This is a genomic window from Nitrosospira lacus (genome assembly GCF_000355765.4).
GTDB classification, from domain to species: domain Bacteria; phylum Pseudomonadota; class Gammaproteobacteria; order Burkholderiales; family Nitrosomonadaceae; genus Nitrosospira; species Nitrosospira lacus.
On record NZ_CP021106.3, the window covers coordinates 1,325,754 to 1,787,126 of the forward strand.

General features: G+C 54.2%; 414 protein-coding genes, 8 tRNA genes, 2 pseudogenes and 2 riboswitches (2 of these 426 running past the window's edge). Of the genes and pseudogenes, 251 read left to right on the forward strand and 173 right to left on the reverse strand.

Going from position 1 to position 461,373, the window contains the following annotated elements; translation table 11 throughout:
- From glgC to mltB, 7 genes are all read left to right on the forward strand, one after another.
- On the forward strand, window positions 1–959 hold the 3' portion of the coding sequence (glgC, locus tag EBAPG3_RS05835) for a glucose-1-phosphate adenylyltransferase (RefSeq protein ID WP_004179025.1). The gene continues 319 nt to the left of window position 1, outside the view; only the last 959 of its 1,278 coding nucleotides appear in the window; the start codon falls outside the window, past its left edge; the stop codon is at window positions 957–959.
- Window positions 960–1,113: 154 nt separating this feature from the next.
- Entirely contained in the window at window positions 1,114–2,814 is a 1,701-nt protein-coding gene (locus tag EBAPG3_RS05840; protein WP_004179024.1) for a glycoside hydrolase family 57 protein, read from the forward strand.
- A 207-nt stretch (window positions 2,815–3,021) separates the two neighbouring features.
- On the forward strand, window positions 3,022–5,043 hold the full coding sequence (locus tag EBAPG3_RS05845; protein ID WP_004179021.1) for an alpha-amylase/4-alpha-glucanotransferase domain-containing protein: 2,022 nt from the start codon (window positions 3,022–3,024) through the stop codon (window positions 5,041–5,043).
- 201 nt (window positions 5,044–5,244) lie between these two features.
- Window positions 5,245–5,568: a ferredoxin FdxA gene (gene fdxA / locus EBAPG3_RS05850; RefSeq protein WP_040852684.1), complete on the forward strand. Its 324-nt coding sequence runs from the start codon at window positions 5,245–5,247 to the stop codon at window positions 5,566–5,568.
- Window positions 5,569–5,642: 74 nt separating this feature from the next.
- Window positions 5,643–8,351: a PD-(D/E)XK nuclease family protein gene (locus EBAPG3_RS05855; RefSeq protein WP_004179018.1), complete on the forward strand. Its 2,709-nt coding sequence runs from the start codon at window positions 5,643–5,645 to the stop codon at window positions 8,349–8,351.
- Entirely contained in the window at window positions 8,348–11,893 is a 3,546-nt protein-coding gene (locus EBAPG3_RS05860; protein WP_004179012.1) for a UvrD-helicase domain-containing protein, read from the forward strand. Before EBAPG3_RS05855 ends, EBAPG3_RS05860 begins: the two co-directional genes overlap by 4 nt.
- Before the next feature lie 157 nt (window positions 11,894–12,050).
- Entirely contained in the window at window positions 12,051–12,983 is a 933-nt protein-coding gene (gene mltB / locus EBAPG3_RS05865) for a lytic murein transglycosylase B (protein WP_227869276.1), read from the forward strand.
- Between the two features lie 119 nt (window positions 12,984–13,102).
- Here mltB and EBAPG3_RS05870 read toward each other — a convergent pair whose 3' ends face one another.
- From EBAPG3_RS05870 to EBAPG3_RS05880, 3 genes are all read right to left on the reverse strand, one after another.
- Complete coding sequence (locus tag EBAPG3_RS05870) at window positions 13,103–14,176, reverse strand: ABC transporter ATP-binding protein (protein WP_004179008.1); 1,074 nt, start codon at window positions 14,174–14,176, stop codon at window positions 13,103–13,105.
- 198 nt (window positions 14,177–14,374) lie between these two features.
- A complete protein-coding gene (locus EBAPG3_RS05875; protein ID WP_040852701.1) occupies window positions 14,375–15,943 on the reverse strand; it encodes an ABC transporter permease in 1,569 nt (522 codons plus the stop codon).
- 259 nt (window positions 15,944–16,202) lie between these two features.
- The gene (locus EBAPG3_RS05880) at window positions 16,203–17,216 is read right to left on the reverse strand and encodes a Fe(3+) ABC transporter substrate-binding protein (RefSeq protein ID WP_004179002.1); all 1,014 of its coding nucleotides are present in this window, start codon (window positions 17,214–17,216) and stop codon (window positions 16,203–16,205) included.
- Between the two features lie 97 nt (window positions 17,217–17,313).
- Here EBAPG3_RS05880 and EBAPG3_RS05885 point away from each other — a divergent pair, with 97 nt between their 5' ends.
- Together EBAPG3_RS05885 and EBAPG3_RS05890 are read left to right on the forward strand one after the other, a co-directional pair.
- The gene (locus EBAPG3_RS05885) at window positions 17,314–17,595 is read left to right on the forward strand and encodes a hypothetical protein (RefSeq protein ID WP_004179000.1); all 282 of its coding nucleotides are present in this window, start codon (window positions 17,314–17,316) and stop codon (window positions 17,593–17,595) included.
- Window positions 17,596–17,807: 212 nt separating this feature from the next.
- Window positions 17,808–18,128 (forward strand): heavy metal-binding domain-containing protein, encoded by a 321-nt coding sequence (locus EBAPG3_RS05890; RefSeq protein ID WP_004178998.1) that lies wholly within the window; start codon window positions 17,808–17,810, stop codon window positions 18,126–18,128.
- A gap of 54 nt (window positions 18,129–18,182) precedes the next feature.
- Here EBAPG3_RS05890 and EBAPG3_RS05895 read toward each other — a convergent pair whose 3' ends face one another.
- The gene (locus EBAPG3_RS05895; RefSeq protein ID WP_004178996.1) at window positions 18,183–18,875 is read right to left on the reverse strand and encodes an SDR family oxidoreductase; all 693 of its coding nucleotides are present in this window, start codon (window positions 18,873–18,875) and stop codon (window positions 18,183–18,185) included.
- A gap of 332 nt (window positions 18,876–19,207) precedes the next feature.
- On the opposite strand from EBAPG3_RS05895, the gene EBAPG3_RS05900 reads away from it, so the two are divergent.
- Complete coding sequence (locus EBAPG3_RS05900; protein ID WP_004178994.1) at window positions 19,208–20,023, forward strand: SDR family NAD(P)-dependent oxidoreductase; 816 nt, start codon at window positions 19,208–19,210, stop codon at window positions 20,021–20,023.
- Window positions 20,024–20,226: 203 nt separating this feature from the next.
- Here the strand turns inward: EBAPG3_RS05900 and EBAPG3_RS05905 are convergent, their stop codons facing one another.
- Window positions 20,227–21,288 carry an AI-2E family transporter gene (locus tag EBAPG3_RS05905; RefSeq protein WP_004178990.1) on the reverse strand — a complete coding sequence of 354 codons (1,062 nt, stop codon included), beginning with the start codon at window positions 21,286–21,288 and terminating at the stop codon, window positions 20,227–20,229.
- Between the two features lie 45 nt (window positions 21,289–21,333).
- Here EBAPG3_RS05905 and EBAPG3_RS15150 point away from each other — a divergent pair, with 45 nt between their 5' ends.
- Window positions 21,334–21,510: a hypothetical protein gene (locus tag EBAPG3_RS15150; RefSeq protein ID WP_004178985.1), complete on the forward strand. Its 177-nt coding sequence runs from the start codon at window positions 21,334–21,336 to the stop codon at window positions 21,508–21,510.
- Between the two features lie 996 nt (window positions 21,511–22,506).
- On the opposite strand, the gene EBAPG3_RS05910 is transcribed toward EBAPG3_RS15150, so the two are convergent.
- The 8 genes from EBAPG3_RS05910 to EBAPG3_RS05945 all read right to left on the reverse strand — a co-directional run bounded on the left by EBAPG3_RS05910 (window position 22,507) and on the right by EBAPG3_RS05945 (window position 32,813).
- Entirely contained in the window at window positions 22,507–22,917 is a 411-nt protein-coding gene (locus EBAPG3_RS05910; RefSeq protein ID WP_004178983.1) for a GlcG/HbpS family heme-binding protein, read from the reverse strand.
- A 113-nt stretch (window positions 22,918–23,030) separates the two neighbouring features.
- Complete coding sequence (locus tag EBAPG3_RS05915) at window positions 23,031–25,064, reverse strand: sodium-translocating pyrophosphatase (RefSeq protein WP_004178981.1); 2,034 nt, start codon at window positions 25,062–25,064, stop codon at window positions 23,031–23,033.
- Window positions 25,065–25,206: 142 nt separating this feature from the next.
- Window positions 25,207–26,466, reverse strand: a complete 1,260-nt coding sequence (locus EBAPG3_RS05920) for a 6-phosphofructokinase (protein WP_004178979.1) — start codon at window positions 26,464–26,466, stop codon at window positions 25,207–25,209.
- 195 nt (window positions 26,467–26,661) lie between these two features.
- Window positions 26,662–27,315 carry an adenylate kinase gene (gene adk, locus EBAPG3_RS05925; RefSeq protein WP_040852681.1) on the reverse strand — a complete coding sequence of 218 codons (654 nt, stop codon included), beginning with the start codon at window positions 27,313–27,315 and terminating at the stop codon, window positions 26,662–26,664.
- A gap of 227 nt (window positions 27,316–27,542) precedes the next feature.
- On the reverse strand, window positions 27,543–30,320 hold the full coding sequence (locus EBAPG3_RS05930; protein WP_004178976.1) for a valine--tRNA ligase: 2,778 nt from the start codon (window positions 30,318–30,320) through the stop codon (window positions 27,543–27,545).
- 154 nt (window positions 30,321–30,474) lie between these two features.
- Window positions 30,475–30,840 (reverse strand): hypothetical protein, encoded by a 366-nt coding sequence (locus tag EBAPG3_RS05935; RefSeq protein WP_004178974.1) that lies wholly within the window; start codon window positions 30,838–30,840, stop codon window positions 30,475–30,477.
- Between the two features lie 43 nt (window positions 30,841–30,883).
- On the reverse strand, window positions 30,884–31,306 hold the full coding sequence (locus EBAPG3_RS05940) for a DNA polymerase III subunit chi (RefSeq protein ID WP_004178972.1): 423 nt from the start codon (window positions 31,304–31,306) through the stop codon (window positions 30,884–30,886).
- 7 nt (window positions 31,307–31,313) lie between these two features.
- Window positions 31,314–32,813: a leucyl aminopeptidase gene (locus EBAPG3_RS05945; protein ID WP_004178970.1), complete on the reverse strand. Its 1,500-nt coding sequence runs from the start codon at window positions 32,811–32,813 to the stop codon at window positions 31,314–31,316.
- Between the two features lie 210 nt (window positions 32,814–33,023).
- On the opposite strand from EBAPG3_RS05945, the gene EBAPG3_RS05950 reads away from it, so the two are divergent.
- From EBAPG3_RS05950 to EBAPG3_RS05960, 3 genes are all read left to right on the forward strand, one after another.
- Window positions 33,024–33,527 carry a methylated-DNA--[protein]-cysteine S-methyltransferase gene (locus EBAPG3_RS05950; RefSeq protein ID WP_051049041.1) on the forward strand — a complete coding sequence of 168 codons (504 nt, stop codon included), beginning with the start codon at window positions 33,024–33,026 and terminating at the stop codon, window positions 33,525–33,527.
- Window positions 33,514–34,425: a site-specific tyrosine recombinase XerD gene (gene xerD / locus EBAPG3_RS05955; protein WP_004178966.1), complete on the forward strand. Its 912-nt coding sequence runs from the start codon at window positions 33,514–33,516 to the stop codon at window positions 34,423–34,425. The genes EBAPG3_RS05950 and xerD overlap by 14 nt, the downstream gene beginning before the upstream one ends.
- A gap of 153 nt (window positions 34,426–34,578) precedes the next feature.
- On the forward strand, window positions 34,579–35,247 hold the full coding sequence (locus tag EBAPG3_RS05960) for a YiaD family glycine zipper/OmpA-like lipoprotein (RefSeq protein ID WP_004178965.1): 669 nt from the start codon (window positions 34,579–34,581) through the stop codon (window positions 35,245–35,247).
- Between the two features lie 78 nt (window positions 35,248–35,325).
- Here EBAPG3_RS05960 and EBAPG3_RS05965 read toward each other — a convergent pair whose 3' ends face one another.
- Window positions 35,326–35,772, reverse strand: a complete 447-nt coding sequence (locus EBAPG3_RS05965; protein WP_004178964.1) for a YbaN family protein — start codon at window positions 35,770–35,772, stop codon at window positions 35,326–35,328.
- A gap of 339 nt (window positions 35,773–36,111) precedes the next feature.
- On the opposite strand from EBAPG3_RS05965, the gene EBAPG3_RS05970 reads away from it, so the two are divergent.
- From EBAPG3_RS05970 to EBAPG3_RS06225, 50 genes are all read left to right on the forward strand, one after another.
- The gene (locus tag EBAPG3_RS05970; RefSeq protein ID WP_004178962.1) at window positions 36,112–36,576 is read left to right on the forward strand and encodes an FKBP-type peptidyl-prolyl cis-trans isomerase; all 465 of its coding nucleotides are present in this window, start codon (window positions 36,112–36,114) and stop codon (window positions 36,574–36,576) included.
- Window positions 36,577–36,829: 253 nt separating this feature from the next.
- Window positions 36,830–36,914: transfer RNA gene (locus EBAPG3_RS05975), tRNA-Tyr, on the forward strand.
- Window positions 36,915–37,065: 151 nt separating this feature from the next.
- Window positions 37,066–37,139: transfer RNA gene (locus tag EBAPG3_RS05980), tRNA-Gly, on the forward strand.
- A 198-nt stretch (window positions 37,140–37,337) separates the two neighbouring features.
- Window positions 37,338–37,412 (forward strand) — tRNA-Thr (locus EBAPG3_RS05985).
- 52 nt (window positions 37,413–37,464) lie between these two features.
- Window positions 37,465–38,655 (forward strand): elongation factor Tu, encoded by a 1,191-nt coding sequence (tuf, locus tag EBAPG3_RS05990; protein ID WP_040853253.1) that lies wholly within the window; start codon window positions 37,465–37,467, stop codon window positions 38,653–38,655.
- 66 nt (window positions 38,656–38,721) lie between these two features.
- Window positions 38,722–38,797 (forward strand) — tRNA-Trp (locus EBAPG3_RS05995).
- A gap of 173 nt (window positions 38,798–38,970) precedes the next feature.
- Window positions 38,971–39,315 carry a preprotein translocase subunit SecE gene (secE, locus tag EBAPG3_RS06000; protein ID WP_004175982.1) on the forward strand — a complete coding sequence of 115 codons (345 nt, stop codon included), beginning with the start codon at window positions 38,971–38,973 and terminating at the stop codon, window positions 39,313–39,315.
- Entirely contained in the window at window positions 39,315–39,848 is a 534-nt protein-coding gene (gene nusG, locus EBAPG3_RS06005; RefSeq protein ID WP_004175981.1) for a transcription termination/antitermination protein NusG, read from the forward strand. Before secE ends, nusG begins: the two co-directional genes overlap by 1 nt.
- Window positions 39,849–39,955: 107 nt before the next feature.
- On the forward strand, window positions 39,956–40,387 hold the full coding sequence (gene rplK, locus EBAPG3_RS06010; protein WP_004175977.1) for a 50S ribosomal protein L11: 432 nt from the start codon (window positions 39,956–39,958) through the stop codon (window positions 40,385–40,387).
- Between the two features lies 1 nt (window position 40,388).
- The gene (gene rplA / locus EBAPG3_RS06015) at window positions 40,389–41,081 is read left to right on the forward strand and encodes a 50S ribosomal protein L1 (RefSeq protein ID WP_004175975.1); all 693 of its coding nucleotides are present in this window, start codon (window positions 40,389–40,391) and stop codon (window positions 41,079–41,081) included.
- Between the two features lie 387 nt (window positions 41,082–41,468).
- Complete coding sequence (gene rplJ / locus EBAPG3_RS06025) at window positions 41,469–42,011, forward strand: 50S ribosomal protein L10 (RefSeq protein WP_004175971.1); 543 nt, start codon at window positions 41,469–41,471, stop codon at window positions 42,009–42,011.
- Window positions 42,012–42,054: 43 nt separating this feature from the next.
- On the forward strand, window positions 42,055–42,435 hold the full coding sequence (gene rplL, locus EBAPG3_RS06030) for a 50S ribosomal protein L7/L12 (protein WP_004175966.1): 381 nt from the start codon (window positions 42,055–42,057) through the stop codon (window positions 42,433–42,435).
- Window positions 42,436–42,619: 184 nt separating this feature from the next.
- Window positions 42,620–46,693, forward strand: coding sequence for a DNA-directed RNA polymerase subunit beta (gene rpoB, locus EBAPG3_RS06035; RefSeq protein ID WP_004175964.1), 4,074 nt, complete (start codon window positions 42,620–42,622; stop codon window positions 46,691–46,693).
- Window positions 46,694–46,803: 110 nt separating this feature from the next.
- A complete protein-coding gene (gene rpoC, locus EBAPG3_RS06040) occupies window positions 46,804–51,033 on the forward strand; it encodes a DNA-directed RNA polymerase subunit beta' (protein WP_004175962.1) in 4,230 nt (1,409 codons plus the stop codon).
- Between the two features lie 236 nt (window positions 51,034–51,269).
- The gene (locus tag EBAPG3_RS06045) at window positions 51,270–52,682 is read left to right on the forward strand and encodes an aspartate aminotransferase family protein (RefSeq protein ID WP_004175958.1); all 1,413 of its coding nucleotides are present in this window, start codon (window positions 51,270–51,272) and stop codon (window positions 52,680–52,682) included.
- A gap of 377 nt (window positions 52,683–53,059) precedes the next feature.
- Window positions 53,060–53,437, forward strand: coding sequence for a 30S ribosomal protein S12 (gene rpsL, locus EBAPG3_RS06055; protein ID WP_040851667.1), 378 nt, complete (start codon window positions 53,060–53,062; stop codon window positions 53,435–53,437).
- A 59-nt stretch (window positions 53,438–53,496) separates the two neighbouring features.
- The gene (rpsG, locus tag EBAPG3_RS06060) at window positions 53,497–53,967 is read left to right on the forward strand and encodes a 30S ribosomal protein S7 (protein ID WP_004175950.1); all 471 of its coding nucleotides are present in this window, start codon (window positions 53,497–53,499) and stop codon (window positions 53,965–53,967) included.
- Window positions 53,968–54,114: 147 nt separating this feature from the next.
- Complete coding sequence (gene fusA / locus EBAPG3_RS06065; RefSeq protein ID WP_004175948.1) at window positions 54,115–56,205, forward strand: elongation factor G; 2,091 nt, start codon at window positions 54,115–54,117, stop codon at window positions 56,203–56,205.
- 24 nt (window positions 56,206–56,229) lie between these two features.
- Complete coding sequence (gene tuf, locus EBAPG3_RS06070) at window positions 56,230–57,420, forward strand: elongation factor Tu (protein WP_040853253.1); 1,191 nt, start codon at window positions 56,230–56,232, stop codon at window positions 57,418–57,420.
- A gap of 87 nt (window positions 57,421–57,507) precedes the next feature.
- The gene (rpsJ, locus tag EBAPG3_RS06075; protein WP_004180980.1) at window positions 57,508–57,816 is read left to right on the forward strand and encodes a 30S ribosomal protein S10; all 309 of its coding nucleotides are present in this window, start codon (window positions 57,508–57,510) and stop codon (window positions 57,814–57,816) included.
- Between the two features lie 114 nt (window positions 57,817–57,930).
- Entirely contained in the window at window positions 57,931–58,656 is a 726-nt protein-coding gene (rplC, locus tag EBAPG3_RS06080; protein ID WP_004180981.1) for a 50S ribosomal protein L3, read from the forward strand.
- Entirely contained in the window at window positions 58,656–59,279 is a 624-nt protein-coding gene (rplD, locus tag EBAPG3_RS06085) for a 50S ribosomal protein L4 (protein WP_004180983.1), read from the forward strand. The genes rplC and rplD overlap by 1 nt, the downstream gene beginning before the upstream one ends.
- Window positions 59,276–59,611 carry a 50S ribosomal protein L23 gene (gene rplW / locus EBAPG3_RS06090; RefSeq protein ID WP_004180984.1) on the forward strand — a complete coding sequence of 112 codons (336 nt, stop codon included), beginning with the start codon at window positions 59,276–59,278 and terminating at the stop codon, window positions 59,609–59,611. The genes rplD and rplW overlap by 4 nt, the downstream gene beginning before the upstream one ends.
- Window positions 59,611–60,444 carry a 50S ribosomal protein L2 gene (gene rplB / locus EBAPG3_RS06095; RefSeq protein WP_004180985.1) on the forward strand — a complete coding sequence of 278 codons (834 nt, stop codon included), beginning with the start codon at window positions 59,611–59,613 and terminating at the stop codon, window positions 60,442–60,444. Before rplW ends, rplB begins: the two co-directional genes overlap by 1 nt.
- Window positions 60,445–60,450: 6 nt before the next feature.
- Window positions 60,451–60,738 carry a 30S ribosomal protein S19 gene (gene rpsS / locus EBAPG3_RS06100; RefSeq protein ID WP_004180987.1) on the forward strand — a complete coding sequence of 96 codons (288 nt, stop codon included), beginning with the start codon at window positions 60,451–60,453 and terminating at the stop codon, window positions 60,736–60,738.
- A 9-nt stretch (window positions 60,739–60,747) separates the two neighbouring features.
- Window positions 60,748–61,095: a 50S ribosomal protein L22 gene (gene rplV / locus EBAPG3_RS06105; RefSeq protein WP_004180989.1), complete on the forward strand. Its 348-nt coding sequence runs from the start codon at window positions 60,748–60,750 to the stop codon at window positions 61,093–61,095.
- Between the two features lie 17 nt (window positions 61,096–61,112).
- Entirely contained in the window at window positions 61,113–62,009 is an 897-nt protein-coding gene (gene rpsC, locus EBAPG3_RS06110) for a 30S ribosomal protein S3 (RefSeq protein ID WP_004180991.1), read from the forward strand.
- Window positions 61,993–62,409 (forward strand): 50S ribosomal protein L16, encoded by a 417-nt coding sequence (rplP, locus tag EBAPG3_RS06115; RefSeq protein WP_004180992.1) that lies wholly within the window; start codon window positions 61,993–61,995, stop codon window positions 62,407–62,409. Before rpsC ends, rplP begins: the two co-directional genes overlap by 17 nt.
- Before the next feature lie 2 nt (window positions 62,410–62,411).
- Window positions 62,412–62,612 carry a 50S ribosomal protein L29 gene (gene rpmC, locus EBAPG3_RS06120; RefSeq protein ID WP_004180993.1) on the forward strand — a complete coding sequence of 67 codons (201 nt, stop codon included), beginning with the start codon at window positions 62,412–62,414 and terminating at the stop codon, window positions 62,610–62,612.
- Window positions 62,609–62,872 carry a 30S ribosomal protein S17 gene (gene rpsQ / locus EBAPG3_RS06125; protein WP_040853249.1) on the forward strand — a complete coding sequence of 88 codons (264 nt, stop codon included), beginning with the start codon at window positions 62,609–62,611 and terminating at the stop codon, window positions 62,870–62,872. The genes rpmC and rpsQ overlap by 4 nt, the downstream gene beginning before the upstream one ends.
- A gap of 203 nt (window positions 62,873–63,075) precedes the next feature.
- The gene (gene rplN / locus EBAPG3_RS06130) at window positions 63,076–63,444 is read left to right on the forward strand and encodes a 50S ribosomal protein L14 (protein WP_004180995.1); all 369 of its coding nucleotides are present in this window, start codon (window positions 63,076–63,078) and stop codon (window positions 63,442–63,444) included.
- A gap of 20 nt (window positions 63,445–63,464) precedes the next feature.
- Window positions 63,465–63,782, forward strand: coding sequence for a 50S ribosomal protein L24 (gene rplX, locus EBAPG3_RS06135; protein WP_004180996.1), 318 nt, complete (start codon window positions 63,465–63,467; stop codon window positions 63,780–63,782).
- A 17-nt stretch (window positions 63,783–63,799) separates the two neighbouring features.
- Entirely contained in the window at window positions 63,800–64,339 is a 540-nt protein-coding gene (rplE, locus tag EBAPG3_RS06140) for a 50S ribosomal protein L5 (RefSeq protein ID WP_004180997.1), read from the forward strand.
- A gap of 9 nt (window positions 64,340–64,348) precedes the next feature.
- Window positions 64,349–64,654: a 30S ribosomal protein S14 gene (rpsN, locus tag EBAPG3_RS06145; protein WP_004180998.1), complete on the forward strand. Its 306-nt coding sequence runs from the start codon at window positions 64,349–64,351 to the stop codon at window positions 64,652–64,654.
- A gap of 154 nt (window positions 64,655–64,808) precedes the next feature.
- A complete protein-coding gene (rpsH, locus tag EBAPG3_RS06150) occupies window positions 64,809–65,204 on the forward strand; it encodes a 30S ribosomal protein S8 (RefSeq protein WP_004180999.1) in 396 nt (131 codons plus the stop codon).
- Window positions 65,205–65,232: 28 nt separating this feature from the next.
- A complete protein-coding gene (rplF, locus tag EBAPG3_RS06155) occupies window positions 65,233–65,766 on the forward strand; it encodes a 50S ribosomal protein L6 (protein WP_040853252.1) in 534 nt (177 codons plus the stop codon).
- Between the two features lie 12 nt (window positions 65,767–65,778).
- Window positions 65,779–66,135, forward strand: coding sequence for a 50S ribosomal protein L18 (rplR, locus tag EBAPG3_RS06160; protein ID WP_004181001.1), 357 nt, complete (start codon window positions 65,779–65,781; stop codon window positions 66,133–66,135).
- 17 nt (window positions 66,136–66,152) lie between these two features.
- A complete protein-coding gene (gene rpsE / locus EBAPG3_RS06165; RefSeq protein WP_004181002.1) occupies window positions 66,153–66,695 on the forward strand; it encodes a 30S ribosomal protein S5 in 543 nt (180 codons plus the stop codon).
- A complete protein-coding gene (gene rpmD / locus EBAPG3_RS06170; protein WP_004181003.1) occupies window positions 66,692–66,883 on the forward strand; it encodes a 50S ribosomal protein L30 in 192 nt (63 codons plus the stop codon). Before rpsE ends, rpmD begins: the two co-directional genes overlap by 4 nt.
- Window positions 66,884–67,315: a 50S ribosomal protein L15 gene (rplO, locus tag EBAPG3_RS06175; RefSeq protein ID WP_004181004.1), complete on the forward strand. Its 432-nt coding sequence runs from the start codon at window positions 66,884–66,886 to the stop codon at window positions 67,313–67,315.
- 17 nt (window positions 67,316–67,332) lie between these two features.
- The gene (gene secY / locus EBAPG3_RS06180) at window positions 67,333–68,661 is read left to right on the forward strand and encodes a preprotein translocase subunit SecY (protein WP_004181005.1); all 1,329 of its coding nucleotides are present in this window, start codon (window positions 67,333–67,335) and stop codon (window positions 68,659–68,661) included.
- A 19-nt stretch (window positions 68,662–68,680) separates the two neighbouring features.
- Entirely contained in the window at window positions 68,681–68,899 is a 219-nt protein-coding gene (gene infA / locus EBAPG3_RS06185) for a translation initiation factor IF-1 (RefSeq protein WP_004181006.1), read from the forward strand.
- A 17-nt stretch (window positions 68,900–68,916) separates the two neighbouring features.
- Entirely contained in the window at window positions 68,917–69,030 is a 114-nt protein-coding gene (rpmJ, locus tag EBAPG3_RS06190; protein ID WP_074633734.1) for a 50S ribosomal protein L36, read from the forward strand.
- Between the two features lie 56 nt (window positions 69,031–69,086).
- Complete coding sequence (gene rpsM, locus EBAPG3_RS06195) at window positions 69,087–69,467, forward strand: 30S ribosomal protein S13 (protein ID WP_004181014.1); 381 nt, start codon at window positions 69,087–69,089, stop codon at window positions 69,465–69,467.
- 47 nt (window positions 69,468–69,514) lie between these two features.
- Complete coding sequence (gene rpsK / locus EBAPG3_RS06200) at window positions 69,515–69,904, forward strand: 30S ribosomal protein S11 (protein ID WP_004181016.1); 390 nt, start codon at window positions 69,515–69,517, stop codon at window positions 69,902–69,904.
- 10 nt (window positions 69,905–69,914) lie between these two features.
- Window positions 69,915–70,541 (forward strand): 30S ribosomal protein S4, encoded by a 627-nt coding sequence (rpsD, locus tag EBAPG3_RS06205; RefSeq protein WP_004181017.1) that lies wholly within the window; start codon window positions 69,915–69,917, stop codon window positions 70,539–70,541.
- Window positions 70,542–70,576: 35 nt separating this feature from the next.
- Window positions 70,577–71,581 carry a DNA-directed RNA polymerase subunit alpha gene (locus EBAPG3_RS06210; RefSeq protein WP_004181018.1) on the forward strand — a complete coding sequence of 335 codons (1,005 nt, stop codon included), beginning with the start codon at window positions 70,577–70,579 and terminating at the stop codon, window positions 71,579–71,581.
- Entirely contained in the window at window positions 71,568–71,966 is a 399-nt protein-coding gene (rplQ, locus tag EBAPG3_RS06215; RefSeq protein WP_004181019.1) for a 50S ribosomal protein L17, read from the forward strand. Before EBAPG3_RS06210 ends, rplQ begins: the two co-directional genes overlap by 14 nt.
- A gap of 197 nt (window positions 71,967–72,163) precedes the next feature.
- The gene (locus EBAPG3_RS06220; RefSeq protein ID WP_004181020.1) at window positions 72,164–72,478 is read left to right on the forward strand and encodes a hypothetical protein; all 315 of its coding nucleotides are present in this window, start codon (window positions 72,164–72,166) and stop codon (window positions 72,476–72,478) included.
- Window positions 72,479–72,527: 49 nt separating this feature from the next.
- A complete protein-coding gene (locus EBAPG3_RS06225; protein WP_004181021.1) occupies window positions 72,528–73,016 on the forward strand; it encodes a DUF2806 domain-containing protein in 489 nt (162 codons plus the stop codon).
- 65 nt (window positions 73,017–73,081) lie between these two features.
- Here the strand turns inward: EBAPG3_RS06225 and EBAPG3_RS06230 are convergent, their stop codons facing one another.
- A complete protein-coding gene (locus tag EBAPG3_RS06230) occupies window positions 73,082–74,239 on the reverse strand; it encodes an NAD(P)/FAD-dependent oxidoreductase (RefSeq protein ID WP_004181022.1) in 1,158 nt (385 codons plus the stop codon).
- 216 nt (window positions 74,240–74,455) lie between these two features.
- Window positions 74,456–75,343 (reverse strand): tRNA glutamyl-Q(34) synthetase GluQRS, encoded by an 888-nt coding sequence (gluQRS, locus tag EBAPG3_RS06235; protein ID WP_004181023.1) that lies wholly within the window; start codon window positions 75,341–75,343, stop codon window positions 74,456–74,458.
- 492 nt (window positions 75,344–75,835) lie between these two features.
- Between gluQRS and EBAPG3_RS06240 the strand changes: the two genes are divergently transcribed.
- The 3 genes from EBAPG3_RS06240 to EBAPG3_RS06250 all read left to right on the forward strand — a co-directional run bounded on the left by EBAPG3_RS06240 (window position 75,836) and on the right by EBAPG3_RS06250 (window position 78,962).
- Entirely contained in the window at window positions 75,836–76,648 is an 813-nt protein-coding gene (locus EBAPG3_RS06240; protein ID WP_085921897.1) for a methane monooxygenase/ammonia monooxygenase subunit C, read from the forward strand.
- A 242-nt stretch (window positions 76,649–76,890) separates the two neighbouring features.
- Window positions 76,891–77,715, forward strand: coding sequence for a methane monooxygenase/ammonia monooxygenase subunit A (locus EBAPG3_RS06245; RefSeq protein WP_004179617.1), 825 nt, complete (start codon window positions 76,891–76,893; stop codon window positions 77,713–77,715).
- The gene (locus EBAPG3_RS06250) at window positions 77,715–78,962 is read left to right on the forward strand and encodes a methane monooxygenase/ammonia monooxygenase subunit B (protein ID WP_004179619.1); all 1,248 of its coding nucleotides are present in this window, start codon (window positions 77,715–77,717) and stop codon (window positions 78,960–78,962) included. Before EBAPG3_RS06245 ends, EBAPG3_RS06250 begins: the two co-directional genes overlap by 1 nt.
- 233 nt (window positions 78,963–79,195) lie before the next feature.
- On the opposite strand, the gene pdxR is transcribed toward EBAPG3_RS06250, so the two are convergent.
- From pdxR to EBAPG3_RS06280, 6 genes are all read right to left on the reverse strand, one after another.
- Window positions 79,196–80,680, reverse strand: a complete 1,485-nt coding sequence (gene pdxR / locus EBAPG3_RS06255) for a MocR-like pyridoxine biosynthesis transcription factor PdxR (RefSeq protein ID WP_085921930.1) — start codon at window positions 80,678–80,680, stop codon at window positions 79,196–79,198.
- Window positions 80,681–80,847: 167 nt separating this feature from the next.
- Window positions 80,848–81,453 carry a NapC/NirT family cytochrome c gene (locus EBAPG3_RS06260; protein ID WP_085921931.1) on the reverse strand — a complete coding sequence of 202 codons (606 nt, stop codon included), beginning with the start codon at window positions 81,451–81,453 and terminating at the stop codon, window positions 80,848–80,850.
- Window positions 81,453–82,160, reverse strand: coding sequence for a cytochrome c-550 CycA (gene cycA, locus EBAPG3_RS06265; RefSeq protein WP_085921901.1), 708 nt, complete (start codon window positions 82,158–82,160; stop codon window positions 81,453–81,455). Before cycA ends, EBAPG3_RS06260 begins: the two co-directional genes overlap by 1 nt.
- Before the next feature lie 224 nt (window positions 82,161–82,384).
- Window positions 82,385–83,551 carry a hydroxylamine oxidation protein HaoB gene (gene haoB / locus EBAPG3_RS06270; protein ID WP_227869213.1) on the reverse strand — a complete coding sequence of 389 codons (1,167 nt, stop codon included), beginning with the start codon at window positions 83,549–83,551 and terminating at the stop codon, window positions 82,385–82,387.
- On the reverse strand, window positions 83,548–85,257 hold the full coding sequence (locus EBAPG3_RS06275) for a multiheme c-type cytochrome (protein WP_085921899.1): 1,710 nt from the start codon (window positions 85,255–85,257) through the stop codon (window positions 83,548–83,550). Before EBAPG3_RS06275 ends, haoB begins: the two co-directional genes overlap by 4 nt.
- A 283-nt stretch (window positions 85,258–85,540) precedes the next feature.
- The gene (locus tag EBAPG3_RS06280) at window positions 85,541–86,290 is read right to left on the reverse strand and encodes a Nif3-like dinuclear metal center hexameric protein (RefSeq protein ID WP_085921932.1); all 750 of its coding nucleotides are present in this window, start codon (window positions 86,288–86,290) and stop codon (window positions 85,541–85,543) included.
- Between the two features lie 57 nt (window positions 86,291–86,347).
- On the opposite strand from EBAPG3_RS06280, the gene EBAPG3_RS06285 reads away from it, so the two are divergent.
- Window positions 86,348–87,532 (forward strand): S1C family serine protease, encoded by a 1,185-nt coding sequence (locus EBAPG3_RS06285; RefSeq protein ID WP_085921933.1) that lies wholly within the window; start codon window positions 86,348–86,350, stop codon window positions 87,530–87,532.
- A gap of 97 nt (window positions 87,533–87,629) precedes the next feature.
- On the opposite strand, the gene tatC is transcribed toward EBAPG3_RS06285, so the two are convergent.
- The 24 genes from tatC to sdhC all read right to left on the reverse strand — a co-directional run bounded on the left by tatC (window position 87,630) and on the right by sdhC (window position 112,349).
- Window positions 87,630–88,406, reverse strand: a complete 777-nt coding sequence (gene tatC / locus EBAPG3_RS06290; protein WP_085921934.1) for a twin-arginine translocase subunit TatC — start codon at window positions 88,404–88,406, stop codon at window positions 87,630–87,632.
- Window positions 88,407–88,799: 393 nt separating this feature from the next.
- Window positions 88,800–89,231, reverse strand: a complete 432-nt coding sequence (gene tatB, locus EBAPG3_RS06295; RefSeq protein ID WP_085921935.1) for a Sec-independent protein translocase protein TatB — start codon at window positions 89,229–89,231, stop codon at window positions 88,800–88,802.
- Window positions 89,232–89,321: 90 nt separating this feature from the next.
- Window positions 89,322–89,549, reverse strand: coding sequence for a Sec-independent protein translocase subunit TatA (tatA, locus tag EBAPG3_RS06300; RefSeq protein ID WP_085921936.1), 228 nt, complete (start codon window positions 89,547–89,549; stop codon window positions 89,322–89,324).
- An 11-nt stretch (window positions 89,550–89,560) separates the two neighbouring features.
- Window positions 89,561–89,914 (reverse strand): histidine triad nucleotide-binding protein, encoded by a 354-nt coding sequence (locus tag EBAPG3_RS06305; RefSeq protein WP_085921937.1) that lies wholly within the window; start codon window positions 89,912–89,914, stop codon window positions 89,561–89,563.
- Window positions 89,915–89,916: 2 nt separating this feature from the next.
- The gene (locus EBAPG3_RS06310; RefSeq protein WP_085921938.1) at window positions 89,917–90,243 is read right to left on the reverse strand and encodes a phosphoribosyl-ATP diphosphatase; all 327 of its coding nucleotides are present in this window, start codon (window positions 90,241–90,243) and stop codon (window positions 89,917–89,919) included.
- Entirely contained in the window at window positions 90,240–90,629 is a 390-nt protein-coding gene (hisI, locus tag EBAPG3_RS06315) for a phosphoribosyl-AMP cyclohydrolase (RefSeq protein ID WP_085921939.1), read from the reverse strand. The genes EBAPG3_RS06310 and hisI overlap by 4 nt, the downstream gene beginning before the upstream one ends.
- Window positions 90,630–90,668: 39 nt before the next feature.
- Complete coding sequence (gene hisF, locus EBAPG3_RS06320; RefSeq protein ID WP_085921940.1) at window positions 90,669–91,442, reverse strand: imidazole glycerol phosphate synthase subunit HisF; 774 nt, start codon at window positions 91,440–91,442, stop codon at window positions 90,669–90,671.
- Between the two features lie 336 nt (window positions 91,443–91,778).
- On the reverse strand, window positions 91,779–92,549 hold the full coding sequence (hisA, locus tag EBAPG3_RS06325; RefSeq protein ID WP_085921941.1) for a 1-(5-phosphoribosyl)-5-[(5-phosphoribosylamino)methylideneamino]imidazole-4-carboxamide isomerase: 771 nt from the start codon (window positions 92,547–92,549) through the stop codon (window positions 91,779–91,781).
- A 53-nt stretch (window positions 92,550–92,602) separates the two neighbouring features.
- Window positions 92,603–93,268 (reverse strand): imidazole glycerol phosphate synthase subunit HisH, encoded by a 666-nt coding sequence (hisH, locus tag EBAPG3_RS06330; protein WP_085921942.1) that lies wholly within the window; start codon window positions 93,266–93,268, stop codon window positions 92,603–92,605.
- Window positions 93,269–93,306: 38 nt separating this feature from the next.
- Window positions 93,307–93,894 carry an imidazoleglycerol-phosphate dehydratase HisB gene (gene hisB, locus EBAPG3_RS06335; protein WP_085921943.1) on the reverse strand — a complete coding sequence of 196 codons (588 nt, stop codon included), beginning with the start codon at window positions 93,892–93,894 and terminating at the stop codon, window positions 93,307–93,309.
- An 8-nt stretch (window positions 93,895–93,902) separates the two neighbouring features.
- Window positions 93,903–94,994, reverse strand: coding sequence for a histidinol-phosphate transaminase (hisC, locus tag EBAPG3_RS06340; protein ID WP_085921944.1), 1,092 nt, complete (start codon window positions 94,992–94,994; stop codon window positions 93,903–93,905).
- A gap of 10 nt (window positions 94,995–95,004) precedes the next feature.
- Window positions 95,005–96,318, reverse strand: a complete 1,314-nt coding sequence (gene hisD, locus EBAPG3_RS06345) for a histidinol dehydrogenase (RefSeq protein WP_004177792.1) — start codon at window positions 96,316–96,318, stop codon at window positions 95,005–95,007.
- Window positions 96,319–96,331: 13 nt separating this feature from the next.
- On the reverse strand, window positions 96,332–96,994 hold the full coding sequence (gene hisG, locus EBAPG3_RS06350; RefSeq protein ID WP_004177793.1) for an ATP phosphoribosyltransferase: 663 nt from the start codon (window positions 96,992–96,994) through the stop codon (window positions 96,332–96,334).
- 334 nt (window positions 96,995–97,328) lie between these two features.
- Window positions 97,329–98,774: a dihydrolipoyl dehydrogenase gene (lpdA, locus tag EBAPG3_RS06355; RefSeq protein WP_004177794.1), complete on the reverse strand. Its 1,446-nt coding sequence runs from the start codon at window positions 98,772–98,774 to the stop codon at window positions 97,329–97,331.
- Window positions 98,775–98,848: 74 nt separating this feature from the next.
- Entirely contained in the window at window positions 98,849–100,066 is a 1,218-nt protein-coding gene (gene odhB, locus EBAPG3_RS06360; protein WP_004177795.1) for a 2-oxoglutarate dehydrogenase complex dihydrolipoyllysine-residue succinyltransferase, read from the reverse strand.
- Window positions 100,067–100,081: 15 nt separating this feature from the next.
- Complete coding sequence (locus EBAPG3_RS06365) at window positions 100,082–102,943, reverse strand: 2-oxoglutarate dehydrogenase E1 component (protein WP_004177796.1); 2,862 nt, start codon at window positions 102,941–102,943, stop codon at window positions 100,082–100,084.
- Window positions 102,944–102,985: 42 nt separating this feature from the next.
- A complete protein-coding gene (gene gltA, locus EBAPG3_RS06370) occupies window positions 102,986–104,287 on the reverse strand; it encodes a citrate synthase (RefSeq protein ID WP_004177797.1) in 1,302 nt (433 codons plus the stop codon).
- Window positions 104,288–104,322: 35 nt separating this feature from the next.
- Window positions 104,323–104,556 (reverse strand): FAD assembly factor SdhE, encoded by a 234-nt coding sequence (locus EBAPG3_RS06375; protein WP_004177798.1) that lies wholly within the window; start codon window positions 104,554–104,556, stop codon window positions 104,323–104,325.
- Between the two features lie 113 nt (window positions 104,557–104,669).
- Window positions 104,670–105,365 (reverse strand): succinate dehydrogenase iron-sulfur subunit, encoded by a 696-nt coding sequence (locus EBAPG3_RS06380; RefSeq protein ID WP_004177799.1) that lies wholly within the window; start codon window positions 105,363–105,365, stop codon window positions 104,670–104,672.
- A 322-nt stretch (window positions 105,366–105,687) separates the two neighbouring features.
- Window positions 105,688–108,189 carry a glycogen/starch/alpha-glucan phosphorylase gene (locus EBAPG3_RS06385; protein WP_004177800.1) on the reverse strand — a complete coding sequence of 834 codons (2,502 nt, stop codon included), beginning with the start codon at window positions 108,187–108,189 and terminating at the stop codon, window positions 105,688–105,690.
- 31 nt (window positions 108,190–108,220) lie between these two features.
- Window positions 108,221–109,726 (reverse strand): glucose-6-phosphate dehydrogenase, encoded by a 1,506-nt coding sequence (gene zwf, locus EBAPG3_RS06390; RefSeq protein ID WP_004177801.1) that lies wholly within the window; start codon window positions 109,724–109,726, stop codon window positions 108,221–108,223.
- A 99-nt stretch (window positions 109,727–109,825) separates the two neighbouring features.
- Window positions 109,826–111,589: a succinate dehydrogenase flavoprotein subunit gene (sdhA, locus tag EBAPG3_RS06395; RefSeq protein ID WP_004177802.1), complete on the reverse strand. Its 1,764-nt coding sequence runs from the start codon at window positions 111,587–111,589 to the stop codon at window positions 109,826–109,828.
- Window positions 111,580–111,942: a succinate dehydrogenase, hydrophobic membrane anchor protein gene (gene sdhD / locus EBAPG3_RS06400; protein ID WP_004177803.1), complete on the reverse strand. Its 363-nt coding sequence runs from the start codon at window positions 111,940–111,942 to the stop codon at window positions 111,580–111,582. Before sdhD ends, sdhA begins: the two co-directional genes overlap by 10 nt.
- Complete coding sequence (gene sdhC / locus EBAPG3_RS06405; protein WP_004177804.1) at window positions 111,936–112,349, reverse strand: succinate dehydrogenase, cytochrome b556 subunit; 414 nt, start codon at window positions 112,347–112,349, stop codon at window positions 111,936–111,938. Before sdhC ends, sdhD begins: the two co-directional genes overlap by 7 nt.
- 512 nt (window positions 112,350–112,861) lie before the next feature.
- Here sdhC and EBAPG3_RS06415 point away from each other — a divergent pair.
- The 6 genes from EBAPG3_RS06415 (at window position 112,862) to EBAPG3_RS15310 (ending at window position 116,943) form a co-directional block, all read left to right on the forward strand.
- Window positions 112,862–113,845 (forward strand): malate dehydrogenase, encoded by a 984-nt coding sequence (locus EBAPG3_RS06415; protein WP_004177811.1) that lies wholly within the window; start codon window positions 112,862–112,864, stop codon window positions 113,843–113,845.
- Window positions 113,846–113,878: 33 nt separating this feature from the next.
- Window positions 113,879–114,778 (forward strand): methylisocitrate lyase, encoded by a 900-nt coding sequence (gene prpB, locus EBAPG3_RS06420; protein WP_004177813.1) that lies wholly within the window; start codon window positions 113,879–113,881, stop codon window positions 114,776–114,778.
- Window positions 114,771–115,928, forward strand: coding sequence for a bifunctional 2-methylcitrate synthase/citrate synthase (gene prpC, locus EBAPG3_RS06425; protein ID WP_004177814.1), 1,158 nt, complete (start codon window positions 114,771–114,773; stop codon window positions 115,926–115,928). Before prpB ends, prpC begins: the two co-directional genes overlap by 8 nt.
- Before the next feature lie 210 nt (window positions 115,929–116,138).
- The gene (locus EBAPG3_RS06430) at window positions 116,139–116,312 is read left to right on the forward strand and encodes a type II toxin-antitoxin system RelE/ParE family toxin (protein WP_004177815.1); all 174 of its coding nucleotides are present in this window, start codon (window positions 116,139–116,141) and stop codon (window positions 116,310–116,312) included.
- Complete coding sequence (locus tag EBAPG3_RS15305) at window positions 116,312–116,725, forward strand: hypothetical protein (protein ID WP_051048998.1); 414 nt, start codon at window positions 116,312–116,314, stop codon at window positions 116,723–116,725. The genes EBAPG3_RS06430 and EBAPG3_RS15305 overlap by 1 nt, the downstream gene beginning before the upstream one ends.
- Entirely contained in the window at window positions 116,722–116,943 is a 222-nt protein-coding gene (locus tag EBAPG3_RS15310) for a tyrosine-type recombinase/integrase (RefSeq protein WP_051049000.1), read from the forward strand. Before EBAPG3_RS15305 ends, EBAPG3_RS15310 begins: the two co-directional genes overlap by 4 nt.
- A gap of 307 nt (window positions 116,944–117,250) precedes the next feature.
- Here the strand turns inward: EBAPG3_RS15310 and EBAPG3_RS15390 are convergent, their stop codons facing one another.
- The 3 genes from EBAPG3_RS15390 to EBAPG3_RS06445 form a co-directional block, all read right to left on the reverse strand.
- Window positions 117,251–117,547 (reverse strand): hypothetical protein, encoded by a 297-nt coding sequence (locus tag EBAPG3_RS15390; protein ID WP_004177823.1) that lies wholly within the window; start codon window positions 117,545–117,547, stop codon window positions 117,251–117,253.
- An 83-nt stretch (window positions 117,548–117,630) separates the two neighbouring features.
- Complete coding sequence (locus EBAPG3_RS15555) at window positions 117,631–117,756, reverse strand: hypothetical protein (protein ID WP_257789917.1); 126 nt, start codon at window positions 117,754–117,756, stop codon at window positions 117,631–117,633.
- A gap of 265 nt (window positions 117,757–118,021) precedes the next feature.
- Window positions 118,022–119,269, reverse strand: a complete 1,248-nt coding sequence (locus EBAPG3_RS06445; protein WP_227869277.1) for a DUF1259 domain-containing protein — start codon at window positions 119,267–119,269, stop codon at window positions 118,022–118,024.
- Between the two features lie 195 nt (window positions 119,270–119,464).
- Between EBAPG3_RS06445 and EBAPG3_RS06455 the strand changes: the two genes are divergently transcribed.
- The 18 genes and pseudogenes from EBAPG3_RS06455 (at window position 119,465) to EBAPG3_RS06540 (ending at window position 139,266) form a co-directional block, all read left to right on the forward strand.
- Window positions 119,465–120,631, forward strand: a complete 1,167-nt coding sequence (locus EBAPG3_RS06455) for an MFS transporter (RefSeq protein ID WP_227869278.1) — start codon at window positions 119,465–119,467, stop codon at window positions 120,629–120,631.
- A gap of 213 nt (window positions 120,632–120,844) precedes the next feature.
- On the forward strand, window positions 120,845–121,318 hold the full coding sequence (locus EBAPG3_RS06460; RefSeq protein WP_004177828.1) for a PepSY-like domain-containing protein: 474 nt from the start codon (window positions 120,845–120,847) through the stop codon (window positions 121,316–121,318).
- A 165-nt stretch (window positions 121,319–121,483) separates the two neighbouring features.
- Window positions 121,484–121,627, forward strand: a pseudogene (locus tag EBAPG3_RS06465) (transposase); the annotation flags it as partial.
- 561 nt (window positions 121,628–122,188) lie between these two features.
- A complete protein-coding gene (sbnA, locus tag EBAPG3_RS06470; RefSeq protein ID WP_051049003.1) occupies window positions 122,189–123,193 on the forward strand; it encodes a 2,3-diaminopropionate biosynthesis protein SbnA in 1,005 nt (334 codons plus the stop codon).
- Window positions 123,190–124,215, forward strand: coding sequence for a 2,3-diaminopropionate biosynthesis protein SbnB (gene sbnB, locus EBAPG3_RS06475; protein WP_004177831.1), 1,026 nt, complete (start codon window positions 123,190–123,192; stop codon window positions 124,213–124,215). The genes sbnA and sbnB overlap by 4 nt, the downstream gene beginning before the upstream one ends.
- 3 nt (window positions 124,216–124,218) lie before the next feature.
- Window positions 124,219–126,015 (forward strand): siderophore biosynthesis protein, encoded by a 1,797-nt coding sequence (locus tag EBAPG3_RS06480; protein ID WP_004177832.1) that lies wholly within the window; start codon window positions 124,219–124,221, stop codon window positions 126,013–126,015.
- The gene (locus EBAPG3_RS06485) at window positions 126,012–127,205 is read left to right on the forward strand and encodes an MFS transporter (RefSeq protein WP_335582686.1); all 1,194 of its coding nucleotides are present in this window, start codon (window positions 126,012–126,014) and stop codon (window positions 127,203–127,205) included. Before EBAPG3_RS06480 ends, EBAPG3_RS06485 begins: the two co-directional genes overlap by 4 nt.
- Before the next feature lie 5 nt (window positions 127,206–127,210).
- Window positions 127,211–128,941, forward strand: coding sequence for an IucA/IucC family protein (locus EBAPG3_RS06490; RefSeq protein ID WP_004177836.1), 1,731 nt, complete (start codon window positions 127,211–127,213; stop codon window positions 128,939–128,941).
- 4 nt (window positions 128,942–128,945) lie between these two features.
- The gene (locus EBAPG3_RS06495) at window positions 128,946–130,730 is read left to right on the forward strand and encodes an IucA/IucC family protein (protein ID WP_040852240.1); all 1,785 of its coding nucleotides are present in this window, start codon (window positions 128,946–128,948) and stop codon (window positions 130,728–130,730) included.
- Window positions 130,721–131,482, forward strand: a complete 762-nt coding sequence (locus EBAPG3_RS06500) for an HpcH/HpaI aldolase family protein (RefSeq protein ID WP_004177840.1) — start codon at window positions 130,721–130,723, stop codon at window positions 131,480–131,482. The genes EBAPG3_RS06495 and EBAPG3_RS06500 overlap by 10 nt, the downstream gene beginning before the upstream one ends.
- Entirely contained in the window at window positions 131,479–132,675 is a 1,197-nt protein-coding gene (locus tag EBAPG3_RS06505; RefSeq protein WP_085921945.1) for a type III PLP-dependent enzyme, read from the forward strand. Before EBAPG3_RS06500 ends, EBAPG3_RS06505 begins: the two co-directional genes overlap by 4 nt.
- An 11-nt stretch (window positions 132,676–132,686) precedes the next feature.
- On the forward strand, window positions 132,687–133,223 hold the full coding sequence (locus EBAPG3_RS06510) for a ParB N-terminal domain-containing protein (protein ID WP_051048958.1): 537 nt from the start codon (window positions 132,687–132,689) through the stop codon (window positions 133,221–133,223).
- Window positions 133,220–135,349, forward strand: coding sequence for a TonB-dependent siderophore receptor (locus tag EBAPG3_RS06515; protein ID WP_004176209.1), 2,130 nt, complete (start codon window positions 133,220–133,222; stop codon window positions 135,347–135,349). The genes EBAPG3_RS06510 and EBAPG3_RS06515 overlap by 4 nt, the downstream gene beginning before the upstream one ends.
- Before the next feature lie 535 nt (window positions 135,350–135,884).
- Entirely contained in the window at window positions 135,885–137,024 is a 1,140-nt protein-coding gene (locus EBAPG3_RS06520) for a PepSY-associated TM helix domain-containing protein (RefSeq protein ID WP_004176207.1), read from the forward strand.
- Window positions 137,025–137,403: 379 nt separating this feature from the next.
- Window positions 137,404–137,634 carry a DUF433 domain-containing protein gene (locus EBAPG3_RS06525; RefSeq protein WP_004176205.1) on the forward strand — a complete coding sequence of 77 codons (231 nt, stop codon included), beginning with the start codon at window positions 137,404–137,406 and terminating at the stop codon, window positions 137,632–137,634.
- The gene (locus tag EBAPG3_RS06530) at window positions 137,631–138,005 is read left to right on the forward strand and encodes a DUF5615 family PIN-like protein (protein ID WP_040851745.1); all 375 of its coding nucleotides are present in this window, start codon (window positions 137,631–137,633) and stop codon (window positions 138,003–138,005) included. Before EBAPG3_RS06525 ends, EBAPG3_RS06530 begins: the two co-directional genes overlap by 4 nt.
- A 6-nt stretch (window positions 138,006–138,011) precedes the next feature.
- Window positions 138,012–138,569: a recombinase family protein gene (locus tag EBAPG3_RS06535; protein WP_004176201.1), complete on the forward strand. Its 558-nt coding sequence runs from the start codon at window positions 138,012–138,014 to the stop codon at window positions 138,567–138,569.
- Window positions 138,570–138,846: 277 nt separating this feature from the next.
- On the forward strand, window positions 138,847–139,266 hold the full coding sequence (locus EBAPG3_RS06540) for a hypothetical protein (protein ID WP_004176199.1): 420 nt from the start codon (window positions 138,847–138,849) through the stop codon (window positions 139,264–139,266).
- A 361-nt stretch (window positions 139,267–139,627) separates the two neighbouring features.
- Here the strand turns inward: EBAPG3_RS06540 and EBAPG3_RS06545 are convergent, their stop codons facing one another.
- A complete protein-coding gene (locus tag EBAPG3_RS06545; RefSeq protein ID WP_085921946.1) occupies window positions 139,628–140,875 on the reverse strand; it encodes a Tn3 family transposase in 1,248 nt (415 codons plus the stop codon).
- A 634-nt stretch (window positions 140,876–141,509) separates the two neighbouring features.
- On the opposite strand from EBAPG3_RS06545, the gene EBAPG3_RS06550 reads away from it, so the two are divergent.
- The 6 genes from EBAPG3_RS06550 (at window position 141,510) to EBAPG3_RS15625 (ending at window position 146,943) form a co-directional block, all read left to right on the forward strand.
- Complete coding sequence (locus EBAPG3_RS06550) at window positions 141,510–142,499, forward strand: malate dehydrogenase (RefSeq protein ID WP_085921947.1); 990 nt, start codon at window positions 141,510–141,512, stop codon at window positions 142,497–142,499.
- 305 nt (window positions 142,500–142,804) lie between these two features.
- Window positions 142,805–143,923 carry a citrate/2-methylcitrate synthase gene (locus EBAPG3_RS06555; RefSeq protein ID WP_004175738.1) on the forward strand — a complete coding sequence of 373 codons (1,119 nt, stop codon included), beginning with the start codon at window positions 142,805–142,807 and terminating at the stop codon, window positions 143,921–143,923.
- Between the two features lie 6 nt (window positions 143,924–143,929).
- Window positions 143,930–144,565 (forward strand): adenylyltransferase/cytidyltransferase family protein, encoded by a 636-nt coding sequence (locus EBAPG3_RS06560; protein WP_161493775.1) that lies wholly within the window; start codon window positions 143,930–143,932, stop codon window positions 144,563–144,565.
- Complete coding sequence (locus tag EBAPG3_RS06565; RefSeq protein WP_040851569.1) at window positions 144,562–145,452, forward strand: hypothetical protein; 891 nt, start codon at window positions 144,562–144,564, stop codon at window positions 145,450–145,452. The genes EBAPG3_RS06560 and EBAPG3_RS06565 overlap by 4 nt, the downstream gene beginning before the upstream one ends.
- 531 nt (window positions 145,453–145,983) lie before the next feature.
- A complete protein-coding gene (locus EBAPG3_RS15395; RefSeq protein ID WP_227869295.1) occupies window positions 145,984–146,673 on the forward strand; it encodes a methyltransferase domain-containing protein in 690 nt (229 codons plus the stop codon).
- 63 nt (window positions 146,674–146,736) lie between these two features.
- Window positions 146,737–146,943: a hypothetical protein gene (locus EBAPG3_RS15625; protein WP_040851568.1), complete on the forward strand. Its 207-nt coding sequence runs from the start codon at window positions 146,737–146,739 to the stop codon at window positions 146,941–146,943.
- A gap of 2 nt (window positions 146,944–146,945) precedes the next feature.
- Here EBAPG3_RS15625 and EBAPG3_RS06580 read toward each other — a convergent pair.
- Window positions 146,946–147,170, reverse strand: a pseudogene (locus EBAPG3_RS06580) (Tn3 family transposase); the annotation flags it as partial.
- A gap of 366 nt (window positions 147,171–147,536) precedes the next feature.
- Here EBAPG3_RS06580 and EBAPG3_RS06585 point away from each other — a divergent pair.
- A complete protein-coding gene (locus EBAPG3_RS06585; protein WP_004175716.1) occupies window positions 147,537–148,988 on the forward strand; it encodes a bifunctional 2-methylcitrate dehydratase/aconitate hydratase in 1,452 nt (483 codons plus the stop codon).
- Between the two features lie 47 nt (window positions 148,989–149,035).
- Here EBAPG3_RS06585 and EBAPG3_RS06590 read toward each other — a convergent pair whose 3' ends face one another.
- On the reverse strand, window positions 149,036–150,442 hold the full coding sequence (locus EBAPG3_RS06590; protein WP_004175709.1) for a hypothetical protein: 1,407 nt from the start codon (window positions 150,440–150,442) through the stop codon (window positions 149,036–149,038).
- 12 nt (window positions 150,443–150,454) lie between these two features.
- Window positions 150,455–151,180, reverse strand: a complete 726-nt coding sequence (locus EBAPG3_RS06595; RefSeq protein ID WP_004175707.1) for an esterase/lipase family protein — start codon at window positions 151,178–151,180, stop codon at window positions 150,455–150,457.
- A 535-nt stretch (window positions 151,181–151,715) separates the two neighbouring features.
- On the opposite strand from EBAPG3_RS06595, the gene EBAPG3_RS06600 reads away from it, so the two are divergent.
- Together EBAPG3_RS06600 and EBAPG3_RS06605 are read left to right on the forward strand one after the other, a co-directional pair.
- Window positions 151,716–152,480: an SDR family oxidoreductase gene (locus EBAPG3_RS06600; RefSeq protein WP_004175703.1), complete on the forward strand. Its 765-nt coding sequence runs from the start codon at window positions 151,716–151,718 to the stop codon at window positions 152,478–152,480.
- A gap of 174 nt (window positions 152,481–152,654) precedes the next feature.
- Window positions 152,655–155,486 (forward strand): aconitate hydratase, encoded by a 2,832-nt coding sequence (locus EBAPG3_RS06605; protein ID WP_004175700.1) that lies wholly within the window; start codon window positions 152,655–152,657, stop codon window positions 155,484–155,486.
- A gap of 105 nt (window positions 155,487–155,591) precedes the next feature.
- On the opposite strand, the gene EBAPG3_RS06610 is transcribed toward EBAPG3_RS06605, so the two are convergent.
- From EBAPG3_RS06610 to EBAPG3_RS06650, 9 genes are all read right to left on the reverse strand, one after another.
- Window positions 155,592–156,368: a Crp/Fnr family transcriptional regulator gene (locus EBAPG3_RS06610; RefSeq protein WP_004175699.1), complete on the reverse strand. Its 777-nt coding sequence runs from the start codon at window positions 156,366–156,368 to the stop codon at window positions 155,592–155,594.
- 1,011 nt (window positions 156,369–157,379) lie between these two features.
- Window positions 157,380–158,210: a pantoate--beta-alanine ligase gene (gene panC / locus EBAPG3_RS06615; RefSeq protein ID WP_040851564.1), complete on the reverse strand. Its 831-nt coding sequence runs from the start codon at window positions 158,208–158,210 to the stop codon at window positions 157,380–157,382.
- 14 nt (window positions 158,211–158,224) lie between these two features.
- Window positions 158,225–159,016 (reverse strand): 3-methyl-2-oxobutanoate hydroxymethyltransferase, encoded by a 792-nt coding sequence (gene panB, locus EBAPG3_RS06620; protein ID WP_004175695.1) that lies wholly within the window; start codon window positions 159,014–159,016, stop codon window positions 158,225–158,227.
- A gap of 10 nt (window positions 159,017–159,026) precedes the next feature.
- Window positions 159,027–159,668 carry a deoxynucleoside kinase gene (locus tag EBAPG3_RS06625; RefSeq protein WP_004175694.1) on the reverse strand — a complete coding sequence of 214 codons (642 nt, stop codon included), beginning with the start codon at window positions 159,666–159,668 and terminating at the stop codon, window positions 159,027–159,029.
- Between the two features lie 5 nt (window positions 159,669–159,673).
- Window positions 159,674–160,174, reverse strand: coding sequence for a 2-amino-4-hydroxy-6-hydroxymethyldihydropteridine diphosphokinase (gene folK / locus EBAPG3_RS06630; RefSeq protein WP_004175693.1), 501 nt, complete (start codon window positions 160,172–160,174; stop codon window positions 159,674–159,676).
- Window positions 160,175–160,178: 4 nt separating this feature from the next.
- Window positions 160,179–161,579 carry a polynucleotide adenylyltransferase PcnB gene (gene pcnB / locus EBAPG3_RS06635; RefSeq protein ID WP_004175692.1) on the reverse strand — a complete coding sequence of 467 codons (1,401 nt, stop codon included), beginning with the start codon at window positions 161,577–161,579 and terminating at the stop codon, window positions 160,179–160,181.
- Between the two features lie 29 nt (window positions 161,580–161,608).
- A complete protein-coding gene (locus EBAPG3_RS06640; RefSeq protein ID WP_004175691.1) occupies window positions 161,609–162,394 on the reverse strand; it encodes an ABC transporter ATP-binding protein in 786 nt (261 codons plus the stop codon).
- Between the two features lie 196 nt (window positions 162,395–162,590).
- Window positions 162,591–164,699 carry an ATP-dependent DNA helicase RecG gene (gene recG / locus EBAPG3_RS06645; RefSeq protein WP_004175688.1) on the reverse strand — a complete coding sequence of 703 codons (2,109 nt, stop codon included), beginning with the start codon at window positions 164,697–164,699 and terminating at the stop codon, window positions 162,591–162,593.
- Window positions 164,696–165,085, reverse strand: a complete 390-nt coding sequence (locus EBAPG3_RS06650; protein ID WP_004175686.1) for a Rid family detoxifying hydrolase — start codon at window positions 165,083–165,085, stop codon at window positions 164,696–164,698. The genes recG and EBAPG3_RS06650 overlap by 4 nt, the downstream gene beginning before the upstream one ends.
- 343 nt (window positions 165,086–165,428) lie before the next feature.
- Here EBAPG3_RS06650 and murA point away from each other — a divergent pair, with 343 nt between their 5' ends.
- The gene (gene murA, locus EBAPG3_RS06655; RefSeq protein WP_004175684.1) at window positions 165,429–166,679 is read left to right on the forward strand and encodes a UDP-N-acetylglucosamine 1-carboxyvinyltransferase; all 1,251 of its coding nucleotides are present in this window, start codon (window positions 165,429–165,431) and stop codon (window positions 166,677–166,679) included.
- A 52-nt stretch (window positions 166,680–166,731) separates the two neighbouring features.
- On the opposite strand, the gene EBAPG3_RS06660 is transcribed toward murA, so the two are convergent.
- From EBAPG3_RS06660 to ettA, 3 genes are all read right to left on the reverse strand, one after another.
- Window positions 166,732–167,646 carry a formylglycine-generating enzyme family protein gene (locus tag EBAPG3_RS06660; RefSeq protein WP_227869279.1) on the reverse strand — a complete coding sequence of 305 codons (915 nt, stop codon included), beginning with the start codon at window positions 167,644–167,646 and terminating at the stop codon, window positions 166,732–166,734.
- A gap of 196 nt (window positions 167,647–167,842) precedes the next feature.
- Complete coding sequence (locus tag EBAPG3_RS06665; protein WP_040851562.1) at window positions 167,843–168,334, reverse strand: retropepsin-like aspartic protease family protein; 492 nt, start codon at window positions 168,332–168,334, stop codon at window positions 167,843–167,845.
- Window positions 168,335–168,429: 95 nt separating this feature from the next.
- The gene (gene ettA / locus EBAPG3_RS06670; protein ID WP_004175679.1) at window positions 168,430–170,094 is read right to left on the reverse strand and encodes an energy-dependent translational throttle protein EttA; all 1,665 of its coding nucleotides are present in this window, start codon (window positions 170,092–170,094) and stop codon (window positions 168,430–168,432) included.
- Between the two features lie 373 nt (window positions 170,095–170,467).
- Between ettA and EBAPG3_RS06675 the strand changes: the two genes are divergently transcribed.
- Window positions 170,468–170,803, forward strand: a complete 336-nt coding sequence (locus EBAPG3_RS06675) for an outer membrane protein assembly factor BamD (RefSeq protein WP_227869280.1) — start codon at window positions 170,468–170,470, stop codon at window positions 170,801–170,803.
- Between the two features lie 52 nt (window positions 170,804–170,855).
- Here the strand turns inward: EBAPG3_RS06675 and EBAPG3_RS06680 are convergent, their stop codons facing one another.
- Complete coding sequence (locus EBAPG3_RS06680) at window positions 170,856–172,028, reverse strand: papain-like cysteine protease family protein (protein ID WP_004175676.1); 1,173 nt, start codon at window positions 172,026–172,028, stop codon at window positions 170,856–170,858.
- Window positions 172,029–172,133: 105 nt separating this feature from the next.
- Window positions 172,134–172,856 carry a glutathione binding-like protein gene (locus EBAPG3_RS06685; RefSeq protein ID WP_004175675.1) on the reverse strand — a complete coding sequence of 241 codons (723 nt, stop codon included), beginning with the start codon at window positions 172,854–172,856 and terminating at the stop codon, window positions 172,134–172,136.
- A 242-nt stretch (window positions 172,857–173,098) separates the two neighbouring features.
- Between EBAPG3_RS06685 and djlA the strand changes: the two genes are divergently transcribed.
- Window positions 173,099–173,872: a co-chaperone DjlA gene (djlA, locus tag EBAPG3_RS06690; RefSeq protein WP_004175670.1), complete on the forward strand. Its 774-nt coding sequence runs from the start codon at window positions 173,099–173,101 to the stop codon at window positions 173,870–173,872.
- A 137-nt stretch (window positions 173,873–174,009) separates the two neighbouring features.
- On the opposite strand, the gene EBAPG3_RS06695 is transcribed toward djlA, so the two are convergent.
- Window positions 174,010–174,690 (reverse strand): O-methyltransferase, encoded by a 681-nt coding sequence (locus EBAPG3_RS06695; protein ID WP_040851560.1) that lies wholly within the window; start codon window positions 174,688–174,690, stop codon window positions 174,010–174,012.
- A gap of 418 nt (window positions 174,691–175,108) precedes the next feature.
- Here EBAPG3_RS06695 and rnk point away from each other — a divergent pair, with 418 nt between their 5' ends.
- Entirely contained in the window at window positions 175,109–175,522 is a 414-nt protein-coding gene (gene rnk, locus EBAPG3_RS06700) for a nucleoside diphosphate kinase regulator (protein WP_004175666.1), read from the forward strand.
- Window positions 175,523–175,706: 184 nt separating this feature from the next.
- Here rnk and EBAPG3_RS15405 read toward each other — a convergent pair whose 3' ends face one another.
- A complete protein-coding gene (locus EBAPG3_RS15405; RefSeq protein WP_227869281.1) occupies window positions 175,707–175,973 on the reverse strand; it encodes a hypothetical protein in 267 nt (88 codons plus the stop codon).
- On the opposite strand from EBAPG3_RS15405, the gene EBAPG3_RS06705 reads away from it, so the two are divergent.
- On the forward strand, window positions 175,963–177,372 hold the full coding sequence (locus tag EBAPG3_RS06705; RefSeq protein ID WP_227869282.1) for an alginate export family protein: 1,410 nt from the start codon (window positions 175,963–175,965) through the stop codon (window positions 177,370–177,372). The two genes, EBAPG3_RS15405 and EBAPG3_RS06705, sit on opposite strands and share 11 nt — an antisense overlap.
- Before the next feature lie 162 nt (window positions 177,373–177,534).
- On the opposite strand, the gene EBAPG3_RS06710 is transcribed toward EBAPG3_RS06705, so the two are convergent.
- Window positions 177,535–178,062, reverse strand: coding sequence for an adenine phosphoribosyltransferase (locus EBAPG3_RS06710; protein ID WP_004178945.1), 528 nt, complete (start codon window positions 178,060–178,062; stop codon window positions 177,535–177,537).
- Between the two features lie 167 nt (window positions 178,063–178,229).
- Between EBAPG3_RS06710 and EBAPG3_RS06720 the strand changes: the two genes are divergently transcribed.
- Window positions 178,230–178,321 (forward strand) — tRNA-Ser (locus tag EBAPG3_RS06720).
- Window positions 178,322–178,465: 144 nt separating this feature from the next.
- Here the strand turns inward: EBAPG3_RS06720 and EBAPG3_RS06725 are convergent.
- Entirely contained in the window at window positions 178,466–179,257 is a 792-nt protein-coding gene (locus EBAPG3_RS06725; RefSeq protein WP_004178944.1) for a dienelactone hydrolase family protein, read from the reverse strand.
- A 617-nt stretch (window positions 179,258–179,874) separates the two neighbouring features.
- Here EBAPG3_RS06725 and EBAPG3_RS06730 point away from each other — a divergent pair.
- From EBAPG3_RS06730 to EBAPG3_RS06765, 8 genes are all read left to right on the forward strand, one after another.
- Window positions 179,875–180,327 (forward strand): chemotaxis protein CheW, encoded by a 453-nt coding sequence (locus tag EBAPG3_RS06730; RefSeq protein WP_004178942.1) that lies wholly within the window; start codon window positions 179,875–179,877, stop codon window positions 180,325–180,327.
- Window positions 180,327–181,850, forward strand: coding sequence for a CheR family methyltransferase (locus EBAPG3_RS06735; protein WP_004178940.1), 1,524 nt, complete (start codon window positions 180,327–180,329; stop codon window positions 181,848–181,850). Before EBAPG3_RS06730 ends, EBAPG3_RS06735 begins: the two co-directional genes overlap by 1 nt.
- The gene (locus EBAPG3_RS06740) at window positions 181,847–182,473 is read left to right on the forward strand and encodes a chemotaxis protein CheW (protein WP_004178938.1); all 627 of its coding nucleotides are present in this window, start codon (window positions 181,847–181,849) and stop codon (window positions 182,471–182,473) included. The genes EBAPG3_RS06735 and EBAPG3_RS06740 overlap by 4 nt, the downstream gene beginning before the upstream one ends.
- A 119-nt stretch (window positions 182,474–182,592) precedes the next feature.
- Entirely contained in the window at window positions 182,593–184,056 is a 1,464-nt protein-coding gene (locus EBAPG3_RS06745; RefSeq protein WP_004178935.1) for a methyl-accepting chemotaxis protein, read from the forward strand.
- 20 nt (window positions 184,057–184,076) lie between these two features.
- Window positions 184,077–186,407: a hybrid sensor histidine kinase/response regulator gene (locus EBAPG3_RS06750; protein ID WP_004178934.1), complete on the forward strand. Its 2,331-nt coding sequence runs from the start codon at window positions 184,077–184,079 to the stop codon at window positions 186,405–186,407.
- Window positions 186,408–186,417: 10 nt separating this feature from the next.
- Window positions 186,418–187,500: a chemotaxis-specific protein-glutamate methyltransferase CheB gene (cheB, locus tag EBAPG3_RS06755; protein ID WP_004178932.1), complete on the forward strand. Its 1,083-nt coding sequence runs from the start codon at window positions 186,418–186,420 to the stop codon at window positions 187,498–187,500.
- Window positions 187,481–190,429, forward strand: coding sequence for an EAL domain-containing protein (locus tag EBAPG3_RS06760; protein WP_004178930.1), 2,949 nt, complete (start codon window positions 187,481–187,483; stop codon window positions 190,427–190,429). Before cheB ends, EBAPG3_RS06760 begins: the two co-directional genes overlap by 20 nt.
- Before the next feature lie 278 nt (window positions 190,430–190,707).
- Window positions 190,708–191,208 (forward strand): hypothetical protein, encoded by a 501-nt coding sequence (locus tag EBAPG3_RS06765; RefSeq protein WP_004178929.1) that lies wholly within the window; start codon window positions 190,708–190,710, stop codon window positions 191,206–191,208.
- A 19-nt stretch (window positions 191,209–191,227) separates the two neighbouring features.
- On the opposite strand, the gene EBAPG3_RS06770 is transcribed toward EBAPG3_RS06765, so the two are convergent.
- Window positions 191,228–192,499: an ADP-ribosylglycohydrolase family protein gene (locus EBAPG3_RS06770; protein WP_151898869.1), complete on the reverse strand. Its 1,272-nt coding sequence runs from the start codon at window positions 192,497–192,499 to the stop codon at window positions 191,228–191,230.
- A gap of 413 nt (window positions 192,500–192,912) precedes the next feature.
- Here EBAPG3_RS06770 and EBAPG3_RS06775 point away from each other — a divergent pair, with 413 nt between their 5' ends.
- Window positions 192,913–195,570 carry a cation-translocating P-type ATPase gene (locus EBAPG3_RS06775; protein ID WP_040852670.1) on the forward strand — a complete coding sequence of 886 codons (2,658 nt, stop codon included), beginning with the start codon at window positions 192,913–192,915 and terminating at the stop codon, window positions 195,568–195,570.
- A gap of 270 nt (window positions 195,571–195,840) precedes the next feature.
- Here the strand turns inward: EBAPG3_RS06775 and EBAPG3_RS06780 are convergent, their stop codons facing one another.
- From EBAPG3_RS06780 to EBAPG3_RS06805, 6 genes are all read right to left on the reverse strand, one after another.
- Window positions 195,841–197,184, reverse strand: coding sequence for a nicotinate phosphoribosyltransferase (locus EBAPG3_RS06780; RefSeq protein WP_004178921.1), 1,344 nt, complete (start codon window positions 197,182–197,184; stop codon window positions 195,841–195,843).
- On the reverse strand, window positions 197,181–197,780 hold the full coding sequence (locus EBAPG3_RS06785) for an isochorismatase family protein (RefSeq protein ID WP_004178919.1): 600 nt from the start codon (window positions 197,778–197,780) through the stop codon (window positions 197,181–197,183). The genes EBAPG3_RS06780 and EBAPG3_RS06785 overlap by 4 nt, the downstream gene beginning before the upstream one ends.
- 162 nt (window positions 197,781–197,942) lie before the next feature.
- Window positions 197,943–198,503 (reverse strand): ribosome hibernation-promoting factor, HPF/YfiA family, encoded by a 561-nt coding sequence (gene hpf / locus EBAPG3_RS06790; protein ID WP_004178917.1) that lies wholly within the window; start codon window positions 198,501–198,503, stop codon window positions 197,943–197,945.
- 103 nt (window positions 198,504–198,606) lie between these two features.
- Window positions 198,607–199,047: a universal stress protein gene (locus EBAPG3_RS06795; protein WP_004178915.1), complete on the reverse strand. Its 441-nt coding sequence runs from the start codon at window positions 199,045–199,047 to the stop codon at window positions 198,607–198,609.
- 16 nt (window positions 199,048–199,063) lie between these two features.
- Window positions 199,064–200,485: an RtcB family protein gene (locus EBAPG3_RS06800; RefSeq protein ID WP_004178913.1), complete on the reverse strand. Its 1,422-nt coding sequence runs from the start codon at window positions 200,483–200,485 to the stop codon at window positions 199,064–199,066.
- 1 nt (window position 200,486) lies between these two features.
- A complete protein-coding gene (locus EBAPG3_RS06805) occupies window positions 200,487–200,936 on the reverse strand; it encodes an archease (protein WP_004178911.1) in 450 nt (149 codons plus the stop codon).
- 195 nt (window positions 200,937–201,131) lie between these two features.
- Between EBAPG3_RS06805 and polX the strand changes: the two genes are divergently transcribed.
- From polX to EBAPG3_RS06830, 5 genes are all read left to right on the forward strand, one after another.
- Entirely contained in the window at window positions 201,132–202,856 is a 1,725-nt protein-coding gene (gene polX, locus EBAPG3_RS06810; protein ID WP_004178909.1) for a DNA polymerase/3'-5' exonuclease PolX, read from the forward strand.
- Window positions 202,857–202,999: 143 nt separating this feature from the next.
- A complete protein-coding gene (locus EBAPG3_RS06815) occupies window positions 203,000–203,638 on the forward strand; it encodes a phosphoribosyltransferase (protein ID WP_004178907.1) in 639 nt (212 codons plus the stop codon).
- Window positions 203,639–203,986: 348 nt separating this feature from the next.
- Entirely contained in the window at window positions 203,987–204,673 is a 687-nt protein-coding gene (locus EBAPG3_RS06820; protein WP_004178905.1) for an ABC transporter ATP-binding protein, read from the forward strand.
- On the forward strand, window positions 204,670–207,231 hold the full coding sequence (locus EBAPG3_RS06825; protein WP_040852660.1) for an FtsX-like permease family protein: 2,562 nt from the start codon (window positions 204,670–204,672) through the stop codon (window positions 207,229–207,231). The genes EBAPG3_RS06820 and EBAPG3_RS06825 overlap by 4 nt, the downstream gene beginning before the upstream one ends.
- Window positions 207,231–208,415 (forward strand): lipocalin-like domain-containing protein, encoded by a 1,185-nt coding sequence (locus EBAPG3_RS06830; protein WP_004178901.1) that lies wholly within the window; start codon window positions 207,231–207,233, stop codon window positions 208,413–208,415. The genes EBAPG3_RS06825 and EBAPG3_RS06830 overlap by 1 nt, the downstream gene beginning before the upstream one ends.
- Before the next feature lie 108 nt (window positions 208,416–208,523).
- Here EBAPG3_RS06830 and EBAPG3_RS06835 read toward each other — a convergent pair whose 3' ends face one another.
- The 3 genes from EBAPG3_RS06835 to EBAPG3_RS06845 form a co-directional block, all read right to left on the reverse strand.
- Window positions 208,524–208,961 carry a GFA family protein gene (locus EBAPG3_RS06835; RefSeq protein WP_004178899.1) on the reverse strand — a complete coding sequence of 146 codons (438 nt, stop codon included), beginning with the start codon at window positions 208,959–208,961 and terminating at the stop codon, window positions 208,524–208,526.
- A 255-nt stretch (window positions 208,962–209,216) separates the two neighbouring features.
- Complete coding sequence (locus EBAPG3_RS06840) at window positions 209,217–209,906, reverse strand: VIT1/CCC1 transporter family protein (protein WP_085921950.1); 690 nt, start codon at window positions 209,904–209,906, stop codon at window positions 209,217–209,219.
- 322 nt (window positions 209,907–210,228) lie between these two features.
- Entirely contained in the window at window positions 210,229–211,278 is a 1,050-nt protein-coding gene (locus EBAPG3_RS06845) for a bile acid:sodium symporter family protein (RefSeq protein WP_004176717.1), read from the reverse strand.
- Window positions 211,279–211,874: 596 nt separating this feature from the next.
- Between EBAPG3_RS06845 and EBAPG3_RS06850 the strand changes: the two genes are divergently transcribed.
- On the forward strand, window positions 211,875–213,155 hold the full coding sequence (locus EBAPG3_RS06850; RefSeq protein ID WP_227869283.1) for a cytochrome C: 1,281 nt from the start codon (window positions 211,875–211,877) through the stop codon (window positions 213,153–213,155).
- Between the two features lie 129 nt (window positions 213,156–213,284).
- Here the strand turns inward: EBAPG3_RS06850 and mgtA are convergent, their stop codons facing one another.
- Both mgtA and EBAPG3_RS06860 read right to left on the reverse strand, forming a co-directional pair.
- Window positions 213,285–215,858 (reverse strand): magnesium-translocating P-type ATPase, encoded by a 2,574-nt coding sequence (mgtA, locus tag EBAPG3_RS06855; RefSeq protein ID WP_004176713.1) that lies wholly within the window; start codon window positions 215,856–215,858, stop codon window positions 213,285–213,287.
- 15 nt (window positions 215,859–215,873) lie between these two features.
- Window positions 215,874–216,173 carry a c-type cytochrome gene (locus EBAPG3_RS06860; RefSeq protein ID WP_040851926.1) on the reverse strand — a complete coding sequence of 100 codons (300 nt, stop codon included), beginning with the start codon at window positions 216,171–216,173 and terminating at the stop codon, window positions 215,874–215,876.
- A 326-nt stretch (window positions 216,174–216,499) separates the two neighbouring features.
- A riboswitch (guanidine-I (ykkC/yxkD leader) is annotated at window positions 216,500–216,605 on the forward strand.
- 247 nt (window positions 216,606–216,852) lie between these two features.
- Here EBAPG3_RS06860 and EBAPG3_RS06865 point away from each other — a divergent pair.
- From EBAPG3_RS06865 to atzF, 5 genes are all read left to right on the forward strand, one after another.
- Window positions 216,853–218,337 carry an APC family permease gene (locus EBAPG3_RS06865; RefSeq protein ID WP_004176709.1) on the forward strand — a complete coding sequence of 495 codons (1,485 nt, stop codon included), beginning with the start codon at window positions 216,853–216,855 and terminating at the stop codon, window positions 218,335–218,337.
- Between the two features lie 66 nt (window positions 218,338–218,403).
- Window positions 218,404–219,135: an urea amidolyase associated protein UAAP1 gene (locus EBAPG3_RS06870; protein ID WP_040851922.1), complete on the forward strand. Its 732-nt coding sequence runs from the start codon at window positions 218,404–218,406 to the stop codon at window positions 219,133–219,135.
- On the forward strand, window positions 219,132–219,812 hold the full coding sequence (locus EBAPG3_RS06875) for an urea amidolyase associated protein UAAP2 (protein WP_004176705.1): 681 nt from the start codon (window positions 219,132–219,134) through the stop codon (window positions 219,810–219,812). Before EBAPG3_RS06870 ends, EBAPG3_RS06875 begins: the two co-directional genes overlap by 4 nt.
- A gap of 31 nt (window positions 219,813–219,843) precedes the next feature.
- Complete coding sequence (uca, locus tag EBAPG3_RS06880; protein ID WP_004176703.1) at window positions 219,844–223,464, forward strand: urea carboxylase; 3,621 nt, start codon at window positions 219,844–219,846, stop codon at window positions 223,462–223,464.
- A gap of 2 nt (window positions 223,465–223,466) precedes the next feature.
- On the forward strand, window positions 223,467–225,317 hold the full coding sequence (gene atzF / locus EBAPG3_RS06885; RefSeq protein WP_004176701.1) for an allophanate hydrolase: 1,851 nt from the start codon (window positions 223,467–223,469) through the stop codon (window positions 225,315–225,317).
- 119 nt (window positions 225,318–225,436) lie between these two features.
- On the opposite strand, the gene EBAPG3_RS06890 is transcribed toward atzF, so the two are convergent.
- The 3 genes from EBAPG3_RS06890 to gshA form a co-directional block, all read right to left on the reverse strand.
- Window positions 225,437–225,862 carry a hypothetical protein gene (locus EBAPG3_RS06890; protein ID WP_040851920.1) on the reverse strand — a complete coding sequence of 142 codons (426 nt, stop codon included), beginning with the start codon at window positions 225,860–225,862 and terminating at the stop codon, window positions 225,437–225,439.
- Window positions 225,863–226,116: 254 nt separating this feature from the next.
- Window positions 226,117–226,821, reverse strand: a complete 705-nt coding sequence (locus EBAPG3_RS06895; RefSeq protein WP_004176695.1) for a glutathione S-transferase family protein — start codon at window positions 226,819–226,821, stop codon at window positions 226,117–226,119.
- 261 nt (window positions 226,822–227,082) lie between these two features.
- Entirely contained in the window at window positions 227,083–228,726 is a 1,644-nt protein-coding gene (gene gshA, locus EBAPG3_RS06900; RefSeq protein WP_085921951.1) for a glutamate--cysteine ligase, read from the reverse strand.
- A gap of 216 nt (window positions 228,727–228,942) precedes the next feature.
- On the opposite strand from gshA, the gene EBAPG3_RS06905 reads away from it, so the two are divergent.
- Complete coding sequence (locus EBAPG3_RS06905) at window positions 228,943–229,326, forward strand: winged helix-turn-helix transcriptional regulator (protein WP_004178309.1); 384 nt, start codon at window positions 228,943–228,945, stop codon at window positions 229,324–229,326.
- A 188-nt stretch (window positions 229,327–229,514) separates the two neighbouring features.
- On the opposite strand, the gene EBAPG3_RS06910 is transcribed toward EBAPG3_RS06905, so the two are convergent.
- Together EBAPG3_RS06910 and metG are read right to left on the reverse strand one after the other, a co-directional pair.
- On the reverse strand, window positions 229,515–230,378 hold the full coding sequence (locus EBAPG3_RS06910; RefSeq protein ID WP_085921952.1) for a PA4780 family RIO1-like protein kinase: 864 nt from the start codon (window positions 230,376–230,378) through the stop codon (window positions 229,515–229,517).
- 158 nt (window positions 230,379–230,536) lie between these two features.
- Window positions 230,537–232,750 carry a methionine--tRNA ligase gene (gene metG / locus EBAPG3_RS06915; RefSeq protein ID WP_051048978.1) on the reverse strand — a complete coding sequence of 738 codons (2,214 nt, stop codon included), beginning with the start codon at window positions 232,748–232,750 and terminating at the stop codon, window positions 230,537–230,539.
- Between the two features lie 288 nt (window positions 232,751–233,038).
- Between metG and apbC the strand changes: the two genes are divergently transcribed.
- The 3 genes from apbC (at window position 233,039) to EBAPG3_RS06930 (ending at window position 236,369) form a co-directional block, all read left to right on the forward strand.
- Entirely contained in the window at window positions 233,039–234,127 is a 1,089-nt protein-coding gene (gene apbC / locus EBAPG3_RS06920; protein WP_004177019.1) for an iron-sulfur cluster carrier protein ApbC, read from the forward strand.
- Between the two features lie 118 nt (window positions 234,128–234,245).
- Entirely contained in the window at window positions 234,246–234,812 is a 567-nt protein-coding gene (gene dcd, locus EBAPG3_RS06925; RefSeq protein WP_040852002.1) for a dCTP deaminase, read from the forward strand.
- 381 nt (window positions 234,813–235,193) lie between these two features.
- The gene (locus EBAPG3_RS06930) at window positions 235,194–236,369 is read left to right on the forward strand and encodes a type III PLP-dependent enzyme (protein ID WP_004177014.1); all 1,176 of its coding nucleotides are present in this window, start codon (window positions 235,194–235,196) and stop codon (window positions 236,367–236,369) included.
- Between the two features lie 226 nt (window positions 236,370–236,595).
- Here the strand turns inward: EBAPG3_RS06930 and EBAPG3_RS06935 are convergent, their stop codons facing one another.
- Window positions 236,596–237,102 (reverse strand): dihydrofolate reductase, encoded by a 507-nt coding sequence (locus EBAPG3_RS06935; RefSeq protein ID WP_004177012.1) that lies wholly within the window; start codon window positions 237,100–237,102, stop codon window positions 236,596–236,598.
- Window positions 237,099–237,893, reverse strand: a complete 795-nt coding sequence (locus EBAPG3_RS06940) for a thymidylate synthase (RefSeq protein WP_004177010.1) — start codon at window positions 237,891–237,893, stop codon at window positions 237,099–237,101. Before EBAPG3_RS06940 ends, EBAPG3_RS06935 begins: the two co-directional genes overlap by 4 nt.
- A 107-nt stretch (window positions 237,894–238,000) precedes the next feature.
- Here EBAPG3_RS06940 and EBAPG3_RS06945 point away from each other — a divergent pair, with 107 nt between their 5' ends.
- Window positions 238,001–239,488, forward strand: a complete 1,488-nt coding sequence (locus EBAPG3_RS06945; RefSeq protein ID WP_085921953.1) for a M17 family metallopeptidase — start codon at window positions 238,001–238,003, stop codon at window positions 239,486–239,488.
- A 142-nt stretch (window positions 239,489–239,630) separates the two neighbouring features.
- Here the strand turns inward: EBAPG3_RS06945 and EBAPG3_RS06950 are convergent, their stop codons facing one another.
- Together EBAPG3_RS06950 and EBAPG3_RS06955 are read right to left on the reverse strand one after the other, a co-directional pair.
- Window positions 239,631–240,632, reverse strand: a complete 1,002-nt coding sequence (locus tag EBAPG3_RS06950) for a zinc-dependent alcohol dehydrogenase family protein (RefSeq protein WP_004180064.1) — start codon at window positions 240,630–240,632, stop codon at window positions 239,631–239,633.
- A complete protein-coding gene (locus EBAPG3_RS06955) occupies window positions 240,629–240,823 on the reverse strand; it encodes a hypothetical protein (protein ID WP_004180063.1) in 195 nt (64 codons plus the stop codon). Before EBAPG3_RS06955 ends, EBAPG3_RS06950 begins: the two co-directional genes overlap by 4 nt.
- Window positions 240,824–240,914: 91 nt before the next feature.
- On the opposite strand from EBAPG3_RS06955, the gene aroC reads away from it, so the two are divergent.
- A complete protein-coding gene (gene aroC, locus EBAPG3_RS06960) occupies window positions 240,915–242,096 on the forward strand; it encodes a chorismate synthase (protein WP_004180061.1) in 1,182 nt (393 codons plus the stop codon).
- Window positions 242,097–242,476: 380 nt separating this feature from the next.
- On the opposite strand, the gene EBAPG3_RS06965 is transcribed toward aroC, so the two are convergent.
- The 5 genes from EBAPG3_RS06965 to EBAPG3_RS06985 form a co-directional block, all read right to left on the reverse strand.
- On the reverse strand, window positions 242,477–245,395 hold the full coding sequence (locus EBAPG3_RS06965) for a bifunctional diguanylate cyclase/phosphodiesterase (RefSeq protein ID WP_004180059.1): 2,919 nt from the start codon (window positions 245,393–245,395) through the stop codon (window positions 242,477–242,479).
- A 13-nt stretch (window positions 245,396–245,408) separates the two neighbouring features.
- Window positions 245,409–246,695 carry a porin family protein gene (locus EBAPG3_RS06970; protein WP_004180057.1) on the reverse strand — a complete coding sequence of 429 codons (1,287 nt, stop codon included), beginning with the start codon at window positions 246,693–246,695 and terminating at the stop codon, window positions 245,409–245,411.
- Window positions 246,676–247,125: a substrate-binding domain-containing protein gene (locus EBAPG3_RS06975; protein ID WP_227869284.1), complete on the reverse strand. Its 450-nt coding sequence runs from the start codon at window positions 247,123–247,125 to the stop codon at window positions 246,676–246,678. The genes EBAPG3_RS06970 and EBAPG3_RS06975 overlap by 20 nt, the downstream gene beginning before the upstream one ends.
- Window positions 247,126–247,346: 221 nt before the next feature.
- Complete coding sequence (locus tag EBAPG3_RS06980; RefSeq protein WP_004180053.1) at window positions 247,347–248,141, reverse strand: PEP-CTERM/exosortase system-associated acyltransferase; 795 nt, start codon at window positions 248,139–248,141, stop codon at window positions 247,347–247,349.
- A gap of 627 nt (window positions 248,142–248,768) precedes the next feature.
- Window positions 248,769–248,855: transfer RNA gene (locus EBAPG3_RS06985), tRNA-Leu, on the reverse strand.
- 73 nt (window positions 248,856–248,928) lie between these two features.
- On the opposite strand from EBAPG3_RS06985, the gene rnr reads away from it, so the two are divergent.
- From rnr to dnaB, 7 genes are all read left to right on the forward strand, one after another.
- The gene (gene rnr, locus EBAPG3_RS06990; RefSeq protein ID WP_004180051.1) at window positions 248,929–251,115 is read left to right on the forward strand and encodes a ribonuclease R; all 2,187 of its coding nucleotides are present in this window, start codon (window positions 248,929–248,931) and stop codon (window positions 251,113–251,115) included.
- Window positions 251,116–251,163: 48 nt separating this feature from the next.
- On the forward strand, window positions 251,164–251,904 hold the full coding sequence (gene rlmB, locus EBAPG3_RS06995) for a 23S rRNA (guanosine(2251)-2'-O)-methyltransferase RlmB (RefSeq protein WP_004180049.1): 741 nt from the start codon (window positions 251,164–251,166) through the stop codon (window positions 251,902–251,904).
- A 361-nt stretch (window positions 251,905–252,265) separates the two neighbouring features.
- Window positions 252,266–252,643: a 30S ribosomal protein S6 gene (gene rpsF / locus EBAPG3_RS07000; protein WP_004180046.1), complete on the forward strand. Its 378-nt coding sequence runs from the start codon at window positions 252,266–252,268 to the stop codon at window positions 252,641–252,643.
- A gap of 17 nt (window positions 252,644–252,660) precedes the next feature.
- Entirely contained in the window at window positions 252,661–252,957 is a 297-nt protein-coding gene (priB, locus tag EBAPG3_RS07005; RefSeq protein ID WP_004180044.1) for a primosomal replication protein N, read from the forward strand.
- A 19-nt stretch (window positions 252,958–252,976) separates the two neighbouring features.
- Window positions 252,977–253,261 (forward strand): 30S ribosomal protein S18, encoded by a 285-nt coding sequence (rpsR, locus tag EBAPG3_RS07010; protein WP_004180039.1) that lies wholly within the window; start codon window positions 252,977–252,979, stop codon window positions 253,259–253,261.
- A gap of 11 nt (window positions 253,262–253,272) precedes the next feature.
- Window positions 253,273–253,728 (forward strand): 50S ribosomal protein L9, encoded by a 456-nt coding sequence (gene rplI / locus EBAPG3_RS07015; protein WP_004180038.1) that lies wholly within the window; start codon window positions 253,273–253,275, stop codon window positions 253,726–253,728.
- A 192-nt stretch (window positions 253,729–253,920) separates the two neighbouring features.
- On the forward strand, window positions 253,921–255,309 hold the full coding sequence (gene dnaB, locus EBAPG3_RS07020; protein ID WP_004180037.1) for a replicative DNA helicase: 1,389 nt from the start codon (window positions 253,921–253,923) through the stop codon (window positions 255,307–255,309).
- Window positions 255,310–255,418: 109 nt separating this feature from the next.
- Here the strand turns inward: dnaB and EBAPG3_RS07025 are convergent, their stop codons facing one another.
- The 3 genes from EBAPG3_RS07025 to queD form a co-directional block, all read right to left on the reverse strand.
- The gene (locus EBAPG3_RS07025; protein ID WP_004180036.1) at window positions 255,419–256,852 is read right to left on the reverse strand and encodes a PhoH family protein; all 1,434 of its coding nucleotides are present in this window, start codon (window positions 256,850–256,852) and stop codon (window positions 255,419–255,421) included.
- The gene (locus EBAPG3_RS07030) at window positions 256,849–257,319 is read right to left on the reverse strand and encodes a peroxiredoxin (RefSeq protein WP_004180035.1); all 471 of its coding nucleotides are present in this window, start codon (window positions 257,317–257,319) and stop codon (window positions 256,849–256,851) included. Before EBAPG3_RS07030 ends, EBAPG3_RS07025 begins: the two co-directional genes overlap by 4 nt.
- 177 nt (window positions 257,320–257,496) lie before the next feature.
- Window positions 257,497–257,961 (reverse strand): 6-carboxytetrahydropterin synthase QueD, encoded by a 465-nt coding sequence (gene queD / locus EBAPG3_RS07035; protein WP_004180034.1) that lies wholly within the window; start codon window positions 257,959–257,961, stop codon window positions 257,497–257,499.
- A gap of 16 nt (window positions 257,962–257,977) precedes the next feature.
- On the opposite strand from queD, the gene EBAPG3_RS07040 reads away from it, so the two are divergent.
- On the forward strand, window positions 257,978–258,838 hold the full coding sequence (locus EBAPG3_RS07040) for a radical SAM protein (protein WP_004180033.1): 861 nt from the start codon (window positions 257,978–257,980) through the stop codon (window positions 258,836–258,838).
- Between the two features lie 78 nt (window positions 258,839–258,916).
- On the opposite strand, the gene EBAPG3_RS07045 is transcribed toward EBAPG3_RS07040, so the two are convergent.
- Window positions 258,917–259,201, reverse strand: a complete 285-nt coding sequence (locus EBAPG3_RS07045) for a helix-turn-helix domain-containing protein (RefSeq protein ID WP_004180031.1) — start codon at window positions 259,199–259,201, stop codon at window positions 258,917–258,919.
- Window positions 259,202–259,494: 293 nt separating this feature from the next.
- Between EBAPG3_RS07045 and EBAPG3_RS07050 the strand changes: the two genes are divergently transcribed.
- The 3 genes from EBAPG3_RS07050 to EBAPG3_RS07060 all read left to right on the forward strand — a co-directional run bounded on the left by EBAPG3_RS07050 (window position 259,495) and on the right by EBAPG3_RS07060 (window position 262,022).
- Window positions 259,495–260,724 (forward strand): aspartate kinase, encoded by a 1,230-nt coding sequence (locus tag EBAPG3_RS07050; protein ID WP_004180027.1) that lies wholly within the window; start codon window positions 259,495–259,497, stop codon window positions 260,722–260,724.
- 83 nt (window positions 260,725–260,807) lie between these two features.
- A tRNA-Ser gene (locus EBAPG3_RS07055) sits at window positions 260,808–260,900 on the forward strand.
- Window positions 260,901–261,011: 111 nt separating this feature from the next.
- Window positions 261,012–262,022, forward strand: coding sequence for a zinc-dependent alcohol dehydrogenase family protein (locus EBAPG3_RS07060; protein ID WP_004180025.1), 1,011 nt, complete (start codon window positions 261,012–261,014; stop codon window positions 262,020–262,022).
- A gap of 58 nt (window positions 262,023–262,080) precedes the next feature.
- Here EBAPG3_RS07060 and EBAPG3_RS07065 read toward each other — a convergent pair whose 3' ends face one another.
- The gene (locus tag EBAPG3_RS07065; RefSeq protein ID WP_004180023.1) at window positions 262,081–262,437 is read right to left on the reverse strand and encodes a DsrE family protein; all 357 of its coding nucleotides are present in this window, start codon (window positions 262,435–262,437) and stop codon (window positions 262,081–262,083) included.
- A 376-nt stretch (window positions 262,438–262,813) separates the two neighbouring features.
- Between EBAPG3_RS07065 and EBAPG3_RS07075 the strand changes: the two genes are divergently transcribed.
- A tRNA-Arg gene (locus tag EBAPG3_RS07075) sits at window positions 262,814–262,890 on the forward strand.
- A gap of 74 nt (window positions 262,891–262,964) precedes the next feature.
- Here EBAPG3_RS07075 and EBAPG3_RS07080 read toward each other — a convergent pair.
- Window positions 262,965–263,201 (reverse strand): hypothetical protein, encoded by a 237-nt coding sequence (locus tag EBAPG3_RS07080; protein WP_040852985.1) that lies wholly within the window; start codon window positions 263,199–263,201, stop codon window positions 262,965–262,967.
- Window positions 263,202–263,283: 82 nt separating this feature from the next.
- Here EBAPG3_RS07080 and EBAPG3_RS14945 point away from each other — a divergent pair, with 82 nt between their 5' ends.
- A complete protein-coding gene (locus EBAPG3_RS14945) occupies window positions 263,284–263,439 on the forward strand; it encodes a hypothetical protein (protein WP_004180019.1) in 156 nt (51 codons plus the stop codon).
- Between the two features lie 382 nt (window positions 263,440–263,821).
- Entirely contained in the window at window positions 263,822–264,349 is a 528-nt protein-coding gene (locus EBAPG3_RS15595; RefSeq protein WP_085922081.1) for a PEP-CTERM sorting domain-containing protein, read from the forward strand.
- A 215-nt stretch (window positions 264,350–264,564) separates the two neighbouring features.
- Here the strand turns inward: EBAPG3_RS15595 and EBAPG3_RS07090 are convergent, their stop codons facing one another.
- Window positions 264,565–264,753, reverse strand: a complete 189-nt coding sequence (locus EBAPG3_RS07090) for a hypothetical protein (protein WP_004180017.1) — start codon at window positions 264,751–264,753, stop codon at window positions 264,565–264,567.
- Window positions 264,750–265,022 carry a hypothetical protein gene (locus tag EBAPG3_RS07095; protein ID WP_040852980.1) on the reverse strand — a complete coding sequence of 91 codons (273 nt, stop codon included), beginning with the start codon at window positions 265,020–265,022 and terminating at the stop codon, window positions 264,750–264,752. The genes EBAPG3_RS07090 and EBAPG3_RS07095 overlap by 4 nt, the downstream gene beginning before the upstream one ends.
- 223 nt (window positions 265,023–265,245) lie before the next feature.
- On the opposite strand from EBAPG3_RS07095, the gene EBAPG3_RS07100 reads away from it, so the two are divergent.
- The 6 genes from EBAPG3_RS07100 (at window position 265,246) to EBAPG3_RS07125 (ending at window position 270,403) form a co-directional block, all read left to right on the forward strand.
- Window positions 265,246–265,878 carry a hypothetical protein gene (locus tag EBAPG3_RS07100; RefSeq protein ID WP_040852979.1) on the forward strand — a complete coding sequence of 211 codons (633 nt, stop codon included), beginning with the start codon at window positions 265,246–265,248 and terminating at the stop codon, window positions 265,876–265,878.
- Window positions 265,879–266,351: 473 nt separating this feature from the next.
- Window positions 266,352–266,567 (forward strand): hypothetical protein, encoded by a 216-nt coding sequence (locus EBAPG3_RS07105; protein ID WP_004180010.1) that lies wholly within the window; start codon window positions 266,352–266,354, stop codon window positions 266,565–266,567.
- A gap of 465 nt (window positions 266,568–267,032) precedes the next feature.
- Window positions 267,033–267,230, forward strand: a complete 198-nt coding sequence (locus EBAPG3_RS07110) for a hypothetical protein (RefSeq protein WP_004180009.1) — start codon at window positions 267,033–267,035, stop codon at window positions 267,228–267,230.
- Window positions 267,231–267,429: 199 nt separating this feature from the next.
- A complete protein-coding gene (grrM, locus tag EBAPG3_RS07115) occupies window positions 267,430–268,617 on the forward strand; it encodes a cyclophane-forming radical SAM/SPASM peptide maturase GrrM/OscB (protein ID WP_004180007.1) in 1,188 nt (395 codons plus the stop codon).
- A 17-nt stretch (window positions 268,618–268,634) separates the two neighbouring features.
- Window positions 268,635–269,600 (forward strand): hypothetical protein, encoded by a 966-nt coding sequence (locus EBAPG3_RS07120; protein WP_161493776.1) that lies wholly within the window; start codon window positions 268,635–268,637, stop codon window positions 269,598–269,600.
- Window positions 269,597–270,403, forward strand: coding sequence for an SAM-dependent methyltransferase (locus tag EBAPG3_RS07125; RefSeq protein ID WP_004180005.1), 807 nt, complete (start codon window positions 269,597–269,599; stop codon window positions 270,401–270,403). The genes EBAPG3_RS07120 and EBAPG3_RS07125 overlap by 4 nt, the downstream gene beginning before the upstream one ends.
- A gap of 156 nt (window positions 270,404–270,559) precedes the next feature.
- Here EBAPG3_RS07125 and mnmC read toward each other — a convergent pair whose 3' ends face one another.
- Both mnmC and EBAPG3_RS07135 read right to left on the reverse strand, forming a co-directional pair.
- The gene (gene mnmC / locus EBAPG3_RS07130) at window positions 270,560–272,407 is read right to left on the reverse strand and encodes a bifunctional tRNA (5-methylaminomethyl-2-thiouridine)(34)-methyltransferase MnmC2/FAD-dependent 5-carboxymethylaminomethyl-2-thiouridine(34) oxidoreductase MnmC1 (protein ID WP_004180002.1); all 1,848 of its coding nucleotides are present in this window, start codon (window positions 272,405–272,407) and stop codon (window positions 270,560–270,562) included.
- 32 nt (window positions 272,408–272,439) lie between these two features.
- The gene (locus EBAPG3_RS07135) at window positions 272,440–273,183 is read right to left on the reverse strand and encodes a TerC family protein (protein WP_004179998.1); all 744 of its coding nucleotides are present in this window, start codon (window positions 273,181–273,183) and stop codon (window positions 272,440–272,442) included.
- A 252-nt stretch (window positions 273,184–273,435) separates the two neighbouring features.
- Between EBAPG3_RS07135 and EBAPG3_RS07140 the strand changes: the two genes are divergently transcribed.
- From EBAPG3_RS07140 to EBAPG3_RS07225, 18 genes are all read left to right on the forward strand, one after another.
- Entirely contained in the window at window positions 273,436–273,945 is a 510-nt protein-coding gene (locus EBAPG3_RS07140) for a PRC-barrel domain-containing protein (protein ID WP_004179994.1), read from the forward strand.
- A gap of 205 nt (window positions 273,946–274,150) precedes the next feature.
- Complete coding sequence (locus EBAPG3_RS07145) at window positions 274,151–275,293, forward strand: MFS transporter (RefSeq protein ID WP_004179992.1); 1,143 nt, start codon at window positions 274,151–274,153, stop codon at window positions 275,291–275,293.
- A gap of 71 nt (window positions 275,294–275,364) precedes the next feature.
- A complete protein-coding gene (gene leuC / locus EBAPG3_RS07150; protein ID WP_004179990.1) occupies window positions 275,365–276,774 on the forward strand; it encodes a 3-isopropylmalate dehydratase large subunit in 1,410 nt (469 codons plus the stop codon).
- Between the two features lie 81 nt (window positions 276,775–276,855).
- Window positions 276,856–276,963 (forward strand): entericidin A/B family lipoprotein, encoded by a 108-nt coding sequence (locus EBAPG3_RS07155; protein ID WP_418304118.1) that lies wholly within the window; start codon window positions 276,856–276,858, stop codon window positions 276,961–276,963.
- 3 nt (window positions 276,964–276,966) lie between these two features.
- On the forward strand, window positions 276,967–277,605 hold the full coding sequence (leuD, locus tag EBAPG3_RS07160; protein ID WP_004179986.1) for a 3-isopropylmalate dehydratase small subunit: 639 nt from the start codon (window positions 276,967–276,969) through the stop codon (window positions 277,603–277,605).
- 205 nt (window positions 277,606–277,810) lie between these two features.
- Window positions 277,811–278,872 carry a 3-isopropylmalate dehydrogenase gene (gene leuB / locus EBAPG3_RS07165; RefSeq protein ID WP_004179984.1) on the forward strand — a complete coding sequence of 354 codons (1,062 nt, stop codon included), beginning with the start codon at window positions 277,811–277,813 and terminating at the stop codon, window positions 278,870–278,872.
- Window positions 278,873–278,890: 18 nt separating this feature from the next.
- Window positions 278,891–280,003, forward strand: coding sequence for an aspartate-semialdehyde dehydrogenase (gene asd, locus EBAPG3_RS07170; RefSeq protein WP_040852977.1), 1,113 nt, complete (start codon window positions 278,891–278,893; stop codon window positions 280,001–280,003).
- Window positions 280,004–280,034: 31 nt separating this feature from the next.
- Window positions 280,035–280,934, forward strand: a complete 900-nt coding sequence (locus EBAPG3_RS07175; RefSeq protein WP_004179980.1) for a type IV pilus assembly protein FimV — start codon at window positions 280,035–280,037, stop codon at window positions 280,932–280,934.
- 143 nt (window positions 280,935–281,077) lie between these two features.
- Complete coding sequence (truA, locus tag EBAPG3_RS07180) at window positions 281,078–281,893, forward strand: tRNA pseudouridine(38-40) synthase TruA (protein WP_004179978.1); 816 nt, start codon at window positions 281,078–281,080, stop codon at window positions 281,891–281,893.
- Window positions 281,894–281,960: 67 nt separating this feature from the next.
- Window positions 281,961–282,587: a phosphoribosylanthranilate isomerase gene (locus EBAPG3_RS07185; protein ID WP_004179975.1), complete on the forward strand. Its 627-nt coding sequence runs from the start codon at window positions 281,961–281,963 to the stop codon at window positions 282,585–282,587.
- A complete protein-coding gene (gene trpB, locus EBAPG3_RS07190; protein ID WP_004179973.1) occupies window positions 282,574–283,770 on the forward strand; it encodes a tryptophan synthase subunit beta in 1,197 nt (398 codons plus the stop codon). Before EBAPG3_RS07185 ends, trpB begins: the two co-directional genes overlap by 14 nt.
- 16 nt (window positions 283,771–283,786) lie before the next feature.
- Window positions 283,787–284,608 carry a tryptophan synthase subunit alpha gene (gene trpA, locus EBAPG3_RS07195; RefSeq protein WP_004179971.1) on the forward strand — a complete coding sequence of 274 codons (822 nt, stop codon included), beginning with the start codon at window positions 283,787–283,789 and terminating at the stop codon, window positions 284,606–284,608.
- Window positions 284,605–285,474 (forward strand): acetyl-CoA carboxylase, carboxyltransferase subunit beta, encoded by an 870-nt coding sequence (accD, locus tag EBAPG3_RS07200; RefSeq protein WP_004179969.1) that lies wholly within the window; start codon window positions 284,605–284,607, stop codon window positions 285,472–285,474. Before trpA ends, accD begins: the two co-directional genes overlap by 4 nt.
- A 70-nt stretch (window positions 285,475–285,544) precedes the next feature.
- Complete coding sequence (gene folC, locus EBAPG3_RS07205; protein ID WP_040853008.1) at window positions 285,545–286,864, forward strand: bifunctional tetrahydrofolate synthase/dihydrofolate synthase; 1,320 nt, start codon at window positions 285,545–285,547, stop codon at window positions 286,862–286,864.
- 26 nt (window positions 286,865–286,890) lie between these two features.
- Window positions 286,891–287,505: an SPOR domain-containing protein gene (locus tag EBAPG3_RS07210; RefSeq protein ID WP_004179965.1), complete on the forward strand. Its 615-nt coding sequence runs from the start codon at window positions 286,891–286,893 to the stop codon at window positions 287,503–287,505.
- Window positions 287,506–287,575: 70 nt separating this feature from the next.
- A complete protein-coding gene (locus EBAPG3_RS07215) occupies window positions 287,576–288,085 on the forward strand; it encodes a CvpA family protein (RefSeq protein WP_004179964.1) in 510 nt (169 codons plus the stop codon).
- Window positions 288,086–288,191: 106 nt separating this feature from the next.
- Window positions 288,192–289,712: an amidophosphoribosyltransferase gene (purF, locus tag EBAPG3_RS07220; RefSeq protein WP_004179963.1), complete on the forward strand. Its 1,521-nt coding sequence runs from the start codon at window positions 288,192–288,194 to the stop codon at window positions 289,710–289,712.
- A gap of 236 nt (window positions 289,713–289,948) precedes the next feature.
- Window positions 289,949–291,130, forward strand: coding sequence for an O-succinylhomoserine sulfhydrylase (locus EBAPG3_RS07225; protein ID WP_004179960.1), 1,182 nt, complete (start codon window positions 289,949–289,951; stop codon window positions 291,128–291,130).
- 32 nt (window positions 291,131–291,162) lie between these two features.
- Here EBAPG3_RS07225 and gspF read toward each other — a convergent pair whose 3' ends face one another.
- From gspF to EBAPG3_RS07245, 4 genes are all read right to left on the reverse strand, one after another.
- Window positions 291,163–292,611, reverse strand: a complete 1,449-nt coding sequence (gene gspF / locus EBAPG3_RS07230; RefSeq protein WP_227869285.1) for a type II secretion system inner membrane protein GspF — start codon at window positions 292,609–292,611, stop codon at window positions 291,163–291,165.
- A gap of 69 nt (window positions 292,612–292,680) precedes the next feature.
- Window positions 292,681–294,153: a type II secretion system ATPase GspE gene (gene gspE, locus EBAPG3_RS07235; RefSeq protein WP_004179956.1), complete on the reverse strand. Its 1,473-nt coding sequence runs from the start codon at window positions 294,151–294,153 to the stop codon at window positions 292,681–292,683.
- 14 nt (window positions 294,154–294,167) lie between these two features.
- Complete coding sequence (gene gspD, locus EBAPG3_RS07240; RefSeq protein WP_227869286.1) at window positions 294,168–296,369, reverse strand: type II secretion system secretin GspD; 2,202 nt, start codon at window positions 296,367–296,369, stop codon at window positions 294,168–294,170.
- Between the two features lie 197 nt (window positions 296,370–296,566).
- A complete protein-coding gene (locus EBAPG3_RS07245; RefSeq protein ID WP_004179952.1) occupies window positions 296,567–297,082 on the reverse strand; it encodes a type II secretion system protein N in 516 nt (171 codons plus the stop codon).
- Between the two features lie 368 nt (window positions 297,083–297,450).
- Between EBAPG3_RS07245 and EBAPG3_RS07250 the strand changes: the two genes are divergently transcribed.
- Entirely contained in the window at window positions 297,451–297,630 is a 180-nt protein-coding gene (locus EBAPG3_RS07250; protein ID WP_151898872.1) for a hypothetical protein, read from the forward strand.
- A gap of 154 nt (window positions 297,631–297,784) precedes the next feature.
- Here the strand turns inward: EBAPG3_RS07250 and EBAPG3_RS07255 are convergent, their stop codons facing one another.
- A complete protein-coding gene (locus EBAPG3_RS07255) occupies window positions 297,785–299,623 on the reverse strand; it encodes a hypothetical protein (protein WP_004179949.1) in 1,839 nt (612 codons plus the stop codon).
- Between the two features lie 556 nt (window positions 299,624–300,179).
- On the opposite strand from EBAPG3_RS07255, the gene gspG reads away from it, so the two are divergent.
- From gspG to cls, 18 genes are all read left to right on the forward strand, one after another.
- Window positions 300,180–300,611, forward strand: coding sequence for a type II secretion system major pseudopilin GspG (gspG, locus tag EBAPG3_RS07260; RefSeq protein WP_051049086.1), 432 nt, complete (start codon window positions 300,180–300,182; stop codon window positions 300,609–300,611).
- Window positions 300,612–300,742: 131 nt separating this feature from the next.
- Window positions 300,743–301,264, forward strand: coding sequence for a GspH/FimT family pseudopilin (locus tag EBAPG3_RS07265; protein ID WP_004179942.1), 522 nt, complete (start codon window positions 300,743–300,745; stop codon window positions 301,262–301,264).
- Window positions 301,242–301,634: a type II secretion system minor pseudopilin GspI gene (gspI, locus tag EBAPG3_RS07270; protein WP_151898873.1), complete on the forward strand. Its 393-nt coding sequence runs from the start codon at window positions 301,242–301,244 to the stop codon at window positions 301,632–301,634. The genes EBAPG3_RS07265 and gspI overlap by 23 nt, the downstream gene beginning before the upstream one ends.
- Before the next feature lie 117 nt (window positions 301,635–301,751).
- Window positions 301,752–302,372: a type II secretion system minor pseudopilin GspJ gene (gene gspJ, locus EBAPG3_RS07275; protein ID WP_004179938.1), complete on the forward strand. Its 621-nt coding sequence runs from the start codon at window positions 301,752–301,754 to the stop codon at window positions 302,370–302,372.
- A gap of 4 nt (window positions 302,373–302,376) precedes the next feature.
- Window positions 302,377–303,291: a type II secretion system minor pseudopilin GspK gene (gspK, locus tag EBAPG3_RS07280; RefSeq protein ID WP_004179936.1), complete on the forward strand. Its 915-nt coding sequence runs from the start codon at window positions 302,377–302,379 to the stop codon at window positions 303,289–303,291.
- Window positions 303,288–304,550 (forward strand): type II secretion system protein GspL, encoded by a 1,263-nt coding sequence (gene gspL, locus EBAPG3_RS07285; protein WP_151898874.1) that lies wholly within the window; start codon window positions 303,288–303,290, stop codon window positions 304,548–304,550. Before gspK ends, gspL begins: the two co-directional genes overlap by 4 nt.
- Entirely contained in the window at window positions 304,547–305,038 is a 492-nt protein-coding gene (locus EBAPG3_RS07290) for a type II secretion system protein M (protein WP_040852974.1), read from the forward strand. The genes gspL and EBAPG3_RS07290 overlap by 4 nt, the downstream gene beginning before the upstream one ends.
- A 726-nt stretch (window positions 305,039–305,764) precedes the next feature.
- Window positions 305,765–307,648: a S8 family serine peptidase gene (locus EBAPG3_RS07300; RefSeq protein WP_004179928.1), complete on the forward strand. Its 1,884-nt coding sequence runs from the start codon at window positions 305,765–305,767 to the stop codon at window positions 307,646–307,648.
- 743 nt (window positions 307,649–308,391) lie between these two features.
- On the forward strand, window positions 308,392–309,051 hold the full coding sequence (locus tag EBAPG3_RS07305) for a PEP-CTERM sorting domain-containing protein (protein WP_004179926.1): 660 nt from the start codon (window positions 308,392–308,394) through the stop codon (window positions 309,049–309,051).
- Window positions 309,052–309,389: 338 nt separating this feature from the next.
- Window positions 309,390–309,476: riboswitch (cyclic di-GMP riboswitch) on the forward strand.
- Between the two features lie 144 nt (window positions 309,477–309,620).
- Window positions 309,621–311,492, forward strand: coding sequence for a S8 family serine peptidase (locus EBAPG3_RS07310; RefSeq protein ID WP_004179923.1), 1,872 nt, complete (start codon window positions 309,621–309,623; stop codon window positions 311,490–311,492).
- A 281-nt stretch (window positions 311,493–311,773) separates the two neighbouring features.
- The gene (locus tag EBAPG3_RS07315; RefSeq protein ID WP_004179919.1) at window positions 311,774–312,550 is read left to right on the forward strand and encodes a Kazal-type serine protease inhibitor family protein; all 777 of its coding nucleotides are present in this window, start codon (window positions 311,774–311,776) and stop codon (window positions 312,548–312,550) included.
- 287 nt (window positions 312,551–312,837) lie between these two features.
- Window positions 312,838–313,038, forward strand: coding sequence for a hypothetical protein (locus tag EBAPG3_RS14955; RefSeq protein WP_151898875.1), 201 nt, complete (start codon window positions 312,838–312,840; stop codon window positions 313,036–313,038).
- Between the two features lie 73 nt (window positions 313,039–313,111).
- On the forward strand, window positions 313,112–313,561 hold the full coding sequence (locus EBAPG3_RS07320; RefSeq protein ID WP_004179916.1) for an Hsp20/alpha crystallin family protein: 450 nt from the start codon (window positions 313,112–313,114) through the stop codon (window positions 313,559–313,561).
- Between the two features lie 214 nt (window positions 313,562–313,775).
- Entirely contained in the window at window positions 313,776–314,279 is a 504-nt protein-coding gene (locus EBAPG3_RS07325) for a BCAM0308 family protein (protein ID WP_004179915.1), read from the forward strand.
- 244 nt (window positions 314,280–314,523) lie between these two features.
- Window positions 314,524–314,973: a CBS domain-containing protein gene (locus tag EBAPG3_RS07330; RefSeq protein WP_004179914.1), complete on the forward strand. Its 450-nt coding sequence runs from the start codon at window positions 314,524–314,526 to the stop codon at window positions 314,971–314,973.
- A gap of 194 nt (window positions 314,974–315,167) precedes the next feature.
- Window positions 315,168–315,680, forward strand: coding sequence for an Hsp20/alpha crystallin family protein (locus EBAPG3_RS07335; RefSeq protein ID WP_004179913.1), 513 nt, complete (start codon window positions 315,168–315,170; stop codon window positions 315,678–315,680).
- Between the two features lie 138 nt (window positions 315,681–315,818).
- Window positions 315,819–316,292 carry a YbhB/YbcL family Raf kinase inhibitor-like protein gene (locus tag EBAPG3_RS07340; RefSeq protein WP_004179911.1) on the forward strand — a complete coding sequence of 158 codons (474 nt, stop codon included), beginning with the start codon at window positions 315,819–315,821 and terminating at the stop codon, window positions 316,290–316,292.
- A gap of 353 nt (window positions 316,293–316,645) precedes the next feature.
- The gene (cls, locus tag EBAPG3_RS07345; protein ID WP_004179908.1) at window positions 316,646–318,010 is read left to right on the forward strand and encodes a cardiolipin synthase; all 1,365 of its coding nucleotides are present in this window, start codon (window positions 316,646–316,648) and stop codon (window positions 318,008–318,010) included.
- A 13-nt stretch (window positions 318,011–318,023) separates the two neighbouring features.
- Here cls and EBAPG3_RS07350 read toward each other — a convergent pair whose 3' ends face one another.
- The 3 genes from EBAPG3_RS07350 to EBAPG3_RS07360 all read right to left on the reverse strand — a co-directional run bounded on the left by EBAPG3_RS07350 (window position 318,024) and on the right by EBAPG3_RS07360 (window position 323,349).
- Complete coding sequence (locus tag EBAPG3_RS07350) at window positions 318,024–319,046, reverse strand: class I fructose-bisphosphate aldolase (protein WP_004179907.1); 1,023 nt, start codon at window positions 319,044–319,046, stop codon at window positions 318,024–318,026.
- Window positions 319,047–319,150: 104 nt separating this feature from the next.
- Window positions 319,151–321,298, reverse strand: a complete 2,148-nt coding sequence (locus tag EBAPG3_RS07355) for a hypothetical protein (RefSeq protein ID WP_004179906.1) — start codon at window positions 321,296–321,298, stop codon at window positions 319,151–319,153.
- Window positions 321,299–321,411: 113 nt separating this feature from the next.
- Window positions 321,412–323,349 carry a bifunctional diguanylate cyclase/phosphodiesterase gene (locus EBAPG3_RS07360; RefSeq protein WP_004179905.1) on the reverse strand — a complete coding sequence of 646 codons (1,938 nt, stop codon included), beginning with the start codon at window positions 323,347–323,349 and terminating at the stop codon, window positions 321,412–321,414.
- Window positions 323,350–323,499: 150 nt separating this feature from the next.
- Between EBAPG3_RS07360 and EBAPG3_RS07365 the strand changes: the two genes are divergently transcribed.
- The 4 genes from EBAPG3_RS07365 to EBAPG3_RS07385 all read left to right on the forward strand — a co-directional run bounded on the left by EBAPG3_RS07365 (window position 323,500) and on the right by EBAPG3_RS07385 (window position 331,587).
- On the forward strand, window positions 323,500–324,423 hold the full coding sequence (locus tag EBAPG3_RS07365; RefSeq protein ID WP_004179904.1) for a histone deacetylase family protein: 924 nt from the start codon (window positions 323,500–323,502) through the stop codon (window positions 324,421–324,423).
- A gap of 162 nt (window positions 324,424–324,585) precedes the next feature.
- Entirely contained in the window at window positions 324,586–325,869 is a 1,284-nt protein-coding gene (locus tag EBAPG3_RS07370; protein ID WP_004179903.1) for an ABC transporter substrate-binding protein, read from the forward strand.
- Window positions 325,866–329,993, forward strand: coding sequence for a PAS domain S-box protein (locus EBAPG3_RS07375; protein ID WP_151898877.1), 4,128 nt, complete (start codon window positions 325,866–325,868; stop codon window positions 329,991–329,993). Before EBAPG3_RS07370 ends, EBAPG3_RS07375 begins: the two co-directional genes overlap by 4 nt.
- 364 nt (window positions 329,994–330,357) lie before the next feature.
- Window positions 330,358–331,587, forward strand: coding sequence for an EAL domain-containing response regulator (locus tag EBAPG3_RS07385; protein ID WP_040852968.1), 1,230 nt, complete (start codon window positions 330,358–330,360; stop codon window positions 331,585–331,587).
- Window positions 331,588–331,674: 87 nt separating this feature from the next.
- On the opposite strand, the gene EBAPG3_RS07390 is transcribed toward EBAPG3_RS07385, so the two are convergent.
- Window positions 331,675–332,043 (reverse strand): Mth938-like domain-containing protein, encoded by a 369-nt coding sequence (locus EBAPG3_RS07390; protein ID WP_004179890.1) that lies wholly within the window; start codon window positions 332,041–332,043, stop codon window positions 331,675–331,677.
- A gap of 226 nt (window positions 332,044–332,269) precedes the next feature.
- Here EBAPG3_RS07390 and EBAPG3_RS07395 point away from each other — a divergent pair, with 226 nt between their 5' ends.
- From EBAPG3_RS07395 to EBAPG3_RS15600, 4 genes are all read left to right on the forward strand, one after another.
- Entirely contained in the window at window positions 332,270–333,505 is a 1,236-nt protein-coding gene (locus EBAPG3_RS07395; RefSeq protein WP_004179887.1) for a pyridoxal phosphate-dependent aminotransferase, read from the forward strand.
- Window positions 333,506–333,835: 330 nt separating this feature from the next.
- Entirely contained in the window at window positions 333,836–335,152 is a 1,317-nt protein-coding gene (locus tag EBAPG3_RS07400) for a homoserine dehydrogenase (protein ID WP_004179885.1), read from the forward strand.
- Between the two features lie 82 nt (window positions 335,153–335,234).
- Window positions 335,235–336,656, forward strand: coding sequence for a threonine synthase (gene thrC, locus EBAPG3_RS07405; protein WP_004179883.1), 1,422 nt, complete (start codon window positions 335,235–335,237; stop codon window positions 336,654–336,656).
- Between the two features lie 252 nt (window positions 336,657–336,908).
- Window positions 336,909–337,154: a helix-turn-helix domain-containing transcriptional regulator gene (locus EBAPG3_RS15600; RefSeq protein WP_335582676.1), complete on the forward strand. Its 246-nt coding sequence runs from the start codon at window positions 336,909–336,911 to the stop codon at window positions 337,152–337,154.
- Between the two features lie 225 nt (window positions 337,155–337,379).
- Here EBAPG3_RS15600 and EBAPG3_RS07415 read toward each other — a convergent pair whose 3' ends face one another.
- Entirely contained in the window at window positions 337,380–337,769 is a 390-nt protein-coding gene (locus tag EBAPG3_RS07415; RefSeq protein WP_335582687.1) for a surface-adhesin E family protein, read from the reverse strand.
- Window positions 337,770–337,802: 33 nt separating this feature from the next.
- Between EBAPG3_RS07415 and EBAPG3_RS14960 the strand changes: the two genes are divergently transcribed.
- The gene (locus EBAPG3_RS14960) at window positions 337,803–338,042 is read left to right on the forward strand and encodes a hypothetical protein (RefSeq protein WP_004179881.1); all 240 of its coding nucleotides are present in this window, start codon (window positions 337,803–337,805) and stop codon (window positions 338,040–338,042) included.
- 250 nt (window positions 338,043–338,292) lie between these two features.
- On the opposite strand, the gene EBAPG3_RS07420 is transcribed toward EBAPG3_RS14960, so the two are convergent.
- From EBAPG3_RS07420 to nadC, 8 genes are all read right to left on the reverse strand, one after another.
- A complete protein-coding gene (locus EBAPG3_RS07420; RefSeq protein WP_004179879.1) occupies window positions 338,293–340,059 on the reverse strand; it encodes an efflux transporter outer membrane subunit in 1,767 nt (588 codons plus the stop codon).
- A complete protein-coding gene (locus EBAPG3_RS07425) occupies window positions 340,056–341,321 on the reverse strand; it encodes an efflux RND transporter periplasmic adaptor subunit (RefSeq protein WP_004179878.1) in 1,266 nt (421 codons plus the stop codon). The genes EBAPG3_RS07420 and EBAPG3_RS07425 overlap by 4 nt, the downstream gene beginning before the upstream one ends.
- A 1-nt stretch (window position 341,322) precedes the next feature.
- Complete coding sequence (locus EBAPG3_RS07430; protein ID WP_004179877.1) at window positions 341,323–344,583, reverse strand: efflux RND transporter permease subunit; 3,261 nt, start codon at window positions 344,581–344,583, stop codon at window positions 341,323–341,325.
- Between the two features lie 153 nt (window positions 344,584–344,736).
- Window positions 344,737–345,762, reverse strand: a complete 1,026-nt coding sequence (locus tag EBAPG3_RS07435) for a ComEC/Rec2 family competence protein (protein ID WP_004179876.1) — start codon at window positions 345,760–345,762, stop codon at window positions 344,737–344,739.
- 531 nt (window positions 345,763–346,293) lie between these two features.
- Entirely contained in the window at window positions 346,294–347,070 is a 777-nt protein-coding gene (locus EBAPG3_RS07440) for a gamma-glutamyl-gamma-aminobutyrate hydrolase family protein (protein WP_004179871.1), read from the reverse strand.
- A 19-nt stretch (window positions 347,071–347,089) separates the two neighbouring features.
- Window positions 347,090–348,205 carry a YbdK family carboxylate-amine ligase gene (locus tag EBAPG3_RS07445; protein ID WP_004179869.1) on the reverse strand — a complete coding sequence of 372 codons (1,116 nt, stop codon included), beginning with the start codon at window positions 348,203–348,205 and terminating at the stop codon, window positions 347,090–347,092.
- On the reverse strand, window positions 348,202–349,410 hold the full coding sequence (locus EBAPG3_RS07450; protein WP_004179867.1) for a cation:proton antiporter: 1,209 nt from the start codon (window positions 349,408–349,410) through the stop codon (window positions 348,202–348,204). Before EBAPG3_RS07450 ends, EBAPG3_RS07445 begins: the two co-directional genes overlap by 4 nt.
- 248 nt (window positions 349,411–349,658) lie before the next feature.
- Window positions 349,659–350,522 carry a carboxylating nicotinate-nucleotide diphosphorylase gene (gene nadC, locus EBAPG3_RS07455; protein ID WP_004179865.1) on the reverse strand — a complete coding sequence of 288 codons (864 nt, stop codon included), beginning with the start codon at window positions 350,520–350,522 and terminating at the stop codon, window positions 349,659–349,661.
- A 74-nt stretch (window positions 350,523–350,596) separates the two neighbouring features.
- Here nadC and EBAPG3_RS07460 point away from each other — a divergent pair, with 74 nt between their 5' ends.
- The 9 genes from EBAPG3_RS07460 to EBAPG3_RS07505 all read left to right on the forward strand — a co-directional run bounded on the left by EBAPG3_RS07460 (window position 350,597) and on the right by EBAPG3_RS07505 (window position 362,360).
- Complete coding sequence (locus EBAPG3_RS07460; protein ID WP_004179862.1) at window positions 350,597–352,078, forward strand: FMN-binding glutamate synthase family protein; 1,482 nt, start codon at window positions 350,597–350,599, stop codon at window positions 352,076–352,078.
- 271 nt (window positions 352,079–352,349) lie between these two features.
- On the forward strand, window positions 352,350–354,959 hold the full coding sequence (clpB, locus tag EBAPG3_RS07465; RefSeq protein WP_004179858.1) for an ATP-dependent chaperone ClpB: 2,610 nt from the start codon (window positions 352,350–352,352) through the stop codon (window positions 354,957–354,959).
- Between the two features lie 224 nt (window positions 354,960–355,183).
- A complete protein-coding gene (dapA, locus tag EBAPG3_RS07475) occupies window positions 355,184–356,077 on the forward strand; it encodes a 4-hydroxy-tetrahydrodipicolinate synthase (protein ID WP_004179842.1) in 894 nt (297 codons plus the stop codon).
- 100 nt (window positions 356,078–356,177) lie between these two features.
- Window positions 356,178–357,239, forward strand: coding sequence for an outer membrane protein assembly factor BamC (gene bamC, locus EBAPG3_RS07480; RefSeq protein WP_004179841.1), 1,062 nt, complete (start codon window positions 356,178–356,180; stop codon window positions 357,237–357,239).
- Window positions 357,240–357,332: 93 nt separating this feature from the next.
- Window positions 357,333–358,664: a hypothetical protein gene (locus EBAPG3_RS07485; RefSeq protein WP_085921958.1), complete on the forward strand. Its 1,332-nt coding sequence runs from the start codon at window positions 357,333–357,335 to the stop codon at window positions 358,662–358,664.
- A gap of 72 nt (window positions 358,665–358,736) precedes the next feature.
- A complete protein-coding gene (locus tag EBAPG3_RS07490; protein WP_004176732.1) occupies window positions 358,737–359,699 on the forward strand; it encodes a glycosyltransferase family 2 protein in 963 nt (320 codons plus the stop codon).
- A 317-nt stretch (window positions 359,700–360,016) separates the two neighbouring features.
- Entirely contained in the window at window positions 360,017–360,202 is a 186-nt protein-coding gene (locus EBAPG3_RS14970; protein ID WP_151898878.1) for a hypothetical protein, read from the forward strand.
- A gap of 82 nt (window positions 360,203–360,284) precedes the next feature.
- Window positions 360,285–361,211, forward strand: a complete 927-nt coding sequence (locus EBAPG3_RS07495; RefSeq protein ID WP_151898879.1) for a rhamnan synthesis F family protein — start codon at window positions 360,285–360,287, stop codon at window positions 361,209–361,211.
- 393 nt (window positions 361,212–361,604) lie between these two features.
- Entirely contained in the window at window positions 361,605–362,360 is a 756-nt protein-coding gene (locus tag EBAPG3_RS07505) for an FkbM family methyltransferase (protein WP_227869170.1), read from the forward strand.
- Between the two features lie 73 nt (window positions 362,361–362,433).
- On the opposite strand, the gene EBAPG3_RS07510 is transcribed toward EBAPG3_RS07505, so the two are convergent.
- Window positions 362,434–362,646, reverse strand: a complete 213-nt coding sequence (locus EBAPG3_RS07510) for a hypothetical protein (RefSeq protein ID WP_227869171.1) — start codon at window positions 362,644–362,646, stop codon at window positions 362,434–362,436.
- Between the two features lie 401 nt (window positions 362,647–363,047).
- On the opposite strand from EBAPG3_RS07510, the gene ku reads away from it, so the two are divergent.
- On the forward strand, window positions 363,048–363,968 hold the full coding sequence (gene ku, locus EBAPG3_RS07515; RefSeq protein WP_004176749.1) for a non-homologous end joining protein Ku: 921 nt from the start codon (window positions 363,048–363,050) through the stop codon (window positions 363,966–363,968).
- Complete coding sequence (gene ligD, locus EBAPG3_RS07520) at window positions 363,965–366,523, forward strand: DNA ligase D (protein ID WP_004176752.1); 2,559 nt, start codon at window positions 363,965–363,967, stop codon at window positions 366,521–366,523. Before ku ends, ligD begins: the two co-directional genes overlap by 4 nt.
- Before the next feature lie 67 nt (window positions 366,524–366,590).
- On the opposite strand, the gene smbP is transcribed toward ligD, so the two are convergent.
- From smbP to EBAPG3_RS07560, 7 genes are all read right to left on the reverse strand, one after another.
- Window positions 366,591–366,959 carry a small metal-binding protein SmbP gene (gene smbP / locus EBAPG3_RS07525; protein WP_161493778.1) on the reverse strand — a complete coding sequence of 123 codons (369 nt, stop codon included), beginning with the start codon at window positions 366,957–366,959 and terminating at the stop codon, window positions 366,591–366,593.
- A 189-nt stretch (window positions 366,960–367,148) separates the two neighbouring features.
- The gene (locus EBAPG3_RS07530; RefSeq protein ID WP_040851939.1) at window positions 367,149–368,183 is read right to left on the reverse strand and encodes a methyltransferase; all 1,035 of its coding nucleotides are present in this window, start codon (window positions 368,181–368,183) and stop codon (window positions 367,149–367,151) included.
- A gap of 92 nt (window positions 368,184–368,275) precedes the next feature.
- On the reverse strand, window positions 368,276–368,749 hold the full coding sequence (locus EBAPG3_RS07535) for a PAS domain-containing protein (protein ID WP_004176761.1): 474 nt from the start codon (window positions 368,747–368,749) through the stop codon (window positions 368,276–368,278).
- An 18-nt stretch (window positions 368,750–368,767) separates the two neighbouring features.
- Complete coding sequence (locus EBAPG3_RS07540; protein ID WP_004176764.1) at window positions 368,768–369,271, reverse strand: SRPBCC family protein; 504 nt, start codon at window positions 369,269–369,271, stop codon at window positions 368,768–368,770.
- Between the two features lie 543 nt (window positions 369,272–369,814).
- Window positions 369,815–370,003 (reverse strand): hypothetical protein, encoded by a 189-nt coding sequence (locus tag EBAPG3_RS07545; protein WP_004176766.1) that lies wholly within the window; start codon window positions 370,001–370,003, stop codon window positions 369,815–369,817.
- A 295-nt stretch (window positions 370,004–370,298) separates the two neighbouring features.
- Entirely contained in the window at window positions 370,299–372,260 is a 1,962-nt protein-coding gene (locus EBAPG3_RS07550) for an AsmA family protein (RefSeq protein WP_151898880.1), read from the reverse strand.
- Between the two features lie 507 nt (window positions 372,261–372,767).
- Window positions 372,768–373,493 (reverse strand): Crp/Fnr family transcriptional regulator, encoded by a 726-nt coding sequence (locus EBAPG3_RS07560; RefSeq protein WP_004176770.1) that lies wholly within the window; start codon window positions 373,491–373,493, stop codon window positions 372,768–372,770.
- A gap of 318 nt (window positions 373,494–373,811) precedes the next feature.
- Here EBAPG3_RS07560 and EBAPG3_RS15160 point away from each other — a divergent pair, with 318 nt between their 5' ends.
- The gene (locus EBAPG3_RS15160; RefSeq protein ID WP_040851944.1) at window positions 373,812–374,093 is read left to right on the forward strand and encodes a hypothetical protein; all 282 of its coding nucleotides are present in this window, start codon (window positions 373,812–373,814) and stop codon (window positions 374,091–374,093) included.
- 54 nt (window positions 374,094–374,147) lie between these two features.
- Window positions 374,148–382,826: a glycoside hydrolase family 94 protein gene (locus EBAPG3_RS07570; RefSeq protein WP_004176777.1), complete on the forward strand. Its 8,679-nt coding sequence runs from the start codon at window positions 374,148–374,150 to the stop codon at window positions 382,824–382,826.
- Between the two features lie 154 nt (window positions 382,827–382,980).
- On the opposite strand, the gene EBAPG3_RS07575 is transcribed toward EBAPG3_RS07570, so the two are convergent.
- On the reverse strand, window positions 382,981–383,559 hold the full coding sequence (locus tag EBAPG3_RS07575; protein WP_040851946.1) for a Crp/Fnr family transcriptional regulator: 579 nt from the start codon (window positions 383,557–383,559) through the stop codon (window positions 382,981–382,983).
- A gap of 261 nt (window positions 383,560–383,820) precedes the next feature.
- On the opposite strand from EBAPG3_RS07575, the gene EBAPG3_RS07580 reads away from it, so the two are divergent.
- From EBAPG3_RS07580 to EBAPG3_RS07590, 3 genes are all read left to right on the forward strand, one after another.
- Window positions 383,821–384,138: an ElaB/YgaM/YqjD family protein gene (locus EBAPG3_RS07580; protein ID WP_004176780.1), complete on the forward strand. Its 318-nt coding sequence runs from the start codon at window positions 383,821–383,823 to the stop codon at window positions 384,136–384,138.
- A gap of 63 nt (window positions 384,139–384,201) precedes the next feature.
- The gene (locus EBAPG3_RS07585; RefSeq protein ID WP_004176782.1) at window positions 384,202–385,260 is read left to right on the forward strand and encodes an SGNH/GDSL hydrolase family protein; all 1,059 of its coding nucleotides are present in this window, start codon (window positions 384,202–384,204) and stop codon (window positions 385,258–385,260) included.
- Between the two features lie 102 nt (window positions 385,261–385,362).
- Complete coding sequence (locus EBAPG3_RS07590; protein ID WP_004176783.1) at window positions 385,363–385,683, forward strand: DUF1840 domain-containing protein; 321 nt, start codon at window positions 385,363–385,365, stop codon at window positions 385,681–385,683.
- A gap of 195 nt (window positions 385,684–385,878) precedes the next feature.
- On the opposite strand, the gene EBAPG3_RS07595 is transcribed toward EBAPG3_RS07590, so the two are convergent.
- The 3 genes from EBAPG3_RS07595 to EBAPG3_RS07605 all read right to left on the reverse strand — a co-directional run bounded on the left by EBAPG3_RS07595 (window position 385,879) and on the right by EBAPG3_RS07605 (window position 390,922).
- On the reverse strand, window positions 385,879–387,153 hold the full coding sequence (locus EBAPG3_RS07595) for a sialidase family protein (RefSeq protein ID WP_151898881.1): 1,275 nt from the start codon (window positions 387,151–387,153) through the stop codon (window positions 385,879–385,881).
- A 392-nt stretch (window positions 387,154–387,545) separates the two neighbouring features.
- On the reverse strand, window positions 387,546–388,343 hold the full coding sequence (locus tag EBAPG3_RS07600; RefSeq protein ID WP_004176786.1) for a PEP-CTERM sorting domain-containing protein: 798 nt from the start codon (window positions 388,341–388,343) through the stop codon (window positions 387,546–387,548).
- A gap of 509 nt (window positions 388,344–388,852) precedes the next feature.
- The gene (locus tag EBAPG3_RS07605) at window positions 388,853–390,922 is read right to left on the reverse strand and encodes a hybrid sensor histidine kinase/response regulator (protein WP_004176792.1); all 2,070 of its coding nucleotides are present in this window, start codon (window positions 390,920–390,922) and stop codon (window positions 388,853–388,855) included.
- Window positions 390,923–391,227: 305 nt separating this feature from the next.
- Here EBAPG3_RS07605 and EBAPG3_RS07610 point away from each other — a divergent pair, with 305 nt between their 5' ends.
- The 5 genes from EBAPG3_RS07610 (at window position 391,228) to EBAPG3_RS14975 (ending at window position 394,353) form a co-directional block, all read left to right on the forward strand.
- Complete coding sequence (locus tag EBAPG3_RS07610; protein ID WP_040851949.1) at window positions 391,228–392,247, forward strand: sulfate ABC transporter substrate-binding protein; 1,020 nt, start codon at window positions 391,228–391,230, stop codon at window positions 392,245–392,247.
- Between the two features lie 480 nt (window positions 392,248–392,727).
- Window positions 392,728–393,315 carry a BON domain-containing protein gene (locus EBAPG3_RS07620; protein ID WP_040851967.1) on the forward strand — a complete coding sequence of 196 codons (588 nt, stop codon included), beginning with the start codon at window positions 392,728–392,730 and terminating at the stop codon, window positions 393,313–393,315.
- Between the two features lie 90 nt (window positions 393,316–393,405).
- Window positions 393,406–393,624, forward strand: a complete 219-nt coding sequence (locus EBAPG3_RS07625) for a CsbD family protein (protein WP_004176797.1) — start codon at window positions 393,406–393,408, stop codon at window positions 393,622–393,624.
- A 68-nt stretch (window positions 393,625–393,692) separates the two neighbouring features.
- The gene (locus EBAPG3_RS07630; RefSeq protein ID WP_004176798.1) at window positions 393,693–394,097 is read left to right on the forward strand and encodes a hypothetical protein; all 405 of its coding nucleotides are present in this window, start codon (window positions 393,693–393,695) and stop codon (window positions 394,095–394,097) included.
- 106 nt (window positions 394,098–394,203) lie between these two features.
- The gene (locus EBAPG3_RS14975) at window positions 394,204–394,353 is read left to right on the forward strand and encodes a lmo0937 family membrane protein (RefSeq protein ID WP_004176799.1); all 150 of its coding nucleotides are present in this window, start codon (window positions 394,204–394,206) and stop codon (window positions 394,351–394,353) included.
- Window positions 394,354–394,500: 147 nt separating this feature from the next.
- Here EBAPG3_RS14975 and EBAPG3_RS07635 read toward each other — a convergent pair whose 3' ends face one another.
- The 5 genes from EBAPG3_RS07635 to EBAPG3_RS07655 form a co-directional block, all read right to left on the reverse strand.
- Complete coding sequence (locus tag EBAPG3_RS07635) at window positions 394,501–395,133, reverse strand: SRPBCC family protein (RefSeq protein ID WP_004176806.1); 633 nt, start codon at window positions 395,131–395,133, stop codon at window positions 394,501–394,503.
- Between the two features lie 92 nt (window positions 395,134–395,225).
- Window positions 395,226–396,788 carry a glutamine-hydrolyzing GMP synthase gene (gene guaA, locus EBAPG3_RS07640; RefSeq protein ID WP_004176807.1) on the reverse strand — a complete coding sequence of 521 codons (1,563 nt, stop codon included), beginning with the start codon at window positions 396,786–396,788 and terminating at the stop codon, window positions 395,226–395,228.
- A gap of 177 nt (window positions 396,789–396,965) precedes the next feature.
- Entirely contained in the window at window positions 396,966–398,426 is a 1,461-nt protein-coding gene (gene guaB, locus EBAPG3_RS07645) for an IMP dehydrogenase (protein ID WP_004176808.1), read from the reverse strand.
- Window positions 398,427–398,614: 188 nt separating this feature from the next.
- The gene (locus EBAPG3_RS07650) at window positions 398,615–398,962 is read right to left on the reverse strand and encodes an RnfH family protein (RefSeq protein ID WP_004176809.1); all 348 of its coding nucleotides are present in this window, start codon (window positions 398,960–398,962) and stop codon (window positions 398,615–398,617) included.
- The gene (locus EBAPG3_RS07655) at window positions 398,949–399,386 is read right to left on the reverse strand and encodes a type II toxin-antitoxin system RatA family toxin (RefSeq protein WP_004176810.1); all 438 of its coding nucleotides are present in this window, start codon (window positions 399,384–399,386) and stop codon (window positions 398,949–398,951) included. The genes EBAPG3_RS07650 and EBAPG3_RS07655 overlap by 14 nt, the downstream gene beginning before the upstream one ends.
- Window positions 399,387–399,522: 136 nt before the next feature.
- On the opposite strand from EBAPG3_RS07655, the gene smpB reads away from it, so the two are divergent.
- The 3 genes from smpB (at window position 399,523) to EBAPG3_RS07670 (ending at window position 401,682) form a co-directional block, all read left to right on the forward strand.
- A complete protein-coding gene (gene smpB / locus EBAPG3_RS07660; protein ID WP_004176812.1) occupies window positions 399,523–399,966 on the forward strand; it encodes an SsrA-binding protein SmpB in 444 nt (147 codons plus the stop codon).
- A gap of 83 nt (window positions 399,967–400,049) precedes the next feature.
- Window positions 400,050–401,060 carry a COX15/CtaA family protein gene (locus tag EBAPG3_RS07665; protein ID WP_004176813.1) on the forward strand — a complete coding sequence of 337 codons (1,011 nt, stop codon included), beginning with the start codon at window positions 400,050–400,052 and terminating at the stop codon, window positions 401,058–401,060.
- A gap of 376 nt (window positions 401,061–401,436) precedes the next feature.
- Window positions 401,437–401,682, forward strand: coding sequence for a hypothetical protein (locus EBAPG3_RS07670; protein ID WP_004176815.1), 246 nt, complete (start codon window positions 401,437–401,439; stop codon window positions 401,680–401,682).
- A 380-nt stretch (window positions 401,683–402,062) separates the two neighbouring features.
- Here EBAPG3_RS07670 and ccmI read toward each other — a convergent pair whose 3' ends face one another.
- The 9 genes from ccmI to ccmA all read right to left on the reverse strand — a co-directional run bounded on the left by ccmI (window position 402,063) and on the right by ccmA (window position 409,346).
- Window positions 402,063–403,391: a c-type cytochrome biogenesis protein CcmI gene (gene ccmI, locus EBAPG3_RS07675; protein ID WP_004176818.1), complete on the reverse strand. Its 1,329-nt coding sequence runs from the start codon at window positions 403,389–403,391 to the stop codon at window positions 402,063–402,065.
- Window positions 403,388–403,858, reverse strand: a complete 471-nt coding sequence (locus tag EBAPG3_RS07680; RefSeq protein ID WP_004176820.1) for a cytochrome c-type biogenesis protein — start codon at window positions 403,856–403,858, stop codon at window positions 403,388–403,390. The genes ccmI and EBAPG3_RS07680 overlap by 4 nt, the downstream gene beginning before the upstream one ends.
- Before the next feature lie 77 nt (window positions 403,859–403,935).
- Window positions 403,936–404,460 carry a DsbE family thiol:disulfide interchange protein gene (locus EBAPG3_RS07685; protein ID WP_004176822.1) on the reverse strand — a complete coding sequence of 175 codons (525 nt, stop codon included), beginning with the start codon at window positions 404,458–404,460 and terminating at the stop codon, window positions 403,936–403,938.
- A complete protein-coding gene (locus tag EBAPG3_RS07690) occupies window positions 404,457–406,499 on the reverse strand; it encodes a heme lyase CcmF/NrfE family subunit (RefSeq protein WP_040851958.1) in 2,043 nt (680 codons plus the stop codon). Before EBAPG3_RS07690 ends, EBAPG3_RS07685 begins: the two co-directional genes overlap by 4 nt.
- Window positions 406,500–406,597: 98 nt before the next feature.
- A complete protein-coding gene (gene ccmE, locus EBAPG3_RS07695) occupies window positions 406,598–407,047 on the reverse strand; it encodes a cytochrome c maturation protein CcmE (protein WP_004176826.1) in 450 nt (149 codons plus the stop codon).
- Window positions 407,031–407,213, reverse strand: a complete 183-nt coding sequence (gene ccmD / locus EBAPG3_RS07700; RefSeq protein ID WP_004176833.1) for a heme exporter protein CcmD — start codon at window positions 407,211–407,213, stop codon at window positions 407,031–407,033. The genes ccmE and ccmD overlap by 17 nt, the downstream gene beginning before the upstream one ends.
- Window positions 407,214–407,224: 11 nt before the next feature.
- Window positions 407,225–407,965: a heme ABC transporter permease CcmC gene (gene ccmC, locus EBAPG3_RS07705; RefSeq protein WP_004176835.1), complete on the reverse strand. Its 741-nt coding sequence runs from the start codon at window positions 407,963–407,965 to the stop codon at window positions 407,225–407,227.
- A 105-nt stretch (window positions 407,966–408,070) separates the two neighbouring features.
- Complete coding sequence (ccmB, locus tag EBAPG3_RS07710; protein WP_004176836.1) at window positions 408,071–408,730, reverse strand: heme exporter protein CcmB; 660 nt, start codon at window positions 408,728–408,730, stop codon at window positions 408,071–408,073.
- A 1-nt stretch (window position 408,731) separates the two neighbouring features.
- Window positions 408,732–409,346, reverse strand: a complete 615-nt coding sequence (gene ccmA / locus EBAPG3_RS07715; protein WP_004176838.1) for a cytochrome c biogenesis heme-transporting ATPase CcmA — start codon at window positions 409,344–409,346, stop codon at window positions 408,732–408,734.
- A gap of 274 nt (window positions 409,347–409,620) precedes the next feature.
- Here ccmA and tadA point away from each other — a divergent pair, with 274 nt between their 5' ends.
- Entirely contained in the window at window positions 409,621–410,115 is a 495-nt protein-coding gene (gene tadA, locus EBAPG3_RS07720) for a tRNA adenosine(34) deaminase TadA (RefSeq protein WP_040851963.1), read from the forward strand.
- Window positions 410,115–410,594 carry a L,D-transpeptidase gene (locus EBAPG3_RS07725; protein ID WP_004176841.1) on the forward strand — a complete coding sequence of 160 codons (480 nt, stop codon included), beginning with the start codon at window positions 410,115–410,117 and terminating at the stop codon, window positions 410,592–410,594. Before tadA ends, EBAPG3_RS07725 begins: the two co-directional genes overlap by 1 nt.
- A gap of 258 nt (window positions 410,595–410,852) precedes the next feature.
- On the opposite strand, the gene EBAPG3_RS07730 is transcribed toward EBAPG3_RS07725, so the two are convergent.
- Complete coding sequence (locus EBAPG3_RS07730; protein ID WP_004176843.1) at window positions 410,853–411,020, reverse strand: type II toxin-antitoxin system RelE/ParE family toxin; 168 nt, start codon at window positions 411,018–411,020, stop codon at window positions 410,853–410,855.
- A gap of 264 nt (window positions 411,021–411,284) precedes the next feature.
- Between EBAPG3_RS07730 and EBAPG3_RS07735 the strand changes: the two genes are divergently transcribed.
- The 4 genes from EBAPG3_RS07735 to EBAPG3_RS07755 all read left to right on the forward strand — a co-directional run bounded on the left by EBAPG3_RS07735 (window position 411,285) and on the right by EBAPG3_RS07755 (window position 415,904).
- Complete coding sequence (locus EBAPG3_RS07735; RefSeq protein ID WP_004176846.1) at window positions 411,285–412,964, forward strand: CTP synthase; 1,680 nt, start codon at window positions 411,285–411,287, stop codon at window positions 412,962–412,964.
- Between the two features lie 301 nt (window positions 412,965–413,265).
- Window positions 413,266–414,549, forward strand: coding sequence for a phosphopyruvate hydratase (gene eno, locus EBAPG3_RS07740; RefSeq protein WP_004176850.1), 1,284 nt, complete (start codon window positions 413,266–413,268; stop codon window positions 414,547–414,549).
- A gap of 292 nt (window positions 414,550–414,841) precedes the next feature.
- A complete protein-coding gene (gene ftsB, locus EBAPG3_RS07750) occupies window positions 414,842–415,168 on the forward strand; it encodes a cell division protein FtsB (RefSeq protein ID WP_227869172.1) in 327 nt (108 codons plus the stop codon).
- Window positions 415,169–415,517: 349 nt separating this feature from the next.
- Entirely contained in the window at window positions 415,518–415,904 is a 387-nt protein-coding gene (locus EBAPG3_RS07755) for a LapA family protein (protein ID WP_085921960.1), read from the forward strand.
- Between the two features lie 107 nt (window positions 415,905–416,011).
- Here the strand turns inward: EBAPG3_RS07755 and EBAPG3_RS07760 are convergent, their stop codons facing one another.
- Window positions 416,012–416,563, reverse strand: coding sequence for a YaeQ family protein (locus tag EBAPG3_RS07760; RefSeq protein WP_085921961.1), 552 nt, complete (start codon window positions 416,561–416,563; stop codon window positions 416,012–416,014).
- A 326-nt stretch (window positions 416,564–416,889) separates the two neighbouring features.
- Here EBAPG3_RS07760 and nikR (EBAPG3_RS07765) point away from each other — a divergent pair, with 326 nt between their 5' ends.
- Window positions 416,890–417,351 (forward strand): nickel-responsive transcriptional regulator NikR, encoded by a 462-nt coding sequence (gene nikR, locus EBAPG3_RS07765; RefSeq protein WP_085921962.1) that lies wholly within the window; start codon window positions 416,890–416,892, stop codon window positions 417,349–417,351.
- 66 nt (window positions 417,352–417,417) lie between these two features.
- Here the strand turns inward: nikR (EBAPG3_RS07765) and EBAPG3_RS07770 are convergent, their stop codons facing one another.
- Both EBAPG3_RS07770 and EBAPG3_RS07775 read right to left on the reverse strand, forming a co-directional pair.
- On the reverse strand, window positions 417,418–418,053 hold the full coding sequence (locus tag EBAPG3_RS07770) for a response regulator (RefSeq protein ID WP_085921963.1): 636 nt from the start codon (window positions 418,051–418,053) through the stop codon (window positions 417,418–417,420).
- 331 nt (window positions 418,054–418,384) lie between these two features.
- Entirely contained in the window at window positions 418,385–420,358 is a 1,974-nt protein-coding gene (locus tag EBAPG3_RS07775; protein ID WP_085921964.1) for an ATP-binding protein, read from the reverse strand.
- Window positions 420,359–421,254: 896 nt separating this feature from the next.
- Here EBAPG3_RS07775 and EBAPG3_RS07780 point away from each other — a divergent pair.
- The 9 genes from EBAPG3_RS07780 to yut all read left to right on the forward strand — a co-directional run bounded on the left by EBAPG3_RS07780 (window position 421,255) and on the right by yut (window position 429,054).
- Window positions 421,255–422,472 (forward strand): hypothetical protein, encoded by a 1,218-nt coding sequence (locus EBAPG3_RS07780; protein WP_227869173.1) that lies wholly within the window; start codon window positions 421,255–421,257, stop codon window positions 422,470–422,472.
- 112 nt (window positions 422,473–422,584) lie between these two features.
- Entirely contained in the window at window positions 422,585–423,523 is a 939-nt protein-coding gene (locus EBAPG3_RS07785; protein ID WP_085921965.1) for an urease accessory protein UreD, read from the forward strand.
- A 117-nt stretch (window positions 423,524–423,640) separates the two neighbouring features.
- Window positions 423,641–423,943 (forward strand): urease subunit gamma, encoded by a 303-nt coding sequence (locus tag EBAPG3_RS07790; protein WP_085921966.1) that lies wholly within the window; start codon window positions 423,641–423,643, stop codon window positions 423,941–423,943.
- A 13-nt stretch (window positions 423,944–423,956) separates the two neighbouring features.
- Window positions 423,957–424,280 carry an urease subunit beta gene (locus EBAPG3_RS07795; RefSeq protein WP_085921967.1) on the forward strand — a complete coding sequence of 108 codons (324 nt, stop codon included), beginning with the start codon at window positions 423,957–423,959 and terminating at the stop codon, window positions 424,278–424,280.
- A 35-nt stretch (window positions 424,281–424,315) separates the two neighbouring features.
- Window positions 424,316–426,022 carry an urease subunit alpha gene (ureC, locus tag EBAPG3_RS07800; RefSeq protein WP_085921968.1) on the forward strand — a complete coding sequence of 569 codons (1,707 nt, stop codon included), beginning with the start codon at window positions 424,316–424,318 and terminating at the stop codon, window positions 426,020–426,022.
- Between the two features lie 5 nt (window positions 426,023–426,027).
- The gene (gene ureE, locus EBAPG3_RS07805; RefSeq protein ID WP_085921969.1) at window positions 426,028–426,585 is read left to right on the forward strand and encodes an urease accessory protein UreE; all 558 of its coding nucleotides are present in this window, start codon (window positions 426,028–426,030) and stop codon (window positions 426,583–426,585) included.
- Window positions 426,586–426,597: 12 nt separating this feature from the next.
- On the forward strand, window positions 426,598–427,275 hold the full coding sequence (locus tag EBAPG3_RS07810) for an urease accessory protein UreF (protein ID WP_085921970.1): 678 nt from the start codon (window positions 426,598–426,600) through the stop codon (window positions 427,273–427,275).
- 39 nt (window positions 427,276–427,314) lie between these two features.
- Window positions 427,315–427,968: an urease accessory protein UreG gene (ureG, locus tag EBAPG3_RS07815; protein WP_085921971.1), complete on the forward strand. Its 654-nt coding sequence runs from the start codon at window positions 427,315–427,317 to the stop codon at window positions 427,966–427,968.
- Between the two features lie 126 nt (window positions 427,969–428,094).
- On the forward strand, window positions 428,095–429,054 hold the full coding sequence (gene yut, locus EBAPG3_RS07820; RefSeq protein ID WP_085921972.1) for an urea transporter: 960 nt from the start codon (window positions 428,095–428,097) through the stop codon (window positions 429,052–429,054).
- Window positions 429,055–429,226: 172 nt separating this feature from the next.
- Here the strand turns inward: yut and EBAPG3_RS07825 are convergent, their stop codons facing one another.
- From EBAPG3_RS07825 to EBAPG3_RS07835, 3 genes are all read right to left on the reverse strand, one after another.
- Window positions 429,227–429,808: a carbonic anhydrase gene (locus EBAPG3_RS07825; protein ID WP_227869175.1), complete on the reverse strand. Its 582-nt coding sequence runs from the start codon at window positions 429,806–429,808 to the stop codon at window positions 429,227–429,229.
- Window positions 429,809–430,007: 199 nt separating this feature from the next.
- The gene (gene nikR, locus EBAPG3_RS07830) at window positions 430,008–430,469 is read right to left on the reverse strand and encodes a nickel-responsive transcriptional regulator NikR (RefSeq protein WP_085921974.1); all 462 of its coding nucleotides are present in this window, start codon (window positions 430,467–430,469) and stop codon (window positions 430,008–430,010) included.
- A gap of 140 nt (window positions 430,470–430,609) precedes the next feature.
- The gene (locus EBAPG3_RS07835; RefSeq protein WP_227869176.1) at window positions 430,610–432,631 is read right to left on the reverse strand and encodes a TonB-dependent receptor; all 2,022 of its coding nucleotides are present in this window, start codon (window positions 432,629–432,631) and stop codon (window positions 430,610–430,612) included.
- A gap of 495 nt (window positions 432,632–433,126) precedes the next feature.
- Here EBAPG3_RS07835 and EBAPG3_RS07840 point away from each other — a divergent pair, with 495 nt between their 5' ends.
- From EBAPG3_RS07840 to EBAPG3_RS07855, 4 genes are all read left to right on the forward strand, one after another.
- Window positions 433,127–434,098, forward strand: coding sequence for a metal ABC transporter substrate-binding protein (locus EBAPG3_RS07840; protein ID WP_085921975.1), 972 nt, complete (start codon window positions 433,127–433,129; stop codon window positions 434,096–434,098).
- The gene (locus EBAPG3_RS07845; protein WP_085921976.1) at window positions 434,095–434,883 is read left to right on the forward strand and encodes a metal ABC transporter ATP-binding protein; all 789 of its coding nucleotides are present in this window, start codon (window positions 434,095–434,097) and stop codon (window positions 434,881–434,883) included. The genes EBAPG3_RS07840 and EBAPG3_RS07845 overlap by 4 nt, the downstream gene beginning before the upstream one ends.
- A complete protein-coding gene (locus EBAPG3_RS07850) occupies window positions 434,884–435,822 on the forward strand; it encodes a metal ABC transporter permease (protein ID WP_085921977.1) in 939 nt (312 codons plus the stop codon). It abuts the gene before it with no gap.
- Between the two features lie 189 nt (window positions 435,823–436,011).
- Window positions 436,012–436,287 (forward strand): hypothetical protein, encoded by a 276-nt coding sequence (locus tag EBAPG3_RS07855; RefSeq protein WP_085921978.1) that lies wholly within the window; start codon window positions 436,012–436,014, stop codon window positions 436,285–436,287.
- A 69-nt stretch (window positions 436,288–436,356) separates the two neighbouring features.
- On the opposite strand, the gene EBAPG3_RS07860 is transcribed toward EBAPG3_RS07855, so the two are convergent.
- The 3 genes from EBAPG3_RS07860 to EBAPG3_RS07870 form a co-directional block, all read right to left on the reverse strand.
- The gene (locus tag EBAPG3_RS07860) at window positions 436,357–438,939 is read right to left on the reverse strand and encodes a putative bifunctional diguanylate cyclase/phosphodiesterase (RefSeq protein ID WP_085921979.1); all 2,583 of its coding nucleotides are present in this window, start codon (window positions 438,937–438,939) and stop codon (window positions 436,357–436,359) included.
- A 430-nt stretch (window positions 438,940–439,369) separates the two neighbouring features.
- Window positions 439,370–441,040 (reverse strand): alpha-glucosidase, encoded by a 1,671-nt coding sequence (locus EBAPG3_RS07865; RefSeq protein ID WP_161493779.1) that lies wholly within the window; start codon window positions 441,038–441,040, stop codon window positions 439,370–439,372.
- Window positions 441,041–441,226: 186 nt separating this feature from the next.
- On the reverse strand, window positions 441,227–441,751 hold the full coding sequence (locus EBAPG3_RS07870; RefSeq protein ID WP_085921981.1) for a DUF4142 domain-containing protein: 525 nt from the start codon (window positions 441,749–441,751) through the stop codon (window positions 441,227–441,229).
- 470 nt (window positions 441,752–442,221) lie between these two features.
- Here EBAPG3_RS07870 and EBAPG3_RS07875 point away from each other — a divergent pair, with 470 nt between their 5' ends.
- Window positions 442,222–442,938, forward strand: a complete 717-nt coding sequence (locus EBAPG3_RS07875; protein WP_085921982.1) for a hypothetical protein — start codon at window positions 442,222–442,224, stop codon at window positions 442,936–442,938.
- Window positions 442,939–443,019: 81 nt separating this feature from the next.
- Here EBAPG3_RS07875 and EBAPG3_RS07880 read toward each other — a convergent pair whose 3' ends face one another.
- Window positions 443,020–444,477, reverse strand: a complete 1,458-nt coding sequence (locus EBAPG3_RS07880; RefSeq protein WP_085921983.1) for an amino acid permease — start codon at window positions 444,475–444,477, stop codon at window positions 443,020–443,022.
- A gap of 39 nt (window positions 444,478–444,516) precedes the next feature.
- The gene (locus EBAPG3_RS07885) at window positions 444,517–445,173 is read right to left on the reverse strand and encodes a DNA-3-methyladenine glycosylase family protein (protein WP_085922085.1); all 657 of its coding nucleotides are present in this window, start codon (window positions 445,171–445,173) and stop codon (window positions 444,517–444,519) included.
- 899 nt (window positions 445,174–446,072) lie between these two features.
- Between EBAPG3_RS07885 and ahr the strand changes: the two genes are divergently transcribed.
- From ahr to EBAPG3_RS07910, 4 genes are all read left to right on the forward strand, one after another.
- Window positions 446,073–447,086: an NADPH-dependent aldehyde reductase Ahr gene (ahr, locus tag EBAPG3_RS07890; protein ID WP_227869177.1), complete on the forward strand. Its 1,014-nt coding sequence runs from the start codon at window positions 446,073–446,075 to the stop codon at window positions 447,084–447,086.
- Window positions 447,087–447,286: 200 nt separating this feature from the next.
- Window positions 447,287–447,496 carry a hypothetical protein gene (locus tag EBAPG3_RS07900; RefSeq protein WP_085921986.1) on the forward strand — a complete coding sequence of 70 codons (210 nt, stop codon included), beginning with the start codon at window positions 447,287–447,289 and terminating at the stop codon, window positions 447,494–447,496.
- Between the two features lie 139 nt (window positions 447,497–447,635).
- Window positions 447,636–448,295 carry a DNA oxidative demethylase AlkB gene (alkB, locus tag EBAPG3_RS07905; protein WP_085921987.1) on the forward strand — a complete coding sequence of 220 codons (660 nt, stop codon included), beginning with the start codon at window positions 447,636–447,638 and terminating at the stop codon, window positions 448,293–448,295.
- 296 nt (window positions 448,296–448,591) lie between these two features.
- Complete coding sequence (locus EBAPG3_RS07910; RefSeq protein ID WP_085921988.1) at window positions 448,592–449,275, forward strand: hypothetical protein; 684 nt, start codon at window positions 448,592–448,594, stop codon at window positions 449,273–449,275.
- Between the two features lie 28 nt (window positions 449,276–449,303).
- Here the strand turns inward: EBAPG3_RS07910 and EBAPG3_RS07915 are convergent, their stop codons facing one another.
- From EBAPG3_RS07915 to EBAPG3_RS07945, 7 genes are all read right to left on the reverse strand, one after another.
- On the reverse strand, window positions 449,304–449,498 hold the full coding sequence (locus EBAPG3_RS07915; protein WP_085921989.1) for a hypothetical protein: 195 nt from the start codon (window positions 449,496–449,498) through the stop codon (window positions 449,304–449,306).
- A gap of 163 nt (window positions 449,499–449,661) precedes the next feature.
- Window positions 449,662–450,642, reverse strand: coding sequence for a tyrosinase family protein (locus EBAPG3_RS07920; RefSeq protein WP_085921990.1), 981 nt, complete (start codon window positions 450,640–450,642; stop codon window positions 449,662–449,664).
- Between the two features lie 15 nt (window positions 450,643–450,657).
- A complete protein-coding gene (locus tag EBAPG3_RS07925; RefSeq protein ID WP_085921991.1) occupies window positions 450,658–451,116 on the reverse strand; it encodes a hypothetical protein in 459 nt (152 codons plus the stop codon).
- A 312-nt stretch (window positions 451,117–451,428) separates the two neighbouring features.
- Window positions 451,429–452,772 carry an undecaprenyl-phosphate glucose phosphotransferase gene (locus EBAPG3_RS07930; protein ID WP_418304119.1) on the reverse strand — a complete coding sequence of 448 codons (1,344 nt, stop codon included), beginning with the start codon at window positions 452,770–452,772 and terminating at the stop codon, window positions 451,429–451,431.
- 64 nt (window positions 452,773–452,836) lie between these two features.
- Window positions 452,837–453,616: an XrtB/PEP-CTERM-associated transcriptional regulator EpsA gene (gene epsA, locus EBAPG3_RS07935; RefSeq protein WP_040851500.1), complete on the reverse strand. Its 780-nt coding sequence runs from the start codon at window positions 453,614–453,616 to the stop codon at window positions 452,837–452,839.
- Between the two features lie 687 nt (window positions 453,617–454,303).
- Complete coding sequence (locus EBAPG3_RS07940) at window positions 454,304–456,196, reverse strand: pyruvate kinase (RefSeq protein WP_227869178.1); 1,893 nt, start codon at window positions 456,194–456,196, stop codon at window positions 454,304–454,306.
- Window positions 456,197–456,779: 583 nt separating this feature from the next.
- A complete protein-coding gene (locus tag EBAPG3_RS07945) occupies window positions 456,780–456,953 on the reverse strand; it encodes a helix-turn-helix domain-containing protein (RefSeq protein WP_004175473.1) in 174 nt (57 codons plus the stop codon).
- Between the two features lie 248 nt (window positions 456,954–457,201).
- Here EBAPG3_RS07945 and EBAPG3_RS07950 point away from each other — a divergent pair, with 248 nt between their 5' ends.
- Entirely contained in the window at window positions 457,202–458,092 is an 891-nt protein-coding gene (locus EBAPG3_RS07950; RefSeq protein WP_081607236.1) for a pirin family protein, read from the forward strand.
- Between the two features lie 346 nt (window positions 458,093–458,438).
- Complete coding sequence (locus EBAPG3_RS07960; protein ID WP_004175469.1) at window positions 458,439–459,137, forward strand: pirin family protein; 699 nt, start codon at window positions 458,439–458,441, stop codon at window positions 459,135–459,137.
- Between the two features lie 134 nt (window positions 459,138–459,271).
- Here EBAPG3_RS07960 and ygiD read toward each other — a convergent pair whose 3' ends face one another.
- The 3 genes from ygiD to EBAPG3_RS14980 form a co-directional block, all read right to left on the reverse strand.
- Window positions 459,272–460,075: a 4,5-DOPA-extradiol-dioxygenase gene (ygiD, locus tag EBAPG3_RS07965; RefSeq protein ID WP_227869179.1), complete on the reverse strand. Its 804-nt coding sequence runs from the start codon at window positions 460,073–460,075 to the stop codon at window positions 459,272–459,274.
- 355 nt (window positions 460,076–460,430) lie between these two features.
- Entirely contained in the window at window positions 460,431–460,619 is a 189-nt protein-coding gene (locus EBAPG3_RS07970) for a hypothetical protein (RefSeq protein WP_040851815.1), read from the reverse strand.
- The gene (locus EBAPG3_RS14980) at window positions 460,616–460,834 is read right to left on the reverse strand and encodes a hypothetical protein (protein ID WP_151898883.1); all 219 of its coding nucleotides are present in this window, start codon (window positions 460,832–460,834) and stop codon (window positions 460,616–460,618) included. The genes EBAPG3_RS07970 and EBAPG3_RS14980 overlap by 4 nt, the downstream gene beginning before the upstream one ends.
- Before the next feature lie 468 nt (window positions 460,835–461,302).
- On the opposite strand from EBAPG3_RS14980, the gene EBAPG3_RS07985 reads away from it, so the two are divergent.
- A protein-coding gene (locus EBAPG3_RS07985) for a GumC family protein (protein WP_151898884.1) crosses the window boundary here: on the forward strand, window positions 461,303–461,373 show its 5' end (the start). The gene runs 1,888 nt beyond the window's last position; the window shows 71 of its 1,959 coding nt (coding positions 1–71); its start codon is at window positions 461,303–461,305; its stop codon lies beyond the right edge, outside the window.

Sequence of the window (461,373 nt, forward strand, 5' to 3'; positions counted from 1 at the left end):
AAACCTGGTACCAGGGAACTGCCGACGCCGTGTACCAGAATATCGACATCCTCCGCCGTCACGACCCTCAATATGTGCTGATACTGGGTGGAGATCATGTTTACAAGATGGACTATAGCAAATTGCTGGCCGATCACGTAGAGAAGTCCGCGGACATGACAGTGGCTTGCATTGGCATTCCGGTGGCTGAGGCAGGCGCCTTTGGGGTCATGAGTGTCAACAACGATTGGCGGGTCACCAGTTTTGCGGAAAAGCCCGCGCACCCCACGCCCATTCCGGGGCAGCCTGGGCAGGTGCTTGCGAGTATGGGCATATACGTGTTCAATGCATCATTTCTTTTTGAGCAATTGATCCATGATCATGATGAACGGCGCTCGTCCCATGATTTTGGAAAAGATCTGATTCCGTACCTTGTGCCTCGTCATAAGGTATTCGCCCACCGTTTTTTTGACAGTTGCGTCAATATGGCATCCGGTGTGCCCTACTGGCGAGACGTGGGTACCATCGATGCTTACTGGGAGGCGAATCTCGACCTTACTCATGTGACACCGGATCTCAATCTGTATGATGAGGACTGGCCGATCTGGACCCATCAGGAACAACTGCCGCCCGCGAAGTTTGTATTTGATGACGATGATCGGAGAGGTCAGGCGCTCGACTCGATGGTTTCGGGCGGATGCATTATCAGTGGTTCGACAGTGCGCCGCTCGCTATTGTTTTCCAATGTTCAGGTACGCAGCTACAGCAGCATTGAGGATTCGGTAATTCTACCCAATGTGGATATCGGCCGCAATGTGAGCTTGAGGCGGGTAATAGTAGACAAGAATTGCATGATTCCACCTGGCTTGATGGCGGGATTTGATCCGGTGGAGGACCGTAAGCGGTTTCATGTCACCGAAAATGGCGTTACGCTGATTACCCCGGAAATGCTGAACCAGAAAATACATCATGTCCGTTAACCGGGGGACAATGCTCAATGAATCCCTAAATAAGTCCGGAGTTTGGCGGCAACACGCTTCACCCGGGACCTATGCAGGGATTCCTTAAAGAATCAGGAACCGAAATTATGAATAATTTAGGGCACGCAAGCTGTTTAATCAGGTCTATATCGAAATGCAACCAATAAATTTTGTCCTTCTGTGGCACATGCATCAGCCGGATTATCGCAATTACGAGACGGGTGAATTCATGCTGCCGTGGGTATATCTGCATGCCATCAAGGATTATACCGATATGGTATCTCATCTCGAGGCGCACTCTTCAATGAAGGCAGTGGTAAATTTTGTGCCGGTGCTGCTGGATCAACTGGAAGACTATGCCGCGCAGTTCGCCATGGGAGAGATACGGGACCCGCTGTTGCGTTTGCTGGCAACACCCGACCTGCAGCAAGTGTCCGCCAGTGATCGCCTGCGCGTGTTCGATAGCTGTTTTCGCAGCAATCATGTAACGATGATGCAGCCATACCCGGCATATAAGCGTCTGTATGATTTGCACGAAACGTTGCGGGGACACGGCGAAGCTGAACTGGCCTATCTTTCCGCCCAGTATCTGGCCGATCTGCTGGTATGGTATCACTTGGCGTGGACCGGCGAGAGCGTGCGCAGAACGAATGAGACTGTGGTGCGGTTGATGACGCAAGGCGGGGGTTTCAGCCATGCCGATCGGATGCAGTTGCTCGACCTTATCGGTGAGTTGATACGGGGATTGATTCCGCGCTACCGCAAGCTGGCCGAGTCAGGTCAGATCGAATTGTCCACCACGCCGCATTACCACCCGCTCGCTCCGCTGTTGATCGATTTCTCCTCCGCTCGCGATAGCATGCCCCATGAGAATTTGCCAGCAGAACCCGCTTACCCGGGAGGGAGGGGGCGCGTAGCGGTTCATGTGGCATCGGCCATCGAGAGTCATACGCGGCGCTTCGGCATACGCCCCAATGGCGTATGGCCTGCGGAAGGTGCCGTATCCGCGTCATTCCTGGAAATTCTGGCGGAACATGGTTGCCAATGGAGCGCCAGCGGTGAAGCTGTGCTGGCTAACAGTCTGCGCCATTCGTACCCCAACCAGCACCTGCCGGACCGAGGCCGTTATCTCTATCGTCCCTACCAGGTACAAGGTAAAGTCGATAGCGTTACCTGCTTCTTCCGCGATGAGAAACTCTCCGACATGATCGGCTTCGAGTATGCAAAATGGTTTGGACGCGATGCCGCCGAGCATTTGGTGCACTCCCTTGAAGATATCGGCCGTCATGCGCTGCCCGGGGAGGATCCGGTGGTGAGTGTGATTCTGGATGGCGAAAATGCGTGGGAATACTATCCTTACAATGGTTATTATTTTCTTAATGATCTGTATGACATTCTTGAGAACCACGCTTCGATTCACGTCACCACTTATCGTGACTATATCGCATCAATGAAACACGTTGATGCCGCCGTTCTGCCGGTATTGGCGGCGGGTAGCTGGGTATACGGAACATTTTCCACATGGATCGGGGACCGCGACAAGAATCATGCGTGGGATCTTCTGTGCGCCGCCAAGCATAGTTACGACCTGGTGATGCAAAGCGGGCGGTTGACCGGCGAAGAAATGCTCAAAGCCGAGCGGCAGCTGGCTTCCTGCGAAAGTTCAGACTGGTTCTGGTGGTTGGGTGACTATAATCCGCCTTACGTGGTATCGAGCTTCGACCAGTTATTCCGCGATAATCTGGCCAATCTTTACGGTCTGCTAAAATTGCCAACGCCGAAAACGGTACTCGAACCCATTAGCCATGGCGGTGGGGCCCCCGAGTCTGGCGGCACGATGCGGCGCGCTTCTTGAGATGGAGTCTCATAATTCCCCTGTTTCAAATACGGCAGTTTCCTGTCCGGGAATTCCAGAAGTGGAATTCCCGTCATATTTATTTGGTGAGAATGGACGTCCTGCATGGATATACGCATAAAGAATAGCGCCAAGCCGCCGTGACGTCACGCCCGCGAGCATCCGTACAAGTCCGTGGCGAAAAAACTCCCCTCCGAGGATAACTCGATGCCCCAACCAGTCTCCCTGCTTTTCGGTGTTCATGCTCACCAGCCTGTCGGCAATTTTCCAGAGGTACTCGCTGACGCACATCTGCGCTGTTATCAACCCTTCCTGCATGTACTTTATCGTTATCCGGATTTCCGTTTCGCGATGCACATTTCCGGCTGGCTATTGGATTATCTGATTGCCAATTATCCCGAGGACATGGCGTTGCTGCGGGAAATGGTGGCACGTGGACAGGTTGAGCTATTCGGCGCGGGCGATACCGAACCCGTATTGGCGGTGATTCCCAATCGCGATCGCATCGGACAGATCCAGACATTCTCGGATAAGCTGAAAACGAAACTGGGGCAGCGTCCCCAAGGGGCGTGGCTGACTGAACGCGTTTGGGAGGCGACGGTGGTTCCGGCACTGGCCGATTGCGGGATCCGTTATGTGATCGTGGATGATTATCATTTTCTCTGCGCAGGTAAAGCCGCAACGGAACTGGATGGTTATTTCACCACTGAAGAGGACGGACGTGAACTCGATCTCTTTCCTATCTCGGAAACATTGCGTTACAAGTTGCCGTTTTCTCCGGCCAACGAAGTCGTGGCCTATATCGAGTCACTCGCAAAAAACGGAATGACTGGTGGTGGAAATGCGGCGATTTATTTTGACGACATCGAAAAGTTCGGGATATGGCCGGAAACGCATCAGTGGGTATATGAGCAGGGGTGGCTCGATAAATTCGTTCAGGGCGTGTTGGCATCCTCCAGGATTCGTACTCAGCATTACCGCGACTACCATAGGGCGGGAAGAACCCGTGGCATCGTATATTTACCCACCACTTCATATATCGAAATGAATGAGTGGACATTGCCTGCCCAGCCAGCCAATATCTATGCCGATCTGGTGCATCAGGCCAAAATAGCAGGCTGGTATGATAGCCACAAGGCATTTTTGCGAGGAGGGATCTGGAAAAATTTCTTTTCCCGCTATCCTGAATCCAACTGGATGCATAAACGCATGCTCGGCCTTTCCGCGCGGCTGGCTGCGCTGCCGGAGGGGCAGAACACCGTCGTCATGAAGGACAAGCTCTACGAGTCCCAAGCCAATGATGCCTATTGGCATGGCTTGTTCGGGGGCTTGTATCTACCCCATCTGCGGCGTGCGGTATACAAAGCGATTGTGGAGCTGGAAGCGATGCTCGATACGTGTGTGCCGCGCCCCGCGCGTTTCGTGGAAGATACCGATCTTGACGGGAAGGAGGAAATATATTTACAGAACGGTGTAATCCAGGCAGTGCTGAAACTGGATGGCAGCGGCACCGCTTGCGAGCTTGATTCCTACGCATTAAAGCATAATTTTGGCGACACATTGCGGCGCCAGGCTGAACATTATCATCATAGAATTCATCGAAGCGGGCATGGCGCACGCGAACATAGCGGTGCGGGTATCGCGTCGGCGCATGACCGCATCAGTTTCAAGCATAAGATAGATGCTATTGACATGGAAGCCGATGAGCATGCCCGAGGGATGTTCATGGATCGTTTGAATGGCGCATTGGTGACCTATCGACATGAGCCATCCGCCGTCGATGGAGTATGTTTCCGCGCGGATGTATTTCCGTTGCACATTAAAAAAAGTTTTGGTCTTGCCAATAACCGGCTGCTCGTGTCATACCATTTTACGGGTGAAGTGGAGGGCGTGTTGAGTACCGAGATCAATCTTGCCATGCCAAGTTGCGACGGCTGGAGCGGTCGCTATATTCATCAGGGCCATATCCCCGGGGGATTCGGTCAACTGCTTGAATTGTCCGCCATGAGCAGCCTGACACTGGATGACGATGAGCTGGCCGGAAGTATCGTACTGAATGCCTCATCTCCCGCTGCATTACGCGCGCTGCCCCATTATTCGGTATCACAGTCGGAAGGCGGATTCGAGAAAATCATGCAGGCTGTGACACTGAAACTGGAGTGGCCGCTAAGCGTGGGGGAATTGATCGTTACTCTAGAGTTCAACACAAAAAAAGCATTGTGCCCATAAAGTTCCGGCGGTGGAATGGAACGTGCCTGGCACATGAGCTTGAAAGTGCGGCGCCGATGCTGCTCGATCAATCTCATCCCAGCGCTTAAGCCTTGGTAATGACGTGGCTATCCGTCGCAGAGCCGAATAACAGAGTCTGGCGGTGTCCATAAAATTTCTGGTAAAATTGCGGATTCTCAAAGAGCCAAGCAAGGACCCGTCATGACTTATGTGGTAACTGAAAGCTGTATCAAATGCAAATACACTGATTGCGTAGATGTGTGCCCGGTGGACTGCTTTCGCGAGGGGCCCAATTTTCTGGTGATTGATCCGGACGAGTGCATAGATTGCACACTATGCGTAGCGGAGTGTCCCGTCGAGGCGATTTTCGCCGAGGATGACGTGCCGACGGATCAACAGCATTTCATAGCACTTAACTCCGAATTATCAAAAGACTGGAAACCCATCATTGAGAAGAAAGATGCTCTGGCCGATGCCGATGATTGGGCAAAGGTAACGGGCAAGCTGGATAAGCTGGAACGCTGATCCGGCACGCGGTAGCCTGTCACCGCATGTTTTCCATCTCAAACTTTCCACAAGCACCTCTCAGCGACATTTTTATGGACCTCGCCGCCGGCTTGAATGCCGGCGTCACGGTAATCACGCCTAATCGGCGCCTTGCGATCGCGCTTAAACGCGAGTTCGACGGGGGACAGGCCGGCCGGGGAATTACGGCCTGGCACTCGGCGGATATCCTGCCGTTTTCTGCATTCGTTGAACGCCTTTACGAAGATGCGTTTTATTCCGGGCAATCCCCAGAATTACCCACGCTCCTTACCCCCGCTCAGGAACAGATTTTGTGGGAGGATGCCATTGCCCATTCAGATACCGGCGCGGCCTTGCTTGCCGTGGGGGCCACCGCACGGCTTGCGTGTGAAGCATGGCAGCTCACCCATGCATGGCATCTCGTTCCGCAACTCAGAAATCTCTCGCTCAATGAAGATTGCAAGGCGTTTCAGGATTGGTCCCGACGCTACGAGAAAACGACCCGTCGTGCACAGCAGATCGATCACGCGCGCCTTTGCGACCTGGTAGCCGACCTATGCGAAGACGCAGTGGTCAGCAAGCCGAAGTGCCTGGCTTGCTACGGTTTTGATATTGCCACGCCACAACAGGCGGCGCTACTGATAAAGCTCGAGAAGGCGGGTTGTGAGGTGATAAGGGTGAAGCCGCAGCCGCGCAGCGGCAATGCGCGTCGCGTGGTATGTGATGACAGAGATGACGAGATTCGTCGCGCAGCGGTATGGGCGCGGGCGTGCATCGAGGCCGATGCTACGGCACGCGTTGGTGTGGCCATTCCGGAATTTTCAAAGTATCGCAGTGCAATCACGCGTATATTCAGTTCCGTGATGGAACCGGATGTTCAGCAATCGCTGCCGGGCGCCGCCAAGCGCATACCGCCCTTTAACGTATCGCTTGGTCCGGCTCTGAGCACTTATCCACTTATAGACGCAGCTTTCCTGATACTCGAACTCGTTGGGCAGGAAATTGAGTTCGAGCGCGCAAGTCTCTTGCTTCGTTCGCCCTTTTTTGGCGGGGCTGAGGCTGAAATGGACAATCGCGCCCGACTCGATGTGCAGTTGCGCAAGCGCGCCGAGCCTATGATTACGCTCGAACGGCTACTTGTCCTGATTGAGCGTGACGACGGCGGAGCAAGCTGCCCGATTCTGGCGCGCAGGCTATCGGCTCTTGCCGAATTCCGCAAGGCAATGTTATCCAGTCCGTACACGCCCTCAGCATTGACGAGAGCAATTTCTGAGACCCTGCAAATTGCCGGGTTTCCTGGCGAGCGTACCCTGGATTCATCCGAGTATCAGGCACTGGAAAAATGGCATGAAGTTCTTGCCGCCTTTGCGACGCTCGGCTGTGTTGTGGCGCGCATGCGGTACAGCGAGGGGGTATCACGTCTCTACCGCATGACGGCGGAGATGCAGTTTCAACCCCGTACACCCGATGTTCCGATCCAGATACTGGGTGTGCTTGAGGCCGCAGGCATGGAATTCGACTACCTTTGGGTAATGGGGTTATCCGACGAGGTATGGCCATTGCAGCCAAGTCCAAATCCGTTTCTGCCGATTGAATTACAGCGAGCGGCGAAGTTGCCGCGGGGCTCGGCAGTCGCATCACTGGAACTCGCGCAGCGGCTTACTGATGCATGGCTGTCGAGCGCGGATGAGGTCATTCTCAGTCATCCGCGGCACGGCGATGTTCGCGATGCCCGCGAACTCGCGCCCAGTCCGCTGATCGCAAACATTGCTGCGTTCGAACTTGTATTGCCCATTTATGCAAGCCACCGTGATCTAATTTATAGTGCGGGCCGGCGTGAGTCCATCAATGACGACAAGGCACCGGCGCTTGACCAGGCGCTTACCGGAAACGGCGATGTCGCTGGTGGCACGGCGGTGATAAAAGATCATGCCGCCTGCCCATTTCGTTCGCTGGCAGTGCATCGGTTTGGTGCGGAAAACATGAGAATTCCTCACACCGGGCTTGATGCAATGGAGCGCGGTACCTTGGTGCACCATGTGCTCGCACAAGTATGGAATGAGCTCAAGACCAAAAGCGCACTGGATGCCATTAGTGACGACAATCTTGAATCGATGCTCATGCATGCTGCAGATGAAGCGATCGCACGTATCCATCGCGATCGTCCAACCACGCTTTCGGGGCGTTTCGCGGGGATCGAGCGCCGGCGCCTGGTGCGGCTGGGACGTGCGTGGCTTGATGAAGAGCGCGGGCGTGGTGATTATGTTGTCATAGCCATCGAAGATAAGCGCAGTATCGAGATCGGCGGACTCCGGTTGTCGATGCGCCTCGATCGCGTAGATGAATTCGGCGATGGACGTCGTATCATCATCGATTACAAGACTCGGGCGCCGGCCGTGAGTACCATGCTTGGCGATCGTCCAGAGGAGCCCCAGCTGCCATTGTATCTCGTCACCGCCGAACCGGATGCCGCTGCGATTGCATTCGCTCAGGTCAAGATGGGTGACACGCGATTCGCCGCCCTTGTACGCGACAGTGATTTGCTGCCTGGAGGGAAGGCGCTATCCGAATCGAGCCTGGGTAACCGATACGGCTCATGGGAGGAGCTGGTTATCGCCTGGCGCGCCGATCTTGTTCGTATCGCGGCCAGCTTCTCCAGCGGTGATGCCCAGGTTGGCCCCAGGAAATTTCCGCAGACGTGCCGCAACTGTGACTTGCGATCCTTCTGCCGTATCGATGAGCGGATGCGGCGCGTGTTTACCGGACAGGAAGACGAGGAGTGAGCGCTGCTTCGATTGTGCCCGATACCCCCGATTTTACCGAGCGCCACCGTGCGCTTCACCCCGAATGTTCTTTTATCGTTCAGGCACCTGCCGGATCAGGTAAGACCGGGCTTCTGATTCAGCGCTATCTCACGCTGCTTGCGTGCGCCGATGAGCCGGAAGAGATCGTAGCGATTACATTTACCCGGAAAGCCGCGGCGGAGATGCGCGAACGGGTTGTGGCGGCACTTGTGAAAAGCGGCAATGCACCTGGCTCTGCTCATACCCTTGAGACAGGGCACCAAAAACTAACAGGCGAGCTTGCGGATGCCGTCCTGGAGCGAGATGGGCTGGCTGGCTGGGACATCGTCAAAAATCCGTCGCGATTGCGCATTCAAACTCTCGATTCATTGTGCGCATCACTCACGCGCCAGATGCCGATTCTATCGAAATTTGGCGCGCAACCCGAAACGATCGAGGACGCATCTGATTTATATCTCGAAGCGGCGCGCGCAACCATTGATCTGGTGGAGGGTCACGATGCTGTAGCGCAGGATATCCAGCGTTTGCTGGAACACCTCGACAACGATGTAGCTCGCATGGAAGACCTGCTTGCCGAAATGCTGGCGCGGCGCGACCACTGGTTACGCCATATCCACGGCAGGGAGCGCGATGAGCTGGAAGCGGCGTTGAAAAATACACGACATGGGGCACTGAAGCACCTGTGCAACCTATGCGAACGCTATCCTGTCTCGATACAAAGCGAGCTGGCGAGGCTTGCCCACTATGCTGCCAGTCATTTAACCGCTGGCAGCGGGGGAGCACTCCCCGTGACGCCTGAGAGACTCGATACAAGCGGGGAATTGCCCGGCCATGAGGAGCAGGATGCTGACCGCTGGATAGCCATTACCGATCTGCTGCTCACAAAAGAAGGCGCCTGGCGCAAGCAGTATACGGTCCGGGAGGGTTTTCCCCCCGGCGTTACCAAGGCTGAAAAAGTCGTCGCAAAATCATGGAAAGACAGAGCGCTGGCGCTCACCGCGGCGCTGGCGGCCACCGACGGCGAGACACTGCACCATGCATTGCACGAGATTCGTTCCCTGCCTCCATCCGGTTACACCGAACAACAATGGGACGTACTCGGTTCGATCATGCGACTGCTGCCGCGCGCTGCCGGGCAGCTCAAGCTCGTATTTCAGTCACATAACAAGGTCGATTTCACGGAGGTCGCACAAGGGGCCCTGCGTGCACTTGGCGAACCCGAGATGCCTACAGATCTCGCGCTCGCGCTCGACTACCGTATTCGACATTTATTGATCGATGAGTTCCAGGATACATCGATCAGCCAGTATGAACTCATCACGAAACTCACCGCCGGCTGGGAAGCGGGAGATGGCCGCACTGTGCTGGCGGTCGGTGATCCGATGCAGTCCATCTATCGTTTCCGCGAAGCGGAGGTTGGATTATTCCTGCGCGCGCGCGCAGCGGGGATAGGCAACATCGTCCTGCATCCGGTTTCTCTTTCCAGCAATTTTCGATCGCAGCGTGGTATTGTGGACTGGGTTAACAAGACCTTCGAGCAGGTGATGCCGCGGCGGGAAAATATCACGCTTGGCGCGGTTTCCTATACGCCATCGGTTGCGACGCAGGGCTTGCTCGCTGGCGCGGCGGTCAGTGTGCATCCGTTTTTCAATAACGACCACGCTGCCGAGGCGGCGAAAGTGGTGGAAATTGTCATGCAGGTTCAGCGCGATGATCCGTCCGCCACCACGGCAATTCTGGCGCGCAACCGCAATCATCTTGATCAAATCGTGCCTCGGCTCAAGGAGGCCGGGAAAAGGTTTCGTGCAATCGAAATTGAAGGATTGGGCCACAGGCCGGTGGTGCAGGATTTGCTGGCGTTGACACGCGCGCTGGTGCACCCAGCGGATCGTGTGGCATGGCTTGCGTTGCTGCGCGCGCCATGGTGCGGTCTTACGCTGCGGGATATTCACACGCTCGTTTCGACACATTCAGCCGCTGTTTCCGGCGGCGCAGGCGATCCAGCCGGGGTTGAGGGAGCGGGAAGAAATAATCGAACAGTGTGGGAATTGCTCAATGATGGTGCGCGCATGACGGCCGTTTCCCGTGATGGCCGCGTCCGGCTACTGCGCGTGCGCGAGGTACTGAAGAATTGCATGGATAATCGCTGCCGTCAATCGCTCCGTGTAACCGTTGAGGCGGCATGGCTTGCGCTGGGAGGTCCCGGCTGCATTGACAACTCGACAGACCTTGAAGACGCCGCGATCTATCTTGATTATCTCGAAGCGCACGAGGAGGCTGGCAGCATTCCTGTGCTTGCGGCATTGGAAGAAGGACTCGCAAAACTCTACGCGTTACCTGACTTGGAAGCTGACGATAGGCTACAGGTGATGACCGTCCATAAGGCCAAGGGACTGGAGTTCGATTGCGTGATCGTGCCCGGCCTCGGACGCCCGTCACGTACCAGCGACAAGAAGTTGTTCCTGTGGATGGAACAGCCGCGTGCCGAACCGTCGACGGGAGAATCGAATGAAGGAAGCGATTTATTGCTTGCACCCATTCAGGAAACGGGTGCGGACGCTGATCGCATCTATTCCTGGCTGGAGAAACTCGATGACGAGAAAGAGCGCTTCGAGGACGAACGTCTGCTCTATGTTGCCGCAACACGCGCCAAGCAGCGGCTGCATCTGCTTGGCAGTACGGGTATTGTTTACGACGGCGATGGGGGCTTCGAACTGAAGCCCCCCGCCGAAAAAACATTGCTGAGAAAGATCTGGTCCGTGGTCAAGCCTGTTTATGCGGACGTCGCGGCGAGAAGGGTGGCTCCGGATATGCACTCGATCATGGATGCGAAAGAAGGTGAAAAAGAGGAAAAGTCCTCGATCGATCAATCCTTGCATCGCCTTGTCCCTGATTGGACATTGCCAACCGCGCCGCCGCCGGTGAGGTGGAACGCGCAGCCGCAGACGATGCCGGTGAGGAGTGATATCGAGTATTCATGGGCCGGTGAAACAGCTCGCCATATTGGAACCATCGTGCACCGCTGGCTATGGCGTATCGCGGAGGACGGCGTGGAAAATTGGAATATGGCGCGGATTCGGGTTTTGCGCGATACTTTCAAGCGCCAGCTGGTTGCGTGCGGCATGGATCGTAATGGCAGCGATACCGGGACAGCAACCGAACGCGTGATAATGGCACTTACCCAAACAGTGACCGATAAGCGCGGACAATGGTTGCTTGGACCGCAGCGGGATGTCCGCAACGAGTTACGCGTGACGGCGATTATGGAGGGCGAGTACAGGGATCTCGTTATCGATCGCACTTTTCGTGATGCCGAAGGCCGGCGCTGGGTCGTGGATTACAAGACCAGCAGCCATGAAGGTGCGGATATCGAAGAATTTCTTGATCGCGAGCAGGATCGCTACCGGTTTCAGCTTGATCGCTATGCCGCACTTATGTGTATGATTAACGGCGAGCCGGTGAAGCGAGGGCTGTATTTTCCCTTGTTAAAGGGATGGCGGGAATGGGGCGATGAAGAATAGTCCGGATTTAGGGTGATAGCGACGGAAGATCAATGAAGCCCGCCAAGTGGTCGATTGTCTGATCAATAAGCCATCATTTGGCGTTTTCGATAGGGTAACCATGCGGCTGCTGCTATATGCATTCGGGTTTCTTTCAATCGCTGGGAGTGCGCCAGCCATGGCAGAGCAGTTGCGTCCGGAGATCGAAATCTTTATCGGCGAGATGGTGGCGCGGCATGGATTCGAACAGGACGAACTTGAGAACATATTCGGAGGGGTACAGTTTCAGCCAGCCATCATCGATGCAATGTCCCGGCCGGCGACCTCCAGACCATGGCATGAGTTCCGCCCTATTTTTATCAATCCGCAGCGCATAGCGGGTGGCGTCGATTTCTGGAATAGTCACGTCGCGACGTTGGAGCGGGCGCGTAGAGAATCGGGTATTCCCGAGGAAATCATCACTGCGGTGATTGGTGTGGAAACCACCTATGGCGCTCGGATCGGTAAACACCGTGTGCTGGATGCATTAACGACGCTGGCTTTTGACTACCCGAGGCGTGCCGCATTCTTTCGGGGCGAATTGGAGCAGTATTTGCTACTGGGGCGCGAGCAGGGCGCCGACATCCTTAATATCAGGGGCTCTTATGCCGGGGCCATCGGTATTCCGCAATTCATGCCCAGCAGCTACCGGCGTTATGCGGTGGATTTCGATGGTGACGGCAAGGTCGATTTGGCAGGCAGCACGGCGGATGCAATAGGCAGTGTTGCGAATTATCTGAAGAGCTTTGGCTGGGAGACAGGGGGAACGGTGGTGGTTCCAGCTATGGTGAATGGAGAGAACTATCGCAGTATTTTATTCGCGGGAAGCAAGCCATTGCATACGGTGGAAGAAATACGAAAACTGGGCGTCATGACGCGGGCGGATATCCCTCATGATCATCCAGCCACTCTGCTTGAGATGGCGAATAACGGCGGGAACGAGTATTGGCTGGGTTTTAATAATTTTTTCGTTATCACGCGCTATAACCGCAGCGTGCATTACGCCATGGCCGTGTGGCAATTGGCGGAAGAGATTCGCGCGGCACGGAATTCCGGTTTGCAGCAAAAATGACTCACATGCTGATTTGATTCTTGGCGTTTCACCCTATTATCTGTACCCTTACGGCGCGGTATGATAAGGCTAATGGGAGCGAAGGATCGATACGTGCGGGCTGGACTTGTATTGCAGGATTACGGTACAGATTTGCTGAATGCAACCACATGATCCGTTTCCAGCCTGATGCCGATTTTCTCGCCTATGGCATGATTATGGTGGCTGGGCACCAGCGATAGTGCGGTGCCGCCGCCAGGCAGACGCAATGTGTATAAAATATCGGCGCCGCGGAAAGCCTTATGTATCACTGAGGCTTGGATAGGGCTGGTATCATCGTGCACGATGTCATCCGGACGTATCAGCACATCAACGGGATAGCCCTTGCCGCATGACTGGCAATCCGGTTTACATTCATGCTGGACTTGCCCTGTCAAAACCCCCAGCTCGATTTCCACGTGGAGCGGGTCAATCATCTTGCCGGAAAGGAACACACCCTGCCCGATAAAATTTGCGACGAAACGGTTGGCGGGCCTGTGATAGAGATTATAGGCCGTGTCCCATTGCTGGATTTCACCGCGATGCATGACGCCGATTTCGTCCGCAATGGCAAACGCCTCGTCCTGATCATGGGTCACTAACATAGCGGTGGCATTCTGGCTCTTGAGGATATCGCGTACTTCCAGGCTCAAACGCTCGCGCAGCGTGACGTCGAGATTGGAGAAGGGTTCATCCAGCAATAACAAATCAGGCCGCGGGGCCAGTGCGCGCGCCAACGCCACTCGTTGCTGCTGGCCGCCGGAAAGTTCATGGGGGTATTTGGCCGCCGCATCGGCGAGCCCCACGGTTTGCAGCAATTCGGCGACGCGCGAGTCGCGCCCGGTTTTCTGTACGCCGTGCAGACCGAAACCGATATTGGCAGCGACGGTCAGATGAGGAAACAGCGCATAGTCCTGAAATACCATACCGATGTGGCGCCGTTCCGGCGGCATGCAAAAATCGGCATTGCTTACTACCACACCATTGAGCAGGATTTCTCCAGCCGAGATGGGTTCAAATCCGGCAATGCAGCGTAACACGGTCGTTTTGCCGCATCCGCTCGGCCCCAGCAAGCAGCCGATTTGCCCTTTTCTCAGCGTGAGCGATAAATCGTTTACGACGACCTGCTTGCCGTAGGCATGCCGGATGTTCCTGAGCTCAAGCAGTGCGGTCATGGCAGTGGTATAGTTTTAACCGAGATAATCCATCAGGCAGCTTCCGCACCTACCCGAGTGCTGGCAATCAGTTTGCGGCTATTTCCGCTGCTTGCCGGGCGTCCATAGACCGGGCTATGGACGCCCACCTGGCAAAACTGTCTTGTAATCTGTCTCGCCATTATCTCGCGTACTAATGGATTATTCGGGTTTAAGGATTTATTTTTCTGTTTGCCGCACGAGCAATATTATCGGGAGCAGACCTGCCAGCACGAGCGCCACCGCAGGAAGCGCGGCCTGCTCCCATGCCCCTTCCGAAGTCATCTCGAAAATTCTCACCGCCAGCGTGTCCCATCCGAATGGCCGGGTCATCAAGGTAATGGGCATTTCTTTCATTACATCCACGAATACCAGCGTGGCGGCGGTAAATATTCCACCTTTCAATATCGGTAAATGTACCCGCCGCAGCATCGCCCATCCGTTGAGGCCAAGCCCCATCGCGGCTTCATCGATGCTACCGGTTATGCGTTGCATCGCGCTGTCTATCGGGCTATGACTTACCGCGAGAAAGCGCGTCATATAGGCAATCAGCATGGTCACGAGGGTGCCCTGGATCAGTAGCCCGGTTTCAATATTAAATAATTGCATGGCTAATTCGCTCAGCCAATTATCCAGCCAGGCGACTGGTATGAAAATTCCTACCGCCAGAACGGCGCCAGGCAGGGCGTAACCAATCGTGGCAATGCGCACCGCGGCGTGGGTAGCTGGATCAGGGTGGCGGCGTGCCGCGTATACCATGAGCAGCGCGACGGAACAGGTAAACAGGGCGGCGAGAGAGGACAGCAGCAATGAATGCCCGAGAAATTCCAGGTAACGCTGGTCGAAATCCTGAGCGAAAACGCTTGCCGCCCAAATGCTCAGTTGTGCAACCGGTAGCAGGAATGAAAAAAACAACGTGCCCGAGGCGAAAGCCGCAAGCAGCCACGCGCGCCAGCCGGAGAGCAGGATGCGACTCGCTCGTGCGCTTTGTCTGGTTTCCGCATAGCGCATACGCGAGCGGAACCGTTGTTCCAAGATTATCATTGCAAAAACGATCACAATCAGTAACGAGGCCAGCTGAGAGGCAGCCGTCAGGGAAAACATCCCGAACCAGGCTTTATAGATGGCGGTGGTGAAGGTATCGTAATTGAAGACCGCTACCGTACCAAAGTCCGCCAAGGTTTCCATCAAGGCCAGCATCGCGCCTCCCGCTATCCACGGCCGTGCCATGGGCAGCGCTACCTTGAGAAACCCTTGCGTGCGATTGAAGCCCAACGATTGGGCAGCCTCCAGTGAGCGCCTGCCCTGAGTGAGAAAGGCGTTGCGCGCCAGCAAATAGACATAGGGATAAAATGCAAGAACCATGACAGTAATGACACCCATCCTGCCGCGTACGTTTGGAAACCATGGGAGTTCCGATCCCAGCCAGGCACGTAGCCCGGTTTGTACCGGGCCGGTATAGTCGAACAGTCCCAGTGCGACGAATGCGGTGACATACGCAGGGATGGCGAGCGGCAGTAATAGCGCCCACGAAAAGAACTTTCGTCCCGGAAACTCGCACACTGCGGTAAACCAAGCCAGGCTGACTCCTAACAGCACGGTGCCAGATGCTACTCCCAGGACGAGCCAGAACGTATTGACCAGTAGACTGATCAGGGTCGTTTCAACCAGATGTTGCCAGATATCGCTGGCGGGCGCAAAGAACGATGAAATGACGGTGCCAACAGGAATCAGCACGAGCGCAGCCATCAGAAAAGGGATTATGCGCCAGCCTGATGAAGTGCGATAAGCGGAACTTAAAAATCCGGGAACCCCGGATCTCGTGGTAGAATTGTTTACCGTCGAGTTTAACGCGCCATCTTTCACCCTTTATCCTAAATCCGGCAGTTGTAACGAACTTGCCAAAAAGGTGAGGGTCAAGTGAGGCAAAGAGTCATTGCGGGTCATGGTGCCGGGCTGAGAAATGGGTGAAAAATGAGTGGTCAACCACCGGATCTGGGTTGAAGCCCTATCGATAACCGGATCGGTCCATCAGTTTCACCGCCTCCGCTTGCAATTCACCGGCCTTTGTCACGTTTACCGGATTCTGCTTGAAGCTGCCCCAGGCCGCTACAGCAGGGCCAGTTTTTACCCTGGGATTGGCCGGGTATTCCATATTTATATCGGCAAACAGGTTTTGTGCTTTTTCCGATGAGAGGAATTCAAGCAATTTGGTCGCGGCGGGTACGTTATGGGCATAACGGGTAACGCCCGCCCCCGAGATGTTCACATGAACCCCGCTGCCTGCCTGATTGGGCCAGAAAATCGCTAGTGGCAATGCGGGATCTTTTTCAATCAGGCGGCCATAATAATATGTGTTGGCCAGGGTAACATCGCATTTTCCGGCGGCGACGAATTCCATCGCCCGGGTGTCATCGGACAGGGGATCGGTAGCCAGGTTGGCGACCCAGCCTTTTACGATTTGTTCGGTCTGCGCCTCACCTAATTCGGCAATCATCATTGCCACCAGCGACTGGTTGTATACTTTCTTGGAAGTGCGCAGACACAGGCGCCCCTTCCACTTAGGTTCGGCCAGTGCTTCGTAGGTGGAAAGATCGGCAGGTTTAACTTTTTTCGTATTGTAAATGATGGTGCGGGCACGTACCGACAGGCCGAACCACTGTTTCTGGGGATCTCGCAGATAAGCGGGAATATTGGCCTCCAGCGTTCCTGACTCTATGGGCCTCAATAATCCTTCCCGCGCAGCCTCCCACAAGTTGCCTGCATCCGAGGTGATCAGCATGTCGGCAGGGGTATTTTTCCCTTCCGCCTTCAGGCGCGCGAGCAATGCGCCTTCTTTATCGGTGACGAATTTTACCTTGATTCCCGTTTCCTGGGTAAAAGCATCGAACATTGGCTTGATGAGTTGCTCAATCCGTGCCGAGTACACAACGACTTGCTCCGCGTGTGACACGCCGGCACCAAACAGCGTGACACCGCAAAACATTGCGGTAAGATAGCGATTGAAGCGGGATCTCGGCATTTTTTATTTACTCCAGATATAAGAAGCGGCGGGACGAGTCATAATCAGCGTATTATAAATGATAATAATTATCAGTGAAGCGTTGCATTAATATACCATGGATAAACCACAGCCAATCTCCTCTCATCACCGCCTGCAAGAGCTTCTTGCGATACCCGAGCGGCAACGTACGGAAGCCCAGTGGGATGAGATTAACGAACTTGAAATTACCCTGACTCCCGTCAATCGGGCTTTATCGCCAGAGCGAGGTAACCGGCGTACGGCCGTCGTGCCCTCCGATCCGCTCAAATCCCGCAACGACACGCAGAGTAAAAGACCGCTGAAGAAGCTTCGCAAGAGGCAGCCCAAGGGAGGCGGAGCGGGAGGGGGAGTGCCGTAGGAGGCGCGCGCTGTTCGGGTGCCGGCAAATTCCGTGTCGGCTGCGAGCATATTTTTCCCGCTGAAATACAGGCTAATGCGACCATCCATAAACCGTCCCTTATCAGGCTAATCCTGGTGTGTCCGAAGCCGCAAATGCCGCCGGTATTTGTTTAGAAACTCTGATAGTCTATTAATTGTCCTATTTCTTAAAAAATTCCAGGGGGAAAAAATATGCAACTCACAACGACTCCTAATATTGAAGGGAAGCGTGTTACCAGGTATTGCGGTGTGATAGCCGGCGAAGCAATCCTGGGCGCCAATCTGTTCAAGGATCTCTTCGCAGGAATCCGTGATCTGGTGGGCGGACGTTCCGCAACCTACGAGAAGGAACTGCAGCGCGCTCGCGAAATTGCACTTGAAGAGCTGCGTCAGCGTGCTCAGGATCTCGGCGCAAATGCGGTGATAGGCATCGATATCGATTACGAGATAATGGGTAAAGAAAACGGTATGCTGATGGTTTCCGCTAGCGGAACTGCGGTAATCGTCGAATAAGCTGGTTCAACCTGATGCGCGGACCCAGTGGTTTTTTGATAGGCTGGTTATGATCTACCAGGGAACCATCTGCCCATCATAAGCGATGAATCTTCCTGAATCGGCCAGGGTAAGGTTACGTATGACATTGCGCATGCCGGATACGCTTTTCGTTGCGGAGATCAATGCATTCGGACCACCCATATCGGTCTTTACCCATCCGGGATGCAGTACCACCGCGATGATGCCGGCTGGTTTCAGATCGATCGCCAAGCTTTTTATCACCATATTCACAGCCGCCTTGCTTGAGCGGTAGATATAACTGCCGCCACCGCTATTGTCCGCAATGCTCCCCATTTTACTGCTGATGGCTACTATGGTCTTTCGGCTGCCGCAGTCGATTTGTGGAGCAAATGCCTGGGCCATTTTTAGCGGTGCTATAGTATTAATGAGAAAGGCCCGTATCCATGCCTCCTGATCGATATTGTCATCTTTATGACAGGAGGTGTAGATGCCGGCATTATTAAGGAGCAGGTCGATAGATTCGTCAGTGAGGGATCGCGCCAATTTCTCTATCTGTGCATGATCCGCGACATCAAGCGCATGTACCGTGATCTGCCCCGGATATTCGGCCGCCAATGTATTGAGCGCGGCAGATTTTTGTGGGTGACGGGTGCAAGCAAGAACCCGCCAGCCATCTGCGGCATATTGCCTGGCAAATTCCAGCCCGATGCCGCGATTGGCGCCTGTAATCAACGTAGTGTCCATATTTCTCTCCTTATGCGCACACCCATGGTTCGATTTCGATCTGATCGAGGAATGTATGTTGCCTGATGCTGTAAAGAGTCGAATATCCCGGCATGCAAAGCGTTGGCCATGGGAAGTGCGCGTAACCGAATATTTGCTCCCATTATGTATAAAAGTTAACCTAATAACAATAATCCGGAATCCGGCGGTTGACCGCCCATTTGTCAGTCCCGCACGATGGTTGGCAGAGAATTTTTGTGCCACTTGATTTTTGCTTTTGGGTGAATTCGCCACAAGGCGATTTCATACTTTCCTTGTCCAATCAATGGATTAGTATAATAGGAGTTGAAAGCATGACTCAGCGAATTGCATTGGTTACCGGCGCGTCCAGCGGTATCGGTAGAGCTACGGCAGTGCTTCTTGCCGAAAACGGCTACTACGTGTTTGCGGCGGCGCGACGCATGCACAGGCTGGAACAGATACGTTCCGATCATATTGAACCCGTCGAGCTGGACGTTGCCAATGAAGACGCCATTCTCGGGATGGTAAACCACGTCATATTGACCAAGGGGCGGGTTGATGTGCTGGTAAATAATGCAGCTTATGGTCAGTTGGGAGCCGTCGAATGTGTTTCAATGGAAGCAGCCCATCGACAGTTCGAGGTGAATGTCTTTGGCTATGCGAGATTCATGCAAGCAGTTCTACCGCATATGCGGGCACAGAAGTCGGGGCGTATCATCAATATCACTTCGATTCTGGGCAAGATGTCAACGCCGGGTTTCGGTTGGTATGCGGCTTCCAAACATGCCGTGGAGGCATTGACCGACGCCGTGCGTGGTGAAGTGATGGAATTCGGAGTTGACGTAGTGCTTATTGCTCCGGGTTTGATCAAGACGGAATTTGTTCCCAAGCAACTGGAATTGCTTAATACTGTCACACATCCCCCTGCTTATCAGAAAATTATCACGGGTCTTCATCACCTTCTGGCCGGAGAACCCAACGCCCCGGGTCCGGCGGTTATTGCCCGGGCGGTGCTTGATGCGGTTACGAGCTCGAATCCCCCGGTGCGACATGCGCTACCGCTTGATTCCAAGATGGCCGTGGCGGCAAGATGGCTGTTGGGCGCTCGTTTCTTTGCCTGGGCAATCCGGCGGGAGATGAAATTCTAAAATGGTTATAAATCTGGCGTTGGACGGGCGGGGTGGGCGGTTTACGCGTGGCAGGGGGTTGCAAGCAAGGCGCCCTCGCACCCAAGAATCGTGCCATCCGTTCCCATAACGGGCGCACCAAGGAGGTAAAGACCGGTGGTGCAAGAAGATTCCCGGGTCATCCGCTAAATTGAAAAATGAGCCGTCCGTGGCCGGATTCCGGATCAATCTTTAGGAGGCGCTTCCCGGGTTGAGGAGAAGAGATCCCACCCGGAAATGAACAGCGCTGCAATTACCGGACCGATGACGAAACCGTTCAGGCCAAAGATAACCATGCCCCCGAGAGTAGAAATCAGGACCACGTAATCGGGTAATTGGGTATCCTTTCCGACGAGTATGGGCCGTAGAACATTGTCGACCATTCCAATCACCAGCACGCCAAAGGCGATGAGGGTTATGCCCTGCCAAAGGGCTCCGGTAAGTAGAAAGTATATCGCCACCGGACCCCAGATCAGTCCGGCGCCGACCGCAGGCAACAGGGATAAAAAGGCCATCACGAAACCCCATAGCAATGCTCCCTGTATGCCAAGAAATGAGAACATTACTCCACCCAACGTGCCTTGCAGCGCGGCCACGGCAATATTGCCTTTCACCGTCGCACGGACGACAGTGATGAACTTGCTGAATAGATGCCGCTTGTGTTCCGTGCTCAGCGGAATCGCTTGCTTGATTTTCGCGGAGAGGATGGCACCATCCCTCAGCAGGAAAAATAGGAGATACAGCATGATTCCGAAGCTGATGATGAATTCGAATGTATTCTGACCCATATTGAGCGCTTCGGTCGCAATAAGCTGGCTTCCCTGCAACGCGCCGTTCGACAGCATATCTTTTATCCCGGAAATATTTGAGAGTCCCACACTATCCAGAAACTTGACCATCCATGACGGCAATGCTCCCATGATTTGCTGAAAATATGCGCCGAAGTTCAGTTCTCCCGACTGGATGCGTTGATAGATGGCGAGTCCCTCCCGCAGTAGCGAAGCCGCAATCAACGTGAATGGGATAATTACCATGATCAGACAGAGCAACAGGGTCGTGAGCGCGGCAAGAGTCTGGCGCTGGTGCATGACGACCAGCAGCCGACGATAAAACGGGGTAAATATTATGGCAAGAACGGCTCCCCAGAATACCGCGCCGAAAAAGGGCAGTAATATCCATCCGAACGCCAGAGAAACGACGATCAATATGAGCAGGAAGGTTTTCTGCTGAAGCTCCGGGGAATTCATTTATCCTAAATCCTGTAGCGGAGTCACTCTGAGGGTGAAGGCCAAATGATACAAAAAGTCTTTGTTGATCATGGCATTAAACTTAAAGACAAACAACCAGCCGCCGGATTTGCTGCTCTGGTGGGGCTAAGGGCAAGCAATGCAGAAGTCATACCGATGGAAGCTGGTGTCCCATGGCGTGCCAAGCCCATCATTGCTTGTCCCGACTGGATTTTCGAATAAGTCCGGGATGACGGAACTCATGGTTCTTCCCGCTGGATCAGTAGATCCGGATCATGAAGGAAGGCGCATTCATCAGGTTTAGCGCCATCCTACCTTAACTCAGCCACAAACAGGACAGCGGGACGAAAAAAAACGAAAATTCGGCGCGCGCAGGCAGATTCCATGACAGGGTTCAGAGCTATCCAGGAAAAGGCCATGTTGGTCGCATGGCTCAACGAGTTCACATAAATTGCGGCGTTGCGCTATAGATCTTGGCCAAGGCGGCGGAGCCGGGTATCGGTATCGCAAGGAATGCAGCAGTCACCCCTTCCGTCGCATGAAGGGGCAGGCATATCCTGGCGGACGTTAATCCTTGCCTGCCATGACATAGCTCTTGCTGCTTGCCAAGGCACGGAGTCAGTCTGAACGTTCAATAAAATGTTGCCGAAAACGAGAATAGTTCCGTGTAAAAATTTTGGCATGCGAGTGCTTGTCCAAGTCCCCAAAGCGTATAGAGCCGCTACATAACGATGAACCATCTATTTAGAATTCCGAAGAGCGATATCAGGCCGAGAACCAGTACTATCAGGGTTACCAAGGTTTTATCCGTTTTCATCACCGTTTCTCCTTCTTAAATTGACACATTCAATGAGTACATTCAAGCGAGAAGCATAACCATAATATCAGTATGGTTAAGAGCGGTGCAAAATATTTACCTGATAGATATATTTTTTATTTCTGGTCCTCGCTGAGTTTGACGACGCTTACGAGAGGGGAAAGGTTGTATATCAATGGAAAGCTGGGGGCGATGCCAGTCTAATGCATGCGTATAAAGCGGCCGCAGAGTTCCGAATTTTTCACCATTGTTGATAGGGTAGCTCAATGAGCGCGTAGGGCGTTGTTGGAATGACGAATACTGGAGGTGGAGTTCTGGAGCGCTTTCCGGACTTCAATCCCGATTGAGGATATACAACATGACGAGGCCAGAGAACAGGAATCCCAGAACTTCCGGATATCTCAATTGGATTTCAATAATGCATCCAACCCCGCTTGTGCAATTTGTGCATCCTGATTCGATCGCACACCACTGACGCCGACGGCGCCAATGAATTGACTATTTACCATGATGGGTAAACCTCCTTCAATTGGCAGAGCTCCGGGTAAGCCGAGATAACGCATGCGTCCGTCAGCGACGTGTTCCTCCCACACCTTGGTGGGGCGGCGAAAGGCGATGGCGGCGCGGGCTTTCCGTATCGCCACTTCGATGCTGCCGAACTGGGTGTGGTCGAGACGCGAGAGATAAATAAGGTGTCCGCCGTCATCAACTATGGCAATTACAACCGGCCAGTCGTTGCGGCGAGCTTCTGCTTCCGCGACTGCGGCAATTTTTTTGGCGTCGTCGAAGGTGAGGGTAACTCTATTATCCATAAAGATGACTTGATAGCCGAGAAATAGGTTGGAATTACGGTGACTATTTGCCGTTGCAGCCAAAAACAAAGCACGCCGGAATTATCGGGCGTGCTTCGCGAAAGCAATACAGGTTATATCAATGGCACAATCAACAAGGCAACGATGTTCATGATCTTGATGAGCGGGTTGATCGCAGGACCGGCAGTGTCTTTGTAGGGGTCGCCGACGGTATCGCCGGTCACGGCAGCCTTGTGCGCTTCCGAGCCTTTGCCACCAAAGTGGCCATCTTCAATATATTTCTTTGCGTTATCCCAGGCTCCGCCACCCGCGGTCATGGAAATCGCCACGAAAATACCGGTGATGATGGCGCCAATCAGTACTCCGCCCAAGGCCACGGGGCCCAGCACGAGGCCAACAATCAAGGGTACCGCTACGGGCAGCAATGAGGGCACAATCATTTCCTTGATCGCCGCCTTGGTTACCATATCCACCGCTCTGGAATAGTCCGGTTTGGCAGTCCCCTCCATGATGCCGGGGATCTCCTTGAACTGGCGTCGCACTTCCACCACCACTGAACCGGCAGCGCGCCCCACCGCTTCCATCGCCATGGCCCCGAACAGGTAGGGAACCATGCCGCCGAGGAATAAGCCGATGATTACCATATGATCGGATAAATCGAAGCTTATAGAGCTGCCGCCTGCCGTGAGCGCGTGGGTGTAATCGGCAAACAGTACCAGCGCAGCCAGACCGGCGGAGCCGATGGCGTAACCTTTGGTTACCGCCTTGGTGGTGTTACCCACCGCGTCCAGCGGATCGGTAATATCGCGTACCTCTGATGGCAAACCAGCCATTTCCGCAATACCGCCGGCGTTGTCGGTGATTGGGCCATAAGCATCAAGCGCCACGATAATCCCCGCCATCGAGAGCATAGAAGTCGCGGCGATGGCGATGCCATATAACCCCCCCAGTTCGAAAGCGCACCAGATCGAAAGACAAACGACCAGTACCGGAGCAGCGGTAGACTTCATGGAGACGCCCAGGCCGGCAATGACATTGGTACCGTGGCCCGTGCTGGACGCTTCTGCGATATGCTGGACTGGGGCATATTCGGTGGAAGTGTAATATTCCGTAATCCACACCATGGCCGCAGTCAGCGCCAAGCCTACCAGCCCGGCAAGGTATAGGTTCATCGATGTAACCAGCTTGCCCTCAATCATTACACCATCACCCAGCATGATAGTAGTGATGGGATAATAGGACACTGCCGCCAGCCCACCGGCCACCGCCAAGCCACGGTAAAGCGCATTCATGATCTTTCCGCCTTCACGTGCTTTGACAAAGTAGCAGCCGATGATTGAGGCGATGATGGAAACTCCACCCAGTACCAGCGGGTAGAGCGCCGCATTCGGACCGGCGTCGGTGATGAGCAGGCCGCCCAGCAGCATGGTAGCGATAATCGTCACGGCGTAGGTTTCAAACAGATCGGCGGCCATGCCGGCGCAGTCGCCGACGTTGTCACCCACGTTGTCGGCAATAACCGCCGGGTTGCGTGGATCATCTTCCGGAATACCGGCTTCAACCTTTCCCACCAGGTCGGCGCCGACGTCGGCACCCTTGGTGAATATGCCGCCCCCAAGACGGGCAAAGATGGAAATCAGTGAGCTGCCGAAGGCAACGCCCACCAACGCATGAGTCGCTTCCGACTGGGTGGCGCCCATGCCGGTCAGAACGGCAAAATAACCCGCCACGCCTAACAGCCCCAGGCCCACTACCAGCATGCCGGTTATTGCGCCACCTTTGAAGGCTACATCCAGCGCGGCATTGAGGCCCTGTGTGGCGGCTTGTGCGGTACGTACATTGGCACGTACTGAGACGTTCATGCCGATATAGCCGGTCAACCCCGACAGAAATGCGCCGAGAGCGAAGCCGACGGCGGTCTGCCAGCCCAAGGCCATAAAAATGGCCACCAGCAGGATAACCCCGACTATGCCGATGGTGGTGTATTGGCGATTCAGGTACGCGGAAGCTCCTTGTTGAATTGCGGCGGCAATATCGCGCATGCGCTCATTGCCGGTGGGCAGACCTACAATCCATTTTATCGAAACCACTCCATATACAAGTGCCGCCATCGCACAACCGATTGCGATGATTAAACCATTAGCCATTAAAATCTCCAGTTAAAGTCAGATCAGCTGAAAACACATACGAAATCCGGATCCAGAATTCCGCATCAAGTGCTCATTCTTAAATAAAAATAGAGTGATAAATGCCGATTGATTACTTTTCTTTGGCTCTGCTGGAAAGCAATCAGATTGTAAAATCGCTCAACTTCTTTGCTACCGCCACATTTTTCAGGCGCACATAGTTAGGTAAGCCATCCTTGTAAGGCGGGTAGTCTTCTCCCTTGATGAGAGGCGCAAGATACTCCCGGCATTTATCAGTGATGCCAAAACCATCCTTGCTGATAAAATTCTTGGGCATCATTTTTTCCACATTGGCGACTTTGCTGAGTTGGGCCATGCCGACTTTCCATCGGTAGGGTTTGCTGGAGAGGCGCTCGATCGTGGGCATCACCGAGTTATGGCCTTTGATAGCGAATTCGACAGCCGCCTTGCCCATCGCGTAAGCCTGCTCCACATCAGTTTTCGACGCGATATGACGGGCGGCGCGTTGAAGGTAGTCCGCCACACCCCAATGATATTTGAGCCCCAGACCGTCCCTGACGATGTTTGCCACGACGGGTGCGACCCCGCCCAGTTGAGCGTGACCGAAAGCGTCGCGTACTCCCTGGTCGGAGAGAAACTTGCCGTCCTCGCCTTTCACACCTTCCGATACCACCACCGAGCAGTAGCCGAATTTCTTGACGAAATCATCGACCTTGGCGAGGAATTTCGATCTATCGAACGGAATTTCAGGAAACAGGATAACAATAGGAATCTCGCAATCCTTGCTGGATGCCAGGCCACCCGCCGCCGCGATCCACCCGGCATGACGCCCCATCACTTCCAGCACGAATACCTTGGTTGATGTTTTTGACATGCTGGCCACATCGAAACTCGCTTCGAGCGTGGATACGGCGATGTATTTTGCCACCGAGCCGAAGCCGGGGCAGCAGTCTGTGATGGGGAGATCGTTGTCCACCGTTTTCGGAACATGAATGGCCTGGATGGGATAGCCAAGCGTGTCGGCCAGCTGTGATACCTTGAGGCAGGTATCGGCGGAATCACCACCGCCGTTGTAAAAGAAATAGCCGATGTTATGTGCCTTGAATACTTCGATCAGGCGCTCATACTCGCGCCGATTCTGCTCCAGACTCTTTAATTTGTAACGGCAGGAGCCAAACGCGCCTGACGGAGTGTGACGCAGAGCCCTGATCGCCGCGATGGAGTCTTTGCCGGTATCGATCAGATCTTCGGTTAGCGCGCCAATAATGCCGTTACGACCCGCATAAATTTTACCTATCTTACCTTTCTGCTGGCGTGCGGTTTCGATGACGCCGGCGGCGGATGCGTTGATGACGGCGGTAACTCCACCTGATTGCGCATAAAAAGCGTTTTTTGCTGCCATGTTTCTCTCCTGATTATTTAAATCTCTTGCGGCTTACGTTACACGGCGGCGCACGCTTCTCCGTGGCGCTAAGGTCCGGCAGCGCCATAATACATTGGCAAAGCATGGAATCCTCTGCCGATGCAGCATTGCTCCGTTCGCGAATTTAAAAGGCGGACATCATGTATCCCGATCCGCCAGGAACCGTGACTAACGTTATTGCAGTGACGCGAAAATGGTGTCGCGGATACTTTCAACCGATCCGACCCCCGCTATTTTTATATACCTGGGGGCGCCAGTTCCACCGTTGGCTGACCATCTCGAATAGTATTCTACCAACGGTTTAGTCTGGCTGTGATAGATTTCGAGCCGCCTTCTCACGGTCTCTTCCTTGTCATCATCACGCTGTATCAGCAACTCACCCGTCACATCATCCTTGTTATCCGTTCTGGGTGGATTAAATATCACATGATAAATGCGACCCGAGGCCGGATGCATGCGGCGTCCCGACAAACGCCTGATGATCTCCTCGTCGGAGACGTCAATTTCAATTACGTAATTGATGGGTACGCCTGCGGCTTTCATTGAATCCGCCTGGGGGATGGTGCGAGGGAATCCGTCAAACAGAAACCCTTTCTTGCAATCCGGCTGTGCGATGCGCTCTTTAACCAGATTGATTATGATGTCGTCGGAGACCAGTCCGCCCGCATCCATGATTTTCTTGGCCATAGTGCCCAGCATGGTGCCTGCCTTGACCGCAGCACGCAACATATCGCCGGTCGAAATCTGCGGAATGCCGAAACGTTCCTTGATATAATTGGCCTGTGTGCCTTTTCCCGCGCCGGGGCCGCCTAATAGGATGATAATGATTGTTCCCCCTTTTCATATAAGGTTCTCCCTGATATTGCGGGGAGAATGAGAGGTGTCTGTTCATTGGTTTCGGTGATTATAGCGCAGCAAAGATGAAAATCTGAAGTTTTTACCATGATTTACCGCAATAGCAAGCGTGGGTTAAGGAGTCGAAAATGTCAGCGGCTGCCGGACCTTGAGCAAGCTGATCATATGTACCGCAGCACCGGACGATCAAGAGTAATGATTCAGTCCAATTTCCGCAGTTGCTCCCCGAGTTTCTCCAGTGTCGCGCTAAAATTAGCAAGCCGCTCTTTCTCCTGTTCCACCACCCTGGCCGGGGCGCGCTCGACGAAGCCGGCATTTGCAAGCTTGATTTGTGCCTTGGTGGTTTCACCTTCAATTCGCGTCATTTCCCTGGCCAGGCGTTCACGCTCAGCGGCTATATCCACCTCGATTCTCAGCATTAGCCTGAATTCTCCGACGATTGCCACGGGAGCCTCGGCCTGAGGCAGACCCTCCCGCATGATTTCCACACCCGAGAGCTTGGCCAGCGCCACCAGGTAAGGAGAAAAAGCAGTCAGCGTCTGGCCGTCTCCCGCAGCCAATAACGGGACTTTCAATGCCGGGGACAAATTCATCTCGCCGCGCAAAGTGCGGCAGGCATTGATCATCTCTTTGAGCGCCCGGATACGCGCGATGGCATCTTCGCTGAGGTGCGCCGGGTTGGCCTTGGGGTAGGGTTGCAACATGATGCTCACACCGTGTTTGCCGGCGAGCGGTGCGGCTTTCTGCCATAATTCCTCCGTAATGAATGGAATGATGGGATGGGCCAGGCGCAGCGTGGTTTCCAGTACTTGTGCCAGGGTGCGGCGGGTTGCGCGTTGTACAGCATCGGCCCCGCCGTTCAGCTGTACCTTGGCGAGTTCAAGATACCAATCACAATACTCATCCCAGACAAATTCGTAGATTTCACGTGCCGCAATATCAAAGCGGTAGTCATGAAAAGCCTGCTCCACCGCGCTTTCGGCTTGTTGCAAGCGGCTGATGATCCACCTGTCGGCGTCAGAGTATTCCAACGGCGGCCCATTGAGCAGGCCCGTGTCTTTACCCTCGCAATTCATCAATACGTAACGTGTGGCATTCCAAAGTTTATTACAAAAATTCCGGTAGCCTTCGCAGCGCTGCATATCGAATTTAATGTCGCGGCCATGGGAAGCGAGACTGGCAAAAGTAAAACGTAGCGCATCGGTGCCAAATGCCGGAATGCCGTCCGGGAAATGCTTGCGTGTGACTTTTTCGATCGATTCGGCCTGCCCGGGATTCATCAGTCCGGTAGTGCGCTTGGAGACCAGATCCGGCAATGCGATGCCGTCGATAAGATCCAGCGGGTCCAGTACATTGCCTTTGGACTTGCTCATCTTGTGGCCCTCGGCATCGCGGATGAGCCCGGTTACATAAACTTCCCTGAATGGCACCTTGCCGGTGAAATGCAGCGACATCATGACCATGCGCGCCACCCAGAAGAAGATGATGTCAAAACCGGTGATAAGCACTGAAGTCGGCAGGAATGTTCCGAGTTCCGGTGTTTTTTCAGGCCAGCCCAGTGTGGAAAAGGGCCATAGCGCGGACGAGAACCAGGTGTCGAGAACATCCTCGTCCTGTGTGAGCTTGCGTTCGCCAGCCTCACGTTGCGCTTCCTCCAGGCCGTGTGCGACAAAGATATTGCCATCCTCGTCATACCACGCGGGAATCCGGTGCCCCCACCACAATTGTCGTGAAATGCACCAGTCCTGAATATTTTCGAGCCACTGATTGTATACGTGGCTCCAATTTTCCGGCGTGAATTTTACCTCGCCGCTCGCTACCGCTTCCAGACCGCGTTTTGCCAGGCCTTCCATCGCCACATACCATTGATCGGTGAGCATTGGCTCAATGACCGTGTGGGTGCGGTCGCCACGCGGTACCATGAGTTTGTGTGATTTGGCCTCGACCAGAAGCCCTTGTTCCTTCAGAGCGGCGATAATATTCTTGCGCGCCTCGAAACGGTCCAGTCCCTGATACTCAGTGGGGGCAAGATCGTTGATTTTTCCATCCAGTGTGAAAATATTGAGCGGTATGAGTTTATGCCGCTGCCCTACCTGATAGTCATTGAAATCGTGTGCCGGGGTAATTTTTACGCAACCTGTACCGAATTCGGGGTCGACGTAGGCGTCCCCGATCACCGGGATGCTTCGTTCACATAGTGGCAAACGCACGTGGCGGCCGATCAGGTGCTGGTAGCGCGGATCATCCGGATGTACGGCGACCGCCATATCGCCCAGCATGGTTTCGGGGCGGGTAGTGGCGACAATCAATCCTTCCGCTCCTATCCCATCCAGACCCGGATCCGTATTCTCGAGCGGATAGAGAATATGCCAGAGAAATCCATCTTCTTCCGTCGATACGACCTCCAGGTCTGAAACGGCGGTTTGCAGCACCGGGTCCCAGTTTACCAGCCGCTTGCCACGATAGATCAGTCTCTCGCGATAGAGCCGCACGAAAACCTCGGTGACAGCACGGGATAGCACCGGGTCCATGGTGAAGCGCTCGCGCGACCAGTCGCAGGAAGTCCCCAGCCGCCGCATCTGGCGGGTAATGGTAGAACCGGATTCTTCTTTCCAGCGCCATACGCGCTTGAGAAATTCTTCGCGTCCCAAGTCGCGGCGGCTGATATTTTGCTGGTCCAGTTGACGTTCCACCACAATCTGGGTGGCAATACCGGCATGATCCGTTCCCGGCTGCCATAACGTATTGTCCCCGCACATGCGGTGATAACGCGTCAGCGCGTCCATCAGGGTATGCTGGAAAGCGTGCCCCATATGCAGGGTGCCGGTTACATTGGGCGGTGGCAACATGATGCAGTAGGCGGGGGCGGTTTCAGCGGGGGTGCCGACGGGCATAGGCTTGAAATAACCCGCGGACTCCCAGCTAGAATACCAGCGGCTTTCGATAGAGCGGGGTTCGAAGCTTTTTTCAAGTTCCATGGATATCAGACCGGCAAGGCTGAAAAATCAGCGATTATGGGAGATATAGACCCCGTGGACGCCGGTAGCGTGGCGGGTTTCCTGAAAGACGGCTGTCTATATCGAACTGAGAATTAATGGTTGTGGAAGATGGGGAAGTGGCGGCAAGAACTCATCAAAGACCAAATAAACGGCATTCCAATGCATGAACCAACGCGTTTCGCGCTCTGGCGTCCAGATCGGCTCCCGCGTCCTTGAGCGAGGAATCCAGAATTTGACCAAGCAGGGACGTGATATCGGACTGAGGCGATAACATTGCCGGGGGCAAAAATACCGTTTCTGTGAGCGTTGGTATGTTGTCGGCAGCCGTCAGTGAGTTTTTCTCTAATGTTCCGAAAGCCAGTCGCGGTGACGTCGCGTTTCCGTCCGCTTCATTCCGGGCTGAAGGCGGCCTGCCCTGATGCTTGCGCAGTAACGCATCAACCTTCTCCAGGATCTCATTGTAATCAGTTTCGGGTGAGATTTCGCTGCTATTTGTCATGAATGGTCTCGGGATTCACGAAGGCATGGGAATACAAGGCGGATCATGCCATTCCAAGTTTGTGATGGCGAATTTCATACCCCCGGTCTTTATAAAAACGGTAGCGTTTTCGCGCGGCCTGCGTATCTTCCGGCGTGGTTCCGGTGATTTCGATCAAGCGCTGGAAGCGGCTGAAGAAAGGCGGGTGCTCGATATCCAGATTGAGCAGCACGTCATCGTGCAGCAATTCGCCGTAGTGGTGGCCGAGTACGACCGGAGTTACCCCGGCCAGCTTGTCGCCAGTGCGACAGTGCGGAATAAAATCGGTCGGGGAAAAGGTCCACAACAGTTTATCGAGCCGCTCGACCATAGCCGCATCAGGGCTGTAAACCATCAGCTTGAGGCCTTGCCGCACCGCCTTGGCGATGAGACGGCAAGCGATCTGCAGTTTATCGCCCCCACCCGAATAAAAATCGATTTCGGTCATGGTGATGCTAGCGGCCTTTCTTTGCCGCCCGGCCGATTAAAAATTGGGTCAGCAGCGGCACGGGCCGGCCTGTCGCGCCTTTTTCCTTACCGGATTTCCACGCGGTCCCGGCAATGTCCAGATGAGCCCATCGATATTTCCTAGTGAAACGCGACAGGAAGCAGGCGGCGGTGATGGTTCCACCGGCACGCCCGCCTATATTGGCGATATCGGCGAAATTGCTTTTCAGTTGCTCCTGGTAATCGTCCCATAGCGGCAGGCGCCAGGCGGGATCCGCCGCCCGCCCGGAGGCGCGCAGCAATTCCTCCGCCAGTTTATCGTCATTGCTGAGCAGACCCGATGCCACATGTCCAAGTGCGATGACACAGGCACCCGTAAGGGTGGCGATATCTATTACCGTGTCGGGTTCATAGCGCTCGGCATAAGTGAGCGCATCACACAGGATCAGCCGTCCTTCGGCATCGGTGTTGAGGATCTCGATAGTTTGCCCGGACATGCTGGTCACGACATCGCCAGGTTTGGTGGCGTTGCCGCCCGGCATGTTCTCGGTTGTGGGAATAATGCCGATCACATTGAGCGGCAGCCGCATTTGCGCAATCGCGCTAATGGTGCCGAGCACGCTGGCCGCGCCGCACATGTCATATTTCATTTCATCCATTTCCGCTGCGGGTTTCAACGAAATGCCACCGGTATCAAACGTAATTCCTTTACCCACCAGCACGACAGGCTTTTCTTTCTTCGCCTGACCCCAGTATTCCAGCGCGATCAGCTTGGCAGGTTGACGGCTGCCGCGTGCCACGGCCAGCAACGATCCCATGCCGAGCTTTTCCATATCTTTCTGCTCCAGGACAGTAGCCTTGAGCTTATAAGTCCTGGCAATACTGACGGCTTGCTCTGCCAAATAGGTTGGAGTACAGAAATTGGGTGCCAGATTACCGAGATTCTTGGCCAGATTCATGCCGTCGGCGATGGCAAGTCCCTGCCGCAGGGACTCCTCGCTGACAGCAAGCTCCGCCCGACTGGTTGTACCCAGAGTGACTTTACGCAGGTGTGGCTTGGCTCCCTCGGTCTTGCTCTTGAGGCGATCGAAGCGATAAATGCTTTCCATTGCCACGATTACGGCCTGTGAAACCTTCCAGGCAGCGTCGCGTTCCTTAACCGGCACATCAGTCAAAAACAGAGTGGCATCGGTGGCGCCCGTTTCATGCAGCGCCTTGAAGGCGGCGAGCACTGCATCGCGGTATGCCTTGTCGTTGATCTCTTGTTCCTTGCCCAACCCCACCAGCAACACACGCTCGCACAGCGTGCCGGGCACATTGTGCAACACCAGCGTCGAACCCGCCTTGCCCTTCATGTCGCCGCTGCGTAATATGCTGCCGATATATCCTCCGGCGATCTTGTCCATGGCTTCCGCGGCCTCGGTCAATTTACCTGGCGCGAATACGCCGACGGCCACGCAAGCACCGCGCTGCTTTTCCGGATTTCCGTTTTTTATGCTAAATTTCACCACTGCTCCTTTAATTGTTCTTGCCGATAGTAGCCAATAATAGCGAATTATCGCCGGTCTGTTTGAATAAAGTCAAAATAGGCAGAATAATTGATTATCAATTATTCCCGTTTAATAATGCGGTCGCGGTGAAGTGGACAAGCATGGTTGATGGCCGGGACATAATAGTTTAGTGTATTGATAGGAAATTGGCGATAAAACAATGCTGTCATGAATAAACCGAAGACTGGTCTGAGGGTAAAATCGGTGGAGGATTATGAGGCAAAGCTTGCCACGCCATTTGCCGTCCTCGGTATTCGCATTGAGGAAGACTGGTTAACCGATATCGAATATCTGCCGCTAGATACGCCGCCGCTCATGCCGCAAACCTCTCTGGCCGAGGAAGTTTGCAATCAATTGCAGGCATATTTAGCGGATTCGGGTTTCGTATTTGACTTATCGCTGCACATTGGCGGTACCATTCATCAGCGCCGGGTATGGAGCGCCATTCAGGATATCCCCAGTGGTGCGACTCGCAGTTATGCCGATATCGCAACGCAACTGCACTCCGCCCCGCGTGCGGTGGGGCAGGCATGTGGCGCTAATCGACTTCCTATCGTTATCCCGTGTCATCGCGTTATTGCCAAAAGCGGCGGGCTGGGCGGCTTCATGAATGCAAGCGACGGCGTCCCGCTCGCTATCAAGCGCTGGCTATTGCAGCATGAGCGCGGCTGAGTTCAATGCAGGGTTAGTGGATGAGTTCTCTGATGCCTTGTGGCTGGAAGATGGGCTGTCACGCAATACGCTGGAGAGTTATCGCAGCGATCTGCGGCAATTTAGCGAATGGCTTGGAAAAAAAAGATGGAATGACCCCGCGCTGACAGCGGCAACCCATTCCGATCTGCTGGAGTTTCTTGCCTTCAAGGTTTCGGTCAGGGTCAAGGCGAGCACCACCAGCCGCGAGCTGTCGAGCTTGAAGCGGTTTTACCGTTTTCTGCTGCGTCAGGGTAGAATCCAGGCTGACCCCAGCCTCAATATTGACACGCCGAAACTCCCCCGCAGTCTGCCCGCAAGTCTGACCGAAGCAGACGTGGAAGCGCTGTTGAATGCGCCCGACGTGGAGCAATCATTGGGGTTGCGTGATCGCGCCATGCTTGAGGTGTTATACGCCAGCGGGCTGCGGGTATCCGAGCTGGTGAGTCTTGACGTTATGCAAATAAGCCTGAACATGGGTGTTGTACGCGTAATGGGCAAGGGTGGAAAGGAGCGACTGACACCTTTAGGCGAAGAAGCATTAGAATGGGTAATCCGCTACACCAGGGAAGCGCGGTCCGTATTACTGGGGGGGAAGGCCGCTAATACGCTGTTTGTCACGGCCCGGGGTTCCGCCATGACTCGCCAGGCTTTCTGGCACCTTATCAAGCGCCATGCGCGCGTCGCTGGTATCAACAACACCTTGTCTCCCCACACTTTACGCCATGCTTTCGCTACCCATCTACTCAATCACGGTGCTGATTTGCGTGTCGTGCAACTGCTGCTGGGCCACGCCGATATTTCTACCACGCAAATTTATACCCACGTGGCGCGCGAACGGCTGAAGCAGATCCACGCCCTGCATCACCCGCGAGGGTAACCGTGCGTGAGGGGCGCGTAGTAATCGACGTTCCTGGAAGCGGGCGCATCTTTTATTTCTTCTGCTAAAGTTAGTGTAGTAAATGCCGTAAACAAGTCCCTATCAACAGCAAATAGTCCCTACTAAGCAATTACTAACCAATAAGGAGATATCATGCGCAATCAGTTGTCAGTGATTTCCATGGCGGCAATTTTGACATTGAGTGGCTGTGCCAGTTCACCTGCAACACAGAGTACCACCACTCGGGATACCGCTATCGGCGCGGGTATCGGCGCAAGCGCGGGTGCGATCATTGGTGCTCTCGCAGGCGGCGGGAAAGGCGCGGCGATTGGTGCGGCTGCCGGCGCCGGCGCCGGCGCCATTGCGGGAAACGTCTGGTCGAGACGAATGGAGCAGCAAAAGCAGGAAATGGAACAGGCCACATCGGGAACGGGGGTGCAAGTCATCAAGACTGCGGATAACCGTCTGAAGCTGGATATTCCCAGCGATATTTCATTTGATACCGGACGTGCGGAGATCACCTCCAATTTCAGACCCGTATTGGATAGTTTTGCGACCAGCCTGGCTAAAAATCCGGACTCCCTGGTAACAGTTATCGGTCATACCGACAGTTCAGGCAGCGATGCGGTCAATAACCCGTTATCGTTCAACCGTGCGGCGAGCACACGCGATTACCTGATAAGCCGGGGTATTTCTTCAAACCGCATAAGTATCGAGGGCCGGGGTTCCCGCGAACCAGTGGTTGCCAACGATACGCCCGCAAACAGAGCAAAAAATCGTCGTGTTGAAATCTTTGTAGCCGAGCCACAGGCTGCGCAGTAAATGCCGAACGGGATCGAATCATGCGCCCCTTCCGGGAGAAGGCGGCCGCAGTCCCGGCAGGGTCATGTTATGTCTTGATCATGCTTGGACATCGGCATCTCTTACCGGAATGCGCCAGATAAACACCGAGAGGACTAGACCCAGCGCGCCCAGCATTGCCTGGTGCCACACAGAAGGCATCAACAGGATGGAGCTGCCAAATGAGAGCGCCAGCAACAAGTAGACCCAGCGCTTGACGGGGCGTCGAATACTGCGGTGCTCGATCCATTCCCTGATTATGGGTCCGGCGACGCGGTTGGCCAGTAGCTTGTCGTGAAAATGTTGTGAACTGCGGGCAAAACAGGCGGCTGCAAGCAGCAGAAAAGGAGTTGTGGGCAACACCGGCAGTACTATTCCTATTATGCCCAGTATTACCGCGGCACACCCCACTGTCAGATATAGCACGCGGACCAGGCGCGAATCATGGAGGCGAACCGGACTTGCTCTTTGCTCCTGCTGTATCTCCTCGTTCAAGCGCTGCTGCATGCGTGCGGTGTCTCCATCCGGTTATTGATGACAATCAGGGATTAGCGGACTCACTTTACCGACTCATTAATGGGGTCGCGGTGCAACTTGTCATACCGGGTATAATATTCGAGAGTCGCGAGGGCGGCGAACAGAAAAATATGGAAGCAAGCTATCCTTGATCTAAATCCGCTCCGTAAGGGATTTGCCAGGAAGCTGAAGATCAAGTTTCGGAAGTAATCTTTTGGGATCATGGTGTTGGATAACCAATGGGCAAATCAATCACCGGATGTAGGTTGATTCAAGAGGTTATTGTTTTGAGAGCGCTGTCGATGATTTTAATTCAATTTTGAGGAAGCCATGACTAAAGTAAACACCCTGATCAATGTGGGCATATTGATATTGAGCGTGATTTTTCTGCCCCAAGTTGCATTTTCCGAAACTCAAAAAGGAGCGACCAAGGTGACTGAACTCGTAAAAAAAGATATAAAAACAGGAGCCGGCGAAGAAGCGGTTATCGGCAAAATGGTCGAGGTCCATTATACTGGCTGGCTTTACGATGTGACGGCACCCGAGAACAAGGGTGCGAAATTCGACAGTTCCCGTGATCGCGGCACGCCTTTTTCATTTCTACTGGGCGCGGGGCGCGTAATAAAAGGCTGGGATCGCGGTGTTGCCGGGATGAAGGTGGGCGGGCAGCGCACGCTGATTATTCCTCCCGAGATGGCCTACGGAGCACGGGGAGCCGGGAACGTAATACCCCCGAACGCGGCGTTGATATTCGATGTGGAGCTACTGGGCTTGCGTCAGGGGTCCACGCATTGAACATCATCAGCCTATAATTGCCGGTATGGCCATGTTTATATTTCCTCATTCAAGATGCCCTGATTCCTCACAAGGATGTCATAATTCAGACACGGGCGGGAGTGAGAAGTTTTGGACAATTGCAAATTCAAGGCAGTCAACGGGGAAGTGCTTTCGATAGCCCATTTCGAATATTACGGCTTGGCGGGTGCAAAGCCCTGAAAATGCACGTTGACTTGTCAGTCTAAAACATTCACAATTGGGAGTTTCGTTTGGAGGGGTTCCCGAGCGGTCAAAGGGATCAGACTGTAAATCTGACGGCTCTGCCTTCGAAGGTTCGAATCCTTCCCCCTCCACCAAATCAGGAGGCCGGTATTTGGCGCGGCGTCAGCCTGACCGTCTTGGCACGCGCCTGATAAAGGCGACGGAGGATGAGGCCTGCCGGGGTGAAGATAGCTGACTGATACGGTAATTTGATTGGGCTGCTTCTATTCGAGTTGATTGCTAGTCGCGGGTGTAGCTCAATGGTAGAGCAGAAGCCTTCCAAGCTTACGACGAGGGTTCGATTCCCTTCACCCGCTCCAGATTCTCTGACGGTCTGCCGGACGTGAAGAATCGACGCGAATGAGTGGCTAGGCAAGAACGGATTTTTCAGGATTCTGAAGGACCAATAGTTGTAAGTCCATTTACCCGGAGAGGGCAGGCCGGTAGGATGAAACAAAAGTTGGAAGTTATTGGAAATTGTTGCTAGAGGCAGAAACATACAGGCAGAAACAGTGCTTGCCCATGTAGCTCAGTGGCAGAGCACTCCCTTGGTAAGGGAGAGGTCGCCAGTTCAATCCTGGCCATGGGCTCCATAGGTATTTAAATTTTAAAAATCTGGATAAAAAGCTTTAAAAAGGGCACAACATGGCAAAGAGCAAATTTGAGCGGACGAAACCGCACGTAAACGTAGGGACGATTGGCCACGTGGATCATGGCAAGACCACGCTGACGGCGGCGGTCACGATGGTGCTGGCGAAGAAATTTGGTGGTGAAGCGAAGAGTTATGCGCAGATTGACTCGGCGCCGGAAGAGAAGGCACGAGGCATTACCATCAATACCTCTCATGTTGAATACGAGACCAGCGCGCGCCATTACGCCCATGTTGACTGTCCTGGCCATGCTGACTACGTGAAGAACATGATTACGGGCGCGGCGCAGATGGACGGTGCCATACTGGTAGTATCGGCAGCCGACGGCCCGATGCCGCAAACGCGGGAGCACATTTTGCTGGCACGTCAGGTAGGGGTGCCGTACATCATCGTCTACATGAACAAAGCCGACATGGTGGACGACGCCGAGCTGCTGGAGCTGGTGGAAATGGAAGTACGCGAACTGCTATCCAAATACAATTTTCCTGGTGACGACACGCCGATCATCATTGGTTCTGCGCTGAAGGCGCTGGAAGGGGATCAGAGCGACATAGGCGAGCCCTCCATATTCAAGCTGGCGGATGCGCTGGACAGCTACATTCCGGAGCCGGTGCGCGCCATAGACGGGCCCTTTCTGATGCCGGTGGAAGACGTTTTTTCGATATCCGGACGTGGCACAGTCGTGACGGGGCGGGTTGAGCGCGGCATAGTCAAAGTTGGGGAAGAAATCGAGATTGTAGGCTTGAAGCCCACCCTGAAGACCGTCTGTACCGGCGTGGAGATGTTCAGGAAACTGCTGGACCAGGGGCAAGCGGGGGACAACGTTGGGGTACTGCTGCGCGGTACCAAGCGGGAAGAAGTCGAGCGCGGTCAAGTATTGGCCAAACCTGGCAGCATTACCCCGCATACCAAGTTTGCGGCAGAGATTTATGTACTGAGCAAAGAAGAAGGCGGGCGTCATACCCCGTTTTTCCAGGGATACCGCCCCCAGTTCTATTTCCGCACCACAGACGTGACCGGAGCGATAGAATTGCCGGCGGGCACGGAGATGGTGATGCCTGGGGACAACGTTTCGGTGACGGTGAACCTGATTGCGCCCATTGCCATGGAAGAAGGTCTGCGTTTTGCCATTCGCGAGGGCGGAAGAACCGTCGGCGCGGGCGTGGTGGCAAAGATTATCGAGTAGCGCCAGACGTTCTTGTGCTTAACATATGAGTTTCCTGATTTTTATCTTTGTTCCCGAAGGAAATATAGGCCAGTAGCTCAATTGGCAGAGCGTCGGTCTCCAAAACCGAAGGTTGGGGGTTCGATGCCCTCCTGGCCTGCCAAGACAAGGATGTCATTAATAAACCATCAGTCATCGTGTGTTTCGAAGGATACAAAATTCATAATGGCGCAAGCGGATTGAACCATGATGGTTCCGTGGGCCGAATTTGCAATTCGCATATTCGGCTCTGCGCGCTTCATTTACTGACGAGCATTAAAGGCAGAGTGGAATAGAGTGGATAAGATCAAGTTGGGATTGGCGCTTCTGCTGTTGATCGCGGGTATTGCCGGTTTTTATTACCTGCGGGATAGCGCCATGGTGATTCGCGTCATTGTCGTGCTGTCGGGTCTCGTTTTGGCGGCGGTGGCGGTCTGGTTTACCACTCTTGGCAAACAATTCTATGCGTTTGCCAGAGAGTCCTCGGAAGAAACCAAGAAAGTGGTGTGGCCGAGCCGTAAAGAAACGGTGCAAACCACGGGCATTGTGTTTGCCTTTGTTCTGGTGATGGCCATATTTCTATGGATGGTGGATGCGGGGTTGCTGCTCGCGGTGAAGTATCTCATGGGGCAGGAAGGGTGATGGATAAAAAATGGTTTGTGGTTCATGCCTATTCCGGATTTGAGAAGAGCGTGCAGCGCGCGCTGAAGGAGCGAATCAGTCGCGCCGGAATGCAGGACAAGTTTGGTCAAATACTGGTTCCGGTAGAAGAAGTGGTCGAGATGAAAGGGGGCCAGAAAAATCTCAGTGAACGAAAGTTCTTTCCCGGTTACGTGCTGGTCGAGATGGAAATGACTGACGAAACATGGCACCTGGTCAAAAATACCGCAAAGGTTACCGGCTTTATAGGGGGTTCGGCCATGAAGCCGACGCCCATCAGCGAGAAAGAAGTGGAGAATATCCTCCATCAGATTCAGGAGGGAGTGGAAAAGCCGAAGCCCAAGATTCTCTTCGAAGCGGGCGAGGCGGTAAGGGTCAAGGAAGGTCCATTCACGGATTTCCATGGCAATGTGGAAGATGTTAATTATGATAAAAGCAAGATCAGGGTATCGGTTTCCATTTTTGGCCGCCCTACCCCGGTGGAGCTGGATTTCAGTCAAGTCGAGAAAGCTTGAATATTCTAATTAGAAGCGAGCTCGTGTCAGTATCAGGTATCGCCTGTGTCGTTTATTAACTGGGGAGAGCGCGGCAGCGTTCGTTCGCACCCGAGAGGAGAATTATCGTGGCAAAAAAAATAATCGGCTACATCAAGCTTCAAGTGCCGGCGGGGAAGGCCAATCCTAGTCCGCCCATAGGTCCTGCGCTGGGTCAAAGGGGACTCAACATCATGGAGTTCTGCAAGGCGTTCAACGCCGCTACCCAGAAAATGGAAGTTGGCTTGCCGGTGCCGGTGGTAATTACCGCCTATGCCGACAAGAGCTTCACATTCACCATGAAGACCACACCCGCGACGGTGCTGATCAAAAAGGCGATTGGACTCAGCAAGGGTAGTCCCAAACCCCATACCGACAAAATAGGCAAATTGACGCGGCAGCAAGCGGAAGAGATTGCTCAGGTAAAAATGCCCGATTTGACCGCGGCCGACATGGATGCCGCGGTTCGTACCATCGCTGGCAGCGCTCGCAGTATGGGCGTGGACGTGGAGGGCATATAGCATGGCGCATATATCCAAACGCTTCAAGGCCATCATCGCCAAAACGGACCGCAGCAAGTCTTATCCGCTACCGGATGCGCTCAGAATCATCAAGGAAACGGCCACCGCAAAATTTGATGAATCGATTGATGTGGCGGTCAATCTTGGCATTGATGCAAAGAAATCCGATCAGTCAGTGCGTGGCTCGGTAGTGTTGCCCGCAGGGACCGGTAAAACTGTGCGTGTAGCGGTATTTGCCCAGGGAGACAAGGCTAAGGAGGCGCTCGCCGCGGGTGCCGACATTGTTGGGTTTGAAGACCTGGCGGAACAGATCAAAGCAGGCAATATCAATTTTGACGTGGCCATCGCCAGCCCCGATGCCATGCGTATCGTAGGGCAACTAGGCCAGATACTGGGCCCGCGTGGCTTGATGCCCAACCCCAAGGTGGGGACGGTGACACCGGATATCGTGGGTGCGGTAAAAAATGCCCGGGCAGGCCAGGTGCAATATCGTGCTGACAAAGCAGGGATTGTTCAATGCACCATAGGTCGTGCATCGTTTAGCGTGGATTCTTTGCAAGAGAACATGCTGGCGCTGGTGGACGCGCTCAACAAGTCCAAGCCGGCCACCTCCAAAGGTATTTATCTGAGAAAAATATCGGTTTCCAGCACGATGGGGATAGGGATCCGGGTGGATCAGACCAGTATGCGCTAGGTGTGAGAAGCATCCATATGAATTTGTAAGACTTTGGGCCGTCAGAGAGGGCTGTTTTCCCGACCTGACGGGTTGTCAAAGACCGCCGGGGTTAACTCAGTGAAGAGCGGACGGTGAAAAGTGGTAATGCTATTTACCGAGTCAGGCATCGCTTGAGAACTTAATCGCAAAACGGAATGGGAAAAGGCTGAAGGTGTTGATGGTTGCTCATCTTGAGCTTCCGGCCTGCTGCCATTTCGAGCACCCAGCGCAGATGGTGTACCCAAAAACAGGAATGATTTATCTCCTGATTTAAGGTCGCCGGTTCGCGATATTGAGGCAGGTTGCAAGTTTTTTCATGACTTGATACCAAACTCAACATTGCATATTAAAGATGGAGAATGTGCCTTGAGTCTAAATTTAGAAGAGAAAAAAGCGGTTGTCGCCGAAGTCAGCACTCAGGTAGCAAAAGCCCAGGCCATTATCATTGCGGAATACCGCGGGCTTGGAGTCGGGCATATGACCCAATTGCGTGCGAAGGCACGGCAATCGGGAATATATTTCCGGGTGCTCAAGAATTCGCTTGCGCGGCGTGCGGTTACGGATACCCCATTTACCGGACTTTCCGAATATATGGTGGGACCATTAGCCTATGGCATCGCAAGCGATCCGGTAGCGGCGGCAAAGGTATTGCACGAATTTTCCAAAGGTAATGACAAATTCGTGATCAAAGGTGGCGCCATGGCAAATCTCGTGATGTCCAGTAAAGAGATTGCCGATCTAGCCTCTCTTCCCAGCCGCGAAGCACTACTTTCGAAGCTGCTGGGCACGATGCAGGCCCCCGTTGCCAATTTTGTGCGGACCCTCAATGAGGTGCCGACCAGTTTTGTGCGCGGCCTTGCAGTCGTACGTGATCAGAAGCAGGCCGCCGAGCCGGTTTCAAGCCATTGAAACCGCAACACAACCAGAAGCTTAAATTTATCAGGAGAAAATCATGGCTATAGCCAAAGCAGAAATTTTAGAATCGATCGCGAATATGACTGTGCTGGAACTTTCCCAGTTAATCAAGGAAATGGAAGAGAAATTCGGTGTTTCCGCTGCCGCGGTAGCTGTCGCGTCGACTGCGCCTGCAGCAGGTGCCGCCGCTGCCGCCGTGGAAGAGCAAACGGAATTTTCCGTGATTCTGACCACAGTGGGTGAAAGCAAGGTCAATGTGATCAAGGTGGTGCGCGCGATTACCGGTTTGGGCTTGAAAGAAGCAAAAGATTTGGTCGACGGCGCACCGAAGGCGGTGAAGGAAGGTATTCCCAAAGCGGATGCTGAAGCCATTCAAAAACAACTTACCGAAGCCGGTGCGACCAGCGAGATTAAATAGAGTCATGCAGCAATGAAGCCAGCTGACGGCGTGTAAAATCGCCGTCAGGATCTGGCATTCTACTTTTGAATCTAGTGTTTGAATGTCTGTTTTTTTGTGTCGCAGAATGCTTAGCCCCATAGCTTAAAACAAATACTCTGCTCCCATTTTCTGTCCATCCGTCTTTTGACCTCCCGGAGATTCCATGAGCTATTCGTTTACCGAGAAAAAACGCATCCGTAAAAGTTTCGCCAAGCGCGCCAGCGTCTTGCCGATTCCGTTTCTTCTCGCTACTCAGATCGAATCGTATGCGGCTTTCCTGCAAGCCCAGGTTGAGCCTGATCAACGCGCCACGCAGGGATTGCAGGCGGCGTTTATCTCGATTTTTCCGATCGAGAGCCACTCCAGGAACGCCCGTCTTGATTTCGTCAATTATGTGCTGGGTACTCCTCCGTTCGATGTCAAGGAATGTCAGCAGCGTGGTCTTACGTATGCTTCTCCGTTGCGCGCCAAAGTGCGATTGACGATCATGGATAAGGAGGCTTCCAAGCCAACAGTAAGAGAAGTGAAGGAACAGGAAGTTTACATGGGCGAGATTCCGCTCATGACGGGCACGGGTTCGTTCGTTATTAATGGAACCGAGCGGGTCATTGTATCCCAATTGCATCGCTCCCCAGGGGTATTCTTCGAGCATGACCGGGGTAAAACGCACTCATCCGGCAAATTGCTTTTTTCCGCCCGCATTATTCCCTATCGCGGCTCCTGGCTCGATTTTGAATTCGATCCCAAGGATTATCTCTATTTTCGCGTTGACCGCCGCCGGAAAATGCCGATTACCGCATTGCTGAAGGCCATAGGCTATACACCGGAGCAAATTCTTGAGAGCTTCTTCTCCTTTGATGCTTTCCATCTGTCCAAGAAAGGCATTCTCTTTGAGCTGATACCGGAACGTTTGCGCGGCGACATTGCGCGCTTTGATATTGCCACCAAAAGCGGCAAAGTTATCGTTCAGAAAGACAAGCGTATAACCGTGAAACATGTGCGTGAAATGCAGCAGGCGGGCATTGACAGGCTTGCGGTGCCGGAAGATTTTCTGCTGGGCCGGGTACTGGGTCATAACGTCGTGGATAAGGAAACGGGTGAAGTCGTGGCGCTCTCGAACGACGAGATTACGGAGATTGTGCTTGCCAAACTGCGCGAAGCCAATATAGAAGAGATTCAAACCATCTATACCAACGATCTTGATCAAGGGGCATACATCTCTCAAACCATGAGAATAGATGAAACCGCTGACCAGATGGCCGCGCAAGTGGCCATCTACCGCATGATGCGCCCCGGCGAACCGCCGACCGAAGAAGCAGTCAAGGCGTTGTTCAACGGATTGTTCTATGCACCGGAACGTTATGATCTATCTGTAGTCGGACGGATGAAATTCAATCGCCGTGTGGGCAGGACTGAACTGGATGGGTCCACCACATTGTCGAATGACGATATCATCGCGGTCATCAAGATTCTGGTTGAATTGCGCAATGGCCGCGGTGAGATTGACGATATCGATCATCTCGGTAATCGTCGTGTCCGCTCAGTTGGCGAACTTGCGGAGAACCAGTTCCGTTCAGGACTGGTGCGGGTCGAACGAGCGGTGAAAGAACGTCTCAGTCAGGCTGAATCGGATAATCTGATGCCCCATGATTTGATTAACGCAAAACCGGTGTCGGCCGCGGTGCGCGAGTTCTTTGGTTCCAGTCAGTTGTCGCAGTTCATGGATCAGACCAATCCCCTTTCCGAGATTACCCACAAGCGCCGCGTTTCCGCGCTGGGACCGGGCGGGCTGACGCGCGAACGCGCAGGGTTTGAGGTGCGCGACGTGCACCCTACCCATTATGGTCGCGTGTGCCCGATTGAAACGCCGGAAGGTCCCAATATTGGTTTGATTAATTCACTGGCGCTTTACGCCCGCACCAATGAATATGGGTTCATGGAAACACCCTACCGCAAGGTGAAGAACGGAAGCGTTACCGATGAAATTGACTATCTGTCGGCGATTGAGGAAGGTCAGTATGTGATTGCGCAAGCGAATGCGGAGCTGGATCGCCGCGGTAAATTCACCAACGACATTGTTTCCTGCCGTCACAAGAATGAATTTACTTTGGCGACACCGGATCGTATCGAGTACATGGACGTGGCGCCTGCCCAGATCGTATCGGTAGCTGCTTCATTGATTCCATTTCTGGAGCATGATGATGCCAATCGTGCATTAATGGGATCCAACATGCAACGGCAGGCAGTACCCTGCCTGCGTGCGGAGAAATCTCTGGTTGGCACTGGCATCGAGCGTGTCGTGGCGGTGGATTCAGGAACCGCGGTGCAGGCAGTGCGCGGCGGCGTGGTGGATTACGTGGATGCGAGCCGTATTGTGGTGCGGGTGCATGATACCGAAACACGCGTCGGCGAAGTGGGCGTGGATATCTATAATCTGATTAAATACACCCGCTCCAATCAGAACACCAACATCAATCAGCGTCCACTGGTCAAAGTGGGTGACGTGATTGCACGAGGCGACGTCGTGGCTGACGGTGCTTCCACTGACAAGGGCGAGCTGGCATTGGGGCAAAATATGCTGGTTGCATTTATGCCCTGGAATGGCTACAACTTCGAGGATTCGATTCTCATTTCGGAACACGTCGTCGCCGAGGATCGCTTCACATCCATCCATATTGAGGAACTCTCGGTGGTAAGCCGGGACACCAAACTGGGGACGGAAGAAATCACCGGGGATATTTCCAACCTGTCGGAGGTGCAACTCGGACGCCTGGATGCCTCGGGCATTGTTCACATCGGTGCCGAAGTGGAGGCTGGCGATGTGCTGGTGGGCAAAGTCACCCCCAAGGGCGAGACACAATTGACGCCTGAAGAGAAACTGTTGCGCGCGATTTTTGGCGAGAAGGCTTCCGATGTAAAGGATACATCGCTGCGTGTGCCATCAGGTATCTCCGGGACGGTGATCGACGTGCAGGTATTCACCCGGGAAGGAATAGAACGCGATAAGCGTGCCCAGCAGATCATCGACGATGAGCTGAAACGCTACAAGAAGGATCTGGCTGACCAAATGCGGATCGTGGAAGGCGATGCATTCGAGCGTATTGAGCGCCTGCTCAAGGGCAAATCAGCAACCGGGGGACCAAAAAAACTCGTCAAGGGAGCGCAGATTACCAAGGAATATCTGGATAGCATCGATCCGCACCATTGGTTCGATATCCGGCTTGCCGACGAAGAAACAAGCTTGCAGCTGGAACAAATCGAGGAGGGCCTCGCGCAAAAACGCAAGGCATTTGACATTGCTTTTGAAGAAAAGAAAAAGAAACTTACCCAAGGCGATGAATTGCCGCCAGGCGTCCAGAAAATGGTCAAGGTGTACGTAGCAGTGAAACGGCGTTTGCAGCCTGGGGATAAGATGGCGGGACGCCATGGCAATAAAGGCGTGATTTCCAAGATCGTGCCAGTCGAGGATATGCCCTATATGGCAGATGGTACTCCGGTCGACGTGGTATTGAACCCTTTGGGGGTACCTTCGCGCATGAACGTGGGGCAGATTCTGGAAACCCATCTCGGGTGGGCGGCAAAAGGACTTGGCAGGAAAATCGGCGACATGCTCCAGGCGGACAGCAAGATTGCCGAGCTCCGCAAGCTGCTTGACCAGATTTACAACACAAGTGGCAAACAAGAGGATATTGCTTCGCTCACCGATGCGGAAATCATGGACCTTGCGGAAAATCTCAAGGACGGCGTGCCTTTCGCCACCCCCGTCTTCGACGGGGCTACCGAGCATGAAATCAAGGATATGCTCGAGCTTGCCGGTCTTCCACGATCCGGACAGGTGACATTGTACGATGGCCGAACGGGCGAGGCTTTCGACCGCCCCGTCACGGTGGGCTATATGCATGTGCTGAAGCTGCACCACCTGGTGGACGATAAAATGCATGCACGCTCTACTGGTCCCTACAGCCTGGTCACCCAGCAGCCGCTCGGTGGCAAGGCGCAATTCGGCGGACAGCGCTTTGGTGAAATGGAGGTATGGGCGTTGGAAGCCTATGGTGCTTCCTATACATTGCAGGAGATGCTGACGGTCAAGTCGGACGATGTGAACGGGCGTACCAAGGTGTACGAGAGCATTGTCAAAGGCGACCACAAGATTGATGCCGGTATGCCAGAATCATTCAATGTGCTGGTGAAGGAAATCCGGTCGCTGGCAATGGATATCGATCTGGATCGGCATTAGTAATTTATGGTAGCGGTTCGAATGGAGAAATAACTGTAAAATGTCCCCTTCGTTTCCGCGTCTCTCACCGGATGATTTTTGTATCGACCCCTGATCAACAGGAGTGACAAATGAAAGCACTGCTCGATTTATTCAAACAAGTTACTCAGAAAGAAGAGTTCGATTCGATCAAAATCGGCTTGGCTTCCCCCGAGAAAATACGTTCCTGGTCCTATGGTGAGGTGAAGAAACCGGAAACCATCAATTACCGTACATTCAAACCGGAACGGGACGGATTATTCTGCGCGAAAATATTTGGCCCGGTAAAGGATTACGAATGTCTATGCGGGAAATATAAGCGCCTTAAACATCGTGGCGTGATCTGCGAGAAATGCGGTGTCGAGGTTACGCTCTCAAAGGTGCGGCGTGAACGCATGGGGCATATCGAACTGGCCTCTCCGGTGGCGCATATCTGGTTTCTGAAATCGCTGCCGTCACGTCTCGGCATGGTGCTGGATATGACCTTGCGCGATATCGAGCGAGTGCTTTATTTTGAAGCGTACGTGGTGACCGATCCCGGCATGACGCCTCTGGCGCGATGTCAGTTGCTGACGGATGATGATTATCGTGCCAAGACGGAAGAGTACGGAGATGATTTTCGTGCCAGCATGGGTGCGGAAGGCATTCGCGATTTGCTCGGCAACCTCAATATCCATGTTGAAATCGATAATCTCCGGCGCGAGATGGGAGAAACCGGCTCCGAAACCAAGATGAAAAAAATCTCCAAGCGCTTGAAGGTATTGGAGGCGTTCAATAAATCCGGGATCAAGCCGGAGTGGATGGTTCTGGCTGTGCTGCCTGTATTGCCGCCCGAGTTACGTCCGCTGGTGCCGCTGGATGGTGGGCGTTTTGCTACTTCTGATCTGAATGATTTATATCGCCGCGTCATCAATCGTAACAATCGGCTTAAGCGCCTGCTCGAGTTGAAGGCGCCGGAAATCATTGTGCGCAATGAGAAGCGCATGTTGCAGGAAGCGGTGGACTCATTGCTGGATAACGGGCGTCGTGGCAAAGCCATGACGGGGGCCAACAAGCGGCCGTTGAAATCGCTTGCCGACATGATCAAGGGAAAAGGTGGACGTTTTCGCCAGAATCTGCTCGGCAAGAGGGTGGATTATTCCGGCCGGTCGGTCATCGTGGTGGGTCCGCAGCTTAAACTGCATCAGTGCGGCTTGCCAAAGAAAATGGCGTTGGAACTGTTCAAGCCTTTCATCTTCAACAAACTCGAGATAATGGGTATCGCCAGCACCATCAAGGCGGCCAAGCGTGAGGTTGAGAACGAAAGCCCTGTAGTATGGGACATCCTGGAGGATGTCATTCGCGAGCATCCAGTGATGCTAAATCGCGCTCCGACACTACATCGGCTGGGCATTCAGGCATTCGAGCCAGTGCTGATAGAAGGCAAGGCGATCCAATTGCATCCATTAGTATGCGCAGCGTTCAATGCCGACTTCGACGGTGACCAGATGGCCGTTCACGTGCCGTTGTCGCTGGAGGCGCAGATGGAATGCCGCACTCTCATGATGTCCACCAATAATATTTTGTCACCGGCGAATGGAGAACCCATTATCGTGCCGTCACAGGATATCGTGCTGGGTTTGTACTACACTACCCGGGAGAAAGTTAATGCCCGCGGCGAGGGGATGTCGTTTGCCAATATCAGCGAAGTATCCCGCGCTTACGAGAGCCGTGTCATTGAACTGAATGCCAGGATATTGGTACGGATCAAGGAATACGAGGTGGAAACCGACGGTGAGCGCCGTGAAAAAACCACACGTTATGAAACCACCGTGGGGCGCGCGCTGTTGTCCGAGATTCTTCCCGCCGGCCTGCCTTTTCCTCTTATCAACAAAGCACTCAAGAAAAAAGAGATCTCCAAGCTCATCAATGCCAGCTTCCGTCGCTGCGGACTGCGCGAGACAGTGATATTTGCTGACAAATTGATGTATTCCGGCTTTACCTACGCGACTCGTGCCGGCATCTCTATTTGCCTGGACGATATGCTGACACCGGTGCAAAAGAATGACATCATCAGCGCATCCGAGAAGGAGGTGCAGGAGATCGAGATGCAATACACTTCCGGTCTGGTGACTCAGGGCGAGCGCTACAACAAGGTCGTGGATATATGGGGTCGTGCCGGTGACCAGGTGGCCAAGGCCATGATGGATCAGCTCGGTGTCGAGCCGGTGCATGACTCACTAACCGGTGAAGTCAAAAAAGATAAAAAGGGCAAGCCGCTGACGCAGGAATCCTTCAATTCGATTTACATGATGGCCGACTCGGGTGCGCGCGGCTCAGCGGCTCAGATTCGTCAGCTGGCAGGTATGCGCGGATTAATGGCCAAGCCCGATGGATCAATTATCGAGACTCCCATTACAGCAAATTTCCGCGAGGGATTAAATGTTCTGCAGTACTTTATCTCCACGCATGGTGCACGCAAAGGCCTGGCCGATACTGCGCTGAAAACCGCCAACTCCGGGTATCTGACACGCCGTCTGGTGGACGTCACCCAGGATCTCGTAGTTACCCAGGATGATTGCAACACGAATAACGGCGTTGTCATGAAGGCGCTGGTGGAGGGTGGTGAAGTCATCGAAGCGCTGCGGGAGCGCATTCTGGGACGAGTCGTGGCTAGCGATGTCGTCAATCCGGAGCATCAGGCGGTGATTTACCCGGCAGGCGTACTGCTGGACGAGAAGGCGGTCGATACCATCGAGTCGCTGGGTATAGATGAAGTGAAGGTACGTACACCGCTTACCTGTGAAACCCGCTATGGTCTGTGTGCGAAATGCTATGGACGCGATCTTGGACGTGGTACGCCGGTCAACGTCGGCGAGGCTGTGGGCGTCATTGCGGCACAGTCAATCGGCGAGCCGGGCACCCAGCTGACCATGCGTACGTTCCACATAGGTGGCGCCGCCTCCAGAACCGCGGTTGCAAGCCAAGTGGAGAGCAAGTCCAACGGTATTGTGCGCTATTCACCCACCATGCGTTACGTTACCAACTCTCGCAATGAGTTGATTGCGATTTCCCGTAGCGGCGAAGTAGTGATATATGATGATAACGGCCGCGAACGTGAACGGCACAAAGCGCCCTATGGGGCAACACTGCTCATCCGTGACGGAGAAGTGGTCAAGGCGGGGCAAGTGTTGGCGGCATGGGACCCGCATACTCGCCCCATCATCACGGAATACGCCGGCAAGGTTCGCTTCGAAAACGTTGAAGAAGGCGTAACCGTGGCTAAGCAGATAGACGAAGTAACCGGTTTGTCCACACTGGTGGTGATCGATCCGAAGCGGCGCGGGGTTGCACAAACCAAGGGCTTGCGTCCCCTGGTGAAACTCCTCGATGAGGATAACAAGGAAGTGAGGCTTGCAGGCGGTACTTTATCTGTCAACATCACTTTTCAGGTGGGTTCAATTATTACGGTACGAGACGGGCAGCAAGTCAGTGTAGGCGAAGTGCTTGCCCGTATCCCGCAGGAAAGTTCCAAAACCCGTGACATTACGGGAGGTTTGCCCCGTGTGGCGGAATTGTTTGAAGCCCGTTCCCCCAAGGATGCCGGCGTGCTCGCGGAAGTTACCGGTATCGTGTCGTTTGGCAAAGATACCAAAGGCAAACAACGCCTTGTAATTACCGACCTCGATGGGGTTTCCCACGAGTACCTGATTCCCAAGGATAAACATGTTACGGCCCATGACGGCCAGGTGGTGAATAAGGGGGAGAGTATCGTTGACGGCCCCGCCGACCCCCATGATATTCTGCGCCTCCTGGGGGTGGAAGCGCTGGCACGCTATATTACCGACGAGGTTCAGGATGTGTATCGCCTGCAAGGTGTCAAGATCAATGATAAGCACATCGAGGTGATCGTGCGTCAGATGCTGCGTCGGGTGCAGATTGTTGATTCAGGTGACACGCGCTTTATTCCGGGTGAGCAGGTGGAACGGGCGGATCTGTTGGCGGAGAACGAAGAGGTGATAGCGGAAGACAAAAAACCGGCTATATATGAATTCATGCTGCTGGGTATCACCAAAGCATCGCTTTCCACTGATTCGTTTATCTCCGCCGCTTCCTTCCAGGAGACTACGCGTGTGCTGACCGAGGCGGCAATTATGGGCAAGAAGGATGATCTGCGCGGTCTCAAGGAAAACGTCATTGTCGGCCGGCTCATCCCCGCAGGTACCGGCTTGGCCTTTCACAATACCCGCAAGAAGCAAAGGCAGATGTTGAATGCCGGTGAAAGCCTTGGTTTTAGTGAAGAAGACACGGGGGAAAGGCGAAACAGCGGATATACTGTCTGAAATACCGGTCAGTATTGTACTAGTCGCTGCGATACAAAATGTGTTTTTATAATCGAAGCGAAGTGTTTCGCAAATTTGATGTTGCTCTATCTTGTTTCATAAACGCGCGGATGAATGTGTGGAAGTCCGATGCCATATTGGAGGATGAGTAATAATGTTGCGGCGGTTAAAAGATAATTCACAATCCATGAGCCGAATCTCAATAACTGCCGGAACAGGCATCGAGGGGCTGAATCATGCCGATTGATATCAACGCAATAGTCAACGAGACCCGGGGCAAGAACTTCGAGCTTTACGAAGAGCATGTGAATCCGGTGTTCGTCAAGGTATTACGTACACTCGGATTCAATCGCACATGGGTGCGCGGTGAAGGCGCCTACCTCTGGGACGAAGCGGGTACACGTTATCTGGATTTCCTGACCAATTGGGGTGTGTTCAATTTCGGCCGCCGTCATCCGGTCATTCGTGGCGCATTACAGCAAGTGCTGGACACCGATTTTCCCGGATGGGTCGGCTTCGATGCTCCGCCGCTCGCCGCCGCATTGGCTCGCGAACTCGTAAAACGCATGCCACCCGGTCTGGATACCGTTTATTTCAGTAACTCAGGGACCGAAGCCATCGAGGCGGCGATCAAGTTTGCGCGTGCATACACGGGACGGCCCAGCACAGCTCATCTTGCGAAGGCATTCCACGGCCTCACCATGGGGGCCTTGTCCCTGAACGGGGAGCCAAGTTTTCGCAGGGGTTTCGAACCGATGCTTCCCGGCAGCTCGGAAGTCAAGCTTGGCGACCTCGCCGGGCTCGAAGCGCGTCTTGCTCTGGGCGATGTCGCTGGCTTCGTGCTTGAGCCGATCCAGGGTAAAGGCGTCAATATTGCCAGTAGTGAATATCTTCTCGGCGCACAGGAATTATGCCGCAAATACGGCACGCTGATGATCTGCGACGAAATTCAATCAGGCATGGGCCGTAGCGGACGTTTTCTGGCCAGCCAGTGGGTTGAAGGTCTGCAACCCGATATCGTCTGTCTCTCGAAGGCACTTTCCGGTGGTTATATCCCGGTGGGGGCGACAATTACCCGGCGTGCGGTATACGATAGTGTCTACGATACCATGCACCGCGCTATCGTTCATGCTTCCACCTTCGGTATGGGTAACATGGCAATGGCTGCAGGACTGGCGTCGCTGGCCGTCCTGGATGACGAGAACCTTGCCGAGCGTGCCAACATGCTCGGCGATCGTTTTCGTCGCGGTATCGAGGCATTGGTGCCCCGCTTCGAGTTTCTGAAGGGAGTGCGTCAGCGTGGCCTGATGATCGCCATTGAGTTTGGGCCGCCAGAATCCATGTCGCTGAAGGCAGCCTGGACCATGGTTAACAAGATGGACGAAAATCTTTTTGCCCAGGCGATTGTTCTCCCGCTTCTGGACGACCATCATATTCTTACCCAGGTAGCAGGTCACGCCATGCCCATCATCAAAATACTGCCGCCCTTGAATATCAGCGAGAGCGACGTGGATTGGTTTCTGGAGGCGCTTGAGGACGTCCTGGTCAAGTTGCACAAATTTCCAGGGCCTGCATGGGAAGTGTTGAAGAAGCTGGGCAGCCATGCGCTCACCGCGAAGCGGCGCGAGGGTCGCGCCGCCGCCACTTGAGGTTTGATTCGGTTTCCTTATGGATGCATCAAAGATTGCATCCGAAAACCAGATCCTGTACCGTTGCCGTTAGTGTCCTTTGTCTGGCTGGCTACTGAGTAGGAAATAATCGCATCGTATCGAGTGTACGGTGGGGGTCGTGGTGCTCCAGCTCATTTCCTCGCAGGGCTTGAGGCAGAAAAGATCATCCGGGGCGCAGGGATTTCTTTTATCTTCCTCACCCAAGACAGTGGCTTGACATCACAGCATAAACCCCATAGAATTCGCAGTCTTTTTAGCCGCCCCCCGGACAAAAAATACCTGGAACGGCAGAAAATCACGATTCATACGGGCAGCGGGGACGGTAATATCACCGGCCCGGTTTTTTAGGGAATAAAATGCCGACAATCAGTCAGTTAGTACGTAAGCCCCGAGCGGCGAGACGCGTAAAAAGCAAAGTCCCAGCCTTGGGAAATAGTCCTCAGAAGAGGGGAGTCTGTACGCGGGTTTATACCACTACGCCAAAAAAACCGAACTCGGCTTTACGAAAAGTGGCGCGGGTTCGCCTGACCAATGGTTTTGAGGTCTCCAGCTATATTGGTGGAGAGGGGCATAATCTGCAAGAGCACTCGGTAGTACTGATTCGAGGCGGCCGTGTCAAAGATTTGCCGGGCGTTCGCTACCATACAGTACGCGGTAGCCTGGATACGGCGGGCGTAAAAGATCGCAAACAGGCCCGTTCCAAATACGGCGCCAAAAGGCCGAAAGCAGCTTGAGAGCAGAGCGGCTTAAATTCAAGCCACTTGAGCTAACCAATTAAATACCGAGGTAGAAAATGCCAAGACGCAGAGAAGTACCCAAACGCGAGATTTTGCCTGATCCCAAGTACCACAATACGGAAGTGGCGAAATTCGTCAATGTACTTATGACGCGTGGCAAGAAATCCGTAGCGGAGAGAATCATTTACGGCGCCATGGATCAAATCCAGAAAAAAACCGGCAAAGACCCTGTAGAAGTATTTACGCAGGCACTATCCAATGTCCGCCCGATGGTGGAAGTAAAAAGTCGCCGGGTCGGTGGTGCGAACTACCAGGTTCCGGTGGAGGTGCGCTCGGTTCGGCGTAATGCCCTGGCAATGCGCTGGCTGCGCGATGCGGCTCGTAAACGGGCCGAGAAATCCATGGGCGCCCGTCTTGCCGGTGAATTGGCGGAAGCGGCTGAGGGACGCGGCGGCGCGGTCAAGAAACGTGAGGAAATTCATCGTATGGCGGAAGCCAACAAGGCGTTTGCACATTACCGGTTCTAGGGAATGTACTGATCAGTACCCGGCAGAGGCAGGTACAGTTCGCCCCGGATCCCTGAAGTCCTCGCTCCCGATTTAAAGGGTTGGTTTCCGTTATTCAGCGGCGCTTTCTGGCGCCCTAATGTTTAAAAATATTAAGGTTTACATACTGTGGCAAGAAAAACACCCATTGAGCGTTACCGGAATATCGGCGTTATGGCGCACATAGACGCCGGTAAAACCACGACTACTGAACGTATCCTGTTTTATACAGGCGTATCCCACAAACTTGGCGAGGTGCATGACGGCGCGGCTACAATGGACTGGATGGAGCAGGAGCAGGAGCGCGGTATTACCATCACATCCGCCGCCACTACGTGTTTCTGGAAGGGAATGGAAGGTAATTATCCCGATCATCGCATCAATATCATTGATACCCCGGGCCACGTGGATTTCACGATCGAGGTGGAGCGGTCACTGCGCGTCCTCGACGGAGCCTGCACCGTGTTCTGTGCGGTCGGCGGTGTGCAGCCCCAGACCGAAACCGTATGGCGTCAGGCCAATAAATACAAAGTTCCGCGATTGGCCTTTGTCAACAAGATGGATCGCGCGGGTGCCAATTTCATGCGTGTCTATGAACAGATCCAAACACGCCTGAAAGCCCATCCGGTACCCGTTCAATTGCCGATCGGCGCCGAAGAAAAGTTTGAGGGGGTCGTCGATCTGATCAAGATGAAAGGTATTTACTGGGATGAGGCGAGTCAGGGGATGAGATTCGAGGAACGCGATATCCCAGCCAATTTGTTGGAAAACGCCAAGGTGTGGCGTGAAAAGATGGTGGAAACGGCCGCTGAGGCGAATGAAGAGTTGATGAACAGATATCTCGAAGAAGGGGATCTGTCCATCGCCGATATCAAAAAGGGGCTGCGTCTTCGTACCATCAGTAACGAAATTGTGCCTATGCTTTGCGGTTCGGCATTCAAGAATAAGGGCGTGCAAGCCATGCTGGACGCCGTCCTTGATTACTTGCCTTCGCCGATAGATATTCGTGCGATTAACGGCGAGAAAGAAAATGGCGAACCTGGCGAGCGTCATGCAAGCGACGAAGAGCCATTTGCCGGCCTGGCGTTTAAAATTGCGACGGATCCCTACGTTGGCCAGTTGATTTTTTTTCGCGTTTATTCGGGGGTGGTGGCGTCCGGCGATACTATCTACAATCCGATTAAAGGACGAAAAGAGCGAATTGGAAGGCTGTTGCAAATGCATGCCAACCAACGAGAAGAGATCAAGGAAGTCCGTGCCGGGGATATAGCCGCAGCAGTGGGTTTGAAGGAAGCCGTTACCGGCGACACGTTATGCGACCCAAGCGACGTTATCACGCTCGAACGGATGATATTTCCCGAGCCTGTCATTCATGTTGCAGTGGAGCCAAAAACAAAATTGGATCAGGAGAAGATGGGTATCGCCTTGAATCGTCTGGCGCAGGAAGATCCGTCTTTCCGCGTTCGCACCGATGAAGAATCCGGCCAGACCATTATTTCCGGCATGGGTGAGCTGCACCTGGAAATTATTGTGGATCGCATGAAGCGTGAATTCGGTGTGGAAGCCAACGTGGGTGCTCCGCAGGTGGCGTATCGTGAGGCCATCAGGAAGGCGGTGGAAGTTGAAGGAAAATTTATCAAGCAATCCGGCGGGCGCGGTCAGTATGGTCATGTGTGGCTCAAAATGGAGCCGCACGAGGCGGGTAAAGGTTTCGAGTTTGTCGATGCCATCAAAGGTGGAACCGTGCCGCGCGAATACATTCCGGCGGTGGAAAAGGGTTTGCGCGATACCCTTCCTAATGGCGTATTAGCGGGCTTCCCGGTAGTGGACGTCAAAGTCACGCTGTTTGATGGCTCCTATCACGATGTGGATTCCAATGAGAATGCCTTTAAGATGGCGGCTTCCATCGCATTCAAGGATGGCATGCGTAAAGCCAATCCGGTGCTGCTGGAACCGATGATGGCGGTGGAAGTGGAAACGCCGGCGGATTTTATGGGCAACGTGGTAGGCGATTTGTCTTCCCGTCGCGGCATGATCCAGGGCATGGATGATCTGCCTGGTCTCAAGGTGATACGGGCAGAAGTTCCATTGGCCGAGATGTTCGGCTATTCAACCACCTTGCGTTCCGCAACTCAGGGGCGCGCGACATATACTATGGAATTCAAGCATTACTCTGAAGCACCCAAAAATGTAGCCGAAGCAGTCATTAATAAGAAGTAATCGTCATTAAGTAAAGGGCACAACATGGCAAAGAGCAAATTTGAGCGGACGAAACCGCACGTAAACGTAGGGACGATTGGCCACGTGGATCATGGCAAGACCACGCTGACGGCGGCGGTCACGATGGTGCTGGCGAAGAAATTTGGTGGTGAAGCGAAGAGTTATGCGCAGATTGACTCGGCGCCGGAAGAGAAGGCACGAGGCATTACCATCAATACCTCTCATGTTGAATACGAGACCAGCGCGCGCCATTACGCCCATGTTGACTGTCCTGGCCATGCTGACTACGTGAAGAACATGATTACGGGCGCGGCGCAGATGGACGGTGCCATACTGGTAGTATCGGCAGCCGACGGCCCGATGCCGCAAACGCGGGAGCACATTTTGCTGGCACGTCAGGTAGGGGTGCCGTACATCATCGTCTACATGAACAAAGCCGACATGGTGGACGACGCCGAGCTGCTGGAGCTGGTGGAAATGGAAGTACGCGAACTGCTATCCAAATACAATTTTCCTGGTGACGACACGCCGATCATCATTGGTTCTGCGCTGAAGGCGCTGGAAGGGGATCAGAGCGACATAGGCGAGCCCTCCATATTCAAGCTGGCGGATGCGCTGGACAGCTACATTCCGGAGCCGGTGCGCGCCATAGACGGGCCCTTTCTGATGCCGGTGGAAGACGTTTTTTCGATATCCGGACGTGGCACAGTCGTGACGGGGCGGGTTGAGCGCGGCATAGTCAAAGTTGGGGAAGAAATCGAGATTGTAGGCTTGAAGCCCACCCTGAAGACCGTCTGTACCGGCGTGGAGATGTTCAGGAAACTGCTGGACCAGGGGCAAGCGGGGGACAACGTTGGGGTACTGCTGCGCGGTACCAAGCGGGAAGAAGTCGAGCGCGGTCAAGTATTGGCCAAACCTGGCAGCATTACCCCGCATACCAAGTTTGCGGCAGAGATTTATGTACTGAGCAAAGAAGAAGGCGGGCGTCATACCCCGTTTTTCCAGGGATACCGCCCCCAGTTCTATTTCCGCACCACAGACGTGACCGGAGCGATAGAATTGCCGGCGGGCACGGAGATGGTGATGCCTGGGGACAACGTTTCGGTGACGGTGAACCTGATTGCGCCCATTGCCATGGAAGAAGGTCTGCGTTTTGCCATTCGCGAGGGCGGAAGAACCGTCGGCGCGGGCGTGGTGGCAAAGATTATCGAGTAATAACAGGATCAAGGATAGGGTTTAAGGTTTGATGCCACGTATCGAATCGCCAATTCAGAATCCGAGTCCTCAACCTGAGGTTTGACTATGCAAAGCCAGAAAATACGTATTCGCCTGAAGGCGTTTGATTATCGATTGATAGATAAGTCAGCGATGGAGATCGTTGAAACCGCCAAGCGCACCGGTGCCGTGGTCAAGGGCCCCGTGCCGCTGCCCACGCGCATCGAACGCTTCGATGTGCTGCGCTCTCCCCATGTTAACAAGACTTCACGCGACCAGTTCGAAATTCGAACTCACCTGCGTTTGATGGATATTATGGATCCTACTGACAAGACGGTGGACGCCCTGATGAAACTGGATCTTCCCGCAGGGGTGGATGTGGAAATAAAGCTGTAAGTTTTGAATGCTGTGTAGTTTATTTGTTGAATCATTAGCTTCATCGCGAAATCCAAAGCGGATTCGAATTGCCGGTCAATTGTAATCGGCACCTTTTAAGAAAGGGTAATTAAAATGAGTTTAGGACTTGTCGGCCGTAAGGTTGGCATGACTCGCATTTTTACCGAGGATGGCGATAGCCAGCCGGTCACAGTGCTTGACGTGTCCAACAATCGTGTTACACAAATAAAGACCGTCGATACAGACGGCTATTCCGCAGTGCAGGTGACATTCGGGAAGCGCCGCGCCAGCCGCGTCAACAAACCGGCGGCCGGGCATTTCGCCAAGGCTGCGGTGGAAGCGGGTCACGTACTCAAGGAGTTCCGCGTAACGCAGGAGGTGCTTGTTGATCTTAAGCCTGGTGCGGTCATAGGTCTGGATATTTTCCAGATCGGGCAGAGAGTGGATGTAACGGGCACATCCATTGGCAAGGGTTACGCAGGCGTTATCAAGCGTCACGGTTTCTCTTCAAATCGTGCCAGTCACGGCAATTCAAAATCACACAATGTACCAGGTTCCATTGGCATGGCGCAGGATCCCGGTCGTGTATTTCCCGGCAAGCGCATGTCCGGGCATTTGGGAAGCGTACAGCGCACCACTCAAAATCTGGAAGTGCTGCGAGTTGATGCAGAGCGCGGTTTGTTGCTCATCAAGGGTGCCATTCCAGGATCCAGGGGCGGCGACGTAATAGTGCACCCGAGTGTGAAGATCTCCCGAATCCGCACACAATCCGCCGCCAAGATTGATGCGAATGCAGGTACGAAAAGCGGCACGAAAGCTGTAAAGAAGGCGGGTGCATAATGGAACTCAAGCTCATCAATGATGATGGTCAGGCGGCTGCTGCGGGCGTTTCCGCTTCTGATACCCTGTTTGGCCGTGAATATAACGAAGCCTTGATACATCAGGTAGTTACGGCTTATCTAGCGAATGCGCGCAGCGCCAATCGTGCTCAAAAAGGGCGATCGGATGTCGCCAAGTCTACTCGCAAGCCCTGGCGGCAGAAAGGTACGGGCCGTGCACGTTCCGGAATGGCTTCCAGTCCATTATGGCGTGGTGGCGGCAAGATTTTTCCCAATAGCCCCGAAGAAAATTTCAGCCATAAGGTCAATCGCAAGATGTATCGCGCCGGTATTGGCGCCATCCTGTCCCAACTCGTGCGCGAGAATCGTTTGTCGGTCGTGGAAAATTTTACCGTGGATGTGCCAAAAACCAACATCCTGGCCCGAAAGCTGAGAGACATGGGGCTGAATGAAGTGATGATTATTACCGATAGCGTGGACGAGAATCTCTATCTTTCATCCCGCAATTTGCCACATGTGCTGGTGGTGGAAGCGGGCCATGCCGATCCAGTCAGTCTCATGCGCTTTGCCTCCGTGTTGATGACTCGTGGCGCATTGACAAAAATTGAGGAGCTGCTTGCATGAGTGCGCAAACATTTAACCCTGAACGATTGATGCAGGTAATACTGGCGCCTCAGATCTCGGAAAAAGCCACCTACATCGCTGAGAAGCATAATCAGGTCATTTTCCGTGTGATACCGGATGCCACCAAGGCCGAGATAAAAGCCGCTGTCGAATTGATGTGGAAGGCTCAAAACATTGAAGTGGAGAGCGTACAGGTGGCCAATGTAAAGGGAAAAGAGAAGCGCTTCGGCCGTTTTATGGGGCGCCGCAGTAACTGGAAGAAGGCTTATGTCAGTATCAAGTCCGGTCAGGAAATCAATTTCTCTGAAATTGCACAAGGGGAGGCGAAGTAATGGCACTCGTTAAAGTTAAGCCGACTTCACCCGGCCGTCGCGCGGTAATCAAGGTCGTCAATCCCGACTTGCACAAGGGCGCGCCCTACGCCAGACTGGTGGAGAAGCAAAATCATACCGCGGGACGCAACAGCAAGGGTCATATCACTACCCGCCATATGGGAGGGGGCCATAAGCAGCACTATCGAATGGTGGATTTTCGCCGTAACAAGGATGGTATTGCTGCCAAGGTCGAGCGGCTGGAATACGACCCTAATCGCAGCGCCAATTTGGCATTGCTTTGCTATGCGGATGGCGAGCGTCGGTACATTATCGCGCCAAAGGGGATTGTCAGCGGGATGCAGCTGATGAGCGGCGTGGATGCACCGATCAAAAATGGCAACGCCTTGCCGTTACGCAATATCCCGGTGGGTAGTACCATTCACTGCGTGGAAATGATGCCTGGCAAGGGTGCGCAACTGGCCCGCTCGGCGGGCACATCGGTGCAGCTTCTTGCGCGCGAGGGTGATTACGCGCAACTGCGTCTGCGTTCAGGCGAGATTCGCAAAGTACATGTAAATTGCCGCGCTACCATTGGTGAGGTAGGCAATGAGGAGCATAACCTGCGTTCCATCGGTAAAGCAGGTGCGCAACGCTGGCGCGGCATTCGACCGACCGTGCGCGGCGTGGTGATGAATCCCATAGACCATCCGCATGGGGGCGGTGAGGGTAGGACTGCCGCGGGTCGCCATCCGGTCAGTCCATGGGGAACACCCGCCAAGGGTTTTCGTACGCGGACCAACAAGCGCACCGACGGCATGATCGTACGTCGGCGTTATTCAAACAAGGGGTAATGAATCATGGCACGTTCCGTAAAAAAAGGGCCATTTGTTGACTTGCATCTGATGAACAAGGTCGAGAATGCGCGTGCAACCAATGATAAGCGTCCGATCAAAACTTGGTCGCGCCGCTCCACTGTCCTTCCTGATTTTATTGGTTTGACCATCGCCGTGCACAATGGCAAGCAGCATGTTCCAGTATATGTTACAGAGAATATGGTCGGACACAAACTTGGGGAATTTTCCCATACCCGTACCTTCAAGGGGCATTCGGGCGACAAGAAAGCAGCGGCTGGATCGAAGAGATAGGAGATTAACATGCAAACAACTGCTGTATTGCGCGGAGTCAGGCTATCCGAACAGAAGGGCCGTCTTGTGGCCGACCAGATTCGGGGTCTGCCTGTGGATCGGGCGCTCAATCTGCTTACTTTTAGCCCGAAGAAGGGAGCGGTCATTATCCGGAAATTGCTGGAATCGGCTATTGCCAATGCGGAGCATAATGATGGTGCTGACATAGACGAGCTAAAGGTATCGACGATATATGTAGATCGCGGACCATCCATGATGCGTACCAGCGCTCGCGCCAAAGGGCGTGGTAATCGTATTGTCAAGCCAACCTGTCACATTTTTCTTACTGTCGGTGATAAAACCGGCAACAAAAAATAGGGATCTACGAAGCCATTATGGGACAAAAAATACATCCAACAGGTTTCCGGCTTTCGGTGCTAAAAAACTGGTCATCGAAATGGTATGCCAGCGGAAAAAAATTTCCCGGGATGCTGAACGAAGATATCAAGGTGCGAGATTACCTGAAAAAGAAATTGGCTCACGCGTCAGTAGGGCGCGTGGTTATCGAAAGGCCTTCCAAGAACGCGCGCATTACCATTTATAGCTCACGCCCCGGTGTTGTGATCGGCAAGAAAGGCGAAGACATCGAGGTTTTGCGTGGAGCGCTGCAAAAGCTCATGGGTGTTCCGGTGCATGTGAATATCGAAGAAATCCGCAAACCGGAAATTGACGCGCAGCTCATCGCCGACAATATCGCACAGCAATTGGAAAAACGCATCATGTTCCGTCGCGCCATGAAACGTGCGATGCAGAATGCAATGCGACTGGGCGCCCAGGGCATCAAAATCATGAGCGCCGGGCGGTTGAACGGCATTGAAATTGCCCGTACAGAGTGGTATCGGGAAGGCCGGGTGCCGCTTCACACTTTACGGGCCGATCTGGATTATGGTACTTCGGAAGCCAAGACGACGTATGGCGTGATTGGAATCAAGGTATGGGTATTCAAGGGTGAAGTGATCGGCCGGAATGAGCAACCGGTCGCGACGCCTGCGCAAGCACCCATTCCGGCTGGAGAACCGGAGAAGAAACGCCCGGCCAGAAGACCGGCTTCAAGTCCAGCCAAGGTTGCAGCCGGATCAAAGTCGGCTGCCGGAGCTGAGGTAAAAGCTGAGGTCGGGATTAGTGAAAAGAACATAGATAAGAAATCCGATAACGCAGCTGATGAAACTGCCGCCAGAAATGCGACCGGAAAGACAGTAAAGCCAGGAGCGAAAAATGCAGCAGCCAGCTAGAACGAAATACCGCAAGCAGCAGAAAGGCCGCAACAAGGGGGTTGCAACACGCGGTGCCAAAGTCAGTTTTGGCGAGTACGGACTGAAAGCTGTTGGCCGGGGCCGTTTGACTGCGCGACAGATTGAGGCTGCCCGGCGTGCGATGACTCGCCATATTAAGCGCGGCGGACGTATCTGGATTCGTATTTTTCCAGACAAGCCCATTTCTCACAAACCGGCCGAGGTACGGATGGGTAATGGCAAGGGGAACCCGGAGTATTTTGTGGCGGAAATTCAGCCCGGCAAGATGCTGTATGAAATGGATGGTGTTGATGAAGTGCTCGCTCGTCAGGCATTCCGTCTGGCGGCCGCCAAGCTGCCCATTCAAACCACATTCGTTATCCGACAAGTAGGCGGTTAATTATGAAAGCAAAAATGAGCGAACTGCGAGCCAAAAATCCAGACCAATTACAGCAGGAACTCCTAGAGTTGTTGAAGGCGCAATTTGGTCTGCGTATGCAGCACGCAACCCAGCAACTCGGCAATACCAACCAATTGCGTAATGTGCGCCGGGATATTGCGCGCACAAAAACCATTCTCAGCCAGAAAGTGAAGCAATCATGAGCGAAACCAATTTAAGCCGTACCCTTACAGGAAAAGTCGTGAGTGACAAAATGGACAAGACTATTACCGTCTTGGTCGAACGCAAAGTTAAACACGCGCTCTATGGCAAGATTATGGTCCGCTCGAAAAAGTATCATGTCCACGATGAGAATAACGAGTTTCATGCAGGTGATACGGTGATCATTGAAGAGTGCAGGCCCCTCTCGAAAACTAAAGCCTGGCGTGTAATCAAGTTGATGGAGAAGGCCATAACCATCTAATGACCGATGATAGATTATGTCGGGTTTTTATCTTGTCATTCTGGCTAGATAATCGTATAATTTCAAGTCTTGGTCTTCCGGCTTCCTGACCTATAATTTTTAGCCGCTAAACAGCGTTGGCGGCACCACAACCCGAACGGGTTCCAATACTATCCGCCCCTTGAAATCGGGGGGGTGGAAAAGTTGGAGAGAGTGAGTAAATAATGATCCAAATGCAATCGATTCTGCAAGTCGCCGACAATACGGGTGCGCGTTCAATCATGTGCATCAAAGTGCTGGGGGGGTCCAAGCGGCGCTATGCCGGCATTGGTGATGTTATAAAAGTCAGCATCAAGGATGCTGCGCCACGAGGCCGCGTCAAGAAAGGCGAAATATATAATGCTGTGGTAGTGCGTACCGCCAAGGGGGTGCGACGTACGGATGGGTCGCTGATCCGATTCGACCAGAATGCCGCGGTGCTGTTGAACGCCAAACTCGAACCCATCGGCACGCGTATTTTTGGCCCGGTGACGCGTGAGCTGCGGAATGCGCGCTTCATGAAAATCGTTTCGCTTGCGCCAGAAGTTTTGTAAGCGCCCGATAAGGAATCAGTATGCAAAAAATAAAGAAAGGGGATGACGTAATCGTCATCACCGGCAAGGATAAAGGTAAACGTGGCACGGTGCTGCGCATCGTAAGCGCTGATCTGGTGGTGATCGAGGGGGCCAACAAGGTCAAGAAGCATCAGCGGCCCAATCCGAACAAAGGAACACCGGGTGGAATCGTTGAGATGGAGAAGCCCATTCAGATTTCAAATGTGGCGATTTTTAATCCTGCCACGCAGAAGGCCGACCGGGTCGGAATCAAGATCCTGGAAGACAAGCGTAAAGTACGTTACTTCAGGTCGAATGGCGAACTGCTTGACATATAAGGGGTAATGGGGGGGGTATGGCTCGTTTGCAAGAATATTATCGTGATGCCGTCGTAAAGCAGCTGATCCAGCAATTTGATTACAAGTCCGTCATGGAGGTGCCACGTATTCGCAAGATTACCCTGAACATGGGGGTGGGCGAGGCAGTTGCGGATAAGAAAATTATGGATAACGCCGTAAGCGATATGAAAAAAATCGCGGGGCAGAAACCGGTGGTAACGAAAGCCAAAAAATCCATCGCCACTTTTAAAGTGCGTGATGGCTACCCCGTCGGTTGCATGGTGACCTTGCGGCGCGTCCGCATGTATGAGTTCCTGGATCGATTGATCAGCGTGGCGATTCCGCGCATCCGCGATTTTCGCGGTATTTCCGGAAAATCCTTTGATGGGCGGGGCAATTATAATATGGGCATCAAGGAACAGATCATTTTTCCGGAAATTGAATATGACAAAATCGATGCGCTGCGCGGGATGAACATTACGATCACTACTACCGCGAAAACAGATGCTGAAGCCAAGGCGTTACTGGCTGCATTCAAGTTTCCATTTAAAAATTGAGAGAGCAGGATGGCCAAAGTAGCTGTTATTAACCGCGACCTGAAACGCCGCGAAACCGTAAAGAAATTTGCGGCACGACGTGCCGAATTATTCGCTATCATCAATGACGCCAAAATGAGTGATGAGGAGCGGCATTCCGCCAGAATCAAACTGCAGATGCTGCCGCGCAACGCCAGTCCGGTACGATTGCGTAATCGTTGTGCGTTGACCGGCCGTCCCCGGGGTGTATATAGCAAGTTTGGTCTGGGCCGCAGCAAACTCCGCGATATCGCCATGAGTGGGGAAATTCCTGGTATGACAAAGGCCAGTTGGTAGCGGGAAGTATGGCCATGGGTGCGCTTGAATATTTCACACGCTGGCTGAGATCCGGTCGGAGTTCAGAGGGCAGGCTCGATAGGATTAATATGGGTGTTTACAGAGATTGCGTGTTAGCTTGTTCCAAAAATTGGATTGCCAGAGGTGCCTTTAGATGAGTATGAGTGACCCCATCGCCGATATGCTGACGCGCATACGTAATGCGCAGCTTTCTGAAAAAAACTCGGTTGCGATGCCAGCCTCCAAGCTGAAAGCGGCTATTGCGCAGGTATTAAAGGATGAAGGCTACGTTGAGGATTTTGCGGTTCATGAAGCGAACGGCAAGCCGATACTGGATATCAGTTTGAAATATTACGCCGGTCGTCCCGTCATCGAAAAGATTGAGCGGGTGAGTCGTCCTGGCTTGCGTATTTATAAGGCCAGCAACAAGCTCCCTGACGTGATGAACGGTCTGGGTGTGGCAATAGTCTCGACTTCCAAGGGTGTAATGACTGAACGAAAGGCGCGTGCCAGCGGTGTCGGCGGCGAAGTGTTATGCATAGTGGCCTAAGGGCCTAAAGGTGTAAAGGGCGTAGAAAATGTCTCGAGTGGGTAAAAATCCGGTGCCGGTTCCGGCAAACGTTGAAGTAACCTTGTCAGCTTCTGAGGTGTCTGTGAAAGGGCCGTTGGGTACGCTGCGGCGACATCTTGTCTCAGATATCGCTGTTGAACGCGATGGCGGTAATTTGCTCATCAAGGCTTCCAACGATTCCAAGCAGGCAAATGCAATGTCCGGTACAATGCGCGCGCTGCTGGCTAATATGGTTCATGGCGTGACCAAGGGTTTTGAGAAAAAACTGCTGCTGGTGGGTGTGGGTTATCGGGCCCAGGCAGCGGGAGAGGTTCTTAATCTGACCTTGGGATTTTCTCATCCGGTTGTCCATAAGATGCCTGACGGCGTTAAGGCGGAAACACCCAGCCAGACGGAAATTCTTATCAAGGGCATCGATAAGCAGCAAGTCGGTCAGGTGGCAGCGGAAATACGTGCGTATCGCAGGCCGGAGCCCTACAAGGGCAAGGGTGTGCGCTATGCGGACGAAGTCATTGTGATAAAAGAAACCAAGAAAAAATAACTGGGGTTAGATATGTCCAATCCGATAAAATCCCGTTTGCGCCGCGCGCGCCGTACTCGCGCGAAGATTGCTGAATTGAAGGCAGTGCGCTTGGCGGTGCATCGCAGTAATTGCCATATTTATGTGCAGCTGATAGATGGGGCCGGTGGCAGAGTGCTCGCCAGCGCGTCGACTCTGGAACCCGATCTGCGGAAAGATCTTCCCAATGGGGGGACTGTTGCCGCGGCGGCGGCGGTGGGCAAGCGGGTTGCTGAGAAGGCCAGGGACCTGGGCATTGAAACCGTTGCGTTCGACCGGTCGGGTTTTAAGTACCATGGGCGCGTCAAAGCACTGGCCGAGGCAGCTCGTGAACATGGCCTCAAATTCTGAGCGAGGAATAGATAATAATGGCTAAGATGCAGGGAAGAATGCAGGGGAAAGTGCCGCAAGGTGATGATCGCGGCGATGGTCTCAAGGAAAAAATGGTGGCGATTAATCGTGTCACCAAGGTGGTAAAAGGTGGGCGCATCCTCGGTTTTGCCGCGCTGACCGTAGTTGGAAACGGGGACGGTACCGTAGGCATGGGCAAGGGCAAATCGCGCGAAGTGCCCGTAGCGGTGCAGAAGGCGATGGATGAGGCCCGCCGCAAGATGATCAGGGTGGATCTCAAGAATGGGACGCTGCATCATCCGGTGATCGGCAGGCATGGGGCCGCGACGGTCTATATGCAACCTGCTTCCGAAGGAACCGGTATCATTGCCGGCGGTCCGATGCGCGCGATATTTGAAGTGATGGGCATACACAATATTCTGGCCAAGTGTATTGGCTCGACCAATCCTTATAACGTGGTGCGTGCCACGTTGCACGGTTTGCAGTCGATGAACACGCCGGCGGAAATTGCCGCTAAACGTGGCAAGAGTGTAGAAGAAATCATGGGTTCGGCGAAATGACCACCAGTAGCGGGAAAAAAATTAAGGTAACGTTGATCAAGAGTTTGATCGGCACCAAACGATCGCATCGCGCAACGGTGCGGGGGCTCGGATTGCGGAGAATTAACAGTACCGCTGAGCTGGAGGATACTCCAGCGGTGCGAGGCATGATTAATAACGTTTATTACCTCGTCAAGAGTGAGGCATAAATGCAGCTGAATTCCATTAAACCGGCGGTCGGCGCCAAGCATTCCAGCCGGCGCGTAGGACGTGGCATCGGCTCCGGTCTTGGCAAGACCGCTGGACGCGGTCACAAGGGGCAGAAATCACGTACGGGCGGCTTCCATAAAGTAGGTTTTGAAGGCGGCCAGATGCCCTTGCAACGCCGCTTGCCGAAGCGTGGCTTTGTTTCTCTTACGAGAAAAAGTGTCGCGGAAGTGCGACTCTCAGCCCTGAGCAAACTGCCGGGTGAGGTCATCGATATTTTGGCGTTGAAGCAGGCGGGGATCGTTCCGAATTCGGCGTTGACTGCCAGGGTTATACTTTCGGGATCAATCGGACGCGCATTGAAATTGCAGGGCATCGCGGTAACCAAGGGTGCGAAAGCCGCCATTGAAGCTTCGGGTGGCAGCGTTGAGTAAGCTCAAGAGGACAAAGATTGGCCGCTAACGAATCCCTGCGAGGGCTTTCGGGGAAACTCGGCGACTTGAAACGTCGCCTGTGGTTTTTGCTGTTTGCGCTGATTGTCTATCGTATCGGCGCGCATGTCCCGGTGCCTGGTATTGACCCTGTGGTACTGAAAGATTTGTTCGAGTCTCAGCAGGGAGGCATCCTCGGCATGTTCAACATGTTTTCCGGGGGTGCGCTTTCCCGTTTTTCCATTTTTGCTTTGGGGATCATGCCGTATATTTCGGCTTCGATCATCATGCAGTTGGGTACCGTGGCATTCCCCTATCTGGAAGCGCTGAAAAAGGAGGGTGAGTCCGGACGCAGAAAGATCACCCAATATACCCGTTACGGAACATTGGGTTTGGCTCTGGTCCAGGGTTATGGCATATCGATGGCTTTGCAATCCCAAGCCGGATTAGTCATTGAGCCTGGGCCGATGTTCCTGTTGACTACGGTAATAACGCTGGTCACCGGCACCATATTCCTGATGTGGCTGGGTGAACAGATTACCGAACGTGGGATCGGTAACGGCATTTCGCTCATTATTTTTGCCGGTATCGCCGCTGGACTTCCCAGCGCGATTGGCGGCACGCTCGAATTGGTGCGGACCGGTGCGATGCATTTCCTGGTGGCCCTTGGTATTTTTGTGGCGGCAACGGGTGTCACGGCCTTTGTGGTTTTTGTTGAGCGTGGCCAGCGCAAGATACTGGTGAATTATGCCAAACGCCAAGTGGGGCGGAAGGTATATGGTGGCCAAAGCTCGCATCTTCCGCTGAAGCTTAATATGGCCGGGGTAATTCCGCCAATTTTTGCTTCCAGTATCATATTATTTCCTGCGACGCTGGCGGGATGGTTCGCTACCGGCGAATCCATGAGTTGGCTAAAAGACATGAGCGGTGCATTATCGCCAGGTCAACCGGTATATGTAATCATGTACGCAGCGATGATCATATTTTTCTGTTTTTTTTACACCGCGTTGGTATTTAATCCTAAAGAAACCGCGGAAAATTTGAAGAAAAGTGGTGCTTTCATTCCAGGAATTCGTCCGGGTGACCAAACTGCGCGTTATATCGAACGGATCATGTTGCGGCTCACTCTGGCGGGAGCGATTTATGTGACACTTGTGTGCCTGCTGCCTGAATTCCTGATTTTGAAATGGAATGTGCCGTTTTATTTTGGCGGGACTTCTTTATTGATTATCGTTGTGGTAACCATGGATTTCATGGCACAGGTACAGGCTTATATCATGTCGCACCAATACGAGAGCCTGTTGAAGAAAACGAATTTCAAGGGTGGCGGCGGATTACCGGCAAGATAATTGTTGTATCAAGGATAGGATGGCCAAGGAAGAAACGATACAGATGCAAGGTGAGATACTGGAAACATTGCCCAATGCGACGTTCCGTGTCAAGCTGGAAAATGGGCATGTAGTGCTGGGACATATTTCCGGCAAGATGCGCATGCATTACATTCGGATTTTGCCGGGAGATAAGGTAACGGTAGATCTGACGCCATATGATTTAAGCAGAGCGCGAATCACATTTCGCGCAAAATAGCCGGAAAGGAGAGATATATGAAAGTATTGGCATCGGTAAAGAAGATTTGCCGCAATTGCAAAATTATTCGGCGCAATCGAGTGGTTCGAGTGATTTGCACAGATCCGAGGCATAAGCAGCGTCAAGGTTGAGTCAACCGGTAAATGCTGTGAATGTCACAATTATAATTTTTTTGTAGGAAACCCGTATGGCCCGTATCGCTGGAGTAAATATCCCCAACCATCAGCATGTCGAGATTGCATTGACTTCGATTTATGGTATAGGGCGCGCCAGAGCTCGTGAGATTTGTGCCGCGTCCGGAATTGTCACATCGACCAAGATCAAGGATATTACCGACGCGCAAATGGATAAACTTCGGGACCGGGTCGCCAAGTTTGTTGTGGAGGGCGACTTGCGGCGTGAGATTTCGATGAATATCAAACGCTTGATGGATCTGGGCTGCTATCGGGGGTTGCGGCATCGTCGTGGTTTGCCAGTACGTGGCCAGCGTACTCGTACCAATGCTCGTACCCGCAAAGGGCCTCGTAAAGCAGTTCGTTCGGCCAGCGCAAAGTCAGCAGCAAAATAAATGTTATTAGATAGCCAATTGAATCGTAGCGCAAAGGAAATAACTACATGGTAAAAGCAGCCACGCGGGTACGCAAGAAGGTCAAGAAGAATGTGGCAGAGGGTATTGCTCACGTTCATGCCTCATTTAATAACACCATCGTAACCATCACCGACCGCCAAGGCAATGCCTTGTCATGGGCGACTTCAGGTGGTGCCGGCTTTAAGGGGTCGCGCAAAAGTACTCCATTCGCTGCCCAGGTGGCCGCCGAACAGGCAAGCAAAGTCGCACAGGAATGCGGAGTGAAGAATCTGGAAGTGCGTATCAAAGGTCCTGGTCCTGGGCGTGAATCCGCAGTGCGGGCATTGAACGCGGCAGGCTTCAAAATCACCAGTATTTCGGATGTGACGCCGGTTCCGCATAACGGATGCCGGCCGCCGAAGAAACGCCGTATTTAAGGAGTAGACTGTGGCCAGAAATCTTGATCCCAAATGTCGCCAATGTCGCCGCGAAGGAGAAAAACTATTTCTGAAGGGCGAGAAGTGTTTCACCGACAAATGTGCCATCGAACGCCGAAACTATGCTCCAGGTCAGCATGGCCAGAAAAGCGGACGATTATCCGACTATGGAGTGCAACTGCGCGAGAAGCAGAAGCTACGCCGTATATATGGAATACTGGAGCGTCAGTTCCGCAATAATTATGAGCTGGCTGACAGGCAACGGGGCATCACTGGGGAAAATTTGCTTCAGTTGCTGGAGTGCCGCCTGGATACAGTATCCTATCGAATGGGTTTTGGCGCGTCACGTTCGGAGGCACGCCAAATCGTACGTCATAATGGAATACTGGTGAATGGACGGAGGATCAACATACCGTCTTACCAGGTGAAGCCAGGTGACGTGATCGAAGTGGCGGAGAAAGCAAAAAGCCATTTACGTATCAAGGCCGCAGTGGAAGCTGCCGAGCAGCGCAATTTCCCGGAATGGATAGAAATGGATGTCAAAGCCATGAAAGGAATCTTCAAGATCAAGCCGGAACGATCCGAGTTGCCTTCAAGTATTAACGAATCGTTAGTCATTGAATTGTATTCCAAATAATCAACTGCCCAAGCTTTCCGCAAAAGGATCAGGCTATGCCAAGTAACATTTTTCTTACGCCACGCATTATTGACGTGCAGAATTTTTCGCCGTTGCATGCCAAAGTCACCATGGAACCGTTCGAACGTGGCTATGGACATACTTTAGGAAACGCGTTACGCCGTATCTTGCTATCATCCATGCCGGGATTTGCGCCGACCGAGGTTCAGATCAGCGGAGTGGTGCATGAATATTCCGCTCTCGATGGAGTGCAGGAGGATGTGGTCGATATCCTGCTCAATCTGAAAGGTATTGTTCTGAAGCTGCATAACCGCACCGAAGCCGTTCTGATTCTGAAAAAGAAGGGTGAAGGGACTGTTACTGCGGGCGATATCGAGGCCGGGCATGACGTGGAGATCATTAATCCGGACCATGTCGTCGCACATCTCACCGCCGGCGGAAAATTGGATATGCAGATCAAGGTGGAGCTCGGGCGCGGCTACGTGCCGGGAACGGTGCGGCAACAGGCAAATGAGGGCCGTACCATCGGCAGCATTTTGCTGGATGCTTCCTTCAGTCCGGTAAGACGTGTTAGTTACGCAGTGGAGAGCGCGCGTGTCGAACAGCGTACCGACCTCGACAAGCTTGTCATGGATATTGAGACAAATGGCGTGGTCGATCCGGAAGAGGCGATTCGATATGCCGCGAAAGTGCTGGTTGAACAGCTTTCCGTATTTGCCGATCTCAAAGGCACGCCATTGCCGGTCGAGCAGCCCAAGCTGCCGCAGATTGATCCGGTATTGCTACGCCCGGTGGATGATCTGGAGCTTACTGTACGCTCTGCCAACTGTCTTAAGGCCGAGAATATTTACTACATTGGCGACTTGATTCAACGCACGGAGACCGAATTGCTGAAGACTCCTAATTTAGGCAGAAAATCTCTCAATGAAATCAAGGAAGTACTTGCTTCGCGCGGGCTAACATTGGGAATGAAGCTGGAGAGCTGGCCTCCCGCCAATCTTGAGAAAAGCAAAAAGGAAACAAGTCATGCGACACCATAATGGACTCAGGAAACTAAATCGTACCAGCAGTCATCGTCTGGCAATGCTGCGTAACATGACTAATTCATTGTTGCGGCACGAGGTTATCAAGACCACGCTGCCTAAGGCCAAAGAATTACGTCGCGTCATTGAGCCAATGATAACGCTCGGCAAAAAGCCGACGCTGGCTAACCGGCGTCTGGCATTTAACCGTCTGCGTGACCGCGATATGGTGGGTAAACTGTTTGCTGAGCTGGGCCCTCGCTATCAGGCACGCAATGGTGGTTACCTGCGTATTCTTAAATTTGGTTTTCGTAATGGCGATAATGCACCCATGGCGTTAGTTGAATTACTGGATCGTCCAGAGCCGGCGGAGAAACCTGCGGTAGTTAAAGCTGACGCATAAAATTGCGCTCAACATAGCGAAAATAGAAAGCCGGGGTTACCCCCGGCTTTTTTTTGGATAATGAGCTTATAATCCGCAGTAGAGCAGCTATAAGCTGCGTACGGGCAGATTGCAGTCTTACCTTACCTGCCACGTCTTGGATCGGCTTTTGAGTATGGCTGGTAGTTCCTTTTTTCTTGTTCTGGCTGAGAGTTCTGATGGATCTAACAAATTGGACTGACGAAGAAGTTATTTCTGTACGTGAGAAGCTTCAGGCGTGGCGTCTCCAGCGAGAGGCGCCAACCTGGGGAAATAAATTCCTGAATTGGACAGGATTTCTGGGCGCTTTTGCATTTCTGACGGGGCTCACCGACGTTTTTTTTGGCGGTCCTACCGTGCTGAACATCCTCTTGATCGTACTCGGTGTTCTTGCCTGTTTTTCCTGGTATAAAGGTGACAAGCAACATAAAAAGAATATAAGTTTCCTGGAAAAGCTGGAGCAAGAGCTTATTCGTCGCGGCCATAAATTCTGAGCATGTTTTTCTCCTCCCCGCGAGAGCCGGGCATGATTTCGTCACCCCTATGGTAGAAAATAACCCGTTGATTGATCCTGGTCGGGGAATATTGCCAGGTAACGAGATCAATATCTGTGCTCTTGATGAGAAGGATACTGCGCTTTTTACCTCGCTTCGCCAGTTTGTATGGGTTCAGGGGGAGCCTTTGCCCTTGATATATGAAATAGAAAATGAAATCTATACAAAGCATGGAATCAATTTGCCGGTATTGAAACACTTGGAAGCCATCGGACTGATATCCCTGGAATCAGCCGGGTATGTGAAAAGGAAATTCGGTCAACATACCCGTTTGTTTTATTATGGCAGGTCGACAAAAATACGGTTTTCTCAAGCAGCGGACAACCAGCTGGATTTGGGTCACGTTCTCCTGACCGATTGGGGAAAGGCTCTGGCCGCCATATACAACGCCAAGCCCAATCAGGAGTTCTATGAATATGTCATCGAGAAATGGTTTCGGCAAGGAATGGTTGTATCATCTATCCTGGCACGTAGTTGAATATGCGTATGGATCATTCAAGATAGCTGCGGTATGCACCAGCCTTGCGAAGAAGTGCTTTTTATTCAAATCAGGTATGTATCGATTCCTGTCAGCAACAAATCATATTGAGCTTCCACCAATTCCTTGATCATCAGCGCTGGCATGCCACCGACCACGTTATCTTCCAATGCCAGCCAGCCTACCGCATCCGCTGGTCCCAAGCTGACAACATAACCCAGGTCGCGATGCAAATATGGTTCAAGTAACTTGAAGGAACCCGAATGGCGCAAAATATTTCGTGCCGCCAGCTTTCCTTTCCGTACCGCTGATTGTGCTGTCAGGGTATCGGAACCGAAGGATTGATAAACGGAGCAATCTCCCGCAGCGAAAATATTTTGCAGGGGGTTGTGTTCGACCATAACCTGTCCGAAGGCGTTGGTGAAGAATATAGTGTCGGCTTTTTTGCCAAGGAACAGAAGCGAAAGCGTGGAAGGTAAATCAAACTTACGGCCGGTTTCATTCTCTTCCAGCAATATGCTGTCCGTCTCTTGTCCGTGATAATACGTGTCGGGGTAGAAATCAATGTTCAGATCGGACATGCGCGTCTGAGCATAAGTGGAGAAACCGGCTGGAAACTGGTTGAGTACGCGATCCGCTCCATGGATCAAGCGTAGCCCGATTTCCGCTTTCTGGCGTCGAAGAAAATACGCAATTTCAAAAAGAAACTGGATGCCGGTGGCGCCCCCACCGACTACAGAAATGAATTGCCCGCCATTTTTGCTCATATCCAGCCGACTCTCCAGCAAACTGGAGCCGGCGGCGGCCATGAAGTCATGCAGATCGAAAATATTTTCTGCCTTATCCATCTGTGCTACCGCGGAACCTGAGGTGATCAGAATATAATCAAATTCCAGTATTTCATCATCGATGGCAAGAAATTTATCATACTGCCATTGCCGCAAAGTATCTTCATCCGGTATCAGCGCAGCGCAGATGTGACGGCAACCAAAGCGGCGTTCAAGGGTCGAAAAGGGTATCAAATAATCCTGCAGCGGATATCGGAAGGTTTCATGCAGATGAGTAATTTTGAGGTGATGAGATTGTGGGTCGACGATAGTAATGTCAACATCCGGCATATAGCGTAAAAGGGTGACTGATGCGGCGATTCCAGCGTAACCCCCACCTATGATCACTATCTTGAGCTGCTTATGCCTTGATATATAAAATGGCAGGAAAGCCACGATTCCTCCTTTGCAGATACCAGGTCAGTTCTGGTATTTTCAGTAATTTTTCTAAATTCAATGCTGCTTCGCTTCATGCAAATGCAATATAAGCGCTATGTTGCCTTAATTTAGCGACACAGCGGCGGTCAGCGGGTGCAGCGTAGCACGAATATTTCGAATAAGGCGTCGCGCTTCGACTCGCTATGCGAATCCATTGGGTGAGGCAACGATTTTTCAGGGGATCATTTCCGATCTCCAATTCTTCTTTGCCCATTTCCAAAATGAGGCGATGTTGCTTTCAATCAATTCTGCCGGTGGTTTCTGGCCTAGGAAATGCATCGCCATTACCAATTGCGATACCGGATCAGCGGTAACGACAGGGGGCGCCAGAGTTTGTTTACTGAGTTTCTCGCCCAGTGTGTTGACTACCACCGGTAGATGCATGTATGCCGGGGTGGAATAGCCCAACAGTTGTTGCAGATGCACCTGGCGAGGGGTGGAGTTCAGCAAGTCCTCGCCGCGCACCACGTGGGTCACGCCCTGCTCGGCATCATCCACAACCACCGCCAATTGATAAGCAAAAATGCCATCAGCCCGCCGCAGCACGAAATCGCCAATATCGCTTTCCAACCGCTGCCGAATCAGGCCTCGCAGCCCATCCTTAATTTCAATCAGGCGGTCATCAGTCCGTACCCGCAATGCTTGAGGACGCTCTGTGCCAGGTAAACCATAACGGCAAGTGCCGGGATAAACCGGACCATCTATACCCCTGATGCTGGAATCAGCGATTTCCTTACGGCTGCAGACGCAGGGGTAAATCAGGTTTCTACCTTTGAGCAGGCTGAGTGCAGCCTGATAGACTTCATTTCGCCGGTTCTGATAGACTACCTCACCATCCCATTCCATTCCCAATATTTCAAGCGTGTTCAGAATCTCCTTTGAGACGCCGGGAAGTTCGCGAGAGGGATCCAGGTTTTCGATTCTGACCAGCCATTCTCCGTTGCGGGATCTCGCTTCCAGATAACTGCCGACTGCGGCAACAAGAGAACCAAAATGCAGCGGTCCGGTGGGAGATGGAGCAAAGCGGCCGCGATAGGCCGGAAAGGCGGGGTTTTGAATCATCAGTTCCAGAATAAACAGCCGAATGGCATCTCAGGGTCCAGGCGACCAACATTCAATATCAGTATACTCAAATGACGGCATCGCGGCAGTTCCGTTTTCGGCAAAGGGAATTGAACCGCAGAAACTGACCAAGCCCATGACCTCTCATCCCCGGGCTCCCGGGGGCAGCCATATTTCATGTAAAAAAACCTTTCAAACAAGATGGATATAGAGTATAAATGCAATCGCTAAAAAGTATACAAGGACGGGAATGGAGTGAACCGAAAGAGCCGGCGCGCTGTACTGGCCGTGGTTGAGGCCTTTGGTGTCCGACAAACTGCTTGACTTGGCGCATCTTCGGGGATAGTCTTTACAGGGTTGTGGGTATGTAATGGTTTAGTAATATAGCGGCGGCGCATTCTGTCTGCGGGAAGGAGGGAGGCGGGAGTAGCTGCCGGCGCGCAAGCATAGAGAAGCACAGGGTACTCGATTAACGTAAGAGGAGATAAAGAAATGGCAACAACACTGGGAACATCAGGCAGCCATGCCGGGTCGAGCGGACGCGACTACGACATGTCGCTGTGGTACGACTCAAGGTGGTACAAATTTGGGCTGATCACGATGCTTGGAGTAGCGATATTCTGGATCTGGTTTCAGCGGACGTTTGCCTACTCGCACGGCATGGACTCGATGGAGCCGGAATTCGAGAAGGTATGGATGGGGTTGTGGCGGGTGCACATGATCGTGATGCCGATTTTTGCGCTGGTCACGTGGGGATGGATCTGGAAGACACGCGACACCAACCTGGACAACCTGGACCCCAAGCTGGAAATCAAGCGTTACTTTTACTGGATGATGTGGCTGGGCGTCTACCTGTTTGGCGTGTACTGGGGTGGCAGCTTCTTCACCGAGCAGGATGCCTCCTGGCACCAGGTCATCATCCGCGACACCAGCTTCACCCCGAGCCATGTAGTCGTGTTTTATGGCTCCTTCCCGATGTACATCGTCTGTGGCGTGGCCAGCTACCTGTATGCCATGACCCGTCTGCCGCTGTACGCCCGGGGCACCTCGTTCCCGCTGGTCATGGCCATTGCCGGACCGCTCATGATCCTGCCGAACGTAGGCTTGAACGAATGGGGCCATGCCTTCTGGTTCATGGAAGAACTGTTTAGCGCACCGCTGCATTGGGGCTTTGTGATACTGGGCTGGTCGGGGCTGTTTGCCGGGGGCATTGCGGCACAGATCATCACCCGCTACTCCAACCTGACCGACGTCGTCTGGAACGGACAGAGCAAAGTCATCCTCAACAACCGGATCGTACCGTAACGGCTGATCCTGAGAGACCTGGCCGGGCGGCCGCCCGCTCCTGCAAGAATAGGGAGAGCGGGGGGCTGGACCCGGCCAAAAACCTTCAAGCTCGCGCGGCGAAGACCGGAAAAGGCAGCGGGTGGGGCAGAAGGTGGCAGGAACGGCGACGTGACACGGCAGGCGAGTGTCACGGGAACGAGCAGCAGCGGCACCTATTTTTCATGTTAAAGATCGTACGACATATTTGAGGGGAGGGCACGATGAGCAGGACAGACGAAATATTAAAGGCGGCCAAGATGCCGCCGGAAGCGGTAAAGATGTCGAGGATGATAGACGCAGTCTATTTCCCGATTCTGTGCATACTGCTGGTAGGGACCTACCACATGCACTTCATGTTACTGGCGGGCGACTGGGACTTCTGGCTTGACTGGAAAGACCGCCAATGGTGGCCGGTGGTTACCCCGATCGTGGGCATCACCTACTGTGCCACCATCATGTACTACCTGTGGGTGAACTACCGCCTGCCCTTTGGCGCGACACTCTGTATCGTGTGCCTGCTGACGGGCGAATGGCTGACCCGCTTCTGGGGCTTCTACTGGTGGTCGCACTACCCGATCAACTTCGTATTGCCCTCCACCATGATACCGGGTGCCCTCATCATGGACACCGTCCTGCTGCTGACGCGCAACTGGATGATCACGGCACTGGTAGGCGGCGGCGCATTCGGCCTCCTGTTCTACCCGGGCAACTGGCCGATATTTGGGCCGACCCACCTGCCGCTGGTAGCCGAAGGCGTATTACTGTCCCTGGCTGACTACACCGGCTTCCTGTATGTACGCACCGGCACCCCGGAATACGTACGGCTGATCGAACAAGGCTCACTGCGCACCTTCGGTGGCCACACCACCGTGATTGCGGCCTTCTTCTCCGCCTTCGTCTCCATGCTCATGTTCTGCGTCTGGTGGTACTTTGGCAAACTCTACTGCACCGCGTTCTACTACGTCAAAGGTCCACGCGGCCGGGTTACCATGAAGAACGACGTCACCGCCTATGGCGAAGAAGGGTTTCCGGAGGGGATCAAATAATGAACGCAAAAAACCTGTTCAAACTGGGGGTCGTTGGCCTCTACGGCATGGCCACCCTGGCGCTGAGCACACTGGACATCTCGCCGGCTGCAGCCCACGGTGAACGCTCGCAAGAACCGTTCCTGCGCATGCGTACCATCCAATGGTACGACATGAAATGGGGTCCTGACACCACCAAGGTCAACGACTTTGCCACCATGACCGGCAAATTCCACCTGGCCGAAGACTGGCCGCGGGCGGTAGGCAAACCGGGACGGGCCTTCTTCAACGTTGGCAGCCCAAGCCCCGTGTTCGTGCGGCTCTCCACCAAGCTGAACGGCGAACCGACCTACATCTCGGGCCCGCTCGAGATTGGGCGCGACTACGCCTTCGAAGTCAAACTGAAAGCCCGCATACCGGGACGCCACCACATGCACGCCATGGTCAACATCAAGGACGCAGGCCCGATTGCCGGCCCTGCGGCCTGGATGAACATCACCGGCAGCTGGGATGACTTCACCAACCCGGTAAAACTGCTGACAGGCGAGACCATCGACACCGAGACCTTCAACTTCAGCAACGGCATCTTCTGGCATTTACTGTGGCTGGGACTGGGCTGCTTCTGGATCGGCTACTACGTTGCGCGGCCCATGTTTCTGCCGCGCAGCCGGGTACTGCTGGCCTACGGAGACGAGTTGCTGCTCGACCCGATGGACAAGAAAGTGGCCTGGATCGTCCTGATCGCCACCTTTGGCATCGTCTGGGGCGGCTACCGCTACACGGAAACCAAGCACCCGTACACGGTGCCGATCCAGGCGGGCGAATCGAAGGTACAACCGATGCCGGTGAAACCCAACCCCATCGCCATCAAAGTGACGCACGCCAACTATGACGTACCGGGACGTGCCCTGCGCGTGACCATGAGCATCACCAACAGCGGCGACACCGCCTACCGCATAGGCGAATTCACCACTGCGGGCGTGCGCTTCATCAACAAAGTAGGCCTCAAGCACCTGGACCGCAACTATCCGAAGGAACTGGTGGCCACGGGTCTGTCGATGGACAACGACGCGCCGATCCAGCCTGGCGAGACGCGCGAAGTCAAGATGGAAGCCAAGGACGCACTGTGGGAAGTGCAGCGTCTGATGGCCTTGCTGGGCGATCCGGAAAGCCGTTTTGGCGGATTGCTGATGACATGGAGCGACTCAGGTGACCGCAACATCAACAGCATAGCCGGGGCAGTGATACCGGTCTTCACCAAGCTCTAAGCAACCCAGGCATGACACCGGTCCGCCCCCGTCGCCAGACGGAAAGGTGGATCGGTGTTTTTTAATGTGCGGTTTTCAGCCAATAGTCCCCTGTGTGCTGAAGGGGATTGGAAATTTCCCCATCTTTTAATCTCACCCATCCAACTATTTGAGCGATTGCCAAGTTCGTAATCGGAGGTGTCCGAACTTCCGGGGATTTACTAGTGCAGAATACCGGCGGGTCTCGCCGTCAATTACTCATTGACGATGGGTAGACCTGCAAATGCATCGGCGATTCGTCGAATACCTGCCCTGATCTGATATTCATTAAGAGATGAGAAACCAAGTATCAGCGTACGAGCGCTGTAGTCACATTTTCCGTAGTCATAGGCGGTGCCAGATCCAATGGCATAAATACCGACCCCATGACGGAGCGCGAGCGCTTGGAGCTCAGAAGCATCAGGATAATTTTCTGGCAGATGCCATGCCAGATGGAGGCCACTTTCCAGTCCGGAAAGGTGAACCGCGCCAAAATGCTGCCGCAAGGCCTCGATGAGGCAATCGCGACGCTTGCAATAAACGTGGCGCATTCGCCGTAAATGGTTGCTATAGGCACCGCTTCGGATAAATTCAGCCATTGTTGCCTGATCCAGCCAGGCATGGCCATTATTCAATAATGCCTTGGCGGAGCGCGCCGCATGGATTAATGCCTTAGGTACCACCAGGTAGCCCAGACGCAGCCCCGCGCCCATGGATTTGGAAAAAGTCCCCAGATACATTACACAACCATAGTCATCCAGGCCCATAAGCGCCGTCAAGGGGGAACCACGATATCGAAAATCCGAGTCGTAGTCATCCTCAATAATATATGCTCCGCAGCGCCGGGCCCAGTCAAGCAGCTTCAGGCGACGCTCAATGGGTAATGTAAAGCCGAGTGGATACTGGTGCGAGGGGGTAACATACAAAAGCATTACACCCTCTTTCGGCAGCCGTTCAACATCCAATCCGGCTTCATCCACGGGCACAGGAACCAATTTTGCATAGTAGCTCTGGAAGAGAAGCGCGGCCCCCTCATAGCAGGGATTCTCCGTGGCCACCAATGTCCCCTCTTTTATCAGGAGGCGAGCCGCCAGGTTCAATCCTTCCTGGGAACCCGCAGTAATGATCACCTGGTCAGATGAGACACTGATCCCACGCGCTATCCCAAGATGATCCGCGACGACTTCTCGCAACTGAAGTAATCCGCCCGGATCACCGCATTCAGTAAAGTGGGTACTGGACGAGGTAAGTGTCCTATTAATAAAGCGGCGCCATATTTTCTGAGGGAATAAATCGAGATCGGTACGATCCGGAAAGAAATCAAAGTCCAGATGCCGGGCATCCGCTCCCATTCGTCTTTGTCCGGTGAAGGGAATGACAGGCTGTCTTACCATCTCCCCCTGAACCGGAATAGAGGTCGCAATTCTGCGGGTCGCGGCGAGGCAGGTCTCAGGCAATTCAAGGTTTACGTACGTCCCAATCGCCTTCCGGGCCTGCAAGTAGCCTTCCGCCATTAGACGATCATAGACAAGGAGGACGGTATTGCGGGAAGTGCCAAGTTGCTCGGCAAGCACACGGCTGGCGGGTATAGGGGTGCCCGGTTTCAGCTTCCCGCCGAGTATCAGATGACGTAATTGTTCGAAAATCTGCCCCTGCAGCGACTGCGGGCTGTTGTGATCAAGTACTATGGGAATTGCCATATTTTTTCTGCCGCCACGGCTGTACGCTGTATCGTGCCCCTGGTAGATGTTCAATCTGATATGGAGGGAACGCCGATCTTTCAGCGTGCTGACATGATCAGCGACCTATGATGGGGGAGGTGCGAACTCAAATATGCCCACCCCATCGCCGAAAATCAGCGCATCAATCACCCCTCCTCTTCATCCTCCTCGTCGTCCTTATCCTTCTTTTCGGGCTTGAGAACCATTTTGCCTTCCTTGCGGCTGGCATTGAGGTCGGTCTCGGCGACTTCCTTGTGCACCAGGTTCTGGTGGCAGTCGATGCAGGTGGCCCCTTCGGTCTCCATCTTCTTGTGCGCGGCCTTGGCATCGGATCCGGGCGGCTGCGGGTTCTTGTGGCATTCGCGGCAGGTGTTGCTGTCCCACTTCTTCAGGTTCATGCGCGCATCGTGCGCCATGATCAGCCTGCGCTCGTTGAATTTCTCCAGCGTGGAGTAGTCGTTGGCAAATTCCAGGTACAGCTCGCGCGCCCCATCCACCACGTGCGTCGCCACCGCCAGGTGGAAGTTCTTGAAGCCCTGCGGGATGTGGCAGTCCTTGCAGCCCGGGTTGGCACCCAGGGCGCCATAGTGGGAGGAGGTCTTGAGTTCTTCCGCCGGATAGGACATGGAGTGGCAGCTGGTGCAGAATTCGGTGGTGGAGACGGCGGCCTCGCCGCCGAATACCACCGCCACCATGACAACCCCCAGGAGCGCACCCGTGAGCAGGGTGCCGCCCGCGCGCATTCCGGCCATCAGTCCTCCGAACCTTTCACGCCCACTTTGGCCTTGGACTGGAAGTCGTCATGGTACTTGAACTTCGGCTCGCCTTCAAAGGTGCCGTCCAGTTTGTAGTGCTCGTGCATGGCCTTGGTGTCCTTGACGTATTTGTTGAAGTCAAAGGTGTATTTCTTGTCCACTTCCGGGGTGAACGGGGTGTACGGTTCCTTGGCGCCCTTCCACGGCGAGCCCTTGTAGTTCAGGTGGCAGGCGTTGCAGGATTCTTCAAAGGCGAAGTCCTGCCCGGCATCGGCCAGGGTCGAACGCGGCGCGGTCTTCTTCGATTTCTCGTAGGCCGCTCCCGCCTTGCGGTGGATGCCGCGATACTTGGCACCCGGCCCGTGACAGGATTCGCAGCCCACGCCGCTGGTGAATTTGTTGGGGTCGTCTATGGTGTAGCCGCCTTCCTTGCCCCAGCCGTCAACGTGGCAGCCTACGCAGTCCTTGTCCTTGGTGTAGTCCTTCTTGGGGTCCAGCTTGGCCTTTTTCTTGGCCTCGGCCTTGGTGTTGGGCTTGAGCGAGTCCATGGCCTTGGCGTGAGCGGTCTCGCCCCATGATTCGGCCTGGCTCTTGTGACAGGAACTGCACTTCTTGCGGCCTTCAAACGATTGTGCGGTGGCGCTGCCGGATAGCAGCGCAAACATGGCTGCGGCAGCCAGGGCAAATGTCAGGGAATGGCGCATGGTTTTCTCCTTCGGGGCAAGTATATCCGTTGATAGCTGTTGTTATGTTATAAAAAACCCAGTGATGTCCATACTGTATTTTATGACGGTACTTTATCGCTGGTTGATGTAAACGGGTAGCACCAGTACCATGACTCTTTGTGGTACCACTGGTACCGCTGCGGGAGTCTCATCCGTCAACCAGCCCCCGGATGGCGGGCTGCCCGCTGACGGGGCGGCCCGCCTCAGGAGGCGGGTGAGAGTGCGGGCGGGGCAGCAGGCGCGGGTGTCGCCGGTGATGAAGCGTCAGCATCGAGGGTGCCGGCGGATGTGTCGGCGGGTGCGGCTGCGGTGTCGCCGGTCGAGGGGATTTTGTAGACCCAGTAGCCGCCCTGCTGGTAGATGAGTTGCAGGACGGTGAGGTCCAGCGGCATGGAATTGGTGAAGGGCAGCATCTGGGCCAGGAGGGTGTTGCCGCTTTTATCATCGCGCAGGAAGTAGCCGCGCACCATGCTGTCGGAGAGGGATTGCAGGGTGTAGGTGGCGAAGTTGTTTTCCTGCATCCATTTCTTGAGGTAGCCGATCATGCCGTGCATGTTGCCTTCCATGGGGAAGTGCTTGTAGGTGATGTCGAATTGTTCGGGGCGCATCAGTCCCAGTTTGTAGAGGTCGGTGACGTGGATGACGACGTAGGCTTCGCCATCCGCGCCTTTGCCCGCCAGTTCGCGCAGGATGGCGGCCCCCCGGGCGGGTTCGGCGATGAGGGCGTCGGCAAAGCGCTGGAAGTTGCGGCGCTCGTCGGCCGAGGCCGGCGCCCCCCAGAATTGGTCTTCCTGGTGGCGGATGGAGTCGCTGTAGGGCTGCCAGGGGGCGGGGATGATGAGGGGTTCGCCCAGGTGGGCGGTGAACAGGGTGTCGCGCCCGGTCAGCAGTTTGAGCTGGCGCGAGGTGTCCCACCAGGCCAGGATGCGCGCGTCCTGGCCCGCATATTTGTCGATGGCGGCGGCCAGCGCGGTCAGTTCGGAGAGTTTGCTGTCGAGGGAGATGAGCAGTTCGCTGCTGCGGTTTTCCCAGCTGATGAGGATGGGAGCCATCGCGCCGCGCCGCGCGGTGGTGGCCAGGGCGACGGGGTCGTTCACGCCCTCGGCGTGGATTTCATACTGGGCGACGGTGAGGTCCGGCCAGGGGTCGAGGCCCAGTTGGCTGAATTGGGCGATGCCGCCTTCCTTGACCTGGGTATAGCGGTAGGGGGCGGGCGCCGGGTTGAACCAGAGCCAGGCAAACCAGGCGAGTAAAAGCAATCCTCCCGTCACCAGGAGGATGCCCAGTGACGGGAGGAGTTTAGTTCCCAGTCCGCCCCGCGCCGGCTGGGCGCGGGAGGGGGAGGGAGTCGAGGCGGATGAGGCGGTCAATGCCCGCTTTTTTCGCGCCGGCGCCAGCCAGCCAGCGCGAGGGTGCCAGCCAGCAGCATGCCGCCGCCCAGGCCGCCCAGCGAGAGCTTGTCATCCTTGCTGTCGAGGTCCAGCAGGCTGGTGCGGCGTGATTCCATCTTGGCTACCCGGGCCTGCAGCGCCGCCATTTCGCGTATCTTGGTGTTTTCGTCCATGATTTCGACGTAGGCGCGGTTCATCGGGCCCCACCCTTCGGTGTAGGTCCAGCCGCCCGGGTTGACGTGGGCCAGGCCTACGTGCAGTTTGGGCAGGTCGTTTTCTCCCATTTCCAGCGCCTTGAGTTCGATCGCCGCGGGGTTGTTGTCCTTGGACCAGTAGAGCTGGGTGAAGCCGGCGAACATTTCCTTGTCCGGTGCCATCGGCGCCGGACGGTTGGTCTTCTGTCCGGTGAGCAGGCCGTCCTTGTAGAGGTTCTCGGCGACTGCATGCGCTTCCTTGAATTTGGCCAGGCCGTGCAGGGTGCCTTTGTCCATGAATTCCAGGTAGGAGCGGGCAAAACGCTCGGAGTGACACTGGGTGCAGGTCTTGACCCAGGAGTCCAGCCGCGCTTCCGACCATTCGCTGTTGATGTTCTCGGCTATGCCGGGCACGGCCGGGTAGTTGGCCCAGCGTATCTTGCGCGTGACGTTGTGGCTGTACTTGCCTTCATATTCGAAGTGGCACCCCGCGCAGGTCGGGGCGGTCTGGCCACCCTTGGCGTAGGCGTCCTTGAGCGAGACTTCCCAGTTCCATTTGTCGCCCATCATCGATACGATCTTGCCGTGCTTGCTCATGGAGTAAGCTTCCCAGTTGTTGTGGTCCACCCCGCTGTGGCAGGTGGCGCACGCTTCGGGCTTGCGCGATTCGGCCGCGGAGAATTCGTGCCGGGTATGGCAGGAGTCGCATTTGTTCTGGTTGGTGTGGCACATGCTGCAGCCTTCGGCTATCTCGCGCTGCGGCATGGCGGCAAATACCGCAACTTCTACGTTGGCTTTCCAGTCCAGCGCATGCGAGGGACGTCCCTGCGGCCATTGCTTGTTCGGCCATACCATGGTGTCGCGCTCGGATTCGCGTTCGGCAAATTCCTGCAGGTGGCAGGTGCCGCATACGTCAGCCGTGGGCATGCGAAGGTCGGTCATGTGGTCGGCCTTCTTCTTGGTGTTGATGTCGACGTGACAGTCGATACACCCCACTTCCTTCAGCTTTTCGTTCGCGCCCAGCCGGTTCATGGAGCGAAGGTTCTTCTCCACGTCTTCCAGCTTGGCTTTCTTGTAGTAGATCGGGCTGTCCGGCTTCAGGTTGCGGATCTTGTCCAGGTTGGCATGCGTGCTCTTCTTCCACGCATTCACCCATACCGGCGATTCGTCCGTGTGACACTTGACGCATTCCTGACGCTCCGCCACTTCCTTCATCGAGGTCGGCGGCTTGTAGAAGGAGGCAGGGTCCATGTACATGCTGTACGGCACCGGCTCCCAGTACTTGGCCAGCGTCCCCCGCCCAGCCCCTTGCGCCGGGTCCTTGTAGCGCTTGGTCACCGCTTCATGCAATTCCTTGGGCGTGGCCGTTTGTTCCAGATTCAGCGCTTTGTACGTCTCTTTCGGGACGCTGGGATAGTTCGCCCATGACGACGCCGCCAGCAGCGCCCCGCATGTCAGCGTGATGAGCCTCAGCCCAAGCTTCACTACCATCTCTCTTCTCCTTATCCGTATTAATTGTTTTTTTGATGCTGCTGTCATCTGTGCCGCGGTATTACCTAATCCGTCCAGACTATTCTGCCATGAAGCAAAAGAGTCTACCCTGAGTCCAATGATAGTTTTTTATTATAACCCAAGGCTTTTGTTTAGACTAACCCGGGAGTTATAGTGTGTCAAGAAAATAGCATGCTGAAGTCGAGCGGGCAAACCATCGAGCGATGCGCCTGATTAGGAGTTATAAACAGAAATATTCTCATGGTATTCATAGCATTATGCTTTACACCGGACTGTCGATATCAATGAATTGATGCGAAATGCCAAATTTGCGGGATATGAGCTCTCCCAATTCCTGTACACCGTAACGTTCGGTGGCATGATGTCCCGCGGCGATGAATGCCACGCCGGATTCGCGTGCCGCATGCACGTTTCGTTCGGAAATTTCTCCCGTAAGAAACGCATCCACGCCGAGGCGGATGGCTTCGTCAAAATAATCCTGGGCTCCACCCGTGCACCATGCTATACGTCGTATCAGTTTCGCATCGTCGCCAATTACCAGCGGTTTTCGAGACAGGATATATTCAATATTGAGCCGCAGTTCTTGCAAGGTTGATATCCCTGACGACAGATTACCCTGTACAGCGATATTTTGCTCACCGAAACGGCCGGTTTCGATGAAGCCCATTCTGTGGGCGAGTTGAGTGTTGTTGCCAAACTCAGGGTGTGCATCGAGTGGCAAATGATATGCGAGCAGGCTGATATGGTGCGCCATCAGCAGCGCAACACGGCGATGTTTCATCCCGATCAGGCACTGATCCTCACCGCGCCAGAAGTAACCGTGGTGTACGAGCACCGCGTCGGCCCCGACTGCTACAGCGGCTTGCAGGAGATCGAACGATGCCGTTACGCCGCTGACCAGCTTGCGCACTTCACTTCGGCCTTCCACTTGTAGTCCATTTGGGCAATAATCGCGAAAACGGGCGACATCCAGAAGTTGGTTCAAATAGGTTTCAAGCTCATCTAATTGCATCGATATTTCCCAGTCTTTATCCTATTTATCCTGATCTCAAAATCAGCACCCTAAAAAATGCACAAACTCTGGTTGATTTTCGCACAAACGGCAACGATCGTCCTTGCAGCATTATTTGTCGTTTCTACCTTGCGACCCGAACTGTTGCCATGGAGTCAGCGTGGTACCACGATAACCATCAAAGAAGCCGCTTCCGAGGCGGCACCCAAGGGAGCATCCACCCTTACCAGTTTTAGCGACGCCGCTCAGATCGCCATGCCTTCCGTGGTGAATGTTTTTACCAGCAAGGAGATCAAGGTAGCTCCTCATCCATTGATGGAAGACCCCAGGTTTCGTCGCTTCTTCGGTGATCGCTTCGAGTCTCAGAGCCGGCGCGCATCAAGTCTCGGCTCCGGTGTAATTGTCAGTCCTGAAGGCTATATTCTTACCAATCATCATGTGATAGAAGCAGCGGACGAAATCGAGATAGCGCTGGCTGATGGCAGAAAGGCGAAAGCGCGCGTCATCGGCTCGGATCCGGAAACGGATCTTGCAGTCGTAAAAGTGGATATGGAGGCATTGCCCACGATGACTTTCGGGCACTCCGACCATGCCAGGGTGGGCGATGTCGTACTTGCCATCGGTAATCCTTTCGGCGTGGGACAGACGGTGACCATGGGCATCATCAGCGCTCTGGGACGATCCCACCTGGGTATAAACACTTTTGAAAATTTCATCCAGACCGATGCCGCGATCAATCCAGGAAATTCGGGGGGTGCGCTGGTGGATACCTCCGGCAACTTGATTGGCATCAATACCGCGATTGTTTCCCGCACCGGCGGTTCACTCGGTATAGGCTTTGCCATTACAACCACGGTGGCCAGGCAAATAATGGAACAGATCATTCAGACTGGCGGCGTAACGCGAGGCTGGATCGGCGTGGAGGTGCAAGATCTGACACCGGAACTGGCGGAGTCGTTCAAGCGCCCCAATACCAATGGCGCGTTAATCGCGGGGGTTCTCAAGAACGGGCCCGCGGATCAGGCCGGGGTGAAGCCGGGAGATATCCTTGTGGCGGTGGATGGCAAAGCGGTCACTGATTCATCCGTAATGCTTGACCTGATCGCGGCGTTGCCGCCGGGAAAAACCGCCAACATTGCGGTGATGCGCAACCAGTCGGAGAAGTCCATCAACATCAACGTTGGCAAACGCCCCAAGCCGATGCCCCAAGACCAGTATCAGGACCCGGATGGGATGGAATAAATCTTGAGGAATATTTCAATAAGATATTCGTGCAATTATTGCGGCATGAGGTGCGGGGTTCAACCGCTTTTCTCTTCCTGGTTTTTCCGCAGAGCTGCTACGCGTCTGAATCCCGCTTCACTTCTTGATCATTCGAGTGATGGATTAATGCCGGTCCGTGAACGGGGTTGATAACGAAACCTGCCACCAGTATGCCCAGCTCGTAGAGTAGGTAAAGCGGTACGGCCAGCATGAATTGAGAAACCACGTCGGGTGGCGTGAATATTGCGCCGACCACGAATGCGCCCACAAGAACATACCGCCGTACTTCTTTCAGCTTCTCGATTGAAACTATTTCCATTCGGACCAGTATCACCACGAATATCGGTACTTCGAACGTTATACCGAAGGCAATAAACATGGTTAGAACAAAATCGAGGTACTTGCCGATATCGGTCATCACCGCCACACCTTGTGGCGCGAAATGGGTGATGAATTCAAATACCAGGGGCAGGGCCGCAAAATAAGCAAATGCCATGCCGCAAACAAATAGAGCGCTGCTGACAAATACCAGTGGCAGCACCAGTTTTTTTTCGTGAGAGTACAATCCCGGGGCAACAAATGCCCAAACCTGATACAGCGTGTGAGGGAGGGTTATAATAAATGCCGCCATCATGGCGACCTTCATGGGCACAAAAAAAGGCGTGACAACTTCGGTGGCGATCATTTGCCCGCCTTGGGGAAGCTTTTCCAGCAAGGGCTGCGCCAGCAATGAGTAGAGTTCCCGCGCGTAGTAGGCGCAGGGCAGAAAACCGAGAACCAGTCCGCCGAATATGCGCAGCAGCCTGGCGCGCAATTCCACAAGATGCGAAATAAATGTTTCGTCGACACTCATGCTGTGCGATGAAAGGAGTGAGAAGAATAATTGTCCTGGCGGCTAGCCGGACTTGAAGGAAACCGGTTGCAAAAGCCGGTTGTAAAAATATCGGGCCGATCCATATCTTGCCGCTTTTCCAGCCAGCAAGAACAACTATCGATTTTCAGATTTTGTCCTCGCCAGCCATTTTTGCATCTGGATTCTTCAAGCCGGCCAGACCGCTAGTATACCGATCCGGCCCAGCCGGGTACGCGTATTTGCCGCGCTGCTTACCAGAACCTCTGAATAAGTTCTTCGATTTGTCAGAAGGAGTAAACCAGCGGCTTTATGGGTAGTCTTTTCTTTTCAGGCGTATCGCCAGCAGGGGCGGCCATTCGCATCGTTTCCCTGGTGGTTTCTCACGGCGATTGCCTACCTGTGGATTTCTATTTCAGCCGTATCATTCGAATCCGGCGTTGATCGGCCTCCTGGTTGGACGGGTTTGCCTGCGGTGGCAGGGGGGGTGAGTGAGGAAGCGGTCTTCTCCATATTTCCAGAAGGTGGCGCCGGATCTGTTGCCATTACGGATTTCGTGCCCGTCGCGATGTCCTGGAACTGATTTATTTCTGTTCTTACTGTACTCTCAATGGAGCGAGCAGCCTCCTGTACCGAGGCTTTAAATTTCTTCAGTTCTTCCAGTTCCATTTCATGCTGAATGTCATTCTTGACATTGTTGACATAACGTTGGGCCCGTCCGAACAGATGCCCCAAGGTGCGCGCCACTTGGGGCAGCCTTTCCGGACCGAGGACGATCAGCGCCACAACGGCTATAACAAGAATTTCTGTGAAACTGATATCGAACATTTTGTGTAAGAATCACCTGTAAGACGTGGCAAACAGCGATCGAATACCATCGGGCAGTCGCCTGATTCCTTTGCTTTTACTGACCATGTGTCACAGTTTTGTTTGCGTCTTGTCCTTGATCTCGCCTTCAATGGTTTGCCCACCGGTTGGCTGGGGTGATGGCGGTATCTCTTCTCCATCGGCACTTTTCATGCCTTCCTTGAAGCCTTTTACGGCACCGCCCAGATCACTGCCGAGATTGCGAAGTTTCCTGGTGCCGAACACCAGAACAACAATTATCAGAACGACCAGCCAGTGCCAGATGCTGAATGATCCCATCATTTACTCCTTTATCTCGGGTGAGGAATCATGACAGGCAAACGATCCCTGCCGCCTATGACGTGAATATGCAGATGGTAAACCTCCTGCCCTCCCACGCGCCCGGTGTTGATTACCGTACGGAAGCCATCGGTACACCCCTGCTCCTTCGCCAGCCGGGGTATCAGTACCATCATGTCGCCCAGTAAGTCCCGGTGCTTGTCTTCGACGCCGGCAAGTGAATTTATATGCAATTTGGGAATCAGCATAAAATGTACCGGTGCCGCGGGGTGGATGTCATGAAACGCGAAAACATCGGCGTCCTCGTACACTTTGTCGCTGGGGATTTCCCCCTGTACGATTTTGCAGAAAATACAGTTTTCCATAGTTATCCCATTTTCCGTAACGCCTTTTCATCTATCCCCGAGGTTCCCTCCCGGCACAGCAATTCATTCAATACATCATTCGGCCCCAAGCCATGGTGAGCCAGCAAGACCAGGCAGTGGAACCACAAATCCGCCGTTTCGCGCGCAATATGCCGCTTATCACCATCTTTCGAGGCTAACAGGATCTCTGTCGCCTCCTCCACAACTTTTCTCAGGATCTTGTCCTCTCCCTCGTGCAGCAGCCGCGCTACATAGGAGGTTGCGGGGTCCGCGCTCTTGCGGGCTTCGATAGTTGCAGCCAGGCGGTCGAGAATAGCTGGATCAGTCATTTCTTATAGATCTCTTCAGGACTTTTAATCACTGGCAAAACTACCACCCACTGGCCATTGTCGAGTTTATTGAAAAAACAATTATGTCTACCCGTATGACAGGCTATTCCGCCCACTTGTTCCACCGTCAGCAACAGAACATCCTCATCACAATCCAGACGGATTTCCTTCACCTTCTGGACATGCCCTGATTCTTCGCCTTTATGCCAGAGTTTCTTGCGGGAGCGTGACCAATAATGTGCCTCATTGGTTTGGACAGTGAGTTTCAGTGCCTCGCGGTTCATCCAGGCGACCATCAGCACCGCACAGCTACGGGCTTCCTGCGTCACTACCTGCACCAACCCATCCTCGGACCAGTTTACTTTATTGAGCCAATTGTCGGACATTGGATATGCTTGGGAAGTTATTGAATTTTCATTCTACCATTACAGCCGCACTTCAATACCATGCTGGGCCATATACGCTTTGGCCTGGCGTACGGTGTACTCGCCATAGTGGAAAATACTCGCGGCCAGTACCGCATCGGCGTGGCCCTCCAGCACTCCTTCCACCAGATGATGGAGATTACCTACGCCGCCGCTTGCGATCACCGGCACGTCCACCGCATCCGAAACCGCCCGAGTGAGCGCCAGATCAAACCCATCGCGGGTGCCATCCCTATCCATACTGGTGAGCAATATCTCGCCCGCACCCAGTAATTGCATTTTTTTTGCCCATTCAATCACATTCAGGCCGGTAGCTTTACGTCCCCCGTGAGTGAACACTTCCCATCGCGGGGCGTCGCCGCCACCACCTACCCGCTTGGCATCTATCGCCACTACAATGCACTGGGAGCCGTAACGGCCCGCGGCATCCGCCACCAATTGGGGATTCTGCACGGCAGAGGTGTTGATGCTTACTTTATCGGCTCCGGCATTCAATAGCCTGCGAACATCTTCCACCTGACGAACCCCGCCTCCCACGGTTAACGGAATGAATACCTGGGCTGCGACTTCTTCAATAATATGCAAAATCAAATCCCGATTATCAGAACTGGCAGTGATATCGAGAAAAGTCAGTTCATCCGCTCCCTGCTCGTCGTAACGGCGTGATATCTCGACGGGATCGCCCGCATCTCTGAGTTCGACGAAATTGACGCCCTTGACTACGCGTCCATTTGTTACGTCAAGGCAGGGGATGATACGTTTGGCAAGACCCATAGTGGAATAGACCGGGATACGGAGGGGGTGGTTAAGTGGGAAAACAGGATTTTCCGTCCTGGTTCTACCGTTTTGGCGGCAATTTATTGAGCCTGAATCAGATAGTTGACCGCTCATTTATGAGCTTTGGTTATATGATTTATGAATATTTTCCAGGTCATTTGAGACTCTTCGGGATGAATTCGCTATAGCGGCGGATTGCACCGGTTTATGGCGCATGGCTATGTTGCGACGCCTTGAAATGGAATAACCATTTCGCGTTGTCGCGCCTTGCCCTGCACCCCAAAATCCGCACACTTCGCCCTTTCCGACTACCGGATTTAGGTTGAAGTTTCGTCAGGAAATGATTTTATCCCCGGATTTCATTTTTATGCTCAAATCATTTGCCAGAGTTTGAGCCGATTTGAAATCAAGCGTCCCTTCGTAAATGGCGCGACCCGTGATTGCACCCATGATGCCTTCCAATTCGATTTCGCACAGCGCTTTAATGTCGTCAAGATTGGTAATGCCGCCACTGGCAATGACCGGAATAGTGAGCGCCCTGGCAAGTTCGACTGTAGCCTCGATATTAACACCGCTGAGCATGCCGTCCCGTCCGATATCTGTATAGATGATTGCTTCGACGCCATAATCCTCAAATTTCTTCGCGAGATCCACCACGTCATGCCCGGTGACCTTGGACCAGCCATTAACGGCCACTTTGCCCTCCCTGGCATCCAGTCCCACCATGATATGACCGGGAAAAGCGTTACAAGCGTCATGCAGGAATCCGGGCGTCTTCACTGCCGCGGTGCCGATGATGATATAGGTGATGCCATCGTCGAGATAGCGCTCAATCGTTTCCAGATCACGTATGCCACCGCCAAGCTGGGTCGGAATCTCGTCACCGATGGCTTCGACGATGTCACGAATGGCCAATTCATTCTTTGGTCTGCCGGCAAATGCCCCGTTGAGATCCACCAGATGCAACCGCCGCGCACCCTGATCTATCCAATGCCTGGCCATGGCGCCAGGGTTTTCTGAGAATACCGTGGCGTCTTCCATTACACCTTGTTTTAGACGTACACACTGACCATCTTTTAGATCTATTGCGGGAATGATAAGCATTTTGGATCAGGATTAAAAATAGAGGATTGGGTTTGATATCCGGAGCTGGAAATTTACATCCTAGCTCGATCTGTGTGAGAAATGGGTTCCCATTGCACGAAATTCCGCAGCAGCGTCAACCCTGCTTCATGACTTTTTTCCGGGTGAAACTGGACGGCAAAAATATTATCCTTTGCCACCGCGCAAGTAAATACAAAAGGATAAAGGCTATAAGCCGCCGCAGGTTCCGGACTGGTGGTTTCGACATAGTAACTATGCACAAAATAAAAGCGCGCATCGTTGGGGATGTCTTTCCACAAGGGATGATCGATTATCTGATGCACCTGGTTCCAGCCCATATGCGGCACTTTGAGTTTTTGCCCGCTTGTACTCACCATCGCCGCAGGGGGGAAGCGCAATACCTTGCCGGATACGACACCCAGACCTTTTACGTTGCCTTCCTCACTGCTTTCGAACAACATTTGCAGGCCTATGCAAATACCGAGAAACGGCTTGTTGATCGCAGCATCCAGCACCGCCCCGCGCAACCCGTGCGCATCCAGTTCGCGCAGGCAGTCGGGCATCGCGCCCTGACCGGGAACCACTACGCGGCCGGCTTTCCGTACCACCTCCGGGTCAGCGGTAACGACGATGGAGGCATCCGGGGCAACATGCTCCAGAGCCTTGGACACTGAGCGCAAATTACCCATGCCGTAATCAACGATTGCAATATCAGTCATGTGGTGCCATACCGCGCAAATGAGAAGAAGTGAGGACGCTACAAAGAGCCTTTGGTGGATGGAATTATTCCTGCCGCACGGGGATCGGGTTCCATCGCCATGCGCAACGCGCGGCCAAACGCCTTGAATACGGTTTCCGCCTGGTGATGGGCGTTGCGCCCCGACAGATTGTCGATATGGAGTGTCACCATGGCATGGTTGACAAAGCCCTGAAAAAATTCATTTATCAAATCAACGTCAAACTCGCCGATGCGCGCGCGTGCAAACTCAACGTTGAGTTCCAGCCCGGGACGTCCCGAGAAATCCACCACCACGCGCGATAATGCTTCGTCCAGAGGCACATAGGCGTGGCCGTAACGGCGCAACCCTTTCTTGTCCTCGATAGCCTGGGTGAACGCCTGTCCAAGAGTGATGCCAATATCTTCCACAGTATGATGGGCATCGATATGCAGATCTCCCCTGGCGGCAATTTCCAAGTCTATCATGCCATGACGCGCTACCTGATCCAGCATATGGTCAAGAAATGGCACACCGGTATCCAGTATTGCCTTGCCGGTTCCATCCAGATCAACTTTGACGCTGATCTGGGTTTCCAGGGTATTGCGGGTGACTTGGGCCTGACGCATGGGGTAATTTAATCGCTGGGGTTCTTAAGTGAGGACTGTAGCGCTTCCAGAAATTGCGCGTTTTCAGCGGGTGTTCCGACTGTTACGCGCAGGCAGTTTTTCAACGAAGGGTGGGAGCCATCAAGGCTCTTGATCAATATGCCGCGTTTTTTAAGTTCCTGAAACATCTCGCCGGCTTTATACCTTTGGGTCACGCGGAACAGAATAAAATTTGCATTTGTCGGAAAAACCTCAATACCATCCAGGGCCATTAGACGTTTACTGATCACTGTCCGTTCAGCCTTGATCGCTTCGGCCTGTTGCAGCAGAATCCCGGGATATCGTAATACTCTTTCTGCGATCAACTGGGTGACAACTCCCACATTATACGGCAAACGCAGCTTTTCAAGCTGACTCAACCATTCCGGCCTGCCGACTAGTAACCCCAGCCTTAAGCCAGCCAGTCCCAGTTTGGAAAGGGTGCGCATCAACAGCAGATTGGGGTATTGCACCAGCTTATCCATGAAGCTCGCATCGGCGAAAGCATGGTAGGCTTCGTCCACCACGACCACGCCGGGAGCCGCTTCAATAATACGCGAGACTGCGCCGGCGTCAAACAGGTTGCCGGTGGGGTTATTAGGATAGGCAATAAAAATGACCGCCGGTTGCTGCTTCGCGATGGCGGCAAGCATCGCATCCACATCGAGCGAAAAATCGGCCCTCAGCGGCACACCCGCATAATCCATTCCCGTGAAAGTGGCAATCATACGAAACATGACAAATGCGGGCTCGACACTCATCAATATTGCTCCAGGTCTGGCAAAGGCCAAGGCGATAATCTGGATAATCTCATCCGAACCGTTGCCCAGCATGATGTCCATCCCATCGGGAATCGCCAGCGCTTCGCGCAATGCCCCTTTGAGCGTGGTTGCGCGTGCGTCGGGATAGCGATTAATCGGAGCGTCAGCCGCCAGTCGCGCGATTTCATTGCGCAGTTCGGGTGGCAGGGAATAGGGATTCTCCATCGCATCCAGCTTCACCATGCCGCTTGCGGGGGGGACGTGATAGGCGGAAAGCGCGAGAATTTCGGGGCGGATAATCTGATCGGGTGATCTAGGCATTTTTATGAATCTACCGGTCGGACCCCTTCATGAATCGATATTCCGCCGACATGGCGTGGGCCTGCAGGCCCTCCCCATGAGCCAGGATCGAAGCAATTTCGCCGAGTCTCGCTGCGCCCTGCTCTGACACCTGAATAAGGCTGCTGCGCTTCTGGAAATCATACACGCCCAGTGGCGACGAAAAGCGCGCGGTACGGGAAGTGGGCAGCACGTGATTGGGACCGGCGCAATAATCACCGAGAGCCTCGGACGTGTAGCGTCCCAGGAAAATCGCACCGGCATGATTGATTTTATCCACCCATTTTTCCGGCTGTTCGACCGATAACTCCAAGTGTTCGGGAGCCACGTAATTCGCGATGGCGCAGGCTTCATCAAGATCTCGTACTTTAATCAGGGCGCCGCGATTTTCCAGCGAGGCACGTATCACCCCCTTGCGGGGCATTGTTTCCAGTTGCCGTGCAATACTTTCCGCCACCGCGTCGATAAAAGCAGCGTCGGGAGAAAGCAGGATCGCCTGGGCCAGTTCATCATGTTCAGCTTGCGAAAACAAATCCATCGCAATCCAGTCAGGATTGGTTTTGCCGTCGCAAATCACCAGGATTTCGGATGGGCCCGCTACCATATCGATGCCCACAGCGCCAAATACGCGGCGCTTGGCGGCCGCCACATATTCATTGCCCGGTCCGACGATCTTGTCCACGCGCGGTACGGTCCCGGTGCCGTAGGCCAGTGCCCCGACAGCCTGGGCGCCGCCTATCGTGAACAGCCGATCCACTTCGCAAATCGCCGCCGCAGCGAGCACCAGATTATTCCTTTCTCCGCCGGGAGTGGGTGTCACCATGATAAGTTCGCCGACCCCCGCCACCTTGGCCGGAATTGCATTCATCAGCACCGACGAAGGATACGACGCCTTGCCGCCGGGAACATACAACCCGACACGGCTGAGGGGGGTTATTTTTTGGCCCAGCAGCGTGCCGTCAGGTTCCGTATAACTCCAGGAGTGAGCCAATTGCTTTTCGTGGTAAGCGCGTACCCGTGCGGCGGCCTGTTCCAGGGCATTACGTTGATCCGCGGGCAGATCCCGCAGAGCTTGCTGCAGGCGGTTCGGAGATAATTCAAGCTCCGCCACCGAGTTTGCATCCAGATGGTCGAACCGAAGCGTGTATTCCAGCAGGGCTTCATCGCCGCGTTTTTTGATATCCGTGAGAATACCGGCAACGGTCAGATCTACCGCCGCGTCGTGCACGTCTTCAAAGGTCAGCAGTTTTTCCAGCGTCGCATGGAAGCCGGCATCGGCGGAAGATAATTTCTTGATCTGAATCATAAATGATTTATAGCTATACCATCGTTTCTTCACCTTGCTGGATTGCCGCCGAGAATGCGTCCAGCATCGGTTGTATGGTCGCCCGCTTCAATTTCAATGCGGCCTGGTTGATGATCAGCCGGGCCGAGATCGGCTTGATCTCTTCCACTGCCTTAAGATGATTGGCCTTTAGCGTATTGCCACTGGAAACCAGATCGACAATTGCCTCCGCCAACCCTACCAGAGGCGCAAGCTCCATCGAGCCGTAGAGTTTGATGAGATCCACATGCATGCCTTTTTCGGCGAAGTGTTCGCGCGCCGTACGTAAATACTTGGTCGCTACCCGCAGCCGCGCTCCCCGGCGTACAGCGGATTCGTAATCGAAGTCGTCGCGTACCGCAACCATCATGCGGCAGCAGGCGATATGCAAATCCAGCGGCTGATAAAGCCCCGACCCGCCGTGTTCCAGCAACACATCCTTGCCGGCGATGCCCATGTCCGCCGCGCCGTATTGCACATAAGTGGGTACATCCGAAGCACGCACGATGATAAGCCGTACGTTATCGCGGTTGGTGGCGAGGATCAGTTTACGTGACGTCTCGGGGTCGTCCAGCGCGAAAACGCCCGCCGCTTTCAATAGTGGCGCGGTATCGTCGAAAATGCGGCCCTTGGAAAGGGCAATGGTGATGCTGGTCATAGAGAATCCGGAAAAAACCTATTTTACCCCAAAGCGGCTACGCTGGGCTTGCCGAGCAATAGCTACAAAATTTAATCGGCAGTAATTTTTGATTTAATTCTTCATCTTAAGGTTAAGGCCACCGGTTTTGGCCGGTCAGCTTAGTCGCGATATTTCACGAACGTCAAATTACGACCAAGTTACGCTATACGTTTTGCGTAGGCACACTGGTTGCAGACTTCAGTCCGCAGCGTGCGGAGAGGTGTGGGAGCAAGCCGAGCAAATGTATCGGCACATGAACGAAAGGGGGACAATCGCGCCACATCCTCATTTCCGTCCCCAACCTCAGCCCGATTTATATATGTACCGCCCGCTTCGCCACCCCCAGCGCCGCTTCGTGCAAGACTTCCGACAGCGAGGGATGGGCATGAACGATGCGTGCGATATCTTCGCTGCTGGCCGCGAATTCCATTGCTACCACCGCTTCGGCAATCATTTCGGAGACGTAGGGACCGATCATGTGGACGCCGAGGATGCGATCTGTGTTCGCCTCGGCCAGCACTTTGACGAACCCGCCCGTCTCGCCCAATGCGCGCGCGCGTCCGTTCGCCATGAAGGGAAATTGCCCCCCTTTATATGCGATGCCCGCGGTTTTCAATTCCTGTTCGGTCTTGCCTACCCAAGCGATTTCCGGTGAGGTATAGATCACCCAGGGTATGGTGTCGAGATTCACGTGTCCCGCCTGACCTGCAATGGTTTCGGCTACCGCAACGCCCTCCTCGGAGGCCTTGTGCGCCAGCATGGGTCCGCGCACCACGTCACCCACGGCATATATGTTCGGCAGGCTGGTGCGGCAATAGCTGTCAACGGCGATGTAACCGCGGTCATCCAATCTCAGCCCTACATTTTCCGCACCCAGGCCAGCGGTGTTGGGTACCCGGCCGACCGCGACGATCAGTTTGTCGACTTCCAGTTGTTGCGCCTTGCCCTCGGCGTCAGCATATTCCACCGTAATGGTCTCTCCGGTTTTGATCCCGCTGATCTTGATACCTGTTTGTATTACCAGCCCTGTTTCTTTGGTGAAGATTTTTTTTGCTTCCTTTGCCACCTGTTCGTCAGCGGCCATGAGGAATCCGGGTAGTGCTTCAAGGATGGTGACTTCCGAACCGAGTCGCCGCCACACGCTGCCCATTTCCAGGCCGATTACGCCCGCGCCAATTACGCCCAGCCGTTTTGGTGTTTCCGTCAGCGCCAACGCGCCGGCATTGTCCAGTATCCGCTCATTATCCACCGGTGCAAACGGCAATTGGCGTGGTGTCGAACCCGTGGCGAGGATGACATGTTTCGCCTCGACGGTGTCGGCCTTATCTCCGTTTTTCACTTCGATTTGCCAGAGCACATTGCTGACGTCATATTTGACGCTCTTGAGCAGCGTTCCACGCCCATGTATTGATGTTACCTTATTTTTCTTGAGCAGCATGGCAACCCCACCGGTGAAGCCGGCGACGATTTTATCCTTGCGCGACATCATCGTGGAAACATCCATGGACAGGCCTTCCACCTTGATTCCGTGCGCCGCGAACTTATGCGCGGCACGCTCATAATTCTCCGATGATTCCAGCAGCGCTTTCGACGGAATGCAGCCGACATTCAGACATGTGCCGCCGAGGCTGGCCTTGCCTTGAGGATTCTTCCACTCATCTATGCAAACAGTATTCAGTCCCAGCTGCGCGCAACGGATCGCCGCCACATAGCCGCCGGGACCGGCACCGATTACCGCTACATCAAAAGATTGGGACATGCTGGTACTCTATGAAAAGAATGAAAATGAACCATAAGAATATAGCCTAGCAAAAGTGAAACGTTACTTGTGCATCAGGTTTCCAATAACGGGCTCATCGGATATTCCAGCGCTTCTTTCATCGCCACCAGCGAAAGCACCGCTTCGCGCCCGTCAATGATCCGATGATCGTAAGAGAGGGCAAGGTAGGTCATTGGTCGAATCACTACTTGGCCATTCTCGGCCACTGGACGGTCCTTGGTCGCATGAATGCCAAGAATGGCGCTTTGCGGCGGGTTAATGATGGGTGTGGAGAGCATCGAGCCGAATACGCCGCCATTGGTAATGGAGAAGGTGCCGCCCGTCAACTCTTCCATGGTCAGCTTGCCATCCATGGCGCGTTTGCCGAAATCGGCGATCTGCCGTTCAATACCGGCCTGCGACAGGGAATCGGCATCGCGAATGATGGGGACCACCAAGCCACGAGGGCTGCTTACGGCAATACCAATATCGAAATAGCCATGGTAGATGATATCGCTTCCATCCACCGACGCGTTGACAATGGGGAATTTTTTCAGCGCCGCAACCGCCGCCTTGACAAAAAACGACATGAGGCCAAGCTTGACGCCGTGCTCTTTCTCGAATTTATCCTTATAGCGGGCGCGCAAGTCCAGGATTGCCTGCATATTGACTTCATTGAAGGTGGTCAGTATCGCGGCAGTGGATTGCGATTGTACGAGACGTTCAGCGACACGCACCCGTAACCGCGACATGGGCACCCGCTGCTCGGGTCGATTGCCGGCAGGTATAGGCATGGCCGTTACCGGTGGTGGCGGGGGTAACGGGGTTGAGGGAGTGGGTGAGGGTTTGCTTTTCACGTGTTCCGACACATCCTCCTTGGTAATACGGCCGTCACGCCCGCTACCCTTGATCGAGCTGATTTCTTCGGCTCCAAGGTTGGCCTGGACCGCCAGATTCCTGGCGGCAGGCATCATCGCCGGGGCTGACGTTGCGGCAGAGGCAGCGGCTGGGGCAGGTTCCGCCGTGGCAGCGGCGGTAGAGGTTGCGGTTGCGGCGCCGGTATCTATGGTGGCAATGATCTCACCGCCCACCACGGTTGCTCCGTCGTTCTTGATGATCCTGGCCAACACTCCCGTGGCGGGGGCCGGCAATTCCAGCACGACTTTGTCAGTCTCGATATCGATCAGATTTTCGTCGCGGTCAACATATTCTCCCGCTTTCTTATGCCAGGAAAGGAGCGTGGCTTCCGCCACCGATTCAGATAGTACTGGAACTTTGACTTCGACTAGCATGGACCAACCTCCTGGTTAAATTCTTTCGCGAAACGCCGCGGCCACCAATTCCTTCTGCTGGAAATTGTGCTTCGCCAGGTATCCCACCGCCGGGGATGCCGAGGATGCACGCAATGCGTAGCCTAGCGCCTGGTCCGGCCGCTTGTGCCGCAGCAGGTAGTGCTGGATGCGATGCCACGCTCCCTGGTTGCCGGGTTCTTCCTGGCACCAGAGGATATCCCTGGCTTGCGGATAACGATTGATTTCAGTCTGAAAGTCGTCGTGTGGAAATGGGTACAACTGCTCGATACGGATAATCGCGACATCTTCGATCTGCTGCTCCCTGCGGTATGCCAACAGATCGTAATATACCTTTCCACAGCAGGCGACAACGCGACGCACATTTTTCGGGTCAAGCTTCCGGGTTTCCGGAATCACATTCTGGAAATTGCCATCGGCGAGTTCCGCAAGACTCGATACCGATTCCTTGTGGCGCAACAGGCTCTTGGGGCTCATGATGACAAGCGGTTTGCGCAGCGGACGGATCATCTGCCGTCGCAACACATGGAACATCTGTGCCGGCGTGGATGGAACGCACACCTGGATATTGTATTCCGCGCATAGTTGCAGATAACGCTCCAGACGTGCCGAGGAGTGTTCCGGTCCTTGCCCCTCGTAGCCGTGCGGAAGCATCAGCACGAGACCGCATAGCCGTCCCCACTTGGCCTCGCCGGAGGCAATGAACTGATCCAGCACTACCTGGGCGCCATTGGCAAAGTCGCCAAACTGCGCCTCCCACACCACCAGTTCATCCGGCTCCGCGGTTGCGTAACCGTATTCAAAGCCGAGTACCGCTTCTTCCGACAATACGGAGTCGATTATCACGAAATCCGGCTGTCCCGGCGCGATATGGCGCAATGGCACATAGGTGCCTTCGTCCCATCGCTCCCGGTTTTGGTCGTGCAGCACCGCATGCCGGTGGAAGAAAGTTCCACGTCCGGAATCCTGGCCCGAAATGCGTATGGGAAAGCCATCTTTCAGAAGTGCCGCGTAGGCGAGATTTTCAGCCATTCCCCAATCCAGCGGCAGTTTTCCTTCACCCATCAGACGGCGATCGGCGATGATCTTTTCCACACGTGAATGCAATTTGAATTTGGCGGGAATATCAGTCAGCCGCTCCGCCAGATCCCGTAATTCGGATCCCGCCAATCCGGTCTTTACTTTTGCATTCCACTTGCCATTCTTCAGAAATGGCGTCCAGTCCACCGCCTTGGGCGATTTGTAGTCATAAAGAATGGTTTTATTAGGATTGCGGCCCGCATCCATATCATCGCGATAAGCCTTTATCATCTGCTCAGCCTCACCGGCACGAATGATACCCCCCGTCTCCAGTTTATCGGCATAGAGTTTGCGCGTACCGGGATGGCAGCCAATAATTTTGTACATCAATGGCTGAGTCACCATAGGCTCATCCTGCTCGTTATGGCCGAGTGTCCGGAAACAGACCATGTCCACGACCACGTCCCTATGGAATTTCATCCGGAAATCAAGCGCGATTTCGGTCACCATGATGACCGCTTCGGGATCGTCGCCATTGACGTGAAAAACCGGCGCTTCGATCATTTTCGATACATCGGTGCAATAGAGCGTGGAGCGGGCGTCCCTCGGATCAGAGGTGGTGAAGCCGATCTGGTTATTGATGATGATATGCACTGTGCCGCCGGTGCCATAACCACGCGTTTGCGAAAGATTGAGGGTTTCCATCACCACACCCTGGGCGGAGTAGGCGGCATCGCCATGCAGCAGCACAGGCAGCACCAGATTGCCATCCCTGTCTTGCAAGCGGTGTTGACGGGCACGTACCGAGCCTTCCACCACCGGGTCCACGATTTCCAGATGCGAAGGATTGAATGCCAGCGTCAGGCGCATGACACCCCCAGGCGTGGATACCGCCGAGGAAAAGCCCTGGTGATATTTGACATCGCCTTCAGTCAGTTCTTGCGGTTGCTTGCCTTCGAATTCCTGGAACAGATCAGCGGGTACTTTACCCAACGTATTGACCAATACGTTAAGCCGTGCGCGATGCGCCATACCGATGACCATCTGCTGCACGCCCATCTTGCCGGCACGCTGCAGCAAGTTATCCAATAGCGGAATCAGACTTTCGCCGCCCTCTCCAGAGAAGCGTTTCTGGCCGACATAGCGTGTGTGGAGATATTTTTCCAGCCCTTCCGCCGCATTGAGGCGCTCCAGAATATGGCGCTTATATTCAGGGGAGTAATCGGGTTGGGCGCGGGGACCCTCGATGCGATTCTGTATCCAGCGTTTTTGCTCGGTATCGGCAATGTACATATACTCGACGCCGATACTGCCGCAGTAGGTTTGCTGCAATACCTCGAGAATTTCCCGCAGCGAGGCACGGGCCGGACCGATCAATGAACCCGTACCAAAAACAGTATCCAGGTCTGATTCGGTCAATCCGTAGTGACCAGGATTGAGTTCCCCAATGTACGGTTTTTCCTGGCGTTTGAGCGGGTCGAGGTTGGCATGGCGCACGCCGAGAAAACGATAGGCATTGATTAACTGCAATACCGAAATCTGTTTGCGCTCCGAAGCAAGGTCATCCTTGTCCAGTAGGGGTTCCTGGGGGGTATCACAAGTGGTGCGGCGGGAGCGCTCCTTTGCCAGACGGATAAATGATTCGATTACCGGGCCGTGCGGCACATCCCGAAAATCCAGCGCCAGAGTCGGTTCTGCCACTATGCGTAATTTATCGAAATAGCTGTGCCATTCCGATGGAACCGATTCCGGATTTTGCAGATAGTCTTCGTAAAGCCCTTCAATGAAGGGCGCGTTCGCGCCAAACAAGGCGGAGTCTTCGAATAGCTGCTTTATCATGGCCTGGATTCCATTGTTTGATAAACATCCGGTAAAACCAGATCATTTGCGTAATGCGATCGGCACCACGTCCCGGGTAACGGCGCCGGTATAAAGCTGCCGCGGGCGCCCTATCTTGTAATCGGGATCGGAGATCATTTCACTCCACTGCGCAATCCACCCCACTGTGCGCGCCATGGTGAATATGGCGGTGAACATGGATACCGGAATGCCCAACGCACGCTGCACGATGCCCGAGTAAAAATCGACATTGGGGTAAAGTTTCCGGGAAATGAAATACTCATCCTCCAGTGCGATTTTCTCCAGTTTCAGTGCCAGCTTGAACAAACGGTCGTCATGCAATCCCAGTTCGCTCAATACCTCGTGGCAGGTTTCGCGCATCAATTTTGCGCGTGGGTCAAAATTCTTGTATACCCGGTGGCCGAAACCCACCAGTCGGAAAGGATCATTTTTATCTTTAGCGCGGTCGATATATTCGCCGATGCGTGAATCATCGCCGATTTCTTCCAGCATGTTGAGGCAGGCTTCGTTTGCTCCCCCATGCGCCGGTCCCCAAAGACAGGCAATGCCCGCGGAAATACAGGCAAACGGATTTGCGCCGCTGGAACCGGCCAGACGCACGGTGGAAGTCGAGGCATTCTGCTCGTGATCGGCATGCAGGATCAGGATGCGATCCAGCGCCCGTGCCAATACCGGGTTGGGTTTGTATTCCTCGGCGGGCGTCGCAAACATCATATGCATGAAATTTTCCGCATAAGTAAGATTATTTCGCGGATAGATGAAAGGCTGGCCGATGTTGTATTTATACGTCATTGCGGTAATGGTCGGCAATTTCGCTACCAGCCGAAATGCGGACAGCTCGCGATGCGAGGCATCGGAAATGTCCATCGCATCATGATAAAATGCCGATAATGCGCCGACCACTCCAACCATCACCGCCATGGGATGGGCATCACGGCGGAAACCGGTATAGAACCGCGCCAGTTGCTCATGCACCATCGTGTGTTCCTTGATGGTTTTATCGAATGACGCCTTCTCGCTTCTGGTCGGCAATTCTCCATTCATCAGCAAATAACACACTTCCATGAAATCGCATCGCTTGGCCAGTTGTTCGATCGGATATCCGCGATAGAGCAGAATGCCCTTGTCGCCATCGATAAATGTTATTTTTGAACTACTGCTGGCGGTGGAAAGAAAGCCGGGATCATAAGTAAAGACACCGCTCTTGGCGTGCAGGGTGCGAATATCCACGACGTCCGGTCCCATGCTTCCGGACATGATCGGAAACTCAAGCGGCTGGCCGCCATTATCCAGAGTAAGGGTCGCTTTACGTTTTTGCTCCATATCGTTCTCCACTGTTTCGTTTTACGTGCTTGAAACTAAATTGTCTGCAAGAGGCGAAGCACAGGTTGCAGGCTTCCATCCTCCGCTTCTTTCCTCAGTGCAATCATTTCCCACAAGTCATTGTCGGGAAGATTCAGCAATGTTTCAAATTGCCGCAACTCTGTTTCGTCGAGCCGGGCGTAATGCTCATCCATGAAGCGTTGCAGCACGATGTCAAGTTCCAGCAAACCCCGTCGGCATCGCCAGCGGGCACGCTCCAGCTCTTTCATCTCGTAAATTTACCCTGAAAATGAAAATCGGGGTGCGCAAAGAATCTTCCTGGATCGTCGCGCCGAGTTTGACAAATGAGTAAGAAGCGAGCGGTAATCTGCCGGATTCAGGATCATACCGTTCTTTTTACCATCATGTTCTTGATCTTGCCAATCGCGCGGGTCGGATTCAATCCTTTGGGGCACACGTCCACGCAATTCATGATGGAGTGGCAGCGAAACAGGCGATACGGATCTTCAAGGTTATCCAGCCGCTCGGCGGTGGCCTGGTCGCGGCTATCAGCGAGGAAGCGATATGCCTGCAACAGCCCCGCCGGACCCACGAATTTGTCAGGGTTCCACCAGAATGAAGGGCATGCGGTGGAGCAGCATGCGCACAGGATGCACTCATACAGCCCATCCAGCTCCGCCCTTTCTTCGGGCGATTGAAGCCGCTCGGTTTCCGGCGGCGGATCGTTGTTGATGAGGTAAGGCTTGATGGAATGGTATTGCTTGAAGAATTGCGTCATGTCCACAATCAGGTCGCGTATCACCGGCAATCCTGGCAGCGGGCGTAATTCCACCGGTTCCTTCAATCCGGCGACTGGCGTGATACACGCCAATCCATTGCGGCCATTGATGTTCATCCCATCCGATCCGCATACTCCTTCCCGGCAGGAGCGGCGCAGGCTCAAGCTGTCATCCACGGATTTGATGCGTACCAGGGCATCAAGCAGCATTTTGTCGGCTGGCTCCAGCGCAATGTCGTAATCCTGCATATAAGGCTTTTCATCCTTGTCGGGATCGAAGCGGTAGATCGAGAATCTCATGGCTGATTCCTTTATATATCCATCGTATATCGGCTGGCGGGCATGTTATGGGGAATACGGGATTCAATTAACCTAAATCCGGTGGTTGACCGCTCATTTATTATCTTATCAGTATGATTAATAACAATGTTTTTTGAACTTTCATCTGTAATGGTTTTTACGGCGCATGGCAGCATTGCAATTCCTTGGAATGAAGTGCTATTCCGCGTCGTTGCGCCTTGCCTCGCACCCCAAAAACCACACACTACGTCCCGTCCAACTACCGGATCTGGGTTAAAGGCGGTAACCATACCTCGATCCACCCGGGGATAGCTGCGGTTTGCTAGCCAATTTCAGCCCCCATACTGCGGGCCGTTAGCGGCTCCGCATCCCATATCTGGCTGGCATACTGCATAATGGTACGGTCACTGGAAAATTTACTCATATTGGCGACATTCAGGATCGCCTTGCGTACCCACTCCTCCTCATCCTGGTAAGCAACCTCAACCTTTTTCTGGCAATCCATATAAGATGCATAATCCGCCAGCAGCAGATATTGATCGCCATGCTGTAAAAGCGTATCCACGATAGGTTTAAAGCGATCCGGCTCTTCCGGAGAGAAAAACCCCGAGCCGATCATATCCAGCGCCGCTCGTAATTCCGGGTTGGCATGGTAGAAATCCCAAGGTTGATAACCCTTCGCTTTCGTCTCGGCGACTTGCGCCGCTGTGAGGCCGAATATGAAAATGTTGTCCTCTCCAACTTCGCCGCCGATTTCAATATTGGCGCCATCCAGGGTGCCAATCGTGAGCGCGCCGTTCAATGCCAGCTTCATGTTTCCCGTGCCGGAAGCCTCTGTGCCCGCGGTGGAAATCTGTTCCGAGAGATCCGCTGCCGGAATCATCTCTTCCGCGGCCGATACGTCGTAATTGGGCATGAACACCACTTTCAAATGGCGGGATGCCTGCGGATCATTATTCACGATGTCGGCGATATCGTTAATAAGTTTGATGATGAGCTTGGCCTTGACATAACCGGGCGCCGCCTTGCCACCAAAAATTACGGTACGCGAAACGTACTTCGCGTCCGGGTTATTGCGAATGCGGTTATACAGGGTCACCACATGCAGCACGTTAAGCAGCTGCCGCTTGTATTCGTGGATCCGCTTGATCTGCACATCGAACAGCGAATCCGCACTGACATCAATGTTGAGCTTTTGCTTCAGCAGGGCAACCAATCGCTCCTTATCCCCACGCTTCACAGCGGCGAACTCCCTGCGAAAGGACGCGTCATCGGCAAGGGGAATCAATCGCTTCAGCTGGCTCAAGTCCTTGACCCAGCCGGAACCGATGCGCGAAGTAATGAGGTCGGCTAAACGCCGGTTGGCCTGATTCAGCCAGCGGCGTGGTGTGATGCCATTGGTTATATTGATGATTTTACCGGGGAAAAACCGGTCGAAGTCCGAGAATATGGTCTGCTTCATCAGTTCGGTATGAATTTGCGCGACTCCGTTTACCTTGTGGCTGCCGATGATGGCCAGGTGGGCCATGCGGATCCGTTTTTCTCCCCCCTCATCTATGATGGACATGCGGCGCACTATCCCGGTATCGCCGGGGTATCGGTGCATCACATCTTTCAAAAATCGCCGGTTGATTTCATAAATGATTTGCAAATGGCGCGGCAGGACATTCTCGAACAGGGCAACCGTCCATGTTTCGAGGGCTTCGGGCATCAGCGTGTGATTGGTATAGGCAAAAGTGCGGGTGGTGATGTCCCACGCTTTTTCCCAATCCAGATGGTGCAAATCCACCAGTATGCGCATCAGTTCGGCGATGGCGATGGCGGGATGCGTGTCGTTCAACTGGATGGCGACCTTGTCGGGGAGGGCATCGAAATTGCTCCGATACTTGTTGTAGCGATAGAGGATGTCATGCAATGAAGCACATACGAAGAAATATTGCTGTTTCAGGCGCAGCTCGCGCCCCATTGTGGTCGTGTCGTCGGGGTACAGCACCTTGGACAGGTTTTCGGAAGCGTTCTTATCCTCCACCGCCTTGACATAATTGCCCTCGTTGAAGTAATGCAATTCGAAATCGCGCGTAGCCTTCGCAGACCAGAGGCGCATGTTGTTGACCGTGTGGGTGCCATAGCCCGGAATAGGGGTGTCGAAAGCCATGGCCATCACGTCGTCGGTGTCTATCCAGTGATAGTGCGCCACGCCTTTCTCATCCGGGTATTGAACTACGCGGCCGTGAAATTTAACCTGATATAACACCTCCGGACGGGGAAATTCCCAGGGGTTGCCATAGCGCAACCAGTTATCCGGATGCTCGACCTGCCTGCCATCCTCGATGCGCTGGGCAAACATGCCATATTCATAACGGATGCCATAGCCGTAGCCAGGAAGGTCGAGTGTCGCCATGGAATCGAGGAAGCAGGCGGCAAGCCGCCCCAGACCGCCATTTCCAAGCGCAGCATCCGGTTCTATTTCACGCACATTGTCCAGATTGATTCCCAACTCATTAAGCGCTTCGCGGAATTGCTGGTCAAAACCCAGATTGTGCACGCTATTCATCAGCGTGCGTCCCATCAAAAACTCCAGTGAAAAATAGTAGACGCGCTTTACATCATTGATGTAATAACTGCGCATGGTGTCCATCCAGCGGTCGATCAGGCGGTTGCGCACCAGATACGCCGCGGCGAAGAACCTGTCGCGATCGGTCGCGGTAATGGTGTCTTTGCCGACCGAATAGGTCAGGCAGTTGGCAAGAGACTGCTTGATCGAGTCTACATCTAAACCGATTTTTTCATGCTCAAAAATAGATTTTTGCAAAGAATCATCCATGAATTATCCCGCCAAATTTATGAAACGGTGATCAATATGCCTGCAAATCAGCGCCTTCCGGATCCAGGGAATGACGCCAGAACTGGCCGTCACCATCAAACAGGCGATAGGTACCGCGCGGCCCCCAGGTACCGGCCTGATAGCCATTGATAAAATCGCGTTCCATTGCCCATACCTTGATAATGGGATCCACGGCGCGCCAGGCCCATTCCACTTCATCGATGCGCAGAAACAGTGAATGGTCGCCTTGCATCACATCCAGCAGCAATCCTTCGTAGGCGTCATAATCCTCTTCGCTGGCCTTGCGATAGGTCGCGTCTAGGCTGAGGGTGCGTGTATGCAAGTCCAGTCCCGGCACCTTGACTTGAATTTCCATTTTCAGGCAGTCGTTGGGCTGAATGCCCAGCATGATCCAGTTCGGATGCGGCGATTCGCGATGCGCATGCCGCAGCAAGTCCTGGGGCGGGTTTTTGAAGCGGATGCAGATTGCCGAACTATTTTCCGCCATGCGCTTGCCGGTATGCAGATAGAAGGGCACACCCGCCCAGCGCCAGTTGTCGATAAACAGTTTCAGCGCCGCATAGGTTTCGGTGGAACTATCCGGTGCCACGCCCGCCTCATCCAGATACCCCGGAACGGCCTTGCCACCGATCATGCCGCTGGTGTATTGACCGCGAAACGCATGGGCATGCACCGAATTTTGCGTGATGGGCCGTATCGCCTTCAGTACTTTTACCTTCTCGTCCCGCAAGTGCTCGGCGGCCAATGATACCGGCGGCTCCATCGCCACCAAAGCGAGCAGTTGGAGCAAATGGCTCTGTATCATATCCCGCAGCGCACCCGCTCCCTCATAGTAATCGGCGCGTCCGTCAACACCCAGGGTTTCGGAATGGGTGATCTGCACGTGATCAATATAATGATTGTTCCACAATGGTTCCAGCAATATATTGGCGAAGCGGAATACCATCACGTTCTGCACCGTGCCTTTACCGAGATAGTGGTCGATCCGGTAAATTTGCGGCTCGTTCAAGTGGCGGTACAGGCTACCCTGAAGGGTTTGCGCACTTAACAAGTCGTAACCGAAAGGTTTTTCGATTACCACGCGGCACCAGCCCTTTTCCTGCTGGAGCAAGCCTATCACGCCCAGTTTGTCGATGATTGCAGGAAACGCCGACGGACGCACCGCCATATAAAATATGGTGTTAGGGGGGAATCCCGGCGTCTCTTCCAATATTTTCTTTAATTTCAGATAGGCATCGCTGCTGCCTGGAGGATTGGGATGGTAATGCAGGCGTGTACGAAAACGCTCGAGTGCCTGTTCGTCGAGCCCTGTGGTAAATTTGGAGCGGAGCATGCTGACGACTTCCGAGATCCACTGCTCGCTGGTCCATGGCTCCAGGCTACACCCAAGTATCGCCATTTTTTCCGGCAACCGCCCGGCGGCTTCAAGCCGGAACAGCGCGGGGATCAATTTACGCCGCGCCAAATCTCCGCTTGCCCCGAAAATCACAGCAACACATGGCTCGATAGCTTGCATTCCTTTTTTCCCCCGTGTCTGGCGCGTGCCGATATATCCGGCTTTTGGATTCTATATATTCCTGACTGAAGATTTTCTCATTAATATGAGATCTTCCCGTTAATATGTCCTCGCCTTGGGCGGGAACGATTCCACCGTCAACGGTTTCAACCGGACCGGCTTGTAGTCCAGCCGCCGTCCTCCGCTAAAAAATAAAGTGTGCTTGAGCCACTTGTCGTCGTCCCGCGCTGGAAAATCGTCACGGGCATGGGCACCGCGGCTTTCGGTGCGCGCTTCGGCCGACACCATGGTGGCCACCGCCACTTCCACAAGGTTGTCGAGTTCCAGTGCTTCCACGCGGGCGGTATTGAAGACTCTGCTCTTATCCTTGATCCCGGTGTGCCTGGCCCGTTCCGCCACTTCTTCAATTTTTGACACACCCTGCTTGAGCATTTCCGCGAAACGGAACACGCCGCAGTGCGCCTGCATGGTTTTACGTAACGCATCACCCACTTGCGCCACGCTTTCGCCATCCTTCTGGCCATCCAGCCGAGCCAGCCGGGCCAGTGATTGATCGGTGGCATCCGCCGGTAATTGCTTGTGATGAGGATTCTTTTTCAGCTCTTCGATAATCTGGTTGCCCGCCGCTCGCCCGAACACCACGATATCGAGCAGTGAATTGGTTCCCAGGCGATTGCCGCCATGCACGGAAACGCAAGCGCATTCGCCTACCGCATAAAAACCTTGCACCACTTCCTCAGGCCCGGTTTTGTAGGGCGCCACCACCTGCCCGTAGTAATTGGTGGGGATGCCTCCCATCATGTAGTGCGCGGTAGGCGCCACCGGAATCGGATCATGGATGGGGTCGGCGTGCGCAAATTTCATGGCAATTTCACGAATGCCCGGCAGCCGTGTCTTGATCACGTCCGCGCCCAGATGATCGAGCTTCAGCAGCAGATGGTCGGCATCCCTGCCACATCCGCGTCCTTCCTTGATTTCCGTGGTCAGGGCGCGCGATACGACATCACGGCTGGCCAGATCCTTGGCGTGGGGCGCGTAGCGTTCCATGAAGCGCTCGCCATCCTTGTTGAGCAGGTAGCCGCCTTCGCCGCGCACCGCCTCGCTGATGAGTACGCCGACTCCATACACGCCGGTAGGATGGAATTGCCAGAATTCCATATCTTCCAGAGGTATACCGGCCCGTGCCGCCATGCCCAGACCATCGCCGGTATTGATGAATGCATTGGTGCTGGCTTGGAATATGCGCGCGCCGCCGCCGGTGGCGAACAGCGTGGCTCGTGCCTGCAGCGCCATGACTTCGCCGGTTTCCATGTCCAGTGCCGTTATACCGCACACTTCGCCGTCTTCATCCCGGATCAGATCCAATCCCATCCATTCGACAAAAAATTGAGTGTTGGCGCGCACGTTGCGTTGGTATAGCGTGTGCAGCATCGCGTGACCGGTGCGATCCGCCGCCGCACACGAGCGCGTTGCCTGCGCGCCGCCAAAGTTCTGCGATTGGCCGCCGAAGGGACGCTGGTAAATTTTGCCGTTCTCCAGCCGATCGAACGGCATGCCATAATGCTCCAATTCATACACCACCTCGCTCGCCTGGCGGCACATGAATTCGATGGCATCCTGGTCGCCGAGATAATCGGATCCTTTCACCGTGTCGTACATGTGCCAGTGCCAGTTATCCTCGGTGACATTTCCGAGTGCTGCGGCAATGCCGCCCTGCGCGGCCACCGTGTGGGATCGGGTAGGAAATACCTTGGACAATACCGCCACCTTGAGTCCCGCTTCCGATAGCTGCAAAGCGGCGCGCATGCCCGCACCCCCGGCGCCGACGATCACCGCATCGAATTTTCTCTTGGCTATCGCCATGCCAACTCCAGAGCCCACAGGATTTCTGCGGACCAGACGGTATAAAATAACAGGGATAATATGACCAGTATCTGCAACGTCAGGCGCATGCCGGTGGCGTGGACATAGTCCATCAGGATATTACGCATGCCGACCCAGGCATGCCAGAACAGACTGACAAGAAACAGGAAAGAGGCAATACGCATCCATCGGCCACTGAGCAGCGATTTCCACATGGCGTAATCATGTGGCGGCGAAATCAGCAGTGCAATGGCCAGACACAGGACAAAGACGACCATCACTACGGCGGTCACGCGCTGTGCCAGCCAGTCCCGCAGACCGTAATGGGCACCGGTGACGATACGCTTCACCATATCAACGGCGAGATCAGCAAGGTGAGAATGATGCCCGCGGCCAGCACCATCTTGCTGGTTAAACGCGCTTGCTCCAGCTCCCCGCCATAATGCAGATCCAGCGCGAGAAAACGAATACCCGCGCAGAGATGATGCAGGAAGAACCACAGGAAGAGTGTCAGCGCGCCTTTGGACAAAGAACTGGCCAGGAGAGACTGGAATTGGGCGTAGCCTTGAGGAGAGCTCAGCGTCATCTCCAGGCCGTAAAGGAGGAGAGGGATTCCCGGGAAAAATAGTAGCGCGCCGCTTATGCGGTGCAGAACAGAAATCACAGCCGGAAGCGGCTGCCTGATTTCCATCAGATTAAGAAACTTGGGACGTATTCTTTGCAATTTTTTTGCTTCCAAGACGCCGCGCTCATCATCCACCGACTTAGTGTAGACCGTTATACTGAGCGATACAATATGAGTATGCCTGCAAGTAAACCCTACTATAAATACGGTTTAAGGCTGGATTTCAGTTCAGGACGAACTTTGATTGTTGCCTAAATTGACAGCAGGGTGGAATGTTTTTATAGTCCGGTGCGTTGGGCATATACTAACCCGGATGTTTCATGAATTGACGCGCGTCCTCGCTGGTTTTTCGTTTCGTATGGAAATTTTGTTCAATGGGCGTATGAATAAGTACGCCTTTTCAAAAAATCTCCTTGCAAAACAAAAACTCTGCGCGATCACCAAGCGAATTTATGAAACATCCGGGTTAAAGGGATCTTCTGCGTCGCGTTGAGTATCACGTTTGGGATGGGTTAGGTCGGAATCGAATTGCCTGCGGGTGATTGTCGTGTTCTGATTTTTGCTCATTCTTCGACAATCGTGCCGGGCGCATGGGAAATTAACTCGGAAAATTTCTTGTACCGGCAGTTTCCTACAGGAGCGCAAGAATGAAGCCCCCCATTCGTATCGCCGTCACGGGCGCCGCCGGCCAGATCGGCTACAGTTTGCTGTTTCGCATCGCCGCAGGCGACATGCTTGGCAACGATCAGCCTGTTTTTCTGCAATTGCTCGACATACCCAGGTTGCTGCCTTCGCTCAAGGGAGTAATGATGGAACTGGAGGACTGCGCATTCCCGCTACTGGCTGGCGTAATCGCCACGGATGATCCCAACACCGCTTTCCGTGACATTAGCATCGCGATGCTGGTGGGCGCCCGTCCACGCGGCAAGGGCATGGAGCGTAAAGACCTGCTGGAAGCGAATGGGGCGATATTTACCACCCAGGGCAGGGCACTGGATGAAGTAGCCCGCCGTGATGTCAAGGTTCTGATAGTGGGCAATCCCGCCAATACCAATGCTTACATCGCGATGAAAAACGCTCCCGGCCTGAAGCCGGAAAACTTCTCGGCAATGATGCGGCTGGACCACAATCGCGCCCTGTCGCAAATTGCCGCTAAAGTCGGGCAACCGGTTTCCAGCATCAGAAAAGTAATCATCTGGGGTAATCACTCCGCTACACAATATCCCGACCTGAATCATGCCGAGACTGACGGCAACAAAATCTCCCTTCTTATCAACGATCCTGCATGGATAGAAGACTATTTCATCCCCACCGTACAAAAACGCGGTGCAGTGGTAATCGAAGCGCGCGGCTCGTCAAGTGCCGCCAGCGCGGCGAATGCCGCCATCAATCATGTTCGTGACTGGGTTTTGGGTACGCGGGAAAATGACTGGATATCCATGGGAATACCATCGGATGGCAGCTATGGCATTCCCGAGGGCGTTATCTACGGCTATCCGGTAACCTGCCGGGATGGGGTCTACCGAATCGTCCCTGACCTGGAGATAAGCGAATTCAGCCAAGCGAAAATGCAGGCGACCTACGGGGAATTGGTGGAAGAGCGGGACTCTGTCAAACATCTGCTTGGATAACTGTACTCGACGGTTTAATATTTTGCCGCTTCCATGATCGCCTCCGCCGGTTTCCGTTTCCGTGCCGCAATTGCCGCCGAGAAGCCTCTGCAAGTGGCGGGCTGTGTCAACGCGTATGCCGCACGCATGGCGGATCGTACCGGCTTCAGAGCGATTTATCTTTCCGGCGCTGGGGTGGCGGCAGGTTCCCTGGGTCTTCCCGATCTCGCGATTTCGACGCTCGATGATGTGTTGACAGATGTGCGCCGTATCACGGATATCACTGATCTGCCATTACTGGTGGATGCGGACACCGGCTTTGGAAGCAGTGCCTTTAATATCGCTCGCACGGTGAAATCGCTGATCAAATCCGGAGCAGCGGCGATGCATCTCGAGGATCAGGTGCAGGCCAAACGCTGCGGTCACCGTCCGGGTAAAGCCATTGTCAGCCAAGAGGAAATGGTAGATCGCATCAAGGCCGCTGTGGATGCCAGAACCGATCCTGATTTTGTTGTGATGGCGCGGACAGATGCGCTGGCGGTCGAAGGACTGCAAGCCGCCATAGACCGCGTAAGTTTATATGTGGAGGCGGGCGCCGATATGGTTTTTCCCGAAGCCGTCACTGAACTGGATATTTACCGGCAGTTCGCGGCAGCAGTGCAGGTTCCGATCCTGGCTAACATCACCGAATTCGGTTTAACGCCTCTTTTTACAATCGAGGAACTGGCCGGCGCGAACGTTTCCCTGGTGCTTTACCCGCTGTCCGCATTTCGGGCGATGAACGCCGCTGCCCTTAATGTGTACCGGACCATACGCCAGGAGGGCTCGCAGAAAAATGTGATCGATACCATGCAGACCCGGGCTGAGCTCTACGAGTTTCTCGATTACCATGCCTACGAAGAGAAGCTGAATAGTTTGTTTCTCGAATCTTTCAAAAAATCCGAAAATGAGTGAAGTCATCCAGAATCCCGGCGCGAAAGGCAAGAAATCCGTCATGCTGTCAGGCGTAGTGGCGGGCAATACCGCGATCTGCAGCGTTGGCAGAAGCGGCAACGATCTGCATTATCGCGGCTACGACATTCTGGACGTGGCCGATACTTGTGAATTTGAGGAAATCGCCTATCTGCTGGTGCATGAGAAGCTGCCCACGCTGGCTGAACTGACTGCATACAAAGAAAAGCTGGGAAGCCTGCGCGATCTTCCGGCCAACCTTAAAACCGTGCTGGAAGCGATTCCCGCAACGGCTCACCCGATGGACGTCATGCGTACCGGTGTTTCCGCGCTGGGCACGATGTTGCCGGAAGCGGAAACTCATTCCGTTGAAGGCGCGCGCGACCTGGCTGACCGTTTGCTCGCCTGCTTAGGACCCATGCTGCTTTACTGGTATCACTATTCTCATAATAATCGCCGGATTGACGTGGCAACCGATGATGATTCAATCGGTGGAAATTTTTTGCGCTTGCTGCACGGCAAGCCGCCGCCGCGGAACTGGGCGAAGGCAATGCATACCTCGCTGGTGCTGTATGCCGAGCATGAATTCAATGCTTCGACTTTTACCGCGCGCGTGATTGCCGGAACCGGCTCGGATTTCTATTCCGCCATTACCGGCGCGATCGGCGCACTCCGCGGACCGAAGCATGGCGGCGCCAATGAAGCCGCGTTCGATATCCAGAAGCGCTACGATAATCCGGATGAAGCCGAAGCCGACATTCGCCGCCGTGTGGCGAACAAGGAAATCATCATCGGATTCGGCCATCCGGTTTACACCGTCGGCGACCCGCGCAACCGGATCATCCGGGAGGTGGCGAGCAGACTCTCGGCAGAGGCGGATGACATGAAAATGTTTGATGTTGCTGCAAGACTGGAAACGGTGATGTGGGATATCAAGAAAATGTTCCCCAACCTCGACTGGTTCTCCGCCGTGAGCTATCACATGCTGGGGGTGCCGACGGCCATGTTCACTCCGTTGTTTGCGATTGCCCGCACCAGCGGCTGGGCTGCGCATATTATCGAGCAACGCCTGGACAACAAGATTATCCGGCCGTCGGCGAATTATATCGGGCCGGAGGATCGGGAATTTATTCCGATTTCTGCACGCGATTAATGGAAGGAGTAATCGACGTCGTCGATTATAGGACTTCCCCGGGAACGGCAGACATTCCGTGGCCTCATAACGAAGCGCGTTCAAACGCTTCGGGACTCATGCCGCCCAGATGACACTCCACGGGAAGGTCAAAGCAGGTATGGACAATAAAGCCGATCAAAGGTATTACTAAGTGATACAAAGATCTCTCAATGGTAGCGATAAAAAAGGATGGTTGCAGGCGCAGAGCAGCTTCTGACCTATCCTCAGCTTGGAGTATCCCTTGAAGAGTTTGCGCCGCGCGATGTGCGACGTGTCATTGTGGATGATTACGAGTTGCGTTATGAAGTTACTGAAAAGCTAATTTATATCCTTCGGCTTTGGTATGCCCGGGAGGATCGTTAATGTCCCAGATCCTGCTCTCTTCGCTTCAAAGTTCGGTATCCTTGCCGGCATTGTTCGCCCCGACTGCAGATGCCAGCAAGCGTTTCATCGAGTTCTTTACAGCCAATATCCGTAATCCCAACACTCGTAAGGCGTACCCCTGGGCGGTAGGAGAATTTGCGGCCTGGTGCGAAGTTAACGGGCTGACCGAACTAAGTGACATTGAGCCAGTGCACGTAGCGGCCTATATCGAGATTCTGTGGCAGCGGTTATCCGCCCCTTCCGTAAACCGTAAAGCAACATTTGGCCGCGATCCGGATGCTGTTCGATTGGCTGGTGGTGGGTCAAATTCTTGCCACAAATCCCGCGAGTTTTGTGCGCGGACCCAAGCATTCAGTCAGAAAAGGAAAGACACTGGTTCTGGCTGCAGATGAAGCACGTGCCCTCCTCGACTATTGATACCAGCACGCTCGTCGGTTTGCGCGATCGCGCCTTGATTGGTTTGATGGTTTATACCTTTTCCCGAGTTGGTGCGGCACTTCAAATAAAAGTCGAGGATGTCTATGTGCAGGGGCGGCGCACTTGGATACGTTTATACGAAAAAGGTGGAAAGCGGCACGAAATGCCCTGCCATCATAATCTTGATGAGTAGCTGAAATCATCAAACGCCGTAACACTATCTGCCTTGGTCCAGACCCCCACGGCACCGCTACCGGAGATGTGATCGTCATTCGAGGTCAATATATGTATTCCCGTCAAGAGCGATCATGATGTGCTTTCCCGAAAAAGTCACTTTCAAGGTGTGCCACGCGTTTGGGGAAACCGGTGCATCCACATGCTTGAGCATTTTCAGGCTCCCACACTTCCGTGTAATAGAGAGAGATATTGTTCTCAAGGGCGTTGGCTCTCGCAACGTAATAGTTGTCCCCATCTTTCCATCGCCAAATGAGTCCTCCCGCCTAGTCTTCTTTCCCTGAGATCGATTTGAATTTCACTTCAACAGTTCCGTCGGCGAGGCTGACATCCTTTTTCACGCACCAGGAAAAACGTCCTTCGCCGAATTGTCTTAGAACATTTGGCTTGCTGGGAGCTGTTGGGTCAGATTCTATCGCCCATTTTGGTTGACCTTTGCCAGTCACTCCCGCGAGCCATCCCTGAGGAAGTGCGCCAGGTTTTTCCTGATCGAAGTCGATAGTTTCAGCAAATGCGTTCGTGGCTACAAATAGCCCTAGAATTGTGAGCACTTTCAGTTTCATACTGACCTCGTTTCACTTTGTGTGTCGAACGCAGCCTTATTTCACTTTAGCCAGCTTGACGGTTGGACCACTGCCGCAAAGCGTTAGGCAGTGGCACGGGCATTCGGATCAACGGGGATAAGCGCTTCGTCAAAGGTGTTGCACACGTGGCGCCCGAGCAGGTCGCAGGTAAACGTTGTGGACTCGGTCGACTCGGTCGTGATTGGCATGACTGGTTTCTCCTGTGTTTAATTTCGGCAGCAACCAATTGGGATACATCGAACAGGTGTCCGATCATATCTGGGGCAGCAACCGTGACAGATCATCCGGCAGCTCCGCCCGTCACGTTCCTTGGCGGTCAAATCTGGGTGTGATTAATCAATATAGGCCATGGATAGTTTGTTGCAGGGTTATTGGCTTGACTGATTAGTTTGGCGCTGAGCGGCAGTTCGAATCTGACATCGTTTGTCAGCTCTAAATCTGAACGACTACAGTTTATTGACGCACGGCAGTTTGCACGTCCAATGCCTTTTTAATCGTTTTTGCCAATTCTTGCGCATTGCCTTTGCCCCAATAATGCATAAACAAATAATGTGGCTGATCATGGGTCATGTGTTGATGAATCGCGACGATGTTGATGCCACCCGCTCGCATTGTTTTTAAAACAGGCTGCATTTCATCTGCGAGCATTGCGAAGTCACCACCCACGACTGCCTGGCTATCTGTACCCGCAAACGCTGCCCATGTATTTACCCCCATTTCTTTTCCGACTGGCACGCCATGCATGGTGGCGGGGCGACCGACCGTAACTTTAAACATGCCGTCTTTTGATATTCCTTTCATACCCAGGATCGTCTCTAAAGGCGCTGCGGAAATCTTGCTTTCCTTCGGGATTGTCTTAGAAAACCCGGACGAGGGTATGGGATGTGCAGCGCGAATTTCGGCTATTTTGTCATAAATCTTTTTTACGCCTGTAGCGAGGTCCGCAGCACGGCCCATGCCCCCTATATGCATGAAATATACTTTCGGTTCATCAAAGAAAAAATGGTTATGCAAGGCGGTGACTTCCAATCCCGCATCAAACGCTGCACTCATAACCGGATTAACTTCATCCTCGAATAGTACGGTGTCGCCCATCATCAGCACTTGTCCATCCTGAGCAGGGGTAAAAGCAGCCCATGAAGTTAGCCCCTTGAAGGATGGCATTTCCCATTTATCAACTTGAATTTTTACGTCGGTACGCGGCTTGGAGACTTTGAAGACATCTTCTTCTCGAGATAAGTTGCCTTTCAGGCCTGTGATTTGTTCAATCTTGGCAGTATCCAGAGTGATTGGTGTGTGAGCTGCATGCGCATCTGCCGAACCAAAGATCAGCGCAGCAACCAATATGGAATATTGTAGGATAACAGAATGCGGCATTAGGTACCTCCTGGAGGAAAGAGTACGGGGTGAAATCACTTCATTATAGGCTGCCAGAACCATGAAGAACGATGGGATAACAAACGCAAGGCCGACCAGCGTGGCACCGAGGATGCGGTAATGCACATATCCCATGTAAATGCCGAGTTGCGCCGCAAGCGGCCCTGGTGCAAGCTGCGCGAGCGCCAGCCCCTCCTTGTAATCGGCTTCGGTAATCCACTTGCGATCCTCCACCAGGTCACGATGCATGTATCCCACCAACGCTACCGGGCCGCCGAATCCCAAGGCGCCAAGCCGCAGCATGTAGAGGATGAGTTGCCACAATGTGTAGCTGGGTGCTGAGGCGAGTGACTAGCTATCAGTGCTAATTAAGCGCTCCACAAGAATTTGTTCAGAATTCTTGACGGCGGGTGACAAATCACAGGGAGGGGTAAATTAGTGAAGTCAAGCGCGAGAAATAAGATTGCCCGGCTACTCGTGCCTCCAGGGGCGGCGATCGAAGCGGTTCTCCCGGTGCTAGTGGGACGCGCGTTGCGTGCTTTTGCCGACGGCTATGTCGCGGTGCTTTTGCCCGCTTACCTGCTGGCGCTGGGATTCGGGCAGCTCGATGTCGGCTACCTGAGTACGGCGACCCTCGCCGGGTCGGCCTTGGCGACACTCGCGGTAGGCGCGGTGGGCCACCGGTGGTCACAGCGCCGGTTGCTGCTATCCGCTGCCTTGCTGATGGCTGTCACCGGCCTCAGCTTCGCGGGCATTTCGTCGTTTTGGCCGCTGCTCGTGATTGCGTTTGTGGGAACGCTCAACCCGAGTTCGGGCGACGTGAGCGTGTTCCTGCCGCTCGAGCATGCCCATCTGGCACAGGCAGCCAGTGGGGATGCGAGCACCGTGGTGTTTGCTCGCTATTCGCTCATAGGCTCGCTGAGCGCCGCCGTTGGCGCTCTGGTCGCTGGAATCCCGCCGTGGCTGGCGGCATGGACGGGTCTCTCATTCCTCGATGGCCTGCGCGCCATGTTCGTGCTTTACGGTCTCATCGGCGGATCAGTCTGGCTGCTATACCGGACCCTGCCGACGGTCGACGCTCGGACCGCCTCCCCGCCGGCGCCGTTAGGCCCATCGCGTGGCATCGTGCTCAGGCTCGCGGCCTTGTTCAGCGTCGATGCGTTTGCCGGTGGGCTGGTGGTGAACTCGCTCCTGACGCTCTGGCTCTTTGAGCGCTTCGGGCTGTCACTCGCGCAGGCGGGAGCATTCTTCTTCTGGACTGGACTATTGTCGGCCGGATCGCAGCTTGCCGCGCCAGCCGTGGCACGTAAAGTTGGGTTGCTCAATACAATGGTGTTTACACACATCCCGGCCAACGTGTGCCTCATTTTTGCTTCACTTGCTCCAAGCGTCGAGGTCGCGCTGACTCTGCTGTTCGTACGCAGTGCGCTATCGCAGATGGATGTGCCAACACGCACTGCCTATGTGATGGCTGTGGTCACTCCGGCGGAGCGCACCGCCGCTGCGAGCTTTACCGCGGTACCACGCAGCCTCGCGTCAGCGGCGAGCCCGACCTTGGCCGGCGCTTTGTTGGCGGCCGGGTTGCTGAGCGCCCCGCTGGTCGCCTGCGGAGCTTTGAAGATTGCCTATGACCTGGCGCTGCTGGTGTCCTTCAGGCGCTTGAACGTGCTTATAAATCGGGAATGACGTTGCCCCCATGGATCGAGAATGCCATGTGAAGCAAAGCCCTTTTACCCGGCAGCACACAGCATCTCTGGCGGTAAGAAAAAGAATGCTCGAACAATATTCTCGTCTAACCCAACCGATAGGCCTATTGACAATCCTGCAAATCAGCGTAGACATCATTAAGTGGATCCATTGGTTTATGTCCACGTTCACTAATTTTCCAACGGAGGATTTATGAAACCCTACTATTTGATTACCACTATTTTCGCTGCCTTCATGGCAACAGTTGGGCAAGCGAATGCGGAGGAGAAAGCCCTGAGCAAGCACGAGGTCCCCAAAGCGGTGATCGAGGCTTTTGAAAAAGCCCATCCGAACGCCAAAGGGGTGAAGTTCGAAGAAGAGACCTTCGAAGGCAAAAAGGCCTACGAGGCAGAGTACAAGGAACACGGCAAGGAATATGAATTCCTGTATGGCGCCGACGGAGTACTCCTCCAAACAGAAGAAACTATCGATGCCAAGACACTACCCCAACCGGTGGTTGAAGCCATTTCCAAGGCGTATCCCAAGGCTACCATCAAGGAGGCGGAGAAGGTGATGAAGCCCGATGGAACAGTTACCGGTTATGAGGTAGAGATCAGAACAGAAGGAAAGAAGCTCGAGATCGAATTGGACACCAGCGGGAAGATCTTGAAAACCGAGCGTGAGTGAGCCTTTTACGAATCGATCCCACACATGCCGTTCGAAGGGGTTTTATGCTATTTTTACGGATGGTCGGTTAAGTCTAAACCGTGTTGTTGGCGTATTTCCATCTGTCGGGCTTTGATCTGGTAATTCTGGCGGACAGGGGGTGGTCAGCGATTCCGCCACCCCAGGATTTTGGAAAACGTAGCGTTCAAAGCAAAAGTAGCGTTAGCGTCCTTGGCGGGAGACAAGACGCTGGCCGAACTGGCACAGCGATTTGAAGTGCATCCCAACCAGATTACTGGGTGGAAACGGCAACTCAGCGAGCGAGCGGCCGACAGCGCGTCAATTAGGCCCATTGGGAGCGAAGCTACAATTTACAAGCAGCTTTTGCGCGAGCCCGATGGGAATCTCCTTCGCCCCCTCTTTGCTCTGTCGTTGCGATTCTGCGACCTTACGCAGCGGCCGAAAAAGGCTTGCTTTTCGCCGCCGATTATATATAATAAGAATCATTATCATTAATAACCCCAAAAATTATCTCATATTGTCCACGTCAAACCGATAAGCGCAAGTGTCATGGAATGAAACATGTCCGTTGACTTAAATCTTGCAAAATGACGATATTGAGATGTAAGTATATTCGTTGCGATTGGGTTCTCCCCACGGTTCATTAGCCCGCCCGCCCGTTCTGGGCAAGCCAGCCAATTTTTACCCCCTTATCGGGGATTATTGGCTATGAAAAATGTAAGAACATTACTGTAGCAGCGCTGTGCCCCAGTCTTAATTCTGGACGTGAATCTCATTTCAGGTCATTTTTCTGCCGGAAGATTGGACATATTTATAAGAATAGTTATCAGTTTCATTATCATTATTATTACTATTACCCAAGGGACCAAAATGATCCTTCACAGTATTCTTGATGGCATAGGCAAGACCCCTATTGTTAGCCTCTCCCGTTTGTTTGGCGAGTCACGATGTGAGGTATTGGCAAAGCTGGAGATGTTCAATCCTGGCGGCAGCATTAAAGACCGGCCCGCGCACTACATTATCGAGCGGGGATTGGCGGATGGTTCCATAAGTCCCAAGTCGCATATCATCGAAAGCTCCTCCGGCAATTTTGCCATCGCACTGGCTATGGTTTGCCGCATGCGCGGACTGCGTTTCACGGCGGTGGTCGATCCCAAGCTCTCGCCGGTTAATTGCCAGATTATTCAATGTTACGGCGGCAATATTGAGCTCGTTACCGAGAGGGACCGGCAGGGCGGTTATCTGGAAACCCGCATCGAGCGGGTCAAGCACATGCTGCGCGAGCAACCCGACGCCGTATGGACAAATCAATATGCCAATGAGCGTAATTGGCAAAGCCATTACAACGGCGAGGGAGAGGAAATACTGCGCGATCTGGACCAGCCTGTCGACTATCTGGTGTTGGGTGTCAGCACCTCCGGCACCATCCATGGCATTACGCGGCGTCTGCGCGAGGCATGGCCGGGCCTGAAAGTCATCCCTGTAGATGCGTTTGGCTCAGTGTTGTTCGGTACTCAGCCAGCCGTCCGCGAACTGCCCGGGCTTGGCGCAAGCCGCGTACCCGAATTATTAAAGCGTGATGAACTGGGCCAGGTCATACACGTTGACGACTATGAATCCGCTATAGCCTGCCGGCAATTAGTAAAACATGAAGGGATCTTCGCTGGCGGTTCGTCCGGCTCTGTGATCGCCGCTATCCAGCGCTTTTCTGCCCATTTGCTGAAGCCTGCGCGCTTTCTGACGATCCTGCCGGACCGTGGCGAACGTTATCTGGATACGGTGTACAACGACCAGTGGCTATTACGCATGAAGGAGCGCCACTTCGCCCGCATATCGAAGCAATTTACCGACACGCCTCTTGCACAAACAGTATGAGTACTTCAACTTCCTCACCCACCTTGCTCTATCTTAGCCGCAGCGACTTAAGCGCACTGGGTGGCAGCCATTCCCAACCCTATGTCGATGCAATAGTCGATGGCTTGACATCGCATGCTCGTGGCGATTACGTGCAACCGCTCAAACCCTACCTGCGCTGGTCTGGTGCCGATCACATCGCCGACCGTATTATCGCCATGCCGTGCTATTTGGGCGGCGAGCAGCCGGTTGCAGGTCTGAAATGGGTAGGCAGCCGCCAGCATAATCCAGTTCGCTTTGGTCTCGAGCGCGCCAGCGCGGTCATTGTGCTGAATGATACGCAAACCAACTATCCGATCGCGATATTAGAGGGTGGACTGATCAGTGGCATGCGCACTGCGGCTATTACTGCCGTCGCCACCCGGCATCTGGCACGCGCGGACTTTACCGACGTGGCCTGTATTGGTTGCGGTCCGATTGCGCGTATGCAAATGCAGACGCTGCTTGAACAGTTTCCGGCTATCGCGCGTATTCATCTGTTTGATTTGTCCGACGGTGCCGCCGACACCCTGGCCGGCATATTGGCGGAAAGCTATCCAGAGGTAGGTTTTATCAACACTGGCTCGGCGGAATCCGCAGTGCGTGCGGCTGACGTGGTAGTGACCTGCACGGTGACCGACTCGCCTTATCTGGCTTACGAATGGCTCAAAACAGGCGTTTTCATCAGCAATATATCCATCATGGATGTTCATAAGGATGTTTATGAAAAGGTTGACAAGGTCGTGGTGGACGACTGGGACCAATCCAACCGCGAGAAAAAGATCATCAATCAACTGGTGATGGAAGGACGTTTCAGCCGCGACCAGCTGCATGCGGAGCTTGGAGAAATTGTGGTCGGCGATAGGCCCGGCCGCGAGAACGATGAAGAAATCATTTTACTTAGCCCCATGGGCATGGCCATCGATGACATCATTTGCGCCCGCCATTTTTTCCGCCTGGCGCAGGCGCGTGGCATAGGCACGCAGCTGCCGTTATACGGTTGACCCATGCAGATCATGCCGCCTCATCCCTATGCGAACCGGATGGCCCAGGACTTGTTTGATGCGCTTTGGCTGGAAGACCTGTATGGCTTTCGCGCGCAGTGCACGATGTATCCGCTGGCCGGCGGCGAAACGATGCTGGAAATCGCGCTTGGCGGCATGCGGTCGCTGCATTGGCGGGGGCGGAAAGCCGAAGGTTTGCGGCCATTCCGGGTGTCGAGCGCGCGCGCGGATTTGCGTACCGGCACGCATAGGGCAAAGCTTGAGCTCGGCATGATCGGCGAGACATTGCAAACGGCAAACTGGTGGGGCAATACGACAGGGCGTTTCGCGCGGCTCTTCCATCTTGCATGCGGCCAGGCGATGTTCGCGGCGATGCATGAGCACAGAATCGTGGAACGCCTCATGGCGGCTCCCGATGATCTGCTATCCTGGGAGGCGCTAAGCTGCCTGAAAGACCGGCCATTTCATCCCCTGGCCCGCGCCAAGGATTGGAACGGAAGCGATGGCTCTCCCTATGCCACCGAAACGATGGCGCCGCTTCCGCTTCGATGGGTTGCGGTCCCGCGGGATAGGGCGCTGGGAACCGCATTGACCGGTCAGCCCCCGGCCGGTCTCCTGCTCGACCGCGCGCAACAGGATGTGCTGGCGAATATTGCGCGAACCCTTCATGCCGATAGCGCGGGCTGGTTATGGTTGCCCGTCCATCCATGGCAATGGGCCTGGCTCAACCGGTCGGCTCCTTCAAGTATAACTGGATGCATCGACCTGGGCATCGGCCCCGGAGCGGGGACTTCGACCGCCTCGCTCCGCTCGCTCGCTATCGAGGAACGGTCCGGTACGCATCTCAAGCTCTCCCTCTCCGTTCACACACTCGGTGCAATACGCGCTTTGCCGCCGCGCTATCTGCATAACGCCATACTGGCAAGCGCGTGCCTGGAATCGTTGCGTCAACGTGACGGCTGGCTTGCGGCCAACCTGCTGTTATGCGACGAAAGCCAGTGGTGGGCGTTAAGCCAGGGCGATGCGCTGGTATCCGAACCCGGTGAGCTGTCCTGCATGATCCGGCGCTATCCCGCGCTGCCCGGCGCAACCCTGATCCCGATGGCGGCGTTGCCGGTTGTCGCCGCCGACGGCGAACTGCCGGCATTCAATTACCTGACCGGTCTCGCGGATCAGGAGGCTGCCTGGGGTTTATTCGGTGATATTGCCCGGGCCCTGCTTGAGTTGGGGCTGCGCTGCTTCGCGCAAGGGGTCATGCCGGAACTGCACGCACAAAACGTACTGCTGGCTTTCGAGCGCCCTTGTTCCAGGGACCGGCGGATCGCCGCGCTGATCCTGCGCGATCACGATACGCTGCGCGTCTGCCGTCCCCTGATGGAAGCCCGGGGCGTGGCGGTACCGGAGTATATAGTCGACCGCAATACGCCCAATACGCTCGAGCTGAGCACCCCCGCGGAATTACTGGCCTACCTGCAGACGCTCGCCATAGAGGTTAATTTATATGCCATTCTCGCTGCGTTGGCCTCGTACTATGAGCGGGATGAAGCGCATGGGTGGCGCATCGTCCGTAACATGCTCGAGACATGCCTGGCATGCATACCGCTGCCTGGCGAGATTGGCAGTCAGACGAAAGATCTCTTGCTGAAAGAAGATCAGTGGCCCTTCAAGCAGCTGCTTGCACCGCTGCTTGGCGTCACGCGTTTCGGCACAGGCATGCCAAGCGCCATGGGGCGTATAGCCAATCCCTTATCAACCGCAAGCCCACCCAGTCCCAAGGCCATCGGGAGCCACGCGCGGTGATGTCGCGTCCGCATAACCTCACGCTGCTGCTGGCGTGCCAGGCCATTACTACGCTTGGATTGATGGTTTTTGTGCCAATCATGCCGTTGTATGTTACGACGCTGGCGCAGGTGGGTGCGGAAGCAGCGGAGTGGAGCAGTCTTGCCCTGGCGGCGCCGGCACTGGGTACATTGTGCTTTGCGTCCCATGTTGGCAAATGGTGCGACCGTTTTGGCTATCGCCGCCTCCTGCTGGTATCGCTGACCCTGTTCGTTGCCAGCATGCTGCTGATGGCATTGAGCCCGGGTATCCATGGCTTCATGCTGGGGCGCCTGCTGCAGGGTATAAGCACCATTGGCGTGGTGCTTACCGCCTTCATCGGATATGTCAGCGACGACGCCTCACGGGGTCGTTCGCTAGGTTTGCAGGAAAGCGCCATCGCGTGCGGTGCGCTGGCGGGCCCGGTGCTTGGCGGCGTGATGCTGGACTACTGGTCGCTTAAACCATTGCTGATCGCCAGTGCCGTCCTGACCGGCGTTGCGGGGGGTGTGTTATGGAGTCAGCTCCGCGAACCCGAGAAAGCGATACCGGTTCGCGGTGCGCTCTTCGGTGGCTTGCATACCGTGCTGACTCATGGCGCCCTGCGCAACTGGATGCTCGCCGCATGCCTGGTACAGGCCGCCGCATTTGCCTTCGTCAATGTCTTTCCGCTTTATCTGGCCGCGCATTTCCCTGCCATGGACACGATGGCAAGCAGGATCGGATTGCTGCACGCGCTGGGTTGGCTCGCGACTATGCTGGCCGGCCCGGTGTGGGGCCAACTGAACGATCAGGGGGCTCCCCGGCGCCACTTCACCTATGCCGCAATGGGTTGCGCGCTATCGGTCGCTTTGCTGGCGGCTGTCGATCATATCTGGCTGGTAGCCCTGCTGCGGATAGGCCAGGGCGCTTGTTACGCCGCCTTGATGCAGTCGGTACTGCTGGCTTGCAGCCGTCAATGGCCTATTTCGGAATATGGTCATGTGACGGGATCAAGCAGGAGCTTCATGGTCGTCGGCCAGCTGCTGGGTCCGCTGCTCATCATGCTTCTGCTGCCGGTGCTGCCGCCCGTTGGGCTCATCTGGCCGATTGTCCTTCTGTTCGTCGCCAGCGGGCTGCTGGTTCTCAGCAATCCTGCTGCAGAGGTTTCTTTCGTCGAGCTGGAGCAATGATTCCCATGTCTTCCCATCTGCTGGAACTGGCGCCGATAGAGCGGCGCCTGCTGGAACAATATCTTAATACCTATTGCCGGGAAACCGGTCGTTTCGACCCACGTCTCGCAACGGACGAAGCGGGGCCACTTGAGCTTCATTCATATATTAAAGCCTGGCGAACCGCCGGACTGATCCCATATCTTGTGCCATTTACACAGACCGGGTATCAGTTGGCCGGCGCATTTTCCTATTTCTCACCAATCGGTTATCACCGCGTGGCGCAATTCGCGTGGATTGGAAAACACGGCGATTGGCGGCCCCTGACAAGCGATGCAACGCTACTGATTGACCTGATCGCCGACACGCTTGCAGCAACCAGCAACCAGCCTTCGGAAATAGCGCACCGCAGTGGGCATCGCCTGAAAACACTGATGCACAACAGCGTAGCCCAGGTTCGCCGCTTTCATCAGCATCGTCCCGCCATGGGGAGATCCCCTTTCCTCGATGCCGAGCAGGGCTTGCGCTTCGGGCACATTTTTCATGTTACCTCCAAGGCTGCGGAAGGCTGCAGCGACGAAGATATGCAACGTTATTCCCCGGAACTGGGCGCCTCGTTTCGCCTGCATTACTTTGCAGTGGCGGCGGACATGCTGGAGACACGCGTCATAAACGGCGAGCATCCATCCATTGACCCGGGAGTGGCGCTGTTCGCCCGGGATCTGCTTGCCGACGGCAATTACCGGGTATTGCCGTGTCATCCCTGGCAGGCTGATTATCTGCTGGGTCTGCCGGAAATCGGCGCACTGATAAAAAGTGGCATGTTGATTTCGCTTGGGCCACTGGGTGAGGTGGCGTGGCCCACTTCTTCGGTGCGCACGGTATGGCTGCCGCAGCAGAATCTGTTCCTCAAGCTTTCGCTCAATCTCCGCATCACCAATTTCATACGGAACAACCCCTCCGACCAGGTGAGGCGTGCGCTGGATGCCAGTCTGGCGCTATCTTTTCTTCCCCGGCATACGCTCGAACAACCGGCATTCGGCATCCTGCCGGAACTGGCCAGCCAGACGCTGAAGTTGCCGGACGAAGCGCTACGCGCAGCCTGCGCGGTGGTCTACCGGCTAGCGATGCCGGCAACCGAGGCCGAGCATGTGCAGACGGTCGTAGCGGTGCTCGAGGAGCCCGCTGAGGGGGAAATTCCACTGCTCGCGCTGTTGCGGTTTTCCGCTGAAGGACAGCCGCTCAGCGAGCAACTGGTTCGAAAGTGGTGGGAATGCTATCTCGGCGTCACGCTGCTGCCATTGCTGCACCTATTTCTGGAATATGGCGTCAGCATGGAAGCTCACCTGCAGAACACGCTGGTAGCTTTTCGTCATGGCTGGCCAGTGCGCGGCTACGCGCGAGACATGGAGGGGGCCAGTATCAGCCGCGCGCGCTTCCCCTTTCTCGATCGCCTGCCTGACGATAGTCCCGCACTTTATGACGACGGCCAGGCCTGGCATCGCTTCCAGTATTACGTTCTGGTCAATCATATAGGCCATGTGATCGCATGCCTGGCTCGTACTGGACTGACCACCGAGGCGATGTTGTGGCAAGACACCGCTACGATGCTGAACGCAGCATCCGATGACTCGCTGGTACAGCATTTGCTCGTGCAACCGACGTTGCCGGCTAAAGCGAACATGCTCAGCAGCTTCTATCAGCACGGCGAATCTCCGCTATGGGTGGAAATACCCAATCCAATGATCTCCCTGTAAACCTGTGCGCCCTGCTGATTATCAGAACCTCGTTAATAGCCCTGCCTATCGCCAGGCTAGCCGCCGCGTGCTGCGGCAACTCCTGGAGGCGCTCTTGTTCGAGGGCGCCGTGCCGCATTGCACCTGGTATGAAGAAACATTGACTTTACCCGGCCTGCGTGCAGACAACATCCCGGTCAGTTATCAATGCCAGGCGCGGCGAACCATCAGCTTTGGCCGTGTGCGCATTACGGCGCCGCTGTTGCGCATTGACAGCGGCATCACGCATGAAGCTACCGATCCCGCGCTATTCCTGGCGGAAATCGCCCCCTGGATAGTTGCCGATGAGACCCGGCTCGGCCAGTTTGCATCCGAACTGCTGGCAACCCAGATCAAGCATGCGCAAACACTGAATGCGCAGGGCGGCAAGTTATTGCGCGGTGCCGGCTACGACATATTGGAAGCAAGGTTAACCGATGGCCATCTCTACCATCCCTCCTTTAAGTCGAGGCTGGGCTTTACGCTGGACGACAACGCCGCTTACGCGCCCGAGATCGCAAACTCCGTGACGCCGCTGCTGCTGGCGGTACGGCGCGACCGTTGCCGCTGGGCGATCAGCGGCACATTGAATCCCAAGGAGGGAAGCGGTTGCGAGTTGCTGGGCGAGAGCGGCTGGCAGGATTTTTGCGATGAACTGGCGCGGCGCGATTTGAGGCCGGATGATTATTTACCGCTGCCGATTCACCCCTGGCAATGGGATGAGGTTGTTCTGCCCGGTTACCACCAAGCCCTGGCCCGGGGCGATCTCCTGACAGTTGGCCTGATGACCGATCGATATCTGCCGCAGCAATCGATCCGTACACTGAGTAATCTGAGCGATCGTAATCGGCTGTCGCTCAAGCTTTCAATGAATCTCGTTAACACTTCCACCTCGCGCGTACTGGCGCCGCACACTGTCCAGAACGCGCCAGTCATCAGCGACTGGCTGCATAGCCTGGCAGCACGCACCGACTGGTCCCCTCCGCTGGTTCGCCCTGTACTGCTGCGCGAAGTGGCTGGGGTGAGTTTTACGCCGCTCGCCCCGGCCTACGGTCAGTATGGGGCATTGTCCTGCATCTGGCGGGAAAGCGTGCATACCTATATACACGCGAAGGAAAGGGCAGTGCCGATGACCGCCGTAACGCATATCGACATCGACGGAAGGCCCCTCATTAATCCATGGATCCGGCGCCATGGTCCCGAACAATGGCTAAGAAGGCTGGTGGAACGGGCATACCTGCCCGTGCTGCACCTACTTTGGGAGCATGGGACCGCATTGGAGTCGCACGCCCAGAACATGATTTTGCTCCTGGAAGACGGCTTGCCGGCACGCGTGGCGCTCAAGGACTTTCACGATGGGGTGCGCTTCAGCAAAGCACTGCTATCCGGCCCGGCACCTGTCCTCGCGATGCCGCCACCCGAGCACTCGCAGATCAACCCCAATTCCTTCCTGGAAACCGAAAGTGCCGACGAGCTGCGAGATTTTACTTTCGACGCGCTTTTTTTTGTCAGCCTGGCGGAATTGGCATGGCTGTTTCTGTGCCACTACGGCGTAGAGGAAAAACGGTTCTGGCAGATCACGGGCGAGGTGTTGCATGCACATCAAGGACGCAATCCCCAAAGCGCAGCGCGTTACCTGCTGTTCGATTGCTTTGCCAGCGAGGTAGGGATCGAGTTACTTGCCAGCCGGCGTTTCCAGACAGAAATCCGGCTGCGGACGCGGCGTGCGCCCAATCCATTGGCGCAGATCGAGGAACCATTGTGTATCTGAAACGCCGTTTAGAGAACAACGATACGGTTTACGGCCTGTTCTGCTCAACTCCTGCGGCGCTGAGTGTAGAGCTGATCGCTGCAGCTGGATATGACTTCGTCGTGATTGACCTGGAACATACCCTCATTAACGCCGGACAACTGGCAGCCATGCTGCTGGCAGCGAGGGCGAGCGGCATCGCGCCCCTGGTGCGCGTGGCAGCCGATTATCAAGCATTGCAGGCACTTGACGCCGGCGCGGAAGGCATCGTATTTCCGCGTATTCGTTCGGTGCAGGCGGCGCGGGATGCAGTACGTCTTTGTCATTTTGCGCCGCCTGGCGGGCGGGGGCTGAACGCCACTTGGCATAGCCGCTATGGATTCAACGATCTCGTGGCCTCAATGAATGCTGCACGGGAACAGACGCTGGTGGTCATGATGATCGAAGACCTTGAGGGTCTCGAGTGTGCCGATGAGATCGCGGCAGTAGAAGGGGTGGATATGCTGCTTGAGGGGGCGGCGGATCTGTCGCAGTCGCTTGGCCTGCCCTGGCAGACGCGCCATCCCGACGTACGGGCGGCAGTGTCGCGTATTCGCGAGGCCGCACGTCGTCACGACAAGATGTTCTGTGCGCTGCCGCGCGCACCCGGCGACCTGGCGTGCTGGTATCAGGATGAGGTTCGCATGTTCATCCTTGGGGATGACCGCGGCATTGTATGCCGTGCGATGGCGGCTCATCTGGGCGAGTATCGGACAAGGGTTGACGGGCAATGAGTCTGCAACACCTGCGCAATTATCTGGAGGGCAGAACCCAATCCCGCACACAGCCCATCTGTGCCTATCTTTACGATCTTGTGCATCTGCGCGCGCGCGCGGATAGCCTGCGTCAAAGCCTGCCTCCGCAGTGCAAGCTTTTTTACGCCATCAAAGCGAACAGCGACGAGCCGGTACTGAAAGCATTGGCGGGTCATGTCGACGGCTTCGAAGTGGCGTCGCTCGGTGAAATTCATCGAGCGCGTGCCGTGGACGACTCAATCCCGATCGTATTCGGCGGTCCGGGCAAGAGCGATGCCGAACTGGAAGGCGCTCTTGACCAGCGGATCATGCTGACTCATGTGGAAAGTGAACACCAGCTGCGGCGTCTCGACTGGATTGCCCGATCCCGCAATCAAGTGGCGGATATCCTGCTGCGCGTCAACCCTGCATTCGTGCCGCAGCAGGCAACGTTGCGAATGGGCGGTCAAGCCACGCAATTTGGCATCGACGAAACGCAGATCCCCGCCCTGTTCGAGCTCATCCCGACGCTGCCCGGCATCCGCCTCAAGGGTCTGCACATCCATGCAATTTCCAACAACCTGGATGCGTGCACTCATCTTGCCCTGATGCAACATTACTTTGACCTTGCAGAGGCATGGCAACGCCGTTACGGATTGGCGTTTGACTGGCTCAATGTCGGCGGCGGCATTGGTGTGAATTACGCGAATCCGAATGCACCTTTTGATTGGAACAGCTTCTGCGCCGGGCTGTCAGCGCTCATCGCAGCACGGCAGCCCCGTTTTCAGATCGTCTTCGAGTGCGGGCGCTTTCTCGCCGCAGACTGCGGCTATTACATGAGCGAAGTCACTGACATAAAAACCAGTTACAACAAACACTTCGCTATATTGCGCGGCGGCTCGCACCATTTCCGGCTGCCGGTTTCCTGGCAGCACAATCATCCCTTCATGGTGCTGGCGCGCGATAGCTGGCCTTATCCGTTTTCGCGCCCGGCAGTACATGATGCCCCGGTCACGCTTTGTGGCGAGCTATGTACCCCCAAGGACACGCTCGCACGCGATGTTCATGTCGAACGTCTGCGGGCAGGTGATTGTGTCGTCTTCCTCCTGGCCGGAGCCTATGGCTGGCACATTTCGCATCACGATTTTTTAAGCCACCCCCATCCTGAACGTGTGTTTCTGGACAATTATTAAAGGACCTGACGATGCTGCGTACGTTTCCTGTTCACTTTGTGCTTGTTAAGCAGATACACCCGCACGAATGCCATTATCCCCATCACGCAGCAGCTTTGGCCGATACCATTTTGCGCGAGCAGCTTTGGCGCATGCCAATTGCCCTCGAACGCACCAGTCTGGCGGTCATGGATGGCCATCACCGCCTGCAAGCGGCCTGCCAGATCAGGCTGAAGTATGTTCCCTGCCTGCTGCTCGACTACGATTACGTGCAGGTCGACGCGACCCGGCGTAATTATCCCGTGAACCCGCATGAAATTGTGCGCCGCGCCAGGGCGGGGGATTTATATCCTCCGAAAACAACCCGGCACCGGTTTCCGTCGCCGCTACCCATCTGCAATATTTCGGTGCCATTGCTGCAGGACCAGGCCATATCGCAGTCCTCGCCGGTGCCGCCGCGTTCCCTGAACCGATACCTCGCAAGCATGATGGATGCCGCCAATGTGCGGTGCACTGTCCTGAATAGGGAAAGGACACCATTTTCCCCTGAATATGGAAAGGCGCCATGAAAGCAAATTTGCATTCTGCTTTTATCGCGCTCTCGCTGGCATCGTGGATTCAGCAGTCACACGCGGAGACTCCTGACAAATCCGGGCAAGGCGGCAAGCACATTTCCGGCGTGACCGAGCTGGACAGGAAGCTTCCCGATGTAACCGTCACCGGTGAGCGCGTGGGAAGCTTCAAGTCGGATTCGGTTCAGGTCGGGACGTTCCGTGATATGGCGCCGCTGGATGTGCCTCAGACGAGCAATGTGGTGACGCGGGAAGTGCTCGATGTACAAGCGACGACAGGCCTGTTCGGCGCTCTGCAAAATACGGCGGGCGTTACGCGCTCACAATTGAATGGCTCGACTTACGACAATATTTCGATTCGCGGCATTCTGGTGGAAAATCGCAGCAATTACAGGCTGAATGGATCACTGCCAATCATCAACCTGATCGATACGCCTATGGAAAACAAGGAACGCGTCGAGGTTCTCAAAGGCGCTTCATCACTATACTATGGTTTCGTGCCGCCATCCGGTATCGTCAATCTGGTGACCAAGCGCGCCGGCAGGGTTCCCGTTACCAACCTTTCCGTAATGGCCAACAGCTACGGCGGCGCAAACGTCCACGTCGATCTTGGCCGGCGCTTCGGCAGCGAACAGGAATTTGGCGCACGTATTAATCTGCTCGGTGGCCGCCAAGACATTGGTATCCACAATTTTTCCGGTTCCCGCGCGCTTGCCGCCGGCGCTTTCGACTGGCGGGTCACAGATAAACTCTCCTTGAAGTTCGATGTGGAACATTACCGCAAGGAGGTCTCCGAACAGGCGGCAATCCAGGCGCCGGCGGCGATAAACGGTATCATCACTTTGCCGCATGTGCCGGATAATCGTCTCAATCTCGCTGGCGAATGGCAGAAATACGACGCCGAGGCTACCAATCTGCTGCTGCGCGCCGATTATGCGCTCAGCGACAATTGGGGGCTGCTATTCGAGGTCGGCAAGGCACAAACCAGACGCGACCGCAACTTCTCTCAGTTCCAGAATTATAATCTCGTCACGGGTGACGGTACATTGCGCACTTTCTTCAACCGTGGCCAGGTGTGGGACAACGAGAACATTCGCGCCGAAGTGTTCGGCCGCTTGCAGTGGAAGTGGATCACGCACGAGGTATCACTCGGCTTCACCGGCAATTCCCGCAAACAGGACCCCCGCACATCAACCATGGTTGATGTGCCGCAGAATCTGTACCACCCGATTGATATCGCACAGCGGTCTCCTACCGTCCCCTTCGGGCCAAACCGATCGAAGATAACGGACATGGGAATCTATTTATCCGATCGAATCCTGATCGGCGAAAAATGGTCAGCCATGGTCGGGGTGCGCGGCAGCTTCTACGAGAGTGTCGGGGCCACCACCCACTTTAAGGCCGATACCGTCAATCCGTCAGTATCGCTGATGTATAAGCCTGTTCCCAACGTATCGATATATGGCAGCTACCTGGAAGGGATGGAGGAAAGCGGACAGGCACCCTCCAACCGCGCCAATAATGGTGAGATCCTGGCGCCGGCATTGTCGAAGCAAAAGGAAATCGGCATCAAGGCGATAGTTGCCCAGGGGATATTGCTGCAGGTGGCAGCCTTTGACATTAAACGCTCATCCACAACAGTGGATGCGGCCAATCGGTTTGTTTTGAACGGCATGTCGCAGTATCGGGGCATAGAACTGGCGGCCACCGGCGAAATAACGAAGCAGTTGTCGCTCATTGCGTCCGCCCTGTTCTTGGATGCCCGGCAACTGAACAAGTCCAACGCGGAGACTTTCAACAAGATACCCGATAACACGCCGGAGCGCACCGCCAGCATGATGGCGGAATATCGCCTGCAAAGTGTCCCGGGGCTGGCACTCAGCGGCGCCGTATATTACGTGGGCAAACGTCCGGTTAATAATGCGAACCAGGCCTTCGTGGATGACTACGTAATACTGACCCTGGGTGCGCGTTATGCTACCCGCATTGCGGGTAAACGTACCACGATTCAGGCGGTGCTGGACAATGCGACCAACAACAGCTACTGGAGTACCGCAGGCAATGGGCTGCTTGGCGTGGGCGCTCCCATCCTGCTGAAAACCGTGGCTCGGGTCGAATTCTGATCCACGATTCGGGGTGATGCGGCGGAACCCGATTCCTGAGCCTGAAATGCCTTCCCCTCGGAAGAGACCTCCGGATCATCCCGGGTTTGCCGGTAATTCGTTCCCCCCGAGGACTTGTTCAGCGGTTCTATAATCCTAAATCCGGCAGTTGGACGGGGCGGAGTGTGTGGTTTTTGGGGTGCAGGGCAAGGCGCAACGACGCGGAATGGTGCGACCGCGAAGGGTGGAGCAGTGCCTTCCGCAGGAAGGTGCGACCCCGCAGGGGGATGCGGGCGCAATGAAGCGCGGTCGCGGCATCCCCTGCGCTGCCCGATCCCCGCTTCGCGGGGGCCCCTCGTGCGACGCTCCGAAGCGCCCCATTCCAAGGAGCTGCAACGCTGCCATGCGCCACAAAAATTATACAATCTGCCCCGTAGCGGGTTCACCCGGAAGGCGAAGGTCAAATAGCACAAAATATTGTTATTTATCATGGCTATAACCTGATAAATGAGCGGTCAACTGCCGGATTTAGGATAATGTCTACTCAAGGTCTGTTATGAAAACGCGGAGAGTCGTCTTCAATTTTCACCTTTATCTCGGTCTTGCGGCTGGATTGTTTCTGGTGATGAGCGGATTGACCGGCAGCATGATCGTTTTTCGGGACGAGATCGAGGCGCTCATCTATCCCGAATTGATGGAAGTGGCGGTACGCGATGAACGGGTTCCGGTACAGATGGTACTGAATGCCGTCAAACAGGCCTACCCCCGGGACAAACTCCTATCTGTGCGTATGCCGCGCACGCCGCAGCAGACCTACCTGCTGAAGATGAATGATGCGCATGGCTTATTCGTTTATGCGGATCCCTATAGTGGCGAACTGCTTGGGGCACACCGGCAGGAAGATACCCTTATCGGATGGATCGCCCTCCTGCATACCGAGCTTCTGATTGGCGAACGCGGTAAAAACATCCTCGGCGTTAGCGCCTTGCTATTAATCTGCATGAGTATCACCGGATTCGTTCTGTGGTGGCCACCCAACGGAATAAAAAATATTTCTCGAGGTTTCAAAATCAGCTGGGCCGCCCCATGGAAAAAATTGATCTTTGATATGCATCGCGCATTGGGTATCTATGCCCTGCTTTTTCTGGTAATTATTGCCTTTACCGGGGTTTCCCTGGTATTCAATAAAACCGTAGCCGAGTTTACCAATTTTGTGACAGCCAGTCCGCCAAGGCCTGCACCGCCTCTTTCCGATACTTCTGGAGTAGCGGGAGCAACACTTTCCCTTGATGAGTTTTTGAATCGGGCCGATCATATTTTGCCTGCCCCCACGACCTGGATCAATTTTCCGCAAACGCCCCAGGCGCCGCTGGTCGTGCGCAAGAAAATGCCGGAAGAATCCCATCCCAACGGGCGGAGCTTCATCTATTTCGATCAATATACGAGTGAAGTATTGCTTATCGAAAATGCCTCGCAGGCTCCTTCGGGAACCCGCATTTTCAATACTTTTTACCCCATACATATCGGGATAATAGGTGGACTGCCGACCCGCATCCTGCAAGTAGTCGCCGGTGTTTCACCTCTTGTTCTATTTGCTACCGGCTATATTATGTGGAGAAATCGAAGGAAAACCAAATCAATAAAAAACACCTCTATAAAGTGGGCCAGAAACTCCGCGTCACGACATGATAAATAGACAGCGCAAGTCCTGGAGAAGATTCCCGTCTCTTTTCGCAACGAAGGGTTAGTTGCACCGCCGACAGGAAATCCCGAAGCCGCTCAAAGCTGTATCGGCACTTTATCCGGATAGATTCTATTATTGGGGTTCTAAGCCCAAACCAGCGGAATCTTTAACTATTTGTAATTAATAGTATTATAACCTCACGCCAGCCTGCGGCGGACAGGATTGAACGACGGGGCATAGGCGCCCCTCTTGTAAACGAGGGTTTTTGATAAGCCTCGTCCAGTCACCGATGCAGTACACAGAATCAAGGCGCTACAATTCTCAAAAATACTTCTTGAAATACTATTCTCGATCTCTTACCATCGCAATGAGTTTTGATAAGGAACAGGGCATGGGACAACTTAATCGGATTACCCAGCAACCGGACGTGATGGGGGGCAAGGCGTGCATCCGTGGCATGCGTGTCACGGTCGGCATGATCGTTGGCCAAATTGGTGCGGGACACAGCATCGAGGAAATTCTTGCTGATTATCCCTATCTCGAACGCGAGGACATCATGCAAGCGCTTCGCTACGCTGCGTGGCGTGCGGAAGAGCGCGAGGTCACGCTGGCCACGATGTGAAGCTGCTCGTCGATATGAACCTGTCACCGCGCTGGGTGGGCATATTGTCCGAGGCAGGCATCGAGGCGGCGCATTGGTCAAAGCTGGGCGCGCACAACGCGCCGGATTCGGGAATCATGGCCTTTGCCGCCGCGAACAATTACATGGTACTTACTCATGATCTGGACTTCAGCGCGATCCTTGCCGCCACCCGGGGTGAGAAACCCAGCGTCGTGCAAATCCGCGCCGAGGACGTCAGTCCGGATGTGATCAGTAAACAAGTCATCGTTGCCCTGCGCCAGATGGCGACCGAGTTAGAGGACGGGGCGTTGCTTACCATCGAACCCAATCGTACGCGCTTACGCGTGCTGCCGTTGCAGTCGAGAGGCTAAAAGGCCATGTTGATCGGTTATGCCCGCGTTTCCACGCAAGACCAAAATCTTGATCTTCAAATCGACGCTTTGACAAAGGCAGGCTGCAAAAAAGTTTTCGATGACAAAGTCGGCGGTAGCCGGGCCGAGCGTCCCGGACTTGCTAAGGCGTTGGAAATGCTGCGTGAAGGCGACACTTTGGTTGTGTGGAAACTGGATCGCCTTGGCCGTAGTGTCAAGAGCCTGGTCGATCTGGTCGGAGAATTACACAAGCAAGGTGTTCAGTTCAAGAGCCTTACCGACGCCATTGACACCGGCACCCCATCAGGCCGCTTCTTCTTCCATGTCATGGCCAGGCTGGCCGAGATGGAGCGGGAACTGACGATAGAGCGCACGCGTGCCGGCCTGGAAGTCGCCCGCCAGCTAGGCCGCAAGGGCGGCCGAAAACGCCAGATGACCGACAGCAAGATCGCTTCTGCAAAGAAACTGTTAACTAATGGTGTACCGCCACGGGACGTGGCTAAGAACCTTGGAGTATCCATTCCAACGCTTTACCGTTGGATTCCGGCTTCCGCGCAGCCTTAACGTACTTTGCGATCCGTTTTCTGAGACGACCCCATAATAGGAAATTTTTATTACCAGGAATCTGACTAATCTGGCCATGCCGCTTGGTATAGCTTAGAGCGGCGGCAGGAGTTCGCCTGCACCATGTAATCATGATCGCCACAACATCCAATTCCATGTTTAATTAAGGGTTTTCACTAAGGGAAACATTTAGTAGAAAATCAGGGTTTCCCCAATATACCCAGGGTATTGACTAAGGTAGGATAAAGTCACTTTAATCCTAATTGGATTTGCCGCCATGAAAACAAAATTTGGAAATATTATCGCCGCGTTGTCCGTGATTGGTATGCTGGGCTCGGCGAGCTCATCGGTCGTTGCAGCCCAGCCAATCGATACCCCGGAAATCCGCGCTGCCGCTCAGAATGCCGTCACTCGCAGCGACCATGAGTCCATTGCAAAATTCTATGAGAATACTGCGGCGCAGATGCAGGCAAAGGTGAAGGAGCAAAAAGAGCTGCTGGAGCAATATGAAAACAAGAGCTATCTCTATGGCCGGCGAGCTCAAGACCTTCAATCGCATACCGCAGCGCTCATTCGTGATTATGAGAAAAGCGTGGAAGCAAGCACCCAAACAGCAACCCTGCATCGGCAAATGGCTGCCAAGCTCAATCAAAATCACGCAGCCACGCAACTGCCTGACTCCGCAACCGGGTTGTAACAATCCAGCAAGACTCGGTCTGATCACGCTCTCGACCCGAGAAAGCTCCCCTCAAACAAAGTCAATTGCCCGGTGCTCTTATGCACCGGTGCAACCTTGCGTGCTTGCTGCATAACCGCTTCCGGCGTGGCCGGCACCGCATGATCGGCGTTTCCTCCTGCCCTGCCTGGCGCTCACGTCCTGCTTGATCTTCGCAATAACGGATTGTCCGTCATCCAGATCAAAACAGTATAACCAACAACAAATACCGGAATACAGGTCAAATTCCAACAAAGGTACGTAAAGTCCCACAGGAGTTTGCATAACCAACTGAGCAATGGAAGAAAGCCAGGATTCATGAACTCCCAAAATTCGAGGTGGGTTAGTCGATCAATTTTGGAGGCTTGATACCGACGGAATCCTTGAGTCGCGCGTCGGAGAAATCATACTCCCCCAGCAGGTTCACATGGCGCCAGGAGGCGGCGGAGCCGTGCCGCAGCGCCTGGACGAATTCCTCGCGTTTGGCGGGGTCGTCGATGGCGGCGAACTGCTGCGACAGATACAGGTAATTCCAGCAGACAATGCAATTATTGATGAGGCGCTTGCAGGCCTCGGCGAGCTTCTGATCCTCCTTTTCGGCGTTCAAAAACTCCCGTGGGCTGCCAACGGACACAGCGCGGGTGAAGCGATGCACGTGCTCGATGCCGTTGAGCACTTTTTCGATCGACATGCGCAGCTCCGGTTCATCGATGTAGCGCAGAATGAACAGGCTCTTTGGGATCTGGCCGAACGCCTTAAGGGCTTGGTAGAGCCCGTGCTGCTTGGAGTAGGAATTCAGGCGCCGGAAGATATCCGAGACGGTGATTTCCTTGAGTTTGATCGTCGCGATGAAGTGCAGGATGTCGTCCCACTGGGCGATGATCAAATCCGTATCGCGGTAGGCGTCGGGTTTGATGCGCCACTCGGACTGACCCACGTTTTTGCGGCTGCGGAACAGATAGCGGCGCTGGCGCTTGAGGTTCTTGAACCGCGGGGCATAAGCAACGTCCACCAGGAAACTGGCGGTGAAGATTGCCTCGCTGTAGCCAAAGGCGTCGGTGGAGTGGATATCGCTTTTGACCACGTCGTTTTTCAGCAAGCCATTCACGTTGGTTTTGAGTTCTCCCAACGCCTTGGCATCCATAGGTTCTGGAATCATTCGGCTATCAAGCACGCTGCGAATGCGTCGAACTTTTTCCTCGTCTGTGAGCGTACCGTCCTGCGTGAGCGTCTTGATGGCGGCCAGCATCTCAACCGCTCCGCTGTCCAGGTAGCCGACGAGAGCTTTCAGGGATTCATGGTGTTGCTCCCGTCGGGTATAACACTGCTCTTTGTGTTGGCGCGTGGCGGTGTTCTGTAGCCGTTGCACGCTGGTCAACAGCACCGCGACCAAATTGTCCTGCAGCCGGTAATACTGGTGGGCGACGAATGCCACCAGGTGCAAATAGCGATTGCGTTCGTCACGCCGAGTCAGTTGAAAGATCTCGGATCGGATGACGCTATGGGCGTAGTACTGGATGGCATCCGGGCTTAAGGCCAAGCCGTCAAGCAGCGGCTGCAGTCGTAGATGATAAGGTATATCGTTGCCCAATTATATTGATATCTGTATTCTTGAGAGCAGCTATGTCCAAGAAAACTGAATATAAAGTTTCGTAATTGTCGAGAGTTAGTGGTTAAGCTTTTCACAGTCAATATCAAGGATCGTAAGTTGATTATTGATGATTTGAAATCCTTATTTTAGGGTTTTCATTTCTGAACATATAGAAATGCTCCAGCACACAACTGATAATGCCGGGTGACCGCCATATGACCGTATGACAGGAGTTGGAATTGATCTTAACATTCTCAGAAAATAGAAAAAGTTCGTTCTCAGGGCAAGCCATTTTGGACGACCCACGCTTGCACTATGGATAATGGCGATATAGGCATAGCGAGGGTAGATGCCCGATCCGCAAATCTGGCTATCACAAGCGCGAGCAGCGCGTTCCAGCTGATTACACGACTGGCACAATCGAAGAAGGTTATGACGGTGAGTATGCACGATACATGATCGATCTCACCCAGGAGGAACTTGATACTATTATCTCATCCATCGGGTACGGGAGTTACCGGACCCTGATTTTTGTGCTAGCGTGGACACGCACCGGCCAATCTATAATAGTTTCTATAAGAATGACTCACTACACTAGGTTACCCGATTTCTATCGTATTAACTAGGAGCTGCAATGAGCACGAAACCAGTTCGGATTGCCGTCACCGGTGCTGCCGGTCAAGTGAGCTATGCTTTGCTTTATCGCATCGCCAGTGGCGAGATGTTAGGAAAAGATCAGCCAGTTATACTGCAATTGCTCGAACTTCCGAACGAGAAGGCCCAGGCAGCACTAAAAGGTGTAATGATGGAGCTGGAAGATTGCGCTTTTCCACTGCTCTATGGGATGGAAGCCCATAGCGATCCTGCCGTCGCCTTTAAGGACACTGAGTATGCGCTTCTAGTGGGCTCCCGGCCGCGGGGTCCGGGTATGGAACGAACAGAACTTCTAGCCGCCAACGCACAGATATTTACCGCTCAAGGTAAGGCACTCGACGCTGTCGCGAGCCGGAATGTCAAAGTGCTAGTCGTTGGGAATCCAGCGAATACAAATGCTTGGATCGCGATGCAGAGCGCGCCGAGCCTGCCTCGGGAGAACTTCACGGCTATGCTGCGGCTGGATCACAACCGTGCCCTCAGTCAACTCGCCGCCAGGATGGGTAAGCCTGTCTCCTTAATCAAGTGTTTGGCTGTCTGGGGCAATCATAGTTCTACCATGTACCCGGATTATCGGTTTGCTTCCATGGAAGGCGAGAGTGTCAAAGACATCATAAACGACGATGCTTGGTACAAGGATGTATTCCTGCCTACTGTTGCCAAACGGGGCGCGGCGATCATCGAAGCACGGGGGCAATCAAGCGCCGGTAGTGCAGCAACCGCAGTGATCGACCACATGCGCGACTGGGTTATGGGCACGCAAGGTAGGTGGGTCACGATGGGGGTACCGAGCAACGGCGAATATGATATTCCAAAGAACGTCGTATTCGGCTACCCGGTTACCTGCAGCGGAGGAAAGTACACCATCGTCGAAGGGTTGAAATTCGACGACGAATTCAGTCAAGATCGAATCGAGAGAACATTAGCTGAGCTGATTAGCGAGCAGGATGCTGTTAAGCACTTGCTCTAGGGCCTATTAACACTTATTTTGCACCCGCGACGGTCCTGTCCCTTCGGGTTGCTACACAAAAAACGCGGAGGCAAGGCGCGAAGCGCAGGCCATAGTGGGCCTATGGCCAAGCCTCGTAACGCGGCATCCGCGTTTTTTGTGTAGCAACGCGGGTACGAAATAAGTATTAACAGGCCCTAGAAAAACAGGGCCGACTCGCGTCAGCGGCGGGGGCTTTCCTTTCCAGTCGTGCGAGATGCACATTTAGGAAACCAAGGGAGCAATACCCTGCGCGGGTGAATCCGCACAATGCCTTTGAGAAATCTATGCGAGCAACAAAAGTACAATTCGATAAGTTGATCGCGTCACAGACCGAACTTAGTCTAATCGATGGAAGGACCGGACGACTTTTCATTCGGGGCGTCGGTATTCAGGAGTTGGCACGAGATGCAGAGTTTGAGGATATATTTTACTTACTATTGCACGGTTCTCTGTCAAGAGGAAGAGAGCGGGAGGACTTCCGGCGCGGTTTTGTAGACAGCAGATGCCTTTCTGAGCTCAGCCAGACTGTCTTGAATTGTTTCCCATCCCATTCACGTCCAATTGACGTGGTTAAGGCGGTATTGGCTGCTGAGGGCGCAATCTGGGATGATGCGAAGTCAGAATTGGAGACCATGATATCTTGCGTTGCGACGTTACCTTCGATTGTGGCGGCAGCCCACCGTCTCAGACAGCACCTAAAGCCTCTGCCAGCGGTTCGAGAGCTTGGTCATGCCGCAAATTTTCTCTATATGCTTAGCGGTGAAAAAGCGAGTGAGCAACATGCAAAGGCTATGGATACATACATGGTCTTGATGGCAGAGCACGCCCTGAATGCCTCTACTTTGAACGCACGTGTCATCGCCTCAACAGGCGCCACTTACTATCCTGCTGTTATAGGCGCAATTTGCGCACTTCAAGGGCCGCTACATGGCGGGGCCCCACCCCTTGTATTGAACCAAATCGATGAAGCTCTATGCGCTGCGGATATCAAGAAGTGGTGCAGTGATCAGCTGGCAAAAGGTTTGCGACTCATGGGATTCGGTCATCCTGTGTATGAGACCATAGATCCACGATCTGAGATATTCAAGGGTATGCTTCAGGTCTTGGATCCCGAGATGCATGCCAAAGCACACGATCTTGAGCAGCGGATCCTCAGTTTCCTTAGGTATCACAAACCTGAACACCCATGGCTGACGAATGTGGAATACTATTCTGCACTCGTCTTGCGTTCAGTCGGGGTGCCGTCAGACCTCCTGGTGACGGTGTTTGCCTGTGCCCGTATCGCGGGCTGGAGTGCTCATATCGCTGAGCAGCGCAAACAGCAGAAAAGTGGCCTAACTGGTGTGATGCATCCACGGTCGGTCTATATCGGGAAGGTCGCTGCTGGTGCAGAATTCCCTTGAAATGCTTTGGGTGAAACCATGGCTGTTACTTCGCGCGAGGCTCGGAGATCTCGAATCGGTGTGTTCGTTGGGAGTTTCAACCCACCACACATTGCGCATTTATTCCTCGTGCAGGATGCAATGCAGGAGTTTGGCTTAGATTTGGTCTATGTTGTAGCCGACCGGCTCGTCAAATATAAGGCTTTGGTCAATCTAGTTCATCGTCAGAAAATGATTGATTTGCTTTTTGGAGCGTACCCTGGTGTTCTCACCCAATTCTCAGCAAAAGATAACGAGCGGTTTGAGAATGCCGAATTGTGGGATATTCACCGCACCATTGAGGAAGCGCATCCAGGTGATGATGTTTACCTCATATTAGGCACAAGTACCCTACAATGGTATGTCGCACAGTTCCCAGAACACTCACTTGAAGTGGTCCGGCAACTCATTGTGTGCCTACGCGACGAAGATTCGATCGTTTATAGCACTCTAGCCGGGTGCACTGTTCAATCGTTTGTGCCGCGAATTCGAGGCGCGTCATCAACGCAGATCCGTGATCAGCTTACTCGCGGAGTACCGACTCCGCTACTGACTCCTGAGCTTATTGCCTATATTGCCGAGCACAACCTGTACGCGAGCACCGCTCCCCCGAAGGCATTATGAATCAGTACCCCGTGTTAAAGGGTGGGTTGGCCGATTCGATTCTCCGTAACATTATGTCGCCAAGCTACTACTTTCATGTTCCGGTCGGTGAGCGTACATTCGCTTATCCGCTTTTCTCTCGTGAATTAAGTCTGTACACCGATGGTAGCCGTGGGAGGGCGTTGCTTCATCAAAGCATGACAGTTCTCGATATGTACGGATTACAAACCACGAGTAGGTATCTAGCTTGGGTTTTCAATAAACCTTGTTCTGAGAACGGACGGAGCGCTAGCAGTCTAGAAGCCTTCATTGAGGGGGAAACGTACGATTTATGTGATTGTGTTGATAGTCAGCGATTTTCCCGCGTCGCTCCAATCCCATTACAAGGGCGATTCGGAATCCGTACTGCTCCCCGGCCTCGCGTCCTTATATTGGGGGCATTCTTTCCAGCAGATTATGCAATTCGTCTCTTCGACGATCCTACAGCAGTTTTGGAGCGCTTGGCTACGGAACAGCCAATTCTGCCCTTTGAACGCACCGTTATGGTTTGCCATCAGTTGCGGCTGAGCGGACTTGAGTGTATGACCTCCATGACCCATGCACGTGACATTCTGAACCTGTTTCTTCGCGTGCATGCACTTATGCGTATCGCTGAACATATAGTTGTTCTGTTGACACCAGGGTCTTCGTCGGTTGCGATGGAATATGGGGTCGTTTGCGCGGATCCCACCCTAGCTCGTAAGGCCGTCGTCTTGGTGCCGCGAGACAGCACCTTCATAACGATGGGCATTCGTGGGACTTTCATGCTTGAGGAGCCCAAGCATTTTTTCTATGTGAGTGATGGACAGATCCCGGGAGCACTTGATCAGGCGATTGCCTATATGAAAAGTTTGCGACACCCTGCGTGAGGGATACGCGCACCATTTAGGATTTTCAGAGAGCCCGAATCTTAGGACCATTAGATGAAGGTGCATCGCCCGCCCGGGGAGGAGTAACGTCATTGCCATGTCTTTTTCACCCAGGAGAACTCTATGCGTTTGGACCTCATAGGCAGTGACTTGGTCTGTCCCGTCTGTGTAAATGACGCTCCCAATGCGCCCCCTCTCGAAGCTGTGCCCTACACAGGTAAGATTGAGGTGGCTTCTGAAATGACCTCAACATTCGAAGCCGGGGTACTTCATTGCTTGCGATGCGAACGCAACTTCCGTGTAGAGGATGGTGTAGGATTCTTTTCTGGACTACCTCATTCGGCCGGAAGGAAGGATGACTTTGGCAGAGGACGGTATAACACCGAGGCTTATGCGCGCGCCTACATTCAGACCCACTTTCGCGACGTGATCGCGGACGACAAGGCGGCGCGCACCCATCTCGATCTGCACGACGTCACGGGTTTCTATTCGTGCTCAGCAAACAATATGTACTATCGGTCCATGGCCGAGATGCTCTTCACTAAACTCCCACTTGGCGCTACAGTGCTCGACCTAGGGTGTTCGGTGGGAAGACTCTCCCACGAACTCGCGCGGAAAGCTCGAGTTGTCGTAGGTGCTGATTCCTCCGAAACTCATATTCGAGTTGCCAAAACGATACAACGGCATCGCCGCGTCTCATTTCGCGTGGGGGAGGCGACGGTTTCCGGAAAGTACGTAGGAGATCCAGAGATCGTTGTGGATGTGTCCTCTGTTGTTCGCAACAACGTGGTTTTCGTGGTCGCTGACGAACAGTGCCTTCCCTTCCGTCTCTTCGACGGGATCGTATGCTCGGCAGTGATTGAACGCGTGCCAAACTTGGAGGTGTTTCTCCGTACACTGCGACATCGAATACACGACGGTGGCTTGCTACTACTGAGTAGCCCCTTCGATCAGGACGAGCGCTTCGTCGATCGTAGCAACTGGCTGGGCTATGGCGCGTACGGCACTGAGTTGGGTACAGCAGAGGAGTCGCTTCGTGGATTGGTGCAACGGATAGGATTTCGCCCGATAGGCGGGATCGGCAGTGTAGGAGAAGGTGGACCTAGTCCACATAACGACGCTTACCGGCGCGACCTAAGGTGGGTTACCTATAATGACAGGCGCAAGCACATGGTCTGGAGTGTCCACGCGGAACTGTTCGAGGCGTGCGACTCGTTGTGAAGTCAGCGGTTTGGTCCAGGAGACTATACGCTAGTGTAGTGGGTCATTCTGTTTGGAGCTTAAATGGCGATTGGCCCAATTGACTTTTTGCAGGATATCATTGGCCTTGGCAGTCCAGACAAACGGCCTGGGGGAGTGGTTATGCATGGCGATGTATTCCTTGATGGCAGCGTTGAGTTCCGGGACGCTGCGGAACACGCCACGGCGCAGACGGCCGGTGATGATATCGGGGGTCAGTTCAAGAAACGGAAATTACGCACGTTAAGGTGAACTCAAGCCGGAATAGCCAGTGTTATGACTGGCCGTAAGGGCCGGAATTTGCCCTTCGTCACCCGCTTGTTGGCATGCCATACATAGTCTCCGGTCAGATTGATGTGTTCCCATCCCAACGGTGAAACATGGGGCAAAAGCGCTTCATCGACACTTTTGTGCTGGCGCAGCGCTTCAATCGCTTTCTCCAGGTAGATCGTATTCCACAACGTGATAGCTGCCATGACCTGCCCCACGTATTAGCTTCATGAGATAGTAGAGTCCGATTCTTGGAAAAGGAGCGAACCATGATGAAGCGATTCAGTGAAGAACAGATTATGACTGGTATGGTGGACGAAGGGCAGTGGGCCGGCGTCGGAAGGCGCGCTCTTCCGTCATGAGAATGACGACACTACAGGAGATATAATCGAAAGGTGCGTTCAGGCGAGCACCGGATGAAGGCTCAACGTGGATAGGCAGACACGGTGCGGTCATCAACGGCTCGGAATATTGAGATTGCCTGCCGCTTATCTATTCAGGAAGATCAATGGATTCCCGCTTTTGCGGGAAAGACGATGTTCGCTGCTGGATGGCTGACCCTATAATATGTGACTATGTCATACCATATCTCCAATATTCGCCCCCAGCCCGATCACGTGCTGGTGGACATTGCCGATTATGTCGCCAATCGCGAGATTCAAGGTGGCCTGGCTTACGATACCGCGCGCAACTGCCTGATGGACTCGATTGGTTGTGCGATGGAAGCGCTTACTTATCCAGCCTGTACCAAATTGCTTGGACCGCTTGTTCCGGGTACGACTGTGCCCAATGGAGCGAGAGTTCCCGGCACCCGATTTCAGCTTGATCCGGTGCAGGCTGCATTCAATATTGGCACCCTGATCCGCTGGCTTGATTTCAACGATACCTGGCTTGCCGCCGAATGGGGGCATCCGTCGGATAATCTGGGTGGCATACTTGCTGTGGCGGACTGGTGTGCGCGCAACGCGGTGGCTGCTGGAAAAAAACCGTTCACGATGCGCGACGTGCTGACCGCCATGATCAAGGCACATGAAATCCAGGGCTGCCTGGCATTGGAAAACAGCTTCAACAAGGTGGGGCTGGATCACGTAGTGCTGGTGAAAGTGGCTTCCGCTGCAGTGGTGACGCATTTGCTCGGTGGCGGCCGCGATCAGATTATCGATGCCCTTTCGCAGGCGTGGGTGGATGGACAATCGCTGCGCACCTATCGCCATGCGCCCAATACCGGTTCACGCAAATCCTGGGCTGCGGGAGACGCCACCAGTCGCGCGGTCTGGCTCGCGTTGATTACGCATAAAGGCGAAATGGGTTATCCCTCGGCACTCACCGCTAAAACCTGGGGATTTTACGACGTGCTGTTCAAGAGCCAGCCATTCCGGTTTCAGCGGCCCATTAAACAGTGGGGGTCATACGTGATGGAAAACATATTGTTCAAGATTTCATTCCCTGCCGAATTCCACGCGCAGACAGCGGCGGAGTGTGCGATGCAGTTGCATCCGCGCATCAGTGAGCGGATCGACGAGATCGGGAAGATCACCATTCGGACACATGAGGCGGCGATCCGCATCATCGATAAGAAGGGGCCACTCAACAATCCAGCCGACCGGGATCATTGCATCCAGTATATCGTTGCGGTATCGCTGATTTTCGGGCGGCTTACCGCTGCCGATTATGAGGATGCCGTGGCGGCTGACCCGCGCATCGATAAGATGCGCGCTAGAATCATCTGTGTCGAAGACCCGCGATTCACGCAGGATTATCACGATCCTGAAAAACGTTCCATCGCCAATGGTGTTACGGTGGAATTCAAGGATGGCGGCAAACTGGATGAGGTCGTGGTGGAATATCCCATTGGGCATAAGTTTCGCCGCAATAAAGGCATTCCGCTACTCGAAGAAAAATTCAGAGCCAATCTCGCGCGCCGGTTTCCAGCCAGGCAACAAAGTACGATCATTAACCTCTGTCTTGACCAGCCGAGACTGGAAGCAACACCCGTCAACGAATTTATTGACATGTTTGTGATTTAAGCCGGATGTTTCATCCTCGAATGCGTTTCCGGCAAGTGAGGGAAATCTTAGTCTGATTCACGCACTTTCGTATCTGAACTGGCAGCGTTTTCTCCCTGAGCGGTATTTACATCGAGCAATATTTTAAGTGCCGTGAGTTTTACCTTCCACGACGGAACTGCCGCGGGGTCCATCGATAAACCTGATACGAGTTGTTCCACCCCATCCACGTGCGCAGACTCACAGGCGGACAGAAAATGCCGCAACTCGTCGCTACTGCCAATACCGGTGCGCCGGGCAAAATCCGGATAATCCTCGCGCAGGTGCGCTGCAAGCCAGGCCTGATCTATCCATTGCCTTAACTGATTGTAGGTGAAGCAGGTACGCACGGCCAGATCCACAGCATCGGCATTGCAGAGATTCTCAATGTTATCAAAACCTTCCCGCTCCAGTCTCAATTCATGGGCGTAACTCATCCCGGCGAGCATGGAAAGCGGCAACGCACGGTAATTGTCGCCGGGAATGTTCCTCATCACTTTGAGCACAACGCGCTCAATGGCCAGTGCGGCCCGTTTTGGATAAAAGCCAAAGAAAAAGCTCAAAACAGGAAGCAGGCTAAGGCTTGCGGGTATCGCTGAACCTGTTTCATCCGGGTTGTCTTTCAAGTCTTTATTGGCGGGCGGGGCGTCAGCGGTGGATGAAGATTCAGCGGCATTATTATTGGCGGATGTGGCAACTCGCGCCGCAGCGGGTCTGGAGTCTTCAGGAAAAGTGAAGTTGAAGACGAAAGAAAGAACCAGCGCCAGTATGCTCGCGACGATCATGCGGATGGCGCCATCGACGAAAGTGTGAGAGGTCAGATCCAGCGTGAAGTATGCGCGGGTAACCGAGCCGATGAAATAAATATAGGCACCGAGGAAACCGTACTGGAAAGCGGTCAGATTGCGGACGAGATGGGAATAATACGCCTCCGGATTTTTCCCGAATAGTTCGGCGAAAGGCCCCATGGTCAACATATTTGCACCCAGACTGAAGTCCACGCCTCCGTCCGCCGAGGGAACAGGTTTGAACAGCAACAGGATGCAAATGCCGAGCAGCACAATGGTGGTGGTCAGCCAGACACTACCCCGATAGGTGCTGAAGGAAGCCCGGTGCCCCATCCTTCTGCGGATTTCGCTACGGCGCTCAGCCGGGACTTCGCGCTGGAGCTGCCGCTCTTTGCGGTTGGTCATGCTCTGTATATAGGTTAAGGCGAGAGATGGCACGACCAGGACGGCCAGAAGCGCCATGATCAGGTTATATTGAAAAAATACTGGGTCAAACCAGTGCGCCACGGCGCGGAAATCATGGTACTTGACGTCGTCGGGTCCCAAGGCGGATTCCAGCCCAAGACCCACGATAAGAAGTGTCGGCACCAGAAACACCAGCCAGTCGTACCACGGCATGCTCCACTTGTTTCCCTCGGTCTGATCCATGTATATCCTCCTTCAGCTTGATTTGCCTGCGGCCGTGGCTATGGCTTCGATAGCGGTCCGGGTCCAGAAATCAAGATGGTCGAAAGGTCGGCCGGTCCGCCTGTTCGGCAGATCGAGGCTCCACCCGAGCAATTCGATGTGATCTGTGCGCAGGACGCCGCGGAATTCTCCCCATTTTGCCGATTCAACCGGCACCAGGCCATCGTTGGCCTGTGGAATTGCCCGTCCAAAGTATCGTAGCCAGAATGGCTGTTCATCAAGTGGGCGATGGCCTGCATAGGATGAGTAGACGACGTCGGAGCGATCCGGGATCGGTGCGGCGGAACGGGCTTGGGGAGTCAATTCATTCAAACCGGGATGGCCGAGGTGCCGGATCCAGGCTGGAATCAGTCCGCCTGATTCGAGTATCCATATTGCCAGCGGTGTGCCATGATGTGGCGTGGCAATGGTAAGCAGACTTTTCACACGCCGGTCCGGGTCAAGATGGGTAATCAGGTGACGGGCATCCAGGCCTCCCATGCTGTGCGCCAGCAACGCAAAGGCCGGGGCGTCATTGCAGAAAAGCTGCTGCGCGAGCGCTTCCGCACGTTCGACTATAGTGCCGGCAGGCGGCACTTCCGGTATGAGAGGAGTAATATGCACCCGGCGCAACGCATGTTCAACGCCGCGAAAGTACTCGATCGGTCCGCGACGCGAAAAACCAAGAAAACCATGCAACAGAGCCAGCGTGGGGGCCATAAACAATGCTCGCTATAAGGTAATCCATCGGATGGAACGCGCAAGCCCGAAATAGCGGTGACAAGGCGCATTTGCGCAAGATGGCCACGTTGCGCGGCAGCAGCCGTTCTTTTTTCATATTATATGATTTTTCGGATTTGCGCGTTGTTTAGTCGTGCCAGCAGTCAGATAAGCATGGAAGTCGATTCCTGTGAATGCTACGATGATAACTTCAATGCGTACGTCACTTTTGGAAGTCATGATTTAATAGCCTCTGCACAGTTTATGGCGATCCAGCATTGCGCTTTTATATCTTGCCAAGCGCAATCCGGCCGAGATCCAGGTCATGGCTTGATAGGTCGTTTTGTGTGGAGTTTTGATGACTGCGATTACTCATCCTGTATAGGCGCCAGGCTGAGGAGGGATCATGGGCATTTAATTTGAAGCAGGAAATTTGCGACAGGAAAATACAGCTACTCGCCTGTCGAGGTGAAGCGATCATGCTAAACAGACACATTCAGTCAATTAAGACACTTAACCCAATTCGCATTAAAGAATGAAGGTGAAGAAACACTATGACGTAAAGGGCAAGATAGCTCTTGTCACGGGCGCAAATCGCGGAATAGGCAAGGCAATACTTGCCGCTTTTTTGCATAATGGCGCGGCAAAAATCTACGCTGCGGTTCGCAATTTGAACTCCGTTATTCCGATTGTCGCCCGCTATGGCGACAGGGTGGTTCCGGTTCAACTGGACCTGACCAAACCCGAAACTATCATGGCCGCCGCGGAGACAGCGAGGGACGTCCAGGTGGTGGTCAATAACGCAGGCGTCTTTATCGCTTCAACCCCGATGGATGGCGATGCTATCAATTCGCTTGAGCGAGGAATGGAAATCAATGTATTGGGCCTTATCCGCATGGCGCAAGCCTTTGCCCCCGTTCTCGAGAGAAATGGGGGCGGGGCGTTTGTGCAACTTAATTCGATTGCGTCGCTGAAGTGCGCTTCCAGCTTTGCAACGCATTCCGCTTCCAAAGCTGCTGCCTACTCCATCACGCAGGCGCTGCGTGATTTGCTGGATCAGCAGGGTACGGTGGTTCTGAGCGTACATCCCGGTCTTATTGCGACTGACATGAGTGATGCCGCGGGTTTGGGCGGGATTGCCGAGCCTGCCTCGCTTGTCGGCGAGGGTATCGTCACCGCATTGAAAGCGGGAAATTTCCATCTTTTCCCCGACTCAATGGCCAAGCGGATCGGGAGTGCCTACCAGCATTTTTCCGAGAACGTAATCGAAGCTGATATTTCAGAATATCGATCCCATTAAAATTTAAAATTGAAAAGCAAATATAAAAATATTGAATGCCTCTTCAATTGAGAAGAGGTTGAAGGGGGGCAGGGAGTTTTTCAGAGACCCTGGTGTGATCGTGGCAATGATCTTCCCCGTCGTTATGGTTTTTAATTTTCGCGATATGGAGCACTATTTTGAAGGAGTATCATCATGACGCATAACCTGTTCAATACGCGAAAAGTGTTTCCTCTTGCCGCCGGCAAGAAAGCAAAGTTCTATTCTCTCTCCGCCCTGGAAACATCGGGTGTGGGCAGGATTTCGCGGTTGCCGGTTTCCATTCGGATCGTGCTGGAATCAGTCTTGCGCAATTGTGACGGCAAGAAAATCACCGAAGCCCACGTGCGGCAATTGGCTAACTGGCAGCCCGACGCCGCGCGGACGAGTGAGATTCCCTTCGTTGTGTCCCGGATCGTATTGCAGGATTTTACCGGCGTTCCGCTCCTCGTGGATCTGGCGGCGATGCGCAGCGTGGCAAAAAAGATGGGCAAGGATCCCAAGCTCGTTGAACCGCTGGTGCCGGTCGATCTGGTGGTTGACCACTCGGTGCAGGTCGACTACTACGGTGATAAGCAAGCGCTCAATCTCAACATGGAAATTGAATTCCATCGCAATAATGAGCGCTACCAGTTCATAAAATGGGGTATGCAGGCATTTGATACATTCAAGGTGGTCCCCCCCGGAATCGGTATTGTGCATCAGGTGAATCTGGAATATCTTGCCCGCGGCGTGCACCAGAAAGACGGCGTGGTGTATCCGGATACACTGGTTGGCACCGATTCGCATACCACCATGATCAATGGCATTGGTGTGGTTGGGTGGGGTGTTGGCGGGATCGAAGCGGAAGCCGGAATGCTGGGGCAGCCGGTTTACTTTCTTACGCCGGACGTGGTGGGGGTGAATCTGACGGGCCAGTTGCGTGGCGGTGTTACCGCCACCGATCTGGTGCTCACTGTTACCGAGATGTTGCGCAAGGCCAACGTGGTGGGCAAGTTTGTCGAATTTTTTGGTGAAGGCACCGCATCGCTGCGGGTACCCGATCGCGCCACGATCGCCAACATGGCGCCTGAATATGGCGCCACCATGGGTTTCTTTCCGGTGGATGATGCCACCATCGAGTATTTCAGGGGTACGGGGCGTAGTGAAGAGGAAGTCACCATGCTTCAATCCTACTTCAAGGCCCAGGGACTGTATGGGATTCCCCGCAGGGGGGACATCGATTACACGCGTGAACTGGAGCTTGATCTGGGCACAGTCGCGCCCTCGCTGGCCGGACCGAGGCGCCCACAGGACCGTATCGAGATCGGCAATATCAAATCCAGATTCATCGAACTTTTCGCCCAGGCCATTATGGAAGGTGGTTATGGCAGAAAGGCAACGGATCTGAGTCAAAGTTATCCAGTGCGCGGCTGCGATGACCGCCATAACGACATGGGAGCCATCACTGGCAGCTCAAGCCGACATGCGGTGCGACCGGGCACCGAAAGGAATATTACGGAGATGGTCGACAACCGTCCGATACTGGCAATGGAAGCAGCGCCATTATGTATACCGGAAGCCCCGTTTAATCTTGGTCACGGCGATATTCTGATCGCAGCCATCACATCATGTACGAACACCTCGAACCCCAGCGTGCTGATTGCCGCCGGGCTGCTGGCAAAGAAGGCGGTGGAAAAAGGGCTGACAGTGAAGCGACATATCAAGACGTCGCTTGCTCCCGGATCACGCGTGGTGACGGAATATCTCAGCGCTACCGGTCTGCTGCCATATCTTGAGAAACTTGGCTTTAATCTGGCAGGCTATGGCTGCACAACCTGTATCGGCAACTCGGGGCCCTTGTCGGAGCCGATCGAGGAAGCTGTGGTGACAAATGATCTAGTGTGTGCCGCAGTACTCTCGGGCAATCGCAACTTCGAGGCACGAATTCACCCCAGTATTCGCGCCAACTTTCTTGCATCTCCGCCGCTGGTGGTGGCATACGCCATAGCGGGCACCATGCTCAAGGATTTGATGACCGAGCCGCTGGGCCTTGGCAAGGACGGCAAGCCTGTCTGGCTCGGTGACGTCTGGCCGAGTGAGGACGAAATTCATGGGCTGATGAAATTTGCTGCCAACGCGGAAACGTTTCGCCGCCTCTACAGTAATCTCACCAAGGATCATCCATTATGGAACGATATCTCATCGGTTTCGGGGCAGGTATATGACTGGCCGAAATCCACTTATATTGCCGAGCCGCCGTTTTTCCAGGATTTCTCCATGCAGCCGGGGCAACCTGGCGGTATACGCAATGCGCGTGTGCTGGGCATATTCGGCGATTCTGTAACCACCGATCACATCAGTCCCGCCGGCTCCATTAAGGATACCTCACCCGCAGGCCAATACTTGCTTGCAAGCGGCGTTTCGAAGGCCGATTTCAATAGCTACGGGGCGCGCCGCGGCAATCATGATGTGATGATGCGCGGCACTTTTGCCAATGTACGGATCAAGAACCTGGTGATCCCCGGCAGTGAAGGGGGCATCACCCTGCATCAGCCGGATGGCCGGCAAATGAGTATTTATGATGCCGCCATGGAGTATATTTCTGATGGCGTGCCGACGGTGGTATTTGGAGGAGAGGAATACGGCGCTGGCTCGAGCCGTGACTGGGCCGCGAAAGGAACCCAGCTACTCGGTGTCAAGGCAGTAATCGCCCGCAGCTTTGAGCGTATACACCGGAGTAATCTTGTTGGCATGGGTGTATTGCCATTGCAATTCAAGGAAAATGTCAGCGCTCAATCACTGGGTATCAAAGGCGATGAGCAATTCGACCTTCTGGGTCTGGATGTTATTCGTCCGCAACAAGGGGTGACATTGGTGATTCATGGCAATGATGGTTCGCGCCGCGAAATCGATTTATTAAGCAGGATCGATACGGCAATCGAGGTAGACTATTACATGCACGGCGGTATATTACCTTACGTTCTCAGGGAACTCATGAGGGCGTGAAATGGAGAATGGGATTCGTTTAAGCGGCCAAGCCGGACTACACAGCTCAAACCAGGATCAGGGGGAGGGCGAATCTGGCTTTTGCTGGATAGTCCGGGGTTCTCCTCAGTTTACAGTCCAGAGTTCTTTGCTGACGCGGCGTTTAGCGGCTGCAGGCGCGGGATCGGAAAGCGGGCGATATGGTAACAGGCGCTCGTATTCATTGTTCACCACCGCATAACATTCGCATACGCAACCTTCCAGCTCTTCGCGATCCAGAACGGTGATATGACCGCGGCTGTATTGAATTGCTCCGATCGTTTGCAGCTTAAGCGCCGCCTGGGTCACGCTTTCCCGGCGGACACCCAGCATGATCGCTATCTGCTCATGCGTCATTTGCAACTCGTTGCCCGACAATCGATCCAGGCTCATCAGAAGGAAGCGGCCCAGCTGTTGCTCTATATTATGGTGCCGGTTGCATACCGCATTCTGCGCGGTCTGAGTAATCAGGGCCTGGGTGTAATGCAACACCAGGCGTTGAAATTTGCCGCGTGAGTCGAATTCTTTTTTCAGGATATCCGCCTTGATTCGATAAGCGTTGCCCGCGCTCTGTACCACAACCCCGCCGGGCATGCCGCCACCCCCCAGGAGAGTCGAAACACCGGTAAGCCCCTCGTTGCCAATGATTGCAAGCCGCACCGAAGTCCCATTTTCCACGCCGTACACAGGCGCAAGGATGCTGGTGGCCGGAAAATACAAATGATTAATCAAAGTGCCAGGTTCATAAACCACTTGTCCCAACGACATGAGTGCGGGTTCAAGATACGGTAGAAGTCTCGCGTAATCTTCCGCAGGCAGGGCCGCAAGAATCCGGTTTTGCTTAGGGCTTTGCAGTGGAAACATAATGAAAGTACCTCCATATGTTATTGCTGTTTTGCCAAAGTCAATCCTTCGACCATGACGCTACTGAGACAGGCTAAAGATCGATCCGGACAGTCAGTCAACTGCGCCGGATCAATATGAGTGCAAAGTGTCTTTGGTACGATATTTCCATTTATCCCATTGATCGCCCCCGTGGATTGAAGGTTATGAGATTGAATGTTATGAATCGCAAATTCAGGGCTTCATTGCCAGGATTCCGGCACTTGGTGCATCATTGATTCGAGCGACATCCTTCAAGAGATAAAGCATTTATCATGCCAGGATTAATTGTTATATAAAACAGTCGATTAATATATAAGGTGAAAGACAGTCGCCCATTACTGTTGCTGCTCAGCAACGCTAAATCAATGAAGTAATATAAGTGATTGATAACAAATTGATAGTTTGTGTCGCCAAATAGCGACGGATAAAACTGGAAATAATATCAATATGTTGTATAGGAATGATGTTCTGATTCCCTATCCTGATTGGATCCATCAGAAATGGAGTGGCAGGCCATCTCGAATCGCGGGCAGACAAGGGATGTAACAAAGTGATAGGGCATTGTGGAGTCCAGTCGTCCCGTCACTTCGGCAGCGGACGAAGCCACGCTTTCCGATTGGGTCGCCGCCGGGGCCGGGATGGGAGCTCTCCGGGGCTTGGGTTTGGGTAGAGGCGAGCGTGGACCGCTCGTGAGGATGTGAGCCCATTATGACTTGGGGATATTCCTCTCCCTTCTATCATCAACCTCCACCATCCATCAGGGCGAGCTAACAGAGAGTTTGATCGGGCGCGCGACGAGCGATGCCAATGTTGTTCGGGCGCCAGTCGGTTCCGGATGCCGGTTTCTTAAGTTGTGGCGGCAGGGTATCGCGCGCTGTCCTGGAAGCGATCCCTGCCTGATAGGGGGTGCCGGTTCAGGGTCAATTTCCAGCCCGGCAAGGACGACATGTCATGTCGTTTTACCAGTCTTCCATTAGCCCCGGTTCCGATTCATACCGATATCTCCAGGTTATCTATTAACCGGGTTTTACCCAGCCGTGCAGCACCCAGCACCACCATATCGCCATCATCCTCTCGGGCCGGATTCAGCGTATCGCGTTGCCGCACCGCGATGTAATCCGTTTTCCAGCCATGAGCATCGAGGTCTTCTTTTGCGTTTTGCCGCAACCCACGAAAATTTCTATTGCCGTTCTCTATTTCCCATTTGATTTGCGATAAAACTCGATAAAGCCGTAGTGCTTCGACACGTTCCTCGTTAGACAGATAGCGATTACGGGAGCTCAACGCCAGGTTATCCGATGCGCGCACGGTTTCACCCCCTATAATTTCCAGAGGCACATTGAATTGCCGTACCAGTTCACGCATGATATGCAACTGCTGGTAATCTTTTTTTCCGAAAACCGCTACATGAGGTTGCACGATATTGAAAAGTTTCAGTACGATTGTTGCAACTCCGCGGAAAAATCCGGGACGAAATTCGCCTTCCAGCGTATTCGCTATGGGCGGAGGTTCCAGCATGAACTCCTGTCGCACGGGATAGAGGCTTTTTTCACCCGGCGCGAATAATACATGAGTGCCTTGCGCCTTCAATAATTCGCAGTCATCCGCCAGAGTACGGGGATACTGGTCAAAATCTTCTGCCGGTGCAAATTGCAGGCGGTTGACAAAAATGCTCGCCACCACGCAGTCCGCTTCTTGTTGTGCGATACGGATCAGCGACAGATGGCCTTCATGCAGCCCGCCCATGGTGGGAACGAAGGCAATGGAAGATTCATGCCTGAGGCGGCTGCGCAAGGATGAAATCCCGGTGATGATTTCCACTCTCTATCCGCAATTCAGAATGCGTGCTCAGGTGTCGGAAACTCCCCGGTTTTGACTGATTTGACGTAATTTGCCAACGCCTCCTGGATGCTGCCTGCACCGATCATGAAATTCCTCATAAATCGGGCTTTCCTGCCGGAATAAATACCCAGCATGTCATAAAGCACCAGTACCTGTGCCGAACAATCTATGCCGGCGCCAATGCCGATGGTAGGGATGGAAAGTTTCCTGGTAACTTTCTTGGCGAGCGCAGCGGGAACAACTTCCATCAGCAACATACCCGCTCCCGCCTTTTCCAGCGCAACTGCGTCGTCCAGTAATTGCTTTGCCTGGTGATCTGTTTTGCCTTGCACCGTGTAGCCGCCCAGTTGATTCACCGATTGAGGTGTCAAACCGATATGAGCGCAAACCGGGATACCGCGCCGGGTCAGGAATTCAACCGTTTCCGCCATGATGCTGCCGCCTTCGATCTTGACCATATTGGCGCCTGCGGCCATGAGTTCGGCGGCATTCTCAAAAGTATCTTCCGGCGCCACCTGAGACGTACCGAACGGCATGTCTGCCATGATGAACGCTTTGCTTGACCCGCGTGCCACACAGCGCGTGTGATAGATCATGTCATCCAAGGTGACGGGGAGGGTAGTCTCTTCCCCCTGCAGAACATTGCCCAGTGAATCGCCCACTAGCAGGATATCGACCCCGGCATTTTCCAGCAGTGCCGCAAAGCTTGCATCGTAACAGGTGAGGATGGCAATTTTCTCGCCATCGTCACGCATTTTCTGTAAAGCACCTTGTGTGGTACGCATGAATGGACTCCTAGATTCCACGATTGAAATATTCCCGGGGACTGCGCATCTGCTCGAGTTGCTGCAGCAATAGATCGAAATCTTCTTGGCTATCGACAAAATTGAGATTTTCGCTATTGATCATCATGACCGGCGCATCCTCATATTGATAAAAGAAGCGAGTATAACTTTCAGCCAGCCGCCATAGATATTCCTGAGAGATGTTCTTCTCGAACGCATTGCCGCGCCGCTTCACCCGTTCAATCAGTGTGGCGGGAGAAGCTTGTAAGTAAATCACCAGGTCGGGCGGCGACGCCTGGGGTTGCAAGTGACGATAAATTTGCTGGTACAGCTCATACTCGGCATCGCTCAGCGTGAGCCTGGCAAACAGCGGGTCTTTGTCGAGCAGGAAGTCGCTTACCATTACCCGGGTAAACATGTCCATTTGCGCAAAGCTCTGCAATTGATTCGTTCGCTGGAACAGAAAAAATAATTGCGTTGGCAGGGCATAGCGGGAAATGTCGCCGTAAAACTTTTCAAGAAATGGATTTTCACCGGGTTTTTCCAACAGCAGGGTGCCATTCAGATGATCTGCCATGCGCTGCGCCAGACTCGTCTTGCCTACGCCTATCGGACCCTCGATCGCAATGTGGCGGTATTTTTCCAGCTTCATTTATTTTATTCCCGTTCCACCCATTGCCCCGTGCATGCGGCCAGCAACTCGATAACCGTTCCACGTCCCGGAAGGCGGCAATCCGGCGCAATTTCGAGAAGCGGTTGCAATACGAATACACGCTGATGCATGCGTGGATGAGGCAGGATCAGATCGTGCTCGTCGCATTGCAGGTCGTCATACATCAGCATATCCAGATCGAGCGTTCGCGGCCCGTTGGGGTATTTGCGCACGCGCCCGTGGGAGTGCTCGATTTCGAGTAGCCCCTGGAGCAGGCCGTGCGGATCGAGAGCGGTTTCGATTTGCGCCACTGCATTGATGAAATCAGGCTGATCAAGCCACCCCACCGGCGCGCTGCGATAAAGCGCGGAGCGTCTCAGCAGGCGGCATGCCGGAAGCCGCGCCAGCTCATCAAAGCCCTGCCGTACATGGGACGCCGGATCATCCAGATTGCTGCCTAGCGCAATAAAAGCCTGGTGGGCCGGCTGTGATACCATAAATGACATTAAGCTAATCCACCATGTCCGTGGCAATCCCGCCTTCTGCCGCCACGCTGGGTACGGGTTTGTGGCGGCTACGGCTTCTTTTCCGCTTCTTTTGCGTTTCGTCCTTGAGCAGCATGGCTTCGCGTTCGCCGGAACCGGCGTGCTGGAATGCCTCCCACCACTTGCCCAGCTCCATGTCTATCTCGCCACTTTCGCAACGGAGCAGCATAAAGTCATACGCGGCCCGGAAGCGAGGGTGCTCCAGCAAACGAAATGGCCTGCGGCCTGATCTGCCGGTGAAACGCGGCTGCATGGCCCAGATTTCCTTCATGATGGCATCGTAACGGTGCGGAATCGCGAGTTTCTTATTTTGCACCGCCAGCACATCATCCATTGCTTGGTGCAACGCGGGAATCATCTTTTCTCCCGCGGTTTGCCGGTTATTCCATGCCGCCAGCACTTCGTGCCACAACAGCGCCGCGAACAGGAAGCCGGGAGATACCGGCTTTTCCTGCTGTACGCGTTCGTCGGTGTTCTTGAGCGCGAGGGTGATGAAGCGCTCACCCAGCGGTTGTTCCAGTATCACGTCCAGCATCGGCAGCAAACCATGGTGCAAGCCGCGTGTGCGTAAATCGATCACACAGGCCAGGGCATGACCGGACAGCAGCAGCTTTAACATTTCGTCGAATAGGCGCGAAGGTGGCACGTTCTGCAACAGCGGAGCAAGGTCGCCGATGGGCGCGGCGGTGTCCGCGTCTATCTGCATATTCAGCTTGGCCGCGAGCCGGACTGCCCGCAACATTCGTACCGGGTCTTCCCGGTACCGCCGCAAAGGATCACCGATGATACGCAAGCGCTTCGCCTGGATATCTTCATAGCCGTTCAGGTAATCCCAGATCTCTTCATGGACGGGATCAAAAAACAATGCGTTGACAGTAAAATCGCGCCGCTTTGCGTCCTCTTCCTGGCTGCCGAATACATTGTCCCGCAGCAGGCGTCCATGTTCGTCAGCATGCACGCTGGCTGGGGATCCATCGTTCTCGCCGGCTTGCGTGTCGCCGCGGAAAGTCGAGACTTCCACCGTCTCGGCACCGCACATCACGTGCACCAGGCGGAAACGACGGCCGATAATGCGTGAGCGGCGGAAAATAGCACGCACTTCCTCAGGCGTAGCATTCGTGGCAATGTCAAAATCCTTCGGGTCCAGCCCCAGCAGCAAGTCGCGTGCCGCACCGCCGACGACGAAAGCGGAGTACCCGGCTTCCTGCAAGCCCGAGGTAACTTTTAGCGCACAGGGATTGATATGGTCGCGCGTAATGCCATGCTGCTTACGCGAGATGACGTGTACTCCAGCGGGAGGGCGGGAGGCGGAAACGGGAATGGATACCTTGCGGCCAAAAACGCGGTGGAGAAATTTACGGATCATTACGAAATTTGAAAAGCATCAGGAGCGGATTATACACCCGGCATCGTTTCCGGTACGAAATGGCGGCCATTGTTCATAACGATTTCCTTGATATTGCATTGGTAAAGCGCTTCAAGATTGGACTGGTTGAGTGTCTCTTCCGAACTTCCGCGAATAGTGTGGCCATCATCAAACAGCATCAGAACATGATCGCAGAAACGGCTCGCCCAGCCGATATCGTGCAGCACCATCACCACCGCGCTACCTTGCCTGGCCAGTTCGCCAAACAGCGTCATGGCGAGAAGCTGGTGGCGCAGATCCAGATGTTGCAGCGGTTCATCCAGCAAATAACATATGGGTGACTGCGCGAGCAATAAAGCGATGCGTGCGCGTTGGCGCTCGCCACCGGAAAGCGTGATGAGCGGCCGGTGGGCGAGGCTGGTCAATTCCATGCGCTCAATGGCGTGGAGCGCCATGTCCTGGTCAATGGCATCCCAGCCAAATATATTTTTGACATGAGGATAGCGTCCCAGTAATACGTATTCGGATACACTGCCCCAGAACTCACCCGGTTCTTCCTGCAACAGGATGCCGAGATTACGCGCAAGCTCGCGCCGGGGCCAGGTTTGTGGCGGTTTCCCCGCCACCATAACGGAAGACTCATTTTCCCTGTCGACGCGGCGCAAGCCCCCTAGCGCGTGTATCAACGTCGTCTTGCCGCAACCATTCTGGCCGAGTATGGCCCAGCATTCGCCCGGTCCAACAGTCAGGCTCAAGTTACGGCACAGTAGCTTGCCAGGATATTGGAGCGTTAGATCGAGGGTTTGTAGAATCATTCCGAACCTGATAGCCGCACGGCAGCAAATTCCCCATGAATGGGCAGGCAGAATGATGTAAAGTCTCTTTGAATCATAACAAAATGAAATACAAATGTTCAATCGCCGTATTCAGGATCATTCATTGATATCCGGCCCAAAAATCTATCCTCGCCCCGCCATTTTTTTGCTTCGATTCTTTGGGGCCGACAGACTGCTAGACTCGCAGGTATTCGCTTTTACGCCCTAGCCAGCGATGAAGATGTCGATTAGCAGCTTCCGGGTGGTCGCGGAGCAATTCTTCGGCGACGGTGCGGGCGTCGTCGAGCAAGTCTCGGTCATATTCCGGATCGGCAAAGCGCAGCATGGGCACGCCGCTCTGGCGCGCACCCAGAAACTCCCCCGGACCGCGGAGCCGTAAATCCTGGCGCGCGATCTCAAAACCGTCGTTATGTTCGAAGATGATTCGAAGCCGCTCTTGAGCGGTGGTGGACAAGGGCTTCTGGTACAGCAGTATGCATATGCTGGCTTCCGCACCCCGCCCCACGCGCCCTCGTAACTGGTGCAATTGGGATAATCCCATGCGCTCCGCATGCTCAATCACCATCAATGAAGCATTGGGTACATCGACACCGACCTCGATTACCGTTGTGGCAACCAGCAGCTGGATTTCACCTTTCTTGAATGATTCCATGACCGCCGATTTTTCCCGGGCAGAGAGCCGGCCGTGCACCAGCCCAATTTTCAAATCCTGGAAAGTCAGGCTCAACGTTTCATGCGTTTCCTGCGCTGTCTTGAGTTGCAAAGCTTCGGACTCTTCAATCAGCGGACAAACCCAGTAGGCCTGTTTTCCGGCATGGCAAGCCTCCCGGATACGTGCAGTCACTTCATCGCGGCGGGTATCCGCAACCAATTTAGTCGTCACTTCGGTTCTGCCCGGAGGCAGCCCATCAATCACCGATACATCCAGATCGGCATAGTAGCTCATCGAAAGCGTGCGCGGAATGGGTGTTGCGCTCATCATCAATTGATGCGGCACCGCATCTGCGTGAGTACCTTTCATCCTCAATGCCAGCCGCTGATGCACGCCGAAGCGGTGTTGCTCGTCGATAATGGCAAGTCCGAGCCGGTCGAATTCCACCTGCTCCTGGAACAATGCATGAGTACCAACGGCAAGCATGGCGCGACCTTCGGCGATATCGGCGAGTGCGCCCTCCCGTTGTTTTTTTTTCTGACTGCCGGATAGCCGGGCAATCGTGATACCCAAGGGGGCAAGCAGCGGTTCCAGCCAGCCTGAAAGCTTCTGATAGTGCTGCTCGGCCAGGATCTCGGTGGGAGCCATCAAGGCGGCCTGGTAATCATTTTCAACTGCCTGCAACATCGCCAATGCGGCGACGATGGTCTTGCCGCAGCCCACGTCGCCCTGCAACAATCGCTGCATTGGATGACTTGCGGCAAGATCGCGGCTGATTTCGGCGAGTGCCTTTTTCTGGCCGCTGGTGAGCTCGAAGGGGAGTGATTGAAGCAGCGCCGTGGTCAGTTTGTTTTTATTGAGCAGGAGGGGGGCGCTCTGACTGCGGCGCTGGCGATAATGCAGACGCATCGAGAGTTGTTGCGCCAGCAGTTCATCGAACTTGATCCGCCGCCAGGCCGGATGCTTGCGCTCCTGCAATAAAGCGGCTGATGCGTCCGGCAAGGGTTGATGCAGAAAAATGATGCTGTCCCTGAAGCCTTGCAATCGATAATGCCGTAAAAACGTACCGGGCAGGGTTTCCGATAGATGGCTTTGCGGGTCCCCGCACTCCACCAACCGCTGCAGCGTTTGCAGGATCAGCTTGCGTATTGTTCCAGAGGCGAGGCCCGCCGCAACCGGGTAGATTGGTGTCAGCGCGTCGGCCAGTGGTTCGCCTTCGCGCACGATGCGGCATTTGGGATGGACCATTTCGACACCGAAAAAACCTGGACGCGCTTCTCCCAGCAAGCGTACCCGTGTGCCTGCGGCATACGCTTTTACCTGGCTGCCATAAAAATTGAGGAAGCGCATGAAAAGTATGCCGCTCCCGTCTTCCACCTGGCATACCAGCTGGCGCCTCGGTCGATACATGACTTCACTGTGGATAATGATGCCTTCAACCTGCACCGTCCTGTTTTCGGGAAGGTCGTTAATGGGATAAAGATGCGTTTCGTCCTCATAGCGCAGCGGCAAATGCAGCAACAGATCGAATTCGTCGGTAATGCCAAGCTTGGCGAGTTTTTCTTGCACTACCCTGGTAACAAAACAAGTGACGGCACCCGGCGTGGAATCGTTACGGGTGTTATTCTTCACTCCTGCAATACCATTACCGCATCCATCTCCACTAATGCCCCGCGCGGAAGCGCCGCCACGCCTATCGCCGCTCGCGCCGGATAGGGCGGGTTAAAATAGCTCGCCATGATTTCGTTTACCCTCTCAAAATTGGCAAGATCGGTCAGATAGACATTCAGTTTAACAATATCGCTCAGATTGCCACCACTCGCGGCCGCCACGGCTTTCAAGTTCAGAAAGACCTGCTGGATTTGTCCCTCCACCCCTACCACCATCTGCATGGTAAATGGGTCCAGCCCGATCTGGCCGGAAAGATAGACGGTATTCCCCCCGTCGACGCGTATCGCCTGAGAATAGGTGCCGATGGCTTGGGGCGCGTCGCCAGTTTGGATCGTCTTTTTTTTCATTTGATCTCCTTTAAGTGATTGAATGCCGGCCTGACGGCGCCAGGCAAAGTAGAACGTTTGCAAATATGGATTTGTAAGAGTGGCCTTTGCGATATGATGAAGGGAACGCACGCATATTTCAATCGCTAAAACCATGACCGATAATCAGTACAGAAAATTTGGTTCCGGACAGCTCATTTTGGCATCTTGTTGCGTCGCGGGGAATTCAGGGCGGAGTCTAAAGGATTTTATTGACATACCTGGATTTATACAGTGATCCCCTGATATCGCGAAATTCTTACCCGAACTCGTACCAGTCGAGGAGCGGGCTGGGATGGATTTATACTCATAACATCGATAACTCATGCAAAAACTCATCATCCAGGGTGGCGTACCTCTTTCCGGCGAAATTCGTATTTCCGGCGCAAAGAATGCCGCATTGCCCATTCTATGCGCTTCTCTGCTTTCCGGTGAAACGCTGACCATCGAGAATATTCCATATCTCAACGACGTAACAACGATGCTGAGTCTTCTTCGGCAAATGGGCGTTGCCATTGCGCCGGGCGACAAAAAAACGGAGTTGACCGCCGCCCATCTTTCCAATCTTGTTGCACCTTACGAGATGGTGAAAACCATGCGCGCCGCGATCCTGGTACTGGGTCCCATGCTGGCGCGCGCGGGTGCAGCCAGGGTATCGCTGCCCGGCGGCTGCGCTATTGGTTTGCGCCCGGTTGACCAGCATATCAAGGGCTTGCAGGCTATGGGCGCGGAGATTGATATCGAACATGGTTATATTCACGCACAAGCGAAACGTCTCACCGGCGCGCACATCGTCATGGATATTGTCACCGTTACGGGAACTGAGAACCTGATGATGGCGGCAACCCTGGCCGATGGAACAACCGTGCTCGAGAATGCGGCACGCGAGCCGGAAGTACTGGATCTGGCAAATTGCCTGATTGCGATGGGTGCGAAAATCCATGGCGTCGGCAGCGATATCATCACAATCGAGGGCGTCGACAAGTTGCATGGCGCTACGTATCGCGTCATGGCGGACCGCATCGAAACCGGTACATTCCTGGTGGCGGCTGCCGCCAGCGGTGGTGAAATTCATCTTACGGAAACACGCTCCGATACACTCGATGCGGTACTCGACAAACTGATGGAGGCGGGGGCCGCCATCGAATCAGGTGAAGACTGGATACACCTGAAAATGAATAACCCATTGAAATCCGTAAATCTGCGAACCGCGCCCTATCCGGCTTTTCCCACCGACATGCAGGCGCAGTTCATGGTATTGAACAGCGTTGCCGCCGGGACCGCGATCATTACCGAAACCATATTTGAAAATCGCTTCATGCATGTGCAGGAATTGAAACGCATGAATGCCGATATTAAAGTGGAAGGCAACACAGCCGTGGTGTGTGGTGTAGCCAGTCTTGATGGTGCCAATGTCATGGCTACCGACCTGCGCGCTTCCGCCAGCCTCGTTCTGGCTGGACTGATCGCGAAGGGCGAAACGGTCATTGACCGTATTTATCACCTTGATCGCGGCTATGAGCGTATCGAGGACAAATTGTCGTTACTGGGGGCGAGAATCAGACGTACAGTCTGAGGTATGGATATTCCTCGGGTGAGGAGGGGACCATGCGTTTAGTTACCCTGTTTCAGGGGATTGTCATGGCGAGACGAAATCCCAGATAACGCATCCGTTTCGTCGTATCAAACCAGTTGCGCGTCGTAGCCCGCATATCCTGTGGTCTGTGATTCCACGAACCGCCATAAAACATGCGTTTTGCGCAATTGCCTTGCCAGCAGGTGCCGGTCCATTGCCATACATTTCCCATCATATCGTACAGGCCGAAAGCATTCGGCTTGAAGCTGCCCACAGGCGCAGTCCTTCGATTGTCCCACTCGCTTCCGCAGCCATCGCAATTCGCATGATTACTTCCGACATCATCGCCCCAGTAATATTCGGTGGTCGTCCCGGCACGCGCGCCGATTTCCCACTCCTCGGCACTCGGCAGGCGGTAGGCCTTACCGGATTTTCCTGACAGCCATTGAATATAGGCTTGAGCATCATTCCAGTTCACGTTGATCACCGGTCTTTTTCCGCGTCCCCAGCCGTTATCCGCAGGCTGGTATCCGCCACAACCACCGTCCGCCACGCAGGCATCCCACTCTTCGAAGGTTACAGCGAACTTGCCGATGGCAAATTTATAACCTGGAATGGATATTAATTCGGGGCAGTCAGTACATGCTTTATTCCCTTCAGCCTGCTTCTTGCCTCCAGACGGTGGCCGCTCGCCATCATGCCGCTCAACTTTTCCGTCGAGTTGTGCCAGCCGCCGGGCTTCAAGCTTGTGGAGCAGGGTCTCGCTTATTTCAAGGTTTTCCTCAAGTAATGCCTCGTCGACTGCACTGATGCCTTCCGATGACTTCAGCTCTGCCATCTCCGCTGGTATTTTCGTACTCAAGACGTTCACCTCGCGTCCGTGCGGTAGCGTGGAGGCGACCGAACGCGCTTCCGCGAATCCTGAAAAGATCAGGATAAGCAGGCAGGTATAACAAACTGAGTTCATGAATGTCATTCTAAAAACAGGATTGGAAATTTCAATGTGTTTCCGTATAAGCATATCGGGGGAGCGGCCGGTGCCTACATGGTAGCCGATGCTAACCGCGTATGGCGAGAAATTGCTGTCAGGCGCGGTAAGCTTTGTACAGTCCGGACTGCCTGTCCGTGAAGCTCTCGGAGATTCAGGCTTGATACCTGCCAGACTATTTAACCTTGACTCGCAGCACCATTTTATCATTCGACTGGACCACTTCCACCCTGCGCAAGAAGTTTTGTCCAAGCAATGCGATGTCGCCGTGTATGCCGATGCCTACACTAAGACCTTCCACCACGATGCCTCCCGCTTCAATCGTTTGCCCGGCAACTATTTCGCCCATGACCGTACCATTTGCGGTCACAAAATTAGCAGGTATACCCCTGGGAAGACGGGCATTCCGCGCGATCTCATGACTGATGGATATCGTGCCGGCTCCCGTATCCACCATGAAATCCACAGGGTAACCGTTGATTGCGCCCCGCACATAGTAATGGCCGTCGCGTGATCTGGGAATCACTACTTCTCCGCTACCCAACTCCATGCTGGCGACCGCGATCGTTGGCTTCTGGCGGGCGTCAAAGTATAGGTACATCACCCCGGAGATAGCGATCCAGATCGCGAGGGCGGTGAAATGACCCCAAGGGGTGCGGCTACTCATCGTGATTACGGGGTTTTTCTATTCTGCCGGCCAAAGCAGATGGCACGAGTGGCGGGTAAATTCCACCGGTATCCAGGATAACGCAAATCAGCGTGTCACCGGTTGATTGGCTTATACCGGATTCGCTTCGGTTTTGCGCCTTCCTCACCCAGCCGCTTGCGTTTATCGGCTTCATATTCCTGGTAATTGCCGTCGAAGAACGTAACCTGCGAATTGCCTTCAAACGCGAGGATGTGGGTGGCGATGCGGTCGAGGAACCAGCGGTCATGCGAAATGACCAGCACGCAGCCGGCGAATTCCTGCAAGGCATCTTCCAGCGCGCGCAGGGTTTCCACATCGAGGTCGTTGGAGGGCTCGTCCAGCAGCAGGACGTTGCCGCCCGAAATAAGCGTTTTGGCCAGATGCAGCCGTCCGCGCTCACCGCCGGAGAGATTGCCGACGATTTTCTGCTGATCCGCACCCTTGAAATTGAAACGGCCGATGTAAGCACGCGCGGGCGTTTCGTATCTGCCGACAGTAAGGATATCCTGGCCGCCCGAGATGGTATCGAACACGGTTTTGCCGCTTTCCAGCGTATCGCGCGATTGATCCACGTGCGAGATTTTGACGGTCGTGCCGATTGCAATTTCGCCGGAATCCGGCTGTTCCTTCCCCGTGACCATGCGGAACAGGGTGGATTTGCCCGCGCCATTCGGACCGATAATGCCAACGATGGCACCAGGCGGCACCTTGAAGCTCAAATTATCGATCAGCAGGCGATCGCCATAAGCCTTGGAAACATTCTTGAATTCAATAACGTCGTTACCGAGTCTATCCGCGACGGGAATGAAAATTTCCTGCGTTTCGTTGCGCTTCTGGTATTCCTGTGAGTTGAGTTCTTCAAAGCGGGCAATACGGGCTTTGGATTTTGCCTGTCGTCCCTTGGGGTTTTGCCGCACCCATTCCAGTTCCTTGTGGAGGGCCTTCCGACGTGCGGATTCCGTCGATTCTTCCTGTTTCAGGCGGTTTTCTTTCTGTTCAAGCCAGGAACTGTAGTTGCCTTTCCATGGAATGCCATGACCCCGGTCAAGCTCCAGAATCCACTCGGCGGCGTTGTCGAGGAAATAGCGATCATGCGTGACCGCCACCACCGTGCCAGGGAAGCGGGTGAGAAATTGTTCCAGCCAATCCACCGACTCGGCATCCAGATGGTTGGTCGGCTCATCCAGCAATAGCATGTCGGGCCTGGATAGCAGAAGTTTGCACAGGGCGACGCGGCGTTTCTCGCCACCGGAAAGATTTTTGACGACGGCATCCCATTCGGGCAAACGTAGCGCATCGGCGGCGATTTCAAGCTGCTGGCCGCCGTCTCCCCCGCTGGCGGCAAGGATGGCTTCCAGCCGGACCTGCTCGGAAGCCAACGCTTCGAAGTCGGCGTCCGGCTCGGCATAAGCGGCGTAGACTTCTTCCAGTTTCTGCTGCGCGCTGAACACCTCACCCAGTCCCTCTTGTACGGCCTCGCGCACGGTCTGCTCGGGATTAAGTTGCGGTTCCTGAGGGAGATAGCCGATCTTGAGATTTGGCATCGCCGTCACCTCGCCTTCAATATCCTTGTCCACCCCCGCCATGATTTTCAGCACGGTGGATTTGCCGGAACCGTTCAGGCCAAGCAGTCCTATCTTTGCGCCGGGAAAGAAGCTGAGGGAGATATCCTTGAGAATCGTGCGTTTGGGCGGGACGACTTTGCCCACGCGATTCATGGTAAGTACATATTGGGCCATAGGTAGCTGTCAGCGTAAGTAAGATTGAATGTCCAAGTTTAACCCATGGAAGCGCTACGCATAAGATCTTTGTCACCAAAGTGAAAGGCAGACCCATGTGCCGTTTCCGGCCGCCGTATTCATTCTCGAACAAGTGAGGAATTGACGGGGCGTTAGTTTTACCCCATGACGTTCCGGTTGCTCTATTGTTCTTGATATTGAGCCTGACAATGGATAGGATGCCGGATATTCATTTATATGGCATGAGCGAAAGCGCATATCACGGCATACTCATAACATGTGAATTGCATGACGGTGCTTCCAGTAATTTTTGCGCGTAACCGGCCCCGCCACGGCTGCGATGACGCATATTCGGCGGCTGAAATGGAGTGGAATGATGTCGTTCACCTTGAGAAGTGCAATGCTAGTTACCGTCGCCGCGAGCGGGTTGCTTTTTGGCTGTGCTACATCGCAAAAAATACAGGTAGTTCAGCCTGGCGATCAAAACCTTTCCTGTAACGCCATCAAGGAGGAATTGGCAAAGCTTGACAAGGCGCAGGCGGAAATCGATTCAAAGAAAGGTGTCACAGGAACCAACGTTGCCGCCGCACTTTTTTGGCTTCCGGGTTTGGCGTATACCTATTATGACGCTGGCGAAGCGACTCGTTTGGTGAATGATAGAAGGAGTGCCCTAACCACTATCTTTAACAGCAAAAATTGCACTCCCTGATTACAAGATCCGCCGTTTGTTCATTATGAGAACAGGCGGCGGAAAATCGTACTCACGCTCCCATCGTATCATCCATATTTGCCAGTGGCCGCGCTGCTTCTCGCAATGCGCCGAGCGCATCCTGCAAGGCCACTGACTGGTGCTGGACCAGTTGGCCCACGGTGCGCAAGGGAACCAGTATATCCTTGCCGCCATCTTCGTACTTGATCCATAACGCCTCGAAATTGAGCGCGGGGACACGCAACAGCCGCAGTTCAGCCTCCCGTTCATCCCGGCCGATTGCGGCCAGCACTTCCACCAGACCGCGCGCGAATCGTTCCAGATGATCCTTCGATGCGGACATTTGCAACAGACGCGGCTCTTCTCCTTCGCTGACATCGAAAAAGGCGCTGGGCGTGTCGCCCAACGTTTCGTAAACCCGGAGGCCAACAGGCTGGGGAGCGAGTTCCTGTCTTTCCAGCAATGCATCCAAGCCAACCGAATACATGCGATGCGCCATTCCAAGGGCGGCGCGTGCTTCTTCGGTACCGGGCGATTCGCTCGATTGGCGCATTAAGCCGGTGTCCTGCTTTACCTTCAAGAGCGGACGGGCTTCCCAGATACGGCGAAGAACCGGTTCTACGGGAATGAGGTACTTTATGGGCATTTTGAAATAGCTCTTTGTAAAATAGGTATGGGTCCAGCTGCCGCTTCCCTGGTAGTTGCTGGCGAAATCGGATACGGCAAGATGACTCTTGCCGTATATGGGATCGTCAATATCGAAGTATTCCATGCCGAGAAAGCGGCTGTAACCATAAATCACCATGAAGTGGCCGCCACCGCCGTTCCAGCCGATGCGCGCACCCACCGGCCGCCCGGCGTCAATCTCATCCCTTACCTGCTGAAAGCTGGCTTGCTGTCCGATAACGCTTACAAAATTGTGGGTGCGCGTGAGCGCCTTGTCGAGATACCACGGAACGTTACATGCAGACGGGACCGGGCTGTTGCAGCAATCACTATGGCCGAGTTCTCCATTCGCCACACCGCACTGCGACCATGTGCTCCAGAACCAATAAAAATGCGACACGCTTGTTGATGTTGCCGCCCAGCACCAGTTGGATTGGGTCTGCATCTGCATGTTGAATGCCAGCTGCTTTGAAGTGAAAAGGTTGCCCGAAATATTGACTTCCCGCAAAAGGGAACTATAAGGACGACTCGTGACGTAGATGTATTCGGATAAATTCATGCGCTATCCCCTCCTTTAGAGCTTCCTGCCAGGGTGTATGGAAACATGGAACCGATTTGTTTATAGTTCACACGGTGTAAAAAGCAAGCGTTTCCGTTTGCCACATCAGCGTGCTGATGTGGCACGAGCCAGACGTTCGGCATTATCTTTAGTATCGTAGATGTTGATAGTTGGCTGACCCTCTGCCGCTCTGCTCATGCGTTCCCGGATTTCGGCCGCCATGTCATTATTGCGTTGCACAGCCGGACGCGCTTCCATCGCCTCGAACCAGCGCATGAAATTGGGGAAAGCGGCGCGGTCGACGCCGCGATCCCTATACCTTTTGCACCATGGATAGGTTGCGATGTCGGCAATGGTGTATTCGTCGCAAGCGAGCCATGGGTATTCGCCCAGCCGGTTGTCCAGCACCCGGTACAGGCGCAGCGATTCGTTGTTGTAGCGATCCCTGGCATATTGATTATTCCTGGCCTGGCTATTGAAGTGATTGGCCTGGCCGAACATGGGCCCGATATGCGCCACCTGGAAAAACAGCCACTGCATCGTATCGTAGCGTTTGCAAGCATCCTTTGGCAGAAACTTCCCGACTTTCTCCGCGAGATAAAGGAGAATGGCGCCGGACTCCATCATGGTGTAGGGCAGGCCTTCTGGTCCTTCCGTGTCCACAATGGCGGGAATCTTGTTATTGGGGCTCAGCTTGAGGTGCTCGGGCTTAAACTGGTCGCCGGTCCCGATATTGACGTCGATATGCTGCCATTTGATTCCAATCTCTTCCAGCATGATCATTATCTTTTGCCCGTTGGGCGTGGGGCTCGAATGCAATTCAATCACAGTCTCTCCTTTATCGCGTGTATTGAAGGGTCTGCCGCACTCTGTCCATACATTTTTGATTTGGCAGGGGATTAATGGAAAATGTCATGCGACTCGCTGGCGGGGTGGCGGCAGCCGGCCAAGTATTCGTGCGTGACGATGAATTTATCCGCTCAATATGTCAACCAAGTATGTCAGAATTCCGATTTCAGTAATAATTATCTAACTTAGGACTATTTGCCACATTATTCACAGGAATTCCCTTGTTTAAAATAATTGGACTTTTATTAGGTTATTACTTCCTGGGTATTTTCGGCGCGTTCGCCGGGTATATTGTCGGAAGTATCCTCGACCGTTACCGGGCTTATGGTGCGGGTGCAATTAACCCGCTTACCAACGCCCATCGCCAGACAGTTTTCATTGAAACCGTCTTCATCCTGATGGGGAAGCTCGCCAAAGCGGATGGCCATGTTTCCCAGGATGAGATTAATCATGTGGAAGATTTCATGCGGAAGCTGGGAATGTCTTCCGAGCATCGGCAATTGGCAATCGCCCTGTTCAAGCAGGGAATGGCGCCGGATTTTGATATCAAGCCCAAGCTGAACGAATTCATGGCGGTTTGCGGGCATACAAACAGCCTGAAGCAGATGTTGCTGATCTACCTCATCGTCATGGCATTGTCGGATGGGCGACTGGATGCGGCTGAAGAAGGTTTGTTAAAAGATTTTGCTTTTCATCTGGGCTATGATCAGTCCGCGTTCAAGCAATTGCTGGAGATGGTTCTGGGCCAGTCACACTTCGCAGGCGGGCAGGCGACCTCCGCCACCGCGCTGGATGACGCTTATAAGGCATTGGGTGTCAGTAAAGAAAGCAGCGATCAGGAAGTCAAACGTGCCTATCGGAAGCTGATGAGCCAGTATCATCCCGACAAATTAATGGGCCAGGGAGTGCCGGAAGATATGATCTCGATGGCCACCGCGCAAACTCAGGAAGTGCAGGCTGCGTATGATTTGATTAAAAAGAGCCGTAATATGTAGGCAGATCATATCTGAACTGTGGGAAGGGGGTATTTGCAACCTGAAAAAGGGGAGTTCGGAGCCTGTCAGAATGCTGTGGAAAGGAGTCATACGACGATAATGAGTTTCAATGGAGAGGATACGTGGGACTCGATAAATTATGATGTTCTTTTACGCGCCACGATCACGCCATCACGCGTCGGGTTGATAAAAGCGTCAAATTCAGGGTCATTAAAAATGAGCCGGTTATGATCAAGAATCGCTTCAGTCCAGCCGGGAATAATGTCAACATATTTTTCCACCGCCACGCGTCCATGCCAAAGCACATTATCAGCAATGTAAAGGCCGCCGGGACGAATCCGGTCTTTAGCCATTTGCCAGACTTCGGGATAATCGCCTTTGTCGACATCGTTGTAACAGATGTCGAATAGCCCTTCGGTTTGCGTAAATATCTCTTGCGCGAGTCCGGTGCGAAAATCAACTCTTTCCGACAAACCTGCGGAACGGAGATATTGCTCTGCTTTCTCTTTGTTGAGAGGGTCTCCATCGGTGCAGATTACCTGTCCATCCGCCCCCACCGCTTTTGCAAACCAATAAGCGGAATAACCGTAGCCGCTGCCAAACTCGAATATACGCCTGGCGTTGACTGTTTTCGCCAATGTTTCGAGAAATATCCCCACTAAACGGCCAACGATGGGAAAATTGTTTTGCTTCGCTACCGCTTCCATTTCCGTCAGCACTGGGTGATCTGTTCGACCTGCGAGGCCGCGCATGTAGTCCTCGATTGCCGGATTGACTGGAATCAGTACGGCGGGATTCACAATAGTGGGTGACTGCATGGTAGTCGTAATCTCCTCTTCAGAAAAGCCGGATAGCCGGCACGTCATCGTTGGACTGTACGCCCATCGCCGCAATGGGTCAATGCGAGCGGGATGACCCGAAATACGTGTTCGGGCGTGGGTATCGAATCAAGTCCATGGCGATGCCATGGTAATATCGGCGCTATTTGGTGTAAAATTACCCTTCCTTCTTTCCGATCGAGTCAACCGCACTTGTTACCGCGGGCTATACTGATCTGATCAAAACCGTCCAAACCGGATGTGCCGGATACCTTGATTGCCGTGCGATACTGGTTGAGCAGGCGGCAGGAAAACTCGACTGCGCTACACTGGCTTGGGCCTTCGCGCGTTTTGTTACGCTATGATATTGCTCCCCGAAACTGTCTGAAATTAACCAAAACTCGAAACGAGGGTAAAAATGAGTAGCAGACCACAAATTGTACTGACGTCTCAAGATCTGGACCGGCTGGAGGCGTTGCTTGAGTCGCTTCCGGAAAATGCGTTTCCCGGCAAGGCGGCATTGCGAGCCGAACTCGACCGTGCTGAAATTGTCGAGTCTGAGCAGATACCGCCATCGGTGGTAACCATGAATTCGACTGTTCGCTTCAGCATCGACTCCTCGGGTGAAGACTTCTGCCTGACCCTGGTCTATCCGAAAGATGTAGACGGTACCGGAGACAAAATTTCCATTCTCGCACCCGTGGGCAGTGCCCTTCTCGGTCTTTCCACCGGAGATGAAATAGAGTGGCCACGGCCGGGCGGCGGCACAATAAAGGTACGGATTGTGGAAATTGTCTCCCAGCCGGAGCGCGAGGGTAAGTTTTACCGTTAGAAAGACTTGCCCTTCCTGGGAATAAAAAGAATAAGCCATTAATCCCGATGAGTGGTGAATGGAACCGCGGGTTATCCTGATCATGATCATTCAAAAAATGCCATGAGTCTGCTATAGTTGCGGGCATTTTTTACCAGGAACCCACAGGAACTTCCGCCATGAATATGCCCCGCCCCCTGATCCCTCAAGTGATGACCACCCCACCCACGGCATTTCCGGCCCGCATACGCGGACCCCTGTTGAAATTATGCCTGGGCGCGGGGACGCTGGGACTGGCATTGCATGTTTTCGCGGCAGACCCCGCTCCCGTCCCCCCTGCAACCACAACCCCGGCGGCCACGGCAACCGCAGGGGCGGCGGCGACACCCGCGGCTCCCAAGGCGGGCGCCCAATTCGATTGGTCGAAGGTTCCCCCCGTCACCGCGCCATCGCGTCCCGGCATGTTCGTCATAGCACCCTCCGGGCCGGGGTACTACTCGCTCTGGGATGTAGTCACCGGCAATGAGCGTAAGGCCCCGCCGGTTTCTCCCAATGCGCCCTATGCCCTCATGACCAACCCCGCTTTCGAGATCGATTACCGTTACATGGAGAAACCGGGCTATGAGCCGGATCTTTTCGATCCCATCAAGCGTATCCACATGGGCGAGGACTTCCTGCTGTCTTTCGGCGGCAGCTTCTGGTACCGGTACATGCGCGAATCCGATGCCCGTTTGACCAACACCAGCGATAATTACCATCTGATACGCAGCCGCTTCCACGCCGACTTCTGGTATCAGGACAAGGTCCGCATATTCGCCGAGTTTCTGGACGCCCGCAGTTTCGGTCAGGCCCTGGCGCCGGCCGCCACCGATGTCAATCGCACCGACATGCTGAACCTCTTCGCCGATATCAAGCTGGCGAACATCAAGGATGGCCCCGCTTATCTGCGCGTCGGCCGCCAGGAATTACTCTATGGCTCGCAGCGGCTGATTTCCACCCTCGACTGGGTGAACACGCGGCGCACCTTCCAGGGCGTCAAGGCATTCTGGCGCACGCCGACATTTGACCTGGACGCATTCTGGGTGCGTCCCATGATCACGGAAAGAAACCAGTTCGACAACTGGGATACCAAACAGGAATTCTTCGGTCTGTGGGGAACCTACAAGCCCATGAAGGGCCACCTGGTCGACATGTACTTCCTGAGCTTGGACGACAATCGCCACCGCGCACTCGGCAGGAACGGCATCTTGGGCGATTCGATCACGCATACCCTCGGCGGGCGCCTGGCCGGGGACTACAACCAGTTCCTCTACGAACTGGAAGGCATGTACCAGTTCGGCCAGTATTCCAATCAGGATATCTCCGCCTTTGCGGTCGCCTCCGGCGCCGGCTACCACTTCAAGGGGGCACCCATGAATCCCCAGGCCTGGCTGCGCTATGACTTCGCCTCCGGCGACAATAATGCCAATGACGGCCGGCGCAACACCTTCAACCAGCTCTTCCCCTTCGGGAACTATTACCTGGGCTGGATCGACCGGGTGGGCCGCCAGAACATCCACGACTTCAATGCCCAGATCAACCTGCATCCCCAGCCCTGGGCCACGTTTACCGCCCAGTACCACCGCTTCTACCTGGCCAACAAGCAGGACTTCCTGTACAACGCCGCCGGTGCCGCCACCTTGCGGGATGCCACCGGGCAAGCCGGCAGTTACGTCGGCGATGAAATCGACTTCCGCTTCAACATCCACGTCGACCGTCACCAGGATATCCTGGTCGGCTACTCGAAGCTCTTTGCCGGCAATTTCCTCAAGGCCACCGCCCCCGGCGTCTCGCCGGATCTCTTCTATGTCCAATACAATATGCGATTTTGATAATTATCAACAGCGCATAAAGTGTAGGGCGGCAATAAACGTAGCACATTGCGCCGTATGAGCATTCCTTCAACTCGAATCCGGCTGTTGGAGCGGTGGGGTGTGCGGTTTTGAGGGTGCAGAGCAAAGCGTAACAACGCGGAATGGCATCACCCAAGCGCCTCAACCACCCTCGAAATCGCATAACGCAAACACCTTGAGGCCCTGATTTTCCAGCCGGAGCCTGCCACCAACATCAGGCAGGTCGATCACGAAACAGCATTCCACCACTTCTCCACCCATTTCCTGTATCAATGCGGCGGCGGCCTCGGCCGTGCCACCGGTAGCGATGAGGTCATCGACCAGCAGCACCCGATCGCCTTTCTGAATCGCATCCACATGAATCTCGATACGGTCGCTGCCATACTCCAATTGATAATCGCGCCCGCGTGTCTCCGCAGGCAGCTTGCCCTTTTTGCGTATCGGCACGAAACCCAAACCAAGTTCATAAGCGACGGGGGTGCCGATGATGAAACCGCGTGACTCGATACCCGCGACCTTGTCGATCTCTAGTTTTTTATAACGGTTGGTGATCTCCTGAATGGTGGCGCGCAGTCCTACCGGGTCCTTGAGCAGCGTGGTGATGTCCCGAAACATGATGCCTTCATGAGGATAATGCGCGATAGTGCGAATACGTGATTTAATTTGCATGAGAAGATCCTGTTTCTGGTTTCAATTCTTGGAGCTGTCAAATACTCACTCTAGCAATACGGATGATGGGGAATTTTCCCCTATGGTACCGGAAAAGTTGCCGGAAACGCCGTTCTGGTTTATTCTTTGCGCCCTTACCGGGTTCCTGGCAGGGGATTTCATCAACCGGAGAGATGGCCGAGTGGTTTAAGGTACACGCCTGGAAAGCGTGCGTACGGCTTCAACCGTACCGAGGGTTCGAATCCCTCTCTCTCCGCCACGAAAGAGGCCTGTCGCTTCACCTCGGCCACTATCCTGGAAGACGAGGCGCCGTGGCTACCGACGCGAATCAAATAAGATGCGCTGGGCGGTACCCGTAAATCCTGATCCGTCGTCGCATCATGATCAATTTATCCCTCTCGCATCACTTCGCCTTGAACACATCCGCGAGGAAACTCTTGGTTTCATCCCATGAAGCCTTGTCCGCCGCGGCATCATATGCAAGTGGCAAATTGAATCTGCGCCCATATTCATCGGCGTCCGGGTTGGTGAAGCTATGCTTGACCCCGGCAAAAGTCACCGCCTTGTAATTTACGCCGGCGTTGTCCATTTCCTGCCTGAACGCCGCGACCTGTTCTGCTGGAATCATGGGGTCGTCCATGCCGGTAAAGGAAATAATCCGCGCACTTACCTTACCTGGCTGTGCTGGCGTTTCTGTTGCCAGGCCGCCGTGAAAGCTTGCCACACCCTTTAAATTCTCGCCCAGGCGAGCCATCTGCAGCGCCACACTGCCACCGAAACAATAACCCAGCGCGGCGATATTTCCCGCGTCCACATTCTTCTGTTGCCGCAGTAACTTCATTGCCGATTCAAACCGCGCTTTTGCCAGTGGCAAATTCTTAGCCAACTCGCCCGAGAATTTCGCGGCCTCGTCTGGATGGTGAGCCTGCTTGCCGTCACCGTACATATCCAGTGCCAGTGCAATATAACCCATCTCCGCCAACATCATCGCGCGTTTACGCGCATAGCCGTCGTGACCCCACCATTCATGCACCACCAGCACACCGGGGCGCCTGCCTTCGATCGCATCATCATAGGCAATGTAGCCTTTCATAACGGTACCGCCGGCAGTATATGTCACCTCCTTGCCCTGTACGGCGGCTTGCACGAACGAACTGCCGAATAACAACATAGCGAATAATGGAATACTTTTCATCGTGACCTTCTGTTGAGTGGTTGAATAAATCCGTGTCCAAGAATTTTTGTAGCTCTGAGCCATCCGTCAGAATGGATGGCGGAAGAGCTTACGTCCGAGTGCAACCAAAAAAATACGGGGATCACCCGCATATTCCCCGACCCTGAGTCCCTCGGGAACCCTTGTTATTGAAGGATCCTCGTCGATACTTCTAATATTCTGCCTTCCCACCTGTAAGATTTTACAGCTATTTAAAGTTATCGTTTTGTAGTCTCATCACTTCTATTATCAATCAGCGCTAAAGACGGAAGGATGGGTATTCCCGCATGGCGCAAAAATGGATTGCCAGGCAATTGGGGCGATCCATTAATCGGGATATGAAGGTCTTGATGTCCTGAGTAGTTGGGGATCGATGCGCGATATGGGTATGGAGCATGATCCGCCGAGCCCTTCCATCCAATTCTCAATACTGACTGATCTCACAAACATTTGCTTTGCCATGGTGTGGCAGCAAAGGAAGCGCATCAACCATGGATACAAGAGTCCTGTTTCTGCGTGCACCCGATAAACGGGGGTATGCAGCACTCTTCAGCCATAAAGGGCGGTAAAGCGGTTATACGATATCGTTTTCATGCGGAATGCTTAATCAATATATTGTTTTCATGCTGAATGATCAACGCCATGCGCTGCACCTGTCCGCGGTGGATCGAGTCGTGCGCATGGTCCATATCACCCCGCTGTCAGGCGCACCGGACGTTGTGCTCGGCGTAGTTAACCTGCGAGGCCGAATCGTCCCGGTCATTAATGTCCGGCAGCGTTTTAACCTGCCGCAACGGGAAATCACCCTGAATGACCGGCTTATTTTCGCACACACCAAACAGCGCACCGTAGCACTGGCTGCAGACGCGGTGACGGACGTCGTCGAAAGTCCCGAGGAGAATCAGATTCCGGCAGAAAGTATTCTTCCAACACTCAAATACATGGCGGGGGTTAGCAAATTTAAGGATGGATTGATCCTTATTCATGATCTGGACAAATTTCTTTCTCTGGAAGAGGAAAATAGTCTGGATCTGGCGCTGGCTAGCGCTTGATGCCCGATATGCAACTCACCGTTCCCCATCTGCTGCTGTCCCGACTAAGCGAATTACTCGCCATGCAAATGGGCTTGTACTATCCGGAAAAACGCTGGAGTGATCTTGAGCGCGGAATTGCCGCCGCTGCGCCGGCGCTTGGCATGAGGAACACGGAAGCTTGTATTCATCAGCTTCTGTCCGCACCCCTGACACGTAAGCAAATCGAGATACTTGCTTGCCACCTGACTGTGGGCGAGACCTACTTCTTCCGCGAAAAAAAATGCTTCGATGTGCTCAAGGAACATATTTTCCCTGAATTAATACGCGCTTGTGCACAGGCTAACCGGCAATTGCGCATCTGGAGTGCAGGCTGCTGCACCGGGGAAGAGCCCTACTCGATCGCTATGCTTCTTGACCAATTGACTCAGCATTCCGCCGAATGGAATGCAACCATCCTTGCCACCGACATTAATCCTGTATTTCTGCAAAAGGCAGCCGAAGGTGTATATGGCGAATGGTCGTTCCGCGATACGCCACCCGCGATCAAGGAGCGCTATTTTAAACGGAGAAAAAATGGGAAATTCGAGATATTGCCGCATATTCGTAAACGAGTAACTTTTTCCTATCTGAACCTGACCGAGGATGTTTATCCCTCTCTCACCCATGGCATCCACGCGATGGACATGATCTTCTGTCGCAATGTGCTGATGTATTTCAAGCCGGAAGTGATCAAGAAAATTGGACAGAATTTCCATCGAGCACTCGGCGATGGCGGATGGCTCATCGTAAGTCCCGTGGAGGTCTCGAACAGCTTATTTCCACGGTTCAAGGCCATCACCTTCCCGGGTGCAGTTCTCTATCAAAAAAATAAAATCCCCGGATCGCAGACGAACATGCATGAGTGCATGGCCTCGACGCAAAATCCGGTGCCGAACAATACCCTATTCATGCCGGCACCCGCCTCGGGACAAATGTCCTATTTTCAGGATGGGGAAACATCCTTTGCTTTGGAAAGCGCAAAGACGGAGACCCTGTCAGCGGGAGTGAACGTAGCCGCACAACCACACAAGATACGGCAAGTTGAAACCCATCCAGTGCATCATGAACGGCATCATGCATACTACGACACAGCCCGTTCCCATGCCAACCTGGGGAAGCTTGCCGAGGCAATTGAATGGTGCGAGAAAGCAATTGCCGCCGACAAGCTCAATCCGGTAAATCATTATCTCCTGGCCACCCTGCAACAGGAGGTGGGACAGGGCGGACTGGCTGCGCAATCGCTGTTGCGGACGCTTTACCTCGATCCGGATTTTGTGCTTGCGCACTTCGCGTTGGCCAACCTGTGTCTGTCCCAGGGCCGGGCCCGCGAGGCAAAACGGCATTTTGATAATACGCTGACGCTATTGCATCGATTTCCTCCCGACGCCCTCCTGCCGGAATCGGAGGGACTGACTGCTGGTGGGCTTATTGAAATTATTCACTCCCTGGATCGATTTCACCGCACCAGACCGCGCGGATTCGAGAGGGAGAACAACGCATGAAGACGCGAGCGCCGCGAAACAACGAGTTCGTTAACTCCAGCGGGATCGGACAGGGTCTGAAAACCACAGATGTTATGCTCGCACGCATCTGGATGCCGTCTACCGATGAGACACAACGGATCTTAAAGGCGAGGGCGCTTGCGCTGGCGGAAGAACCGGCGCCGGAAAACGCCGCCGATGAAGGCATTGAGGTCGTGGAATTCATTCTCGCCGATGAACGTTATGCGATTGAATCGCACTTCATCCGCGAAGTTGCGCCCCTGGAAAGCCTTACGCCGCTTCCATGCACCCCTGCGTTTGTCCTCGGCATCATCAATTTGCGTTGGGAAATACTTCCGGTCATTGACCTCAAGAAATTTTTCGAGCTGCCGGACAAAGGGCTGACCGATCTCAACAAAGTTATCGTGCTGCAATCCGGAATAACGCTCTTCGGCATCCTGGCGGACGCCATCGTCAGTGCACGCCGTATCCTGCTGAGCGACATCCAGTCTTCGCTGCCCACGCTAACAGGTGTGCGCAAGAATTACCTGAAGGGGGTGACTCCCGAGCGGCTGGTGATCCTGGATGCGGAAAAACTCCTGACCGACGAAGGCCTTGTCGTGGAGGAGCAGGCAGATCCGTAGCACGGTCTGGCATGGAACGGGATAAAACCGCAGATGACGGCAAGAAACAAAGATCAGCAATTCCAAAAATTCTAGACCTTGAGACACGCAGGAAAACCGCAGTTTTGAGAGGGTAAACCATGACCATCAGCAAGAAAATAATCGGGGGATACATAGTCGTACTGGGACTACTCCTGCTCGTAACCAGCGTTGCCTTTTACGCTCTCAACCAGACGCAGGCGACATTCAACCGCTTCCTCAATGTGGACGAGCGTCTGCTGGAGAGCGCCAACGAACTTCGGACCGTCGTATTTGCTCAGCAGACCTATGTCCGGGGCGTTTTGCTCTATCCGGAGCTTCGCACACTGAATCAGTCCCTTCTCCAAGCCAACGGTCTCCAGTACAAGCAAATCCTGGCAAAAATGCGCCAACTGACAGGCGCTGGAGAAGGGATCGATCTCATTAACGATATGGAATCCTTGCAGGAACAACTGGAGCAAGCCCAGCAAAGCGCCGTCCGGCTCGCTCTGGAGCAGAAAAATGAAGAGGCGGTCGCCTATACCATCAAGGAGTTCCGCCCTCGCAGCTTCGCGCTCATCGAAAAAGCCAAGCATTTCTATGAGCGTCAATCGAAACTGCTGGATAAAGGAAGAGCCGATCTTGCGGAAAACGTAAGCCTTTTTACGCTCACGTTGACGGTGGTTTCGCTGCTCGCCATTCTTGTCGGCCTGATGATCGGATTTCATCTCGGCCGCACCATTACCCGCCAGCTGCGGGAAAGCATCGCTCAGTTGTCTTCGTCGTCGGCGGAAATCCTCGCCACCACCACGCAGGTTGCGTCCGGTGCAGCCGAGACCGCCGCCGCCGTGAGTGAAACCACCGCTACCGTGGAGGAGGTAAAGCAGACCGCGCAGCATGCGAGTCAGAAGGCGCAATACGTTTCCGACACTGCGCAGAAAGCTTCAAATGTGTCCCAGGCAGGCCGCCAGGCGGTAGACGAGGCTATTCAGGGGATGCGCCGCATCCAGGAACAGATGGAATCCATTGCCGGCAGCATCGTGCAACTTTCGGAGCAAAGCCACGCCATCGGCGAGATTATCGCCACCGTCAATGACCTCGCTGAGCAATCCAATCTATTGGCTGTGAACGCAGCCATCGAGGCGACCCGAGCGGGGGAACAAGGCAAGAGTTTCAGCGTGGTGGCGCAGGAGATCAAAAGCCTGGCCGAGCAGTCCAGGCAGGCGACCAGCCAGGTACGCAGGATTCTGGGCGACATCCAGAAAGCCACCAATGTTGCAGTACTTGCTACCGAGCAGGGGAACAAAGCGGTGGAAGCGGGCGTGAAACAGTCCGGCGAGACCGGTGAATCCATCCGCCTGCTATCGGCGAGCATCAACGAGGCGGCGCAGGCCGCGACCCAGATCGCGGCTTCCAGCCAGCAGCAGATGGTGGGCATGGATCAGATAGTGCTGGCCATGAACAATATCAAGCAGGCGAGCGAGCAGAACGTACTGGGCACAAAACAGGCAGAACTGGCGGCGCAGGGTCTGTATGAGATGGGCGGCAAGCTGAGCATTATGGTCAGTGGCAAGACTGCACACTAGCGGGAATGGAATCAGCGCCCATGCCGTCTAAAAACGATGAGCTCCTGAAAAGACTCCTGGTGACATTTCGGATCGAGGCGGATACTCATCTGCAGGCGATGTCTTCAGGACTGCTTGCATTGGAGAAAATACCAGCGGGCGAGCAATATACCGGTACCATCGAGACAGTCTTCCGGGAAGCGCATAGCCTGAAGGGTGCCGCGCGCGCCGTGAATCTCACGCAGATCGAGTCGGTCTGCCAGTCCCTGGAAGATGTTTTTGCGGCGCTGAAGAATAAACATCTTGCCATCTCGCCGCCATTGGTGGATCTGCTGCTCCAGGTGATAGACGCTCTTGCCGGGCTTCTGGCTGCGGATGGCAGCGTGGCCGGGAATCAAAAGCCACTGGTGGAGTCATTGAGACGGCAGCTCGATGCCGCATTAAGAGGATCATTGGCGGACTCCGCTGCGCCGCCGGACGCTCCGCCGCCGGTCCCTGTCAATGCGCCCACCGAGTCTGGCACGGGTGCCGGGATGCACACGCCGACTCCCCCTCCCAGCCTGGCATCGGCTACGGTCAGGGTTTCGGCCACAAAGCTCGATGCGGTGATGCGCCAAGTTGAGGAGTTGCTGCTGCCGCGTCTGGCGGTAAGCCAGCATGCCAAGGAGTTAAACGAAGCCATCGCGATACTCGCAGGATGGAAAAAGCAGCGGCTGCAGATTCAACCGGCACTACAGGTGGTCGATCGCGAGTTCGAGCGCAATATCAGGCATGGCGCGATTTCCCAGGGAAAATCCGAGCTCCCCAAGCTGCTCAAATACCTGGATGCCGAACAACTCCCCATGAAGATGCTGGAGGACCAGCTTGCGAGACTGCAACGTGCAGCCGAGCGCGATCAACGCATGCTGGCCGGCATGACCGATGGCTTGCGGCAGAATGTCAAGGAAATGCAGTTATTGCCATTTTCGTCGTTGCTGGGCATTTTCCCGAGATTCTCACGCGAGCTGGCCCGCGAGCAGGGCAAGAGCGTGGAACTGGTGATCAAGGGCGGTGAAATCGAAATCGACCGGCATATTCTGGAGGAGATGAAAGATCCTCTTATCCACCTTGTGCGCAATTGCATCGATCATGGTATCGGGCAGCCGGCGGCGCGCTCTGCCAAGGGCAAGCGGCCGCAGGGAACGATTACGCTGGCATGCTCGCAGAAGGACAGCGGCGCGGCCGAGGTTCTGGTAGCGGATGATGGTGCCGGCATTGATATCGCCATGATCAAGGCCGCAGCCTGCAAGCTCGGCGTCATTTCCGCCGAAGACGCGGAACGGCTCGCTGAGCCGGAGTCGGTGGCGCTGGCTTTTCAATCCGGCGTGACCACCAGCCCCATCATCACTGATATCTCAGGGCGTGGGCTCGGGCTTGCGATTGTGCGCGAAAAGATCGAATGCCTGGGGGGCAGCGTCACGGTCAAGTCAGAACCAGGTGCCGGCACCGCATTCCATATTTCGCTGCCGCTCATGCTGGCGAATTTCCGTGGCGTCCTCGTTCGCGCCGGCGGGCAATTTTTTGTTATTCCCTCGACCAGTATCGAGCGGGCGGTACGAATCATCAGTAAGGAGGTACAGACGGTCGAAAATCGTGAAACCATCCTGGTGGATGAACAGCCGGTTTCCCTGGTCCGGTTGAGCGACGTACTGGAATTGGCACGCCATGTTGCGGCGGTCGAGCCGGAGCGCCCCTCTCAAGCCCTGGTTCTTAGTTCAGGTTCCGTCCGTGTCGCTTTTCTGGTGGAAGAAATACTTGGTGAGCAGGAGGTGCTGGTCAAGGCGCTCATGCGGCCATTGGTACGCGTACGCAATGTCGCGGGTGCGAGCGTGCTGGGAACCGGCCGGGTGGCGCCTGTGCTCAATGTGCCCGACTTGCTGAAATCGGCTGTGAGGCGTCCGGCTGCGGCGCCTGGCTCCCCCCACCGGTTACCAGACAAGAAACTTGAAGGGGCGCAAGAATTATCTATTTTGGTGGTGGAAGATTCCATCACTTCGCGTATCTTGCTCAAAACCATCCTGGAGTCTGCCGGCTATCGTGTCAGTACCGCAGTGGATGGAGTTGATGGCTACACCACGCTCAAGACCGGAACATTTGATCTGGTCGTTTCCGACATTGAAATGCCGCGCATGGACGGTTTCGACCTCACGCTCAAAATACGTGCGGACAAGCAACTTGCCGCTCTGCCGGTGGTGCTTGTGACAGCGCTGGAATCGCGCGAGCAACGCGAGCGCGGGATCGATGCGGGTGCCAATGCCTATATCGTGAAAAGCGGCTTCGATCAGAGCAATCTGCTGGAGATCGTCCAGCGTCTCATCCATATTCCATCATGAGTTCCTGTTCATGATCAACGTCCTGGTAGTGGAAGACTCATCCTTGGTGCGTGAATTCCTCATCTACATTCTGAGTGCCGACCCCGACATCGCGATTGTCGCTACGGCAGGTGACGGCGAGGAAGCACTCGCCGCCGTGCGGCGCCACCGGCCCGATGTCATCATCATGGATTTCCATATGCCGAAACTGAATGGGCTGGAGGCCACGCGCCGGATCATGGAAACGAATCCCACTCCCATCGTCATGGTGAGCGGCAGCGACGACTCGGGAGAGGCTCTCACAACATTCGACGCAATGGAGGCTGGCGCACTCGCGGTGCTGCACCGCCCCGTTGGCATCGGCCATCCGGATCACAAGGCCGCGGCTCTGAATATGATACAGACGATAAAACTGATGTCAGAAGTGAAGGTAATACGGCGTTGGCCGCAAATGCGAAAGGCGGCACCACTTTCACCGCCAGCACATATGGGCTTGGTCCGTGAATCGGCACAAATACAAATTGTCGCCATAGGTGCCTCGACCGGTGGCCCGCCCGCGCTCGAAACCATCCTGAGGGCGCTACCGAAGAATTTTCCCGTGCCTGTATTGATCGTCCAGCATATCTCGACCGGCTTCGTCGGCGGTTTGGCAGAGTGGTTATCGAGATCGTCCGGCCTGGCCGTCCATGTCGCCACACATGGCGAGCTTCCACTGAGCGGCCATGTCTACATCGCGCCCGACGAATACCAGATGAAGGTGGAGCGCGGAGGAAGGATTGTTTTGACGAAAGATGAACCCGAGCATGGGCTGCGGCCTTCGGTTTCATACCTCTTTCGCGCGGTCGCAGAGGTCTATGGCTGTGATGCCATTGCCGGTTTGCTGACCGGCATGGGACGCGACGGCGCGAGGGAACTGCGGTTGCTGAAAGAGAAAGGCGCAATCACTTTCGCTCAGGACAAAGATAGCTCCGTCGTACATGGCATGCCGGGTGAAGCGATCAAGCTGGACGCAGCGATGCTCGTCCTGCCACTGGGGAAAATAGCTGCAGTGCTCCTGAATCTAGTGAATCATCAAGGAAAAATAGAGCGCGACCATGACATCCAAAATATTTGAAACCGCCAATTTCGAAATACTTATTGCCGAAGACAGCCCGACCCAGGCAGAAAAACTGCGGTATCTGCTCGAGGAAAACCGCTATATCGTTACCTCCGCACCCGACGGCAAGCAAGCCCTTGCGGCGGCCCGGCGGCGCAGGCCGGCGCTGATTATCAGCGATGTGGTGATGCCCGAGATGGATGGGTTCACGCTATGCAGCGAAATCAAGCGTGACGAGCAGCTCAAGGATATCCCGGTGATCCTGCTCACTTCGCTGTCCGACGTCCAGGACATTCTGAAGGGACTGGAGTGCGGTACCGACAATTTCATTCGCAAGCCGTACGAAGATCAATATGTGCTGGCCCGTATCGACTACCTGTTGATGAACCTGGAGTTGCGCAGGAGCCAGAAGATGCAAATGGGGATGGAAATTTATCTGGGTGGGCAAAAACATTTCATCACTACCGAGCGGCAGCAGATCGTGGATTTGTTGATTTCGATCTACGAGGATGCGATCCACATCAACAAGGAGCTTCATGCGCGGCAGCTTGATCTGGCACATTCGAATCGCTTGCTTAACGGACTTTACCGGATCGCCGAAGGTCTGAACCAGGCGACAAGCGAGCGCGAAGTCTGCGAGAAAGCGCTCGAGTATGCGATGGAATTGCCCGGAGTGCAGGCGGGATGGCTCTATCTGCGGGATAATGAAACCTTCCGGTTAGCGGCTGTGCACAACCTGCCGCCGCAGACTGCGAAGGGGCTGGAAAACCCATGCGAGTGCCGGCGCCTTTTTCTGGCGGGAGAGCTCAGCCATGCCACCAATATCATCAACTGCGAGCATCTCATCCCATGCGGAGGTGGCGCTTCCGGCCTCCGCTTCCACGCCAGCATACCGCTATGGATCGGTAACCGGAACCAGGGCATCATGAACCTGATGGGAGTAGAACAAGGCCCGTTCAAGGACGACGAATTGGAAACGTTTCACGGGGTCGGCCACCAGATAAGCGTCGCGCTGGCGCGTGCCCGGCTGCATGAACACATGGAAAAACTGGTGGATGAGCGCACCATGGCACTAACCGCGGAGATCTCCCAGCGCAAGAAGCATGAAGCCAGGATTGTTCGTCTAAACCGAATTTACAGTGTACTCAGCGGCATCAACACCACTATCGTGCGCGTCCGGGAAATAAAGGAACTATTCGATGAAGCGTGCCGCATCGCGGTGGACCACGGGCAATTTGTGTTCGCCTGGATCGGAATGTTCGATGCGGCCACACAGAATATTACACCTATGGCCAAGGCGGGCCGTGACGAGGGTTATCTGTCTCAGCTCAAATTGACTGCTTTGGTTGATGCCCCGGGAAATTCCTGGCTGATAGCGGAGGCGATCGCCCACCACAAGCCGGCTATTTGCAATGATCTCGCCGCCGACGAGCACATGCGGATCCGGTATGCCGCGGCACTGGAACGCGGCTATCATTCCAAAGTAGCCCTGCCTCTAATCCTGGATGACCAGCTCGTGGGCACCTTCGTGCTCTACGCGCCGGAAACAGAGTTCTTTGACGAGGAGGAAATGACCCTGTTGACCGAAATGGCGGGCGATATTTCATTTGCGATGGATCACCTGAAAAAAGAGGAGCGCATTAATTATCTTGCTTTTTTCGATGCCGTGACCGACCTGCCGAACCGCGCGCTGTTTCTCGACCGGGTCAATCAGCGAATCAACACGATCCACCATGATCACAAGGCAATTTCAGTGATTGTCCTCGATCTTGAGCGCTTCAGCAATGTCAATGAATCGCTCGGGCACCAGGCAGGGGACAGCCTGCTATGCCAGCTTGCACACCGCCTGAAGCAGGTACTTGCGGAAACAGATATCCTGGCTCGTCTCTCGGCGGACTATTTTGCCGTCGCCATAACGCACGAACAAGAAAGTACGGACATTGCCCACGTTCTGGAGAAAATTCTCTTCGGGATCCAGCATCAGCCTTTCCTGATCGACGGACATGAATTACGCATTTCCGCCAGAGCGGGCACTTCGTCTTATCCTGCTGACGGCCAGGATACCGACACTCTGCTACGCAACGCTGAAACGGCACTGAAAAAAGCCAAGCTTTCCTGCGACAAGCACCTGTTTTACGCTCCTGAATTCAACACCCGCGTTACAGAGAAGCTGAAGCTCGAAACCAAATTGCGCCGAGCACTGGAACAAGAACAGCTGGTACTGCACTACCAGCCCAAAATTGATTTGGCAAGCGGACAAATCAGCGGACTGGAGGCACTGATGCGCTGGAAGGACCCCGATAATGGCCTTGTACCGCCGGTAGACTTTATTCCCCTGCTCGAGGAAACCAGGATGATTCTTGAGGCGGGACGGTGGGCATTGGGAAAAGCGATCTCGGATTCCAAGAAATGGGAGGGCATGGGACTCAATCCACCCAAGGTAGCCGTCAACGTCTCGCCAGTTCAATTACGGCAAAAGGATTTTGTCGGCATGGTAACGAGTGTGATAAACGGTGCTCAAAAGGTGACAATCGGGTTGGAACTCGAGATTACCGAGAGTGTAATCATGCAGGACATAGAAGCCAATATCCAGAAGCTCAGGATCATTCGCGATATGGATATCGAGGTCGCGATAGACGATTTCGGCACCGGCTATTCCTCGCTCAGTTATATTGCCAAGCTGCCTGTCAATGTTCTGAAAATCGATCGGGCTTTCATCACCAATATGACCACCAACCGTGACGACCTAAGCATCGTTTCCGCCATTATCTCCCTGGCGCACTCCCTGAATCTGCGCGTGATCGCCGAGGGAGTGGAAACCACTGAGCAGGCAGATCTTTTGCGCTTGCTCAAATGCAACGAGATGCAAGGCTATCTATTCAGTCCCGGTGTTCCCGCGGAGAAAATCGAAGAATTTCTCCGTCAGAAAAAGTCATTCCCCGCGTGAGGGTAGGCCCGCCGGATATGGGTTACCGCAAGCCGCGCTATCAGAATGGGTTATGGCGTCAAGGGCCCAGGGACCGCCGACTTTCGGCATCAAAAGAATAACGCAGCACAATGCCGCCCCGTTCTTCTGCTGTCAAATAATCGTATTTCCATCCATTCTGATTCTGGTACTGAATGACTCACCAGAAAGCATTGACTTTTTCATGACGAGATCTAAACTGACTTTATCCTGCTGCTCATTGCCAGGACGTTTATACCGAGGATAAAGAGGATAAAGCCATGATCCGTAATCCTATTGATATTGCCACCCGCGTCAGCCCCAACCTGTCGGCACTCATCGAAAGCCGGGTCAACGATCCGGATGCCGAGCAACCCATAACACTCGCAACGGTACGCACTTTTGTTGCCGGCTTGCTACCCGCTGCATTCACGGAAGTGGAACAACTGCACCACTTTGATATTGACGCATCGTTACTTGACGAACTGGATGCGCTGATCGAGGAGTATGGGGAAGACGCACTTGCCATCGATTTTGCGCAGAACACCGCCAGCGAACCGCTTTCGCGGGTAATCGATGCAGTGATAAACGACGAGAACCGGCAAAACCCGCCCACCCTCGAAACGATAAGAGAAGCCATTGCCTCGGGCCTGCCTGCCAGGCTGGTCGGCGATGGTGTACTGGAGGATGACGAAGACGACGCCCTGCTTGGGGAAATTGAAGCACTGATCAGGCGCTATGGCGCCGACTCGCTGGCAGAGGAGTTTTTACGCTACGAGTAAGTATACGAGGCGGCGCGGCTTAAAAGGCGTTTCCTCGTAGAGCAACATCCACGAATGCATCAATCTCGATTTTCAATTCCTTCCGGTCGATCAGCCCTTCCACGAGGTGGTCAGGCAGATCGTAGCCGGACGCTCCGGTAATCAGACCCATAATCATGCCCCGGTGCACGTTGTCCCCGCCTGCGTTGGCGTTCGCCAGAAGGGACGCCTCGATCCCGAGATTATGTTTTACGATGAGATACAAGAGGAGTGGAAGGCCATGCTCCGGGTAGCAGGCCGTCGCAAGAAGATGACGGACAACTTCTGGCTCTGCGTGCTGCCGGGCTAACTGAAATACCTCATAAGGCGCGTCATTGAGTCTTACATGAAGTTGCCACATCTCGGCTTTCGGAATATTGCCGGGACCGCCATGCTCGCGATAGGCGGTGAAGAGTTCCTCGCCGGTAATCTGCGGTGTGCGCAGGGATCTGGCATACACAGAGATCACTTCAACCGGGTCGATACCTTTCACCAGTGAGTTCAGGAGGGGAACCAGAATGCCCAGCGAACTGGCTGCGTTTTCCGACCTGTGGGTGAGACACTGATGCTCTACGGCAAACCCCAGTCCCTGATAGGCGCTTTCAACCAGCATGGTGAGAACCAGGGGCCGTACCAGCGCGCCATGCGAGCCGATGGACCATATGTTGCGTTGCAGTTCCGCGCATGCGTGGGGCGGCAGGCCTCGGGAATAATTCTCGAACCAGCGTCGAAGATAGATTTCCGTATAAGGGTCGCGGTTTTCACCCGGCGTGGTGAGATATTTCACAAACGCTTCGAGAAAGTCTTGCGGATCATAGCGGCCAGCACGTATCACCGAACGCAACAGCACACGGACCAGATGAGCACCAAGTGTATTCTCTCCCGCTTTCAATCCATCGTGGTAATGGAAACGATCCTCCAGGCGGGGAACGCGATTGCCGTGCTCACTCTCGCGCTCCAGAGATCCGATTGCCAGATCACTATAGCTGGTGTCATAGAAACGGGCATGCGCGTGAAGAATGTCATAGCAGCGGCCAAGGCGATTTGCGGTTTCAATATCAGGATGGTACGTCATGCCCACCATGAAGCTTTCAGGGTGCGGGTGGGGTGGTGGTTCGTATCCACGAATACCGCCGTCAAAGTATTGCCGGACATTTTTCAGGCTGTAAAACCAGTGTGCTGGCATCGCCAGCGCGTCGCCTATGAATAACCCCCATAATGCGTTGCGCATGCGCCTTGCGCGAGACTCAGCCGTGCTTGTGTAATGATTCATAGATTTAGATTCTTAAGGAACCTCTGAGTAAGTTTTCGTGTTGCACGTTGCCGGCAGACTAAGGGATCCGCTCGGAAATTCCTCAAGATGTGCTATACGGATTTCCATGATAAATTGCCAGAATCCTGATGTCCAATCGTCCCAACCTGCTCAAACCAGGCCAGCATTACGTAACCATCCGCTACGGCGAATAATATTACTCAGGACAACGTTACTGTTATCAGACAAAGAAAAAAACGACATACTCATGATCACTGAAATTCAAGCCATGCATGTCACTGCATGGATATTAAGTATCGACATGCACGTGGTGATCAAATCATACGTAATTCGTTGCTGACCACACCATAAGAATATTTATTTCAATTGCAATTCGAAAGTGAAACCATGAAATAGAGGTGGCATCGGATGTCATGAAAATCCACCAGCTTACTGTTGAACAAGCCTATGCGAGCCTGCACAGCAGCCTCATCGGATTGCCTGAGCATGAGGCACGCAGAAGGTTGCAGGAATACGGGCCAAATCGTGTGGAGGAGGTTCGCGAAGAGAGCCTGCTACTGAGTTTCGCCAAAGAATTTACCCATTTTTTCGCACTGATCTTATGGCTCGCCGCAATGCTGGCTTTCGTCGCCGAATGGAACGAACCGGGGCAAGGCATGGCCATGCTTGGCTACGCCATCATTGGTGTGATCCTGATCAACGGCGTGTTTTCATTCTGGCAGGAATACCGTGCGCATAAAGCAGTGGTTGCGCTGCGCAATCTGCTACCCCATCAAGTAAAAGCCATGCGCGACGGGGCTCTCAGGCAAATACCGGCGGCTGAATTGGTGCCAGGGGACGTAATCCTGCTGGCGGACGGCGACGCTGTCCCGGCTGATTGCCGCTTGCTCGAGGCATTCGGCGTACGCGTAAACAATGCCACGATTACCGGTGAATCACTGCCCCTGGCGCGTAATTCCGAGCGCTCCAGCCAGGACGAAGCGCAGAACAGTCGCAATGTGTTGCTCGCCGGCACCACCATGGTGTCGGGAGAAGCGAAGGCACTCGTATACGCCACTGGCATGCATAGTGAGTTCGGCAAGATCGCACATTTGACCCAGGTGACGGGTGCAGCCCTGTCGCCTCTGCAAGTCGAAATCATGCGCCTCAGCCGTTTCATCGCGACGCTCTCGGTGCTCATCGGCGTGGTGTTTTTCTTGATTGGTTTATGGCTGGGTTTACCTTTCTGGCAGAACCTAATTTTCGCCATTGGCATAATCGTTGCCAATGTCCCGGAAGGGTTGCTACCCACGGTGACCCTGGCGCTGGCCATGGCCACCCAGCGCATGGTGAAAAGGAACGCGTTAGTATGCCATCTGCCGGCAGTGGAAACCCTGGGCTCCACCACGGTGATCTGTACCGACAAGACCGGAACGCTGACGCAGAACCGCATGACGATTGAAAAACTTTTTTTGTCCGGGAAATTCTACCTGCCCGCGGATATTGCACAGTTGCGCGACAGTCCACTGTTTGCCGTCGCAATGTATTGTCATAACCTGAAACAAAGCGAGCATGAGGGCAAGCAGGTCTTGCTCGGCGATCCAATGGAAGTCGCTTTGCTTGAACTGGCGCGCATGGCAATCTCGGCGCATCCAGATCACAAGCGTATTGATGAAATTCCCTTCGATACCGACCGTAAGCGCCTCTCGCTGCTGTACAAAACACCCGGCGGCAACATGCTGTACTGCAAAGGCGCACTGGAAACCGTGCTGCCACTGTGTCGCGACATCCATCTGAACGGCAGGATACAGACTCTGGATGACCCCTATCGACAGCGTTTGTTCCAAGCCCAGGAAAGCATGGCGGAAGAGGGGCTGCGCGTGCTCGCCTTGGCTTATCGCCGAAGCGTTCCAGGCACCGCGCGTGAACGCTTGGAGGAAGAACTGATTTTATGCGGACTGGTTGGGATGGAAGATCCACCACGAGCAGAAGTTCCCGCAGCAATTGCTCGCTGCCGCGCAGCGGGCATCAAGGTGATCATGGTAACGGGAGATCACCCGCACACCGCCCGAGCCATCGGTCGCGAAATTGGGCTGACCCAAACCCCGCTTATCATTGTTGGCGATGAATTGCGGCGTATGTCACAAATCCAGCTGCAATTGGCACTTGATGCAGAGGAAATAATCTTCGCCAGAGTGGGTGCGGACCAAAAAATGCGCATCGTGCAGGCGCTGAAAAAGAAAGGCGAAATCGTGGCGGTAACCGGCGACGGTGTCAACGACGCACCGGCGTTAAAAGCGGCGGATGTCGGCATCAGCATGGGCATCTCCGGCACCGACGTCGCCAAACAATCTGCCGATATTATTTTGCTCGACGATAATTTTGCCAGCATCGTCGCAGCAATCGAGGAAGGGCGAGCGGTGTTCGAAAACATCCGTAAGTTCATGACGTACATTCTCACCTCGAATGTTCCCGAGCTCATCCCTTATCTGGCTTTCGTGCTGTTTAAAATTCCGTTGCCACTCACCATTGTGCAAATCCTCGCGGTTGACCTCGGCACCGACATGCTTCCGGCACTGGCGCTGGGCGCTGAAGCACCCCGTGACGACGTAATGCAGAGACCGCCGCGTGCGCGCAGCGAACGGCTGCTGCATTGGCCGCTACTGTTGCGCGCCTATCTTTTCCTCGGCTTGCTTGAAGCAGCGGCGGCGATGGCAGCGTTCTTTTATGTACTACACAACGGCGGCTGGTACTACGGGCAGATACTGGCTCCCGACAGCACACTTTATTTGCAAGCCACTACTGCATGCCTATCGGCCATCATTGTGATGCAGGTGATGAACGTATTTATTTGCCGTCATCCCCGAGAATCAGTTTTCCGCTTCGCCTGGTTCGGCAATCGCCTGCTGCTGCTGGGTATTGCATTAGAAATTATCTTGATCCTGCTCATTGTTTACATGCCGCTAGGCAATAGTCTCTTCGGAACCACGCCTATAGGCGTTGATGTCTGGCTATACGCCATTCCCTTCGGCGTTGCCATGCTCGCCCTGGATGAATTGCGCAAGGCGCTGCTGCGGCGATTCACGAAATAATAGCTGTCTCTCGCCTATTGCGTATTATTATGGATTGACCCATCGCGGCAGGGCTGTTCATCCGTGTATCTTTTTTCTAAATCGTGATAACGCCGCGTATAAGTGGCATAACAATTAAAGCCCTGCCGTGATCAAAATTCGTAAGCGCTTGCGTTTTCCGCATTGTGTGCCTGGAGGAAAAAATGGAGATGATTCATCCTGGCAAGCAGGTGTACCAGGAACATCAGCTTCGCTACGGCGATCATGGTGAAAGCAGGTCCATCCATATGTCTATGGGTTAAGCACGCGCGCCGCATCCAGTTCGTTAGCCAGTATTTGCAACGCTGCGGAAATGACCACCGGGTAAGGTGCGGCCATCTCAAGTGTCGTCATCGCTTTCGGTAGACGAGCATACTCTGCCAATGTCCGTTGGCGTATTTGGTCCAGCGTAGCATGGGCATGGATGCGGCGGCCGGCCCGCATAATAGGCATGAGAAGCGGTTGACCATCATGAGGATCATTCTCCTCCAACGCTACCACGTCACCAATCATGCAGCCATTCGCGCTATAGCTGCGGTATACCTGCTTTCTTCCGGGCCACGTGGCCTTTCCCTCCGAACGTTTGCGGCGTGGTTTGCCGCCATATTCTTGCAGCTTGTAGGCGCAATCCAGCGAAGGCGCATCGCTTGAGACATCCAGCGCTGTCCCTACGCCGAAACCATCTATCGGCGCGGCGGATGACAGTAAGTCACGCAGCCGGTATTCATCCAGATTACCGCTGGCAAAAATCGTCGTCTTCTCCAGTCCGCCTTCGTTGAGTATTTGGCGCACGCATCGGGCATGCGCCGCGAGATCGCCGCTATCCAGCCGCACGCCCTTGATGCCGATGCCTTCCCCGCGAAGCTTTCTGGCCAGGGCTACGACCTTGGTTGCGGCGGTCTCCGTATCATAGGTATCGATCAGTAGAGTCGCTCTATCGGGGTGGCAGCGTGCAAAATGTTCAAACGCAGTGGCTTCATCCTCATGCGCCTGGATGTAGGAATGGGCCATGGTGCCGAACAGCGGAATTCCATACAGCGTGCCGGCCAGCACGGTGGCGGTGCCGGAGAATCCGGCCAGATAGCTCGCCCGCGCCGCAAGCAGTCCGGCCTCCGCCCCATGTGCGCGGCGCATGCCAAAATCCACCAGCAGCTTGTGAGGCGCCACCATCACCAGGCGAGCCGCCTTGGAGGCAATTAACGTCTCGAAATGCAGCAGATTCATGATCCGTGACTCGACCAGTTGGGCTTGTGGCAGCGGGGCGGTTATCCGCAGAATAGGTTGATCCGGAAAAAATACGGTACCTTCGGGCATGGCATGAACGTCGCCATTGAAACGGAATTTTTCCAGGTAGGCAATGACCGCAGGCGGGAAACGCGGGGTAAGCCAAGCCAGTTCTTCCGGTGAAAATTTCAGGTTTTCAAGAAAATCAAGGGCTTGCTCCAGACCAGCCGCAACCATGAAATTCCGCCCCGGCGGCAGCTTGCGAACGAAAAACTCAAATACCGCGCGCTCATCCATGCCTTGCTCAAGATAGCTCTGCAACATCATCAGCTGATAATGGTCAGTCAAAAGAGGGCTGGAAAGCGGATTCATGCCCGGAGTGCCTTGAAGCAGATTAGAATCGCGCCAAGACGCACCATTTCCTCAAGTGCGTGACTATGATTCGAATTTATGTCCATGGCACATATCGCGTCGTTGAGCGCAAAGACGGTGTAGTGATACTGCAGGGCATCCTTTACGGTATTGAGTACGCAGTACTCCGCGGAGATACCGCCGATAAATAGACGACGAGCATCGGAAGATTGCAGTAAAGCATTGAGTTCGGTATCCGTAAAGCCGGAATAGGCGTCTTTTTCCGGAGTGACAGCCTTGGAAATGATGTGTGTATCGGGAGGAAGTTCAAGGCTTGCCGGGAATGCCGCGCCCGGCGTTGACGCAATGCAGTGCGGTGGCCACGGCCCTCCCTGTTGCAGGAAGGAGCAGTGATCCGGGGGATGCCAATCGCGAGTGGCGAAGATGGGTAAGCCATGGCCATGAAAAAGTGCAAGGTAACGATTGAGTACCGGTATGACTTCGTCGCCATTGGGTACGGCAAGGCTGCCGCCGGGAAGAAAATCGTTCTGGACATCCACGAGAATCAGGGCGTCACCTGCGGCAAGCCCGCCCTTCATGAATCCGTCATTATTCATGGAAGTTGTTGCTCATTTGGGCGGTAAAGAACTGAAAACTTCTCGACTCCTGAAGCAGGGCCGGCCGTCAACGTACTCCAGTACCGGGAGCGTTCCGTCAGCCGGGCTTCATAATCCGGCTGGTGCCGGAGAATGGTGACTGAATGCACCGCTCCCCATTCCTCATTCTGCTTTTCCTTTTGTGGTGTGATGTTTGCCGGTGCTCACGCGCTTCGCCTGAAAACCCTCGCTGCCAATATCCTCCAGGAACTGTACCTCGCTGCCTGACTCCAGTTTGTCAAAGTTATTTTCAGCGAGGTTATCACGATGAAAATATAATTCTTCCCCGTCGGGTGTCTCGATGAATCCATACCCTTCCTCCGCAATCAAGCGCACCACCTTGCCGCGCACGACTGGCGCGTGCGCCTTGATGTCGCCACGCTGACGGCGGCCATAGTCTTCCAGCTGACGCTTTGCAGCATCGAAGGCATCGCGCAATGCGACATACACATCCTCATCCGCCTCGCGGTTAACGACCAGTTCTTTTCCCGGCACGGTGATATCGAGGCGCACGTTGAACATGCGTCCCTGATGTTTATGTTTGTGAGGGATTTCGATTACCACCCGGCATCCCATGATATGCGGATAGAACGTCTCGAGTTTTTCTGCTTTTTGCCGGATATGACTTTCCAGTGCCTCAGAATGGGGAACGTCGCGTGTAGTGATTTGCAGTGAAAATTTCATGACTATATCCTCTCTATGATTCATATTGATGCAGTCCATCATGTGAAGCTGGACGGCATGATTTCATAATGGAACTCCTTATGATACTGCGTTGATCCGGGGCCTATGCGCCACGAATCAGTAATACGGGTATATGCGCCGTACGAACGACTCCTTCGGCCACACTGCCGAATAGAACGCGACTGAAACCGGAACGGCCGTGGGTACCGATTACGATCAGGTCGGCTGGCCAGTGCCCGGCTTCTTCCACTATTACGCTGGGAATCCGCTCGCCATGCGCTTCAAGCAGATTTATTTCCGCATCCAGGCCTGCCAATTGCGCCACCATTTGTGCGTGCGCCAGTACTTTCTTGCCGCTGCTCCTTAATGTTTCCTGCATTTCAGCGTAGTTGATGTAACTGCCGCTATCCAGTAAAGGCATATCCTCCACAACGTGCACCAGTTCCAACTGAGCGCTTTGCTGCCGGGCGATCCTGATGGCTTCCTGTAGCGCGCGATCAGAAGTTGTACTGCCATCAACAGGTACCAGAATATGTTGATACATGATGTCTCCTGAAGGATTATCCCTTAATACACACTTTTGGTCGAAGAAAAGCGACTCGGCGCGCGAGCCCTGCTTGTTCCGTTGCTTCCGCAACCAAATCGACGTCTTTATATGCGCTTGGAGCCTCCTCCGCCACTCCCCGCATAGAACGAGAGCGAATCAGTATGCCCTGTTGCGCCAGTTTGCTGATCAGCTCGCGGCCCTGCCAGCGTGCCGATGCCTTGTTGCGGCTCATGGCGCGGCCCGCGCCATGACTTGACGAGGCGAACGCCTGATTTCCGCTGGCACCGGCCAGAATATATGAGCCGGTGCCCATGCTTCCACCGATGACGACTGGCTGGCCTACTGCACGGTAGCGTTCCGGCAACATGGCATGACCCGGACCGAATGCGCGCGTCGCACCTTTGCGGTGCACATGGAGCAGTCTGTCCTTGCCGTTTATTTCGTGGGTTTCCACCTTGCAGGTGTTGTGCGAAACGTCGAACAAGGTTTCCAATTCCGCATGAGGATAAGCTTTCGCGCAAGCGATGCGTGTCAGATGGGTCAGAATCTGCCGATTGGCGAGCGCACAATTGATGGCGGCATTCATCGCGCCGATGTATTGCCGGCCTTCGGGAGATTTGATCGGTGCGCAAGCCAGTTCCCGGTTAGGTAAGCCAAGCCGACTGGCCGCCTTGGCCAGCATAATGAGGTAGTCGGTACCGATTTGATGCCCCAGGCCGCGCGAGCCGCAGTGTATCGAGATTATAATCTGGCCTTCATGCAGGCCAAAAGCCGATGCGGCATCCTCATCATGAATTCGCTCCACCACCTGCACCTCAAGGTAGTGATTGCCTGAACCCAGCGTGCCCATTTCTCCGCGCTGGCGCTTCTTGGCCAGTTCCGATACATTATCTGGAATCGCGCCGGCAACACGACCGCGCTCCTCTATGTATTCAAGATCCGCGGTGTTGCCATAACCCTGCCGCACGGCCCAGTGCGCACCATCCTGAAGTACCTGATCGAGCTGCGCCGGATTCAATTTTATGTCTCCTTCCTCCCCTACGCCAGCGGGAATCGCTCGGAACAGGATGTCTGCAAGCGCCGTTAGGCCTGGCGTGGCGTCATGCAAATCAAGATTACTGCGCAGGCACCGAATGCCGCATGAAATATCGAAGCCCACGCCTCCGGCGGAGATTACACCTCCCTGTTCAGCATCGAACGCAGCGACACCCCCTATGGGAAATCCGTAACCCCAGTGCGCATCCGGCATGGTCATGGCGGCACCAGCCAAGCCAGGCAGAGAAGCGACATTGCCAATTTGCTCCAGCACTTTATCATCCATGCTGGCCAGCAAGGGCGCGGTACCGTAAAGCAGCACTTCCGCGCGCTTTTCGCCCGGCCGGAGGGGAAAGCTCCAGAGGTAGGGTTGCAGCTGGCGTAACTGGGTCAGATCCATCTCATACGTCCACAACGCAGCGCGCTTCCCATCCGGACCCGGATTGCTTCACCGAAAGCATCGTCAGAGTTGCCCCCTTTACCTCAACGCCGCGCTCCATTCCGGCATACCACTTTTCGCCCGATGCTTCGGCCCGCCACCGATTGCCAATGTGCCGCACATGGAAGCGGCTGAAAACCATTCCCAGTTCACGCGACTTACCCAGCAACAGATTGAGCCATGTGACAAAGGCAAACTCGGAGTCGGTTTCTTCAAACTCGAACGTTACCGTAGACGTTGGTTGCACTGCGTCAAGATTGGTGACGATGGCAAATAGCGCTTGCGCTCCAGCCTCAAACGCTTGCTCGACAGTTGAGCCGCACCCGATAATGCCGACATCGGCATCATGCTCGAAATACCGTGAAGATTCGGCTGTCACAGGTCGATTCTCTTCCGCTTCGATCAAAACCATGATTTCATTATAGTAGCTTTAAACGAACTTGTTGGTTGGACCCGGCGCGAGCGTAAATCGGGCAGGGACTGCCGCTCTGGACCCTATTGGACCATTCCCGGGATATACTAAACTTTGATGGGGAGCAAAATGGTCCTTTCCACGTCTGCCCCAGGCAGCATGGCTGCATAAATAAAGATCGACGGGAAAATACGCATGCCGAGTCATAATGCCGACATTGCTGCGATCTTCGAGGAGATTGCCAGCCTGCTCGAGATCCAGGGAGCGAATCCGTTCCGTATACGTGCTTACCGTAATGCAGCGCGCACCATCGGCGAGCTTTCTACGGAAGCATACTTGCTCGTGGAAAAGAATGATGACCTGACACGCTTCCCGGGCATTGGTCACGATCTTTCCGCCAAAATAAAGGAGATTGCCTTTACCGGCCACTGCAGCTTACTGGACCGTCTGCACACGGAACTTCCCCCCGCTGTTACTGAACTTCTGAAGGTACCCGGTCTTGGCCCCAAACGGGTAAAGCATCTTTATCAAGATCTGGATGTGCGGACTGTCGAGCAACTCTATTGTGCCGCACGCGACGGCCGCATTCGTACTCTACCCGGCTTTGGCGAAAAGACCGAACTGAATATCCTGCAGGCCATTGAAGCACATACCCATCCTGTACGCCGGTTCAAGCTGGCGGTGGCGGCACAATATGCCGAGGCGCTACGATCATACCTGGGAGCAGTGCCTGGCGTTACACAGGTAACTGTTGCGGGCAGCTTCAGGCGCATGCGCGAGGCCGTTGGAGATCTCGATATTGTGGTTGCGGCAACACCGGATAGTGCTGTCATGCAGCATTTCATTGCCTATGACGAAGTTGCCGAGACGCTGGCGGCGGGTGCCACACGCGCCAGCATCATTCTCAAATGTGGTATCCAGGTCGATCTGCGCGTCGTGGCCCAGGAAAATTACGGCGCTGCCCTGCACTACTTCACCGGTTCCAAGGCACATAGTATCGCGGTCCGGCAGATTGCTCAGAAGCTCGGACTCAAGATCAACGAATACGGCGTGTACCAAGGGAAAATCCGTATTGCGGGCGAAAGCGAGGAATCGATCTATCATGCTGCCGGCCTGTCTTATATCCCGCCGGAACTCCGTGAAAACCGGGGTGAGATTGCGGTGGCGCGTGTTGGACGTCTGCCGCAGTTGGTGGAACTCGGCAATCTGCGGGGCGACCTGCACGTCCACACCAAAGCTACAGACGGCCATAACACGCTACGCGAAATGGCGCTCGCCGGCCAGTCGCATGGTCTGGAATACCTCGCCATCACAGACCATTCGCGCGGTCTTGCCGTCGCGCGCGGTCTCGATCCAGGGCGGCTGGCGCGCCAATGCATGGAAATCGATGCACTTAACGAAGAACTGGAAGGCATTACTTTGCTCAAGGGGATAGAGGTGGATATCCTGGAAGATGGCAGCCTCGACCTGCCGGATCATGTCCTTGCGCAACTCGACCTGGTCGTGGGTGCGGTACATAGCAAATTCGAGCTTTCGCGCGCCAGGCAAACCGAACGCATACTGCGCGCCATGGAACATCCTCATTTTACGATGCTTGCGCATCCTGCCGGACGACTCATCCAGCAGCGCGCACCCTGCGACGTAGACATGCCACGCATTATTCGTGAAGCCGGGCGCCGAGGTTGCTTCCTCGAACTCAATTCCCATCCAGACCGTCTTGATCTCATTGATATCTATTGCCGAATGGCCAAGGAAGAGGGAGTGCTGGTTAGCATCAATTCCGATGCGCACAGTACTTTCGAGTTCGACAACCTGCGCTTCGGCATCGGGCAAGCACGCCGTGGCTGGCTGGAAAAGCAGGATGTACTCAATACTCGTCCACTCAGCGAGATTCGTGCACTCATCAACCGAACGATGTAGACCACGGCAGTTAAACTTTATCTGTTAACCGGCTGCATAGCGAAAAAAATTGAAAAAATGCCTAAGCCACCTATACTTCAAATAGGTTCCAACTTACCAATTTTGTGCGAACGAATGTTAACTCGACCTAGTGGGAGATTGTCATGGTTTTTGCAAACCGGATTGCAGCCGCCAAACAACTCGTTGCGGCTCTTTCCGAATACCGGGACAAACACCCGCTAGTACTGGCGATTCCAAGAGGTGCGGTACCGATGGGGAAAATTATTGCCGATGAGTTGAACGGTGAACTGGATGTGGTATTGGTGCGCAAACTGCGCGCGCCCGGGAATCCGGAATTCGCCATTGGTTCGGTCGATGAAAGCGGTTGGGTGTATCTTGCCGATTATGCCTCGCAAGTGGGGGCGGACAAGGAATACATCAGGAATGAAGTTTCCACACAACTGGAAACGATACGGCAGCGCCGATCTGAATATACTCCCATCCGGCGGCCGATTGATCCCGCCGCACGCATAGTCATCGTAATCGATGATGGACTCGCTACCGGTTCGACCATGCTTGCGGCACTGCATGCGCTCAGGGCGAAACAACCCGCTGAGTTGGTGTGCGCAGTACCGGTGGCGCCCCCCGATACACTGGAAAAGGTGAGCGGGAATGCCGACCGCGTAATATGCCTTTCGACACCCAGAAACTTCAGTGCGGTCGCACAATTTTACATGGATTTCCCCCAAGTGACGGATGAAGAGGTTATTACCATTCTCGCTACTTCCGGCCAAGCTCACTGACGCAGTTGCAAGTTCTGGCGGACGGCCGGGTGAAAGAACCGAAGCGAAAAGTGACTGGGTAAGGACAGATTCCGAATTGATGATCAGACGCTAAGGCGCTGAGTCTTTATAACCCTCCTCACAGGGCTGACAATATTCTGTCCGCAAATGTTCTATCCTCACGTTCCCACTCCCCAGCGATAACGGCTAAGGGTTAACAGTTACAATAGCACTTTTATTCAGGATAATTTCAGTGCAATCCCACGTTGTTGCCAGAGCTTTTCTCCCGCTATACATGCTGGACCGACTATCTCTGAAGAATGCGGTCTCGCTCCACGTTGCGCCGGTTCGATAACTAAGTCCAAATTAATGCTGGAACTGCGTCATATTGGCAAAGCGTATGCGAACGGGCTGCGGGTGCTGACCGATTTATCCTACACCTTTGGTGCCGGCGAATATGTGGCGATAATGGGCGAATCCGGAGTCGGCAAATCGACGCTGTTGAATCTGATTGCTGGTCTGGACACTCCGGACGCGGGTGAAATACTGATTGACGGCATCGCCATGTCGTCATTGGATGACGATGCGGCAACCCGGTTGCGACGCAAGGCGTTTGGGTTTGTCTTTCAGGCATTTCATATTCTGCCGCACCTGACGCTGGGTCAGAATATCGCTCTGCCCTTATTGCTGAATGGCATCTCGGGTGAGCGTGGTCAAGAACGAGCCGGGCAAATGCTGGATGCGGTCGGCTTGCACGGCAGGGGACAGCATTTTCCGCGCGAGCTATCCGGGGGCGAGATGCAGCGAGTCGCTATCGCCCGTGCATTGGTACATCGCCCTAAACTGATCCTGGCCGATGAACCGACCGGCAATCTTGACCCGGACACCGCGCATGACATACTCATGCTAATGCGCGCGGAAATCAAGGCGAATGGCGCATCCGCCATCATCGTCACGCATTCGCACGCAGCCGCGGCAACGGCCGACCGGGTGCTGATACTGACAAAAGACGGGCTCCATCCAGCGGATTCGGCAGATTCGCATCAAAGCAGATGACGAAGTGGGCAGATGGGGGCACGTTGTTGCGCTGGTTGCTGCTGGGCGAATGGAAGGCACATCTGACGCAGGCCGCCGTCGCTGTCACTGCAATCGCACTTGGGGTAGCGCTCGGGTTTGCGATTCATCTGATCAATAGCGCTGCCTTCAACGAATTTTCCGCCGCAGCCAAAAGTCTCTCCGGCCAATCCGATCTGCAGGTGCGCGGTACTCAGGCGACCTTCGCCGAGTCACTTTACCCGGCTCTGGCGGAGCATAGTAACGTCGAGCTTGCCAACCCGGTTTTGGAGCTCGATGTCGTTGTCCGCGACAATCCGGAAAAACGGAAAAATGCCACCTTGAAAATTCTCGGGCTCGATATTTTTCGTGCCGCGGATATCGCGCCTGACCTGATCGGCATCCCGGCGGAAGACAGGTTGTTCGATATCCTAGCGGACGATGCCATTTTTCTCTCCCCTGCTGCAATGGAATGGCTGGGGGTAAAGCGGGGTGACTCCCTGCCGTTGCGGGTGGGAACGCAAACCATCACGTTGCGTGTCGCGGGCGGTCTGGTGCGAACCCGCGCGGGACAACGTATCGGAGTCATGGATATCGGTGCGGCGCAGTGGCGTTTCCAACGTATCGGTCAATTGTCGCGCGTTGAATTGAAGCTGATGCCAGGCATCAATCACGAAGCGTTCAAAACGACGCTGGCGCGAGAGTTGGGTGCACGATACGTTGTGACGGAAACCGCGGACCAGGAAGCGCGTGTCGCCAATATGTCGCGCGCCTATCGAGTCAACCTGAACATGCTGGCCCTGGTGGCACTGTTTACAGGCGCATTTCTGGTTTTCTCCACGCAGATGCTGTCGGTCGTTCGGCGGCGTCACCAGTTTGCGTTGCTGCGGGTGCTCGGATTAACGCCCAAACAACTGCTGGGACAGGTTTTATTGGAGGGAGCAGTCCTTGGCGCCATTGGTTCCTTATTCGGTCTTGCCCTGGGCTACGCGATAGCGGCGGCCGCGCTCAATGTTTTCGGTGGAGACCTGGGAGGAGGGTTTTTCCCCGGAGTACAACCGAGTGTGCATTTTGATCCCATCGCGGCCGTGATCTTTTTTACGTTGGGATTGGGCGTCACCTTGTTGGGCAGCGCAGCCCCCGCTTGGGAAGCGGCAAATGCCCATCCGGCGCCTGCACTCAAGTCGGGGAGCGAAGATGCCGCGCTCTCGAAACTGGCTACACCCTGGCCCGCCCTGGCCTGCCTTGCATTGGGGGGCCTACTCACGCAACTGCCACCGATTCTTGACTTACCGGTCTTTGGCTATCTCGCAGTGGCCTTGTTGCTGATTGGCGGCATTGCACTCATGCCGCGCCTTTCAGCGTTCGTTTTCTCCGCCGTATTTTCCGCGGTAACCCGGCGCACATCCGATGCCGTGCCGACGCTGGCGCTGGCCCGGCTGGCCAATGCGCCCAATCAGGCCGCTGTCGCCTTGGGGGGCGTGTTGGCCAGTTTTAGCCTGGTGGTTGCGATGGCGATCATGGTCACCAGTTTCCGGGTATCGGTTGATGATTGGCTCAAGCATATTCTGCCGGCCGATTTATACGTCCAGACAGCGGCAAGCGGCGATACGCGCGGCCTTACAATGGATGAAATGAAAGTGATAGCTGCTACGCCAGGCCTCTCCCGCGCCGACTTTTTCCGCTCATCGCAACTAACGCTCGATCCGAGCCGGCCCAGTGTTGCGCTGATTGCGCGGCCCATCGACATGACCGATCCCACCAGCACCTTGCCGATGACCGGTGAAATCATTGCGTCCGCCCTGCTTCCAAAGGATGCGATACCCATCTGGGTATCGGAAGCGATGGTCGATCTATACGGTTATACACTCGGCAAGCGCGTAACCTTGCCGATAGGAACGTCCGCGCCAGGCTTCGTGGTTGCCGGCGTGTGGCGCGACTATGGGCGGCAATTCGGCGCAATTCAGTTACGGCTGGCAGATTACCAGGCGCTGTCAGGCGATCAGAAAGTGAACGATGCCGCGCTTTGGCTGCAGGCGGGTGTAACTCCTGAGCAGGTGATTACATCATTGAAACGCTTGCCGTTCGGCGGCGCGCTGGAATTCTCGGAGCGCGGCCAGATCCGTGCGCTCAGCCTCAATATTTTCGACCGCAGCTTCGCGGTCACGTACCTGCTGGAAGCGGTCGCGATTATTATAGGGCTGCTCGGTGTGGCGGCAAGCTTCTCGGCACAGACGCTGGCGCGCACCAAGGAGTTTGGCATATTGCGCCATATCGGCGTGACGCGCCGCCAGATTCTCGGTATGCTGGCAGCGGAAGGCGGTCTGCTGACCGCGCTGGGCATTGCGCTCGGGTTTGCGCTCGGCTGGTGCATCAGCCTGATTCTCGTCTTTATCGTGAATCCACAGTCTTTCCATTGGACCATGCAGTTGAGCCTGCCTTGGGGTGGGCTCATGACCGTAGCCCTGGTGTTGCTGCTATCAGCAGCATTGACCGCGCTGGCATCCGGACGTCATGCCATCGCAGGTGACGCCATACGAGCGGTACGGGAGGATTGGTAATGTATTTTTTCAAGCGCAATCCCGTCCCCATGGGGGTTTTTCGCGAAAGTGGGCACCTCATCAGGCTCCTCGCGAGAATGATGATTTTCTCGTTGCATCTGGTTGCGGGTTGCGCTGTCGCTCAATCATCTCCTGGTTCACCCGTCGGGCCACCTCCCGAGTCACCTCGGTTGCTTCCCCAGTTTTCCCCGGTGGTTCCCGGCACTGCGCTTGCCTTTCCCCATGACTTCGGCGCGCATCTAGGCTTCCGGACCGAGTGGTGGTACGTAACCGGTTGGTTGGAGGCTCCTGATAAAAAACCGCTCGGTTTCCAGATCACCTTTTTCCGTGCCGCGACCGAGAGCGACCGCGCCAACCCCAGCCGCTTTGCGCCCAACCAGCTTGTTATTGCGCATGCGGCACTGTCCGATCCAGCCATCGGGAAGCTGTTGCACGATCAAAAAAGCGCGCGCGAGGGTTTCGGCCTCGCCTATGCCAAAGAAGGCAATACGGACGTAAGACTGGACGATTGGCGCATGATACGCGAGGAAAACGGCCGTTATGAGACCACCATCCAGGCGCGCGACTTTACGTTACGCTTGTCACTGATCCCTTCCCAGCCGCCGATGAAGCAAGACAAAAACGGTTTCTCACGCAAAGGGCCTCGACCGGAACAAGCCAGCTATTACTACAGCGAACCGCACCTGCAGGTCTCCGGAACGGTTACCCGCCACGGCAAACCGAGCCCCGTAAGCGGCACCGCCTGGCTCGACCACGAATGGTCCACCGCATACCTCGACCCAGATGCCGACGGATGGGATTGGGTCGGTGCCAATCTTGATGATGGCTCTGCCCTGATGGCGTTTCGAATTCGAGGCAAAGACGGTAGCAAAGTGTGGGCATACGCAGGACTGCGCGATGCATCTGGCCGCATTACGCTCTTCGAGCCGGAGCAGGTGCATTTTCATCCACAGCGTACGTGGCGCTCGCCGCGCACCGACGCCACCTATCCCGTGGCGATGCGGATTCAAACCGGCGCAACCGAATGGTTGCTCACACCATTGCAGGACGATCAGGAACTCGACTCACGGCAATCGACCGGCGCGGTCTATTGGGAAGGCGCGGTCACGATCACCCGCGATGGCAAAGCCGCTGGCCGCGGCTATTTTGAAATGACGGGTTACGTAAAGCCATTAAAGCTATGAGGGCAATGAAAACAGATCAACGCCGAAGTTCAGCTGCTGGTCATGCGTAGCGAGTTGCTGGTGAGTTGGAGCGCCTTTTGAGCGATGACGTTTGAAGAGCCTGCCGTGTCACTCCACCATGCTAACACCCGACCCTCCCATTTCCTTCGGAACGTCCTTCATTTTTGGCAGCCCATCCTTGATGCGTAGCACCGTTTCCTGATAGTGAACGTGCACGCCCGCGTGGTAAGGAAAATCCGGGATGACGGCTGCATACACATCCGTAAGCCCCATGCCCGGATGCTCGGTGAAGATGTGACCTCCGCAGGTTTTGCACCATTTGCGATAACTCTGCGGGGTCTTGTTGTAAGTGCCGATGTTTTCCGCTCCCAGCGTGATCTGCACCGCTTCAGGCTTCCATAAAGTGAAGGCGTTGACAGGACTCGCCGACCAGCGTCGACACGACTCGCAATGGCAATAACCCATTCCATTCGGCTCACCGCTGACTGTGAACTGAACCGCGCCGCAAAAACAGCTGCCTTGGTAAACTTTTCCGTTGTTCATCATGATGCATCCTCCTTGGTGACCGCGCGACGTAAGAGGCTGGAGCCATGGCTATTCGCCCGGATTGCTCCAGCACAAAACTCTCGGATTCCTGGATGCCCAGCCTTATTACCGGGAGACAACTTTGGCCCCTGACGACATCCGTTCGTAGTCCGGCGGAGTGGACCCCGCTAAAAGCAATTGCTGGCTGGACTTCGACAACTATACTGGATTTTCAACAGTATTAAATAATCGAGGATGTAATTAGTGGCGGGGATTTTAAGCAGCTATTCCAAACAATGTTCCAACTCCGGCTGTCAAGGCCATTGCCAGCGCACCCCAAAATGCCACCCGCGCGGCAGCGGTAATCATGGAAGCGCCTCCGGCGCGCCCTGCCAGCGAGCCCAATAAGGCGAGAAACAAGAGCGAGCTGCCCGATACCGCCCACATGAGCGCGGATTCCGGCACCAAAACGACCACCAGGAGAGGCAGGGCGGCGCCAATTGAAAAAGTACCGGCCGAGGCCAATGCGGCTTGAACCGGTCGTGCGGTTAATGCATCGGATATACCCAGCTCATCACGCCTATGCGCGCCGAGTGCATCATGCAACATCAATCGGGTCGCGACATCGGAAGCCAGTTTTTCATCAAGTCCGCGCCCGACGTAGATAGCCGTCAGTTCAGCGTGCTCGCACTCGGGATCAGCAGCTAACTCCCGGCGCTCCCGATCCAGATCGGCACGCTCGGTATCGGCCTGCGAACTCACCGAAACATATTCGCCAGCAGCCATCGACATCGCACCCGCCACAAGACCGGCCACGCCCGTAATCAAAATACTCTGTGAACTCGCGCCTGCCGCCGCCACACCCAAGACGAGGCTGGCAGTGGAAACAATCCCGTCATTTGCGCCAAGAACGGCCGCACGGAGCCATCCGATCCGGCTCGTTCTATGTCTCTCAATATGCCCCATAACACCATTCTGTTTTAGTGATAGCGACGCCTGAACGTCAAGAGTAACCTGTATGCGCGAGGCGGACCACTCGGAGAGCGGCCGCGTACAGGCCGTCCGGTTGACTGGAGCGTAAGGCGCATGCCGGAGCACTGCGAAGTCATGACATGTCCTACCTGCCATAACAACAGATCCAGATCAGGAAGCCATATTGCAACTGCGAATCGGTTGGTTGAGAAAAAAGCTGCACCGGTGGTGTCAGATATGTCCCCGCAGTCAGTGATGTGTGATTCCATCAGGATGGTTCCTGGTATTCTTTTCAAGGCGATTGCGGTTGATCACTTCACGTGTCCAGGTCGTCTGCCCTTCTAGTCATTATTTCCTGCAGAGTTCCCGCTACGATGTGCTGAATCAGGTTGTAGAAAATAATCGGCACCATTATATTTGGGTAAGAAGATAAAGCTAAAGATGCCAGTACCAATCCGGTCCCGTTATTGTTCATTCCCAGTCCGAACATGAGTGAAACGCGCTCGGCCCGGTTCAGCTTGAACAGGCGACTCAGGCCATACCCTGCGGCAAACAGGGCTAAGCACAGCCCTGCAGTAATGGCCAATGTGATGGCCAGGAAGTCGTAATCACGATCAGCCATGGCTTGCGGCAGGGAGACTGAAGCATTCGAATAATTCAGCAATAATAAAATAATGCTATTGATGAACTTCAGACCAGGCAGTACTCCGGATTGCCAACCCTCGCCAACTATCAGGCGCGCCACAATGCCCAGCAACGACGGCAGCACCACCCAAAGACCCAGAAAGGTCCCTGACCCGTACGTGGCCAGACCCTGCAAGACCTTCTCGTATTCCTCCGATGCCATTTCACCAAAAATGTGAAATGCTATGGGAGTAACGATAGGGCTCAGAATCGTGGAAAAAAAGACCAATCCCAAGCTCAGGGCTAAATTACCATTGGCGTTTTGCGCCCACGCGGTTGACGACCCCGCGATCGGCATGGCTGCGACCAATGCCAGGCCCACGAGAATGTGCTGGACTTCGAGCGGTTCATACCAGAGCCTCATCGCTATCGTGATCCCAAAAACATAGACAATGGGAATGGCCAGATTCGCCGACAGTCCGACCAGCAAGACATGTTTTATCCGCAGGATATTTTTCAAGTGGGAAATTTTCAATCCCAGCCCTGCGTTAAACATGAGCATGGCGAGCATGATCATCAACAACGATATATTGATTTTCTGCTTTAAGACATGGATCTCGCCAAAAGAAACATTTCTTATCCATAGACCGGGAGCTGGCAAAATCACGGCAATCACATATGCAGCGATCAGGAACCAGAGCAGGTGGCGGTGAAGAAAATGGGATATCGAGAGTAAAGGCATCTATGTTATCCAAGATCGTTCTGGAACAGCCCGTTAGCTGACAGTCTGCACCTGCCGCATCAGCCACGTCAAATAGCCAGAGCTTGCGGACGGCTGATTCTGGCGCATAACTATGGCACCTGATCCATCTGTCAGTTTATGCTGGTATATCCATGCCCGCTGGCCCTCTTCTGCGACCGGATACCTTGTTCCCGTTAACTTGCATACCCGCTTCGATCTCGGATTAGCCGGTACAATGCATTCAGCTCGTTAACATCTGCCCTGGATACTAAATCAATGGTTAAGGTGTCTGCAATTCGGGAGTGATTTGAATCCATTCAAAAATCCCCCAAATTTTTCAGTGCTGTCAACGTAGCATTGTCCGGAAACGTTGAGTTTGAATTCTATTTTTAGCAGACCATATCGATCGATTCAGCTTTCGATAGAACTGTGGCCATTTATCTCTCTCGCCCCAATCAATAAGCGCCCGGACTGATCGCAATGGCTTTATCGTACTTTTAACAGGAGTTGGTAATGCCATGAATGCATTCAGAACAGCAATACCCCCGGTAGTAGTCCTGCTAGTGATGTTTCTCTCAAGCGTTGAAGTCCGGGCCATGCCTGCCTTTACGCGTCAGACTGGCATGCCGTGCATTTCCTGTCATGTGCAAGCCTTTGGACCTGGCCTTACGCCTGTCGGCAGGCAATTTAAGCTGACTGGCTACACGATGGCTGGCGGTAAGGATGCAAAATTTATTCCGCTTAGCGCCATGGTTCAAGGATCATTCACCCATACCCAGAGAGGCCAGCCGGGCGGTGCGGCGGATCACTTCGGTTCCAATAATAATGCCGCCATGGATCAAGCCTCTATTTTTTATGCCGGCCGCGTGACTTCGAACGTGGGTGCTTTCGTGCAAACAACTTTTGATGGTGTGGCAAAAACAAATCTGATCCTTGATAACACCGACATCCGCCTCGTGGATCAAGGAAACCTGGCCGGCCAGCAATTTGTTTATGGCATATCGGCGAATAATTCCCCTACTGTTTCAGATCTTTGGAATACGCTGCCAGCGTGGAGTTTGCCTGCGGCATCATCAGCGTTGGCGCCAACCCCGGCCGCAGGAACACTGATCGAGTCACTGGCTGGCCAGGTCGGCGGCGTGACTGCATATATGATGTGGAATAATCTCTTATATGTTGAAGGTGGGGGCTACACCAGTCTTCCCAGAAATGTGCAGCAAACTGTAAATACATTCGACCCCGGGCAAAATAAAATCGACGGCGGCGCCCCTTACTGGCGTATTGCGCTCCAGCACGATCATAATGGGCATTACGGCGCGATCGGCTCTTTTGGCATGCAAGCGAACGTCAATCCGCAACGGATACAAGGCGCTGGCACCGACCAGTTCACCGATTTCGGATTTGATGCCACCTACCAGTATTTAGCGAATCTTGCGCATATCTTTGAACTCAATGCGACCTACATTCGTGAGAATCGAAACATGAACGCCAGTATGGCGTTAGGATTGGCGGAAAAACAGCACAGCAGCCTGGATACGGTCCGCATCAGGACTGCGTATACCTTCCAGCAAACCTATAGTCTTAACTTGTTTTATGGGCAAACTTCGGGGACAGCGGACAACGTCATATATTTCTCTACTGATCCTATTAGCGGGAGCCGGACTGGCAAACCGAACAATCAAGCCTTCACTGCCGAATTGAGCTACGCCCCTTTTGGCAAGACTGCCTCAACTGCAGGTTCATTAGCAAACCTGAGGCTTGCAGTGCAGTACGTTCACTATTTCCAATTCAATGGAGGTATCCGCAATTACGATGGCTCCGGTCGAAATGCAGTTGGCAACGATACGCTATTTCTGAGTGGTTGGCTGGCGTTCTAAGTGATCGAGTACTGTTTCAAAATCCGGTATAGCCCATCAAGGGATGCTCATCCGATAATTGGAAGTGATCGATGAATTGTTTCCCTAAAAAAATTGCCGGAACCCATGCCGTCTGTCGAGGCCATCGAACTAGGCCCGGCTGCCAGATCTGTGTGGCCTCTTTCCCGCCGCTGCCCATCGGTAGAAGCCCTGCTTGGCCAGTTCAACTGCGAATAGATAGACAAGCGTCATGCCCCCGAGGATAAAATAAAATTTGGCGGGCGGCGGGACAAAGCCAAAATACGTTCCGATCGGCGTAAACGGTAACAGTACCGCGCTGGCGACGACAGCCAGCGAGGTCACTGTCAGCAGTGGGTGGGCGCGGCTTTTCAGAGGATTCCCACGGGTACGGATGATGAAGATCACCAGTACCTGGGTACATAACGACTCAACGAACCAGCCCGTCTGAAACAGCTTCTCGTCGGCCTGTAGAACCACCAGCATGACGTAAAAGGTCAGGAAGTCGAACAGGGAGCTGATCGGCCCGATCACGAGCATGAAGTTGCGAATGAAATTCATGTCGAGCACACGCGGGCTGTGAATATCGGCGGTGTCCACCTTGTCCAGGGGGATCGGGATTTCCGAGACATCGTAGAGAATGTTGTTGAGCAGGATTTGGGTTGGCAACATCGGCAGGAAAGGCAGAAACAGTGCAGCCCCAGCCATGCTGAACATGTTGCCAAAATTGGAGCTCGTGCCCATCATGATGTACTTCATGATGTTACCAAAGGTGCGCCGTCCTTCCAGAACGCCTGTATGCAGCACATGCAGATCCCGTTTCAGGAGGATCATGTCGGCCGCCTCCTTGGCGACATCCACCGCCGAATCCACCGATAGCCCGACATCCGCCGCATGCAGTGACGGTGCGTCATTGATGCCATCGCCCAGATAGCCGACCACATGGCCGCGGGCTTTGAGTGCCCGGATTACACGCTCTTTCTGCGCCGGATTCACCCGGCAGAACAGATTCGCCGTTTCGACCCGGGCTTGCAGGGTGTGATCGTCGATCTGCGCGATCTCTTTTCCTGTCAGGAGTCCCGTCACTGGAATCTTCAATTCTGCGCAAACATGCCGGGTAACCAGATCGCTATCGCCGGTGACGATCTTGATGGCGACACCGACCCGGCCCAGGGCGGCCAATGCAGGGGCAGCGCTTGCCTTGGGCGGGTCGAGAAAGGCTGCAAAACCGGCGAGCACCAATTCTGTTTCGTCACTCACCACGGCATGGGGATGGTCCATGGGTACCTGCCGCCAGGCGATACCCAGCGCCCGGAAACCTTCTTCCTCCAGGGCGTGGTACTGGCCGCGAATCGCTGCCAGCGCAGTTTCATCCACGGGACGCGGTTGCTCGGCGCCTTCCGTTTCGTAGTGTGTGCACAACCCGACGATTTCGTCCGGCGCGCCTTTCACCACCAGCCAGCGTGTCTCGCCATTATCGATCAGCACGGAGACGCGACGGCGCTCAAAGTCAAAGGGAACTTCGTCGATCTTTTTCCAGGAGCCAATCTCGATATGCTGGTGATCAAGAATGGCTTCATCGAGGGGACTTTTCAGGCCCGTCTCGAAGAAGCTATTGAAATAGGCCAGTTGAAGCACCCGTTCGCTGGGCCGGCCCGTCGCATCCACATGTCTTTCCAGTCGGATCTTTGCCTCGGTCAGCGTACCGGTCTTGTCGGTGCAGAGTACATCCATCGACCCCAGATCCTGAATGGCGGACAGTCGCTTGACGATCATGTGCATCCTGGCCATGCGCAGGGCGCCACGCGATAGCGTGACCGACACCACCATGGGCAGCAGTTCCGGTGTCAGTCCGACGGCGAGGGCTACGGCAAAGAGGAAGGATTCCAGCCACGGCTTGTGGAAAAACGCATTCACGAGCAGCACGAACATCACCATGAGAATGGTCAGCCGCATGATCAGTATCCCGAAGCGGCGGGTACCGAGCTCGAACGAAGTCGGCTCCGATGGCCGGGAAACGCTGTCAGAAATTTCTCCGATCGCGGTATCCGCACCCGTCTTCACCACCAGCACCCGGGCACTGCCGCTGATGACGGATGTGCCCATGAACACCGCGTTAGTCGCCTCCTGCAGATCGGTGGCGGTATCGGGTAGCATGCCTGGCCGCTTTTCCACCGGATAGAACTCACCGGTCAGCAGGGCCTGCTTGACGAAGAAATCATGCGCTTCAAGCACACTTCCGTCCGCGGGAATCAGATCCCCGGCCGCAAGCAGCACAACATCGCCGGGTACGATCTCTGTAACCGTGACCTCCATCGGATTGCCGTCGCGCAGCACGGTGGTCCGTACGGAAACCGACTGGCGCAATTTTTCTGCGGATGCGTTGGCACGGTACTCCTGGACAAAATCCAGCGTGATGCTAAGCAGAACGATGAAGCTGATGATGAGGAAGTTCGTGACCTCCCCGGTGAACGCGGAAACCGCACTGGCGATAAGAAGGATGATCACCAGGGGGTTTTTGAAGCGACCGAGATATTGTAGCAGCAGCGATTTTTCCCGCCGCTCTCGGAACAGATTGGGCCCGAATCGGGTAAGGCGCGCTTTAGCTTCGGTGACCGACAGGCCCATCCTCGCGGTAGCGAGAGCAACCGTCTCTGTTGGCAGCGGCTCAAGCCACCAGGGCCGGCGCGGCGCGTCTATCGACAACTTGATAGCTTCCGGTCAGTCTGGCTTGGGATAGTGGTAATAGAGAGCATTCAGGTGGCGAGCGACTTCAGTAATATCGTCATCACCCCAACCAAGTCCCGAAACTTCCTGCCAGCGGCGCACTTCCGCCCGAAGGCTTGTCCAGTCCGTAACGAGCTTCTTGTCCCGCCAATGAACCTTGGCGCTGTGGCAGGTGATGCAGTGTGTTGAGTACAACAGTTCGCCGCGCGTAGCGTCGCGCAGTGGCGGTGCATCAGCATAAGCGGGACTTCCAAACAAGACGAACAGCAGCGCCAATATCCAGTTTCGAAGCATGTTATCCTCCTTGAGCGTCACCATTTTGGTTAAGTATATGCCTCATCAGATTTCTTCGCAGAAACAAACTGGCAGGAATCGAGGCGGGGAGGCGACATCATGGCCATGGGTCTGAAATATCCGCCCCCATCGCGCAGGGCAACGTGTTTGTGACCTGCTATTGTTTTTTTTGATCAGGTGTGTACAATTTATATGCTACTGGTTCAGTCGTTAAGTTTAAGCATGTATCGTATTTTTTCACGCGGGCAGCTACCTGACACAGCGCCTTGCTGGGTTTGAGTATTGATCGTTTTGTGTGAAGAGCGGTCAAAGCAGTGAAACTGATGTAAAGGAGAAACTAGGGTTCCGGCTTTCCTTTGGGTAAGTGTCTGGTCCGAGAGTTTCCGGCTTCGTTTTGACGAGGCTCCACGGAGGGATAAAAGCCCGGGAGATAATGTATAGGCATACATTGACTCTTGGAACTTGGCCCACTGATTAAAGGAGACTTCGTCATATCCTCCCTTTCTGGATTTTTCTTCGCTGTTCCCCTGACTGCGCCCATTGTGATCGCTGGGGGATTGCCTGTCTTCCCGCGGTTCGGTTCTGCTGACATTAAAGAGCGGGTGAGTCAACCGCCCAGCTGGATAATTGAGGACGGTCGGCGCATTCAGCGTATCGAGAGCGCTACGGGAGGAACGCCATGTCGATAGAGGGAAGACAGGGTATCTCGTCTTCTGCTGCTTCCCCGGACCTTCCCCCGACTGCGGATAAACTCAATCGCAGCCTGAGCGTCTGGAATAGCCTTACCCTCGGTTTCGCGGTTGTTTCACCCGTGGTGGGGCTCTATGCCATTATGGGTGTGCAGACCGTGGTAACGGGGGGCGGCTGGTTTGCCGCACTTGTCATCTGTCTGGTGCTGCAACTGCTGGTGGCGACGGTTTACGCCGAGCTTTCTTCGCAGTTTCCGATCGCCGGGGGCGCCTACAAGTGGGCGCGGCAACTCGGCGGGAGTATCACCGGGCAGTTTGCCGGGGTCATCTACGTCAGTTCCACCATCGCCATGCTCACCACCACCGCTTACACCGGGGGTGTCTGGCTCTCCTTTTTTTTTGGATCGGCGGGTGGCTCCGGCCATACGCTGGTGATGTGGGGCGCGGTTTTTCTGCTGATCTGCACGCTGCTCAACCTGGCTCATGTCAGTGTTTTCAAGCTGATCATTACACTGGGTGTTTATGCCGAGGTGGTGGGCTCGTTTGGCGTGGCGCTGCTTCTGTTCCTGTTCTTCCGGGAGCACCCTTTTTCCGAGCTATTTCAGCATCTGGGTACGGGCACGGCGCCGGGCGAGACCGCCGCTTTCCTGGCTGCGCTTGCCATCGCGGGATGGGCGTTCATCGGTTTTGATGCCTGCTCCACTATTGCCGAAGAAACCCATGAGCCCAAGCGGATGGTGCCACGCGCGATTTTCTTTTCGCTATGCATGGTGGGAAGCGTGGTGCTTTTCAATTCTGCCGCCCTGACGTTGAGCTTCGACCGCGCCACACTGGCAAATACGAGTGCCTCGTCCGATCCCATCACACCCGTGATTATCAATAGCTTCGGAGCCTGGGCCGAGAAACCTTTTCTGGCTATTGTCATGATTGCTTTCCTTGCTTGCGGAGCATCCGTGGTGAAATACACGTCGCGCATCGTGTACTCGATGGCACGCGAGGGCAATATGCCTGTTGCGCTGAGCCGATTGGCCGCTGATCACACGCCGCGCAATGCCATTATCTGTACGGTATCGCTGGCCGGACTGGGATTGCTGTTCGGCTTGAACGATGGAGCGGTCGCCACGGTAATAGCCTTCGGCACGGGCGGGCTTTACGCCATGTTTTCCATGACCACCGGGGTTGGCTTGTACACCCGTCTTACTGGTCGCTGGAATCCGGCGCTGGGCGAATTGAAGCTGGGCCCGTGGGGGCTGGTGATCAATACGATAGCTTTCATCTGGTCGGTGTTTGAGTTTATCAATATCGCCTGGCCACGCGCCTACATTGTAGCGCCCAATGCGCCCTGGTGGCAGCTTTGGGCGGTTCCGCTGGTGTTGGGCAGTATCCTGAGCGTAACCGCACTGCACATTTTGATAAAAAAAATCGTTGGGGAGCGACAAAAAAAGAATACCTTCAAAGGTATTTCGCCGATGTGAGCCGGGAGGCGCCGACAGCAATTCCGGTATCGGAAATTAATGATTCATTTTGATGAGGAGAAAAACATGCACCATCCAGATACATTTCTCTGGGAAGAAGATATTCCCGGGGGTTGTCATTGGTCCGGCGTCTTGCGCCGGGGCACGACGTTGCGTTTGATGGATGTAATCGGGGGCGCCAATGCCGCGGTACTGTTCTTCAATCAGGAAGAGAAACTGGAGCGTTATAACATGGCGGATACGCTGAAGTCGCAGCATACCTTTCGTCTGACCAAGGGGCATGCCTGTCACTCGGATATGGGTCATATTTTCTGCTGCATTACCTCGGATACTGTTGGCTGGCATGACACCGTGTGCGGAATGAGCGACGCGGAATTGATACGCCGGAAATATGGCGCCGGCCGATACCAGGAGCTTCGCAACGAGATGTTTCGCAGCGGGCTGGATGGCATGCTGATCGAGCTGGGAAAGTGGGGACTGGGGATGCGTGACGTAGTATCCAATATCAATTTCTTCAGCAAGGTGACCGCCAGCTCATCGGGCAAACTGATGTTTCATCCCGGCAACAGTAAAGCCGGAGATTATGTGAATCTCAGTTTCGAGATGGATACGTTGATGGCGCTGTCCGCCGCGCCGCATCCCCTTGATCCGGCGCAAACATACCAGCCTGGAGCAGTCAGGCTGACGGCTTTTGCGACGCCACCCTCGATGGTCGAGGAGTGCGCGCGCATTCCCGAGAATGTGCGCGGGATGCAAAATACTCAACGTTTATATGCCTGTCATGGAGGTGCCTCATGAGCGCGAATCTGCTTGAAAGCAGGCTCGATCCCAAGACCGCGGTGGTGGATGAAATCTGCGCGGCGGGCGAACCCTGGGTCAAGCAGGTGACCCAAGGACAGGTATTCCGTATCGTCGATCTGGAGGGTAATCAGGCAGTCGATACATTATTTTACAATGCCGCCCATGCGCTGGAGCGTTACAGCGCCACCGATACCATTCGCCGTCAAAACATGCTGTACCTGACCACCGGCAGCAGGCTGTACTCAAACTACGGCAACATCATGCTCACCATCGTCGCGGATACATGCGGACAGCATGACACGGTGGGCGGGGCCTGTGCGGCGGAAAGTAATACCGTACGCTATGCGCCGGAGAAATTCCCAATGCACAGTTGCCGCGACAATTTTCTGCATGCGCTGGCGCATGAACCCATCTGCGAGCATCTCGGCATGAGCAAGCGTGACCTGCCCAGCAACATCAATTTCTTCATGAATGTACCGGTATCGGAAGAAGGCGGTCTGGATTTTGTGGATGGCGTATCGGCACCCGGCAAGTATGTGGAGATGCAAGCCGAAATGGATGTGATCGTTCTGATCTCGAACTGCCCGCAACTGAACAACCCGTGCAATGCCTATAACCCTACACCGATCCGCCTGCTGGTCTGGGATGCTCCCGAGGATATGGCATTCGATTAGTCGGACAACTCAACCGGGAATAGGGAAAATCATGTTCGAGAAAGTATTGATTGCCAATCGCGGCGCCATTGCCTGCCGCATTATCCGTACGCTTCGCCGCATGGGGGTGAAAAGTGTGGCGGTGTACACGGATGCAGATGCGCTGTCGCGGCATGTATTGGAGGTCGACGAGGCATACTGCATCGGCAGCGGCGTTGCAGCGGAAAGCTATCTGCGCACCGACAAGATCCTGGAAGTCGCGCGGCATACCGGTGCGCAGGCCATTCATCCCGGTTATGGCTTTCTCAGCGAAAAAGCAGACTTCGCCGAGCAATGCGCTGCCCATGGCATTTGCTTCATTGGTCCGACGCCGCAGCAGATGCGGTCTTTTGGCCTGAAGCATACGGCGCGTGAGCTGGCCTTGCACAACCGGATGCCGCTGCTGCCGGGAACCGATTTGCTGGAGAATGTGGAAGACGCGCTTCATCAGGCGATTTCCATCGGTTATCCGGTAATGCTGAAAAGCACAGCGGGCGGCGGTGGTATCGGTATGCGCTTGTGCTGGAACAGGGACGAGTTAAGCGGCGCTTACGAATCGGTGAAGTATCTGGCGCAGAATAACTTCAAGGACGCTGGCCTGTTCCTGGAAAAATATGTCGAGAACGCGCGCCACATCGAGGTGCAGATTTTTGGCGACGGCCAGGGTGAGGTGGTCGCGCTGGGGGAGCGCGACTGCTCGATGCAGCGGCGCAACCAGAAGGTGATTGAAGAAACACCCGCACCCGACCTTACGCCTCGCTTGCGCCAGGCGCTGGTGGATGCCGCCATACGTCTGGGCAAGGCAGTCAATTATCAGTCAGCGGGGACAGTGGAATACATTTTTGATGCATCCAGCGGCGAATTCTATTTCCTCGAGGTGAATACGCGCCTGCAGGTCGAGCATGGCGTGAGCGAAGAAGTGACCGGCATCGACCTGGTGGAATGGATGGTACGGCAGGCTGCCGGAGATTTGCCACCCTTGGGCTCGTTCGACATCAAGCCGCACGGTGCTTCCATTCAGGTACGCGTATATGCCGAGAATCCGGCGAGGGATTTTCAACCGTCCTGTGGCACGCTCACTGCGACGGAGTTTCCGCCTCCGTCCGGGGCGCGTGTCGAAACATGGGTGGAGCGCGGCGTCGAAGTATCCCCCTTCTATGACCCGATGCTGGCAAAAATAATTGTGCATGCGGCGGATCGTAAGCAGGCGGTCGCCAAGCTGCTTGCTGCGCTGGATGCCACCGCGCTGCATGGCATCGAAACCAATTTAGACTACCTTAAACAGATTCTCCAGGGCACGGCATTTCGCAGCGGCCGGTATACGACAAGCTTTCTGAATGGCTTTCACTATATTGCACATACGATCGATGTTCTCTTCCCTGGCGTGCAAACGACCGTGCAGGATTATCCCGGGCGGACCGGCTACTGGAATATCGGCGTGCCGCCATCCGGTCCAATGGATAGTTTGGCGTTTCGTCTGGCGAATCGCCTGGTTAACAATGGGGAAGACAAGGCCGGACTCGAAATCACCCTTGCCGGACCGACGCTGCGCTTCAATTGTGACAGCGTAATCGCGGTGTGTGGGGCACCCATGGAAGTGCGTCTGGATGGCGAACCCCTGGCGCAGTGGCGATCGCATTCAATCCGGGCCGGTGCGCTGCTGCAGTTCGGAAAGCTCAGGGATCATGGCTGTCGTGCCTATCTGGCGGTGCAGGGCGGTATTCAGGTGCCGGATTATCTGGGTAGCAAGTCCACCTTCACGCTCGGACAATTCGGCGGGCACGCCGGGCGCACCCTGCTCACCGGCGACGTACTTCATGTGGTGGCGGCCAACAGCCACGTCCGCTGCGTGCTCCCGGAGGCATTGGTCCCGCATTACACCCATAACTGGGAAATTGGCGTGCTGTACGGACCCCACGGCGCGCCCGACTTTTTCACCGATGAAGATATCCGAATTTTTTTCTCCACTGACTGGCAAGTGCACTACAACTCAAGCCGTAGCGGCGTACGTCTGATCGGCCCGAAGCCGCATTGGGCGCGTAACGATGGCGGGGAGGCGGGGCTGCATCCATCCAATATCCACGACAATGCCTACGCTATCGGCACGGTGGATTTTACCGGCGATATGCCGGTAATACTGGGTCCGGATGGTCCCAGTCTGGGTGGCTTCGTTTGTCCCGTGACCATTGTCCATGCGGAATTGTGGAAGATGGGACAGCTCAAGCCCGGCGATAGCGTGCGTTTTCACCGGGTGCCGATGGAACAGGCGCTGGCACTGGAGAAATTGCAGGATGCGACGATCCGGCGCCTCCGGGTGCCAAAGGTTGTGTCCGTACCCAAGGCAGTCAGCACCATGGACAGCCCTATCCTGCATTGCATCGAGGAAGGCGCACGCCAGGTGCGGGTGGTATATCGCCAGTCCGGGGACAAAAATCTGCTGGTGGAGTACGGACCGCCGGAGCTTGACTTGAATTTGCGCTTCCGCGTCCATGCATTGATGGAATGGATTCAGGGCGATCTTGATGCAGGGCGGCTCAAAGGCGTCCTGGATTTGACGCCGGGCATCCGCTCATTGCAAATCCATTTTGATTCGCGCGTGCTGCCGCGCGACAAGCTCCTGAAGCGGCTCGTTGCCACGGAAAAGAAATTGCCTGATATAGAATATATGGAAGTGCCAACGCGTATCGTGCATCTGCCATTGTCCTGGGACGACGGGGCGACGCGGCTGGCGATAGAGAAATACATTCAATCGGTTCGGGCTGATGCGCCATGGTGTCCCAGCAATATCGAGTTCATTCGCCGCATTAACGGACTGGACGACATCGAAGCGGTGCAGCATATCCTGTTTGAAGCGAGCTATCTGGTAATGGGACTGGGTGACGTGTATCTAGGCGCACCCGTGGCAACCCCCGTCGACCCGCGTCATCGCTTGGTCACCACCAAGTACAACCCGGCACGCACCTGGACTCCCGAGAACGCGGTGGGTATAGGAGGTGCTTATCTGTGCATATATGGCATGGAAGGTCCGGGCGGTTACCAGTTTGTCGGACGTACCGTGCAGATGTGGAACCGTTATCGCCATACCGGCGATTTCAGGGAGGGCAAGCCCTGGCTGTTGCGCTTTTTTGACCAGATCCGGTTTTATCCGGTAAGTGAGAGTGAACTGCTCAAACTGCGCAAGGATTTTGTCACGGGACATTTCAAGCTGCGCGTGGAAGAAACCACGTTCAGCTTGAAGCAATACAACATTTTCCTGCAACAGAACGCAGCATCAATCAGTACTTTTAAAGTCAAACAGCAGGCCGCGTTTGAAGCCGAGCGTGAGCGCTGGAAGATCGAGGGCAAGGCCGAATATGTGAGCGAGGCTACGCTTGACGAAGCCGATACGCAAAGTGAGCTGGATTTGCCGGAAGGTGCGCATGCGGTCAGTGCGCACGTGACCGGCACGGTATGGAAACTGCTGGCTGGGGAAGGGGGGCGCGTCGAAGCGGGAAGTCCCATGGTGATAGTCGAGTCGATGAAAATGGAATTCGTGGTGGAAGCACCTGTCAGCGGCACGGTACGACGGCTGTTCTGTAAGGCCGGCGGACATGTATCCGCCGGGCAGATGCTGCTCGTGATTCAGGAAGAATGATCATGAGCAAGTTATTGCCTCTGGGCGACATTCCCTCACTGTTGCAACGCTATGCCAGTGGCGAGCTGACTCCCGGCCGGATGGTTGAAGAGGTGCACGCACAGGTGCGGGATGACGCCGATCATGTCTGGATACACACCTTGCCGCTCGAGACATTGCGAGGCTATGCCCGCGCGGTGGAGGCCAGAATCAAGACCAGGACGAACGGCATGGCGAGGCCGCTGCCATTGTATGGCATTCCCTTTGCCATCAAGGATAATATCGATCTGGCGGGTGTGCCAACCACGGCCGCTTGTCCGGCCTTTGCCTACACGCCTCAGCATAATGCGGCGGTGGTACAGAGATTGATCGATGCGGGGGCGATTCCCATCGGCAAGACCAACCTTGATCAGTTTGCCAGCGGGCTGAATGGTACCCGCTCTCCCCATGGAGCTTGCCGCAATGCATTTAATCCCGATTATATTTCGGGTGGTTCGAGTTCCGGTTCAGCGGTGGCTTTGGCAAAAGGCGCGGTATGTTTCAGCCTGGGAACCGATACCGCGGGTTCTGGCCGGGTACCTGCGGCGTTCAATAATCTTGTCGGGTATAAGCCCACTAAAGGCTGGCTTTCCACAAGCGGAGTCGTGCCGGCCTGCCGCTCCCTGGACTGTGTTTCCATCTTTGCCTTCACGGCCGCCGATGCGGCGCGCATTCTGGCGGTGAGCGCGGCGTATGATGCAGACGATATCTACTCCCGGGAGCGGGAAGGGCATAGTTTCGATTTCGGTGGAGCGCCCGATTTTCGTGTGGGAATCCCCCGTCGGGAACAACTGCAATTTTTTGGTAACCGGGAGAGTCAACAGCTATTCGATGAGGCGATAGCAACGATCCGGATGCTGGGTGGAGAAACCATCGAGATCGACTTTGCACCTTTTCTGGACACGGCGCGCCTGCTCTATGAAGGCCCTTGGGTAGCTGAGCGTTATGCGGGGATTCAGCGGTTTTTCGAGTTGCACAGCGATCAGGTGATTGCTCCGGTACGCGAGATCATCGCCGGTGCGCAACACTACTCGGGTGCAGATGTATACAACGGTCTATACCGATTGCGCAGGCTTAAACGTCAGACTGATCGTGTCTGGAATGACGTGAATTGCCTGTTGACGCCAACCGCAGGCACTATCTATACCATTGAGGCGATACAGCAGGATCCCATACGCCTCAATGCAAATCTTGGGTATTACACCAATTTCATGAATCTTCTCGACTATGCCGCGGTGGCGGTACCAGCTGGATTCCAGAATGATGGCTTGCCTTTTGGCATAACCCTGGCGGCGCCCGCCCATCAGGACGAACCCCTCCTGCATCTTGCAGGGCGCATGCAATGGGCCTATGCGCTACCGCTTGGCGCAACCGGCATTCGCCTGCCCGACGGTATTTCATTTCAAGGCACGTCCGGATCTGATCAGCAGCCCGATTCAATACGTGTGGCGGTCTGCGGGGCGCATCTAACCGGTTTGCCGCTGAACGGACAATTAACCCGCCGCAAGGCGCGACTCATCACAAGCACTTCAACTTCTCCGGAATACCGGCTCTATGCCCTTCCGGGCGGCCCGCCCTATCGTCCTGGAATGCTGCGAGCCGAGAAAGGCGAACAGGGAGTCGCTATCCAGGTTGAGGTCTGGGAATTACCCCTGCGGGAATTTGGCGGCTTTGTGGCGGAGATTCCGGCACCGCTGGGTATTGGCACCATTACCCTCGCCAACGGCGAGACGGTGCAAGGCTTTCTGTGTGAGCACCATGCGGTGGTGGATGCAACGGATATCAGTGGGTTTGGAGGCTGGCGAGGCTATCTGCAGAGGTTGGGAGAATCATAATTGCACGATTACTGCAACCTTGTCCGCATCAGCAAAAAATGAGGGCGTCGGATATTATCCGACGCCCTCATTTTTTAGTTAAATACGATGATTCGAAATGTTATTCCGACCGTGGGATGCTACAGACCGTTCACAACGTCAGGTGTGTTAGAAGCGGACGCCGCATGATTTTCGTTGAGCTTCGAAGCCATTTGACGATGGAGGCTGGCTTCTTTGATGTTGGCTTCAATAGCTTGTTCGTAATCGCGTACTTGCGCGTAGGCATGCGCTTGAAGATCTTGCGCTCGCCTGCCGTAGAGGTAACTTTTATTCTCGTAATGCTCCAGCAATTCCTTTTGCTCCTCCGCTTTTACCTGCGTTTGCTTGGCGGCATCTTCATAATATTTTGCCACAGCCTCATGGTCGCTCCGGGTTGTGGCATGCTGGGCGGCTGCGCGAATCTCCGGGGTATCGGCAGGCTTGGCGGCGGTCGCGGAAGGACTCAGTGAGATTAACAAGCCTGCCATCGATAATGCCGCAACAATATTTCCTACTTTTGTTTTCATGATGGTAATGAACCCAAATGGAATGAAAGTGACTACATCCTATCTCAGTCAATACTATGAGTATATTGGGGAAACCCTGGTTTTTTACTAAGGGAAACCCTTAGGAAGAGCAATGATCCCGATTGTTGAGCCGCAATGAGGATCTCTGCCGAAATGTGAACCCCAACTCATGCTTACACCATGCGTTGGGGGATATTTCGATCCCGGGCAAGTCATGATGGAATTTCATGCCGGGTTGCGCTTTAATACTGCTGTTACTGCAATTCCGGATAATATTCCTGCTTGATACGGGCAACATAATTTTTAAGATTGTCTTTTGACAGACTGTGGTCCTTGAGTGGAGATTCAATGGGACAGCCGAGGGTATTGATCAAAAATCCGAAGGCACTGGCATCCAGGCTGGTCGGTTTGTCGCCCAGGAAATATCTCTTGTTTCCCAGGCATGCTGATAACGCATCAATATCCTGCATGCCGAGCTCAAAGATTTCTTTGGCATTGTGCCGTCCCGTCCCATGTCCCAGGATCTGCCGCTGGATCCTTCGGCGATAATAAGCTGCCGCCAGATCGCGGATGACAGGAGGCATTACGCTAAAAATCGCTTTCTTGTTCACCTGCCAATTTGCGTCCGTGTACTGCCACCGCGAATACATCGTTGCCCAAAACAGATGCTCTTCCAGCAAGCGCTGCATCGCGAGCGACAACGCCGATTCTGATGGGGTTAACCCTTCGTCCAGATCCTTATACTTGGTTTTGAGGTGCCGTATGATAAAACGCGAGTCTGCTAATTTGAGATCGCCATCTTCGATGTATGGCAGCTTGCGCTTCGGCGCAAACAACGGAAGGGTTGCTTTGATAGCATATTCAATATCCGCCATTCTCAGGTATGTTTCCGTCTTGCAGCAGAAATGACTGAGATTCGGAATGCCCCACGTGCGTTCCAACTGATAAAGTATCACCATCAAAAACTCCCTGATTATTTGTACCCGCGTTAACTTGCAGTTAACCAGTGACGAATATTATCCTAATGCATTGCAAAATGCAAGTAACTCTATGCATGCACATCACATCCAGGTGAGCGGCTGCGCACCTATCGCCTGCATTAAGAGTGCAGTATGTTTCGTCCGGGCTTGGAAATGCGGGCAAGCTGGCTGGGCACCGGTTTTCCCGCAATCAGCGGAATGTGGTTACGCCTTGAACGATATTGGGAATATGATGTTGAATCATGATTGTGCGCGGGCCATGGTGTGAGGTGTGTCCTGTGAATGAATGATGCTGGGGGAGGGGTCCTGAGAGAAATAATTGTCCAGGTATTCGTTGAGGGGGATCTCATCCGTGGCATCGATCTGATCCTGTTGCGCCAGCGAAGCGGCGACGTGGAGATCAAAACTCCTCCCTACCGCGGCATCCAGTGCGGCATCCTGGAAATAACGGGTATATTCAAGGGACTTCTGCAATACCAGCTCGGTAATCGACATCTTTTGCGCGCGCATGGCCGCCAGCACCCTGGCTGAAGCCGTCAACTCGGGATGGCGAATCGCTTCGATCTGCCGGTGCAATGCGCGGGTGTAGGGTTTATCGGCATGGCCGTTGTCCAGGATCTCACAGATCTCCCGCATCTGCTCGCACAGCCTCAACGCCCATTGCTGCAGCGGGATTTCCCGTCCGTCGTTTAACAGCTTCAGTCCCGGCTCTCTGCCGCGATTGGCCACAGACAATGCGTTATGACTGATCTCGTCATGCTGCTTCAAGTCATGCCCCGCATTGGGCTGGAATAGACAGAAAAGACCCAGTGCTTCAAGAAAGCGCGTGGTTTCGATCGCAATGCCCGCGGGTTCAAACATATCCACATCCACGGAGCGTATTTCAACATATTGAATCCCCCGGCTTCCCAGCGCCTGCAACGGCCTCTCGCCGGATTGCGCCGGCTGTTTCGGCCGCACCGAAGTGTAATACTCGTTCTCGATTTGCAGGAAATGGGTATTCAACTGCCGGTACTGATCGCCCACCTTCGCCCCGATTCTTTCATATCCGAGATAAGGTATCGTTGTTGCCCTGCCCAAATCCCGAATATATTCATCGAGACTGTTAAAGGAAACATGAAACATCGATTGAACGGGATTCAAATAGCCGATCTCGCTCATCCTCAAGGAAGTGGCAAAGGGTTTGTAATATGAAGTCTCATCGAATTGCTGCAACGTACCGGAATAAAGGGAATTGCGGCTATCGACGAAGCTCTTGCCGACCGCCGGGGACGAGCCGGATAAATACAGGATAAGCCAGCCATAGCGCTGCAGGTTTCTGATCATTCGCATATAAGCCTGCGTCGTGAATGATCGCAGATCGCCGGCATGTTTCATGGAATGCTGGTATTGCGGCCAGAATGGCTCAGGAAGCGAGTAATTGAAATGGATTCCGGCGATGACCTGCATGCAACGGCCGTAGCGGTAGCTCAAACCCTGCCGGTAGATATGCTTCATCCTTCCCACATTGGACGAACCATATTCGGCGATGGGAATTGCCGGGTCCCGCAAATCGCCGATAGGCATGCTGCCTGCCAGCAACAGTTCATCACCGAGGTTGGCACAGACGTATTGATGCAGGTGGGTCAGAAAACCCAGCATCTCGTTTCCATCCGGCAATGCCGGCGTGATCAATTCCAATAGCGCCTCGGAATAATCAGTAGTGATATGCGGATGCGTCAATGCGGCCCCGAGCCGGCGCGGGTGGGGCAGCTGCGAGATGGCGCCCTCGCGGGTGATGCGCAGGCTTTCCTTCTCGATGCCTTTCAGGCCATGGATTAATAAAGGCCGCAGAGAGGCGTCGATGCGTGTCTGCAAGCGTGCGTCGGATAACTTGTTTGACATTTTTTACTCCGATATCTGTTGATGATCAGGAATGCCCATGTACGCTCGAAACCAGCAAAGTTTCAACATGATAAAAATCTCCATGGTCAATCTGCCCAGTGACATCCCGCTTTATGGCTTTTAATAAGCAAGTGATTAAAGCTTAGCTCAATATATTGCAGAATGCAAGTAACTATATTATATTAGTAACTCGATGATTTTTCGTGCAGGCAAGTTATGAACGACGATAAGACGGCGGAAGGAAAATTTGCTTTTGAGAGGTCGTGCTGCCCGCTCACGAATGCATTGGATATTTTTGGCGATAAATGGACACTGCTGATCATCCGGGATCTGGTTCTGGGCAAACACCGCTATCTGGAATTGATATCCTCGCCAGAAAAAATCGCGTCAAATATCCTTGCGGATCGCTTGAAGAAACTGGAAGCCGCGGGTCTCATTACTCGACGGGCCTATCAGCAGAAACCCGCGCGCTATGAGTATTTCCTGACAGATAAAGGCGAAAGCTTGTGGCCGGTGCTGGCGGCAATAATCTCCTGGAGTCAGGAGCATTATCCCGGCACTCAGCTATTTCCCGCGATCAGGCAGCGTCAGCCAAGCTGATGCGTATCAGACACCGAGCTGTTGGGGCGGGTTGATAGAGAGCAACAGCGCTTCTCAGAGGCGGACCCGCTTCAGTGGCGGATTTTGTGCTTTTCTTCAACTTTTGCGGTAACCCATATGTCGAGTAACCTGGGTGACAAATGAACGCCGCTGATTATCCGTGATCGGGTATCCAGGTGAACTTGAAATCAAGAGAGTGCCCGGTTTGCCATTTCCCGCTTGTATCGTTGCCGTTCCGCTTCTTCCTTGAGTGCGGCGTCTACTTCCCGCATGACGCTGCTGACATCAGCCGGTTTCTCGTCACGTTCAAAATGCCCTGTCAGCTTGATCTCCGGAAGCAATTTCCCGCTCTGGTAGAGTGACCATATCTCCCTGCCATAGTCAGTGGCGGGCAATTCGGGCGCAAAGCGGCCAAAGTAGGCAGCAAGGTTATCCATGTCGCGGACCAGCATGCTGCGGGCGTTGTTGTTGGCCGCCGCGTCAATGGCCTGGGGCAGGTCGATGATGACCAGTCCGTCGCTGCCGGCAAGCACATTGTATTCGGACAAATCGCCATGGACGATCCCGGCGCAAAGCATGCGCACCACCTCCCTGACAAGGGTGAGGTGATGCGCGCGCGCCTCTTCCGCCGTGAGCGCCAGATCATTGAGCCGGGGGGCGGCCGCGCCATTGACGCCCGTCACCAGTTCCATCAGCAGCACACCCTCGAAGAAATTATAGGGCTGCGGCACACGCACGCCGGCGGCGGCAAGACGGCACAGGGAATCCACTTCCACGCTGCGCCACGCATCTTCCTGCGCCTTGCGTCCATAGCGGGTGCCCTTCTCCATGGCGCGGGCGCGCCGGCTGTTCTTCACTCTGCGGCCTTCGGTGTAATCCACGCTCTGGCGGAAGCTGCGTGCGTTGGCTTCCTTGTATACCTTCGCGCAACGTATCGCTTCTCCGCAGCGGACCACGTAGACCATGGCTTCCTTGCCGCTCATGAGCTGGCAGATGACTTCATCGACGAGACCCTCCTCGACGAGCGGTTCAATTCTTTTCGGGATTTTCATGGATGCTTTTGCGAGCGCGCAAAATCTGGCGCAAGCCGGTCATTTATCCTTGTCAAATGGGATGATGCAACAGAACCGGCGCTGTATTCGTTGGGTATCAAATGCGCCCTCATGAGCGTGCCTGAGCGAAAAACGTGTTTGCACGTTCTTCGGGCCGCCTATTTTACCTTCATTCCCGGCTGCGCGCCCTCATCGGGAGCGAGCAGATAAGGTCCGCCGCTTTCACCTCCCGCAGCCAGTACCATTCCCTCCGAGATGCCGAATTTCATTTTTCGTGGCGCGAGATTAGCCACCATGACGGTCAGCCGGCCCTTGAGCGATTCCGGAGGATAGGTGGACTTTATGCCGGCAAACACGGTGCGCGGCTGTTCTTCGCCAATATCCAACGTTAACTTCAACAGCTTGTCTGCTCCTGGTACATGTTCAGCGTCGACGATTTTCGCGATGCGCAAATCCACCTTGCTGAAATCATCAATCGAAATGCTTCCGGCAACCGGCGCGGTGGCATGTTGCTGTGCTTCAGCATGACGCACAGGCGAATGGGGGTTTGTGACAGGTTCGAGAGTTTGTTTGTTGGCTTCGATCATGGCGTTAATCTCTTTTTGGTCAATACGGGTCATCAGGTGCTGGTAAGGGTTGATGGCGTGGTCCAACGGTAAATCTTTCAGAACATCGCACCACTGTAGTGGCGGAATGTTCAGGAAGCCTTCCACGTTGTTCGCAAGCTGTGGCATTACGGGCTTAAGATATAAGGTCAGCAAGCGGAAGATATTGAGCGCCACCGTGCAAACTTCATGCAGCCGGATTTTTGATACTTCGTCTTCCTGTTTGGCAAGTTCCCAAGGCTTCATGTCATCCACATACTGGTTTGCTTCATCGGCCAACGCCATGATTTTCTTGCTCGCCTTTAAATATTCCCGTTTTTCGTAGTAATCAGCGATTTGCTCGGCAGCACCGTGAAGGTTCATAATGAGCCAGTATTCATTCCCGAGAGGATCCTCCGAAAATCGGTAATTTCCTGCCGGCTGAGGTTCCTTGGTTTTTACCCCTGCGGTCAGGTCGCCATTGTCGCTGTTTAAAAATGAATCTGCTTGATGAGGGTATTTATACTTATCCAGGCTGGCAATGTAGTTGCATAGCTTTCCATCGAAGCGTTTAGTAATAAATCCCGCACAACGGCTTGCAATATTGATGTATTTACCCACCAAATCGGAATTTACTCGCGCGACGAAATCGTCCAGGTTGAGGTCGATATCTTCCATGGTGCCGTTCAGCTTGGTGGCATAGTAGTAGCGCAGCCATTCCGGATTCAACTCCTGCTTCAAATAGCTTCCGGCAGTGATGAACGTGCCGCGCGATTTGCTCATCTTTTCGCCGTTCACGGTGAGAAAACCATGGACGAAAATCTTTGTGGGTGTACGGTAACCGGCATTCTTCAGCATTGCCGGCCAGAACAGCGCGTGAAAATAGAGAATATCCTTGCCGATGAAGTGATACAGCTCAGTGGCTGAATCCTTCTTCCAGAACTCGTCAAAATCGATACCTTTTCGCTCGCACAGGTTTCTGAAGCTGCCCATGTAGCCGATTGGAGCATCCAGCCATACATAGAAATACTTGCCTGGCGCATCGGGGATTTCAAAACCGAAATACGGTGCGTCGCGCGAGATATCCCAGTCGGAGAGCTCGTTCTCTCCGGCTGCACCCAGCCACTCGCGCATCTTGTTGGCAGCCTCCGGCTGCAAGGTTCCCGAGGTTGTCCATGCGCGCAGGAAATCCACACAACGAGTATCCGAGAGCTTGAAAAAGAAATGCTCGGTGGATTTTTTTACCGGGACCGCGCCGGATACCGCGGAGTAGGGATTTTTTAAATCGATGGGGGTATAGGCCGCTCCACATGCTTCGCAATTGTCACCGTACTGATCGTGCGCACCGCATTTGGGACATTCGCCCTTGATGAAGCGATCCGGCAGGAACATCTGCTTGACCGGATCGTAGAGCTGTTCGATGGCGCGGACAGCTATCAGCCCGGCGGTCTTGAGCCTGGTGTAAATATTCTCGGCGTATTGGCGGGTTTCGGGCGAATGCGTGGTGTAGTAATTGTCGAATTCGACATGAAAGCCTGTGAAGTTGCTCAGATGCTCGCCATGCACCTTCGCTATCAGCGCTTCCGGCGTAATGCCTTCCTGCTCGGCGCGCAGCATGATGGGTGTACCATGCGTGTCATCGGCGCATACATAATACACCTCGTGCCCTTGCATTTTCTGGAAACGTACCCAGATGTCGGTCTGAATGTATTCCACCAGATGGCCAAGATGGATGCTGCCGTTGGCGTAGGGCAGGGCGGAAGTGACAAGAATTTTTCGCTTGTTCATCAATTGTCTATGGAAATTGTCAAACATAATTGTAACAAACTGCGGGCCTCGCGGTCTGTAGAACTGCAGAAACCAATCCTGATGCGCTTGAGCGGGCTGATTCCGTGCAGCCGTCCTTATCAGTAGACTAAGCTGCCGTTAAAAAACAGGATTTGTTCCGTGTATTCATTCTTCATTAAGTCCTGTTTTTATTTTTTTACCATCCGGCCTTCGAGTCCGATATTTGTTAATATTCAAGGTTGGTTTGGTTTTATTTGTTTCGCAGGCACAGGGTAAAGGAGCAGTAAAGTGGCTATCACCGAACAGCAAGTGCAATCCGTTCTCAAGGAAATTACCGATCTGAGCACGGGCAAGGATTATGTGGCCAGCAATGAGGCGCGTAACATCAAAATAGATGGCGATGATATTTCACTTGATATCGTGCTCGGGTATCCGGCAAAGAGCGTGATCGAAATTATCCGCAAGCAGGTGGCCGGCAAACTCAAGACTATTCCGGGTAGTGGCAACGTGAGTGTCAATATCACGAGCAAGATTGTTTCCCATAGTGTACAACGCGGAGTGAAGCTTATTCCCGGCGTGAAGAATATCATTGCGGTGGCTTCCGGCAAGGGTGGGGTGGGCAAATCCGCCACGGCGGTAAACCTGGCATTGGCACTGGCTGCGGAAGGCGCTTCTGTCGGCATTTTGGATGCCGATATTTATGGCCCTTCACAACCCCAGATGCTGGGGATTACCGGCCGCCCCGAATCCCCGGATGGGAAAACCATTGAATCGATGAAAGCACACGGTATCCAGGCCATGTCCATCGGTTTCCTGATTGATGTGGAGACACCCATGGTGTGGCGGGGGCCGATGGTTACACAGGCACTGCAGCAGTTGGTGAATGATACGCGCTGGAGCGATGTGGACTATCTCATTGTGGATATGCCGCCCGGCACCGGTGATATCCAGTTGACGCTGGCACAGAAAGTGCCGGTTACGGGTGCCGTTATCATCACCACCCCGCAGGATATCGCGTTGCTGGATGCTCGCAAGGGGCTCAAGATGTTCCAGAAAGTGGGGATTCCCATCCTCGGCATCGTCGAAAACATGAGTACGCATATTTGTTCCCAATGCGGTCACGAAGAGCATATTTTCGGCGAGGGCGGCGGGAAAAAGATGTGCAAGGATTACGATGTGGAGTTCCTTGGCGCACTGCCGCTCGATATCAGAATCCGCGAACACACCGATGCGGGCGCCCCCACGGTGGTAGTGGATCCTGACGGGCGGATAGCGGAGATCTATCGTGGTATTGCCCGCCGCCTCGCGGTCAAGATCGACGAGTTGTCGCTCGATCACTCGGCATTGTTTGCAAACATAGTGATCCAGGATACCTGATAATCCTGTGGTGAACCGGCTGGCAAATGGCTGTCAATGGCTGGCAATGACGGTGGGGCCGCGAGGTTGACTTGTCTGCTCATGCTTAATATTACACTCATATTCTCGTCTTTCAAAAATGACCATAAAGTCTGACAAATGGATTCGCCGCATGGCGGCGGAGCATCGCATGATCGAGCCTTTCGAGCCCGATCAGATCAAGCATGCGAACGGCCACAAGATCGTTTCATACGGAACTTCGAGTTACGGCTATGATATTCGCTGTTCGGATGAATTCAAGCTGTTCACCAATATCAACTCCACCATCGTCGATCCCAAGAATTTTGATTCCAACTCCTTCGTCGATGTGAAGAACAAAGTTTGCATCATCCCGCCCAACTCCTTTGCCCTGGCACGCACTGTCGAATATTTCCGTATTCCCCGCAATGTATTGACCATTTGCCTGGGAAAATCCACCTATGCGCGGTGCGGCATCATTGTCAATGTCACGCCGTTTGAGCCGGAGTGGGAAGGCTATGTCACGCTGGAATTTTCAAACACCACGCCGCTGCCTGCCAAGATATACGCGAATGAGGGAGTGGCCCAGGTGATTTTCTTTGAATCCGACGAAGTCTGCGAAATTTCCTATAAAGATCGCGGCGGAAAATATCAGGGACAGCAGGGCGTGACCCTCCCGAAAATCTGATTTCATTTGCGAGGTCTGGGCAGGATTCCTATGGTTACGAAAATAGTTTGGATGGGGCCGGCTTCAGGTCCAGAATATGCCAAAGGAACTACAAGATTCGGCCGCTATAAGGCGCTTCGTCTTTCCGTATCCTTATTCAGAGTCGGCAATGGCGACGCGACGCAGGATAGGTTGTTCCACAGGATTTCAACTGTCCGTAATTATTTTTTTCATATCAGAAAAAAACGCTTGATTCCGGCAAAATGCGGTCTATAATCCGCTTTTTTTCCGCCACATAAAGAACAGGAGGTCATCATGAAAAGCAAAGCAAACTATTTCGATACGGCCGATTTGGTAAACATCCATATTCCCGTAACGTAGCGCCTCCCCGAGGAGATTCTCATGCAAGTGCGTAATGCCGCTCTACGGCAAAAAGTAGAGCCCGAAGCAGTATTCGATACTCATCCCGAAGTCAGCCTGGATTTTAAATATGTCCGGGAAGCCCTGGAAAAGGGCTACAGCAAGCCATTCCTGCTGGTCGACAGCCATATCATCCGTAATAAAGCCCGCCGTTTCAAAGCCGCCATGCCGCGCGTGCAGCCACATTATGCCGTCAAGGCCAATCCGGATCCACGAGTGCTGAGAACCATGATCGAGGAGAGCGTGGGTTTTGAAATAGCCTCTATTTCTGAACTGGATCTGCTGCTCGGCCTGGGTGTGCCCGCTGCCGAGATATATTACAGTAACCCTATGAAATCAAGGGCTTACCTGGAATATGCGGCATCTAAAGGCGTGGAATGGTATGTGCTGGACAGCATCGAAGAGCTGCGTAAAATTGTGAGCGTCAAGCCGGATGCAAAAATGTATTTGCGCATCGATACGCCCAACATTGGCAGCGATTGGCCGCTGGCAGGAAAATTTGGTACGCATGCCGCGGAGATCAAGGGCATCATCAATGAAGCGGCGAAACTTAAGGCCGACCTCGCCGGGGTGACTTTTCATGTGGGTTCTCAGTGCCGCAATCCGCAGAACTGGCGGGTGGGTATCGAGCGGGCCAAGAAAGTTTTTGCCGATATGCGCCGTGCCGGGTTGACCCCGCGCCTGCTCAACATCGGCGGCGGTTATCCTGTACGTCATATCAAGCCCATTCCTTCGATTGAAATCATAGCGGAAGTCGTGAATGCGGCTATCGCCGACCTGCCGGAGAGCATTCGGGTCATGGCCGAGCCGGGGCGTTACCTGGTGTCCGATGCCGCGTATTTCGTCTGCCGCGTGGTGGGAACAGCCACCCGCAATGGCAAGCGCTGGATGTATTGGGATGCAGGCATGTTTGGCGGCGTGATCGAGGTTACCGAGGGCTTACGCTATGAAATCCTTTCTGATCGCAAGGGCCAGGATATTCCCTGGTCCGTGGCCGGTCCGACCTGCGATTCGGTGGACATCCTCATGCGGGACGAAATGTTGCCGGAAGATATTCAGGAAGGCGATTTTATCTATATTCCCAATGCCGGGGCATACACTACCGCCTATGCCAGCAACTTCAACGGTTTTCCATTACCGGATGTGATGGTGTTGTAGGCAGGAAATCGAAACAGAATTGACGGCGGGGCACAATGAAGGCGTGCCCCGCCGTTTTTTTTACTCAGGCCATTCATGCCCAGATAGTGGAGGACATATCCTTATCCCGATATTTCACCCGATCACGAGGCTGGTCTCGTGAAATAGCCGAGAGCTTAACCCAGAGACCATTAGGCGGCTCTCCGAGCCTACCGGAGTGCTGGGCGTCCTGATGCAGTATCCGGGTTTAATTCCACTTGCGGTCAAGCACGACAAAATGATATTCCAATCCATCATCATCCAGATGATGTTTCTCGCGTGACGTTTCGCGCCATTCGCCCTGGCTGAATTTGGGAAATAGCACGTCACCCTCAAAATCCTTCTGAATCTCGGTAATATACAACCGGTCGCAGACAGTCAACGCCTGCTGGAATATTTCAGCTCCCCCGATGATGAAGCTCTCAGCCGTATCGGCACACTCGTAGCAGGTTCTCAGCGCGGTCGCCAATGAACCCACCACGATAGCACCCTCGGCTTTGTAATCGGGTTGCCGTGTAACAATAATGCTGGTGCGGCCCGGTAACGGCCTGCCGATGGACTCGTAAGTTTTACGACCCATGATGATGGGATGCCCCATGGTAAGCGCTTTGAAGCGCTTCAGATCGGGGGGCAGCCGCCATGGCAATGTATTATCCTTGCCGATTACGCGATTTTGGGCCATGGCCACCAGAATGGATAGGCGGCGGGGAGTCATACCGCGACCGGCGCCTTGATTGCCGGATAAGGGTCATAGCCTTCCAGCATGAAATCTTCATATTTAAATCCAAAAATGCTATCGATTGCCGGGTTCAAATTCATCACCGGCAGTTTTCTGGGTTCCCGGCTCAGTTGTTCCTGCGCCTGTGTCAAATGATTAAGATAAAGATGGGCATCGCCCAAGGTATGCACGAAATCTCCAGGCTTCAGATTGCATACTTGCGCCACCATCAGCGTGAGCAGCGCGTAGGAGGCGATATTGAACGGAACGCCGAGAAAGATATCCGCACTGCGCTGATAGAGCTGGCATGAAAGCCTGCCCTCAGCAACGTAGAATTGAAACAAGGCGTGGCAGGGTGACAATTTCATTTTATTCAGCTCGCTTACATTCCAGGATGAAACAACCATGCGCCGTGAATCCGGGGTATTCCTGATTTGCTCGATCACCTCGGTTATTTGATCGATTTCCTGTTTCTCCATTCCCGGCCAGGATCTCCACTGCCGGCCATATATGGGACCCAGGTCGCCATTCTCGCCGGCCCATTCATCCCAGATAGAAACACCATTATCCTTGAGGTACTTGATATTGGTATCTCCCTGCAAAAACCACAGCAATTCGTAAATAATGGATTTCAAATGGCATTTCTTGGTGGTCACCAGCGGAAATCCTTCCGATAAGTTGAAACGCATCTGGTGGCCGAATACCGAAAGCGTGCCAGTGCCTGTGCGGTCGGATTTCTTGTGCCCGTGCCTGAGCACATGCCGCATTAGGTCAAGATACTGATGCATAGGAGTTCAGGTGATGGGTAAAATTCCTTGGGCTTACATGCGGCGGGCGGAATAGATGCATGGTGTATATAATAACACGCTCACATTTTACAGGATGAGGCGCCAATATGCTCGCAACGCTGACACAGAATGCTTCGCCCATAAGTGAATCCACCAAGGCAACACATATCTTGGTGGTGCTGCCCAAGCTGGGCGGGATTTCGGATAAACCTCGGAACAGACCCGATTTCCTGGGCAAGAACGCACTGGAAGCTTTGTTATCCCGGCGAGGAATGCAGCCTGGAGAAATTAGCGATTCCCCCGCGGCCGCCAGTCTTGGCAGCGGAGCCTTGTGCGCATGGGTCATGGTGGATTCAGGTGAATCCCCGTTCGAGCAACAAACCTCCGTTCGCAAAGCCATGCGATTGCTATTGGAGGAAAATCCTGCAGAAATACATCTTGCGATTTACGGTAATTCGGACGAAAAACGCGTATTCGCGGAACTGGCGGTATATGCCGCCTGGATCAACGGTTCAGTGCTGCCGTCACGGAAAACCAGCAAGAAAAAACCGGACAGGAAGCCGTTGGCAAGAATCGTGTTGCATGGATATAAAGACGCGGGCAATTTTGCCTTGACGCAGGCCAAGGCGGAAGGGAATCTGCTCACGCGTGAACTCACGGTGCTGCCGCCCAACGAATTGACGCCCAGGCTTTATCGCAGACGCGCCAAGAAGCTTGCGGCGAGCGAAGGCTGGAAGTATCAGGAGTTTGATGTCAAGGCGCTGCGCAAGATGGGTGCAGGTGCATTTGTCGCCGTGGCCCAGGGTAGCGACCCCGAAGATGCCGCCATCGTGCATTTGCAGCGGCGCATCAAGCGTGCGCATAAAACCGTGGCGCTGGTAGGCAAGGGTATCTGCTTTGATACCGGAGGCCACAATCTGAAGCCGCCTCGCTACATGCACGGCATGCATGAGGACATGAACGGATCCGCCGTGGCTCTGGGAATTTTGTTGGCCGCAACGCGCGCCGACCTGCCGGTGAACATCGATTGCTGGCTCGCCATCGCCCAGAACCACATCAGTCCGCGCGCCTACAAGCAGAACGATGTCATAACAGCGCTGAATGGCACCACCATCGAAATTATCCATACCGACGCCGAAGGCCGGATGGTGCTGGCGGACACCTTGACGCTGGCGGGTAGACAGAAGCCCGATGTGATGATTGATTTCGCGACGTTGACCGGCAGCATGCACGTGGCGCTGGGATCGCGTTATAGCGGCGTATTCAGTAACCGGGAAGAATTGGCGCAGAAGGCGCTTGCAGCGGGAAAGTCAAGCGGCGAGAGAATCTGGACATTTCCGATGGATGCCGATTATGATGGGGAGCTGGAAAGCCGGATCGCCGATGTCAAACAGTGCACCCTTGAGGGTGAGGCAGATCACATTCTCGCCGCACGCTTTCTCAGCCGGTTTGTGGACAATGTATCCTGGTTGCATATGGATCTCTCCGCGAGCAGTAACAAGGATGGACTGGGCGCGGTTGGCAGCGACGTTACGGGCTTTGGGGTGGCATGGGGAATCGAGATGTTATCGCGGGTAGCGCGGATAAGTGAATAAAATTCGCGGCATGGTTGAATATATCATCCCGGATCCGGCAGTTGACCGCTGATTTGTCAGTCTGGCAATTTGATTGGTAATGACTGTGCCACAGGATTCCCACCTTTTGGGTGAGACCAACCATTGGATTCTGGATAATAGTTCAGACGATTTGCAATACTATTTTACCGATGGTGTGTCCGCTTTCGATCAACCGATGCGCCTCGGCAGCCTTCTCTAACGGTAGTGCATGGCTAATGTGAACTTTGACTAAACCTCGCTCGAGCAGCATTGCGCCATGCTCGAGTATGCGGGTCTGCGCCACACGTGCCCGGTGTATACCGAAATAGAGGGGGGCGGCCATTTGCACATAACCGACGGTAAGGTTGCGCAGCCGTGCGGTATTGGTGTGCCTGATGTCGCATGTAGTCGAGAGCAGTGTCACTACGCGGCCATATAGCCGGGTTGCGGCGAAAGATTTACAGAAAGTTTCTCCGCCCACCGTATCCATGACAAGTCTCACGCCCAGTCCACCCGTCCAGTTCAGTGCCGTTTCCACAAAATCCTGCCCGGTATAATCGATTGCCAGTTCCGCTCCCAGCGATTGCACAAACTCCGCCTTCCGGGCGGATGATATCGTCGTGGCGACCGGTGCATTCAAGTAGTGGGCAAGCTGAATCGCGATATGACCCACGCCGCCCGCGCCCGCGTGAATGAGCGCGGGCCGGCCTTTGCTCATACCGCCGCGGTTTACCAGCGCTTCCCATGCCGTAATCATGGCGAGCGGCATAGCAGCCGCTTCCAGCATGGAGAGATTCTTCGGTTTCAATGCCAGATATTCCTGCCTTACCACCGTGTATTCAGCATATGTTCCAGGTGATCCACCCAGGCCATTGTTGAAAAAAAATACTTCATCGCCCGGCTGCACGCGCGTGACCGAACCCCCTACCGCTTCCACCACGCCCGCACCATCACAGCCCAGAATCGAGGGCAGTTTATCGGGATAATACATATTGAGCTTGCGCACCTTGGTATCTATCGGGTTCACACCCGCGGCATGCAGTTTTACCAGTACGCTGGATGGATCGGTGAGGGGCGGGATGGGCACATCGGCTGCTGTCAGTACATCCGGTTCGCCCGGGATATTCATCAGTATGGCCTTCATGATTTTCCTTTATTTCTATCCCATACATAATGGACAAACCGCTGCCAGCGATTAAGGTTGATCGTCTGCGCGGATTTTTTCTGAAATCTTTCTGATTGGTCGCGGGCCGTGCTCAGTTTCACCTGTTCATGAATCTGGCGCAAGGTTAAACCGCCGGGACCCTTGAGTTTGTCGGGATCGGGTTTTGTCATGATCAATTCTTCCAATGCCTGACTGGATGGCAACGTAGAGGGATGGAAGGGATATGTTAAACTTGAGGACTTGATTTGGCGAGAAAATAAAATGTCTGGTAATACCCTTGGCAGGCTTTTTTGCGTTACATCTTTTGGTGAATCTCACGGTCCCGCTATCGGCTGTGTTGTGGATGGTTGTCCGCCAGGAATGGAGCTATCCACTGAAGACATTCAAGGGGATCTGGACCGGCGCAAACCCGGTACGTCCCGCCACGTGACCCAGCGGCGCGAATCCGACACGGTGGAGATTCTTTCCGGAATATTCGAAGGCAAGACTACCGGCACGCCCATCGCGCTGCTGATCCGCAACGAGGATCAGCGCAGCAAGGATTATGGCAAGATCATGGATAGCTTCCGGCCAGGGCATGCGGACTATGTATACTGGCAGAAATATGGCATACGCGATTACCGGGGCGGTGGACGTTCTTCGGCACGCGAGACCGCGGTGCGGGTGGCGGCGGCAGCTATCGCCAGAAAGTGGCTGCTTGCAAATTATGGGGTGGTAATACGCGGCTTTATGTCGCAGCTGGGACCCGTGGATATCCCGTTTAAACAGTGGGAGATGGTTAACCAGAATCCGTTTTTTGCCGCTGATGCCAGCTTGGTACCCCGCCTCGAAGAGTTCATGGATAAGCTGCGCAAATCCGGTGAGTCTGTCGGAGCAAAAATCAGCGTCGTGGCGGAAGGCGTGCCGGTAGGCTGGGGTGAGCCGGTATATGATCGGCTGGATGCGGAAATCGCCTACGCCATGATGAGCATCAATGCGGTGAAAGGTGTGGAAATCGGGGCCGGATTTGCGTCCGTTGCGCAAAAAGGTACCGAGCACTCTGATGAAATCACTCCCGAAGGATTCTTGAGCAACAACGCGGGGGGCATATTGGGGGGGATTTCCACGGGCCAGGATATTATCGTTAATATTGCCGTCAAGCCCACTTCCAGCATCCGTCTGGGGCGACGCTCGGTTGATAAGTCCGGCAAGCCCGTCATAGTGGAAACGCACGGCAGACATGATCCCTGTGTAGGGATTCGCGCCACGCCCATCGCGGAGGCAATGCTGGCGTTGGTGCTCATGGATCATGCCTTGCGCCATCGCGCGCAAAATGCCGATGTCGTGTGCGCCACGCCAAAAATTCCGGGCAAGGTTGGCAAGCGGGAATCCATCTTATCCGGCGTTCCCAACGTCAAGGCGACGCCGGAATTTGCCGAAAACCCAGAGCCGGACGAAGCTTGAACCTCAGGAAACCGCCCGCCGCGAATGCGGCCGGAGAATGGGTTAACCATGGCCGAGATCATGGCCCCGATGTTCCGGTGACGCCACGTGTACTTAAGTCCAATTGTCCATATCTGCGGGATCCTTAAGAAGTAGGTTGATAATCTTCCTACTGTGCTTACATAAGGGGAGACCGCATATCCATCGGAGAGCAGAAAGATGGAATTGACCAGGGTTCTTGCGTTGTCTGCAATGATAGTAGTCGCGTCTTATGCAAATACCTGCCTGGCAACATCTACCGGGAACGACTCTCTCTGCCAGGGGTACGGAACAGACGCCGCAAACGAGTTCTGATCAATACTGTCAGAGCAAATAAGACTGATATTTCAGGCTTCTCCTTCTCATTCCCGCAAGAAATCCTTGAAGGGCGACTCATGCGCCGGCCCCGGCGTTCCTACCCAATAACCTTGCGCATAGTCTACCTGCATTTTTTCGAGCAGCGAAAATGTTGCGGCACTCTCTACAAACTCAGCCGTTGTTTGCTTCCCAAATCCTCTGGCCACATCACATAACGCTTTTACCAGGATCTGATCATCGGGATTGTCGGCTAGATTCCGTATAAACGAACCATCGATCTTTACTACATCGATCGGGAGCTGCCGGATGTAATAAAAGGAAGAGAAACCGACGCCGAAATCGTCCAGCGTAAAACTGCAGCCGAAGGTCTTGATTGTCTCCATCAGTTTTCGTGCTGCGGGCAGGTCTTCCAAAGCCGCAGTCTCGGTTATTTCAAACATGAAGGTGGAGGGATCCGCGCCATATGCAGCGAAAGCCTCTGTCAAGGTGGACAGTAATTCGGGGTCGTGGAAGGCATGGGCGGACAAGTTTATCGAGAAACGGATATTGTGTCCCCGGTGCTGGATTTCGGCCGAGAGGGCAATGGATTTCCGCAAAACCATATGATCGATGGCATGAATAAGACCGGTTTGTTCCGCCGCGGGAATAAAAAGATGGGGGGCAAGTATTGTCCCGTCATTATCGCGCATGCGCAACAGGACCTCGTAATGATCGATGGTCTTGCTCGGAATATGCATAATAGGCTGGAAATAAAAGAAGAACCTGTCATGCAGAAAGGAATATTCGATCTTCTCTTTCCAATATACGAGCGTGTGCATGCGCTCGCGGGTTTTCTCCTCGTTGGAAAACAAATGCCAGCCGCCACGGCCCGCTTCCTTTGCCTGGTACATGGCGAGATCCGCTGCCGCCAGCAGATCATGAACATTGTTCCCATGCTCCGGAAAGAGGGCAATACCGATACTGGCTGATGCTTTATGAGTTCGACCATTTACCGTCAGCTTTCCCTGGCTCATGGCCGCCAGAGCATTTTTTGCAACTTCTATGGCTCCTTCGGAAGTGGTTTGCGGTAATATCACCGCGAATTCATCCCCACCCAGCCGTCCGAGTATATCGACGCTGCGTATGCTGCCAAGCAGCATACGCGCAACCATCTTCAATAAAGCATCGCCCGCCTGGTGTCCGCTCGTGTCGTTGATGTACTTGAACTGATCAAGGTCGAAAAAGAGAAGTGCGCCCGTATAGTTATAACGGGCAGCCAAATTGAGCATCTGCTCCAGTTCCTCCTGGAAGCGGCGCCGATTGAATAGATCCGTAAGCGGGTCATGATCGGCCAGCCACGCCAGCCTGCCTTCCGCACGCTTATGTTCCGTCATATCGAGCCCTACCGATAATATCGCCGGATCATCCGCGGCGTGCCGCGTCAGACGGGAATGCAGCCAGAGTATGTGACGTACCGAGTCATCCTTGCACAAAATATTGGCTTCATGACGCAACTGGTCTCTTCGTTCAGACCGCACTTCCGCAAGATGAGCGGACAGGTCCTGCAGATCATTGTCGGGAGCGAGAAGTTCGATGAAGGGCTTTCCTTGCAGTTCCTGCTCCGTATACTGAATAAGCATCTCGCCATGGGCATTGAGCATCATGATTTTGCCATTGGCGTTTTGTGTCAATACAATAACCTGCGCAATATCGAGCAGGTTTGTAATGAAATCCCTTTCCTTGCTCAACTCATCCATTTTCCCCGCTAATATCCGCGTCCGGTCTGCGACCTGATCTTCAAGCTTCTCGAGTTGATAAGACAGGGCAACCGCTGTTTCATCGAGCGTGTCAATTTCATCCTTTAGCCATCGTTTCTGGCTGGCGGAATGCAGTGACGAGCGGAATTTTTCAAAATTACTGTGGGCCAGGAGCGGTAAGGCAAAGACAATGTGCTTGAATCGCGACAGCGGCTTTGTAAGGATTACAAACAAGAGTATTACGGAAAGCAGAAGTCCCACCAAGCCTGTCATTGCATTTTGCCACGTCAAACTGTTGATGACGTCAATGGTGGAAGTGATATCGGTGATAACGATCAACGCTTTGCCGGCTGGATTTCCTCTCCCCAGCGAAAGCAGTCTTATTTGCTGGTGACGGCCGCCCAAGGAAACCTGTATACCATTTTCAAGGTTATTAAAATCGGGGTATCGTTCGGCGGCTTCGAGGAGAATTGCGAGGCTTTTTTCTTTGCTGGTAAGCGCGGCAATCCGCACGCCCCAGTTTGGAATTCTCATACCATTATTTTTAGGCGCGTTGTCCTGTTCCTTGATAAACAAGCCAATATCGGCGCCTGATATATTTTTGAACCCCAGGACGGCATCGACCAGAGAGATGCCGATGACGACCACGCCAACGCTTATTCCCTCAACCAGCAAGGGGGCCACAACAAACTGCATGCAGCTTTCTACACAACTTAAAGGACTGATGGGCTGTTCTTGGGCATTAACTTCGCGAACCCAATTCAGCATCGCTTCGTTTCCGTGCATCTCGGATTCAGGGTTGCCCCAGTTTGCCAGCAACTGATTCGACTTATTATAGAAACGTACCAGCTCAATGCCCTTGTTGAGTTGAAGGGGAGTCCAGTAAAGCTCAAACGTTTTCGCAATATCCTCACCGTTGCTCCCGAGCAGGGCGGTGCTCATGCCCTCCAGGGAAGGGATCATTTCAGCCCATTGATGTAAATCCTGCGAGATTTCCTTTATCAAGCCTTCGACTTCGCTGGCATAACGCTGATGCTGCACATCCCTTTCGCGTTCAAAGTTGTCTATCAGGCGAAGGTAAGTAATCGCACTGAACGATGCTACGATGGCGAACAGTATCAGGCTGCTCAACAACAAGACTTTCCATTTCAGGCCCAGAAATCTTTGGGATCCGGAGCTTGCGGTACCGTCACGCCGTACCGCGCCTTTATGGAGATTCTGTTGCATGAATATGCTGTCCCTAGAACCGATAGGAGCCAAGGATTGAAAACAGATCCCAGTGCTGAGACAAGTTGCCAGTATTTGGATTATCCAGGGTCGAGAGCCACGCGGTGCCGTTTACGCGGTGATATTCCGCGCGCAGCATGAATTCGGGCGTGATGTTCCAACGGAGGCCGACGGTTATATCCTTGGCAAAGCGGGTATGGGCGAGGCCGGCTCTGCCAGGCTGGGCAGCCGCCCATTTTTTTCCATGAGGATCGTCTTTGTCCGTAAGCAGAACATCGTAACGAACAATGCCTTCCCACTCGGGAGTAAAGCGGTAGGCACCTTGAAAATAATAGCTCTCGCCGTAGAAATCCAGGTTGGGCATGACGCCAAAATTGTTGTACTGAAGGCGGCGGAGCGCATATTCTGAAGTGAGGCTCCAGCGTTCGGCATTATATTGTGCGGAAAAGATCAACGGGATAAAGTGAATCGAGCCTCCCTGAAGCACATCACTCGCGCCAGGAATGTAACGGATGTTCAACTGTGATGCGCTGACCGCAAAGCGGATACGCCCGCCGTCAAGGTCATAGTTAACGCGGCCAGTATAGGAGATTTCCGGCGCCAAATGACCCGGAAATTGTCCCCCGAACACGGCCGCCTCGGCTTCGGCACCTCGAACCAGTGGACGCACCACGCCTGCCTGAAAGGAGATATCCCCCAAATCGGAACGGTACTCCCCGTACAAATGGACGCCATCGGCGGCGAGCGCGAGCTTGCGGGTACGGTCGAAGTAGATGGATTGGGGTAGCAGAATGCTCGGCCGCGTGAAAGGAACGTCGCGCGTGTCGTTGTAGAAGCCCAGGGGAGTTTTCATTCTGCCGAGCCGTATTCCAAGTTGGCTGCTCTCCCCGGAGAAATACCTGTAGTCCATGAATCCAAAATCGAGACGGACATTGCCCGGGCTACCTTCGCCAGCGGTGCGCGACAGCATTTGGGCCGAAAATTGCAACCTGGTCAGAGGCCGCATCGAAGCGTTCAACCCCAATTCCCTGAAGTCGAAGCTGCCGCTATCGGAACTGCTCTTGCCAAAAAAGTTGTTATTACCCGAACTCATCAGCCAGGATTGGCTCGCGAAGCCATGAATTTGCAAGTTGTGAGGTAATGGCGGCAGCTTTGGCAGCGTAGGCAGCGACGGAAATTTTGGCAGCTTTGGCAGGTTGTCAGCTTGTGCAGAAAAACTCCACAGGAGTGCCGGCAGGGCAATCGTAGCGATGACCCATCGGAAACGCTCACGCGAACCGCTATTTGATCTCAAGTACATTGACTCTGCCATCCGTCTTGGATTTGATTAAATAGCCGATTGCTCCGGGCGTGCTGGCAACCCTGGCAAGCATTTCGTCCGTGGACATTACGGTATCGGGCGCCTGGCCCGTACCGGAAAATACCAGCCGATCCCACGCGGAGCGCAACTGGTACGGGAAGACATTCAGTTTTTCCTTCGAGAAGGCGGCATGCAGGGGCGCATCGTCAGGCATCACAAATACTTTGATTGCTGTGCCGTCAGGCCAGGTATGCAGGCGCATGCCGAAGATGGCGCGGAGAGAACTTTTGGACAGTGTCTTCTCATTCACGCTCGGATGGGTCACAATTTCATAGGGTTCCCCTGCCCAAGCCATGTTCATGGCGGGGTTCATGCCGAGCAACAGGCATAGCAGTAGAATGAAGCGGCCAGTGTTTATTCTAGTTATCACGGGTGTTATATGATTTATTCGTTCGCGCTATCCACTAGGGCCTATTTGGGATCAAGATCATCAGAAATAGAAATTGAAACAGAACAGACAGACAGCAAACCGGGGATGCGCTTTGAGCGCACCCGCATTTGCAATACTGCCGACTCCTTATCGTTCAGCCTTTACCGGGCACATTTGATAACAATGCCACGGATAAAACTGCAGAAATCTTTTAAGATCTATCACTCGACTGCTTCCAGCAAAGGTTCAGCAGCGGGTATGAAACTTTGCGTGGACTTGCCGGATATTGGCCTGACCCGGCCGTAGTCGGTAACCAGCTCCCAAAACTGGTGGTGGTTTTTGTGCATTTTGTCCAGCATTTTGATTAGATCGACATGATAGGGTCCGCGTTGGCCATGGTGTTCGATAATCGGTCCCACCGGATCGAGCTGAAGTCCGTAGAGGCTCAGCAGTCTATTCAATGAAGGCTCCATTACAGATAACCAGTGAGTGATATTATTTTCAGCCGACATGCGTATGATGCCGACAGCAAGCGCCAGTAGTGGGTGAGGGAAGCGCCGCTTGTTCACCGGGTTCCATTTTTCAATGTCAGCTCCTTGCTGAAGCGCACGCAGGGGTTCATCGCTGCGCCGGGCGAAGCGGCGTATAACGACCAGACGCGATATCTCACCGGTATGCCGCCGCGGTACTTTACTCATGTCAATAAGGGCAGGATCAAGCCGGGTGTGCTGTTCGGTTGGAAGCAGTTTCTTCGGGTCCAGTTGATCGGGAAGTATCAGGCGCGCGGTTCCGACAAATTCGCCAGACGGACGATGCCGTAGAAGTATATGGGATGAATGACGGTCGTAGTCGTCACTTTCCATCTCTGTGGGATACTTCGATGCTTCGAACCCCGGGGCGCGCTGCTCGATGCAATACACCTGGTAGCGCAGCTGAAATGCGCGACGCAACAATTCCGGAGAGGATGCGTCAATCACTTCAAAGTATTCGTTAAAAGCGGCAACGATATCATTCATTGGAGAAACTCCAGTAGTTGTGAGAGTAATCTGCTGGCTTGAATATCACTCTTGCATCGCTTCCGTGGAGAGATTTGCCCACCGTGTCAACAGAAATCGGGATTCACGGTGAGGTTGGGTCGCAAGCCAGGAACCCCTTCCCTTGTATTACGGCGCTGTTCACATAAAATGGAATTGAATCCATTTTTTTGCTTTCTACACGGCACATCATACGAAGTTAATCCCTGTGCCATTATGACGAATAAGGGGGTAATGACCTGCATCCAAAACGTTATGAGACAACGGATTGAAAACTGTGGATAGCTGTAAGATTTTACAGCTGGAAAATACCAAAATCGGCGGCATCCGGTAACCGTGGCTAATTCACGCGAAAACGGGTGTCATTTCAGCTGTGGAAATTACGCAAAACGTTACGAGGTTGATTATATTCCGCCGCTGTCCATCGGGGCCTGCCATTCGTTATCAGCGGCACAGCCTTGAGGTTGCTCAACCTTTTCTTCGATACCGTGTACAGCCTGCTATAATTCCGAAGCCAAACGGTATGGTATCCACCTGAACCACGGAACAACCGTGCAGTTTCCGCACATACGATACCCTTGCGCTTTAACGGGAAGCGTGTTTATATCATGGTGCCCAGAAGAGGACTCGAACCTCCACAGTGTTGCCACCGCTAGGACCTGAACCTAGTGCGTCTACCAATTCCGCCATCTGGGCAATGCCTGCTTTCTGTCTCGATAGGGGACAGAGGCGCGGGATAGAGGCGCCAATTCTATAGGAAATCATTGCTTTGTCAATCAAGAAGAAACGCGACCTCCGCAGTCTGGATCCTCATCTTGAACGTGAGAAACAACGTTACGGCCACGCGCTGCCAAGCAGGGAGTTCATGCTGCAAATCCTGGAAGAGCAAGGTGTGCCCGTGAATGAAACAGCGTTGCAGGGCCTGCTTGAAATCACCCAAGAAGAAAATGAAATTTTCAGCCGCCGTATTTCCGCAATGGTGCGCGAAGGTCAAATCATGCGTAACCGCAAGGGCGATATCTGCGTGGTGGAGAAGCTCGATCTTATCAAGGGAAGGATACAGGGGCATCCGGATGGGTTCGGATTCCTGGTGCCCGACGATGGCAGTCCGGATTTGTTTTTGAGTGCCAAGGAAATGCACAAGGCGCTGCATGGCGACCGGGTGATGGTGCGCGAGATTGGCGTGGATCGGCGCGGGCGCAGGGAAGGGGCCATTGTGGAAGTACTTGAGCGCGCCGTCACGCAGCTCGTGGGAAGGTTGCACGCCGATCATGGAATACTGTTTGTAGAGGCGGAGAACAGGCGCATCAGCCAGGACATCCTGATACCGAGGGAAGAATCCATGGATGCCGGGGCTGGCCAGGTAGTGATGGTGGAGATCATCCAGCAGCCGAGCAAGCATGCGCAACCCATTGGCCGCATCGTCGAGATTCTGGGTGAGTACACCGCGCCGGGAATGGAAATTGAAATTGCCCTGCGCAAGCATGACCTGCCTTATCTGTTTCCACCGGATGTGGAAAAGCTTTCCAGCAGATTTCCGGAGAAGGTGCTAACAGAAGAGTTGGGGGAACGAGAGGATATCCGTCACCTGCCGCTGGTGACCATAGACGGCGAAACGGCGCGGGATTTTGATGACGCGGTGTATTGTGAGCGTGAAGGGAAGGGTTTCAAGTTATATGTTGCCATCGCCGATGTCAGTCACTACGTGCGTCCACATGATGCACTGGATCGGGAAGCGCTTAACCGCGGTAACTCGGTTTATTTTCCGAGACGTGTGATCCCGATGCTGCCGGAAGTCCTTTCCAATGGTTTATGCTCGCTCAACCCGCAAGTGGAACGCTTATGCATGGTGTGCGAGATGTCGCTGGATGCCGCGGGCGATTTTGGCGGCTACCGGTTTTATCCTGCGGTAATGTATTCCCACGCCCGGTTGACCTATACCAAGGTAGCAGGGATGCTGGACAATCCCAAGGGGGAGGACTCAAAGCAATATCAAGAGCTTTTGCCGCATATTCAGCTGCTCTACAAATTGTTCAAGGTTCTGCTGAAAGCAAGGAAGAAACGCGGAGCGATCGATTTCGAAACCATTGAAACGCAGATGATATTCAACGCTCAAGGCAAAATTGAGCGTATCCTCCCGATAAAGCGGAATGATGCCCACCGCTTGATCGAAGAATGCATGCTGGCGGCCAACGTATGCGCATCGGATTTTCTGCAAAAGCACAAACAACCCACGGTTTATCGTATCCATGAGGGCCCTACGCCGGAAAAGCTCGTTGCCCTGCGTGATTTCCTCAAGGAATTCGGCGTCCAGCTGAGTGGCGGCGATGCGCCCAGTGCCAAGGACTACGCCAGGACGCTGACCAGGATAAAGGATAGGCCTGACGCGCAACTGTTGCAGACCGTCATGTTGCGATCCTTGCGTCAGGCGGTCTACAGTCCCGATAACGTGGGTCATTTCGGACTTGCTTACGAGTCGTATACCCATTTCACATCCCCCATCAGGCGTTACCCCGATTTGCTGGTGCATCGTGCCATCAAGGCGGTGCTGAGCGGGACCGTGTACTCTCCTGGCGACTGGCACGAACTGGGCATGCACTGCTCCCAGACGGAGCGCCGCGCGGATGACGCAACGCGCGATGTGGAGACATGGCTCAAGTGCTATTACATGCAGGACAGAATCGGCGAATGTTTCGAGGGGGTCATCAGCGGTGTAACGGGTTTCGGCCTGTTTGTGGCGCTGGACGGTATTTATGTGGAAGGGCTGGTGCATATTTCCGAGTTGCCCAGCGATTATTTTCATTTTGACGCCGCCAAGCACATGTTGCTGGGTGAGCGCAGCGGTAAGCGCTACCGTCTTGGTGACCGGCTCAGGATCAGGCTTGTGCGGGTGGATCTGGAGTCAAGCAAAATCGATTTTGTACTGGCTGGAGAGGGTGCCAGGGATTCCAGCTAAATCCGTCAGGCCATCCTCCTCGTCCCACCTGAAATACGTATTGAGAGAATGTCTAATCTCCGTCTTATATTCGGTTTCCACGCCGTTACCAGCCGTTTGCGGCAGAATCCCGGCAGCATCCGGGAAATTTTTCTTGATTCTGCCCGCCGCGACCAGCGTGCACGTGATTTGGCAAAGTTTGCCGAGGTTCAGAATATTCGACTGATCTCCTGCGATCAGACAAGACTTGCGGCGATGGCAGGCAATGCCCGCCATCAGGGCGTGGCGGCAAATATCGATGCGTCCCGCAGCCATGTGGACATCGAAGATGTGCTCGACACGCTTGTGGAGCCGGCATTGCTTTTAGTATTGGATGGTATCCACGATCCGCATAATCTGGGTGCTTGCCTGCGAGTAGCGGACGCTTTTGGCGTTCACGCTGTCATTGCGCCAAAAGATCGGGCCGTTGGGCTCACCGCCACCGTGCACAAAGTAGCGAGTGGCGCTGCCGACGCTGTACCGTACGTTTCCGTAACCAATCTGGCTCGTACCCTGCGAGAATTGAAGCAGCGCGGTATAACCCTGGTTGGAGCCGCCGCCGACGCGGACAGCGATCTTAATTCCGCCAGATTGGATGGGCCCATTGCCTGGGTGCTGGGTGCGGAGGGGAAAGGCATGCGCCGGCTTACGCGCGAAACCTGTGACCAGCTTGTTTCCATTCCCATGCTGGGCAGCGTGGAAAGCCTGAACGTTTCCGTCAGCGCTGGCATATGCTTGTTTGAGACCCGTCGGCAGCGGGCAGAACATTAGACAGGAAAGGAAATTCTTGAATAAATCTCCGTGAAACGCCTGCCGCCGGGCGGGGCCATATTTTGCACCCTTTTTCGGCCGATAGAACTATCGGTCTTCAGCAGCCGTCAAAAGCGGCGCTCATCGGAATTGCTTTTTTGCTTCGATCCCGTGCCCGCAGGCTGCTGACGTTGAGAGCATCGGGGAAAGAAACAGAATTTAAAACCCCGATTAATTTCCGTCCGCGCTACTCTTATTTCAATATATTGTTTCGAATACCTTTACTGATTGATATTTTTGTTCTGGTTCAGTATAGTACCGACCTCTTAACCTTGCCCCACCGGGTTCGCATCTCGGGGGGCTCTACCCATAAGGAGACTGCATGCGACATTATGAGATCATTTTCATTGTCCACCCCGACCAGAGCGAGCAAGTCCCCGCAATGATCGAGCGGTATCGCGGCATAGTAACCGCAAAAAACGGCCGGATTCATCGCCTTGAAGACTGGGGACGCCGTCAGCTTGCCTATTTGATTCAGAAAGTCCACAAGGCGCACTATGTCCTGATGAATATTGAATGTGATCAGGAAACCCGTGACGAACTGGACCATGCGTTCAAGTTCAACGACGCGATACTACGCCATCTAACCATTAAAATGGATGGGCCGGTGACTGCGGCTTCGCCGATGATGCGCGAGGAAAAAGCAAAGCCGGCAACGCCTGCGGCGGATGAACTCAGGGAAACCACTCTGGTGGCATGAGGTTTGGATAAGCTGATTTGAATTGCAACCAGACCGTAATTTGCGGCAGGATTATCAAAATAGGCGATCTGCGTTATACGCCAGCGGGTGTGCCAGTGGCAGAATTCAGAATCAGCCATATTTCGCGTCAAATCGAAGCGGGCACGCCGCGCCAGGTAGAATGCGAAATTTCTGCGGTTGCATTGGCACAAATGGCTGAAACCATTTCCAGTATGGCACTGGGTACCAAGGTGAAGTCAACCGGTTTTTTGGCTAAAAAGAGCCGGATGAGTTTGCAGTTGGTGTTGCATATAAACAATATAGATCTCATTTAGAGAAACAGGAAAAAGAATTATGGCTCGTTTTACTACACGACGAAAAGATAGCAAGGATAAGGAAAAGGATAAGAAGGCCAATCGTCCCTTGTTCAAGCGCAGGAAGTTCTGCCGTTTCACCGCGGAAGGTATTCAGACGGTGGACTATAAGGATATCGAGATATTGAAAGATTTCATCAATGAAAATGGCAGAATCATTCCCGCCCGCATTACCGGCACTAAATCGCGTTACCAGCGCCAGTTGGGTATTGCCATTGAGCGTGCACGCTTTCTCGCACTGCTTCCTTACACTGATTTGCATTGAGGGACGACAATATGCAGATCATACTGATGGAAAAAGTTGTCAACCTCGGCCAGCTGGGTGATGTTGTCAAGGTAAAGAATGGCTATGCGCGAAATTTTCTGATCCCGCAAGGTAAGGCAAAGCGGGCGACGCCAGCCGCCATTGCGGAGTTCGATGCAAAACGTGCCGAACTGGAAAAAACGCAGGCGGAAGTTCTGGCCGATGCCCAGGCCCGTGCGGCAAAACTGGACGGATTGATGGTGCAAATCACTCAGAAAGCCGGAGTGGATGGCAAGCTGTTCGGTTCGGTCACCAACGCAGATATCGAGGAAGCGCTCAAGGCTCAGGGTTTTGAGGTTGAACGGTCCATGATACGCATGCCGCAAGGATCATTAAAGCAGGTAGGTGACCATCCGTTGACTATTGCGTTGCACAGCGATGTATTGGCGCATATCGTCGTATCAGTCCTCGGTGAAGCCACTTCCTGAGTGCAAGCAGGCTTTTATCGGGGCAAATAAAAAGGGCTGCTAGCAGCCCTTTTTACATGCCGCCGATGCCCGGCCCGGCCTTCAAAGCCGTCAAAATCTGTCCTCGCCCGGTCATTTTCTGCTTCATTCCTCAAGTCCGGCAGGCTCCTAGTGGTAGAATCTTTCCAATACCTGTAACGTCATCCGGATTCCATGGCTCAATTCCTCGCCACAGCCACCAACGATCAGTCGCTCGAAACCTACAAAATGCCCCCGCATTCGGTCGAGGCGGAACAGTCCGTGCTGGGTGGACTGATGCTGGACAATCATGCCTGGGACAAAGTGGCTGACGTCATCACCGAGGATGATTTTTACCGGCAGGATCATCGCCTTATTTACCGGCATATTTGCAAGCTGGTCGAGCACAGCAAACCGGCGGACGTAGTGACCGTGGCAGAGTCGCTTGAAATGTCGGCGGAACTGCAAAATGTGGGCGGATTAGCCTATGTTGGCGTGATGGTTCAAAATACGCCGTCCGCAGCCAATATTCGCCGCTATGCGGAAATCGTGCGGGAGCGGGCGGTAATGCGCAAGCTGGCCCAGGTTGGATCGGCGATTGCCGAATCCTCCTACAATCCCGCCGGGCGGTCCGCCGCGGATTTGCTGGATGAAGCGGAAGCCAGGGTGTTTGAAATAGCCGAGGCGGGGGCGCGGGGAAAGCAAGGCTTTGTCGATATCCAGCCGCTCCTGAAGCAGGTTGTGGAGCGTATCGAGACGCTCTACAATCAGGACAACCCCAGTGATGTGACGGGCGTTGCGACCGGTTTTCATGACCTCGATCAGAAAACCTCGGGTTTCCAGCCTGGTGACCTGATCATTGTTGCGGGCAGGCCCTCCATGGGTAAAACCGCATTCTCCCTCAATATAGCTGAACATGTGGCGCTGGAGCTGGGAAAGCCGGTGGCGGTATTCAGCATGGAAATGGGGGGAGCACAGCTCGCGATGCGGATGCTGGGTTCCGTGGGGCGCCTGGATCAGCACAAGGTACGCACCGGCCGCTTGCAGGACGAGGATTGGTCCAAGCTGACCCATGCCTTGGGCAAGCTGAGTGACGCCCCCCTGTTTATCGATGAAAGTGCTGCCCTGAACGCATTGGAACTCAGGGCGCGGGCGCGGCGGCTTTATCGTCAGCATGGTGAGCTGGGGCTGATTGTGGTGGATTATTTGCAGCTGATGTCCGCCAGCGGCCAAGGTGAGAATCGTGCCACCGAGATTTCAGAAATCTCCCGTTCTCTGAAAGCGCTGGCAAAAGAACTGCAGGTACCCGTCGTTGCGTTATCGCAATTGAATCGCAGCCTGGAGCAACGTCCGAACAAGCGTCCGGTCATGTCGGATTTGCGCGAGTCGGGCGCCATCGAGCAGGATGCGGATTTGATTCTGTTTATTTACCGTGATGAAGTCTACAACCCGGACACGCAGGACAAGGGAATCGCCGAAATCATTATCGGCAAACAGCGCAACGGCCCCATAGGTAAAGTTGATCTCACTTTCCTCGGTGAATACACCCGGTTTGAGAGTTACGCCAAATCCGGGCATTATTAACCATCCAATTCACGACCTCAATGCGCGAATTACCTGCCTGCCGTGCTCCGTAACTTCTGAAAACAGTTGCTTGCCATCAATCCTGAATCCAGCAGTTGGCTATACCGTCCTATAATACTTCCGCCGCATAATCCGCCAACCTTGAACGCTCTCCACGTTGCAAGGTTACATGTCCGTTGTGATCCCATCCTTTGAATCGATCGACCACGTAGGTCAGTCCAGAGCTTCCCTCGGACAAGTAAGGCGTATCTATTTGCGCGATGTTGCCCAGACAGACTACCTTGGTGGCGGGGCCGGCCCGAGTAATCAAGGTTTTCATCTGCTTGGGCGTGAGATTCTGCGCTTCATCGATGATCAGAAATTTGTTGATGAAAGTGCGGCCACGCATGAAATTGAGCGATTTTATCTTGATACGCGAGCGAATCAGGTCGCGTGTGGCGGCGCGCCCCCATTCTCCGGCATCGTTGTCGGTTTTGTTGAGCACATCCAGATTGTCTTCCAGCGCGCCCATCCACGGCGTCATTTTTTCTTCTTCGGTACCCGGTAGAAAGCCGATGTCCTCGCCCACCGGCACGGTGACACGGGTCATGATGATTTCAGAATAAACCTTGTACTCAAGCGTCTGCATCAAACCGGCGGCCAGCGTCAGCAAGGTTTTACCCGTGCCGGCCTGTCCCAATAGCGTGACAAAATCCACTTCCGGGTTCATCAGCAGATTGAGCGCAAAATTCTGCTCGCGGTTGCGTGCCGTGATGCCCCAGATATTGTTTTTCTGGTGCGTGTAATCCTTGAGCGTCTGCAGAACCGCAGTCTTGCCGCTACGCTCCTTGACCAGGGCGTAGAATGGCTTGTCATGCTCCAGATAAACAAACTGGTTGATCAGGAAATGAGTGCAAAGCGGGCCGCTTACGCGATAAAACGTATGTCCGGACTGTTGCCACGATTCCATCTCCTTGCCGTGCCTGTCCCAGAAATCCGCCGGGAGTTCCTGAATGCCGGAATAGAGGAGATCGGTATCTTCCAGCACTTTATCGTTGAAGTAATCCTCCGCCGCCAGTCCAAGCGCCCGCGCCTTGATGCGCATGTTAATGTCTTTGGAGACCAGCGCGACGCTGCGGTTGAGGCAGGTCTCGTGCAAGAATTTAACCACGCCGATGATCTGATTGTCGGCGCTGCCACTTGCCAGCCGTACTGGCAGAACGCTACTGATTGCCTGGGTCTGGAGGAACAACCGTCCGGTCGCGTTCTTGCTGCCATGCGATTCCAGTGAAATGCCCTCATCGATATCCGCTATCGCGCTGCTCACGATCTCATCCAGGAAACGGCTTGTCTGACGGGCGTTGCGCGCCACTTCCGACATCCCTTTCTTGTTGTTGTCGAGTTCTTCGAGCGTCACCATGGGAATATAGATATCGTGCTCCTCGAAGTGGAACAGACTGGTGGGGTCGTGCATCAGTACATTGCTGTCGAGTACAAATAGCTTGGGGTGAGCCCGCAAACGTGTGACGGTAGTAATGGGAGAAGCCGATTTTCTGGGGCTCATGGCTCCTCTCTGGACAAGGTTTTCACGAACTCTAGCACTTCCTGAACATGGCCGGGAACCTTGACCCCCCGCCATTCCCTCCGCAACGTTCCCTTCGCATCCAGTACAAAAGTACTGCGCTCTACGCCGCGAACCTGCTTGCCATACATATTCTTCATCTTCATGACATCGAACAATTTGCAGACGGCCTCATCGCCGTCGCTTAAAAGCTCGAAAGGAAAATCCATTTTCGTCTTGAAGCTTTCGTGCGATTTAACGCTGTCGCGCGAGATACCTACAATGTCACAGTCGAGTTTGGTGAATTCGCTGTAAGCGTCACGGAACTGCTGGCCCTCGGTGGTACAGCCGGGCGTGTCATCCCTGGGGTAAAAATAAATCACCAGGTTCTTCCCGGCGGAATTGGATAGACTGAATACCTTGTTGCCGGTGGAAGGAAGCTCAAAATCTGGAATGGGCTGAGTTAGCATGGGAAAAGCCTATTTTGAATGACTCGCAAAAAGATTCGCTTGTAAATTTCTTCATTTTGCATGGTAACAAAAAGAAGCCATAAAGCAAATCGACCGTTGCGCCAGGAGGGAAAGTGCTTGCAGAGTATCAATAAGGCTGTAGACGATTTTGTGCCGGGAAGGTCGATTGGGAGTAGACTATCCCGCAGGGCCAAATACTTGACCTCGCGTCGCATCGGCCCAGCAATTGGGGGTTTCAAACAAGCGCACTTGCTCCAGTCTGAGATGATTGCCGTAGCTATCCCGGTAGGCCGTGTCAAGTATACGGAACGCGGTGAGCGCGAGATTTTCCGCTGTGGGTGGTACATCCAGCACAACTGTCTTGTGTCCATCAAGAGATTGAAGAAATTCCATTACTGGCACGTCGTCCGAATAGGCCAGGAATGCGTGATCCCATTTATCTACCAAAACAGCGCTGGCGATACGTTTTACTTCCGAATAATCCATCACCATGCCTTGCTCGGCGGCGCCTGCCTCAGTGATAATGTCACCTGACAAGGTAATTTCAATAGCGTAACGATGGCCGTGCAAGTGGCGGCATTTGCTATTATGGGAAGGTATGCGGTGGCCGGCGTCGAATTCCAGCCTGCGTGTGATTAACATTACGGAGATTGTAGCATTGGAGAGCACCTCCAAACTATTGAATATTGCGGATCATAGCCGCGATAGCGCAGGGTTGACCTATATCTATCCGGTTGTATCGCGCCGCGCCGGAGGGGTGTCGGTGGGTGTCAATCTGAATCCCAACAATGCTTGCAACTGGCGTTGCATTTACTGCCAGGTTCCTGAACTCAAACGCGGGACGGCGCCGGTGATTGACCTGGCCCGGCTCGAAAATGAGTTACGCGCGTTTCTGCATGAAATTCAATATGGCAATTTCATGCGGGCACAGGTGCCTTTGGGCGCAAGGCGCATCAACGACATTGCTTTGTCTGGCAACGGCGAACCCACCAGCGCCGAAGAATTTGAGCAGGTGATCGAGTTGATTGGAAGAGTGAAGTGTGACCATGATTTGCCCAGGGATCTTAAATTGGTGCTGATTACCAATGGCAGCCTGATTGACCGGCCGGGCGTACAGGCGGGCTTGCGCCGGATGGCGGAGCTTAATGGCGAAGTCTGGTTCAAGCTGGATAGCGTCACGCGCGAAGGAAGGCAGCGCATCAACAATACACGAATGAGCTTGAAGCGGATGCGCGAGAATCTGCAACTGGCCGCATCCCTTTGTCCTACCTGGCTGCAAACCTGTATATTTCAAATCGATGGCAGGCCACCTTCCAGTGCGGAATCCGACGCCTATCTTGAATTTATAGAGGAACTATTAAGGGAAGACGTGCCGCTCAAAGGAACCTTGTTATATGGCCTCGCGCGTCCATCCATGCAGCCGGAAGCTCCGCGGCTTACAAGAGTCGATCAGATATGGATGGATGCATTTTATACGAAAATTCAGTCGCTCGGCCTCGCCGTTAAGCTCAACCCGTAGCGGTCACACGCTGTCCCGCCAAATGATTCAATCGGACAGGATCATGGCCGTCTGGCCGCGACGACCGTTTTACCAGGGTTATTTTGATCTGGCGGTTTTTTTCAGGCTCTTGTATAAATCGGGATCCTGGCTTTTCAACAAGGCGGCCACAATGAGATCATCTTTTCTGATCTTGGCCAGATCGATATGCTCGATATGCACAAGTCGTACGAGTTCTCTCACCGGCCTTGGCATATTTCGCCCGCTTTCATAACGGGAACCACCACTTTGAGTGACACCTACCTTGCTCCAGAAATCATGCTGATTCAGGCCAAGCTTACGCCGGATATCGCGAGGGTTGGATATTTCTTCAAAGAGTTTCATAAGGGCAGCTCTCCATAGGTTATGGTATGGGTTATGTTATAGGATTATTGCACATTCATAAATTTAATTTGTTTTCCTGCTCAATGCAAGTCATAAGTGCATGCTGCTTGACATTGTTCATGGTTGCCTGGTTATCATTATTGCATATGTTTAGTTTTATTTCCGGTAATCGGGTAAAATTCCCCTTTTTACGGAATCAATTTTTTCACCGCTCGATGCGTAATTGATTCAACATATACGACCCCTTTGTTTGCGGCAGAGTTCCCTATTATTAATATAGAAAATCCGGTAACGTGACACTGATTATTCAAAAATATGGCGGCACCTCGGTTGGCAGTACTGAGCGCATCAAAAATGTTGCCCGCCGGATAGCAAAATTTCAATCCCGGGGCCATCAGGTAGTGGTGGTGGTGTCTGCCATGAGTGGAGAGACCAATCGCCTCATTGCCATGGCGAAGGAATTTCAGGCCAAACCCGACCCGCGCGAACTGGATGTCATGGTGTCGACCGGGGAGCAGGTTTCAGTTGCCCTGTTGTCTATGGCGCTGATGGATCTGGGCGTCAAAGCAAAGAGTTATACTGGCGCACAAGTGCGAATACTTACCGATAGTGCCTATACCAAAGCGCGCATACTGAAAATTGATGAGGAGAGGATCCGCGCTGATCTCGATGCCGGATATGTTGTAGCGGTAGCCGGATTTCAGGGGGTCGATGATACCGGCAACATCACCACGCTGGGCCGCGGCGGGTCTGATACCACCGGTGTGGCATTGGCGGTGGCGCTCAAAGCCGAAGAATGCCAGATCTATACCGACGTGGATGGCATTTACACGACCGACCCGCGCATCGTCCCCGAAGCCAGGAAACTCAAGACCATCACCTTTGAGGAAATGCTCGAGTTGGCGAGCCTTGGTTCCAAGGTGTTGCAAATTCGTTCGGTGGAATTTGCCGGTAAATACAAGGTCAGGTTGCGGGTGCTGTCCAGTTTCGATGAAGAAGGCGAGGGCACCCTGATTACTTTCGAGGAAGGCGAGAACATGGAACGCGCAATTATTTCAGGTATTGCATTCAACCGCGATGAGGCGAAAATTACCGTGCTGGGTGTGCCGGATCGTCCGGGCATTGCTTATCAAATCCTTGGTCCGGTTGCCGATGCCAATATCGATGTGGATATGATTATCCAGAATGTCGGTCACGATGGCATGACGGATTTCTCATTTACCATAAATCGGAACGAGTTCGCGAGAACCATGGATATTCTTGAGAATCAGGTGCAGCCCCATATCGGTGCACGCGGTGTAATCGGCGGCGACAGGATAGCCAAGGTATCGGTGGTAGGCGTGGGAATGCGTTCGCACGTCGGCATCGCCAGCAGAATGTTCCGAGCCCTGGCGGAGGAAGGTATCAACATCCAGATGATTTCCACTTCCGAAATAAAAATTTCCGTGGTGGTGGACGAGAAATATATGGAACTTGCGGTGCGGGTGCTGCATAAGATTTTTGAACTGGATCAGGTAGCCTGAAATGCTGCGGAAACACGCCGTTGTACTACGATCCATTTGTTTGACCGGAGAGTGGTAAAACGCTATCCTAATGCCTCTTTTATGGAGAGATGGCCGAGTGGTCGAAGGCGCTCCCCTGCTAAGGGAGTATAGGCTCAAAAAGCTTATCGAGGGTTCGAATCCCTCTCTCTCCGCCAAATAGTTTTGCCAAATCGGGTTATGGCATTCTTCCTCTGGCGAGTCCCCCAATTTCGATTGTTATCGCCATTGTTATACTTGGGCTCAACAATTGAGCTTTGCGGGGCGATATGTCCGAGCTGAATTATTCCATGCAAGCGATGGTGCTGGATGAGCCGGGACAAACGGTGCATATGCGCTGCCTGCCCCGTCCCCTGCCAAATCCGGATCAATTGCTGGTCAGGGTAGCGGCCTGTGCCGTTTGCCGCACGGATTTGCATATCGTTGACGGCGAGTTGCCCAACCCAAAATTACCCATTATTCCCGGACACGAAATCGTGGGCCGGGTGGTATCCTGCGGAACAAATGTTCCCAATTTTTCAATTGGGGAGCGGGTTGGCATTCCCTGGCTGGGCTGGACCTGCGGTCACTGCCGGTATTGCCGCAATGGCCATGAAAATTTATGTGAGGACGCAAAATTTACCGGCTATCAAATCGATGGCGGCTATGCGGAATATGCCGTGGCGGATGCGCGGTATTGTTTTCGCATACCTGAAATTTATAGCGATGTCGAAGCTGCACCCTTGTTATGTGCCGGCCTGATTGGTTATCGTGCGCTCAAAATGGCGGGGAGCGCCGATCGGGTCGGGATTTACGGCTTCGGCGCCGCGGCTCATATCGTGGCGCAGATTCTGCGCTATCAAGGACGGAAATTATTCGCGTTTACACGCCCCGGTGATGTGACAGCACAGGACTTTGCCGATAAGATGGGTGCGGCGTGGGTAGGCGGCTCGGATAGGATGCCGCCCGAAGAGCTTGATGCCGCCATTATATTTGCACCCGACGGTACCCTGGTGCCTGCCGCGCTACGCGCCATTCGCCCCGGTGGGATCGTGATTTGCGGCGGTATTCACATGAGCGACATTCCCGCTTTCCCTTACAGTATTCTATGGCGCGAAAAACAGCTGGTCTCCGTTGCCAACCTGACCCGCCAGGATGCCGAAGAATTCCTGGCATTGGCACCGAAAGTGCCTGTGCGAGTGACGACCGAATCACTGCCGCTCAGCCAGGCTGGCACCGCGCTGATGAGACTACGAGAAGGAAAACTGACGGGTGCGGCGGTACTGGTGCCAGATTTGTGAGCTTCGGAACGGTGAATTCAGCCCATAACAAGTTTCTGCCTGATTACCCGCGCATAGATCAGAAAGCGACGCACTTCTCGCGTTCGGCCACCGCTTTGATATAGTCGCCCATGGCCTTGATTGCCGCGCTGGGTACGAGATCGGGTTCACCAATCTTTCTTGCCGTGGCGCAAGCCCCGCAAACCCATATGGGGATTCCCGCAGCCTGAACAGCCGCTAGAACTTCTTTTAATGGTGGCAGGTTGACACCCGTTACATGATCGGCAATTCCAGACCGGGCAAGCGTTACAGCCTCGTTCCAAAGAAAAAGAATTACATCATGGCCTTGTTCCCGTGCGACTTTCGCAGCCATGAAAGGCAGCGTAGCCATTGTGGGATCATCGGTTCCATGGCTTCCAGAGATGATGAATTGCATAGTGGTGTCCTTTCATGTGGCAGGCGGTTGGTCAAGTTATGCTCCTTCGGTGCCTGATTATAGAATGTGTCGCCGAGGTAAAGAAGTAATGGAAATTAGCGATTTCCGAAAAATTTTAATTGAGTGGAGCTCACTTTGACTTGATGAGCCCCCAATCTGGTATAATTATGCTTGGCAGCCTGTTGGACTTAAAGGAAATCGGCTGCAAAAGCGTCTGGCCGGTTCATATTTTGCCACTTTTTCGGTCAATAGAACATTTATTGGCTTTCAGAATGGGCAAAATCTGCCCTCGTCCAGCTACTTTTTCACTTCGATTCTTCAAGTCCGACAGGCTGCTGGCAATTTTGAATGACGCGAGTAAAATTGACCAGCTTTAGCGCCCGTAGCTCAGTTGGATAGAGTACTTGGCTACGAACCAAGGGGTCGTGGGTTCGAATCCTGCCGGGCGCGCCAGATGATGCGGTTCTTCACGGAACCGCATTTTCTTTTTGTACTATAGAATCACGAGTGCGCTATAGAATTTCACTTTAATGGCTTAACACGCTCTGGTTTGCGTCTGTAAATAGCCTCAGTAGTGCGTGCATCGGCATGCAATCGTGGATGATCGTGGGGCGCAGTACCCAGTTCGTTGCTCCGTCCGCTTTGTAGGGAAACCCGTATCGAACTTCCCCGTAACCATTTTTCACTTCACCGCTGGCTATATTCTTGAACGCTTCTTTCACCCATAGCCTGTCACCGGGCGGGCGGTAGGGGCAATCGATCATATCCGGCGCATGTCCTTTTCCGTCCAACCGTTCCCTTTGCCGCCCTAACCAGAGACGGACCCCAAGAACACTCGAGGAATTCTTGCCATACCAGATCCACCTGGATGCCGAAAGGTTCAGCGTTTATACCGGCGAAAGCCAGAAATATGCATATCAACAAACAAGAGTGGAACCCAAGGGCGTGGCGTGGCTGGCGGAAATATATGCCGTTAAGTCGAGAGAGAAGATGGTGGTGTGATCGACCGAAAATCGGGTGAGCTGGAGGGGCATGGGTTGGTTAATAGGTAGTGTTCGAGATTTTAGCTGACAGACATGTCGGATTCAGGTTCAGGTTAATTAACGGTTACCGCTATGTACGCGATATAGATATTTCGGTACTATTATAGATAAGTAAGCTCAGGAGCACGTATTGTCCCTTGATAGTCTGTTCTGACGATTGGCGCCTGTCGCTCATCAGACTTACAAACAATAACCAATATGACGCAGGGAGAAGAGAGATGTATTGTAGATTTCTAGTGCTTGCTAAGATAACGGTACTTGCTTTTTCGGTAATTTGGCCGAGTCTAACCGTTGCGGCTACGTTCAATTACTCATTTACGGACAGAATTACGTCTGACGGAATGGAACCACTTCCAGGCTCACTTTCTTATCTTACGATAAGCGACGGGGACTATGGTGTAGAGTTACGTCTAACGACGGTTCCGACTTCTCTTAATGGTTGGATCAGTGAACTGAGCTTTGATCCGAGTACGCCGTTGCCAATACAGATGAGTAAAGATACTCCCACCACACCGGGAGAGCCATTTTTTGAGGCACCGTCAGGTATTGGTAGTGGGAGTGCATTTAACATCAACCCTTGGAGTCTTGCCTATCATTTTTTTTCATTTGAGCGCCAAATATACGATTTGGAAACATCCCATATAGCAGTAATCAAGATCAAAGGATTGGATTCGAGCGCTCGTGCTCAGGATTTTCATCCCCTCGGTATCCTTGCAGTTGGCAGCCCAGGTGCAAAAAGTTTATATGGTGCTGACTCAATGCAGATTCAAGCTGTATTAGCGCCAGTTCCCGAACCCGAAACATATGCTATGTTCCTGGCTGGCCTCTGCCTACTGGGCTTCATGGCACGTCGTTGCAAGACTGCTTAAGAAAAGATCCTAATCATGAGTCACAGAGCGCAAATGTCCCTTGTGGCTTTTGCTTGCAACCTGCTAACTGTGCGGGTTTTTATTTCTGACTTAACCTGAAATGCCAAAACCCATTAGGCGAAGTTTGACACGCTGGATGTGATCGGGGAGAGGGTGATGGCGGAGATGGCTGATAGCTTGGAGGAATATGGGTTAATTGCGCGAAAGTGTGTTACTCAGTTGATGTTTCCTCCATCATGAAGCTCCTTGATCGTTTTTCCCGGCGTATCCTTCCTTGAACTTCCCATTCCGCTGGCGTTTTCCCTCGTTTCTTTCCCCAAAAGGTAGCCAACAATAGTACCCAGTAATCCCATTACCGGGGCGATCTGTGTCTTGTCGGTTTGATCCAACTGTTGGTGTGTCACTGGTTTGCTCCTTTTTGCTTTTGCAGCTCTGCCTCTAAGAGCTTAATTTTTGCTTCCAGTAGGGAGATTTTCTTCTTCTGGGATTCGACCAAAGCTTCCAGGCGCGATGTTTCGGTTTCGCAGGTAGGATTGCCATCCTCACGAAACCTCCCGGGTGCTTGGGCTTCCTGATAGCCTTGCCCTGTTCGAAAATTCCCAGGGGCTCGTTGCGCAAGAACTGACATAGTCAAGAACGCCAACGCTTGAGTAGAAAATGCATTCCATTTCATCGAAAATCTCCTAATGCGTAACATAATCAAGAGTCGTTTGGGCTGGACACTCTTCATATGGTGAATTAGGATTCTTGGGGTGCAACCACGATGAATGCCAGGAAGGCGATCAGAAAGATGGCGGCGAGGGTGAGGAATATTGCGCCAGTATAATCAAAGCATTCTTAGCATCAATTTGCATTCAACCATTCTGCTATGATTGCTACCTAAAGAGAGATTCTTAATGGAAAAACCAAAGCGGTTCAGGCAAACATCGCCTCATCGGCTGGAGATCCGTGAGGATGCCGGCTATCTAGTACCGTTGCTGGTTAGTCTCCCATTGTTGGCAGCCGGGCTCGGTTTCATTGTGCCCGGGTTGAGCATGCTACAACTCGGGAGTGCTGCTGAGACTCCGTTGGGGAGCGCGCTCATATTCTTCATTATCGGGCTATTTCTTTCCGCCGGGGGGTTGTTTCTTCTTGTGGTAGTTGTCAAGATTTTCTCCCGATATGAGATATTTATTGACGTCAGTCAGGGGATAGTGCAGCAAACATGGGGGCTGCAGCTATTCGCTCCTATACGGCGCAAAGACTTTGGCCTAGGCGATTATCGCGCGATAGCCCTGCGCTACTGGAGCGGAACAACTGAGAACGGGGAACCAACGCTGGGAGTTCTGTTGCTCGGAAATACGGGTGGCGATATTTTCTTGTACGATTTACCAGATTATAGCCAAGCACGCGATGAAGCCATGTTCCTGACATGGTTCCTAAGCTTGCCTCTGGAGGATCTTACCAAAGACCACAAAACAAACGCAGAGAGCCCGTGTCCTTGGCCCGGTTATCCAATTGATTCTGATAGGAGAAATAAGCGAGGGTAGTTTGTTATCCCCACCCCAGTTTATGATAGAAAGATATAGGGGTTGTCTCAAGAAACTGGAACCCCATATCGGTTTTGCAAGAAACCTTTCAATGTCCCGCGGGCTTTGAAAGGAAAATGCGGATTACCTTAATTCCGTCGAATTCGAAGGTTTTAATCTGGTGTAATGGGGCGGTTGTCTATTCAGCGGCGGTTAATTTTCCGGTACCATTACTCAACTCCCAATTTATATATATCAAAGCCTTATAGATGAATTCATTGAAAAGGTATTGTACATTTGGCTATAGTCAACCATTTGATATATAATATTATTATAGCGCCTAGGCTATGAGCCAAGGGGTCGTGGGTTCGAATCCTGCCGGGCGCGCCACGTGAACAGAGGCCAGGCGCAAGTCTGGCCCTTGTTTTCCCCCAACCAGCATCCCGGTTACTCTGGAAGAAGCTGGAGAAACGTACAACTTCTCATAATCAGCCATGTCTGCCACCATTTATTGCTACCATTGCCACGTTCAACATTCGCGCGATGAAATGCGCCTGGTCATTACAAAGACGGGCAAACGCTGGCGATGCGAGCGCAGCATCAAGAGCGCACAGGCTGATAGAAAGACACGCGATGCATTCGGACGCCAGATCTCGGCCATCAATAAAGCAGAGGCACAGGCAAACATTCGCATGAGGTCGAAAGACTGATCAGAAACTGTTATACACATAACCCTGTTTAGCGATAAACAGGGCGTCGCTTAAAGGCCCTCCTGCCGCCCCACGGTCTTAATCGCTTTACTCATTCCATACCGGAATTGCATAATGTGAGTCTCGCCTTCCGAGTGAGTGCGTCTTGCTACCCTGCACCCCCCAGAACTGCGTACACCGCCCCGTCCAACTGCCGGATTCAGGATTATCCTTTTCAGCACATGACCGGTGCGGAATTTCCCGCTGGAACCGGTATTTGCGGGTACCGTCCCTTCCATTACCCGTCTTGGCATATCCCCGGGAAGCCTGATATCTTTCAGGGACGCGTGGATAAATTACCTGGAAAACCCCTTGTCACCTCCATCCGCCTTGTGTATTCTTAACCAGTATATATTCAGATTGGGTTTTTACGGATTGGCCTCAAGGAACTGGAAGTGCTGTCGCATAATCAACTGGAGGATACACATGAAAACTCGCATCTCGGATAAATTGAATCAGTTGCATGCCGATTTCAAGGCAGATACGGCGGCTCTCGAATCGCCCCAGGAATCAGGTCGCCAGGGTTCTCCCGCGGTCGCCAGTTGGACCAATGGACCAGGGTGGGCTGATTGGACCAAGTATCTGAACCCCGGTGTGTCCACAGCGTCGCGTTCCATTGATTGACTGATGGCGGAACGTATGCGTGGTAATAAGATGGGGTATCCGGCCCCATCAGGGTGGCTGAGAGTCGCTGTCGGAAGCTCTGGTTACACTCTGATTCAAGGCACATGCCGGCTTAGCCTGTGAGGTCGAAGCAAACCGCTCCCTAGTCTCTTGAACGGCCCGGACCGACGTATCCCGGCGGCTTTCGAGGAGTTTTCTTGTGATCAGCGCATCCGGATCGGGCGGGCCTCAGACCAGTCTGGTCGTCATTCAGGGCACGCCTTTTTGTAATATCAATTGTTCCTATTGCTATCTGGCGCAGCGGGATGACAAATCCCGGATCACTCTGCCCATGATCGACAAGATCGTCGCCCGGCTAGCCGAATGGAACCGGTTTGCGAGCGAGGTCACCATACTGTGGCACTCGGGCGAACCGCTGGTGCTGGAGCCTGCTTTTTACGCGGCGGCCTTCGACAAGCTTTTGACCCTGCAGGCGAACGGCATCAACATATCCCATGCCTTGCAGACCAATGCGACACTTGTCAGCGAAGGGCACTGCCGGGTCTTGAATGAATACCAGGTCAGCGTTGGCGTCAGCCTGGATGGTCCGCAAGATATGCATGATGCACATCGCCTCACGCGGGCGGGTACCGGTACCTTTGCGCAAACTATCAAGGGTATCGAAAGGCTGCGTGCGCACGGGATTTTACCTTCTGCCATTGCGGTGCTATCGAAATACGCGATGCGCCAGCCCCTGCGGTTCTATGAAACGTTCGAGCAGCTCGGAATACCTTTCGTGGGGCTCAATACCCAGGAAAAGGAGGGTGTGAACCGGGACAGCTTCTTCGATGATCCCGAGGTATCCACGGCCCTTTACCAATCCTTCCTGCGCGAGATTTTTCGCCTGAGCTTGCGGCGCGGCACGGTTCTCTTTCGGGAACTGGTCACGTTTGCCGATCTGATCCGTTCCGGCCAATTTTCCGTGGTGAGCTCCGAAGCTACCCTGGGGACCATTCTGTCTTTCACCCACGATGGCCGGTACGGCACTTACTCGCCCGAGCTGCTGGATGTTACCCACGCATCCTTTGGTGCTTTCGCCGTGGGGAACGTGCAGGATGATTCCGTCGAGGCGGTGCTGTCATCCCTGGATCGCGGTACGATCGGCCGGCATATCCAGGCGGGTATTATCCGCTGCCGCAGCGAATGCGACTATTTTTCCATTTGTGGCGGAGGGTCGCCTGCCAACAAGCTGGGTGAGGCGGGGCAGCTCGATATCACTGAAACAGCCCACTGCCGGTTCTCGAAAAAACTGGTTCTCGACGTGGTCATGGAACTGCTCGAAGACGCGGCGTTGCGAAGATTGGCGCATAGGGCGATCGACACCTATACTCGCCATCGCCTCTTATAGCAGCCTGGCGGTTTAAAATGATAACGTTGATGCCCGCTCTTCATCTCCCGGATTCCATCGATACTGGATCGGATTCGCGGCGGCTACCCGGCATTGCGCCGTTTTCCCGGTTGACGGCATTTCCCGTGTGCGCGCGCCGCTTCAGCTGCGGTGTTGTCGCGGCGGACCGTATCCAGGTGAGCGAGGGCACGGTCCCGGCGTGGATGGGAGAAGCTGACGATGGCGCATATGCTTCCGGCGCCATCCTGCCGGCTCAGCCATGGCGCGCGCTAAGACCGGCCGAGGTGACGATGCTGACGCAAGGAGCCGGTAGCGCACGCTCAGCCGCCCTTGATGTGGTCAGGCTGCCCGAGTTCCTCAGCCGTCAGGGACGAAAGTTGTTTCGGCGGTTAAAGTTCTGCACGGATGAATCCCAATTTGCAGGCGCTTTGGATCGCGCGGACTATTCACACCTGCTAGGCGAGCTTGGTCAATTTGCCGCGGGGTGCGGCGGCGTACGAGGATCCCCGCTGGTTCGCATCAGCCGGCCCAATTCACGGGTACTGACGCAGCGGCGGGACGGGTGCCGTATCGGGCTGCATGTGGATGATTGGTTTGCTCGTGATGGGGATGATCGTGCCTCGCTGCCGGGGCGGCTTTGCATCAATCTGGGCGAAGAGGTTCGATATCTACTGATGCTGAACCTGCCGCTGACGGTTCTCCATTCAAACCTGCCAGCCAACCTGGCAACGGCGAATATGAATCTGAGCGGGACGCCGCTGGCGCGTTTTTTCATGACCCGCTTTCCGCGCTATCCGGTATTGAAGATTGCCATTGAACCCGGCGAAGGCTATGTGCTTGCTAGCGAGAATATAATCCATGACGGGAGTACCGAGGGCACTCAAAATTGGGATATTGCGATCCACTTTCTAGGGAACTTCGGTTTGCCGGACCGCACCGGGATACATCCAACGCGCAAAGCGGGAGGCGGCGCGCCTCGATGACCAGCGATGCCGATGCGGAGTATGACCTCGTACTCATCGGGATGGGTATCCGTGGCGTGGCTCATCTGACGCTCGAGGCGATAGGGTTTCTGAACCGGTGTCGACAGGGATATGTGGTCGGGCTCAGCCAGGAGGAAGTCGACGGTTTCGTACGGATGCTTCACGAAACACTTGCCGGCGCGGCGAATATACCTCCTCTGGAGTCCCTGGGCCGTGCTTACCAGCTTGACCGGAACCGGGCGCTGAATTACCGCGATGCCGCACGCATCATCCTCGATGCGCTCGGTCGCGGGGTACCTGTTGCTTATCTCACACCTGGCAACCCGATGATTTTCGACAGCGTCAGTCAGCTTCTCCTTGAAGAGGCAAGCCTGCAGGGTTATCGCGTGCGCATCGCATCCGGCATTTCCAGCCTGGATACCATTCTGGTTGATCTGCAGGTTGAAATGGCGCCCGGCATGCAGGTTTATGATGCGAGTTGGGCGGTTGCCGGACACGCGCGGCTCGATACCCGATTTGCATGTCTGCTCCTGCAAAGCAGTGTGCTGCTAACCCGTTGGCCAACGGTGGATAAGCCTGCGCGGCAAATGGCAATTGATACGCTGAAACACTATCTCTTGCATTTCTACCCGGGCGATCACCAGCTCGCGCTGGTTCGCTCAGGCTATCGATGGCTGGATTGCGCAACGATTCTGTGGCAGCCAATCGATGAGCTGGGAGGGGAGCTATTCGAGGATTACCTGGGTTGCTCCATCTGGCTGCCTCCCCTTCATCAAATTGAACTGAACTCCGCGTTGCCATGAGCCCATTTGACCAAACTGGTATTCTCCCGGTTTTCTGGACAACTTATCGCAAAGGTAAATGAGTCGATACGCTGCTCCAGCTCATCCCGAAACACGAGCTGGTCAGTTTCCGGGTTTTTGTAATACATGTTGTGTGTACTCTCTTCGTTCAAATCCTTAAGACCTCATACGGCCGATGAGCTTTCTTGCGGGAGACAGTGCATTGACTACAGATGCCGGCAAGGGCGGCAATTGTCCGCACGCGGCCGCGGCGATCAGCTCTCCGGAGAGTCCGGCCGTGATAAGGCCGCGGGTGCCGTGACCCAGACTGGTATATAACCCGGGCAACGATTCGCCTACCAGCGGCATGGCACCGGGGACAGAAGCTCTCACCGCCGCCCGCCCGCCCAGCCGTCCGATATCCAGCGAATCAATATTCATCGCGCTGGCGAGTGCGGGAGATATTTCCCTCAGCCTGGATAAATTCTCGACATGATCGGCCGCACGTAAATCGATCGCTTCGTCGTTAAAACCATGCGTTGCTCCTATCACATGCATCCCCGCGACCGATGGAGCGAGATAGCCGCCGGCACACACGATCGCCCGCAGATTTTCGCTATAGGGTGTAGCGGGCACTAGAGTGATCTGCCCGCGCACAGGGGTCAGCGGGAGATCTGCCAATGGCGCAAATGATTTTACCTGGTATCCGGTGCAAGCCACCACCAGCTGGGTCTCATGGGACCATGTCTGCCCGCGCTGGTCTTTCCCCTCCACGCGCCAGCCAGCGTTTGCCACCGTCAAGGATTCCACGCGATGGCCGGTGCGCTTCGTAATGGCCGGGCTCGCCGCAAGTTCCGCACAGAATCGTGCCGGAGCTACCCAGCCGCCGACGGGAAACCACAAGCCGCCATATGCCAATTCGATACCGGCCAGGCTGGACGCTTCAGCCGCATCGACATATTGCAGTATATGCGGCGGCCAACGGAGTGCCGCCAGCTTGTCGATTCGTTTTGATTCTTCCGCGGAAAAGGCCAGTTGCAGTTCTCCGCATTCCGCCCGGACGATGCCGTCTATGGGCAGTCTCTGGTCCAGCAAGGCCAGCGCATGCCCATAGGAGGCCAGCACGAAGCGTTGCAGCAGGTTCAGGCCCGCGCTCAAGCGGGCGTGCAGTATGCCGTGTGAATTGCCCGACGCCGCTGCGGCCAACGCCGGCGCATGTTCGATGAGCGTAACGGACGTCCCGCGCAGTGCCAATGCCGATGCCACGGCACACCCGGCCACGCCCCCGCCGATCACGACCGCCGTTGCGGGACTGGAGCGCGTGGATTGCATGAGTGGTGAACCGGGAAGGCTGCCTCGCAGCATTTCGCGTTTGCGGCCGAAACCGGGCCACTTGCTTACCTGAAACCCCGCTTGCTCCAGTCCATGCCGTACCCGGCCGGCGCAGGTATAGGTGGCGAATGTGGCACCAGGGCGGGATGCCTGTACGATATGTTCGAATACCGGTTGCGTCCACATTTCCGGATTGCGCGCCGGTGAAAAGCCATCAAGAAACCACGCGTCGATGCCGTTATGGATTTCAGACAGCGTCTCGGCCACGTCGCCTATCGCCAGCGTAAGGCGTACCCGGCCATGGCCGAAGCTCCATCGATTCCAGCCCGGTACGCGGCGCGGCCAGCGTGCGATGAGATCATCGGCATATCGCCGCAACTCTGGCCACAATGCCAAGGCATCGGCCAGTTCCCGCTCGGCGAGTGGATAGTTTTCGACGCTGAAAAAATCCAGGCTGGCGCGGGATGAGGCAATTTCATCGAACAGCTGCCATGCGCACAGGAAGCTCAGCCCGGTGCCAAATCCCGTCTCGCCGATGGCAAATGCATCGCCAGTTGCCAAGGACGCAAAACGCCCGGAGAGATGATTGCCTTGCAGAAACACATGGCGTTTCTCCGCCAGTCCGGAATCCCTGGAGAAGTAGATGTCACCGAAGCGGCGCGAGAATGGTTGGCCATTCTGCCAATCAATCATGTGCGGAAGTGTTCAGGAGGCGATTCTTGCAATCAGTCAATGCCATCAATCGGCTTGCGTAATCTGATTGCCTTTTTTCGGCGCATCCGAAGGTTGAGAAACTCCACGCCGACCGAGAATGCCATCGCGAAATAGATATAACCTTTCGGAACATGCACATCGAAACCTTCCACGATAAGTGTCACTCCGACCAGTATCAGAAACGAGAGCGCAAGAATTTTGATGGTGGGGTGGGCATCTACAAAATCTCCTATCGGTTTGGCCGCCATCAGCATAACCAGCACCGCCAGAACGATAGCAATCGCCATCAATGAAACATGCTCGACCAGACCCACGGCCGTAATGACTGAATCCAGCGAAAAAACGATATCCAGGATGGCAATCTGCACGAGCACCATTCCCATGCTGTTGGCGACAACCTTGTGGCCTTCATCATCCAGACCTTCGACGCTGTTGTGTATTTCATGCGTGGCTTTGGCCAGCAGAAACAGGCCTCCTCCAATCAGAACAATATCGCGCCCTGAGATCACATTGCCGAATACCTCAAACCATGGTTCAGTCAAACTCATTACCCATGAAATGGAGAATAGCAAGCCGAGGCGGGTGATCATCGCCAGCCCCAGGCCCATTCTTCTCGCAGAGTTGCGCTGGGCTTCGGGAAGGCGGCCCACGAGGATGGAGATGAAGATGATATTATCAATCCCCAATACGATTTCCAATGCGGTTAACGTCACCAACGCTACCCATGCTTCCGGGCTAGCCAGCCACTCGAACATCCGCTCTCCCATTCTCAGTCTATTTTTTTGACGTTGCTATTCTCCCATTCCTGTCTGCCTTGTGCCAGATATTGTCATAAAGAGGTTTAGTGGATTGCCTTGGAAACATCTTTTTGTTAAACACCGTACTGACCGCACTTAGCCATTCGCGCATTCTGTACTCGCCTGAAACGCTTTTACCCGATCAGATTTCTTCGCCGGGCATACGGCAGTAACGAGGATTTCTCAAATATCATATTACAGGAGACAAACATGAGTTACGAAGATCGCGATACCTACGGCATGTACAAAAACCAGGACGAGAAGGGACCAGGGCCTCGATTGATGGGTGCTGATACACTCATTGGAGACGATGTATACAATCATAAGGATGAGGATCTGGGCGATATCAAGGAAATCATGCTGGATGTGAACAATGGCAGGATCGCTTATGCGGTGCTGTCTTTCGGAGGATTTCTCGGCATCGCCAACAAGCTTTTCGCGGTGCCGTGGAGTGCCCTGCAACTGGATACCGTGAACAAGCGTTTCCTGCTCAAGGTGGACAAGGAACGTCTTGAATCCGCGCCGGGCTTCGATAAGGATGATTGGCCGGATATGGCGGACCCGACCTGGCAAAATACAATCCATTCCTACTATGGAACAAAATCATACACGGATACCAGGTCTTCCACCGACTATGTGGCACCCGCTCGCGGAAAGGACGAGAGGATTATTCCGGTTGCGCCAATTGGAACGGACAATGCCAAAGACAAGAGGTATTGACAGCGCCAAAGACAAGATCCGAAGAAGCCACTGCACTTGAGATTTAGATTGCAGGGTGCGCGAACAAAGGAGGCAAGTCATCTTGCCTCCTTTGTTTTATCGGTACCGGATGCAGGGCGATCGTTCAATCTTGATGAATGTCGACTTTGCGGTTGGACATTGAGCGTTCATCTGCTGGCTCCTTCGGCCTGTTAGAATCGGCCGGATGCGCCCCATTCCCTATTGGTCCCTTTCCGGTTTTTATTTCTTTCATTTCGCTTTTATCGGCGCATTTGCTCCCTACTGGAGCCTGTATCTCAAGTCCCTTTCCTTCAATGCCTTTCAGATTGGCATATTGATGTCATTGTTGCATGTAACGCGTGTTTTTGCGCCCGCGGCCTGGGGCTGGCTTGCCGATCACACCGGTAAACGGTTGCTGATCGTGCAATTGGCCGCAATGATGGGGTCGATAAGTTATTGTGGTGTTTTTTTTGGCGAATCATTTGCCTGGATGGCGGCAACGATGGCGCTGATGAGCTTCTTCTGGAGCGCATCGCTGCCGCTGATCGAGGCAACCACGCTTTCTTACCTGGGCGAAAGCACGGCAAAATATGGACGTATTCGCGCCTGGGGTTCGCTGGGGTTTATTTTCGCCGTGATAAGCGTCGGCTATCTGCTGGATGCCATGGATATAGGCTCGTTATTATGGGCGGTGCTGGGCTTCAAGCTGGGTATCATAATTTTTTCCCGGCAAATTCCCGATGCCGAAATAGCGCTTCAGCCCGCGGACAATCTTTCCGTGCGGCAGATATTCATCCGCCCTGAAGTACTGGCATTTTTTGCGGCGTGCTTGCTGATGGCGCTTGCTCATGGACCTTATTACACTTTTTATTCGATTTATCTGGTGGAGCACGGTTATAGCAAGGGCATAGTCGGCTGGTTATGGGCAACAGGCGTGATATGCGAAATCGGCGTGTTCTTTCTGATGCCGCAACTCATGCGCCGGTTCGGCCTGAAACAAATTATGATTTTCAGTTTCAGTTGCGCGATAGCACGTTTTTTGATGATAGGCTGGGGAGTGGAGTGGCTGGCCGTGGTGCTGCTGGCGCAAATCCTGCACGCCGCGACATACGGCGCCCATCATGCCACCGCGATGATGCTGGTGCATCATTTCTTTCGTGGACGCCATCAGGCCAAGGGACAAGCCCTTTATACCAGTCTTACATTCGGTCTCGGTGGTGCATTCGGAGGGGTATTCAGCGGCTATGTCTGGGAGTTGCTGGGAGCGGGTCTTACATTTACCCTGAGTGCCGCTGCCGTTTTGCTCGGATTGGGACTGGTGGTCTGGAAGATGAACATTAGCCGATAATGTAAAAAAAGGCTGAAGTTAAAAGCCTGGTCTTATGGGATAATTACGAATTACCTTGGGATTTCCGCAAGATGCAAACCTTATACGATAAACTCTGGCAAAGCCATGTGGTGCACCAGGAGTCCAATAAACCGGACGGGATGGCGCTGATCTACATCGATCGCCACCTGGTGCATGAAGTCACCAGTCCGCAGGCGTTTGAAGGGCTGAAACTGGCCGGCCGCAAGCCTTGGCGGCGGGATTCGATTCTTGCCGTGGCGGATCACAATGTTCCCACCACCGGCCGCAGCCACGGTATCAGCGACCCGGTATCGCGTCTGCAGGTGGAAACACTCGACCAGAATTGTGAGGAACTGGATATCACCGAATTCAAAATGAACGACCTGCGCCAGGGAATTGTTCACGTGATCGGCCCGGAGCAGGGCGCCACGCTGCCCGGCATGACGGTGGTTTGCGGCGATTCCCATACCAGCACGCATGGCGCATTCGCGTGCCTTGCGTTCGGTATCGGCACCTCGGAGGTGGAGCACGTGCTCGCAACGCAATGCCTCCTGATGAAAAAAGCAAAATCCATGCAGGTCGTGGTCGAAGGCGAACTTGGCCACGGCATCACTGCCAAAGACGTCGCGCTCGCCATTATCGGTAAAATCGGTACGGCGGGCGGTACCGGCTATGCCATCGAATTCACCGGCAGCGCCATACGCGCGCTTTCCATGGAAGGGCGCATGACGCTCTGCAATATGGCTATCGAGGCAGGCGCGCGTGCGGGCATGATCGCGGTGGACAATACCACCATCGAGTACATCAAGGGACGTCCTTTTGCGCCTCGAGGCGATTTATGGGAAAAAGCGGCTGCTTACTGGCGCACGCTGAAAAGCGATCCCGATGCGGCCTTCGATCGCGTGGTGACGCTGGATGCGGCCCGGATCAAGCCGCAGGTGACCTGGGGCACCTCGCCTGAAATGGTCACAACGGTCGATGGCAAGGTACCCGATCCGTCAGAGCTTGCCGATGTTGTGAAGCGTCATGACATGGAGCATGCCCTGAAGTACATGGGCCTTGCTCCCAACACGCCGATCACCGACATCCGCCCGGACAAGATATTCATTGGCTCCTGCACCAACTCTCGCATCGAGGATTTGCGTGCGGCGGCGGACGTGGTAAAAGGCAAGCATATTGCCGCGAATATCAAGCTTGCCCTGGTCGTGCCGGGTTCCGGCCTGGTCAAGCATCAGGCGGAACAGGAAGGACTGGACAAGGTATTTCGTGAAGCGGGATTCGAATGGCGTGAACCGGGGTGTTCCATGTGCCTTGCGATGAATGACGACCGGCTCTTGCCGGGGGAGCGTTGCGCTTCCACATCCAATCGCAATTTTGAAGGGAGGCAGGGGCCCGGTGGACGCACACATCTGGTGAGTCCGGCGATGGCCGCGGCGGCGGCGGTGGCGGGGCACTTTGTGGATGTGCGGGAAATATATTAATATTGAATATTATTCATTGGAAAATGGATTTTCCATTTTTTTATTAAAAGAGAGGGGGTTGTGATGAAAATGTTATCTGTAATGGTTGCGTTGATCGCTGTTTTCCAGTTGTCCGCATGCAATACCTTGAGCGGGATGGGGAAGGATATTCAGAAAGGTGGCGAAGCGATCGAGAAATCGGCAAAGTAGCCAGTGGAAAAATTTCATTCCTGTGAGGGGGTGGTGGCGCCGCTGGACCGTGCCAATGTCGATACCGACGCTATCATTCCCAAGCAGTTTCTGAAGTCCATCAAGCGTTCCGGTTTCGGGCCGAACCTGTTCGACGAGTGGCGTTACCTGGATCACGGCGAGCCGGGGATGGATGCCATGCAGCGTAAGCTCAACCCGGAATTCATACTTAACCTGCCGCGTTACCGGGGTGCGCAAATATTGCTTGCGCGCGCAAATTTCGGCTGTGGTTCGAGCCGGGAGCATGCACCGTGGGCGCTGCAGGATTATGGATTTCGGGTAATCATTGCGCCCAGTTTTGCCGATATCTTTTTCAACAATTGCTTCAAGATTGGTCTGCTGCCCATTGTGCTCGATGTGGACAAGGTGGATCAGTTATTCCGCGAAGTACTGGTGACCGAGGGTTATCATCTGGTCATCAACCTGGAAAATCAATCGGTGACGACGCCCGGCGGCGAATCCTTCTTTTTCGATATCGATCCTTTCCGTAAACATAGTCTGCTGAATGGCCTGGATGAAATTGGCCTGACATTGCAACACGCTGACAAGATCAAGGCATTCGAGGCGAAACACCGGGCGGCGCAGCCATGGCTGTTTGCATAAAAGGTTTGTTTGGAAAAGGATGTTAGGGTGTCGGAGCATCAGCAAGCGCTTTGCCGGCCGAGAGTGAGAGGCAAGATAAACGGATAATCCGCGCAACACTCGCAAAGAAATTTTAGTGCGCCACATATATTCAACATGCAAGCGGTAGTATTTTCTCGAATAATGTCGTATCAGGACGAGATCAGGATTTATTGAGGTATTTTTTATGAAAATTGCAGTCCTGGCCGGTGACGGTATCGGTCCGGAAATTGTCGCTCAAGCGGTTCGAGTACTGGAGGCACTGAGGAGTGACGGATTAAGGTTTGAACTGGAGCCGGGTTTACTGGGGGGGTGCGCTGTTGATGCGGCCGGGGAGCCATTTCCAGAGGCGACACGCAGGCTCGTGACCGATGCCGACGCCGCGCTCCTGGGCGCGGTGGGGGGGCCGCGGTATGACATGCTGCCGCGTCAGCTAAGACCGGAACAGGGTTTGCTGGGTATACGCAAGATGCTGGGTTTATTCGCCAATCTGCGGCCGGCGGTGCTCTATCCCGAGCTTGCCAACGCTTCAACGCTGAAATCCGAAGTCGTGGCGGGCCTGGATATTCTCATCGTACGGGAATTGACGGGGGACATTTATTTCGGTGAGCCACGGGGTATTGAACAACGCAACGGTCAGCGTATTGGTTTCAATACCATGATTTATAGCGAAGCGGAGATACGCAGAATTGCCCGGGTGGCATTCCAGGCAGCGCGTAAACGCAATCACCGGCTGTGTTCGGTGGACAAAATGAACGTGCTGGAGTGTACCCAATTATGGCGCGATGTGGTAACGGAGACAAACCAGGAATATCCGGACGTGGAACTTTCACACATGCTGGTGGATAATGCCGCGATGCAGTTGGTGCGCAATCCCAGGCAGTTCGACGTGATGGTGACGGGTAACATGTTTGGCGATATCCTGTCGGATGAGGCTTCCATGCTGACGGGCTCCATCGGCATGTTGCCATCGGCGTCGCTGGACGACAGGAATAAGGGGCTATATGAGCCGATTCACGGCTCGGCTCCGGATATCGCCGGTAAAGATCTGGCAAACCCCCTGGCAACCATATTGTCGGTGGCGATGATGTTGCGCTACACATTTGACCAGGAGGCAGCGGCGGCGCGCATTGAAGGCGCGGTGAAGAAAGTTCTTGCGCAGGGTTATCGTACCGGGGACATTTACGAACCGGGGATGAAAAAGATTGGCACCACAGGAATGGGCGACGCCGTTCTGGCAAACATATAGACAGATAGAGAGCGATCAATGAAACGAGTGGGATTTATTGGCTGGCGCGGTATGGTGGGCTCGGTACTGATGCAGCGAATGCGGGAAGAAAATGATTTTGCACTGGTTGAGCCGGTATTTTTCACTACTTCGCAGCACGGAGGGAAGAGTCCGGATATCGGCCGGGAAACATTGCCGCTTAAAGATGCCTACAATATAGATGAGCTGAAGGCAATGGATATCCTTATTTCCTGCCAGGGAGGGGATTATACCAGTGCCATTTTCCCCCGGTTGCGGCAGGCTGGCTGGCAGGGTTACTGGGTCGATGCGGCTTCGACGCTGCGCATGGGGGGGGACGCCGTCATTATTCTTGACCCGGTCAACATGCCGGTCATCAAGCAGGCCCTGCACGATGATATAAAAAATTATATCGGTGGCAATTGCACGGTAAGTTTAATGCTGATGGCCGTGGGTGGTCTGTTCGAAGAAGATATGGTGGAATGGATGAGTGCCATGACCTATCAGGCAGCTTCCGGCGCCGGCGCGCAGAATATGCGGGAATTGCTGCTGCAAATGGGCGAAGCCCACCGGGTGGCAAAAGATTTATTGGACGATCCGGCCTCGGGGATACTGGATATTGACCGGGAAGTTGCGGGAACACTGCGCAACGGGAACTTTCCAACCCAGAATTTCGGCGTGCCGCTGGCAGGCAGTCTCATTCCGTGGATAGACAAAGACCTGGGTAATGGCCAGACGCGGGAAGAATGGAAAGGCCAGTCCGAAACGAACAAGATCCTGGGCCGTAGCGACCACGCGGTTCCGGTTGACGGTATCTGCGTGCGTGTTGGCGCCATGCGTTGCCATAGCCAGGCGCTGACCATAAAGTTGAAGAAGGACGTTCCTCTTGATGAGATTGAAGATATCCTTTCAGCTTCCAACAACTGGGTGCGGGTTGTTCCGAATGATCGCGAGAGCACAATGAAAGAACTGACTCCCGCCATGGTAACCGGAACGCTAACCATACCGGTAGGGCGGTTGCGCAAGCTTGCCATGGGAGGAGAGTATCTTTCGGCATTTACGGTAGGCGATCAATTGCTGTGGGGCGCAGCGGAGCCGTTGCGCAGAATGCTGAGAATTCTGGTGGAAGCCTAACCTTGCGGGTGTTCTTCTCAAAGAGCGTGCAGTGCCTAAACCTGTTTTCAAAGCTTGCCTGCTCTTAGCAGGGCTTTTGCTCCCGGCATTGGCTCATGCAACGGGCCTGGGCAGGCTGACGGTCAATTCCGCTCTGGGGCAGCCGTTCAAAGCTGAGGTCGATCTGGTTGCGGTAGAAAAAGAGGAGAAGGCTTCTTTAATAGTACGGCTCGCGCCACAGGAAATTTTTCGTCAGGTGAACGTTGATTATTTACCTCTTCTTTCCACCTTTAAAGCGAGTATTGAAAGCCACTCCGACGGGAGTCCATACATCCGGATAATTTCTCCGCAACCTGTCTCCGAGCCGCTTCTGAACATCTTGATCCAATTAAATTGGTCATCAGGGCGAGTGTTGCGGGAATATACCGTTGTGCTTGCGCCCCCGGAAATTGATGCGCATCCACCCATAGTTCCCGTAAATCAAACCCACCTTCCCGTTTCTGTCAAGATGGAAGCGGCTGGGGCTGAAAGATCAGGCATGCCCATCAAGAGCCCCGTCATCGTTAAAAACGTGACGGCACTGGAATCCGCTCCGGTTAGCAAGATTCATGCTGTCTATGGCCCTGTAAAGCACGGCGATACTTTAAGCGGGATAGTAAAAAATATTATTCACTCTTCCAAGGTAAGCTTTAATCAGATGCTGGTCGCTGTGCATCGTGCAAACCGGGACGCTTTCTTTGGAAATAACATGCATCAGCTTAAGGCGGGGCCAATATTGCGGCTACCCGATGAGAGTGAAATTGGCGTAATAACCGCGGCGGAAGCGGATAAGGAAGTGGAAAGCCAGACGACGGACTGGAAACAGCGGGCCGAGGCGGCTGGGGCTTCGGGAGAACTCAAACAAATCGATACGGGGAAGAAAGTGCCCGCAGCCCATGCGGAAACCGAATAGTCTGCGGAGGTGTCTTACGGGTTTCCGAAGCTTTCTCGGGGTGAAGCCAATGAGTGTATCGCGCGCTGTCCTGTGTCCTGGAACTCGCACATTTCACCCTGTCAAACCATCGGATTCGGGATAGTCATTACGCCACCTGTTCTGTGAGAATCGCGCTGATACTGGAATACGACGGCAGTGCTTACTGTGGCTGGCAAAGTCAGCCATCAGGGGGTTCCGTGCAGGACGCGCTGGAAGGCGCGTTGTCGAAGATCGCCTGTGATGACGTCCGGGTCGTTACAGCGGGGCGCACCGACTCAGGGGTTCACGCCGCATATCAGGTTCTGCATTTCGACACCGAGGCCGAGCGGCCGATGAATGCCTGGGTGCGCGGGGTCAATGCCCTGTTACCCCCCAGCATCGCGATATTGTGGGCATCGCAAATTCCTGATGATTTTCACGCCCGCTACTGCGCCAGCGAGCGGTGCTATCTTTATCTGCTATCGAATCACCCCGTGCGTCCGGGGCTTTGTCATGGCAAGATCGGCTGGTTCCATCAGGCTCTTGATGTGGAAAAGATGCAGACAGCCTCACAAATGCTGCTGGGTGAGCATGATTTCAGCGCTTTTCGTGCCTCAGAATGCCAGGCTAAATCTCCCGTGCGTAATTTGACAAAGCTGGAAATTACACGACAGGGAGATGTTATTGTATTCGAATTGCGTGCCAACGCATTTTTGCATCACATGGTGCGCAACATCGTCGGATGCCTGATATATGTGGGCAAGGGCAAATATCCTCCCGAATGGGTAAAGGCATTGTTGACAGGCCGTGATCGCCGCTACGCGGCGCCTACGTTTTCCGCTGCGGGGCTATATTTGGCAGGAGTCACCTACGATGCCAAATGGAAGCTTCCCGGTTTTGTCGAGCCGCCGCTTGCCCGGGTGTTGCCGAGAATAGCCAGGATAGGCAGCCTGACTTGACCTCGAGCCGGCAGTTGATCGCTCATTTTATCAGGTGAATCCAAATTCCATAAGGCGAACGGAGGGCATGGTTATCCGGGTAAAAATTTGCGGTATCACGCGTGTTGAAGACGCACTGACGGCGGTGAGCCTTGGCGCGAATGCCATTGGCCTTGTGTTCTGGAGGCAGAGTGCACGTTATGTCGCGCCGGCTAAAGCCCGGGAAATTGTTGCTGCGTTGCCGCCATTCATTAGTGCGGTGGGTGTGTATGTTAATCCGGATACGGAATGGGTAAAGGAAACGTCTTCCACCGCGAGCCTGAATTTGCTCCAGTTTCATGGAGATGAGTCTCCAGATTTTTGTCAAAAATTTTCATTGCCTTATATCAAGGCAGTGCGCGTCAGGGCCGGTGTAGATTTGCTACAATACGCAACCCGTTATGCCGGTGCCAGGGGATTGCTGCTGGATACTTATGTGAAAGGCGAGCCGGGGGGCACCGGACATGTATTCGACTGGCATCTGATCCCGCCGGACTTGCCGCTGCCATTGATACTTTCGGGCGGGCTGCACGCCGCTAATATCAGCGAGGCAATCAGGCAGGCCCGGCCTTGGGCAGTGGATGTATCGAGTGGGGTGGAAGCTGCCCAGGGCATCAAGGACGCGGAGAAAATTGCCGCTTTCATGCAAGGAGTTCGAAATAGTGAAAGTTTATGATCTTCCTGACAGTCACGGTCACTTCGGCCCGTATGGCGGCGTGTTCGTTGCCGAGACGCTGATGGCGGCGCTGGAGGAATTGCGCGTTCAATATGAATATTATCGCGATGATGCCGGCTTCCAGGCCGAGTTTGCTTATGAGTTGAAGCACTATGTGGGACGGCCCAGCCCCGTCTATCATGCCAAAAGATGGTCGGCGCATCTGGGGGGTGCGCAGATTCTATTGAAGCGCGAAGACCTGAATCATACCGGCGCGCACAAAATCAACAATGCCATCGGACAGGCTCTTCTTGCCCGGCGCATGGGCAAGTCACGCGTGATTGCCGAAACGGGCGCGGGTCAGCATGGCGTGGCCAGCGCCACCGTAGCCGCGCGTTATGGCATGGAATGTGTGGTATACATGGGCTCGGTGGATGTGGAACGCCAGGCGGCCAACGTTTACCGGATGAAGCTCCTGGGTGCAACGGTGGTGCCGGTCGAATCAGGTTCCCGGACACTGAAGGATGCGCTCAATGAAGCCATGCGCGATTGGGTGACCAACATCGAAGATACGTTCTACATCATCGGCACAGTGGCTGGACCGCATCCCTATCCGATGATGGTGCGGGATTTTCAGACGATTATCGGACGGGAGGCGATTGTGCAGATGCAGGAAGAATACGGGCGCCAGCCGGATGCGCTGATTGCCTGCGTGGGGGGGGGGTCCAACGCAATTGGCCTGTTTTATCCCTACCTGGACAGTGATATCCGCATGATAGGAGTGGAAGCGGCGGGACTCGGCATTGAAAGCGGTCATCATGCCGCCACCCTGACACAGGGAACACCCGGCGTGCTGCACGGTAATCGCACGTATCTGATCCAGGATGAGAACGGGCAGATCATCGAGACGCATTCCATCTCGGCTGGCCTCGATTATCCTGGTGTCGGCCCGGAACACGCATGGCTCAAGGACAGCCATCGTGCCGAGTACGTAGGTATAACCGACGACGAGGCGCTGGCGGCCTTCCATGACCTGTGTCATTACGAAGGGATTATCCCGGCGCTGGAATCCAGCCACGCGCTGGCTTATGCCGCCCAGCTTGCCCCCACGCTCAGCCGCGACAAGCTGCTGCTGGTGAACCTCTCCGGCCGCGGGGATAAGGACATGGCTACCGTGGCGCGCGCTTCCGATATCACATTTTAATCCGGCTTCCTATTTCATGTCACGCATTGCAATTACCTTCAACGAACTGCGCAAGCAAGGCAGAAAAGCGTTGATTCCTTTTATCACCGCCGGTGATCCCGAACCCGCGATGATGGTGCCGTTGATGCATGAACTCGTGAAGGCGGGCGCCGATATCATTGAACTGGGCGTGCCTTTTTCCGATCCCATGGCCGATGGACCGACCATACAGCGATCCTCCGAACGGGCATTAAAGCACCATGTCGGCTTGAACGATGTTCTGGGCATGGTCGAGAAATTCAGGGAAAACGACTCTTCCACCCCGGTCGTATTAATGGGTTACGCTAACCCGATAGAAGCAATGGGATATGAGAAATTCACGGTAAGAGCAAAAGCTTGCGGCGTGGACGGGGTGTTGACGGTGGATTATCCACCGGAAGAGTCCGGGGAATGGGTGCAATATCTCGAACGCCAGCAGATTGATGCAATCTTCCTGCTGTCTCCCACCACCCCGCGGGCACGCATTGAACATGTGGCGGAAATGGCGAAGGGATACGTATATTACGTTTCGCTGAAAGGAGTGACTGGTGCTTTAAACCTTGATCTGAGCGATGTGGCCAGCAAGCTGGCTCAATTGCGCTCTCTCATTTCCATTCCCATCGGCGTTGGCTTCGGTATACGCGACAGCACCACGGCTAAGGCGGTAGCGGAGCTTGCCGACGCAGTGGTGGTGGGAAGCCGCATCATCGAGGAAATAGAAAACTCGCCCAAAGCGGAGATGCTGGCAAATGTCAGTCGTTTGGTAAGAAGTCTGCGTAGCGCAATCAACGAGGTCGCTATTGACCACACAACCCCATGAGCTGGTTTCAGAAACTTCTCCCGCCAAAAATCAAGCGCAAGGAAAGCGGCGAAAAAAAAGCCGTCCCTGAAGGACTGTGGAGCAAGTGCGCCTCCTGCGAAGCCGTGCTGTATTACTCTGATCTGGGAAATAATCTCAACGTCTGCCCCAAGTGCAACCATCACAACCGTATATCGGCCCGAGTGCGCCTCGACTTGTTACTGGATGCAGAGGGACGTTATGAGATTGGCGGGGAAGTGCTGTCGCTCGATCCGCTTAAATTCAAGGATAGCAAGCGCTATATTGACCGGCTATCGGATGCAAAAAAAGATACCGACGAAGACGACGCCCTGGTGGTGATGCAGGGAAGCGTAAAAACGATTCCCCTGGTCGTGGCGGCTTTTGAATTCGGTTTCATGGGTGGTTCGATGGGATCGGTGGTGGGTGAGCGCTTCACGCGCGGGGTGCGGGTATGCGTGGAACAGCGTCTGCCCTTTGTATGTTTCGCCGCCAGCGGCGGGGCGCGCATGCAGGAAGGGTTGCTGTCGCTCATGCAGATGGCCAAGACATCGGCGGCGCTGACTCAGTTGAGTCAGCATCAGCTTCCTTTTATCTCGGTACTGACCGATCCCACCATGGGCGGCGTGTCGGCCAGTTTTGCGTTCATAGGTGACGTGGTAATCGCCGAGCCGGGGGCGCTGATCGGTTTTGCGGGGCCGCGCGTGATCGAGCAGACGGTGCGGCAAACGCTGCCGGAAGGCTTCCAACGTGCCGAGTTCCTGTTGGAACATGGTGCGATAGACATGATCGTGGACCGCAGACGCATGCGCGACAAACTTGCCAATCTGTGCACGTTGCTGATGCATACGTCTGCTCCGGTTTCGTAATTGCTGGCCACGCTTTCGTCTGATCGCATTCCGCCTGTATGCTGCATGCATGGAAGGGCATGAGGCGCCGATGAGGGAAACAGATTCGGGTCCGAAATCCGGAACGCTTTCCGGCTGGTTGAGCTACCTGGAACACCTCCATCCCGCGGCGATCGAAATGGGGCTGGAACGCGTAAATCGCGTCAGGAACAAGATGGGCCTTGCATCATCTTTTCCCGTCATCATTGTCGGCGGGACCAATGGCAAAGGGTCAACGTGTGCCATGATGGAAGCGATTCTGAGCTGTGCGGGGTACCGCGTGGGCTGTTACACGTCGCCGCACCTCCTGCGTTATAACGAGCGGGTGCGGATAAGCCGGCAAGAGGCGAGTGACGGCGAATTGTGCAGTGCTTTTGACGTGGTGGAGTCAGCCCGCATCGGCAGCGGTGTTTCCCTGACCTATTTCGAGTTCGGCACGCTGGCGGCGATGCAGTTATTCGATCAAGCCGGCGTGGATGTCGCAATTCTGGAGGTGGGGCTGGGCGGACGGCTGGACGCGGTCAACATTTTTGATGCCGATTGCGCGGTGCTCACCAGCATCGACTTCGATCATATGGACTATCTGGGCGATACCCGGGAAAAAATCGGGTTCGAGAAAGCAGGAATTTTCCGAAGCGGCCGGGCCGCAATCTGCGCGGAGCCGGATATCCCCGCGAGTGTCCGGCATCATGCACATGCCATCGGCGCGGATTTGATGCACATGGGCGAACACTTCGGCTATTCAGCCAATGCTGCCGATGCGACCTTATGGGGTTATTGGGGGCCAGGCGGAAAACGTCATTCGCTTCCCCATCCCGCCCTGCGCGGGGCCTATCAGTTGCGCAACGCCAGCGCCTGCCTGGCGGCGCTCGACATCGTCCGGGACCGCCTGCCGGTTACCATGAGCGACGTACGCCAGGGTTTGCTGGACGTCACATTGACGGGGAGGTTTCAGGTATTGCCCGGGCGGCCGGCGACGGTGCTTGATGTGGCGCATAATCCCGGTGCCGCGCATGCGCTGGCCATTAATCTCGGCGCCATGGGACGCTACCGGAAAACTTATGCCGTATTCGCAATGCTCAAGGATAAGGATATCGCCGGTGTCGCGCGGGCGCTTGCGGGAAAGGTGGATATATGGCTGACCGCGGGCATTGATGCACCACGCGGGGCTTCGGCAAATGAAGTGAAGCAGGCGCTGGAAGCGGCGGGCGTGGATGGCGGGGGGGAGGCTATTCGTGCTTTCCCTCATCCTGCCGTGGCCTACGCGTATGCCTGTGAGCAAGCGGCCGAAAATGATAGAATTTGCATATTTGGCTCGTTCCATACTGTCGCCGAAGTATTACGGTACCGGAACAAGGTTGAGCACGGATAGCGACCAACTACCGGATTTGGGTTCAAATGGCAAAAGCCGTCAGCGAAGAAGAAATCCAGCTTAGAAAGCGTGCGAGAAGGCGCCTGGTCGGTGCGATTGTGTTAGTGATCGTAGCGGTTGTGGTTTTGCCGATGGTGCTCGATAGTAAACCGCCGCAGCGGAGTCAGGAAATTGACATCCGTATTCCATCGGAAGAAGCCGCGGAGGAATTCATTCCCGGGATTGCTCCCGGTATGGAAACCCCTGCTTCCGAAAAAGCCGTAACGGGCATACATCAGGAAACGCAAAAGGAATCCGGGCCACCCGTCAAATCTGCTCGATCCCCGGATGAGCCGGTAGAGAAGCCCGCTGTGACTGGGACAAATCCTGGTACCAAGGTCGAGCCGGGAGTTGCCAAAGCCACTGCCGCTACGGAACCATTTGTGGTGCAACTGGGCGCATTTTCCGACCCGGTCAAGGCGCGGCAACAGCATCAGAATCTCGCATCCAAGGGCGCCAAGGTTTATACGGAGACGATCAAGACCGACAAAGGGGAAATAACCCGCGTGCGCGCCGGTCCGTTTCCCACCCGCGAGGAAGCGGAGGTTGCCCGCGAGAAATTGAAGAAGCTGGGACTGGATGGCGTAGTGACAGATAAATAGCGTCGATGAGTTTTTGGAACCCGCTGCAGCATAAGCAAATCGCGCTTGTGTAATTTTGCTCCCGCTACGAATGACTATTTTCGATTACGCCGTTCTTGCCATACTTGTTGTATCAATTTTGCTGAGCGTGATGCGTGGCGTAGTACGCGAACTGTTCTCGCTGGCGGGCTGGGTAGTCGCATTCATGGTGGCGAATTCGTTCGCGGCGGGATTTGCGCCCATGCTGCCGTCGAGCATCAACGGCGAATCGCTGCGCATGTTGCTGGCGTTTGGCGCGTTGTTCTTGTCGGCATTGCTGGCGATGGCGCTGATTACCATGCTGATGTCGGCTCTGATAAAGACGGTGGGACTGGGGTTCGCCGACAGGTTTTTTGGTTCGTTATTCGGGTTTATGCGCGGGTTGCTGGTCGTGCTGCTGATTATATTGGCAGCGGGCTTGACCGCGTTGCCCCAGGAGGCGTTCTGGCAGAAGGCTTTACTGAGCAAACCATTGGAGACAGCGGCGATGATGGTCATGCCGTGGCTGCCACAGGATTTGTCCAGGCGCATCAGTTATGTGAAACTGAAGCGTGAACAATGAGCGGTGATTCTGCCGGCGGCGGGTGTATTTGCCGTATGATACGAGAGAGATTTCTTTGCGCTTTCTCGTACAGCGTTAATTCAAGTTACTTTTGCGGGGTGCAATGATGTGTGGAATTCTCGGTCTGGTCGCACAAACTCCCGCCAACCAGTTGCTATACGATGGACTGTTGGTACTCCAGCATCGGGGGCAGGATGCGGCTGGCATTGTTACCGCCCAGGATAACACTTTCCATATGCACAAGGGCAACGGCCTGGTGCGGGATGTATTTCGCACCCGGAATATGCGTGCGCTGACGGGGAATATGGGTATCGCGCATGTGAGATATCCCACCGCGGGCTCCTCCGAATCCTCGGCCGAGGCGCAGCCATTTTATGTCAACTCGCCGTTTGGCATCGTGCTCGGGCATAACGGCAATCTCACGAACGCGGTGCAGCTCAATCGGGAATTGTTTCGCGAGGACCTGCGTCACGTCAATACGAATTCCGATTCCGAAGTGCTCCTGAATGTGCTGGCTCACGAATTGCAGCAAAGTACCCAGAACTATCACCTCGACCCTGCCGCCATTTTCGCTGCGGTGTCGGGGGTACACCGGCGTTGCCGGGGCGCTTATGCGGTCGTGGCGATGATTGCCGGTTACGGGTTGCTGGCTTTTCGCGATCCTTATGGCATACGCCCTTTGGTATTCGGCTGCATCGATACCGGGCAAGGGATCGAATACCTGGTGGCATCCGAGAGTGTGGCGCTCGATACCCTTGGTTTCAAGCTGGTGAGGGATATCGCGCCGGGAGAGGCAATTTTCATTGATGGTGACGGGAATTTCTACAATAAGCAATGCGCCGACAGTCCCACGCATAACCCCTGCATCTTCGAGTATGTCTATATGGCGCGCCCCGATTCGGTGATGGACGGTATTTCGGTATATGAAACGCGGCTGAACATGGGTGAAAGCCTGGCTGACAAAATCAGTAAGACCATGCGGCACTTGGATATCGACGTGGTTATTCCAATTCCGGATTCCAGCCGCCCCAGCGCCTTGCAACTGGCAAATCGCCTGGGCGTGAGTTTCCGTGAAGGCTTCGTCAAGAATCGCTATATTGGCCGGACCTTCATCATGCCGGGCCAGCAGCAGCGGCGTAAATCGGTGCGCCAGAAGCTCAACGCCATGCGCGTGGAGTTCAGCGGCAAGAACGTGCTGCTGGTGGACGATTCAATCGTGCGCGGGACCACCAGCCGGGAGATCGTGCAAATGGCGCAGGGGGCGGGTGCGCATAAGGTCTATTTTGCTTCGGCCGCCCCGCCGGTAAGGTTTCCCAACGTGTACGGCATTGACATGCCGACACGCCAGGAACTCATCGCCACCGGCCGGAATGATGACGAGATCTGCCGTGAAATCGGCGCCGACCACCTCGTTTACCAGGAACTCGATTCCCTCATAAAAGACGTATCCCGGGTCAATCCATCCATTACGCATTATGAGACCTCCTGTTTCGATGGCCATTACATTACTGGTGATGTCACCGAGGAGTATCTGGCTGTTCTGGAAGCGCAACGCAACGGGGGTGCCCCATTGTCGCGAACCGGATCCAGCACGCAACTGGATCTGAATCTGGCGGCCGCGGATTAAACCCGGATAATCCGTCCGGGCGCGAGGTGACTGCCAACACCTGGGTAGGCTCGGGGGCCGCCTGATGGATTATCCCGGTAAAAGGGGATTTGACAAAAACAGTTACCCAGCGTAGTTTAATAACGTAGATTGTGCGCCGATTTGATATTCAGCTTGCGGGCGCGTTATAAATTCGGCTAAAGCGGGAAACCCGTTTTGGCAAATGCTGAACGGGTTTTTTATTTTGGGGGATTTGCATGTCTGATGATTTTGAACTGGAAACATTGGCGCTGCATACGGGCATTCACCGCAGCCAATTCAACGAGCACTCCGAAGCTCTGTATCTGACTTCGAGTTTTGTATTTGACAGCGCTGCCCAGGCCGCGGCGCGCTTTTCCGGCGCGGAACCGGGAAATATATATTCGCGCTTTACCAATCCCACGGTTACGGCCTTCGAAGAGCGGCTTGCCGCCCTGGAAGGGGCGGAAGCGTGCGTAGCGACAGCTTCGGGCATGTCTGCGATACTTGCCTGCGTCATGGGGCTGCTTTCCGCCGGCGATCACGTCGTTGCATCGCGCAGCCTGTTCGGCGCCACGGTGAGCCTGTTCACCAATATCCTCAAGCGCTTCAATATCGAGACCACATTTGTTTCTGCCACCGATATTGCAGCCTGGGAGGCGGCGGTGAAACCTAATACAAAATTATTGTTCATAGAAACACCATCAAATCCGCTCACGGAAATTTCGGACATCGCCGCGCTTGCGGCTGTGGCAAAAAAAGCCGGTGCATGGCTTGCGGTCGACAATTGCTTTTGTTCACCGGCGCTGCAACGGCCCCTGGCTCTGGGCGCCGATCTCGTGATTCATTCCGCCACCAAGTACCTCGAGGGCCAGGGCAGGGTGCTGGGGGGGGCGGTACTGGGAAAGCGGGATCTGGTGATGGAACAAGGAGTGTTCGGTTTCCTGCGCACAGCCGGACCCAGCCTGAGCCCATTCAATGCCTGGGTAATTCTGAAGGGAATGGAAACCCTGAAGGTTCGCATGGAGATGCATTGTGCAAATGCCCTGCAAATTGCCCGCTGGCTGGAAGCGCAGCCTGGCGTGGCGAGAGTCCATTATCCCGGCCTGCCGTCGCATCCGCAGCATGCGCTGGCCCAACGTCAGCAGAAAGCGGGTGGCGGCATTGTTTCATTCGAGCTCAAGAACGGTAAAGAGGCGGCATGGCGCGTGGTGGATTCTGTGCGGCTGATCTCGATCACCGCCAATCTGGGGGACACCAAGAGCACGCTTACCCACCCCGCCACGACCACCCACGCGCGCATCAGTCAGGAAAGCCGGGATGCGGCGGGCATCACCGACGGTCTTCTGCGCATCGCAGTGGGGCTCGAGGCGATCAAGGACATCAAGGCCGATCTGGCGAGGGGGTTAAACGCGTCATAGCGTGCTCTCCGGGAAACCCTTCCAGGGACTGCTTAATGCACCAGCTGGTTAATCTCGATAATGGGGAGCAGTATGGCGAGAACGATGAGCAGCACAATGCCGCCCATCACCAGGATCATCACCGGCTCCAGCAGCGTCAGAAATACCGCTAGGCGCCGTTCGAGCGCCCGGGTCTCGAGCTGTGCGGCACGTTCGAGCATCTGCTCCAGCTTGCCGCTCATTTCCCCGCTTGCCACCAGATGGACAAGCAGGGGGGGAAATACGCGCGTTTCACGCAGCGCCCGGGCGAGGCCCGTCCCTTCGCGTACCCGCGCGATGGTGTCTTCGATGGCCTTGCGCATTACCACGTTACTCATTACGCGCGCACCGGAGTTGAGTGCGGTAAGAAGCGGCACGCCTCCCCCGACCAGAATCGAGAGAGTGCTGGCGAAACGGGAGGTATTTTCACCGCGAATGAGCGATCCCAGCCAGGGCATTCGCAGCAGCAGGGCGTGCCACCGGTACTTTGCCCTGTCGTGGCGCAGCATCATGCGGGCGGCGATCAGGCCGCCAGTGATAGCCGTGAGAAGATAGGGCCAGGCCATGCCGAGAAAATCGCTCAATCCGATCAGCGCACGTGTCAGTAAAGGCAGGTTCTGGCGTGAATGCTGAAATACCTGCACTACCTGCGGCACCACGTAGACCAGCAGTCCGGTAACGATCAGAATGGCTACCACCGTCACCAGGATCGGATAAAGAAGAGCCAGGCTGGTTTTTTGCTTCAAAGCCTGGCGTGCGTCGAGATAGTCTGCCAGATGTTGCAATATTACCGGTAATGCACCGGATTCTTCTCCTCCATGCACCAGTGCGCGGTAAAAATCGGGAAAGCTCTTGCTGTAGCTGCCCAGGGCACCCGCGAGGGAGAGGCCCCCCATCACTTCGGTTCTAATGCCACCCAGCAATTCTCTTGTCGCGGATTCGGCGGCTTCCTCGATCAGCGCCGTAAGCGACTGTTCCACTGTCAACCCGGCTGACAGCAACGTCGCCAATTGTCTTGTCAGCAGGCTCAGTTCAGCCGATGAAATCCCCCGCGTCCAGGGCAGTTGCGCATGCTCCCGGGGCCTTACCTGGTCGACCACCGAAGGCAACAAGCCTTGGGCACGCAATTGCGCGCGCGCCTGGCGCGGCGTATCGGCCTGCACCACGCCGGATACCGTGCGGCCCGCGGCATCCAGCGCTTCATAGCGGTAGGCTTCCATTAGCCTGAATCCGGTAGTTGACCGCTCATTTAATAGCTCGGTGTTATGATAAATAACAATATTTCGTATTGTTCGACGCTCGTCTTCCGGGTAAGGCCGGTACAGGGTGAATGCACAGCTTGGGCGGCACATGACCGCGTTGTTCGCAACGCCTTGAAATGGGGCGTCCCGGCGTGGCACGAGGGACTTCGCGAAGCGGGCATCGGGCAGCGCAGGGATGCGGCGACCGCGTTTCCCGTGCATGGCCGCCCCGCACCCCAAAAACCGTACACTTCACGCCGTCCAACTACCGGATTCAGGATTAAGGAGACCCTATTCGCGCGTTACGCGCACGACCTCTTCCAGGCTGGTCACGCCTTGTGCAACCAGGCGCATGCCGTCATCCCGCAATGACCGCATGCCCCGGGAAATCACGTACTGGCGCAGGTCTTGCTCGGGCGCGCGATCATGGATGCGTCGGCGCAGGTCGTTGTCAACCGTCAGCAATTCGTAAATGCCCGTGCGTCCCCGATACCCGGAGTGATTGCAGGCGGCGCACCCGTGCGCCTTATAAGAAACGTGGGTTGCCGAATCGAATCCGAGGGATCGCAGCTGTGCCGCATCGCCGGCAAAGGGTTCGCGGCACTCCAGGCAAATCCGTCTCACCAGGCGCTGGGCGCCCACCCCGATCAGGCTTGATGCCAGCAAGAATGGTTCAACCCCCATATCCACGAGCCGGGTGACCGCGCTCACCGCATCGTTGGTGTGCAGGGTAGCGAATACCAGATGACCGGTAAGGCTGGCCTGCACGGCGATCTGCGCGGTTTCGAGATCCCGGATTTCCCCGATCATGATGACGTCGGGGTCCTGGCGCAAAATGGTGCGTAAAGCCCGCGCAAAACTCATTTCGATGCGGGTATTGATCTGCGTCTGGCTGATGCCGTCAAGATCGTACTCGATGGGATCTTCAACCGTCATGATGTTGAGTGCGGTCGAGTCAAGCCGCGAGAGCGCGGCATAAAGCGTGGTCGTCTTGCCTGAGCCGGTGGGGCCGGTCACCAGGATAATGCCGTGGGGCTCCCGGATAAGCCTGTCCATATGCGCCAGTGTGGCATCATCCATGCCGAGCCGCGGCAGGTCGAGCCGTCCGGCCTGCTTATCGAGCAATCGCAGCACCACCCGTTCGCCGTGGACGGTGGGAATCGTGGATACGCGTACGTCAACCGGTCTGCCCGCCATCCGTAATGTGATCCGTCCGTCTTGCGGCAGGCGCTTCTCCGCTATGTCAAGGTGCGCCATGATCTTGATGCGCGAGACAAGGGCAGCATGCAGCGCGCGCGCCGGTTCGATCAGGTCACGCAGCGTGCCGTCGATGCGCAGCCGCACCACCGAGCGGGTTTCATAGGGTTCAATGTGAATATCCGAGGCGGTTTGGCGTAGCGCCTGCGTAAACAGCGCATTAATGAGACGGATAACCGGCGCATCATCCTGGCTTTCGAGCAGGTCTTCGACTTTTGGCAATTCTTGAAGCAATCTGGAGAGGTCTATGTCCTGGGCGAGATCACCGGTAAGCGCGGCGGTACCAGCGGCCGTACCATTATAAAGTGTGGAGACAAGCTCATCAAACTCGACGGTGGCGATACGGCGCGCATGCAGGGGTACGCCAAGCACACGGCGCAATTCCGCCAATGCGCTGATTTTTGCGCCGCTACGGACGGCGACCTCTGCCAGACCATTGTCGATGGAGGTCACGACGACGCCGCTGGTCTTGACAAACGCATAGGGGACCCTGTCTGAGAAAGTCATGGGGAGCGAGGTATTTATCGTTTGGGTCCTGTTCCATCGGGGATATCAACCTGACCAGGTATCGCAGGGACCTGCGGTTCACGCGGCGACAGACTAGGAGATTCCACTATCACCGGAACCTGCGGTTCACGCGACGACAGACTGGGCGATTCCACTATCACCGGAACCCGCGGTTCACGCGGCGGCAGACTGGGCGATTCCATGTCAGGCAGCACGAGATTATATCGAGGTTTTGCTTTTCTCTGCTCCCCCAGGATTCGATCATATTGCGCGCCGGAAAGTGGATCGGCAGCCTCACCATCGCGTATCAGCGTTGGCCGCAGGAACACCATCAGATTTGTTTTGTTGCGTGATCGCTTGTTGTAGCTGAATAGTTGGCCAACCCACGGAATCTGTCCCACCAGCGGAATTCTTTCGACCCCGTCGGTGACCGTATCTTGCATCAAGCCCCCAAGCACAATGATCTGCCCGTCGTCCACTAGCACTGTTGATTCGATTGAGCGCTTGTTGGTGATCAAACCATTGGTTGAATTGATGGTACCCGGAACCACACTGGATACTTCCTGAAAAATCTGCACACGGATGGTATTACCTTCGGAGATCAGTGGTTTGATCTTTAACGATAATCCAACATCCTGTCGTGTAACGGTCTGAAACGGTGATGATACGGCGCCACCCACCGGCGGAATGAATTGACCGGTGGGAATCGGAACATTCTGGCCAATGACGATTCGGGCTTCTTCGTTATTCAGGGTCAGCAGCGTCGGGGTGGATAAGATGTTGGCATTGACATCTGTTTCCAGGGCGCGGATGAGGGTATGAAGATTGATAAGGGGTCCGACCCCGGGAATGGCGGTGACAAGACCTTTCATAATACCGATACTCAAACCGGCTCCAGCATTTGTAACAGGATTCTGTGCAATGGAGAGAATACTGCCGCCGCTACCTGTATTGAAACTGGTGCCGCCAAAGACCTGAGTGCCACCCAAGGCAGCATTGCTCAAATTCTGCCATTGAATTCCGAATTCAGCGGCTCTGTCGGCGGTAATCTCTGCAATCAGCGCCTCAAAATATACTTGCACACGGCGCACGTCGAGCTTCTCCAGCACCGCGCGCAAATTGTTATAGATCGCATCAGGTGCGGTGATAATGATCGAATTGGTGGCTGCATCCGCTTGGATAATACCCGCTATGGTGGAAGAGCCAACAGATTGCGTCTGCATCGGGGCCGGTGTGAGCGCGGACGCTGCGGTAGAGCCACCCGCAGCAAGACCGGAAGCAGGCATAGGGGCCGTACCAAGGGACGAGGTTCCAAAAGCCCCGCCGGTTGTTTGGGCCATCCCCGATGATGAAGTCGGCGGAATGATGTTGTGATAAATCGCCCGCAGGGTTTCGGCAAGTTTCACCGCATCGGCATTTTTCAGAAAAACCACATGCATATTGCCCCCGGCGCTGGTGGGGAGATCAAGAACTGTCACCAATTGACGCAGGCGGTGAAGTGCCGCCGGATCTCCCGAGCGAGCCAGCAGACTATTCGACCGGGCGTCCGCGACCACCATAAAGCGTTGGATTGTACTGCCTCCGGACTCTGGTGAAACCTGAGTTGGCACTGCTTCCGCAAACAGACGATTGACTGTTTGCGCGACATCAATCGCCGAAGCATACTGAAGTGGTATGGAAATCGGATCGGTTCCGCTGGGTTGATCGATGGCTTGAATGATTTTTTCCAGGCGCTGAAGGTTGCCTGCGTAATCGGTAATAATCAGCGTATTACCATTCTGGTTGGCGGTAATACTGTTGTTGGGGGCAATGAGTGGACGCAATATCGGAACGAGTTGCAGCGCCGATTCGTATTCCAGCGTGAATACTTGCGTCTGGATCCGGTCGCCGGCGGCGGGGCGCTTGTCGTTCGGACCAATGGTAGGGCTCTGATAAAGTTTGGCATCGCTCTCAGGAACAATTTTGATGACGCCATAATCCTCGACTGCCGCATAACCATGCAGCCGCAATGCCGACAGAAACACATCATATACCAGCGATCTGGGCATTGGCTTCGCCGAAACGATATTGATCGTGCCCTTGACGCGCGGATCAAGCATGAAGTTCTTCCGGGTTATCTCGCTCACTGCTTTCACCACGCCCTCAATCTCTGCGTTGACGAAGTTGAGGGTGACAACATCCGGCTCGCCGGAAGCCGCAAACTTGTTAGTGCGCAAGGCATTTGTTTCCGGAATGGCAGCCCCCGGGTTCGCGGCTCGATCGGATCCTGTTCGCGGTGGCGACCCGTTGATTGCTGTGTCGGCAGACCAGGCCTGACCGATTGAAATCACTATGACTATCCATAAAACCCCCGCGCGTAACCCGCGATACTTCATGTTTTTACCCTCTGCGGTCGCGTCGATCGTGCCGTGTATCATTCGTTAATTTGTGGAGTGAAGGATTCCGCAGGGGAACGGGTTTCCGACGACATGGGGGAATCCGTGGATGAATTTTTCCCCGGCCACACAAGTGTTTCGCGCAATCCATTGCGTTCCAAAATAATATGATTTGGATGCACCTCCGCGAGCCGCACACCGGGAGCGATGTCCTCCCCTTCGAGCACCGCGAGCATCTCCTTTGAATCGAGCTGCATGATCGCATACCCTTGCCTGCCGGGAGAGGCAGCTACAACACCGAGAAGTTTTATCGCAATCCCGGCCGGAGCGGCAATATGATGTTCACGTTGCGCGATACCGAACAAATCGCTGGCAGCCGCCACGTTGCCTCCCGCTTCGACAGGTTCCCGAGTAATCAAGACAGGGGGGGCGGCGAACCATGCCCCGATCCAGTATGCGAGCACCCAGCCAAGCATTGCCAATGCGGCAAGCATTGCCGAAGAGACAATGGCTGTCTGCGTGAAGCTTAAGCGATCAATGGGAAGTCCCCGCATCCTAATATTTATTCGGGATTATTATTGGACACCGACAGCGTTTGTATTCGGTTAATTACCCAATTTTCCAACAGATAGTCTGGATTGATGACTTATGACACTTGGTACCGTAAAACCGAAGGGCTTTGGCTGGGAGTCAGGTTGGGAAATGACTTTCATATCTCCGTAACAAGAATCATAAGCTATTGCGGAGATTGCAAAACGTTAAACAAGGCACTTTTAAGAGGCTAATTCCCGGCGTTTGATCGGTGGAAGCGTAATTGTACCCTGTTCACGCTTTTCCGGTTTGACGAGTTGAGCCCGCCCGGATATTTCACCAGGCAGGTATCAAAACTATCGCTCGTGGGATGGATGATGGCATTTGGCCCATGATGAAGCAATCCAATTGTGCTGCCAGCTTCGCGTGTGCTGGCGGGCGTTTTGCGGCATCTTTGCACCCCATTTCGCGTCAATACGCCCGGCTATTGGCGCGGCGACAGTTCATCCCGCAAACCACCTCCCATCATCCCAACATCCGGCAAAATATCGGGGCCAAATCCGGCGGCTAAGACATCATACCGGCGAAAGCCGGGATCCATGTCATTCTGCGGGCCAAGTTTCGCCTGGACTGGATTCCGGATAAGCCCGGAATGACGAAATTAATAGTATTTTCTGGCCGGACCAACAGACGGGAAGAATGAGGTCTTGCACAGGTAGCGACCGCTACTGAGCCGGGTTTTGCTGAGCCGCCGTCAATTGACTTTTCCAGGAGGCGGGCAAGTTCTGAACCCAGCCGTTATAGACGACCGGAATGGGCAGAATGCCCTGGCCCCCCATCCCGCGATTACCACTGATGGTGGCGTCACTTTGGGTACCGCCAGAAGCAAAGAGCCCCACTTTTCCTACGATCGAAGCATCTGACGGATTACCATCTCCATTTGGATCGGGATCAACCACAAGCATCCTGTTGGAGAATTTGCTCGAAACATAAGCGTAATACCCACCTCCTTGCTTGGCGCCATATTGCACACCGTGGCAACCTGGGTCACACGCCAGCATTGCAACCACTGTATCCGTCGTTGTCAAACCGGGTCGTGTATCCACGACAGTAATGGTTCCGGTGAGGGTGTTGGCGGTAACCATGCTTTTTCCATTCGGAGAGACCGGCGTTTGAATCGGGAGTGCCCCCACCGGACCAGAAATTGCACCCGTCACGGGATTATAGTTGGCAATCAAATTGATACTTTTGATCACGGTATGCGTATTCATGTTGATTACTGTCATGGTGCTGTCAAGCAAATTGGCCACATAGTATTTGCTGGCATCCGGCATCATGCCCGTGGCCAAGGGGTGTCCAAAGGGGCTGCTTGCCGGCAGAATGGACTCAATCGAGTTGGAGCTGAAGTTATACTGGGTCGTATCCCCTGTGAACACATTCGGGGTAACCATCTTTTTCCCATCATGGCTCATCCAGTGCGCATGAGCATTCCCCCGTCCGATATCGATACGCCGCTCCACGCCGGTCGCAAGCGGTGCAAGCTCCATGACCGAATCCGTCCGGGTATCGCCGTTGTTGGTGACATGGAGTTGATCGGTATCCGTGCGGGTCATAACATGCGCGGGTGCTTCACCCACTGATACATTGCGGATAAACATCCCCGTCTGACGATCGAATACAGCCAGCTTGCTGTCAAACCATTGGGTTGCGTAAATGATATTCTGGTTCCGGTCAGTCCACATGTTATGCGGATTATTCATATTGATGGAAGGCAATGCCACTTTCCGTGTGACTTGCCAGTTGGCACCGCTCACTGCGGTAATAGTCCCCGGTTTTGATTTACCGGAAGTCGTTTCAAACTGCGTTGCCACCCATATCTCGCCGACCGCCGGTACTATTGGATTTCTAAGGAGTTCCAGCGTAACATCGTTCCCGTAACGGGCATCGAGCACCGCCGGGAGATTGACTACACCGATGTCCACACGCACATCGACATTAGGATAGGTTACATGCCAGGGAACGCTGGACGCGTAGTTCTGCCAGTTTCCTGGATTGGTCGCAATAAAGAATGTCCGCAGAAGACGCGTGGCCAGGTCACTGCTGCTGGGAACGGTAATGCCATTGATCAAGCTGATGGAATTCCCCAGATCCAGCCCCGTTGTTTTTGGATCATCAACAATGACGGCACCAAACATGTAGGGATGGATGCTGCATGTAAAAACGTATAACCCGGGGGTCGTCAGCGTAATAGTATCTCCACCTTTTTTCGGTGAGGTATTAAATGGCATACCGGCGGCTCCAGTGGGATAAATCAAACTGGTTCTCGTATGCACCGTATTTGAATTCCCCGAAAAATTAACTCGCACGCCCGGCGCTGTCACCGCAAGCGAGCGCGTGCCGGCAATCGTCGCACCGGTATCAAACCAGCGCCCAGGAGTGTCCGTAAGAGAAAAATTCACCTCGTTTCCACTGGCCTGGCTGAGCCCCGGTGCGGCGAGAGTTGCTACGGCTGCGATAGACAAGCATGTGACGAAGCGCCCGCCTTTCAATAAGGTTGTGAACATGATGTATTTATTTCCTCAAAAATTAAAAAAAAGTCGCCATACAAGGGGATTTCAACCTAAACCAGGAAGTTGTAGTGACCTCGGTTGAAGGTCATGGTGCCAAAAGTCGTTGTGGATGATGGTGTCAAACTGAAAAATGAGGACTCAACTGTCGGATTCGAGTTCAAATAACATGGAAACAGCTCGCTTTCCTGGGCTAATGAATTGTTCCTGTTTTGCGGATGTATAAAAATCAGGCTATTTTTGCATTATTTCATGGATTTTTTGTGAATTGACAAACTGGCCTGATTGAATTGAAGGTGCAATCCTCGGAAATTCCGCCCGGGGAGTTTCGCGCCGGTTTCGGATAGGCGTATTTTAGACCAAACTTGATTTTCTTTATTGATGGATATCAAAAAACTGCAAAACGGTTGCCATGCGGCGGAGCAAAATCGACAACAGGCAAATTCTTAGGTAATCTTGTCTTGATTCATCTTATCGCTTGTATTCCAATGATGCTTAAAAAATAATGGGAAATGCTGTTTCCAGTCCAATTGACAAAAACCATGCGCCAATTATGACAGATAGGCGTAAGCAGCTGGGTTTCACCTTGCTTGAGGTGATGGTGGTGGTTGTCATCCTGGGAATTCTCGCCGTGATGGTGGTGCCAAAAATCATCAGCCGGCCGGATGAAGCGCGGATAATCGCCGCGAAGCAGGATGTTGCCAGCCTGATGCAGATGCTCAAGCTTTACCGTCTCGACAATCAGCGCTATCCAAAAACAGAGCAGGGATTGCAGGCACTGGTGACAAAGCCGGCGGTTCCGCCGATTCCACCCAACTGGAAGACGGGAGGTTATGTGGAGCGCCTCCCCAAGGATCCGTGGGGTAATCCCTACCAGTACCTGAACCCCGGCGTACACGGAGAAATTGATGTTTTCAGTTTTGGCGCGGATGGCGTCTCGGGCGGCGAAGGCAACGACGCCGATATCGGCTCCTGGAATCTCTAAGGAATCACGGAATAGACCAGGAATTTGTCCTTAATGGAGACCGTGGTTTTACGCGACAGGATTCCCTGGCGGCGCGGAAGCCAGGAGAGGGTTATTCAAAGACCCCCTGGTTTCCAGGGTGGGCGAAAATCGTGATCACCGCGATCACAGGGAAGAGAAACCGGGGCTTCACACTTATCGAGGTACTGGTCACGCTGGTGATCATGGGTCTTTTTGTCGGACTGGTCACCGTCATCATACGGCCGGATGAGCGCGCGCTGCTTCGCGTCGAGGCGGAGCGGCTGGCACAGCTTCTCGATCTTGCCGGCGTCGAAGCGCGCATCTCGGGCAGGCCCATCGCATGGACTGGTGACGGCCCGGGCTATCGGTTCTGGCGGTATCGCGAGAATACCGGATGGCTGGAAATTCGCGGTGATGAGTTGTTGCGTGCGCGAACACTGCCGCAAGGAATGACGATTGCCGGTCTGCTGATTGAAACCATGCGCGCCCGGGATGCCATGCGGCTGGAATTCAGTCCTCAGGGTTCAACGATGGCTTATGCCATAAAGCTGGCGTTTGGCGCGGAGTATTACACCGTGGCCGGCTCCCCGGTCGGGGATGTGCATGTGTTGCCGGGACAAGACATGGCAAATGGCAAGAATGCGCCGCAATAGCGCCGGATTCACATTGATCGAAGTGCTGGCCGCGCTGGCGATTATCGCGGTTGCGCTCATGGCGGCCCTGCGCGCTACGGGACAGGGTACGAGCAATGTCGGCGAATTGCGTTCCCGCCTGTTCGCCAGTTGGGTCGCGGAAAATCTGCTGGCTGAGCAACGTGCGCGGGGCGAATGGCTGCCATCGGGGACCTATCAGGGTACGGCCCGTCAGGGAAATACCCATTTCATCTGGCGTGAGGAGATCAGTGAGACGTCCAACCCCGCCTTTCGCCGGGTCAATATCCTCGTATTCGCGGTTCCCCAGGAATCCTACGTGCTTGCACAGCTTAGGGGGTTTCTGGTGCAGCCGCCGGCAACCGTTCAATGAACCTCAATCTAGCTGTTGACGGCTTATTCGTTAATCCGGCGCCATGGTCCACAAAAACCGCTTCCAGAACCTGGTCTTAACGTTTCCTGGTGAATTCATCTTCCTGCCGGATTTAGGATGAAATCCATTTCCGGCGCGATGTCCCATGGGTTTACATTGATCGAACTGCTGACCGCATTGATTATCCTCTCCCTGCTGGCGCTGATGTCGTATCGCGGACTGGGTGCGGTGCTCGATGCGCGGGAATATGTCCGGCACGAGACCGAAAAATGGCGGCGTGTAACATCTTTCTTCACGCGCTTTGAGCGTGACATGCAACTTGCGGCACCACGCCCGGTAAGGGTTGCGTCCGGTACCGTGCCGGCGTGGAATGGGAAGCTTCAGGCAACACCTGAAGGCGGATCATCGCCACATCTGGAGTTCAGCCGTTTTGCCTCGGCTGATGGCATGGATACCGCGCGGCGGATTGGCTACGTGCTTAACGAAAAACAGGAAATCGAGCTTTGGCTGTGGCCCGGTCTCGATGTCGCACCCGGCGTGCAACCGGAGCGGTATCCCGTATTGACGGGAGTTACCACACTCGAATTACAATATCTTAATGCTGATCGACTATGGATGAGTATCTGGCCGGATATGTTGGCGGGTTCGCCGATTGCCGCGATTTCTTCGATTCCCGAGGCAGTGCGCGTGCGTATCATGCTGGCCTCGGGCGAGAAAATCGAGCGCATTTTCCGCTGACGTCATGAGAGCGGCGCAACGCGGTGTGGCCGTTGTACTTGCCATGGGGGTCGTTGCGCTTGCCGCGATAGCGGCGACCGCGATTATCGTCCCGCAGAGTATCTGGGTGCGGCAGAATCAACTCACGAACGAACATGTCCAGGCACAAGTCATGGTGCAAGCCGGGGTGGACTGGATTCGCGCCGTATTGAGCGATGACCGCCGCGTGAGCAATGTTGACCATCTGGGGGAGGCATGGGCCTTGCGAATGCCTGTGATGCCCATCGAGAAAGGCGAGCTTGCCGGCCATATTGATGACCAGCAGGGCATGTTCAATCTCAATAATCTGGTACAGGAGGGAAAAGTCAGCGCCACGCACCTCCCCCGCTTCAAACGCCTGCTGGCGCTTTTGAATTTGCCAGGCACGCTCGCCGATGCGCTTGTCGACTGGATGGACGCGGACAGCGCGCCACAGCTGCAAGGGGGCGCGGAAGATGAATACTACCTTGGGCTGAATCCACCTTACCTTGCTTCCAACCGGCCGCTGACCGATGTGGCTGAACTTGCGCTGGTCCGTGGTTTTGACAGCCCGACACGCGCACGTCTGCGCCCGTTTGTAACGGCACTGCCGCGCTTTACCAGCATCAATGTGAATACCGCACCGCCGGAGGTTCTGGCCGCCACGATAGAAGGCCTGGGGATCAACGGTGCGCGCATGCTGGTCGAGCAGCGCCAGCGCGCCTATTTTCGCGATAATGCCGATTTTCTTAACCGGCTTCCCCAGGGTGCGGTGGCGGAGGATAGCGATGTCAGCATAAGCAGCGATTATTTCATGGCGACGCTGCGCGTAACGATAGGCGAGGCGCAGGCCCGAGCCATGGTATTGCTTGCCCGTGTGGATGCCGGATGGCCCATCATCATCTGGCGCAAATACTTATGAGTCTGCTTAAAATTCATTGCCGGCTACCGGATGAATCGCTCCAATGTGATTGGGTCTGCATTGACGAGGATCGCGGGCCCATCACCGGTGCGGGTCCGCTCGAGGGACAGCTTGCCGATCTGCTGCAATGCGCCAGCCATGGGCGCGTCAGGCGCGTGCAGTTGATCATACCCGCCGCCCAGGTCTTGCTTACGCGTGTCCGTTTACCCCCCGCGGCCAAGCGTCGTGCAAATGCCATACTTGCCTTTGCGATTGAAGAGGAAATGTTGCGCGAGCCGGACGCCAGCCAGGTAAGCTGGGTCGGTTCCACCGGAGATGACGACGTACTTGCGGTTGTCGACAGGAAACAGCTGCAATACTGGCTCGATGCGCTTGGGGCGGCGGGTATGCGGGTTGATGAGATGCACTGTGAAACACTGTTGTTGCCGTGGATAGCGGGTGAATGGAGTCTCGCCTGGGATGGCCGCGAAGGATTTGTGCGCACCAGCGAGTTCGAAGGTGCGGCGACCGATTGCGGTAACCGGGCGTCGCCCCCGCTGTCCCTGCAGCTCATGCTGGAAGAAGCGGAAGCGCGTGGAGCCAAGCCCATATCCATCGCCCTCTATACGGTGGCGCCAGCGGGCGAATCGGCTGGAGAGCCGATGCTGACGCCTGATACCGCTGCCTGGCAGAAAGAACTTGGCGTCTCCATCCGCTTCGGGGGAGGGTGGGACTGGCGGAAGGGACTCACAGATGCCAGCGTCAACCTGTTGAGGGAGCACAAGCGCGGGCGCGTTTTTTCCGGATTGATGTCGCGTCTGCGGCCGGCGGCCTGGATAGCAGGGGGTGCGCTGGCACTTCATGCCATTGCGCTTGCCGCCGACTGGACATTGCTTGCCAGCGAACAGCGGGTATTGCGTCAGCAAATGGAGTCGCGGTTTCGTGCCATCTTTCCCGACGCGGTCGCCGTGGTGGACCCGGCTCTGCAAATGCGCCGTAAACTCGCCGAGACCCGTCATGCCGCCGGCGTACCCGATAGCGGCGATTTCCTGCCGATGATCGAAATGGTGGCGATGGGGCTGAAGGAATCGGCTCCGGGCAGCCTGCGCACCGTCACCTACGAGAATGAGCGGATGACGCTGGAGCTTGCTGCCATGGACGAAGCGGCGGTGCGCCGGATTGCCGCACGCTTGCGGGAAACCGGCTTGAGCGTGGATGTTTCCCCCGCTCCCGCCGAAGCAGGGACCGGCGTCGTTGTCATCCACCTGAGGGCATCATGAGAGCACGAGTTCTTGGGCTCTGGGAATCGCGGGCACCGCGTGAGCGCGTATTCATCGCAGTTCTGGTCGTTTTTTTGGGTATAACCCTGTATCTATGGCTGATAATGGAAGCAGACCGGGCACGTACCCAGTTGCGTGCAAGCGTTCCGCTGCTTCGGGCACAGTCGGTTCGCCTCCAACAACAGGCATCCGAACATGAGAGCCTGCGGGCCGCGCCACCTCTGGCAGCATCAACCGATGACCTGCGCACGCTGATGCAAACCGAGATTAATACTGCGGGGTTATCCCATGCACTGGTCAGCATTGACGCGGCGGACACCAATCAGGTTCAGGTAGTGTTCAGCGCGGTGCCATTCGCAGACTGGCTTAACTGGGTTGCGGCAATGCAATCCCGGCAAATACGCTTCGATGGCGGACGGATCGAGGCCCTGCCGGAACCAGGCAGGGTGAATGCGACAGGAACATTCATGCGCATCACCGTGCATTAGGTTTTTTATCCAGTACACAATATAGCGTTATACCAGCGGCATCGGTGCATAGTAGTCTTTCATGCATTATTTGTTTGTCGCTCTCTGGCGACATGCAAAATTCATTGTTCTCAACCAGTTATGTCAACTCATCAATAGGGTGTTGCTGAAAGGCTACAATTTTCCCCTCGCATTCGTAGTAACTTATTATTCTATATGGTTAATATGTTCTGGCATGAAAAATGCTTATATTGCATGGCCGGACCATTCGATAAAACTCAAGGAGCTATCACAGATAAAACGTACAGAAACCACATAACAAAAATCAAAGTAAAAAAGAGGGATTCAAAAGGATGACAATGCAAGGTAATACCCTGGAGTACACGACATTCAAGCTGCTCCTGGAGTAATCCGGATTTTATAATCGGATTGGTATCAAGACATCATAAGAGTCCATCCAGGGCCATTCTGTCCAGTTTCTTCCCTTCTTTGACCCGTTGTACAGGGTGTGTGCAGGCTGTGGCTGACCGGGGCGGAAATCTCCCGGATAGCTTTCCAATTTATCGATCTTCGAGCAAGGCCCATGTTATCCATCAGCTTATGGATCAGCGGGTGTCGGGCAGGAGTTCTCCTCCTTGCGAATGACTATGGGGATGAGGAGATTCCCATGGCGCTTTCTGCTTTCATGGCGCTCTTAAATGTGGGATTTTTCAAAACCGGAATAAATTACAAAGAGGGAATCGAAGCATGAATATCATTAAATACGCACCCGCTGCCGCCGGCATAGAAGGCCGGATTTCAGGGGACGCACCATCAAATTTTTCTGAGTTCTCTGGCTCATCGCGCTTCAGTTTCCCGCGCCACAGTGTCGCAGTGCTGTTGCTGACGGGTTGCATGGCGGTCTCGGCGGTTTCCAGCGCCGCGCCCCCGGAAGGCAAGGGGCCGCGCCCCGAGACATGGGCAAAAGGACGGATCCTAGTGATGCCGCGTGCCGGGCTGCCGGAAACGGAGTTGGCAAAGATACTCGGCGCCCATGGCGGCAAGGGCCGGAAGATCGGCCAGAGCGACCTGTACATCGTGGATTTGCCGGGCAACGCCTCGGAAAAAGCCATTGCCGCGCGGCTCGCTCACCACCCGCACCTCAAGTTCGCGGAACCCGATTATCTGGTGACACCCGATTTCGTGCCGAATGATCCCTATTATGGCAGCGCATGGCACTTGCCTAAAATCGGCGCATCGTCCGCCTGGGATAAATCCCAAGGCACCGGAGTGACCGTTGCCATCCTGGATTCAGGGGTCGATGGCACCCATTCCGATCTTTCCGCACGCATGGTGCCGGGATGGAATTTCTATGACAACAACTCCAATACGTCGGACGTATACGGCCATGGCACCAAGGTCGCCGGCGCAGCGGCGGCCGCCGCCAATAATGCCATCGGCGTCGCCTCTGTCGCAGGCCAGTCGAGAATCATGCCGTTACGTGTTACCGATACCAGTGGTGCGGGCTATATAAGCATGATTGCGCATGGGGTGACGTGGGCAGCTGATCGTGGCGCGCGGGTTGCGAATATCAGTTTTGCAGGGGTCGCGGGCAGCTCGACGATCCAGAACGCGGCGCAATACATGAAGAACAAGGGCGGGCTGGTGGTGGTGGGGGCTGGTAACAGCGGCATCAATGAAGGCTATGCGCCTACCACGACGCTGATCGCGGTTTCCGCCACCGATAGCAATGATGTTAAAACGAGTTGGTCGAGCTATGGCAATTTTGTTGCCGTGGCAGCGCCTGGCGCCGGGATCTGGACCACAACCCGTGGCGGGGGCTATGGAGCTGTTTCCGGTACCTCGTTTTCCAGCCCGGTAACCGCTGGTGTCGTAGCGCTCATGATGGCGGCAAAGTCAACGTTGTCCAATACCCAGGTTGAAAGTCTGCTGTATTCCACCGCTGTCGACCTGGGTACCGCTGGACGCGACTCCTACTATGGCTATGGGCGAGTGAATGCCGCACGCGCCGTGCAGGCTGCCGCAGGCACCACCACCATTGCGGACACCCAGGCTCCGGCGGTTTCGATCTCAGCCCCCCTCGGGGGCGCAACGGTGACGGGACTGGTTCCCGTGAATGTGACAGCAACCGATAATGTCGGCGTGGCCCGCGTGGAGCTGCGGGTCAACAGCACCACGGTGGCGATTGACACGGCGGCCCCGTTTGGATTCACCTGGAATTCGGCCGGCACACCCAACGGCATGGCCAGCCTGGTGGCTTATGCCTTCGATGCGGTCGGCAACTCCAAGGCTTCGACCTCTGTGGCGGTGAATGTGGCGAATGGCACCGTAACAGTTGTCAAAGATATCACTCCACCGGTGGTAAAAATCATCAATCCGGTCGCGGGTAGTGTTAGCGGTAATGTAGCGATCAGCGTGAATGCAACTGACAATGGTGGCGCTGCAGGCATTACGCAGACGATTTATATCGACGGCGTGGCGAAGGCAACCGGAATCGGCGGCGCACTGAGTTACAACTGGAGTACCCGTTCCACGAATATTGCAGCCGGAATCCACACGATCCGTGCACTAGCGAAGGACAAGGCGGGTAATGCTTCCTCCGCTTCCGTGAATGTAACCGTTATCAAGTAAAACCCGAACCTATTGATACGTCTGTGCACTGGGCCAGGCATCCACACCGGCCCAGTCCTTTTTTGGATCTGGCAACAGCGATTTTGAGAGTTTGGTTGAGTAATGCTGCCCTCTCGATTGCTCCGTGTTTAATAGGATCTCTATTAATAGGTTCTCCATTTAAATGAATCGAGCTCCCGGTGAATGCGCCGAGTTGTATCAATATCCGGAGCCGGCTGATTTTGTCGGAATTTCTTACATTGCCTTATTGAGGCCTCCTTCCTCCGGATGTCACCGATTCTTGAATTTAAATGCATGTTGGCGACGCATAAGGCATCTTATTATTAGGGCCTGTTAACACTTATTTCGCACCCGCGTTTTTTGTGCGCACCCCGAAGGGACGGGACGGATTTCATCCAGCCCTTCGTTACTCGCCGCTTACGGAGGTCTCCTCCGCCGCGCGGCTCATGCCTCGTGCTGGAGAAATCCGTCGCCGTCGCGGGTGCGAAATAAGTGTTAACAGGCCCTAAATAGCCGACAGCCGCCTTGGAGGCGGCTCCCACCGATATCCATAGAAGATTAACTTTTTCGTCGTTCAGAGCGAGTGATTCCTGGCCCTTGAGCAAATAACTGACGGAAAAATTTACATATTTTTAATAAGGTTATATATTAACTATAATAATCAATATATTATAATCATTCTCTATCTGGCACGACATTTGCTTTGTTATTAATCGGGTCACTTAATACTTGGAGAATGAATCATGAACATAAAAAAAGTTTTTAAAGCGAGTGCCACAATTGCTTTGCTGGGTGCATTTTACTCAGGTAGCGCATCCGCAACGCTTCAGCTAGGCACAGGATTGATCGGGGGTTCAGGAGATGTCCAGAATGTGCTGCTTACGCAACCCGGGGTTCTCGATACTCTCGTAGTCGGCGAGCTTAATCAGACCCATCAACTCGTCAACTTTACCAGTAACGAAAATATTATAGTTCCTGGAGGCGGGCAGGCGCGTATTGAGGCCGCCGATGGTTCCTTTAATCATATCGAGTGGGGGCTGGACGATCCGCTTCTCGGCTTTGCGAAAGTGCAGTTCAATATCGATGCCGGAGCGAATGGATCTGCGAATATTTTCCTGATCGATCAGTTCGGTGCGACTTTCAGCTTCCTGAACCAAGCCTTGGATGGGTCGGGACAGAACTTCTTCACCGGCTTTTCCCTGGATAATCAGGTGATCGTAAGAGTAATCATCGACAGTGCCTCCGGAATGACGGGTATCAGCGACTTGGAGCAAGTCCGCCTTGGTCCTACCGATCGTACAGTACCCCCTATTGAAATACCGGAACCCGCAACACTGGCGCTTCTTGGCCTGGGTCTATTGGGTATCGGCATATCACGCAGACACAAAAAGCAACTAGCCTGATCTGCTTAATACAGGCCTGACAACAGACCCGCTTCGGCGGGTTTGTTATTTGGTACGACCATGGAAGTGCATTAAATAGGCGCCTATGCGCGTCGTTCCCAAGCATGCAAGCAATCATCATGGTTGTGTTTGCATTTTTCTGCATGGAATGGCGGATGTCCCGGAATGTACGTACGGAAATGTAAATCCACGCAGGATTTTGTACAGGTTTAAGGCGTATTCATCAGCAAGGGATTGCCGGTCCGGTTTTTCCTATCCATTTTCACTCTTCGGCGAGTTGTACTTCAGTCCAATAGGCGGCGCGCGTCATCCATGCAATGATGACGCAACATTTTTAGATCTGCAAAGGGCAAACCCCGTGAAAACGGGGGACGCAAAGTCATCGGTCTACCGGGCAAAGGCCCCAGGACGGCAGGACTGCCAGATAACGCCGCTTCCCTGATCAATGTCATAGATTGACGGGAATCAAGCAAGATGCTCGGATGGACTTTATTGTCCGGCGCTAGAGCATTTTTCAATCCAGGCCTATTCCGGTAGTTCCGCCTCCACACCACGAGGAGGAACTTCAAATGAGCATCAGCAATCAGGCATCACCTTCCGGCATTTCAGGGCTGGCTACCTGTGTATTTCCATCAAGTGGCTTGAAACCTGTTACACGCGCCCGGTTCGGTTTGGTCGCGGTTATATTGGCGGCCTGCATGGGATTCCATCCAACCATTTCCGACGCCGCACCCCCGGAAGTCAAGGGACCGGGCGCTGGTTCCGAGACATGGGCAAAAGGACGGATCCTGGTGGTGCCCCGTGCCGGGCTGCCCGAAAAGGAGCTGGCAAAGATACTTGGTGCCCATGGCGGCAAGGGCAGGAAGATCGGGCAGAGCGACTTGTACATCGTGGATTTGCCGGGTAATGCCTCGGAAAAAGCCATTGCCGCGCGGCTCGCCCATCACCCGCACCTCAAGTTTGCGGAGCCCGACTACCTTGTAACCCCCGATTTCGTGCCGAATGATCCCTATTATGGCAGTGCGTGGCACTTACCTAAAATTGGCGCAGCATCCGCGTGGGATGGTGCCCAGGGCGCCGGAGTAACCATTGCTATCCTGGACTCGGGGGTCGACAGCGCGCATCCCGATCTCGCCGCGCGCATGGTGCCGGGATGGAATTTTTATGACAATAACTCCAATACATCGGACGTATATGGCCACGGCACCAAGGTAGCCGGCGCGGCGGCAGCGGCAGGCAATAACGGGGTGGGTGTCGCATCCGTTTCCGGTCAATCGAAAATCATGCCCATCCGCGTCACCAATACCAGCGGTGCTGGATATGTAAGCATGCTGGCGCAGGGGACGACATGGGCGGCCGACCGTGGGGCGCGTGTTGTCAATATGAGCTTCGCCCTGATAGCGGGCAGCTCGACGATCCAGAATGCGGCGCAATACATGAAGAACAAGGGCGGGCTGGTGGTAGTGGGTGCGGGTAACAGCGGTATCAATGAAACTTATGCGCCCACCACCACACTGATCGCGGTATCTGCCACCGACAGCAATGACGCCAAGGCCAGCTGGTCGAGCTATGGCAATTTTGTTGCTGTGTCCGCACCAGGAGCCGGTATCTGGACTACAACCCGGGGTGGGGGCTATGGGGCGGTATCCGGTACCTCGTTTTCCAGCCCGGTTACCGCCGGTGTCGTGGCGCTCATGATGTCTGCCGCCCCTACGTTGCAGAACACCAAGATCGAAAGTCTGTTGTTCTCAACCGCCGTTGATTTGGGTGCTGCCGGACGTGACCCCTATTATGGCTATGGGAGGGTTAATGCGGGAGCAGCGGTAAAGGCTGCCGTTGCCGCTGTTCCTGTAGCGGACACTCAGCCTCCGGTGGTTTCCATCTCCGCGCCTCTGGGCGGCGCAACGGTGACGGGGCTGGTTCCCGTGAATGTGACCGCGACCGATAATACCGGCGTCACCCATGTAGAACTGCGGGTGAACAGCACCACGGTGGCCATCGACACTTCTGCGCCATTCGGATTCACCTGGGATTCGACCGGTACACCCAACGGTATGTCCAACCTGGTTGCCTATGCGTTCGACGCGGCCGGCAACTCCAAGGCTTCAACCGCCGTGGCGGTGAATGTGGCCAACGGAACCGTAACGGTTGCCCAGGACACCACAGCGCCGGCCGTACAAATCATCAATCCGGTGGCAGGGAGTGTCTCGGGTAGCAATGTGGCTATCAGTGTGAATGCAACCGACGATAGCGGCGCCGCAGGCATTACACAAACGGTTTATATCGACGGCGTGCTGAAGGCAACCGGAAGCGGGAGCACGCTAGGGTACAACTGGAATATCCGTAAAGTCGCGGCCGGAACGCATACCGTTGAAGTCGTGACGAAGGATTTGGCAGGCAACGCTGCGTCCGCTTCCGTAAATGTAACGGTAATCAAGTAGTCAAATAGCATCGCGGGCAGATGCTCGCGCGATGAAACCCGGGCCAGGTATCGTACATGGCCCGGTTTTCGACGACGGCCCGTCATTCCGTTTTTTCTGCCTGGATGATGCAACCCGCCAGTGGATTTTTCTCATGGAAACCATAAGTCCGTCTTTACTTTTGCATTTTCTCTGCTACAAAAAGAAGTGTCATGGATGTTACCTGCGTGCACACCGGCATTTCATCAAGGTGTGCCACTTGCCTGTGAGGTTTGCCCACGATTTACAGACAGGAGGAGAGAATGAAAAGGTTAATTCATGTTTGCCTGATGGGAGCAACCCTCCTCGGTATCGCGCCTGTCACTGCCCAGACCCCTGCGGATCCTGCGGAACGTGCCGTCAATATTACTTTAACCAATGACGGGCGAGGTCTTGATAGGGCCGCCTTGAGGTCGGTGCGCAAGTTTGTAGGACAGGCAATTGCCGCGAATATCGTCGATACATTTGCTGTTTATAGCCCCAGAGCGGGCGGACCTATTCCGATTGAAGGCGGTTTATCCGCCTGCGCGGAGGCAGGTTTCAGCACAACGCCAAAAAAGTTTAACGCTTTTGTCAGGCAGTTGCGTTCTGTGCATCCCAAGGCGGGTACCTTCCTTAATGTGGAGCTCACCTCGCAATGCAAGGCCATCGGTTCAGGCGATTCCGGTGGGCCGCTGACTTGTGGCGGAATAGCTGGAAAAACCTGCCCCGACGCACAGCAGTACTGTGATTTCGGCGCCGGCCAATGCAAGATGCCGGATGCGCAAGGCACATGCAAGACCAAGCCCACGATTTGTACCCGGGAATTCAGACCGGTGTGCGGTTGCGACGGCAAGACGTACGGGAACGCATGCACTGCGGCAGCTGCAGGCGTATCCATTGAGCACGAGGGCGAGTGCAAGAAGACCGAACCGCGGGCATGCGGTGGAATTGCGGGAATTCAATGCGCCGATGGCGGGATTTGCGTGGATGACCCCACCGACGATTGCGATCCCAAACAGGGAGGGGCGGATTGTCCAGGAATCTGCAAGGGCAAGTAAATCGCACCTAGTATATGCATGCCCGTTCCAAACGATATGTCGCCTAATGTTCGAAAGCGTACAGAGATTGTCACAAGGAACTGTTAATAATTGCGAGCCCCACCGTTGGAGCAGGCTGCGCGGTTAATAAATGGTGACACATTCTCCACATAATTCTTCAACTCATTTTTAGAGGTCATATTTTGTCAAGCAAACCATTGAGTAAACCCGATGTGGGAAGTAGGAAGAAAAAGAGAAATGAAGGCGAATTTGCTGAACTCTCAAAAAAATCTATGCCAGTCGAGTCAATGGCGGCGAAAACTCATCGATCAGGCGAACCCAATGTAAGGGAACGAAGAAATGGCTATCAGATGATTTCGACTGCTTCTTATTATCGAACTGAACGCCGCGGCGTCCATGCGCAAGACTGGCTGGCGGTCAAGACGGAGGGGGACGGCGCGCCAGGGATGGATGGCGCACCCTATAACGTGGGTGACTCTGACCGCTAGCCGTCGCGTGATCGGGTCAGAAAACGGCGGTTGAGCAAACTTTACTATCTACTATCTATAAAGGAGAAATATCATGGCAAATATCATGCGGCGTTCCCCTCTTTTCGGCGATATCACTCGCTCCGACCCATTTTACAATATTGAGGACTGGTTCAAGAATTTTGGAATGCGCCCATTTTCCATGGAAATGGAAAACGCTCCCACCATCAAGATGGATTTGACTGAAAACGATACGGCTTATACCGTCCGCGCGGAAATACCAGGGGTAAAAAAAGAGGATGTGAAAGTGCAAATCGACGGCAATATGGTTTCCATCAGCGCGGAGACCAAGGGGGAAAAAGAGGAAAAGGAAGGAGAAAGGGTTATTTGCCGCGAATGCCATCAGGGATCGGCTTACCGGAGTTTTAGTCTGAACAGCGAAGTGGATGAAACCAAAGCCGACGCCAAATATGAGAACGGCACGCTGGTACTGACGCTCCCCAAGAAAAGTGGGAAAACGGCCAAGCGGATCGAGGTTAAATAGCGGATTTAATGGCGGTATGACATGCGGCCGCCATGCATTGGCCATTCTCGAAAGAATGGTCAGTGACACAGCCTCGCAGGGCTCGTGAGTTTAAGTTCGGGTGCTCGCTTTCTTGTCCCGGGAAAGGAGCCGTGCTTCCCGGTGGTTTTGGACATGCTGCGGGTAATTAATCTGTCGCGTGTGGGTCATATTTTTTCACCATAGGAATCTCGCCATGGGCACAGATGTCAAGTATCCCGGCTTTCACCCGGTTTCCCGTGATGACGGCCTCTTTCAGGAGCGCGTGCACGATACCTATAAGGCGAGACGCAAGTTGCCAGAGCCCGCCGTCTGCCCGCAGTGCGGGGCGGTATTTCACGAAGGACGCTGGCAATGGGGCAAAGCCGGCGCTGATGCACACCGTGAAACCTGTCCCGCCTGCCATCGCATGCACGATCATTTTCCCGCCGGGTTTCTGACCTTGCAGGGGACATTCTTCCTCGCTCATCGCGAGGAAATCATGCATCTTGTGCATAATGTGGAAAACCGCGAGCGGACCGGCCATCCGCTTAAGCGGATCATGGCGATTGAAGAAAAAGAGGGTGCGACGCTGGTAACGACGACCGACATCCATCTTGCACGCGGCATTGGTGAAGCGTTGCATCACGCTTACCAGGGTGATCTGGAGTTTCACTATAACCCGCAGGAGTATCTGTTACGCGTAAGCTGGGCGCGTTAAACCTGGCAACAGGCTGGTCATGCTGAATCGATCTGCCCTCATAGTGCCGGCTGGCTTATCGGAACAGGCATCATGCATAAACCTAAATCCGGTAGTTGAGCGCTCCTTTAATAGGACCAGTATTTTGATTAATAACAATATTTTTTATTATGTGACTCTCACCTTCCGGGTGAGTCCGCTACTACCGGATTTAGGATAATGCCATCTGGCATGAAATATTTAACCATACTGGAGGGTATCCATCATGCCTGTCGGTGAAATCTGTAACCGCGACGTTGTTATCCTGAAACATAACGATACCATTCTGGAAGCGGCCAAGCTCATGCGGCAGCATCATATCGGCGATGTCCTGGTTGTCGAAGAGCGTGGTGATCTCCGGATTCCGGTCGGGATTGTCACCGACCGCGATCTCGTGGTGGAAATCATGGCGCCGGATCTCGACCAGAAAGTTATTACCGTAGGCGATATCATGGTACGGGAACTGGTGACGGTGAAAGAAAGCATCGGAGTATTCGAGGCGATTCAATATATGCGCAGCAAGACGGTAAGGCGACTGCCGATCGTGGATGAAAACGGTGGACTGGTAGGTATCCTCGCTCTCGATGACTTGCTGGAACTGCTGTCGGAAGAGCTGCTCGCCATTGCCAAGCTGGTCAGATATCAGCGGCAAAAGGAAACCCGGCGTCGTCAATAGCCGATCCGACGTACGAAACCGGAAATGTTTTTCTTCCATGGACTATTGCCACTTAACCCAAATCCGGCCCGTAGCGGACTCACCCAAGAGGCGAGAATCAGGGGGCACAATTATTCTTTACCCATTGTAGCGCTCGACTGGCAAATAAGCGGTTAACCACCGGGTCGAGATTCGATAACGAAAAAGGAGTAGCCATGCTGGATTCCTTGAAACAGGCAGGAAAAAATATCGGCCGCGACCTGAGCCGCACCTGGGAAAATATTTCGGAAGGTTGGCGCGAACTGCTCAACCATAGCAGTGAAGCGCTGACTCAATTTACCCGGTATAAGAATGACGAACCCGGCGAGCACGGCTCCAGCGGCATGCGTCCCGCTTTTCCACGCTGGAGTTTGCTGGCCGGTGAAATGGAGGAAACGGACAAAGAAATTGTGGTACGGGTGGAGCTGCCAGGCATGGAGAAAGAAGACTGCCATATCACCATTGACGGCGGCATACTCTATTTGCGCGGCGAGAAGCGCCTCGAGCGCACTACCCAGGACAGTACCTACCACGTCATGGAGCGTGCCTACGGGGCATTCCAGCGTACTATTCCGTTACCGCGCAATGTGGATACGGACAACGCGCAAGCGAGCTACAAGAACGGCGTCCTGACGGTCAGGCTGCCGAAACTGGGTGGCGCGAAGGGAAGAACCATTCCCATCGCGTAGCAAATGGAAGCGGGGTCTTATTTCATCCGATGGACGCGCATTGGCGTTGTTGCCGCCTCGCTGGGGATCGCCTCCGTCTGTATAGCGGCGGGAGCGGCTGAAACAAGGCCGTCCATAAGCAAGAAGGAGAAAGCTATCATGTCCATGACCATTACGTCCTCATCTTTTCCTCACCAGGGGGTTATTCCCGCTCGCCATACTTGTGAGGGCCATGATACTTCTCCCGAACTTTTCTGGACCGAAATACCCGAGGGCACGAAGAGTCTGGTCTTAATCGTGTATGATCCGGACGCGCCTGATCCCGCTGCGCCTAAAAGAACCTGGGTGCATTGGGTGCTATACAACATCCCGGCCCATACCAGCGGCTTACCCGAGGCCATTGCGTCAAGGGATCTTCCATCAGGTACCCTGGAGGGTCTTAATGACTGGCAGCGCACCGGCTATGGGGGACCGTGCCCTCCGATAGGCAATCATCGCTATTTTCATAAGCTCTACGCCTTGGATACGGTATTGCCGGATTTGAAGCAGCCCACCAAGGCAAAGCTGGAGCAGGCGATGCAAGGGCATGTCATCGCCTCTTCTGAATTGATCGGGCGATATCAGAAACATTAACCGTTCATTCGGTTCCTCAAGGCAAGTCCTGGAAGTGGCGGCAAGGGACTCCGAGACTCCCGGACGTCATGCATGCCAATTCCTTCCTTTCACATTCCCGGTCCGGCAAAACACTCAAGTAGTTTGCCTGCCCCGGCGGTCCTGGGACATCCATGCTCCTGCTCCGCGTCATCCGTATTTTGCTTTTTGTAGTGTGTCCCGATTGGAACGATTTCTGCTTTTACCACTCTGAATCTTAGATTTAATTCCATATAAGAAACAGGGGCATTGATTCTCAAGGGAGCGTGAAATGTTTAAGTGTCCGTCTCCCACAACGTAACCGGTAATATCACAAACCCGAGGAAGCAGAATTCATGAGGATCCAGAAATGTGCGGTGGTATTTTGCCTGGTGCTGTTGGCGGGCTGTGGTTCGCTACCGTTGCCGGATAGAATGGCGCATACCAACCATGACGTACGTGTGGACGGCGCGGATGGTCCGCTTTCTGCCCAGAAAAGCGAAGCAGTCTTGGCAAAGCTGAAGAAGCGTAGCTCGGAAACGAACATCTTTGACAGGCACCTTGCACAAGTCGAGGAGCTCATGGGAAGCCCGTTGGTAACGGGCAATAAGATAACGCTGCTGCTTGATGGCCCTGCTACCTACAAATCAATGTTTTCCGCGATACAGGGTGCGAAGAATCATATCAACATGGAAACCTATAGTATCGAGGATGATGAGATTGGCCGCCGCTTCGCGGCGGCATTGATTGAAAGGCAAAAGAATGGCGTACAGGTGAATTTTATATACGACAGCGTCGGATCGGGCGATACACCCAAAGAATTCTTCAAGTCGTTAACGGACAGTGGCATCAACGTGCTGGAATTCAATCCCCTCAATCCATTGATGCTTCGCAAGAAATGGGAAGTGGGCCGCGATCATCGCAAACTGCTCGTGGTTGACGGCCAGATTGCCTTTGTGGGTGGCGTCAATATTAGCAGCGTGTATTCCAGCGGGTCATTCACCCGGTCAAAACCGCGCACAAAGGATACCCCGCCGTGGCGCGATACCCATCTACGTATTGAAGGGCCCGTAGTCAGCGATTTCCAGAAATTGTTTCTCGCGACATGGGAAAAACAGCGGGGTGAGCCGCTGGTGTCGAAATCCTTTTTCCCGCAGATGGGCAGTAGAGGGAATGAGGTGGTGCGTGCCATCGGCAGTTCTCCGGATGGGCCTTACAGCCCTATCTATGCCACGCTCCTGTCAGCGATCAACAGCGCCGAAACCTATGCCTATATTACAACAGCATATTTTGTACCGGACCCGCAATTACTTGCTGCATTGAAGGCCGCTGCCCGGCGCAATGTCGACGTGCGGCTGCTGCTACCCGGCAAAACCGATTCCAATCTGGTTTTTCACGCCTCGCATTCCTACTATGACGAGCTGCTGAGTGCTGGCGTGAAGATCTACGAACGCAAGGATGCGATACTGCACGCCAAGACGGCACTCATAGATGGTGTCTGGTCCACTATAGGCTCAACCAATCTTGACTGGCTCAGTTTTCAGTATAACCAGGAAATCAACGCGGTGGTTCTCGGGCAGGATTTTGGTGAGCAAATGAAAACAATGTTCGAGAAAGATATCGAATCTTCCAGATTCATCACGCTTGAAAAGTGGCGACAACGTTCGATCGGCATGCGCCTCAAAGAGCTTGGTGCGCGCCTATGCGTCCGATGGATCTGATATCGTGCAGTGGTCAGCTATTTGTCGCCGTTTCCATTGCCCGGTTATATTTTCCTTCCCGGGCCAAACCGTTTAATTGGCAACGCTTGAAAAATATTTTTTGTGCCGTTGCCACATTGTTTTCCTTCCCGCCCCAGGCGGCCAGAACCGGTGCCTGCAGCGCGCGCCCATAGGAGAAACTGAGCTGCCAGGGATACGATCCCATGGCATTCATGGCATTCAGGTGATCGGTGGCATCCTCCGCGCTTTGGCCGCCGGACAGGAATACGATCCCGGGAACCGCCGATGGGACATAGCGTCGTAGACAACGAGCCGTGGCTTCGGCAACCTGTTGCACGCTGGACTCATGCGTACACTTCATACCCGCGATCACCATATTCGGCTTCAGCAGAATACCTTCGAATATGACGCGGTGAGCATCAAGTTCAGCAAACAGAATCTCAAGCATTTTCGATGTAACCACTTCGCAGCGATCCATATCATTGGGGCCGTCCATGAGTACTTCCGGCTCCACGATGGGTAAAATGTCCGCTTCCTGGCAGAGAGCGGCATAGCGCGCCAGGGCGTGGGCATTTGCATGCATGCCGTATGTCGAAGGAATATCATGTCCGTCAATTTGAATCACGCCCCTCCATTTCGCGAATTTCGCACCCAGTTGCTTATATTCAGCCAGCCGTTCACGCAATCCGTCCAGGCCCTCGGTAATTTTTTCACCGGGATGCAGGGCCAGCGCTTTTGCGCCTTTGTCCACCTTGATGCCGGGAATAATCCCCCGGCTTGACAGCAGCTCGGCGAAAGGCGTGCCGTCGCGGGAATTCTGGCGCAGTGTTTCATCAAAGAGGATAACGCCACTGATATAACGCTCGATACCTTCGGTGGTAAAAAGCAGTTCACGGTATCGCCGACGGTTTTCTTCGGTCGATTCGAGCTTGATCGAGTCGAAGCGTTTCTTGATCGTGGGGTTGCTTTCATCCGCCGCAAGAATGCCTTTTTGGTGCGCGACGATGGCATCGGCTACTGACTTGAGTTCATCCATTAAGCAATTCTCCGAAAAAGGTGACATTCAAGATGACATTCAAGGTGACATTCATTTTGGCGATAACAAGACGCGTGTACTGCGGGTGCATGCCGTCTATCCTTTTACTTGGTGGGGGCAGTCTCGAAAATGCCCATATACCACAAGCCGATCAAGGCACCCATGATACCTGCAATCACCACGTAATAAGGCCATACCGGTTTTTTATCCGCAAATGGGTCGGTCATCGAGCGGCGTGCGCCTTGCGGCAAGTAAGCAAGCTTGGTCAACGATGTGCCAAATGGGATATTGATGCGCGCGCGTGCGTTGATCGCCCAGCCGTTTGCATCCAGTACCGGGCCGAGGTTGCGTTTTTTCAGCTTGAACCAGGCCATAATCATGGCCGGACCCGAAATCAGCAACATCAGACCGAATATGGCCAAGGGTATCTGCCAGAATTTCAATCCCAGTATCCCGCTGACCAGCGAGGCGAGAATCCCGCCGATAGCGCCGAGCGCGAGGCCTATCGCGGCAAAGATCCCGGCGAATTTGCCTACATCGAAGGGGGGCTTGGGCGGCGGAGGGGGGGTGCCCGCCGCTATGGGTGTGCCGGTTTCCACCGCCGCCTTGATCAGTTTCTCATCCGCCGCCGCGGCCTTCGATGAAGCCAGTTTTTGCAGTTGCTCGCTGATAAATTTGCTCAGTTTTTTATAAGGCGACCAGAATGCCTGCCGAATGCTGATCGGATGATCAAGGATACGCACTATCGTGGCATCCCAGTCCTGGCCTTTCCGGTCATAGAAAATGCCGTTCCGGCCAACCATGAGAAAATCGGAATCACCGGCCGTGAAGGCGGCGGCGATACTCATTTTCTCCGCGCCGCCGTTGCGCACACAATCGCAATACGCCAAGTACAAGCCGCTCATGTTGGCGAATTCCGCATGCTTGCCGATATCCTCGACCCTGACACAAAGATCGCAGCTGCGTCCATCCAGATACAATGTGCCCAGCTGGAATATTGCCTTGTCTCTCCCGGTATAGAAGCTGCGGAACGATGCGAAATTATTTACCAGATTGAATAAATCGCGGTTATAGCGCAACAATTTTTCCACCGAGCGGATAGCCTTGACCTCGGTTTCCACCGCTTTGTCCCGGCCGATTAAATTATCGATTGCCTGCTTGTGTCCGCCGCCGGAAATCTCGCGCAAGCGCTTCCCGCCAAGCGCCTCCGCGGAACAGACCGGTTTCGTACTTTGCCATGCATCGAAAGCCTCAAACTTGAGGCAAAGCGCAGCCCACTCAGCAGCGAAAAGGCTGTCCTTTCTGCCGAATAACGGAACGATGGCTTGCTCATACAAGGCATCCACCTGTTTCTGCCAGGCGGGATTGACCCCGGAGATTAATGGCAAGGGCTTGTCAGGTTCCACCGTCGCCAGCGGGAAATTCGCTATATCTGTGTTTTGCGCCGATAACGTTTGCGCGGCGATATTCTGATAATCCTCTGCCGAACGGCTTAACGGCTCCGCCGCGCGTGCATCATAAGCAGCCAGCTGGCAGCGCGTGAAGTAGTCGCTGACCTTGTCTCGGATGGCATGAAAAGCGTCGGCGGCCGCTTGCGTCTTCTCGCCGAGAAACCGGATATCGGTATTACCATTCGCGCTGGCTTGCCAGTCCGAATAGGCGGCAACTTCGGCAAAGAAGGCATCACTGATTTCCTGGTCAAGGCCCGCGTTCCCGCTCAAGTCGGCGACGGAGCCGCGGCACTTGACAATGTCTTCGACGGTCTCACGCAATCCCGCATCCGAGATCTGGCCGGCATGAATCACGCCGTCGCCGTTGAATTCCAGGCCCGCGACAAATTTCTCGACGTCGGCCATGTCCGCAAGGGAAATCTCTGCCGCATCGGCTTTACCCAGACATTTAAGAATGTACTGTGCTGAAACAAGTATCTGTTGTCCTTCTTCACTGCTATCGTCTATATCGGTTAAAGCCAGAGAATCAGAACCCTTGACCAACAGATCGGCATTTTTCAGCAAACCGCCTGCCCAGGCGATGGCTGAGAGGACCTCGTTTGCATGTACATGTGCATCCCCATCATGGTCGATCAAGTCGAGGGTTCTATTGTCGAATTCTATCCCGCGTGTCGGACAACTCAGCGCCACCCATAACTTCTGATCCAGTTCCTTTAAAGCCAGCAGATCCGCGCCACTATCGATTTGCACCTGATCGAAGCCACCTGCCCGGAAAAAATGCCATGCATGTGAGGAAGTCATGATCTATCCTTTTGATAGGCGGGGTATAAAACTGTAGAGTATGGGAAAGTTATAGATAGAATATTCCAATATGTCAAGGTATGGTCCGGATCGATGCCTGAAGCAAGAAGGCCTCATTTCACGCCGGGTCCGGTAACGCCATCAAGGCCCAGTTTTATCAATGTTCTCTGTTCGGCCTCATTTTGCACGCCGACGGCAATGATGATGATCCCAATGCTGTGGGCCAGGCTGCACAAACCTCTCAGGAACTTCTGATTGTTTTTTTTCTGATGGATGCCACGCACGAAGCTGGGGTCGATCTTGAGATAGTCGAGACCGAGATCGGTGAGTTTCTGGAATTCACCGAAATGGTGGCCAAAGTGCTCTATGCCGATACGGCAGCCAAGGCCCTTGAAGGTGCGGCAGAAGTCACGGAAAGCCTCAAGCTCTCGGAAAGCTCCGTATTCCGGCACTTCAAGCCAGAGCCGGCGGCATAGTTGCGGATATTGGCCCAGCAACTGGGCCAGCTTATTGCGGAAACCCCAATCGGTGATCGTTTCGACGGAGAGGTTGACCGCGAGTTCACCGGCTTGAGACTGCAAAGGTTCAAGGGCGTGACGAACGACATTCAGATCGACCGGCCCGGTGAGATTGAGGCGGGCGGCGATGGCGATGAAATTGCCTGCAGCCAGCCACTTTCCGTCGCGCTGGGTCTGGAGGCGTATAACGGCTTCCTGGTGCAGTTGAATTCCGGCCGGATCAACCACCGGGTGCAGCACCAGCTTGAAGCGGTCTTCATTCAATGCGTCGTCGATGATATGGCGCCAGTCGCCGATATTGGCTGCAGCTACAAGAGAAGAGTTGCTGGAGGATTGGCCGGTGATAACATGCCAGGCATTGACGCCTTGCCTCTCGGCAGTGGCCAGCGCAGTGTCGGCTCTGGCGAGCAGTTCATCAGGCTTGTCTCCGTGTTGATAGCGGATAGCGCCAATGTGGCAGAAGTCGGCGACTTCACCATCGGTTTGGGACGGCAGCGCGGTGAGTTCCAGGGTTAATTGATTTGCGAATTGACCGGCATGATCGACATTCGGAATGATCAGTCCAAAATCCGACCCGTTCAGACGGGCGGCGAGACGATCCGGCGTCTCGCTGGCAATGTTACCTATAAGCGAGCCAACCTGACAAAGCAGATTGTTGGTCCCGGTGTGACCAAGTCTGCGGTTGATTTCCGCCAGATCGTTGAGGCGTATGATAAGAAGGATGCCGCTTTGTGCATTGCCTGCGGCGGCTTCATTGACAGGCGGCAATATGCTGCGGAGGTGACTCATGAAGTAGTCACGGTTGGCCAGGCCGGTAACGGGATCATGATGAATTTGCTTATGCAGGGCTTCCAGGCGCGAAGTCTCCTCGATGAACCTGTTATGCAGGCGTCTTACCAGGTCATTTATGGCGCGAGCAACGCTGCGCAGCTCCGGTATGCGGGGTTCGGATATGGTGAGAAAGCGCCGTTCCGTAATGGCCTCAGCCTGGGCAACCATCGCCGCCAGCGGCCGTTTGATGCGATGCAGTATCAGCATGCCGATGAGTCCGCTTAGGGCACCCGCTATCAGAAACCAGATTATCAGTGTTTCAGTCTGCTCCCAGAGAGCCTGGTGGGCGAGATGAGTTTGACTGACCACCTTGACGACGCCAAACTGCATCCAGCTGTTCGAGATCTGGGCACGGCCTGCTACGGCCTGTATGGGGAAGAGATCGATAAACCATCCCGGAACGGCGGTGTCTACCCGGTCTTGTGCCCGCTCGGCGACTACTGTGCCATCGGGGGAAGTGATCGAAATAGTCTCATACTGACCGCTATCGAAAAGTGCCGAAATCTGCAGCCCGATCGTAGTGGGGTCCTTGCTCAGTTGAGATATGGAGAGCGCAAGGGAATTGGCGCTATCGACGTTTTTTCGATGAAGCTGCTGTTCAAGATAGCTTCGCGTGCTTTGCATGCTTACAGCAAAGCTGCCTATAAAACTTGTCAGGGTGACCAGTATAACGGCCAGCCAGAGTTGTCGAAAAAGAGACATTGAACGCCCGATTTTTTTTATTTCTTTAAGTTAAAGCGGATTCTGTCTCAATAAGCTGAGTAACGTGAGGCAAAGGTTATCACGGAGTGGGCAGCGGTTTCAATTTTGAGCTGCCGCCACTCCCCTGGAACGGGAGGTTTTTGATTACATATGCATACCGCCTTCATATCCCATCCCGATTGCCTGCTGCACGATATGGGCGCCTATCACCCTGAGCGTCCGGCGCGGCTCAAGGCCATTGAGGACGAGTTGATCGCTTCCGGCCTGATGGGCCGGCTGGAACGTCATGCTGCGCCATTGGCAACCCTCGAACAATTGAAACGCGTGCACACGCCGGAGTATATCGCTTCACTGGCCGCCACGGCGCCCTCCACCGGAATCACGTATCTCGATCCGGATACTGCGATGAATCCGCACAGCCTTGCAGCGGCTTTTCGTGCCGCAGGGGCGGTGATTCTGGCAACCGATCTCGTGATCGGCGAGCATGCGGAAAACGCTTTTTGCAGCGTTCGCCCACCGGGCCATCACGCGGAACATGACCGGGCGATGGGTTTTTGCCTCATCAACAATATTGCGGCCGGAGTCGCCCATGCCATCCAGGCGCATGCCTTGGAACGCATTGCGGTAGTGGATTTCGATGTGCACCATGGCAACGGTACCGAGGATATTTTTCGAGACGATCCGCGCGTCATGATGGTTTCCACTTTTCAGCATCCCTTCTATCCCTACTGCGGGGTTGCGGGACGTTCCGAACGCATGGTCAATATCCCGCTGGCAGCCGGCAGCAACGGCACCGCCTTCCGTGCAGCGGTGAGCGAGTGCTGGCTGCCGGCGCTCACGAAGTTCAGGCCCCAGATGTTATTTGTTTCCGCGGGCTTTGACGCGCATCGGGACGATGACCTGGCTTCATTGAATCTGCTGGAGGCTGATTACGCTTGGGTGACAGAACGAATAAAGGAGATTGCGCGTCAATATGCCGGCAATCGGATTGTATCGGCTCTGGAAGGGGGATATGCGTTACCCGCGTTAGGGCGAAGCGTGACTGCCCATTTGAAAGTTCTGAGTGGACCTTGACCGGGATCAGCGCCTTGAAATCGTCGAGAGAGATATTTCTTGCGGGATTTATTCCGTAAGGCGGCCATTGTGTCTATGATAAGAGGGTCGGTGAGATTATCTGTCTGATTGTCCGGTTATCTGAAGGACGGATTCTTGTCGTACGGGGGAAGATCAAGTTTGATGGGCAGCTATAAAACGCGCGTTCTCCTTATTCTCCTGGCTGTCCTGCTGGTCGCCAGCGTTCTGATATGGCGGCAGCACTCGGCCGCGGAGCTGAGCATCAGGGTGGGGATATTGCATTCCCTGTCAGGTGTCCTGGCGCCGAGTGAAAAACCCCTGGTGGATGCGCTCCAGCTAGCGATTGAGGAGGCCAATGCGGCGGGTGGCGTCAATGGCCGGAAGATCGAGGCCATGGTGGTCGATTGCCGCTCCGATCCTGTTTATTGTGCCGAGCAGGCTGAGCGCCTGATTACCATGGAGCACGTGCAGGCGCTGTTTGGCTGCTGGACGTCGGCCTGCCGCAAAGCGGTGAAGTCGGTTGTGGAAAAACATCATCACCTGCTCTTTTACGCGCTGCAGTACGAAGGAATGGAGCAATCGCAGGAGGGCATGAGACAGTCGCCCAACGTCCTCTACGGCGGGGCAGTGCCCAACCAGGTGATCATGCCGGCCGTTCACTGGGCGCTGAGTCATCTCGGCAAGGCGGGTAATCGCAATAAACGCGTCAAGCGAATCTATCTGGTGGGATCGGATTATGTCTTTTCACGCGTGGTGCATATCCTCATAAAGGACCTGCTGGCCGCACATGGTGCGGAAGTGGTGGGGGAGCGATATCTGCCCCTGGGCCACGTTGATATGGATGAGCTGGCGACGGATATCCTTGATCAGCGGCCAGATATGGTATTGACTACCATCAATGACACCGACAATGCCGGGTTCTTTCAGGCGATCGCCAAAAGCGGAATTGTTCCGGATGAAATACCCGTCTTGTCGTTCAGCATTACCGAGGTGGGGCTGACAGCTCGGGATTTCCAGACGATGACGGGCCATTATGCCGCGCGAAGTTATTTTCAAAGCATCTCGTCCCCCAAGAATCAGGCTTTCGTGAACCGGTTTCGCGACCGCTTTGGTCAGCATGCCGTGATAGACGGTCCCATGGAAGCCTCTTATGTCAATATGCAGATATGGATTAATTCCGTGCTCGAGGCGGGTTCCGGCAACGTGACCCAGGTGCAGCGCACGCTTCTGCGCCAGAGTCTGCCCGCCCCGGAAGGGGTGGTGTCGGTCGATCCCATCACGCATCATGTATGGAAGGTGGGGCGCGTCGCCAAGGCTCGCGACGACGGTCAATTCGATATTGTCTGGGAATCGGGGCGCCCGCTTGAACCTGCGCCATTTCCCACCTACCGGTCCCTCGAGGAGTGGAATCGGCTGCTGGGGGCGATTTCCGGGTGGGAGCCATGAAATTTACCTCACTCACACAGCGCTTCGCGGTGTGGTTCATGGGTGTTTCTTTGCTGCCCATCCTGATAATTGGTTACAGTCTGCTGCGCACGTTTGAAATAGAGATGCAGAAAACGGCCATTCAACAAGTCTCGGCCATAGCGGACATGAAAGCGGAGCAGATCGACAGCTATCTGCGTGAGCGACTTCTCGATGCCAGGGTGATACAGACAGATAGCGCCATACGTGCGGCCATGCGCGAATTTGCCCGGGTATATGCCCTCAGCGGGTGGAAATCCGAGGCCTATCGTCTACTGGATGCCCAATACCGCGAGCAATTCAAACGTTTTGTAGAGGAAGCCGATTACTATGATTTGTTTCTGATTTCACCCGAGGGTGACATCGTGTATACCGACGCCCATGAATCTGATTTTGCCACCAACCTGATTACCGGTCCCTACCGGAACAGCGGCCTGGGGGTTGTGACTCGCGAAGCGCTGGATACATTGCAAAGCAGCGTCTCGGACTTTGAACACTATGAGCCTTCGCGCGGCAGGATAGCGGCTTTCATGGCGTCTCCCATCGTGGTTGAGGGGAAACTTGAAGGTGTACTGGCGCTACAGATCTACAGCGAACGCGTGTTCCAGGTGGTGCAGGATAACGTCGGGCTGGGGGCCAGCGGCGAAACCGTGCTCACCCGGGCTCTGAATCAGCGCACTGCGCTGGTGATTGCTCCATTGAAACATGAGCCCAATGCAGCGCTGGAACTGAAGATACCTCTGAATAACGCGCCGTTTGCGGTGATTACCCAGAGTGGTCTGCATGGCGAGCGCGGAGGCGGCCTGAAAATGGATTACCGCGGCAAGGAGGTGGTCGCGGCATGGCGGTATCTGCCTCGCATGAACTGGGGCATCGAGGTCAAGATGGATGCAGACGAGGTATTCGCTTTCCTGCAACGGGTGCGCACGCTCAGTTTGCTGATTCTCGGCCTGACGCTCCTGGCGGCCATCCTGGGCGCAATCTTGTTTAGCCGGCGTGTTGTCACCACGCTGAAGAATCTCAGCTACAGCGCCCGGCACATTGCCGCCGGCAATTTGCAGCAACGCGTGCCGGTGGCGGGATGGGACGAGATCGGGCAACTCGCCAGCACCTTCAATACCATGACGGAACGCCTGAATGCCAGCAACCGGGAAAGGGAAGGCGCGGAAAATAATCTGCGGCAACTCAATCAGGATCTGGAAACCAGGGTTGCGGCGCGCACCGCCGATCTGGAGCGTGCCAATGCAGCCCTCATCAGCAAGGAGGAGGAAACGCGTTCCATCGTCGAGCACATGGTGGATTGCATTATTACCATCGACGATAAAAGCATCATTCGTTCCGTCAATCCTGTTATCGAAAAACTCTTTGGTTACACCCGCGATGAAGTGATTGGCCAGAATATTTCGCTGATCATGCCAGAACCTCATCGCAGCGGCCACGATGGCTATATCGAGAGGTACTTCCGGACCGGACGGGGCCGCTGCGAATTCGATCACATTCTCACGCTTGAAGTCGAGGGATTGCATAACATCGGGATGGGCCGAGAAGTCGTGGGGCGGCACAAAAATGGGGAGCCTGTCGACCTGTATGTCGCGGTCAGCGAATATTTCGTGGGGGGAAAACGCTATTTCACGGGTGTTCTTCGTGATATCCACGAGCGCAAGCAGGTGGAGCAGGCTTTGCGCGGAAGCGAGCAGCGTCTTCGAGCCATCGTGGACAATCTGGCTGCCCTCGTCGGCGAAACGACCCCCGACGGAGTTTTCGTGGAGATCAACCGCACCGCCCTGGAGGTGGGCGGCCTGCGGAGCCAGGACGTCATTGGCAAGCGGCTCGATGAGACATGGTGGTTCTCTTATAACCCGGAAGTGCAGAGACAAACCCACGAGGATATTGAACGGGCTCAGGGGGGTGAGGTAGTGCGCCGTGATGTCGAGGTGCGTATTGCCAACGGCGGTCTTATGACGATCGATTTCATGCTCGTGCCGGTCCGCGACGCCGAAGGCCGGGTGGTTAAGCTGATACCTTCAGGCGTTAATATCAGCGAAAGAGTCCGTATCATGAAAGACCTGGAGCAGGCCCGGCTGGATGCCGAGCAAGCCAACCAGGCAAAATCGATTTTTCTTGCAGCCATGAGCCATGAGATACGCACTCCCATGAACGGTGTGATCGGCATGGCGGACGTGTTGCAGCAAACCAGCCTCAGCGGCTATCAGATGGAAATGGTCGATCTGATCCGTGAATCGGCTTTTGCCCTGCTGGAAATCATTGACGATATTCTCGATTTTTCCAAGATTGAGGCGGGCCGGCTGGAGATCGAAGAAGCACCCATGTCGGTGGTGAACGTGGTGGAGAAGGCCTGCAACATGCTGGAAAGCCTGGCTTCGAGAAAGGGAGTGGAACTCACCTTATTCCTCGATCCGGCGATTCCCGATGAAGTTCTCGGCGATGCGCTGCGCCTGCGTCAAGTGCTGGTCAACCTGGCCAATAATGCCATTAAATTTTCCAGCGGGCAGCATGAGCCGGGCCGGGTGTCGGTACGCGCGTTACTGGCGGGTCATAACCTGGATCAGGTGACGGTGGAGTTTCAGATATCCGACAATGGCATCGGCATGAGTGAGGAGACCCAGGCGCGACTCTTCACCTCCTTCACCCAAGGGGATGCTTCCACCACGCGCCGGTTTGGCGGTACCGGTCTGGGATTGGCCATTTCCCATCACCTGGTGCAGTTGATGGGGGGGAAAATTACAGTACAAAGCGCATTGGGCAAGGGCTCCATTTTTACCGTGCGTTTATCCTTCGTGCCACTGCCAGCCAAACCTTTGGGTGCCAAGGTTGTGGATCTGACCGGCGTCTCCTGTCTGGTACTGGGCGATGAAAAGGGGTTGAGCGACGATCTCGCCGTATATCTGAAACACAGCGGTGCCACCGTTGAGCGGGTGTCGGATCTGGCGGCCGCGCGGAAACGAATCGACACTCTGCCATCCGGCTTATGGTTGCTTGTCATCGACGCGGGACATGATGTACCACCGGTCGAGGAATTGCGCGCCGCCTGCCGTTCCCGGCCCGATCTCGATCCACATTTCGTGGTTCTTGAGCATGGACATCATCAGCCCGACATCGAGCCTCGCTTCGTTGTAATCCGGCGTGGGCGCCGCCGTCATGAGCGCTCCGAAGCGGTGGATACCGTCACGCTGGACGGCGACGTCATGCACCGCGACGCCTTTCTTCGAGCGGTGGCTATCGCGGCAGGGCGAATGCATGAGGAAGCAGAAGCGCAGCAGGCCGACAAGGTCGAAGCGGCGGTTGTGCCATCACGCGATAAAGCGATGCGTGAAGGCACGCTGATCCTGGTGGCTGAAGACAACGAGATCAATCAGAAAGTGATCCGACAGCAGCTCTCCCTGCTCGGTTATGCGGCGGATATCGCCGGAGACGGCAAGGAAGCGCTGAAACGCTGGGAGAGCGGCCACTACGGAGTGTTGCTCACCGATCTGCATATGCCGGAAATGGATGGCTACCAGTTGACCGCGGCCATTCGCAGCGCCGAACGGGGCGAGGTTCGCGTTCCCATCATCGCGTTCACCGCGAACGCCCTCAAGGGAGAGGCCGAGCACTGCCGCGAGATTGGCATGGATGACTATCTGAGCAAGCCGGTGCAGCTTGCTCACCTGAAAGCAGTATTGCACAAATGGTTGCCGGTTCCCAAGTCCGGTGCCCAGGCGCCTGCGGAAACCGCTATTCCCGCCACGCCAGCGACCGCGCAAAGATCCATGGATGTGAGTGTCCTCGAAGCGCTGGTGGGAAACGACCCGGCGATAATCAGTGAATTTTTGCGGGACTTTCGTGCCAGTTCGGCCCGAATAGCGGCAGATTTGCGTACCGCCGCGCAGGCGGGAGACGCGGCAACGGTCGGCGCGGCGGCCCACAAACTCAAGTCATCGGCTCGTTCGGTGGGAGCATTGGTATTGGGCGATCTATGTGCCGACATGGAAAAGGCGGGGAAGGCGGGCGACATCGACGCGGTGAAAGCGCTGATGCCACGCTTCGAAGCGGAATTGGCTGTCGTGAACAGTTATATTGATTCGTTGCACGGAGCGCCTGAATGAACTTTCGGAAGATTTTCGGAAGGAGGTGTCACGGCCGGCCGGTGGCAGGAGGGAGAATGGAGGGTCTGATGGGCGAAGAAGACGGGGGCTCGGATAGTGCGGTCGCGCAAGGAGCAGCAGCGTGTCTCGAAGGAAGCGCAACCCTGCAGCGGGATACGGGAGCCAGGAGTGTGGTCCCGGCATCTCCGTCCTCGCAAGGCCGACCGCCCGAAAACACCATCCCATTCGGCTTGCTGGTAAAATCGGACGCACACCGCGTTGCGCTCCCTGGCATCGCAGGCAAGGCAGGACCTGTGTCATGCGTTATATAGAAAAAAAATTACGCGGCTGTTTTGACGAATAACGATCCGAAGGAAAAAATACCATGGTCGAAAGATCCGCAGTCAGGATTCTGGTGCTTGACGATGAGTCCTTCATGCTCAAGCTGCTGAGCCACATTCTGTCAAACCTCGGATTTACTTCGGTTACGCTGTGCGATAGCGGACGAGCTGCCCTGGATCGGATAGGGGATAAGGATTCCCAGCCAAACCTGATTTTGCTGGATCTCAATATGCCGGAAATGGATGGAATAGAGTTTGTGCGGCATCTGGTCGGACGGCACTATACCGGTAGTCTCATCCTGGTGAGCGGCGAGGATGAGCGCATATTGCAGACCGCCGAAAAGCTGGTGCAAGCGCATAAAATCCCGATACTCGGGCACCTGCACAAGCCGGTCAAGCCGGAGACACTATCCGCACTGCTGGAGAAGTGGACACCTCCATCCGCGAGTGGTCCAAGGATAACGAAGAAAGTTTACGGGGAGGCCGAGTTACGTGCTGCCATCGACAATAGGGAGCTCATCAATTACTACCAGCCCAAGGTGGCGGTGGCCAGCGGTGAGGTGGTGGGCGTGGAGACGCTGGTTCGGTGGCGGCATCCTGTGGATGGTATCGTGTTTCCCGATCAATTCATCGGCGTGGCCGAAGCCTTCGGGCTGATCGATGATCTGACGCAAGTGGTGTTCACCGAAGCGGTGACCCAGGCCAAAGCCTGGCGACAAGCAGGACTGGCATTACGGGTAGCGGTCAACGTATCCATGGATAATCTGGCCTCGCTGAGTTTTCTGAATTTTGTTGCCGAACTTACGGCCAAGATTGGCGTGGCGCCGCAGGATATGGTGCTGGAAGTGACGGAAAGCCGGTTGATGCTGGATACTCGGGCTCCGCTCGAGATACTGACCCGATTGCGCTTGAAGCGTTTCCGGCTCTCAATCGATGATTTCGGTACAGGGCATTCTTCACTGGCTCAGTTGCGCGATATTCCCTTCGATGAACTCAAGATCGACCAGGGTTTTGTGCATCGCGCCTGGGCCGACGAGACGCTGCGGGCCATGTATGACGCCAGCCTGTCCCTGGCCAGGCAACTGGGCATGGAGGTCGTGGCCGAAGGAGTTGAAGACCGGAACGATTGGGACCTTCTGTATCGTACGGGATGCGATCTCGCCCAAGGCACTTTTATGTCGCGCCCCATGCTGGCTGCGGATCTGCCGGCCTGGATCGAGAGTTGGCGGGAGCGGGTGCGAAACGAGTTGTTTGTTCCTGCTGCCGGGGAGTAAATCAACCGCACCGGAAGTCCATGCGGGTTAAGGATGGATCCGCGGATTCGCCGGTAGTGTGTCCACGGATGAATTTATCCCGGATTCCTAAATAAGCAACGCCGCCGCCACACGCCGTCCTTCCGCTGTCAGTATGTTATAAGTGCGGCAGACGGCTTGGGTATCCATGACTTCCACTCCGACTTTTGATGCGATCAGCGTTTTTGTGAGGGAAGGGTGAGGAAAGCGCAGGGTGGCTCCCGTCCCAAACAACACCATTTCAGGCTGTAACGGGAGGAGAAGCTCGAAGTGCTCCGCTGTAAGCTGCTCAAAGGTTGCAGCTTCCCAGTTTTCAATGATGCGGTCGGGCAAAATGATCAGATTGCGTTCATAGCGCGTCTGATTGACCATGACATATCCGGCCCCATACCCGGTGAACATATTCTGTTCGGAAAATCCCGAAAGATGCAGCTTCAAGCAAGGCTCCATTTGCGACGGATTGGCGTGTCGGGTAACATTACATCTTTTTTGCATTGCAATAAAGCGGAATAAAGAGAGAACTGGGGAATTTCTCGGGATATGCCGAATCGGGTGCTGGATGAAATATAGAATTCCGGCACTGAAGCCCTGTCATTGCGACAATTTTTAGCGGTGCCTACCGAACCGGTTCGCGGACCGTTTTGCGGATGAGCCTTCTCAATTCATGCAACCTATACTGAAATCCAGCAAGCTGGCAAATGTGTGTTATGACATACGCGGGCCTGTGCTCGATCACGCCAGGCAAATGGAGGAGGAAGGGCATCACATAATCAAGCTCAATATCGGCAATCCGGCATTATTTGGTTTTGATGCACCGGAGGAAATCCTGCAGGATGTCATTCACAACCTGTCCGCCGCTTCTGGCTATTGCGACTCCAAAGGCTTGTTCGCCGCGCGCAAGGCGATTATGCATTACACCCAGGAGAAGCAGATTCGCGATGTGCGGATGGAGGATATCTACATCGGCAATGGCGTTTCCGAGTTGATCGTGATGGCCATGCAGGCATTGCTGAACAGCGGCGATGAAGTACTGATTCCATCGCCCGACTATCCGTTATGGACCGCCGCGGTGGTACTCGCAGGGGGCACGGCACGGCACTATACCTGCGACGAGCAGTCCGGCTGGCTGCCTGATCTGGACGATATTCGTGCCAAGGTTACTTCCAATACCCGCGCCATTGTCATTATTAATCCCAACAATCCTACCGGCGCGCTTTATCCGGACGATCTGTTGCATGAAATCATCGAGATTGCCCGCCAGCATCACCTTATCATCTATGCGGATGAAATTTATGATAAAGTGCTATACGATGAAGCGACGCATACTTCGATTGCTTCATTGGCAGATGACGTGCTTTTTATTACCCTGAACGGGTTATCCAAGAATTATCGGGCAGCCGGATTTCGTTCCGGCTGGGCAGTGGTTTCAGGAAAAAAACAATTTGCCCGTGATTATATCGCGGGATTGACCATGCTGGCCTCGATGCGTCTGTGCGCAAATGTGCCCTCGCAGTTCGGAATCCAGACCGCGCTTGGTGGCTACCAGAGTATTAATGATCTTGTCATGCCGACCGGCCGGCTTATGCGCCAGAGGGATCTCGCCTGGAAATTGCTGACCGATATTCCCGGTGTTACGTGCTTCAAGCCAAAGGCCGCGATGTATCTGTTTCCGCGCCTGGATCCGGAAATTTACCCGATCGAAAACGATCAGCAATTTGTGCTGGATCTGTTGATGGAAGAGAAGGTGCTGCTGGTGCAGGGCAGCGGTTTCAATTGGCCATATCCGGATCATTTCCGCGTGGTATTTTTGCCGAACAGCGACGATCTGAGCGAGGCGATAGGTCGCATCGCGAATTTTCTTGCGCGATATCGCAAGCGTGCCGGACGTGAGCGGGCCTGAGAATGGGTGGAAATGTAGCGGGAAGGGAAAAAGCTTCCTGTCGCGTACTCCCTTATCAGCCCATCCACCAATTTAACCTAGACCCGGTAGTTGACCGCTCATTTAATAGCAGTGCTATGTTTAATAAACGATATTTTGTGTTACCTGCTTTTCGCTTTTTGGGTGAGGTCGCTACGGGTGAACTGTTCAGTTTTAACGGTCCATGGTTGCGTTGCAACTTCTTGGAATGGAACGGCATTCCGCGTCGTTGCGCCTTGCTCTTCACCCCAAAACCGCATACTTCACCCCATCCAACTACCGAATTTAGGCTTTAATCATTCCGCATAAATTATGAAACCCATCAATGTAGGTCTGTTAGGTATCGGCACCGTCGGCGGTGGCACGTTCACGGTACTCAAACGTAATCAGGAAGAAATTACCCGTCGTGCCGGGCGAGGCATCGTCATACGCATGATTGCCGATCGCGATGTGGAGAAAGCGCGCGCGATCGCGGGTGACGACGTCATAATCACCGCCGATGCGAACGAAGTCGTGACCAATCCCGACATCGACATCGTGGTCGAACTGATCGGTGGTTATACCGTCGCGAAGGAGCTGACGCTGAAGGCCATCGAAAATGGCAAACATGTCATCACCGCCAATAAGGCATTGCTCGCTTCGCACGGCACGGAGATTTTCGCCGCGGCGCAGAAAAAGGGCGTGATGGTTGCGTTCGAGGCGGCGGTGGCGGGTGGCATTCCCATTATCAAGGCACTGCGCGAGGGCTTGACCGCCAACCGTATTGAATGGATTGCCGGAATCATTAATGGCACAAGCAATTTCATCCTGTCGGAAATGCGCGATAAAGGGCTGACGTTCGACACCGTGCTGAAGCAGGCGCAAAAACTGGGTTATGCCGAAGCTGATCCAACTTTTGATGTCGAAGGGATCGATGCCGCGCACAAACTTACCATCATGGCGGCTATCGCCTTCGGAATTCCGATGCAATTCAATAAGGCTTATACCGAGGGCATCACGAAATTAACCCGTGAGGATATCCGGTATGCGGAGGAATTGGGCTATCGCATCAAGCTGCTGGGGATTACCCGGCGGACGGCCAAAGGCATCGAATTGCGCGTCCATCCCACGCTGATCCCTGCGCGGCGGTTGATTGCCAATGTGGAAGGCGTGATGAACGCTATTGTGGTGAAAGGCGATGCGGTGGGCGCTACTTTGTATTATGGCGCGGGGGCGGGCGCGGAACCCACCGCCAGTTCGGTGGTGGCGGATCTGGTGGATGTTACCCGCATGCACACCGCCGATCCCAAGCACCGCGTCCCTCATCTCGCTTTTCAACCCGACCTGCTGTCGGATACCCCCATTTTGGCGATGGAGGACGTGGAAACCTCATATTATCTGCGATTGCGGGTGATGGATAAACCAGGGGCCTTGGCTGATATCACCCGCGTACTCGCCGATCTCGGCATTTCCATTGACGCAATGGTGCAGAAGGAGCCCAGCGAGGGGGAGGAGCAGGTAGATATCATCATGCTTACCCATTTGGCGGTGGAGCGAAATATTAATGCCGCGATCGCCAAGATCCAGAAACTGCCCTTGCTGACCGGTAAGGTAACGCGTATCCGGCTTGAAGAACTGAATGGTAAATAATTCCGGCGCTCCCGGGATTCCGGGCGTGAGCAAGGAGGGTTGGCGCGGGAATATTCTTTGTTCTTTTTTTTTGTGGTGAAAAATGCGTTACATTTCGACTCGCGGCGGCATGCCGCCCAAAAAGTTTTCCAAGATTCTCCTCGCCGGCCTGGCTCCCGACGGGGGGTTGGCAATGCCCGAAGAATATCCGGAAATCAGTCCGGCGGTATTGGAAGAATGGCGGAGCCTGAGTTATCAGGACCTTGCATTTGAGATCCTTTCCCGTTTTGCGGATGATATTCCGGCCTCTGATCTGCGCGGCATCATTGACCGTACCTATACTTCCGAGTTGTATCGCACTGACGAGATTACCCCGCTTAAAACCCTGGAACCGGGGCTGCATATTCTGGGACTGTCGAATGGCCCGACGCTGGCTTTCAAGGATATCGCCATGCAATTGCTGGGTAATCTGTTCGAGTATGCACTGACCAAGACAGGCGAGGATCTCAATATTCTTGGCGCCACTTCCGGCGATACGGGGCCGAGCGCGGAATACGCCATGCGCGGCAAGCGCGGCATTCGCGTGTTCATGCTGTCGCCGCAAGGCAAGATGAGTCATTTTCAGACTGCGCAAATGTTTTCCTTGCAGGATCCGAATATTTTCAATATCGCCATTCGTGGTGTATTCGACGATTGCCAGGATATTGTCAAGGCGGTCAGCAATGATCATGCGTTCAAGCAAAAATACCATATCGGCACCGTCAACTCGATAAACTGGGCACGGATCTCGGCGCAGATCGTGTATTACTTCAAGGGTTATTTCGCCGCCACCCGTTCAAACACGGAGCAGGTATCGTTTGCGGTACCGTCCGGTAATTTTGGCAATATTTGTGCAGGCCATGTGGCGCGCATGATGGGGCTGCCCATCAGAAAGCTGATTCTTGCCACCAATGAAAACGAGGTGCTGGATGAGTTTTTCCAGACCGGTTGCTACCGCCCGCGCGCCACGGCGGAAACGGTCCATACGAGCAGCCCCTCAATGGATATTTCCAAGGCCTCCAACTTCGAGCGCTTCATTTTTGACCTGACCGGGCGGGATACAGCCAAGGTAAAAGAGTTGTGGCGGGCGGTGGACAAGGGGGGCGCCTTCGACCTTGCCGGTACGCCCTTGTGGGAAAAGGTAAAGGATTTCGGCTTTGTATCAGGAACCAGCAATCATGCGGCGCGCATCGCCATGATACGCAAAATCCGGGAGCAATACGGCGTACTGGTTGATCCGCACACGGCGGACGGCTTGAAGGTGGGATTGGAACATCGCGAAGAGGGTGTGCCGCTGATTTGTTTGGAAACCGCGCTACCGGTTAAATTTTCCGAGAGCATCGTCGAGGCTATTGGGCAAGAGCCGGCTCGGCCATCCGGATATGAGAACCTGGAAAACCTGCCGCAGCGGTACGTGGTGATGAATGCCGATGCGGATGCGGTCAAGGCATTTATTGTCGAGCAGACCTCGGGAATCTCTGGGTAAATCCAGTATCGACACCAATCAAAACCCGAATCCGGCAGTCGGACGGGGCGGAGGTACAAGAGTAAGGTGTTGCGAGCAACGCTGCCATGCGCCGTAACAACCGTGCAATTTGCCCTGTAGCAGGCTCAATCGAAAGGTAAGAGTCAAACAGCATAAAACATTTGTCATTAGTCCTAGGGCTAACCTGATACATGAGCGGTCAACCGCCGGATTCAGGTTTAATACTTCTGCTCATCCAATCCGTTAATATTATTGGCTAATACGCCGATAAGATTCAGTGGCGATACCGCTGCTCTGATGAGCTCCTTGCGCGTGGTGAGCCGTGTTAAAGGGGTAAGCCGGATCGCGGAAACCTCTGGCCTAACCCGAAAGGACGTGCAGAAAGCCCTTTCGGAGAACGGCAACCCGCAATTTGGTAGCGTGAACGCCATTATGCACGCGATGGGCTATCGCTTAATCTCGCAAAAACTGTCTTCAATACCGGAGTCCATGCCTTAAGTCAATCAGTCAATCTTAAGGCCGGTAGGCCCTCTGGGCTCGGCGTTTCCGAGAAACCTGGTCTACGAACCGGGCTGAATTTCGGAGATCAGATTCGACTCAAAGCCAAGTTGGACGGGGTTTTACGCAAAATCCTATGGAACTTTAGTGCTGTTTGTTTAAATGCACCCTTTAGCATAGATACGTATTAATGTTGAACCTGACACCTTTGTGCTTTGACACCTTTCATTTCTTGGGACATAAAAGTCTCATTAATTCTTCCCCCATACTATGCGGGACTATGTCTATGTATTCAATATCTTTTTCTGTGTAAGAATATGAAAAAAAAGGAGATCTATTTGTACTATATGCATACATGGCCGTCCTGGCAAACTTATGTTCATTACAATTTATATTTCCCCTGGTTACGGTGTAGCGGTAGTCCTTGAAAGAAGGGTCCATTGCAATTGATTTTTTTAAAAGATCATCTGTTATCACAAATTTTTCCCATACGGAAATAACACCTTTTCCCAAGTCCTTTATTCTATCTTTATCGTAATAAGCAGGTCCGGTGGTGCCAAGTGCAAACTGTACCCATTCCGCACTTGAGCTTGCGGAAAAGATTGCTATTAACATTGCTGCCAAATACCTCATTTTGGCATCTCTATCGTGTCATTGGTAATCCTGTCAGGCACCCACCTGAATGGCGTTTCCATCTTCTCTCCTTTTGTCGGTCATGTGGTCGTCGGTCATGGCCTATTGTATGACGTTTCCCCGGAAAAAGAGGAAAACCCCGAGGACTGGCCCACCGGGGTTTTATCTCTTACCAGCCGCGTAGCCAGGTGGGCTATTACTAGCCGTCATGGTTTTCAGGCATTCATGGCTATTCCCGGTTCGCGAAGACACTGATATGAAAATTTCATGAATAAAACTGGTGCTGCATCTCCGCTGGCAGAGATTCTTTCACCCCATCCTCCAATGATGCCGGGGTCAGTGGGAAAAACTAATTGTGGGACATCTCAAGAAGCGAAAGAGCATAAATCAGCCAGACATTTTTGAAGCCGATTTCCTTTAAGTCCGACAGGCTGCCAGCGAGGCATATCAAAGCGCTGTCTTTGATACTCACAATTTTTTGGAACGGTGCCTTTGCAAGATGCAGTTATGGAACCCCGGGCTGTGTCAAATTGTTTTTGTTGTTACTGGCGCTAAGATCCACATATGGAACCAGGGGCCGTGTCAAATTATTGTTTTTGCTGCTACTGGCGCCAGGATCCACCAAAGGAATCCATGGAACCAGGGGTTTCATCAAATTATTGTTTTTGATGTTTCTATCGACGGGATCCGCATTGACGTCAATTCCGCCGACCGGCGTTGGCTTGTCAAGACCAGAATATTGCAATATGCCAAAGGGTTGAATTTGATCGTCAGCGGGCAATTGATCGCGGTTCCAGCCTCCTCCAAGCGCGCGAATAAGTGCCACCGATGCTTTCAGCAGGTTAGTCTTGATCTGTACAGAATCGATGCTTGCCGTCAGTGTGCCGAGCTGGGCATAAATGAGTTCGAGGCTGGTGGCCAAACCGCCCTTATAGAGATCCATGGTAAGATCCTGTGTGGTACGTGCGGCTCCGACAGCAGCGTCCTGCCGTTTGGCAGCAACATCCATCCAGTAAGTCTGGGTCAGGTTATTTTCAACTTCACGAAAGGCATTCAACACTGTCGAACGATATGTATTTTCTGTCTCGCGATAGACTGACCAAGTTTGCTGCAATTGAGCCCGGCGATATCCGCCCTGGAAAATCGGAATAGAAAAAGACGAGCCATAGGCCCAGAAACTGTTAGCCAGGCTGAGCAGATTGAGTCCGGAATCCTCAAGTCCTCCTCCGAGCCGGAAGGCCACATCCGGAAAGAAAGCGGCACGTGCAATTCCAATGGTGCGGTTGGCCTGTGCCATCCGGCGCTCCATTGCGGCAATATCGGGCCTGCGCTCAAGTAAAGTAGATGGAATTGTCTGTGGAAGGCTAAAATGCGCGGTAAGGAGTTCATCTACCGGCTCGATCTTAAAGCTGGCCGGAGCGAGATTAAGGAGAATTGCAATGGACTGCTCCGCCACCTTGCGATCACCATGCATCAGAGCCAATTTTGACTCGGTAGCGAACAGCAGCGACTGGGCCCGTGCTACGTCGAGATTAGAGGCGATTGCGCCTTCAAACTGAGTCACCACAACATCCAGTGAGTAGTTATAAAGACCAATCGACTGTCTGTAAATCGCAATTTGCGCATCCAATCCACGCAGTGCAAAATAATTCGATGCAATTTCCGCCTGAAGAATAAGGCGTGCGAGTCCATAATCGGCCGCACGTTCTTCAGCACGATAAATTTTGGCCTGTGCCGCATTCCGAAGTTTCGACCAGAAATCCGGTTCCCAGGTTGCAATTCCATCCATCATGACTTGAGTATCGCTGTCAGGTTCTCCAGGAGCACGAAAGAGGGTATGATCGGATTGCCTGTTATTATTACCGCCGAACCCAAAGCCGAGTTGCGGAAAATATCGAGACCGTGCCTTCATCATTGCGTTGCGCGCTTGGACGAACCGTTCAGCTGTTGCCTGCAAGTCTGGATTGGCTGCAATCCCCTGCTCTATAAGACCGTTTAGAATTGGATCGTCATATAGTTTCCACCAGTCGGGCCGGAGCGCATCATCCGACGGTTTAGCCTTAACGAAAGAACTCGTTCCCTCCCAGGAATCCGGAACAACAAATTCAGGCGCTTTATACTCGGGTGACAGATCGAATGCGGGAAAGGGAATGCTGGCGCAAGCCGCTAGGCTGGCCAGAAGTAAAAAACTGCCAAACCTTGTCCCGAGACGACAGAAATGTGAAATATGGGTTCCTTTTTTATGCCGCAAGTCAATCATCGTCGGTGTCATAGTGCATGTGATCCGTTTAACGCTTGTTTTACCCTCGGATCCGGCATTTCCGAATGGGAGGCTGGTTTCGATGACTCCGGCGCCGGCTCTTTTGGCTTGTTGATCATATCGTATCCCGGTGCAGGCGCAACAATGGACACCTTGTCACCTTCAAGTATGGCAGCGCTGGGATTGTTTATAATCCGGTCCTCTGTTGAGATGCCCTCGCTTAATTCGACAGTAGCGTCGAGGATTCTTTGTATTTTGATCGGCTTGAAGTGAACAGTGTTGTCGTCATGCACCACGGCCACTCGCGTCCCCATCTCATCAAATACCAGTGCGCTGGATGGAATGGAGAGGTGTCTATTTTCAACATCCACGGTCAGATTGACTGATGCATAGGAACCCGGCCACAGATCCTTCTCTTCGTTTTCAATCACGAATTGGGTGACCACCGTACGTGTACTCACATCGAAGCCGCGAGCAGTAGTCAAAAACTCGGCTTCAAATTTTCGACCGGGAAATTGGGGCACGGTGAGATTGGCTTTCAGGCCGTCATGCATCAGGGCGCCGAACCGCTCGGGCACACTGACAAACAAACGCAACCGGGTGATGTCCGCGACAGTAAAAAGATTACGGACCTCCCCTTGCGGTGTACTGATCGTGCCTTCCTTATTGATGAAGTCTCCCACATTGATGGCGCGGTTGATGACTACGCCGTCATACGGCGCAATAATTGTTTTAAACCCGATCAATGCTTCAAAGTTGCGGACATTCTGCATGGCGGCATTGACCCTTGCCTGTTGGGCTTTTGCTTCGGCCACCTTTACCGAAATCGCCTGCTCGGATACCGCCTGGTTTTTGCGCAAGGCTATCCACCGGTCCGCAGTAAGTATGGCGAGGTCATTAAGGGCCACTTCCGTCGCCAGATCCGCCTTGGCTTGCCGGTATTGGGCATCGAGCGCCGGCGCGTTGATTTCGGCAAGGACATCTCCTCTCTTGACTCTCGCCCCCCAATCCGAATGCCACATCTTTACATACCCGGATACCTGGGCATAGATCGGCGCCTGGAACCATGCCTGGATCGTACCCGGAAGCTGGATGGTTTCTTGAGCAGGCAGGTGCTCGGCCTTGACGATGGCCACAGTCCGAACATCATTCTCCATCGCCTTTTCTGTTAAAGAATCCATATGATTACGGGATTCCATGACTCGGTAACCCAGATAGACAACACCAAGAACTACCGCAAGAATCACAATACCTTTTTGACTTGATTTTTTCATATCAGGAGTTTCCGAGTTGAGGAACAATCTCTTTGTCGCCAGGAACGCTTTCCTTGTCTTTAGGAGCGCTTCGTGCGTAATACATGATGGCATACACAGCCGGGACAAAGAACAGGGTATATACCGTTGCAAACATCAAGCCGCCAATGACTGCACGGCCGAGCGGCGCATTGGTGGATCCTCCCAACGCCATCGGAAGCATGCCCATGATCATGGCCGCCGCAGTCATCAGAACAGGTCGAATGCGGGCTTTGCCGGACTCGATGGCGGCCAGCAGCGGGTCGCCGTGCGCTTCGATACGCTCCAGCGCATAGGCCACGACCAGTATGGAATTTGCCGTAGCCGTCCCCATGGCCATGATGGCGCCTGTCAGGGCCGGAACAGAAATATTCGTCTGGGTCAGGAACAGGGCCCAGGCAATGCCTGCCAAAGCGCCGGGAAGGGCTGTAATGATAATGAAGGGAACCAGCCATGATTGAAAATTGACGACAAGCAAGAGATAGATCAGCACGACAGCCGCTACGAGACCGATAAGCAGTTCGCCATAAGTAGTAACCATATTCGCGGCCTGGCCGGCGATTTGGACGTCGGAGCCGCGGGGTACTTCTCCGTCCATCTCCGCGACGATTTTCTTGACGTCATCCAGCACGTCGCCCAGCCCCCGCCCTTCGGCGGATACATACACTTCAACCAACGGCATGATGCCCCTGTGGGTGACCAGGCCGGGCGTGCCTACCGGCGTTTTCTGCGTCAGGTTGCCCAGGAGCTGATAATCCTGATCCAGGCCGGCTTCGCCCTCTCGCTTGACAGGAATCCTGTTCAATTCATTGGTGCTTGAGACAAAAGGTTGAGGCTGATAGATGTTGATCTGGTATGACATGCCTGTCTTCAGGTCCAGCCAGTATTTCTGGTCGATCTGCTGGGTTCCGTTGGTCGTTATCAGCATATTCAGGGCAATATCGGATTCGCTCCTGTCGACACCGAGTCCATATGTCCTTTGGCCTTCAACAAACAAGGTGGGCGTGCGCATGGTTTGCTGGATCACCACGTCGGAGGAGCCGGCGATTTTACGCAGCTTGCCTTGCAATTTGCGCGCATATTCGTAGTTTGCGTAGATATCCATCCCGTTAACCTGAACAGTAATCGGAGAGGGGGCACCGAAATTCAGGATTTTCGCTATCAGATCGGCTGGCTGAAAGGTGAATTCGCTCCCCGGATAGCGCTCCTTCAGACCTTTATGGATAATTTTCCGGATATCCCACACGGCTGATTTGTCGTCGAACAGGGTGATCGTCAGGTCGCAGTCCTGCGTGCCGATCGTGGGCGTCGGAATAAAGGCCAGGTTATGCGGCCCGACGGGTAAGCCGCAATTGCTGATGACGCCTTCAACCTGCCCGGGAAGCATGCGCGAGATATCCTCCGAAACCAGCGTTGTAATGCGGTTTACGGCTTCTATCCGTGTGCCGAGAGGCGCCCGCATATGCATCTGGATGGTCCCCGACCTGACCTCGGGGAAAAAATCGCGGCCGTTGAAGTAGAACAGGACAAGGGAGAGGAGCGCGAAAGCCAGCATGATCGTTACGAACCGGCGGCGATTTGCAATTGTTTGTTCGAGCAGCCCGCCATACCAAGCGCAGAATTGAACAAAGCGAGCCTCGAATGCCTCCTGAAAACGGGAGAAAATCCCCATATGATATTTTAACTTCTCCTTGAAACCGGCAGCCTTCCCCGCCGGCTTTTCCTCGCCATGGCCGCCTTCCTTTCCGTGCCCTTCTGCGTGAGGATGCTTGATAAGATATTTCGCCATGGTCGGCACGAGCGTACGCGACAGGATAAAGGACGCCAGCATGGCGAATATCACCGCCAGCGCCATCGGCTTGAACAGATAGCCCGATACGCCGGAAAGCGTGAACAGCGGCAGCCAGACAATGCATATGCATAATGTGGCGAGCAGCGTCGGAATAACGATCTGGTTTGCCGCGTCGATGATTGCCTCATCGAGTTCCTTGCCCATTTCCAGATGGGTATCGATGTTTTCGATCATCACTGTCGCATCGTCGACAAGAATCCCTACCGCCAGCGCCAACCCGCCCAGCGTCATGACATTCATCGACTCTCCCAGCACCTGCAGGAAGATGAGGGAGGTTAAAATACACAACGGAATGGAAGTCGTAACGACTACCATGGGACGCCACGAGCCGAGCATGAGCATGACGATCAAACCGACAAGGATGCCGGCGATCGCCATCTCATGCGTCACCTCGTTGATGGATTCCCGTACGAAGACCGATGCATCAGTGATGATTCTAACGTCTACATGGGACGGTACGATCTCCTTGATGCGCGGAAGGACCGCCCTGATCCCGTCGACCACGTCCAGGGTCGACGCCTCGCCGCTTTTCATGACCACAATAATGACGGCCTGTTTACCATCCACAATGACGGAGTTTGTTTGCGGCGGCCCTGCCAGCTGGACATCGGCGACGTCGCGCAGGAAAACGAACGAATTTCCTTCCCTCTTAATCGGAATATCGTTGAATTCCGGAATCTCCGGCGGCATCGCGTTTGTCTGGACCATCCAGTCGGTCTGCTTTATCTTCATATCGCCCGCGGGCAGCACGATATTCTGGCGATCGAAAGCCGCATGGACATCGGTTGGCGATATATTGCGGGCCAGCATCTTGTCTTGATCGAGGGATACCAGAAGCTGCTTGGGTTTTCCACCGTAAGGATGCGGAACAATCGCCCCGGGGATCACGACAATTAGGGGCCTTAGCTGGTTATAAGAAAGATTGTAAAGGTCTGCCGGCGTCATCTCGTCCGAGGTAACCTGCAGGCTGGCAACCGCTACCTGAGAGGCTTCCAGCCGCATGATCATGGGCGGTGAAATATCCGGCGGCAGCGCCTTGACAATCGTCTGGGCGATGGCTGTGACTTCCGCTTCTGCGCCAGGGAGGTTGGTGTGGGGCTGTAGAAAAATATTCGTGATACTGATGCCGTAGTAACACTGGCTGACGATGTCCGAGATACCTTCCACCGTCGAGGTCAAGAAGCGTTCGAAGAAAAAAGTGATCCGACCCGACACATCCGTCGGCAACATACCGGCGTAAGCCCAGACTACGGAGATCACGGGAATCTTGATGGTGGGAAAGACGTCTGTTGGCGAGTGCCGTATCGCCCTGATTCCGAATATGACGATCAGGATTGACAGGACCACGAAGGTGTAAGGTCTGCGTAACGCAATCAGTACGATCTGGTTCATACGATGTTTTCCCTTGAGCCTTCGTTAAAAAATTCGTTTACTTACAATATTGCACGTAAGGATGAGGCAATCCCGGGCAATCCCTTTGCAAACCTTTATAAAACAATACAGTTGCCTAAGCCGCATAAAGAAAGGAACTGTCACTGGCAATTATTACAACTCAAGTTTAGACGTGCCGCCTCCAGCCTTGCGCCTCCAAACGGTCTGAATAGGGTTATTGCCGATCCCTTGCCAAACCCAGGAGTTGATCGCCGGGCAGAATATCGCAGGAGAATGAGGGGGGTGGGAGTCGGACCGGCCCCGCTGTTCCAGAGAATCTTGTCCCCTAGCCGGCATCGTACGGGTCCGGTTTGCGCCAGGTGCCATCATCCGGCTCGCCTTCGTTATGTATTGCCCGATCGCTGCGTCGGCGTATATCCCGGCAGATTGTGATGGCCAAATTGGTTGCCCGATATCGATAAGATGGACGTTACAGTATCGGCCCCCGGTATCGAACCGTAGCTGATTAGGAAGTGTTTTGGCAATTAATAGGAAGATGGCGCCGAAGGCTGCAGTAGCCGGATTGTTTCCCGACGCGATGGCAATCGCGGCAGCGACCGAGGATATTTTTGCGATATTTTTGCGTCTCCCAGTTCCGCCGACTTGAAGGGTGGAAAAGCTCTGGAAGCTCTGAAGCTTGTTGGTATGCTCCAAGGCATAGTCAAATCCAATCTCGGCGGCCTCGTCGTCTGTCTTTCCGACAGCCCGGGGGAAAACAACTTGGCACATTGTCAGGATTTGGTTTACGTTCAGGCCGCAAGCTCCAAAGATCGTCGCCGATGCGGCCGCGGCTCCGCAGGCGATTTGCTGGGGGCGAGTGCCTGCTGCGGCCCATTGCGCCGCATTTGCCACCGCGTTCGAGATGGCCTGGCTTACGACTCGCATGTTGTCCGCATTCAGGAGTCCTATGACTCCCCCTGAGTGGTCCTTGTCGTAGTGGCTGACGAGAATATGATCGAGGGGGTAACCGTAACCTCTGAGGATGGGATCGATAAAGTTGTGGACTGTCTCAGCATACCCAAGCAGCCCGCCATCGATCAATATCGTCCGGTGTCGCCCGGCTGCCACATCTGCCGCAACAACGAACGCACTTTCTCCCTGCCTGACGTCAATCGTATGGATGGTGAGTTGCAGAGCCATGAGCTTCCAAGTTCTCCCTTCCAAGATAAACAAGTAATTCTCACACCCGAGAGCGTTTTGCTGCTTGCTATCGACTGATCAGCGTAGGTTTAAATTACCACGCCTCTTGTCAGAGGAATATGATGTATTGGTGGTAGTTTTGTGAATCCTGTCAAGGAGATATGATGGATTGGTGGTCATTTTGTGAATCCTGCAGCCTGAATCATTCAAGAAGCGTTGGCGGCTGCAGAGCCTCGTATGAGAGGGGAAGTGCTGACCGAAGCGCAGGTTTCTGCTCTGGAGAAGAAGCAGGACGGCCTGTCTTTCACCACTGGAAACACTCATGCTTTTATCACCGATCCCAAGGGATGAGTATGAGAGACCGTGGTACTTTAGGCGGTGTGTACAGCGTAGCTGGAGATATCACGATACGGGGCAGGTCGTGGGTTTGTCTGGCACAGGCCGTAGAGGGCATTCATCATCCGGTCGTTCGTCGCCTGGTCGAACTTGCGAAACAGGCGCATCACCGCCTTGAAGTTGGGAAATCTCGGTTCATACGCGTTGTTTTTTAGCGGCGCCAAGGAAATCATCCAATATGGGGCCTGAGTCAAGGAGTTCGCTGGCGCCGGCGTGAAACTCGGGGTGCCACTGAAATGCCACGACATAGGATTCCCCTCGCATGCGTATGGCCTCGATAATACCATCGCTCTCCGATACCGCCTCGACCAGTGAATCCCGCCCCAGCCGCTTGATTGCCTGATGATGAATGCTGTTGACAAGGTGTGTATCCGTATCCTTGTACAGTCCGGCCAGCCTGGAATTCTCCTCGATATGGATGGCATGCCGGTGCTGGTCGTACAGCACGGGATCCACATGGGAAATGGCATTGGGGTGTTCAGTGACGATATCCTGGTAAAGACTTCCGCCCAATGCAACATTGATAAGCTGCAGGCCGCGGCATATGCCCAATATGGGTTTGCGCTGTACGACACACTCCCAGAATAATTCTATTTCGTAAAGATCCCGCACCCGGTCGCCTGACCACTCCGGCCGCGTGGGGATTTCGCCATAAGAAATGGGACTGACATCCGCGCCGCCTTGCATCACCAGGCCATCTATTTCCTTGACATAGTCGCTGACACGCACACTGGAACGTTCCACGCCCCCCGACTCAATGGCCGGGAGCATGAAAACCAGCGCACCGCGGCGCATGATCCAGTGGGCAACGGTTTGCTCAAGATACTGCAGGGTCTTATTGCGAAAGCCCAATTCCGCGGGCGGATGATGCAGGATACGCGGCGACAGGCCGATACGTAGCGGGCGTGTCATGTGAGGGGGCTACGGATCCTCAGTTACTCATCCACAAATCGGCCTGCAGCTGCATGACATCGCCGAGGTTGTGTTCACGCGCATAAGTCTGGCGCAACCAGCTTGTGCCGTTGCCCGTAATAAGTATTTCGCGAATACGTTCCATGGCTTCCACCGATCGTAATTCCACGGCGTGGCCGGTAATGCGCGTCAGCATATCGGCTATATCATCGCGAATGCTGCGTTGTTCATGGGTGCGCGGATCGATGAAAATCCCTTCAAGTCCAAAACGGCAGGCCTGGAAACGATTGAACGTATAAACCAGATAATCGTCTTCTTCCGGGGCAACGCGCTGTTCCACCATGATGTAACGCGCCATCGCCTGGATATAGCAGGCAATGGCGGCGGCGATTTCAACAGTGAGCGGCGTATCGCATACCCTTACTTCGATGGTGCCGAACTCTGGTTTCGGACGAATATCCCAATAAAAATCCTTCATCGATTCGACTACGCCGGTCGTGGTCATTTTTTCGAAGAATTGTTCGAAATCATCCCAGCGCAGTACGAAGGGTGCACGGCCGCTCAATGGGAAAGAAAATACTGAATTAAGACGCGCCGAGGCAAATCCTGTGTCATGGCCTTGCACGAATGGAGAGCTGGCCGATAGCGCGATGAAGTGGGGTATATAGCGCGAGAGCATGTGCATGAGATGGAGCGCCTCATCCGGGCCGGTGCACCCGATATGGACATGCTGGCCGAATATGGTGAATTGCTTGGCCAGATAACCGTACAGTTCGGACAGATGGTGAAAGCGAGGCGCATCAAAAATCTTCTGTTCGCTCCAGTGCTGGAAGGGGTGGGTGCCTCCGCCGGCAACCGCTACATTGAGAAAACGTCCCGCATCCGATACCACGTTACGCAATGAACGCAACTCTTCGACCAACGCGCTATATTCCTGCTGCACTGAAGTATTGATTTCAATCATGCTGCGGGTCATTTCCGGTTTGATGTCTCCGGGATGCGGATATCTTTCAATCCGGCGCAGCATGTCGGGGGCCGAGGAAACCAGGTTGTAGTCATTGCAACTGAGCAACTGCAGTTCCAGTTCCACGCCGATGCTTAGGGGCCGGGACGGGGCAAAGGACATCAGGTTCATGTTTTCTTCTCCGGTGTTTCCCCGGCTGACCTGAGCGCTTTTTGCACCAGGATAGGCCCCGAGAGCTCCAGTATGACAATGCAGCTCATCAGCACCAGTCCCATTCCTGAGCCAAAAGCGGGAAACATGGCGCTTGTATCCAGCGTCAGCAAAAGCGCAACACTCGACATTGGCGCAAGGGCAATACCCAAAGCCATGGTTTGACGCAGGCCGATGCCGCTGTAATGTCCCAGTATGAGCACAGATAACAATTTTGCGGCTGAGCGCACGATAATGAGCAACAAGACCAGCAGCAGGCTCGTGTGCAGGCCCGCAAGGTCAGCCGCCAGGCCATTGGCAATAAACATCAGTACCACCAGGACGGCGCCGGCGGAACCAAAATGAGGTGGAAAAGTGCGTGGACGCTGGCGCTGGTAGCGTGTGATCAGACCGGCTGCGAGCAATACGAGGACTGGGCTGAGCTTGAGTGTCGACGCCATGATGGTCGCGAATGCGATCATGCCAAACAAGATAAAGGAAAAGGTTTCCTCATGTTGTCCTACATAATGATGGATTCGTTCGAACGTAATACCGAACAGCCACGCCAGCAGGGCCGATCCACTGATAAGGTAGAGCGGAGGCAGTACGGAGTGGACAAAGCCTGTGCCGGTTTCCCCATGCATGAAAGCGACGGCCAGCTTGTGAAAAATAACGGCATAGATACAATTGAGCGCGGTCATGAGCAGAAGGCGGTCAGTTACCTGACCTTGAGCGCGTGATTCAGTCACGGTGCGCACCACGATGGCGGGCGATGTGGCAATCGCGATGGTGGCGACAACCGCGGAAGTGATGCCGGGAACGTCGAACCATGACAACAGTATGAATACAGCAAAAAAAGTTGCAGTCGCTTCCAGCAGACTGGTAGCGGCGATCCAGGGATTTGCTTTAAGCCAGCGCAGATTTACCTTGCTTCCCAGTTCGAACAGCAGGATGCCGAGTGCCAGATCAACCACCAGCCGCCATTCGACATCCGGCAGCTGCGGGATCAGGCCCAGTCCGCCGGGACCCAGCAACAGTCCAATACCGATATAGCCGACAATGCGTGGCAATTTCGCGTAGCGCACCAGTGCTTCGCCCACCAGCACGGCCACCACCAGCGAGAGTGCGAGCCAGAGTGCGGGGCTGACCGATAACGGCCAGAGGGGAAGATAGCTGGACCAGGTCATGGGGGAGCAGGGAAGAACAGCGGGAAGGCGGCTGTTCCAATAGCGTCGAACGTTGTTTTCAGATGCATCCGGCCTCCTTCGGGATAATGCGGATGTTCAGTCTGTACCCCGGAAACCTTAGGGAGGCTGATGGGTGAAGTACCGACTTGATATCGGAAGAGATGCCCGGATTATAAACCATGAATGGGCAGAGGGATAACCCCGGGAGTGATTTGGGGTAAGAAGCAGGGTGCCAATAAGCCCAGTGCTTACTGTCGCGCTGCAAAATCAGTGGAAAATCGCATCGATAAATCCACCGCGTGGATATCCTTGGTGAGGCTGCCGACCGAAATTCGATCCACGCCGGTTTCCGCTACGTTGCGAACGTTTTCCAGCGTGATTCCGCCCGATGCTTCCAGTACTGCTCCCTTTTGGGTTAACTGTGCCCTCAGTGCAACCGCCCTGCGCAATCCATCGAGATCAAAATTATCCAGAAGAATCATTTTGGCCCCTGCATTCAGGGCGTTGCGCAAGTCATCCAGTGTTTCCACTTCAATCTGGATGAACAGCCCCGGGGGAGCAATTTTTTCCGCTGCGCGCAGGGCGCGCTCGATGCTGCCCGCCGCGATAATATGATTCTCCTTGATGAGTATGCCATCATATAAACCCAGGCGATGGTTCGTGCCGCCACCGCACCTGACAGCGTATTTCTGTGCCAGCCGTAATCCGGGCAGGGTCTTGCGAGTATCCACGATCACTGCCCCGGTTCCGGACACCGCATTGACATAACGCCTGGTTTGCGTGGCAACCGCCGACAGTAATTGCAGAAAATTCAGCGCGGCACGCTCTGCCATAAGCAGTGTGCGAGCATCCCCTGTTATCCGGCATAGTTCCTGTCCGGCATGAATTGCCACACCGTCCTGCGCCGACCAGCACAATCCGGTTTCCGGCGCCAGATGCCAAAAACATGCTTCAAACCATTTTGTCCCGCACAATACCGCATTTTCGCGGCTGATAACGCTGGCAGCGGCGCTCCTTCCGGCAGGAATCAGAAGCGCCGTGAGGTCGCCCGTGCCGATATCTTCGCTGAGCGCCTGGTTGACGTTATTTTTGATCTCCGTTTCCAAATCCATGAAATTATCCCGAGACCTTCTTATTTTGTTTGCGAGAATGGAGTATTTTAGCCGAATGCGAGGTGGAGGGCGTCATGTCTGAGGTACTAAAGGTGGTTTCCTACGGTTTTGGCACGATCCTTGGCGTGATTCTGATCGGGACCATCCTGTTCTGGTTTATCCGCGATGTCACCCAGAAGAAGCATTCGATCCTGCGCAATTATCCCGTCATTGGACATCTGCGATTTCTTTTCGAGAAGCAGGGGGAATATTTCCGTCAATATTTCTTTTCCGGCGACAGGGATGAAATGCCTTTTAATCGCGCTACCCGGACATGGGTATACAAGAATGCAAAGAATGAGGGAGGGATCGTCGGTTTCGGTTCCACCAACGATCTGCGTGAGCCCGGCTCGATCATTTTCGTCAATGTCGCTTTCCCGGTACTGGAGAGCGACCGGCTGCCGACCCCGTTGCTCACAATCGGGGACGGCTATTGCGAGCACCCTTTCCATGCCAGATCCATAATCAATATCAGCGGCATGAGCTATGGGGCGATCTCTGCACCCGCGGTGCGCGCGCTGTCGCTCGGTGCGGCAGAGGCGGGATGCTGGCTGAACACCGGGGAAGGAGGGCTCGCGCCTTATCATCAGGAGGGGGGGTGCGACATCGTCATGCAAATCGGTACCGCCAAGTATGGTATTCGTGATCACGGCGGCAATTTTTCACCTTCACGGGCGAAGGAACTCGCCAGAGTGGTCAGCGCGTTTGAAATAAAGCTCTCCCAGGGCGCGAAACCCGGCAAGGGCGGGATGCTTCCGGCCGTCAAGGTGACCGATGAAATCGCTGCTATCCGGGGCATTCCCGCTCACCGTGATTCCATCAGCCCCAATCGTCATATCGATATCAGCAATGTGGACGAGCTGCTCGATAAGGTCGCTTACATCCGCGAGCTCACCGGGCGCCCGGTGGGCGTAAAGGCAGCCATTGGCGGTTGGCACTTTATCAATGAATTATGCGATGCCGTGAACCGCCGCGGCCTTGAATATGCACCGGATTTTCTTTCCATTGATGGCGGCGAAGGCGGCAGCGGCGCTGCGCCCCAGACCCTGTTTGATCACATGAGCCTGCCCATTGCCGAAGCATTGCCGCGAGTGGTGGATGCGTTGCTGCAATCAGGCTTGAAAAACCGCGTACGCGTGATCGCGGCGGGCAAGCTGGTGACCTCGGCGCGGGCGGCATGGGCGCTGTGCGCCGGGGCGGATTTCATCAATAACGCCCGTGGTTTCATGTTCTCACTGGGCTGCATCCAGGCCATGCGCTGCCATACCAATACCTGCCCTACCGGCGTTACGACCCATAACAGGCGTTTGCAGCGCGGCCTGGTGGTGGAAGAGAAATACCTGCGCGTCGCCAATTACGCCAGAAACATGAATAGGGAAATCGATATGATCGCCTATTCCTGCGGTTTGCATCATGCCCGCCAACTGAAGCGTGAGCATGTACGTATCGTGGAAACCGCAGGTAAAAGTGTGGCGCTCAACACCCTGTATCCTTATCCCGACGTGCCGCAACGTTAAACCTCCATTCAGCAGCTGCCGCCTTACCTTTCGGGTGAGCCTTCTGCTGGTCGGATTGCGTGGTTTACATGGCGCATGGCGGCGTTGTCGCGGCACCTTGGCTTCTCACCCCTTGCGCCTTCCCCTGCGCCCCGAAACCATGCTTCGCCTCGTCCAGCGGCCCGAATTGGTTGCATCCGGCAAAGGAGCAGGGATTACCGCGCTGTGCTATCTTGAAATTGCGGTCCTTCCCCACATATAAGAGTCATCCATAATCCACCAAGGAAATCTCATGCGTTTCGACAAGTTAACCACCAAATTCCAGCAGGCGCTCGCCGATGCACAGAGTATCGCGGTGGGCCAGGATAATTCCTATATTGAACCTCAGCATTTGCTGCTTGCGCTCTTGCAGCAGGAGGACGGCGCCACGACTTCGCTACTGCAACGGGCTGGTACGAACGTTCCGCCTCTGCGCGAGGCATTGAAAAAAGCGATAGAACGCCTGCCCAAGGTGGAGGGTACCGGAGGGGAAATCAGCGCCTCACGCGAGCTTGGCAATCTGCTCAATCTTGCCGACAAGGAAGCGCAGAAACGGGGCGATCAGTTCATCGCATCGGAAATGTTTTTGCTGGCGGCGTGTCAGGACAAAGGCGAAACGGGAAATTTGCTAAAGCAGCATGGCGCCAATCGGGCAGCGCTGGAACAAGCCATCAGCGCGGTGAGAGGAGGTGAGAACGTAGGCAGCGCGGAAGCCGAAGGCAGCCGTGAGGCCTTGAAGAAATATACGCTTGATCTGACCGAGCGCGCACGCGCGGGCAAACTCGACCCAGTCATCGGGCGTGATGACGAAATCCGCCGCACCATCCAGGTATTGCAGCGGCGCACCAAGAACAATCCGGTTCTGATTGGCGAGCCGGGCGTGGGCAAGACTGCCATTGTCGAAGGCCTGGCGCAGCGCATTATCAATGGTGAAGTACCGGAAACCTTGAAGGACAAGCGGGTGCTTTCTCTTGATATGGCTGCATTACTGGCTGGAGCCAAGTACCGAGGCGAATTCGAGGAACGCCTGAAATCTGTTTTGAAGGAGATTGCCCAGGCTGGAGGCAGTGTCATTGTTTTTATTGACGAGCTTCATACCATGGTGGGCGCGGGCAAGGCGGAAGGCGCCATCGATGCGGGAAATATGCTCAAACCCGCGCTGGCCCGCGGCGAGCTGCATTGCGTGGGCGCCACCACACTGGACGAATATCGTAAATATGTCGAAAAGGATGCCGCGCTGGAACGGCGTTTCCAGAAGGTGCTGGTGGATGAGCCGACAGTGGAAGCGACTATTGCTATCTTGCGCGGATTGCAGGAAAGATACGAGCTGCATCACGGTGTCGATATTACTGATCCGGCCATTGTGGCCGCGGCTGAACTGTCCCACCGCTACATCACCGACCGCTTCCTGCCGGATAAAGCCATCGATCTGATCGATGAGGCGGCGGCAAGAATTCGCATGGAAATCGACTCCAAGCCCGAGTCGATGGACAGGCTCGACCGGCGTCTTATCCAGCTCAAGATCGAACGCGAAGCGGTCAGGAAGGAAAAGGATGAAGCCTCGCAGAAGCGCATGAGCTTGCTGGAAGATGAAATAACGAAATTGGAGCGAGAGTACGCCGACCTGGAGGAAATCTGGAAGGCTGAGAAATCCCAGGTGCAGGGCTCTCAGCACATCAAGGAGGAGATGGAGAAGGTCAAGCTGGAGATAGAAGCAGCCACGCGCAAAGGAGATTGGCAAAAAGTTTCGGAACTGCAATATGGTCGTATTCCGCAATTGGAGGCTCAATTGCAGTCGCAACTCAACAGCCAGGAACGTCAGAGCGCGACGTCCGGGCAAAGCGGCTTGGAAAAAAAGCCGAGATTGCTCCGCACCCAGGTAGGGGCGGAAGAAATTGCTGAAGTGGTCTCGCGCGCAACGGGTATTCCCGTTTCCAAGATGATGCAGGGCGAGCGTGAAAAACTTCTGCATATGGAACAAAAACTGCATGAGCGGGTGGTCGGACAGGATGAAGCGGTGCGCCTGGTATCCGATGCCATCCGCCGCTCACGAGCTGGGCTTTCGGATCCCAACCGCCCTTATGGTTCTTTCTTGTTTCTCGGACCAACTGGCGTAGGCAAAACGGAGTTGTGCAAGGCACTGGCGGGTTTTCTGTTTGATTCCGAAGATCATTTGATTCGCATCGACATGTCGGAGTTTATGGAAAAGCACTCGGTTGCCCGGCTGATTGGAGCACCGCCCGGCTATGTGGGTTACGAGGAAGGGGGCTACCTTACCGAAGCGGTACGCAGAAAACCTTATTCGGTGATTCTGCTGGATGAGGTCGAAAAGGCGCATCCTGATGTATTCAATGTCCTGTTGCAGGTGCTCGATGACGGGCGCATGACCGATGGCCAGGGACGTACCGTGGATTTCAAGAATACGGTTGTTGTCATGACTTCCAATCTCGGTTCGCAAATGATCCAGCAAATGGCGGGAGATGATTACCAGGTCATCAAGCTGGCGGTGATGGGTGAAGTAAAAACCTATTTTCGCCCTGAATTCATCAATCGGATCGATGAGGTGGTGGTTTTCCATGCGCTGGATGAAAAGCACATCCAGTCCATCGCGCGAATACAATTGCAATACCTCGAGGTGCGGCTGGCAAAACTCCAGATGACCCTGAGCGTATCGGATGCCGCGCTGGCGGAGCTTGCCCAGGCCGGGTTCGATCCGGTTTTTGGTGCACGCCCCTTGAAGCGCGCGATTCAGGCGCAGATCGAAAACCCGTTGGCAAAAGAGATCCTGGAGGGGCGCTTTGGCGCCAATGACATCATTACTGTGGATTGCAGAAATGGAGCGATGATTTTCTCGAAGGCATGATCCCGAATCGGCTCCTTGGCCGCTCATATTTCATATACCAGTGGGGATCAGGCGGCGCAGCGCTGCCGCAGCCATATCTCCTCATGTGGCACCGGCATCCCGCTGCGGGGGTGGTGCACTTTCCGGATGCGCCCGATAGCGGGGGCGGCATGATATTGCGAATATTCTTGGGAGTTGCGAGATTCAGGTAAAATATCGTTTTTTTGCCGGATCGGATAGATGTCATGCGTAGTACGGTAATGAAAGGTAGCCTGGTCGCCATTGTTACGCCCATGCACGAAGACGGCGGACTGGATCTGGAGCGTTTTCGCACCCTGATTGATTATCATGTGGGAGAGGGAACCGATGGCATCGTGGTGGTTGGGACTACAGGCGAGTCTCCAACAGTCGATTTCGATGAGCATCGACTGCTCATCAGTACCGCGGTGGAGCGTGCTGCCGGGCGCATGCCGGTGATTGCCGGCACGGGTGCGAATTCCACGCGGGAAGCGATCGATCTGTCGGTCTTCGCAAAGGATGCCGGCGCGGACGCGAGCCTGTCCGTCGTTCCTTATTATAATAAACCCACCCAGGAAGGTTTATACCGGCACTTCCGGGCAGTGGCGGAAGCGGTGGATATTCCGCAGATTCTGTACAATGTGCCCGGCAGGACGGTGGCGGATCTGGCCAATGATACGGTGCTGCGGCTCGCCGAGATTCCCAATATCATCGGCATCAAGGATGCCACCGGTGACATGGGGCGTGGCTTTGACCTGTTGTGCAGGGTTCCGCGGGATTTTTTGGTTTATAGCGGAGATGATGCAAGTGCCCTGGCGTTGCTGTTATTGGGGAGTCACGGCGTGATTTCGGTTACCGCCAATGTCGCGCCAAAGCTGATGCATGAGATGTGCATCGCGGCGCTGGCGGGAGATCTTGCCGCGGCCCGTGCCATCAACGCCAGGCTGTTGAGGCTGCATCAGGATTTGTTCATCGAGGCCAATCCGATCCCGGTAAAGTGGGCAGTCGCGCAAATGGGGCTGATAGGCCCCGGTCTGCGTCTGCCGTTGACGCCACTGTCGAATCATTGTCATCAAGCTGTCAGGGAAGCGATGGATCAGGCCGGGACAGCCACACAATAAACAGGCAGGCGAATTTGCGATCTAGAGGAGTTGAGTGCTACACATAAGATGGCGTATAGCGGTTGCATTATGCCTGGCGGCAATGATGGCAGGCTGTCATATGCTGCCGGAGGCAAAAAAAATCAATTACAAATCGGCGGGGAAGCTTCCACCGCTGGAAGTGCCGCCTGATTTAACCGCCCCCGGTACGGATGAACGTTATGTTGTGCCCGATATCAATCCGTCGGGAAGCGCGACTTTTTCCGCTTACAACAAAGAGCGCAACAAGCATCCTGGAGGGGGTGGCGGTGGCACTTCTGTTTTACCCGCCGCTCCGGATGAAGCGGTTGTGCGCATGGAACGTTCCGGGACTCAGCGCTGGCTGGTGGTAAAGGGGGAGCCGGAAGCAATATGGCCGGTTGTAAAGGAGTTTTGGCACGAACTGGGTTTTATCATCAAGATAGAAATGCCGCAAGCAGGCGTGATGGAAACCGACTGGGCGGAGAATCGCGCCAAGATTCCGGATGATCTTATCCGCAACGCGCTTTCCAAAATCCTGGATACATTATATTCGACCGCCGAGCGTGACAAGTTTCGTACCCGTCTGGAACGAGGGGAAGGGGGCACTACCGAAATTTACATCAGTCATCGTGGCATGGATGAAGTGATGGAGGGTAATGTACGGACGGTATGGCAGCCCCGTCCCCCTGATCCAGAGCTGGAAGCCGAGATGCTTGCCCGTTTGATGATGCGCTTTGGCGTTGAGGAAGAGCGTGCCAGAACGGTATTGGCCAATTCCGGCACGGTCCAGGAGCGTGCGCGTATCGACCGTGAAAAGGGCGGGATACTTACCTTGAACGAGCCATTCGACCGTTCGTGGCGCCGCGTCGGATTGGCGCTGGACCGTATCGGCTTTACTGTAGAGGACCGTGATCGTTCCCAGGGTATTTATTTCGTGCGCTATATCAACCCCGATGTGGATAATCGTACCGCTGGCAGTAGTATGCTTTCGAAACTGCTATTCTGGCGCGACGATGCGGCCGACAAGCCTGATCAATACCGCATCCAGCTTAGCGAGGCAGATGCAGGCAGCGAGGTCAAGGTGCTTAACAAGGATGGCGAGCCGGAGAAATCCGCCACCGCGGGGCGGATACTGAACTTGCTCTTCGAGCAGTTGAAGTAACCGATATCAAATTTCATTGTATACCGCAGGCGCTGTAAACGGGAACGGATGCGTCTCTCCCGGAAGAGAATCCTTTTTCTGAAATAATGGAACATGAAAGCCCTTTTTTTTCTTCGTCATTATAACGACATTGATCATATAACCCCGGTGATCCACAAGTGGATGGGTTCGGGGCACACATGCGATATCGTCCTGATAGGCAACTCGCGCTTTCGCAACGACTACCGCATTGAATTTCTGCGCAAGCTCGATGGAGTGCGCATGGCCTATATTGGCGACCTGTTGCCGCCGGTCGAATTTGCCCGCTGGTTTGTGCAAACGCTGATACTGATCCGCAGCTTGCGGCGCCCCTTCATCGGCCCGGTCATGGCGGCCCTGGCCAAGACCTATGATGCCCGACGGCGGGCACCGGTGTGGCACAGCACCGCGCAGCGGCTGCTCGAGCGCAGCTTCGGCAGTCCCCATGAAGGGACCGGTGAAGGCGTGGTGGTATTTGACTGGATAGAAAGGAACTCCTCCATATGCGTGGAATGGGTCGAGATAGTCCTCTCGACGGCGCGCGCCATGGGACTTGGCACCGTATCGCTGCCGCATGGAGACAGCCCGCACGCGAGCCAGCTGATCCGGCGGCGGGAACTGCGCCTGGAGCCCGACACCACATTTGCCAATGCGGGCATATTCGACAAAGTAGTAGTGCCCAACGAACTGTGCTCGGTGCGATTTCGGCCCTTCATGGACAACCGGAAGCTGGCCGTCCTGGGCTCGCCGCGCTACTGCGACGAATGGCTGGCCAAACTGGCCACCCTGATGCCGCCCTCGCCGCTGACGCGTTCGGCGAGCCGGCTCAAAGTCGTCATTTTTCTGAGGAAGAGCAACTTCTCCACCTTCTGGGAAGAAGTGGGCGAAGTAGTGCGCATCGTTGCCGGCTTTCCCGGAGTGGAACTGATCATCAAGCCGCACACGCGCGGGGGCTGGCAGCAATCCCTGACCCGGGACCCCTCTGTGCGGCGCCTGGCGAACGTGAGCGTGGCGGGCAACATCCACTCCATCCACCTCATGAACTGGGCGGACGTCATCATTGACCTGGCCACCTCGGTGGTATTTGAAGCGGTCAAGGCAAAGAAGCCGGTCCTGGCAGGGGACTACCTGCATGCGGGCCGCTCCGCCCTGGCGGAATACCTGCCGGAGACGGAACTGCGCTGCCGGGATGACGTATATCGGCAGATCGAAGGATTTCTTAGCCACGGCTGCGACAATTTTTACATTGAAGCGCATCATCAGCGCTTTGTGAAGGAAATGATCGAGGTGGGGGACCCGGATGTACTATCCCGCTACGTGGCGCTACTGGAAGGGCAAGTGCGGCCACGGGCCAGCCGGGATCAGTCTTGTCCGGAGGAACGCGCCGTGAACCTCGCCTGTGGATGACGCCCATATGGATGGGAGCTCAGGGCCTCGCAGGCAAGGTCTTTCGAAAGGCTGTTAAAGTTTGCCAATGAGATGAATCCCCGGTTATCGCTGTCTATTGCTTTAGCTACCTACAACGGTGAGCGCTACATCGCGGAGCAGCTCGACAGTATCGCCGGACAGACCCATCCGCCGGACGAGCTGGTGGTATCCGATGATGCCTCGGTTGATGCGACACGGGCTATCGTGATGGATTTTGCCCGGCATGCTCCCTTTCCCGTGCGGTTGCTGACAAATAGTGAGCGCCTTGGCTCGACGCGTAATTTCGAAGTTGCCATACGTGCCTGTGATGGCGACATCATTTTTCTATGTGACCAGGACGACGTCTGGTATCCCGGCAAGATTGCGCTCATGGAAAAATGTTTCATGGATGACCCGTCGGCAGGCGTGGTATTTACGGATGCGGATGTAGTCGACCAGAACTTGCATCCATTGGGATTGCGTCTATGGGAAGCAGTGCGATTCCGCCGGCGAGAACAGATGCAGGTCGAGGCTGGCGATGCGTTCTCCGTACTGCTCCAACGTTACGCGGTGACCGGTGCGACGATGGCTTTTTGCTCCCGTTACCGGGATCTCCTGTTGCCCATACCTAATATATGGGTGCATGACGCCTGGATCGCAATGCTGATGGGTGCCACGTCGCATCTGGTAGCGCTGCCAACGCCGTTGATCGCCTATCGTCAACATAGCGCAAATCAGATTGGCATACCGCGCCCGGGCAAGAATCGGGGCAAGACCTGTGCCACGGTTCACGGCCTGCAGGCTCTCCGTTATGAGAAAGCGCTGAAGCGCTTGCAGGAATTTGGCGATCGCTTTCCCGACAGCGGACATAATATTCGACGTCTTGAAGGAACGCTCAATTTTTTGCGTATGGTCGCCGCGCTGCCTGATGCGCGCTGGCGGCGGCTGCCCGGTGCGCTGAATGTGCTTGCCGCACTGCATTATCATCGCTATGCCAGAGGATTCAGAAGTTTCTGGCGCGATTTATTCCGATAGCCCGGGAAACCTGACGTCCGCCGTGCCTGGTAGCAGCATTCGCATTTTGGCTTTTCGTACGCCGTATTCCGTAAAGGCTCCTTGTACCGGCGTGGAACTTGTTCAGGGGTACCTGTCTTCCTTAAAGGAAGCGGCTGCGGAAGCCGGGGTAAAAGCATCAGGCAGTTCATATTCCACTGATTTCTCGACCAAGCACAACTATCGGTCTTCAGAATCGCCAAAATCTGCTCTCAATCGCTCGCATTTTCGCTTCGATTCTTCAAGTCCGCCAAGCTGGCACGCCGGATATCGTTAACAATCCATTGATTGGATAAGGCATGAGGAGGCTTATACAGCAGCGGGTAACCCGGCATGGTATGCGAGGCAGCGATATTTCCGGCATGCTTTATCAGATGGACGTTTCTGTTATTGCCATGGAATTCTTGCCCGGCGTGACTAATCAGTTTATGAGCCCGGGTCTCCTGGGGGTTGTATTCCCACTGCTTGCCATCATCACAAATTGATCACACAGTTGTAAGTATACTTCCCCTCCTGAAGTGAGGGGGCCTGTTCGGGCTTGTCTTGCCAAAATTTGTGGGAATATCCATGTATTGGCGTTTTAGAGAAGGAGTCGGGGACTTAAAGTACTTATGCGCTTTAATGTTTCATTTTTTCACCAAAAATGAAACGTGTGGGCGGCCCCGCATTAAATATTCTGGAGGAGGAAGTGCGGCGCCAGATTATGATAGGCCTGTATGCTTCTTTTGCAGTTACGATGAAGAAAGCGTGGTCCGGAAAAACGTGCTTCATTACTTGAACGAGCTTGTGCAGGCGGGATTCAATATCGTATTCATCAGCTCAAGCGACACTATTTCGGATGCGGATCTCCATAAACTGTCGGAATGCTGCGTAAGAATAATAATCCGGGAGAATAGAGGCCACGATTTTTATGGATGGAAAGTAGGACTGCAGGAATATGCTCAATATCAAGCGCACAGCGCACTTCTGCTAGCCAACGACAGTGTTCTGGGGCCACTTTTCAGTATTGGGAATATAATCGCGAGATTGGAAAATGATGATGCCGATATCGTTGGTATGACAGATTGTCTGCATTTCTACCCGCATCTGCAATCGTATTTTCTTTACTGTAAAAAATCTGTGATTACCTCTGATGAGTTCATCGATTTTTTTGATCGGGTTGAGGTTTTGGGATTCAAGGCCGCGATAGTCAGAAAATATGAGGTTGGCTTTTCTCGATTGCTCGGTCAACGATTTAACCTTTCGGCACTTTATAGCCTGGAAAGTATTCTAAATCGGACCCCGAGCCCTGAAAGGCCGAAGAACTGGATAGATACAACTTTTCATTTATGGAGGCCGCTCATTACCGAGTTTAAATTCCCGTTTCTCAAAAAAAGTATCTTGACAAGGAGGGGCGTACCTATTGAAGAAATTTTAGCAGCGCTCGCCGAGAGCGACTCTATCTGCAATGCCGATATTTTGGCTGACGGGATTGTATCGCCTGTATCGCGTTAGCAGGCAGCGATATCCGGATCTTCGGGGATGGCGTTCCGCCGGATAAGTCACGTGCACAAGCGGGAGCGTACCGCTTTAACTGCTCAGCCAGAAGATGCTCCGATTAGTCTGAATCCGGCAATTGACCTCATTTTTCAATTTGGTGTTATGATCAACAAGGTTTTGTGTGCCACTTTATTTTTCACTTTCAGAATGAGTTTGCTACGGGGCGGATTCCAGGGATTTCACGTCAAATGACTGTGTTCCAATTCCCTGGAGTGGAATGATCATTCCCCTGCGCTGCGCCTTGCCTTGCGCCGGAAAATCCGTACACTCCCTTTCGTCCAGCCATTTCCCGGCATTAATCCACCTTTCATTCGCGAATCTACGGTAGCCAACATGAGCTCATTTTTCATGAATATTTTGTCAGGATTCCTCGCGGCACTTTACGGTATGAAAGGCGGTTATGCGAACGTAAACGTCAAGGGTCAATTCATACGCATCGCGGTGGATAATGTGCGGACGCTTCAACGAGCAAAAACATATTCCATCAAGGAGCCGGATACGCTGGATTGGCTTGACAGCTTTGAACCCAATTCGGTTTTCTTTGATTTGGGCGCGAATATCGGGCAGTACTCTTTATATCCCGCCAAGAAGTTTGGCGACGCAATCCAAGTATATGCCTTTGAGCCTCAATGCATCAATTATTATCTGCTCAACAAGAACGTATATCTGAACAAACTTGAGAAGAATATTACCGCTTATGGCGTCGCCATATCGGGGGTCAGCGGATTCTCCAAGCTGTATATTCCGAAATTCATTGCGGGCGGGAACCGTTCGCAGTTCGGGAAAGAAGACCTGAAGACCATGAAACGCCCGGCCAGCCATATCCAGGGCATGTTCGGGGTAACGCTGGATGATTTATGCGACAAGTGGGGGCTACCCTGTCCCAACTATATCAAGATAGATGTCGATGGCATTGAGATTCCCATTATTAAAGGTGCGGAGAATACTCTCAGAAAGCCGGATGTCAGGTCGGTTATCGTTGAACTGGGGACCAGTGAAGAGCAGGAAGAGGCGGTAAGATTGCTGGAGCAAGCAGGCTTTAAAGTGAAATTCAAAACCACCCGGAATTGGGGTGAAACCTGCTTTATATTCGAAAGAGCCTAGCAATCCCGCCTTGGAGAAGGCCAAACCTTTGCATCTCGCAAATCCGGCCGTAACGCGCTGCATGAAGGACTATTCAACGCGCTTGCGCATTGCTTTCGGTTTTACGCACCCCCTGGATATTAAGCGTGGCCAGAGCAACCTGGAGACCAAGAACGGCGAAGGCTTGTGCGTGCCATCCCCAGATAACCCATAAGACATTGCTCAGGATGGAAAACAGAAATCCAGCGTGGCGCTTACCCTTGGTTTGAGATGTCAGGAGCCAGACAGCCAGTATGTTAACGACCATGGCAGGCCATTGTAAGAGGGAAAAATAATCCATATCAGTTTTACCTTCCTCACGGAAATTTGTTTGATCAAGAATGACGCTTACTCCTGCCCGTTCAACCGTTTGACCTGTCTTGATGCCGTGGAATGCGAAATCGCGTACCCAGGCGGTCCAGTTGAAGTATTTTTAGTTGGATGATAGAGATCCACGGCAGGCCCATCCGTGTGCAATCGCACATACAATAAATCGAATGCCGGACAGAATGGCAACTCGTGCTTGAAATAGATGAGTGAGCAGCACGGGAATGGTTCCGCTATTGGCGGTAGGCGCAGCCACGCGCTTTGCGGATTTTGTACAAACTCGTTCCCCAGGCTGTTTCCAGGATGCAGAAGACATAACTCCAGGTTTTTTTGGTATAAATCATGGCTGTCTCAAGTAATCGGGCCCTATGGAAAGGCGCTATCAGCTTCGGACTGGTGCATATCCCCGTCGCGCTTCATTCCGCGACGTCGGAGGAAGGGCTGGATTTTGATTGGTTGGACAAACGCAGCATGGATCCGGTGGGTTATAAGCGCATTAACAAAAAAACCGGTAAGGAGGTCGACAAGGAAAATATCGTCAAGGGAATTGAATATGAAGATGGCCAATATGTCATTCTGAGCCAGGAGGAAATATCGGCGGCTTATCCCAAGGCTACGCAAACCATCGAGATCGAAACATTTGTCTCCAGTACCGATATCCCGTTTCTGTACCTGGAACGACCTTATTTTGTGGTGCCGATCAATAAGGGTGCCAAGGTCTACGCCCTGTTGCGCGAAGCTCTTCACAAGACTCAGAGGATTGGTATTGCGCGGGTAGTCATTCAGACTAAACAGCATCTGGCAGCACTCATACCATCGGGGCCCGCGCTGGTTCTGGACCTGCTGCGTTGGGGCAATGAAATTCGTGGTTGGGAAAATTTGAATCTTCCCGCGCAGGGCATGAAGGCGGAAGCGATTACCGAGAAAGAATTGAGAATGGCCGAGCAGCTGATAAATGATATGAGTTCCACATGGAATCCTGAAGAATACCGGGATTCCTTCAAGGACGAGATCATGAAGCTCGTACGTCACAAAGCGGAAACCGGCGACATCCAGTCCGTGGTCCAGCCTGAGCTGGCGGAAACATCCGCTGGCGGGGCGCAAATTCTCGATCTTACCGAGTTGCTCCAGCGAAGCCTGAAAAAAGGTGGAGGCAGGAAGGACAGTAACCACGACGCGGCGCCAGCCGGAAAACCCGCGAAGGCAGATATGCATAACGCATCAACTCCAACCGGCAGGCCACCCAGGCGCCGCGCAATATGAGTGAACCGGATATGGCGCTGCGGAATTCACTCAAAGCCTACCGGGAAAAACGTAATTTCTCGATAACACCCGAGCCGGATGAAATGGGCAAGGATGCTGAGGCAAACGACGCGGCGTTGTCGTTTGTGGTGCAGAAACACTGGGCGACCCGGCTGCATTACGACTTCAGGCTGGAGCTTGATGGAACAATGAAAAGCTGGGCCATTCCCAAGGGCCCCAGCTTTGATCCCCACGACAAGCGCATGGCAATTCATGTCGAGGATCATCCCATTTCCTACAATCGTTTCGAAGGCCGGATTCCAGCCGGACAGTATGGGGCGGGCAAGGTTATCATCTGGGACAAGGGAACGTGGGTTCCTCTGCAGGATCCCCGCAACGGCTATCGCGATGGCAAGTTGAAATTTGAACTGCGCGGGTACAAACTCAAGGGCCACTGGACGCTGGTTCGCATGAAAAACCGGGAGGAGAACAAGCAGGAGCCGTGGCTGCTTATCAAGGAGAAGGATGAGTATGTTCGTTCATCAAGCGAGTACAGCGTTGTGGATGAACTGCCCGATAGCGTTGCCGGACTCGAATCCCGCCATTTAAACAAAACAGCCAGGTCATCGGCCAGCGCAAGAGAAAAACACAACCGTGCCGTCGGGTTGCCCGAGAAAGCGGTTGAAGCTGATCTTCCTTCAACCCTGCAACCCGAGCTTGCAATCCTTGTAGATGAACTGCCCGCTCATCCAGCCGACTGGTTATACGAAATCAAGTTTGATGGTTATCGAATCCTTTGCAGGGTCGGGGACGGGAAGATTCAGCTATTCACGCGTAACGGTAACGATTGGTCTCACAAGCTGCCTGACCTGGTGAAGGCATTAGGCAAAATGGACCTTAAACCGGGGTGGCTGGATGGTGAAATTGTGGTGCCCGGCGAGAAGGGCATTCCAGACTTTCAGGCCTTGCAGAATGCCTTCGATAGTTCCCGGACGCAGGGTATCCTATACTATCTGTTCGATATCCCGTTTTATGACGGATACGATTTGAGGGACGTTCCCCTCATCGAACGGCGTGCGTTTCTGAAAACATTCTTTGAGAAATCGCCCCCGGACCCGGTGCGCTTCAGCGAGACATTTGATGCCCCCGCCCGGGATATCGTTGCGTCGGCTTGCCGCATGGGACTGGAAGGCGTCATCGGTAAACGCAAGACCTCGACGTATGTCTCACGCCGCTCCTCTGATTGGGTAAAGCTCAAGTGCGGCCGGCGCCAGGAATTCGTGATCGGCGGCTACACGGATCCACAAGGCTCCCGCATAGGCTTGGGTTCGCTTTTGCTCGGCGTTTACGATGAAGACAAAAAGCTCCGGTACGCCGGCAATGTGGGTACGGGCTTTAGCGATAAGACTCTTCACGATCTTGAAGCGAGGTTGAAAAAAATCGTGGCGTCACGGAGTCCTTTCCATGAAGCGTCCGGCATCGATGGGAAAGCCCATTGGGTGCTGCCGCTACTGGTTGCGGAAATTTCCTTCGGCGAATGGACTCGGGACGGCCGGATACGTCACTCGGTTTTTCATGGTTTGCGCACCGATAAGAAAGCGGAGGCTGTCACGCGGGAGAAACCCATGCATCCAATGACGGAAAAACCCACGATAATGACCTCAATTCCTGCCTCGCTGCGAGTCACCCATCCCGAACGCATAATCGATCCTTCCAGCGGCTTCACCAAGATGGAACTCATACGCTACTATTCATTGATTGCTCCCTTGATGCTGGAGCATCTTAAAGGAAGGCCGGTATCATTGGTGCGCGCGCCGGATGGCATTACAGGCCAGTTATTTTTCCAGAAGCATTGGGAAAAAGAGAAAATGCAGGGGGTGAATCAGCTCGATCCGGCACTCGATCCCGGGCATGAGCCATTGCTTGAAATATCGACGGCTGAAGGTCTGCTGTCCGCCGCTCAAATGAACGTGATCGAATTTCACACCTGGAATGCCACAAAGAATGCTATCGACAAACCTGATCGAATGACGTTCGATCTCGATCCCGGCGAAGGAGTGACGTGGAAGCTTGTCCAGGAATCAGCACAGCTTGTGCGTGTATTTCTTGACGAATTGGGATTGAGGTCTTTTCTTAAAACCAGCGGCGGAAAGGGTTTGCATGTTGCTGTTCCAATCAAAAGGTTACTCGACTGGGACACGGTGAAAGATTTTTCTCAAGCGATTGTTCAGCATCTTGCCAGGACCATTCCGCAGCGTTTCGTGTCAAAAAGCGGAGCGCAGAATCGTGTGGGAAAGGTCTTCATTGATTATTTGCGCAACGGCTTTGGCGCAACCACCGTGTGCGCCTGGTCAGTTCGCGCCCGTCAGGGTTTGGGCGTCTCCGTGCCCCTCGCGTGGGAAGAACTGGAGTCGCTTGCGAGCGCCAGCCACTGGTCGGCCTCGAATATTCATGAGCGCCTGGACAAAGGCAATGAGCCTTGGGCAGATTATGGCGCTACAAAGCAGTCGATACTGCCGGCGATGAAAATATTTGGATTCAAACCCGGCAAAGAGACATCCCGTCAAGTCAAGTGACCCGGAATAGAGATCATCCTTCGCTGTGAGCCTGCTGGGCACGCGGTAAACCGCGTGCCCAGCAGGCTTATTTGGATTGATCTTTCTCACGCAAATGAACGGAAGCTCTCTCCACCGCTTCAACAGCTTCCTGTGTATGCCCTTCCTTGGCTTCCTCGATGGCTTCTTCGATTTCTTCGAAGACTTCCTTATCGTGTTCCGCCTTCTGGTGCTCACCGTATATGGGCTTCTGAAGATGGGTATAAGGGTGATCCTTATTCTGTTCGATCAACTCCTTTCTGGCTTCTTCGGTATGCCTGAGCACACCTTTTGCGCTGCCTTCCTTTCCACTTTTAATCGCCTCCTGCAGATGCTCACTGGCGTTCTTGCCATGGTTCTCTTCCGCATGAAGCAGGGGAATACTTGTGGCAAGGCCCATTGCTATGCCATAAGTCAATATTTTTCCTGAAATAGTCATGATGAGACGGTTAGAATAATAAATTTTAGACCTTTGATTCCCCGGACTGTTTCAATTTCATGAAATGAATACCGTCCAAGTATACGGAGAAGAATATCCGGATCACGCATTAACTCTCCGGACTTAAAGTCGCCTCTTTCGCTTCAATTCTTCAAGTCCGGCAGGCTGCTAGGGCTTGACACCGGTAACGATGGAGTAATGCCCGAAAGCGGGATAGGCCTGTATGACATCAAATCCTGCATCCTGCAACATCTTCGATAATTCGGTACCCGAGTAGGATTCCCCCTCCGTCCATCCCATCATGAGCATGCTATATGCTGCGGGAGCGAAAGGGCCGGTTTTTTCATCGTTGTAAAGCACATCATGGATGATGATACGTCCGCCGGGCTGCAGACTCTTGAAGCTTTTCTCGGTAAGAAACTGGCCTCGCTCCGCAGGCCAATCATGGTAGATATTGGAATAAAAATGGAGATCGGCTTCGGGAAACGGATCGTTCCACATGTCCGCAACATGGGTTCTTATGCGGCTCTCCAAGTCATGCCGGACAATGAATTCTTGAGCCACCTCGCATATCGGCTCCAGGTCCAGAACCAGCGCGCGTAGATCTGGCAGCTTCAATACCGCTCCGATCGAGTGAGCGCCTGACCCCCCGCCGATGTCGAGCATCATGCGATGACTGCCGAGATTCAGGGTACCCGGCCACGCAGTGGCCAATGTCAGGCTGATGCTGTGCATTCCACGGGTGAATCTCCGCGCGAGCTCGGCCTGCTCTTCATGAGATTTGTAAATGTCGCCGCCCCCGTAGGCTTGGGGGGAATTCGTCAGTACAGCTTCTTCCAGGCTCGCATAAGAGAAAACCTGGGAATTATCGATCATCATGTCCCAGAAGAAGCCAAAATAATTGGGACTTTTTTCGAGGAGGTAGTCTTCCGAGCGTGCGGTAAGAGAATAACGGCCATCCTGCAGCGAAAGAAAACCCAGCGCTGTGGCCGCTGTCAGGATAGCCTCGGCCGGGCGTCGCTGAATGTTGAGGGCTTCACAGATGGCGGCCAGCGTACGCGCACCTTCCCCCAGCAACGAAAAGACTTTCAAACGGTGGGCTATCAATAGTGCCGGATACCCGTAAACCGCGAACGCGACGTCCCATAAGGCCCGATCGTCTGATCGGGGTGCTTCAAAGCTTACAGGCGATTGTGGGGTCATAGGGTTCCTCTTTTACCGTGGTTGATTAACTTGACTGGCAAATGGTTGCATGGATGCGCGTGATACCGCCGGTTTCCCGCTCACAAATGGAATCAGGGCCTTGGCAGTAACGAAGACAAGAATCGCCGGGTATCGGCTTCCTGCTGCAGCTTGAACTTCGAAATCATGTCCCTGTTCCGGTTCACGTCGTACTGGATGCCAAGATAATAAATAAGCCTCCCTTCGCCATCAAAAAGGGGAGTGAGCGCCAGGTGGTTAAAAAAAAGCTCCCCATTCTTTCGATAGTTACGAATGGTGACTTCGACGGGTTGGCGATTTTCGATCGCCTGCCTCATTATGAAACGCGCTTCCTGTTCCCGGTCTTTTCCTTGGAGAAAACGGCAGTTGCGTCCGAGAATCTCCTCCTGGGAGTATCCTGTCATCGCCTCGAATTGCCTGTTGGCATAGATGAGCGGACTATCTTCCTGATCGGGATCCACCAGCGTGATGCCGTTAATGGAGCTGTCCAGAATTTGCGACAGAATTTGCGGGATCAATCCGGGGTCTTTTTCAACCACAAAGGCCATTTTTTTCTCCTGGACAGTTTAGTGGGATGAAGCGTTCGATGAAGCCGCGGCCTGTTTGCCAGCTTCCGTTAATTGTTTCAGATTTCTAACCGTACGTTCGGCACCTTCCTGAACCACCACGCGGATCAGTTTCTCGAAAGGGCGCATAAAAATCTGGATTTCACTCAATTCAAAAGTAAAGATCAACTCAGCCGATTTGCCGGAATTAATCTCCCGCAACTCATAGGTGCAACGAAAAGGGTCTGAAACGCCGGCAAAGCCCAGGCGTTTATCACGCTCATAAACATTAATGGTAAATCTTGTTTCCGTACGGCGTCCCTGGTCAATGCGTACCTGCCTTGCTATCGTTCCCAATTTCAAAGCTCCATCGGTGATGCGTTCAAGTTCAATGACCTCGGGGGACCATTTCGGATAATTTTCAAAGAATCCGTCGCCCAAATACCTGAATATCTCGGCTGGAGGACGTTCGATTAAAATCCTCGCCTTCGCTATCACAGGTTCCCTGGAACCTAAATTGAACATGCTTCATGCTCCTGCGCTTTAGCCTGAGGGCTACGGGTTGGACTTCAATTGGGTAAAATATAGTGTTGCCGGTGACGGCTGATTTATGGCTGCGAACGAAACAACAGCGAGTCATCAAATATTTCTTGCGCCTTGATAAACATAGCTTACCTCAGACCGCAGAGCTTTGCTACTTATGGAGACATACCGCAATATTCAGGAAACATGGCCTGCACGAGGGTGATGAGGGAGCCAGCCCGTATCGTGTATGGAGGAGGATTTCCCCCCGCTTGCCTGGCTTGGTGCTACTTGGGAATTTCCTTTTCTTTACATTTCCTTCTAGGGTAATTTACCTTATCAATAGATATTCTGGCGACTGCTTTGTCGTGAAGCGGGGAAACGGGCACCGCGAAGAAATATAACAACCGCGTTTGCCCCCACGCCTTATTCGCTTTGGAGTTGCACTTCCGACCGAAGACTGCCGTATGCGGTTGCGCTCCTCCGCATCATGGTACCCCGCTATGCACCCGAATTTTACATACGCTGCTCCTTCCAGCCGTCGATTCAAGATGATTTTTTCGAGTCTCTACCTGAGCCGGATTTCTTTCCGCCACCGGATATCTTGTTTTCCGTTGCCCAGGCACGCCGCTCCGCTTCTTCTTTGGGAACGCCGCGTTTCTCATACCCTTCTTCAATATGCTCTGCCTGTCGTTTCTGTTTATCCGTGTAGGATGACTTGTCGCCTCTCGGCATGATGGGCCTCCTGTACATAATATAAAATTTTCGATAAAGTCACGCTCGAATGCTATGCGCCCACTTTCCATGGGTGGTGGCAAAGCCGCCCGCGATTAATCTCCATCAATTGCCGTTATTATTCCGTGCGCTGGCCCACATATCGGCCAACCAGCGATCATTATTTGACCTTAATAATCCATCAGGCAGGCTCTGCCGCTTGCGCTAGGCTGGTAAGTTTGCGGTCATTTTCGCCGCTGGACCAGGCCAGGGACTTCTCCCTACCGGCAAAACTATCTCGCAACTTGTCTCGCCATCATCTCGCGTTCTGAGCATCTTTTTTCTGAGGGGGAAGCGGCTTCTTCACCGCGGCAATCAGTGCCCTGCAATTGTGATCCTCACCGGGGCCTGTTTCGATCAATGGAATCAGCGAAGCGAGGGGCGTCGCGAAAACTCCCAGCAGCACTGCCGCACCGACGCGGATAGCCAGCATTTTGTCTGGATAAATTTTGGGCTCCTTGAAGGTGCCGGAGAGATGGACTGGCGTACGGAGACTCACAATACTGAAGTCTTTCGGCTCGGGAGACAATTTCATTTTTATGGTTTCCTCGGCAAGGTTTATGTGACCATCCCCCAGAATATTGGTATCCGTTGTGTCAATGACGAAAGCCTCGCTCTTCATCAGACCCTTCTTTATGTCGAAGTCGGCTACGGCGCAGCGTACCTTCACATTTTTATCACCGATCACGAGGAATTTAAGAATCTCAGCCCCGTCCAGTCCCACGATTTCCAGCATCATGTTACTGATCCAGCCCCCGGACATTATCAATCCGAAGCGGCCGTCTGCCGACCCCAGAAGCGTGCCCACGGATTTCCCCCGGCTCTTTATGCGCGCCCGGCCGCCAATCAGGCCCAGGCTTTCGTGCGTGAGTTCCATCTTGGGAAAAAGCTTCGGCAGTTGTAATCTTTTGACATCGACTTGGGCTTCCGCTGCTGGGGGATCGCTGCGGGCATTCACCGTGACATCCGCATTGATGCTGCCTCCCGCTACGGTGAAGTCAGCATCAAGCACCATCAGACCATTATCGATCCTGGTGTGCGTTACCAGATGCTCCACCGGCAAATCTTTATTGAGAATTGATACGCCGGTAAATTTTATGTCGGCATCCATCGCCCGCAGGCGATCCACCCTGAACTCCTGATCGGGCAGGAGACGATCGCGCTGGGCCGCCATGGAGGCTTTTTTCTCCTGCTTTTCTGCCGGACTGTCTTGTGGTTGCGGCCCTTTTCTGGCGCCGACAAACCCCCTCAGATCTTCCAGATCAAGAACTCTGGATATGACATCTCCGCGTAGCATGGGGCGCTCGCCTCCCGTATCAAAAAGAATACTGCCGCCCAGATCGCTTTTACCGACCTGCCCGGAAAATTCCTTCAGTGACCATTCGGTTTTTCGATGCAGAAGTCTCCCCGATATCCGATATGGAGGCGAGGGAAAAACCACAATTCCTGTTATGGGATAAAGAGCCGATAAATCATTTCCGTCCAACTGCAGTTTCAGATCCATTGCCGACAACGCCTGAAGCCCGGTAATGGTGCCGTCAAACGCAGCATGGGTGGTCCCGATTCTGGCATTTCCCCTGATAGGGTAGGGGAGATTTTTATCCATGAGCGATATGACTTCACCTCCATGGACCTGCGAGGTAAATTCCAGGCTCGTGAACTTGCCCTCGGCCACTATATTGAGGGGTGTTTCGCGCGCATCAGCCGATGCCGAATCCGTCGCTATTCTTGCGGTTACGTCAGTCTCCGTCTTTGGATCGCGAAAGATGAGCTTACCCTGATCAATCATGAGCCTGCCCATTTTTGGGAGTTCCGTTTCCTTTTCCTCCTTTTTGAAATCCCAGTTGCGCTTGCCATCACGGTTTTTTTCAAGGAGAACTTCCGGCCGGGATATCGATATCTCTCGCAGGACGATTTCTCCACCGAGCAGTTTCCATGGGTTGATACGAAATGAAAGCTTATCGATAGCAAGCATGGGCTGTCTGGTGCCCCAATCAGCGTTGGCGAGCGAGAGTCTCTCCATGCTGATCTTCGGGGTGAATGACAAGCTGACATCGAGATTGCCCCGGATCATGAATACACGGCCGGTTTTTTTCTCGACTTGCCGTTCGACATATGGCTTCAGCATGTTCCAGTCGAACAGGGAGATGGCCGCCGCAGCGATGATGAATATCGCGGCGAAGATAATCAATATTTTTCCGGAACGAGGAGAGCTCATGGCCGGCGGGATTTGTGATTAAAAGAGTACCGAGGGAGTCGTTTGACATAAATACGGAACGGTACCTCGCGAATGTCCTAAACGAATTCTAGTTTTTTCAGCATGTGTGGTCGGTACGTCACCACACACATTTCATTTTTCCATGGGATGCGTGGCTGCGTTGCAACGCCCTTGAAGGGGGAGGTCCCGCATACCGGGATCGGGCAGCATGGGGATGCCGCGACTGCATTTTAGGCCGCCTGCGTTCTTCTTCGAGGTTGCGATCCCGGATTATTGCAGCGTCATTAAAGGCGGAGTGAACATCGGGGTAAAACCAGGGATCGGATGGAGCAATTCAGTAATGGTGGGTGCTGGGGGAGGAGGGGAAGAGGGAGCGCGACTTGCCGGGTGTTTTCCCGCGCGCCAGGACAGGCAATATGCCGGCGGCGTTTGCGGGTGAGCCTCGGCGGGACGCATCAATCTATTCGCAATGAGCCTTCATTCCGTCCTCCGGTAACAATTTCCGGGCTAGAATTTCCGCACATCCCAGAATAGACGATCAAATTCTTTTTTTACCACATGGTAGCATTCGCAAACATGTGCTTCCAGCCCAGCTCGGTCGAGCACCATGATATGGCCGCGACGATAGCGAATCATTCCGGCGTTTTGCAATTTGCCAGCGGCTTCGGTAATCCCTTCGCGCCGCACGCCGAGCATACTGGCAATCAATTCCTGCGTCATGGTCAAATCCTGGCACCCCAGCCGGTCCAGCGTTAACAACAGCCACCGGCATAGCTGTTGCTCGATCGTATGATGGCGATTGCATACCGCGGTCTGGGAGATCTGCGTCATCAGCGCCTGGGTGTAACGCAGCAGCAAGCGCTGAACAGGAAGCGCCTGATTGAACTCCTGCACCATGAACCCGGCTTTAACGCGATAGCCATACCCGGCCGTTTGCACAGTGGCCCAGCTTGGGGTGGTTTCACCTCCCATGAAGAGCGAAACACCCAGCATGCCCTCGTTGCCTACACCGGCGATTTCGGAAGAGGCGCCGTTTTCCAGGATGTAATGCAGGGAAACGATAGCTGAAGTCGGAAAATACACATAATGAAGACGGCCGCCGGATTCACATAGAACATCCCCAAGCGGCATATGAATCAGCTCCAGATGGGGTGCCAGACGTTCAAGCTGGGTCGCTTTCAGCGCGGCGAGGAGCTGATTCTGGATGGGCTCAGGGTGATGGGAACTGGGCATTCGCTAGCTTACAGTGGTCTGTAAAAGAGTTAAGCGTGGCCGGAACGACGTTAAATGGAATCAGGGGATTCCACATATGCCGGCTTCTAATTTCTGTCACGGGACTGCTTCCCATACAAGTCATGATAGCACTTCCTCGGCATACTATCTTCTATCGCGCATCCATTTTGTGCGATAGCGTACATACTATGGATGAGCTAAGCCCTATGATCATTTCCGTATTGCCGGGCGGCGGGGATCGGGACCCGCGTCGTCATTGCAGTGCAAAGTTCAACTGTGTAGTCATCGATAGAAAAGCGAAATATGCCTGGCAGCCCCATGCAACCGCTGCATGGGGCAAATCCATTTTTCGACCCACTGGGACCACCACATACTCCGGGAGGGTTTTACCTGGTCCCGGAATCAAAACAAGACGGCGGGACAAGTAACTTCCATAGTCTTGGCGGATGGTTTGTATGGGGTTCCTTGATCCTGGCAACATGGAGAAATTCAATTGAAAGATGGCAGCCTGTCGGGTTTAAAGGAAATTGGCTGCAAAAGCATCCGGCCGATCTCCGTTCTCTCGCTTTCGTGGCGAATGGCATCATTATTGGTCTTTAAAGCTGCTCCCCATCCACATCGGCCGTTCCTGAAATATCCCCGGTCGCACGAGACATGATCGTCTCCAGGCTTCTACTTCCCATTACGGCACGGTTTCGCAAAATCGGAAAACCAGATGTTCCGCTCAGCGAGGAACTGCCTCTGCGGTCCGAGCTTTTTAGCGCCGATCAGATGGAGTTGTATGGTGGAATTCTCGCAGCTTCTCACGAATTATCCTCGGCGCGTGGTACGGATCAGCTTCTCGCACGACTGGATGAGAACAAAAATACGCTGTTCCATATTTGTAGCGTGTTAACCGAAGCGGTAACCGCGGACAAGCCGCTTACACCGGCGGGCGAATGGCTCTTCGACAATTTTTATTTGATAGAAGAGCAGATTCGTACCACCCAGCGTCATCTTCCCAAGAGTTACAGCCGTGAATTGCCTCTTGTCGCGCGTGGGCCATCGGCCAATCTTCCGCGTGTGTATGATATTGCTCTGCAGGCGATCTCGCATGGGGATGGCAGGGTCGATACGGAGAGCCTGAGGCGCTTTGTCACGGCGTACCAGGCTGTCGCCAACCTGCAATTGGGGGAACTATGGGCGATACCCATCATGCTGCGCCTGGCGCTGATAGAAAATCTGCGCCGCGTCGGGATCCATGTGGCGGCCGGCAGGATCGACCGGAATCTGGCGGACGCCTGGGCTGACGAGATCACCAAGATCGCTGAAAAAGATCCCAAGAGTCTGGTTCTGGTCATCGCGGATATGGCGCGGTCTGATCCGCCGATGACCACGCCTTTCATCTCGGAACTGGCGCGGCGCTTGCAGGGACAGGGTCCTACGCTGGCCCTCCCGCTGAACTGGATAGAACAGCGACTTGCGGAATCGAATCAAACGATCGAGCAAATGGTGCAGATGGGGAATCAGCAACAGGCGGCTGACCAGGTTTCCATTTCCAACAGCATTAATAGTTTGCGCATGCTGGGCGCTATCGATTGGCGGGACTTCGTCGAAACCATCAGCGTTGTCGAGCAGACACTGCGAGAAGATCCGAATGGTGTCTATGGTGGCATGGACTTTGCCACCCGCGATTATTATCGCCATGCCGTGGAGCGCCTGGCCAGGGCGAGCTCCGTGACGGAAGTGGAGGTGGCGCGCCATGCGCTCCGGCTGGCACGAGACAGCGCGGCAAAGAACGACGGTGCGGCGAGAGCGCACGTCGGCTTCTACCTGGTCGACAAGGGCTTGCCTGACCTGGAGCAAGCAGCGCATGTAAGCTTGTCAATTCCGGAAAAATTTTCGCGTGCCGGTAGCCGGTACCCGCTCTTCTTCTATGTTGGGGCGATCGCCCTGATAACGGCGGGCTTGACTGCTGCTCTTTTGCTGGAGGCGTATGCCGACGGTGCGGACAAATGGCTGCTAGGGGCGGCAGGAATATTGTCGCTATTTGCAATGAGCCAATTGGCTGTAGCGATTGTAAATTGGGTGACTCAACTCCTGGTGGCACCCCATTCGCTGCCGCGTATGGATTTTTCGGAAAAAATACCGGCGGCATTTCGTACCCTGGTGGTCGTTCCGACGATGCTGACGGGCAACTCCGACGTTCCAGAACTCGTGGAGGCGCTTGAAGTAAGATTCCTGGCCAACCGGGACGACAATCTTTTTTTCGGTTTATTGACCGATTTCCAGGATGCGGACCGGGAAACGCTTCCCGAAGATGAATCCTTGCTGCAACTCGCGCGCGCGGGTATCGAGGAGCTTAATAAAAGGTATGCCAGTACGGCCGAGGATGACATGATTGCCGCAGGCACGGATGGTCCGTTTTTCCTGTTTCATCGGCCCCGCCGATGGAATCCGCTGGAACGACTCTGGATGGGTCATGAGCGCAAACGGGGAAAACTTGCGGATTTGAATGCCCTCCTGCGTGGCGCGGGAAGCGACGCATTCTCCCTGATCGTCGGCAATACCGCCGAGCTGTCCGCGGTGAAATATGTCATCACGCTCGACACCGATACCCAGTTGCCACGAGAAGCGGCTCATCAGTTTGTCGGCTCAATGGCTCATCCGCTGAATCGCGCGCGTCTTGACACCACCTGCGCGGATGGGACCGGCGCGATGGTGACAGAGGGCTATGGAATTCTCCAACCGCGTGTCGCGGTGAGCCTGTCGAGCACAAACCGGTCGCGATACGCATGGCTTTTCGGTGGCGAAGCCGGCATCGATCCGTACACGCGAATTGTTTCCGACGTTTACCAGGATTTATTCCATGAAGGCTCATTCGTGGGCAAGGGCATTTATGACATTGATGCGTTCGAGCAAGCGCTTTGCAACCGTCTTCCAGAGAATCGAATTCTAAGCCACGATCTTCTTGAGGGTTGTTATGCCCGCTCGGGTTTATTGAGTGATGCCCTGTTGTATGAAGGGTTTCCTTCACACTACAGCGCGGATGTGAGCCGCCGCCACCGATGGATCCGGGGGGACTGGCAACTCGCTACCTGGCTATGGTGGCACGTTCCCGGAATGGATGCGGACCGTCATCCCAATCCGCTATCGGCGTTGTCGCGGTGGAAGTTATTGGATAACCTGCGGCGCAGCCTTGTTCCGGCAGCCCTGACGCTGCTTCTCCTGCTGGCATGGATGGCGCTTCCCGATGCATGGTTCTGGACATTGGCAGTCATAGGCGTGCTTGCCATTCCCGCGGTGATAACCGTTATTTCAGATCTGCTGCACAAGCCCTCCGAAATGCCGTTGCGACAGCATATGGTTGCTACTGTACGCGCGGCGGGGCGGCATTTCGGGCAAATATTGTTTGTACTGGTCTGCCTTCCCTATGAAGCCTATTTCAGCCTTGATGCGATTATACGGACCCATGTACGGCTGTTGGTCACACGTCGCCGGCTTCTCGAATGGAATCCCTCCCGTCATGTCGAACGCGAATCGGATCCGGAGGTCGCTGACAAGGCACGCGCCGGTCTCGGGGCGTCCTTCCGGACGATGTGGGTGGCCCCGGCAACCGCCATCGCCGGGATGATTGGAATCGCGATGACAGAACCGGTCGCGTTGATTGTTGCATTGCCGGTATTACTACTATGGGCAGGTTCTCCTGCCATTGCCTGGTGGATAAGCCAGCCATTTCCCCCGCGAAGCACGGAATTGACCATCGGCCAAATCCACTTTTTGCGCCAGGTTGCACGCCGGACATGGTTTTTCTTCGAGACATTCGTCGGCCCGAAGGATCATTGGCTTCCACCGGATAATTTCCAGGAGCACCCCGTCGCGACGATCGCGCACCGCACATCACCGACCAACATGGGGCTCGCGCTATTAGCCAATATTGCCGCTCATGACTTCGGTTATATCGGAGTAGGGCAGCTCATTGATCGTACGGCAAATACGCTTCGGTCGATGGAAGCGCTGGAACGGCACGCCGGTCATTTTTACAACTGGTACGACACGGAAACACGGGCGCCATTGACGCGCTACATCTCCACGGTGGATAGCGGTAACCTCGCAGGTCATCTGCTGACCTTGCGCGCGGGATTACTGGAAGCGGCGGATGGCCCCATCATTGGCAAACAGATATTTCCGGGACTGAACGATACGCTGCAGATTCTGGAGAAAACTGCTGGCGCTCCCGCGAGCTCGCTGGCGCAATTCAAACAGGCGCTTGTGACTGCAACCGGGACTCATCCTTTCACGATCGCAAGTGCAAGAGTCGAGCTTGACCAGCTGGCGGCATGCTCCAGGGCAATCATCGGCGAGATTGCCGAAGAACAGCCCGCTATCAGCCTTGGCGAAGCTCATGAGTGGGCGCAGATTCTGAACAGGCAATGTGAAGATATCCTTGCTGAATTTACCAGCTTTTCATCGCAATTCATGGCGCCCGCTACAAAGACCGGCAGGCATGAAATGAAGCATACGGCGGAAATTCCCTCACTGAGACTTCTTGCGGCGGAAGGAAATGAGCATGCGCGCCAGCGGCTGGATACGCTCGAACACCTTGTGCTTTTGGCGGGCGAAATGGCGCGAATGGAATATGGTTTCCTCTTCAACCACGCGCAACGGCAACTTGCCATTGGATACAATGCCGGTGAACGCCGGCTCGATGCAAGCTATTACGACCTGCTCGCCTCGGAGGCCAGGCTGTGCAATTTTGTCGCCATCGCGCAGGAGGAGTTGCCTCAGGAAAGCTGGTTTGCTCTGGGTCGCATGCTTACAACCGCCGGAGGAGAGTCGGCCTTGCTGTCCTGGAGCGGTTCGATGTTTGAGTATCTCATGCCGTTACTGGTGATGCCGACGTTTGACAACACGCTTCTCGACCAAACCTACAAAGCTGCGGTTGACCGGCAAATTGCATATGGTGAAGAGCGAGGGGTGCCGTGGGGCATCTCGGAATCGGGCTACAATGCTGTCGACGTTCAGTTCAATTACCAGTATCGTGCTTTCGGCGTCCCTGGACTGGGACTCAAGCGCGGCCTGGCTGAAGATCTGGTCATTGCACCCTATGCTTCCATGCTGGCCCTGATGATCGCCCCGGAGGCCGCCTGCCGTAACCTTCAGCAGCTTGCTTCCGATGACCTTGCCGGGAAATTCGGCTTTTATGAAGCGGTCGATTACACGCCATCGCGGCTGCGGCATGGTGAAACACGTGCCGTGGTGCGATCATTCATGGCTCATCACCAGGGCATGAGCCTGCTTTCCCTCGCCTATGTATTGCTGGATCGACCGATGCAACGGCGATTCGAATCCGAGCCATCGTTTCAGGCAACGATGCTGCTGCTGCAGGAAAGGATTCCCAAGGCGTCGGCGCTCCGCTCGCACGCGGCCGAACTCCCGGACATTCGGGTGGCCAAGGAGCTTCCGGACATGCCGATGCGCATGCTTTCGAGTGCCAACACCCCCATTCCCGAAGTACAGCTTCTGTCGAACGGCCGGTATCATGTCATGATCACTAACAGCGGCGGTGGAAGCAGCCGCTGGAAGGATCTTGCGGTCACGCGTTGGCGGGAAGACAGCACATGTGACAACTGGGGTAGCTTCTGTTACCTGCGCGACATGGCGAGCGGGGAGTTTTGGTCAAATACGCACCAGCCCACATCAAAAGAAGCCAAGCGTTATAGCGTTCTCTTTTCCGAAGGACGGGTCGAGTTCCGCCGCCGTGACCTCGATTTCGATACTCACACCGAGATTACGGTATCGCCGGAAGATGACATCGAATTGCGCCGCGTTCGCATCACCAATCGCGCCTGGACGCACCGGACCATTGAGGTCACTTCCTACGCGGAAGTGGTGCTGTCGACACCGGCAGCCGACGCTCAAGCGCCCGCGTTTGGCAACCTCTTCGTGCAGACGGAAATCCTGCACGAGCGGCATGCAATTCTCTGCAGCCGGCGGCCGCGTTCACAGAGCGACCCGGTACCCTGGATGTTTCATCTGATGATGGTACATGATATCGGCAGCGAGGCAACTTCCTATGAGACCGACCGCATGGCATTCATCGGGCGCGGGAATAATGTATCCCATCCACAGGCGATGACAAAAGCGGGGCCACTTTCAGGAAGCGTTGGTTCGGTGCTGGATCCGATCGTGGCCATCCGGCGGCGCGTAAGCCTGAAACCGGGAGAATCCGTGACGATCGATATCGTTACCGGAGCAGGCGATTCGCGCCATGCCGTCATGAACCTGGTGGACAAGTATCAGGATCCGCGTTTGTCGGACCGTGTATTCGATCTTGCATGGACCCACAGTCTGGTTGTATTACGGCAGCTCAACGCGACCGAGACCGATGCTCAATTATTTGGCCGCCTCGCAGGTTCGGTGCTTTATGCCAATGCTTATCTTCGCGCCGACGGCGCTGTTTTGAGCAAGAATCAGCGCAACCAGTCAGGGTTATGGGGATATGCCATTTCGGGCGATCTGCCGATCGTGCTGCTCCAGATCAGCGATGCCGCCAACATCGATCTCGTGCGTCAGTTGGTGCAGGCGCATGCCTACTGGCGCTTGAAAGGGCTCGCTGTCGATTTGATAATCTGGAACGAGGATCATTCGAGCTATCGGCAGCTTCTGCACGATCACATCATGGGATTGATTGCCGGCAGCGCCGAAGCTCATGTGCTGGATCGACCAGGGGGTATTTTCATCCGTCGCGCCGAGCAGATCGCCGCCGAGGATCGTATCCTGCTGCAATCTGTTGCACGCGTGATTATTCTCGACAGTAAAGGTAATTTGCCGGATCAAATAGCGCGCCGGATCCCCGGGGAATTGCCAACTCCGCATTCGAGGTGGGAGCCGGAGCGCCAGCCGGATATGGTGCAAAACATTACACCTCCTCACCGCCAGCTTCTCTTCGACAACGGGTATGGAGGGTTTACTGCTGATGGGCGCGAATACATTATCACGACCCGGCGGGATCAAACGACCCCTGTGCCTTGGTCAAATATTCTGGCAAATTCACAATTCGGGACCGTCATCTCCGAGAGCGGCCAAGGCTACACCTGGGGCGAAAACGCCCATGAGTTCCGCTTGACGCCATGGAGCAATGATCCGGTTTGTGACGCCGGGGGAGAAGTTTATTACTTGCGCGATGAAGAAAGCGGTTATTTCTGGTCGCCGGCGCCATTACCCAAGCGTGGAGCGACGCCCTATGTTTCGCGCCATGGGTTCGGTTACAGCGTTTTCGAGCATACTGAACGCGGTATTACTTCCGAGCTCTGGGTTTATGTGGCGCTCGATGCCCCGGTAAAATTTGCCGTATTGAAAGTTCGCAATGAGTCCGGCAGGTTGCGCAAGCTTTCGGCAACCGGATGCGTCGAATGGGTATTGGGTGATTTGCCGGAGAAAAGCAGGATGCATGTCGTTACCGAAATCGACGCCGGAAGCGGCGTCTTTCTCGCGCGCAATCCCTATAGCAATGAGTTCTCGGGGCGCGTTGCTTTTTTTGATGCCGATGAGACGGTACGCAGTGTGACCGGCGATCGAACCGAATTCATTGGCCGCAATGGGGGATTCAAAAATCCGGCGGCGATGATGTCGGCGGACGCGCTTTCCGGGCGTGTAGGTGCGGCGCTTGACCCCTGTGGCGCCATCCAGATTCCATTCGAGCTGCTGGATGGCCAGTCGCGGGAGATAAGCTTTTGCTTGGGTGCCGGACTTGATGCCGATGATGCCATCAAGCTCGCGCAGCGCTTTCGTGGAGCGGCCGTGGCACGTGAAGTTCTGGGGAGCGTACACCGGTATTGGGGGCGGACACTGGGCACTATACAGGTAGAAACGCCTGATCCATCTGTCAATGTGATGATCAATGGGTGGCTTGTATATCAGGTGCTTGCGTGCCGTTTATGGGGGCGTAGCGGATACTATCAATCCGGGGGGGCTTTCGGATTCCGTGATCAATTGCAGGATGTGATGTCGCTGGTTCACGCCGAGCCCGCGCTTGTACGCGAGCACTTGCTCCGTTCATCGTCCCGTCAGTTCATTGAAGGCGATGTTCAGCACTGGTGGCATCCGCCGGGAGGCCGCGGCGTTCGGACCCGCTGTTCGGATGATTATCTCTGGCTGCCCCTGGCGGTATGCCGGTATATTGCCGCTACCGGCGATATCGATGTGCTGGACGAATCCATGCCCTTTCTGGAGGGCCGCCAGGTTGGCGCCGATGAGGAGTCATACTATGATTTACCGGTTCGTTCTGAACAAGTTGCGAACCTGTATGAACATTGTGTGCGCGCAATCGTGCACGGCTTGCGATTCGGCGAGCACGGTCTTCCGCTGATGGGTAGCGGTGATTGGAACGACGGTATGAATCTGGTCGGGTTCCACGGGCGCGGCGAGAGTGTCTGGCTGGCTTTTTTTCTGTATGACGTGCTCATGCAATTTTCCAGCCTGGCCCGGCGGCGGGGCGATCCGGTTTTTGCTACACGCTGCAAGAAGGAAGCGAGCCTGCTGCGCAGGAATATCGAACGGCACGGGTGGGACGGTGAATGGTATCTGCGCGCTTTCTTCGATGACGGTTCTCCGTTGGGTTCATCCAGCAATCCTGAATGCCGGATAGACTCGATTGCGCAGAGCTGGTCGGTATTGACCGGAGCAGGTGCGGGCGAGCGCCAGCGTCAGGCAATGGCGTCTGTGGACCGGCATCTTGTCCGCCGGGACGCCGGCCTGATTCAGCTTCTCGACCCGCCGTTTGATCAATCAACCTTGAATCCGGGATATATAAAAGGCTATGTCCCCGGTGTGCGCGAGAACGGCGGCCAATACACGCATGCAGCCATCTGGGCAACCATGGCATTTGCCGGATTAGGTGATCATGAGCGCGCGTGGGAATTGCTGGCAATGATTAATCCCGTGAATCATGCGCGCACGCCGGAAGCGACGGCAATCTATAAAACCGAACCGTATGTTGTGTCGGCCGATGTTTATGCCGTATCTCCTCATACCGGGCGTGGTGGATGGTCATGGTATACCGGTTCCGCAGGCTGGTTGTATCGGCTGATGCTGGAAACACTGCTGGGCCTGACTCTGGAGGAGGGAAAGCTGTATTTCAAACCCTGTTTGCCGGCGGACTGGGAAACGTTCACGGTGAATTATCGCTATCGGGAAACAGTCTACCGTATTACCGTCTTGCAGATGGCCGGCGGGGAGGAAGAAGAGAGCCTCACGATTGATGGGGTGACGCAACACGATCTGTTCATCGCGCTGGTTGACGACCGCTTGCAGCATAATGCCCAGGTCCGGCTGGCAGCCTGCCGGATTTGAATCCAAGCGAAAAAGTGACCGGGCAGGAACGGATCGTGACGAAGCTGAAGACCGGTATAGTGATTCCATTGCCCGAAAAGGGGTGAAATATGACCCGGTCAGGTACCTTTGCAGCCGATAAGAATTTTCAGGCTGGTTTAGTGAAGCATCCGGGCTAGGCCGCTCGCTGAGGCGGGCGCAGGCTGGCGCCTGAAGGCGTTGACTCAATCCACTTCGAGGGGCGCAGCGCTTGCGTAACCAAGGTATCAATGTGAGAGGAGGATGGACTGGTTACGGACATACGGGTGCCCGTGGCCGAATGCATGGGACGCATTGCGGTTTGTGCAATTCTTGCCGTCAGGCTTTGAGTATAACGCTGCAGCAAATAACGCAGCGGACTGCCAAGCTCGAACTCTCTTCTCAGATTAGCCGCCTTAAGGCGGTAGCTATAGCCACTCTTTTGTACAATTGCCTGGTTGGGTGCTGCTTTTCTTCCCATAAGCATGGCAATTCCGAATAAACCTTCATTGCCGATAATGGCAATCTTCTCGGCCATTCCGTCCTCCGTGGTTGCAAGGAGCGAAATGATGCTGGTAGTGGGGAAGTAAATGCGGTCAATTTCGCCGCCATCCTCATAGACAGCCCATCCCTCTGGCAGGGAAACAAGTTCAAGGCATGATTTCAAGCGCTCATAAACCTCTTCCGGGAGAGCGGCCAAAAAAAGATTTTGCTTGGGGGTATGCAAATATGACATTGGCTCCTCGCTGTTTTTAGTTCCGACTGATTTCCACAGATGGTTGACAGATGTGGGGAATAAATTCAATGATTGCAGGCTACACCGAAATTCAGGGGCCGTATGTGCGGTGCCAGACAGACCGGATTTGCGGAAACAAAGACAGTATGAGGGTCTTGAGCACCGGCTCTGATTCTTGTCTGGCTGAATGTTGACGGTGCGTGATGGGGCGTTGGTTGGTGCGCGGGGAATGTTATACTTTTTTTTTACATGGAGGATGTGATGGGTAAATATACCGCCAGGGAAAGCAAAGAAAAGCTTATTGAAGATTTTCATTCGGTGATTAACGATACCGAGGAATTGATGAAATCCGTAAGCAGTGAGAGCGGGGGCAGGGCCCAGGTTTTACGCGATAAAATCGAACAGAATCTGACGCACGCCAAGGAATATCTGCAAGATTTTGAAGATTCCGTCGTCGATAAATCAAGAAGCGCGGCGCGGATAACCGATGAATATGTACATGAAAATGCTTGGCGGACGGTTGGACTGGCAATCGGACTGGGGGTCTTGATAGGTTTGTTGATCAAAAACCGCGACTAATTCAGCCCGAACCTCGGTGCGGGCCAAAGGGTCCTATCATTAAATTGACCTGGGAGATTGACTGTGAAAACACAAGCGTTTTTTGCCGCGTCTTTTGCTCTGCTATTGACCGGCGGCAACGTTGGGGCGGCGCCTTTCAGCGGTTTGTATGCATTCGGCGACAGCCTCTCGGACGCGGGAAATAGTCAGTATGCCGAGCTGAGCCTCTATAAAAGATTATTGGACAATTGTTTTTTCCCCTGTCCTCCTTATGCTGACGGACGCGTTTCCAATGGAAAAGTTGCCACGGAGTATCTGGCGGATGCTCTTTTTCCGGGAGCGGTAAGTAGTGGTACTGCGAATTTTCGCAGCTATGCCGTGGCAGGGGCCACCTCAGGTATCGGAAACTCCGGCGATGGAGGCACTGCAATCGAGAAGGGAAACCTTCTTCCAGGTCCTATTCCTATTCCTGTTCCGGGCATACTTCCCCTGCCGGGGATGAACCACGAAGTGGGGCAATACATAAGTGATTCGAATCGCAGTGCCGATCCCAACGCGTTGTATTTCTTGTGGGGAGGAGCAAATGACTATCTGTCGCACAAAGATTTGACCACAGTTGAAGCGTCCCAGCTTGCCGCCCAGAATATTGCGGGATATGTAAGCGTGCTGGCAGGGGCGGGTGCGAGAAATTTTCTAATTCCAAATCTTCCGGACTTGAGCACCACGCCTTCTGTCGCCGCCCTGGGGGATCCGGCAAAGGCGGATGCGCACATGTTTTCCATTGTGTTCAATAATGAACTGGCAAGCCAGCTGGGGAACGTAAGCTCGCAATTTCCCGATGCCAACATATTTCAATTCGATACTTATACTTTCGTGAACGGCATTCTTGCGAATCCATCCGATCCCCACTACAACCTAACCGATGTGCAAAACGCCTGCTTGACGGCTTCCGGGTCTTGCGCCAATCCCGATGGTTTTCTTTACTGGGATGATTTCCATCCAACGACCCGTGGGCATGCCATCCTTGCATCGGCTTTTGCCAGCGCCGTGCCGGAGCCTGAAATGATGACCATGTTCTTGGCGGGCCTGTTCGTGGTGGGTATGGGGTGTAACAGACGACGCAAGCTTAGGTATGCGGTGTGAAAGCTGGGCTGGCAATGCGATCTTTGTCTGTTGCGGCCAACATGGTCTTTTCACATATTCTTGATCAGCGGTTTACCAAGACAATTTTTGCCGGAAACAATTATGCTGACGACATTCAAATGCGACGCCTACGCCGACATCACCCTGTTTGGTGATATCGCGCAGCGCCTGCTGAAGATGATGGGGCACAGCGGGACAGTACCCGGCGCGATACTGGCCGAGGATGTCCCGGTCGCGCTTGAGCGTTTGAAGAGGGCGATCGAAGCGGAAAAATCGGCAGCGGCTGCCACATCGGAACCGGATGCCGATGTTCAAAGCCGGGAAGGGGATGATCAGGCTGTGCGGTTCGATTACCGGGCCTTGCCCTTGATCGAGTTGCTCACCGCCGCGGCAAAGAAAAATTGTAATGTGATGTGGGAATAAATATACACTTGTTCTTATTTGTTTAATTCTATGTGGGACAACGAACAGAAAATTTGTTGAAATAGAGGAGAATACCTGTTGGGTATCTTTTCTTGCCCTCCCCTGAAGGATACCCCCGGTCCGGTAGCGGTTAATTTCGCGCCGGACTTTTTCTTTGTTATAAGCAGATGCACTTGGGGGGGACGGTAAGCGGAATCAGCGGCGTGGGGGAATTGAGCGAGCAGAGCCCATCAGGCTATCTGGAACAAATATCGTCTTAATGCCCTGACCTGGCGCTTCACCCGTCCAGGCCATGATGAAGTCTTGTCCATATGCGGCGAGCTGCGGAACGCCGGTGTCCCGTCCGCCACTGATGTCCCTGAGATACTGGATCGGACCCGCCGTACCATTGGCATATAATTTGCGAACTGCCAGGCCGGCTTTTCTGCTACTTGTATCCGCTGCGGTGATCCATGAAACGACCGCGGTACGGTCATCACTCCATGCGACACCCACGCGTCCGGATGGATCCGCCTTATCCACGTCAACGGGCTGGCCAAAACTTTGGCCGCCATCCGTGGAGAATGCAGCGCGTATGCGCGGATGATCATTCGCCGCGGTAAACCAGACCGCCACGACTTGCATTCCCCGTGCTGCCAGCATGGGGCCATTGACCGGGCATCCGGCAATCTCCCAGCCATCTCCATGCAGCGGTACAGGTTTTGTCCACTTGCCATGGTGCAAACGCGCCACCCGATGGTCGCGAATCTCATTATCGGTGCGGCCGCGCCAGGCGGCCACCGGGCCCGCCGGTGTCACAGCCACGGCCGGCCAACAGCAGGTGCAGGTACTATCGTCAATCACCTGCTCCTTATCCATGCCACCATCACGATGAATGCGCGTATAGCGCAAGGCGAAATTACCGGATTTTCCCTTATGCTTGCCGCCATCTTGCTTCACAAGGCGATCACGTCCGTCCAGCCAGATAATCCCCGCATCGCCATGCACCGGAAAAATGACGGCAAAACCGTGCTCGGCGGCCAATCCATCGCGATGCGGTGATTTGGGGGTACTCCAGGTTATGCCGGAGTCATTGGAAATGGATGTTGCGATATCGTAGTCGTAAGTACGGCCGCCTTTTCGTTTGACCAGCCAGTGCGCTACCCAGAACGACTTGTCGATGGCTACGACAGATGGGAAATCACTCCAGTTGATAAACCAGTCTCCGCCACGCGCGGCTTCACCCTGGCGTATCCATTTCCCGTCGCGCAGCAAGCCATATTTGAGCACATGATCTTTGTCAGCCGGCTCCACCCAGCTCATCAATATCCCACCATCGGGAAGCGATGCGAGACGAGGAAACTGCGCACCGGCTGCGGCGGGGTTTTCAATGACATGTATTCTGGCAACGGGTGGCTGCGCCGCTTCGGACGAAACGGCTGCCATCGTCAAACCGATTAGCGCGGCTGTAACATGCAAGCTATAAGTCAATGGTTTCGATCCGGTAAAATCAGGGCGGTAACAGCAATAGGGAAGTGTAAGGAGGAAAAACCTGTTTGGGAATGCGACATATTGCCGCACGACCATTTGTCGCACCTCCTGGACATTATGTTTCTATCTTACATATTGAAGATTATCCTGAACCAAGCCGTACGTCCGCGTTCATAGACCCGTCCAAGATTCACGAACCCTGGCGGTATATCTCCCATTCTGCGGCTTCCAGGACATCGAGACATTGGCTGTTTCAGATCCCGAGGTGGTGGTCGGATCTGGCCCGAGGCGCTTCTTGAATCTATTCATCATTAATTTCTCCTGGGATGAACTCGTAACATCGGATAGATGGACGAGAGAAGCGGAAATTGTCTAGGCACTATGGGTAATGCCTAGACATTTCCATGTGATTTACGCCGACGCACTATGGTACCCATCAACCCCAGTCCCGCCAGCAGCATGGCGTAGGTTTCCGGTTCGGGTACCACACCGGCCACCAGGGTGCCGGTAACGCCATATTTATTCAGGAGATTTGGATTAGAGATATCCTGCGACAGATAGTCCGCTCCCCCCAGGAATACCGAGTAGTCACCGGGTGCCAGGTTCATGAAAGTATGCGACACCCTGCCGTCTGCCGTGCCATCTGAGCCAAAGCCTGTACCGTCATAGGCATGACCGATATATTTGAAGAAACTCAGGGCGGCGGGTATGTCATTGACGGTATCCGGGGCGTTACCGATTTTCCAGTCATTCAGTGCTCTGAATGAGCCCTCGGTATAATCAGGCCGGTTGGCCCTGGATATATCCGATGAATCATAATCAGCCCCCATCGGGGCAACATGCGCAAGTCCCTGAAAGAGCGAAAAACCGGGCATCAGCCCGAGTTGCGAAGTGGAGACGTTGCCGCTATGGTCCGTGACTTGAGAAGTTGCCTGCTGGAATGAAAGCGTTACGTCGGTGGGGCTAAGCAATGTAAACCGGTACGCGAGCGTTTTATGGGCGTCGCCGTAGTCGGCATCTGTTCCATCGATCCAGCCGTAGTTGCCCGTCACCGCCTGGTCTGACCGGGTGGACATGGCATAGGTATCGTCAAAGGTGCCGAAATTGCGGCCGGTATAGCCGATGTGAGCCATCGCGGGCAGGGAAGTCATGCCGACCACGAAAAGTACGTGTTTGAGTGATTTTTTCATACAGAGTCTCTCGATTGATATTGTTGGATAACGGGAAGGCAAACAGCATATCGGGCAGGCTAATCAGCCAAACCGATGTGGCCGAGTATTTATTATCCATATCAATAAATCAATGTGGCATATTGTCACATGCGACAATTTGCCGCGTGTGACAATATGCCACATGCAATTATCCATCGAAGGCCACGTGTCAATGGGCATTTCCTTCGTGTGGCCGATTGAAAATATCATGACTCCATATGTCATGATATGACATCGGCGTTTTTGTGCGAAAGCGGAGACAAAAACCTGGTTGGGATTTATGGTGAAGACGAGGGTGTGAAACTATCACAAGCGGATCGTGGAGGGCGTCTCGGCGTTTCGGCGGGATCTTGATGGATTACGCAATACTCATCCATTATTCATAGGCATCAACCGGAAATTCTTCATTGCAGAAAATTGTCCTGTCATGCACGCAGCGGGGAGCAGTGGGGTGGGAAGCCAATGTTTGCAGGATACATTGGCGATTTTTATTTTTGCTCAACCAGCTCCTTGATCGCGGCGATCAGCTCCCGCGGTTCCACCGGTTTGGTCAGGTGCCCTTGATAGCCACCCTTTATCGCGCTGATTTTGTCTTCCGGACGGGCGAATGCCGTGAGTGCGATAGCTGGAATCTCCCCGCCGTTTTCGCCCGAAAGATTTCTTACGTCCCGAATGAATTGATATCCATTCTTCTCAGGCATGCCTATGTCACTGATAATCACATCCGGTTTGTCGGTCTGTAAAAGCATGAGTCCCTGCGCCGCGGTCCCGGCGGTGGTCACAGTGGCCTGATAGTGAGTGAGTATTTTCTTGATAAGCTCACGTGCGTCCAGTTCATCGTCAATCACCAGTACTTTTACTCCGGAGAGCACGGAATTATCGCCTTCGAAGGAATCGCGCATCAGGGGCGCTGGCTCGTTTTTCAGCTTATCACCCACGGTCGCCAACGGCAGGTTCACGATGAATGATGCCCCCTTGCCCATCCCGGCGCTTTCCGCTCGAACCGTTCCGCCATGAAGTTCCACCAGTTGTTTAACAATGGCAAGACCCAGACCGAGACCCCCATACTGCCGGGTCAGTGAAGCGTCGGCTTGCCGGAAACGATCAAAAACGTAGGGCATGAAGTCCGGTGAAATGCCCAGGCCGGAATCATTGATCCTGGCCTCAAGATAAGAGCCTATCTGCTCAACCACGACTTCTATCTTTCCTCCCTTGGGTGTGAATTTAATCGCATTGGAAAGGAGATTCCAGAAGATCTGCTGAAGTCGGTTGAAATCACCCGAGACCGGCCCGATGCGCCGGTCGATTTTTTTTTGCAGAATGATACCCTTGGCCTGTACCGTTGGATTTACCGACTCAACCGCTGCCTCGACCAGCGCGGTGGCGTCCAATGGCTGCATGTCGAGTCTTACCTTTCCTGAAATAATGCTGCTCATTTCCAGAAGATCCTCGATAAGCTTGTTTTGTGCGCGAGCATTTCGCTCTATGGTTTCCAGCCCCCGATGGATATCCTCTTTTTTCATGTTCCCGCTCAGAATGAGTTGGGCCCACCCCAGAATCGCATTAAGCGGTGTTCTAAGTTCATGGGAGAGCGTCGCCAGAAATTCATCCTTAAGCTGACTGGCCCGCTCGGCTTCGCTTCTCGCCAGCCGTTCATTTTCAAGCAATTGCCTCTTTTCCGCGTCCGCCAGAATCAGTGCTTCGCCGAGTGCCGCCACTTCATTGGTTGTGACTCCGCCGTAACGACTCGGACGAATGCCGCGGGTGATGCCGGCCACCTGGCGGCCGAGTTCGGCCAAAGGCTGCAATATTCCGAGGCGCGTATAAAAACGGATCACCATGGCAGCAAGCACAGCGATGAAAATGAGTCCGATCTCAATCATGCTTTGGCGCTTGAGACTGACCCGCTTGAGATCCGATTCGCTTTGCATGCGGCCGTTAAATGAATCCAGGAATTTCTGAATCGGCTCCATGACGGCAGCTTTCCCGGCAATATAATGATCGCCGAACAGCAAGCCAATGGCGAATTCCCGGTCGGGCTTGCCACTTACCGTGAAATTCCCCTTTCCATCGTCGTAGAGCCCTTTCACGGCCGCAAATGCCTGCCTTTCCACATAAACCAAGTCATTGGAGCGGTCCATGGATTCCTCAAGCAAGGCATATTCCTCATTCCTCAAACCGGCTTGACGAAACATCTCCAGCAACGAAAGCGTCTCCCCTTGCTCGACGTGTATGATCTTCCCGCCTGCCACAAGGTGCCAGTAAGTGGCGGCATAGTTCAAAGGCCGAGGCCGTTTGCCGTTGCGGATATCGAGGATCACATTGAAGTAGTACTCATAGATGGGTTCGCCAGTGACCACATGGTTACGCGCCATACGGGTAAGGTCATCCGAACTCTGCAGCAGCTCGTCCGCAAGCAGAAGCGCCTCCAGACGGTGACGCTCGTTGTTGTTGAGATCTTCGCGGATACTCAGCGAATTAAATATAAGCAGCCCGATGGCTATCAGCAGCAATATGAGGGCTACATTGGAGAATTTGGTAAAGCTTTTTATATTCACCGGACTCTGCTCCGTTCATCATCTTAAACAACGTTAGCGAAACTGAAATTTTATACATGGAGGCATCCGCATTGCCATTTTATTTACCGAACGCGGATTCCCGTGCGCTCCCTGGTTGGCCGGGTTGAGCGGGAGCAGCCGGATTACTATTCATTGTGAACTGTTTATAGCGTCCATGAACTTCTATTTGACGTATTCATGATTCCCGGCAGGAACATAAAGATTATTCAATTTATTCATTTTTATGCAACGTCCGTGAAATAAACAAATGTTAAATTTTCGCCTGGGTAATTACTCTGGAGAAAATGAAAATGAGTTTATATCGCTCCCGTTTTATTTTTGCGCTCCTCGTAATTTTGCTTAGCTTGGGAGTGGCCGCCGCCGCCCTGCATAGTATTTCTTATAGCAACAAGCCCGATTCCACGTGGGAAATGTACGAGGATTTCAATGTGGCATTTGCCAGGCACTGGAAAGCGCGATCCGGTGTAAACGTTACAGTCAAACAGGCCCATAGCGGATCGGGGGTGCCCGTGCGCGCCATGATGGATGGGCAGGATATCGTGACGCTCGCTTTATCTTATGATATCGAGGCGCTGAAAAAGAATACCCGGTTCACGTTGCCCGACTGGCAGGGATCTTCGCCGCAAAGTCCGCCATATACTTCGACCGTCGTGTTCCTGGTGCGTAAAGGTAACCCCAAGCAGCTAAAAGATTGGGGGGATCTCGTACGGCCGGGGATCGAAGTGATCACTCCCAGTCCAAAAACCTCAGGTGACGCACGATGGAATTACCTGGCGGCATGGGGGTATGCGCTTCAGCAATCCGGCGGCAATGAGGCGAACGCATTCGAATTTGTCAGGAAATTATTTTCCAACGTCACAATACCGGATTCCGGGCCCCGTAACTCGCGGCCCTCCGCCGCGATGGCAAATTTCGTTGAGCGTGGGCTGGGCGATGTGCTGCTGGTGTGGGAGAACGAAGCTCATCGAGTTGTCAGGGACCATGGGGGCGATAAGTTTGAGATCGTCACTCCGTCCATGTCGATCATGGCCGAACCTATAGTCAGCATTGTGGACAATGCGGCGACCGATGGTGAGCGCGACGTGGCCCGGGCATATATCGATTATCTCCATACCGCCAAAGCTCAGGACATCGCGGGTAAACACTACTATCGCCCGCGTGACGAGAGGGTAGCCGGGAAATATGCGACGCAATTCCCCTCAATCGATCTATTCACCGTCGATGAGCTTTTTGGTGGCTGGAAGCTGGCGGAAAGCAGGCATTTTGCCCGGGGCGGCGTCTTTGATCAGATGCAAGTGAAATAATGCGGGAAGCCGCGCTAAAATGTCATCGACCGGGCTGGGTCAAGCGAATAAGGAGGTCGGCCCACGGGCATGCAGGCATGGCTTTGACCGTCTTCACTCTGTATGTGATTTTCACGAATAAACTTCCAATCAGTCTCAAGTCACGCCCCTCCCACCGATCATCCCGTTTGCTGTCCTGCCGGTTTCATTCTATCCGGTAAAAGCTTCGTTTTTGGTATTTTTCTGATTATGTGTGTCACCGCACTGATCAGTTGGAGCCAAAAAGGGATGATTGCAACTGTGGAGCCGAGTATGCCTGCAGCAGCCTGCCGCACCTGAGTGAGATCGGCTCCAAAAATAACTGGCCGATCCATATTTTTTGGTCAATGGAAATAACTATTGATCCTCAAAATCGGCAAATCTCGCTTCGATTCTTCAGGTCCGGCAGGCTGCGAGTATTTTCAGCAATTCCAATTTCATTCAACTCTGGAGAAAAATAGCATGAATACCCAAAATAGATTATTCGTTCTGACTATCGCGCTTATCGGCGCGCTATCCATTGCCGGTTGCGGAAAAAGCGCTGAGAAAGCGGCTCCGCCGGGGGAGCCAAAACCCGAGGCTAAAACCACGGTGGGAACGGAAATCGATGACAGCGCCATCACCACCAAGGTGAAATCTGCGCTGCTGGCCAATGAGGATGTCAAGAGTTTTGATATCAAGGTCGAGACACGCAAAGGCGAGGTTCAACTGAGCGGTTTTGTGGATAACCAGACTCAGATTGATCGCGCCATTGCGGTCACCCGGGGGGTCGAGGGTGTCAAGAACGTGGATAACAAGATGAGCCTGAAGACTACCGCGACGACGATAGGCGACAAGATAGATGATGCTGTCATTACCACTAAGGTGAAAGCCGCGCTGCTTGCCGATGAGAGTATCAAAAGCTTTGATATCGCGGCAGTGACACGCGACGGTGAGGTTCAGCTCAGCGGTTTTGTGGCCAATCAGACTCAGATCGACCAGGCGGTCGCCGTCGCGCGCGGCGTCGAGGGCGTAAAGAATGTTATTAATGAATTGAGCATCAAGAAGTAAGCAAGCGACTGGAAAGGCGTCTGAAAGCAGCAGAAAGGAAGTTGCGTGTTCTTATTTATATTCATTACAGCCATATAGAAAGGAGTCAAAATGAACTGGGATCAAGTGGAGGGTAACTGGAAACAATTCAAGGGTAAAGTCAAGGAACAGTGGGGCAAGCTGACCGACGATCATCTCGATGTGATTGCGGGCAAACGGGATCAGCTGTCTGGGAAGATTCAGGAATCTTACGGAATCACAAAAGAGGAGGCGGAAAAGCAAATTTCAACCTGGGAAAAAAACCAGAAGGATATCTATCCTCCCAAGTAAAACGGTGCGGCATGTGGCGAAATGCGACATGCCGCATAGTCGTGTGGGAATTATAAGTTGAGGAAATCATGGATAAATTCAAAGTCATCGCGATCATCGCGGGTTTGGTATTCAGTTTCGGCACGATGGCGGGGCAGCATATGTCCAAGGACGCGTACAAAGCGGAAAAGGAGCGCATAGAACGCGAATACAAGGCCCAAAAGGCGCGTTGCGATTCCCTCGCGGGGAACGCGAAGGATATTTGCCGGATTGAAGCGAAGGGTGGAGAGGAGGTCGCGGAAGCCGATCTTAAAGCTCAGTATGAACCTTCCAGGGAAAATCGCTATAAAGCCCGTATCGCCAGGGCAGAGGCGGATTACGCGACCGCTAAAGAACGGTGTGACGATCAGGCCGGCGATGCGAAAGAGATTTGCCTTAAAGATGCAAAAGCCGCGGAAGCCGCTGCCAAGGCTGCTGCAGAGCGAGAAAAATAGAACCGGGATCTTATCCGCAGGTAATTCGTTATATGGCGGTATGTCCTGCAATCCGGACGAGCGCCCGGAATGTTGATAAACAGGTTAAACATGAAAGGAGAATATCATGCTCTATACCATTGCTGTCGTTCTGATCATTTTATGGCTGCTTGGGCTGGTGAGTTCTTATACCATGGGTGGCTTTATCCATGTTCTGCTGGTGATCGCGATCGTGGTTGTGCTACTTAGAGTCATCAGCGGCCGCAAACCCCTGTGAATTTTTTATCGCAATCCTCGGCCCATCACGATGCCGGCTCATGCTCCCAGGCGCACGCCGTGAATCGGGTTGGCCCCTCGGCCGTTTCCACGGATGGTATCGTGACAGCGGGCCTGCCGTGATCTGAATGGCTTTGCTACCGGAGCGCTAACCAGTGGTGAGTACGCGCTTTCTCCTGATTATTTCGTCCGATATTTCCTGGAATTGCTTTCGCGCTTCATTTTCGATGAAGTGGGGTCCTATAAACCGCAGAATCCACATATCGGGAATGATCTCTGCCTGATAGACAATACGGGTGTGATCGCCCTCTGGCAGCAACTGTGTTGTTTCTTCCATTTTGCGCATGTTGCCGCTAATCATGCGCTCCTGGATTTTCTTGAAAGGGGTCAAACTTATTTTTCGTACCGATTCAAGCGAAATCGTTAGAAAGGCATATTTTTCTATCGCGTGCTGGGAGACATGCACATCATTGCCCGACCTTCCGACAACCTTACTGGACTGGATGCTGGAAATAAAACGGGATATGTTATCGAAGTCTGTCAGTACTGCCCAGACTAGCTGGGGTGCGGCCGGAACGGTAAAAGTTGCATTCACGATGATTTGCTCACCATCATTCTCAACTTTAACGCGAATGTCGGTACTGTGACGCTGGACAGCCTGCGTGGCTGAGTTCACCGTCGACGTGTTTAATTTCCCTGGGAGCTTTCCTTCTTCGGCCAGAACCGGCTCGCCGAGAAACAGAAGCGGCAGAAAAGCGACAGATGTGGCAATTATCTTCATTAAATATGATTATAGAACCGTTTTACCTGAGGTTAAAATCATCATCGCAATATTTTACGAAAAATTGCTGAAAAACCGCGAACGATGCAAATTTATTCCCACTCTATCGTTGCGGGTGGTTTGCCGGAGATATCGTACACCACGCGATTGATGCCGCGAACCTCGTTGACAATGCGATTGGATATCCTGGCCAGCAGGGTATAAGGGAGCTCTACCCAATGGGCAGTCATAAAGTCTTCCGTTTTGACCGCTCTTAATGCCACCACGTACTCGTAGGTGCGTCCATCGCCCATCACGCCCACTGACTTTACCGGCAGGAAAACGGCAAAGGCTTGCGAGGTTTTTTCGTACCAGCCGGAAGTCCGTAATTCCTCGATAAAAATCGCGTCGGCATGCCGCAGCAACTCGGCGTATTCGTACTTGACTTCCCCCAGAATGCGAACGCCCAGGCCAGGGCCCGGGAAAGGGTGACGATACACCATATCGTGCGACAGGCCCAGCGTCAGGCCAAGCTCACGTACCTCATCCTTGAACAATTCACGCAAGGGTTCCAATAACTTCAAATGCAGCGTATCGGGCAGGCCGCCGACATTATGATGGGATTTGATGGTATGGGCTTTTTTTGTTTTACCGCCGGCGGATTCAATCACGTCGGGATAAATCGTTCCCTGGGCGAGCCAGCGTGCATTGGCGATCTTGGCGGCTTCGCGCTGAAATACTTCGACAAACTCGCGGCCGATAATACGGCGCTTTTGTTCGGGATCGGCAACGCCTTGCAAGTGATCGAGAAAGTCTTCGCTGGCGTCGACGTGAATGACTTTTACACCCAGGCTCCTGCTAAAGGTATCCATTACCTGCCCGGCCTCATTCAACCGCAGCAGGCCATTGTCCACAAATACGCAGGTAAGCTGTTTTCCTATTGCGCGATGAATAAGTGCCGCTGCAACCGATGAATCCACGCCTCCGGACAAGCCCAAAATAACTTCATCTGTGCCCACTTCAGAGCGAATTCGGCCGATTGCTTCCTCCATGAAATCGGGCATGTTCCAGTCATAACCGACTCCGCAAATCTCATGTGCGAACCGTTCGATAATGGCCTTGCCTTGCAGGGTATGGGTAACCTCGGGGTGGAATTGCATGCCATAAAACTTGCGAACCTCATCGGCTATGGCCGCATTCGGCGTGGCGGCATTGCTGGTCATCACCTTGAAGCCGGGAGGAAGTGCCGTTACCTTGTCGCCATGGCTCATCCACACATCCAGAACCGGTTCGCCTTCCGCGTCGGTACGATCGTGAATATTGCGCATGAGCGCGGTTTGACCTTCCGCCCGCACCTCGGCATAGCCAAACTCCCGTACTTTCGAAGTTTCGACCGCACCGCCCAGTTGCGCAGCCATTGCCTGCATGCCGTAGCAAATTCCGAGTACGGGGATGCCTAGCTCGAAAACAATTTGCGAGGCGCGCGGCGTTTCATCCTCCGCTACGGAGTCCGGGCCGCCGGAAAGAATGATGCCTCGCGGTGCAAAGTCATGGATGAATTGCGAACTGACGTCGCATGGATGAACTTCGCAATAAACATTGGTTTCCCGCACGCGGCGGGCAATCAGCTGGGTATACTGGGAACCGAAGTCCAGGATGAGTATTTTTTGATGCATGGGGTGCGGCGGAAATCCTTAAACGCGGCTTCAGACAAGCAAAACCATGGGGAAAATGTTAAAAAATGACTAGACTGGCGTCAGGCAGCGCGAGCAGGCACAGGTATTCCTATGCAACGACGAACAACGCGGCATGGCGGCAATCTAGGGCCTGTTAACAGGTCCTAGTTAGTTCTACTATTCCACGTGATAATTTGGCGCCTCCTTGGTGATCTGGACGTTATGCACATGGGATTCGCGAATACCGGCGGAAGTGATTTCGATAAACTCGGCTTTGGCGTGCATTTCATCAATGGTTCCACAGCCGAGATAACCCATGCCCGAGCGTATGCCGCCCATGAGCTGATGGATCACGGCGATCACGCTGCCCTTGAAAGGTACACGGCCTTCCACGCCTTCAGGCACCAGTTTCTCGGTGTCCTGCCCGGCCTCCTGAAAATAGCGGTCGCTGGAACCCTGCTGCATTGCGGAAAGCGAGCCCATGCCGCGATAGGTTTTATATGACCGTCCCTGGAAGAGTTCAATTTCTCCGGGCGATTCTTCGGTGCCGGCGAACAATCCGCCCAGCATTACGGAACTGGCCCCCGCAGCGATCGCCTTGGCGATATCACCGGAGTAGCGGATACCACCATCGGCAATCAGAGGCACACCGGTATTATTCAAGGCACCCGATACATTCTTGATCGCGGTGATTTGCGGTACGCCTACACCGGCGACAATGCGCGTGGTGCAAATCGAGCCGGGGCCGATGCCCACTTTTACGCCGTCGGCGCCGTGGTCAACCAACGCCCTGGCCGCGGCGGCGGTGGCAATATTGCCACCGATGACTTGTATTTGAGGGAAGCGTTTCTTGACCCACTGGACCCGCTCCAGCACGCTCTGGGAATGACCGTGCGCCGTATCCACCACGATTACGTCCACGCCCGCCTCCGCCAGCGCTTCCGCGCGTTCGTCGCTGCCTTCGCCGACGCCGACCGCGGCCCCCACGCGTAGACGCCCCAGATCATCCTTGCAGGCGTTGGGATGCTCCGAAGTCTTGATAATATCCTTTACGGTAATCAATCCGCACAGCTCGAAATCGTCATTCACCACCAGTACTCTCTCCAGCCGGTGTTGATGCAGCAATGCCATCGCTTCTTCACGTGTCGTCCCTTCTTTCACCGTCACCAGCCGCTCTTTCAGCGTCATGATGTTCTTGATGGGTTGATCGAGATTGGTTTCAAAACGTAGATCCCGGTTGGTGACGATGCCCACGACTTTGGAGCCTTCCACCACCGGCAAACCGGATATCTTGTAACGGTGGATGAGATCGAGCACTTCGCGCACGGTCATGTCCGGCGGAATGGTAATCGGCTCCTTCACCACGCCGCTTTCGAAACGCTTGACTTTGGCTACATGGGCAGCCTGATCTTCTGCAGGCATATTCTTGTGGATGATGCCGATGCCGCCTTCCTGAGCGAGGGCAATGGCAAGCCGCGAGTCGGTTACCGTATCCATGGCGGCGGAAACCAATGGAATATTGAGAGAAATTGCGCGGGTGAGACGGGTGGCTAAATTAACATTGCGTGGTAAAACCGCGGAGTGGGCGGGAAGCAGCAAAACATCGTCAAAGGTCAGAGCTTTTTCAACCAGTCGCATGATATTGATCCTTCACAAAGCGGCATTATAGCGAAACATGGAGGCTGCGGGGACCCCCGATCTTGTGGGTTCGTGATCTCCTGGGTCCGCCCCCTGCGGGAAATCCAGCCGCCGGAGTCAGGATTTGGGAAAGCCATGAAGGGGGAGACCCCGCTGGAAACGGACAGTTTGCATTGTCTATGCGCTCTCTACAGGGGTGCGCCGTTCGGCACATTCGTGCCTGCATTCCTGTTTTTCTTCATCGTCTTGAAATCTTCCATGCGTTTTCTGCGAGCCTCTCTGGGGTCGACGGCCAATGGCCGGTAGATTTCCACACGATCGCCATCCCGCAGAATCGCATTGGGTTTGACCAATTTGCCAAATACGCCCAGCTTGTTTTTTGAGAGATCGATTTCCGGATACAGGTTGATGATTCCGGAAAGCTCCACTGCCTGCCGCGCGGTTACTCCAGGCGGCGCACACAACCGCCGCATAATCTGAATATCCGGCAACGCATAAACCACTTCGATCTCCATTGCGCGTTCATGAATGTCCATAAACTGCTTCCGCCCGTGCGATAAATGCTTCAACGAAGCTGTTGGCAATAATGAAAAATACCGGACCCACCAGCTTTTCCAGAAATATATGCGAGAACGTGTAGTGTAAGCGAAACTCTATCTTGCAGGCATCTTCGGCCAATGGAATGAAACGCCAATGGCCGTCCAGGTTTTGGAAGGGTCCATTCAGCAGTGTGATATTAATCAATTCAGGCGGGCGCCGGGTATTCTCGGTAGTGAAGCTATGCTTGATATGGTGATAATTGATCATGATCGTCGCATGCGTTACGGTTTCACTCTGATGGCTAACGGACGAGCCGCCGCACCACGGCAGAAAATCGGGATACGCTTCCACCGCATCCACCAGCGCGAACATCTGGCTCGCGGAATAACCGACCAGAACCGATTTTTCTATATCAGCCATGGGATAAACCTGAATCCGGCATTTGACCGTTCATTTCGCACTCATTTTTCATCCCGCCGCCATGATCCACCGAGACCGCATCGAAAGCTGCTAAAATACACGAAACCCGCGTGGAACTCACCCTTTTTCTTGCCACATGAGCATCGTTCAGAATAAGAAAGCTTTTCACGATTATTTTATCGAGGAAAAATATGAAACCGGCGTGGTTCTTGAAGGTTGGGAGGTCAAAGCGATCCGTGCGGGACGAGTACAGATAAAGGAAGCGTATGTCATAATCCGCAACAGCGAACTGTTTCTCATTGGCTGCCATATCAGCGCCCTGCCCACGGCATCCACTCATATCAACCCGGACCCGGTCCGCACGCGCAAGTTGTTGCTGCACGCGGATGAAATCAAGCGGCTCATTGGCAAGGCGGAGCGCGCTGGCTATACTCTTGTGCCGCTGGACATGCACTACAAGGCCGGGAAAATCAAGCTCGAAATAGGATTGGCCAAGGGTAAGAAACAGCATGACAAACGCGAGTCCGAGAAACAGAAAGAGTGGATGCGCGACAAGCAGCGTCTGATGCGCGCGAAATAATGATATCGCCAAGCCGCGATTCGATTTGTTCCAGGCCGACCATGAATCTTAACTCCCGCTTATAGCAAACTGTTTATTTTATCATGCAAAAATCCATTGCCATCTGGTTGTTGGCTTGCTGCGCGCTGGTATTTGCCATGGTGGTCGTCGGTGGTGTGACGCGGCTTACCCATTCGGGACTTTCCATCGTTGAGTGGCAACCCATTGTCGGCACGATTCCTCCGCTCAGCCAAAGTGATTGGGAAATACTTTTCGAGAAGTATCATCAGACGCCTCAGTACCAGAAAGTAAATCTTGGCATGAGCCTGGATGAATTCAAGGGCATTTTCTGGTGGGAGTATTTTCACCGGCTGCTTGGGCGTGTTATCGGATTGGCCTTTTTTATTCCATTCGTATATTTTCTCGCGCGAAAAGGAATTGACCGGCGCCTGGGCCTGAAGCTGACGGGAATTTTCGTGTTGGGAGGTCTGCAGGGCGCGATGGGCTGGTATATGGTAAAAAGCGGCCTGGTGGATAACCCGCATGTCAGCCAATACCGCCTGACAGCCCATCTGGGGCTTGCATTCATCATTTATGCCGCAATGTTCCGGGTGGCGTTGGGGTTGCTGTTTCCCGCCGATATATCACATGGAAACATCAGATTGCGAAGTTTGCACCGTTTTTCCCTGGGACTTACCACCCTTATCTTCTTAATGGTGCTATCGGGAGGATTCGTTGCGGGTATCCATGCGGGGATGGCCTACAATACTTTTCCGTTGATGAACGGTCATATCATTCCACCCGAGATATTCATGCTGGAGCCATGGTATCGCAATTTTTTCGATAACATGGCGACAGTACAGTTCGATCATCGCCTGATTGCATGGACACTGGCAATTCTGGTTCCGATTTTCTGGTTTAAATCGAGGAACCTGCCACTTCCCGGTTCGGCCCATCTTGCCTGCAATATGTTGCTGATCATGCTGATGGTGCAGGTAAGTCTCGGTATCGCCACCTTGCTGCTGGTTGTTCCCCTGCCGCTGGCAGCGGCGCACCAGGCGGGTGCGCTGCTGCTGTTTACCGCCGCCCTTTGGGTCAATCACCAGCTTCGCTAGTTAAAAATGACGAGATAGCCGCCATGCCGCGTTGCTCGTCGTTGCATAGTAAAACTATGCGCCTCCTCGCGCCTTGCCTGACGACTATCTCGTCATTTTTAAAGGTTCACTGGACCATCATGCTGTGCTGCATTGCTCGTCGTTGCATAGGAAAACTATGCGCCTCCTCGCGCCTTGCCTGACGACTATCTCGTCATTTTTAAAGGTTCACTGGACCATCATGCTGTGCTGCATTGCTCGTCGTTGCATAGGAAAACCATGCGCCTCCTCGCGCCTTGCCTGACGACTATCTCGCCATTTTTAAAGGTTCACTGGACGATCATGCTGTGCTGCATTGCTCGTCGTTGCATAGGAAAACCATGCGCCTCCTCGCGCCTTGCCTGACGACTATCTCGCCATTTTTAAAGGTTCACTGAACGATCATGCTGCGTTGCGCGTCGTTGTACAGGAAAACTATGCGCCTCCTCGCGCCTTGCCTGATGACTATCTTGTCATTTTTAAAGGTTTACTGGACGATCATGCTGCATTGCGCGTCGTTGCACAGGAAAACCATGCGCCCCCTCTCATCTTGCCTGGTGACTATCTCGTCATTTTTGAGTGTTCGCTAGAACGGCCATGCTGAGTTGCTTGTCATTGCATGGAAGACGATGCACCCCTTCGCGTGCCTCGTCCGATGGCTATCTCGGTACTTTTGATCTGCTGTTTTCAAGCAGAAATGGAGGGGCAGGGCGCCAATAAGCACAGCGCATTGCGTCGGATGTAATTCCTGTTAAATTCGGGTTTTTTACCTCATCATCCTGGCATTGCGGCAGGATGATGGTAAGGAAATAGTTGCTGCCCTACCCACACCAAGGTGTAATAATAATTCAGCAGACAGCAGTTGATTGGGGTATGAAGCGAATTCTCATCCGGCGCAATATGCGTTGCTTATTGAAGCAACACGTATTGCGTCCGATGTTTTCGTATGGCTAACTTCTCGGGGGATTGTGGCGGTAGCCCAGGTCAGGGTAACGTTTGATCGATTACCACATCAATCCCTTTGGCGCCGACCCTGACTGGCTGGCTGAGGCCTTGCAGATCGCCGCTTTGCGGCATGGGAGATCCGGATCTTGAGATTCTGGCCCCTACCACCACTTCATCGGGGAAAGTGGATAGCTGCACGCCGGATCTGGCCATCGAGTCGTTCAGCGAGAAAGTCGCGGGCAGATCCTTGACCTGCAGGCGCAGCGTTGCCAGCGGCGCCCTCGGACCCACCTTGGCGCGCGCAAAAATATACAAGCTGTCATTGGGAGACGCCTTGCCGGCCATCGCGGGGCCCAGCGTCACCTTCCCGGAAAGGGTGCCGCCACCCGATGCGGCAGCCCCCGCAGCCGCAACCGACTCCGGCTTGTTCCCGGCGGGAGGAGGATTCTGACCACTCGGTGCCTGGTCCTGCGCCCTCGCCATGATGCTGCCTTTTCCTGAAGCCAGCGATTTCGCTTCGGCAATGCTGCTGCTTACAGACCGCGCCAACTCGGACTCCGGCGGGACGAGTGCCAGTAATTGCTCCCAGTAGACGGCCGCCTTGCTGAATCTTTTCTGCTCAAATTCGGCGGTGCCCGCCAATGCCAGCGCCTTGGGATTTTTGGGATCGAGGCGCAACGCCTTGTTGATCAGCTCCAAAGGTTGACCCATCAGACTGCCATTATTCGTCATGGCAACTATATCGGCATAATCGGTCAGCAGTTCCGCATTATCCGGGACCATGGCGATCACTTTCTCATAGGCAACCTTGGCGTCGGGGAAACGCTGCATGATTGCGTAGGTTCTTCCCAGCATGATCCACCCTTCCACATCATCCGGCTGTTCCTTGAGGCGCGCGGTCAGGCTTTCCAATACGGCCGAGAAGTTTTGATGGCCTCCCTCATCTGTCACGCCCCCCATGGGCATCTGCTCGACAGCAGGCTGCGGAGTGAGCGCTCGCGTATTCCCCAGCCAGAGATAAAGTGAAACTGCCAGCAGGGGTATCGCCAGCGATATCAACGCGATGGTGGCGGTATTACGGTTGCTGCCGGCCGCCAATATGGCTGCTGCCATGGAGGATTCTCCTTCGGGAATGTCTTCCAGCATGCGCTGTTGCAGTTCGCGCTTGCTTTGCTCGTATTGCTCACGGGTCAGCGTATCGCTGCGTAAATCGTTATCGAGTTCGGCCAGCTGGTCGCGATAGATGCTGACATTGGTGGAATCGCGCGCCACGCCAGCTTGATGATCTTTTTTTCTCAGCAACGTAGGCAGCACGAACAGCAGAGCACCGACAATAAAAATGCCGGCTACAACCCAAAATGATGTCATGCGTTGTTACCCTTGCCTTCCTTTAGCAAGGCTTCAGCCTGCTCACGCTGCCGGTCGGATAGCACCGGGTCTTCAATCTGCCTGCGCCGGCGTTTGAGATAAACCACCAGGATTACCGCGCCTATCGCCAGAAAAATGAAGGGGCCGAACCATAAAAATAGCGTTGTGGACTTAACCGGCGGGCGATAAAGCACGAAATCGCCATAACGGGCAACCAGGAAATCGACAATCTCCTTATCGCTTTTGTTTGCCCTCATCTGTTCACGGATCTCACGTCGCAGGTCGTTGGCGAAATCCGCCCGCGACCCCGCAAGGGATTCATTCTGGCATACGAGACAACGCAGATCTTCGGATAAGCGGATCATGCGCCTTTCGATCTCCGGGTCTTCAGCCACCGGCGCGGCCTCCTTGGCCCAACCTGAAGGCAGCAGAAACACCAGGGCAAGCAACAGGAAAATTTTACTCACGTTGAAAAATTCCTTCCGCCTTCCAGCGTGTGCGCGGCAGGGGTCCAAGCCCAGCGGACCGGTTGACGACATCGGGTTCATCCCTGTAATTCCCTTACCAGCGGCAGAATTTTTGTTTCCAGCGCTTCCACCGTTACCGGCCCGATCTGCTTGTAACGAATGACGCCATTCTTGTCGATGACATAGGTTTCCGGAACGCCATAGACGCCATACTCGATGCCTGTTCTCCCTTCGGGATCCCTGATGCTGACGGTATAAGGATCGCCGAATTGCTTCAGCCACTGCAGGGCCAGATCGCGCTCGTCCTTATAGTTGAGGCCGTAGACGGGGACTATTCCGGACTTGGCCAGTTCCACCAGTAGCGGGTGCTCCTCGCGGCACGAAACACACCACGAGGCCCATACATTCAGCAACCATACCTTGCCGAGATTATCCCTGGAGGTAAGTGTCTTTTCCGATTCATGCAGTTGTTCCAGCTGGAATTCAGGAGCGGGTTTTCCGATCAGGGGCGACGGTACCTGGCGCGGATTGAGGTTCAGGCCAACAAGCAGGAACCCGACCAATACGATAAATGCCGCCAGCGGAAGCAGAAAACGCGTCATGCCTTCCTGCCTCCCGGAATCAGAGGTCCGGCCGGTGCCTTCCTGCCGGCCGGGAGTTTCTTGCCGGCGACCTTCCTGTCGTCGATCTCTTCACGTTGCTTATTGCGTACCGCCAGGCGATAACGCCGGTCAGTGACAGCCAGCGCGCCCCCGAATGCCATCAGCAAACATCCGAACCAGATCCAGTCCACAAATGGCTTATGGTAAACCCGCACGACCCAGGCTCCATTTTCCAGCGGTTCACCCAAGGCAACGTAAAGGTCACGCAACACACCCGTATCTATCGCGGCTTCGGTCATGGCCATACCAGACGCGGCGTAAACCCGCTTTTCCGGTTCCATGCTGCGAATTTTTTCGCCGTTGCGCAATACATCTATATCACCCATATCCGCCATGTAATTGGGGCCCGCCACTTTTTTCGAGCCGTTGAAACGGAACGTGTAGCCGCCGACTTCGACCGTATCCCCGATTTCCATGCGCACGTCCTTTTCAGTCTCATAGCCTCCGACCAGCGTTACACCGATAATGAATACCGCTATCCCCAGATGTGCAAAATGCATGCCGTAATAACTGCGTGATTGCGCAGCAAGCTTCGCGAACAAACCTTGCTTGCCACTATTTTTCATACGCTGAAGCAGGCTCACAACGATGCTGGCAATGACCCAGAAGGCCAGCAGCAGACCGAAGCTCACCCATGGTTTCCATTCACCCATGACAAACGGCATCAACAGCGCGGTGACAATACTTACGCCGAACGCCCAGCGCAGACGTACCGCAAGCTCAGGCAGGCTTGCCTGCTTCCAGCGCGCAAGCGGGCCTACTCCCATGAGAAAAATTGCCGGCGTCATCAATGGCACGAATACCGCTTCGAAGTAGGGCGGGCCAACCGATATCTTGCCGAGCTCAAGTGCATCCATCAGCAACGGATAGAGCGTACCCAGAAGAATGCTGCCCGCCGCCACCATCATCAACAGATTATTGGCAAGCAGCAACGATTCTCTCGACAGCAGTTCAAATTTTCCGCCCAGGCCAATCTTGGGTGCCCGCCAGGCGAATAACAGCAAGGAGCTCCCGATGACAATAACCAGGAATGCCAGGATGAAAATCCCTCGCTTTGGATCGGTTGCAAAGGCATGAACCGAGGTCAATACGCCCGAGCGAACCAGGAATGTACCCAGCAGGCTCAAGGAAAATGCGCATATTGCCAGAAGCACGGTCCAGCTCTTGAAGCTGCCGCGTTTTTCGGTTACCGCCAGTGAGTGAACCAGCGCGGTGCCTACCAGCCACGGCATGAAGGAGGCGTTTTCCACGGGGTCCCAGAACCACCAGCCGCCCCAGCCGAGCTCATAATAGGCCCACCAGCTGCCCAGCATGATACCGATGGTGAGGAACAGCCATGCGACGGTAGTCCATGGGCGGGACCAGCGCGCCCAGGTTGCGTCCATCTGACCGCTCAGCAGCGCGGAAATGGCGAAAGCGAATGCGACGGAGAATCCCACATAGCCCATATAGAGCATGGGCGGATGAAACACCATGCCGGGATCCTGCAGCAGGGGATTAAGATCGCTTCCCTCCGGGGCGCCGGGCAGCAGGCGGTCGAAGGGATTGGAAGTCAGCAGCAGGAATAGCAGAAAACCCACGCTCACCATTCCCATTACACCCAGCACCCGCGCCACCATTTCATTCGGCAGGCGGCGGCTGAATACGCTGACTGCAACCGACCAGGCCGACAGCATGAAAACCCACAGCAGCAATGAGCCTTCGTGCGAGCCCCAGGTCGCCGCGAAACGATACTCCAGCGGCAGCTTGGAATTGGAGTTCTGGGCGACGTTCATCACCGAAAAATCGTTGTTGACAAATGAATAGGCCAGGCAGAAGAATGCAATGGCGATAAACACAAACTGCCCCTGGACCACGGGCCGGGCCAGAGCCATCCACGAGGGGACGCCACGGGCCGCGCCAATAACGGGCAAAGTACCTTGTATAAGCGCCAGCAGCAGTGCAAGGATCAAAGCGAAATTACCAAGTTCTGGGATCATGGTGTGGAGATGAATGGTGAGTTAGAGATAGGGGCCATGGGCCATGGTCAGGCCTGTTTGAATCAGGAGCAAAATTTTTTCGCCTCGAGAGCCGGTGGTTATTGCACCAATACTGTTTTCCGTGCCTTGTCCGCCTGTTCCAGGGCGCTGGCCGCTTCCGGCGGCATGTAGTTTTCATCGTGCTTGGCAAGCACTTCATCCGCGCGGAAAACGCCGTTTTCAGCCAGTTTTCCCTGAGCTACCACGCCTTTGCCTTCCTTGAACAGATCGGGAAGAATGCCTGTGTAGACTACCGGAATTACTTTGGCGGTATCGGTCACGACGAAATTCACCGTCACGCCATCTGCCTGACGCTTGACGCTGCCTTCTTCCACCAGGCCGCCGATGCGAAAACTCTTGCCCACAGGGGCTTCGTTGGCCGCCACCTGGGTGGGACTGAAGAAAAATACCAGATTGCTCTGAAACGCATTCAACACCAGTATGGAAGCAACACCCAGCGCAGTCACGCCGGACGCGATTATTGCCAGTTTTTTATGACGCGGTTTCATTTCTCTTCTCTTGTTTAGTTGACTGATGGATCAGACTGAGATGCCGGAGCAAAGTTCGCTTACGGTTAAAAACAAGAATAATTTCCCCGGCTATGCAAACAAGCGCGACCAGATAGGATCCCCACACGTAAAACCCATATCCGCCCATATCCAGAAAATCCGACATGCTGGCCCAGTTCACCGCGCCGCTCCTTGCAATTCACCCACCCACGCAGTGTGACGCTCGCGCTCCAGAATAATGGTCCGCGTGCGTATCAGCACCACGGCGATTGCATACATCCAGCAAGCGAGGGACATGATCAGCATGCCTGTCAGCATGGTGGTGGCCATTTTCGGGGATTGGGTAACGCTGACGGAGGCTCCCTGGTGCAGGGTATTCCACCATTTTACCGAGAAATAGATGATCGGTATGTTGACCACGCCCACCAGCGCGATCATTGCCCCGGCTTTATCGGCACGGCGCGGGTCGTCGATTGCCGCCTGCAGTGACATGAATCCGATATAAAGAAATAGCAGAATCAGTTCGGAGGTAAGACGCGCATCCCATACCCACCATGTTCCCCACATGGGCTTGCCCCACAGCGCACCGGTCCACAAGGCCAGAAAGGTGAACATTGCCCCTGTCGGCGCAATGGCTGTGGCAATCATGGAAGAAAGCCGGGTATTGAAGGCCAGGCCGATGCCGGACCACATTGCCATCACCACATAAAGGAACATGGACATCCAGGCGGCCGGCACATGAATGAAAATGATGCGATAAGCCTCGCCCTGTTGAAAATCGGTGGGAGCGACAAAGAATCCGATATAAAGCCCTGCTGCGCATAATACGATCGCGGCGATGGTAAACAGCGGAATCATTTTGCCGGCAAGAAAATAAAAGCTTGCCGGGGAAGAATATTTAAACCAGTTTATTGCCATGTTAAATACGAATTCCGTATCTCGGGTTTTATGCTTCAGGTGCGTAACTCACAATTTTAAACTAAAAACCATGAATTCAGAATTGGTTTCTTTACTTCAGGCTTCTTACTCCATGGAAATTCGCAGCGACAGCGCCGCTGTCCATGGCGCCAGTACCAGGGATGCCAGCAGAAAAGCGCCCAGCAGCGACATGTGCGCGCCAGCTCCCAGTCCCGCCGCGCTGGCCTCCACCGCGCCTGCGCCAAAAATCAATACGGGAATATAGAGCGGCAGCACTAACAGCGAAACCAGCACCCCGCCACCTCGCAATCCCAGAGTCAGCGCCGCACCGATAGCGCCAATCAGGCTTAGAACCGGCGTACCCAGCAGCAGCGAGGCGGTCAGCACCAGCAGCGCATCTCCTGTCAGGTCGTACTGGATACCCAGCACGGGTGCCATCAGCACCAGCGGCACACCCGTAACCAGCCAGTGAGCCAGCGCCTTGCCCATTACCAGAAGAGAGAGCGACTGAGGCGAGAGCAGCATCTGTTCCAGCGTGCCATCCAGGTGGTCGCTGGCGAACATCCGTCCCAGCGACAACATCGAGGCAAGCAGCGCGGCCACCCATACCACACCCGGCGCCATGGTCCGGAGCATGTTCATCTCCGGACCCACGCCGAGGGGAAAGAGGCTCACGACGATGACGAAAAAAAATAGCGTCGTCAGGACATCTGACCGCCGCCGCATCGCGAGCAGAAGGTCGCGCTGGATTATCCAAAGAAACATGTCAGGCGAGTTGCAACCGCTGGGTTGCAACGGCGGTTATCTCGATCTCCTGGTGGGTTGTCATCACGATCATGCCGCCGTGTTCCAGATGCTGTTCCATCAAGCCTTGCATCAGCTTCACGGCGGTGGTGTCGAGCGCTGTCAATGGCTCATCCAGTATCCATAATACGGTTCCGCATACCAACAAACGCGCCAGCGTTACCCGGCGCCTCTGTCCTTGCGACAATACCTTGGCCGGCAATAATTCGCGCCCTCCCAACCCCATGTGCTGCAAGGCATCATGAGCCTTATGCTCATCAATTTCGACCCCTCCCAGCGCACTTGAGATGCGCAGATTCTCAATCGCGGTCAAATCGTCCTTGACGCCGCCCAAATGTCCGAGATAGGTCATCGCGGCGTAATAATCCCCCCCAAGAGCACGAATCTCAACGCCATTCCAGCGGATCTCGCCGTGGGCGGGCGTCGCCAACCCGCACAGCATGCGCAGAAGACTGGTTTTGCCGCTGCCATTGGGTCCCTGAACCTGCATCAATCCACCCGCTTCGAGGGAAAAATTGATGTCACGGAATAAACGGCGATCACCGCGCACGCATTCCAGATTGTTTCCTTCCAGCATCGGTATTTGTCAAGGCCAAAAAAACCGGCATTATAGCCTATCGACGCGGTAAGGCGTAGAATCTACGCGCTTTGCTCGCACATTGCCCGGAACACCGCCTGCTTTCATCCGGAGAGGGATCTTCCTGTTGGGTTGCGATGAATCCGAAAGGGGCCTTCCAGCGCCCATCCGGTCACCATAACATTGAGGGCGTACAGACTGACGACCTTGGCATCCGCACAACGGCCTGAAAAAAAGCGTGTCCGTATACTAAATTCTTACCGTGATCTGGAACATGAATGACAGAAACATCAGCGATGCTGATTTTATGCGTTTGGCGCTCGAACTCGCGAAACAGGCGCAAGAGGCGGGCGAAGTGCCGGTAGGCGCCGTGGTGGTAAAGGACGGGGCAATCATCGGTCGAGGTTACAACCGTCCGATCACGACAGCCGATCCAACCGCCCATGCAGAGGTGATGGCGATGCGCGATGCGGCAAGATATCTGGGTAATTACCGGCTGGCGGATTGCACGCTTTATGTAACCCTGGAACCCTGCGCCATGTGCGTGGGAGCGATTTTTCATGCGCGTATCGCGCGGCTGGTCTATGGCGCGGCGGACCCGAAAACGGGTGCATGCGGCAGTGTGATCGACCTGCCGGCGGAGAGCCGGCTTAATCATCATATGCGGGTGACGGGCAATGTGCTGGCGGAGGAGGGCGGCGACAGATTGAAACAGTTTTTCGCGGAACGGCGCAAGGTAGCGGCAAATGGCGGCGATACAGGGCACTGATGAGAATCGTAATCAATATTCCCTCTCAGGAACTGGATTTATATGATGATAATGAGAACGTTGTCAGACACTATCGTATTTCCTCCGCACGAAACGGGGTAGGGCAGGTAAACGGCAGCTTCTGCACGCCGCTGGGAAAACATATCGTTCGCGCCAAAATCGGCGCGGGTCAACCGGTTAATACCGTATTCGTGAGGCGTCGCCCCACTGGTGAAATCTACACGCCTGAGCTGGGCGCCACTTTTCCGGGGCGTGACTGGATTCTGACGCGCATTCTATGGCTTTCGGGTTGCGAACCCGGTTTCAATCGTCTGGGGCCGGTGGATACCATGCGTCGCTATATCTACATCCATGGCAGCCCGGACAGCGTGGAAATGGGCAGGCCCGGCTCCATCGGTTGTATCCGCATGCGCAACAGCGAATTACTGGAATTGTTCGATCTGGTGAATGCCGGAACAGAGGTCGATATCACCAACTGACATCCCTGATAAGTCCAATTCTCATGGCCCAGCGGGGCGAAAATTCAGTCTTCCCGCAGGCTGCGCCAATTTGGCATGACTTGATATATCGATATCATCCATCAGCAGGCGCTGGCTCCGGTCAGTCAGCGTTACCGTGAAAAAATAGCTGCCGCCCGTGACGAATTACACCGGTATTCGGTCATGGCTGATGTTTGGTGTTGTGTTGGGTGCGTTTTGATGGGTTACGCTACGCTCCACCCATCCTACCTGAGCGGGTTAGCGTTTTGCAGCGGCTTTATACACCGCGTTGCGCTCACGCTTGCCTACCGCCACCACCACAACCATCAACACGCCATCGCGCACCTCATAAACCAGGCGATAGCCCGCTTCCCTGAGTTTGATTTTGAACCGGTCTTTTGCTGGGGTTGGCGTTATGCGAAACAAAAGACCAGCCAGGACGCGTCAATTTATGAAACATCCGGGGCGGGTAAACTTTGCTATCCTGCCATTCCCGTCATTCCCGTCATCATTTTTACCCAGGCCTGCGAGTAACCGGCCCTTGATGCCCTTCCTGTCATAAAGGGCGAGTATAAAGGGCAAGTTTAAAGGAACGGCAGGTACCAATAGGCAATTTCTCCAGGAGAAAAACACACATCTGGATTCCGGTCAATTTGTTCGGAGAGTCCTTTTCGCGTATCATTGGCAGCCATGACAAAGTATGTATTTGTGACTGGCGGCGTGGTCTCTTCCCTGGGGAAAGGTATCGCGGGCGCCTCCCTTGCCGCTATCCTCGAGACTCGCGGCATCAAAGTTACGCTGCTCAAGCTGGACCCCTATATCAATGTGGACCCCGGCACCATGAGCCCGTTTCAGCATGGCGAGGTTTTTGTCACCGAGGATGGGGCGGAAACCGATCTCGACCTGGGACACTATGAGCGCTTTATCAGCGCCAGAATGAGCCGGCGCAACAATTTCACGACCGGTCAGATTTATGAGAGCGTGATCAAGAAGGAGCGGCGCGGCGATTATCTGGGTGGCACCGTACAGGTCATTCCGCATATCACGGATGAAATCAAGCTGCACATCCGGGCCGGTGCGGGGGACGCGCAGGTGGCCATCGTCGAGATCGGCGGCACGGTCGGCGACATTGAATCGCTGCCATTCCTGGAAGCCATCCGGCAGATGGCGGTGCAGCTTCCGCGCGAGGACACCTGTTTTATTCATCTTACGTTGCTGCCCTATATCAGTTCGGCGGGAGAATTGAAAACCAAGCCGACCCAGCACTCGGTTAAGGAATTGCGCGAGATCGGTATCCAGCCGGATGTGCTGCTGTGCCGGGCCGACCGTGAATTACCCGCGGATGAACGCCGGAAAATCGCGTTGTTCACCAATGTGCGGGAAGAAGCGGTGATCTCGGCTGTGGATGCGGACAGTATTTACAAAATTCCCACGCTTCTGCATGAGCAGATGCTGGATGAGATCGTTTGCCACAAGTTGAGTATTCTCGCAAAAGCGGCCGATTTGAGTGTCTGGAAGAAACTGGTGCATGCGCTGGAACATCCGGAGCGCACCATAGACATCGCGCTGGTTGGAAAATATGTGGATTTGACGGAGTCGTATAAATCCCTGTCGGAAGCCTTGATTCATGCCGGGATTCATACTCGCAGCCGAATCAACATCCATTACACGGATTCGGAAAATATCGAGAAACAAGGAATTGATTGCCTTGCCGGCATGGATGCAATACTGGTTCCCGGCGGATTCGGCAAGCGCGGGGTGGAGGGCAAGATCATGGCCATCCGTTACGCGCGTGAAAACCGTATCCCCTATCTCGGCATCTGCCTGGGCATGCAGCTGGCGGTGATCGAGTGCGCCCGCGACAAGGCCGGCATGGAAGGCGCGCATAGTACCGAATTTAATCCTGATACCCCCTACCCGGTCATTGCCCTGACCACCGAATGGCATACGCGTGAGGGACAACTGGAAGTTCGCGACGCCAAGTCGGATCTCGGTGGCAGCATGCGGCTGGGCGGACAGGAATGCGTGCTGAAAGACGGATCGCTGGTAAGGAAAATTTATGGAGCGGATAAAATCATAGAACGCCATCGCCATCGTTATGAAGTCAACAATGAATATATTCCCCGATTGGAGCAGGCGGGGCTGCGCATAGGCGCCGTGTCGGCGGGGGAAGGCTTATGTGAAATGGTCGAGTTGCCGCAAACCGAGCATCCCTGGTTCGTCGCCTGCCAGTTCCATCCGGAATTTACCTCCACGCCCAAATCGGGTCATCCATTGTTCACGGCATTTATCAAAGCGGCCATTGATTTCGCGGAAAAGCATGTCGCGTCAGAGGCGATAGCTCCAGGTAAATTGAAAAACATCGCCTAAGTACCCAACAGTTTTAATAAAGTTTTATATATTGCCTATGAACCATTCCGGTCTGGTGCCCATGCAGGATGGGTAATGCACGGTCGTTGCCCGTCAAAACTTGCGCCACATCGCCGACTGATCCCCTTGCATGCCCCGCCGTTACGCTGAAGCCGGTCTGCCTCAAGGCTTGAGCCGGAAGGGATGAAGCAAGCGACGGGACGGTGAGGGTTGAAACAAGCTGAATGATGGGTTGCACTGGACGCCACCCATCCTACGGAAAACTTAATAAATTTAAATAAATGACCCAGGGAAAAACAGTATGAGTGCAATTGTAGATGTCATCGCGCGTGAAATTCTTGATTCACGCGGCAACCCCACCGTTGAAGCGGATGTGTTGCTCGAATCCGGCGTACTGGGGAGGGCTGCCGTGCCTTCCGGCGCGTCCGTCGGTACTCGGGAAGCGGTCGAATTGCGCGATGGGGATGCTCAGCGCTATTTCGGCAAGGGCGTGTTGAAAGCGGTGGAAAACGTCAATACCGAGATTGCCGAAGCCATCATGGGGCTGGATGCCATGGAGCAGACTTTTATTGACCGGACGCTGATTGATCTCGACGGCAGCGGCAATAAATCAAGACTCGGCGCCAACGCGGTTCTTGCGGTTTCACTGGCGGTGGCAAAAGCTGCGGCGGAGGAATCGGGGTTGCCTTTATATCGCTATCTGGGAGGCGCCGGATCGATGTCCATGCCCGTGCCCATGATGAATATCGTCAATGGCGGTGCCCATGCCAATAACAGGCTCGACATGCAGGAGTTCGTCATTATTCCCTTGGGGGCGCAAAGTTTTCGCGAAGCGTTGCGTTGCGGCGCCGAAATATTTCATACATTGAAGAGCCTGCTGGACGGCAGGGGGATTAACACGGCAGTGGGCGACGAAGGCGGATTCGCTCCAAGCCTGGCTAACAACGAGGCGGCGTTGCAACTGATCGTGGAGGCCATCGAGAAGGCGGGTTATTTGCCGGGCCCGGATGTGGCCATCGGGTTGGATTGCGCCAGCTCGGAATTCTTCCGTGACGGGAAATACCATCTGGCATCGGACGGATTGAGCCTGAGCTCCGCGCAATTTGTCGATTACCTCGCTTCCTGGGTCGACAAGTATCCTATCATCAGCATCGAGGACGGCATGAGCGAGCACGACTGGGATGGCTGGAAGCTGCTGACCGGCAGACTTGGAAAATCGGTGCAACTGGTCGGGGATGACATCTTCGTGACCAATAGCGGCATCCTCAAAGAAGGCATAGCACAAGGGATCGCGAATTCCATCCTTATCAAAGTCAACCAGATCGGCACGCTTACCGAAACCTTTGCCGCCATAGAGACCGCGAAGCGGGCGGGCTATACGTCGGTGATTTCGCATCGTTCCGGCGAAACCGAAGATACCACCATCGCTGATATCGCTGTCGCCACCAACGCGCTGCAAATCAAGACTGGTTCGCTGTCCCGCTCTGACCGGCTGGCCAAATACAACCAGCTGCTGCGCATAGAGGAAGATCTCGGTGACGCCGCAAGCTACCCGGGACGGGGCGCCTACTACCAGCTGCGATAAGGGCATTCCCGTAATCCAAGGAGTTAGCGCCAACTCCTTGAAGCATGCAGGCAAGGCAAGTTCCGGTGAAAGCGGGGGGGGGGCAGGCAGGAGTCACTCGTGTAAATGGTGATTGCCGGCAGCCTGCCGGATTTAAAGAAAATGGGCTGCAAAGCGTCTGGCCGGTTCATATTTCACCGCTTTTTCGGCCAATAGAGCAACTATTGGCCTTCAAGATCGTCAAAATCTGTCCTCGCCCAGCCATTTTTTCGCTTCGATTCTTCAAGTCCGACAGACTGCCAGAGATATTCAAGTGAAAGTACTGCTGAGTCTTATACTTATTGCCTTGATTGCCCTGCTGCAGTATCCGCTATGGCTGGGCAAGGGAAGTTGGCTGAAAGTATGGGAGTTTGATCAGCAACTGCTGTCACAGCATGAAATCAACCAGAAATTGCAAATCCGAAACACCACGCTGGACGCGGAAGTGCGCGATCTCAAGCAGGGGTCCGACGCCATCGAAGAGCGTGCCCGTAGCGAACTGGGCATGATCAGGAAAGATGAAATTTTTTTCCACCTGCTGGAAGATAAAAAAAATACCTTGCAGGCTGACAAGATGGGTGAAGAACCCTTGAGGCAGTAAAGAGCCGATACGCCTCTGTTTTACAGGGCAGTCCGCACTTACGCCACGTCAGCGCAAGCCAATACCAGCGGCATTCAAGCAGGCCGTTGCTGGTTTGGACCGGGTCTTCCCGATTACCTTCGCAACGAGATTCATGGCATTTTCCCGCCACCCCGAAATCCGTCCTTCCCTCTCAGTCCGATTCTCCGCTTCGGTTCTCAAGTCTGACAGCCTGGTGGCCAGCATGGAAGAGTCATCGTATTCTTGCTATTCTTGCTTCATGGACGATCCGCCTTATACTCTTTCGACCAGAAAAACCGGGGCAACTGAAACCTTTCCAGTGATGGCAATCAAATAGCGGGATAAAACCATGCATCTGCTTCTAATAGTGGGTATTGCCCTCGCCATAGGCGTTGTGGGGTTCGCTCTGCAGAACAACGTGCCGGTGACGGTGTCCATGGCCTTGTGGAGCTTTGATGGTTCTCTGGCTCTGGTGCTGCTGCTCGCCATGGGTCTGGGGGTGCTCATTGCCGGACTGCTGTCATCGCCGAGCATGATAAAGAGCCGATGGGCGCGTGCGCGGCTTCGAAGTCAGGTTTCGCGCCTGGAACAGGACAAAATAGTGCTGGAGCGGCGTATTGTCGAACTGGAAGCCGAGCTCGAGAGGCTGGCGCCAAGACCGCTTCAGGAAGAGCCGCAACGCTTCCCCGGCTTAAGGTCCCTGTTACTGGGAGGCCCTGGAAAACCCGAAGAATGAATCATTACACATGCATGATCGCCCCGGGGTTGTCAGCCGGCTGCGGGACGGGAGCGCGGTTACCTCGCTGCGGTGCGGCAAGGCGGCCGAACGACTCAAACCGCCATTCAGGCGGGCGGCGTGTTCTTTACCGTTATCAGTTCGATCAGCACGGATTCAGCGCCGTCGGCAAGCCAGATTTGCTTATCCTGAATAGTACAGCTTAAGCGCATACCGCGTTGCGCCTGATTTGCGATGGCCCGGCTGGCTTCAAGTGGCAGATTGATTACGGTCAGGTTCCTGATCTGTTCGAGTTTGCCGCGGCATTGACTCCACCACGTGTCGGCAATACGGCCGCCATAGGTGTAAATGAACACCTGCCTGGCGCGGCCACAGGCTTTGCGGACCAGTTTCTCATCCGGAAGGCCCACATCTATCCAGAATTCGATGGCCCCCGTCAAATCCCTTTGCCAGAGGTCGGGTTCATCACATGTGCTCAGACCATTGCCAAATGACAGTGCTTCATGGGCGTGGAGCGCGAAGGCCAGTAATCTCACCATCATGCGCTCATCGGTTTCCGACGGATGGCGGGCGAGCGTGAGCGCGTGATCCCGATAATAATTGCGATCCAGGTCCGCAATTTGCAGATCGGCTTTAAAAATGGTTGCTCCAAGAGCCATATTAGTAGAAGTCGTTATGCACTATTTGATAATTCAGAATCGTTAATCCATGTAGGGAATCCCTGACAAGACATTCATCTACGCTTACATCATGTTTTAACATTCCCTGACAGACGCTCATTGATCTGCATGTTACTTTTTACCCGGTTGCAAGTCATATATCAGAGCTCTCAGGCATGCGATCGACGACTTTTATACCGAGACTGCCGTCGAGCTGGCCAACGATCCTGACACAACTCCTAAGAATAAACGATAAATGCGCAAAATAAATTCCGATCAATAAAAGAAGTTATTGTGCAAACCAATAAATCCCGGAGAAGTTAAACATGGAACGTCTTACCATATCGCTTAATAATCAACTCGCCAAGCAGTTTGATGCTGTAATGCATAAGCGCGGTTATTTCAATCGCTCGGAAGCCATGCGTGACCTGATACGAGACCTGCTTGATACCGCCCACTCGGAGGATCATGCCGAAGGTCACTGTATTGCCACGCTCAGCTATATATACAGTCATCATGAGAGTGAACTGGCCAGCTCGCTTACCGCGGTGCAACATGATCATCATGACCTCACGCTATCGACTATGCATGTGCACATGGATCATGACAATTGCCTGGAAGTAACCGTTCTAAGCGGGACTATCAAGAATGTAAAAGATTTTGCCAATCATATTATCGCTACACGCGGGGTACGGCATGGCAGGCTGCATCTTTTGCCGATCGAGATCGAACAAGAGCAGTATTCTCCTGATTCAGTACTGCATGTTCATAGTGCCGCTCTTGCGTGATTAGCGAAATCAAGCAATACGGGCAAAGCGGCTCCAAATACCTGATATCATATTGGCATAAACTGGCTATTCCAGCAATTTGTGCTCGGCCACATAGCGGATTAATTGGGCATTGTTCTGCATGTTCATTTTTTCCAGGATGCGGGCGCGGTAAGTACTCACGGTTTTAGAGCTTAACGCCAGTTTTTGCGAAATTTCGATTAAAGATACGCCGAGGGCGATAAGCTTGAGGACATTGAGTTCCCGATCGGAAAGCGTGGAATGCGGCAGTATTGCCGATGCTGGACCGAGGTCAAACAGCAGTTTCTCCGCCAGTTCTGGATCGATATATTTCCCCCCCTTTGCCAAGCGCCGGATTACGGATATCAGCAGATCGGTGGGACTGTTCTTGGTAAGATAGGCGGATGCGCCTGCGCGTATTGTCCTGATGGCATATTCATCCTCATGATACGTGCTTAACATCAGTATTTGATGCTTTGCATCATCGTTCATTATCCGCTTCAGTACTTCCAGTCCATTCATGCCCGGCATGTTGACATCCAGCAATGCCACATCCCATCCACCCTTGCGCATTTTCTCCAGGGCATCGAGACCGTCTGTCGCTTCGCCAGCGACTACGATATCGGCTGTTTCGCCAAGAATCCGTTTCAGTCCATCCCGGAAAAGTCTATGGTCATCAGCCAGAAAAACATTGATTATCATGCTCATGCCTCATCAAAACCGATTGACTTTGAAGATCTGATCGACTTGTCAATGCTGGAGTAGGAATATACCAAAATAGCAGGCCCGGAGTTCCCGGCCAAGTTAATAAAAAGAGGGACCGGGCCTCCGATCTTATTCATATAATGGGCCAACTGATCCAGTTGCTTCGACCCCGGACATATCCATTCATTCAATGGCAAATTCGATGTCGTCAGCGTGTCGCCGTGCCCGTGACAGCAGCGGAACATCTCGAATAAGATCTTTGTGTGCCAACCGCGTAAATGGTGCATGGTCCGTCCGGTTTGATGTGGTTAACTGTTCTTGCGGCGAATCATGAAATTCTTTCGTTTTGTTTTATGGGCATATGCAGGCTAACCACGGTTCCTTGCCGGGGTATGCTGGTGATATCGATGCCGCCTCCCAGCACTGCTGCGCGTTCACGCATTCCAAGCAGGCCAAATGATTTTTTTCTTGCGGCATCCGCCGAATCAAACCCCTTGCCATTGTCGCGCACTTCAACGATGAGATCATCCGCATTGCGCGACAGGGTGATTTCGACACGGCTTGCTTCGGCATGCCGTGCCACATTGGTCAGGGATTCCTGCACAATCCGGAATATCGCCACCGTCTGATCCTCATCCAGATCCACCGGGGCCTGCGTCAAATGCAAGCTGCAGCTTAGGCCGCTATGTTTCCTGAATTCATCGGTCAATTTCTTGAGGGCCGATATGATCCCCAGCCCCAGTGAAGCCGGACGCAAATGCTCAGCGACACCGCGCACACTCTGGGTGGCTTTATCCACCAGTTCCGACATATTGCGCCTGATGACTTCCACCTTTTCATTTTTACTATTTTCAACGCCTTTCAGCAATGAGAGTTCCAGATGCAGTGCCGCCAGGAGCTGGCCCAGCTCATCGTGAATCTCGCGGGCAATGTACTTACGGTCTTCTTCCCGCATCCGCTCCACATGCGCCGCGAATTCCCGTATCGCCGCATCGCGCACCCGCAGCTCCCGTTCTACAAGAATACGTGCTTCCGCCTGCTTGCGCTCCAGCCACTTCCCCAGATCGTCGCCGATGACATCGATCAGATTCTGCTCCTCGGGCAGCAGGAAGGGCTGCTCTTCGCTATAGGAAACCTCCATCCAGCCATAAGGCTGGCCATAGACCATGATCTGCTTGCATAATCCACGCGCATGCTCCTTATCATATTGACCGGAAACAAACTGCTTGCCGTCGATTTCAATTCTGATGGTGGTGATATGCGGGAATTGCATGGCTGCGATCAGGTTTGCAAAAATAGTCCTGCAGACTTCCTCCAGCGACCCGGATTCCATGCCGCGGCGGATCGCGTAGAAACAGTTGATTTCCTTTAATCGCTCGCGTAGCGACTCCTCAACCTGCTTGAGTTTGATGATTTCATGTTCAATGGCTTCCGCCATGGTATTGAAGCCAGCGCCGAGCTCGGCGATTTCATTGTGGGTGGAAATATCGCAGCGGGTGGAATAGCTGCCCTGGGCGATGCTGCTCGCCTGGCGGCTGAGGTAATCGAGCGGGTGCAGGATATTGCGGCGCATGTAGACAGTAGCCACCGCCACGACAAACAGCGCAGTACAAAGCACTGCCAGTATCAGCAGGATTTGCTGCTGGAATTTGGACTGCAGATCGCTCAAGGTGGTTTGAGTGCGGTTATCCAGCTCGCGCATGAATTGGCTGATGGGCGCCATGATTCTGGCTTTTTCCGCTTTATAGCGCTCACCAAACAACAGGCTGATGGCGAAGTCCCGGTCAGGCGCGCGCGATACGGTGAAGTTTCCGTGCCCGTCGTCGTATAACCCTTTGATGGCGGCAAAGGCCTGTTTTTCCAGATTGACCAGATTGTCGGAATTTTTCTGCGCTTGTTGCAGCAGATCCAGTTCACGCTCACTGAAACCTTCACGGCGCATCAAATCTATCAAGGAGATAGCCTTGCCCAGCGCGGTGGGGGCGGGAGGGTCGGTTACGTTCCAATAGGTAGTCGGGTAATCCCGGGGGCGTGGCCGCTTGCCATTACGGATGTCGAGGATCTCGAAAAAGAAGCGTTCGTAGGCCGGATCGCCGGTGGTGACATAGCTGCGAGCCATCTTGGTGAGATCTTCCGAGCTCTGGAACAGCTCATTTGCAAGCTGCAGAGATCTGTGTTTCTGGCGCTCAGCTGCGGTTATATCATCCAGCGTACCCAGCACTTGAGAAGAAAGCAATATCAGCAGGCTGAGCACCAGTACGATGAAGATAAGACAAAAATTGGTGAAAAGACCGATCCTCATGTTTTTCCCTTATGTCTTGTTAAATCAGGGCCGCCGTCTTGTAGCCCGATTCTGCGCGTGGCTGCGCTTGCTAATCATCCTGTATGACAGTCCCGCGGCTTTTATTCCGGCCCAGTGCCGGAATAATGTATCAAATGGCGAATCAAAGGTGTACCCGCCAAGTTAATGAAGAAGAGGAGCAGAGTCTCTGGTGAGAGCCGGATTGTCGTGATACTGGTCGAGTGTATTCCCAGGTCGAAGCCTGCAGGACGCATGGAGTCGGCAAGGTGCTGTCTCAGCCGTGGAAATCCCAAGACCCGGGATTCCGGTTAACGGGCTTAAGCGGGTTCGGGAACTGGAGGCTGAGAACAACTCGCTCAAACGGACGTATGCAGGATCAAGAGCGCGGTAGTATCACGTTTTATCCCTCCCGCAATGACTTCAGTTTGACCAGGTAATCTGATCTGGCTTACTGGCGTTTGATGCCACCCTTCAGCGGCCTCGCAGTCGAGGCATCATCGTCATCGTCAACCGATCCGGGCAAGGTTAAAAGCCGGTGGTTGCGACAACCAAGTCTTCGACATTGGCCTGCCGTTGCTTTTGGCAGGTCGCTTGAATTATTCTGGGACAAGCGGCGTTGCAATCCAATCCAAATGATGATTTGTCACAAATATAAACAAAATTGTCTTACACAAAATTTGTAATTTGTGGGTATCTTTTATGACTAATAGTAAAAAACCCTTCATGATTATACTAATCGAATTACCGAATAAAAAAGGAAATTTCCGGGATGAAGGAATTCAAGGAGGGGGGTATACAAAGTGGCCAGCTATAAATTTGCATCAGCTAAGAGCTCTTCACAAATAAATGACATTTGGAAAGAGAGAAAGGATTTCCTTGTTCACGTTATGCTGATCGTGGCATTAATAGCCGGTTATTTGTCACTATCGCCTGTGGCGAGCGCAACGGATGTCAAGCTCCCAAGCGGGCCCAGGTTCGCAATCGATGATACCAGGTGGATGACGGTGGGCATGGGTTTCCGCGGTTCGGGCATATGGTCCGAAAACCGGGCAACCGACAGTTTCAGGAATGATTTCAGCATCGACAATGCGCGGGTGTATTTAAACGGGCAGGTTCACCAGTATGTCAAATTCGAGCTCAATACGGAATGTTTTTTCTGTAACAACACCAGCTCGACGGATAATCCCAAGATGTCCTACAACATCCTGGACGCTATCGGGAAGGTGGAGATAAACCGGTATGTGAATATCTGGGGCGGCCGCATGCTGGTCCCCACGGAGCGGGGCGAATTGAGCGGCCCTTTTTTCCAGGCGACGCATGATGCCTTCAAGACACCGTTTTTTCCTCAGGACTTCAGCGTTAAATTTGGCAGCAACGGCGCGGGCCGCTATGGCCGTGACGACGGCGGCACCTTCTGGGGCAGCGTCGAACCGGGCTTCATCAAGGGTACGCTGGGTTATGCGGTCGGCGTATACCGGGGGTTGCAGTCATCCACCACGGTCGGACCCAACCAGGGAAATGATGTAACGTGGGCCGGACGTTTCACCTACAATTTTCTAAACCCGGAAAAGAATCCGGGTTACTACACCAGCAGCACCTATTTTGGCAAGGCGGGAGACATCCTGGCGCTTGCGTTCGGGGCAAATTACCAGAAAAATGGCGCGGGCTCGTTCGCCAATCGCAGTGATTTCCTTGGCCTGGTTGGCGACCTTCTGTTCGAAAAAGTCTTGCCGAAGAATATGGGTGTAGCCACGGTAAACGCGGAATACAAGCAGTTCTACGCTAATTATTCTTCCCAGGCTTTTGCCGATCCGGGGTGTTTTTGCGTATTCGATGGAAAATCCTGGACGGTTACCGGGCTTTATCTGATACCGGTCAAGGTCGGTATCGGGAAATTCCAGCCGTATGGCAGATTCACCAGTATTCAACCTAATCACAGCAGTAACCGGGAGGAGATCGAGGGGGGCGTGAATTACATCATCGATGGCTTCAATGCGCGCATATCTGCGTATTATCAGCATGGGGACCTCTTCACTAAAGGTTTGAATTATGCACCGGGGGTGATAGGCGACAAGGTGGATGTATTCAAACTATCGTTTCAGTTGCAGATGTAATGCTTGTGAATGGACGGGGCCCGCACTGGTCTGGTTATAGGAGACGTCCCTTGATCAAAATAGGGTGATTATGAAAACTTCTTTTAGAAGCAATGAATAACAAACAAAAAAAATGCATCCCACAATTCTCGCTGATTTAGCTGCCAAGCGGGACTCTGCCGCCGTGGTTCGTCGAATCTATCCGGTCCAGCACCCCTCCAATCCGGCGCCCGGATTGCCTCAAGCATGTCTTGAAGCAAGACTGTCTCTCGCTTTTGCGGAAGATGGCGGCACGACCCGATTGGTGGGGAGGGATCATTTCGGCCCGTTGCTGGTGCAGAAACCCTTTTATCCCGACGGCCGGGATCTCTGTCAGGCCGTCATCATTCATCCGCCTGCCGGCGTAGTAGGTGGAGACAAACTGGATATTGCCGTCAAGGTGGGCGCGGCGGCGAAGGCGCAAATCACGACTCCCGGTGCAGCCAAATGGTATAAGGCCAACGGTCATGTTTCGCGCCAGAATATAAAGCTCGAAGTAGGCGCCGGGGGCGTGCTTGAGTGGGTACCGCAGGAAACTATTTTTTTCGATGACGTGAATGTGGTGCTTGATCATCAAGTCATGCTGGAGAAGAACGCGAGCTATATCGGCTGCGAGATTTTATGCTTCGGCCGGACCGCCTCCGGCGAGTCCTTCACAAAGGGACAGATTAAGCAACACATCGGCATTCGCCACGATGGCAAGTTGATCTGGTTCGAGCAACTCCGCTTGTCAGGTGGCAGTGCGGCAATGAAAAGTCCTTTGGTACTTGCCGGCAACACCGTCTGCTCCACCCTGATCGCCGTGGGAAAAGCCGTGTCCCCCACAATCCTGGATACTGTGCGCAAGGAGGCGGGTGCCATTGCGAATGGCGCCGGTCATCTCGGTATTTCGCAGTTGAAACCGGTCGTGGTTGCACGTTACCAGGGGAATTCGAGCGAGACGGCGCGGCGGATCATGCTGCATATTTGGGGTCTACTGCGTCCCCAGATGCTGGGCCGTGAGGCAATGGTTCCGCGCATGTGGAATACATAAAGGCTCATCACCAAATCGGCAGGGGGTTTGGGTTCCGGAAAGAGATAAGCGTCAGGTTGGCTGCAGGTCACAGTATTGAAGAAGCGAAACGATTGTTAATTTACCGAGGAGGAAATAATGGACCTTACACCAAGAGAGAAGGACAAGCTGCAGATATTCACCGCCGGATTGTTGGCGGAACGGCGCAAGGCACGCGGCCTGAAGCTCAACTATCCGGAAGCGGTGGCACTGATCACCTGTGCGGTGCTGGAGGGTGCGCGCGACGGCCATTCTGTTGCGGAACTGATGGCGGAAGGCACGCGCGTCCTGAGCCGGGGAGAGGTGATGGAAGGTGTTCCCGAGATGATCCCGGATATTCAGGTGGAGGCGACATTTCCCGACGGCACCAAGCTGGTGACGGTTCACAACCCCATTCCCTAATCAGGAGATCATGATGGCAAGAACACCCTTAATTCCAGGCGAAATATTCGTGAAGTCCGGCGACATCGAATTGAACGCAGGCAGAAATACCAAATCGCTCAAGGTTTCCAATGGCGGCGACCGGCCCATACAGATCGGTTCACACTTTCATTTTTACGAAGTCAATTCCGCAATGAACTTCGACCGCGAGGCCGCCTACGGCATGCGCTTGAATATCATGGCGGGAACGGCGATACGTTTCGAGCCGGGCCAGGAGCGCACCGTCGAACTGGTTGAGCTGGGTGGCGACCGTACGGTATACGGATTTAATCAGAAAGTGATGGGCAAGCTGAAATAACAGCGCACCGCCAATAACCTACAGAGGAGCAGAAAATGACTTTTAAAATTTCCCGTCAGACATATGTCGAAATGATGGGGCCCACTACCGGCGACCGTGTTCGCCTGGCCGACACGGAACTTTTTATTGAAATCGAAAAGGATTTCACCACCTATGGCGAAGAAGTCAAGTTCGGCGGTGGCAAGGTGATCCGCGACGGCATGGGCCAATCCCAGCGCAACCATGCCGATGTAATGGATACCGTGATCACGAATGCCGTCATCATTGACCACTGGGGCATCGTCAAGGCCGATGTCGGCCTGAAAGGCGGCAAGATTGCCGCCATTGGCAAGGCCGGAAACCCTGATATCCAGCCTAACGTTACCATGGCTATCGGTGCCGCGACCGAGATTATCGCTGGCGAAGGATCCATTCTCACCGCGGGCGGCATCGACAGCCACATCCACTTCATCTGCCCTCAGCAGGCCGAAGACGCAATGATGAATGGGACTACCACCATGCTGGGTGGCGGCACAGGTCCCGCAGTGGGCACGGCGGCGACTACCTGCACACCGGGCCCCTGGCATATCCATTCCATGCTGCATGCTTCCGACGGCATGGTGATGAATACCGGTTTCTTCGGCAAAGGCAATGTCAGCCTGCCGACCCCGAATGAAGAACAGATTCTGGCCGGTGCGTGCGGACTGAAGCTGCACGAAGACTGGGGTACCACCTATGCCACCATCGACAACTGCCTGGCCGTGGCGGACAAATACGATGTTCAGGTGGCCATCCATACCGATACCATCAACGAGGGCGGGTATCTTGAGAATACCATCGCCGCCATGAAGGATCGCACTATCCACACGTTCCACACCGAAGGCGCGGGCGGCGGCCATGCGCCGGACATCATGAAAGTGGTGGGCCTGGAAAACGTGCTGCCATCCTCCACCAATCCGACGCGTCCGTATACCGTCAACACGCTGGATGAGCACCTGGACATGCTGATGGTATGCCATCACCTGCATGCCAACATCCCGGAGGATCTCGCATTCGCCGAGTCGCGCATCCGCAAGGAAACGATCGCGGCCGAGGACATTCTGCACGACATGGGCGCGATCTCGATGATGTCATCGGATTCGCAGGCCATGGGGCGCATCGGAGAAGTCGTGCTGCGCACCTGGCAAACCGCGCACAAAATGAAGATACAGCGCGGCGCATTGCAGGAAGACACCTCGCGCAATGATAATTTCCGTGTCAAGCGTTATATTGCCAAGTACACCATCAATCCGGCCATCACACACGGCGTCTCGCACGTGATTGGTTCGGTGGAGACGGGCAAGTATGCCGACCTTGTCCTGTGGCGGCCGGCATTCTTTGGCGTCAAGCCGTCCATGATCCTGAAAGGCGGAATGATCACGGCAGCCCTGATGGGCGACCCCAACGCCTCCATTCCGACCCCGCAGCCGGTGCACTATCGGTACATGTTCGGCGGGTACGGCAGCGCCATCAAAACATCATGCTTCACGTTTACCTCGCAGGCGGCCCTTGACGCGGGGCTGGTGGATCAACTGAAACTGGACAAGAACCTGATCGCGGTCAAGGATACCCGCCATCTGCGCAAGAAGGACATGATCCATAATGGCGCCACCCCCAAGATGGAAATTGATCCGGAAACCTATGAAGTCCGGGCGGACGGACAGCTGCTGACCTGTGGCGCGGAAGATGTGCTGCCGATGGCGCAACGCTACTTTTTGTTCTAAGCCATATGTTCACTTTAAACGCCAAGATAGCGCATGCGGACGTGATCTCCGCACGGCTCATACTCCCTTACGAGCTGCGCGAGAACAGCCGCCTGCGCACCACGCTGGAGTCGGGTGAGGAAGTCGCCATTTTTACCGCGCGAGGCACCGTATTGCGCAATAACGATTTACTCAAAGGCGATGATGGCCGGGTGGTGCAAATCGTCGCGGCGGACGAGCCCACCTACCGGATTACCTGTCCTTCTCCGCACGACCTGTTGCGTTGCGCATTTCACCTTGGCAATCGTCATACGCAGACGCAGGTGGGGGAAGGTTTTCTGCGTATCTGCCAGGACAGCGTGCTGAAGGAAATGCTGGAGGGTTTAGGGGCGAGCGTGGTGGAAGAAAGTGCGCAGTTTGAACCGGAAGCAGGTGCCTACAGCGGCGGGGGCCATCATCACGCTGATGAGGATCATCATGGGCATTCACATGATCATCCACATGGCCATTCGCATGGTCACGGTCCACTGGCTCCCATCCCGGTGCATCAGAAGATTCATCGTGCGACCGACTCGAAGCTGTAGCAGGGGATGACAATGCATAGCACAGCTCTCCTTCGTTTGCTGCAGCTCGCAAGTCCGTCGCTGCCCATCGGCGCATATACGTATTCACAGGGATTGGAAGCGGCTATCGAAGCGGGCATGATCAAGGACGAGGGTTCGGCCCGTGCCTGTATCACCGAGTTGTTGAGTGTCGCCGCTGACTTTGAAGCGCCGGTATTGTGGCGACTGCTGAAGGCTTTTTCGGCACGAGACGGGGCGGCGGTTACGCGGTGGACGGAATGCTTCGCGGCCGCCCGCGATACCGCCGAGTTTCGCGCGGAAACCATACAGATGGGATATTCGCTGGGAAAGCTGGTGATCGAGTTGAAGATTGCGGACGACTCGTTGCTGAATATTCTGTCGAGCCAGCCCGAAATACCGCTGCCTACCGCGTTTGCCTGCGCCGCGGAGGCACTGGCCGTGCCGCATGAAGCCGCATTGCTTGGGCTGTTGTTCTCCATGATAGAAAATCAGGTGCTGGCGTGCGTGAAATCCGTTCCGCTAGGGCAGGTTTCGGGCCAGCGATTGCTGCTTTCGTTGCATCCTGCGCTGGAAGCCGCCGCAAGCCATGCCCAGCGGCTGGAGGATGACGAATTATGCAATTGGGCGCCAGGGCTGTCCTTGTTGTCCATGCAGCATGAAGTGCAATACAGCCGGATATATCGGTCCTGAATTGTTTTGTCCGAAACAAAATTATTGACTGGAAATAAAATGCAAAAATCATCTAATCCCTTGCGTGTCGGAATAGGCGGGCCTGTCGGTTCAGGAAAAACGGCTTTATGCGAAGCGCTAAGTAAAAAAATGCGTGACCGCTATGAAATGGCTGTCATTACCAACGATATCTATACCAAGGAGGATATGGAAATCCTGTTGCGCGCCCAGGCGCTGCCCGCCGAGCGCCTGATGGGTGTCGAAACCGGTGGCTGCCCGCACACCGCCATCAGAGAGGATGCATCGATAAACCTGGAAGCCATTGCGCGCATGACCAAGGATTTCCCCAACCTGGATCTCATTCTGGTTGAATCCGGCGGTGACAATCTCGCATCGACCTTCAGTCCCGAGCTTTCCGACCTTACCATCTATGTCATCGATGTTGCCGCGGGCGAGAAGATACCGCGCAAGGGGGGGCCCGGCATCACGCGTTCCGCGCTGCTGGTCATCAACAAGATCGATCTGGCGCCCTATGTGGGGGCCAGTCTGGAAGTCATGGCGCGCGATGCGAAGCGGATGCGCGGCGAGCGCCCGTTTGTGTTTACCAATTTGCATACCGGCGAGGGTGTAGACCAGATTGTCGACTTCATCGTAAAACAGGGATTACTGGATGAAGTTAAAGCGCAGCAGTCGCACAGCCATGCAAACCCTTAGATTTTTCCTCGCGGAGGATTTCGGAAAGATCAGGTTTTTCAATCGAATTACCAGGATGATCGTACTTTCTGAATAGCCACGACACTAAAAAAATCCCTCATAAAAAAAGAGCTGGAGGTAATTATAATGGAATGGTCATTAACGATAGACAAGGCAATGCCCCGCCCATTACGAGTAATCCTGAGAGGAGTGGGCCAGGTATTTTTCTGCTGTAATGCGGTGACGGGGCTTATCTTCCTGGTGGCGCTTTTTATTGGAGGGGTAACGGCGGGAGCAGCGGCGACGGTGGGAGTAATAAGCAGTACCGTGGCAGCTTATCTCCTCGGTTTTTCCGAAGATGATATCGATGCGGGATTGTATGGATTCAATGGCACGCTGGTCGGTCCCTGCCTGTTTCTGTTTCTGGAGAATTCTCCCCAGCTCTGGTTGTATGTGGTGCTTGCCTCGGTCCTGTCAAGTGTCGTCCTGGCAGCCCTGATGAAAATTCTCGGGCCCTACAAGATTCCCGCTTCGACGTCTCCCTTTGTTCTGACCTGCTGGATGTTCCTGGTCGCGGTCTACGCGTTCGACAGTTTTTCACGGGGGCCCGTCTTGCCGCATCCGGGCACGCCGGCCGTGGTAACGGATGCCGTGGCGATTCCGGCGGACATGTGGTTTACCGCCCTCAGCAAAGGGGTCGCCGAGGTGATGTTCGCGGACAGCGTCATTGTCGGCATTCTGTTTTTAACCGGTATTGCCATCGTGTCCTTGCGGGGTGCGCTGATGGCTGTGGGTGGCACCGTGATCGGGGTTGTTCTCCCCATGCTGCTGGGAGCGAACCAGGGCATGATCGAGATGGGGCTCTATTCATTCAACCCGGTTCTGACCATGATGGCGGTGGGATGGGTTTTTCTGAAACCCGACGGCAGAAGCGCGGTCCTGGCGGTTCTGGCGGGTGTTCTAACGGTGGTGTGCCAGGCTGGCTTGGCCAGTTTTCTGGCGCCGATCGGGCTGCCTACCCTTACATTTCCATTTGTTCTTACGATGTGGATGTTTCTGTTTGCGGCAGGAATGTCTAAATACTGGTCCCATCCGGCGGCTGAATAAGGCCGGTTATGGCTCGATCACGTGCCGCCGGATCTTCGGTCAGGCCGGGTTTAACAACCCGGACGGTGATCCGGCCGGTAACGGGCCCATCAGGCTTGACAGCGTCTCTCGCTCCAGCGGTCAACGACATTCCAAGTCAACGCCGGATGGATGATGAGTTCCCGGGAGAAAATCAGATCAACTCAACTCTTCCGGTTTTAAGGCTATACACGCCGCCAACCACAAGAAGTTTCTTGTCCGCCACTAATTTACTCAAAATTGGTGGTTGTTTTCTCAGCTTGTCCATGTTGCGGATGACATTCATTTTAATTGCGTTGTCATAACGGTTGCCTGGCATGCCTTTCGCTGCTCTGACAGCGGGCAACAATGCACTTGCCATGGTTTGAATGTGCCCGGGAAACTGCTCATTTTTATCGAGGGCATTGATGGCAGCCCTGACAGCCCCACAGCTTTCATGACCGAGCACCATGATCAGCGGCGTATGTAATACAGCTGCCGCATACTCTAGCGTAGCTACAAAGTCAGTGGTTAAATAATTGCCGGCGACGCGCGCCACAAACAGATCGCCGCGCTGCTCATCAAAGCAAAATTCAGGACTGACTCTTGAATCGGAGCAACTTAAAATACAGGCATAGGGGTTCTGTCCGGAAACCAGGGCCGCGCGGTCTTCGCTGAAATCCAAGGGTGTGGATTTTCCGGCGACATAACGCTCATTGCCTTCCACCAGCCTGTCCAACGCCTCATCAGGCGTCATTATGTTTTCCGGAAGGGGTGGATGATGCCTAGTGTTTGCGGCGAAAGCCGTTCTCCCAGCTGTTCCGGCAATACCTGCAGCGAGAGCGGAGGCCGCTGCCAGCCTCAGAAAACGGCGCTTGCCAGGGTCCTGCTCGGGTTTTTCATTTTTTTGATCACATTGTTCGCACATATCAAAAACGCATCGTAGCGGCCGGCAATCAGGTAAGAGGGTTGCTGTGGATATGTAATGTGGATGCAGGGGAGTGTTGCGCTTGCGTGATTTCCACTGGCACCAGGTGTAATTTGCCATGCCGTACACCGCGCGTGGCCATGACAAGATTGGCAAAGTTTCTTACGCTTGGAGTCGGGCCGCGCAGGATGATTACCTCGAGACAGTTATCATGATCCATGTGCACATGCATGCTGGATAGCGTAAGGTCGTGATGATTATGCTGCGCCGACGTGATGCGGCGGGCCAGATCGCTTTCGTGATGATCGTAAATATAGCTGAGCGTGCCGACGCAGTAACCTTCATTCCATTCCTTCAGGCGCTCGGCTTCCAGCTTTTCACGTATCAGGTCGCGCATTGCCTCCGAGCGGTTGGTGTAACCGCGCGCGTGCATCAGCTCGTCAAATTGCTCGGAGAGCTGGTTATCCAGTGATATGGTAAGGCGTTCCATATACGTCGCTCGCTGGGTGGTGTTAACTTTATCAGCATATCACAGGATCGGGTACGGGATACGGCTTCATGGATTCCGGACGCCTGGAAGCGGTCCCAAACGATATGTGGTTCGAAGAAGCGCGGTGGCAGTCTCCGGAATTAAAAATTGGCCACAATACTGACGCGGAACGAACGGGTTTCAATCGGGTGAAAGTGCTTGTCAGCCACACCGGCGGCCACCTCGCCGGGTAGTCTGGATGTGTAGAAATAGTCAATCGCATGCGTGTGCGTATTCAGTAAATTAAAACCTTGCAGTATCACGCGAACCTTCTTGTCTATCTTGAAGCCAATCTGTCCGTTAAGTGTCATGGTGTTATTGGACTGAACGCTATTATCTTCGGTCAATGGACGTTTGCCGAAATAGCGAAACTGTATGCTGCCAAAAAGTGGACCGATGTTGTCCATTGCGATCACCGCCTTGCCAACGCCCTGAATCGCGCCGGGAATGTGATTTCCGGCGGGGTCCGAGCCGGTGAAACGCGCTTTGGCCAGGGCATAATCCAGATCAACCGTCAACCAGTTATTCGGCATATAAAACGCCGAGACCTCCACACCCTCGCGTTTGCTGGGACGGCTTGCTTCATTGGTGCCAGCGTCGCCGACGAATAATAACTCAGAGTCCAGGTCCAGCCGGAAAAATGCCACCGAGGCCTGGAGTCCGGGAAGAATTGCAGTGCGCAGCCCGGTCTCATATCCCGTGGAGCGTACAAGAGGGTTGACCCTCCCCACGGGATCGCCGGACCTGGGATCTATGGTGGTGGTGGTGCCGCGTGCGTCATTGCTATGAAAACTGCTTCCATAGTTAATGTAGTATTCGGTTTTGGCCCATGGGCCGAAAATAAAACTGAGTTTGGGGTTGGTCATGCTGTCATATTGCTGCCCCGTATTGGCACTATTGTTACTCTTGACATCAAACCAATAGTAATCGCTGCGCGCTCCGGCTACGCTGCGAAACTTCTCCAGCCATTGCACGCTGTTCTGATAATAGAGACCTATGCTGTTCTCGAGAATGTGATCCCGGCGCGTGGTCGATAACGTCTGCCGTTGCCGGGTACTCAAGAGGCCATTCTCGATGACGTCGTTCTGAACCTGGACTCCCACCGTGTTCTCAACTGCAAAGCCGGCGATATTGTTTACCCATGCGTGACTCAGATTGAATGCCGTCTGAAAGCGCTTGTCGAGCTGCGAAAATTGATCGCCGTTTATGGGGTCGTCCAGGAAGTAGGTGAAATTGGAAAAAAGCGCAAGATTACTGTGAATTATATAGAGATTGGCTTTGGTAATTCCGTAATTGCTGGTGTGTTGCAGTGCTCCGGACAGGCTGAAACGATGAGACTCGCCGCCGTCGCTTGGATCAACTGCCCCGAGAAGCGGGATCAGCCCGCTCGATATGCCGCGTTCGGGGATTTGATCGGTAGAGTTCCAGTTGGTTCCGTACCCCATCGCAGTGATATTGAAGCGGGTGTTACCGGTATTTTGACTATAGCGCAACACCGTATTGAATTTTTTATAATTTTCCTTTGTGAGCCATGGCCCATCCTTGGTGTTGAGTTCGCCGGCAAAAAGAATCGTACCGGTCCCCATATCCCGGGAGTTGGCCACAAGCCCGCGCATGAAACCCTGGTTGCCTACGCTGAAATTGGCAATGCCTGCCGGCAATTTATCCACATAGCCAATATTGACAACACCCGCCGAGGAGAAATCACCTTGATCGGCGTAGTAGGGGCCTTTCTGGTATTGAAGTCCGGAAGCGAGCTCGGGAATAAGGAAGTTGAGATCCGCGTAGCCTTGGCCATGACCATGGCTGCGCTGGTTAACCAGCATGCCATCGACGGATATCCTCAGGTCAGTGCCATGATCAAGGTTGAAACCACGCGCGAAATACTGATTGGCTTTCCCTTCACCACTATGTTGCGTAATAATTAATCCCGGTACGCTCTCAAGCAGTTCTCCCGGACGATATACGGTGCGCATATCGAGTTGTTGCTTGAGGACAGTGCCTTCATTCGCGGAATTCGCGGTCCCGATCAGATTGTTCGTTTTACCTCGCACGACCATTTCATTGAGTGTCGGTATTCCGGCGGCCTCGGTTGCTGGCGCCGATAGCATTCCAGCCAGCATCAATGTTATTCGAGTGAGATGTCTCCGGCTTGGATAAGCGCCGTGGCTTCCGGTTATTGCTGATTTGAGGGGTCTAAGGTTCCGATCCAATCCATGCATGCCGCAAAATATTGCTGGAGAAAGATACCCGGGTTCCAGACATACAGGCCAACAGAATTTAATCCGGCGAGAACCAAAGTGACGGAACGGATTGTGCATGGTCCAGGCTGCGCGCATTCGTTTCAATGCCGTACTGCAAGCGGATGATAGAAAATTTATTCAAAAGAGCCCAAAGCACATTTTCTATTTCTGTATAGTATGAGATATTTGTAATTGTTCATACCAACCATGGAAAACATCCCGCTATGACGCAACGGGGATTTTTTCACAAGACAGTAAGAAGAAAATAGAAAACTTCATACATTATACGCATGCCGGCCGCGCTCATGTCAAACGGCGCATTGATGCGGGTTTATTGGGTCGGAGCGGGAACTTATGCCGATATCAGGTACAGGAATGAAATCAATCCGGTTTACCATCAAGCTTTTATCGTTTTCGATCATCTTTTTCTTCTCCCACGTGACGCATTCCGCGGACATGGATAAAAGACTCAATGTCGTTACCACGGTCGCTCCCATCACCAACATTGTCCGGAATATCGGCGCGGGATATATAGATGTAACGGGGATTGTTCCCGATGGAACCGATTCCCATACCTTCGAACCGGTTCCGTCGGACGCGAGAATACTGGAGGCGGCGGATATCATTATCGTAAATGGGCTCGACCTTGAACTGCCCACGGTGAAACTGGCGGAAAAGGTAAAAAGGGCGAAAACCCCGATTGTGCGGCTGGGTGATCGCACATTGCGGAACGAGGATTGGCGCTATGACTTCAGTTTTCCTCGTGAGCATGGCCATCCCAATCCACACCTGTGGCCCAACATCGCGCTGGCGATGCGCTATGCCGAGATCACGCGGGATAGCCTGGCCACGCTCGATCCACGGAACAAGGAGGGCTATATTGCCAATACGGCGGCTTATCTGGCCCGGCTACAGAAGCTGGACGATGCCATCTTTGATTGCGTGAAGAGCATCCCCGAAAAGAATCGCAAGCTGGTCACCTATCACGATTCCTTTGCCTATTTTGCCCCACGTTATGGTATGAAGGTCGTTGCGGCCATTCAACCATCGAGCTTTTCCGAGCCCCGTCCGCAAGAGATGATTCGCGTCATCAAACAGGTCCATAAGGAAAAGGTGCCGGCCATTTTTGGTTCCGAGGTTTTCCCGAGCAAGGCGGCGGAACAGATTGCCCGCGAAACCGGGGCGAGGTTTATCGATCAGCTTTCGGATGACGAACTGCCCGCCCCGCCTCATGACTCCTTTATCGGCATGATGGTCAATAACATGGCGGTCATGACGGAAGCACTGGGCGGCAACCCTGATTGCGTGGCGAATGTCGACACCCGTAATCACACCCTGATCCCATGAATTCTGCTGTTTATTTAAGCAATGTCACCGCCGGCTATGCGCATAATGTAGTGTTTGCGCGCCTGTCACTAGAAATTGCCGCTGGCCGCTTCGCGGGCATCGTCGGTCCCACGGGGTGCGGCAAGACCACCCTGCTTAAAACCATATTGGGCACGCATTCTGTTTTTTCGGGCAGCGTCCTTTTGAACGGGCTGCCCGTGGACCGCGTGCCGCCGGGTGCTATCGGCTATGTCCCGCAGTTGGGAAGCGTGGACTGGAGTTTTCCGGTTACGGTGGAAGAAGTGATCATGATGGGTCTCTACACCAATCGGCGAATCTGGCCCTGGCCCGGCAAGGAGGAACGCGAACGTATTCATGATCTCGCTCACCGACTCGGTATTTATGACTGCCTGCAGCACCATATCGTGCATACCTCCGGCGGTCAGCGCCAGCGCGCGTTCCTTGCGCGCGCGTTGATAAATAATCCAAAACTGCTGGTGCTGGATGAGCCGACCTCCGGCGTTGATATCAAAACCCAGCATGAGGTGTTGCATTTGCTGGGCGATATCAACAACGACGGCATTACCATTTTGCTCACGACGCATGATCTTAACGCCGTCGCTTCACATCTCCCCTGGGTGATTTGCTTCAATAACGGCATCGTGGCGCAGGGGAAGCCGGGAGACATCTTTACCAACGAAATACTGACCAGGACCTACGGCGGCGACCTGGTCATAGTGCGGCATGAAGGCCACTATCTGATTGCCAACAACACGCCTTTGCACCTTACGAGCGGCTGCTCATAAATGGAATTTCTGCTCGAGCCGCTGGAGTATGAGTTTTTCCGGCACGGCCTGCTGGCCGCACTCATGGTGGGGTCGTTATGCGGCGTAATAGGCGTTTACGTGATACTGCGCGGCATGAGCTATGTGGGTCACGGATTGTCGCATGCGGCATTTGGCGGCGCGGTCGTGGGCTTTACACTCAATTTCAATTTCTACGCCGGCGCGGGTGCAATGGGACTGCTTGCCGCACTATTGATTAACCGGATCACCAGGGACGGGAAAATCAAGTCGGATGCCGCCATCGGTATTGTCACCACGGCCATGTTCGCCCTGGGCGTGGTCATTATCAGCCGGGTACGGAATTTTACTCAAAGCTTCGAGGCGGCGCTATTCGGCAATATTCTGGGTATTACCGGCGAGGACCTCCTGGTTATAGGACTGGTCACCGCTTCCACCATGACCGCGATATTTTTCATGTACAGACCCCTGCTCTTCTCCACTTTCGATAATGAGGCGGCGCGGGTGTTCGGCATCAGAACGGGGATCGTGCAGTTGATTTTTTCTCTGCTCCTGACGCTGTCCATTATTGCTTCGATGAATGTCGTCGGCGTCACCATGATCGCCGCCACGCTCATCGCGCCCGCGGTGACGGCGCGCATGATGACGGATAGTTTCAGCCGCATGCTGATTTATTCGACTATCATAGGTGCGATAACCGGCGTGGCGGGGATGTACCTGAGTTATATCCTTAACGCGGCCTCGGGAGCCACCATCGTGCTGTTTGGCGCACTGTTGTTTTGCCTGTCGGTGCTGATCAAGTTCATTCGTGAAAAATTCATGTTGCGCGTCAACCTTCATCGTCATGGTGACCTGATGCATGCCCATCCGCATGGCCAAGGACATGGTGTGCGGGATCCTGAGCGCGCAAGCGAAAAAATGGATAAAGGTGAATCGGCGTAAAAAACCGGGGCGACCTCGACCGGGTATTAATCTGAATCTTTTCCGCGTGATTTTATCTCGTCCTTCAAAGTTTGGCGTCTTCCGCCGGGTGCCTGAGTTGTACCTGAGTCCAATAGCCAAAATTATCAAAATGCGTAAGATTGTGATTACCGTCGGGCTACCGGTTGTAGCTCCGATCACAGGAAAATCATGCACAGAATCATCGGAAAGGTATCGCTGGATAAGTTTTTCCACGAGATTATCAGCCTGATTGGGCGGACCTGGTTCCGTTCATGGTGTCGCAAGTTATCTCTCATTGCTCAAGGGTTGCGGGAATGGCGCAATGGGATTCGCCAACGTCACGTTTCGAGCGAGACTGAAGGGTTAGGCTCGACCTACGACAAACGCAAGTGGAGTGAAGCCTATTATGCAAAACCGGACAAGGCAATGACCGGATACTCGAAAAGAGACCTGAATAATGCATGAGGATTACTTCCCGCCCGCGCTACAGTAGTTCGGGAGTATAAGTAATAGTCGTTGCATATAGCTTTCGGATCATCTTTTTATCAGGTTCTCGAATTCATCCGCTGGTACTGGTTTGGAGAACAAGTTGCCTTGCCCGTAATCACATCCGGAAAGGGCAAGCAGGTCACGCTGTGCTTCCGTCTCAATCCCTTCGGCGATCACCTTTATACCGAGTTTGTGCGCCATCACAATGATGGCCTCGCATAACGCCAAATCGTTGGATTCAGGAGCCAGACTCTGCACGAAGGACTGATCTATCTTGAGGTAGTCAATATCAAATCTCTTGAGATAGCCCAGCGAAGAATAACCGGTACCGAAATCGTCCATGGAAATCTGAAGGCCCGCATTTCTGAAGGCAAGAAATTTGGATGTAACGGCGGGACTGGCGTCCATCAACAGGCCTTCGGTGATCTCGATGACGACACTTTGCCCCGGTAATTCCAATTCCTGTAAATATTCAAGCCATGTTTCATGGAGATCAACATCCTTACGATACTGCACGGGAGAAGTGTTGATGCTGATCTGAAATTCAGCGCAGTGCGACATACGCCAATCCTTTGCCTGCTGTACCGCCGTCCGAAAGACCCAATCACCGATATCGACGATCATCCGGGTTTCCTCGGCGATGGAAATGAAATCAGCGGGATTTACCAGACCAAGCTTCGGATGGTGCCAGCGCAGCAACGCTTCCGCCTTATGAACAGTGCCGGTCGCAAGTTCCAGGATGGGCTGGTAATGCAGCTGAAACTGACCGCCGGCAAGGGCGCCACGTAAATCGCTGGCCAGCCGCATGCGGGTCTGGGCGGCCTCATGCAGGGTACGGGTGAAATAACTGGCACAGTTCCGGCCCTGGTTCTTGGCGGCATACATCGCCTGATCGCCGTTTCTCACCAGCGCTTCTATGTCGTTGGCATCCTGTGGGTAAAACGTGACGCCTATACTGGCTGATACATAGGCCACTTCATTTCCCAGCCGGAACGGCTCGGCCATCTCATGCAGGATATCCCGGACAACACGGTTGATGCTGATGGTATTATTCAGCCCGCCCAGAATCACGGTGAATTCATCACCGCCCAGGCGTGCCACCGTGTCGATTCCGCGTACGCAACTGCTCAGGCGCCAGGCGGCTTCCTTGAGCAGAAGGTCGCCAATGTTATGTCCATACGTGTCGTTGACTTCCTTGAAATGGTCCAGGTCAAGAAGAATCAGCGCAATCGATGATCCGGCACGGTTGGCTTTCTTGATTTCCTGCTCCAGACGGTTGTGGAACATATAACGGTTGGGCAGACTGGTCAGAGGATCAAAGTTGGCCTGTTCCCAGATCAATTCATCGGATTTCTTCTTCAGGGTGATGTCCGAGAACAGGGTGATCCATCTATGTACCGAACCCTCCTCATCATAAATCGCGTTCACCTTGCGCCACTCGAAATAGATTTCCGCGTTTTTGCGGCGCCCGGTTATTTCTCCCTCCCAATGGCCAGTGGCCTCAAGTGAAGTTCGCATCGCCTGGAAAAAGAATTCATCGTGAAGGCCGCTATCGAGAATGCCGGGATCCTTTCCCACCACTTCATCGGGGGTATAGCCGGTCACGCGGGTAAAGGCCGGATTAATGCTGATAATGATATTGTCTGCGCTGGCCACCATCATCGCCTCACTACTGTTCTCGAACACCATGGTGGCCTGGCGCATGGACTCTTCGCCCAGTTTCCGCGCGGTGACATCCCGCTCAATGGCTGAAGCCATTGAGTTGAATGTGTTACCGAGCTCCGCCAGTTCATTTTCTGTGTCGATATCGCAGCGCGCGGCATAGTCGCCCTGTGTGAGCTGGATTGCCTGCCCACGAAGTTGAACAAGCGGCCGTAAGATGGTGCGGCGCATATAGAAAATGGTCACCACCAGTGCAAGCAGGGCGATAATGATAAATACCATCACCAACAGGATCTGGCGATGCAGGCGGGTGAGCTCGTCATTGATTCGCGCCCGCGTTCGCATGTCAAGCAACTCCGTAAATTGCTGGATTGGCGCCATGATGGCGGCTTTCCCGGCGATATACCGTTCTCCGAACAACAGCCCGATGGCGAATTCCCGATCAGGTGCGCCGTGGACGGTAAGATTGCCACGACCGTCATCGTAGAGTCCGCTTAAAGCCGCAATCGCCTGTTTTTCCAGTTTGGTTAATTCATCGGAGTTCGCTTTGGCTTCCTGCATCAGGGCAATTTCCTCTTCGCTAAAGCCTTCGCTATCCATCATTTCCAGCAAAGGAACGGCTTTGCCGTGCCCGCTAATGGAATTCTTTCCCGCCGCCCTGAGGTGCCAGTAAGTGGCTGAATAGTTTTGGGGACGCGGCTTGACGCCTTCGCGGATATCAAGTATCTCGAAAAAATACTGCTTATAGGCCGGATTACCCGTGGTCACATAGGTGCGCGCCATGCGGGTGAGGTCTTCGGAGCTTTGGAATAACTGGCCGGCGAGCAGCAGAGAATGGTGGCGATGATTTTCGCTGAGGACAATATCATTCTGAATGCCAAACGCCTGATAAACCATTGTTCCGATCGCAAGGAAAAGCAGCATCAGGATCGTGGTAAAGAATTTTATAAAGAAACTTATCTTCATGGAGTCCTTTTCATGATTCGGGAAAACAAATGTCTTGAGTTCCGCACCGATGATGGCCGCGTTCTTGTCCTATCAGTAACGGCAGCTAATCTCGTTTCATAATCGGGGATGATTGAACGGTTCCGGTTGGAGGGTTTCCAGGTTGTGCGTGGAATCTGCTCACAGCAAATGGATAAAAATCCATTGGCTCATTGTGCCGGGTGGATGCTTGTTGGGAGAAAAGATTCGGCCGGGGGCAGGATAATTGTACCGGATTGTACCGGGGAGTATGGACATCGAACTCATCCGGCATGAAAAATATTTTGAGTCCGAAGGGCTGAGGCGGTCATGGGCCGCCACCATGGAGAGTCCATGAAGAAACCATACCGCTATCGAGTGGCTGTTGAAATATGACGAAGATTGTTCCTTGACAGGATGCGACTCAAAGAAGCTACCGGCCTGATATCATCACTCTTCCTTCAAATGGCTGTAATTGAGATTCTTCACTTTGATGGTGTGTCGATAGCAGTATATTGGCATTATTCACCGGATTCCTGACTCGTGACGGGGACATGTTGAGCAGTATCATGTATTTTTCGCCGTTTGATATCCGATAGTATGCCAATATTTTTTTATTGCATAAGTCGTGGGCGATCTCAAGACTTCCATTATGTAACGCAGGCGTTTCCTTTCGAAGGTGAATCACTTTTTTGTAAAAATTGAGAAGTGAATGGGGCTCCGCCAACTGCTTTTCTACGTTTATCTCCTTGAAGTTCCCGGCTATCGGCAGCCAGGGACTCGCCAAAACAGCACAGAAGCCCGCGTTCGGGTTTTCGTTCCATAACATGGGCGTCCGGCATTCGTCGCGATTAAGAATTTCGACACTCCTGTCAACCAGGAATTGTGGAAGCCATTTATGTTGAATGGCTATCGCGTCTTTTCCCTGTTTCAGCGGAATCCTTACCCTGGGTATTCCGATCTCATCCCCAAAATAGGTGAACGGGATGCCCCTGCATGTAAACTGAAACAGCGCCAGCAGTTTTGCTTTTTCAATGCTTCCTCCCAAACGGGTAATGACACGGGTGCGGTCATGATTGGCGAAAACAAGAGTGGGTACCAGGGGCTCGGGAAAATGCTTCTCGAACGTCATCAGCATCTCACGGTAGCTCTCCGCTTTAAACGGTGTTGAAATGGCCTTGAAAAGAAAGATGGCATTGAGGCCGTTCCTGCCATTGTTATAGCAGAATTGCTTGATCAGCTCTTCCTCGCCATGCGATTCGCCGATCAGGATTCTCCTTGGATTATCAAACTCGTCCACTACGCTTCTCAGCTCGGTGGCAAATTCGAAGCTCTTTTCCTGAAGGAAGTTATTTTTCAGATTCTGGAAAAAAATAGTCAGCGATTTGTCCGATGGCGCCAAGCGCAAACTGAGAGGGTTTCTTCGCAGATCCGGATCTTCATAGATGGCACTGATGATGTCCAGCCGGAAACCATCCACTCCTTTGTTGAGCCAGAATCTGGCCACATCGAACATGGCCTGTTTGACTTCCGGATTATGGTAGTTCAAGTCGGGCTGGAACGGCAGGAAGGCGGTGTAGTTGAACTGCTTCCGTGCGGGGTAATAGGTCCAGGCTCTGTTGCCTGCCATGGCACGCCAGTTATTCGGGGGTTTCGTGCCATTTTTTCCCTTCCCGTCTTTCCAGATATACCAGTCGGCTTTCGGGTTGTCGCGCGAACTTGCCGATTCCTTGAACCAGGCGTGCTCGTTGGAAGTATGATTCAACACCAGGTCGAATATGAGCTTCATATTCCTGCGATGGAGCTCTTGCACCAGTTTTTCAAAAAGTGGCATATCTCCGTACTGAGGAGAGATGGAGTGATAGTCGCTGATATCGTACCCAAAATCCCTTTGCGGGCTTTGCGTAAAAGGGGAGATCCAGATCGTTTCGTAACCGAGATCTTCAAGGTAATCGAGTTTCTCGATAATCCCTTGAATATCTCCAATGCCGTCGCCGTTGGTGTCACAGAACGAGCGCGGATAGATTTGATAAACCGTGGTTTTCTTCCACCATTCCATGTCCGGAGTACCGGAGGAGATGAATTCCGGGAAATCCGCTGGCATAACCATATTCCGGGAACAGGTTCTTGGTGAAAGTGTAGTTGAAATGTAATTATTGCCCTGAATATTATGGAAGCTATTTTCTTTCCGCTGGGTCTTATAGACAGCCCGAATCTGGTGAAGGTTCATGTTACTCCCCCAGCCTACCCAGGCTCGGGGGAGTTAACCAAGCGCAGCTTTGGCTGGCTTCTACTTGCCCAGTGAAGTTTTTACCTGCTTAGCGTGCTCGGTATGGGCGACAAATGCCGGCCGTACCTTGACCAGCAGCGCTTTCAATTCTTCATTCTTGGCATTGGGGATTAACGTCTTGTCGACCGCGTCGAGTACCTGCTCATGATAGGTGACCTCATGGGCGATGTAGGCCTTATCGAATTCGGCACCGCTCAGTTTCTTGAGATGCGCGATGTTTTTCACGCCGCCTGTTTTCAGACTTTCGCTGGTTGGATTATCCTTTGGCGTTACTTTCAGCTTGGTCACAAGTTCCACCGCCTGTTTATTCACATCGGCGTGGTCTGTGATCATGCGATGAGCAAATGCCTTTACGTCCGCATTGGATGCCTTGGACTCGGCCAATTTGCCGGCATCGATATCGACCTGATTGGCGGCCACGACAATGGCGGCAATTTCCGCATCGTTGGGAGCGGCTGCCTGGGCCAGGGATACAAACATGGGAGCAACCAGGGCAACCGCGAGCATGAGCGTGCTATTTTTCATGAATCCTCCATAAAGTTAGTCGAATGGACAAAAATTACTCTCTCTTGAGGCCGACCCACCTGAGTCTTTCCAGTCTCAAGTTTCATACGACTCCTGATCCTGTGCAGGAGTTCAATGCTGACGTGATATTTTCGAGGAGAAAATCCTTTCTTTTAATAGGGTTATAATGGGCTCTGCAGTATCCGAGGTGATATCCGCGGATACGCGGGGCTCATTATCCGGTGGCGGTTTCCCTGACGGGTAACGGTTGACGCCGAGACGCATGCACACCGCTGATCCTTCCTTGGCGGCAGAGCATCCTGCCGGACTTCTCATTATCCAGATCCGGCAGATGCCAATTCCGGTAAAACGCTGTACTTAAGTCCGATGGTCAAAAAAAATCCACCGGGTAACATAGGATCTGGCGTTATTAGATTCATCGAGCAATTGCTTTTCTTGCCGCAGTACTAAATTTACAAGAACTAAACCCTATGAAGAGTTTGAGTGCGGCGTTGTCAGTGGTGGCGCTATTGCCGGAACCGCTGGCGGCCAATGCCACGCTGATTGATCCTGTTCCTTATAGCTTGTTCGCGGGCAGCCCGTGGGCGCGCACTTTATTTGATTATTTTGAACTTGAACACCCGGAGGATTGCCTGCCCGATGTGTCGGAAGGTTTCGCGTCGCATGGGGCGGCGTCACGGCCTGCCAGCCGGAGTGATTGGATCGATGCAGGCGGGAGTCCGCCAAATGGTTCCGGAACATCGGGCCATACATGGTATTTCAATGGCGTTTCCAGCATAACATTTACTTTCAGCGCGGCATTGCTCGGTGCATTGCCCACCCATGCGGGCCTGGTCTGGACTGACCTGGGCCTTGCCAACGTCCGGAAAGGTTTCGATAGCATACTCTTTGAAGCCTTCGATACGGCTCATAACCTGCTTGGAATAATTGGTCCATCTGCATTGGGAGATGGACTGTTTGCCGGACAAACGGCGGAGGACCGTTTTTTTGGCGTCAGCAGCGCGAGCGGGATCGGGTCCGTGCGCATAAGCCTGCTGCATAGTACCGAGCAGGGGCTGGACAAGCTGCAATATGATTTAGCGAAGCTTACGCCGTTTTCCGCCGACCCGGACCCTGCCAACACGCTTGCCGTGCTTGTGGTCGGCCGTGCGGGGAATGGATTCACGCGGCGGTATTTGCAGGGCTGATTTCATTTGATCGGATCAGCTTGCAAGGGGTGTGATGGGCGTGCGAAAAAATGACTGCATCCCGCCGGTCATCTGCCGGACTTAAAGTAATCGGTCATCCGCCTGTTCTCTTCCTATGATGCTGCGCTTGCGGGCGTAGCCGAAATAGATGATCAGGCCAGTCGCGGCCCAGTAGAGGAACAATCGTATAGTCTCCCAGCCGAGGCTGATGAACAGCAGGAGGCATCCGCCCACGGCCAACGGACCCACGGCCCAAAGCGCGGGCGTCCTGAAAGGGCGATGGCGATCGGGTTCGCGTCGGCGCAGCACCATCACACTCAGGGCGACCATGAAGAATGCGAACAGAGTGCCGGAGTTCGATACATCGGCAAGCATCGCGACAGGGAACATTGCCGCGAACAAGGCCACGGCCGTCCCCGTGATCAGGGTAACGACATACGGCGTGTGAAAGCGCACGTGTATATGCGAGAAAGACTGGGGCATGAGGCCATCACGCGACATGGTGAACAAGACACGGGTTTGCCCGTAAATCATCATTAAAACGACCGAGGGGAGGGCGATAATGGCGGCGGAGGCCACCCAGTTGCCAATAACGGGGTAACCCACCGCGCGCAGTACAAACGCCAAAGGCTCCTTGGATTGCGATAGCTCCCCACCGGGCTGGGCGCCGACAGCGCCGACTGCCGCATAGGCGACGATCAGATAAAAAATCGTGCAGATACCCAATGATCCTATCAGCCCAATCGGCACATTACGGTTAGGATTGCGGGTTTCTTCGGCCGCGGTGGAGACTGCATCGAAGCCGATGTAGGCAAAAAAGATGGAGGCGGCCGCGCCCAGCACTCCGATTCCGGAAGCCGGGGTACCCCAGCCGTTGGGCAGCATGGGCTCGAAGTGGATTGCGTTGACAGCCGGCAGGGCCAGAACAATAAATGCCGTGAGGGCGATAATTTTAACGACCACCAGAACGGCGGTGAACCTGGCGCTCTTTGCGGTGCCGATGATCAGGAGAAAAGTGACGAAAAGCGAAACCAGAAATGCCAGCAGATTGAAGCCGCCGGCGGAGGTTGTGCCATCCGCCAGGACAATGGTGTCGCGCGGCCCAGCGGTCAAGGCCAAGGGCAGGCCATAGCCGATCTCGTGCAGAAAGCCGTTAATGTAGCCGGACCATCCGACAGCCACGGCGGCCGCCGCGACCGCATACTCCAGAATAAGCGCCCAGCCCACCATCCAGGCGATCAATTCGCCAAATACCGCGTAAGAGTAGGTATAGGCCGATCCCGCCACCGGCACTATGGCGGCAATTTCGGAATATACCAGGGCCGCCAGCGCGCAAATGAATCCGGCTATGACGAAAGAATACATCATGCCGGGACCCGCTTTCTCGGCCGCGACCGAGGTCAATACAAAAATGCCCGTGCCGATGATGGCCCCGATACCCAGCATGGTGAGATCAAATGCTCCCAGTTGGCGTTTGAGCCCCCTCGTTTTGGCTGACTCCAGTATATGGTCCAGGGATTTGACGCGATCAAACAGCATCTTGCTCTTCCATTTTAAAAATCATGACAATAAAGTCTGTTATTTTCTTTTCTTGTAGCCAGGCAACGCGGAAACCTGCCACAGATACCAGGCCGCTATTGTCCGGTAAGGTCGGCAAGGCAGACCGGCATTTTCCATTTCCCGGCGACTGGGCAGGGTATCGAGGGATTTCAGGAACCGGTATCCCTCGCGTATGCCAAAATCGTCAGCGGGCATGACATCCAGCCGCCCGAGCGTATAGATGAGCAGCATTTCCACCGTCCAGCGGCCGATGCCCGGCAGTTCGGTGAGCCGGGCAATCAGTTCATCGTCGGACATCCCATTCGCGATATCCCGCGCCGGTACCAGGCCGCTCAATGCGCCTTTCGCAATGCCGCAGATGGTGTCGATCTTGCGCGCGGAAAAACCGCAGGCGCGAAGATCATCGAATTCGGTGGTCAATATCTGATCCGGATGTGGAAACCGGCATGGCGAATACATGCCCAGGAATCTTGCAATGATCGCATCGGCTGCGCGTGCGTGGAGCTGCTGGTAGGCAACAGCCCTGATCAAGGCCTCGTAAGGCTCGCGCGCCGGTTGCGATCGATGCGTGCATGGCCCGGCAAGCTCTATCAGCCGCGCCCAATCTTCATCGATCAGCGAGAGATGGTCAATGGCAAATTGATGGCTTTCAGCTTGCGCTTTCGTATCTGTCATAAAATGGCGTTCTTTCAATACGAGGGGTTGTGCGGGATGGAAAAGTGGGGCGTATCCATCGGAGCCTCGCACCAAAACGACCCGTTGAACCATGACCGGACCGGTGCACCTTTTTTTCGGTGAGTTGCGGAAATAACCCGGTGACGGGTTGCGTCTTGCTCCACCCATCTGCAAAAAACCGTATAGAGGCATATTTATTTTTTATTTTCAATCAGGCTGCCGTGCGTACCGGTCCTTTGCGCGCGGCCCAATTGGCATATGGTACGGCAGGAGAGCTCGCATGACCGGCAAGGCCGGAGCAAGCAGCCAGTGAATGATATCACTTGCCTGCCCGATAATCCTGTGGAAGCGGTCGGGTTTCCATGGTTCCGGCAGGAAAACAGGATAGGGGTTAAAGTCGTTTCGCGTGGCTGATGTTGCTGTTGCCGCCTTTGGCCTGTATGCAAATATGCGGATAGCAACATGAACCTGAAAATGTACGTGCACTCTTGCCGAAAGAACGCCGCAAGAGCCGGGTAACGAACTACGCACGCACTCGAGCCGGACGTTGCGAGGTGCGGGGCGGCGAATCATTCAGACGGGCGATAATGCGGGCGGTTTATGATGGATAGTCTGATGGCTTCCGGTCATCGATTATCCTGATCCGGAAATTGACCACTCATGTTTCATTTCAGTATGATGATTTACAAAGGCTTTTTTTATCGCCGGATTTTCATCTTGCGGTGAGTTCGTTACAACTGCCGGAGCCGGGATTATTTCAACTTGCCCTGAATCGGCAGGAGTAAGATACGTAATGATCTGGCTGGAATATCAATAGCTTCACACGATGCACCGGATGCCGGATCTGATGGCGCACATGTTGAACGTTGATGGGAATTACCTTTAACGAATGGAGGATCATGATGAGCGAGATTCACGGATGGGCCGCGCACGGCGCTAAACAGAAGCTGGAGCCTTTCACCTTCGATGCCGGTCCGCTGGCACCGGAGGAGGTGGAGATGGCCGTTGAGTATTGCGGTCTCTGCCATTCCGATCTTTCGATTCTCAACAACGACTGGGGCTTATCCCGATACCCTGTCATACTGGGACATGAGGCGGTGGGGCGGATCGTCGCGACAGGCGATTATGTCAAGGGATTGCACATCGGGCAGCGCGTCGGCATCGGGTGGAGCGCGGGTAGCTGCATGCACTGCCATGAGTGCATGACCGGCAATCACAATCTTTGCCCGGAAGTGGCGGCGACCATCATCGGACATCACGGCGGCTTCGCGGACAGACTGAGGGCTCATTGGGCATGGACGATTCCACTGCCTGACGCGCTCGATATTTCCTCCGCGGGCCCGCTGCTTTGTGGCGGGATCACGGTGTTTGCCCCATTGCTTAGGCATGGAGTGAAGCCGACGGACCGGGTGGGGGTTGTGGGTATCGGAGGTCTGGGTCACCTTGCCCTTAAATTTGCCAATGCCTGGGGTTGCGAGGTGACGGCCTTCACGTCCAACGTATCGAAGATCGAGGAGTTACGGGCATTAGGAGCGCATCGGGTTGTGTCAAGCCGTAACAGCACGGAAATTCTCGCGGCGGCCAACTCGCTCGATTTTCTGCTTATCACCGTGAATACGCCCCTGGACTGGACTGCGCTGCTCAAGACGCTGAAACCGAATGGCCGCATGCATGTGGTAGGCGCGGTCCTGGAGCCGATGCCCATTTCCGCCTTCGACCTGATCATGAGCCAGAAAAGTATTTCAGGATCGCCAACGGGGGATCCTTCCGCAATTTCGGCCATGCTGGATTTTGCCGCGCGTCATGGTATCGCGCCGCAGGTGGAACATTTTCCGCTGAGCAGGGTGAATGAGGCAATCGAGCATCTTGCGGCGGGCAAGGCACGATATCGCGTTGTTCTGGACGTTGCATGAGGGAGGCTGCGCCGAGCCGGGAGGACCTGGCAAAATGCGTAGGAGTGAGCCGCTTTCATTTCCATTGCTTGTTCAGACAAGGCACCGGATTGACGCCAAGGCAATGTGCGGCGGCGCGGCGCGAGAACAAGGTACGCAATGAATTCGGCCAGGGTGGCACCAGCAGCCGTTTCTATGAGAAGTCGAGCTAAGTCCTGGGCATGACGCCAACCTGCTACCCTGCTGGCGGTGCCCATGCGGAAATCCATTTTGCCATGGGCGAGTGCTCGCTCGGAGCGCTACTCGTGGCAAAAAGCGACCAGGATATCTGCGCAATTCTTCGGGGCGATGATCCCGGCAAACTGGCGCGCGTCCTGGAAGACAGCTTTCCTCACGCCAACCTGATTGGCGGCCTGCATCGGGGCTTGTAGAGCGAGCATGTCTTTCCGATTCGATCACCATACTGCTGTCCAAGCCGAGCCAGGATTTCATGGGTGAATTCTGCATTCTTCGGGTCATCCTCACAGTGCGGCATCATTTTCCGCGATGCAACCTGGAGGGACGAACAGCATGACGCCGGATCTGTTCGAATTCGAGGAAAGGCAGCGATGCCGGAAGTGGCGTGAGGAACTATGCCCTGGCGCAGTGGTGTTGCACGGCTTCGCGGCGCAGGATGATACGGCCATCTTCGCGGCGCTGCATGGTGTCACCGGCGAGGCGGCGTTTCGCCATATGATCACACCGGGTGGTTTCCGCATGTCGGTGGCGCTGACCAACTGTGGCGCCTATGGCTGGGTGTCGGATCGCACCGGCTATCGCTATGATGCGACAGACCCGGAAAGCGGCAAACCCTGGCCGCGCATGCCGGGCGTATTCCTGAAACTGGCGCAAAAAGCGGCGGCAAGCGCCGGTTTCGAGGATTTCGAGCCTGATGCGTGCCTCGTCAATCGCTACGAGCCGGGGGCGCGGCTGTCGTTGCATCAGGATAAGAACGAGCGCGATTTTGGCGCACCCATTGTTTCCGTTTCACTGGGGCTTCCAGCCATTTTTCTGTGGGGTGGTTTGCGGCGGGAGGACAGGCCTGTACGCATACCGCTGATGCATGGCGATGTCATGGTATGGGGCGGACCGTCAAGGCTGTGTTATCATGGGGTTCTGGCGCTCAAGGAAGGAAATCATCCTTTGATGGGCGGTTATCGCATCAATCTGACCTTTCGTAAAGCGACTTGAGGAATTTCGCCGGCACGCTTCCGCGTTTTTATTTAAAAACACCTGAATTTATGGCCGTAACAGTAAGAATTCAAAGAAGCGGCGTGCACACCGACTCAGCTCAATCTCTTTTGGGTCGTATTCCCCGCCGCTTGCGGCGTCAAAAATTGACCAAACTCTATGAGCAATACCCCTCTCATTAGGGTGGAGTTGGTTATTTATCAAATACTTGCGATTCCAGAAGAATGAACCAGGATCATTTCCATTTGGTAATGGCCTGCTGATGGTCTCCGCAGCTGGAAGACAGGAGAATCAATATGATTCCAAGATTTTTCCCCAATGTGTTCTACCCGGGATGCGTGGTACTAATGGCCTTGGTATTTTTGCCAGCCGCCCATGCCCAGCAAACCGGCAACATCTCCGGTGATGCGTGGCAACCCCATCGCCCTGACAATCAGCCGAAACAAAAGGAGGCCATCTCCGGCGGTGCATGTATCGTCCAGACGGGAGCTTTCCCGGTTGGCTTCAATGCATATGTGGTCCCGGACGGCGATCATCCTTCCTATCCTCCGTTTTGCTCTCCAGTGCCGGCAGGTCCCCTCAATCTGGTTATAGATATACTGGCACCAGACATGCGTGAAGCGCCGCTCGCTGTGAGGCTGATGAAAATAGAAGGCGGGGAAGAGCGTGAGGTATTGTCGGTACCCGCAAAAGAATACACATCCGGAAACATTCCCCTCGCAGTTAATCTAGAGCCACTCGGTAAATATAATGTCCTGCTGATTGGCAATGATGCCTCGGGAAACGTCAACAGCCTGGTTAGCATTCCTCTGGATGTACGAAAAACGGGGGATTTTGTTCATACGGGAAATGGAGGCACGGGCTGGGGTTTCCTGGTACTGGTAGTAGGCCTTGCGGGACTCACCGGCGGTGTGATCCATTTCTGGCGTCCCAAACCCAAGCCAGTTGTCACGCATACGCGTACGGGGGGAACGGGTTAACTCCGGGATTCGCGTATTTCGGGGTTGTTTATGTACGGCGCCGCATAAGCGAGCCATCCTCGAAGTTTTCAAGATGAAAATAGTCGAATGGAGTAGTCGCGAATGGACTATCCGCAAAGGAAAAATACGGCGTGGGTCCGATCGTTGCCCCATTTGCCACCAACGGGCTTGTCAGCAGCACCACGGCGGAGAAGGTGGACAGGGCTGTACCCAGGTTTTTCATGGGATATCCTCAGGATGGATAAATGAAGTTCTATAATCCATCACAAGCATATTCTGTGCATTTCTGATAAGCCGCTGTAACAATTCGATTTATAAATTCACCGAAAGGCCGGTTGTGAGAATATGTTAAAAATCCCTGCACTTACCTCTCTTTGTATTCAGTTTCATACGCTCAATGCGTCGTAGGTATAGAATTTACTGATATCCAGCATTTCCGCCGGAGTGGTCGTGCCCGACAGCAGGGAATTCAAGGTGTCATTGAGGCGGTGGCCCCGCAGGCTGGCAGGTTCGGATTGCGCCGGCACGTAGATGCGGCCATGACCCTCGGGCGGTGGCTGCATCCAGCGCTCCCAGATGCGATCCACATTGCAATGATTAAGATAAAACACAGGATCATTGGGTGAGGTGGAAGGCGACATGTCTCCCCCTATGAACACATGGACCCGGTTATGCAGGCTCGGAGGCGGAATCTGCGGCTGGTTTTGCCAGCCTTCGACGAGGTTGCGGAAGCCGGGGGAAGCGGTATTCCAGGGAGCGGCATCATAAACAGATTGACCGACTGCGGCGGCCGTGTGGGCTTTCCTCGGCAAGCGGGTCGTCTGAACACCCAGTTGCCGGCGCAGACCGCGGTTCACCTGTACCAACTGCCCGGTTGCGCCGCTTGCGGTAATGCGAACGCGCCAGGAGCCTGGATTGGCGGGATCGAACGCGAATGGACCGGTGGTCACCGGTATCCCCGTGCCCCCCATGCAGTTGACGGCCCAGATCGGCGCTCTCCGCTGACGAGCGGATGATAATTGACCGTCTTGTGCCCAATCCCAGTACGGCAAGCCAAAGGTCAGGTCATTGCCAAGCACGCGCTGGAGATTCATTTCCAGTTGCAGCAGCATGAACCGGTGCCACGGAAGAAACACGGGACCCCGATGGGCGGCATTCCGGTCACTCTGGGTGGACGGAGTAAATGTTGTCATCGCAACGTGATGCCAAACCACGAAGAGGTCATAGGTGCTGACTGGCTGGGAGGTGCCGCTGATGCCCAGGTCTGAAGTCGTGGGTCCGGGGAATTCATTCTTCAATAATTTTACCCCCTGGATATACTTGTCACGCGCGGTCGCGCTGGTCAGGATATTTTCTCGTATCGCCATGGCATTCTCCTGTATCTACTTGTGGTCAGCGTGGGGTTTCTTGCCGGTTTTTCCGGCCGGAGCCGCTGGGGCCGCCGGTGTTGCCGGTGCCGGCTTGGAGCGAGACCTGGTTTTGGTTGCATGAGCGCCATGCGCTGAGGGCTTGGCCCCGGCAGCAGGGAAGTCGTCAGGAAAGACATCGATCAATTGCTTGACCATGTCGATTGCGGAAGCAAAGCTCATATTCGGTATCGGGTGATAATGAACGTTTCCATCATTGGTGACCCCCATATGCCCGGTGACCGGGGTACCATCGACTTCTATCTGATAGGTCGTGCGGATAATGATATGGTGACCTTCGTAGTCCGCCTCGCGGATGGTTTCGGACGTTGCATGGTGATGTCCTTGTGTTCCCTCTACCTGGGCGGCATGTTTCTTTACATATGAACCTATCGACTTTACAGTCGGCCGCGTGATGGAATTCTTGCCTGCCATGGATCACCTCCTTATGAAATTTAACCATTCAACCTGAATCCGACAGGCTGACCGCTCATTCCCCGGCTTGTTGCCGTCGCCGCATCCCGCTTCTCCGGGGTCGCACCTTTCTTTGGAATGCCCTGCTGCGCCCCGGATAATCGGAACCGGCACATGTTATTTACTATAGATAAGTGTCGTGAAAAAGCAAGGAGCAGGAGTGGGCCGCCGGGAATTACCGGAATTCCGGGCTGCCATGCGGCGAAGCGTGATGGAGTAGCGGGGGAAGCGGGGCCCGGCGAGGTATGGGTGGCTAGGGCCTGTTAACAGGCCCTAGTACGCGGCGCGATCTCTGAAGACCACCATGATGGTTTTGAGGATGATATGCAGGTCGAGCCGCAGCGACCAGTTGCGCAGGTAGTCGAGATCGTGGTCGATGCGCGCCTGCATCTTGTCGAGCGTCCGTGTTTCGCCGCGGTAACCGTTGACCTGGGCCCAGCCGGTGATTCCGGGCTTGACCTTGTGGCGGATCATGTAGCCCTTGATCAGGTTGCGGTAGATCTCATTGTGCGCCACGGCGTGCGGGCGGGGCCCGACGATGCTCATGCGCCCCTGCAGGACGTTGACGAACTGCGGCAATTCGTCCAGGGAGCTCTTGCGCAGAAAAGCGCCGATGCGCGTGATGCGGCTATCTCCCTTTTGCGCCTGGCGGATCGATTCGCCATCTTCGCACACCCGCATCGAGCGGAATTTGTAGACCAGGATTTCCTCTCCATCGAGGCCGTAGCGGCGCTGCTTGAAAATGACGGGGCCGGGGGAATCCAGCTTGATGGCCAGGGCGATGATCAGCAGAAGCGGCGAGATCAGCGCCAGGATGAGCAGGGAGAGAACGATATCGCTGGCGCGCTTGATGATTCCGTTGGAACCGGTGAAAGGCGATTCGCACACGGAGATGACCGGGGTGCCGCAAACGGTGCCGCTGCGGCCCTGGATAAGATCGGTGATGAACATGTCGGGCACGAAGTAGATGGAGGCCGTGGTGTCTTTCAGTTCGTCGAGCACATGGAGGATGCGCGGCTGCGAGGCCATCGGCAGCGACAGGTAGATGTACTGGATGCGGTTTTCCTTGACGAAGCCGGGAAGCTCGCGCAGCCTGCCGAGCAACTGGCTGTTTGCGGCCTGGTTGAGCCGGTTCGGGCTGCGGTCATCGAAGAAACCGGACAGCTCGATTTTTGAGTAGCGCGTCTCGTGAATGCGGCCGGCCAGCGCGGCGCCTTGATCATTCATGCCGACGATGATGGCGCGCTGCGGCGGCCCTTGCAGCATCAGCAGGTAAGGGGCGGTGGCGCGCAGCGCCAGATGAGCGCCGATCTGGCTCAGCGGCGCCACCCAGAGCCATGTGATCAGCGCCTCGCTGGAGAATTCGTTCATATAGCCGGTGGCAACGCCCAGAAGAAGCAACAGCAAAACCACCCAGAACCAGCTGTACAGAACGTCGAAGACCAATCTTTTAATTGAAAATTGCAGGCGCGAAGTGCCGGGGAAGGTGATCGAAAACACGATCAACGCGAGAATCAGGTAGGGAGGCCGTAATTCCCCTTCGATGCCGGCACTCACCAGCCAGAGTGAAAGTATCAATGCCGCAGGGTCGAGAATGGACTCGACAGCGCTCAGCATGTTGTTGCCAAGCGGCCCTTTGCTATGGGTGGAAACCGTGGAAGCGGAGAATGCCGGATTGGCTTCAGCCATGGCTGAGACTGCGTTCTATCTTGGATACGGCCTGCATCCGGTTATAAACATCAAGTTTCTTGAAGATGCGCTGCATGTGGTTTTTTACGGTGAAGGCGCTGATGGACAGGATACTGCCGATTTCACCATTGGTTTTGCCCATCTTTACCCAGTTCATGATTTCGCTTTCACGCTCGCTCAGTCCATGGTCTGCGTTCTCCGGCAAATCCGCCAGAAGCGGTGGATAGTGCGGCAGAGGGGCCACGCTGCGCAGGGCGGTGTCCAGATAAGGCAGCAGGATTTCCATTGCGCCGAGCGTGGTGTTATCGAGTTTGACTCGCGAACTGAAAATCACGTAAAGGCAATCATGATGTCCGCGCCTGTCACTGATACCATGCAGTACCGAGGAATGCATGCCTTGCAATGCCCTGCCAAGAGAGCACTGCAATCTCCAGCCTTCAAACAGGATGCCTGATGCGCCAATATCCAGCATGTATGGAGTCTTGCCCCGCTCAACCCAGCGATTATGGAAACCGCCGAGCAGTGGAGAAAAACGCGTCGGGTTTGAATGGTCGGTCCTGACTCCGGGTAGTGTGGAAATAACATCATGTCGAATGACACTGGATTCAAAATCGCCCCAGGCGGCAAGCATGATTTCATGGGGCAGGTAGTGCTGCATTTCGCCCTGCAGCCATTTCAACAGGTCGAAATGACTGCGCACGGCGATTCCTTCCTGGATAATGCGGGCGTAGCGCTGTAGGTGGTCAGGGGAAAGTGAGGAGAAGAAACTCATGTCCGGCGAATTATTCCTGGTTGATTAAGAAAAGATTGCTGATTAGATTACATCGCAAGGCCATCTCCGTATTGATTTATTAGTCATATTCAAATCACAAATCGGAATTAGCTGCCCAACGGGTCCGGACCCGCCCAAGCCTTCCAGCGTTAGCACATAACGGTTTCGCCGTTGGCGATTTGATGGCGACCTGTCTTATGACGACCTGTCCTTTATTTTTTCCTTGAGTACGCTCCATGGAGGATATTCAGATTGCTTCCCGTGCATAAGTAAAGCGTAGGGGAAAAAATATTGTTCTGGAATGTGACATATTGTCGTGCTGGTGCATATCTGATAGAAGCAAGCATAGGGAAGGGACATGACAGTCTGATTACATTCCAGTCAAGGTTATGTGACAAGATATCCGGCTTGATGATCTGAAAGGTACCTCGTCCATACGCGAAATTTATGAAGACAAGCGGGGTTGCTCGTCTGGAGGCTATACGGATAATTGATCTGCAACCGGCGGAATACGACAGTCCGATTCACAGCCAATGGCTTCCTGTAATTAATAACGAGAATGATTCTTATTATATTTAATAATGAGTGAAAAGCAAGTTTTCTTGTGCGTAGAGCAGTGGTTATGCGAAAAAACTCCATGGAATGACGCTGGCTGGAAGGGTAGGACAATAGCAATATGGCTATGGGTTACCAATGCAGCCGCCGCAACAATGAGCGCTTTTTCCACTGGTGCGCCTGCATGCGTTGCAGGATATTGTCCAGCATCTGGATCGCTTCAATAATGTGCGGTCCCTTGTTGAGCATCACACACTCAGCGCGCTCACCCATGGCTGCGTCAGTGACTTCGGCGCGGCTGGGTTTGCCGGTTTTGGCCAATCCTTCCAGCACCTGGGTGGCCCAGATTACTGGAAGATGTGCCGCCTCGGCCAACCATAGAATTTCTTCCTGCAATTCCGCCAATCGTTCATAGCCGCACTCCACCGCCAGATCGCCACGTGCGATCATGACTCCCACCACCGGGGAGCGCAGCAGGGTAAACATCAGTTCCGGCAGTTGCTCGAAAGCGGTACGTGTCTCAATCTTGATCACGATCCCCAGCTTATCGGCATCAAGACGTTTCAAATGCTGCTGCAACAACGCGATATCGGCAGGTCGCCGTACAAAGGAAAGCCCGACCATGTCCGCGTGACGTGCAACGAATTCCAGATCCATGATGTCCTGAGCCGTCAGACCATTCAGATCAAGCTGGCTGTCCGGCAGATTGATCCCCTTATCGGCCAGCAGTTTTTCTCCACCATCTCGCGCCTGGGTGATTTCAACCAGGATTTCGCTGGCAGTGATATCGCGGATCACGCCGCCGATGCGGCCGTCATCGATCAGGATACGTTCGCCGGGCTTAACCGCCCCAAAGATCTCCGGTAATGAGCAGGCAATGCTGGCCGCACGCAACAGCCGGCCGCTTTCATCGAACCGGGCCGGAAGGCCGGGGATCGGGTCACGCGTGATGATAAGGCTGTCGCCGCGATGCAGCCGGATTGTTTCAGGCGCCTGAGGCAGCATGCCTACCTCACCGGCATAACCGGTTCCGCGCGGATGCCCGGAGATGGGCACGCGCAACAAGTATAGTTTCAGGCCGGGCCTGATATAGGCACTCTGTGTGGATTCCGCCCAGTAACCGGTTCCGGCTTGCCCGACCAATTGCAGATTACGCAATGCGCCGCGAGCATCGGTGAATTCGATCTTGTCGCGCGCTGTCGCCTGCTCCAGCCAGTCTCCCTTGACCGAGAAGCAGGCATGGGCATGCGCCGGGCAGGGAGATGCATCCTGCTCCGGATATATCCAAATGCGTGCGGGTGCCGTCACTTTACCGTACGCATCGCGTTTCGGCTGCCATCTTAGGACCGCGGGACCGGATGAAATTTCTCCGGTACGTATTTTCGGGCCGCCCAAATCCATCAGGATGCGGCAGTGGCGTCCTGTTTCGCGTCGCGCGCGTTTGATTTGCTTGACCATGCGCGTCCAGACGGCGGCATCATCATGCGCGCAATTGATTCGGGCACAGTCCATACCTTGCAGAAGCATTTCCTTGATCAATGCATAGTTGTCAGCGGCATCGCCCGGCAACGTGACCAGAATACGCACGCGCCTCTGCGGGGGAGGCTTGCCAAGCAGATTATTGGCGTTGGTTTCCAGCAGGGCGGGGCCAGCTGCCGCGGGGCCGGCGAAGGTAGGGGTTGATTGCGGCGCCTGCTCGCCCATCGCGCGTCGCAACAGCACGATAATGGAATTTAGGTTGCTCAGGACATGCGATTCCGCACGCCCCATGGATGATAGTCCGGCCGCCGCGAGCTTTTCCTGCAAGGGCCGCACATCGCGCCGCCGCAAGCCCAGGTAATGAATCAGATTGGCCGCACTGGCTCGATGGCGCGCATCCACCTTCTGTAATATTCCGGTGAATTCGTTTTCCATTGCCACCAGATCCTGATGCAACGCGGCCAGTTCGCGCAACAAGTCAGCATAAGGATCTTTTTTGCTACGTCTGGATGGCAAGGTATTGCTACCCATATGAGGCGGGTTCATGCTCATTGTTCATAATTATCGGAACGTTGACACGGTATTGTTACGTGCATGTGACAATGATCGCAGAAAAGCCTTGCTTTTTTCTCAAGCAATAATTATAATAAGAATCATTATCATTATTGATAAGAGAAATCTTGTGATAATGGCAATGAGTCGAACTCACGTGTTGCCAGCATAGTGCAGATTTCATGGAAATCAAGCTATCCAGGGATTGGAAGCCACCACCCAAACGGTGGGATTGAGATCGCAATGCTACGTTTATCCGTTGCCACTGGGTTCTCCTACCCATGGCCTTTCAGCCAGCCAACCCCTTCAGGGCAAGCCAGCCAACTTTTTTTTCCACGTTACCGATTCCCGCGGCTACACTTTTCGGATATCCTGATCTGAAGCGGCTTCATCCTGTCCAACCACCGGACTTGGGCTTAATGCGCGACCTCACGCCAAGGTAATGGGAAAAATTCATGCCGGGTTCAATTCCTGCTCGCAAGGCGGACTTCCTTCGAGCACTCTTCTGCCGCCCGGTTAAGCTGTTGCATAATTGAGCGTGCACGCTGAGAGAACGCGACTCCCTTGTCTGTCGGAGTCACTCGCGTGGCGAGCGATGCAGCAGCTCGACCTTCGACACAACCCCCAGATCGGTGATGCGTTTGCTGATGACGGACTTCGATAAGCCCATGGGCTGGGCCGCGGCGCCGATGCTGCCGGTTTCCATCGCCTGCAGAAATGCCAGGATATCATCAAGTCGATATTGCATCATTCTGTTTTACCGACCACTGATTTCGGAGAAAGAGTCGTTACGGATCAACTCGGAGAAGAGTACATTCATACACTATATTAAAGTTGGAATATGTGACCGTGATGATGCGGTTAAGAGGTCGCCGGGTCGATGGAGCAATCCGGCTGCGTTGCAGCCCGATGATGAGCGCGTCATTCGGTAAGACCTGGCTTCAGTAGTAAGCCTCAATCGTTCAACAACGCGTTAAAAAATTAGAGAGGAGGTAGCAAATGCCGGCCATAAAACCTGAGACCTCGGTCAAGAAGCTGCAGAGCATCCAGCGCAGTACAGAACATCACTGGGTCGGTGACGGGTTTCCCGTGCGCACACTTCTTGGTTATTCGAACCTGGGGCCGGTGATCAGCCCTTTCCTGCTCTTCGACTACGCCGGTCCCATGGAATTTCCCCCCACTGAAAAACGCCTCGGTGTCGGCAAACATCCGCATCGAGGATTCGAGACAGTGACCATTGTCTATAGCGGTGAGGTGGAACATCGCGACAGTTCTGGTGGCGGCGGCGGCATTGGTCCGGGCGATGTGCAATGGATGACTGCCGCATCGGGTCTCGTTCACGAAGAGTTTCATGGCCGCGAGTTTGCGCGCCGCGGCGGGATGTTTGAAATGGTACAGCTGTGGGTCAACCTGCCCGCCAGGGACAAGATGTCGCCGCCGCATTACCAAAGCATCTTGAATAGCCAGATTCCTGTTTTGAGCCTTCCTCATGGTCAGGGGAGCGTGCGCGTCATTGCCGGCCAGTTCGATGGAATCAAGGGGCCGGCCCGCACTTTCACACCGATCCATGTGTGGGATCTCCGCTTGGCGGGCGAGCGGCGGATTTGTCTTCCCGTGCCCGGCGGCTACACTACGATGCTGGCGGTGCTCAAAGGTTCGGTGCGGGTCGATGGCGCTGAAACAATCGGGCCTGCGGAAATTGCTCTGTTTGAGCGGGAAGGCGACCGCCTCTGTATCGACAGCGTCGAGGATACGACAGCATTGCTGCTCTGCGGCGAACCGATTGACGAGCCGATCGTCGGGAGCGGTCCTTTCGTTATGAACAGCGCCGAGGAGATTCGCCAGGCGATTGTGGATTACCAGAGCGGCAGGATGGGGCATATGAAGTGAATGTCAAACAGTTGCTCTTCCCGACTGGTTTTATTGCCGGGTTGTGAGGCCTTTTTATCCAAAACAAACACCGGGCCAGGATCGCGGCCCCATGCTGGTTACTATCGAATACGAAGTTGAAGTTGCATTGGATCAGCGAGAAGCAGAGTGCCACCCCAAGACTTCCCCTTTTGTCAGCGGTGCCCCAACATTATCTACCGCTTATAATTCGATGGGTGCCGGCCCAGGAATCGGCGCGCTCCACTTGCCTCCCGCCGGGCTTTTTCCTGTTTTCCGGCGAATGCCTGTCATAACCGCGCCCAAATTTTTTACTTGTTTTTACTCACTTGATTAATGGAGACTGTTCATGATGGAGCTACGTCGCGCCGAGGAGCGCGGTCATGCCGAACACGGCTGGCTGGATTCCTGGCACAGCTTTTCTTTCGCGGATTACTACGACCCGAAGCATACGCAGTTTCGCGCGCTGCGCGTCATCAATGAAGATCGGGTCGAGGCGGGCCAGGGTTTCGGCACGCACAGTCACCATGATATGGAGATCATCAGCTATGTGCTGGACGGAGCACTCGCCCATAAGGACAGCATGGGCAACGGCTCCGTCATTCGTCCGGGGAGCGTGCAACGCATGAGTGCGGGCACGGGTGTGCAGCATAGCGAGTTCAACGCTTCTTCGAGCGAACGGGCGCACTTTTTGCAAATCTGGCTTATGCCGAATGTCATGGGTATTCCACCCGGTTATGAGGAAAAGTATTTTGACGATGCGAAAAAACGGGGTGCATTGTGTCTGATCGCGTCACCGGATGGTGCTGACGGTTCCGTAAAAATTCATGCGGACGCGAAATTATTCGCCGCGCTGGTGGATGCCGGTGAAAGGGTCGAGCGGGCGATCAAAAAAGATTTCTTTGTTTACGTCCATGTTGCCCGTGGCAAGGTATCGCTCAATGGTACCCCTCTCCGCGCGGGTGATGCCGCAAAGCTCACCGGCGAAAGCCATCTGGTTCTCGATCGGGGGGAAGAAGCCGAGGTGCTTATTTTCGAGTTGACGTGAAAATGGTCCTGGAAGGCCATGCCGATTCAACCCGGATCCCTGCCAGCAGGGTGTTAGCCTGACAGATGAGCGATCAAACGCCGGATTTAAGCTTAAAGTTCAAAAAAAACCCTAAAAATCCGCTGCTCGCCTCATCAGCCGACTCTTACCGCCAGCATGGAAATTGAGCCGCCGTCGAATCCATCTACCGGAAAACTTATTTCTTCACCTTTTTGCCGCTGCGCCAGAACATAGAGCAGCGGCAAATAATGATCCGGCGTGGGAACGGACAATTTCGCATCTTCCCCCAGCTTTTCATATTCGATGAGTGGCTCGAAATCACCCGAGTCACCTGAGCTTAATGTCTTTCGTACTACATTTTCGAATCGAAGCGCCCAGTCGTACGGTTCAATCTTGTGATTTCCCCATGAGTAGGCGTGGAGATTGTGGACGATATTTCCGCTGCCCAAAATAAGCACTCCCGCCTCGCGCAATGGCGCGAGGCGCCGGGCGATATCGTAATGCCAGACTGCCTCCCGGGTTTCATCGATACTCAGTTGAACGACTGGAATATCGGCATCCGGAAAAAGGTGCATGAGGATGGACCAGGTTCCATGATCCAGACCCCAGCCGGTATCCATCGTGACTACGGCCGGCATGAGCAGGTCGGCCACTTCAGCGGCAAGCATGGGGGAGCCAGGCGCAGGATATTGAGCCCGGTAAAGTTCCGGAGGAAATCCACCGAAGTCATGGATGGTTCGCGGTTTTGACATTGCCGTGACGGCTGTTTGCGGTACATACCAGTGCGCCGATATGCAAAGGATTGCTTTGGGTCTGGGAAGCGCGGCACCCAAAGCGGACCATGCCACGGTATAGGCATTGCTGGAAAGCGCATTCATGGGGTTGCCGTGCCCGACGAAAATTGCGGGCATGGTGGATATGGAGGGATAGCGGCTCATGCTTCTTCCAGGATCATGATAGCCATAATCCTGAATCCGGTGGTTGAAGGGGAAGAAATGCGCGTTTTCCGCAGGTACAGGGCAAACCGCAACGCGGAGGAATGCGGGCACTCCGCATGGAACATCAATGAAACGTGGCCGGGGCATCCCCTGCACGGCTCCCGATCTCCTCTTCGCGGAGATCCTCGCGCAACATAGCCAGTGAGATGAGAATCAAGCGGCATAAACTTTCTACCCCTCACGATACCAGACCAACAAATGAGCGGTCGACCGCCCAGTCGGGATGATACCGGGAATGACCCTTGTTTCTGATGGCGGCATGGCAATTGGCATGATGCCATGCAAGGTTTGCCAGTCAGGCAATTTTCTTCAGCAGCATTACTGCGTCGTTCCTTTTCTTTCCCACTATTTCTTCAATATTCGTTTCGGGCTTCCGGCCATTCGACTGGTAGTGGGTCAGCATTTTTTGCCTGAAGGCCGCCGACCTGCAATCGAACGAGACAACGGTGATGCGGGGTATTTCTTGATCGGTGGGTGATGTCATTCTCTTGATTCCTTAATAAGTAGTGCAGGAAAAGTAGAAGGGGAAATCATGGCGTGCAATTCCGCGGTGGTTTCACCAGAGAAGAGTTGGCGTACTGAGGGTGGATATAAGCTATTTAAATGCAAGAAATCTCCTGGATGAATTTCCAGGCTTGCTGCAAGGGGCGCGAAACGATTGAGGACGGTTTTCGGGGAAATGATCAAATAACGCTCCATGAGGGATCTATTCCAGAAGTTAGTCACATGCATCAAGAGATCCCACGGATGGCTACCTTAAAGCAAAATCTTTACAGGAATATGAAAAATCGGTTTATTTTCAAATCATGGGCATATTGTCGCCGCATTGACGGTTCCTGTTTGTGTGGCACCGCACAGAAGTTTCTTTTGGCATGGCATCTCATTGCGAGTGATCCATTCGAGCTGTAAAGTGATGATGCCATGGGTCTTCCCAGCCGGGGGATGGACAAAAATCTGAAGATGCTCTTCGTTTCACAAACCGCCTGATTCAGCATAGGTAATGATCGGCACTTTTCCTTGCCTTCTTGCGAATACCGGTATCTGGCATTGCATAAATACAAAAAATCCATCCAGGGCCGCCTGCTGCGAATAGATTGGCTTATCATTATCGATTAATTGAGTCATCAAATTGATTCCGGATATCAGGTACATATGTTTGAGCGGGTTATGACAAACAGAGCCAATGCGCGCACACCCCAGGACTTCTATTCTGCTGGCACGAATGCGAAGCCCTGGTA

Excerpts from the sequence above, each read along its gene's own strand:
- EBAPG3_RS07850 (WP_085921977.1), top strand. The coding sequence starts at position 434,884 with ATGGAATTTCTGCTCGAGCCGCTGGAGTATGAGTTTTTCCGGCACGGC.
- rpsS (WP_004180987.1), top strand. The coding sequence starts at position 60,451 with ATGGCACGTTCCGTAAAAAAAGGGCCATTTGTTGACTTGCATCTGATG.
- metG (WP_051048978.1), bottom strand. The coding sequence starts at position 232,750 with ATGAACAAGCGAAAAATTCTTGTCACTTCCGCCCTGCCCTACGCCAAC.
- EBAPG3_RS06870 (WP_040851922.1), top strand. The coding sequence starts at position 218,404 with ATGCACCATCCAGATACATTTCTCTGGGAAGAAGATATTCCCGGGGGT.
- EBAPG3_RS07305 (WP_004179926.1), top strand. The coding sequence starts at position 308,392 with ATGAACATAAAAAAAGTTTTTAAAGCGAGTGCCACAATTGCTTTGCTG.
- asd (WP_040852977.1), top strand. The coding sequence starts at position 278,891 with ATGAAACGAGTGGGATTTATTGGCTGGCGCGGTATGGTGGGCTCGGTA.
- EBAPG3_RS06285 (WP_085921933.1), top strand. The coding sequence starts at position 86,348 with ATGCACAAACTCTGGTTGATTTTCGCACAAACGGCAACGATCGTCCTT.
- gspK (WP_004179936.1), top strand. The coding sequence starts at position 302,377 with ATGAGAGCGGCGCAACGCGGTGTGGCCGTTGTACTTGCCATGGGGGTC.
- EBAPG3_RS07415 (WP_335582687.1), bottom strand. The coding sequence starts at position 337,769 with ATGTTAATAGCAATCTTTTCCGCAAGCTCAAGTGCGGAATGGGTACAG.
- cycA (WP_085921901.1), bottom strand. The coding sequence starts at position 82,160 with ATGCGCCATTCCCTGACATTTGCCCTGGCTGCCGCAGCCATGTTTGCG.
- rpsQ (WP_040853249.1), top strand. The coding sequence starts at position 62,609 with ATGAGCGAAACCAATTTAAGCCGTACCCTTACAGGAAAAGTCGTGAGT.
- EBAPG3_RS15625 (WP_040851568.1), top strand. The coding sequence starts at position 146,737 with ATGGCGATTGGCCCAATTGACTTTTTGCAGGATATCATTGGCCTTGGC.
- ahr (WP_227869177.1), top strand. The coding sequence starts at position 446,073 with ATGATGAGCGAGATTCACGGATGGGCCGCGCACGGCGCTAAACAGAAG.
- EBAPG3_RS07245 (WP_004179952.1), bottom strand. The coding sequence starts at position 297,082 with ATGCGGGGACTTCCCATTGATCGCTTAAGCTTCACGCAGACAGCCATT.
- EBAPG3_RS07330 (WP_004179914.1), top strand. The coding sequence starts at position 314,524 with ATGCCTGTCGGTGAAATCTGTAACCGCGACGTTGTTATCCTGAAACAT.
- EBAPG3_RS07320 (WP_004179916.1), top strand. The coding sequence starts at position 313,112 with ATGGCAAATATCATGCGGCGTTCCCCTCTTTTCGGCGATATCACTCGC.
- EBAPG3_RS06850 (WP_227869283.1), top strand. The coding sequence starts at position 211,875 with ATGCCTGCCTTTACGCGTCAGACTGGCATGCCGTGCATTTCCTGTCAT.
- EBAPG3_RS07370 (WP_004179903.1), top strand. The coding sequence starts at position 324,586 with ATGGGCAGCTATAAAACGCGCGTTCTCCTTATTCTCCTGGCTGTCCTG.
- EBAPG3_RS06825 (WP_040852660.1), top strand. The coding sequence starts at position 204,670 with ATGACGAAGTGGGCAGATGGGGGCACGTTGTTGCGCTGGTTGCTGCTG.
- EBAPG3_RS07440 (WP_004179871.1), bottom strand. The coding sequence starts at position 347,070 with ATGACACGCCCGCTACGTATCGGCCTGTCGCCGCGTATCCTGCATCAT.
- EBAPG3_RS06945 (WP_085921953.1), top strand. The coding sequence starts at position 238,001 with ATGCTCGCAACGCTGACACAGAATGCTTCGCCCATAAGTGAATCCACC.
- EBAPG3_RS07425 (WP_004179878.1), bottom strand. The coding sequence starts at position 341,321 with ATGAAAAAATCAAGTCAAAAAGGTATTGTGATTCTTGCGGTAGTTCTT.
- EBAPG3_RS06535 (WP_004176201.1), top strand. The coding sequence starts at position 138,012 with ATGTTGATCGGTTATGCCCGCGTTTCCACGCAAGACCAAAATCTTGAT.
- EBAPG3_RS05935 (WP_004178974.1), bottom strand. The coding sequence starts at position 30,840 with ATGACAAATAGCAGCGAAATCTCACCCGAAACTGATTACAATGAGATC.
- EBAPG3_RS06310 (WP_085921938.1), bottom strand. The coding sequence starts at position 90,243 with ATGACTGATCCAGCTATTCTCGACCGCCTGGCTGCAACTATCGAAGCC.
- EBAPG3_RS07420 (WP_004179879.1), bottom strand. The coding sequence starts at position 340,059 with ATGACACCGACGATGATTGACTTGCGGCATAAAAAAGGAACCCATATT.
- EBAPG3_RS06865 (WP_004176709.1), top strand. The coding sequence starts at position 216,853 with ATGTCGATAGAGGGAAGACAGGGTATCTCGTCTTCTGCTGCTTCCCCG.
- EBAPG3_RS07535 (WP_004176761.1), bottom strand. The coding sequence starts at position 368,749 with ATGGCCTTTGTGGTTGAAAAAGACCCCGGATTGATCCCGCAAATTCTG.
- rpoB (WP_004175964.1), top strand. The coding sequence starts at position 42,620 with ATGAGCTATTCGTTTACCGAGAAAAAACGCATCCGTAAAAGTTTCGCC.
- EBAPG3_RS06250 (WP_004179619.1), top strand. The coding sequence starts at position 77,715 with ATGAACGCAAAAAACCTGTTCAAACTGGGGGTCGTTGGCCTCTACGGC.
- EBAPG3_RS15595 (WP_085922081.1), top strand. The coding sequence starts at position 263,822 with ATGGAACCACTTCCAGGCTCACTTTCTTATCTTACGATAAGCGACGGG.
- EBAPG3_RS06525 (WP_004176205.1), top strand. The coding sequence starts at position 137,404 with ATGGGACAACTTAATCGGATTACCCAGCAACCGGACGTGATGGGGGGC.
- EBAPG3_RS07140 (WP_004179994.1), top strand. The coding sequence starts at position 273,436 with ATGAGTTACGAAGATCGCGATACCTACGGCATGTACAAAAACCAGGAC.
- EBAPG3_RS06845 (WP_004176717.1), bottom strand. The coding sequence starts at position 211,278 with ATGCCTTTACTCTCGATATCCCATTTTCTTCACCGCCACCTGCTCTGG.
- rplI (WP_004180038.1), top strand. The coding sequence starts at position 253,273 with ATGCAGATCATACTGATGGAAAAAGTTGTCAACCTCGGCCAGCTGGGT.
- EBAPG3_RS06795 (WP_004178915.1), bottom strand. The coding sequence starts at position 199,047 with ATGTATCAACATATTCTGGTACCTGTTGATGGCAGTACAACTTCTGAT.
- EBAPG3_RS07575 (WP_040851946.1), bottom strand. The coding sequence starts at position 383,559 with ATGTCATATTTGCATACCCCCAAGCAAAATCTTTTTTTGGCCGCTCTC.
- EBAPG3_RS07630 (WP_004176798.1), top strand. The coding sequence starts at position 393,693 with ATGGATAAATTCAAAGTCATCGCGATCATCGCGGGTTTGGTATTCAGT.
- EBAPG3_RS07880 (WP_085921983.1), bottom strand. The coding sequence starts at position 444,477 with ATGCTGTTTGATCGCGTCAAATCCCTGGACCATATACTGGAGTCAGCC.
- EBAPG3_RS05890 (WP_004178998.1), top strand. The coding sequence starts at position 17,808 with ATGCAACTCACAACGACTCCTAATATTGAAGGGAAGCGTGTTACCAGG.
- EBAPG3_RS07960 (WP_004175469.1), top strand. The coding sequence starts at position 458,439 with ATGATGGAGCTACGTCGCGCCGAGGAGCGCGGTCATGCCGAACACGGC.
- EBAPG3_RS05905 (WP_004178990.1), bottom strand. The coding sequence starts at position 21,288 with ATGAATTCCCCGGAGCTTCAGCAGAAAACCTTCCTGCTCATATTGATC.
- EBAPG3_RS06245 (WP_004179617.1), top strand. The coding sequence starts at position 76,891 with ATGAGCAGGACAGACGAAATATTAAAGGCGGCCAAGATGCCGCCGGAA.
- hisG (WP_004177793.1), bottom strand. The coding sequence starts at position 96,994 with ATGACCAGCATCACCATTGCCCTTTCCAAGGGCCGCATTTTCGACGAT.
- nusG (WP_004175981.1), top strand. The coding sequence starts at position 39,315 with ATGGATAAAAAATGGTTTGTGGTTCATGCCTATTCCGGATTTGAGAAG.
- EBAPG3_RS07970 (WP_040851815.1), bottom strand. The coding sequence starts at position 460,619 with ATGACATCACCCACCGATCAAGAAATACCCCGCATCACCGTTGTCTCG.
- EBAPG3_RS06890 (WP_040851920.1), bottom strand. The coding sequence starts at position 225,862 with ATGAAAACAAAAGTAGGAAATATTGTTGCGGCATTATCGATGGCAGGC.
- EBAPG3_RS06565 (WP_040851569.1), top strand. The coding sequence starts at position 144,562 with ATGAATCAGTACCCCGTGTTAAAGGGTGGGTTGGCCGATTCGATTCTC.
- rplB (WP_004180985.1), top strand. The coding sequence starts at position 59,611 with ATGGCACTCGTTAAAGTTAAGCCGACTTCACCCGGCCGTCGCGCGGTA.
- EBAPG3_RS06785 (WP_004178919.1), bottom strand. The coding sequence starts at position 197,780 with ATGAATAATGACGGATTCATGAAGGGCGGGCTTGCCGCAGGTGACGCC.
- rpsE (WP_004181002.1), top strand. The coding sequence starts at position 66,153 with ATGGCTAAGATGCAGGGAAGAATGCAGGGGAAAGTGCCGCAAGGTGAT.
- EBAPG3_RS07430 (WP_004179877.1), bottom strand. The coding sequence starts at position 344,583 with ATGAACCAGATCGTACTGATTGCGTTACGCAGACCTTACACCTTCGTG.
- guaB (WP_004176808.1), bottom strand. The coding sequence starts at position 398,426 with ATGCGACTGGTTGAAAAAGCTCTGACCTTTGACGATGTTTTGCTGCTT.
- gltA (WP_004177797.1), bottom strand. The coding sequence starts at position 104,287 with ATGGAGCAAAAACGTAAAGCGACCCTTACTCTGGATAATGGCGGCCAG.
- fdxA (WP_040852684.1), top strand. The coding sequence starts at position 5,245 with ATGACTTATGTGGTAACTGAAAGCTGTATCAAATGCAAATACACTGAT.
- EBAPG3_RS07485 (WP_085921958.1), top strand. The coding sequence starts at position 357,333 with ATGAAAGCCCTTTTTTTTCTTCGTCATTATAACGACATTGATCATATA.
- EBAPG3_RS06710 (WP_004178945.1), bottom strand. The coding sequence starts at position 178,062 with ATGCAAATTAAATCACGTATTCGCACTATCGCGCATTATCCTCATGAA.
- EBAPG3_RS06280 (WP_085921932.1), bottom strand. The coding sequence starts at position 86,290 with ATGCAATTAGATGAGCTTGAAACCTATTTGAACCAACTTCTGGATGTC.
- EBAPG3_RS06460 (WP_004177828.1), top strand. The coding sequence starts at position 120,845 with ATGAAACCCTACTATTTGATTACCACTATTTTCGCTGCCTTCATGGCA.
- EBAPG3_RS07255 (WP_004179949.1), bottom strand. The coding sequence starts at position 299,623 with ATGTTCACAACCTTATTGAAAGGCGGGCGCTTCGTCACATGCTTGTCT.
- EBAPG3_RS06955 (WP_004180063.1), bottom strand. The coding sequence starts at position 240,823 with ATGACAAAACCCGATCCCGACAAACTCAAGGGTCCCGGCGGTTTAACC.
- EBAPG3_RS05915 (WP_004178981.1), bottom strand. The coding sequence starts at position 25,064 with ATGGCTAATGGTTTAATCATCGCAATCGGTTGTGCGATGGCGGCACTT.
- EBAPG3_RS06940 (WP_004177010.1), bottom strand. The coding sequence starts at position 237,893 with ATGCATCAGTATCTTGACCTAATGCGGCATGTGCTCAGGCACGGGCAC.
- EBAPG3_RS06430 (WP_004177815.1), top strand. The coding sequence starts at position 116,139 with ATGGTTGCAGGCGCAGAGCAGCTTCTGACCTATCCTCAGCTTGGAGTA.
- EBAPG3_RS06640 (WP_004175691.1), bottom strand. The coding sequence starts at position 162,394 with ATGATTCTACAAACCCTCGATCTAACGCTCCAATATCCTGGCAAGCTA.
- hisC (WP_085921944.1), bottom strand. The coding sequence starts at position 94,994 with ATGCCTAGATCACCCGATCAGATTATCCGCCCCGAAATTCTCGCGCTT.
- EBAPG3_RS06555 (WP_004175738.1), top strand. The coding sequence starts at position 142,805 with ATGCGAGCAACAAAAGTACAATTCGATAAGTTGATCGCGTCACAGACC.
- tatB (WP_085921935.1), bottom strand. The coding sequence starts at position 89,231 with ATGTTCGATATCAGTTTCACAGAAATTCTTGTTATAGCCGTTGTGGCG.
- EBAPG3_RS14975 (WP_004176799.1), top strand. The coding sequence starts at position 394,204 with ATGCTCTATACCATTGCTGTCGTTCTGATCATTTTATGGCTGCTTGGG.
- sdhD (WP_004177803.1), bottom strand. The coding sequence starts at position 111,942 with ATGGTGAAGCGTATCGTCACCGGTGCCCATTACGGTCTGCGGGACTGG.
- EBAPG3_RS07250 (WP_151898872.1), top strand. The coding sequence starts at position 297,451 with ATGATGAAGCAATCCAATTGTGCTGCCAGCTTCGCGTGTGCTGGCGGG.
- EBAPG3_RS07845 (WP_085921976.1), top strand. The coding sequence starts at position 434,095 with ATGAATTCTGCTGTTTATTTAAGCAATGTCACCGCCGGCTATGCGCAT.
- EBAPG3_RS07885 (WP_085922085.1), bottom strand. The coding sequence starts at position 445,173 with ATGACAGATACGAAAGCGCAAGCTGAAAGCCATCAATTTGCCATTGAC.
- rpmJ (WP_074633734.1), top strand. The coding sequence starts at position 68,917 with ATGAAAGTATTGGCATCGGTAAAGAAGATTTGCCGCAATTGCAAAATT.
- EBAPG3_RS06600 (WP_004175703.1), top strand. The coding sequence starts at position 151,716 with ATGAAGGTGAAGAAACACTATGACGTAAAGGGCAAGATAGCTCTTGTC.
- EBAPG3_RS06935 (WP_004177012.1), bottom strand. The coding sequence starts at position 237,102 with ATGACTCCCCGCCGCCTATCCATTCTGGTGGCCATGGCCCAAAATCGC.
- EBAPG3_RS07530 (WP_040851939.1), bottom strand. The coding sequence starts at position 368,183 with ATGACCCCACAATCGCCTGTAAGCTTTGAAGCACCCCGATCAGACGAT.
- gspE (WP_004179956.1), bottom strand. The coding sequence starts at position 294,153 with ATGACTTTCTCAGACAGGGTCCCCTATGCGTTTGTCAAGACCAGCGGC.
- rnk (WP_004175666.1), top strand. The coding sequence starts at position 175,109 with ATGAGTAGCAGACCACAAATTGTACTGACGTCTCAAGATCTGGACCGG.
- EBAPG3_RS07350 (WP_004179907.1), bottom strand. The coding sequence starts at position 319,046 with ATGGATGAACTCAAGTCAGTAGCCGATGCCATCGTCGCGCACCAAAAA.
- rplQ (WP_004181019.1), top strand. The coding sequence starts at position 71,568 with ATGCGACACCATAATGGACTCAGGAAACTAAATCGTACCAGCAGTCAT.
- ccmI (WP_004176818.1), bottom strand. The coding sequence starts at position 403,391 with ATGACATCATTTTGGGTTGTAGCCGGCATTTTTATTGTCGGTGCTCTG.
- EBAPG3_RS07600 (WP_004176786.1), bottom strand. The coding sequence starts at position 388,343 with ATGAAAAAATCACTCAAACACGTACTTTTCGTGGTCGGCATGACTTCC.
- EBAPG3_RS07795 (WP_085921967.1), top strand. The coding sequence starts at position 423,957 with ATGGCAAGAACACCCTTAATTCCAGGCGAAATATTCGTGAAGTCCGGC.
- EBAPG3_RS05840 (WP_004179024.1), top strand. The coding sequence starts at position 1,114 with ATGCAACCAATAAATTTTGTCCTTCTGTGGCACATGCATCAGCCGGAT.
- murA (WP_004175684.1), top strand. The coding sequence starts at position 165,429 with ATGCAAAAACTCATCATCCAGGGTGGCGTACCTCTTTCCGGCGAAATT.
- EBAPG3_RS07125 (WP_004180005.1), top strand. The coding sequence starts at position 269,597 with ATGACCAGCGATGCCGATGCGGAGTATGACCTCGTACTCATCGGGATG.
- rplD (WP_004180983.1), top strand. The coding sequence starts at position 58,656 with ATGGAACTCAAGCTCATCAATGATGATGGTCAGGCGGCTGCTGCGGGC.
- EBAPG3_RS06510 (WP_051048958.1), top strand. The coding sequence starts at position 132,687 with ATGCTGCGTACGTTTCCTGTTCACTTTGTGCTTGTTAAGCAGATACAC.
- clpB (WP_004179858.1), top strand. The coding sequence starts at position 352,350 with ATGCGTTTCGACAAGTTAACCACCAAATTCCAGCAGGCGCTCGCCGAT.
- thrC (WP_004179883.1), top strand. The coding sequence starts at position 335,235 with ATGCGTTACATTTCGACTCGCGGCGGCATGCCGCCCAAAAAGTTTTCC.
- EBAPG3_RS07340 (WP_004179911.1), top strand. The coding sequence starts at position 315,819 with ATGTCCATGACCATTACGTCCTCATCTTTTCCTCACCAGGGGGTTATT.
- EBAPG3_RS07625 (WP_004176797.1), top strand. The coding sequence starts at position 393,406 with ATGAACTGGGATCAAGTGGAGGGTAACTGGAAACAATTCAAGGGTAAA.
- EBAPG3_RS07545 (WP_004176766.1), bottom strand. The coding sequence starts at position 370,003 with ATGCCGAGAGGCGACAAGTCATCCTACACGGATAAACAGAAACGACAG.
- EBAPG3_RS07925 (WP_085921991.1), bottom strand. The coding sequence starts at position 451,116 with ATGGCAGGCAAGAATTCCATCACGCGGCCGACTGTAAAGTCGATAGGT.
- EBAPG3_RS07560 (WP_004176770.1), bottom strand. The coding sequence starts at position 373,493 with ATGCCCAGTTCCCATCACCCTGAGCCCATCCAGAATCAGCTCCTCGCC.
- tuf (WP_040853253.1), top strand. The coding sequence starts at position 56,230 with ATGGCAAAGAGCAAATTTGAGCGGACGAAACCGCACGTAAACGTAGGG.
- hisI (WP_085921939.1), bottom strand. The coding sequence starts at position 90,629 with ATGTCCGACAATTGGCTCAATAAAGTAAACTGGTCCGAGGATGGGTTG.
- EBAPG3_RS07770 (WP_085921963.1), bottom strand. The coding sequence starts at position 418,053 with ATGATAATCAATGTTTTTCTGGCTGATGACCATAGACTTTTCCGGGAT.
- EBAPG3_RS06740 (WP_004178938.1), top strand. The coding sequence starts at position 181,847 with ATGAAGACGCGAGCGCCGCGAAACAACGAGTTCGTTAACTCCAGCGGG.
- EBAPG3_RS07835 (WP_227869176.1), bottom strand. The coding sequence starts at position 432,631 with ATGCTGGCTGGAATGCTATCGGCGCCAGCAACCGAGGCCGCCGGAATA.
- EBAPG3_RS06835 (WP_004178899.1), bottom strand. The coding sequence starts at position 208,961 with ATGATGAACAACGGAAAAGTTTACCAAGGCAGCTGTTTTTGCGGCGCG.
- ccmB (WP_004176836.1), bottom strand. The coding sequence starts at position 408,730 with ATGTTTCTTTGGATAATCCAGCGCGACCTTCTGCTCGCGATGCGGCGG.
- EBAPG3_RS07365 (WP_004179904.1), top strand. The coding sequence starts at position 323,500 with ATGCATACCGCCTTCATATCCCATCCCGATTGCCTGCTGCACGATATG.
- EBAPG3_RS06930 (WP_004177014.1), top strand. The coding sequence starts at position 235,194 with ATGCAAGTGCGTAATGCCGCTCTACGGCAAAAAGTAGAGCCCGAAGCA.
- ccmC (WP_004176835.1), bottom strand. The coding sequence starts at position 407,965 with ATGGCAATAAACTGGTTTAAATATTCTTCCCCGGCAAGCTTTTATTTT.
- leuB (WP_004179984.1), top strand. The coding sequence starts at position 277,811 with ATGAAAATTGCAGTCCTGGCCGGTGACGGTATCGGTCCGGAAATTGTC.
- yut (WP_085921972.1), top strand. The coding sequence starts at position 428,095 with ATGGAATGGTCATTAACGATAGACAAGGCAATGCCCCGCCCATTACGA.
- EBAPG3_RS06970 (WP_004180057.1), bottom strand. The coding sequence starts at position 246,695 with ATGTACTTGAGATCAAATAGCGGTTCGCGTGAGCGTTTCCGATGGGTC.
- EBAPG3_RS07685 (WP_004176822.1), bottom strand. The coding sequence starts at position 404,460 with ATGACGCGTTTTCTGCTTCCGCTGGCGGCATTTATCGTATTGGTCGGG.
- EBAPG3_RS05855 (WP_004179018.1), top strand. The coding sequence starts at position 5,643 with ATGGACCTCGCCGCCGGCTTGAATGCCGGCGTCACGGTAATCACGCCT.
- EBAPG3_RS07315 (WP_004179919.1), top strand. The coding sequence starts at position 311,774 with ATGAAAAGGTTAATTCATGTTTGCCTGATGGGAGCAACCCTCCTCGGT.
- EBAPG3_RS14980 (WP_151898883.1), bottom strand. The coding sequence starts at position 460,834 with ATGGAGCGTTATTTGATCATTTCCCCGAAAACCGTCCTCAATCGTTTC.
- EBAPG3_RS05920 (WP_004178979.1), bottom strand. The coding sequence starts at position 26,466 with ATGGCAGCAAAAAACGCTTTTTATGCGCAATCAGGTGGAGTTACCGCC.
- EBAPG3_RS05895 (WP_004178996.1), bottom strand. The coding sequence starts at position 18,875 with ATGGACACTACGTTGATTACAGGCGCCAATCGCGGCATCGGGCTGGAA.
- EBAPG3_RS06045 (WP_004175958.1), top strand. The coding sequence starts at position 51,270 with ATGCCGATTGATATCAACGCAATAGTCAACGAGACCCGGGGCAAGAAC.
- dapA (WP_004179842.1), top strand. The coding sequence starts at position 355,184 with ATGCGTAGTACGGTAATGAAAGGTAGCCTGGTCGCCATTGTTACGCCC.
- gspG (WP_051049086.1), top strand. The coding sequence starts at position 300,180 with ATGACAGATAGGCGTAAGCAGCTGGGTTTCACCTTGCTTGAGGTGATG.
- hisH (WP_085921942.1), bottom strand. The coding sequence starts at position 93,268 with ATGACTGATATTGCAATCGTTGATTACGGCATGGGTAATTTGCGCTCA.
- ureC (WP_085921968.1), top strand. The coding sequence starts at position 424,316 with ATGACTTTTAAAATTTCCCGTCAGACATATGTCGAAATGATGGGGCCC.
- lpdA (WP_004177794.1), bottom strand. The coding sequence starts at position 98,774 with ATGTCCCAATCTTTTGATGTAGCGGTAATCGGTGCCGGTCCCGGCGGC.
- rplW (WP_004180984.1), top strand. The coding sequence starts at position 59,276 with ATGAGTGCGCAAACATTTAACCCTGAACGATTGATGCAGGTAATACTG.
- EBAPG3_RS07945 (WP_004175473.1), bottom strand. The coding sequence starts at position 456,953 with ATGATGCAATATCGACTTGATGATATCCTGGCATTTCTGCAGGCGATG.
- EBAPG3_RS07325 (WP_004179915.1), top strand. The coding sequence starts at position 313,776 with ATGGGCACAGATGTCAAGTATCCCGGCTTTCACCCGGTTTCCCGTGAT.
- rpsG (WP_004175950.1), top strand. The coding sequence starts at position 53,497 with ATGCCAAGACGCAGAGAAGTACCCAAACGCGAGATTTTGCCTGATCCC.
- EBAPG3_RS06220 (WP_004181020.1), top strand. The coding sequence starts at position 72,164 with ATGGATCTAACAAATTGGACTGACGAAGAAGTTATTTCTGTACGTGAG.
- rplA (WP_004175975.1), top strand. The coding sequence starts at position 40,389 with ATGGCGCATATATCCAAACGCTTCAAGGCCATCATCGCCAAAACGGAC.
- ccmD (WP_004176833.1), bottom strand. The coding sequence starts at position 407,213 with ATGTCGGATTTTCTGGATATGGGCGGATATGGGTTTTACGTGTGGGGA.
- rpsC (WP_004180991.1), top strand. The coding sequence starts at position 61,113 with ATGGGACAAAAAATACATCCAACAGGTTTCCGGCTTTCGGTGCTAAAA.
- EBAPG3_RS06305 (WP_085921937.1), bottom strand. The coding sequence starts at position 89,914 with ATGGAAAACTGTATTTTCTGCAAAATCGTACAGGGGGAAATCCCCAGC.
- EBAPG3_RS07725 (WP_004176841.1), top strand. The coding sequence starts at position 410,115 with ATGAGAATCGTAATCAATATTCCCTCTCAGGAACTGGATTTATATGAT.
- zwf (WP_004177801.1), bottom strand. The coding sequence starts at position 109,726 with ATGCAAGCTATCGAGCCATGTGTTGCTGTGATTTTCGGGGCAAGCGGA.
- EBAPG3_RS06660 (WP_227869279.1), bottom strand. The coding sequence starts at position 167,646 with ATGAACTCAGTTTGTTATACCTGCCTGCTTATCCTGATCTTTTCAGGA.
- EBAPG3_RS07210 (WP_004179965.1), top strand. The coding sequence starts at position 286,891 with ATGGCAAAAGCCGTCAGCGAAGAAGAAATCCAGCTTAGAAAGCGTGCG.
- EBAPG3_RS15555 (WP_257789917.1), bottom strand. The coding sequence starts at position 117,756 with ATGCCAATCACGACCGAGTCGACCGAGTCCACAACGTTTACCTGCGAC.
- EBAPG3_RS07375 (WP_151898877.1), top strand. The coding sequence starts at position 325,866 with ATGAAATTTACCTCACTCACACAGCGCTTCGCGGTGTGGTTCATGGGT.
- EBAPG3_RS06735 (WP_004178940.1), top strand. The coding sequence starts at position 180,327 with ATGCCCGATATGCAACTCACCGTTCCCCATCTGCTGCTGTCCCGACTA.
- alkB (WP_085921987.1), top strand. The coding sequence starts at position 447,636 with ATGACGCCGGATCTGTTCGAATTCGAGGAAAGGCAGCGATGCCGGAAG.
- EBAPG3_RS07790 (WP_085921966.1), top strand. The coding sequence starts at position 423,641 with ATGGACCTTACACCAAGAGAGAAGGACAAGCTGCAGATATTCACCGCC.
- EBAPG3_RS05870 (WP_004179008.1), bottom strand. The coding sequence starts at position 14,176 with ATGACCGCACTGCTTGAGCTCAGGAACATCCGGCATGCCTACGGCAAG.
- gluQRS (WP_004181023.1), bottom strand. The coding sequence starts at position 75,343 with ATGATTCAAAACCCCGCCTTTCCGGCCTATCGCGGCCGCTTTGCTCCA.
- EBAPG3_RS07860 (WP_085921979.1), bottom strand. The coding sequence starts at position 438,939 with ATGAAGATAAGTTTCTTTATAAAATTCTTTACCACGATCCTGATGCTG.
- EBAPG3_RS07785 (WP_085921965.1), top strand. The coding sequence starts at position 422,585 with ATGCATCCCACAATTCTCGCTGATTTAGCTGCCAAGCGGGACTCTGCC.
- EBAPG3_RS06780 (WP_004178921.1), bottom strand. The coding sequence starts at position 197,184 with ATGAATCCGCTTTCCAGCCCTCTTTTGACTGACCATTATCAGCTGATG.
- EBAPG3_RS05930 (WP_004178976.1), bottom strand. The coding sequence starts at position 30,320 with ATGGAACTTGAAAAAAGCTTCGAACCCCGCTCTATCGAAAGCCGCTGG.
- rlmB (WP_004180049.1), top strand. The coding sequence starts at position 251,164 with ATGTCTAATCTCCGTCTTATATTCGGTTTCCACGCCGTTACCAGCCGT.
- rplO (WP_004181004.1), top strand. The coding sequence starts at position 66,884 with ATGCAGCTGAATTCCATTAAACCGGCGGTCGGCGCCAAGCATTCCAGC.
- EBAPG3_RS05875 (WP_040852701.1), bottom strand. The coding sequence starts at position 15,943 with ATGGCTGCGCTCGTGCTGATTCCTGTTGGCACCGTCATTTCATCGTTC.
- EBAPG3_RS07060 (WP_004180025.1), top strand. The coding sequence starts at position 261,012 with ATGTCCGAGCTGAATTATTCCATGCAAGCGATGGTGCTGGATGAGCCG.
- EBAPG3_RS06905 (WP_004178309.1), top strand. The coding sequence starts at position 228,943 with ATGAACGACGATAAGACGGCGGAAGGAAAATTTGCTTTTGAGAGGTCG.
- EBAPG3_RS07610 (WP_040851949.1), top strand. The coding sequence starts at position 391,228 with ATGAAAATGAGTTTATATCGCTCCCGTTTTATTTTTGCGCTCCTCGTA.
- EBAPG3_RS07620 (WP_040851967.1), top strand. The coding sequence starts at position 392,728 with ATGAATACCCAAAATAGATTATTCGTTCTGACTATCGCGCTTATCGGC.
- EBAPG3_RS05970 (WP_004178962.1), top strand. The coding sequence starts at position 36,112 with ATGACTAAAGTAAACACCCTGATCAATGTGGGCATATTGATATTGAGC.
- rpsK (WP_004181016.1), top strand. The coding sequence starts at position 69,515 with ATGGTAAAAGCAGCCACGCGGGTACGCAAGAAGGTCAAGAAGAATGTG.
- EBAPG3_RS07145 (WP_004179992.1), top strand. The coding sequence starts at position 274,151 with ATGCGCCCCATTCCCTATTGGTCCCTTTCCGGTTTTTATTTCTTTCAT.
- rpsR (WP_004180039.1), top strand. The coding sequence starts at position 252,977 with ATGGCTCGTTTTACTACACGACGAAAAGATAGCAAGGATAAGGAAAAG.
- EBAPG3_RS07650 (WP_004176809.1), bottom strand. The coding sequence starts at position 398,962 with ATGGACATTCATGAACGCGCAATGGAGATCGAAGTGGTTTATGCGTTG.
- EBAPG3_RS06805 (WP_004178911.1), bottom strand. The coding sequence starts at position 200,936 with ATGGTTTTGATCGAAGCGGAAGAGAATCGACCTGTGACAGCCGAATCT.
- EBAPG3_RS07495 (WP_151898879.1), top strand. The coding sequence starts at position 360,285 with ATGTATTGGCGTTTTAGAGAAGGAGTCGGGGACTTAAAGTACTTATGC.
- EBAPG3_RS06820 (WP_004178905.1), top strand. The coding sequence starts at position 203,987 with ATGCTGGAACTGCGTCATATTGGCAAAGCGTATGCGAACGGGCTGCGG.
- tatC (WP_085921934.1), bottom strand. The coding sequence starts at position 88,406 with ATGAGTGTCGACGAAACATTTATTTCGCATCTTGTGGAATTGCGCGCC.
- EBAPG3_RS06695 (WP_040851560.1), bottom strand. The coding sequence starts at position 174,690 with ATGCAGTCACCCACTATTGTGAATCCCGCCGTACTGATTCCAGTCAAT.
- EBAPG3_RS07665 (WP_004176813.1), top strand. The coding sequence starts at position 400,050 with ATGCAAAAATCCATTGCCATCTGGTTGTTGGCTTGCTGCGCGCTGGTA.
- ccmE (WP_004176826.1), bottom strand. The coding sequence starts at position 407,047 with ATGAAACCGCGTCATAAAAAACTGGCAATAATCGCGTCCGGCGTGACT.
- EBAPG3_RS07460 (WP_004179862.1), top strand. The coding sequence starts at position 350,597 with ATGTCTGAGGTACTAAAGGTGGTTTCCTACGGTTTTGGCACGATCCTT.
- cheB (WP_004178932.1), top strand. The coding sequence starts at position 186,418 with ATGATCAACGTCCTGGTAGTGGAAGACTCATCCTTGGTGCGTGAATTC.
- EBAPG3_RS07840 (WP_085921975.1), top strand. The coding sequence starts at position 433,127 with ATGAAATCAATCCGGTTTACCATCAAGCTTTTATCGTTTTCGATCATC.
- EBAPG3_RS07735 (WP_004176846.1), top strand. The coding sequence starts at position 411,285 with ATGACAAAGTATGTATTTGTGACTGGCGGCGTGGTCTCTTCCCTGGGG.
- gshA (WP_085921951.1), bottom strand. The coding sequence starts at position 228,726 with ATGTCAAACAAGTTATCCGACGCACGCTTGCAGACACGCATCGACGCC.
- EBAPG3_RS07110 (WP_004180009.1), top strand. The coding sequence starts at position 267,033 with ATGAAAACTCGCATCTCGGATAAATTGAATCAGTTGCATGCCGATTTC.
- rpmD (WP_004181003.1), top strand. The coding sequence starts at position 66,692 with ATGACCACCAGTAGCGGGAAAAAAATTAAGGTAACGTTGATCAAGAGT.
- EBAPG3_RS14970 (WP_151898878.1), top strand. The coding sequence starts at position 360,017 with ATGAGGAGGCTTATACAGCAGCGGGTAACCCGGCATGGTATGCGAGGC.
- ettA (WP_004175679.1), bottom strand. The coding sequence starts at position 170,094 with ATGGCCCAATATGTACTTACCATGAATCGCGTGGGCAAAGTCGTCCCG.
- EBAPG3_RS15160 (WP_040851944.1), top strand. The coding sequence starts at position 373,812 with ATGCAACCGCTGCATGGGGCAAATCCATTTTTCGACCCACTGGGACCA.
- EBAPG3_RS15405 (WP_227869281.1), bottom strand. The coding sequence starts at position 175,973 with ATGACGAACATGCCGGGACGCGATGGCGCGGTGACGGGGGGAACCTTC.
- rplL (WP_004175966.1), top strand. The coding sequence starts at position 42,055 with ATGGCTATAGCCAAAGCAGAAATTTTAGAATCGATCGCGAATATGACT.
- EBAPG3_RS07030 (WP_004180035.1), bottom strand. The coding sequence starts at position 257,319 with ATGCTAACTCAGCCCATTCCAGATTTTGAGCTTCCTTCCACCGGCAAC.
- uca (WP_004176703.1), top strand. The coding sequence starts at position 219,844 with ATGTTCGAGAAAGTATTGATTGCCAATCGCGGCGCCATTGCCTGCCGC.
- EBAPG3_RS05950 (WP_051049041.1), top strand. The coding sequence starts at position 33,024 with ATGAATAAACCGAAGACTGGTCTGAGGGTAAAATCGGTGGAGGATTAT.
- atzF (WP_004176701.1), top strand. The coding sequence starts at position 223,467 with ATGAGCAAGTTATTGCCTCTGGGCGACATTCCCTCACTGTTGCAACGC.
- EBAPG3_RS15310 (WP_051049000.1), top strand. The coding sequence starts at position 116,722 with ATGAAGCACGTGCCCTCCTCGACTATTGATACCAGCACGCTCGTCGGT.
- EBAPG3_RS06830 (WP_004178901.1), top strand. The coding sequence starts at position 207,231 with ATGTATTTTTTCAAGCGCAATCCCGTCCCCATGGGGGTTTTTCGCGAA.
- EBAPG3_RS07445 (WP_004179869.1), bottom strand. The coding sequence starts at position 348,205 with ATGAACCTGATGTCCTTTGCCCCGTCCCGGCCCCTAAGCATCGGCGTG.
- ureE (WP_085921969.1), top strand. The coding sequence starts at position 426,028 with ATGTTCACTTTAAACGCCAAGATAGCGCATGCGGACGTGATCTCCGCA.
- EBAPG3_RS07910 (WP_085921988.1), top strand. The coding sequence starts at position 448,592 with ATGATTCCAAGATTTTTCCCCAATGTGTTCTACCCGGGATGCGTGGTA.
- EBAPG3_RS06415 (WP_004177811.1), top strand. The coding sequence starts at position 112,862 with ATGAAGCCCCCCATTCGTATCGCCGTCACGGGCGCCGCCGGCCAGATC.
- EBAPG3_RS07105 (WP_004180010.1), top strand. The coding sequence starts at position 266,352 with ATGTCTGCCACCATTTATTGCTACCATTGCCACGTTCAACATTCGCGC.
- EBAPG3_RS05940 (WP_004178972.1), bottom strand. The coding sequence starts at position 31,306 with ATGACCGAAATCGATTTTTATTCGGGTGGGGGCGATAAACTGCAGATC.
- EBAPG3_RS07400 (WP_004179885.1), top strand. The coding sequence starts at position 333,836 with ATGAAACCCATCAATGTAGGTCTGTTAGGTATCGGCACCGTCGGCGGT.
- EBAPG3_RS07655 (WP_004176810.1), bottom strand. The coding sequence starts at position 399,386 with ATGGCTGATATAGAAAAATCGGTTCTGGTCGGTTATTCCGCGAGCCAG.
- EBAPG3_RS07920 (WP_085921990.1), bottom strand. The coding sequence starts at position 450,642 with ATGGCGATACGAGAAAATATCCTGACCAGCGCGACCGCGCGTGACAAG.
- dnaB (WP_004180037.1), top strand. The coding sequence starts at position 253,921 with ATGGCTCAATTCCTCGCCACAGCCACCAACGATCAGTCGCTCGAAACC.
- EBAPG3_RS05845 (WP_004179021.1), top strand. The coding sequence starts at position 3,022 with ATGCCCCAACCAGTCTCCCTGCTTTTCGGTGTTCATGCTCACCAGCCT.
- EBAPG3_RS07100 (WP_040852979.1), top strand. The coding sequence starts at position 265,246 with ATGGAAAAACCAAAGCGGTTCAGGCAAACATCGCCTCATCGGCTGGAG.
- nikR (WP_085921974.1), bottom strand. The coding sequence starts at position 430,469 with ATGGAACGCCTTACCATATCACTGGATAACCAGCTCTCCGAGCAATTT.
- EBAPG3_RS07570 (WP_004176777.1), top strand. The coding sequence starts at position 374,148 with ATGATCGTCTCCAGGCTTCTACTTCCCATTACGGCACGGTTTCGCAAA.
- EBAPG3_RS07435 (WP_004179876.1), bottom strand. The coding sequence starts at position 345,762 with ATGGCTCTGCAACTCACCATCCATACGATTGACGTCAGGCAGGGAGAA.
- mltB (WP_227869276.1), top strand. The coding sequence starts at position 12,051 with ATGGCAGAGCAGTTGCGTCCGGAGATCGAAATCTTTATCGGCGAGATG.
- tadA (WP_040851963.1), top strand. The coding sequence starts at position 409,621 with ATGAATGACAGAAACATCAGCGATGCTGATTTTATGCGTTTGGCGCTC.
- EBAPG3_RS07065 (WP_004180023.1), bottom strand. The coding sequence starts at position 262,437 with ATGCAATTCATCATCTCTGGAAGCCATGGAACCGATGATCCCACAATG.
- rpsF (WP_004180046.1), top strand. The coding sequence starts at position 252,266 with ATGCGACATTATGAGATCATTTTCATTGTCCACCCCGACCAGAGCGAG.
- EBAPG3_RS05885 (WP_004179000.1), top strand. The coding sequence starts at position 17,314 with ATGGATAAACCACAGCCAATCTCCTCTCATCACCGCCTGCAAGAGCTT.
- EBAPG3_RS06240 (WP_085921897.1), top strand. The coding sequence starts at position 75,836 with ATGGCAACAACACTGGGAACATCAGGCAGCCATGCCGGGTCGAGCGGA.
- EBAPG3_RS07810 (WP_085921970.1), top strand. The coding sequence starts at position 426,598 with ATGCATAGCACAGCTCTCCTTCGTTTGCTGCAGCTCGCAAGTCCGTCG.
- EBAPG3_RS07025 (WP_004180036.1), bottom strand. The coding sequence starts at position 256,852 with ATGAGCCCCAGAAAATCGGCTTCTCCCATTACTACCGTCACACGTTTG.
- queD (WP_004180034.1), bottom strand. The coding sequence starts at position 257,961 with ATGTTAATCACACGCAGGCTGGAATTCGACGCCGGCCACCGCATACCT.
- EBAPG3_RS06490 (WP_004177836.1), top strand. The coding sequence starts at position 127,211 with ATGTCTTCCCATCTGCTGGAACTGGCGCCGATAGAGCGGCGCCTGCTG.
- gspI (WP_151898873.1), top strand. The coding sequence starts at position 301,242 with ATGGCAAGAATGCGCCGCAATAGCGCCGGATTCACATTGATCGAAGTG.
- prpB (WP_004177813.1), top strand. The coding sequence starts at position 113,879 with ATGATCGCCTCCGCCGGTTTCCGTTTCCGTGCCGCAATTGCCGCCGAG.
- panB (WP_004175695.1), bottom strand. The coding sequence starts at position 159,016 with ATGCGTACCACACAAGGTGCTTTACAGAAAATGCGTGACGATGGCGAG.
- accD (WP_004179969.1), top strand. The coding sequence starts at position 284,605 with ATGAGCTGGTTTCAGAAACTTCTCCCGCCAAAAATCAAGCGCAAGGAA.
- EBAPG3_RS07760 (WP_085921961.1), bottom strand. The coding sequence starts at position 416,563 with ATGGCTCTTGGAGCAACCATTTTTAAAGCCGATCTGCAAATTGCGGAC.
- EBAPG3_RS07590 (WP_004176783.1), top strand. The coding sequence starts at position 385,363 with ATGCTGACGACATTCAAATGCGACGCCTACGCCGACATCACCCTGTTT.
- EBAPG3_RS07120 (WP_161493776.1), top strand. The coding sequence starts at position 268,635 with ATGATAACGTTGATGCCCGCTCTTCATCTCCCGGATTCCATCGATACT.
- ku (WP_004176749.1), top strand. The coding sequence starts at position 363,048 with ATGGCTGTCTCAAGTAATCGGGCCCTATGGAAAGGCGCTATCAGCTTC.
- EBAPG3_RS07490 (WP_004176732.1), top strand. The coding sequence starts at position 358,737 with ATGAATCCCCGGTTATCGCTGTCTATTGCTTTAGCTACCTACAACGGT.
- EBAPG3_RS07775 (WP_085921964.1), bottom strand. The coding sequence starts at position 420,358 with ATGAGGATCGGTCTTTTCACCAATTTTTGTCTTATCTTCATCGTACTG.
- EBAPG3_RS07550 (WP_151898880.1), bottom strand. The coding sequence starts at position 372,260 with ATGAGCTCTCCTCGTTCCGGAAAAATATTGATTATCTTCGCCGCGATA.
- EBAPG3_RS06625 (WP_004175694.1), bottom strand. The coding sequence starts at position 159,668 with ATGAAGCTGGAAAAATACCGCCACATTGCGATCGAGGGTCCGATAGGC.
- EBAPG3_RS06730 (WP_004178942.1), top strand. The coding sequence starts at position 179,875 with ATGCTTAATCAATATATTGTTTTCATGCTGAATGATCAACGCCATGCG.
- EBAPG3_RS06895 (WP_004176695.1), bottom strand. The coding sequence starts at position 226,821 with ATGGTGATACTTTATCAGTTGGAACGCACGTGGGGCATTCCGAATCTC.
- EBAPG3_RS07045 (WP_004180031.1), bottom strand. The coding sequence starts at position 259,201 with ATGAAACTCTTTGAAGAAATATCCAACCCTCGCGATATCCGGCGTAAG.
- tuf (WP_040853253.1), top strand. The coding sequence starts at position 37,465 with ATGGCAAAGAGCAAATTTGAGCGGACGAAACCGCACGTAAACGTAGGG.
- pcnB (WP_004175692.1), bottom strand. The coding sequence starts at position 161,579 with ATGATCCGTAAATTTCTCCACCGCGTTTTTGGCCGCAAGGTATCCATT.
- rplC (WP_004180981.1), top strand. The coding sequence starts at position 57,931 with ATGAGTTTAGGACTTGTCGGCCGTAAGGTTGGCATGACTCGCATTTTT.
- EBAPG3_RS06275 (WP_085921899.1), bottom strand. The coding sequence starts at position 85,257 with ATGGTAGTGAAGCTTGGGCTGAGGCTCATCACGCTGACATGCGGGGCG.
- EBAPG3_RS06385 (WP_004177800.1), bottom strand. The coding sequence starts at position 108,189 with ATGGATGATTCTTTGCAAAAATCTATTTTTGAGCATGAAAAAATCGGT.
- EBAPG3_RS07385 (WP_040852968.1), top strand. The coding sequence starts at position 330,358 with ATGGTCGAAAGATCCGCAGTCAGGATTCTGGTGCTTGACGATGAGTCC.
- EBAPG3_RS07185 (WP_004179975.1), top strand. The coding sequence starts at position 281,961 with ATGGTTATCCGGGTAAAAATTTGCGGTATCACGCGTGTTGAAGACGCA.
- mnmC (WP_004180002.1), bottom strand. The coding sequence starts at position 272,407 with ATGATTGATTGGCAGAATGGCCAACCATTCTCGCGCCGCTTCGGTGAC.
- EBAPG3_RS07855 (WP_085921978.1), top strand. The coding sequence starts at position 436,012 with ATGCACAGAATCATCGGAAAGGTATCGCTGGATAAGTTTTTCCACGAG.
- EBAPG3_RS06225 (WP_004181021.1), top strand. The coding sequence starts at position 72,528 with ATGGTAGAAAATAACCCGTTGATTGATCCTGGTCGGGGAATATTGCCA.
- EBAPG3_RS06725 (WP_004178944.1), bottom strand. The coding sequence starts at position 179,257 with ATGAAAAGTATTCCATTATTCGCTATGTTGTTATTCGGCAGTTCGTTC.
- hisB (WP_085921943.1), bottom strand. The coding sequence starts at position 93,894 with ATGCGTCAGGCCCAAGTCACCCGCAATACCCTGGAAACCCAGATCAGC.
- EBAPG3_RS07155 (WP_418304118.1), top strand. The coding sequence starts at position 276,856 with ATGGTTGCGTTGATCGCTGTTTTCCAGTTGTCCGCATGCAATACCTTG.
- prpC (WP_004177814.1), top strand. The coding sequence starts at position 114,771 with ATGAGTGAAGTCATCCAGAATCCCGGCGCGAAAGGCAAGAAATCCGTC.
- rpsH (WP_004180999.1), top strand. The coding sequence starts at position 64,809 with ATGAGTATGAGTGACCCCATCGCCGATATGCTGACGCGCATACGTAAT.
- EBAPG3_RS06760 (WP_004178930.1), top strand. The coding sequence starts at position 187,481 with ATGACATCCAAAATATTTGAAACCGCCAATTTCGAAATACTTATTGCC.
- EBAPG3_RS06375 (WP_004177798.1), bottom strand. The coding sequence starts at position 104,556 with ATGAAAGAGCTGGAGCGTGCCCGCTGGCGATGCCGACGGGGTTTGCTG.
- EBAPG3_RS07510 (WP_227869171.1), bottom strand. The coding sequence starts at position 362,646 with ATGGTCGTTAACATACTGGCTGTCTGGCTCCTGACATCTCAAACCAAG.
- EBAPG3_RS07355 (WP_004179906.1), bottom strand. The coding sequence starts at position 321,298 with ATGACTTCCTCACATGCATGGCATTTTTTCCGGGCAGGTGGCTTCGAT.
- infA (WP_004181006.1), top strand. The coding sequence starts at position 68,681 with ATGGCCAAGGAAGAAACGATACAGATGCAAGGTGAGATACTGGAAACA.
- epsA (WP_040851500.1), bottom strand. The coding sequence starts at position 453,616 with ATGAGTTTCTTCTCCTCACTTTCCCCTGACCACCTACAGCGCTACGCC.
- EBAPG3_RS07225 (WP_004179960.1), top strand. The coding sequence starts at position 289,949 with ATGTCTGATGATTTTGAACTGGAAACATTGGCGCTGCATACGGGCATT.
- EBAPG3_RS07395 (WP_004179887.1), top strand. The coding sequence starts at position 332,270 with ATGCAACCTATACTGAAATCCAGCAAGCTGGCAAATGTGTGTTATGAC.
- EBAPG3_RS06505 (WP_085921945.1), top strand. The coding sequence starts at position 131,479 with ATGAGTCTGCAACACCTGCGCAATTATCTGGAGGGCAGAACCCAATCC.
- EBAPG3_RS06520 (WP_004176207.1), top strand. The coding sequence starts at position 135,885 with ATGAAAACGCGGAGAGTCGTCTTCAATTTTCACCTTTATCTCGGTCTT.
- EBAPG3_RS06260 (WP_085921931.1), bottom strand. The coding sequence starts at position 81,453 with ATGGCCGGAATGCGCGCGGGCGGCACCCTGCTCACGGGTGCGCTCCTG.
- ureG (WP_085921971.1), top strand. The coding sequence starts at position 427,315 with ATGCAAAAATCATCTAATCCCTTGCGTGTCGGAATAGGCGGGCCTGTC.
- rplV (WP_004180989.1), top strand. The coding sequence starts at position 60,748 with ATGCAAACAACTGCTGTATTGCGCGGAGTCAGGCTATCCGAACAGAAG.
- EBAPG3_RS07875 (WP_085921982.1), top strand. The coding sequence starts at position 442,222 with ATGAAGAGTTTGAGTGCGGCGTTGTCAGTGGTGGCGCTATTGCCGGAA.
- hisD (WP_004177792.1), bottom strand. The coding sequence starts at position 96,318 with ATGATTCAGATCAAGAAATTATCTTCCGCCGATGCCGGCTTCCATGCG.
- rpoC (WP_004175962.1), top strand. The coding sequence starts at position 46,804 with ATGAAAGCACTGCTCGATTTATTCAAACAAGTTACTCAGAAAGAAGAG.
- EBAPG3_RS07450 (WP_004179867.1), bottom strand. The coding sequence starts at position 349,410 with ATGACCTGGTCCAGCTATCTTCCCCTCTGGCCGTTATCGGTCAGCCCC.
- EBAPG3_RS06910 (WP_085921952.1), bottom strand. The coding sequence starts at position 230,378 with ATGAAAATCCCGAAAAGAATTGAACCGCTCGTCGAGGAGGGTCTCGTC.
- EBAPG3_RS07215 (WP_004179964.1), top strand. The coding sequence starts at position 287,576 with ATGACTATTTTCGATTACGCCGTTCTTGCCATACTTGTTGTATCAATT.
- hisA (WP_085921941.1), bottom strand. The coding sequence starts at position 92,549 with ATGCTTATCATTCCCGCAATAGATCTAAAAGATGGTCAGTGTGTACGT.
- hpf (WP_004178917.1), bottom strand. The coding sequence starts at position 198,503 with ATGAAATTTTCACTGCAAATCACTACACGCGACGTTCCCCATTCTGAG.
- folK (WP_004175693.1), bottom strand. The coding sequence starts at position 160,174 with ATGTCATTTATGGTATCACAGCCGGCCCACCAGGCTTTTATTGCGCTA.
- bamC (WP_004179841.1), top strand. The coding sequence starts at position 356,178 with ATGCTGCCGGAGGCAAAAAAAATCAATTACAAATCGGCGGGGAAGCTT.
- EBAPG3_RS15150 (WP_004178985.1), top strand. The coding sequence starts at position 21,334 with ATGATACAAAAAGTCTTTGTTGATCATGGCATTAAACTTAAAGACAAA.
- EBAPG3_RS07915 (WP_085921989.1), bottom strand. The coding sequence starts at position 449,498 with ATGAAAAACCTGGGTACAGCCCTGTCCACCTTCTCCGCCGTGGTGCTG.
- rplN (WP_004180995.1), top strand. The coding sequence starts at position 63,076 with ATGATCCAAATGCAATCGATTCTGCAAGTCGCCGACAATACGGGTGCG.
- EBAPG3_RS06860 (WP_040851926.1), bottom strand. The coding sequence starts at position 216,173 with ATGCTTCGAAACTGGATATTGGCGCTGCTGTTCGTCTTGTTTGGAAGT.
- rplR (WP_004181001.1), top strand. The coding sequence starts at position 65,779 with ATGTCCAATCCGATAAAATCCCGTTTGCGCCGCGCGCGCCGTACTCGC.
- EBAPG3_RS07755 (WP_085921960.1), top strand. The coding sequence starts at position 415,518 with ATGCATCTGCTTCTAATAGTGGGTATTGCCCTCGCCATAGGCGTTGTG.
- EBAPG3_RS06550 (WP_085921947.1), top strand. The coding sequence starts at position 141,510 with ATGAGCACGAAACCAGTTCGGATTGCCGTCACCGGTGCTGCCGGTCAA.
- EBAPG3_RS07825 (WP_227869175.1), bottom strand. The coding sequence starts at position 429,808 with ATGACGCCTGATGAGGCGTTGGACAGGCTGGTGGAAGGCAATGAGCGT.
- ligD (WP_004176752.1), top strand. The coding sequence starts at position 363,965 with ATGAGTGAACCGGATATGGCGCTGCGGAATTCACTCAAAGCCTACCGG.
- pdxR (WP_085921930.1), bottom strand. The coding sequence starts at position 80,680 with ATGGCAATTCCCATAGTACTTGATCACAACAGCCCGCAGTCGCTGCAG.
- gspJ (WP_004179938.1), top strand. The coding sequence starts at position 301,752 with ATGAAATCCATTTCCGGCGCGATGTCCCATGGGTTTACATTGATCGAA.
- EBAPG3_RS07580 (WP_004176780.1), top strand. The coding sequence starts at position 383,821 with ATGGGTAAATATACCGCCAGGGAAAGCAAAGAAAAGCTTATTGAAGAT.
- EBAPG3_RS06665 (WP_040851562.1), bottom strand. The coding sequence starts at position 168,334 with ATGAGTAGCCGCACCCCTTGGGGTCATTTCACCGCCCTCGCGATCTGG.
- EBAPG3_RS07335 (WP_004179913.1), top strand. The coding sequence starts at position 315,168 with ATGCTGGATTCCTTGAAACAGGCAGGAAAAAATATCGGCCGCGACCTG.
- EBAPG3_RS06680 (WP_004175676.1), bottom strand. The coding sequence starts at position 172,028 with ATGAATTTATCCGAATACATCTACGTCACGAGTCGTCCTTATAGTTCC.
- EBAPG3_RS07135 (WP_004179998.1), bottom strand. The coding sequence starts at position 273,183 with ATGTTCGAGTGGCTGGCTAGCCCGGAAGCATGGGTAGCGTTGGTGACG.
- odhB (WP_004177795.1), bottom strand. The coding sequence starts at position 100,066 with ATGCTAGTCGAAGTCAAAGTTCCAGTACTATCTGAATCGGTGGCGGAA.
- EBAPG3_RS06705 (WP_227869282.1), top strand. The coding sequence starts at position 175,963 with ATGTTCGTCATAGCACCCTCCGGGCCGGGGTACTACTCGCTCTGGGAT.
- EBAPG3_RS05960 (WP_004178965.1), top strand. The coding sequence starts at position 34,579 with ATGCGCAATCAGTTGTCAGTGATTTCCATGGCGGCAATTTTGACATTG.
- rplF (WP_040853252.1), top strand. The coding sequence starts at position 65,233 with ATGTCTCGAGTGGGTAAAAATCCGGTGCCGGTTCCGGCAAACGTTGAA.
- EBAPG3_RS06980 (WP_004180053.1), bottom strand. The coding sequence starts at position 248,141 with ATGAATGATATCGTTGCCGCTTTTAACGAATACTTTGAAGTGATTGAC.
- EBAPG3_RS05965 (WP_004178964.1), bottom strand. The coding sequence starts at position 35,772 with ATGCAGCAGCGCTTGAACGAGGAGATACAGCAGGAGCAAAGAGCAAGT.
- EBAPG3_RS06840 (WP_085921950.1), bottom strand. The coding sequence starts at position 209,906 with ATGGGGCATATTGAGAGACATAGAACGAGCCGGATCGGATGGCTCCGT.
- EBAPG3_RS06950 (WP_004180064.1), bottom strand. The coding sequence starts at position 240,632 with ATGAAGGCCATACTGATGAATATCCCGGGCGAACCGGATGTACTGACA.
- EBAPG3_RS07900 (WP_085921986.1), top strand. The coding sequence starts at position 447,287 with ATGACGCCAACCTGCTACCCTGCTGGCGGTGCCCATGCGGAAATCCAT.
- rplE (WP_004180997.1), top strand. The coding sequence starts at position 63,800 with ATGGCTCGTTTGCAAGAATATTATCGTGATGCCGTCGTAAAGCAGCTG.
- cls (WP_004179908.1), top strand. The coding sequence starts at position 316,646 with ATGAGGATCCAGAAATGTGCGGTGGTATTTTGCCTGGTGCTGTTGGCG.
- EBAPG3_RS07635 (WP_004176806.1), bottom strand. The coding sequence starts at position 395,133 with ATGAAGATAATTGCCACATCTGTCGCTTTTCTGCCGCTTCTGTTTCTC.
- xerD (WP_004178966.1), top strand. The coding sequence starts at position 33,514 with ATGAGCGCGGCTGAGTTCAATGCAGGGTTAGTGGATGAGTTCTCTGAT.
- dcd (WP_040852002.1), top strand. The coding sequence starts at position 234,246 with ATGACCATAAAGTCTGACAAATGGATTCGCCGCATGGCGGCGGAGCAT.
- EBAPG3_RS06605 (WP_004175700.1), top strand. The coding sequence starts at position 152,655 with ATGACGCATAACCTGTTCAATACGCGAAAAGTGTTTCCTCTTGCCGCC.
- EBAPG3_RS07300 (WP_004179928.1), top strand. The coding sequence starts at position 305,765 with ATGAATATCATTAAATACGCACCCGCTGCCGCCGGCATAGAAGGCCGG.
- EBAPG3_RS06745 (WP_004178935.1), top strand. The coding sequence starts at position 182,593 with ATGACCATCAGCAAGAAAATAATCGGGGGATACATAGTCGTACTGGGA.
- EBAPG3_RS05900 (WP_004178994.1), top strand. The coding sequence starts at position 19,208 with ATGACTCAGCGAATTGCATTGGTTACCGGCGCGTCCAGCGGTATCGGT.
- EBAPG3_RS06875 (WP_004176705.1), top strand. The coding sequence starts at position 219,132 with ATGAGCGCGAATCTGCTTGAAAGCAGGCTCGATCCCAAGACCGCGGTG.
- nadC (WP_004179865.1), bottom strand. The coding sequence starts at position 350,522 with ATGGATTTGGAAACGGAGATCAAAAATAACGTCAACCAGGCGCTCAGC.
- EBAPG3_RS06800 (WP_004178913.1), bottom strand. The coding sequence starts at position 200,485 with ATGGATCTGACCCAGTTACGCCAGCTGCAACCCTACCTCTGGAGCTTT.
- EBAPG3_RS06595 (WP_004175707.1), bottom strand. The coding sequence starts at position 151,180 with ATGGCCCCCACGCTGGCTCTGTTGCATGGTTTTCTTGGTTTTTCGCGT.
- trpA (WP_004179971.1), top strand. The coding sequence starts at position 283,787 with ATGTCACGCATTGCAATTACCTTCAACGAACTGCGCAAGCAAGGCAGA.
- EBAPG3_RS07095 (WP_040852980.1), bottom strand. The coding sequence starts at position 265,022 with ATGAAATGGAATGCATTTTCTACTCAAGCGTTGGCGTTCTTGACTATG.
- guaA (WP_004176807.1), bottom strand. The coding sequence starts at position 396,788 with ATGCATCAAAAAATACTCATCCTGGACTTCGGTTCCCAGTATACCCAG.
- rpmC (WP_004180993.1), top strand. The coding sequence starts at position 62,412 with ATGAAAGCAAAAATGAGCGAACTGCGAGCCAAAAATCCAGACCAATTA.
- EBAPG3_RS15305 (WP_051048998.1), top strand. The coding sequence starts at position 116,312 with ATGTCCCAGATCCTGCTCTCTTCGCTTCAAAGTTCGGTATCCTTGCCG.
- EBAPG3_RS06365 (WP_004177796.1), bottom strand. The coding sequence starts at position 102,943 with ATGATAAAGCAGCTATTCGAAGACTCCGCCTTGTTTGGCGCGAACGCG.
- eno (WP_004176850.1), top strand. The coding sequence starts at position 413,266 with ATGAGTGCAATTGTAGATGTCATCGCGCGTGAAATTCTTGATTCACGC.
- ccmA (WP_004176838.1), bottom strand. The coding sequence starts at position 409,346 with ATGCTGGAAGGAAACAATCTGGAATGCGTGCGCGGTGATCGCCGTTTA.
- hisF (WP_085921940.1), bottom strand. The coding sequence starts at position 91,442 with ATGGGTCTTGCCAAACGTATCATCCCCTGCCTTGACGTAACAAATGGA.
- EBAPG3_RS06515 (WP_004176209.1), top strand. The coding sequence starts at position 133,220 with ATGAAAGCAAATTTGCATTCTGCTTTTATCGCGCTCTCGCTGGCATCG.
- EBAPG3_RS14955 (WP_151898875.1), top strand. The coding sequence starts at position 312,838 with ATGGCGGCGAAAACTCATCGATCAGGCGAACCCAATGTAAGGGAACGA.
- nikR (WP_085921962.1), top strand. The coding sequence starts at position 416,890 with ATGGAACGTCTTACCATATCGCTTAATAATCAACTCGCCAAGCAGTTT.
- EBAPG3_RS07930 (WP_418304119.1), bottom strand. The coding sequence starts at position 452,772 with ATGCTGAGCGCTGTCGAGTCCATTCTCGACCCTGCGGCATTGATACTT.
- gspF (WP_227869285.1), bottom strand. The coding sequence starts at position 292,611 with ATGCACGGGAAACGCGGTCGCCGCATCCCTGCGCTGCCCGATGCCCGC.
- EBAPG3_RS07690 (WP_040851958.1), bottom strand. The coding sequence starts at position 406,499 with ATGATCCCAGAACTTGGTAATTTCGCTTTGATCCTTGCACTGCTGCTG.
- tatA (WP_085921936.1), bottom strand. The coding sequence starts at position 89,549 with ATGGGATCATTCAGCATCTGGCACTGGCTGGTCGTTCTGATAATTGTT.
- EBAPG3_RS15390 (WP_004177823.1), bottom strand. The coding sequence starts at position 117,547 with ATGAAACTGAAAGTGCTCACAATTCTAGGGCTATTTGTAGCCACGAAC.
- sbnB (WP_004177831.1), top strand. The coding sequence starts at position 123,190 with ATGAGTACTTCAACTTCCTCACCCACCTTGCTCTATCTTAGCCGCAGC.
- EBAPG3_RS07360 (WP_004179905.1), bottom strand. The coding sequence starts at position 323,349 with ATGTCTCTTTTTCGACAACTCTGGCTGGCCGTTATACTGGTCACCCTG.
- rpsL (WP_040851667.1), top strand. The coding sequence starts at position 53,060 with ATGCCGACAATCAGTCAGTTAGTACGTAAGCCCCGAGCGGCGAGACGC.
- sbnA (WP_051049003.1), top strand. The coding sequence starts at position 122,189 with ATGATCCTTCACAGTATTCTTGATGGCATAGGCAAGACCCCTATTGTT.
- EBAPG3_RS07540 (WP_004176764.1), bottom strand. The coding sequence starts at position 369,271 with ATGTTCAATTTAGGTTCCAGGGAACCTGTGATAGCGAAGGCGAGGATT.
- EBAPG3_RS06590 (WP_004175709.1), bottom strand. The coding sequence starts at position 150,442 with ATGGATCAGACCGAGGGAAACAAGTGGAGCATGCCGTGGTACGACTGG.
- EBAPG3_RS06540 (WP_004176199.1), top strand. The coding sequence starts at position 138,847 with ATGAAAACAAAATTTGGAAATATTATCGCCGCGTTGTCCGTGATTGGT.
- rplP (WP_004180992.1), top strand. The coding sequence starts at position 61,993 with ATGCAGCAGCCAGCTAGAACGAAATACCGCAAGCAGCAGAAAGGCCGC.
- leuC (WP_004179990.1), top strand. The coding sequence starts at position 275,365 with ATGCAAACCTTATACGATAAACTCTGGCAAAGCCATGTGGTGCACCAG.
- aroC (WP_004180061.1), top strand. The coding sequence starts at position 240,915 with ATGTCTGGTAATACCCTTGGCAGGCTTTTTTGCGTTACATCTTTTGGT.
- EBAPG3_RS07940 (WP_227869178.1), bottom strand. The coding sequence starts at position 456,196 with ATGAACCCGCCTCATATGGGTAGCAATACCTTGCCATCCAGACGTAGC.
- EBAPG3_RS06765 (WP_004178929.1), top strand. The coding sequence starts at position 190,708 with ATGATCCGTAATCCTATTGATATTGCCACCCGCGTCAGCCCCAACCTG.
- EBAPG3_RS06380 (WP_004177799.1), bottom strand. The coding sequence starts at position 105,365 with ATGAGATTCTCGATCTACCGCTTCGATCCCGACAAGGATGAAAAGCCT.
- purF (WP_004179963.1), top strand. The coding sequence starts at position 288,192 with ATGTGTGGAATTCTCGGTCTGGTCGCACAAACTCCCGCCAACCAGTTG.
- EBAPG3_RS05880 (WP_004179002.1), bottom strand. The coding sequence starts at position 17,216 with ATGCCGAGATCCCGCTTCAATCGCTATCTTACCGCAATGTTTTGCGGT.
- polX (WP_004178909.1), top strand. The coding sequence starts at position 201,132 with ATGCCGAGTCATAATGCCGACATTGCTGCGATCTTCGAGGAGATTGCC.
- sdhA (WP_004177802.1), bottom strand. The coding sequence starts at position 111,589 with ATGGCGATAGCCAAGAGAAAATTCGATGCGGTGATCGTCGGCGCCGGG.
- EBAPG3_RS06610 (WP_004175699.1), bottom strand. The coding sequence starts at position 156,368 with ATGTTTCCACTGCAAAGCCCTAAGCAAAACCGGATTCTTGCGGCCCTG.
- EBAPG3_RS06770 (WP_151898869.1), bottom strand. The coding sequence starts at position 192,499 with ATGAATCATTACACAAGCACGGCTGAGTCTCGCGCAAGGCGCATGCGC.
- EBAPG3_RS07865 (WP_161493779.1), bottom strand. The coding sequence starts at position 441,040 with ATGCCAGCGGATTTCCCGGAATTCATCTCCTCCGGTACTCCGGACATG.
- EBAPG3_RS06675 (WP_227869280.1), top strand. The coding sequence starts at position 170,468 with ATGATGTCGTTCACCTTGAGAAGTGCAATGCTAGTTACCGTCGCCGCG.
- gspL (WP_151898874.1), top strand. The coding sequence starts at position 303,288 with ATGAGTCTGCTTAAAATTCATTGCCGGCTACCGGATGAATCGCTCCAA.
- EBAPG3_RS07310 (WP_004179923.1), top strand. The coding sequence starts at position 309,621 with ATGAGCATCAGCAATCAGGCATCACCTTCCGGCATTTCAGGGCTGGCT.
- EBAPG3_RS06815 (WP_004178907.1), top strand. The coding sequence starts at position 203,000 with ATGGTTTTTGCAAACCGGATTGCAGCCGCCAAACAACTCGTTGCGGCT.
- EBAPG3_RS07950 (WP_081607236.1), top strand. The coding sequence starts at position 457,202 with ATGCCGGCCATAAAACCTGAGACCTCGGTCAAGAAGCTGCAGAGCATC.
- rpsN (WP_004180998.1), top strand. The coding sequence starts at position 64,349 with ATGGCCAAAGTAGCTGTTATTAACCGCGACCTGAAACGCCGCGAAACC.
- EBAPG3_RS06750 (WP_004178934.1), top strand. The coding sequence starts at position 184,077 with ATGCCGTCTAAAAACGATGAGCTCCTGAAAAGACTCCTGGTGACATTT.
- ygiD (WP_227869179.1), bottom strand. The coding sequence starts at position 460,075 with ATGAGCCGCTATCCCTCCATATCCACCATGCCCGCAATTTTCGTCGGG.
- EBAPG3_RS07870 (WP_085921981.1), bottom strand. The coding sequence starts at position 441,751 with ATGAAAAATAGCACGCTCATGCTCGCGGTTGCCCTGGTTGCTCCCATG.
- EBAPG3_RS07080 (WP_040852985.1), bottom strand. The coding sequence starts at position 263,201 with ATGATCGATTGCCCCTACCGCCCGCCCGGTGACAGGCTATGGGTGAAA.
- EBAPG3_RS07290 (WP_040852974.1), top strand. The coding sequence starts at position 304,547 with ATGAGAGCACGAGTTCTTGGGCTCTGGGAATCGCGGGCACCGCGTGAG.
- EBAPG3_RS06965 (WP_004180059.1), bottom strand. The coding sequence starts at position 245,395 with ATGCAACAGAATCTCCATAAAGGCGCGGTACGGCGTGACGGTACCGCA.
- smpB (WP_004176812.1), top strand. The coding sequence starts at position 399,523 with ATGAGCATCGTTCAGAATAAGAAAGCTTTTCACGATTATTTTATCGAG.
- EBAPG3_RS05910 (WP_004178983.1), bottom strand. The coding sequence starts at position 22,917 with ATGGATAATAGAGTTACCCTCACCTTCGACGACGCCAAAAAAATTGCC.
- EBAPG3_RS06480 (WP_004177832.1), top strand. The coding sequence starts at position 124,219 with ATGCAGATCATGCCGCCTCATCCCTATGCGAACCGGATGGCCCAGGAC.
- EBAPG3_RS06775 (WP_040852670.1), top strand. The coding sequence starts at position 192,913 with ATGAAAATCCACCAGCTTACTGTTGAACAAGCCTATGCGAGCCTGCAC.
- EBAPG3_RS15395 (WP_227869295.1), top strand. The coding sequence starts at position 145,984 with ATGCTCTTCACTAAACTCCCACTTGGCGCTACAGTGCTCGACCTAGGG.
- EBAPG3_RS07505 (WP_227869170.1), top strand. The coding sequence starts at position 361,605 with ATGAATATTTTGTCAGGATTCCTCGCGGCACTTTACGGTATGAAAGGC.
- rpsJ (WP_004180980.1), top strand. The coding sequence starts at position 57,508 with ATGCAAAGCCAGAAAATACGTATTCGCCTGAAGGCGTTTGATTATCGA.
- EBAPG3_RS06210 (WP_004181018.1), top strand. The coding sequence starts at position 70,577 with ATGCCAAGTAACATTTTTCTTACGCCACGCATTATTGACGTGCAGAAT.
- EBAPG3_RS06585 (WP_004175716.1), top strand. The coding sequence starts at position 147,537 with ATGTCATACCATATCTCCAATATTCGCCCCCAGCCCGATCACGTGCTG.
- EBAPG3_RS06650 (WP_004175686.1), bottom strand. The coding sequence starts at position 165,085 with ATGAAAAAAAAGACGATCCAAACTGGCGACGCGCCCCAAGCCATCGGC.
- rpsM (WP_004181014.1), top strand. The coding sequence starts at position 69,087 with ATGGCCCGTATCGCTGGAGTAAATATCCCCAACCATCAGCATGTCGAG.
- rplX (WP_004180996.1), top strand. The coding sequence starts at position 63,465 with ATGCAAAAAATAAAGAAAGGGGATGACGTAATCGTCATCACCGGCAAG.
- folC (WP_040853008.1), top strand. The coding sequence starts at position 285,545 with ATGAGGGAAACAGATTCGGGTCCGAAATCCGGAACGCTTTCCGGCTGG.